This is a genomic window from Mesorhizobium sp. M0045 (genome assembly GCF_040323385.1).
In the GTDB taxonomy this organism is placed as follows: Bacteria; Pseudomonadota; Alphaproteobacteria; order Rhizobiales; family Rhizobiaceae; genus Mesorhizobium.
Map to the genome: position 1 here is coordinate 56,310 of NZ_JAMYUY010000001.1, position 449,549 is coordinate 505,858.

Here is a 449,549-nt window from a genome sequence, read left to right on the forward strand (position 1 = left end):
GAAGCCGAAGCCTCGCGCGGCACTGCGCGAAGTATCGGCCAATTTCGAACGCTGGCAGAAGGCGCTGGAAACCACGCCGCACACCGAGCTCGCCGAGACCATTCTGGAGGAGAGCGGCTACACCGACATGTGGAAGAACGACCGCTCGGTTGAAGCGCCCGGTCGGCTCGAGAATTTAAAAGAACTGATCCGCTCCATGGAGGAGTATGAATCGCTGCGCTCCTTCCTCGAACATGTCGCCTTGGTGATGGACGCCGAGCAGAACGCCGAGCTCGATGCCGTCAACATCATGACGCTGCATTCGGCCAAGGGCCTCGAATTCGAAACCGTGTTCCTGCCCGGCTGGGAGGAAGGCCTGTTCCCGCATCAGCGTTCCCTCGACGAGGGTGGCCGCTCCGGGCTGGAGGAGGAACGCCGCCTCGCCTATGTCGGCCTGACCCGCGCCAAGAAGAACCTGCACATCTGGTTCGTCTCCAACCGCCGCATCCACGGCCTCTGGCAGTCGACCATCCCGTCGCGCTTCCTGGAAGAACTGCCGGAAGCCCATATCGAAGTTTCCGAGAGCGGCAACTCCTATGGCGGCTACGGCAATGCCTATGGTGGCGGCTCGTTCGCCTCCGGTCGTGGCGGCCAAGGGGCGGGCAGGCAGAACCCCTATGGAGCATCGCGCTTCGACAACATCGGCAGCAATAACGGCGCCGAGAAATCCGGCGCTTTCTCCAGCACCTATGCGACGCCGGGCTGGCAGCGCGCTCAAGCGAACCGCACCGAGGCCACCGACCGCAATTGGGGCACGCGCTCCGGCCACCAGGTCGAGCGCATCGGCTATGGCGAAACCGACTCAGGCTACGGTGCCGGCCGCACCTCTATCAAGGGCCGCACCATCGACGGCGAGCTGGTCGCCAAATCCGTCGCCGACACGCCGTCCCCTTTCAATGTCGGCGACCGCGTTTTCCACCAGAAATTCGGCAACGGCAACATCTCGGCCATCGAAGGCAACAAGCTGACCATCGACTTCGACAAAGCCGGCCAGAAACGCGTGCTGGACGGGTTTGTCACGGGGGTGTGAGGCCGCCCCTCACCGATACCGCGCCTGGTTCCACTTATGGCCGAGCAGCGACAGGATGATGATCAGGCCGTTGAAGAACTGGACGTAGAAGCCGCTCAGTCCAGCCGCGACGACGCCGGTCTGGATGAAAGAGACCGTGACCGCGCCAATCGCACCGCCGACGACCGTGCCGATGCCACCCCAGGTCGGCGTGCCGCCGACGAACACCGATGCCAGCACCGGCAGCAGGTATCCGTCCCCCGCCGTCGGCCACCAGGTGAAGTTGATCATCACCGAAAACGTGCCGGCGATCGCAGCCCCGATGCCGACGAAGACGAACACTTTTACCCGCACGCGCTTGACGTCGATGCCCATCTGCTGGGCGCTATCGGGATTGTCGCCGACCACCTTGACCTGCGCGCCGAAGCGATGGCGGTTGTAGAGCAGCGCCGACAGCACGACGAAGCCGATGGCCCAGAAGATCTGCACCGGAATGCCGTAAAGCTGGCTGGAGAAGATCTTGTAGGCCCAGCTGTCGGCAAGGCCGGTCAGTGCCGTCGACCTGCCCTCGTTGATGATCTGGATCAGGCCGCGCAGCAGGAAATTCATGCCGAGCGTGGCGATCAGCGACGACAACCCGCCATAGACGACCAGGGAGCCGACCAGGAAGCCGAGCAGCATGCCGGTGACCATTGCGGCGGCGATGCCGAGGAACGGGTCGTAGCCGGCCTGCACGACCAGCGCGAACACCCATGAGGCAAAGCCCATTGTCGCCGGAAACGACAGGTCGATCTCGCCACAGGTGACGACGAAGACCAGCGGCACAACTACGAACAACGCCACCGGCAGCGTGGTCAGCACGGAACTGTAAAGATACCAGGTGGTGAAGACCGTCGGATTGGCGATCATGAACACCGCCATCATAACGATGAACACGGCCAACGTGCCGAGTGCGGCGCGGTTGTCGAGGATGAACCCGCGCAACCAATTGTCGGACGGGTGTCGCCACTCTTTCCCGGCGGCTTCGCCATGCGTGCCGCCGAGGGGGCTCTGCAGATCGGGTTCCATGGTCTTGCTCATCGTGCCGCCCTCCCCGCATCGGCCACGTCGTGCAACCCCGGCAATCCGCTGGGGTGGGCGACGTCTTCCATGAAGTTGATCAGGTCTTCGGCCGACTTGACCTCGCTGCGGTCGGCGGTGAGCGCGACCTTGCCGCGGTCGAGCACCACGAACCGGTCGGCGATGTCGAAGACGTGGTGAATATTGTGGCCGATGAACAGGATCGACCGCCCGCTCGCCCGCACCTGGCGCACGAAGTGGAAGACCTTGGCGGTCTCGGTCAGCGATAGCGCCGTCGTCGGTTCGTCGAGGACTATCAGCTCCGCCTTCTTATAGATGGCCCGCGCGATCGCCACGCCCTGGCGTTCGCCGCCCGAGAGCTGGCCGACGATCGACTGTGGCGTGAACACTTTCGAAGTGAAGCCGATCTCGCGCATCAGCCGGCTCGCCTCCGCGATCTCCTTGTTGACCTTCAGCCAGCCAAGCCAGCCGGTGAGTTCGCGGCCCATGAAGATATTGCGCACGATGGTCTGCTGCACGGCGAGGGCTCGGTCCTGGAACACGGTCTCGATGCCGGCGTCGCGCGAGCGCGCAGGACTCCATCCGGTCACCGGCTTGCCGCGGACGAGAATCTCGCCGCTGGTCGGTTTGACCACGCCGGACAGGATCTTGATCAGCGTCGACTTGCCGGCGCCATTGTCGCCGATCAGGCCGACCACCTCGCCGCGATCGACGCTGAGATTAACCCCGCCCAGCGCATAGACCTGGCCATAGGACTTGCTGATGTCGCGCAGTTCTATGATGCGTTCGGCCATGGCGATCCTCGCTTGATTTTCGCGTGCCGGTCTTTTCGCCGGCGGTCCCGCCGGCCGGGCTCGATCCCGGCCGACGGCTTGGGAGGTCAGCGCAGCGCCTGCTTGGCGAGCTCGGCGACGATCTCGTAATTCTGTGGCGTGACGAAGCCGGCGCCGGTGTCGACATTCATCGGCGCAAGGCCGAGCACCACCTGCTGGCAGAGGCTGAGGATCGGCAGATATCCCTGCAGGAACGGCTGCTGGTCGGCTGTCAGTTGCACCCAGCCGCCCTTGAAGCCCTCGACGATCTGCGGGCTGGTGTCGAAGCCGAAGTTGAAGATATCGCCAGGCTTCCTGCCCGCCGCCTGCATGTAAGTCGGTACGTTGCCCAGCATCTGCCCGCCGGGATAGCCGACCGCCTTGACGTCTGGATTGTTGAGCAGTGCCGCGGTGATCACCGGAATTGCCAGATTGGGGTCGGAAGCCCATTCGCCGCTTGGCGGCGAGGAGAGCTGTATGACCTCGACGCCCGCCTCTTTGAGCGCGGCGACTGTGCCGCGTTCGCGCGCGCCGCGGCTCTCGTTCTCGAACGGGCCGATCATGATCGCCTTGTCGCCGGCCTTGAGCCCGGCCAGCTTGACCGCCTCGGCGCCGAGCGCGCGGCCCTGCTGCTCCTGCTGGGCGCCGACATAGCCGCCGCCGAACGCCGCCGTGACCGTCGGCACCGGCACGTTCTGGTACATCATCTTGATACCGTCCTTGTGTGCCTGTTCGGCCAGCGGCATGATCGCGGCGTCGCCGGGGTGGCCCATCATGGCGATGCCTTGGGGCTTGACCGCGACAGCCTCGCGCAATTGCTGCACCATCTTCTCGACATCCCACTGGGAAAAGATGTAGTCGACCTTCGGCCCAAGATCGGCTGCCGCCTGCTTGGCACCATTATAGACGATCGTGCCGAAGGCATCTCCCTCTGCCCCGCCGACGAAGAAACGGATATGGACATCCTTGCACCACTGGGCATCGAGCGCCTGCGCCGGCAAGGTCGAGAGTGCGGCGGCGAGTGCCATCGCGGCCGCCGCGACGGTCGAGCGCAGAACTGTCCTTCTCATCGTAATGCTCATGCACTTATCCTCCCTTTGTTCCCTCGCTAGCCGAGGGGTTTTGACGATCGCTTCGGCAAGGCGCCGCAATCTTTCCCTGGCCGGCACCTCCCGCCGGCCGAGTTCTCACACCGGGTTCGGCAGGTAGCTCGCGCCTCCCCGGCATTGTTGGAGATAATCCAGCGCACGCGCCTGGCCGGTGATCTCGAGATCGCCGCGATAGACCGGGTCGTGCCAGCCCTCGATGTCGATGGCGCCTTTGTAGCCGGCCAGCCGCAGCTCGCTGATCACCCTTGTCCAGTCGCTGTCGCCGAAACCCGGCGTGCGCATCTGAACGAACGGCAGGCGGCCGAACACGCCATGTTCGCGGATCACGTCCCAGCGCACGGTCGCGTCCTTGCCATGGACGTGGAAGATGCGCGGCGCCCATTTGCGGATCTGCGGGATCGGATCGATCAGATAGACCAGCTGATGGCAGGGCTCCCACTCCAGGCCGAGATTGTCGTCCGGCAACTCGTTGAACATCAACTCCCAGGCGTCCGGATTGTGGGCGATGTTCCAGTCGCCGCTGGTCCAGTTGCCGTCCATGGCGCAGTTCTCGAACGCGATGCGCACGCCCTTGTCGGCGGCACGCCTGGCCAAGGGTCCCCAGACCTCGCGGAAACGCGGCAGGCTGTCGGGCAGCGGCTTGCCGCGAATGCGGCCGGTAAAGCCGCTGACCATATTGGCGCCGAACAGATGCGCGTTGTCGATGATCGTTTCCCACGCCTGGAGCACGCCGCGATCGATCTCGCCGCTCTCCAGCGGATTGCCGAACACGCCGATCGACGAGACGACGACATCGGCGTCGCCGATCGCCTCGCGGATCTCGCCCGCCAGCCGCGGAATGTCCTTGCCGCCCAGCGTCTGCCAGAAGAACGGCTGGATGCTCTCGAAGCCGAGCGGCAGGATCTGCCTGACATAGGCGGCCGGGTCGTCGAGATTGGCCCGCACCATTGTGCCAATCCTGATGTCGAGCAGCGGGTTTGGCATCATGATCCTTCCTGTGCAGCGATGGCGACCCGGCGCCCGGTCTCGGCGCTCTCGATCGCAGCGAAAACCATGGCCAGGCTCTTGATGTTGTCGGCGCCGCGCGTCTCCGGCTCGGTGCCGGTCTCGACGGCGCGGACGAAATCCTGGATGATGCCGAGATGGCCGCCGACGCGATCGGCCGGGTCGAGCGGCGGCACGGCTATCGGTTCGGTGCGGTCGAACAGGCCTTCACGGACCGGCTGCACGATTTCCGCCTTCAGCCCGTCCTCGCCGTCCCACACAATGCTGCCGCGCTCTGCGACGATCCGCCATGTACTGTCCCAGCTGGTGCGGAAGCCGGCCGCGCACCAGCTGCCGGCATAGGTGAACAGCTTGCCGCCGCCGAGGTCGAAGCTTGCGGTCGCCGACGACCCTTGCCGATACCAGGAATTGGCCGGCTCCCACTCCTGGCAATAGACACCGGTCGGCTCGCCGGCCGCCATGTAGCGGGCGGCATCGAATGTGTGGATCGCCATGTCGAGCAGCAGCACATGACGCATCTCCTCGCGAAAGCCGCCGAAATGCGGCGCGACGAAGAACTCGGCATGGATGCTGGTTGGCGCACCAATGGCGCCGGAATCGAGAAAGCGCCGGATGCGCCTGACATTGGCGACATAGCGGCGGTTCTGGACGACGGCATGGATACGCCCGGCGCTGCGGGCGGCCTCGACGATGGCACGCGCATTGTCCGGGCTGTCGGCGAGTGGCTTTTCGGTCAGCAGGTGGCAATTATGGGCAAAGGCGGAAAGCGCGACCTCGCGGCGAGCGGCGGGAACCACCACGTCGAATACCGCGTCGGGCCTGGTCTGGTCGAGCACGGCGTCGAGGTCGGTTCCAATGATGGCGCTCGAAAGCTCGTATTCGCGCGCCCTCGCCCGCGCCCGTTCGACATCGATATCGACCAGGCCGACAATGGCGAGCCCGTCGATCTGCCTGGCTGCATCGAGCCATGCCTTGCTCATGGCGCCGCAGCCGACCAGGACGACATTGATCATCCAGTGCTCCTCCCTCTCGGCCCCTCCAGACCGATCGTCACGGCGTTCACGGCAGGGCCGTGAATGTTTTCCGTAAACGTTTACGAGAACACACCCGATGGCGTAGAATGTCAATCGGCCGATAGCGAAAAACGTGATGCCGGCTTGGCCTGAACAGCAGCCGGTGCTAGCCAAGCAAGGGGGAGAACTGTCCTTTGGCGTCCAGCATTCACGACCTTGCGCGTCACCTGAACATTTCGATCGGCACGGTGTCGCGCGCGCTCAACGGCCGCGCCGACGTCAACGCCGACACACGCCAGCGCGTGCTCGATGCGGCCAAGAAGCTGAATTATTCGCCGAACCAGTCCGGCCGCAGTTTGCGGCGCGGCGCCACCCATTCGATCGCCTTCATGCTGCAGCCGCATCCGGGCGATCAGGAATATGGCGAGCCGTTCTTCATTCCGTTCCTGACCGGGTTGCAGGCCAAGCTCGCCGAAAGCGGACTCGACCTGATCGTGGTGATGGGCGCGCCGGGCGACTATCAGCAGGAGCGCCTGCGCCGTGTCGTCGAGACCCGGCGGGCCGATGCGGTGGTGCTGGCCTGGACGCGGCGCGAGGACGAGCGCATCGACTATCTGACCCAGGCCGGTTTCCCGTTCGCGACGCTCGGCCGCAGCCGCTCCGGCGGCGATGCCTACCCCTCGCTCGACCTCGACTTCGAAAAAGCCGGTGCTGACGCGGTCGATCGTCTTGTCGCGCGCGGTCACCGCCGCATCGCGGCCATCCGCCCGTCGCTCGATCTCAATTTCGGCTATCTGTTCCTCGCCGGCTATCGCAAGGCGTTGCGGCGGCACGGCATCGAATTCGACCCCGAGTTGATCGCCGACGGCTTCATCAACGAGGCAGGCGGCTACGCGGTGACGCCGAAGGTCATGCGCTCCAAGGACCCGCCGACCGCCATCATCTTCAACAATGACGCGATGGCGCTTGGCGGCTGCAAGGCTTTGGCCGAGGCGGGCATCAAGCCCGGCCACGACATCGCGGTGATCGTCATCGTCGACACCCCGCTCTGCCGCTATTTTTCGCCGGCGCTGACCGGCTTCCGCCCGGCGCTGGAGCCGATGGGCGAGCGGCTGGCCGAAATGCTGCTGGCATCGATCCCGGCTTATGCCGGCGCCGAAGGCGCACGCATCATCCGTGAAGTCTGGCCGCTGCAGCTGATCGCGCGCGACAGCGACTGACCGTGGCACTTCCCTTCTCCCCTTGGGGAGAAGGTGGCCGAGCCCACGGGTCTTGCCTTCGGCAAGCCAGAGGACAGGCTCAGCTCGGTCGGATGAGGGTGCTCCAGCTCGGCACCGAGGCACTCCGTCCAGCACCCCTCTTCCGTCTCGGCGCTGCGCGCCGATCCACCTTCTCCCACAAGGGGATGAAGGAACAAGCGCCCTCTGTCACGCAAGTATCATGTTCGCGTCCTAGACCTTTTTCGGAAAGCGCTGGCGGCATGTCGATGCGACGCCCGCTTCGGCTGTTTTGTCACAAAGAGGATTTCCATGAAAAACCTGCACCGAAACGCGTCCGTCGCGGTCGCGCTGGCGATGTTCACCGCCTTGACTCCGGCCTTGGCTGAAAACGCAGCGACCGTCGGCGGCGTCAGCTTCGTCAACAAGGGCCTGGTCGGTGTCGGTCGCATCCCGGCCAGCCAAAGGGACAAGTTCGGCGAGACGTTTGGCTCCGGCTCGGGCATGGCGATCGACGCTGCCGGCTGGACGCATGGCGCCGATGGCTATAAGGGCTCGCTGTGGCTGCTGCCGGATCGTGGCTACAATGTCGTCGGCACCACCGATTACCGTCCGCGCATCAACACGATTGCCATCGAATTCGCCCCGATCGCACCGGGTGCGGCACCAGCCGCCGGCCAGGAACAGTCCGGCCTCAAGGCAACCCTTGCCGACACCATGCTTTTGACCGACGACAAGGGCGCCGACGCAACCGGCCTCGATCCGCTCAACGGCGTGCGCGCCGCGACCGACGACATGCCGATCCTGCCCGAAGCCAACGGCAAGCTCGCGCTCGATAACGAGGCGATCGTGCGGCTGCCCGACGGCACCATGTTCATCTCGGACGAATATGGTCCGAACATCTACCACTTCTCCGCCGATGGGCGTCTGATGTCGGCAACGCAGTCGCCGGCGGCGCTTGTCCCGATGCGTCATGGAACGCCGAACTTCGCGTCCAACAATCCGGGACCGGGCGCGGCAGACCCAGATCCGACGGATCCCGAAACCGGCCGTCAGAACAACCAGGGCCTCGAAGGCATGGCACTGACGCCGGACGGGAAGTTCCTGATCGCTGTGCTGCAATCGGCCCCCAGACAGGATGGCGGCGATTCCGCTTCGACGCGCCAGAACACGCGCGCGCTGGTCTACGATGCCTCGGATCCGGCCCAACTCAAGCTTGCGCATGAATATGTCGTGCCGCTGCCGGTGTTCACCGATGCCAAGGGCAAGACCAAGATTGCCGCGCAGAGCGAAATCGTGGCTCTGTCGGACAAGACCTTCCTGATGCTGGCGCGCGACAGCGGCAACGGCCAGGGGGTGAAGGGCGACACCTCGCTCTTTCGCGAGATCAGCGTCGTCGATGTGTCGGCGGCAACCGACATCGCCGGCACCGAGTTCGACAAGGACAAGCCGGTTGCGCCCAAAGGTGAGCTCGATCCCTCGGTGACGCCGGCCAAGCTGACGCCGTTCATCGACATCAACGACAAGACCGAGCTCGGCCGCTTCGGGCTGCACAATGGCGCGCCCAATGACCGCAACAACCTTTCGGAGAAGTGGGAGGCGATGTCGGTGGTGAGCGTCCTCGATCCAACACGGCCCGACGACTATTTCCTGTTCGTCGCCAACGACAATGACTTTCTCACCCAGGACGGCTTCCAGGTCGGCGCGGCCTACAAGGCCGAAGATGGCGCCGATGTCGACACGATGTTCCTAGTCTATCAGGTCACGCTTCCAGGCCTCGCCGGGAAGTAGCGACACCCCCAGGCAGGCGGACGCGCCGAACGCGTCCGCCTGCCTGGCACGATCGAACGGTCGGGCCCTTCAGTTGCGGCTCGCCGGCACAAGGATTGTGTTCTAGTGGGTTTGCAAAACCTAAGACTGATGATCCGTCGAAGGCACTTACCTCAACATCTCCGCGTCCTTTGGCACGCCCGCATCGATCGGCTCGGCCGTCCTGTCCGACACGGCGGCGATCTTCCCGGCGGCCGACAGATTCGGGCGCACGAAGACCGGCGCGACGCCGTCGACGCGGCTGTAGAGGTCGATAATGTCCTGATTCATGAAGCGCACACAGCCGGAGGAAGCGTTCTTCCCGATGGAATCCCACTCCGGCGTGCCGTGCAGCCGGTCCATCGTGTCCTTGCCGTCGCGGAAGAGATATAGCGCGCGTGCGCCCAGCGGGCTGTGCGGGCCGGGCGGCATGCCGTCCTTGTATTTCGCCAGTTCCGGCCGGCGCTGGATCATCTCCGGCGGCGGCGTCCAGACCGGCCACTTCTTCCTCGCCTGAACCACGGCGCTGCCGGTCCATCCGAAACCGGCCTTGCCGAGGCTGACGCCATAGCGAATTGCCTTGCCGCCGTCGCGCACCAGATAGAGGAAGTGCTCGGAGGTATCGACGACGATCGTGCCGGGTTTTTCTCCGGTCGGATCGGACACGATTTGGCGCACGAATTTCGGATCGACCTTGGCTACCGGGATTGCCGGCAGTTGATAGCCCTCGTCGACGCGCGCCGCATACATACTTGCGGCATCGCCGAAAGCCGGATCGCTTGGCGCCGCGGTCACTGGCGGCGCCGCTACGTCCGTCGTGGTGCACGCCGAAAGAGCCACGGAGGCCGCGCCCAAAGCGGATGCACCAAGAAACGCACGCCGGTTCAGGCGCTCAAAAAACAGCGGAATATCGGACATGAACCCCCGGCTTGCCCATGAGATCTAGGAAAGATGCGGCCCCACGCGTGCAGGATCAATATACGATTCCGGAAGCTTTGAGAACATGATTGGATCAAGGCACGCCAGGCGGAATTCGCAACGCTGCGTCGACCTGTCTCGTTAAATCGGCAATCATTGCGGACCGGACTCAAGATAAGCCTTCGCCGAGTTGCCTGCCATGGACGACAAGATGCCCGCACGCCGGCGGACCAGCGACCTCACCAGTGGACCTATCCCGCGTACATTGCTGCTGTTCGCCCTGCCGGTGCTCGGCTCCAATGTTCTGCAGTCGCTCAACGGCTCAATCAATGCCGTCTGGGTCGGTCGTTTCCTCGGCGAAGCGGCGCTGACCGCCACGTCCAATGCCAACCTCGTGCTGTTTCTCATCCTCGGCGTCGGCATCGGCATGGCGGCGACCATCCTGGTCGCGCAATCGGTCGGCGCCCGCGATCTGCCCGAAGCCCGCCGCATCGTCGGCACCAGTGCCACCTTCTTCTTCCTTGTCTCGGTGGTGTTCGCGGTCTGCGGCTGGATCTGGGTCGATACAATCCTCAATGCGCTCGGCACGCCGGCCGATGCGTTGCCGCTGGCGCGTTCCTATCTGCGTATCATTTTTCTCGCCGTACCGATGATGAACCTGCTGTCCTTCGTCATGACGGTGCTGCGCGGCGCCGGCGATTCGCGCACGCCTTTCCTATTCATGGCGCTGGCCGTCGTGCTCGACGTCATTTTGAACCCGTTGCTTATTCTCGGCATCGGCCCGTTCCCCGAACTCGGCATCGCCGGCTCGGCCACCTCGACGCTGATCGGCCAGACGGTAAGCGTGCTTGCCATCCTGATCGTGCTTTATGCGCGCAAGCACCCGCTGCGGCTGGCCGGCGCCAATCTTGCTCTGCTGCGGCCGGACCCGGCGCTGCTGCGCATTGTCGTCTTCAAGGGCGTGCCGATGGGCCTGCAGATGATCGTCGTCTCGTCCGCGGCGCTGACTGTGATGGGCATGGTCAATGCCTACGGCTCGCAGGTCGCGGCTGCCTACGGCATAGCCGCCCAGCTCTGGACCTATATCCAGATGCCGGCGCTCGCCATCGGCGCCGCGGTCTCGTCCATGGCGGCGCAAAATGTCGGCGCCGGACGCTGGGACCGGATCGGCCGCATCGCCGCGTCCGGCGTCGGCTTCAACCTTGTGCTTACCGGCGTGCTTGTCGCGCTGCTGTTCGTATTCGATCGCGCGGTGCTCAGCCTCTTCCTCAGCAGCGACAGTGCAGCGATCGACATCGCCACTCACATCAACAAGGTCGCATCCTGGTCCTTCATCCTGTTCGGCATCACCATCGTGCTCTTCGCCACTGTGCGTGCCACGGGCGCGGTGATGCCGCCGCTGATCATCCTGGTGATCTCGGTACTTCTGGTGCGCACCAGCTTCGCCTATTTCTTTCGAAGTGCGATCGGTGAGGAAGCGTTGTGGTGGAGCTTTCCGGCCGGCTCGATAACCTCGCTCGTGCTGGCCACGGCCTATTATCGCTTCGGCCGTTGGCGCAGCGTGCACATGATCGAAAGCCGGCCGGCTGCCGGCGAACCGCCGGATACCGGCCTCGGCGTACCGCGCCAGCGCGCGCACCTTTCGCCCGAGACACCGACCGGCTGAAAGATCGGTTCAGTGCGCGTATTTCGCGCCGAACCCGAGCGCCACTAGGGAAAAGATAACGATCATGCCGGCAAAGGCCCCGCTTGCCACGGTCGCGCTTGTCATGGTCGACAGGACGCCGATGCCGATCACCGGCAGCGCGTTGCCGCAAAAACAGCAGATGAAGAAGGCCGAGACGACTTCGGCGCGCCGGTCCGCCGGCGCGATCTCGTTCACCACTTGCAAGCCGCCGCGATAACCGAGCGCTGCCGCCACGCCGCACAAGGCGGTCCCGGCAATCATTGTGGCCATCGATGCGAAGACCTGCGCCGCAACAATCAGCGCGACGGTTGGAATCATCAGCGCAAGCGCCGCGAACATCGCGGCCCGGCTCGAAAGACGCGTCGTCGCCACAATGGTGGCGGCCGCCACGATCGACAATTCAAAGAACAGAGCGCCGGCTACCGCATGGTTGGCTACCTGCAGTTGCTGCGCCAGGATGCTCGGCGCGAGTGCCGCATAAAAGCCGACGAGCGCCATCGCGCCAAAGCCTGTCACCGCCGGCGCAACGAAACTTGCGCGGATGGCATCGGGCACGGAAAGGCGCGGCCGCATCGAAACGTCAGCCAGTTTCCCCGGCCGCGAAACGGTTTCCTGCGTGCGCCAGACCAGCAGGGTTACAGTCGCGAGCATCGCCAGGTAGACGACGAATGTCAGCCTGAGCGGCCAAGGCACGTATTCGGCGAGCAACCCGGCCCCCAGCGCACCAAGGCCGAGACCGAGGAAATTGGTGCTGGTGGCAATCGTCGCCGCCTGTGACTTGTCGTCGGTCGGGAGCAATTCGGCGAGCCAGGCGGTGCCGGTACCCGCGCCGACGCCGATTCCCAATCCGCTCAGAATTCGGGCGACGTCGAGCCAGGCGACATTTTCGGCGAACAGGAAAACCACCGCGCTAACGACGGCCACCGCCATTCCGGCCAACGCCATCGGACGGCGCCCGATGACATCTGACACACGCCCCAACATCAGCAGCGCCGCCAGATTGCCGATGACATAGACGGCGTAGACCAGCGTCAAAGTGATCTGCGAGAAGCCGAAGACCTGCTTGTAGATGATGTAAAGCGGCGTCAGCGCCGTGCTGCCGGCGAAAAGAGCCGCGATCATGGCGGCCACGGCGGCCGTTGCAGCGCGCCCGCCGAGTTCGTAATCGCGCGTCATGACTTGAGCGTGAGCAGTCATTTTTCGGACCTTTTTGCTGTTCGGGATCTGACACCTAACGCCTTTTTTTCGTCAGCCGTTCCCCCTCTCCGACTTGCTCCTGACAATTTTGGCAGCTTTGCGATGGCGCTGAGCGAGATCCTCTTTTAACTTCAGCGGATTGTCAGGGGAGATTGATGGGCAAGGGACGAGTCGAGGCATTCACCGATGGCGTGGTCGCCATCATCATCACCATCATGGTGCTGGAATTGAAGGTGCCGCATGGCGAGGATTTTTCCGCGCTGGCGCCACTCTGGCCGGTATTCCTCAGCTATGTGCTGTCCTTCATCAATGTCGGCATCTACTGGAACAATTTGCACAACATGTTCCATACCGTGCAGCGGGTCGACGGCCGCGTGCTGTGGGCGAACCTCAACCTGCTGTTCTGGCTATCGCTGATGCCGGCGACGACAGCCTTCATGGGTGAGAACCATTTCGCGCCGGTGCCGGTCGCCGTTTATGGCGTCGACCTGGCGCTCTGCGCCATCGGCTTCAACATCCTCACCATAGCCCTGCATCGGCTGCACGGCAGCGAAACCCTCTTCGCCAGGGCGTTGGGCAATGACCTCAAGGGAAAAATCTCGCTGGCCCTCTATATCGCCGCCGTCGCGCTGACCTTCGTCAATCACTGGATCGGTGTCTCGATCTATGTCCTGGTGGCGATGGTCTGGTTAGTGCCGGACAGGCGCTTCGAGCGGCTAATCGAGAAATAGGCAGACCATGATCCCGAACCGAAGGACCGCGTCAGCGAAAAGTTGGATGCCGGTTTTCGGACAAGATCATGAGAAGATAGAGCCCATACCGAATTTTATCGAATGGAACGGGCTCTAGCCCCGCATTTCTTTGAGCTTTTCCGCTACCGAAGCGGCAAGGTCGGCGTAGCGCTCCTCCAGCCGCTCGGCGGCTTTGATCACTGAAAAATCATGGCCGAATTTTTCCAGCGCCATGCGCAGCTTTTCGACGAATTCAGCCTGTTTTTCGAGCGCCGAAAACAGCGTTTTCACTTGCGCTTCGCTGATGTCGGGGTTGGCAAGCATTTGCGGCACTTCGCGGCTCATCTGGTCGCCGGTTGCGGTCTGTTCTTTCAGGATCTCGATCCAGTCGGTCAATCGTCAGTCTCCTTTTTCAATATCAGCATGCGCAGCGCCCGCCGACGCGGTCAACCCGAAGATGTCGCACCGGCTTGCGCGAGCCTCTTTCCGCGCTAAGTTCGCCGCGGCCAGAACAGGAGAAAATCATGACCACCGACGCCGAGATCCAGACCGCCCTGCCCGCACTTGCCTCCGGTAATGTCGCCGTCATCACCGGCGCGGCCAGCGGCATCGGCCTCGCCGCGGCAAAACGGCTGGCGGCGATGGGCATGAAGATCGTGCTGGCCGATATCGGCGCCGCACGCCTCGATGAGGCGCGACATGCCGTCGCTACCTTCGCCGGCGAGAGCGCCGTGCTTGCCGTCGCCACTGACGTCTCGAAAGCCGACGACCTCGAACGGCTGGCCGAAAGGACATTCGACACCTTCGGCGACGTCTCGCTTCTGATGAACAATGCCGGCGTCGGCAACAACCCCGGCAAGCCGTGGGAGAACCGTGACGCCTGGAAGCGACTGCTGGACATCAATTTCTGGGGTGTCGTCCATGGCGTCGAGGCCTTCGCGCCGCGCATGCTGGCGGCGGGAAAGCCCGGCCTGATCGTCAACACCGGCTCCAAGCAAGGCATTACCACGCCGCCCGGCAACCTCGCCTACAACGTCTCCAAGGCTGGCGTGAAGACCTATACCGAGGGCCTTGCACACGCGCTGCGCAACGAGCCCGGCGCCAATGTCGCGGCGCATCTGCTCATTCCCGGGTTCACTTTTACCGGCCTGACCGAAGGCGCCACCGAAAAGCCGGCCGGCGCCTGGACCGGCGAGCAGGTTATCGACTTCATGCTGGCCTCGCTGCTGCGTGGCGACTTCTACATCCTGTGTCCCGATAACGAGGCGACCCGGTCCATGGACGAAAAACGCATGGCCTGGGCGATTGGCGACATCATCGAGAACCGCCCTGCCCTGTCGCGCTGGCACCCGGACTACAAGGAAGCCTTTTCGGCATTCATGGAATGATCCCGCGACCGTCCGCGCAGGAACCCGGACAACAAGCTCGCTCACGCCGCCGCATGCTTCTTCGCGTTGCGCTTTTTAGCCACCGCCTTGGCTGCGGCCATGTCGGCGATCTGTTCGTCGTGCCGCTTCGCCGCGCGTTCACATTTGGCGCGGATTTCTTCGAGCTCGGATTCGGTCAGGTGCTCGATGCCGATAAAGGTATTCTTGGCTTTGCTGACGCGGATCAGCTCGTCAAGCTTGGCCTGGATCGCCGCGCTGTCGCGGTTCTGGGTGTTCTGGATGAGAAACACCATCAGGAAGGTGACGATCGTGGTGCCGGTATTGATGACGAGTTGCCAGGTATCGGAAAAGCCGAAGACCGGACCGCTTACCGCCCAGACCACAATGATCAGGAAACAGACGGCAAACGTCGGCGGCAGACCGGCAAGATGGGCGATATAGTTGGCGATCCTGGTGAACAGCTTTTCGATCATGGCAGGGAGAAACAATCGGCAACTGCTTCGAGTTCCCTGCGAGGAGGAATTCACGGTCAAACCGTGCACACGCCGCGCTCGCAACGATCAGGTAGCGTCGTTTTCCCAGCGGTCGAGGAAAGCCTCGATGGGCAAGGCCTGCATGTCGGGGACTGCCCTGGCCAGTTTCTCGACCGGCCAGTCCCACCAGGCAAGACGTTCGATCCGGGCCGCAGTTCCCGCGCTGAAGCGCTGCCGCAATGGCCTGGCCGGAACGCCGGCGACAATTGCATAGGCCGGCACGTCTCGCGTCACTACCGCGTTGGCACCGACGATCGCGCCGTTGCCGATCACTATGCCAGGCATGATCACGGCGCCATGGCCAATCCAGACATCATGGCCGATGCTGACGGGTCTCGCCCGCCGCCGGTCGCGGAATGCCTGATCGACACCCAGCCAGCGGAAGTACTCGTTGGGCCGATAGCTGATTTTGTGCTGCGTCAGCCGCTCGACCGGATGCTCCAGCGCATTGATGCGGCTGTTGGCGGCAATCGAGCAGAATTTGCCGATCGTCGTATAGATCGCCTCGGCATGCCGCTCGAAGTAGGAAAAGTCGCCGACCATCACATCGCGCAGGATGACTCGCTCGCCGATCGATGCGCAGCGTCCAAGCTTGCAGGCCTTCAGTTCCGCCGTCGGATGGATGCGCGGCTCGGGATCTTTCAGGACAAGGTGTTCGGGACGGTCCATGCGGGCGCTTTACGCCCGCGCGCATAGTCTCGCAAGCCGAGTGCAGCGCCGCGCATCCGTTTGGACGCGCCAAGGACCTAGAGCACCTTCAGTCTCTATTTCGGCTTGCCGCTGGTCCACACCACATTCTGGCCGTAGAGCGGCACGGTGGTGACCGACATTTTTGCCGAGCCATCCTGCACCTGGCGCGAATGCGAGAGGTAGATCAGCGTCTCGTTGGCCTTGTCGTAGATGCGGTTCACCACCTGCTTTTTCCAGATCAGGCTGATGCCTTGCTTGAACACCTCCTCGCCGGCCTCGCTCATGTCGATGTCGCCAATGGTGATCGGCCCGGTCTGGCGGCAGGAGATCGAGGAATCGGACGGGTCCTCGAACCAGTTGCCTTTCTGCAGGCGGTCAATCATGCCACGGTCGAAATAGGAGACGTGGCAAGTCACTCCCTCGACCTTCGGATCCTTGATCGCCTCGACGATGATGTCGTTGCCGAGCCAATCGACACCGACCTTGCCGACTTCCTCGGCGGCGGCGGCGCCAGCGCCAATGACAAGGCATGCGGCCAACGCGCCGCCAATCAGTTTTCGCAAAGAGGCCTCCTGCGGTTCGAATTTTGCCGACCTCAGGTGGGACGAACGGCCGCGCTTTGCAAGCAGATCTCCTCCCACAGCATTGCCGGTTGCGGCAACGCGACATCTTTGCGTCGGCGCGACCGAACCGCTAAGAGTGTTCGCCAAGCCAGGGCTTCATGGCGCCAATCCGGCGCCCGATGGAAATGACGACGGACTTCACTGATGATGCGTTCAATTCTGGTCGGTATTCTCGTCCTGATGGCCGCTGGCATCGGCTGGCTAACGTTCGACTGGTACCGCGGACATTATGGCGGCGAGCCGTTCGGAGCTCCGTTCACGCTGGTCGACCAGAAGGGCGCACCGGTCACCGAAGCCGCCTTTCGCGGCCACCCCAGCGTCGTCTTTTTCGGCTTCACGCATTGTCCGGAAGTCTGCCCGACCACGCTTTTCGAGTTGGCCGGCTGGCTGAAGACGATGGGCGACGACGGCAAGAACCTGCGCGCCTATTTCGTTACGGTCGACCCGGAGCGCGATACGCCCGAAATCATGAACGCCTATATCAGCAATTTCTCCGATCGCATCCTCGGCATCACCGGCGATCCGGACAAGGTCCACGCCATGGCCAAGTCCTTCGGCATCTACTGGAAGAAAGTCGAAACGAACGACGGCGACTACACGATGGACCACACCGCTTCGGTGCTGCTGCTCAATGCCAAGGGCGATTTCGCCGGCACCATTGCCTATGGCGAAAGCCCGGACGCCGCCATCGCCAAGCTCAAGCGGCTGGCGGCGGAAGGTTGACGTATCAAGAAATGACGCAGACGCGTTTGTATTTCACCGCGGGCAAGATCGAGGCTGATCGCATCTTCGCGGCGCTCGGTGCGGCGTTCGACGATGAGGGCCTGCCGGTTGCGGTGCTCGAGGTCGACGAGGACCGCGATATCCACGAAGTATCGCTCTATGCCGACGACGACGTCGATGCGGTCGAGGCCCGGCTTAGGGACATCCTGGCCGGACTGTCGCTGTCGAAACCGATAGAACGAGAAGCGCTGCCCGACATCGACTGGGTGGCGCGCTCGCTGGAGGGATTGAAGCCGGTACGGGCCGGGCGCTTCTTCGTCCATGGCGCGCATGACCGCAGGAAGCGCCACAGCGGCGAACTCGCCATCGAGATCGAGGCCGGCCTTGCCTTCGGCACCGGCCATCACGGCACCACCGCCGGCTGCCTCGAAATGCTGGAGCAGGTCATACAGCGCGAGCATCCGCGCAACGCGCTCGACCTTGGCACTGGCAGCGCGGTGCTCGCCATCGCGGTGGCCAAGCTCGCGCATGTTCCGGTGCTGGCAACGGACATCGACCCGGTCGCCGTCAAGGTGGCCGCTGCCAATGCGCGGCTGAACCAGGTCAAGGGGCTCATTGAAACGGTAGCGGCGCCCGGTTTTCATCATCCGATCTTTGCCGCGCGTGCGCCCTTCGACCTGATCGTCGCAAACATATTGGCGCGGCCGCTGATGCGTCTGGCACCGCAAATGGCCGGGCATATCGCGCTCGGTGGCTCGATTGTTTTGTCGGGCATCCTCGAGCGCCAGCGCGATGCGGTAATCGCGGCCTATGTCGGCCAGAAATTCCGGCACGTCCGCACCTTGCATCGCGAGGGCTGGGTGACGATTCACCTCAAGCGCTGAGGCGCGACGCTTTCAACGCAAGCCGGAATCCGCTCGGACCTAGCGCGAGTTCGCCGCTTTCTTCAGCTGTTCGCGATCGTAGCCGTGAGCTTTCAGCGTTTCGTCATCAAAGCCAAGCAGAACGCCGCTCACATACCGGCTCGCTTCGCGCTGGCGAGCTTCGATCAGCGCTTTCACAGCGTTTCTGAAAAATCCGCGTCTGGCTGAAATCGTGGACATGACGGTCTCCTTTGCAGGGCAACAGGACTTTTCCTCCACGTTAAGAAGGTAAGCTCTGCTGACGCTTTTTGAAATCGCCGATTCTGCATGGCATCCATGCACAAAAAGACACTGCGGCGACCAGGGATGATCGTTCCGAAAATCGATTCCGATTTTCGAAGTCATGCGCTACGGTCGCGCCATCATTCGAGGAGAGCCGACATGTTCCAGTCCTTCGATTCCGCCGGCGATCCGGCCGTTGGCAAGCCGCGCGTGGCAATGCTGCGCCAATGGTTGGCGTCGAACGGGCTGGATGGCTTCATCGTGCCCCGTGCCGACGAGCACCAGGGCGAATATGTCGCCGACCGCTCGGCACGGCTGAAATGGCTGACCGGCTTCAGCGGCTCGGCCGGTGTCGCCATTGTACTTGCCGAGCGCGCCGTCATGTTTGTCGACGGGCGCTACACGCTGCAGGTGCGCCAGGAGGTCGATCTCGACATCTTTTCGATCGAGAGCCTTGTCGACAACCCGCCGGCCAACTGGATCAAGGACAATCTCGGCAAGGGCGTGCGATTGGGCTTCGATCCGTGGCTGCATACGATCAGCGACGTCAAGGCGCTGAAAGCCTCGGCCGAGAAATCCGGCGCGACACTGGTGCCGCTCGAAGAGAATCCGATCGACGCGATCTGGCAGGACCAGCCTGGACCGCCACTGGCGCCGGTCGAGATCCACCCGATCGGCTTTGCCGGCGAACTGGCTAAGGACAAGCTGGTGCGGCTGGCAGCGGCCATCGAGAAGGATGGCGCCACCCATGCCGTGCTGACCGACCCCTCCTCGATTGCCTGGGCCTTCGACATCCGTGGCGGTGACGTACCGCACACACCGCTGGCGCTCGGCTTTGCCGTGCTGGCCGCCGACGGCTCGCATCTGCTCTTCATGGACCAGCGCAAGTTTTCGCGCACCGTTGCGGCCTACCTGACGCAGCTCGCCGAATTGCACGAACCAGGTGAATTCGAATCGGCAATCGTCACCCGGGCCAAGGGCGGCGCAAAAATCGCGCTGGACCCGGTTCTCGCGGCGGACAAGCTCAGAATGCTGGTCGAGGATAATGGCGGCACCGTCATTGCCACGGCCGATCCGGCCCGCATTCCACGCGCAACAAAGAACAAAGCTGAGATCGCCGGCGCCCGCGCCGCACATCGCCGCGACGGCGCGGCGGTCGCCAAGCTGCTGTGCTGGCTCGACCGCCAGAAGCCCGGCACGCTCGACGAAATCGCCGTTGTCACCAGGCTTGAGGAGACGCGCCGTCAGACCGGCGAAGAAACGCAGATGCCGCTGCGCGACGTATCGTTCGATACCATCTCCGGCGCCGGCCCTAACGGCGCCATCATGCACTACCGGGTCTCCCGCGCCACCAATCGCAAGCTGGGGGATGGCGAGCTGTTCCTGCTCGATTCCGGCGGGCAGTACCAGGACGGCACCACCGACATCACCCGCACGGTGCCGGTCGGCGCGCCGACCGAAGAGATGCGCGAACGCTTCACGCTGGTGCTGAAAGGCATGATCGGCATCTCCATGCTGCGCTTTCCCCCGGGCACGCGCGGCTCCGAAATCGATGCGGTGGCGCGCCTGGCGCTATGGAGACACGGCTGCGATTTCGCCCATGGTACCGGGCACGGTGTCGGGTCCTATCTTGCCGTGCATGAGGGCCCGCAACGTATCGCCAAGACCGGCACCGAAAAGCTGCTAGCCGGCATGATCCTCTCCAACGAGCCCGGCTATTACAAGGAAGGTTCCTACGGCATCCGCATCGAGAACTTGATTCTGGTGACACCGGCGGAGGCAATCGAGGGCGGCGACATCGCTATGCACGGCTTCGAGACACTGACGCTGGCGCCGATCGACAAGCGGCTGGTCCGATCGGACCTTTTAACCCGCGACGAGTTGCATTGGCTTGACGAATACCATGCGCGCGTACTGGCCGAGATTGGACCGATGCTCGACGGCGAAACGCTGGCCTGGCTGGAAAAAGCAACCGCCCCTCTGCCGCACGACTTCAAGCAATAGCCGCGGCCGCAACACCGAGTGACAGACTTTGCTCCGCAAGCAGTCCCTGCAAAGCCGTGACGTTGGGAGAATCGGCTCCCTTGCGCCAAAACAACACCGTGACGGCGTTGTCTTCGTCAGCGGGCAGTTCGTGCAGCTTTAGCCAGCGGCTCTCTGGGAAACCCGAAAGCACACTTTTCGGCATCAGCGCTATGCCCATGCCAGCCACCACGCAACCAAGGATGGCATGGTATGAACCAAGCTCGATGGTTTTCTCGGCCATGAACCCTCTTCGCGCATACCATTGTTCCAGCCGCCGGCGGTGCGGGCAGCCGTGCTCGAAGGCTATCATGGTTTTGGGCATGTTCTGGCGGTCGTCGATCGAAACGCGCGATGCCGCCGAGACAATGACCAGTTGCTCGTGAAATGCGGGCAGCTTTTCGAACGGAGCGTCGGCGATCGGCTCGGCGGCGAACGCTGCATCGAGGTCGCCGGCAAGCATGGCGGTCGCGAGAACCTGCGGATTGCCGGTGCGCAACTGGATTTCCACGTCGGGATAACGTGCGTGATATTCGGCGAGCAGACTTGGAAGCCGTGCCGCGGCGGTGCTCTCCATGGCACCTAGGCGAAGCGTGCCGCGCGGGCGTGGATCGAGCATCGCCGTTCGCGCCTCCTCTGCAAGCGCCAGTAACCGATCCGCATACCCGACCAATTTGTGACCGGCGGGCGATACGTGCAGGCGCTTGCCCTCCCGGATAAACAGCTGCACGCCGAGATCCTCTTCGAGCTGCCGGATGCGTGTGGTCACGTTCGATTGCACGCGAAACAGTTTTTCCGCCGCCTTGGTGATTCCGCCCTCGCGCACCACCGTGCGGAAGATGCGCAGATCGGCCAAGTCCATACATCTCTCCTGGAGAACATAACGGTCTTAATTATTCATTTTAGCTGATTATGCCTTTCCCGTAAATCGCCGGTGTAGCTGCCGATCAACACGGCAAACCAGGGAGATGGAAATGTCGCGTGAGCCCTTCGGCATCCAGCCGACCGATCTAAGCGCATTGACGCCGAAGCAGCGCGAAGCGCTCTATAGCGACGCCGTGCGTCGCGCCCACCAGGAGAGATCGGAGGCTATCCGGCTGAGCCTGTCGCGGGTCAGCGCGGCAATAGTCGCTGCGGTAAAGCGCATGTGTGCTCTCGCCGCCAAGGCAAAAGTCGATCAGCCGACGACCTGCCGCGCGAGGATCAGCACGGCAGCACCCGCCAGGAACATCGCCATAAGGCCGCCGCGCAGCGAGACCAGGCCGGCGACGACCAAGGCCCCCCATTCCGCCGGTCCGGCGCTCAGCGCTGCCGGCGCCACAAGCGTGGTCAGCACCGCCGCCGGCACGGCGTTCAGCCCGGCCTCAACACGCGGATGGATATGGTCGAAGCGTGAGATCACCAGATGACCGCCAATGCGTGTCAAATAGGTCGCGATCGAAGCGGCGACGATGATCCACAACGTCGTGCTCATGGCCGTGCCTCCACGCCGCTGTGGCGGGGCGGCAGGATGACGGCGAGCAGCACACCGGCCAGCGCGCCGATGGAGACATGCCAGGGCGAGCCGACCGTCTTGTAGGCAATGATGGAGGCGGCAGCGCTTGCGACGACCACCGGCAGCCACAGCGGCCGTTTGCGGAAGCTCATGACCAGGCCGAGAAAATAGATCGGCAGCAGGAAGTCGATGCCCAGCGCGTGGGTGTCGGGAATAAGTTTGCCGAACACCGCCCCGAGCGCGCTTTCGATGACCCAGAACACGTAGACCGGCAGCCCGAGCCCCATATACCAGGCAAAGCCGACGGTCTCGCCGGCCTCCGCCTTGCGCTCGGCCACCGCGAACTGCGGATCGGTGAGCACGAAATAGCCTATCGCCTGCTGCGCTAGGGGCCAATGCGCGATTCGCCGGCCGATACCGGCCGAATAGAGCACATGGCGAAAATTCACGGCGAAGATCGACAGCACGATCAGCCACGGCGCGACATGCTGCCCGAACAGCTCGATGCCGACCATTTGGCTGGCGCCGCCGAACACCGTTGCGCTCATCAAGAACGCCTCGATCACGGAAAAGCCGTTGTCGACGGCGAGCGCCCCGAACAGCAACGCAAACGGCGCCGACGCCACCACGACAGGCATGCTCAGCCGCACGCCGTCCCAGAAATCGCTTTTCGCACCGTTTTCGGAGATTGCTTCCGCCGACATCGACCGCTCCTTGGGAAGGGCCGTATGTAGAGAGGGCGGTCCGGCTTGTCACACCAATTCGCTTGAGGCAAACGATCAGCGGAAATGATAGCTGAAGCATCGCGGCAAGCTCGCTTCCAGACTTGTGGACAAAATCAGAGGCTTGGTACCTGAGCGCATATTCGTTGGCGACGATCGGTCCTTGCCGAAGCGACGGCCATAGACCAACCTGCTGGGCCGGACAGGTGGTTCCAATGAGCGAATTTTTCATCGATCCAAAATTCGGCCGCCTGGCCTTCGGCGCCGATCCCGGCAGCTATCACGCGACGCGACCTGGGTATCCTGATTGGGTATTCGAAATTCTATGTGAGCGGTGCCGTCTCGCGCATGGCACGGCGACGTTCGAGATTGGCGCAGGTACAGGAACTGCAACGCGCCGCTTACTCGAACTGGGCGCGAGCCCGTTGCTCGCCATTGAGCCGGATTCCCGCCTCGCGACTTTCCTTTGCGAGACTATTCAGGACAAGGCGCTCTCGGTGAGCGTCTCTGCGTTTGAGGATGCCGTCCTTGAGAAGGCCGGTTTTGATCTCGGTGTCAGCGCCACTGCCTTTCATTGGCTGGATGAGGACACGGCGCTGATCAAGGTCGCAGAGCTGCTTCGGCCGGGCGGCTGGTGGGCAATGGTCTGGAATGTATTCGGCGACGACAGTCGCCCCGATCCCTTTCATGATGCGACCAAGGTGCTGCTTGACGGGCCTTCGAGCCCGTCGGCGGGCTCAAATGGTATTCCGTTCGCCCTTGATGCCGAGGCCCGCGTGGCGGCACTGGAGCGAACCGGCGCGTTTGATGCCATCGAACATCGGACAAGTGTCTGGTCGCTCGTCCTCGATCCTGACCAGACGGTCAACCTCTATGCCACTTTTTCCAATATCAACATCCGCAGTGACCGCGAAGCAATCCTGGCGGAGCTGGGTCGCATCGTCCGCGACGAGTTCCAAGGCTCCATAACCCGCAACATGACCACCAGCCTCTACACTGCGCGGCGCAGTTGACTGTCTGATTTTTCCGCTAGCGCTGCGAAGCCTTGCCTTCGATCGCCCTGCCCCAGTCGAGCAGCGGTTTTGCCCGCATGACGAAGTCGACGAGTTCGTCGACCAATCCAGCTCCGTAGATATCCGCCGGCTCGATTGCGTGCCGGACGGCGAAATGACGATTGCGGATGGCGGCCACGAGATCGGGCTCGATAACGTGCTCGAAGCCGCGCGGCGTGCGCTTCATACAGCCGTCCCGGTCGAGCTCGAGACCATTCTTCTTCAGCGCCGCGACGAGCGTGCGGAACTCAGCGGGCCGCTTTGCGATGGCGTTGCGCAGCGCCAGCAATAGCTCCGGTCCGGGCTGCCACCAGGCAACAGCGGCAAAGCAGCGCTCGAGCCCGATGTGGATGTAAAACACGCCCTGTTCCATCTTGGTGCCGTCGGGCGAAAGGATCGCCGACAGATGCCGGTTGTAAGGCCGTTTGTCCTTGGCGAAACGCACGTCGCGATTAATCCGGAACAGCGACTTCTTGCGGTCGCCGCGCAGGCCGAGCCCCAATGCCGTGAAGCGCTCGGAGAGCGCCTCGACCAGATCGCCGAAGGGATTGCGCAGGTCCCGCTCGAAGAGCTCGCGGTTTTCCAAAAACCACTCCCGGCTCTGATGAAAATCCAGTGCCTTGAGGAAAGGAATGGCCTTGTCACCAAAACCATTGAATTCAGCCGGCATCACGAGCCCTTGCCGATCCGCTCGAGCCAGGCATCCTCATCGATGACTTCGATACCGTGTTCGGCAGCCAGCTTGAGCTTGGAGCCAGCACCGGGCCCGGCGACGACGAGGTCGGTCTTCGCGGAAACCGAGCCGGCGACCTTCGCGCCGAGACGTTCAGCCATCGCCTTGGCCTCGGGGCGCGTCATCTTTTCGAGCGTGCCTGTAAACACGATCGTCCTGCCGGCGACCGCACTATCGGCTGAGACGTTCACGATGTACGGCTTCGGGTGGACCTGTGTGAGCAGCGCTTCAAGCACGGCGTCGTTGCGTTCATTGCCGAAGAAATCGCGAAGAGCGCCTATCACGGTATCGCCGATGCCGTTGATCGAAGGAAAAACGGTGTGTGGATCGGCTGCCGCTGCTGTCTCCTTGCCAATGCGGATCAACTCCTCGATCGTCGAGAAGGTTCGGGCGAGCACAGCGGCCGTCGTTTCGCCGATATGGCGGATGCCCAGCGCAAAGATGAAGCGATCAAGTTCCGGTTCGCGGCGAGCGTCGATGGCAGCGAAGAGCTTGTCGAGACCTTCATAGTTGCGTTCTTCGACACCGCGTACATTCTTCCGCGTCTTGCCTGAAGCAGCCTCACGCTGCCTGGCCTGCTCCTCCCGCCGCTCCACCAATGCCTTGATGACGGCGGGTCGGCGGTCCCTGAGAGTGAAAATATCGGCGGCCGTCTTGATCAATCCGGCATTGAAGAACAGGTCAATGTTTTCAGCGCCCAGACCTTCGATATCCATGGCGCCGCGTGACACGAAGTGACGCAATCCTTCCACGGCCTGGGCGGGGCAGATCAGCTCGCCGGTGCAACGTCGGCGGGAATCTTCCTTGCCGGTCTTCTCGTTGATCTCGCGCGTTGCCGGCGAGCCGCAGATCGGGCATTTGTGCGGGAATTCGTAGGGCACGGCGTCTGGCGGACGCTTGTCGACGACGACGCTGACGATCTGCGGAATGACGTCCCCCGCCCGCTGGATGACCACCGTGTCGCCGATACGTATGTCGTTGCCGTCGCGGATCGGCTGGCCGTTGCTGTCCAGACCCTTGATGTAGTCTTCGTTGTGAAGCGTGACATTCTCGACCACGACGCCGCCGACCGTGACGGGCGCAAGCCGGGCAACGGGCGCCAGCGTACCGGTACGGCCGACCTGAATGTCGATCCTGCGCACGGTCGTCATCGCCTGTTCGGCCGGAAATTTGTGAGCGATGGCCCAGCGTGGTTCGCCGGTGACGAAGCCCCATCTGCGCTGCAGCTCCAATTGATCGACCTTGTAGACCACGCCGTCGATGTCGTAGCCAAGCGATGAGCGCTGGGCCTCGATGAGGTGATAATGCGCGATCAGTTCGTCGACCGATTTTGCCCGGACCATCAGCGGACTGACCTTGAACCCCCACTCCGCGAATTTTTGCACGGAATCGTATTGGGTCGGAGCTGGATCCTTCGAAGTATAGCCCCAGGCGTAGGCAAAGAATTTGAGGTTGCGGCTGGCGGTAACGGACGGGTCCTTCTGACGGAGCGATCCGGCCGCCGTATTGCGCGGATTGACGTAATCCTGGCCGCCGATCGCCGCCGAGCGTTGCTTCAGCGCCTCGAATTCGGCGTAGGTCATATAGACCTCACCGCGTATTTCGATGACCTCGGGCCAGCCCGACCCCTTCAAGGTCTTGGGAATGTCGGCGATGGTCTTGAGATTGGCGGTGATATCCTCGCCGACGACGCCGTCGCCGCGCGTTGCCCCCTGCACGAACACACCGCCTTCATACCGCAGGGAAGCCGATAGCCCGTCGATCTTCGGCTCTGCCGTGAAGGCGATGTTCAGATCCTTGTCGCGATCAAAGAATCGCCGGCCCCGTTCTATGAAGTCCGCGACGTCCTGGTCGCTATAAGCCTTGGCCAGGCTGAGCATCGGCACCGCGTGCCGCACCTTGGCAAAACCTTCCGCCGGCGGCGCGCCGACCCTGCGCGAGGGCGAATCCTCGCGCACAAGATGCGGGAACCGCTGTTCGATGGCGAGGTTGCGCCGGGTCAGCGCGTCATATTCCGCATCCGTGATTATTGGCGCGTCCTCGCCGTGGTAGCGCCGGTCGTGCTCGGCGATCTCCTGCGCCAACCGCATCAACTCGCTTGCCGCCTCGCTTTCGCTGAGCGAACCGACTGGTTTTTCGTCCATGCACTGCTCCCTCCACGGTGGCGCGACACAATAGAACAGGATTTTCTCATGAGGGAGAGACCAGACATCGAAAATCATTCCTGAACAGCAGGATGGCGCCATACCCTGACTCAGGTCGCGAGCGCCGGAAACGAACTCGTCTGGAGCAATTCCAGGAAAACTGTGAAACGGTCTTCCGTCCGGAATTGCGCAAAACAAAGAGGTAGAGCGGTTCGGCGTTTCCGTGAAACGATGAACCGCTCTAGGTGTTTGATCCTAGGCTGCCGCGGTGTTCTCCCGCAGCAGCCGCTCGGCCGCCGCGCGCGCCTCGTCTGTAATGGTGGCGCCGGCGAGCATGCGTGCGATCTCTTCCTGCCGTGCCGCCCGGTCCATCTCGGCGATGCCGGTCGAGACGCGGTCGGCACCGCCGGATTTGGAGATCAGGAAATGCGTCGCCGCGCGCGCCGCCACTTGCGGTGCATGCGTGACCGAAAGCACCTGCACGCGTTTTGCCAGCCGCGCCAGCCGCTGGCCGATGGCGTCGGCAACCGCGCCGCCGACGCCGGTGTCAATCTCATCAAAGACCAAAGTGGGCGCCGACCCGCGATCGGCCAGCGCGACTTTCAACGCCAGCAGGAAGCGCGAAAGCTCGCCGCCGGAAGCGACCTTCATCATTGGGCCGGGCCTGGTGCCGGGATTGGTGCGTACCCAGAACTCGACCTGGTCGATGCCTTCTTCCATGCGGCTCTCGGCATCGCTTGCGATCTCGACGATGAACTCGGCCCGTTCGAGCTTCAGCGCCGGCAGTTCGGCCATTACCGCCTTGGTCAGCCCGACGGCCGCCGCATGGCGAAGCGACGACAGCTGGGCCGCCGTAATGTCGTAGGCCTGGCGCGCCGCCGCAGCCTGTTTCTCCAGCGCATGCAGGCGCTCCTCGCCGGCGTCGAGATCGGCAAGGTCGGCAGCCATGGTGTCACGCAATTGCGCCAGGTCATCCACGGCGACGCTGTGCTTGCGCGAGGCGGCACGCAGCGAAAACAGCCGCTCCTCAGCCTTCTCCAGCCGCTGCGGATCATATTCGGTCGCGCGAAGTGCTGCTTCGACGCCCGACTGCGCCGCGTCGAGCGACAGCATCGCTTCGTCGAGCGATTTGACGACGTCCTCGAGCAGCCCCGGCGCTTCGGTCGCCTTTCGCTGCAGCCGCCTGAGCAGGCTGGCCAGTTGCGGCAAGGGCGAGGACGGGCCCGAGAGCACATCCTGCGCATCGTGGATTTCCGAGGCGATCTTTTCGGCACGCATCATCGAGGCGCGCAGTTCGGCCAGTTCGGTCTCTTCGCCCGGTTGCGGATCGAGCCTGGTCAATTCGGCGACCGCAGCACGCAGATAATCGGCCTCACGGGCAGCTGCATCGACTTTGGCCCGGTGCCGTGAAAATTCCTGCTCGCAGGTACGCCAATGCCGCCACGCCTGGCCGGTTGCCCGAGCAGCGCCGAGATGGCCGCCGAAACTGTCGAGCAACTCGCGATGGGCGCCGGGATCGACCAAAGCGCGCTCGTCATGCTGGCCGTGGATCTCGACCAGCGCACGGCCGATGTCGCGCATCAGCGTCACGCTGGACGGCTGATCGTTGACGAACACGCGCGTGCGGCCGTCAGCCGTCTGGACGCGGCGCAGGATGATGTCGCCGTCGTCCTCGATGGCATTCTCGGCAAGCAGCATGCGAGCCGCGTGGTTGCGCGGCACGTCGAACACGGCGATGATCTGGCCTTGCGCCGCGCCATGCCGCACCAGCGAAGCGTCGCCGCGGGCGCCAAGCGCCAGCGACAACGCGTCGAGCAGGATAGATTTTCCGGCGCCGGTTTCGCCGGTAAGGACCGAAAGGCCGGACGAGAAGTCGATGTCCAGCTTCTCGATCAGAACGATATCGCGGATCGACAGTCTGGAGAGCATGGTGACGCGCCGCTCAGGCGCCGGTGATCAGCTTCCCGGCCTTGGAGATCCACGATCCGGCATTCTCGCGCGGCTCGAGCCCACCACTCTGCAGGAGCTTGTAGGAGTCCTTGTACCACTGGCTGTCGGGGTAGTTGGTGCCGAGCACGGCCGCAGCGGTCTGTGCTTCCGACGTCAGCCCCATCGCATAGTAGCTCTCGGTAAGACGCGCCAGCGCTTCCTCGACATGGCGTGTGTTGGAATAGTTCTCCACGACGTTGCGGAACCGTTTGACGGCCGCGATGTATTCGCGGCGCTCAAGATAGTAGCGGCCGATCTGCATCTCCTTGCCGGCGAGCTGATCGTTGGCGAAACGGATCTTCTCCTTAGCATCGTCGACATATTCGGAAGTCGGCCAGCGCGTCACCAGGTCCTGCATCGTCTGCGCGGTAAGACGCGCTTCCTTCTGGTCCTGGGTGACGTCCTTGATCTGGCGGTAGTAGCTCAGCCCGATAATATATTGGGCATAGGCTGCATCGTCGGTCGACGGGTAGAGGGTCAGGTAGCGCTTGGCCGAACCGATCGCCTCATCGTAATTGCCCTGACGGTAGTCGGCAAAGGCACCCATCACCATCGATTTGCGGGCGAATTCGGAATATGGATGCTGGCGGTCGACGGCATCGAACTTGCGGCTTGCCTCCTGCAGTCGCCCGGCATTCAGATTGGCGAGACCCTGATTGTAGAGCACGTCGGCCGGCTCGGTCTGATCGACATAGGTCGACAGGTCGACGTCCTTCTCGGACGACATGCAGGCCGACAGAAACAGCGATGGAACGACCACCGAAAGCGCCAGGAAAACAGCCCGCCGCAGCACCTTCGATTGACCAACTCGCTTGAAAAACATGTTTGGATTCCGCCCTTTCGGCGTCATTTCAGTCGACGGCAGCAGCCATAAACCATAATTGCCTTGCCCGGCAACGCTATCCCCGGCCAATCGCACATTTTTGTGGCGGTTTGGCGCCACCTGGAAAGCTGTGTAATTTGGCCGGCCAGTGATGCATCCATGCAACACAGCCTGACCGCAACGTGGGCCGTAAGACCTTAAGAATCAGATCATCCAGGGCGCATAGAGGGGTGCGTTGACGGCGCTCATCTCCGCGGTACGCCCGCGCTCGCGGCGCGTCGTCTCGACGATCTCGAAAGCCGAACGGTCCGACAAGAGACGGCGCAGCGCAGCGGCGTTCAGCCTGTGGCCACCACGATAGGAGCGGAAGCAGCCGATGAACCGGGCGCCGGCGAGCGCCAGATCGCCCATCGCATCCATCGTCTTGTGGCGCGCGAACTCGTTGGGATAGCGCAGGCCTCCCATGTTGATCACGCGGTTGTCGTCGCCGATCACCAGGGAGTTTTCCAACGAGGAGCCGAGCGCATAGCCGGCCGCCCACAGCCGCTCGACGTCCTTCATGAAACCGAAAGTGCGGGCCCGCGCGACGTCACGCCGGAAAATGTCGGCGTTCATGTCGGATGCAAAAAGCTGGCGCCCGATCGCCGGGCTTTCGAAATCGATCTCGATCTCGAAGCGCGTGCCGTCATAGGGCCGGAACTCCGCCCAGCAGGCGCCGTTCTCGATACGAACCGGCTTGACCACCCTGATGTAGCGACGCTTGACCGGCAGCGTTTCGATGCCTGCCTGGTCAATGGCCTCGACGAACATCACTGCGCTGCCGTCGAGGATAGGCACCTCATGGCCATCGATTTCGATGACGAGATTGTCGATCCCAAGGCCGAAAAGCGTCGCCATCAGATGCTCGACCGTGGCGATGTGCTCGCCTTGCGGATCGCCGAGCATGGTGCAGAGGTCGGTGGCACCGACCTCGGAAACGAGCGCGCGAAATTCATGGCTTCCGCTTGCATTCGAAAGCTGGAAGACGACACCCGTATCGGCGTCTGCCGGCAGGAAATGGACGGTGACCGGATTGCCACTGTGAACGCCGATGCCGGTCAGCGTCGCACGCGATTTAAGTGTCGTCTGATAGTCGTGCAAAACAATCCCCATAGCCCGTACTGCCTAGGTCCGCTTCATCTGCCCTGAGGGCGCGGCTCTTGATTGATCGGCAGGCAGGGGCCACTTCCCCGAGACTCCCAGCAAACCGACTTTGGTCGGTGGCGAAGATAATGGTCCCGCAGGGAGACTCCAAATCACGGTTTCTTACTCGTTGTAACCGCGGCCCAGCGCGGGATTGTCCCGTAAGCCTCTGTTTTACAAGTGCTTTTAATATTAACAGGCGAACAGTTTCCTGCTCGCCTGTTAACAACTATTACAAACCGTTAACAGATCAATTGGCCTGTCGGCGCAGGAAGGCGGGAATCTCCAACTGATCGTCTTCCTGGACAGCCCGGCTCTGCGGCGTCAGGCGGCCCTGCTCATCCAGCTGGCCGCGACGCGGTGCGTAAAGCTGCGGATCCTGGCTGGCTAGGCGGCGCACTTCCGCCGGCGCCTGGCGCAGTTTCGGTTCGCGAGGCTGCGCCGGCTGCAGTCTTGCAGGTTCCTCTTCGCGGCGGGTCAAGCCGTTGGTCAGGCGCTTGAGCAAGCCCATCGGGCCGCTGTTCTCGTGGTCGGCCGGGCGGGCCTTGGCTTCCACTTCGGCCTTCACCTGCGGCGGGAAATCCTCGACCCGCGGCATGCGCTGGGGTGCCGCGGCAACCGGCTGCGGCATTTCACGATGCGGAGCTGGTTGCATCGCTTGCTGAACCGCCGGCTGCATCATTGGCTGCGGCTGAGCGGGAGGCGCCTGGAAGATCTTGCTCTGCGGACGGAAGTCTTCCGCATGGGCGACCGGTGCCGGGCGGGCCTGCGCCATCGCTGCCGCATTCGCCTCGGCGAGCTGAATGGCCTCGGCGACCGGATCGGCAGCACGTGGTTCATAGATCGGTTGCTGGACAGGCGCCGGGCGCATTTCCGTGACCTGGGCCGCCGGCCGGCTGACCGGCTTCGGCGGAGCCGCGCGGATGGCGATCGGCGCGGCAGCGATTTCGGCCGCCGATTTGTCGATGCCGGTGGCGACCACCGACACGCGAATAACGCCTTCGAGTTCCTCGTCGAAGGTGGCGCCCAGAATGATGTTGGCGTCCTGGTCGACCTCTTCGCGAATGCGAGTTGCGGCCTCATCGACTTCGAACAGGGTCAGGTCGCGGCCGCCGGTGATCGAGATCAGCAGGCCCTTGGCGCCCTTCATCGAGGTCTCGTCGAGCAGCGGGTTGGCGATGGCGGCTTCAGCCGCGGCCATTGCGCGGCCCTCGCCCGAAGCCTCGCCGGTTCCCATCATCGCCTTGCCCATTTCGCGCATGACCGAGCGGACGTCGGCGAAGTCGAGATTGATCAGGCCTTCCTTGACCATCAGGTCGGTAATGCATGCAACGCCCGAATAGAGCACCTGGTCGGCCATGGCGAAGGCATCGGCGAAGGTGGTCTTATCGTTGGCCAGCCGGAACAGGTTCTGGTTGGGAATGACGATCAGGGTATCGACGCATTTCTGTAGTTCCTCGATACCCATGTCGGCCGTCTTCATGCGGCGCTGGCCTTCGAAGTGGAACGGCTTGGTGACGACGCCGACGGTAAGGATACCCTTTTCGCGGGCAGCGCGGGCAACGACGGGAGCCGCCCCGGTGCCGGTGCCGCCGCCCATGCCGGCAGTGACGAAGCACATATGCGTGTTGGAGAGATGATCGATGATCTCGTCGATGCACTCTTCCGCCGCCGCGCGCCCGACTTCAGGCTGCGATCCGGCGCCGAGACCCTCGGTGACATGCGCGCCGAGCTGGATCAGCCGCTCGGCCTTCGACATCGTCAGTGCCTGTGCGTCGGTGTTGGCCACCACGAACTCGACGCCGCGCAAGCCGGCGGTGATCATGTTGTTGACGGCATTGCCGCCGCCGCCGCCGACACCGAACACGGTGATGCGCGGCTTGAGCTCGGTGATGTCCGGCTTCTGCAGATTGATGGTCATTGTCTTCGTCCTTTGCCTTTCCCGCCGCTTCGCCGCCGCGGCCGCCTATGGGGCTGTCCCCGTCAAATTAAAAACTGTCTCTCAACCACTGACTCATTCGATGCAGTTTTCCGCCTGTTCCGGTCATCCGAAGACCGGAAATTCCCTTCGCCGGGCGGCTCTCGAAGCTCGCCATCTGCGGATAGATCAGAAGCCCGACGGGCGTCGAAAAAGCCGGCCCCTTGGCCGCCTCGGGCAGGCCTGCCACGCCAAGCGGGCGGCCAATGCGCACATTGCGGCCGAGAATGCGGCGTGCTGCTTCGGGCAGGCCGGCAAGCTGGCTGGCGCCGCCGGTCAGCACCACACGCTTGCCGACGGCATTGCCGTAGCCGGACTTGTTCAGGCGGTCGCGCAGCAATTCCAGCGTCTCGTCGATGCGGGCGCGGATGATGCGCGTCATCACCGAGCGCGGGATCTGCAACGGCACCTCGCCGTCCTCGCCGATCGGATGGATGGAAACCAGGTCGCGATCGTCGGCACTGCCAGGCAGCGCCGAGCCATGCATCACTTTCAGCCTTTCGGCGGCATCGAGCGAGGTCGATAGGCCCTTGGCCATATCCAGCGTGACGTGGTTGCCGCCGATCGCGATGGCGTCGCCGTGGACGAACTTGCCTTCCGAAAATACCGAGATCGTCGTCGTGCCGCCGCCCATGTCGATGCAGGCCGCGCCCATTTCGAGCTCGTCGTCGACCAGCGCGGCAAGCCCGCTGGCATAAGGCGTAGCCACCATGCGCTCGACCGACAGATGCGAGCGGTTGATGCAGAGCTCAAGATTGCGCAAAGGCGCCGCGTCGCCCGTCAGCACGTGCATGTCGACGCCAAGCTGGTCGCCAACCATGCCGCGCGGATCGCGCACACCGCGCTCGGCATCCAGAGAAAAGGCTACGGGAAGCGAATGGATCACCTCGCGCTCGGCCCGCAGCGCCTGCTTGGCGCCGGCGGCAAGCACGCGCTTGATGTCGGCCTCGTCGGCCTCATGGCCGCCGAGATTGATGGTGGCCGAAAAAGCCTCGCTCTTCAACCGGCCGGCAGTCATGTTGACGATCAGCGAATCGACCGTCAGTCCCGCCATGCGTTCCGCGGCGTCGACGGCAAGACGGATGGCGTGCTCGGCGCGGTCGAGATCGATGACGACGCCCGATTTCACGCCTTGCGATTTCTGGTGGCCGATGCCGATGACCTGGACGCGATGCGAGCGTCCGCGCAGCAGCTTGCCATCCTCGCGCGGCTTGAGCTTGGCCACCACGCAGCAGACCTTGCTGGAGCCGACATCCAGCACCGTCAAGATGCCGGACCGGCGCGCCGAAGCATCGCTATTGCCGCCAAGCCAGCTCATATTTTCGTCTCCGGCTTGCGCTTCAGCATCTTGGGCTTTTCGTTGAGCGCGGCCTGGCGCTGTGTCGCCGCCTCCGGCGTCAGCTGGACGACCAGACGATCGGAAAGGCGCATGTCGACGGCAGCGATGTCGCGCGTCAAAAGCCCGTTCTCGTGGTCCATCCTGACCAGGTCGGCAATCGCCTGATCCTCGCCGTCTTCGGGAAGTTTGATCGTGATGCCGTTTTCAAGCTTGAGATCCCAGCGCCGTTCGCCGATGCGGATATAGCCCTTGATCCGCGCGGCGAGCTCCGGATAATTCTTGATCTTCGCTAGGAAATCCGGCGCTTTGGCCGGTGCGCCGGTGCCGATGATCAGCGGCAGCAATATCTGCTTGCCGCCGGAGAACGGCGCAATGACGGCGCCGGATTTCTCGATGACCGAAAGCGCGCTGCCTTGCTGCCACAGCGCGAACGGCTCGCGCTCCTCGACGCGCACTTCCAGCGTATGCGGGTAGACCTTGCGCACTGCCGCGGCTTCGACCCAGGGTAGCGTGGTGATGCGTTCGCGCGCGGTTTCGGCGTCGAAGCCGATCAGCGAGGTCCAGCCGTCGAGTTCCAGCCTGTCGAGAATATCGATCTCGGATGTTTCGCGGTTGCCGACGACCTTGACCTGATCGACGGCAAAGCCGGTTCGGGCGGTGACACTCTGGACGATGGCGTCGGCATGTCCGCCGAGATAGGCGCCATAGGCACTACTCGAAACAAGCAGTGCCGCCGACAGCATGGCAGCGCAATAGGGCGGCGCCTCGAAGTCGCCTTCGCCGAGGCGCGCCAGCACGCGCACCGGCCGGCGGAGCAGGCGCGGCAGCACGAAATGGTCGAACGACAACGGCATGCCGAACAGCGCCGGCCCGGCCGCGCCCTTCCCCCTGCCCTGTCCCCACTTCAACGCAGACACGAAGCGTCCTCCACCATCCAACTCAACAAATCGCCGAACGAGTGTCCCGCTTGCGCGGCGATTTCCGGCACCAAAGACGTCGGCGTCATGCCCGGCTGGGTGTTGACCTCGAGCCAGACAATTTCGCCGTTTTCGGAGTGACGATCGTCATAACGGAAGTCCGATCGGGAAACGCCCCGACAGCCGATAGCTTGATGAGCCTTGAGTGCCAGTGTCTGTATTTTTTGGTAAATATTCGGTGAAAGTTTTGCCGGGCATTCGTGTTTTGATCCTCCCGCGACGTATTTTGAATCATAGTCGTAGAAGGAATGCCCGGTCGGGATGATCTCGCAGACACCGAGCGCCACATCGCCCATCACTGCGCAGGTCAATTCCCGCCCGTGCACATAACGCTCGACCATGACCGTATCGCCGTATCTCCACTCGGACGAGCCGATGATCTGGGGCGGATGCGACTGGCCTTCATGCACGATGACGACACCGAAGCTCGACCCTTCGTTGACCGGCTTGACCACATAGGGCGGCTTCATCGGGTGCTTGTTCTGGATGGCGAAGCGATTGGCCACCTTCGATTCCGCCACCGGAATGCCGGCCGCCTTGGCGACCTTCTTGGCCTGCTCCTTGTTCATCGCGAGCGCCGAGGCAAGCACGCCCGAATGGGTGTACGGAATGGCGAGGTACTCGAGGATGCCCTGGATGGTGCCGTCCTCGCCGAAAGGGCCGTGCAGTGCGTTGAAGACGACGTCAGGCTTGAGCGCGCCGAGCACCGAGCCGATGTCGCGCGAGACGTCGACGCGGGTGACCTGGTAGCCCTCTCCCTCGAGCGCGTCGGCGCAGGCTTTGCCCGACGACAGGGACACGGGCCGCTCGGACGAGAATCCTCCCAGAAGGACGGCCACGTGCTTGCTTGTCATTCCCCGTCATTTCCTCTCACAGCAGGCCCGCACTATCGTGCATGACCGAAAAGCATCGCGCACACTCACACGCGCCGAGCAACTTCGCTCCGTGTTTTCCGCAACATTGAGTCCGAGTCTCCCGGCAGGTTGCCCCCCAGACGGAAACGCGAGCAACGCGTCGAAACGACTCAAATCAGGAAACGCTTCAGGGCAGAGAATCAGAGAGTTGATTCGCTGGCAAGTGCTTACGATTCCGATGGATTCACTTTCCGCAAAAACGGCAGCAAAATGTGAATTCATGAGTCCGAAAAGCAACGGCGGTCGACTTGCCTAAAGCAACTGCCCGAGAAATTCCTGGACCGCATGGCCCGGCCGAAAATTACCAATGCGCTTGATCTCCCACTGCAGCCGGATGCCCGATTTTTCGAGCACGCGCGCACGCACCGTCTCACCGAGATATTCAAGCTCGTAGCCGGTGGCGGTTCCGGTGTTGATCATGAAGTTGCAATGCATCGGCGACATCTGCGCCCCGCCGACCATCAGGCCGCGGCAGCCGGCCTTGTCGATTTCCTTCCAGGCCGAGGTGCCCTCGGGGTTCTTGAAGGTCGAGCCCCCGGTTTTTTCGCGGATCGGCTGCACGGTCTCGCGATGGTTCTGGACAGCATCCATCGCGGCCTTGATCGCCGCCCTGTCCTCGGGAACGCCTTCGAGCAGCGCCGATGTGAAGATCAGCCCCGACGGCGCCGCTGAATGGCGATAGGCATAGCCCATGTCGGCATTGCTCAGCGTATGAACATTGCCCTTGCGGTCGAGTGCCCGCACCTCGACCACACGCTCGCGTGTCTCGACGCCATTGGCGCCGGCGTTCATCCTCAGCGCTCCGCCAATGGCGCCGGGAATGCCGTGGTAGAAATGAAAGCCACCGATGCCGGCCTCGTAGGCAACGGCCGCAAGACGCTTGTCGGGCGTTGCGGCGCCCGCCTTGATCATGGTCGGCGCAATCACTTCGGTCTCGCCAAAGCCTTTGGCCGAAAGCCGGATGACGAAGCCCGCAATGCCGCCGTCACGGACAAGCAGGTTCGAGCCGACGCCGACGGTGGTCAGTGGTATTTCCTCGGGCACCGCCTTCAGGAACGCGGCAAGATCGTCCTCGTCGGCCGGCTGAAACAATGCGTCCGCGAGCCCGCCGGCTCGAAACCAGGTGATCTTGTCCATCTCGGCATTGGGCGTGATGCGGCCGCGCAGTCCGGCAAGCCGGTCGCCAAGCTTCTCGATCAACGCCAGGCCGCGCATCATGAGATGGTCCCGCCGAGTTCCCTGGGCAGCGCATAGGCCCATTGGGTGATGTTGCCGGCGCCGAGGAAAACCACGAAATCGCCCGGCTTCGCCACCTCGCGAACGATCGGCCCGATCGCCGCCGGACCTTCGATGTAGCGTGCGTCGCGATGGCCGCCGGAGCGGATGCGCGACACCAGTGCGTCGGACGTAACGCCATCGATCGGCTCCTCGCCGGCCGCATAGACGGGCGCCACCATCACCGTATCGGCATCGTTGAAGCAGACGGAAAACTCGTCGAACAGATCGCGCAGCCGGGTGAAGCGGTGCGGTTGGGTAACGGCGATGATGCGGCCCTTGGTGGCGCTGCGCGCGGCCTTCAGTACCGCCGTGATCTCGACTGGATGATGACCGTAATCGTCGAACACATCGACACCGTTCCACGAACCGGTATGGGTGAAACGCCGCTTGACGCCGGCGAAGGACGACAGACCCTTCTTGATTGCCTCAGCCGAAAGGCCGAGCTCATGCGCGACGGCAATCGCCGCCGTCGCATTGGAGACATTGTGACGTCCGGGCATGGGTAGCCGCAGACCTGATATCGTTATCTGGCCGTGCGTCTTGCGATCGCGGATCACCACGTCGAATTCCGAGGTCGGGCCGTCCATGCGGTGATTGGTGAAGCGCACGTCGGCCTGCGCATTTTCGCCATAGGTGATGACGCGCCGGTCCTCGATGCGGGCGACCAGCGCCTGCACCTCGGGATGGTCGGTGCACATCACGCCGAAGCCGTAGAACGGCACATTCTCGACGAACTGACGAAACGCCTCGCGCACTTTGTCGAAGGAGCCGTAATGATCGAGATGCTCGGGGTCGATATTGGTGACGACGGCAATCTCGGCCGGCAGCCTGAGGAACGTGCCGTCGCTCTCGTCGGCCTCGACCACCATCCATTCGCCGTCGCCCATGCGGGCATTGGTGCCATAGGCATTGATGATGCCGCCATTGATCACCGTCGGGTCGAGCCCGCCGGCTTCGAGTAGCGTCGCCACCATCGAAGTCGTCGTCGTCTTGCCATGCGTGCCGCCGATCGCGACCGCTTGGCGGAACCGCATCAACTCGGCTAGCATTTCGGCGCGCCGCACGATCGGCAGCAACTTCTCTCTCGCCGCCTTCAGTTCCGGATTGGATTTCTTGATTGCGGTGGAGACGACGACCACCTCGGCCTCGCCGAGGTTTTCGGCCTGGTGGCCGACGAAGCATTCGATGCCCTTGTCGCGCAGCCGCTGCACATTGGCGCTGTCGGCCTGGTCGGACCCTTGCACCTTGTAGCCGAGATTGTGCAGCACCTCGGCGATGCCGCTCATGCCGATGCCGCCAATGCCGATGAAATGCACGAGGCCGATCGTCTGTGGCATCTTCATTCGTGCGTCTCCTTCCTGAATTCCGAAACGGATTTCCTGGACGCAATAGCCTCTGTCAGATCGGCGAGCAACCGCGCGGCATCCGGTTTTCCGGATGATTTCGCCGCCGCGGCCATTGTCGCCGCCCTGCCCGGATCATCCATCAGGGCCCCGATCAACGCAGCAATGTGCTCGGGCGAAAGCGTGGATTGCGGATGCACCTCGGCGCCGCCCGCTGCCGCAAGGGCCGCCGCATTCGCCGCCTGGTCGTGGTCGAGCGCGTGCGGATAGGGCACCAGCAGCGCCGGCCGGCCGATCACCGCGATTTCCGATACGGTCGATGCGCCGGAGCGCGACATCACCAGATGCGCCGCCGCCAGCCGCTTTGCCATGTCGGTGAAGAACGGCGACACCTCGGCCCCAATGCCAAGTGCGGCATAGGCGGCTTTCACCTGCGTCACATCGTCGGCGCGCGCCTGCTGTGTGATCGCCAGCCGCCTGCGCTGTGCGTCGGAAAGCCGGGCGATTGCCGCCGGCACCGCGTCGGAAAAGAACTGCGCGCCTTGGCTGCCGCCAAACACCAGCAATCGGAACGGCTCTCCGCCGGCCGATGCGGCATAAGGTGTCTTCGCCGCCTCCAGCACTTGCGGTCTGACCGGATTGCCGGTGGTCACCGTCTTGGCGCCGGCGGCACTGCTGTCTTCCGGCAGGAACCCACCGGCAATGGCGTCGACGCGGCCGGCAAGCGCCCGGTTGGCGCGGCCCATCACCGCATTCTGCTCGTGGATGAGCGTCGGCACCTTGCGCCTGGTCGCCGCGTAAAGCGGCGGCAGTGTCGGATAACCGCCGAAGCCGACCACGATGGCAGGCTTGATGCTGGCGATGACGGCCGATGCCTGCCGCACCCCGCGCCAGATTTTCCAAAACGCGGCGAGCACGGCAAAAGGATTTTTCGATCCCATCGTCGCCGACTGGATCGGATGGATAGCGGCTGCTGGGAACTGCCCGGTAAAGCGCTCGGCGCGCTCGTCCGTCGCCAGATGCACCGTCCAGCCGCGCCTGGTCAGTTCGTGCGCCAACGCCTCGGCCGGGAACAGGTGTCCGCCCGTGCCGCCTGCCGCCAGCAGGATGACCCCCTTCGCCATCTCACTCCGCCGGCATCGCACGCGGCAACGGCATGAAGCCCAGCTGCTTGCGCTTTTCCGGGCGCTTGCGCGTCAGCGCCAGCACCATGCCCATCGAGATGGCGATCGCGACCTGCGAAGAGCCGCCGTAGGAGATGAACGGCAGCGTCATGCCCTTGGCCGGCATCAGCTGCAGATTGACGGCCATGTTGATGACCGACTGCAGGCCGAAGACCGTGACCAGGCCGCCAACCGCATAGCGGGTGAAATCGTCCTGCTCCTTGAGCGCCGTGTTGAGACCGCGCAGCACGATGAAGCCGAAGATGGACATGATGAAGAAACACATGATCAGCCCGAATTCCTCGCCGGCGACGGAGAAGACGAAGTCGGCGTGGCTGTCGGGGATGACTCGCTTGACGGTACCCTCGCCCGGCCCGACGCCGAACCAGCCGCCATTGATCAGCGCCTCGCGGCCCATGTCGACCTGGAACGTGTCGCCCTCGCCGGTCATGAAGCGGTCAATGCGGCCGGCAACGTGCGGGAAAACCGCATAGGCGGCGAACACGCCGCCGACGCCGGCAGCACCCAGCGCGACGATCCACAGCCACGGCAACCCGGCCATGAAGAACATCACTCCCCAGGTGCCGAGCACCAGCATGGTCTGCCCAAGGTCAGGCTGCGCCACCAGCAGCGAGATAACCAGTGCAAGCAGCAACATGGCGAACAGATTGCCGGGAATGTCGGGCTGCCGCTTGTGCTCGGCGAACAGCCAGGCGCAGATGATGACGAAGGCCGGTTTCAGGAACTCGGACGGCTGGATCGACAGGCCGGCAAGCGACACCCAGCGCCGCGCGCCCTTCACCTCCACGCCGATATAGAGCACTGCCACCATCAGAAACAGCATGATGCACAGCATGACGAGCGCCATGCGCCGGATCTGCCTGGATTCAAGGAAGGAGACAGCCAGCATCACCCCAAGTGCCGGAATGGTGAAGATAATCTGGCGCGTCGCGAAGTGGAAACTGTCTAGCCCGATGCGCTCGGCCACCGCCGGGCTTGCGGCGAAGGACAAAACGATGCCGAGCCCCATCAGCGACAGGAACGCCGCCAGGAACCAGCGATCGATCGTCCACCACCAGGTCGCAACCGGGCTTTTGTCGAGACGGCTTTGCATTATCGTGTCCCTCCGATGGGCATCACGCCATCAATGGCGGTTACGGCTTGCCTGAACGCCTCGCCGCGCACTTCGAAATTCTTGAACTGGTCGAAACTGGCGCAGGCCGGCGACAGCAGCACCACCGCTTCGCCGCTACTATCCCTGGCTGCATCACGGGCGGCGTGTTCGACTGCCGCGGCCAACGTGCCTGAGATCTCGTAAGGCACCGCCTCGCCCAGCGTCGCCGAAAAGGCCGGTGCAGCTTCGCCGATCAGATAGGCCTTGGCGATGCGCGGGAAGAAGCCGCGCAACGGCTCGATGCCACCCTCCTTCGGCAGGCCGCCGGCAATCCAATGGATACGCGCAAAGCTCGACAGCGCCGGTGCAGCGGCATCGGCATTGGTCGCCTTGGAATCGTTGACGAACAGCACATGCCCTTTGCGGCCGACCTGCTCCATGCGGTGCGCCAGCCCCGGGAAACTCTCCAGTCCGGATTGGATTTCGCCGAGCTCGAGCCCGACCTTTAGGCAGGCGGCGGCGGCGGCCAGCGCATTCTGCGCATTGTGCTGGCCGCGCAAGGAGCCGATTCCTTCGAGGAAGGCGACCCGGCTGTAGCGGCCGTGCACGGCTTCCATTAAATTCGTGCCATCGGCGAAATAACCGTCGGTCAGGGGCAGGCGCTTGGAAATCCGAATGACCTGCCGGCCTGCCCGCTCCAGCCGATCGGCGATCTGGGCGCACCAGGAATCGTCGACGCCGATGATTGCGGTCTCACTGCCGGCCACCAGCCGCTCCTTAATCGAGGCGTAGTGTTGCATCGTGCCATGGCGGTCGAGATGGTCCGGCGTCAGATTGAGCAGGACGCCGGCCGTCGGATTGATCGAGGGGGCAAGGTCGATCTGGTAGGAAGAGCACTCAACCACATAGTGCCGCTCGGGCTGCGGCGGATCGAGCGTCATCACCGCACGGCCGATATTGCCGCCCATCTGCGTGTCGCGCCCGGCCGACTTGAGTATGTGCGCCGTCAATGCCGTGGTCGTCGACTTGCCGTTGGTGCCGGTGATCGCAATGAAAGGTGCTTCCGGCGCCCGCGCCGTCCGCTCGCGGCAGAAAAGCTCGATATCGCCTATGATCTCGACGCCGGAGCCCCGCGCGAGCTCGACAGTCCAGTGCGGCTTCGGGTGCGTCAGCGGCACGCCGGGCGACAGCACGAAGGCGGAAAACCTCGCCCAGTCCGCGCCGCGCAGGTCCGCGGTTGCAATACCGACCGCGCCAGCCTTGGCGACGCTGTCGGGATTGTCGTCCCAGGCCAGCACATCTGCGCCGCCTTCGATCAGCGCGCGCGCCGTGGCGATCCCCGAGCCGCCGAGCCCGAAGAGCGAAACGCGCTTGCCTGAAAAGGATGCGGCGGGGATCAAGCGGCCTCCTATCTGAGCTTCAGGGTCGACAGGCCGACCAGCGCCAGGATGACAGCGATGATCCAGAAGCGGATCACCACCTGGCTTTCGGTCCAGCCGAGCTTTTCGAAATGATGGTGGATCGGCGCCATCAGGAAGACGCGCTTGCCGGTCATCTTGAAGTAGCCGACCTGGATGATGACCGAGAATATCTCGACAACGAACAGGCCTCCGACAATGACCAGCACGATCTCGTGCTTGGTCGCCACCGCGACCGTGCCGATCAGCCCGCCCAGCGCCAGCGAGCCGGTATCGCCCATGAAGATGGCCGCCGGCGGCGCATTGAACCACAGGAAGCCGAGCCCGGCGCCGATCACCGCTCCAAGGACCACCGCCAGTTCGCCGGTACCGGGCACAAAATGGATCTGAAGATATTCGGCGAATACCGCGTTGCCGGAGAGATAGGCGATGACGCCGAAGGACGCCGCCGCGATCATGATCGGCACAATCGCCAGTCCGTCGAGGCCGTCGGTCAGGTTCACCGCATTGCCGGCGCCGACGATGACGAAGCACGAGAACGGGATGAAGAACCAGCCGAGATTGACGAGAAACTCCTTGGCGAAAGGGAATGTCAACGACGACGAGAACGGCGCCTGGCCGTTATGCATGATCACCCAAGCGGCGATGCCTGCGATGGCAAATTCGAGCCCCAGCCGAGCTTTGCCGGAGAAGCCGAGATGCGATTGCTTCGTCACCTTGAGGTAGTCGTCGTAAAAGCCGATCGAGCCGAACCCCAGCGTCACCAGCATCACCACCCAGACGTAGATGCTCGACAGGTTCGCCCACAGCAGTGACGAACCGATGATGCCGGACAGGATCATCAGCCCGCCCATGGTCGGCGTTCCCGCCTTTTTGAAATGCGTCTGTGGCCCATCGGCGCGGATCGGCTGTCCCTTGCCTTGCCGCAGCCTCAGCGAATTGATGATGGTCGGTCCGAAGATGAACACGATCAGCGCCGCTGTGATCAGCGCCCCGCCAGTGCGGAAAGTTATGTAGCGGAAGACGTTGAAGACCGAGATCTTGTCCGCAAATTCGACGAGCAGTGTTAACATGCGCTTGCGTCCCCCGGACCGATCCTAGGTCTGTCTGCTGGTTGTGGCTTCCGCCGGAAACTTGCCGAGCAATGCCTCGACCAGCTTTGAAAAGCCTATGCCTTTCGACGATTTGATCATAACCACGTCACCCGGCCTCAACTCCGACAGAAGCACCGGTTTCAGATCTTCCGCGCCGGCGCGGTACTCCGTCCTGATCTCGCCGGGCAAAACGTCGGCCAGCGCCCGCATTTCCGGGCCGCCGAGAAAAACCGTGCGCGTGTCGGTGCCGACGATCAGGTCGGCAAGGGCGGCATGCAATTTCGCCGAGTGGCCGCCGAGCTCGAGCATATCGCCGAGCACGGCAATGCGCCTGCCCTCACCCGACACCGGCGTCGTGTTGAGCAGCGCCATTGCAGCGCTCATCGACGCCGGATTGGCGTTGTAGCTCTCGTCGATCAGCGTGATCGGCCCTTTGGGGTGGCGCAACATATAGCGTTTGCCGCGTCCGCGTTCGGGCGAAAGATCGGCCAGCGCCTGCGCAACCCTGGTGACGTCGGCTCCGACCAGATGCGCTGCACCCAGCACCGCCAGCACATTCTGCACCATATGGCGGCCCGGCGCGCCGATCCTGGCGACGATCTCATGCCCGCCAATCTTGGCGGTTATCACGGAATGATCGGCATCGAGTTCGCATTTGATCAGTTTGAAGGTCGCCCGGGCATTCTCGCCGAATCCGTAAACATGCTCGACGCCGGCCTCTTTCGCCATCTTCTCCAGCAGCTTCCAGCGCGAGTCGTCGCGGTTGAGAAGGGCGGCGCCACCGGGCTCCAGTCCTTCGAAAACCTCCGCCTTGGCCTTGGCAATCTCGTCCAGGTTGCGGAAGAAGCCGAGGTGAGCGGCCGCGATCAGCGTGATGATGGCGACATGCGGCCGGACCATCTTGACCAGAGGCCGGATCTCGTCCGGATGGTTCATGCCGATCTCGAAGACGGCAAAATCGCAATCCTGCGGCATACGCGCCAGCGTCAGCGGCACACCCCAGTGATTGTTAAACGACTGGGCCGATGCATGCACGATACCGACCGCGGAGAGAGCGTGGCGCAGTGCTTCCTTGGTGGTGGTCTTGCCCGCCGATCCGGTCACGGCAATCACCCTCGCCTTTGAGCGTGCGCGCGCCGCAACGCCGAGCTTTTCCAGCGCGACGAGCACATCCTCCACGACGATCATCGGTGCCGTCAGCCGCCCCAGCGACGGCAGCTTGCCCTCGGCGACGACCAGCACGCCGGCGCCCGCCTTGATGGCGGCGGTGACGAAATCATGGCCGTCCATGGCCTCGCCCTTGATGGCGAAGAAGGCGTCTCCCGGCTGCAGGCTGCGGCTGTCGATGGAAATGCCGGCGATACCTTCAGGCATCGGACCGAGCGGCCGGCCATCCATGGCGGCAACCAGCGCCTCGGAGGTCCACAGATAGCTCACGCCGCTTGCTCCCTGAGCGCCGAGCGAACTTCCTCGTGATCGGAAAAATGCAGCGTCTCGGCACCGATGGTCTGGCCTTCCTCATGGCCCTTGCCGGCCACGATCAGCGTATCGCCGGCGTGAAGCATCCCGACTGCCTGGTGGATGGCCTTGCGCCGGTCGCCGATCTCGATCGCCCCCGGTGCAGCCGCCAGGATCGCGGCGCGGATCGTCTCGGGGACTTCCGAGCGGGGATTGTCGTCGGTGACGATGACGACATCGGCCAGCCTTGTGGCGATCTCGCCCATGATCGGCCGCTTGCCCCGGTCGCGGTCGCCGCCGCAACCGAATACGACGATGACGCGGCCAGTGGTAAAGGGGCGCACCGAAGCCAGCACGTTTTCCAGTGCATCCGGCTTATGAGCATAGTCGACATAGACGGGCGCGCCGTTGGCGGCCGTCCCGACAAGGTCGAGCCGTCCCGGCGCGCCCTTCAATTTCTCCAGCGCCATCAACGCTTTGGCAACAGATGTTCCAGTCGAAATGGCGAGGCCGGCCGACACCAGCGCATTTGCTATCTGAAAGTCGCCAGCCAGCGGCAAGTCGACTTCACGGAGAACGCCGTCCGCTTCGACCTCGGCGCGCTGGCGGTGGCGCTCGTGCTCGACCCGCTTCAGCCGCAGGAAATCGCCGTGGCGTCCGACCGTCAGCACGTTCAGTCCCGCTGCATGCGCCGCCTTGATCGTCGGCTCCGACCACGGGTCGTCGGCAAAGATAACGGCCGGCGCGCCCTTCGGCAGCAGCGCGTCGAACAGACGCAATTTGGCGCGATGATAGTCCTCGACCGTCGGATGATAGTCCATATGGTCGCGGCCGAGATTGGTGAAGCCGCCGGCCGCAAGCTTGACGCCGTCGAGCCGGCGCTGGTCGAGGCCATGGCTGGACGCCTCCATTGAGGCGTGGGTGACGCCGGCCTGCGCCAGCTCCTTGAGCAGCCTGTGCAGTGCCACCGGATCCGGTGTGGTCAGCGAGCCATATTCGTTGCGGCCCGGCGCCACCACGCCGGTCGTGCCGATCGAGGCGGCGGCGAAACCCGCCTGCTCCCATATCTGCCGGGTGAATGCGGCGACCGAGGTCTTGCCGCTGGTTCCGGTCACCGCGACCATGGTTTGCGGTTGCTTGCCGAAATAACGGGCCGCACTCTGCGCCAGCGCAAGGCGCGGATCGTCTACGACAAGAACCGGCACTGGCAGCCCGGCGACCGCACTGCCCTTGCCGACCACGATCGCTGCGGCGCCGCGGCTTGCGGCGTCGGCTGCATAGGCTGCGCCATCCGCCTTGGAGCCGGTGAGCGCGAAAAAGACGACGCCCTCTGTTACCTGGCGGGAATCCGACGAAATCCCTGTAACCTCCATGTCGAAGGGAGCTGTCCCATCGACAGGCAGGATACCGGCTAGATTTTTCAGCTTCATCGAACCCCGTTCATCGCAACAAAATAGCGCGCAGTTGCCGGCGCGCCCGAAGAATCACTGATAGGAAACCAGCGTTGCACCATTTTCATGGCTGAAATCTGGCTTCACGCCAAGCATGGAAGCCGCACGTCGGATGATGTTTGCAGCCATGATGCCCGCGTTCGAGGCGGCCGTAGCACCCATGCCGGGCTTTTCCGGCTTCGGTTCGTCGGCGATCGTAAGCACTATGTATTGCGGATCGTCCATCGGGAAAGCTGCAACGAAGGCGTTGAAATTCTTTTCCTTCGAGTAGCGGCCGTTGACGACCTTCTCCGCCGTTCCCGTCTTGCCGCCCACCCGGTATCCTGGCACCCGTGCATTGCGACCGGATCCCTTTTCGGCATTGAGTGCATAGAGATAGCGCATGCCCTCGACCGTCTTGTCGCTGACCACTTTCTTGGCCACCGCCATCGCCTGCTCCTGCGTGCGAGGCAGGAAGGTTGGGTCCATCAGATAGCCGCCATTCATCAGCGCGGCGCAGCCGACCGCTGTCTGTAGCGGAGTCGTCGACACGCCGTGGCCGAAGGCGATGGTGATCGAATTGACCTGCTTCCAGACCTTGGGCTCGGTCGGCCGAGCGACTTCCGGCAGTTCGGTCTGCATTTTCTCGAGGATTCCCAGGCGATGCAGGAATTCGCGGTGTCCGTCGATGCCAACCGCTTCGGCTTCCTTGGCAGAACCGATATTGGACGAGTAGATGAACACTTCCGGAACTGACAGTATCCGGCCCTTGGCATGGAAATCATGGATGGTTTGATGGCCGATCCTGATCGGGCGCGACGCGTCGAAGCGGCTTTGCAGCGTTATTTTGCCGGAATCGAGCGCCATGGCGGTGGTGAAGCTCTTGAAGGTCGACCCCATTTCGTAGAGGCCTGCGGACATTCGGTTGAGCCGGTCCTTGTCCTGCGCATTATAGGGGTTGTTCGGATCGAAATCCGGAACGGAGGCCATCGCCAGCACCTCGCCGGTCTTGACGTTGAGCACGACGGCGCCCGCCGCGATCGCGTGGTACTTTTCCATGCCGGTGGCGACCTCGTCGCGCACGATATGCTGGACGCGCAGGTCGATCGAGAGCTGCACCGGTTTCAAATCCTTGGCCACCGCCAGGCCCGACGCCTGAAGGTCGCTCAAGCCTTGTTCGTCTATGTATTTCTCCATGCCGGAGATGCCCTGATTGTCGATGTTGGTGAGGCCGACAATGTAGGACGAGGTTTCGCCGGCCGGATAGAACCGGCGCTTTTCGGTGCGGAAACCGAAGCCGGGGATGCCGAGCTGCATGATGTCGGCCTGCTGCTTCGGCGTCAGTTGCCGCTGCAGCCAGACGAAGCCGGCGCCGCTCTTCAGCTTGTTGTATGTCTGCTCGTAGTCGATCTCGGGAAGCACCGTCGACAGTTTTTCGATCGCCTCGTCGGCATCGACGATGCGGCGCGGCTCAGCAAACAGCGACGCCGTCTTGATGTCGGTCGCCAGCACTTCGCCGTTACGGTCGACGATGTCGGGTCGCGATGCCGTCACCCGGCTCTGCGGGCCGCCCGACAGGTCGGGATTCTGGAAACCCAGATAGACCAACCGCCCGGCAATGGTAGAATAGATGCCGAAGAACACCGCCATCGTCATGACGATGCGGGTCCTGCCCTTGCCACCGGTCGCCTTGCGGGCTCCTTCGACGACGATCGATCCGCCCGCACCGGGCTTCGAACCGCGCTTCAGCAGCCTCCCAACCTTTGGAAATCTGGCGGCGATTGGAAATCCGCTGATCATTGGATGATGCCTCCGGTCACCACGGGATCCTTGCCGCCGACATCGGCCATGCCGCCCAGCCGCTGCGATGAAAGGTCCTCGATGTTGACGGGCTTCGCCGGCAGATCGTCCAGCCCGACGATCTGCCGCGCATTGACCGGCTCGAGTCCGAGTTGCGATTTGTAGATTTCGGTGAGCTTTTGCAGGCGCGACGGCTGGGTAAGCAGGCTCCAGTCCGCCTTGAGCAGGTCGATCGTGTCCTCTTCATAACGGATCTGCGCCTGGATCTTGTGCACTGCCGCCAGTTGCTCCTCGGCCTCGCGCTTGGTCTTGTAGGTCAGGGCAGCCGCCGAAACCATGACGGCGATCAGGACTATGTCGCTGGTACGAAACACGTGCTCACCTCTCGCCCGGTCGATCGGCGCCGGGAAGCTTTGGGCCAGGCAGTTTTGGCAGGCCGAAAATCGAAAAATCGTCGGCACGCGCCGGCGCCTCTGTACGGATCGCAGCGCGCAGCCTTGCCGAGCGCGCCCGCGGATTTGCCGATATCTCGGCATCGCCAGGCGTCACGCCGCCGCCCTTCTTGGTGAAGGTGGCGGTGCGCGCCTGGGCCTCGGGCAGATGCCGCGATCCGGTCGCTGAATCGGCTCTGTCGGCGATGAAGCGCTTGACAATGCGGTCCTCCAGGGAATGGAAGGTCACCACGGCAAGCCGCCCGCCCGGTTTCAGCGCGCGCTCGGCGGCAAACAGTGCCTTGGCCAGTTCGCCGAGCTCGTCATTGACGAAGATGCGCAGCGCCTGGAAAACGCGGGTGGCCGGATGGATCTTGTCTTTTGGCGCGCGACCGATATGCGTCTCGATGGCATCGGCAAGGTCGAGCGTGCGCTCGAAGGGGCGTTTTTCACGACGGCTCTCGATCATGCGGGCGATGCGCCCGGCATGGCGTTCCTCGCCAAGAAAACCGAAGATGCGGGCGAGATCGCCCACCTTGAAGGTGTTGACGACGTCGGCGGCGCTCAGGCCCGCCTGCGCCATGCGCATGTCGAGCGGTCCATCGGCCCGGAACGAAAAGCCGCGCTCCGGCTGGTCGATCTGCATAGAGGAGATGCCGATGTCGAGCACGACGCCATCGGCACTTTCAACCTGCTCGTCGAGCGTCGAGAACGGTGCCTGGACAAGCCTGAGCTTGCCGCCGGACTGCTGTTCAAGGGCCCGCCCCGCCGCAATCGCATCCGGATCGCGGTCGATGGCGACGACCGAGGCTCCGCTTGCCAGGATGGCCTTGGTGTAGCCGCCGGCACCGAACGTGCCGTCGACGATCACCTCGCCTTTTGTCGGGGCCAGCGCCTCCAGAACTTCGGCAAGGAGGACCGGAATGTGGCGGGCTGGTCCGCCAGCGGCATGAACTTCATCGCCGTCGCCCGCCATCATTCCGGCCGCTCCCCGGGCTTCGTCCCCTGCCGAAGCTGCAAAAGCCGGGCGCGTGCTTCCGTCCCATAGGCGCTGAGCCGTCCGGGCTCCCAGATCTGAAAGAAATTGCCGCGGCCAACGAAGGCCACTTCCGCTGAAATGCCGGTATGCTCGCGAATGAAATCGCTCATCGTGATACGGCCGTCCTGGTCGAGCTTCAGAAACGTTCCATCGCCATGGCAGAAGAACGACATGTCGTCCGCCGTCTGCAGGAACGGGTCTTCCTGGGCGATGCGCTGCTCGTAGCGATCGAGCAGGTCGAGCCCACCGACATCCATCGCCGGGCGATCCAGGCAGCGTAGCGCATAAAGTTCCGAATAGCCGCGTTTCTGCACAACGGCACGGAAATGCGCCGGCACGGACACCCGTCCCTTCGCATCGATCCTGTTCACCGCGTTCGACAGAAACCGGTCCATTACGCGTTACGGCCGCTTGCGCCGCCGCACCCCTCTGCATCTTCCTGTGCGCGCCGCCCCAGCCCGGTCGGCGTCCAAAACCCACTTCGTTATGACGGGCGAACGCAGGCAAACGCGCAGCCGCCGCGGCTGCCCGATTGGCGTACGCTTCACCCTGACACGGAACGAAGGCTTGAGTATCGGAATGGGATATCATGGGGTGCTATGGGCGTCAACGGGAACAGTCTTCAAAACGCGCCTGCCACAACTGGGGAGAGCAGCTTTGACGGCACTCCCGTCTTTATCCTCTATTAAGCCTAACGAAGCGTTTAGAGCCGTGTGGCCCAACCGGAGCCGACTTGCTGCGGATCGCTGCCGCGCATAGCCTCGGCATCTCCTTTTCCGGTCAGTAACGAGGTTGAAATCATGTCCGAAACAGCCAAGTCACGCGCCGCAGCACTTCCTCATCTGCGCCGCGGCGGGCTGGCCAAGGGCGACCCGATCCCCTTGCCCCTGACCATGGCCGCCATCTTTCATGCGCCCGGCGACGCCACCGGCTTCGATCAATATGGCCGCTTCAGCAATCCGACGTGGGATGCGGTCGAGCAAATGCTGGCGCATTTGGAAGACGCCCCATGCGTTGCCTTTCCCTCGGGAATGGCTGCCATCTCGGCGATATTTTTCGGCCTGCTCAAAGCCGGCGACCGTATCCTGCTGCCGTCCGACGGTTATCATACGACGCGAGCGCTGGCAGACCGTTTTCTGAAATCCTTCGGCGTTGCCTACGATGTCCGGCCGACGTCGAGCTTCCTCGACGGCGGCTTCGACGGCTATCGGCTTGCCTTCGTCGAAACACCCGCCAACCCAGGACTGGACATATGTGACATCGCAGCCGTCGCCGAAGCCGTGCATAGAGCGGGTGCGGTGCTTGTGGTCGACAACACGACGATGACACCTTTCGGCCAGCGCCCGCTCGATCTCGGCGCCGATATCGTCATTGCTGCCGACACCAAGGCGCCAAACGGCCATTCCGATGTGCTGTTCGGCCATGTTGCCAGCCGCGACGCGGACATTATCTCGAGGGTGACCGACTGGCGCGAGACGTCGGGCGCCATCCCCGGGCCGTTCGAGGCATGGCTGGTGCATCGCGGCCTCGAAACGCTGGACGTGCGCTTCGACCGCATGTGCACTTCCGCCGAAATGATAGCGCGACGGCTGAAAAACCATCGCGCGATCAGCGGCTTGCGCTTTCCGGGACTGGAGAGCGACCCATCGCACAATCTTGCCCGCGCCCAGATGGAGCGCTTCGGCTTTCTCATCTCGTTCGTGCTCGCCTCGGAGGACAAGGCCGAGGATTTCATCAACAACTGCGCGTTGATGCAGGCAGCGACATCGTTCGGCGGCGTGCACACGTCGGCCGAACGGCGATCAAAAAGGGGAGATGCCGTACCGCCCGGCTTCGTTCGCCTGTCGGTCGGCTGCGAGCCGGTGGAAGAGCTTTGGCAGGCGATCGAGGCGTCGCTGGACGCAATCGGTGGCTGAGCCGGCGTCGATCTTGCGCCGGCCGTGGAGGATGCGAACGATTTCGATCGCCTCTTCGACGACACGATACAGGGTGAGGTATTCGCCGACGATCAGGTGACGGATGCCGGGCGCGATGTCTTCGCGCGGCGCAGCTGAGAAGGGATAAGTGGCCACTTGCTGCCAGCGGGCTTCGATTTGATCGAGCAACCGATCGGCCGCAGCCTCGCTGTCTTGCGCGACATGGGTAGAAAACTGCCAGCTGGCCTGTAAGCCGGGTTCTGTATGGCCCTCGCCCCTTGCGGGGCGAGAACGCGGCGGCCATTCATCTTGGGCGCATGTTGCCATGCGCCTCACGCAACCTACCCGGACGGTGAGCCGGAAACAGCCCTCGAGGGTTTCCCCTCGCACCGTCCCTATTCGGTCTTGCTCCCGGTGGGGTTTACCGTGCCGCTCCTGTTGCCAGTCGCGCGGTGGGCTCTTACCCCACCCTTTCACCCTTGCCACGATTGGATCGTGGCGGTTTGCTTTCTGTGGCACTTTCCCTGGGGTCGCCCCCGCCGGCCATTAACCGGCACCGTGTCTCCATGGAGCCCGGACTTTCCTCACCCGCAGCCTTTCGGCTTCGCGGGTGCGGCCGCCCGGCCAGCTGGCAAGGCGTATAAAGGGGTTCGGGCCCGAAAACGCAAACGAAAAAGCAAGTTATCCCTTGTCAGGCGGGCGCTCCAAGCGCTGCCAGTTGCACCTTGACCTTGCCGCAATAGGCTGCGGACACCGGGTTCATCCGTGTGGCGGCGTGGCCGGCATTGTATTTCAGGATCGTGCCGCAGGTCGTGCCGCCGCCGAGATCCCGCGCCATGGCAAGGTACTTCATGCCGTATTTGATGTTGGTATCGGGATCGTAGAGACCCTGAACCGAACCGCTATAGCCCATCATTCTTGCCGTCGCCGGCTTGATCTGCATCAGGCGGATCTCGCCAGCGCTGCCGACCTGGTTCGGCTGGTAGTTGCTTTCGATCTTGATGACGGCATTGGCGAGCGACACCGGCACGCCATAGCTGGCGGCATAACGCGCAATGATCGCCGAATACTGTCCGCCGCCGTCGACAACCGCCACCTGGGGCGCTGGCCTGCTCTTCGGAGCGACTGACGCCGTTGCCATGCGGTCGATGCGTTTGCGGTTACGCTTCACATGCTGTTTGGCGATTGTCTTTGTCGCAGCGGTTGGCCTTTTCGCGGAGACTGGCTTTTTCGTCCTTACCGCGGCCGCTTTTTCCACTTTTGCGGTGGCAGTCTTCTCTACTTTTGCACCACCCTTCGGCATGGCGGTTTTGCCGGCTGCGGCACTGAAGCCCTGATCGGCCCGCTGGCTCAGCGGTGCGCTGTTTGCCGCACTGAAGGCAAAAGTCATTACGCCGGCAGCAATGGCTGCCGTTAAAACGGTCAATTTCTGCATGTGATCCTGTTCTGTTTGATCCGCACAAAGAACTTCGCGCAGATACCCTCAATCAACATCGGAACATCTGGGGGGATAGACGTCCGACAATCTGTACGGATCGCCTTTGACGACCGAATTGGCGCCAAAGAAGGCGACGCAAGTCACTTTGAGTAACAGATTGTAACTTTTAAGCTGGCAAAAGATTATTTGAGAGAAGCTATCCTTACGGAAGCAAGCAGCCTTTCCAGCGTGCGGATCGTCGATCCGTCAGCCACGCCGTCGACCAGGCGCTGCCGGAAATGCCGCTGAAATGCCTCGACCACGATTTCGGTCTGCCGGTCGAAAGCGCCGGTGATCTCGACGCCATAACCATAAAGCGCCAGCATCGACTGCAGTGCCTCAACATCGGCGCCGGTATCGCCTGGCCTCAGCACGGCGCCGCGCCGGATCGGTGCTGCCGGCACAACATGGCCGATGCCGGCGGCAAACAAGGCCTTCCATGGAAACTTCTCGCCCGGATCGACCTTGCGCCCCGGTGCCACGTCGGAATGGGCGAGCACCCGCTGCGCCGGAATGGAATGGCGCTTGACGATGCCGGCACACAGGCCGATCACCGCGTCGATCTGCGGTTTTGGAAAGTTGCGATAGCCGAGCGTATGCCCCGGATTGACGATCTCGATGCCGATCGAGCAGGAGTTGATGTCGCTCTGTCCGAACCACGAGCTCTTGCCGGCATGCCAGGCGCGGTCGCTTTCCCTCACCATCTGGACAATGCGGCCGTCCTCATGGACCAGATAGTGCGACGACACCTCGCTGGCCGGATCGCACAACCATGCCTCGGCACCGGCCCCGGTTGCCATGCCGGTGTAGTGCAGCACCATCATATCGGGTCCGGGCGTCCCGCGCCGTGGTCCGAAATTCGGCGATACCCTGACCTCGGCGCTCGGCTCGTCGGGCGGAAAGCCGCTCATGCGTGCCGCAGGCCTCGCTCGATCATTTCATAGGCCGCGTTGATCGCCGCCAGCCTGCTCGTCGCGATCTTGATGAATTCCTGCGGCAGGCCGCGTGCGATCAGCCGGTCCGGATGATTGTCGGAAACCAGCTTGCGGTAGCGCCTGCGGACCTCCTCGAACGGCTTCCCACGCTCGATGCCGAGCACGACATAGGGGTCAGCGGCACCCAGATCGACATGCCGCGCCAGGATGCTCTGGTAATGCGCCTCATCGATGCGGAAGATCTCGGCGATCCGGTGCAGGAATTCGCCCTCGCGCTCATGCACCAGCCCGTCGGCCTTGGCGATGTGGAACAGCCCGTCGAGTATGTCCTCCAGCATCAGGCAGTTGGTATGGCCCGAACCGCAAAGCTGCGCCATACGCTCGGCATAGGTTTCGAAACCGGCAATGTCGCGTTTGGCCAAATCGTAGAGCCGCGCCACATTGCGCCTCTGTTCCTTCGGCACCTCGAATATTTCCTGGAAGGCGCGCACCTCGTCTTGCGTGACGATTCCGTCTGCCTTGGCCATCTTGGCCGAAAGCGCGATCATCGCCACCGAGAAGGCGACACGCCGGCGCAAATCGGCATCGCCGGAGAAAACCGTACGCACGGCTTCGACCACTTCGGCGACGCCTGACGACGCTGAAGATGAAACGCGTGTGACGAAGTCGCCGAGGCGGTCCCAAATCGACATGGGGGCTTCATAGGACCAACCACCCATCGCTATCAAGCCAAGACAGTGCCGCAGGGCTGGCCCAATCGATTTGGCGGAATGCCTGAGACGGCTAGCGCTAGTGCTTGCCCATGGAAATCGGCAGACGGAAACCGCTGCACGCACACCCGCGTCGTCGCACTCGGCCACGATGCGCTGGTATCGTAAGCAACAGAAAGGCCGGCCTGTGAGGCCAGCCTTTCCTTGGTTGTCACTTAACTACTGCGCCGGGGCAGCCGGCGCAGGCGCCGGAGCCGGGGCCGGCTCGGCAGGCTTGTTTGCGTCAGGAGCAGCCGGCTTCATCGTCTGGTCGGATGCCGGCGGGTTGGTGCTCTGCGTCGTGGTGGTGTCGGTGCCGCTGTCGCTGCAGGCCGCAACGCCAAGCAAGGCAAGCGCCGAGACCGACGCAAGAATGAGTTTCTTCATGATATATCTCTCCTCTAATCACGCCACCGTTGCCGGCGACGATCGAGGGCACAATGCGTCAGATCATGATGAGTTTCGTAACGTTGCGTTTCCGCGTGTAACATCAAGCGCTTGGCCGTACAAAGCGTTGAGCACTAACAGGATGCCTAAATGAAAATGCCCGGAAGCGCTGCCATGACCGCAAAATGGGATTTCTGGATCGACCGCGGCGGTACCTTCACCGACGTCATCGGCCGGGACCCGCAAGGCGGGCTGCATCCAAGGAAACTCCTTTCGGAAAATCCCGAAGCCTATGCCGATGCAGCCATCCAGGGCATTCGCGAACTGCTCGGCGTCCAGCCCGGCGCCCCGATCCCCTCCGCGCTGATCGGCGATGTCAAGATGGGCACCACGGTTGCCACCAATGCGCTTCTCGAGCGCAAGGGCGACCGCGTGCTGCTGCTCATCACCAAAGGCTTCCGCGATGCGCTGAGGATCGCCTATCAGGCCAGGCCCGATATCTTTGCCAAGCAGATCATCCTTCCCGAACAACTCTATGAGCGTGTCGTCGAAATCGACGAACGGGTTCGCGCCGACGGCAGTGTCGAGCGCCTGCTCGACATTGCTTCCGTACGCCCGGCTATTGAGCAAGCCAAGGCGGACGGCATCGATGCGGTCGCGATCGTCTTCATGCATGCCTGGAAACACCCCGAGCACGAAAAGGCGGTCGCCAAGGTCTGTCGAAAGCTCGGATTCTCGCAGGTCTCGGTCAGTCACGAGGTCTCGCCGCTGATCAAGCTGGTCGGCCGCGGCGACACCACGGTGGTCGACGCCTACCTGTCGCCGATTCTGTCAAGATATGTGCAGAAGGTGGCGAAGGAGCTCGGCGTCCTCTCCCCCCTCGAGGGGGAAATGGCCGCGCAGCGGCCAGAGGGGGTCATCTCAGAAGGCACCGCCAGAACGTTGAGCACTGCCGCAACGACCCCACCCGGCGGCTTCGCCGCCACCCTCCCCTCGGGGGGGAGGGGAAGCCCTCGCCTCATGTTCATGATGTCGTCGGGCGGCCTCACCGCCGCCGATATGTTCCAGGGCAAGGATGCGCTGTTGTCCGGCCCAGCCGGCGGCGTCGTCGGCATGGTCGAGACGGCAAAACTCGCCGGTTTCGGCAAGGTCATCGGCTTCGACATGGGCGGCACCTCCACCGATGTCGCCCACTATGATGGCGACTACGAGCGCGCCTTCGACACCGAGGTCGCCGGTGTGCGCATCCGCGCGCCGATGATGCGCATCCACACCGTCGCCGCCGGCGGCGGCTCGATCCTGCATTACGAGGCCGGCCGCTTTCGCGCCGGGCCGGATTCGGCCGGCGCCAATCCCGGCCCGGCGGCCTATAGGCGCGGCGGCCCGCTGGCCGTCACTGACGCCAATGTCATGCTGGGCAAGCTGCAGCCCGAGTTCTTCCCGGCAATTTTTGGACCGGGGCAGGACGAACCGCTCGACGTGCAGACGGTTCGCGAAAAATTCACCGCGCTTGCCGCCGAGATCGGCGACGGCCGCTCGCCGGAAGCCGTCGCCGAGGGGTTCGTCACCGTCGCCGTCGAAAACATGGCCAACGCCATCAAGAAGATTTCCGTGCAGCGCGGCTACGACGTCACCGAATACCTCCTGAACTGTTTCGGCGGCGCCGGCGGCCAGCACGCTTGCCTGGTTGCCGATGCGCTGGGCATGGAGGCGGTGCTGATCCATCCGTTCTCCGGCCTGCTATCGGCATACGGCATCGGCCTGTCCTCCGTGTTTGCGTCACGCCAGCAGGCGCTGCTGAAGCCGCTGGTGGAGGACTCCGGGGCGGCGATCGATGAACTCATCGCAACGCTGCGCAAAGCCGTCATCGAAGAACTCGCCGCACAAGGCATCACCGAAGACGCGGTCGCCTCGAAGCCGGTGCTGCAGGTCCGCTATGACGGCACCGATACCGCGCTGCCTGTGAACTTTGGGCACAGCTCGATCGCGCAGGCCAAGGCGGACTTCGAATCGGCGCACAAGGCGCAGTTCGGCTTTGTCTACGACGACAAGCCGATGATCGTCGAATCGATCGGCGTCGAAGGTACCGATACCGGCGGCACCGGCCGCGACGAAAGCGATTCGGTAGTTGAAGACATGGCCGCAAGTCCTTCCGGGAACCGGAAAATCTTTGTCGACAGCGTCTGGCGCGACGCCGGCATCTTCCCTCGCGAAACGCTGGAGCCTGGTAACAAGATCGCCGGCCCTGCTTTGATCATCGAGCCGAACCAGACCATTGTCGTCGAGCCGGGCTGGCAGGCCGAGATCACCGCCAAGGACCACGTATTGATGCGGCGCGTCGAGAAGAAGCGCCGGCACGCCGCACTCGGCACCGAAGCCGATCCAGTGATGCTGGAGGTCTTCAACAACCTGTTCATGTCGATCGCCGAACAGATGGGCGTAACGCTGCAAAACACTGCCTATTCCGTCAACATCAAGGAGCGGCTTGATTTCTCCTGCGCCGTCTTCGACCGGAACGGCGCGCTGGTCGCCAATGCACCGCACATGCCGGTGCATCTCGGCTCCATGGATCGCTCGGTGGAGACCATCATCCGGCTCAATTCCGGCGACATTCACCCCGGCGACGTCTTTGCGCTGAACGCGCCTTACAATGGCGGCACGCATCTGCCTGATATCACCGTGGTGACGCCTGTTTTTTCCCTCCCCCTTGAGGGGAGGGTGGCCGCGGAGCGGCCCAGTGGGGTCGCTGGAGCAGCGCTCGACCTGATCTCCCCCCTTGAGGGGGAGATGGCCGCGAAGCGGCCAGAGGGGTCAGAAGGCACCCCAAGAGTGTCGAGCACTGCCGCGGCGACCCCCTCCGCCGCCTTCGGCGGCACCTCCCCCTCAAGGGGGGAGGAACCCCTCATCCTCTTCTACGTCGCCTCGCGTGGCCACCACGCCGACATCGGCGGCACCGCGCCCGGCTCGATGACGCCGCTTGCCACCACCGTCGACGAGGAAGGCGTGCTGTTTGACAATTTCCGCATCGTCGATCGCGGCCGGTTCCGCGAGAAGGACCTGGAGACGCTGCTCACCGACCACCCCTACCCGGCGCGCAATCCGCACCAGAACATCGCCGACCTCAAGGCGCAGATCGCCGCGAACGAAAAGGGCGTCGCCGAGCTGCGCAAGATGGTCGCGCATTTCGGCCTCGATGTGGTCAAAGCCTACATGGGCCATGTTCAGGACAATGCCGCCGAAAGCGTGCGCCGCGTGCTGGAGCGGCTGCCCGACAGTTCCGAATACGAATATCCGACCGACACCGGGCAAAAGATCAAAGTGAAGATCACTATCGACCGGCGGAAGCGCGAAGCCACCGTCGACTTCACCGGCACGTCGCCGGTCATGAAGAACAATTTCAACGCGCCAGAGCCGGTGGCCCGAGCCGCGGTGCTTTATGCCTTCCGCGTCATGGTCGAAGACAACATCCCGATGAATGCCGGATGTCTGCGGCCGATCAACATCATCATTCCCGACGGCTCGATGCTGAAGCCCACCTATCCCGCGGCAGTCGTGGCCGGTAATGTCGAGACCTCGCAACATGTCACCAACGCGCTGTTCGGCGCCATGAAGGCGATGGCCAATGCGCAAGGCACGATGAACAATCTCACCTTCGGCAACAAGCAGTACCAGTATTACGAGACGATCTGCTCGGGCTCGCCGGCCGGCCGGATGAACGACGGCCGCGGCTTTGCCGGCACCTCCGGCGTCCACACCCATATGACCAATTCGCGCCTGACCGATCCGGAAGTGCTGGAACTGCGTTTCCCGGTATTGCTCGAGGATTTTCATATCCGCGAAGGCTCCGGCGGCAAAGGCAAATGGAATGCCGGCGACGGCACCAAGCGCATCATTCGCTTCCTCGAAAAGATGGAATGCGCGATCCTGTCCTCGCACCGCAACCGCCCGCCGCGGGGGCTGGACGGCGGCGGTGATGGCGAGGCCGGTTCGACCAAGGTCCGCCGCAAGACCGGCGCGATCGAGACGCTGAAAGCCTGCGATCAAACGGTGCTCGACGCCGGCGAGGCAGTCATTGTGACGACACCCACCGCAGGCGGACTTGGCGAGGCCTGAACTCGCTTCAACAGGTTGTCACCGGCCTGTCATCCACCTGCGTTACCCGCTTGCGGCAAGCAAACGGGGAATCGCCTTGCCATGACGGACATTTCTGGGGAACTGGTTTTTCGCCGCGGCAAGGAAGTCGGCAAGGCCGTCTACCAGAACCGCCCGCTGTCGAAAGCTGGCATCTCCGAGCGCTTGTTCGCCTTCCTGTTCTCCGGCCTTGTCTACCCGCAGATCTGGGAAGACCCCGAAATCGACATGGACGCAATGCAACTCGGCAAGGGCCACCGCATCGTCACCATTGCCTCCGGCGGCTGTAACATCCTCGCCTATCTCACCCGGTCGCCAGAAAGGATCGATGCCGTCGACCTCAACGCCGCGCATATTGCGCTGAACCGCATGAAGCTCGCAGCGGTGCGTCACCTGCCGTCGCAGGGCGACCTGTTCCGTTTCTTCGGCGCGGCTGGGACCGGGCACAATTCGCAGGCCTACGATCGCTTCATCGCACCGCATCTCGACCCCGTCAGCCGCCATTATTGGGAGCGCCGCAACTGGCGTGGTCGTCGCCGCATCGCCGTCTTCGACCGCAATTTCTACCAGACCGGCCTGCTTGGCCTGTTCATCGCCATGGGCCACCGCACCGCAAAATTTTTCGGCGTCGACCCGGCCGGCATCATGGACGCCAAGAGCATCGCCGATCAGCGCCGCTTCTTCGACGAAGAGCTGGCGCCGGTCTTCGAAAAACCGCTGCTGAAATGGGCGACGTCGCGAAAAGCCTCGCTGTTCGGCCTCGGCATTCCGCCGGCCCAGTACGATTCGCTGATCACCTCGGGTGACGGCACCATGGCCAGCGTGCTGAAGGCACGACTGGAAAAGCTCGCCTGCGATTTTCCGCTGAAGACCAATTATTTCGCCTGGCAGGCTTTCGCCCGCCGCTACCCTAATCCGGGCGAAGCCGCCCTGCCCGCCTACCTCGAAAAACGCAACTACAAGACGATCCGCAACAATGTCGATCGCGTTGCCATCCACCACGCCAATCTGATCGAGTTCCTTGCCGGCAAGGATGCCGGCTCGGTCGACCGCTTCGTGCTGCTCGATGCACAGGACTGGATGACCGACGGCCAGCTCAACGGGTTGTGGGCCGAGATCACCCGAACCGCCTCGACAGGCGCCCGCGTCATCTTCCGTACCGCGGCGGAACCCAGCCTGCTGCCCGGCCGCGTCTCGAATTCGCTGCTCGACCAGTGGCGCTACGAGAACGACGCCTCGCGCGAGTTTTCGGCCTGCGATCGCTCGGCCATCTATGGCGGCTTCCATCTCTATGTGAAGCGGTCCGCATGAGCACGACCGAATTGCCGGCCAGCCATGCCGAACTGATGGACGGTGTCTACCGCTGGCAGCGTCACATCTACGACCTGACCCGCAAATATTATCTGCTCGGCCGCGACCGGCTTATCGCCGGACTGGATGTGCCGGCCGGCGGCACGGTGCTCGAGCTTGGCTGCGGCACCGGCCGCAACATTATCCTGGCTGCCCGCCGCTATCCCGGCGCGCGCTTCTTCGGCCTCGATATTTCGGCCGAGATGCTGGAGACGGCCGCTGCCGCCCTCGCGCGCGAAGGCCTCTCCGGCCGCGTCACACTGGCGCGCGGCGACGCCACTGATTTCGACGCAAAGGCGCTGTTCGGCGTCAAAAGTTTCGACCGCGTCTTTGTCTCGTATTCGCTGTCGATGATCCCCGGCTGGGAGAAGACGGTGTCTGCGGCACTTGCTGCCCTGTCACCGGGCGGCTCGCTGCACGTCGTCGATTTTGGCCAGCAGGAAGCCTTGCCCAGCTGGTTCCGCACGCTGTTGCGCGGCTGGCTGAAAAAATTCCACGTCGAGCCGCGTGAATCGTTGCGCGCGGTTCTGGATTCGGAATCTGCAAGAACCGGCGCAAGCTTCCGTTTCCAAACGCTTTGTCGCGGCTATGCGTGGCTCGCCGTAATCGGCCCAGGTCGATAGCCAGGATGTGTTGAGATTCAGGTCAGGCCGAGTCGAAAACGGTGGGGTTGCGAGAACCGGAGCGGAGCGTCCTTTAGGGTACGTGAGCACCGGCCTACGCCGGCCGTAGCCTTAACTGCCACGACCGCTCATGAGTGCTTTGGCCCGGCGAAGGCCGGAAGCGCAGGAAACCGCCGTTTGCAGGCCGGCATCACCTTAGTATCGATACAGCCTAATGCAGCGCCTTGACCAGCGCCGCCACCATCGCCTGCGGCCGGTAGCCGAGCCTGGCCGGCGTCAGGCCGAGCCGCACCACAACCAGCTGCTCCGAGGGGACGATGGCGACCGTTTGCCCGTCATGCCCCTCCATCCAATAGGTGTCCTTGGGCAGGCCTGCGGCAATGCCGGCGCCGGGGTTTTCTTCGTCGCCCGGTCCTTCGATCCATAATTGCCCCTTGCCGTAGACCTTCGAGGCAGTTGCCGGTTCCCGCATCCAGTCGACGAAGCCGGCGGGCAGTATCTCTTTGCCGTTCCAGACGCCGCCCTGCAGCAGGAACTGGCCGAAGCGCGCCCAATCGCGTGCCGTGGCATAGAGATAGGACGAGCCGACGAAGGTGCCGTGCTCGTCGGCTTCAAGCACCGCGCTGTGCATGCCGAGCGGATCGAACAGCGCGGCCCTCGGCCAGGCCAGCGCCTTGTCCTTGTCGCCGATCGCGTCCTGCCACAATCGGGACAGCATCACCGCCGTGCCGCTCGAATAGGAAAACACCTTGCCGACCTCGCCGGTCAGCGGCTTGGATCCGGCAAAGCCCGCCATGTCCGGTTCGAGATAGAGCATACGCGTCACATCGGCGACGTCGCCGTAATCCTCGTTGAATTCCAGCCCGCTCGACATCGCCATCATGTCGGCGAGGCTGATCATGGCGCGGCCATCTCCCTTCCAGGGACCGAACAGGCCCTGGTTGGTCATCGCCAGCTTGCCGCCCTTCACCAGCGTGCCGACGATCGCCGCATTCACCGTCTTGGTCATCGACCAGCCCAATAGTGGCGTCTTTTCGGAAAAGCCGTCGCCATAGCGCTCAGCGACGATGCGGCCGCTCTTGACCACCACCACCGCCCGCATCCCGGCGCCGGTCATTGCTGGATCGTCGAGGACCTTCACGACCTCGGGATCCTGCGAGGCACCGCCATCGTCGCCTTCCGGCCACATCGCATCGGGCAGCGGCGCCGGCGTCGGTGGAGCGCCGGCGATAACCTTGGCGGCGGCAATATCCCCGTCGGGAACCGAGGCGCAGCCGAGCCCCTCGCGAGCGACCGCGACACTTTTGCCGAGCGCGCCGAACAGGCCCGCCGAAACCGTTCCCTTCTCCTTGTCCACCGACACTCTCATCAGCTTCAGCAGCGGATGACCCGGCGCCTGCACATCGACGGCGAGCACGTCGTTGGCGTCGCGCCCGGCGATGAAGACGTTCGAGCAGACGATCTTGGCCGCATAGCCGGAACCGACGCGGATCAGTTCCGGCGGCGCGAAATACAGCCAGCCGGCGAGTATCGCGGCGGCCAGCACAGCCAGGCCGAGCAGCCATTTGACGAACTTCAAAAGGATCTGCATTTTGAGTTCCCCCGACGCGCTCGATCTATGTCATCGATTTGCCGCCATTGTTTCGGCAAAATCGCGGCTCTTGTCGAGCGCCGTCAACCGAATATCAACCATGATCGGCGATCACAGGTGCATGTCGCCCAAAAGCGCGCAGCGGTTTTGGGACCACGACATGCACAGACGAAAGAGCCAAGCGCGTCGAAGCGACGCGCTTGGACAGACCGGGCGATCCTGTGGGGTGACCGTCCGGCGGGGCTTGAATGCATGCGTCCCAAAACTGCGCAACGGTTTGGGAAATGCATGAAACGAAGATCCAGGCGCGTCGCGTAAGTCGGTTTCAGACACGCTGCGCCCGGTCGAGGGGCCACCCGCGGAAAGACCCATCAGCGGCCGGCTGAAACCGGCTCGGGAAGTAGCGATGCGCCGTTTCGCGGTCCTCATCACGCTGATGCTGCTTGGTGCCTGCTCGACGGTCGAGGATCTGACGCCATCGTCGTCCAGTGCCGCGACGGTTGCGGTACGCGCGCCCCGTTTTGCCGATTCCGACCCGCATGAATGGGATAGCGGCGCACCGTGGAGCTATGCCGTCCACGGCACCGACGTCTCCAAATACCAGACCTCGATCGACTGGCCGGCGGCCAGGGCCAGCGGCATCTCCTTCGCCTTCATCAAGGCAACCGAGGGCGGAGACCGGTTCGATGAAGCTTTCAACGAGCATTGGAGCCGCACCAAGGCCTCGGGCATCCCCCGCGCCGCCTATCACTTCTTCTACTTTTGCACGCCGGCCGCGACCCAGGCGCGCTGGTTCATCCAGAACGTGCCCAAAGACAACTCGGCGATGCCGCCGGTCCTCGACATGGAATGGAACCCGAAATCGCCGACGTGCAAGCTGCGGCCCGATCCCGCCACGGTACGCAGCGAGATGAGCACGTTCCTCGAAATCGTCGAAAAACACTACGGCAAGAAGCCGATCATCTACACGTCGCTCGACTTCTTCGAAGATAATGGTTTGTCGGGTTTCCGCGGCTACCCCTATTGGCTGCGCTCTGTCGCCGGGCATCCGCGCCAGAAATACGGCAGCCATCCCTTCACCTTCTGGCAGTATACCGGAACGGGCGTCGTGCCGGGCATGGCCGGAAACGCCGACATCAACGTCTTCAACGGCTCCGAAGCCGCGTGGAAGAAGTGGTTGCGGCAGAACACCCGTTGACACCGGGCCTGCCGCCTGCTTTTCGACACAGCCAATAACGAATGCCTGCAACCGCTGGTAATCTTTTCGGAAGGATGGCGATGCGATTGCGCTTTGGACTTCTCGCGGCGCTGCTCCTGAGCGCCGTGCCGGCCGCGGCACAGCAATGCGGCGGCGATTTCGAGGCATGGAAGCAGGGCGTGGCGGCGGAGGCCAGGGCGGACGGCGTCGGCGCTGCCGGCCTTGATGCGCTGGAAAACGCCACCCTCGATGAGAAGGCGTTGGCACGCGACCGCGCCCAGGGCGTCTTCACCCAGACCTTCATCGAATTCTCGAACCGCATGATCTCGTCCCATCGGCTGAAGCAAGGTGCGGCCAATCTGCACAAATATGCCGAGGTCTTTGCCCGCGCGGATCGCGAATACGGCGTCCAGGCGCCGGTCATTGCCGCTTTCTGGGCCCTTGAAACCGATTTTGGCGCCGTGCAAGGCGATTTTCACACACTGAATGCGCTGGTGAGCCTCTCGTATGACTGCCGCCGCCCGCAGTTGTTCCGGCCGCAGATCGTTCCGCTGCTGATCTTGATCGATCGCGGCGTGGTGCCGGCCGACGTGACCGGTGCCTGGGCCGGCGAGATCGGCCAGACGCAGATGTTGCCTTCCGACTATCTCGGCCACGGCGTCGACGGCGACGGCGATGGCCTGGTCGACCTGCGCGGCAGCGCGCCGGACGTGATCATGAGCACGGCCAGCAAGATCCAGTCGCGCGGCTGGAAGCGCGACCAGCCCTGGATCGAGGAAGTCCGTGTGCCCGACAACTTGCCGTGGGAGCAGACAGGGCGCACCAACAAGCTGCCGTTGACGCAATGGAGCCAGTGGGGCGTTACCAGGCCCGACGGTACGCCGCTTCTCGACAACGGCCTGAAGGCCGGCCTGGCGCTACCCATGGGTCGCAAGGGGCCAGCCTTCCTGACCTACGACAATTTCGACGTCTATCTCGAGTGGAACCAGTCCTTTACCTATGCCCTGACAGCGGCAAATCTTGCCGCCCGGCTGGGGGGCGCTCCGCGATTCGATCCGCGCAACCCCGACCCGGGCCTCGACGGCGACCAGATGAAGGCGCTACAGACCAAGCTCGAGGCGAGAGGCTATGACGTCGGCACCGTCGACGGCATCCTCGGCACCAACACCCGCGAAGCGATCCGCAAGGAGCAGATGCGGCTGGGCTTGCCGGTCGACGGCTGGCCGACGCCGGAGCTGCTGGCCAGGCTGTGAGGGTGGTGAATGGTAAAAGAATAGCACCGGAGCCGCACTTGAGCACCAGAGCTACCACCATTCACTATTCACATCACCGCCTCGCAAGCAGGAAATCGATGAAGGCTCGCAGCGGCGTGGGAACCTGCCGGGAACTCGCGTGGTATAAATAAAAGCCCGGAAATCTCGGCGACCAGGCTTCGAGAAAGCGGATAAGCTTTCCCGCTTCGATCCACGGCCGGACCTGATATTCCAGCATGTACGCCACGCCGACCCCATCCAGAACCGCCCCCATCATCAGGTCCGTATCGTTTACCGTCAGGCCGCCGCTGACGGCCACTTCCAGGGCACGTTGGCCCTGGGCGAACTCCCAGCGGTAGAGATTGCCGCCGCTCGGCCACTGGAAATTGATGCACTGGTGCTGATGCAGGTCCGCGGGATGGCGGGGTATCGGGCGATGCTCCAGATAGCTCGGCGCCGCCACTGCGGCCATCTCGAGTTCCTCGCTGAGCTTCACCGCCACCATGTCCTTGTGCAGCCGCTCACCCAGTCTGATTCCGGCATCGAAGCGACCTTCGACGATGTCGGTGAGCATGTCGTCAACGATGATGGTGAGGGCGATATCGGGATAGGCGCGGCGGAAGTCACCGAGGATCGGCGCGATGAAACGCGTGGCGGCAATGCGCGGAACATTGATGCGCAGCGAGCCTGCCGGCCGGCCGCGTGATGCATGCGCGTCGGCGACGGCCCCTTCCAGTTCGCTGAACGCCGGCGCGATGCGGGCAAACAGCTTCTCGCCCTCAGCGGTCGGCGACATGCTGCGCGTGGTGCGGTTGAGCAGGCGGACACCGAGACGCTCTTCCAGCCCGCGTATCGTCTGGCTGAGTGCTGGAGGCGAAATTCTGAGCTTGGCCGCGGCGCGGACAAAGCTGCCCTCTTCGATGATTGTTGCAAATGCCGTGAGTTCGGAAAACTCGGTTCCGCGCATTATGTACCCCAGGCTTAATAAGTCAGTTACATAATAGGCTATTCTCTGAGCAATAGCATGCCCCTAGCTGTCGCTGGAACGCCGCTCGATCGGGGCGGCCGTATCCAGACGGAAGGAACAGCCATGCATCGTCCACTCGAAGGCAAAACCGCACTTGTGACCGGCAGTTCGCGCGGCATCGGACGCGCCATCGCGGAGGGGCTCGCAACCAAGGGTGCTGCCGTGGTCGTCAACTATGTCGGCAACGAGAAAGCCGCCAGGGAAGTCGTTGCCGCCATTGAAGGGAATGGCGGAAAAGCCGTCGCCATCCAGGCGGACGTCTCCAGCATCCCCGATATTCGCAGGCTGTTCGACGAAACCGAAAGGCAGATGGGGCCGATTGACATCGTCGTCGCCAATGTCGGCGTCGCCGTCATAAAGCCGCTCGTCGAGGCTACCGAAGCGGACTTCGATCATGTGTTCGGCACCAATGCCAAGGGCACCTTCTTCACGCTTCAGGAGGCGGCGCGCCGCGTTCGCGACGGTGGCCGCATCATTGCCGTCTCCACTGGTGGAACCAAGATGTTCTTCACGCAGACGGCGCTCTATTTCGGCAGCAAGGGAGCCGTCGAGCAGTTCGTCCGCGTCCTCTCGCGCGAACTCGGCCCGCGCGCCGTTACCGTGAATGCGCTGTCGCCAGGCTTCACCGACACCGACCTGCTTCCGGAGCGGGACCGGGCCGTGGCCGCAGGCATGTCGCCCTTCGGCCGGATCGGAGCACCGCGCGACGTCGCCGATGTCGCGGTTTTCCTGGCTTCGGACGAAGCTCGCTGGCTGACCGGCGAGAACATCCAGGCCGGCGGCGGAGTAGCCTGACTACTCGGGGGCGAAGGGTGAAGGGTGAAGGGTGAAGGGTGAAGGGTGAAGGGTGACGATTCACCGAAGCGGACGGAACGCAAGAACCGCTTCCATTCACCATCAACTAATCCGCCATCGTCTCCAGGCTGGCAAACCCCTGCGGTGCATCGCCTTCGTCGAATGGCGTCGCCACCTCGACGAAAGTATCGGGATAGAAGCCGTTGAACCGTGTCCGGAGCGACAGCGAATAGGCGCCGATATGGCCGATCTCGATCCAGTCACCGGTATCGACGGTTTCGGGCAGCCAGAACGGCCGCGACAGTATATCGACGGAATCGCAGGTCGCACCACAGACCTTGAACGGCACGATGGTCTTGTCCTCGCCATTGCGCGAGCGGATCGCCGGATCGGGGATGAAGCGTGCCGGCAGCGTGATCTTGCCGGTCCATGAATCCGACAGCGACGCCCAGATGCCGTCATTGATGTAGAGCCTTTTGCCCTTGCGCAGCAGCACGCGCACGATCAGCGACAGGCAGCGCGCCACGATCACCCGGCCGGGCTCGGCCACCAGCTGCATCTGGTCGAATTGGTACTCCTGGAGGTCGCCCGACAGCCGCGACATGATCTGGCCGAGCGACGGCATTTCCGGCTTGCGGCTGTTCGGATCATGACCGTATTCGGCGGGAAAGCCGCCGCCGACATCGAGCCCGGCAATATCGAAGCCGACGCGGTTGCGCACCCAGTCGGCGGAGGCCAGCGCCCGCTCGTAAGTGTCGGGATCCTCGATCTGGCTGCCGACGTGAAAGCACAGCCCGACCTTGTAGCCGGTCCGGTTCAGCCGTTCGGCCAGTTCGACCGCGTTGGCCGGTCCGGCGCCGAACTTCTTCGACAGTTCGTAGGCCGCCGAGCCTTTCGTCTGGATGCGCACGAACACGGTGATGGCGCCCGGATCGATGTCGAGAGCCCGCACCACCCTGGTCAGCTTGGTGATCTCGTCCTCATGGTCGAGCGAAATGACGCGAATGGCGTATTTTTCCAGCGCCAGCCTGATGTCCGACTGCGCCTTCACCGGGTGCATGTAGAGCATCTCGGCGTCCGGCGAGACGGCGCGCACGGCGGCGAATTCGCCGGGTGAGGCCACATCGAAGGCGCTGACGCCGGCCTCGACCAGCGCATTGAGCACGATCTGCTCGCCATTGGTCTTGACCGCATAGGCGGTCTTGCCGGGAAACATGCCCATGAACTGTTTGGCGTCCGCCTTCAGCACCTGCGGGCGGAAGCAATAGATCGGATCGTCCGGGCGAAGCGCCAGCGCTGCCTCGCGGGCATTTTCGAATCGCTGCATGGACGAATCCCTTGACTGAGGCTGCGCACAATTAATCCAAGCTAGCGGCTAATGAAAACAATTCTATGTCTCGCCGCCCCGGCTTCGCGGCGCTACGCCGTTCTGTGCGCCGGTTATGAGCGAGCTAGGCCATCACTCAGGTTTCGGGTGGCCCTTGCCGCCGGACCGGGTAGAGCGTGAACAGATGCCTGAAGAGAGCAAGGCATCTCGTCTGGGAGGACGACCAATGGCGATAGCTGCCACCACCACGATGCGCGGGCCGATGGTGCTCAAGGACTGGGCGCAACTTCTGCTGCTCGGCGCCATCTGGGGCGGTTCGTTCTTCTTTGCCCGGATTGCGGTGTCGGAACTTCCTCCGCTGGTGCTGGTGCTGTTTCGCGTCACCATCGCGGCGACCGCGTTGCAGCTCTACCTTGCGGTTCGCGGTCCATCCTTTCGCCTCGCCTTCCCACATGCCGGACTGTTCTTCCTGCTGGCGCTCGCCAACAATGTCATCCCTTTCTCGCTGATCTTTGCCGGCCAGACCGAGCTCGGCGCCGGTGTCGCCTCGGTGCTTAATTCGACCACGCCGTTCTGGACGCTGATCCTCGCCAACGCCCTGACCAGCGACGAAAAACTGTCATGGAACAAGCTTGCCGGCATCGCCCTCGGTATCGCGGGAACGGCGGTGATGATCGGTCCTGGACTGATTGCCGGGCTCGGCGGCCCGGTCTGGGCGAAATTCGCGCTCATCGGTGCCTCGGTCTCCTATGCGGTTGCGCTGATGATTGCCCGCCGCTTCAAGGGTGTGCCGTCACCGGTCATTGCCGCCGGACAATTGACCTGCTCGACCATCATCATGATCCCGGTCGTTCTGTTCACCTATGACGCTGCCACTCTGTTTTCGGCTTCGCCGCCGGTATGGGCGGCGGTGCTGGCGCTGGCGCTGCTGTCGACCGCCTTCGCCTACATCCTTTATTTCAACCTCGTCGCCTCGGCCGGCGCCACCAACGCCTCGCTGGTCACGCTCATCGTGCCGGCCAGTGCGATCCTGCTCGGCTTGCTGTTCCTGGGCGAGCGGCTCGAACTGTTCGAATTGGGCGGCATGGCGCTGATTGCGCTCGGCCTCGTCACCATCGACGGTCGCTTGTTCGGGCGGCGTTAGAGCATGTTCCCAACTCTCAGCTCGAAATCGATTCCGATTTCCGCTGCGGTAGCGCTGCCATTCTCGTTGTTGCCCCGGCTTCGCCACAAATTATTCACAGGTCCAACGCCGGCTTTTGACCAAGAGTTTCAATACCTAACGGCAAACGGCAGGTCGCAAATTCCACAATCTCGTCGCATTGCAGCAAAGTTTCTGCTTGCCTGTGGCACAAATGACCCTAGACTCTCGCCATAGCTCTTAAGAGGAGGCTATGACATGGGACTGACGAGGCCGATCAACGCATTGATGATTTGTGCTGCGTTTGCATTCATCGGCGCCCTCATTATGGGCGTCCTTCCATAAGGCCGCTGAGCGGGGGAAGACCAGCACCGAATATTACAAACCATTGAAAAGGCCGGGCATTTTGCCCGGCCTTTGCATTCCCCCGATCTTTGACATTTCAAAAAGGAGCTTGCCGCCTTACGCCGCGGCGGATCCCGCCGCCTCGACTTCGTGCGACCTGATGCCGATCATGTGGCAGATGGCGAAGACCAGATCGGCCCGGTTCATCGTATAGAAGTGGAAATCGCCGACGCCACGCTCGACCAGGTCCAGCACCTGCTCGGCGGCCACGGCAGATGCCACCAGCGCATGCGTTTGCGGATCGTTCTGCAGCCCATCGAAACGCTCGGCCAGCCATGCCGGCACCAAGGCGCCGCACCGCGCCGAGAAGTTGGCGACCTGGGTGAAATTGTGCACCGGCAATATGCCCGGCACGATTGGTATGTAGATGCCGGCCCGCCGTGCCCGCTCGACATAGCGCTCATAGAGATCGTTGTCGAAGAAGAACTGGGTGATCGCCCGCGTCGCCCCATTGTCGGCCTTGCGCTTCAGCATGTCGAAATCGGTGGCGAAATCCGGACTCTCCGGATGTTTTTCCGGATAGGCCGAGACCGATATGTCGAAATCGCCGGCGCCCTTCAGCGCATCGACCAATTCGGCGCCATTGGCATAGCCTTCCGGGTGCGGCCGGTAAGCCGCGCCGACCCCCTCGGCCGGATCGCCGCGCAGGGCGACGAAACGCTTGACGCCCATATCGGCGAACTCCCGGATCACCGCATCGACCTCGTGGCGTGCCGCGTCGACGCAGGTCATGTGCGCCGCCGGCGTCAGCGACGTTTCGTTGAGGATGCGCTTGACGGTGCGGGCCGTGCGCTCGCGGGTCGAACCACCGGCGCCATAAGTGACCGAGACGAATTTCGGCTTGAGCGGCTCCAGCCGGGTGACCGTGTCCCACAGCCTTGCTTCCATCTCGTCGTTTTTCGGCGGAAAGAACTCGAACGACACCCTGACCTTGTCGCCGATGTCGGGACGGCGGGAGAAGCGGAACTGGTTCATCAGGCGGTTTCCCCTATCGGATACGCATTGGCCGGTTGTCTGTCGTTGGAAGGCTCGGCAATCAGCATGCGCCGATCGCGGCCGAGCCAGAGTTTGACGGTGAGCTTGGCCTCGTTGCCACCGCGCGGTTCGAATTCCTGGCTGTCCTCGAGGTCGAGGCCGGCCTCGGAGAACCAGTCGGCGATTTGCCGGTCGGAAAAGCCGAGGCGCATATGCGCGTGCTCCTCGCGCAAGAACTCCAGCGTGTGCGGCGCGAAATCGACGATCACCAGCCGGCCGGCCGGGCGCAACAGACGCGCCGCCTCTCGGATGGCGCGGGCAGGATCGTCGAGATAGTGCAGCACCTGATGGATGGTAACGAGATCGAAGGCGTCGCGTTCGACCGGCGGCGCGAAAATGTCGCCCTGCCGCACCTGCGCATTCGAAACGCCGGCCTTGTCGAGATTGGCGCGCGCCACCGTCAGCATTTCGCGCGACATGTCGATGCCGATACCGCGCCGATAGAGCGGCGAAAAGATCTCGAGCAGTCGTCCGGTGCCGGTGCCGAGATCGAGCATCGACTGGAACGGCCGCTTGCCGACGAGCTTGATGAGAGCTGCTTCGACGGCGCGGTCCGGCACATGCAGCGAGCGGATATGGTCCCAGCTTGCGGCGTTGACCGAGAAATATTCGGCAGCCCGGTCCTGCCGTTTGCGCTTGACCGCAGCCAGCCGTTCGAGATCACGCTCGACCTGCGGATCGGCGCCGCGGATGCCGGAGACCAGCCTGAGCACAAAATCGCGCGACGTGTCGGAATCCGAAAGCCGGAAGAAAGCCCACGAGCCCTCCTGGTAGCGGCCGATCAGCCCTGCCTCCAGCAGCAATTTCAAATGGCGCGAGACGCGCGGCTGCGACTGGCCGAGGATTTCGGTGAGATCTGAAACGGTCAGATCGCCGCGCGACAGCAGCGCCAATATACGCAGCCGGCTGGATTCGGCAGCCGCCTTCAATGTATCTACCATCGTGTCGAGAGCGACATGCATGCGAGCATTCTCTTTTAAAAGATATAAACATATGTTTATGTCGGTTTTGATGGGTTTGCAAGCGCTATGTCGCTTCCGGACAAGAAAATGACGCATGCGCAGCGGATCGCGCAAAGCCGGATGCATCGAGGCGAGGCCCATGTTCGAAACGCGCAGCGGCGAAAAGCTCCTGGAAACCGACCCGGCAACGATGCCGCCGGATGGCCATGTCGTCTTCATCGGCCGCATCGCTTCGCCTTGGATCACGCGGGAGACTTGCCCCAAAAACATGGAGGCCGCGCGGGAGACGGGACAGCCGGCGCACTTGGTCATCGACCCGCTTTATCGTGATGGCCTGCTTGGGCTGGAACGCGCCAGCCACGTGATCGTCCTGTCCTGGCTGCACCATGCGCCGCGGCAACTGATTGTCCAGAAACCCCGCCATGCCACAGAGCCGAAAGGCGTCTTTTCGCTGCGCTCCCCTGCCCGGCCGAATCCTGTCGGACTGCATGTCGCCAGGCTGGTTGCCGTCGATATCGATACCGGCCGCATCGATCTCGATGCCATCGACGTGCTCGACGGCACGCCGGTCATCGACATCAAGCCCTACTTCGCCTCGACCGATGCCTTCGCCGAGGCGACCATGGCCGGGCGGGACGAGTCGTCCAGATCGGACGGGCAGTGAGCGCCCCGACCGGCCGCCGCCGCGCCATCGCCAAGGCACTGACAGCGCTCCTGCCGCTGGCGCCCTATGCCGACATGGAAAAGATCCGTTCCGATGCCGGCGCCGTGCACATGAAGACCTTACCACCGAGCATTGCGGTGTGGCTGGCGACGATAGCGCATATTCGCCACGCCCATACCGACTACGAAAAGCTGCTGGCCGAAGGCTATGACCGCGATTCCGCGCGCTTCTTCGTCATCGAGCAAACCAACATCGTGCTAACCCGCTGGCGTGCCACCCGTCTGCTCGATGACGAGGACGAGGAATAGAGCGATGGCAGATACACGCGTCGAGTTCTACGGCGCCCCCCTCTGTCCTGCCGACGTCAGTCCGGCAACATCGGAACTTTCAAAGCCAGAAACAAAAAAACCGCCTCGGAGGGCGGATCGTTGGAGCCAATTAGCACCATGCCGAAATTAGTAGCATAGCTGCCGGCACAAAGCAAGAACAAAATACGCAGCGCGCGGCTTTGCCTGGCTTTGCCGCCTTGCCTAGAAAACAATCAGGCCCGGTAAATCCACTGCTCCGGCACGCGCACCGAAATCTCCTCGCCGGCAGTGATCGTGCCGGGCTTCTCGACCCAGGCGACGAGCCCGCGCAACCGCTTCGCTGCTTTCGGGAACAGCAGCGCGCCGGCCTCGACGTCGGCTATCCCGGCATGCTCGGCGACCGACCTGCCCGCGATCCGGCAAGGCCCGTTCTGCGCGTCGACCTTGACGGTTGCGCCGCCTTTGAAGAACAGCAGCGTGCCGGATGGCAACATCGAGAGGTGCGGCAGGCCTTCGATCACGAGATTGGCGCCGATCCATTCCGGCTTGATCTCGGCGATGCCCATCCGTTCGGCGACGATTGCCAGTTCGTCCGCCGCCACGATCGACAATTGCCGCTCGTTGCGCATCTCGGTGCCGCGCGGATACCAGGGCTCGCGCCCGCCGGAGCGCCGCGTCGTGCCGGCGTGGAAATCGCCATCGATGCCGTCGAAGCCGAGCTGCAACGTATCCACTGCCCGTGTCTCGAAATGATCGAACGGTGCGAGGTAAAGCGCTGCCACCCTGGCGGCGAGTTTTCGCGCGGGCACGATCTCGACCGGAGTTTCGGCTTCGGGAAAAAGATCCGGCATGGGTTCGTGCCTCGCGTGATACGCGCAATTAGCCGCGGTCAGCTCATCAGGTCCAGTCGAAAGCGCTGATGCTCCGATCAAGCGGACTGATGCGATTGCCAGGCGCGCTCCAATGCCTGTGCCGTCCGCGCCGAAATAGTCAGAGCATGCGCAACAGCGCACCGCCGATCGAGTAGCCGGCGCCGAACGCGCAGAGCAGGCCGTAGTCGCCGGCCTTCATGTCGGCATGGTTCTCCGACAGGGCGATGATGGCGCCGGCGGCGGCGGTGTTGCCGAGGCGCTCCAGCACCATCGGCGCGCGGTCATGGTCGACGTCATGGCCGAACGACAGTTTCAGGATCATGGCGTTCATCCGCGCATTGGCCTGATGCAGCCAGAAGCGCCGGATCGCTTGCGGCGTCAGCCCGTGCTCGGCCAGGAACTCGACGATGAATTTGTGGCCGGCAACGGTGACTTCCTTGAACACCTTGTTGCCGATCTGCTTGATCAGATTGCCTTCCAGATCGATCATATACGGATCGTCCTGGGTGGCGCGGGTATGATAACCGAGATTGGTGCGGATGCTGTTCGACATCTGCGTCCAGGTACGCGTATCCAGCACCTCGAATCGGCCCGGCCGCTTCTCGCCCTGGGCGAGCCCTTCGACGACCATCGACACGGAAGCGTCGCCAAAGATGAAATGCGTCTGCCGGTCGCGAAAATTGAGATGGCCGGTGATGATCTCCGGCGTCGTCACCAGCACGCGTTTGTGCGCCCCTGCCCGCACCAGGTTGACGGCGATGTGCAACGCGGCCGCCGCCGAAGAGCAGCCAAGCCCCATGTCGAAACCGGCGCCCTTCGTGCCCAGTGCCTGCTGCATTTCGATGGCGATCGCCGGATAGGGCCGCTGATGATGCGAGGCCGAGCAGATCACCAGGTCGATATCCCCTGGCTTTAGCCCGGCATGATCGAGCGCCTTGCTGGCCGAGGCGATGCCGAATTCGGCCTCCAGCGACAGCGCATCGTCGGGCCGCGCCGGGAAGCGCGGCGCCATGCGGGTCGGGTCGAGGATGCCCTCCCGTTCGATGACATGGCGGGTCTGGACGCCCGAGGCATGGACGATGAAGGCACTGTCCGATTTCTGCAGCAGCGGCTCGCCGGACACCTCGCGGCGGACGTTCTCCATGTCCACCCAGCTGTTGAAGCTGGCGACGAGTTCCTCATTGGTGATCGAAGCCTCGGGGATTTCAACGCCGATGCCGCTGATGATGACGCGATGCATTTTCAGTTCGTCCCGTGCGCAGGCGTTGCGGCTTCATGTCGCGCCGCAAAAAGCTCGGCGCAACCTCTTTTGCACCTAGCCAGTTTATGCCGGCTTAAATCAAGTCCCTGGAAAGGGTCTAAAAGTTCCTAAGCAGCGCGCCGCGCCACGATGAAGAGACGGGGAAAGCGCAGCAACACCTTGCCGCTTGCCGTTTTCGGATAGGCTTCGCTGATCCCGGCCGTGTAGCGCTTCAGGAAAAGCTGCCGCTCGTCTTCGTCGAGCGGATCGAGGAACGGCTTCAGCCCCGTCGACTTCACCCATTCGACGATCGCCTCGGCATCGGCCAGCGGATGGTTGTAAATCGTGTGCCAGATATCGAGCCGATCCGAGAACGGCGACAGAAGGTCGTAATAGAACGAGACCGGCGGCAGCGGCGCGCGAGCCGCGCGCTCGAGCTTTTCGGTGAACGGCATCTCGGCCGCGGTCTCGCGCATCAGCCGGTGCGAGGGCTCAGCCATGTTGTCCGGCATCTGCACGGCAAGCGCGCCGCCGGGAGCCAAGAATCCCATCAGCCGCTGGAAGACTGCCGGATGCTCCGGCAGCCACTGGAACACCGCGTTAGCGAAGATCACGTCGACGGGTTCGGTCGGCTGCCACGCCGCCGCATCCGCCAGCGCAAAGCTGACGCCGGGCAGGCGCGCCTTGGCCTTCTCGATCATGTCGGGCGAGGTATCGAAGCCGCTGATTTGCGCCTGCGGCCAGCGCTCGACCAGCAATTCGGTCGAATTGCCCGGTCCGCAGCCAATATCGACCACCAGGCGCGGTTCTGGCACCGGCACCTGTGCAACGAGATCGCGCGCCGGCCGCGTGCGCTCATCCTCGAATTTCAGGTAGAGGGCGGCGGACCAGTCTTTTCCTGTTTTGAAAGTTAACTTTCCGCCCCGTGAATCTTTCTGTGCCGTCATAACGACTCGCCGCCATGCGTTGATTGACGTTCACGCATATTGCGTAGACCCTTTGACCATGAAAATGGGATTCCAAGAGACTCAAGCAGCATACGACAGCGGTTCGCAAAGCGCGAGAATCTGGACGGAGCGGTGGGCGTCAGAATGGCTATACTGCCCCAACTGCGGGAATTCGCGCCTGACGCAGTTTCCGGCAAATCTCCCTGTTGCCGATTTTTACTGCGATAAGTGCGATGATCAATACGAACTAAAAAGCGCAAAGAAACCGTTCGGCAGAAAACTCGCCAATGGTGCGTATAGCAGAAAAATCGAGCGGCTGAATTCGTCAACGAACCCCAACTTTTTTCTACTCAAATACGATTTTAACCAGCGACTGGTGGAGTCCGTCTGCGTTATCCCAAAACATTTTTTCACGCCAGCAATCGTAGAACGCAGGACGCCGCTCTCCCAAGCAGCACGCCGCGCCGGCTGGATTGGTTCGAATATCCTTCTTAGCCGGGTCCCTGAAGCGGGAAGAATCCACCTTGTCAGAAACGGTGTGATCACCTCGAAAGAAGAGGTTTTGGCAGCTTGGAAGCGAACTGTGTTCCTACGCGATGCGCCCCACGACACCAGGGGATGGCTCGTTGAGGTCATGCGATGTATCGAGTCGATCGGCACAGACGAATTTGACATCGACCAGGCCTACGCATTTGAGCCACAGTTGGCTCTCCTTTACCCGAACAACCAGAATATTAGACCTAAATCCGTCAACAACTTCAGTTTCTTCGCGACAAGGGATATCTTAGGTTCCTGTCCCGTGGTCGATATCAGGTAGCGCGATAACGCAGGTGATCTACGTCAGATCGTTTTTGGTCAGGTCTAAGAATGGCTTGGTATCTCAACAACTACAGATGTTATAAATGTCACAGGTATTGGGCTACTGATTGGTCCTGCGCCTGTGACGACGAGTGTCCATATTGCCAAGCGCGCAATGCGACAGCCATCGATAGCGTCGATCTGACCAACATTGTGGTTCAAGAGAACGACGCGTTTATAGTCCTTAACTCGCCACCGACGGCAGAACACCACCCCGACTACCGGGAAGTTGCGCGGTTCTCTTCAGCCAAACTCGCCGAGGACTTCATAGAGACACTCGACAGAGAATTCTAAACGAGGCGCACGGACTATCTTGTCAGCCGCTTATACGTCATGCGGTGCGGGTTGACCGCGTCCGGCCCGAGTCTACGGATCTTGTCCTGCTCGTAATCCTCGAAATTGCCTTCGAACCATTCGACATGGCTGTCGCCCTCGAAGGCGAGGATGTGCGTCGCCAGACGATCGAGGAACATGCGGTCGTGCGAGATGATGACGGCGCAGCCGGCGAAGTTTTCTAGCGCGTCTTCGAGTGCGGCCAGCGTTTCGGTATCGAGATCGTTGGTCGGTTCGTCGAGCAGCAGCACATTGCCGCCGGTCTTCAGCATCTTGGCCAGATGCACACGGTTGCGCTGGCCGCCGGACAGGTTGCCGACCTTTTGCTGCTGATCGCCGCCGCGAAAGTTGAACGACGCGCAATAGGCGCGCGTGTTGGCCTCGAACTTGCCGAGCTTGACCACTTCGGCGCCGCCCGAGATTTCTTCCCAGACGGTCTTGGTCGGGTCGAGCGCGTCGCGGCTCTGGTCGACATAACCGAGCTTGACCGTCTCGCCGACGCGAATGGTGCCGGCGTCCGGCTTTTCCTGGCCGGTGATCATGCGGAACAGCGTCGTCTTGCCGGCGCCGTTCGGGCCGATGACGCCGACGATGCCGCCCGGCGGCAGCTTGAATTCGAGGTCGTCGATCAAAAGCGTGTCGCCAAAGCCCTTCGACAGGCCCTCGACCTCGATCACTACATTGCCGAGCCGCTCGCCATGCGGAATGACGATCTGCGTGTCGCTCGGACGCCGCTTGTCGGCTGCATCCAGCAGATCCTGGAAGGCCTGGATACGGGCCTTCGACTTGGTCTGCCGGGCTTTCGGGCTGGACTGTATCCACTCGCGCTCGCGGCCGATCGCCCGCTGGCGGGCATCGTCCTCGCGGCCTTCCTGCTTGAGCCGCTTGGCCTTGGCTTCGAGATATTTGGTGTAGTTGCCTTCGTACGGGATACCGCGGCCGCGATCGAGCTCGAGGATCCAGCCGGTGACATTGTCGAGGAAGTAGCGGTCGTGGGTGATGATCATCACCGCGCCTGGATAGGCACGCAGATGCTTTTCCAGCCACGCCGTCGTCTCGGCGTCGAGATGGTTGGTCGGCTCGTCGAGCAGCAGCAAATCGGGCTGGCGCAGCAAGAGCTGGCAGAGCGCGACACGGCGGCGCTCGCCGCCCGACAGCTTGGTGACATCGGCCTCCTTGGGCGGACAGCCGAGCGCTTCCATCGCCATCTCGACCTGCTGTTCGAGATCCCAGAGGTTGAGCCGGTCCATCTCGTCCTGCAGCTTGGCCGACTCGTCCGCCGTCTCGTCGGAATAGTTCATCATCAATTCGTTGTAGCGCTCGATGATGGCGGTCTTGGCCGCGACGCCTTCCATGACGTTTTCGAACACGTTCTTGTTCGGATCGAGCGCCGGCTCCTGCGCCAGGTAACCGACGGTAGCACCCTCGGCCAGCCAGGCCTCGCCGCTCCACTCCTTGTCGATGCCGGCCATGATCTTGAGGATCGTCGACTTGCCGGCGCCGTTGGGGCCGAGGATGCCGATCTTGGCGTCCGGGTAGAAGGACAGATGGATGTTCTCGAGCACCTTCTTGGTGCCGTAGGCCTTGTTGAGGCCGGCCATGTGATAGATGAACTGGCGTGCCACGCGCGCTTTCCCTGAAAAGTCGACTGATGTCGGATTGAATGGAAGTTGGGGGCTATGTAAGCGATGCGGCCCCGAACGGCAAACAGTTTTGGCCCCAAGCGGATTTGGTCGCACCCACAAACGCTTAGCCGCTTCATTTCGTGCCGGCACCCAGGCGAAAGCTCCGGTTAACCATTCCGCGTCAAACAATGTTGGATAGGAAATCGCTGGCAGCCGCGATTTCGGGGAGAGAGATCGGGCCGTGTTGAACAGTTTCCTGCTTTTTGCCGAAGCGGTTCTCTATTTCGGCATCATGGTCACGCTTTTCCGGTTCAGGGGCCGCATCGGCCTCGGCGTCTTTGTTTGCGCCCTTGGCGTCATGCATTTCCTGGAAACCTATCTCGCCAGCGTCTTCTACGTCGCGCTGCCGTTCGGCATGGTATCGCCGGGTTCGGCCGTGCTCTTTTCCGGCAAGCTGGTCATGCTGCTCCTGCTCTACATCAAGGAGGACGCGGCAACTGTCCGCCAGCCGATCTACGGCCTGCTGCTCGGCAATGCCCTGATGATCGGGCTCGTGCTGATCCTGCGCCTGCACGACATCGCACCGCTGCCCGACGGCAAGCTTCCCGACATCGGCTTCATCGACGAGATGGGCTGGCTGATGGTGTGGGGCACGACGCTGCTGTTCGTCGACGCCATCCTGGTCATTCTGCTCTATGAAAAGCTCGGCAAATATCTGCGCAAGGCGCTTTTCACCCGCATCCTGGTCTGCGTCGCCTGCGTGCTCACCTTCGACCAGGCAGGTTTTTTCACGGCGCTGCATTTCGTCACCGGTGCGCCGGTCGCCGTGTTTTTCGGCGGCTGGTTCGCCAAGATGGCAGCGGCCGTGGTCTACAGCACCATGCTGGTCACCTATATCAGGTGGTTCGAGGCGCGGCAGGTGCCGGCGCCGCGCGGGCTTTCCGACATTTTCGACACGCTGACCTATCGCGAGCGCTATGAGGCGCTGGTCGAGCATGTCGGTCGCGACGGCCTCACCGGCCTCCTGCACAGGGGGCGCTTCGACAGCGACGGCGAGGCCGCCGTGGCCACCAGCCTGCGGACCGCCAGGCCGCTCAGCCTGCTGATCATCGATGTCGACCATTTCAAATCGATCAACGACCGCTTCGGCCATGCCGAGGGCGACAGGGTGCTGAAAGCCCTGGCAATTTTGCTTGGCGAACTTGTCGGGACCGACGATCAATTGTTCAGGATCGGCGGCGAGGAATTCGCCATCCTCGGCTGGCGTCCGCAGCCGCTCGCCAGACTGCTGGGCGAGACCGTCAGGCAAGCGGTCAAGACGTCCGCGAGCACCAGCCGGTTCGACATTACCGTCAGCGCCGGCATCTCGACGGTCAGCGAGACGACCCGTTGCCTTGCCGATCTCTTCGCGCTGGCCGACCAGCGTCTCTACAAGGCCAAATCCACGGGACGCGATCGCGTTGTCGGCGAACCGGGCGGCAACGAAGCAGACGGGCGCAACACATGGACCAGGCCGGAGCGCAGCGCCGGCGCGTAACGCTACCCTGGCCTGCGATTGGCTCAATCAGGGTTGTTTGCGCCGCTGCCATGCGCCGATCGCAACCGAAACCGCCATCAGCGCGATCGCCAGCCATTTCAACGCGGTAATAATCGGGCCGGCTTCGATGTCGTAGGCAATGAACAGAAGAATGCCCGGTACCAGCAGGCCGCAGAGCACGAGCGTGATCCGGTTGATCTGCCATGACACTTTTGCCGCAAGCGCCTGATCGCCGGGCACGGCGACAAGTGCGGCCCGCATTGCCTTCGGCGCCACCAGCGCGGTCGAAAGACGCAGCGAGATAGGCAGGCCGATGCCGATGATCAGCAAGGCGCATGCCGCTAGGAGCAGCGAAAACTTCTGCGCACTGGTTTCGGCCGGTAGCGGGAACAGCAGCGCCGCCAGCGGCAGGAAGATACAGAATATCCCGAACGCGGCGATGGCGATGAAGATCGCCGCGTTGACCAGCGTGAACAATTGGTACGTGCCGCCGTCGACGGGTTTGGCGAGCGTGGCCATGCGCGCCCACTCCACTTCGGTGTAGGAAAAGCCCGGCCACTCCATATGGCCGTCGCGGGTCGCCGTCATGCCCTTGGCCCAGAACGCCAACCGCGCCAGCGCGCCGCTCGTCACGCCACTCATCGCCACCCCCTGCGAATGATACCCCCCGGGATCATACCATCCCCGGTGCAAAGCGACAGTCGCGTACGGCCTGTTTACTGGAACCCGACGGCATCGACCGCGCCCTTCGGGCAGCCGGCCTTGGCTGTCGGCGCCGAGGCAAGCAGCAGGCGCCGCCAAACGCAAGAAACACCGCCCCCCATATCGCCCAAATCCGCATTCCGGCACTCCTCGTGAATCACGCCGCAAGCTAGAAACTTGCGACATGTCAGAATTACGATTTCTTTCGCCGGCCGTAAAAACAATCGCCAGCGCATTGAGAGGCTGTGACCGCAGCTGATCTTGACCCAGCGGCGCTCCGGATCGGCGCCCGGCACGCGAATGAGATAGTGAGTAGGCGCAAGCGCGGCGCGGGCCGATGTGAAGATGACCGGCTCTTTCGTCGCCGACGCCGCCTGTCCGGCAACGCAGGCGATCAAGAGCGGCAAGAATCCCGGCAATGTCTCGACCGCGGCTGGTCAGAGTTATGATCTGCTGGCCGGCAACAAGGACGCGGTCCATACCCTCCGAAATGCGGTTCGCCCAAACATGCTGGCGTGTGCCGATATTCTTGACCGCTGCCCGGCCGGCATCGGTTATCGACAACAGCTTGGCGCGGCGATGCGCCGGGTTGTCGGCGTAGACGGCAAGCCCCTCCGCAGCCAGTATGTCGGCCAGCCGCTGTACACTCTGACGGGCGAGACCCATGTCGCGGGCGATGTCGGCCACAGATTTCGGCTCCTTCAAAACTGCACCCAAAACCTGCCAGCGCGCTGCCGTCAGCCCGGTTGGAGCGGCCAGCCGGTCGGCCGCGTCCAGAAAACTGCCGTTCATCCTGAACACGGCAAGCACCAGTTCGGTGAGCACATTTGCCGCTTCGGTCCTGGTCGTCATTTCTGGCCGGCCTCGATGGTCGCGACGAAATTATTAACGGCTTCGGCTACGACCTCGGGCTTGTCAAGCATCACCCAATGGCCGCTGCCCGCCACGATCTGGCGCGGAATGTCCGTGCGCAGCCGGTGGAGCGCGGCTGGAGTGTCACTGGCCTCGGTAGCCAAAACGAACATAGGCCCGCGATACGCATCGAGTGCCGGCTCCGGGTTCCATTCGGCCAGCGCCTTGCCGACACCTGCCCTCGCCGCCGGATCGACCACTGCCGCATCGGCCAGAACACGCTGGCGAACAGCCGCGTTAGGGCCGGCAATCGACGTGTAATAGGCGTTCAGGACATCACGGCCTTGCGGACCGGCCAGATCGCGGACAAAGCCGTCACGAATCGCCTGCGGCAGCGCACGAGGATCGGTCGCCGGGTCGACGAGCAAGACACCGGCGACCCGGTCGGCATGGCTGGCGGCATAAGCGAGCGCCACGCCACCGCCGCCGCTGTGCGCGACAATGAGAAACCGCTTCAGGCCAAACGCGTCGGCCACGGCACCGACATCCATTGCACGACCGTCATAACCGTAGTCACCGTCCTGCGCCGGCGCGGAGGCGCCATGACCGCGAAAATCGAAGGCTACCGCCTCGCGGCCTTCGACGGAGAGCTGCATCACGCGGTCCCAGTGGGAAGCGCGGCTGCAATCTCCATGCAGGAACATGATCGGCAGGCCATTGCCAGCGTTGATCCTGTAAGTGGCAAGCTGGCCTTGCGGGCCTGGAACAGTGGACGTCATCATGGTCATCTCCCTGGTTTCCTGACTGAACGCAGCAATCCCTGACAACAGGGTGGCCGTCGTGAAGGCGAAGCCCGCCAGCAAGATTGCACGCCGCGAAATGGCCCCGGTGGTTTTCACAGTCATACCCGCAATCTGCCGCTGACAATTTGACAGTATGCTGTCATGTAATCACATTGACAGTATACTGTCAATTGCCGTCGAATGGGTACCTACGTCTCTTGACGTCGATCGCCGCGTCGCCCAACAGTCGCCGACGGGAGCGAGACATGCCATTTGACAAGCAGAGGATGCTGGCATCGCCGACCGGCGCCGAGCTCAACCTTTATGTGAAACACGCCACCGGCCAACCGCGCGCCATTGTCCAGATCAATCACGGGCTGGCCGAGCACGCGGCGCGCTATGCCCGCTTCGCCGATTTCCTCGGCGAGCGCGGCTACCAGGTCTACGCGCACGATCACCGTGGCCACGGCGCCACCAAGGCGCCCGATGCGCCACCGGGCAGGTTCGCCGATGCGGATGGCGGTGCCAAGGTCATCGCCGATGTCGCCGCCGTCCATGATCTCATCGCCAGGGAACAACCTGGCCTGCCGGTCATCGTCTTCGGCCACTCCTTGGGCGCGTCGGTCGCGCTGAACTTTGTCCTCCACCACTCGGCGCGCATCCATGCCACCGCGATCTGGAACGGCAATTTCTCGGCCGGACGGCTCGGCCAAATCGCGCTGGGCGTGCTTGCCTGGGAAAGGTTCCGGCTTGGCTCAGACGTACCGTCGCGCATGCTGCCCCGGCTGACGTTCCGGGCCTGGGGCAAGGCAGTGCCCGATCGCCGGACGCCATTCGACTGGCTGTCGCGCGATGCCGCCGAAGTCGAGAAGTACATCGCCGACCCGCTCTGCGGCTGGGACGCATCGGTGTCGATGTGGCAGGACATCGTCAAGATGACGCTGCATTGCGGCAGCGACCGCAATTTCTCCGGCGTGCGGCGCGACCTGTTCGTCAATCTGGTCGGAGGCGAGCAAGATCCGGCCTCGCACGGCGGCAAGGCGGTCAGCCATCTTGCCGGCCGAATGCACATGATGGGCTTTTCGAATCTCGTTTCAAAGGTTTACGCCAAAACCCGCCACGAAAGCCTGAACGAGATCAACCGAGACGTCATCATGGACGATTTTGCCGCCTGGGCCGATCGCGTGCTGAGGGCACGGTAATACTGGCCCATTGCAAGGGCCGTGACAGCGGCGCGCGGGATTGATAGAGGCTGCACTTTCGATCAACCACGGTGATCCATGACTGAGCCTCCGCTCAAAGGCATCCGCGTCATCGAACTCGCACGCATCCTCGCCGGGCCATGGGCCGGACAGCTGCTTGCCGACCTCGGCGCCGACGTGATCAAGGTCGAGAGCCCGGACGGTGGCGACGACACCCGCAAATGGGGACCGCCCTTCGTCATCGGCCATGACGGCGAGAACCTTTCAGCCGCTTATTACCATTCCTGCAACCGCGGCAAGCGCTCCATCGCCATCGATTTCTCGACGCCCGAGGGCGCCGAGACGGTGCGCCGGCTGGTCGCGACATCGGATGTGCTGATCGAAAACTTCAAGGTCGGCGGACTGAAGAAATACGGCCTCGATTATGACAGCCTGAGGAAAATCAACCCACGGCTGATCTATTGCTCGATCACCGGTTTTGGCCAGTCGGGGCCGTATGCGCCGCGCGCCGGCTATGATTTCATCATCCAGGGCATGGCCGGCATGATGTCGATCACCGGCGAAGCCGGGCGCGAACCTCAAAAGGCGGGCGTCGCTATATCAGATGTTTTCACCGGGCTTTATTCGGTCATCGCCATCCAGGCGGCGCTTCGCCATGCCGAGAAGACCGGCGAAGGCCAGCATATCGACATGGCGCTCTACGACACCCAGATCTCGACGCTCGGCAACCAGAACCTCAACTACCTCGTCTCCGGACAGTCGCCGGTGCAGATGGGCAATGCGCATATGAACATCGCGCCCTACGAAGTGGTGCCGGTGAAAAATGGCCACATCATCCTGGCGGTCGGCAATGACGGCCAGTTCGCAAAGTTCTGCGCTGCCGTCGGCCTCGACGAGCTGGCGTCGAACCCTGACTTCGCTACCAATCCAGCCCGCGTCGCCAACCGGGCGAAGCTGCGCGAGCACATGATCGAGGCGCTGAAGGCCTTCGATCGCGATCCGCTGCTGGCCAGGCTCGAAGCCGCCGGCGTGCCGGCCAGCCCGATCAACAACATAGGCCAGATGTTTGCCGACCCGCAGACTATCGCGCGCGGCATGCGGCTCGACCTCAATGACGGCCATGGCAATCTCTTGCCCTCGGTGCGGGCGCCGATGGTCATGTCCGGCACGCCGCTGGTCTATGAACGTCCGTCACCGCGTCTCGGCGAACACACCGAAGAAATCCTTGCCGAACTGGAGAGGTCAGGAAAATGAAGACCGGCGGACAACTCATCGTCGATGCGCTCGAAACCAACGGAACGGACCGTATCTATTGCGTACCCGGCGAATCCTATCTGGCGGTGCTCGACGCGCTGCATGATTCACCGATCCGCACCATCGTCTGCCGCCAGGAGGGTGGTGCCGCGATGATGGCCGACTGCCACGGCCGCCTGACCGGCAGGCCCGGCATCTGCTTCGTCACCCGCGGCCCCGGCGCCACCAATGCCTCGGCCGGCATCCACATCGCGATGCAGGATTCGGTCCCCCTCATCCTGTTCATCGGCCAGGTCGCCAGCCACGCCAAGGGGCGCGAGGCCTTCCAGGAAGTCGACTACGTCAGGTTCTTCGGCGATATCGCCAAATGGGTGGTCGAGATCGACGACGCCGCACGCATCCCTGAATTCGTCACGCGGGCCTTTTCGGTGGCGACCTCCGGTCGGCCCGGCCCGGTCGTCATCTCGCTGCCCGAGGACATGCTGACCAGCCTCGCCGAGGCACCGGAAGCCCAGCATTACACCCCTGTCGAGACGCGGCCCGGCGAAGTCGAGCTCGACGCGCTGGAAGGGTTGCTCAACAAGGCAAAGCGGCCCTTCGTCATCCTCGGCGGTACGCGCTGGGACGCGCCGGCCGTTGCACGGATGCGGACGATAGCCGAAGCCTGGTCGCTGCCGGTCGGCTGCTCCTTCCGCCGCCAGATGCTGTTCGACCATCTCCACCCGAACTATGCCGGCGATGTCGGCATCGGGATCAACCCCAAGGTAGCAACCGCCATCAAGCAGGCCGACCTTGTGCTGCTCATCGGCGGCCGTATGGGCGAGATGCCGTCATCCGACTACACGCTGCTGAAGAGCCCCTACCCCGACCAGACACTGGTCCATGTCCATGCCGACGCCGGCGAGCTCGGCCGCGTCTATCGGCCGGCGCTGGCGATTAATGCCTCGCCTGCCGCTTTCGTCGAAGCCTTTGCCCGACGCAAGCCGGCCGCGGGGCCGGTGTGGGCGGCTGAGGCAGCGAAGCTGCACGCCGCTTATCTCGACTGGTCGACGCCTCCGGAGAGCGGCCCCGGCACCGTCCAGATGGGGCCGATCATGAATTATCTCGAAACGATGCTGCCTGACGACGCCATCCTCACCAACGGTGCCGGCAACTACGCCACCTGGGTGCATCGTTACCATCGCTTCCGGCGTTTCGGCACGCAGGCAGCACCCACATCCGGCTCGATGGGCTACGGCACGCCGGCGGCGGTCGCCGCCAAGCAGCTTTTCCCCGACCGCGACGTGATCGCCTTCGCCGGCGACGGCTGTTTCCTGATGAACGGCCAGGAATTCGCCACCGCCGTGCAATACGCACTGCCGATTATCGTCATTGTCGTCAACAACGGCATCTACGGCACGATCCGCATGCACCAGGAGCGCGAATATCCCGGCCGTGTCGTCGCCACGGATTTGAAGAATCCCGACTTCGCGGCGCTCGCGCGTGCCTATGGCGGTCATGGCGAAACAGTCGAGAGGACCGCCGACTTCGCGCCGGCCTTCGAACGCGCCCGCGCCAGCGGCAAACCGTCGATCGTCGAGATCAGGCTCGATCCCGAGGCAATCACGCCGACGCGGACCATGACCCAGATACGGGACAGGGCCTGAGCGCCAACGGGAAGGTCGAATCCCTTCCCAAACTTCAACAGGTTGATGCAGCGCTATGATCGCTGCGCTACATCGTCGACGGCGCCTTTTCGATCTGCCCGCGGATCTCGCCATCCGCGTGGGCCGCAGTGTGGATGTTGACGTAGTACTTGCCCGCCTCCAAATCGGTCGCCTGGGCATCGGTCAACGTCGCCGAGCCCTTGATCGGGCTCCTCAGCTTGCCTTCGAACGGTATCACCGGGTCGGCGTTTTCGCCCTTTGCCGCCGGGCCGTGAATGTGTGCGGCCTTCGCCGGCCCGCTGAGGCCGGAATATCTCACTGTCCAGCTGAGTTTCTTGGTTGTGGTGTTGAACCTGAGCGTGGCGGTGCCCTTGCCCTTCGTTGTGACGGGTGGGCTCTGCTGAGCACCATCGAGCGTCGCCGTCATCTTTATGATTTCGGCCAAGGCCGGTGAAGCAGAGAAGATGGCTGCAGAAATGGCCAGCGCCGAAAGCATCGGCGTGAAGGACTGGATGCGCATGGAAACCTCCGTTGTGACACCCTTGAGGCGGATGCACCGGCACAACGATTTTGCGAGCGGATGTTTCCGCCGGTAACGTTCATTTTACATCCCACTAAAAAGGGGCGGTCGCCCGCCCCTTTTCCGCTACAAGCCAGTTTGACAGCCCTATTTGATGGCCTTGTCGGTGATCGCCGTCGTGTAGGCGCCGGTAGGCTCCTTGCTGATGATCTTCTGGTCGAGCAGCGCCTTGGCGGTGCGCTCGTAGGTCGCCGGATCGAGCTTGCCATCGGCATTGTCGATCAGCTTGGCGACTTCGCCCATCATGCGTTTCTGGTGATTCTCGTCCTGGCCGCCATTGTCCATGACGATGCCAGCCGCTTCGTCGGAATTGTCGACGGCGTATTTCCAACCCTTCATCGAAGCGCGCACGAAACGCACCATCTTGTCCTCGAAGGCCGGATCCTTGAGCTTGTCCTCCAGGGCATAGAGCCCGTCTTCGAGCAGATCGTTGCCCATGGCGGAATAGTTGAAGACGGTCAGCTCTTCCGGCTTGTAGCCGGCGTCGATGAGCTGCCAGTACTCGTTATAGGTCATCACCGAAATGCAATCCGCCTGCTTCTGGATCAGCGGCTGCACGTCAAAGCTCTGCTTAAGCACGGTGACGCCGTCCGGCCCGCCATCGGTCTTGAGGCCAAGCTTGTTCATCCAGGCATAGAACGGATACTCGTTGCCGAAGAACCAGACGCCGAGCGTGTGGCCCTTGAAGTCGGCTTCTGTCTTGACCGGCCCGTCCTTCGGGCAGACCAGCTCCATACCGGCTTTCTTGAACGGCTGGGCGATGTTGACCAGCGGCACGCCCTTTTCGCGGGCAGCCAGCGCGCCGCCCATCCAGTCGACGATGACGTCGGCACCGCCGCCGGCGATGACCTGCTCCGGCGCAATATCGGGACCGCCGGGCTTGATCTCGACGTCGAGGCCTTCGGCCTCATAGAAGCCCTTGTCCTTGGCGACATAATAGCCGGCAAACTGTGCCTGGGTGACCCATTTCAGCTGCAGTGTCACCTTGTCTGCGGCCATCGCCTGGAACGCGGCAAGCGACATCGCGCCGGCCAGCATCGAAACAACAAGTCTTTTCATGTTTTACCCTCTGAAGTTAGCGCCCTAAACCCACCGCCCTATCCACCACGGACAGAGGGATGCCAAAACGTGATTGCTCTTTCGAAAAGAGCGACCACGCCATAAAAGACCGAACCCGCAAGTGCTGCAACTGCGATTTCGGCCCACACCATGTCGATGTTCATCCGGCCGACTTCCGTCGAAATGCGGAACCCCATGCCGACCACCGGGGTGCCGAAGAACTCGGCGACGATGGCGCCGATCAGCGCCAGCGTCGAATTGATCTTCAACGCATTGAAGATGAAGGGCGCGGCCGCCGGCAGCCGCAGCTTGAACAGCGTCTGCCAATAGCTCGAGGCATAGGTGCGCATCAGGTCGCGCTCCATATGGCCGGAGGCGGCAAGCCCGGCGACGGTGTTCACCAGCATCGGGAAGAAGGTCATGATGATGACCACCGCTGCCTTCGACTGCCAGTCGAAGCCGAACCACATGACCATGATCGGCGCGACGCCGATGATCGGCAGCGCCGACACCATGTTGCCGATCGGCAAAAGCCCGCGCCGCAGGAACGGCACGCGGTCGGCGGCGATGGCAACGAGGAAGCCGGCGCTGCTCCCCACTACATAGCCGAAGATGACCGCCTTGAAGATGGTCTGCCTGACATCGGCCCCCAGCACCGGCAGCGAGCCGACGATGCGGGCACCGATGGCGCTTGGCGGCGGCAACAGGATAAAGGGAATGCCGGCACCGCGCGTCACCGCTTCCCAGATGATCAGGATCCAGGCGCCGAAGATGGCCGGAATGATCAGGCGCAGGGCGGTTGACGCCCAGCGCGATATCGGGCGAAACGACGACAACACGGTTACGCAGCGCCAGGCCAAAAACCACGCGGCGGCGAGCAGCAGATAGAACGATGCGCGAGCGCTGCCCTCATTGCCGGTTATGCCGGCGAGCAGCATCCACGCCGCGCCATGCGCGCCAAGGAACAGCAACACCACCCCGATCATCGGTGGAAAGTTGTCGGCCTCGATTGCCACGAGCAGCAGAATGAAAATCGAAACCGTAGTCGCCATGCCGTAACCGGGCGTAGCACTGACGAGCGGCAAAACAAGCAGCGCGCCGACAAACAGGACAAGCGCGGCATACCCCTGCCAGGATCGAGGCGTGATTGAGGAAAGGCTCAGGAGCGAGCTCATGCCGGCCTCCCGCCCATGGCGCGGTCGACAAGGCGCCCGGCAATGCCGACCAGCATAACCAGCAGCGCCGCGACCACCGACCCGGCAACCAGCGCCGACCAGATGTCGATGGTCTGGCTGTAGTAGGCGCCGGCGAGCAGTTTGGCGCCGATGCCGGCGACGGCGCCGGTCGGCAGCTCGCCGACGATGGCGCCGACCAGGCTGGCGGCCACCGCCACCTTCATCGAGGTGAACAGGAACGGCACCGAGGCCGGCACCCGCAATTTCCAGAAGGTCTGCGAAGGACTGGCATTATAGGTGTGCATCAGGTCGAGATGGGTAAGCTCGGGCGAGCGAAGCCCCTTCACCATGCCGACCGCCACCGGGAAGAACGACAGATAGGTCGAGATCAGCGCCTTCGGGATCAGCCCGGTGATGCCGACAGCGGCCAGCACAACGATGATCATCGGTGCCACCGCCAGGATCGGAATGGTCTGCGAGGCAATGATCCACGGCATCAGGCTGCGGTCGAGCGTCGCCACATGCACGATGCCGACGGCGATGACGATGCCGAGCGCCGTGCCGAAGGCAAAGCCGAGCAGCGTCGACGACAGCGTCACCCAGGCATTGTAGACAAGGCTGCGGTTCGAGGTGATGCTGCGCAGAAAGGTGTTTTCGAAGAAATTCACTGCCACCTGATGCGGCGCCGGCAGCGTCGGCTTCGGCTGCGCCAGCGTCTTACCGATGAATTCCACAATACCCGGTGTCTGATTGGCGCGGCGGTCGAGATCGCGCTGGAACGGCGTGTTAAGGACGACAGCCATGACGTACCAGACGACGACAACGCCCAGAAGGATCGAGGTCACCGGAACGATCTTGTCGCGAAACGAGTCCATTCTAGCAGGCCTCGCCGGGTAAGCGCCCTCCTCTCCCCAACGGGGAGAGGGTGGCTGGAGCGAAGCGGAGGCCGGGCACTTTCGCCCCGGCATTCGTTTCTTTCGAAGGGCGGAGCAGCCGCGAAGCGGCGTGCGTAAAGGGCGCCCCCAACCACCCCTTCGTCATCCTAGGGCGCAGCGAGGAGCGAAGCGACGCGGCGCAGACCCTAGGATCCATTCCGTTACCTTCCCGTTCCGAAGCGGTGCTGAAAATAGCTCCCTCTCTGGAAGGAACGGCGCTTGCGCTGGCTTGCCCGGCGCTTATTCTCGACCGCTTGCGCGTTTCGGCCGACGTCACGGCATGGATCCTAGGGTCTGCGCACGCCGCTTCGCGGCGGCTCCGCCCTAGGATGACGAATGCACGGTTAGCGCCTCCCTCGCGAGGGCGATGCACCTCCGAACGCGCAAGCCCGTTCCGCGCCGCCTCAATCATCATAGCTGTGCCCCGCCCTCAGCCCGTCCCGCACCCGCGCGGCGATGGCCAGGAACTCCGGCGTCTCGCGGATATCGAGCGGCCGCTTTTTCGGCAGCGTCGATTCTATGACGTCGCTGACACGCCCCGGGCGCGGCGACATGACGACGATGCGCGTCGACAGATACACCGCCTCGGGGATCGAATGCGTGACGAAGCAGATGGTCTTGTTGGTTCGTTCCCAAAGCTCCAGCAACTGTTCGTTGAGGTGATCGCGCACGATCTCGTCGAGCGCGCCGAACGGCTCGTCCATCAACAAAAGGTCGGCGTCGAAGGCGAGCGCCCGCGCGATCGAGGCGCGCTGCTGCATGCCGCCCGAGAGCTGCCAGGGGTATTTCTTCTCGAAGCCGCTGAGGTTGACGAGGTCGAGGGTTCGCTTGATGCGCGCCGCCTGCTCCGCCCTGGACAGGCCCATGATCTCCAGCGGCAGCGCCACGTTGCGCTCGATCGTGCGCCACGGATAAAGTGCGGCCGCCTGAAAGACATAGCCATAGGCGCGGCTCTGGCGCGCCTGCTCGGGCGTCATGCCGTTGACGGAGATGGCTCCCGATGTCGGCTTCTCCAGATCGGCGATCACGCGCAGCAAGGTTGTCTTGCCGCAGCCGGAGGGCCCGATGAAGGACACGAATTCGCCCTTGCCGATGGTCAGGTCGACATTAGACAGCGCCTGCACCGGACCATCGTTGGTCTGGAAGGTCAGGCCAAGCTTGCTTGCCAAAACAACGGCTGGCGATACTCCCGTCATCGGCCGTAGCCTGTCGCTTCCGGCCACTGCGGCGCCGGCCGGAATCCCATTGATTTTACCCCGATGTTGCTTTCCACTCGCCCAGTCCTACTCGCCCCAAATCGACGCGCCCTTGTCCCATCAGATAGACGCCCGGAGTTACCCCGATGTCGCCCAAACCGACGTGCCATCTTATCCGCCCTGAAAGCTCTTATGAAGGCAAACAGGGCCTGAGTTATTTTGCCGGCATCGCCGCCGAAACAGTCGGCTCGTCCGGCATCTGCATGCATCTGCTGACCATGCCGCCGGGTGCCCGCGCCAAGGCGCATTTGCACGAAAACCATGAAACCGCGATCTATGTGCTCTCCGGCGAAGTCCATACCTGGTATGGCGACCGGCTTGAACAGCATATCGTGGTCAAGGCCGGCGATCTTTTCTACATTCCGGCCGGCGTGCCGCATCTGCCGGCCAATCTGAGCGACAGCCCCGCCTCGGCGGTCATTGCCCGCACCGATCCCAACGAACAGGAAAGCGTCGTCCTGCTGCCGGCACTGGACGGGTTGGTCGCCTGAAGCCGGCATCGAGGCGGCGGCCGTCATCGGCACCGTCACGAACATGATTTCAGCGGCCCTATCTCCTCAAGGCCGGGAATGGTCACGAAGAAACCATCCCCTCCTTTGTTGACGACCTTGACGGCATCCGTGGTCGTCCCCTCCTCGCCCTCGGCGAAACAGGTGGAGTTCAACAACTGGGTGCCAGGCATCGTCGTCAATCGCCGTGCGAACTCGCAGCCGCTGCCATAGGTTTCGACGCCGTCGGCGGTCAGCACGACATAATCGTCGCTGTCCTGATAACCGAGCCGTACGCCAGCGCAACCGACCCCATTGCCATAGGAGCCGGCAAGGACGTCAGCCGCCGCCGGCCGGGCGGCAAGGATCACCGCGGCCAGTGAGATAATCGCACCGTGGCTCGCCAAGCTCAAACGCCCGTCGCCGGGATGCCTGTACGTTCCACCTTGCGCGGCGCGGAAATCTCCTTCCAGGTCGACAGTGCCCGGTTGACCGCCGCGTTCGGCTCACGAGCGACGAACTCGCCATGGCCGGGCTTTGCCTTGACTTCGTTTTCCTCGATGGACAGTTCGCCGCGCGAAAAGACGAAGCGCGGCAGGCCGGTCACCTCGAAACCTTCGAAGACGTTGTAGTCGATCACCGACTGCTGCTTCTTGGCCGTGATCTTCTTCTTGCGCTTCGGGTCCCAGACGAGGATGTCGGCGTCCGCGCCTTCGACGATGGCGCCCTTCTTCGGGTACATGTTGAGTATCTTGGCGATGTTGGTCGAGGTCACCGCGACGAACTCGTTCATCGTCAGCCGGCCGGTGTTGACGCCGGTCGTCCACAGTACCGGCAAACGATCCTCGAGCCCGCCGGTGCCATTCGGAATCTTGGTGAAGTCGCCGACGCCGTTGCGCTTCTGTTTGGTGGTGAAGGCACAATGGTCGGTCGCCACCACTTGCAGCGACCCGGCCTGCAGGCCGGCCCACAGCGAATCCTGGTGCCATTTGTTGCGGAAGGGCGGGCTCATGACACGGCGCGCCGCATGGTCCCAGTCCTTGTTGAAATACTCGCTCTCGTCCAGCGTAAGATGCTGGATCAGCGGCTCGCCGAACACCCGCATGCCTTTCTGCCGCGCGCGGCGGATGGCCTCGTGCGCCTGCTCGCAGGAGACATGCACGACATACAGCGGCACGCCAGCCATGTCGGCGATCATGATGGCGCGGTTGGTCGCCTCGCCTTCCACTTCCGGCGGGCGCGAATAGGCGTGCCCCTCCGGGCCGTTGTTGCCCGCCGCCAGCAGCTTCTGCGACAGGGCGGCCACCACGTCGCCATTCTCGGCATGGACCAGCGGCAGCGCGCCAAGATCGGCGCAGCGCTGGAACGACGAATAGAGCTCGTCGTCGTCGACCATCAGCGCGCCCTTGTAGGCCATGAAATGCTTGAACGAGGTAATGCCCCTGTCGACGACGGTGGCCATTTCGTCGAACACCTGCTTGCCCCACCAGGTGATCGCCATGTGGAAGGAATAATCGCAGGACGCCTTCGAGGTCTTGTTGTCCCACATCTGCAGGGCCTCGAGCAGCGATTGCTGCGGCGATGGCAGGCAGAAATCGACGACCATCGTCGTGCCGCCTGCAAGGGCCGCGCGGGTGCCGGATTCGAAGTCATCGGCCGAATAGGTGCCCATGAACGGCATTTCGAGATGGGTATGCGGGTCGATGCCGCCCGGCATCACATAGCAGCCGCTGGCGTCGAACTCATGGTCGCCATGCAGATCCGGTCCGATGCCGATGATCTTGCCGTGCTTGAACAGCACATCGGCCTTCCACGTCCGGTCGGCGGTGACGATGGTGCCATTCTTGATGACTTTGGTCATTTTCTTGTTCCCTTGTTCTCTCGCGCTTCTTGTGAGCGGCGTTGCGAGGCTATCCCATCATTCGACAATGACCGCCGTGTCGACCACCGCATGGAACAGCACATCGGCGCCGGCCGCTGCCCATTCCTTGGTGATTTCCTCGGCCTCGTTGTGGCTGAGACCGTCGACGCAAGGGCACATCACCATTGCGGTGGGCGCAACGCGGTTGATCCAGCAAGCGTCATGGCCGGCGCCCGAGACGATATTGCGATGCGTATATCCCAAGCGCTCCGCCGCATCCCGCACAGCCTTGACGCAGCCCGCGTCGAAGGTGACCGGGTCGAAATGGCCGACCTGCTCGATTTGATATTTGATATCGAGCGCGTCGCAGATCGTGTCGATGCCTTCGCGGATGCGCCCGTCCATGGCGTCCAGCACCTCCTTTTCCGGCGAGCGGATGTCGATGGTGAAGACGGTGCGCCCGGCGATGATGTTGCGCGAGTTCGGATAGACCTCCATATGGCCGACCGCGCCGACGGCGTCGGGTTGGTAGTCCATGGCGATCTCGTGCACCAATTCGATCACCCGCGCCATGCCGAGCCCGGCATTGCGCCGCTTCGGCATCGGCGTCGAGCCGGTGTGCGCCTCCTTGCCGGTCAGCGTCACCTGCAGCCATTTCAACCCTTGCCCATGGGTGACGACACCGATGTCGATGCCCTCGTCCTCGAGGATCGGGCCCTGCTCGATATGCAATTCGAAGAAGGCGTGGATCTTTCGGTCACCGACTTTCTCGGTGCCCTTCCAGCCGATCCGTTCGAGTTCCTCGCCGAATTTCTTGCCGTCCTTGTCGACATGTGAATAGACGTCGGCCTGGTCGAGCACGCCGGCGAATACCCCGGACGCCATCATTGCCGGCGCAAAGCGGGCGCCTTCCTCGTTGGTCCAGTTGGTGACGACGATCGGGTGCTTGGTCTTGATGCCGAGATCGTTGAGCGAGCGCACGACCTCCAGGCCGCCGAGCACGCCGAGCACGCCGTCATACTTGCCGCCGGTCGGCTGGGTGTCGAGATGGCTGCCGACATAGACCGGCGGCAGGCTGGGGTCGGTGCCTTCGCGGCGGGCAAACATCGTGCCCATCTCGTCGACGCCCATTTCGAGCCCCGCCTCATCGCACCAGCGCTTGAACAGGTGCCGCCCTTCGCCGTCCTCGTCGGTAACGGTCTGGCGATTATTGCCGCCGGCAATGCCGGGGCCGATCTTCGCCATCTCCATTATCGAATCCCACAAACGGTCTGAATTGATTCGCAGATTCTCGCCGGGGGCGGCCATGGATAGTCCTTTACGCTTTCAGTTCATTGAGGAACATTTGTGCCAGGCGCGGTTCTCCTGGACGATTGGACCCTTGCTCCGCCCTCAATTCAACCAGCCGCTGCATAGGAGCAAAGAGGTCGGCAAAACCCATCTTTTCTCGAACCAAGACAAGCTCGTCTCCTATTGCGTCCAGCCGCTTTACACTTTCCGGCAAATGACGATCTTCGAGATGTGCCGGAAGGGTTCCTTCGTTCTGGCCGAACAGACCCCATCGACCGTCGGCGCAATCGCGAAGCGCAACAAGTAAAGCATCGAAATAGGCCGTCTCGAGAGACTGCCTTTCCTTCTCCAATGCCGCTTCGCGCTTTGCAGAGGCCATTCACACCCTTCCTAGTCTATCGATCGCAACACATCACGGACGTGGTCGATCAGTTCGTTGATCTGGCCCTCGGTGATGATCAGCGGCGGCGACAGCGCGATGATGTCGCCGGTGGTTCGGATCAATGCACCGCGCTCGAACGCTTTCACAAAAGCCGAGAAGGCCCGCTTCGTCGGCTGCCCGGCGATCGGCGCCAGTTCGATCGCGCCGATCAGGCCGATGTTGCGGATGTCGATGACGTTCGGCTCGCCCTTCAGCGAATGCAGCGCGTCCTCCCAGTACGGCGCCAGTTCCTCGCCGCGCGTCAGCAGCCCCTCTTCCTTGTAGGTGTCGAGCGTGCCCAGCGCCGCGGCGCAGGCGATCGGATTGCCCGAATAGGTGTAGCCGTGGAAGAACTCGATCATGTGCTCGGGCCCGGTCATGAAGGCGTCGTGGATTTCCTTCTTCACGAACACCGCGCCCATCGGGATGACGCCGTTGGAGACGCCTTTGGCGGTGGTCATGATATCGGGCGTGACGCCGAAATAGTCGGCGGCAAACGGCGTGCCGAGACGGCCGAAGCCGGTGATGACCTCATCGAAAATCAGCAAGATGCCGTGCTTGGTGCAGATCTCGCGAAGCTTCTGCAAATAGCCCTTCGGCGGCAGGATGACGCCGGTGGAACCGGCAACCGGCTCAACGATGACGGCGGCGATTGTCGAGGCGTCGTGCAGGGCAACGATACGCTCTAATTCGTTCGCCAGTTCGGCGCCATGCTCGGGCACGCCCTTGGTGAAGGAGTTCTTTTCCGGCAGATGGGTGTGTGGCATGTGATCGACGCCGCCGAGCAGCGTGCCGAACATCTTGCGGTTTGTAACGATGCCGCCAACCGAAATGCCGCCGAAATTGACGCCGTGATAGCCGCGTTCGCGGCCGATCAGGCGGGTGCGCGAGCCCTCGCCTTTTGCGCGGTGATAGGCGATGGCCATCTTCAGCGCGGTCTCGACCGATTCCGATCCGGAATTGGTGAAGAACACATGGTCCATGCCCTTCGGCGCGATATCGACCAGCCGATTTGCAAGCTCGAACACGATCGGGTGACCCATCTGGAACGCCGGCGCATAATCGAGCTCTGCCGCCTGGCTCTGGATCGCCTCGGTGATTTTCGGACGGCAGTGGCCGGCATTGACGCACCACAGGCCGGCGGTGCCGTCGAGAACCTTGCGCCCGTCGCTGGTCGTGTAATGCATGTCCTTGGCGGACACGAACATGCGCGGCGCCTGCTTGAACTGCCGGTTTGCCGTGAACGGCATCCAGAATGCGCTGAGATCGTTCGGCGTGACTTTCAGCCGGTTGGACATGACCAAGACTTCCCCTTGTAACCCGTTTCGGTGCGGCTAACGCCTGGTCTTTCCAACACTTGGTCTTTGCTGCGTTTTCGTGCTACGCAAATTTTTGACCGGTTGGACAAACGTTAGCACCGCCTTATCAGCGGTCAAGGGATTACTAGCGGAAATGCGGCTTTCGAAGTGCGCTCCACAGGGCGGAGAAAAACTGGTCCAGAGAATTGGTCCAGACACGCCTCGCGGCGAAGGTTTTTCGAGGTGACGGGGGCGGTCGAAAGCTCCGCTCCTCGCCGCACCCGCATCCAGCTGGAAAAGCGCGAGCTCATTTTAGAGGCGGCGCTCGAAGTCTTCTCCACCAACGGTTTTCGCGGCTCGACCATCGACCAGATCGCCGAAGCCGCCGGCATGTCGAAGCCGAACCTGCTCTATTACTTCCGCCGCAAGGAGGACATCCACGAGACGCTGATGCAGCGGCTTCTCGACACCTGGCTGGCGCCGCTGCGCGAACTCGACGACATTGGCGATCCCTTGACCGAACTGCGCAGCTATATCGGGCGCAAGCTCGAAATGGCGCGCGATTTCCCGCGCGAGAGCCGGCTGTTCGCCAACGAGATCCTGCAGGGCGCGCCGCGCATCATGCCGATGCTGGAGGGCGAATTGAAGACACTGGTCGACGAGAAGGCCAACGTCATCAAGGGCTGGATGCGCGCCGGCAAGATTGCCCGCACCGACCCCTGGCACCTGATCTTCTCGATCTGGGCGACGACGCAGCATTATGCCGATTTCGACGTCCAGGTCCGCGCCGTGCTCGGCCCCGACCGCGGCGGCGACGGCCGCTTCGAGGATGCCGCAAGGTTTCTCGAGCAACTGTTCATCGACGGGCTGAAGCCGAAGGGCTGAGGCTTCAGCGAAGCGATGGGCATCACGCGCTGCGCCGCTCGGCCGGAAGCGTCTCCAGCAGTTGTTCGAGCTTGGCGATCGAGTTTTGCTCGGCGAGCGGTGTGTAGACGATCAGCTTCATGTCCGAGCCGTCGTCGATCGACAGGCTCATATGCTCGAAAGCCATAGCGCCCGCTATCGGGTGCCGGACATGCTTCACACCCGATAGGTTGCGGGCCACGTCGCGTAGCGGCCACCAGGCGCGAAACTCCGGGCTCGAGCGCGTCATCAGCGCGATCAGCCGCTCGAAATCCGGATCGCCGACATATCTGGCGCTTTCTGCCCGGAATGACGCCAGCACGGCACGCGCCAGTTCCTCCCAATCGACCAGCAGGCGCCGGTGCTGCGGGCTGGTGAAAACCATATGTACGATGTTGCGGGCATCGCCCTCCAGCAGACCATAGTCGCCGAACACGGCTGCCGCGGCAGAGTTCCAGGCCAGCACGTCCCAGCGTCGCCCAAGGACATAGGCCGGCTGAAGGATCAGGCTCTGCAGCATGTGCAGTAACGGGCTGTCGACTTTTTCCGGCGCGTCGACGCGACGCTCCGGCTGCGGTCGGCCGGCAAGGATGAACAGATGCCGTTGCTCGGCCGCGTCCAGGCGCAGCGCCCGGCTGAGCGCCGTCAGCACCTCTGCCGACGGCCGAACGTCGCGGCCCTGCTCCAGCCAGGTGTACCAGGTCGTGCCGACGCCGGCGATCATCGCCACTTCCTCGCGCCGCAGCCCCGGCGTGCGCCTGCGCAACCCTGTCGAGATGCCGGTGGCCGAAGGCGTCAGCCTTTCGCGCCGCGAGCGCAGGAAGGCGCCAAGCTCGCGGCGGCGGCTGTCTTCGGCGGAATGCGTGGTGGAATCCATCGGCGCTATTATAGCAGTACCGATACCAGGATAAAGTTTGAACTGTTTGCCAAGTGGCTGGTGCCCCATCTTTCCGCTCAGAGCTACGAGATGGAGGCTCCGAACATGGAACTGAAAGACAAGACAATCCTCATCACAGGGTCTACCGACGGCGTCGGCCGCGTCGTCGCGCAAAGGCTCGGCGCCGGCGGCGCGCGCATCCTGGTGCATGGCCGCGACGCGACAAGGGGCAAGGCGATCGTGGCCGAAATCGAAGCTGCCGGCGGCAAGGCTGAGCTGCTGGTCGCCGACCTCTCCTCCCTGGCGGAAGTTCGCCGCCTCGCCGAGGCCGTGCGCGCAAGGACCAAGCGTCTCGATGTCCTCATCAACAATGCCGGCGTCGGCACCGCCGGCCCCAACGCGAAACGCCAGGTCAGCGCCGACGGCTACGAGTTGCGCTTTGCCGTCAACTATCTCGCCGGCTTCCTGCTCACCACGGAGCTGTTGCCTCTGCTCAAGTCCAGCGCGCCGGCGCGCATCGTCAACGTCGCCTCGGCCGGCCAGCAGGCGATCGACTTCGACGACGTCATGCTGACCCGCTCCTATGACGGCGTCCGTGCCTACTGCCAGAGCAAGCTGGCGCAGATCATGTTCACCATCGATCTGGCGGAGCAGCTGAACGGCACCGGCGTCACGGTCAACAGCCTGCATCCGGCAAGCTACATGAACACTACGATGGTGCGGCAGGCGGGCATCACACCCTGGAGCTCCGTCGAAACAGGCGCCGAGGCCATCATCAACCTCGCCACATCGCCGGCGCTAGAGGGGCGAAGCGGCCTCTATTTCGACGGCCAAAGAGAATCCCGTGCTGATGCACAAGCCTATGACGCGAAGGCGAGGCAGCAGTTGCGCGAATTGAGTCTCGGCCTTGTCGGGCTCGCACGCTCCTCCGAAACATCGAAGAAAGAAAATTCATGATCGAGAAAACCAATCACGCCGTGGTGGTCGGCGGCTCCTCCGGCATCGGCCTGGCCACCGCGAAAAAGCTGCTCGGCCCGGGCATGAAGGTGACGATCACCGGGCGCAACCAGGAAAGGCTCGACAACGCATGGCAAAGCCTTGGCGGCGCGGTCGAAAAAGCTGCCTTCGACGCCGCGAAGCCGGACGAGGTTCGCCAGTTCTTCAGCGATCTCGGCCCTTTCGATCACCTGGTGCTGGCCGCTAGCGGCGGCAAGGGGCTCGGCCCGTTCGAAACACTTGACCTGACCGACATCGGCGGTGGCGTCGACGAGAAGGTCCGGCCACAGCTCTCCTGCCTGCAGGCCGCCTTGCCGACGCTGAACAAGAGCGGTTCGGTGACTTTCATCTCGGCGGTGTCGGCGCAGTTGTCGGCGCCCGGCGTCGCCGGCATCGCCGCTGTCAACGGCATGCTACTGACCGTGGTGCCGATCCTGGCGATGGAGCTGAAGCCGTTACGCGTCAATGTCGTGGCACCGGGTGTCATCGACACGCCATGGTGGGATTTTTTGCCCGACGATCAGCGGCAGGCGGTGTTTGCCGAATATGCCGGCAAGACGCCGGTCGGCCGCATCGGCCGCGCCGAGGACGTCGCCGAGGCAATTGCGTTCCTGGTTTCGAACAGCTTCGTCACCGGCCAGATCCTGACCTGCGACGGAGGTTTGCGGTATGCGGCGTAAAGCGGCTGCCCCAGGCGACGGTCGTTGTCAAAGCGGTTGCGCGATCAGCGCCAGAAATCCTCCGGTCAACGCCACGTTGCCGACAAAGCCATTGATGCGGGACGCGCGCTCCGGGCCCTGATGATCCCAGAAGTTATGGAACATCGGCGTAGCGACAATCAGGAACAGGATCAGGCATGCCGCCGCCAGAGCGGTCCAGATGCCTGCGATCACCAGCGCTCCGGCGATGATCTGCAGGACGATCCCCAGCCACAGCACCAGCCGCGCCTGCGGCACGCCGCGCGTCGTCATCAATTGGCTCACCAACGCCGCGTTCTGAATGTTGCGTAGGCCGGCAAAGACAAAGGCGCCGCCAAGCAGCAGGCGGGCGGCGAATAGGATCTCATTATTAAAGCTTGAAAACATGCTGTCGGTCCTTGGAAAAGAGGCGCGCGGCGCAAGGCCGCGCGCCTGGTTCTCAAGCGGCCATGACCGCCGGCATCGGATGGATTGCATGGAACGGAACGCAAAGCCGGTTCCAGGTGTTGATCATGCCGAGCGCAACCGACAGCTTGACCAGTTCCTCTTCCGAGAAATGCTCGAGCGTCCTTGCATAGAGTTCGTCCGAAATATCGTTATCGGCGATCCTGGTCAGCGCGTCGGTCCAGGCGAATGCTGCGCGTTCACGCTCGGAAAACAGCGGCGATTCCTTCCAGGCGGAGACCAGATAGAGCCGCTGCTCGCTTTCGCCGTCGCGGCGCGCTTCGCGGCTATGCATCTCAACGCAATACGAGCAGCCATTGATCTGCGACGCCCTGAGCTTGATCAGATGCAACAGGCTTTTTTCGAGCCCGCATTCGTCGACTGCCTTGTTGAGCGCCGACACCGCCTTCATGATCTCCGGCGCCGCGCCGAAAAATTGCAGCCTCTGTTTCATCGTCTGTAGCCTTTCATGCTTGCTTGGTTGAACTTGATTTCTGCGGCCGCTGATGGCGCTCGACGAAGGCGCAGTTCGCGGCGATCGAACGGGGATCGGCGTCCGCCGTGTATTCTGCAACGATGTCGGACAGCCGGGCGTCGGCGAGCGCGGCGCGATAGGCACGCTCGGCCTTCAGCATGGCCACGTTGATGCCGCAAGGTTTGAGATAGACCGAGGCATCGAGCTTCGCTGGGCCGCGCTGGCGGATTTCGGCGCAGCGGAAGGCCGGTTCGCGCCCCTCGACGGCCAGCACGATATCGAGCAGCGTTATGCGTTCCGCCGGCCGCGCCAGCCGGTAGCCGCCGTACGGCCCCGGCACCGATTCCAGAATGCCCGACGTTGTCAGCATGTTGAGATGCTTAAGCAGATAGCTCGGCGACAGCCCGAACGCTTCGGCCATGGCAGCACCCGGCAAGGTCGCGGCGCCATCAACGCCGGCAAGCATGGCGGCGCAATGAATAGCCGCCTCGACCCCTTCGCCCAGTTTCATTTCGCTCTCCTGTTCATGGATATAGGTTATCGTGGATAACATTTATCTGCAATAGGAAAGTTAAAAAGCGGCGCCCATGAACGCCGCTTTTTTTCGCAATGCTACTCCGCCGCCACCTTGGCCATCGGATTGTTCGGATGCGTCGTCCAGTTGGCATAGATCGGCGATACCGGCCTGCCGGTGCGCTGGTCGATCACGCCGGCCGCCAGCGGCTCCATGGTGATGCAATTCTCGACCGGACAGACATTGACACAGAGATTGCAGCCGACGCATTCGGCCTCGATTACCTCGAAATGCCTGACGCCGTCGACCATGCTGGTGATCGCCTGGTGCGAGGTGTCCTCGCAGGCGATGTGGCAGCGGCCGCATTTGATGCAGGCGTCCTGGTCGATATGCGCCTTGGCGACGTAGTTGAGGTTGAGATACTGCCAGTCGGTGACGTTGGGCGTGGCGCGGCCGATGATGTCGTCCAGCGAGGCATGGCCCTTCTCGTCCATCCAGTTTTCCAGGCCGGCGATCATCTCCTGCACGATCTTGAAGCCATAGGTCATCGCCGCCGTGCACACCTGCACATTGCCGGCGCCGAGCGCCATGAATTCGGCGGCGTCACGCCAGGTGGTGATGCCGCCGATGCCGGAGATCGGCAGGCCCTTCGTTTCCGGATCGCGCGCGATCTCGGCCACCATGTTCATGGCGATCGGCTTCACCGCCGGGCCGCAATAGCCGCCATGCGAACCCTTGCCGTCGATCGTCGGCTCCGGCGCGAAACTATCGAGATTGACGCCGGTGATCGAGTTGATGGTGTTGATCAGCGACACCGCGTCGGTGCCGCCGGCAAGGGCAGCGCGTGCCGGCTTGCGTATGTCGGTGATGTTGGGCGTCAGCTTGGTGATGACAGGCATGCGGGTGTTGGCCTTGCACCAGCGCACCACCATTTCGATGTATTCCGGCACCTGGCCGACCGCCGCACCCATGCCGCGTTCCGACATGCCATGCGGGCAGCCGAAATTGAGTTCGATGCCGTCGGCGCCGGTCTCCTCGACCACCGGCAGGATCGCCTTCCAGGCATGCTCCTCGCACGGCACCATCAGCGAGACGACTATTGCCCTGTCGGGCCAGTCCATCTTGACCTGCTTGATCTCGCGCAGATTGACCTGCAGGTCGCGGTCGGTGATCAGCTCGATGTTGTTGAGGCCGAGCAGACGACGGTCGGCGCCCCAGATCGCGCCATAGCGTGGCCCGTTGACGTTGACCACCGGTGGGCCCTCTTCCCCGAGCGTCTTCCACACCACGCCTCCCCAGCCCGCCTTGAAGGCGCGGATGACGTTGTAAGCCTTGTCGGTCGGTGGCGCCGAGGCCAGCCAGAACGGGTTCGGCGACTTGATGCCGACGAAATTGTTGCGGATGTCTGCCATGCTCATGCCCTCCCGTTCGAGGTCAGTGCCCGATGAATGCTCTCCGCCGCATCGCGGCCTTGCGCGACGGCTGAAACAGTCAGGTCGTCGCCGCCGAAAATGCAGTCGCCGCCAGCCCAGACATTGGCCAGCGAGGTGCGCCCTTCCGCGTCGACCTTGATGCGGCCGGCTTCCAGGGCAAGCAAGGCTCCGCTGCCGTTGAGCGCAGCCGGGACAAAGCTCTGGCCGATCGCCTTGAACACCTGATCGGCGGTCAGCGTCAGCCGCTCGCCGGTGCCGACGAGCCGGTCGCCGTCCATCGCGGTGTATTCGAGCTCGATCGCCGACACCTTGCCGGCGTCGGCAATGACCCGCTTTGGCTGCAACCAGTGCCGGATGATGACGCCGTTGGCGGCAGCCAGATCCTGCTCGAATTCGGAGGCATTCATGTGCTCCGGGCCGCGCCGATAGCAGATCGTCACCTCTTCGGCACCGAGCAGCTTCGATTGCACCGCCGCGTCGATCGCCGTCATGCCGCCGCCGATGACGACAACACGCCGGCCGACCGGCAGGCTGGCCAGATCACTGGCCTGACGAAGCTCGGCAATGAACTCGACGGCATTGGTGACGCCTGGCGCCTCCTCGCCATCCGCCCGCAAGGCATTGACGCCGGCAAGCCCCATGCCGAGGAACACCGCATCGTAATTCCTGGTCAGGTCCGACAGCTGGTAATCACGGCCGAGCGCCTTGCCGTTCTGGATGTCGATGCCGCCGATCGACGTGACATAGTCGACTTCGGCCTGAGCAAAATTGTCGACGCTCTTATAGGCCGCGATACCGTACTCATTGAGCCCGCCGGGCTTCGGCCGGGCTTCCAGGATGGTCACGTCGTGGCCGTGGCGGGCAAGCCGATGCGCGGCCGCAAGCCCGGCCGGTCCGGCGCCGACCACGGCGACCGTCTTGCCGGTCGGCTCGGAGCGTTTGTAGAACTGCTTGTTTTCGGCCATCGCGACATCGGTGGCGTAGCGCTGAAGGCGACCAATCTGCACCGGCTTGCCTTCTGCCACCTCGCGCACGCAGACCTCTTCGCACAGCGTCTCGGTCGGGCAGACGCGGGCGCACATGCCGCCCAAAATATTCTGGTCGAAGATCGTCTTGGCCGAGCCGATCGGATTGCCGGTCGCGATCTGGCGGATGAACAGCGGGATGTCGATCGAGGTCGGGCACGCATTCATGCACGGCGCGTCGTAGCAGAAATAGCAGCGGTCGGATTCGACCAGCGCCTCGTGATGATCGAGGGGCGGATGCAGATCGGAAAAATTGTCGGCATATTGTTCCGGCGAAAGTCGCCCGCCGGCAATGCCTTGCTTGAACTGGCCTTCTGGCATCGTCAGTTCCCCATGTTCTTGTTTTGGGGAAGGCTAGCACGTTTTATTTTTTTATCAATTGGTCAATTTTCGGCGCAAGCCGCTGGAACGGTTCAACAAACATGATAATAAAACTCATATTTTGAGCTGCCTGATGGCTCTGTCGAAAGGCCGAAATGCCGCTTCGTCGGCGCTAGGCGCTTGCATAAGCTTGAGCACTTGATGCCATCCCCCGCGAACGAGGAAGAAACGCATAACAACCATGCGGATGCACGTCTCGCAGGCTAAGCCGCCACGAGCGATATAGGCCGCCGGCGTTCCAGCCGGGTGGTATAGACCGAAGATCCTCCGCTGTAGGAAAATCCAAACACAAAGCGCGCAGGCCACGGGCTGTGCGCCATAACTTTTTTGGCCGCTGTCTGATTTTCGTCGCGAAGATCGTCCTAGAATGGATCGCGCATGATCGATGTACAAACCGCAAGGAGCACGACAATGCCACAGTCCCCGATGCCCTTCTTCTGGTACGAGTTGATGACCACCGATCTCGACGCCGCCGAGGCGTTTTACACCTCGGTGGTGGGCTGGAGGGGGCAGCCTTTCGAAGGCGCCCCGGGCATGCCGCGCTATATCGTCATGAATGTCGGCGAGCGCGGCGTCGGCGGGCTGATGACGCTGCCCGAGGACGCGCGCAAGATGGGCATGCCGCCGGCCTGGATCGGTTATATCCTCACCAGGGACGTCGATGCCGCAACGGCGTCCCTCAAGAAGGCTGGTGGCGCGGTTCACCGCGAGCCCGACGACATTCCTGGCGTCGGCCGCTTCGCCGTCGTTGCCGACCCGCAAGGCGCGATATTCAACTTCCTGCAGCCCAGCGGCCCCGACCAGCCGCCGCTGCCATCGTCGACACCCGGCAACATCGGCTGGCATGAGCTCTACACGTCAGACTGGAAGGCGGCATTCGATTTCTATTCCAGCCAGTTCGGCTGGGAGAAGGGCGACGCCATGGATATGGGTCCGATGGGCGTCTACCAGCTTTTCGCCTTCGGCGGCGGGCCCGTTGGCGGCATAATGAACAAGCCCGAGCAGATCCCGGCGCCGGTCTGGCAGTTCTATTTCAACGTGCCCGGCATCGACGCGGCAGCCAAGCGTGTCACCGATAATGGCGGCAAGATCCTCATGGATCCGATGGAGGTTCCCGGCGGCAGCTGGATTGTGCAGTGCACGGACCCGCAAGGCGCCCATTTCGCGCTGATGGCACCGACGCGGTAACAGGCCGCGCCAATTGCGGGGCCGCCTTCGTGCGGCCCCAAGGCTGCAGCACTCCTCACGACTCACTCACCGACAGTTGATGGCAGGCCGGATCATGTGAATGGTCCGGCCTTTGGTGATGACCTATGGCCGGGCGAGGTGGAAATGGAGTCGTAGATGAAGCTTTTCGAAGGCTTGGCCGGATATCAACCGTTCGCTCTTGCCGCCTTGCGCATCATGACGGCGCTGCAGTTCATCGAGCACGGCACTCAGAAACTTTTCAATTTCCCTGTCGGCGACCATGCCGGCACCCTGAGCGGGCTGTCGCTGACTGCGGCCATCCTGGAATTCGCCGGCGGCATCCTGCTGGTATTGGGGCTTTTCACCAGGCCGGTGGCATTCCTTCTCAGCGGCGAGATGGCGATCGCCTATTTCATGGCGCACATGCCGCGCGACTTCTTCCCGGTCAACAACGGCGGCGATGCGGCAATATCGTTCTGCTTCATCTTCCTCTATCTGGTGTTCGCCGGCGCCGGCGCCCTGGCGCTGGACAACCGCCAGGCTTCGTAATTCACCGTCTCCCGGCCGTGGGCCCGCTGCCTCCGACAGCTCCCCGGCGTTCGGAACTTTTCGCCGTGCCACCGGCACGGCGAATTCGCTGTGCGAACCGGTTCCTCACCCTCTCATCCGTTCGAAATTCGCGTCGAACAGCGGGGTCGGCTGCATGCGCGCGGCGTGGCGTTTGCCCAGAAGCTCAATCTCGAAACCGCAGGCTTCGTCGGCAATCTCTTTCGGCACATAGCCGATGGCGACGGACTTTTTTGAATGATGCGCGTAACCACCCGACGTGACCCAGCCGCGCACGGCACCGCCATACCAGATTGGCTCGTCGCCGATGACGTCGGCATCGGCAGCATCGACGACAAAGGCCCGCAGCCGCAGTCTGCCGCCTTGCTTGCGCTCGGCCAGCGCCGCCTGCTTGCCGATGAAATCAGCCTGCTTGCCGTAGGCGACGAAGCGGTCGAGGCCGGCCTCCAGCGGCCCATAGATCGGCCGGTATTCGCGCGCCCATGAGCCGTAATTCTTCTCGAGCCGCAGCGCATTGAGGGCGCGCGAGCCGAACAGGCCGATGCCGAATTCCTCGCCCGCCGCCATCAGCGCCTGATAGGCGGCACGCTGATATTCCGGCGCCACCCAGATTTCGTAGCCGAGGTCGCCGGTGTAGCTGACGCGCCCGACCAGGCACGGCGCCATGCCGATATCCATCCTGGTGATGGCCATGAATGGAAAGGCCGTATTCGACACGTCAGATCGTGTGACCTTTTCAAGAAGCTTCCGCGCGCGCGGCCCGGCGATCGATAAGCCGGTGAGTTTTGCTCCCAGCGCCTCGATGCTGACAGAGCCGTCCTTCGGCAGATGCGCTTCGAACCAGCGCATATGGTACTGCTCGGCGACGCCGGAGCCTGCCAGGAACCAATCGTCACTTTCAGAATTGCCGAGATTGGCCAGCGTGAAATCGCCGATCAGCCTGCCGTCTTCCTTCAGCATCGGCGCCAGCGTCATGCGGCCGGGTTTCGGCAGCTTGCAGGCAAGCACGCAGTCGAGCCAGGCTGCAGCGCCCTCGCCGGTTACTTTGTATTTGGCGAATGACGAGATTTCCGACAGACCAACGCGCTGCCGAACCGTCTCCACCTCTTTCGCGACATGCTCGAAATCACTCGAGCGGCGCCAGGAGAATTCGTCTTTGACGCCTTCGGGCGCGTACCACAGCGGCACCTCCAGCCCATAGGCGACCCCCCACTGCGAGCCCTTCGCCGACAACAGATCGTAGACCGGTGTCGTCTTGAGCGGCCGGCCGGCCGGTAATTCCTCGTTTGGGAAGCGGATCGAAAACCGCCGCGAATAGTTTTCGCGCACCTTGGCGTTGGTGTAGGCCATCGTGGCCCAGTCACCGTAGCGCGAAACGTCCATCGCCCAGATATCTGCACCGGGATCGCCTTCGATCATCCAGTTCGACAGCGCCAGCCCGACGCCGCCGCCCTGCGAGAACCCCGCCATGACACCACAGGCCACCCAGAACCCCGGCAGGCCGCGCACCGGCCCGACCAGCGGATTGCCGTCCGGCGCGAAGGTGAAGGGTCCGTTGATGATCTGCTTGATACCGGTGTTCTGGAACGCCGGGAAATGCCGGAAGCCAACCTCCAGCGACGGTGCGATGCGGTCGATGTCGGGTTCGAGCAGTTCGTGGCCGAAATTCCATGGCGTCTGGAACTCGGACCATGGCTTGTTGGCCTTTTCGTAAGTGCCCATGAGCATGCCGCCGCGTTCCTGGCGCAGATACAGCTCGCCGTCGAAATCGACCGCGTGGATGATCTCCGTGCCGGTCTTCTGGTTCCAGGCGGCCACCTCGGGCATGTCCTCGGTGATCAGGTACATGTGCTCCATCGCCAGCACCGGCAGCTCCAGCCCGACCATGCGGCCGACCTCGCGCGCCCACAGGCCGCCCGCGTTGACCACATGCTCGGCCACCACCTCGCCCTTGTTGGTAATGACGCGCCACAGCCCGTCAGCGCGCCGCACGATGTCCTCGACCTTGGTGAAACGCTCGACCTCGGCACCGAGCTTGCGCGCGGCCTTGGCATAGGCGTGGGTCACGCCCGACGGATCGAGATGACCGTCCTCCTTGTTGCGGACCGCGCCGACGAACTGCTTGGGGTCGAGCAACGGCATCAGCTCGGCAGCCTCATCAGGCGATATCTCCTCGAGCTCGATGCCGAGATAGCGGCCCTTGGCGACGACGCCGCGCAACCAGTCGAGCCGCGCCTCCGTCGCGGCCAGCAAGACGCCGCCAGTCAAATGCACGCCGGTCGCCTGCCCCGACAGTTCCTCGATCTCCTTGTAGAGCGAGATCGTGTATTTCTGCAGTTTGGCGACGTTGGGATCGCCATTGATCGTGTGCATTCCGCCGGCCGCGTGCCAGGTCGAGCCGGAGGTCAGCTCGTCGCGCTCCAATAGAACGACGTCGGTCCAGCCATGGCGGGCGAGATGGAACAGCACGGAGCACCCGACAACGCCACCGCCGACAACCACGACCTTTGCATGTGATTTCATAGGATTCTCGTTATTTCAAAGAGTTGGATGGGTTTTATGATTCTGAAGGAGAAGAAATCCGAGAACAGTGGCGCTTAGGGCTCGCCCGCCCCGATCGCTTCCTTGCGCTTGACCAGGTACGCGTCCAGCGCCTCGCGCCTGGAGATTTCCATCACCGGCTCGACATAGTCCTCCAGCGCCTTCTTCCACAGCCTTGTCGCTCGCGCCGTGGCGTCTAGCCCACCAGCTTCCTGCCAAGCCTCGAAATTCTGCCAGTTGGACAGCATAGGCTGGTAGAAGGCCGTGGCGTAGCGTTCCAACGTGTGCGGCTCGCCGAAGAAGTGGCCGCCGGTCGGCACCGCACCCAGAGCTTCGACGGCGAGCTCGGCCTCGTTGACTTCGATTGGGCGCAAAAACTCCATCATGTGCTGGATCATCTCGACGTCGATGATGAACTTTTCGAACGACGCAGTCAGCCCGCCCTCCTGCCAGCCGGCGGCGTGGTAAATGAGGTTGCCGTGGCCGAGCACCGCGCCCCACAGCGCCATCAGCGTCTCATAGGCGCCTTGCGCGTCGGCGGCATTGGAAGCCGAGCCCGGCGTCGTGCGGTAAGGCAACTTGTAGCGCCGCGCCAACTGTCCGGACGCTATATTCGCCTTGGTGTTTTCAGGCGTACCGAAGGCCGGTGCACCCGACTTCATGTCGACATTGGAGGTGAAGGCGCCATACATCACCGGCGCGCCGGGGCGGACGAGCTGCGTCAGCACCACCCCGAACAGCGCCTCGGCATTCTGCTGGGCGAGCGCCCCGGCAAGCGTCACCGGGCTCATCGCTCCCATCAGCGTGAACGGCGTCACCGCCACCGACTGGCCGAATTCGGCCATGGTCATCAGTCCCTCGGCCATCATCTCGTCCAAGCGGCGCGGCGAGTTGACCGAAATGATCGTGGTGACGCCGGGATCGTCCCGCATCTCGTCAACCGTCAGTCCGCGCGCGATTGCCATCATTTCGATGCCGTCGAGCGCCCTGCCGCGGCCGATGGCCGAGACGTGAAAGCTTTTGTCGGTCAGTGTCAGATTGGCGAAATAGGTGTCGAGGTGACGGGAATTCGCCGGCAGCTCCACCGGCGCGCAGACCTGGTTGCCGAGCATGTGGATGCAGTTGAAATGCTGCGCCAGACGGACGAGATCGGAATAATCGCGCAAATTGCCGGCACGGCGGCCGCGCTCCATGTCGTGCACATTCGGCGGCCCGGCGACAAGCGTGAAGTTGATGGTATTGCCGCCGAGGTGGACGGCATGGGCGGGATTGCGCGGCGTAAGCGTATAGCTGGACTGTGTCGTCTTCAGCGCTTTGTCGATCATGCCACGATCGATGCGGACGTTCATCGAGGCATGATCGACCTTGGCCCCGGCCTTCTCGAATAGCCACAGGGCCCGCTGGCTCATCACCTCGATGCCGAAATTCTCCAAAATATGCATAGAGGCTTCATGTATCGCCTCGATCTGGTCGGCCGAGAGCATCGCCATCGGCGGATAAGGGTTTGTCACCCGCCTGTGCGGCAGTTGTGGGATGGCGGTCGGTCCCCTGTTGCTGGTTCGCTCGGCGCCGCGCTTGCGTCTTGGTTCGCTCATGCGGCGCATCAAAGCGCCGGCATGAGCATCGGGCTGTCAAGAATCCGCCACCTGCGGGCGTGATTTTAGCCAAGGCGCCATTGTGGGAATTTCACGTCGGTAAAAGCGACAGCAAACGTCGGAATGTTTATACCCGCTCAGTGTTGGCAAAGCGGCCGATGAGCCGTTAAGGAAGACAGCAAGATTCCTTTTATGTTTTCGGCCTAATGCTCTTCCAATGCGTAGGTCGAGTTTTGGTAAAATTGTAGCGATTGCCGTGCCGCTGACGCTTTCGGCCTGCGCGACGCCGCCGAACCACATCAACGATGTGTGCGCCGTTTTCGACCAGAATGACGGCTGGTTCGACAATTGGCAGGCGGCGGCACAACGCACCGAGCAGAAGTACGGTGTGCCGGTCCCCGTGCTGATGGCGACGGTGCGCAAGGAGTCCGGCTTCAAGAGCAATGCCAGGCCGCCGCGCACCAAGCTGCTGGGCTTCATTCCCTGGAAACATATCTCTAGCGCCACCGGCTTCTCGCAGGCGCTCGACGGGACCTGGGCGCAATACCAGAACGAGACCGGCAGCTGGGCAGCGCGCCGCACCAGGTTTGCCGATGCCGTCGATTTTGTCGGCTGGTATCATTCCAAGACCGCCGACACGCTCGGCGTCGCCCGCAACGACACATACAATCTGTATCTCGCCTACTATCTCGGCTGGAATGCCTACAAGCGCGGCAGTCGCGGCGACGCCGACGTGCAGCGCTATGCGCACGCCACCGAACAGATGGCGCAGGACTACGCCGCGCAGCTACGGCAATGCGCGCGCTAGCCTACCAACGGCTCTCAGCCGCCCTTGGGTTTGCGCGGCTTGCGCGTGGCGTCCTCGGCCTGGCGGCCGTCGCCGACAGTCGGCGGCATGATTGGTGCCACCGCGCTGTCGTCAGAGCTTGAGATGCCGCCGGTCTCTGAAACCTCGTCGCGGACCTCGTGACGGCGGGCTTTGGCGACCGCTTCTCCATTCTCCGCTGCCTGGCCCTCGGCATCGGCTTCCGCGCTGCCGGTCTTGCCGTGTGGACGCTTGGGCGGATCGCCGGCAAAGCCCGGACCAGTACCGTGCGGCGCATCGTCCGGCACGCCCTCATTCGCCGCGTGCTCCTTGTCGAATTTGATCACCGGCTCCATTTTCGCCAGCACGTCGTCGGCCAACCAGCACAGGCTCATATGGCCGTCGCCGAGATGTTTGACCGGCGGCACCTTGGTTTCGCAAAGATTGTCAGGCACCAGCTTCTTATAGCCGCAGCGCGTCTGGAACGGACAGCCCGAGGGCGGGTTCATCGCCGACGGAATGTCGCCTTCAAGCACGATGTGCCTCTTCACCACGCTGGTGTCGGCGATCGGGATCGCCGACAGCAGCGCCTCCGTGTAGGGGTGATAGGGCGGCGAAAAGATCTGGTCGGTCGTGCCTTGCTCGACGATATAGCCGAGATACATGACGACGACGCGGTCGGCGATGTAGCGCACCACCGACAGATCGTGGCTGATGAACAGCATCGTCGTCTTGTTCTTGCGCTGGATATCCATCAGCAGCTCGGTCACCGCCGCTTGCACTGACACATCCAATGCCGAGACCGGCTCGTCGGCCACCACCACCTTGGCGTCGCCTGCAAAAGCCCGCGCCACGCCGATGCGCTGTTTCTGACCGCCTGAAAGCTGGCGCGGCTTGCGCGACTCGAACGCCCTTGGCAGCTTCACCAGGTCGAGCAATTCCAGCATCCGCTTGCGGCGGTCGGCCACCGTGTTGCCGACATTGAACTTTTCCAGCGTACGGATGATCTGCGAACCGACCGAATGGCTCGGATTGAGCGTGTCGAACGGATTTTGGAACACCATCTGGATCGATGACACCGTGTCGACGCTGCGCTTCTCGATCCCGGTCGACTGGATCTCCTTGTTGCCGAGCTTAACGCGGCCGGAGCTCGCCGTTTCGAGGCCGAGCAGCACCTTGGCCAGGGTCGATTTTCCGCAGCCGGATTCGCCGACGATAGCGACGGTCTCGGATTCGCGGGCCATGAACGAGATCGTCTCGTTGGCCTTGACGACGCGGCCCTCGCTCGAGCCGAACACTTCGCTGCCGCCGACCTTGTAATACTTCCTGAGGTCTTCGATCTGGAGCACCGGCGCACCGGGCACCACCCGCTCGTTGACCTTCTTGGCGCCGGGCGGCAGCGCCTCCCAGTCGATCTCGTTGAAGCGCACGCAGCGCGAGAAATGCCCGTCATGGCCTTCGACCGCGATCATCGGAATTTCGGCGGCGTTGCAGACGCCCTCGACGAAATGGTGGCAGCGCGGGCCGAAATTGCAGCCCTTCGGCCGCTCGTGCGGCAGCGGCAACTGCCCCGGGATCGAGATCAGCGGCCGCGAATTCTTGTCGGCGCCGGGCAGCGGGATCGAGCGGAACAGGCCTTGCGTGTAGGGATGGCGCATCCGGTCGAAGACGTCCTTGATCTTGCCGGTCTCCACCGCTTCGCCCGAATACATCACCGTAATGCGGTCGCAGGTCTCCAGGATCAGCCCGAGATTGTGCGACACGAAGATCATCGAGGTGCCGAACTTCTCGCCCAGCCCCTTGACCAGGTCGACGATGCCGGCTTCCACCGTCACGTCGAGCGCTGTCGTCGGCTCGTCGAGCAGGAGCAGCGCCGGCTTCGACAGCAGCGCCATGGCAATAACGATGCGCTGCTGCTGGCCGCCCGAAAGCTGGTGCGGATAGGAACGCATCATGCGTTCGGGATCCGGCAGCTTCACCGCGCGCACCATTTCCAAGGCGCGTTTATAAGCTTCGTCCTTCGACACCTTGTCGTGGATCAGTGGCACTTCCATCAGCTGCTGGCCGACCTTCATTGCCGGGTTCAGACTGGCCATCGGCTCCTGGTAGATCATCGCGATCTTGTTGCCGCGGATGGCGCGCAGTTCCTCGTCGGACAGTTCTCCCATGTCCTTGCCCTGGAACTTGATCTTTCCGCCGACGATCTTTCCGATGTTGGAGAGGTCGCGCATGATGCCGAGCGACACGGTCGACTTGCCGCAACCGGATTCGCCGACGATGCCCATTGCCTCGCCGGGCATGACGGTGCACGAAAAATCCATGACCGCCGGGATCTCGCCCTTACGGGTGAAGAAGGAGATCGACAGGTTCTCGATCTCGATGATCGGCTCATTGGTCGGCCCATTGGTCGGCTTGGCGGGATTTCGAACTGCCTCATTCATGGGTCGCTCCAATCCTTGTTCTTCAGGCACGTCGGGCCGAACCCGGCCTCGGTCTTCCCGCCGTCAATCTTTCCCGGCATCAATCTTTCCCGGCATCAATCTTTCATAGACTGTTCGCGCAGCGAATCCGCCAGGAGGTTGAGGCCGAGCACGAACGACATCAACGCGATCGTCGGCGGCAGCGCCGGGTGGATGAAGGAGCGCAGCAGCCGGCTTGCATCCTTGATCGCCGTGCCCCAGTCCGGGCTTTCCGGCGCCAGTCCCAGCCCGAAATAGCCGAGCGTGCCGAGCAGGATCGTAGTGTAGCCGATGCGCAGGCAGGCGTCGACGATCAGCGGCCCGCGCGCATTGGGCAATATCTCCCACAGCATGATGTACCAGGGCGATTCACCGCGCGTCTGCGCCGCCGCAACATAGTCACGCGTTTTGATGTCCATGACCAGGCCGCGCACGATGCGGAACACGCCCGGGCTGGAGGCGAACACCACCGCCACGAAGATGTTGAGCTGGTTGGGATCGATGTGGATGATCTTGAACGGATCGGCATCGAAGACAAGGCCGGCATAGATCCAGCCGCCAAGTACCAACGTCAGGCCAAGCAGGATATAGAGGCGGTCGGGACGGTTCTTGTAGCGCGTCCAGAACAGCACACTGAAGAAGATGATCGGAAACAGGAAGAACAGCCCTGCCATCGCGTAGGGGATCGGCGTGTCCATGATGCCCGGCGTCACCAGTAGGTAGAACAGCAAGATCACCGGGAAGGCCAGCACAAGGTTTGCGAGGAAGGACAGCACCGTATCGATCCTGCCGCCATAATAGCCGGCCGGCAGGCCGAGCGTAATACCGACCATCAGCGCAAAACCGGTCGCCGCCGGCGCGATGATCAGCACGATCTGGCTGCCATAGACCATGCGGGAGAACACGTCGCGGGCGAGCTTGTCGCCGCCGAAATAGTATATAAGTTTCGACGCCGGCTCGATCGCGCCCGGCAGCGCGTCCTTCATGATCGGCACCTGGGCAAGCGGATCGAAGGGCGAGATGGTCGACGCGAAGATCGCCGTAAACAGCCAGAACAGGCAGATGCCGACGCCGACAATGCCGACGCCGCTGTCGAAAAGCTGGCCGTAAAGGCCTAGTTTCTTCTTGTAGCCGAAGCTCGCTCCCATCACCAGGGCAAGAGCGATCCAGACCGGCCAGAAGCGGGCAAGCACGCCGAGTACGACGTTGAGGGCGCTGAGATATTCGACCTGCATCCGCCCGGTCTCCTATTGAACTCTGATGCGCGGATTGAGGAACGCGTAGCCGACATCGGAGATGAGCTGTGTGATCAGGACGATAAACACCGAGACCAATGAGCAGCCGAGCAGAAGATCGATGTCGTTGTTCCCGGCGGCCTCGACCAGCGTGTAGCCGAAACCCTGGTAGCGGAACATCACCTCGACGATAACGACACCGGTGAGCAGCCAGGGAAACTGCAGCATGATGACTGTGAACGGTGCGATCAGCGCGTTGCGCAGAGCGTGCTTTATCACCACGCTGCCGAAGGAGAGGCCCTTCAGCCGAGCGGTTCGGATATATTGCTGTGTCATCACCTCCACCATCGAGGCGCGGGTCATGCGGGCGATGTAGCCGATGCCGTAGATCGCCAGCGTCATCACCGGCAAGGTGAAATTGTAGAAGGTGATGCCCTGGCTGGCCGAGGCCGCCGAACCGTTCAGCACGCCGAGCCAGGAGGCGAAGATCACGGTGAAGATGACGCCCGAAACGTATTCGGGCGTCGCCGTCGAGGCGATCGAAGCCACCGACAATGTACGGTCGGTGCGTGAGCCCTCGCGCATGCCGGCGAGAATGCCGATCAAAAGCGAGACCGGCACCATCACGGCCAGCACGCAGAGCATCAGGATGCCGGTGGCGCTGAGCGCCGGGAAGAGTTTCGAAGCGACCGTCGTCTTGAACTTCGTCGAGCAACCGAAATCGCCTTGCAGGATGCCGGAGAATGTCGGCACGACCGGATCGTTGCAGAAGGAGAAACGCTGTGCGGGCTTGCCGGTCGCCGGGTCGGTCACCGGCTGCTTTGGCATGATGCCCAGCCATTGGCCGTAGCGGACAAAGAAATTCTGCCGATAGCCATGGTTGACCAGCCAGGCCTCAAGCTGCTCGGCGGATGTGTGCATTTCGGTCTGGCTGATCGCCAGCTTCTTCAGATTGGGCCCGAGATTGACCAGGAAGAAGACGATCATCGTCAGGCACAGCATCGTCAATGCCATGGTGCCGAGACGCCTGATAACGAAAGAAAGCATGGCGGTCCCCTGCCGGTCGGGTTGGGGGTTGGAACCGGTTTGCAAGCCGCCCTGCCACCAGCGGCAGAACAAGCCTTCAGACCAGTCCCAGATGCAATACCCTTTTTATTGCAGACCCCGGCCGAAGAGTCCGCAACTTTTTGCTGCGCCGACTTCCGGTCCATGGATCATGCAAAGAGCGACGGAAAGGGGCGAGACGCCCCTTTCCGGATCGTCCGGTCAGGCCTGCTCGAGCCAGACCTTGCCATAGTCGCGCTCGAAGGTCGGGTGCATCTTGTAGTTCTGCACCGCCTTGACCGAATGGCTGTAGAGCTTGCGCCAATAAGGCTGGATGATAATGCCGGAATCCTGCAGGATCTGCTCGATATCCTTCATCATTTCCTTGCGCTTGGCGGCGTCGGCGACTGCGAGCGCAGCATTGAGCTTGGCATCCCACTCCGGATTCGACCAGGCCGTCTCGTTCCAGGCTTCACCTGTGCGATAGCCGATCGCCAGAACCTGGACGCCGAGCGGCCGCATGTTCCAGTTGGTCATCGACAGCGGATACTTCGTCCAGTCGTTCCAGAAGGTCGAACCCGGCAGCACCGTACGCTTCACCTTGATGCCGGCGTCGCGCATCTGCGCGGCGATCGCATCGCCTGTATTCTTGTGCCAGTCCTCGTCGACCGTGATCAGCTCGTGCTCGAAATCGGCCTGGCCGGCTTCCGCCATCAGCGCCTTCGCCTTGGCCGGGTCGCGAGCAATCTTCGGCAGTTCGTAGTATTCCGGATGGATCGGGGCGACATGGTGGTTTTCGGCAACCGTGCCGGCATTGCCGTAGCCGAGCTGGAGGACGACATTGTTGTCGACCGCGAGCTGCAGGGCGTTGCGAACCTTCTGGTCGCCGTAAGGCTTGTTGGTCACATTGGTGCGGCAGACGATCGTCGAGGCGGTGACGATCTCCGACTTCACCAGGTCCATGCCGTCGAGGATCGACACATAGTCGGCCGACGTCTCGAAGTTGGTGTGCACCTCGCCTGCTTCGAAGGCGCTGACCATGGCCGCCGGATCGGTGCCGTAGTCGATGAACTCGATGCCGTCGAGGAAGACGTCACCATCCCACCATTTGTTGTCTTCGCGGCGCTTGTAGACCACTTTCTGGCCGACATCGTAGGAGACCAGCTCGAACGGCCCAGTGCCGATCGGGCAGGACTTGAAGTCGCCGCCTTTTTCATCGAACGTCTTGTGGACGATGAGGCCGGGATAGTCGCACACGTTGGGAATGAGCGCGATATCCGGCTTGCTGAGCGTCAGCTTGATCGTGTGGTCGTCGACCTTGGTCACCGCGCTCTCATCCAGCTTGTCGTCCTTGACCAGCGAACCGAGGCGACCCGGCATGGAATTGCCTTCGGCCTTCTTGTCGGCCCAACGCTTGAGGTTGAAGATGACGTCGTCTGCGGTGAACGGATCGCCGTTGTTCCAGGTGACGCCTTTGCGCACATGCAGCGTGTATTCGGTAGCGTCATCATTCACGTCCCAGCTCTCCAGCAGATAGGGGCGGAATGTGTATTCGGTGGTATATTTGACCAGCGGCTCGAGCGCCTGGCGCTCGGCATTGGCGATTTCCGACCAGTCGGACTTGCGCGGATCCTTCGGATCCTTGATCCATTGCGCGACCTTCAACACGCCGCCTTTCTTGCCCTGGACCTCTTCCGCCTTGGCCGGCGTCGGGTCTGCAAGGCCAAGCATGCCATAGGCCATCGCCGTCGAGGCGCCGAAGACGCTGGCGAGAGCCAGAAATTCGCGACGATCCATCTTGCCTGCCTTGGCGTCTTCGGCCATGGCCAGGATGTGATCGGGAACGCGGTCGCCGTTACTCTTGTAGATCGTCATGACTAACTCCCATTGTTGGCTTTCTGCCTTTTAACATTCCGCATCCGCGCCATGATGTCAAAGACGGCACGGATTGGGAACATGCCAAGGAATGTGCAACTTTGAAAGCAGGCCGGTTCGCGCGATAGCGACAGTCTTGGCGCAAATTTGCTACTGCGCCAGGGATTTCGTCCGAAATCTCCACGGGCAATTAAACCGGGACATTCGCTGCTGCGCCGCTCGTTCTTCGGGCAACCAGTTGTTCTGCGCGAACGCCCGGTTTCAATATTCGCGTTCGTAGAAAACACCGCCTTTGGCTTCGCCGGCGTCGGTTGCCTCGCCACGCAGCTTGACGCCGCGCCCAACGTCGAGATCGACGGTTGCCTTGCCCGAGCCCGGCCTGTCGCCCTTCTGGATCGTCACGTAGGTGCGGTCGTTGAGATACTTGCCCGCCGAGACGGCGGTGCCGCCCTCTTCGTCGGTGATCACGTCGAGATCGTCGATGCCGATCGCGCTGCGCAGGTTCTGCAGCAGGGAGGTCGAGCCGCCGACGCCGGCCAGTTGTCCGGCAGCCTCGGCAAGCTGAGCGATCTGCAGCGGCGACAGGTTCGACATCGAACGGCCGAAGATCAGCTGCGCCAGCACCTCGTCCTCCGGGAGCGCCGGTACCGAGGAGAAGGTGAATTTCGGGTTGGTCGCCTCGCCCGACACCACGATGGTCACGGTGGCGCTGGTCGTCTTCGATTGCGCCGTGAGATTGAGGTAGGGCACCAGAGAGCCGGAAAAGCCGACCGTGCCTTCGGTGAAGGTCAGCCGCTTGGCAAGGATCGTCAGCCGCCCGCGCCGCAAGGTGAAGGTGCCGACCGCCTGGGGTGACGATGCCGGGCCGGTCAGCCGCAGCGACCCGCCGAATTCGGCGTCGACGCCCCTGCCCTGGATGAAGATCTGGCTCGGCGCATTGACCGTGACGTCGAGAATGAGGCCGCTGCCGCCGCCACCGCTGCTTGCAGCGGCCGGGCGCAACGCCTTGTCCTGCGCACGCACGGCGGCGGGCGCATTCTTGTGCTTGACGTTGAGCTCGGCCAGCGAGCCGGGCAGTTTTTCGGGTACGGTGATGACGGTCTTGGCCAGGTTGACGGTACCGGAAATCACCGGCGCGGAGGTGAGTGGTCCCTTGACGGTCAGGTCGCCGCCAAGATTGGCGGTGACCACCTTGCCGTCGGTATAGCGGCCGTCGACGAGCTTGATCGACAGATCGGCCGGAAAACCCTTAGCCGGATCGATGCCGACGGTGCCGCTGGCCGAAAGGCTGCCGCGCGTCGACAGCGTGCCGGTCAGTCGATTGATCCTTGCCACGCCGCCACCGACGGCGACATCGGCAGTGATGTCGTTGATCGCAAGCCCCGAACGCGCGTCGAGCAGGCGGGCGCCTGACGTGCGGACCGTGCCTGAGATCACCGGCGACGTTGCCGGGCCGCGTACCTGTATATCGACGTCGGCCGTGCCGCTCAAGGACAAGCCTTGCGCGGCGAGTGTCCTGGTGAGGAAGGCGAACGGCACCTTGCCGGAAAAGTTGAGATCAAGCGTGGGCGCGCCTGATGTCGTCATCGTGCCGCCGCCCTTGAGACCGAGGCCGGCGGCATCGCTCATGTTGGCGTCGAAGGTCAGTCTGTTGCCCGAATACGTACCTGAGGATGAAACGCCCATGGCGCCGAAGCCTGCACCGCGGGTCTGCGACGTCTGAACGCCTGCTGCATCGATCTTGAAGGCAACGGCCGGATTGGCCGGCGCACCCGTCACCTTCACCGTGCCCGAGATGGAACCGGCGGCATCGAGGCCCGGCGAAAAACTGTTGGCTATCGAGATCGGGACGCGGGCCAGCGTCGCGTTGAGGTCGAGCGCCTGCCCAGCTTTGCCCGTGACCGTCGCCGTGCCGCCGCCGAGGTTGAGCACCAGCCTGTCGAGGCTGGGCACTCCATTGGCGATGTTGATGGTCGAGGCCTGGGCGATAGCCGCCTTGATGCCGCGGATGGTCGCCTCGCCGGAGGCAAGTTCGACCGTCGTCGTGCCCTTGACCGCCTTGACCCGCCCACCGGCTTTCAGCGGAATATCCTTGACGGTGGCGCCACCGGAAAAACCGGTCCATTCGCCGTCGCGCTTCAGATCGACGTCGACGCCACGGATAACCGTGCCGCCGGAGGTCACGCTGTCGGCACGGATTTTTCCCGAGATCACTGGTGCCGCCAGATAGTTGGCGATCAGCGCATCGATGGTCACGGCCTTGGCCGAGACATCGCCGCGCGAGATCGAGCCCGTCATCGCCTTGACGGCGACCTGCGGCACGGCGCCCGACTTGGAGAAGGCGATCGTGCCGCGCACATCGCCATCGGCCTTTTCCAGTGCCAGGGCAGCAAGCGGACCGATATCGGGCAGGTCGAGTGCCACCGTGCCGACCGGGACGAAGGCATCGTCAAGCGCCAGGTCGCCGGAAATACGGTTCTTGCCCAGCGACAGCAAAAGCCCGTTGATGGCGCGTTTGCCGTCGGATGTCGCCAGCACGGCGCTGCCCTGCAGCGATTGCCCCGCGACGTTTCCGGTGAGTTGCACATTCGCAGCCGGGTTGGCGGCATCAGCCTTGCCTGTGGCAGTGAGCTTCAGGCCAGTGATCTCGCGCGCCACCACCGAAAGCCTGTCGCTGTTGACAGTCAGCGACAGATCCGGCGCGGTACTGGCGCCTTGCGCATTCAGCGCGAAAGAGATGGCGCCTTTGGCGTCCTTGGATACCAGCGAGACGTCGTCCAGCGCGCCTTTGACGTCGGCGCTGAGCTTGTTGTCGGCAAGGCTCGCCTGCCCGTCCGCGGTCAGCGCACCGGACGACAGCCTGACGGCGTTGGCGGTGACATTGCCGTTGGCGTCTCGCTTCAGCGCGGCACTGAGTTGTGTTCGCTCGGCGAGCACGCCACGTACCGCCGCCGGCATCGCCGCCGACGCGGCATCCGCCTTGAGATTTAGATCGATGGCGCCGTCGGCCAGCGAGACCCGCCCGTTGAAGCCGCTGTTCAACGCGTCGCTGGTCACGGTGCCGCTATCGATGATGACAGCGTCGGCGGCAAGGCTGCCGGCGAGTTTGGCAGTGACCTGGCCGGCGATCAGCGGTGCGACGGTCGGATTGTCGAGGCCGATTTTTTCGGCGGTCACGGTGCCGGCGATCGGCCCGGTCCGGGCTTTCACGTCGAAGCGATCGGAGTGCAGCGCCAGCGTGATGCCCTCGATCCTAGCTAGATTGGTGGCTGCCGATGGCAGCGTCGCGGAGATGTCGAGCTTCGGCTGCGTGCCCTGCCCGGCCGCCTTGAGCGATATCGCCTGCAGCTCGAGCTTGATCGGGCTTGCCTTGCTGCCAAGCGACAGCGGCAGGCTCGGACCGGTCGAGGCGAGGTCGAGCGAGAAATCGCTGGCGCCGTTCGGATTGATGGTGCCGGCTGCCTTGCCGGAGATTTTCTCGCCGGCAAGCGTCGCCTGCTCGATGGCCAGGCCGCTGACCGACGAGAAGCGGCCTGCCGCATCGAGATCGAGCGGCCCGAGCCCGGCCCGCCGGGTCTGGTTGGTTTCGGCGCCGCTGAGCCGTGCATTAAAACGGATGTCGGGGGCAGCCGACGATCCCGTGACCTGCGCGGTGCCGCTGAGCGCGCCCACGGCATCGAGACCCGGTGAGAAATCATTGGCAAGCGCTGCCGGCACCGCCGACAAGGTGGCAGCGAGATCGAGCGTCTGGCCAGCCGTACCCGACACGGCAACCGAACCGCCGCCGACACCGAGCGCCAGGTTCTCTATGCTCACGATGCCATTGGCGATTGTCAGCGCCGACGGCTGTGCGATCGCTGCCTTGATGCCGCGGATGATTGCCTCGCCCGAGGCAAGCTCGATGCTGGTGATGCCGTTCGCGATCCTGACCCGCCCGGCCGCGCTGGCCGGAATGCCGGCGACCGTGGCGGCGCCGCTAAAGCCGGTCCAGTCGCCGTCGCGCTTCAAGTCGACATCGATGCCGCTGATCACCGTGGTTCCCGAGGTGATCCTGTCGGCCTTGACCTTGCCGGCGATCGCCGGGGCTTTGAGATAATTGGCGACCAGCGCGTTGACGGCGATTGTCTTGGCCGCCAGTTCGCCGCGCGAAATCGCGGTGCTCGTCGCATCGATCGCGACCGTCGGTGCTCCATTGTCGTTGGCGAAGCGGATCGTGCCACGCACGTCGCCGGCTAGCATTTGGCCGGCAAGTCTGGCCAGCGGGGCAATATCGGCGGCATCGAGGGCCAACGTGCCGAGCGGCAGCAGGTTGTCGTCGAGCCCGAGGTCGCCGGAGACCTTGTTGTCGGCCAGCGAGACGGCAAGTCCATTGATGGAGCGCTTGCCGTCGGTTGTGACCAGCGATGCCTTGAGGTCGAGCGGCTGGTCGTCGACCGAGCCGGTCAGCGAGACATCGGCGGCGGGACTGGCGATATCGGCCTTGCCGCGCGCGCTCAGCTTGATCTGCTTTACCGCATGGCCGGACGCCGTCAGGCTGTCGCTGCTGGCCGAAACCGAGAAGTCCGGCGCGGTGCGCGCACCGCTTGCGGTCAGCGCGAAATCGACTGCGCCGCCGACCTTCGCGCCAACCAGCGGCGACAGCACCGACACGTCGCCGACCGTTCCTTTGATATCGGCTCGGATATCGGTGCCCTGCGCGCTGGCGGTGCCGCTGGCGTTGAGCGTGCCAGAGGTGAGCTGCAATGCATTGGCGGCAAACGCACCGTCCGGGTCGCGGGTCGCGGTCGCGGAAAACTGCACGCGCTGGCCGAGAACCGAGCTGATCTGCGGCGGCAGCGCCGTCGAAGCCGCGTCGGCATTCATCTTGAGCGTCATCGACAGATCGGCCAGCACCACGGTGGCCGTTACGGACGCATTGAGCGCGTCGCTGCGCAGCGTGCCTTGGTCGACGATAATCTGTTCCTTGCTGACGGAGCCGGCGAGACCGGCGCTGACCCTGCCCGTTATCAGCGGCGCCAACGTCGCAACGTCGGTGTTCAGGCCGGCCGCCGTCAGCTTGATGGTGACAGGTCCGCTACGGTTCTGGATGTCGAAACCATCGGAATGCACTTGCCCGATCAGGTCGTCCACCCGCGTGCCGCCCGCCACCACCGAGACCAGTGACGCGCCGATATCGACCGTCGGCGCCTTGCCATCGCCGAAAGCGCGGGCCGTGGCGTCCTTGATCGCCACGGTTATCGGCTGCGCCTCGCTGCCGAGACTAAGCACGATCGGCGGCCCCTTTGCGGCGAGCTTAACGGAAAGATCGCTGGCACTGTTCGGATCGACAGTGCCGGCGGCCGTCGCGTGCACGGCATCGCTGTCGATATTGGCGCGCTCCACGTCGACGCCGCCGGCCGCGGTCGCTGTGCCGGCGAGGTCGAAGCTGGTCTTGCCGGCAAACAGCGGCTTCAGATTTTCGGGCAGGAAGCGCTCGAATTCGCCGTCACCGTTGGCCTCGACATAATGACCCTTGTCCGTGAGTTGATGACGGCCGGTGAGTTGAGTGACGATCCGGCGATCGACGACAAAGGTCCCGATGCCATTCCAGTTGGCGAGTGGTCCGGTGCCGGAAACGACAATCTCGACTGGCGGCGCGCCCGGCAGCTTGAGCAGGTTGGCGATGATGCCGCCGGCCGGCTCGGATGCCCTCAAGTCGAGGTCGAGCTTGTTGTCGGCCGGCGCGAATTGGGCTTTGGCGTCGACCGTGCCTTGCTTGCCGTCATGGCGAACGATGTTGAGATTGGTCTCGATCGCCAACGGCGAGGCATCCGCCTTGAGCGCTCCCTTGGCTGCGAGCTCGGCAACACCGCTGCCGGCCAGAGCCTGCCCGAGTGCGATTTCGGGAAGGTCGAGCTGCTTGACGTCGATGGAAACCGGCAGCGTGGTCGCCCCGCTTTGGCGCGGCTGTGTATTGGCCACCGGCAGCCTTGCCAGCTCGATACGCTCGGCCCCAATGCGATCGGCGCTGAAGCTCTTCGACAGAAGTGCCAGCGGCGACCAATCGACGGCCACCTTGCGCGCCACCATCCAGGCGCCTTCGCGATCCTCCAGAACGACATGATCGACCCTCAGCGCGCCCGACCAGATACCGTCGATGCCGACGACAGTGACCTTGCGATCACCGGTCGAGGCCATGGTCGAGATGATGCCGGCAAGGTTTTCGCGGCCGCGCTCGGTTTTGGTCAGCACGACGAGCGCCCCCACCGCCGCTGCCACAACGATGAGCAGCGTGTAGAAAAGGATACGAAGGATGCGCCTGAATATTGCCATCAGAATGCCTGGCCGATGCCGGCATAAATGCCGAAATGAGGATCGTCGGGGCCGCGGTTGAGCGGCACTGCCGCGTCGATGCGCAGCGGCCCGAACGCCGTCAGATAGCGCAAGCCTACACCCGCGCCGACCTTCATGTCCGAAAAATCGGGGACCTGCCTGGTCGACACCGTGCCGGCATCGACGAACGGCACGACGCCGATCTTGTCGGTGACGGCGATGCGCATCTCGACCGAGGTCTCGAAGAAGGAAAGCCCGCCGATCGGCTCTCCGTTGCTGTCCTTCGGGCCGATGCCTTGATAGGCATAGCCGCGCACCGAACCGCCGCCGCCGGAGTAGAAGCGGCGGTCGGCCGGAACATCTTGAAGACTGGCGCCGATGATCGAGCCGATGGCGGCACGTTCGGCGAAAACGAATTTCGAGGCCGAATCGAGCGACTGGTAGGCCGACCCCTCGCCCTTCAGCTTGACGAAGGCAGCCCCGCTCAAAATGTCGTAGCTCGGCTCGGCATAGGCCAGCACCCTGAAGCCCCGGGTCGGATTGAGCTTGCTGTCGCGATTGTCGTAGACATATTGCAGTGGAATGCTGGCGATCAGATAGGTGTGCTTGCCGAAAGCGTCGTGGATCCTCGAATAATCAAGCGCGACTTGCGCGGAAACCGTCTGCTTCTTGTCCAGTTCGTAGGATAGGCCGGTACTGCCCTTGACCGAGAAATGGTCATAGGCGTCGGGGTGCTCCAGCACAGCATTGACGCTGGCAATGAATTTCGACGCCGGCCCGACCACGCCCGGCTTTTCGAACATGACGCCGGCATTGTAATTGAGCTGGGTCAAGTCGTTGCTGCCGATGCCGCTGATCTTGCCGTCGATGCGCAGCTTTTCGGCGCGGCCAAACAGATTGCGATGCCCCCAATAGCCTTCGAGGCCCAGCCCTTCGGTGTTTGAGAAGCTGCCGCCAATGCCGAAATAGCGCGGCTTGCGTTCGCTGACCTGGACACCGATCGGGACATTGCCCTCGGCGTCGAGGGCGTCGGCTTCCTTCACCGTCACGCTGTTGAAGACCTCGAGGCCGAGCAGCCGGTCGCGTGCATCGTCGATCTCATCGGGCGAATACTGGCGGCCACGCTTCAGACCGGTCATATATTCGGTGAAGTCGCGGTCGACCTTTTCGGTACCCTCGACAGTGGTGTCGCCATAGCCGGCGACCGGGCCGGCCGCGACGGTGAGCGTCACGTCGAGCGTCGAACCGGTGTGCTCGGCGACGATCTCGCGGCCCGTCACCTTGGCCAGCGGCCTGCCTTCTTGCTTGAGTGCCCGCACGATCGCCGCCTCGGCCTTGAGCACGGCGCCCGAACTGGCGTCACCGCCGGCGATCAGACCGAAATCGGCACTTGCCAGCCCCGCTGCATCGCCTTTCAGTCTGATGTTGCCAAGCGTGAATTTCGGCCCGGCCGCTATGCTTATCACCACCGGAATCGGCTGCGGGCCGGAAAACTCGGCATCGGGCGGCAGATCGTCGAGCGGCTTGCCCTGAATAGTGATGGTGACGACCCCCTCGTAGCGGGCGTCCGCGTAGAGCGCGGCGACAAGTTGCTCACGGTCGCTGCGCGCCTTGGCCAAAAGACCCAGCGAACCTGATACCGGGTGTTCCTCGTCGGCTTTCAGCGCCGAGGCGTTTTCGAGCTTCTCGGCGAGATCCTTGTCGGCGTCGGGCGTCTCGATCGTCACGGCATAACGCAGCGGGTCAACGATGTCGGCATCTTCGTCCTTCGACGATCCCCATAGCTTGATGCCGAAAATCTCGAAGGCTGCCGCATTTCCGGTCTCGACAATAAGTGCCGCCGAGCACAGCAAGGCGAAAAGCAGGGCGCGCGAAAGCGCGCGCCGTGGCGCGGTTCCTCCCGACATCTGCCTTTCATACGCCGGCATTACGCTCCTAGCCTAGCTCGCAAACCTAAAATTGGAATGAAGTTCTGAAGCACTCGTAAAGGGGCCACAATCCAATTGCTGAAATAGACAGGGCTTGGAACTCACACCTTCTGCGTCGCCGCAAGAAAGCGTGATCCCCTGTCCTATGGAGCTACTACCGGTCATCGGCCGGAAAGCAAACCGTTGGCAGGCGGATCCTGCCGCGTCCTGATGTTGACAAGCGCGACTGAAGCTTGAAGATTTCTGGACGTCAGCACTTGTCTGGAGGGGTTTATGGCAATGCGCGCGGCTCGTGGTCTATCGATTCTTTTCCTTCTCTTTCTTGCCTGGAGCGGTGTCGCGCAAGCGGCCGAAGCCCGGCGGGTGGTGACGTCGAACAATTCCGACTATTTTGGTTTCGATCTCAGATCCGACCAGAATGTCAGCCTCGACCAGTGCAAGACCACCTGCCTCGGTGACCCGGCCTGCCGCGCCTTCACCTACAACCTCAAGGCCAAATGGTGCTTCCTTAAATCCGATTACAATTCGTTGAAACCCTTCAGCGGCGCCGTCGCCGGCAAGGTCGTCAACATCGATGGCGATCCCGACATCGGCGCGCCACCCGAACTCGCCTTCTTCCCCAACTGGATGGCAGACCAGGCCCAGCAATACCGCAACAAGCTCACCGGCCCGACCTACACCAAGCCGACCGAGGGGCTGACGGCGCTGAGGGCCGCCGCCGAACAGCCGGCGCTGACGGGCGATCATCGCTCGGCGATGCACAAATACGAGGCGGCGGTTTCGGTGTTGCCTGATGATGGCCAGCTCTGGCTCGAGCTGGCGCGCGAAACGCTTGCCGTTCATCCGACTGCCAACAGTTCGGAGCCGTCGACGCTGCCGGCGAACGCCACTTCCGCCGCCTTCAATGCCTACAAATTGCTGCGCACCACCAGGACGCGCGCCGACGTGCTGGCGCTGCTCGGGGACGGCCTTGATCGCCGCGATCTCTACAGGCCGGCCCTGCAGGCCTACGAGGCGAGCCTCGCTCTCGTCAATTCGCCGGCAGTCAGGGCCGCCTACCAGGATCTCAAGGCCCGCAAGGGCTTCCGCGTCATAGATCATACCGTCGATGCCGACACCAGCGCGCCACGCATCTGCGCGCAGTTCTCCGAGGGGCTGGTCAAGACCGGCGTCGACTACTCGCAGTTTGTTACTGTCGACAACGCCGCTCCCAAGGCCGTCGAAGCCAAGGACAAGCAGATCTGCGTCGAAGGGCTCGAGCACGGCCAACATTATGACGTGACCTTCCGCGCCGGCCTGCCGGCCGCCATTGGCGAGGTCACCGCGGCACCGGTGGTGCTGTCGATCTACGTGCAGGACCGCGCGCCTTCGGCCCGCTTCACCGGCGAGAGTTTCGTGCTGCCCGCCGGCGCACGCCGCGGCATACCGGTCGTCACCGTCAACATGAATGCCGCCGAAATGAAGCTCTTCCGCATCGGCGACCGCTCGCTGGCCCAGCTTCTGTCGGGGTACCAGTTCCTGCGCCAGCTTGACGGCTACGACATTTCGAACATCTCCGAACAGATGGGCGAGCCGGTCTGGCAGGGCCAGCTCGACATCGCCAACGACCTCAACAAGGAAGTCACCACCTCCTTCCCAATCGATGAGGCGTTGCCGAAGCGCAAGCCCGGCGTCTATGTGCTGACCGCACAAGCCGTCGACGATCGCAGCGACGACTATGATTCGCACGCCACGCAATGGTTCGTCGTCTCCGATATCGGCCTGTCGACCTATACCGGACAGGATGGACTGAACGTCTTTGCGCGTTCGCTCGCAACCGCCAAGCCGATTGCCGGCGCCGAGCTGACGCTGCTGGCCAGGAACAATGAAATCCTCGGCACCGCGACCACCGACGCGGAAGGGCGGGCGGTGTTCAATCCCGGCCTGACGCGCGGCGACAGCGGCATGGCGCCGGCCGTGCTGATGGCCAAACAGGGCGACGACGATTTCGTCTTCCTCGATATGGGCCGCGCCGGCTTCGACCTGTCCGACCGTGGCGTCGCCGGACGGCCGGCACCTGGCGCGCTCGACGTCTATGCCTGGACCGAGCGCGGCATCTACCGCGCCGGCGAAGATGTCCATGTCGCGGCGCTTGCCCGCGATAGTGCCGCCAGGGCGGTCGAGAACCTGCCGCTGACCTTCGTCTTCTCGCGGCCCGACGGCGTCGAGGACCGCCGCATCGTCAGCGACGGCGCGTCGGCCGGCGGTTACGCGGTCGACCTGCCGCTGGAACCTAACGCCATGCGCGGCACCTGGACGGTGGCGATCCATACCGATCCCAAGCAGGCGGCGGTCGCCAGCCAGATGTTCCTGGTCGAGGACTTCGTACCGGACCGCATCGAGTTCGACCTGTCCTCCGACAAGCAGGAGATCGCCCAGGGCGAGACCGCCAACATTACCGTCGACGGCCGCTTTCTCTACGGCGCGCCGGCCGCGGGCCTCGCGCTCGAAGGCGAATTGACGCTGTCGACCGCCCGCGACTGGGACCGCTTCAAAGGCTATTCCTTCGGTCTCGCCGACGAACAGTCGGCTGAACCGACAGTGACGCCCTTCACCGGCCTGCCGGTGGTCGGCGAGGACGGCAAGGCGACCTTCCCGGTCTCCGTCGACCAATTGCCATCCACCACCAAGCTGGTCGATGCCAAGATCACGGTCAGGATGCGTGAAACCGGCGGCCGTGCCGTCGAGCGCTCGCTGAATATCGGCATCCGCCCGCAGGGCCACATGATCGGCATCCGCCCGGATTTCGACGGAGACGAGGTGCCGCAAGGCGGCACGGCCAAGTTCAGCCTGATCGCCGTCGACCCAGACGGCAAGCGTGAGGCGCTGAAGGGCGCACAGTGGTCGTTGGTCAAGGTCGAGCGCAGCTACCAGTGGTATCGCTCGAGCAACTCCTGGAACTATGAGCCGGTCACCTTCACCAAGGCGGTGGCCAACGGCCAGGTCGACCTGAGCGCCGATGGCGAGGCTACGGTGTCGCTGCCGGTCGACTGGGGCCGCTACCGGCTCGAGATCGAGACAGCGGATCCGGAAGGCCCGGCCACCAGCTATGAGTTCGACGCCGGCTGGTATGTCAGTTCCACCACCACCGAAACGCCCGACGGCCTCGAGATCGCCCTCGACAAGGATACCTATGCGGCGGGTGAAGTGGCCAAGCTCAAAGTGTCGCCGCACTTTGCCGGCGAGCTGCTCGTCACCATCGGCGCCGACAAGCTCCTGAAGACCGTCACCGCCAGCGTGCCGGCCGGCGGCAGCACTGTCGACATCCCGGTCGGCGACGACTGGGGTGCCGGCGCCTACGTCACGGCAACGCTATTCAGGCCGGGCGATGCGCAAGAGACACGCATGCCGGCGCGCGCCATCGGCGTCAAATGGCTGAAGCTCGATCCCGGCTCGCGGAAGCTTGCCGTCAGCTTGGCGACGCCGGACAAGACCATGCCGCGCCAGCAGCTGTCGATCCCGGTCGCCGTTGCCGGCGTACAGCCCGGCACCAACGCCTATGTCATGGTCGCGGCCGTCGACGTCGGCATCCTCAACCTGACCAACTACAAGGTGCCGGATCCGGAGAACTGGTTCTTCGGGCAGCGAATGCTCGGTCTCGAGGTTCGCGACATCTATGGCCGGCTGATCGACGGCTCGCTGGGCACAACCGGTAAGCTGCGCACCGGCGGCGACGGTGCCAACATGCAATCGCAAGGCAGTCCGCCGACCGAAAAGCTGGTCGCCTTCTTCTCCGGCCCGGTCCAGCTCGACGCCGACGGCAAGGCGCGGATCGACTTCGACATTCCGCAGTTCAACGGCACCGTGCGCGTCATGGCCGTCGCCTGGACCAAGGAAGCGGTCGGCCATGCCCAGTCCGACGTCATCGTGCGTGATCCGGTGGTAATCACCACCGGCCTGCCGCGCTTCCTGGCGCCCGGCGATTCCGCCGTCATGCGGCTCGACGTCGCCGACACCGACGGCCCCGCAGGCGACTACAAGCTGACCGTCAACACGACAGGCGACCTGTCAACCGGCAATGCCGCCTTGCCTGAAAAGCTGACGCTCGCCAAAGGCAAGCGGCAGACACTAACCGTGCCGTTGATTGCACAGACCGCAGGCAACGCCTCGATCACCATCAGGCTTGCGCATGCCGACGGCACCGCCGTCGAGCAGACGCTCTATGTGCCGGTGCGCCCGGCGCAACTGCCGGTGACCACCCGCATGGTCGTCGACCTCAAGGGCAATGGCGGCGCGCTGCGCGTCGACAAGGAACTGCTGGCGGCAAGCCTGCTCGATGGCGCTTCGGTCAGCGTCGGCGTTTCGCAGGCGGCTGCCTTCGACGTGCCGTCGCTGCTGATGACGCTCGACCGCTATCCCTATGGTTGCGCCGAACAGACCACCAGCCGCGCCCTGCCGCTTCTCTACGTCAACGACATGGCTTCCGGCATCGGCATGGCCAGCGACCCCGATCTGCATGGCCGCGTCCAGGACGCCATCTACAAGGTGCTGAGCTACCAGGCATCGGCCGGCAGCTTCGGCCTGTGGGGTCCGGGTTCCGGCGATCTGTGGCTCGACGCCTATGTCACCGATTTCCTGACCCGGGCGCGCGAGCAGAAGTACGACGTGCCGGCCTTGGCGATGAACCAGGCGCTGAGCAATCTGCAGAACGCGATCGGCTACGATCAGGACATCCAGGATCGTGGCAGCGAGATCGCCTACGCCCTCTATGTGCTTGCCCGCAACAAGAAGGCCTCGGTCGGCGATCTGCGTTATTATGCCGACACCCAGCTCGAGGCCTTTACCAGCCCGATGGCCGTCGCCCAGCTGGCGGCGTCTCTCGCGCTCTACGGTGACACGCAGCGCTCGGAGGCAACCTTCCAGGCCGCGCTGCAACTGGCCAAGTCGACACCCGAATATGACTATTACCGATCCGACTATGGCTCGCCGCTGCGTGACGGCGCGGCAATCCTGGCGCTTGCCGCGGAAAGCAAGCCGGTGCCGACCATCGTGCCGGCGCTGATCCAGTTGGTGACCAGGGAACGCGCCGAGGCCAGGTGGACCAGCACACAGGACGAGTCCTGGATGCTGCTGGCGGCCCGGGCGCTGAAGGCCGGCAATGATTCGATCGCGCTGACCGTCAACGGCGCACCGCATGCCGGCGGCTATTCGGACCAGATCGCCGGTGGCGACCTGGCCGACAGTCCGCTGACCATCGTTAATACCGGCAGAAATCCGCTGCAGGCGGTCGTCACCACTGTGGCCTCGCCGATCCAGCCTCTCCCGGCCGGCGGCAACGGCTTTACCATCAGCCGTACCTACTACAAGCTCGACGGCACAGAGGCCAACGTGACGGAGGTCAAACAGAACGAACGCTATGTCGTCGTGCTCAAGGTTTACGAGCAGAACACCTGGCCTTCGCGGCTGCTGATCACCGATCTGTTGCCGGCCGGCTTCGAGATCGACAATCCGGGCCTGGTCTCCAGCGCTCAGTTGACGAACTTCTCCTGGCTGGCGCAGACCGATGCCGCCCATCTCGAATTCCGCGACGACCGTTTCGTCGCGGCGTTCAATCCAAGCGACGGCGACGGCGACCGCAACATAACGCTCGCCTACGTCGTGCGCGCGGTGACGCCGGGCACCTATGCCCACCCGGCGGCAACGATCGAGGACATGTACCGGCCGCAATATTCGGCCCGCACCGCCACCGGCATGATGGAGGTCAAGGCGCCGTAAGGCAAAAAAGGCGGATAGGAATATGGCGATGGCGCTGCCTCTCATTGCCCTGCCGGGCATTTCTCCCCGTATAGAGACGGGGAGAAAGAGCCATGCGCCGAAGTTTTCGCCGAACTTTAACACCGCAGAAAAGGCGCCAAGGGTCGCGACAGCCTCCTTCTCCCCGTCACTAAACGGGGAGAAGGCGCCGGCAGGCGGATGAGGGGCAGCGCCATGCTCTCCAGAAAATTCCTGCGCCGAGCGGCCATCACGGGCATTTCCTTGGCCGCTCTCGCTGCAATCACCGCCGTCGCCCTCTGGCAGCTCGACCGCTCATTTCCGCCGCCGCTGCCGGCTGCTTTGACGGTCTCGACCGAGGTGCAGGACCGAGACGGCCAACTGCTGCGCGCCTTCGCCACGCCGGACGGCTACTGGCGTCTCGCTACCAGCCTGGACCAGGTCGACAAGCAGTTCGTCGACATGCTCGTCACCTATGAGGACAAGCGTTTCTGGGGTCACCAAGGCATCGACGTGCTGGCACTGGCGCGTGCCGCCGGCCAGGTCGCGACCAGCGGCCATATCGTCTCCGGCGGTTCGACGCTCTCGATGCAGCTCGCCCGCCTGATCGAACCACGCGACAGCCGCAGCCTCGGCTCGAAGATCAAGCAGATGCTGCGCGCCCTGCAAATCGAACGGCGGCTTTCCAAGCGCGAGATCCTCGAACGCTATCTGACCCTGGCGCCCTATGGCGGCAATCTCGAAGGTGTGCGCGCCGCTTCGCTCGCCTATTTCGGCAAGGAGCCGAAACGGCTGACGGTCTCGGAGGCCGCCCTGCTCGTCGCCTTGCCGCAATTGCCGGAAAAGCGACGCCCTGATCGCAATCTCGAGATTGCCCACGCTGCCCGCGACAGGGTGCTGACCCGCATGGTCTCGGCAGGCCTGCTCGGCGAACGTGAGGCCGCGCGTGCCGGGCTCGACGATGTGTCGGGGCTGCGGCGCACCTTGCCGGCGCTCGCTGCCCATGCGGCCTATGCAATGCTGCCCAAGGCCATCCTCGGCCAGAAGCTGCAACTGACGATCCGCAAGAGCGTCCAGGAAGGGCTGGAGCAGGTGGCGAAAGACGCAGCCGCCAGGCTCGGCCCTCGCCTCTCGGTGGCCATGGTGCTGGCCGATGCCCGCACCGGCGATATCCTTGGCGAGGTCGGCTCCGCCGATTTCTTCGATGCTACCCGTTCGGGCTGGATCGACATGAGCAAAGTCGTCCGCTCGCCTGGCTCGACGCTGAAGCCGTTCATCTACGGCCTCGCCTTCGAACAAGGCCTGGTGGCGCAGGAGATGCTGATCGAGGACAGCCCAGCCGATTTCTCCGGCTACCGGCCGAAGAACTTCGACATGGGCTATCAGGGCGATGTCAGCATCAGGCAGGCGCTGCAATTGTCGCTCAACGTTCCGGCGATCCGCGTGCTCGACGCGGTCGGCCCGGCCCGGCTGATGGCGCGCTTTCGCCAGGCCGATGTGATCCCTGTACTGCCCGTCAACGAGGCGCCTGGCCTGGCAATCGGCCTCGGTGGCGTCGGGATGACACTGCGCGACCTGGTTCAGCTCTATGCCGGCCTTGCCAATGGCGGCAAGGCACACACGCTGCGTGACGGCACCGAGCCGGAGAATGCCGAACGCTCGACCACCACCATCCTCGACGGACAGGCGACCTGGCAGATCACCGACATCCTGTCAGGCGTCAAGCCGCCTCAGGGTGCCGCCCAACGCGGCATCGCTTACAAGACCGGCACCTCCTACGGCTATCGCGACGCCTGGTCGGTCGGTTTTGACGGCCGCTATGTGCTCGGCGTATGGGTCGGCCGCCCCGACGCCGGCGCGGTGCCCGGCCTGTCCGGCTACATCTCGGCGGCGCCCATCCTGTTCGAAGGCTTTGTCCGTTCCGGCCTGGCCGCCGTACCACTGCCAAGCCAGCCGTCCGGCGTCCGGCGTCCGAAACGCGAGGAGCTGCCGGTGACGCTGACGCGCTTCGGCGCAGACACCGATGGGCTGGTGCAGGCGACGCCGACCGAACCTGCGCCAACCATCATCTTTCCGCCCGACGGCGCCCGCGTCGATCTCGGTACTTCCTCGGCCGACGCCTCGCCGCTGGTCCTCAAGCTGCAGGGCGGCCGCGCACCATTCCGCTGGCTGGCCAACGGCAAGCCGCTGGTCGGCATCGACCGGCGGCGCACCGCGACCTGGCAGCCGGACGGCGCCGGCTATTCGACCCTGACCGTGATCGACGCGGCGGGACGCGCGGCCAGCGTAAAGGTTTTTGTCGAGTGAAAATTTCCCTTGAATAGATTCCGGCAGGTGATTCAGGAGATTGGGGTTTACGCCTTGCTTTCGGCCGCCGGTATTTCCTCGGCCTTTGCTGACACCCTCCCCGCCGGCTTTGTTCGGCTGGCCGACATCGATCCCAGTATCCGGCAGGATATCCGCTATGCCGGCCTCGAAAATTTCCTGCATCGCAAGGTAAGCGGCTACGACGCGCCGGTATGCGTCCTCACCAGGCAAGCGGCGCAAGCGCTTTCGGCAGTGCAGAAAGCGATTGCTGCCGAAGGGCTGACGCTGGTCGTGTTCGACTGCTACCGCCCTGCGCGGGCTGTCTCCGACATGAGTGAATGGACAAAAACGGGCGGGCCACCGGACCCGCAATGGTATCCAAAGGTCAAGCGCAAGGATCTCATCGCCAAGGGTTATATCGGCGAACTGTCCACCCATTCGCGCGGATCGACGGTCGATGTCGCGATCGCCCGGGTCGACCATAAAAAACGGGCCGGCCGCACGAGCGCTCCGAAACCGGCCTGCGGCGCGACCGATGCCGACACGCTCGATTTCGGCACCGGTTTCGACTGTTTCGATCCGGCGAGCGAAACGGCTCACCGAGCGATAGACAATGAAGCCGCGGCTAACCGCAAAAGACTTGTCGAGGCTATGCGCGCCGGCGGCTTCAAGAATTACGCACGCGAATGGTGGCACTTCACGCTGGAAAACGAGCCGTTTCCAAGAGAGCGCTTCAACTTTCCCGTTACCGGCAAATAAGCCGCCGAAACCTCGTTCGGACGAGACGCAGCCATTGCCGAAGAGCTGGCCGTCTCTAGTTAATCGCGTCGGGAGCGCGATCATGGTCCATGCGGGAAAATAGTTCCTCGCATCGCCGAAACCAGGCGAAAAATTGCTTCAATGAGCCAAAAAAGGCAACATTGATTGCATCTAAATTCTATCAATTCGGTAGATTTGGCGCGAGTTCAACGGAGGCGGAAATGACCAAACCTCATTTCAGGAAACTGCTCGGCGCACTGGTCGCCACATCCGTCCAGTTCGGCACGCTCGGCTTCGCGTTTGCCGACACCACCATTCTCAACGTGTCCTATGATCCGACGCGTGAGCTCTACAAGCAATTCGATGAGGCCTTCATTGCCCACTGGAAGGCAGAGACAGGCGAGACGGTCACGGTCCAGCAGTCACATGGCGGATCCGGCGCGCAGGCTCGCGCCGTGATCGACGGCCTCGACGCCGACGTGGTGACGCTGGCGCTCGAAGGCGATATCAACGCCATCGTTTCGAAAGCGAAGAAGATCAATCCAGACTGGCGGACGAAATTCGAAAACAATTCGGCGCCCTACACCTCGACCATCATCTTTCTTGTTCGCAAGGGAAACCCTAAGGGCATCCATGACTGGGGCGATCTGGTCAAAGAGGACGTCCAGGTGATCACGCCGAATCCCAAGACCTCCGGTGGCGCGCGCTGGAACTACCTCGCCGCCTGGGCCTATGCCAGCGCCAAGGATGGCGGCGACGAGGCCAAGACCAAGGAATTCGTCGGCAATCTCTACGCGCATGTCCCGGTTCTCGACACCGGTGCGCGCGGCGCCACCGTGACCTTCGCGCAAAAAGGGCTGGGCGACGTGCTGCTCGCCTGGGAAAACGAGGCCTATCTGGCGCTCGACGAGTTCGGCGCCGACAATTTCGATATCGTCTACCCGCCGACCTCGATCCTGGCCGAGCCGCCGGTCGCCGTGGTCGACGCCAATGTCGACACCAAAGGCACACGCAAAGTTGCCGAAGCCTATCTGAGCTATCTCTATTCCAAGGAAGGCCAGACGATCATCGCCAAGAACCATTATCGCCCTTCGAAGCCCGACCTGGTGCCGGCGGAGGACTTGGCCAAGCTGCCTGAAATCAAGCTGATCACCATCGACGACCCGCTTTTTGGCGGCTGGAAGAAGGCACAGCCTTATCATTTCGGCGATGGTGGTATATTCGACCAGATCTACAAGCCGGCCCAGTAGCATTTAGATCAGGACGACATGACCACAGCACCCGCCAAGGCGGGGTGGCGGTTCAGACAGCCGAGCGTCATTCCGGGTTTCGGATTGACGCTCGGCTTCTCGCTTGCCTACCTCACCCTTATCATCCTCATTCCCCTGTCCGGGCTGATCTGGCGCTCGGCGGCGCTCGGCTGGACCGACTTCTGGGCGATCGTCACCGACCGCCGCACCATCAACGCGCTTGAGATCAGCTTCGGCACCGCCTTCATTGCCGCCGCTGTCAACGTCGTCTTCGGCACGATCGTCGCGTGGGTACTGGTGCGCTACAGCTTTCCCGGCCGCCGTATCGTCGATGCCATGGTCGACCTGCCCTTCGCGCTGCCGACAGCGGTCGCCGGCATTGCGCTGACCACGCTCTACGCACCGAACGGCTGGATCGGAAGCCTTCTGACGCCGCTCGGCATCAAGGTCGCCTACACGCCGCTTGGCATCGTAATTGCGCTGATCTTCATCGGCCTGCCCTTCGTCGTCCGCACCGTCCAGCCGATCATGGAGGAGATCGACAAGGAGGTAGAGGAAGTGGCCGCCACGCTCGGCGCCAATCGCTTCCAGATCATCAGCCGCGTTCTGCTTCCCGGACTGGCGCCGGCCATCGTCACCGGTTTCGCGCTGGCCTTCGCGCGCGGCGTCGGCGAGTACGGTTCCGTCATCTTCATCGCCGGCAATCTGCCCTATAAATCCGAAATCGCACCGCTTCTGATCGTCATCCGGCTGGAGGAATATAATTATGCGGCGGCGACCGCGATCGCGGCGATCATGCTGGCGCTGTCCTTCGTGATGCTGCTGGTCATCAACCTGGTGCAGACCTGGAGCCGCAAGCGCTATGGCTGACCCGGAGATCAAATCCTACGCGCCGCACCATGAAAGCCAGTCGCCGGCGGTGACCGAAAGCCGCACGGCGAGAACCGTGCTGATGGCCGTAACGTTTGCGTTCCTTGCCATCTTTCTGCTCTTGCCGCTGATCATCGTCTTCAAGGAAGCTTTCGCCAAGGGCATCGAGGCCTACACACAGGCGCTAGGCGAACCGGATACGCGCTCGGCGATCCGCCTGACGCTTCTGGTCGCGGCGATCTCGGTGCCGCTCAACATTGTCTTCGGCATTTCCGCCGCCTGGGCCATCGCCAAGTTCGAGTTCAAGGGCAAGGCGTTCCTGACCACGCTGATCGACCTGCCCTTTTCCGTCTCGCCGGTCATTTCGGGGCTTGTCTACGTGCTCTTGTTCGGCGCGCAAGGCCTGCTCGGCGCCTGGCTCAAGGCGCATGGCATCGTCATCCTGTTTGCGGTGCCGGGCATCGTGCTGGCCACGATCTTCGTCACCTTCCCCTTCGTCGCCCGAGAATTGATCCCGCTGATGCAGGAGCAGGGCAATGGCGACGAGGAGGCGGCCCTGTCGCTCGGGGCCAATGGCTGGCAGGCGTTCTGGTACGTGACGTTGCCCAACGTCAAATGGGGATTGCTCTACGGCGTGTTGCTGTGCAATGCCCGTGCCATGGGTGAGTTCGGCGCAGTCTCGGTGGTGTCCGGCCACATACGCGGATTGACCAACACCATGCCGCTGCATGTCGAAATCCTTTATAACGAGTACAATGCCGCCGCCGCCTTTGCCGTCGCTTCGCTGCTTGCCGGCCTGGCGCTCGTCACGCTGGTCTTGAAAACACTTCTCGAGATGCGCTACGGCGCCGAGATCGCCGCGACGCGCGGACACTGACAAAATGCATGTCGCCCAAAAGTGGGAACCGGTTTTGGGATAACGACATGCATCAACTACAAAAGGGATTTGCATGGAAGTTCGCGTTGCCAACGTGCGCAAGGAGTTTGAGCGGTTTCCGGCCCTGCGCGACGTTTCGCTCGACATCAAGTCGGGAGAACTGATCGCTCTGCTGGGACCGTCCGGTTCCGGCAAGACGACGCTGCTCAGGCTGATTGCCGGATTGGAGCGGCCGACCCGCGGAAAGATCTTCTTCGGCGAAGAGGATGCCTCGCAAAAGTCGATCCAGGAGCGCAATGTCGGCTTCGTCTTCCAGCACTACGCGCTGTTTCGCCATATGACGGTCGCCGACAATATCGGCTTCGGACTCAAGGTCCGGCACGGGCCGTCACGCCCGTCGGCGAAGGAAATCCGCCGCCGCGCCTCGGAACTCCTCAACCTCGTTCAGCTCTCCGGTCTGGAAAAACGCTATCCGGCACAGCTTTCGGGCGGCCAGCGCCAGCGCGTGGCGCTGGCCCGCGCCATGGCGATCGAACCTGCCGTGCTTTTGCTCGACGAGCCGTTCGGCGCGCTCGATGCCCAGGTGCGCCGCGAACTGCGCCGCTGGCTGCGCGACATCCACGACGCCACCGGCCACACGACCGTCTTCGTCACCCATGACCAGGAAGAGGCGCTGGAGCTTGCCGACCGCGTCGTGGTGATGAGCCAGGGCCGCATCGAGCAGGTCGGCACCGCCGACGAGATCTACGACACGCCGAACTCGCCCTTCGTCTACGGCTTCATCGGCGAATCGAGCTCGATTCCGGTCAAGGTCGAGGACGGCCAGGTCTGGATCGCCGACCGGCCGATCGGGCTTTCCGCGCCGCACGCACCGCAAGGCGAAGCGACGCTGTTCTTCCGCCCGCACGACGTCGATCTGGTGGAAGAATGCAACGGATGCATCGCCGGCACGGTCGCCGCCAGCCGCCGCGTCGCCGGCACCCGAAGGGTAGAACTCGAAATCGGCGGCGAGCGCCAGCGGGTCGAGATCGAATTGCCCGTCGACCATCCGGCGGCGCAGAAAAGCCGGGTAGCTTTCAGGCCGCGGCGCTGGAAGCTTTTTCCGGCTGCTTGATCTTCTATCAGGCGCTACGCCAGCCAGTTCTCGACCTTCAGGCCTTTGATCCGGTTGAACTCCCCGGTGTTGGCCGTCACCAGGGTAGTTCCCAGCGCACGGGCGTGAGCAGCAATAAAAAGGTCGTTTTGGCCGATGGTCTGGCCCCTGCCTTCCAGTTCTGCGCGAATCGCGCCGTACTCGGCATCCACTGGCACATCTAGCGGCAAGACGGGAATCTCAGCCAGCAATTCCTCGACCTTCTTGTGCAGTTTGGCCGATCTGTTCTTGACGCAGCCATATCGCAGTTCCGACGCGACCACGATGCTGGTACACACGGCGGCGTCTCCCACGCGCAGGACAGCGCTTGCGGCTTTCCCGGCCGGATTTCGGATCATGTCGTTGACAATGTTCGTGTCCAGCATGAACCGCATCAAAAAAATTCCTCGGATTTGACAGGCATATCCTCGACATCGGGAAAGTCTTCCTCGACACCGGGCGGTGGCTCTTTCGCCCATTGCGCGAGCAGTGCGGTGAGGCCAGGCTTGCGGACCGGCTCGATGATCAGGCGGTCGCCTTCACGGCTGATCAAGACCTTTTCGCCGGGAAGTTCGAACTCGACAGGAATGCGCACCGCCTGGCTGCGATTATTACGAAACAGCTTTGCCTCTTTCGGCGGGGTTGTTGAATGGCGGTGTTGAGGCATGACAGCTCCTTGTATATACTATTTGTATATGCCAGACAGCGCGGCGATGCAATCGCATTGCACCGCGTTGGCCGGCCGGGAACCATCGTACACGCCGACGGCATCGGCCCCCTGCCAAGCTGTCCTGAGACTCTGCTTGAAAGAAAAAACTAGAAATCGCCCACAGCGGGACTACTTTTTCTCGCGATAACGTCGAGGAGCCGCTCTGCGTGCCTCGTCGCGCACGAGGCCTTGCCGCTATGGTCCGGCAATAAGCGTACCGCATTGGAGCCCTGTTTTCATGAAGCGATTTTTGCTTGGCGTCGCCACATTGGCCGGCCTGGTCCTCGCATCCTCCCAAGCCTGGTCGGCCGACAGATTGCTGAACGCCTCTTACGATGTCGGCCGCGAACTGTTTGCGCAGGTCAACAAAGCGTTCGTCGCCGGCCACCCCGGTGTGACCGTCGATCAGTCGCATGCTGGAACATCGGCACAAGCACGCGCCATCGCCGAAGGCCTCGGCGCCGACGTGGTCACGTTCAACCAGGTCATCGACATCGACTTCCTGGTCAAGAAGGGCCTCATCTCCGCCGACTGGCAGAAGGACTTTCCGGACAACGCCTCGCCTTTCTATTCGCTGCCCTCCTTCCTGGTGCGCGCCGGCAATCCGAAGCACATCAAGGATTGGAACGATCTCGTGCGCGACGACGTCCAGGTGATCTTTCCCAATCCGAAAACCTCCGGCAATGCGCGCTACACCTATCTCGCGGCCACCGCCTACGCCAAGGAAGCCTTCAAGGGCGACGACGCCAAGGTGAAGGAGTTCATCACCAAGCTGTTCAACAATGTGCCGGTCTTCGACAGCGGCGGACGCGCCGCGACCACCACCTTCGTGCAGCGTGAGATCGGCGACGTGCTGATCACCTTCGAGTCGGAAACGCGCGGCGTCCGCAGGGAGTATGGCGAGGACAAGTTCGAGCAGGTGACGCCTTCGGTCAGCCTGTTGGCGGAATTTCCGGTGGCGATCGTCGACACGGTCGCAGACGCGCATGGCACGCGCGATCTTGCCAAGACTTATCTCGACTTCCTCTATACGCCGGAGGGCCAGGACATCGCCGCCCGCAACGGCCTGCGGGCCCGCGACCCGGCGGTCGCCGCCAAATACAAGGCTGAGTTTCCCGACGTCCGGCTGCTGACGGTGGAGGAGGTCTTCGGCGGCTGGGCCAAGGTCCAAGCCGAGCATTTTGCAGCGGGCGGCCTGCTCGACCAGACCTACGGCAGCCGCTGAGGTCGCCAACTCGTTGAAAGCTGGCCCTTGCCGGCTTTTCCTCCATTTTGCCCGCCGAAATTGCAGCTTCCGCACCTTCGGGACCGCCCGCCCGCCAAAACGTTACGAAGAATCAACGCGTTTGCGCGCAATATGTCGTCGGGCGGTCTGTCTGCGCGAACGGCATCGCACGGCCAAACCGTCATTATTTGCACACAAACAGCCGCCAGATGCGGGTGGTTGGGGCTTTGTGGGTTAGTTCGGGCATGCTTACCAAAAAAGGCAAATACGGCCTCAAGGCCCTCGTGCACCTGTCGGGCCTGCCGGTCGGCCAGCTCGCATTCGTCAATGACATCGCGGTCGCCAACAACATCCCGAAGAAATTCCTCGATGCCATCCTGGGCGAGTTGCGCAACGCCGGCTTCGTCCAGAGCCGCAAGGGCAAGGAAGGCGGTTACCGCCTCGCCCGGCCGGCTTCCGAGATCAAGATCGGCCATGTCGTGCGCGTCCTCGACGGGCCGCTGGCGCCGATCCCCTGCGCCAGCCGCACGCAATACCAGCGTTGCGAGGATTGCGACGAGGCGACCTGCCAGGTCCGGCACATGATGCTGGAGGTGCGTCAGGCGATCGCCGAGGTGCTCGACAACCGCAGCCTTGCCGCCATGCGCGACGCCGACAATGACGATTTCCCGGTCGAACTGACGTCGCAGATCTAGCGCGCGAGCAGGCTCAAGGCGGTCGCCACGGTATCGGCGACCGGACGCGTGCCATCCAAGGTCATTGCCGCCTCGTCCGCCGCTGGCGCCTCAAGCGTGGCGAACTGGCTGTCGACCAGGCTTGCCGGCATGAAATGACCCTTGCGACTGCCTACGCGCTGTTTCGCCGTTGCCGGGTCGATCTCAAGGTAAACGAAAACGATATCCGCGCAAAAGCCGCGCAGGCGATCACGATAACTGCGCTTCAGCGCCGAGCAGGCGGCGACCACACCTCGCCCGCTTGCGACCGACGCTGCCATACGCTGGCCGATCGCGTCGAGCCAGCCCTCGCGCAGCGCGTCGGTGAGCGGCTGCCCGCTCGCCATGCGCGCGACGTTTTCGGGCGGATGCAGCCTGTCGCCTTCGATAAAGAGCGCGCCCAATGCCGCTGCAAGCGCTTCGCCGATGACCGACTTGCCGCAGCCGGCGACGCCCATCACCACGATGGCAGGCAACGTTCGAACAGTGCTCGCCGGTCTATATGCCACGTCTTTCCCGGTCATGCAGGTCAGCGGCTTGCCGGCGCGCGGCCATAGAGCAGCAGCATGGCGACGATGACGACGCCATAGATGATCTGCCGTCCCGCCTCCGGCATCTGCATGACGGAAAGAATGGATTGCAAAAGCGTGATCAGGATCACGCCGGCGACGGTGCCGAGATAGGAACCGCGCCCACCGAGGATCGAGGTGCCGCCGAGCACCACCGCTGCTATCGACGGCAGAAGATAGGCGTCGCCCATCGACTGTGCCGCCTTGGAGGCATAGCCGGCCAAAAGCACGCCGCCGAAGGCGGAGAGCCCGCCCGAAACCGCAAAGGCGATCATCACCACGCGCCTTGTGTCGATGCCGGAAAGATAGGCGGCACGCTCGCGGTTGCCGATGCCATAGACGGTGCGGCCGAAGCCGGTGCGGGTCAGCACGAACACCATTGCGGCGCCGATCAGTGCCCAGATGAGAACGGCGTTAGGCACGCCAGGAACGGCAAAGCCGGTCGCCAGATAGCGCATCGCACCGGTCGCCGAATCCTGCGGCGAGAAACCGCCCGTGTAGACCACCATTAGCCCCTGCGCGACGGCGTTGGTGGCAAGCGTGATGATCATCGAGGGAATGCGCAGATAGGCGACGCCGATGCCGTTGACGACGCCGATCAGAACACCGCAGAAGATGCCGAACGGAATGGCAAGCGCCACACCGACCGGCCCATAAGCGGCCGCGGCGCAGGCCATCATCGCGCCGGCCGCCACCGACCAGGGTACCGACAGGTCGATCTGGCCGAGCAGGATGACCAGCATCATGCCGGTGGCGATGACGCCGAGAAACGACGCCACTTTGAGCTGCTGCAAAAGGTATTCAGGCGACAGGAAGCTGCGCGAATAGAGGCTGCCGAGGAACAGCAGCAGCACGATACAAGCGAACGCCGTCAGCACCGCCGGATCGGCGCGGCGGAGGAATTTCGGCATGCGGCCGGCGAGACCGCTTACAGTCGTTTCGCTCACAGGAACCACTCCAGCCGGTTGCGGACCCGAAACAGGGCGAAGGCGCCGAGGCTGACCGCGATCAGCAGGATGACGCCCTGGAATAGAGGCTGCCAGAGCGGATCGAAATCGAAGACGAACAGCAGGTCGCCGATGGTGCGGAAGGCAAGCGCGCCGAAGATCGCGCCGATGGCGCTGCCCTTACCGCCGAACAGCGACACGCCGCCGAGCACGACCGCGGCAATCGAAAACAGCGTATAGGCATTGCCGCTGGCATAGGCCGCATCGCCGGTATAGGTGAAGAACGTCAGGAACAGCCCGCCGATCGCGGCCAGCAGCCCGGCAAGCGTATAGGCGGCGAACTTTCCACGCCGGATCGGCACGCCGGACATGTAGGCCGCCATCTCCGAGGAGCCGGCCGCATAAGCGGCGCGGCCGAGCACCGACCGGCTGAACGGCACCCAGACAACGAGCACGACCGCCAGCAGCGTCACCAGGCTCGCCGGCACAATACCAAACAGGCGCCCGGTCAGCGCATCGGCGAGCCCTTCATTGACCGAGCCGCCCGGAAACGGCCGAAGCAGCAGGGCGATGCCGAAATAGACCGCACCGGTGGCAATGGTGGCGACGATCGGCTGCAGGCGTCCATAGATGACAATGGCGCCGTTGATTGCCCCGCACAGCAGCCCGGTGCCGAGCACGGCGATGACGCCGAAGGCGGTCTCGAGGCCGGTGCCGACGACCAGCCACGAGGCCAGGCAATTGGTCAGGGTGAAGATCATGCCGACGGAGAGGTCGATGCCGGCGGTGATCACCACCAGCGTCTGCGCCATCGCAACGAAGGCGAGCAGCACGCCCTTGTTCGACGCCGTCTGCACGACATTGGCGGTGAAGCCCGCCGGATGGTTCGAGGTGTAAATGATGAACATGACAACGAAGATGCCGAACGCCAGCAGCGTTCCGCGCTGTTCGGCGAGCCAATAGCGCCAATCCTTCACGCGTCCGCTCCTTGCCTTGGCATCTCTTCGTGAATGTTGAGCGCGCTGGCAATCAGCGCCCTCTCGGTGATTTCGGCGCCGACCAGTTCGCGCTTGACCGCGCCGTCATAGAGCACCAGCACTCGGTCGCAGCAGCCGATCAGCTCGTCATAGTCGGTCGAATAGAACAGGATCGCCGCACCCTGGTCGGCAAGCTTGCGCATCAACTGGTACAGCTCCTGCTTGGTGCCGACATCGATGCCGCGCGTCGGGTCGTTGAGCAGGATGATGCGCGGCTGCCGCATCAGCCATTTGGCGATGACGACCTTCTGCTGGTTGCCGCCGGATAGCGCGCCGACCGGAATATCGAGGCCGGCCGTCTTGATCGCCAGGAGACCGACCATGTCGTCGATCAGCCGCTGCTCGGCGGGGCGATCGATGATGCCGGCCCTGGACAGCCGGTCGAGGGCGGCGAAGGAGAGATTTTCGCGCACCGTCATCGGCAGCATCAACCCTTCCGTCTTGCGATCCTCCGGGATCAGCGCCATGCCGATCCGGTCGTCACGCGCCGCGGCCGGACTGGCGATCGCCACCGGCGTGCCGTCGATCAGGATCTGGCCCGACAGGCCACGCAGCACACCGAAGAAGGCGAGCAGCAATTCGCGCTGGCCCTGGCCGTCGAGGCCGCCGAGCCCGACCACCTCGCCCGCCCCGACCGATAGCGAGACATCGTGCAGCCGATCCGTCCAGGACAGGCTGCGCGCCTCTAGAACCGGCGTGGCTGCGGCAGCCGCCCGCGCGGGTTTGGGCGGAAAGATGTGGCTGTATTCGCGCCCGATCATCAGTTCGACGACCTCGTTGTCGCTCTTGGTGCCGGCCGCGTAGCTGGCGACATTGCGGCCATTGCGGAACACCGTGCACTGGTCGGCCAGCTCGGCGATCTCGTTCATGCGGTGCGAGATGTAGAGCAGCGCCAGCCCTTCCGAACGCAGCCGCTTCAACACGGCGAAAACCCTGGCGACGTCGGCCGCGGTCAGCGCCGAGGTCGCCTCGTCAAGGATCAGGATACGCGGCTTGCGCGCCAGTGCCTTGGCGATCTCGACCATCTGCCTTCTTGAAAGAGGAAGATCCTTGACCAGCGCCAGCGGATGGATATCGGAAGCGCCGGCGCGAGCGAGCGCTTCTTCGGCGATGCGGCGCTGCGCCTTGCGGTCGATCATGCCGAAACGCTTCGGCGGATCGGAAATGACGACGTTGTCGGCAACGCTGAGTTCGGGGACGAGCGACAGTTCCTGGAAGATGCAGACGATGCCGGCCTGGTTGGCAGCGGCCGGCGAAGCGAAGCTCACTTCGTTCCCGTCCAGCATCATGCGGCCCTCGTCGGGCGCGACGACACCCGCCATGACCTTGATCAGCGTCGATTTGCCGGCGCCGTTCTCGCCGAGGATGGCGTGGATGCTGCCTGGAGTGACCGACAGTTCGGCCTTCTCCAGCGCGCGCACGCCGCCATAGCGCTTGGATATGCCTTCCATGCGGAAGAGCGGAACCGCACCGTCCATCGGCCCTCCCCAGGCGCTTGGCAATCAGGATGTCGAGCGCCGGCGCCGCGGGATCGCCCGCGGCGTCGGGCTGTCGGAGTTTACTGGTTTTCCTTGCTCTGGCCCATGATTTCCTGCGCCGTGAAATTGATGCCGCAGGTCGGGAAGGAATTGCCGACGAAGAAATTGTCGGATTGATCGGGGAAGTAGTCCTGGCCTTCCTTGAAGTTCGGATCCTCGACGATCGCCAGCGGCAGCTTGATCGATTGCGGCACGACCTGCCCTTCAAGTGCTGCAATCGCCGTCTTGATGGCAACCGCCACCTGAGCCGGGCCGGTGCCGGCCGACGAGCATTTCAGGCCTTCTGCGGCGAACTTGGCGCAGAATTTGCGGAAGCCGTTCTCCGTCTCGCCGCCGAACGGCACGAACGGATGCTTGGCATCGATCATCGCCTGCACGATGCCGGTATCGCCGCCCTGTCCGGTAATGCCGTCGAAGGGGCCGTTGGTGGCAATGGCATCGGCCGTAGCCTTTTGCGCAACGCCGTCATCCCACTTGCCGACGACCTCGGTGACATCCCATTTCTTGCCGGAGGTGTCGAGAACCTCGTGGATGCCGTTATGGCGGTCGGTATCGACGGACGTGCCGGCTACGCCACGCACTTCCAGCACCTTGCCGCCGTTCGGCACGTGCTTGACCAGCCAGTTGCCCCACAATTCGCCAAGGCCCTTCTGGTCCACATTGACGTTGATGGCATCCTTGGTGTCGAGGATGTTGTCGAAAGCGACCAGCACCACGCCGGCTTCCTTGGCCCGCTTGATCACAGGGCCGAATGCGGTCGGGTTCTGGGCGTTGACGACGATCGCATCATAGCCGGAATCGATGAAATTATTGATCGCCGAAATCTGGGCCGGCACGTCTTCGCCGGTCGAGACTACCTTGAATTCCTTGAGCTTGGCCGCGACCTCCGGCTGCGCTGCATAGGCTTTTGCCGTCTGCACCATCTGGATGCGCCACGTGTTGGCGATATAGCCGTTGGCCAGAGCGATGCGGTACGGGCCGCCTTTCTTGGGGAACTTGAAGAACTGCGTATCGGCCGACCAGGGCGCGAAGCAGTCAGGCTCGGCCGATGGCCCCTTGACGATTTCAGGCTCGGCGATCGCCGACGAGCTCAGCATGACAAAAGCAGTGGCGGCAACGATACCGCCAACGAGTGACTTGATCATCGATATTCCTCCCATTTGCAGTTTTGTTTGTTCTTACGTCGATGAAATTGCGCTTTTCCGGTCCGGCACCTCCCGCCGTATCCGCTGTGCGTTCAGGTGGCCGAATGCCGACCCGATCCCCTCCTTTGTTGCCCGGCTAGTCCCGCAAAAACTATCATATTATACATAATAAACAAGCATGAGCTGTCGCTTATGTATAATAAACAGCCTCCCATCTTCTGAGCGATGTACCACCCGGCGATAACTGGTAGCGCTACCATGACGTAGTGTAAAGCGCCATTGCGTTGAAGCTCGCTTCAGCGCGCCGTGCTTTCACGTCGCTTGAGTTCGAAGCCGAGATCGACAACGCGCGACTCCGGCCTGTTGCCCTCGATCGCCGCAAGCGCCATGGCGACAGCCCGCCGGCCGATCTCGTAACGATAGGTCCGAACGCTGGTGACCGACGGAAACGCCACTTCCATCATGTCGAGATCGTTGAAGCCGACGATGCCGATCGTCTTCGGCACGGCGATCGAAGCGCGATGGCATTCGAACAGCACCCCGAGGGCTATGTCGTCATTGTTGCAGAATACGCCGTCCAGGCTCGGCACCTTGGCCAGCGCGTCGCGGAACAATTCGCGGCCGAGGGTGACGCTGGAGGGCACCGGCGTGGTGGTGGTAAGCCGCGCATCGAACAGGCCGGCCGCCTCCATCGCCGCGCGATAGCCGGCCAAGCGCCGCTGCGAACGCGGATCCATGCGCGCCCCGATGAAGCCGATCCGCCGATAGCCTGCCTCGATCAGATGTTCGGCTGCCGCCTTGCCGCCCTCGAAATGTGAGAAACCGACCATCATGTCTACCGGATCGGGCCCGGTCTCCATCACCTGCACCACCGGACAGCCTGCCGTTTCCAGCAGTTTTCGCGACGCCGGCGTCTGGTCGATGCCGGCCACGATCAGCGCCGCCGGGCGTTGCGGGCCAAACACCTGCAGCAGCCGCTCTTCCTCGAGGCCGGAATAGTGAGTGTTGCCGAGCTGGATCCGGAAAGGGCCGTCCGACAGGCTGTCGTAGATGCCGCGCACCACTTCGGCAAAGACGTTGTTGGTAAGCGACGGCACCAGAACGCCAAAGACCTCGGCGCGCGCCGAAGCCAGCGCCCGCGCATTCGGGTCGGGCACATAGCCGAGCTCATTCACGGCGGACTCGATCTGGCGGCGCAGATCTTCCGAGACACGCCCCGGCTCACGCAAGGCGCGCGATACGGTAATGGCGCCGACCCCGGCCTTGCGCGCGACGTCGGCGATGGTCGGGCGGCCGCCGCCGCGGCGCGAGCGCGGCTTGATCACCGCATTGGTCCCGAGGCCGGGCAACCGCCCAGATGCGACCGTGAGACGATGTTCAGCGTCTTTGCCACTGCTGCCTGCCAACCTGGCCCGTTGCCACACCTGTCTGGCGTCGCGCAGCCTTCGGCTATTGTCAAGCGACGGACGGAGAGGCTGTACCCGTACCGCTGTGCTTCAGGCCGTCACAGCAGCGCTGCGCCGGGCCTTCCACAGCAGCAGCACCATGGCCAAAATGTTCAGCAGGTTCCAGGCAATGCCGTTGAGGAACGCGGCGGCATAGGAACCGGTCAAATCATAGATCCAGCCCGACATCCAGCCGCCGATCGCCATGCCGAAAATGGTCGCCATCATGACGATGCCGACGCGCTGGCCAGCCTCTTTGGCTGGCATATATTCGCGCACGATGATCGCATAACAGGGCACGATGCCGCCCTGCGACAGGCCGAAGACCAGCGAGACGACATAGAGCGAGGCAAGCCCGTCGAACGGGATATAGAACAACAGCGACAGGCATTGCAGCACCGAGCCGATCAGCAGGGTTTTCACGCCACCGATGCGATCGGCAAGGAAGCCCGAGCCTAGCCGGCTGACGACGCCCGCCGCCAGCATGATCGACAGCATATCGGCGCCATGTGCCACGCCGTAGCCGAGATCCATGCAATAGGCGACGATATGGACTTGCGGCATCGACATCGCCACGCAGCAGCCGAGCCCGGCGACGATGAGCAGTGCCTGCAAGGCCGCCGGCGACAGTGAGATCGGCTGCACCACGCGGCTCCCCGGCGATCCCGGAGCCGCCTGGGGCGGTGCGCCGCGCCGGAGCAGCAGGATCAGCGGCACCATGGTAACCAGGCAGACGGCGCCGATCGCGGCATAGGTGAAGCGCCAGCCTTGCGTCTCCATGACATAGGGCATCGCCGTCGGCCAGATCGCTCCGGCGAGATAGTTGCCGGACGCGGCAGCCGTCACCGCAACGCCGCGGCGCCGGTTGAACCAGTGCGAGATGTCGGCAATCAGCGGCCCGAAGATTGCCGACGAGCCGACGCCGATCAACAGGCCCTGGACGAGGGTGAACTGCAGGATCGAACTGGTCAGCGACGCCAACAGGAAACCGGCGCCAAGTGTAATCGCGGCAATCAGCGCCGGCACCCAATACCCCATGCGGTCGATGGCGCGGCCGACCAGCACATTGCCGGCGGCAAAGCCTACCATCGTCGCCGTGTAGGGCATCGAGGCAGCGGCGCGATCGACGCCGAATTCTGCCTGCACGGCGGGCAGCACCACGACCACCGCCCACATGCCGACCCCGCCGATCGTTGCCAGCAGCATCGAGATGCCGAGACGTATCCAGGCATAGGCACTGTCGATGCCGGAACTTCCTGCCTGGCTTGAGACGATTGGGGTCAAGAGCGTTTCCTGTCCGCAGTTCTTTAATCGGCGGTTCAGACCACTATCGGCGCATTCGCGTCGCCGAGCAGCGCCACGATGGGCAAATCCGTGGCTCCAGGGATTTCGGGCCGAAGTGGAACAGCGGCCCACCATGGGGCGTTTTCCCGGCAACGACCTAGTTGAAGGAGTTTGCCATGACCGCGCAACGGAAATGGTCCGCCGACGTCACCGAGCATAGCGACGCGCTGGACCTCGAGGAACACATCTTCGAATCGCACGATCCAAGGAAGATCGCCGCCTCGCTGAAGCGGTCGGCCGAGCGCAGCGACCGACGCAAGGCAGGGCCGTTTCAATCGGCCATGTCGATGCTGAATTTCTACATCAACCGCGCCGGCAAGAACCTGCCGGCGGCGCAGAAGAAAGTGCTGGAGGACGCTAAAGATGAACTCCGCGTCCTTTTTGGCCGCTCAAAGGAGGACTAGTAGTGAAAATCTGACGCTTGGTATCCGTTGGGAATGGCGGGGAACCGACCCGAAGCGGAACTCGGCGCATCTACAGCGAACGAAGTCACACCGCAATAAAAGAGATCGCGCCTATTAATACAATTGCCGCTGCTGCAGCAAACCAATAAGACGAGCGTAGAATGCTGCGGTCGTTTTTATTTCCATGGCTTCTTACAATCATAACCAGTCCGACCGAGCAGAAGATAACTCCCACAAGGGCCGACAGAAAAAAGAGATACATACCGGTCTCCACTCCAAGGCGAGCACTTTAGCAAATGGTGGGCATCTGTCGATGGTTACCTTCGTGTGCGGCACGCAGCGCTCTGGGGCGTGGACTCATTACTGCGTAGCCAGAGGCGGATTGCGACGAGTTTGAGCGCGGTAAGATAGTTCTCAGCCAGCTTGTCGTAGCGGGTTGCGAAGCGGCGGAATTGCTTCGCTTTGTTGAAGAAGCGCTCAACTAAGTTGCGGGCCTTATACAGGAAGGGGCTGAAGCAGATCGGGCCCTTGCGGTTGGCCTTGGGCAGGATGTTGGCCCCCATGCCTTTTCGCTCGCTGACCGCATTACGCAAGGCGTTGGCATCATAGCCCTTGTCGGCGAGCAGCATGGCACCCTCCGGCAAATTCGTGATCAGGTCCGCTGCTGAGGCAATGTCACTCATCTGACCTGCCGTGTGCATCAGTTTGATCGGCATGCCTTTGGCGTCGACAAGAGCATGGATTTTGGCTGTCAGCCCGCCTCGGGAACGACTGAGACAATAATCTCGACCCCCTTTCGCGCCCTGCTGATGGACGCGAACAATAGAGGTGTCGATCATCTGCACCTTGCCGTCATGGGCTTTGGTGATTGCGTCCATGAGGCGGTCTCACACACCTGCTTTCCGCCATCGGACGAAGCGATTGTAACAGGTGGTCACTGTCGGCGCGGGCTGTCAATCACGGTGCGGATAGCGTCGGCGGAATGTATTCGCTGTCCGGCACGGGAAGATGCCCGTCCGTTTCGATAATTACAGCCCACATCTCGAAGTTGACAAGCGCTGTGCAATTCACATCTGCCTGCCGAAGGTATGGTGCGCCATAGCTGCATGAGGCTCCGGCTACCTTGGCGATAAAGCCGGGCTCGCTTCCGATTGCACCGAACGCTACACCGTCAACAGCAAGGATAGTCTTGTAATTTTGCCAAAGCCGGGCTGACGCCTCTTTTGTACGGAAAATTAACCAGTTCATTCCGTCCGAAAAGCTGAAAGTGATCGTTCCATCGGAGAATTTGGTCCGCGTGACTTCACCGGTGCAGCTGGAGGTCAGCTTCTCGTTTCGGACGATAAGACGCTTGCACTCACCCTTGACCGTCCAAATCTCGGGCGGGCCATCTTTCGGTTTGACTGAGGCCCCGACTGCCCCTGTTGTAAGCGCCAATATTACTAAAACCCGGGCTGCCCCCTTGAACAAATCACACCTTTTTTGGCTGAGCTATGACGAGTTTTTTAGGCTATTCCTGTTAAAACCACTGCCTAGAACCCCTTAAATCTTGATTTGAAACGACGTAGATACGGGTTCGCAAGTAGGCCGCTTTCCACCCATCCCAGTCATTCCGCCTTTATGAGTTTACGGCCTAATCCACCGCCTATGTCGGCCTTCCACCCAGAGCGGCTGTTATCGTTACCATCAGACTTTCACCACCAGGATCGACCACCATCGACTGGTTCTGCCAAATTCGGCTGAACTGGACCTAGTGACGGGTCCTCCTTGCCGCCAGTCTGCAGGCTCGGCTTGTATTCCCAAGCCCGCAAAGGTCTGGCGCCATGACGGTCAAGATCGGCATCAATCCCATCACCTGGAGCAATGACGACGTTCCGGCGCTTGGCGGGAATACGCCCCTGGAGACCTGCCTGTCGGAAACGGCGCAGGCCGGCTACCGCGGCACCGAGCTCGGCGGCAAATTTCCGCGCCAGGCCGAAGTGCTTGGGCCGCTCCTGTGTTCCTATGGCCTGGAACTCGTCTCCGGCTGGTATGATGGCCGCATTCTCGACCGCACGGTCGACGAGGAATTCGCGGCGATCACTCCGCATCTGAAGCTGCTGCGCGATCTCGGCGCCAGGATCGTCGTCTATGCCGACACCTCGCGTGGTCGCCATGACGGTATTTTCGCACCGATCTCCGAGCGTCCGCGCCTCGCCGACAGCGACTGGCCGTCCTATGGCGAGAAACTTACCGCCCTCGCCGACCGCATGGCCGCATTCGGGGTCGGCATGGCCTTCCACCACCACATGGGCACCATTGTCGAGACGGACGATGAAGTCGACAGGCTGATGGCGGCGACGGGCCGATGCGTTGGCCTGTTGTTCGATACCGGCCACTGCCTGTTTTCGGGCGGCGACCCGCAATCGCTGCTGCGACGGCATCTCGACCGTATCGTGCATTTCCATTGCAAGGATGTTCGCAGGGCGGTGCTGGAACGGGCACGCCGCGAGGACATGAGCTTCATGGCGGCGGTAATGGACGGCATTTTTACCGTGCCCGGCGACGGCTCGGTCGATTTCCTGTCGTTGCTTAAACCCCTCGCCGCGCGCGGCTATGAAGGTTGGATCGTTGTCGAAGCCGAGCAGGATCCGGCCAAGGCGCATCCGCTGACCTATGCCAGCAAAGGCTATGTCTCGCTGCTCGCCACCGCCCGCGAAGCCGGCTTCGAAGTGGCGACGCGGCAGGCAGACTGACCGGACCGCATTGCGAGCCGGAGGAACATAATGGGCGCGCGCCTCGATGGGGTTAGCGACGCGAAAGCGCCCGGCGATCCGCGCCGTCTTGCTCCCTGTGCGGCGCGGATCGCGGAATCCCGGCTCTGGATTTCAAACCCCGACTTTCAAGCTTGAGGCCGGCCGGAGGCCGTGTCTTGATGCAACCGAGGAGGAGCGACATGGCTTTCGAAGCTGCGCTTGGCATGGAACGGCTTTGCACCATCCGGGAGATTGCCGAGAAGGCGGAACTTGGCGCCGCCACCGTGCATCGCGCGCTGAAGAACAGCCGCGAGGTCCACCCCGAAACCAGGCGACTGGTGCTTGATACCGTCTGTCGGCTCAACGAGGAAAAGATCGCCCGCGCTGCCCGGTTCGTCGGGGGATAGTGCCGTGGCCGACCACATGCGCCTTTCCCTCGACATCATGTCGGTCGACCGCGCTTCGGAAGAACCGATGCATCGTCAGATCTACGGCGCCCTGCGACGCTTCATCCTTGACGGCCAGATCCCACAGAACACGCTGCTGCCGTCGACGCGCTCGCTGGCCGAAGATCTGAAGGTCGGGCGCAACACGGTCATCGCCGCCTATGACCAGCTCCTTGCCGAAGGTTTTATCGAGGCGCGTGCCGGATCGGGCACCTGGGTGGCGCCGATCCAGCAGAACCGCCCGTTAGCATCCCTGCGCGCCGGACTGGCAGCGCCGCAAAAGCTGTCGCGGCGTGGCCAGACCATCGTCAACGGCCCGCAACCGCCGCGCAATGCCGGCGTCATCAATTTCCATCCCGGCGTGCCCGAAACGGCATCGTTTCCGTTCACCATCTGGTCAAGCCTTCTGGTGCGCAATGCACGCAGCCGCGACGAGAGCCTGCTTGGTTATCTCTCCTTTGCCGGCCACCCCGGCCTGCGTCAGGCCATTGCCTCGACCATCGGCCTGTCGCGCGGCATCAGCTGCACCGCCGACCAGGTGATCATCGTCACCGGTGCGCAAGCAGCGCTCGATCTCGTCTCGCGCGTGCTGATGGACGAAGGCGACCATGTCTGGATGGAGGAGCCCGGCTATCTCGGCGCCAAAAGCGCCTTTCTTGCCAGCGGCGCCAAATTAGCACCATTGAAGGTCGACCGGCGCGGCTGGCATCTTGCCGATCCGGAGCTGCCGCCGCCGCGGCTGATCTATGTGACGCCATCCTGCCAATGGCCGTTCGGCACCATCATGCGCATCGAGGAGCGCCTGCAACTGCTCGACATTGCCGAGCGCAACCGCGCCTGGATCGTCGAGGATGACTATGACGGCGAATACCGGTTCCGCGGCCGGCCGGTGCCGGCCCTGCGCGGGCTCGACCACGCCGACCGCGTCGTCTACATCGGCAGCTTCGGCAAGACGCTGATCCCGGCGCTGCGCATCGGCTATCTGATCGTGCCGCGCGAACTGTCGGTGCCGTTCGATCGGGCAGTGAGCATCACCGGCCAGTTCGCGCCGCTGATCCTGCAGGCAACGGTCAACGACTTCATCACGCAGGGCTATTTCGCCACACACCTCAAGCGCATGCGCCGGCTCTACGCGCGTCGGCAGGCGAACTTCGTCAAGCTGTGCCAGGAGCATCTGGCCGAATGGCTGACCGTGACGGAAAACGATTCCGGCATGCAGCTGCTGGCGAGCTTCGTCAGGCCCTACAAGGACAGTGACGTGGTTGCCGCCGCCCTCAAGGAGGGGCTCGACGTCCAGGGCATCTCCATCAACTACCACTCTACTGAACCCGAGCACGGCCTGCTGCTCGGCTATGCGGCGATGGACGAACGCCAGATCCTGCGCGCCGTGCTGGCGCTGCGCGCCGCGTTCCTAAGGTTGGACAGAAGCTAGAGCAAGCGCGTCATCTCGTTCACCGCGGTTGCAACAGTCGCCCGAGGCGATTAGAAATGCGGCATCGGTCCTGGTCCTTCGCCGCGTTCGCGCAAGGAGCCACTCGCAAGGCCGAAACTCCCCGAAAACCTGAAGCATGCCACCGCCGCTATGGCCCGGCGGCGCTTTCATCTGAACCATGAGGATTGCCATGAGAACCGCATCCTGTGCCTGCGGGCAACTGAGGATCTCCTGTAACGGAGAGCCGCAACTGGTTGCACAGTGCCACTGCCTCGACTGCCAGAAGCGAACCGGCAGCACGTACGGCGTCGCAGCCTTCTTTGCGCGCGACAAGGTAGAAGCCGAAGGCGACGCCAGCACCTACAGGCGATCGGCTCGGAGCGGCCATCACGTCACTTTCCATTTCTGCCCGGGCTGCGGCTCGAGCGTCTTCTGGGAGCCCGAGCGAAAGCCTGAATGGATCGCCGTCGCGGTCGGCTGCTTCGCCGATCCCGCCTTTCCGGCTCCGGCGCATGCTGGGTGGGAAGAACGGCGCCATCCCTGGGTTTCCGGTTAGCGACGCCAACCCGCCAGGGCAGCGCTTTATCCTACTGGTTGATCTCGGGTTCAACGAGCTTCGCCAGATTTCGCAGCGACTCCTGCCAGCCGAGATAGCAGGCCTCGACCGGGATGGCGTCTGGAATACCTGCCTGCGTGATATTCACTTCGGTGCCGACCGACACTTTCTTCAATGTCACGGTCACCTCGATCTCGCCGGCCAGGTTGGGGTCGTCGAACCGGTCGGTGTAACGCAGTTGCTCGTTGGGCACGAGCTCGACATATTCGCCGCCGAACGAATGGCTGTCGCCGGTGGTGAAGTTGCGGAAGGACATTTTGAACGTACCGCCGACTTTTGCCTCGAAGTGATGAACCGTGCAGGTGAAGCCGTTCGGCGGAAGCCATTTCGCAAGTGCATCCGCTTCGAGGAACGCGCGGTAGACTTTCTCCGGGCTTGTTGTCAGAACGCGGTGCAGCCGTACGGTGCCGGGCATATCGTTAATCCTCCGTGTTGGTGATCGATGCCCCCTAGGACGAGCGGAGCCCGGCCTATCCGACACGGACCCGCGGATTTTTTGACAACCGGTTATGCCGGCCGGAATCCTCTCCCGGCCACCGGACAAAGAATTCGACCGCAGGGTAGCAAACCGCGCCGGATCTGGTCTAGTTCACACTGTCGAACTTCTGCAGATCAACCGGTGCCGCCTTGCGCAATTCGATATCATCGAGCGAAGCATTCTCCAGGGCCACCCGCGCCGCCGCGTCGATGTTGTGGATCATGTCCTGAATGTCGCTATCGCTGTGCGCTGGGTTCATGGCGACCATCACGGTGCGGTTGAGGATGTCGAGCGAGCGCTTGCCGAGGTCGTCGGAATAATCCAGCCGCAGGCCCTGGTTCTCGGGCAGTGCGTAAGGATTGAGCGCCGGATGATGCGCCCCTTCATGCATCAGCACCTGGTCCCACTGGGTGAAATTGTGACGGCCGGTCTTGCCGGCAACGACGCTCGGAATGGTCTTCGAAAAGGTCTGCGCCGCCTGCTCGCTCGGCAGCAGGTACATCACCTGTGCGGCGCAGTCGTCGTCCGCGCTGTTCATCGGCGACGGCGTCAGCCCAAGATTGCTAAGGTGGCGGGTACCGGCCAGCACCGTCTTCTTCTCGGCCCGCATCGCCTCGATGATGCCGTCCAGCCGGTCGAGCTGGACGTTGAGCATCGCCCCCATCAGTTCGGAAGCACGCGCGCCGATGCCGGCGAAGGGTTTGATGCTGTCGCTTCTGCCCTGCCAGTAGAAATGGCAAGGGTCGATGGCGCAGCGCGCACGCTCAGCCACTTTCGGATCGCTGGTGGCGATACCGCCGCCCTCGCCCGAGGTCATGTTCTTGAAGTAGTTGAAGGAATAGGCGCCGGCATGGCCGATCGAGCCGAGCCTGCGGCCCTCATAGCCACCGCCGATGCCTTGGCAGACATCCTCCAGCACCAGCAGACCGCGCTTGGCAGCAATGTCCATGATCGCATTCATGTTGCAGGCCGCGCCCCACATATGCACCGGGATGACCGCCCTGGTGCGCGGCCCGATGGCGTCCCGCAAGGCGATGGGATCGATGGTCAGGCTCTCGTCGATGTCGACGATGACGGGAATGGCCCCGACCGAAAGCACCGCGGTCGCGGTCGCCATATAGGTGTGCGCAGGCACCAGCACTTCGTCCCCCGGGCCGATTCCGAGGCCGATCAGGCCGGCGGCGAGCCCATAGGTGCCGCTGGCGGCCAGCGCGAAATGCTCGACGCCAAGATGCTGCGCATAGCGGGCCTCGAAGCGGTCGCATTCGCTGTCCTTGCCGTAACGAAACAGCGCGCCCGAGCGGATCACCCTGGCAATGGCTTCGATTTCCTCTTCGCCGGCGGTGTACATGACAGGCCTCCAAGTCACTTGGTAATGTGGGTCGCTTGATGGTGTGGACAGCTGTAGGCTTGTCGGCACAGTTTGAAAGAACCACTCCGCCGCTATTCGACCAAGCCATCTGCGCCCGGACGACGGTTCCTATGAGTGGTTTTGAACCCTGATTGGGGAAATCGGCAGCTAAGTGTCGCAGCCGGCAGGCAAATCGTATCCATCCGAATTCGCCAAAGTGGCCCTGTCGGAAAGCCGGGTTTCGGCGTTCCATTCCGGCCATTTGGGCAAACGGTTGGTTCCATGAAATACGGGACACACTTTGGAAGACCCCCGAAACCGGTATGCCGGCGGGAAGGCGGCCATTCGTGAACGCCGCCGGCTCCAGCAAACGGATCGTGCTCCACGAGGACGATGTCGGCATGTGCCACGGCGCCAACAGCGCCTTTCTCGAATTGAGCGGGCTGGGTGTCTGCAGTTCCGGCGCGGTGATGGTGCCGTGCCCCTGGTTCCTCGAAATGGCCGAAGGCGCCGCCGCCAACCCCTGCCTTGACCTTGGCGTCCACCTGACGCTGAACAGCGAGAAGCAGCATTACAAATGGCGGCCCTTGACCGCGCCGTCGCGAGCGGCCGGCCTGACCGACGAGTTCGGCTTCTTCTGGCCCGATGTGGCGACCACGCGCCGCAAGGCGGTGCCGCAGGCGGTCGAGGCCGAGCTTCGCGCCCAGATCGACACCGCCTATCGCGCCGGCATCGACGTTACCCATCTCGACGCGCATATGGGCGCGGCATTGTCGCCGGAATTTTGCGACATCTACATCAAGCTCGGGCTGGAATATCAACTGCCCGTGCTGCTGACCAAGACGCTGTCCGCCTATTCCCCCAACGACAATCTGGTCGGCGTTACCGAGGAGGCGTTCCAGCGCGGCGTGGCGCTGGCCCGCGCTGGCGGCTTTGCCATTTTCGACGCCGCGATCCAGACGACCTGGGGCCGGCCGCGTTCCAGGCCGATCGAGCCCGCTTACAAAGCGCTCATCGAGGGTGTGCGCGAGGGCCTGACCTTCTTTTGCCTGCATTGCAACGCGCCCGGTGAACTCGAGCTGATCGAGCCGCGCTCAGCCTATATCCGCACCGAAGAGTACGAGCTGTTCCGCGGCCAGGGCTTTCGCGACTGGCTCGCCGCACAGCCGATCGACATCATCGGCATGAAGGCCCTGCGCGAGGAGCTTCGCGCCACGCTCTCGGCCGGCCGATCATCGACAACGGCCCGCGGCAGCAACGCGGGCGAACAGCGATTGGCGTCGGCAAAGGCCCGCAAAGCGGCCACCCGATCCGCGACGTGAGCCGATCGTCGCGGCCGGAAACGGCGCCAGAGGGATTGGAACTGCAACGACAAATGGGAGAACAAGATGAAAACTCTTCTGAAAGCGGCATTGGGCGCCTTCCTCTCGGCGGGCCTGATGACTGGCATTGCGTATGCCGCGGGCCTCAAGGATCCGAAGGACGTCCGCATCACCTTCGTGGTGCACGGGTCGGCGTCCGATCCCTATTGGTCGGTGGTCAAGCGCGGCGTCGATGACGCGGCCGCCCTCACCGGCGCCAAGGTCGAATATTACGCGCCGCAGGTCTTCGACGTGGTCGAGCAGGCCCGGCTTCTCGACGCCGCCATTGCCACCAAGCCGGACGGCATCGCCGTCTCCATCGCCGACGCCAATGCACTCGGCAAATCGGTCAAATCCGGGCTTGCCGCCAATATTCCCATGGTGGTTCTGGATTCCGGCGAAAAGGAAGGCGCCGAGCTCGGCACGACGCTCTATGTCGGCACCGTTTCCGAATATGATTCCGGCAAGAAGGCCGGCGAGCGGCTGGCCAAGGAAGGCACCCTGAAGGTCCTTTGCATCAATCACGAGGTCGGCAATGTCAGCCTCGACCAGCGCTGCCAGGGCCTCAATGACGGGCTGAAGCCATCCGGCGGCGGCACCGAGGTCCTGGCCGTAGCGCCCGATCCCGCGGACATCCAGCGCCGCACGGAAGCCTATCTGTCGGCACATCCCGACACGCAGGCCGTCTTCGCGCTTGGCGCCACTGCCGCCAACCCGCTGATCCCGATGTTCCGCGACAAGGAACTGTTCGGCAAGCTCAAGCTCTATACCTTCGACATCAGCCCGGAGGTTCTCGACTCTGTCGTCGCCGGCGAAATGGGCTTCGGCATGGACGCCCAGCAATATCTGATGGGCTATCTGCCGGTGATCTATCTGGTCGAGCAGGCGACGCACGGCTTCTGGCCGCAGAACAACGCCTATACCGGACCGCTGTTCATCGACTCGCCGGAAAAAGCCAAGGCGATCCTGGCGCTCGCCAAAGAGGGCATCCGCTAAAGCATGTCGCGCAAAAGTGTGCAGCGGTTTTGCGGTAACGACATGCATCAAAATTTAGGCCAGCGCTCCGGCGGAACGGGAGAATGCGCCAAGCGCTCTCCCGTTCCTTCGAAGATTGCGATTTGAGCGATTGGAGAGCCTAATGGCGGTCGTGGAAGACAAGGCGATATCTCCGGGTGAACTGAAGGCGACCGACCGCTTCGGCATGACGTCGAAGCGGGCCGCCGGCGCCGACGAACGGTTGGCCAGCACCGGCAAGCTGACCCAGTGGCTGCGCCGGCCGGAAGCCGGTGCCGCCGGTGGGCTGCTTGCGACGATCATCATCTTTGCGCTGCTGCCGGGCGCGGCGAACCTCTATTCGCTGCAGGGGTCAATGACCTTCCTGACGCTGTCGGCGGAGCTCGGCATCGTCGCCACCGCGGCAGCACTCCTCATCATCGCCGGCGAGTTCGATCTTTCGGTCGGCTCCATGGTCGGCTTCGCCGGTGTCGTCATCGGGCTGACGGTGAAGTACTGGGGACTGCCGCTATGGGGCGGCATCGCCTGCGCCCTCGCCGTCGCCATCCTCACCGGCTATCTCAATGGCCTGATCGTGGTGAAGACGCGCCTGCCCTCCTTCATCGTCACGCTCGCCACGCTCTATATCCTGCGCGGACTGTCGATCGGCATCACCCGCGCCGTCACCGGCCGCACCCAGATCCCCTACATACTCGAGGGCGCACCGGATCCGGCGACGGCCGGCATTTTCAACGGCCATCTGCTCACCGGCCTTTTCCACTGGATGGGCGCGCAAGGCTGGATCGCCACCCGCAGCGACGGCATTCCCTTCGTCGCCGGCATTCCGATGTCGATCGTCTGGTGGCTCGGCCTGACGGCGCTGGCCGGCTACGTGCTCACCCAGACGAAGTACGGCAACTGGATTTTCGCCACGGGCGGCGACCTGATCGCCGCCCGCAACGTCGGCGTGCCGGTCGATCGCGTCAAGATCAGCCTGTTCATCTACACCGCCTGCGCGGCGACGCTGCTTGCCACCATCCAGGTGATGGAGGCGGGCTCCGCCGACACCACGCGCGGCCTGCTCAAGGAATTCGAGGCGATCATCGCCGCCGTCATCGGCGGCGTGCTGCTCACCGGCGGCTACGGCACCGTCTATGGCGTGCTGTTCGGCGCGCTGATCTTCGGGCTGGTGCAGATGGGCATCTTCTACACCGGCATCGACACTGACTGGTTCAAGGTCTTCCTCGGCATCGTCATCCTGATGGCCGTGCTGGTCAACAACTACATCAGGCTGAAGGCGCTCGGCCGCGGAGGTGGCAAATGACCGAGCCAGCGCCAGCAATGGAACTGCGCGGCGTCAGCGTCAATTTCGGTTCGGTGCGCGCCCTCCAGGACATCGACATCAAGGTCTATCCGGGCGAGGTCCACTGCCTGCTCGGCGACAACGGCGCCGGCAAGTCGACACTGATCAAGGTTCTGTCCGGCGTCTATCGGCCGACCAAGGGCGAAATCCTGGTCGACGGCAAGCCGGTCACTTTCCGCAGCCCGCGCGACGCGCAGGAACTCGGCGTGGCAACGGTGTTCCAGGACCTCGGCATGATCTCGCTGATGTCGATCACCCGTAACTTCTTCCTCGGCCGCGAGCCGACCAAAAGCAGCCTGCCCTTCTCGCGCATCGACAAGGAGCGCGCCAACACCATCGCCAGGCAGGCGATGGCCGATATCGGCATCGACGTGCGCGATCCGACGCAAGCCGTCGGCACGCTGTCGGGCGGCGAGCGCCAGTCGGTGGCGATCGCCCGCGCCGTGCATTTTGGTGCGCGCGTGCTGATCCTCGACGAGCCGACCTCCGCACTCGGCGTCCACCAGGCGGCGATGGTGCTGAAATTCATCATCGAAGCGCGCATGCGGGGCCTGGCCGTCATTTTCATCAGCCACAACATCCACCATGCCTATCCGGTCGGCGACACCTTCACCCTGCTCAACCGCGGCCGCAATCGCGGTACCTACGCCAAGTCGGAGATTTCGCGCGACGAGGTCATCTCGATCATGTCGGGCGGCGAGGATCTGAAGGCGGTCGAGGCGGAGATTGCCGGCCTGCTGGCCCAGATCGGCAACCGGCCGCCCGCGGCGCCTTGAGCCTACATCAGGACATCGCGGGGATGATGGCATGAGCAGGTTACGCGTCGGGGTCGTCGGCGCCGGCATGATCTCGCAGGTCGAGCATATTCCCAATCTGCTGCGCCTTGGTGAATTGTTCGAGGTCGTCGGGGTCGCCGATCCCTCGAGGATTTCGCGGCAGTTCGTCACCGACACCCATGGCATTGCCAATTTCGAAACGATCGACCAGCTCTTCGACCAACGCCTCGACGCGGTGGTGATCGGCTCGCCGGACCCGCTACATCACGAACAGGTGCTGGCGGCGCTGGCGGTTGGCCTGCATGTCTTTTGCGAAAAGCCGCTTTGCTATTCGCTGGCGGAAATCGCCGAGATCATCGCCGCGTGCGACGCCGCCAGGAAAATCGTTCAGGTCGGCTATATGAAGCGCTTCGATCCGAGCTACCGGCTGGCGCTCGCTTCGCTGCCTGGAACATCAAACACGCTGCGCGCGGTCTCGGTGGAAGTGAACGATCCCGACGCCTGGCCGTTCATCACCCACCAGCCCTACAGGCGCGGCACCGATATCCCCAACGACCTGATCGCCGCTGTCGCCGCCAAGCAGAAGCGCCAGGTCGAATACGCCATCGATGTCCCCGTGACCAAGCTCGCTTTCCGTGGATTTATCGGCGCTTACAGCTCGGCCTTGATTCACGACGTCAACGCCGTCCACGGCCTGCTCGACGCGCTCGGCGTGCCGGACGGCGAGGTCGTCGGCGCGCAGATCTTTGCCAATGGCGACGGCGGCCAGGGCGCCGTCAAGTTGCTGGACGGGCAGGCGCTGTGGACCATGACCCATCTCACCGTGCCCAAGCTTGCCGACTACAAGGAGCGGATCACGCTGTTCTTCGACGATGCCAGCCTCGAGCTCGAATTCCCCTCGCCCTGGCTCAACCATCATCCGACCCGGCTGACGGTGACGACCTCGGACGGTCACATACTGTCGAAGCGTGATTTGCGCGCCGGCTACGCAGAAGCCTTCGTCGAGGAGATGCGTGGCTTCTGGGCGGCCATCGTCAATGGCGACCCCGTCGTCAACCCGCCCGAACACGCCGCCCGCGACCAGGAGCTGCTCCTCGGCCTGACGTGGCAGCATCTGGCGACCGAACCCTTCGACTGAGCGCTCAATCTGTAGCTGAACGGCCGCTACCTGGACTTGATGACGCTGTCGGTATTGGCCAGCAGCTTGCGCACCGCATTGCGCGCCGCGTCCGGCCGCTGCAGGCGGATGCTCTTCTCGATCGCCTCATGCAGCCTCTGCGCATGCTGCAAATCGTCGAGTTCCCGCGTAGTATAAGCAAATAGATGATCGAATGCCGATTCGATCAGCACGCCGAGCGGCACCAGCAGATCGTTGCCCGAGGCCCGCAGGATGGCGAGGTGGAACCGCGTGTCGGCGCGCGTTCGCTCCTGCAGATTGGTCGCCTCGCCCATCTCGCGGCAGGCCTGGCTGATCTCGGCCATCTGCTCGTCGGTGCGCCGCATCGCGGCAAAGGCGCTGGCCTCCGGCTCGATGATGTGGCGGAATTCCTGCACGGTCCTGAGGAACACCTCGCGATCCGGCGAGGTCGCGTACCAGGCCAGCACGTCGCGATCGAGCAAGTTCCAGCGCTCCTTCGGCTCGACCCAGCTGCCGATCTTCGGGCGCGAGGCAAGCAGGCTCTTGGCCATCAGCATTTTTATGGCTTCGCGCACCGCCGAGCGGCTGACGTCGAAGGTCTCGGACCATTTGGCCTCGTTGGGCAGGATGGTTCCCGGCGGATAGTCGCCGCGCACGATCCTCAGCCCGATCTCGTTGGCGAGCGACGCGTGAACGCTCGACCCCGGCATGCGCGCCGCATCGGCCCGGCGAATACCGCTCGTGCGTTCGGCGAACGCCTCGGCCGCTGTCTTTCCCTTGTTCGGCTTCGCGTCCTGCATAGCTCCACAAAGTCCGGATTTGGAGGCGTGTCAAGGAGATGAAATCGACGGCAATATCTCAGTTTGGTTTTCCGCCTCAGTCCCCTCCCCGACACCGCGCTTTGCCGAGCGCTCACGCCGGAGCGGCACAAACGGCTTCTCTTGGTTCCGATTGAATTCCTCGATCAGGAAATCAAGGAAGGCGCGGATTTTCGGGGCAAGATGCTGCCGTGCCGGATAGACCGCGTAGAGCGTGGTTTCGACCTTTTCCCAGTCATCCAGAGCCGATTGCAGCCGGCCTGCTTTCAGGTCGCTCTCGACATAGGGATAGGGGATCAGGCTGACGCCGAAGCCGGCGCGCAGCGCATCGCGCACGGCAAGGCTTGACGAGACCGTATATCGTCCGTCGATGGCGACCCGCTCGGCGCGGCCGTCCTTGCGGAATTCCCATATGTCCGCATGCCCCGAGAGGCTGAACCGGATGCAATTGGCCGCCTTCAAATCGGCAGGCGTCTTGGGCCGGCCATGCTCCTCGAAATAGGACGGAGCCGCGCAAAGCACGTGCGGCATGACCGCAAGCTTTCTCGCGACCAGGCTGGAATCCTCGAGATTGTCGCTGCCGCGAATGGCCAGGTCAAATCCCTCCCGCACGATATCGACGCGCCTGTCGTCAAGATGCAGATCGAGTTTCAAATCGGGATAGCGCGATAGAAACGCGGGGATGGCAGCCGAAAGCCGCGTCAATGTGACAGTCATCGGCGCGCTGACCCGCAACGTGCCGCTCGGCGCCGTCTTGACCGGGCCGAGGACCTGGTCGGCCCTGGCCAGCGCATCGAGCCCCTGCGTGACATGCTCCAGATAGATTCTGCCTTCTTCGGTCAGGGCCATGCGCCGCGTTGTCCGGTTGATAAGCCGCACCCCCAGATGCGCCTCCAATTCGGCGATGTTCTTGCTGACCGCAGGAGGAGAGAGACCGAGCCGCCGTCCGGCTTCGGCAAAGCTGTTCAGTTCCGCCACATGGCGGAAAACCTGCAACGCCGTCAGGCGATCCATCTCATCATTCTCTTCTAGTAAACAATGTCTTTCAATTATCGCGTATTATCGCTCGTTGGTAAATTCTCTATCTGCTATCCGAACGGCTTGCTCAATTCGGAACGACATGATGACCAACCCCACAATCTCCCTGATCGAGCGGCGCATGTCGGCCAATCGGTTCGATGCCTCGCACGCATTGACGGATGCCGAGGTCGAGGAACTGGCACGCCTCGCAACGCGCGCGCCAAGCGCCTACAACCTTCAGAATTGGCGGTTCATCGCCGTGCGGACGCCGGAAGCAAAGGCGCGGTTGCGCAGCGTGGCCCATGGCCAGGCCAAGGTGCAGGAAGCAGCGGTCACCTTCATCGTCTGCGGCGTACTGCCCGACCACGCTGCCCTCAATGCCAGGCTGCGTCCTTTCGTCGAAGCCGGCTTCATGCCGGCGGATATGGCTTCGGGCTGGCGGGAGGGCGCCCGCGCCCAATATGCCGATCCTCTAGCGGCCCGCGACGAGGCGGTGCGCTCGGCAACGCTCGGCGCTGCAACGCTGATTTTCGCGGCCGAAGCGCTGGGGCTCGTCTCCGGTCCGATGGCCGGCTTCGATGCCGAAGGCGTGGCGCGCGAGTTTGGCCTTGGGCGCAATGAAGTGCCGGTGATGCTCATCGCAGTCGGCCGCGCCGCGCCCGGAAACTGGCCGCAAAAGCCGCGTCGCCCCCTTGCCGAAGTACTGGAAATCTTATGAAAACGCACCGTTCCGATCTGTTGCTTACAGCCATTGCACCCGCAATATGGGGCAGCACCTACATCGTCACCACGCAGTTCCTGCCGAACTTTTCGCCGATGACGGTTGCAATGCTGCGAGCCTTGCCCGCCGGATTGCTGCTGCTCGCGATCGTTCGGCAACTGCCGACGGGCATCTGGTGGCTACGCAGTTTCCTGCTCGGAGCCCTCAACATCTCGATCTTCCTGAGCCTGTTGTTTGTCGCCGCCTACCGGCTTCCGGGCGGGGTCGCCGCGACGGTGCTGTCGGTCCAGCCGTTAATTGTGATTTTCCTTGCCGCTGCCATGCTTGGCAGCCCTGTCCGGCCGTTGGCGATCGTCGCCGCCCTTGTCGGGATCGCAGGTGTCGCGTTGCTGGTGCTGACCCCGAACGCGACGCTCGATGCGGCCGGCGTTGCCGCCGGCGTCGCCGGGGCGGCCTCCATGGCCTTCGGAAGCGTATTGTCGCGTAAGTGGCAACCGCCAGTATCGCTGCTTACCTTCACGGCATGGCAGCTGACCGCCGGCGGTCTGCTTCTCGTTCCAGTGGCTCTGCTTTTCGAATCGTCCATCCCGCTCCCGACCGGCGCCAACCTGCTTGGACTGGCGTGGCTCGGGCTGATCGGTGCGGCGCTGACCTATGTCCTCTGGTTCCGGGGCATTGCGCGACTAGAATCCGCAGTGGTGTCATCGCTGCTTTTCCTCAGCCCGGTGACCGCCGTGCTGCTTGGATGGGTATTCCTGGATCAGACGCTGACCTTGCCTCAAATCGCCGGCGTCGTTTTCGTCATCGGCAGCATCTGGCTGGCTCAACGGCCCAATCGGAACGAGGCTTGAGCCTGAGCGGGAAGTTGGTCAGTTTGAAATTTGGCCGCCGGCTTGGTCGATGACGGAAATGAGCTGTTTCGCGAGCATTGCGCGAATCATATTCTCCATCTCACTGATGTCCTCTTCACCATTGCTAGCAGCCTCATCGGCCATTTCGAGAGCCTCAATGTAATGGCTATTATCGGTCTCGATTTGTTGAGGGATTGTTGGGGACCCCGGCAACACGTAACCCAATTTAGTGCTCAACAATAAGTAGGATAATGCTCGAGAGGTGCGGCCATTTCCGTCAGCAAACGGGTGAATCCAATTCAGCCGCCACATGGCATACGCTGATAGATAAAACGCAGTTCGCTCGTGCCAATTGTCGTTTATGTAATCACAAAATTCGGTTAGGTGCGTTGTCACCAAATGAGGCGGCGGCGGCGAGTGCTTACTCTTGTGGATACCGGCGGGGTTTTTGCGTATTTCCCCGGGCTCGGCTTCTATTCCCTGAACAGCCTCTCGCTGCAGGTCCAAAATTAAAGGAACCCGAAGGGCGAACGGCCGATCGGGTTCCAAATAGTAACGAATGACATCTAGCGTTAGGTCGTACTGGCGAAATCCATTTTCAATCTCAAGCCGTGTGTTGTGATCGACCGCCACGCTTTACTCTCTACCGGCCGTGGACAGCTTCTCTCGGCACACGATGTGAGATTTCTTCCACCAGTTCACGCGTCACATTGCTATTTTCGATCTTCGTGTTTCCGTACACGAAGCTGTTGCGCTGTTCGTTGCGCTGCTCGTCGTTCATGTGAACGCCCTTTGCTAGCTCAACGAGTCTAGAAAGGTTGTGGTCGCCCATTCGTGCCTCCTGCTGATTTGTCACTAGAACATAGTGCGTACGCAAGAGGTTGCCAATGCGCTAATCGCCACCGGTACGCTTTGTATGGCCCGCGCTTTCCCGCCTTCGGTGCCATCGCTGGTCGGGGCGCGTGAAACTGAGGCACTACCGCCTAGGCCGCCACCTTGTGTCGGCGGATTGTTCGGCACTATGGTCAAGCGGCGGAGGATCTGCCGATGCCACAACGGCCCTATGATGAGCGTCTGCTCCGTCAGGCGTTCGAAGTCGCGCGCCGAGCCCGCGATGCTGGCGAACATCCCTTTGGTTCGCTCCTCGCCGATAAGGACGGCAATGTGTTGCGCGAGCAGCCCAACGGTTACAAAGCCGGCGGGGGCGACCGCACCGCTCACGCCGAAAGGCTGCTGGCCTCGTGGGCGGCGATGAATGTCAGTCTCGAAAAGCTGGCTTCCTGCACCCTCTACACCTCGGCCGAACCTTGCGCGATGTGCTCTGGGACAATCTATTGGGCGGGCATCGGACGGGTCGTCTTTGGGCAGAGCGAACATGACCTCAAGCGGGTAACGGGTGCACATGTCGAGAATCCCACGCTCGACCTGCCCTGCAGGATCGTCTTCGAAGCCGGGCAGCGTCCGACTGAAGTCGTCGGCCCGCTGCTTGCCGATGAAGCGGCGCAACTCCAGGCCGATTTCTGGAAAGACAAGTAGCTCGATTGCCCGCGCGCGGCAAACGCGTGAGCCTAGCCTCATGACGAAAAAATCGGGGCTGGCCCAGTGGCGGCTCCGCGTCAGATCCGCCCGTCAGCCCGTCTTGACGTATTTCCGCCAGCTGTGCTCAGGCCGGAAGCCGAGCATGTCGCGCGCCTTGCGGTTGGAGAGCAGCGTCTCGTATTCGCCGAGATCGCCCTTGACGGGCACGTCGGGATAAAACCGCTTCAAAAGTTCGGCCGTCGGCAGGTCGGACGAGGTGTCGTCATTGGCGGCGTTGAACACCTGATAGCCGAGCCCGTCCTTCTCGATGGCGCGCAGCGTGATCTGGCCGAGGTCGCGCGCGTCGATATAGCTCCAGGCGATGCGCTTGCGGAAACCCGGATCGGCGAACCATTTCGGAAATAGCGAATATTCATGCGGCTCGATGACGTTGCCGATGCGCAGGGCGTAGATGTCGCTGCCATCGCGTTGTGCAAACGCCCGCGCGGTCTTCTCGTTGACGACCTTGGACAGCGCATAGCTGTCCATCGGATCGACGTCGTACTCCTCGTCGAGCGGGAAATACGTCGGATCGCGCGGTTCGTTGGCGAAGACCAGGCCGTAGGTGGTTTCGCTGGAGGCGATCACCACCTTGCGGATGCCGAGCTTCACCGCGGCCTCGATGACGTTGTAGGTGCCGAGCGCGTTGATGCGGAACACCTCGTTGTCGGGCGTGATCATGATGCGCGGGATCGCCGCGAAATGCACCACGGCATCGACCGGCTGCGTGCGCAGCGACGGGTCGAATTCATGCAGGCCCATATAGCTCGACAGCGCGTTGAACACCTGCCCGCTGTCGGTGATGTCGGTGATCAGCGTGCGCACCTTGGGATTGTCGAGCGGCTTGGTGTCGATGTTGAGTACCTGGCAGCCCTGCTCGACGAGATACCGCACGACGTGGCGCCCGGCTTTGCCGCTGCCGCCGGTGAACATAATCCGCTTCGTCATTTTGCTCTCCCTGGAATTCATGTGTATTGTCAGACAATATCGAACTCTGCAATCGCCTGCCATGGCATGCGGCAAAAACCCGCTTCAACAATTCGCCGGCAAGCTGCAGCGCCGTCATCCATCATTGCAAGATAGGACGAAACGACATGAACACGACCGCCGCGAGCGAAAAGATTGGCTTCATCGGGCTTGGCCTGATGGGGCACGGGATCGCGAAGAACATCGTCGACAAGGGCTATCCGCTGACGTTTCTCGGCCGCAAGAACCGCGCGCCGGCGCAAGACCTGCTCGGCCGCGGCGCCAGGGAAGCGGCGACCTCGCGCGACGTCGCGGCGGCCTCCGACATCGTCTTCATCTGCGTCACCGGCTCGCGCGAGGTCGAAGCCATCATCCGCGGCCCAGGCGGCCTCAAGGAAGGCCTGAAGCAGGGATCGGTTGTCGTCGACTGCTCGACCTCTGATCCCGTTTCGACGGTGGCGCTGGCCGCCGAACTCAAGGGGCTAGGCGTCGATTATGTCGATGCCCCGCTCAGCCGCACGCCGAAGGAAGCCTGGGAAGGCACGCTCGACGCCATGGTCGGCGCGCCCGACGCGGTCTTTGCCCGGCTGAAGCCGGTGCTCGAAACCTGGGCCGGGCGCATCGTCCATATCGGCGACACCGGCGACGGCCACCGCATGAAGCTGCTCAACAACTTCATTTCGCTCGGCTACGCCGCGATCTATTCCGAAGCGCTGGCGCTGGCGCAGAAGGTCGGCATCTCGCCGCCGCGCTTCGACAGCGTCATCCGCAACGGCCGCATGGATTGCGGTTTCTACCAGACCTTCATGCGCTGGACGCTGGAAGGCGACCGCGACGCCCACAAATTCACCATCGCCAACGCCTTCAAGGATCTCACCTATCTCGAGTCGATGGCGGGTGCTGCCGGCATCGCCAACCCGCTCGGCAACGCCACCAAGAACGCCTTCGCCGGCGCCTTCGCGGCCGGCCCCGCCGACCAGTACGTGCCGATGCTGGCCACGCATATCGGCAAGGTCAACGGCGTCGACCTGATGCCGACCAGGGACGGCAAGAAGCAGACGATCTGAGAACGTTGAGATTAACGCCTGGGAGTGTCGCACAACTGTAGACGTTCGCTGCCGACCAGCTACAGCCGCCAATCTCCAACGCTGGCGATTAGCCACATGACACCACACCTTCGTCATCCCAGGGCGGAGCAGCAGCGAAGCGACGTCGCGCAGACCCTGGGATCCATGCCGTGAGATCAGCCGAAGAATGCAGCGCGGCTCAGAACGGCGCTTGTATCCGCCATTGCGCTCGTTGCCCTTCCACCATGACCGCGAGCCAGAAGCTGCTGAAGCGCTGGCTCCGCCAATGGAAGACCGAATTGATCGAGACGACCAGTCGCAGAGTGCTTCGAGCTTTTTCGCAGGACGGGGGTGGCAGCGTTTGGTTCTGGTCCGCTGGAGCACTGCCGCAAGGTAACGGGTCTGCGCCGCGTCGCTTCGCTCCTTGCTCCGCCCAGGGATGACGAAGGGAGGGGATGACGAAGGGAGGGTTTCGGCTAATCTCCTAAATTTGCGATTTGCGACTGACGGGAACGATCGACCTTCGTTGCTGGTTGACCCGACTTACACGCAGTTGGCCGAGAAACGATCGAATCAGCGCCGAAACCGGCCGATAACGTCGTCGGTATTGGCGAGAAGTCTGTGCACCAAAGCACGCGCACTTCCGATCGGAAGAAGCCAAAAACAAAAAACCCGCCTCGGTGGGCGGGTCGTCGGCGCCAATTCGCACCATACCCAAATTAGTAGCATAGCTGCCGGCACAAATCAAGAACAAAGTACATTGCGACGATAAAAACCGAATTCCTGTCCCACCCGAGTTCGCCAGCCCTGTGCAACCATCACCGCCGCGACCGGCCGATAACGTCGTCGGTGTTGGCGAGAAGTCTGTGCACCGCGGCACGGGCTGCAGCCGGCCGCTGCAGGCGGATGTTCTTCTCGATTGCCTCGTGCAGCCTCTGCGCATGCTGCTGGTCGCTGGTTTCGCGCGTGACGAAAACAAACAGGTGATCGAGCGCCGATTCGATCAGCACGCCGAGCGGCACCAGCAGATCGTTGCCCGAGGCCCGCAGGATGGCGAGGTGAAACCGCGTGTCGGCGCGCGTTCGCTCCTGCAGGTTGGTCGCCTCGCCCATCTCGCGGCAGGCCTGGCTGATCTCGGCCATCTGCTCGTCGGTGCGCCGCATGGCGGCAAAGGCGCTGGCCTCCGGCTCGATGATGTGGCGGAATTCCTGCACGGTCCTGAGGAACACCTCACGATCCGGCGAGGTCGCGTACCAGGCTAGCACATCGCGATCGAGCAGGTTCCAGCGCTCCTTCGGCTCGACCCAGCTGCCGATCTTCGGGCGCGAGGCAAGCAGGCTCTTGGCCATTAGCATTTTTATGGCTTCGCGCACCGCCGAGCGGCTGACGTCGAAGGTCTCGGACCATTTGGCTTCGTTGGGCAGGATGGTTCCCGGCGGATAGTCGCCGCGCACGATCCTCAGCCCGATCTCGTTGGCCAGCGACGCATGCACGCTCGAGCCGGGAAAGTGTGCGGCGTCGGCGCGCCGAACGCCGGCCGGCCGCTCAGCCTCTGCCTTCTTGGCGGGTCGCTTTTTTGATGTCGCGTCCGGCATTCGTATTCCCCGGCAGCTGCTTGTCGAAAGCCTGAATTCAGGGCACGACAAGGCAGCGGCCTACGCTCCAAAGCAGCGTCGCCTCGTGCGTTTGTATGGACGATGCGTAACGGGGCGCCCGTCGGGCGCCCCGTAATTGCCGACCTACTTCTGGATGCAGGTGTCGACAGTATCCTTGGTGCATTCGTCGAGGCCGGTGAACACCGGATCGGCCACCGGCTTGCCTTCGATCAGGTCGATCATCACCGAAGGCGCCTTGTAGCCCATCTCGAACGGCCGCTGGCCAACCAGTGCGGTCACCAGCCCGTCACGAGCAATCGCCACCTCGTCGCCGATCGTGTCGGCGGCGCCGATGACGAAGGCGTTGCTGGCGATCTTGTCGGCCATCGGCTTGAACAGGTCGCGATAGGGCTGCGGAGCGCCGAACAGCGGCCAGCCGCCCATGATACCGAAGGCGTCGAGATCGGGATTGGCGGCGAGGATGTCGGTCATCGCCTGCACGCCCTTAGCGCCGTCGTCATTGGTGAACACCGGGCAGCCGGCAACTTCGGTCCAGCCGCCTTCGCCCGCCAGCGCCGCGAGGCCGTCCTTGCCTGAAAGCGCGTCACGCATGCCCTGCGCGCGGCGCAGGATGTTGTCGGCCGCCGGATTGCCTTCGATGGTGCAGATCTTGCCGCCATTCGGCTTGGCCTTCTTGATGTATTCGCCGATCTTGTGACCCATCAGGTAGTTGTCGGTGCCGAGATAGGTCTTGCGCAGCGCCGCGTCTTCCTTGCTGAGGTCGGCGTCGACGGTCATGATCGGGATCGACGGATTGGCGCTTTTGATCGTCTGCGCGATCAATGGCGCGTTCGACGGCGAAATCGCCATCGCCACCGTGTCGGGCTTGCTCAGCATGTCCTGGACGATCTGGGCTTCACCGGCCTCATCCGAGGTCGACGCCGGTCCGGTGTAGAAGCACTCATATTCCGAGCTGGCGTTTTCCTTGTTCCATTTCTCGCAGCCCTGATGGATGGCCTCGAAGAATGGATTGTCGAGACCCTTCACGACGATGACGAGCTGTTTCTTGGCCATGGCCGGCCCGGCACCCAACGCCATGACGGCGGCGGCAGCGAGCAATAGTGATTTCCTCATGTCAGTCCTCCCTTTTGAAACAAACGGACACCGCGTGCCCGCCACACACAGATCGACCTGGAGCAAGATGACAGAGGACGTCGCACTCGTGTCGCCAAGCCAGGTCGATAAGCATTTTCATATTCAGTCTCAGACAGGCATCGACAGATATCGCCGGTTGCCAAATCCCTGACCGACAAACCCTCACCGATTTCCTTCCGGCAACCCGGTGGCTCGGCGCAAGCTCCTCCGACACTTAGCTAATATCGCCTTGTCACCGACGTCAATGCTATTTGTCCTACAAAACTGATTTTTCGAAAGAAGCCGTGGTTGACGCCAAGAAGGCTTATGCGTAAATGGGCGAAATCGCTGCTTCCGGGAGGAACTGGGAAGAGCGAAAGGCCGCGGCAGAACCGCAGGCCCCAAAGCACGGGGAGGCAAGAAGGCTGGTGGCGGTTCTCGAACTCACCAACATTTCGAAGCATTTTGGCGCCATCCAGGCGGTCAACGACGTTTCGTTGTCGATCGAAGCGGGACAGGTTGTCGGCCTGATGGGCGACAACGGCGCCGGCAAGTCGACGCTGGTCAAGATGATCGCCGGCAATTTCCCGCCGAGCCATGGCACGATGCAGATGGACGGCAAGGAGCTGATCCTCCACAAGCCGGTCGAGGCGCGCCAGCACGGCATCGAAATCGTCCATCAGGACCTGGCGCTGTGCAACAATCTGACGGCCGCCGCCAACGTCTATCTCGGCCGCGAATTGCGCCGCGGCCTCGGGCCGCTTCGCATCCTCGACTATGCCGCGATGTACAAGCGTGCCGGCCAGATCTTTGCCGAGCTGAAATCCGAAACGCGCCCGCGCGACCTGGTCAAACAAATGTCGGGCGGCCAGCGGCAAGCGGTGGCCATCGCCCGCACCATGCTTTCGCAGGCCAAGATCGTGCTGATGGACGAGCCGACGGCGGCGATCTCGGTGCGCCAGGTCGCCGAGGTGTTGAACCTGATCCGCCATTTGCGCGACCAGGGCATCGCCGTCGTGCTGATCAGCCACCGCATGCCCGACGTCTTTGACGTTGCCGACCGCGTTATCGTCATGCGGCGCGGCCGCAAGGTCGCCGACAAGACGATCGCATCCAGTTCGCCGGAAGAAGTCACCGGACTCATCACCGGCGCCATCGAACAGGTATGATTGACGCCTCAACCATGAGTAAAAAAGGTCGATAATGGCTGTCACCCTTGATCAGACGATCGCGCACAAGCAGCACACCTTGCTGAGCAAGGTGTTTGCCAGCCAGACCTTCTGGGTGGTGATCGCGGTCATCCTCGCCTGCCTGTTCCTGTCGGTGGCAACGGATTCCTTCGCCACGACCAAGAACCTCTACAACATCACCCGCAACGTCACCTTCGTCGCCATCGTGGCGCTCGGCATGACGTTCGTCATCATCACGGGCGGTATCGACCTGTCGGTCGGCTCCGTGCTTTGCCTTTGCTCGATGGTGCTGGCCGTGACCATGCATGCCGGCTACGGCATCGAGATCGGCATTGGCGCCGCGATCGCGACAGCGCTGATCATCGGCGCCTTCAACGGGATTCTGATCGCCTATCTCGGCTTTCCGCCCTTCGTGGTGACGCTCGGCATGCTGTCGATTGCGCGCAGCCTTGCCATGGTCGCCTCCAACAACACCGTCGTCTTCCAGTTCGGGCCGGACCACGACAAGCTGCTGGCGCTGGGCGGCGGCGCATGGGTGTTCGGCATCGCCAATCCGGTGCTCTACATGATCGTGCTGGCGTTGATCACCGGCTTTGTGCTGCGCTGGACGAAATTCGGCCGGCACATCTTCGCCATCGGCGGCAACGAGCATGCGGCGACGCTGACCGGCGTTCCGGTGCGCCAGATCAAGGTCGTCGTCTACATGATCTCGGCACTGGCGGCTGGCCTTGCCGGCATCATCCAGACCGGCTGGCTGGGCGCGGTCACCACCAATCTCGGCAACGGCATGGAGCTTCAGGTGATCGCCGCCACCGTCATCGGCGGCGCCAACCTGGCCGGCGGCATGGGCACCGCTTTCGGCGCGGTCGTCGGCGCGGCGCTGATCGAGGTCATCCGCAACAGCCTCGGCCTGCTCGGCATCAATGCCTTCTGGCAAGGCGTGTTCATCGGCGGCGCCATCCTGCTCGCCGTGCTGTTCGACCGCATCCGCAATTTCAGGCGCAACGACTGACGTTCAAGCCCCAACGTCCCCTTCTCCCCTTGTGGGAGAAGGTGTCGCCGAAGGCGACGGATGAGGGGTGCGCCAGCTTGGCATCGCCTCATTTCTTCCAACACCCCTCAACCGTCTCGGCGCTTACGCGCCGATCCACCTTCTCCCGCAGGGGGAGAAGGGGACGCGCTCCTATCGCCGAGTCTGAAAATCCGCCGGTGCGGCGCATGGCCGGCGCCCGGGCGTGCACATGCGTCTTGACGCAAGCCCAAACTGAGCCGCACAATCGCCCGCAGCAGGCGAAGGGAGGCCAGTCGCCTGCGGGAGGATGCACCCATGACGGAAGCGATCAGGCTCTACTGGGGCCGGTTCGGACATGTTTCTGTCCTGAACGTCGCCAGCGACTTCGTCACCCATGCCCATGTCGAGGCGCATATCATCATCTGGCTGGAAGGCACCGCCGGCGAGATGACCATCGGCCGCGAGACGGTGCGGCTTGGACCGGGCACCGCCGCCGGCATCAATTCCTTCCAGCCGCACAGCCACGCTCTGTCCCGCGACGGCACGCCCGGCCTGTTCCTCGCCTTTTACATCGATCCGGACTGGGCACGGAAACGCCGCGAGCTGCCTTCCGCCGCGCCGCTGTTCTCCGCCCCGGCAATCACGCTCGAGCCTTGGCTGCACAAGGCAGCGGCTAACCTCCTCGACCATCTCAGCGACAATGAGAGCATCGACGACATCGCCAGTTACGAGATCGAGCGCTTCATCGACAGCGTGCTCGATGCCGCCGACGCGTCCGCACCGCAGACCGTGCGTGCCCGCGTCAACACCATGCAGGACTTCCGCGTCCGCAAGGCGATCCAGCTGATGAAAGCCAATGTCTGCGAGCGCATCTGCTTCGACGACGTGGCGCGCAGCGTCGGCCTGTCGCGGCCGCATTTCTTCGCGCTGTTCAAGGAACAGACCAATCTGACGCCCAACGTCTATTGGAATACGCTGCGCATGGAGGAAGCGGTGCGGCAATTGCAATGGTCGCAGGAGCCGCTGATCTCGGTCGCCTGCAATCTCGGCTTCACTACCCAGGGCAATTTCTCGCGCTTCTTCCGCGACCATGTCGGCGTCCCGCCGACGCTTTACCGCGAGGCGGCACGGGCGATCAGCTGAGCGCCCGTTTTTCAGACTATTTGATAGGCGTTCAAGACGCATTGATAAGCGCCGCCAAGTCCGCCGCCCTACCCTCCCAGGCAGCTGATTTGCGAGGGAACGATCAAATGGCGAAAGTCACTATCTCCAGCGTCATCGACGCGCCGGTCGAAAAGGTCTGGGCGCGCATACGCGACTTCAACGGCCTGCCGACCTGGCACCCGCGCATGGTCGAAAGTCATATCGAGGACGGCAAGGATGCCGGCACGATCGGCTGCATACGCAATTTCCAGCTCGCCAGCGGCGCCCGCCTACGCGAAAAGCTGCTCGATTTCTCCGACGAGAATTTCCTCGTCAGCTACTCCATCCTGGAGACGCCGCAGCCGCTCACCAACCACAAGGCGACGCTGCAGTTGCGCCGGGTGACCGACGGCGACCGCACCTACGCCGAATGGACCGCCAGCTTCGACGCGCCCCCGGAGGAAGCCGACAAGCTGGCCGAAGGCATGGGCGCAAACGTCTTCCAGGGCGGCTTCAACGCTCTGAAGGCCCATTTTGCCGGCCAAGGTTGAACTGGACTGTGCTGACAAACAGGAGCGTTCCATGACGCTTGCACTGCAGACTTTCCCGACGGTGAAGGACGCCGGCGCGGCGCTGAAAGCCGCCGGCGCCCGCTATCTCGGCGGCGGCACGCTGGTCGTTCGCGCCGCCAATGAAGGCGATGTGTCGATCTCCGGTTTCGTCAGGTCGACCGAGCCGGCGCTGTCGGCCGTCGCCGTTTCCGATAACGAGGTCCGCATTGGCGCTTCGGTGACCATGGCGGCGATCGCCCGCCATCCGGATCTCGCCCCCCTGGCCCACGCCGCGCGCGGTGTCGGCGGACCGGCGATCCGCAACATGGCGACGGTCGGCGGCAATCTCTTCGCGCCGACACCTTACGGTGATTTCACCGTTGCGCTGCTGGCTCTGGACGCAACCGTCAGCACCGGTGACTCCGAGCTGCCGATTGAGACATTCCTGGCAAAGCGCGCGAGCAATGACGCCATCGTCACGGCGGTCGGCGTCACGCTTCCGAAGGAAGGCGGCTTTCGCTTCCTGAAAGTGTCGCGGGTCAAGCCAAAGGGCGTCTCGGTGCTGAGCATCGCAACCGTGCTGGAACAGGCGCCGGACGGAACCGTGTCGTCAGCGCGGATCGCGTTCGGCTGCATGGCCGACCGGCCGATCCGTGCCAGGGCGGCGGAGAAAGCCTTGATTGGCCGCAAACTCACCGCAGACGGCATTGCACCGGCACTGGCTGTTGCCCGCGACGGCACTTCGCCCCCAACCGATCCAATCGCCAGTGCCTGGTATCGCAACGAAGTCCTGCCGGTCCATCTCGCCCGGCTGCTGCTCGCCTGAAAGCCCATGGCGCGCATGTCCGTCTGGCTGCGGCGCAAGGAGTAAAAAGATGGCAAAGGTCCCGGTTCAGTTCACGCTCAATGGTGCGGAGAAAGCCGAGTTCATCGACAGCGGCACGACGCTGCTTCGTGCGCTGCGCGATAAGATCGGCGACACCTCGCCGAAGGGCGGCTGCCATCAGGGCACCTGCGGTGCGTGCTCGGTCATCATCGATGGCGAACTCAGGCTCTCCTGCCTGACGCTGGCAGAGGCCTGCAATGGTGCGACTATCACCACAACATCAGGGCTTTCGAAAGGCGGCGTGCTGCATCCGCTGCAACGCGCTTTCCTCGACGCTTTCGCCACCCAATGCGGTTTCTGCACACCGGGCATGATCATGGCCGCCAAGGTGCTGCTCGATCACACGCCGAACCCCAGCCGCGAGGACGTGGTCGAGGCGCTGTCGGGCAATATCTGCCGCTGTACCGGCTACGAGCCGATCATCCAGGCGGTGCTGACCGCCGCGCGGTCCAATTCGCAGAACGCGGCTTGAGGGGAGTTAAGACAATGGAACTCCGCAAGAGCTATTTCGCCGACCAGCGCAAGGACGATCTGCACGAGATCGGCCAGCCGCGGCCGCGTTCGGATTTACCCGGCCATGTCACCGGCAAGACCACCTATTTCGCCGACCGCAATTTTCCCGGCATGCTGCATTTGAAGATGGTGCGCAGCCCGCACCACCACGCCCGCATCCGCAGCATCGACATATCCGAAGCGGAAAAGCACCCAGGCGTCGTCAATGTGCTGACCGCCAAGGATGTGCCCCACAATGTCTACACCATCCTGATCCTGATCCAGATCGGGCCGGAGGACGAAACGGTGCTGGCCGACGGCAAGGTGCGCTGGAAGGGCGAGGCGGTGGTGGCGGTGCTGGCCGAGACCGAGCGTGCCGCCCAGGAAGCCGTCGCCAAGGTCAAGGTCGATTACGAGGTGCTGCCGGCCGTCTTCGACATGGACGAAGCGTTGAAGCCCGGCGCGCCGATCGTCAACGAATATCACGGCCGCAATTATTACCTCTACGACAGCGGCGAATGCCGCAAGGTGCGCTTCGGCGATGTCGAGGCAGGCTTTGCCGGAGCCGACCACGTGCTCGAACAGACCTACCGGTCTTCACCGATCGAGCATGCGCCGACCGAGACGACAGGCTGCATCGTCGCACCCGAGGGTAACGACCGCTTCACCTGCTACACCAACACGCAGGCGATGTTCTTCACCCTCGACAACGCCTCGATCATCCTGCAGATGCCCGGCAACAAGCTGCATTTCGTCGGCGGCACCGTCGGCGGCGGCTTTGGGGGCAAGGTCGACGTCATCGTCGAGCCGATCGCCATCCTCGGCGCCAAAATAACAGGACGACCGGTCTGTTTTATCTACAGCCGCGAGGAAGAGATGCAGATTTCCTCGCCGCGCGCCGCCGAGAAGGTCGTCATCAAGGACGGCGTCATGAACGACGGCCGCATCGTCGCGCGCAAAGTCACCGGCTACACCGATGCCGGCGCCTATTCGCGCCATTCGCCCTACGGCGCGCAGAAGGGCGCAGGCCACTATCCCGGCCCGTATACGATCCCGAACGTCTGGATCGACACTTATTGCGTCTACACCAACCGCACCCCGTCCTCGGCGATGCGCGGTTTCGGCGTCACCATCGGCGATTTTGCGCTGGAGGTGCAGATGGACAAGCTCGCACGGCTGATCGGCATGGACCCGCTCGAATTCCGCTTCATCAACGCCTACCGCGACGGCGACATGAAGGCGCATCGCCAGCCGACCGAGGGAGCGGCGCTGATCGAATGCATGCAGGAAGCCTCACGCGCCGCCAACTGGCCGGTGGCGGAGAAGTTCATGGCGATGTCGTCTTACGCGAAGGGAGCTTGAGATGGCGATCAGGCGCGGACGCGGCGTTGCCGCGATCAACTATCCGACCGGCATGAATCTCGGCGGCGACCCGACCCAGGCGCTGGTGCATTCGACGCCGACCGGCAATTTCATGGTGACGCTGTCGAGTGTCGATCTTGGCCAGGGCATGAAGCAGATCATGGCGCAGATCTGCGCTGAGACGATCGGCGTGCCGACCGACCGTGTCGTCGTAGACACCGCCGACACCGACACCGGTCCGCACTGCATGGGCACCTTCGCCTCGCGTGGCACGCACCGCGCCGGCAACGCCGTCATCCAGGCGGCCAGGGAAGCCCGCCAGGTGATGTTGGAAGTAGCGGCCGAGGAGCTGGAGGTGAATGCGTCGGACCTCGAGACCGATGGCCAGGGCAACATCCTGGTCAAGGGCGCGCCACAAAAATCGATCTCGATCTTCGATGTCGCGCTGTCGGCGCATTTCAAGCGCGGCCGCTCGATTTCCGGCCGCGGCATGTTTTTGATCCCCCGCTCCTATCCCGAAAAGGAAACCGGCGCGATGAAGCCGTCGACCTGCTACGCCCACGCCTGCACGGTTGCCGAGGTCGAGGTCGATGACGAGACCGGCGAAGTCACCGTGCTGACGGTGAAGAACGTCTTTGAGATCGGCCGCGCGCTGAACCCGAAAATGGTCGAGCAGCAGCTCGTCGGCGGTTCGTGGATGGGCATCAGCCATGCTCTCTACGAAACGACCGAGCCCTATTATCCCAACCGCGACCATGGCGGCACCGATTTCAACCAGTATCTGATGCCGGGTCCTGGCGATCTCGCGCAAACCGAGATCATCGTGCTGGAGAGGCCCTCGGCCGACGGGCCGTACGGCGCCAAGGGGCCGGGCGAAATGTGCGCCAACCCCCAAATCCCGGCGGTGGCCAACGCCGTCTTCGACGCCGTCGGTGTGCGCATCGACACGCTGCCGATCACGCCGGAGCGCATCCTGCGGGCGCTGAAGGCGCAAGCATCGAACTGAGTGCTGGAAATGCCCAAGAGAAGCGCCCGGACTTCAAGCGCAGAGACAGTCGCGACCTCGCCGGAGGCGGTGGCGTCCCGCCTCGCCGCCTCGCGCTATCTCGCCGATGAAAGCCTGGCCACCGCCATCTTCCTGGCGATCAGGCTGGGCAAGCCGCTGCTGCTCGAAGGCGCGCCCGGCGTCGGCAAGACGGAGGCGGCCAAAGCGATTGCCGAGGTGCTCGGGCGCGACTTGGTGCGGCTGCAATGCTACGAGGGTATCGACGCAGCACATGCGCTCTACGAATGGAATTACCAGCGCCAGCTGCTCGCCATCCGCCATGCCGGCGAGCACGAGGTCGACATCTACGACGACCGTTTCCTGATCGCGCGGCCGCTGCTGCAGGTGCTGAAGGCGCCGGAAAAGCGCGTGCTGCTGGTCGACGAAATCGACCGTTCCGACCATGAATTCGAAGCGCTGCTGCTGGAGTTCCTGTCCGATTTCCAGATCAGCATTCCCGAGCGGGGCACCATTCGCACGACGGCGCAGCCGATCGTCATCCTGACCTCGAACCGCACCCGTGAACTGGCCGAGGCGCTGCGGCGGCGCTGCGTCTATCACTGGATCACCTATCCCGACGCCATTCGCGAGGCCGAGATCATCGTGCTGCGCGCCGGCGACGTCGCCGAGGCCACGGCGCGCGCCGTGGCTTCCGCCGTGCGCGACATCCGCGCGCGTCCGCTGGCGAAGCCGCCAGGCATCGCCGAGGCGGTCGAATGGGCCAGTGCCGCCACCATCCTCGAAAAGGGCGGCAGCCCCTGGCCGGAAGCCTTCCGCCGCGCCATCGGCGTGCTGATCAAGGATGAGGAGGACCTTTCCTGCATCGCGCCCGAGCTCGGCAAGATTGTCGAGGAGGCGCTGGCGTGAGCGCGGCGGGCCTGCCTCAAGGGGCAGCACCCTTCCTCGGCTTCGGCCGGCTGCTGCGCCGCTACGGCTTCCCGGTGGCGCCCGAGCAGGTCTCCGGTTTCATGCAGGCGGTTACGCTGCTCGGCCCACGCTCGATGGCCGACATCCGCGAAGCGGCCCTCGCCACGCTGGCGCCGCCGCCCGACCGCCGCGACGAATTCGAGGCGCATTTCCGGAGCCATTTCTACGGGGATGCCGCGGCGCTGGTCGAAGGCGACGCCGACGAGGAAGCCCGCATCAAGGACGACGGCAAAACCAGCAAACAAGAAATCGAAGTGGTCCGCCAGGAGGAAGGCGGCGAACTGTCTTCGGCCAGCGAACAGTTGAGCGTCCGCGAGTTCCAGCGCGATCGCGACGGGCTTGCCGCCTTCCGCCGCAAGCTCGCCACCGCTTTGCCCGCCCGCCGGTCCTTCCGCACCGTGCGCACGCATGCGCGCGGCAAGCTCGACCTGCGCCGCTCGCTGCGCGAAATCGTCAGTGCCGACGGCGATATCCCCTCGCCGCTGCTGCGCCGGCGGCAGACAGTGCCGCGCAAGCTTCTCATCCTGATCGACGTGTCGGGCTCGATGAAGCACTACACATCGGACTATCTCAAGCTGGCACACGCGGCGGTGCAAGGCGCCGACCGGGCGGAGGTCTTCACTTTCGGCACACGGCTGACCCGCATCACCTCGGCGCTGCGTATTCGCGACCGCGACCAGGCGCTGGCCCGCGCCGCTGCCCAGGTCGACGACTGGGACGGCGGCACCCGCATGGGTCCAACGCTGCTAGCCTTCCTCTCGGTGCCGCGCTTCTCCGCCTTTGCACGCGGAGCGGCAATCGTCATCCTGTCGGATGCGCTCGAGCGCGGCGATCATGCCGAGCTGGAAATGGCGATGCGCCGGCTGCTTGCCCGAGCCTTCCGACTCTCCCTGGCGACGCCGTTGGCCGGCGATCCGCGTTTCCAGCCGGCAACGGCAGCACTTCGCGCCATCCTGCCGATGCTCGACGACCTGGTCGACGGCTCGTCCATCGCGGGCCTCACCGATTTCATCCTGTCGCTCGCCCGCCCCGCCCCCGTGGCCGCGGCAATCTGGAAGAGGGTTTCGTGATGCAGAAGGCGATTGACGCGCATTTCCACATCTGGCGCCAAAAGGACCAGCCGTGGCTGGTCGGGCCGATGGTGCCGCGCATCTTTGGCCCCTACGAGCCGATCCGCCGCGACTATCCGATCGAGGAATTCCTTGCCGACCAGCAAGGCTCGGGCGTCGAGAAGGCGGTCTATGTCCAGACCAACTGGGCCAAGGAGGATTTCGAGAACGAGGTCGCCTTCCTGCAGAAGACCGCGGAAGAAACCGGCTGGCCGCACGCCATTGTCGGCTATGCCGACATGACCGTGAACGACGTGCGTTCCCAGATCGACCGGCTGATCAAATACCCTCTGCTGCGCGGCGTGCGCATGCAGCTGCACTGGCACGAAACGCCGGCCTTCCGCTTCGCCGCCTCGGTCGATCAGGTCATCGACCCGAAGGTGCGGGCCAATGTCGCGCGCCTCAAGGATTACGGCCTGTCCTTCGACCTGCAGCTTTTCCCCGCCCAGATGAAGGATGGGCTGACGCTCGTCGGCGAGAACCCCGAGACCAATTTCATTCTCACCCACGCCGGCATGCTGACCGGCATGGAGCCCGAAACCACCGAGGCCTGGAAGGCAGGGCTGCGCAAGCTGTCAGCGGCGCCCAACCTCTATGCAAAGCTGTCCGGCCTCGGCACATTCGTCCACCGTAACGATCCGGCGCTCATCGGCTATATCGTCGACAATGCCATCGACATCCTCGGCAGCGACCATCTGATGTTCGGCTCGAACTTCCCGATTGAGAAACTGTGGACCAGCCACGCCGAGCTGATCAGGGCGCACCGGCAGGCCGTGGCAAAACACGGCGCGACCGCCGAGGCGGATGTCTTTTGGAACACGGCGGAGAAGATATATCGGCCGGTGTAGCACCGCCCTTTCCTTCTCCCCTTGTTGTGGGAGAAGGTGGCCGAGCGAAGCTCGGTCGGATGAGGGGTGCTGGAAGGATCGCTACCTCGAAGACGTAAGCACTTTAAATTCCTCGATATTTGCGCGTCACATTTCTCCAACACCCTCATCCGTCTCGGCGCTACGCGCCGATCCACCTTCTCCCCAAGGAGAGAAGGAAAAGCTCCCCGCCTCCGGCGACACAGGTCGGACAACTGCGGCCGATTTCAGCTCCGCAAAACATGGCCCGAGACCTCGGCGCCGGCAGCGTTCGGCAACGCCAGAAAGCGGCACGAGGCCGCGAGCCCGATTGCGCCGATCACCAGGAAGGCAAGGCGGAAGTCGATCAGATCGAGCGCTGCCGCGCCCCTGGCGATCTGCGACAGGTTGAGCAGTGCCGCCGCCACCGCCACGCCGAACAGCATCGCCACCTGTTGCAGCATGCTGGATAACGTCGCCGCCGAGCTGCGCTGCGGTGGGGCCACATCGGCGAAGGCCAGTGTGTTGAGCGCGGTGAACTGCATCGAACGCGACAGTCCGGCGATCAGCATCAGCACAACCACCAACGCTTGCGGCGTCTGCGGCGAAAGCGCCGCGCAGGCCGTGATCGACAAGGAGGCGATCACCCCGTTGACGATCAGCACCGAACGGAAGCCGAAGCGCCTCAGCGTCGGCGACGTCACCGCCTTCATGCCGAGGTTGCCGAAGAAATAGGCCAGGATCATCATGCCCGCATCGACCGGGCTCAGTCCGAAGCCTACCTGGAACAAAAGCGGCAGCAGGAACGGCGTGGCGTTGATGGCGATTCGGAAAATCGTGCCGGCCGACAGCGTTGAGACGGCAAAAGTCTGCACCTTGAAAGCTGTGAGATCGAGCAGCGGATGGTTGGCGCGTCGCAGATGCCGCACCGCCAGCCAGCCGACCAAAATGCCCGTGCCGAGCAGTGCCACGGTCGGCAAGGCACCGTCTTGCGGATGCGCGATGCGCTCGAGGCCGTAGAGCATCGAGGCGAGCCCCACCGAAGTCAGCAGGAAGCCCGGCCAGTCGAGCGGCTTGGCTCCGGCTTCGCGGTCGCCCGGAATGAAGCGGGCGACCAGCGCCAAACCGGCAACCCCAAGCGGGATGTTGATGAAGAAATTCCAGTGCCATGAGAGATAAGTGGTGATGAAGCCGCCAAGCACCGGCCCGACCACCGGCGCAAACAGCGCCGGCCAGGTGATCAGCGCCGTGGCGTTGAGAAGCTCGGATTTCGGTGCATTGCGCAGCACCAGGATGCGGCCGACCGGCGTCATCAGCGCGCTGGCCAGGCCCTGCACCGCGCGCGCGGCAACGAACTCGGCCTGGTTCTGTGAGATGCCGCAAACGAGCGAGGCCAATGTGAACAGGGCGATCGCAACGAGGAAGATGTTGCGCGCGCCAAAACGGTCGGCGAGCCAGCCGGACAGCGGCACGAACACCGCCATGGTCAGCATATAGACGGTGATGCCGATGCTCATCGCCACCGCGGGCACGCCGAAGGATTCTCCCATCTGCGGCAGCGAGGTCGAGATGATGGTCGAATCCAGAAGCTGCATGAAGAAGGCGACGGCGACGATCAGCGCCACCCGCCGGGCTTGCCGCGCCGCCGGCGCGGTTTCGGGCAAGGCTTTGTTTTCGGGAATGGCGGTCATACACAGACTGTCCGAAGGGGAATTTTCACCCGCTCCATCAGCAACCGCGTAATTGTCCGGCAAACCGATGACGCACCGGTTTCAACAGCATCTGGCCGGTGCCGTCCAGACCAGGTCCAACAAACTTTCGTGTGGCATCGCAGCCGGCCATTGCGATGACCTAGCCCTGGCGCCGAACCGGCTTTTTTCGATCCGCAATGACGCTTTGTGCCTGCTGGGGCGTCTTTATGCGGCTTCGATCTTCTCCAGGAACAGGCTGAGCTGGTCCGGGTCCATGTGCACGACGTGTCTGTCTTCGGGATACGCCAGGCTGTTCACATCGGCGACATATTCGGAGAAGGCAGCGATGCGTTCGGCCTGCAGGCGATCGTATTCGGCGGCGAAATTGCGATAGACCTTGGAATGGCGCGGCATGTGGCCACGGTTCTGGCCGAGGATGTCGTCGGCGAACAGGTATTGCGCATCGCAGCCGGTGCCCGCCCCCATCGACAACATGATCAGCGACGTCCGCTCCGAAATCGCCTTGGCCACCTCGACCGGCACCACCTCGATCTCGGCGCCGATCGCGCCGGCGGCCTCCAGTTGCTTCACCGCCTCGAACACCTGCATGGCGGTATCGGCGGTCTTGCCGACGGCCTTGAAGCCGCCAGTCCAGGTGGCGCGTGACGGGATGAGACCGACATGGCCGATTACCGGAATGGCATCGTCGGCCATCCGCTTGATGGTGGCGTAGCCGGCACTGCAATAGACCGCATCGGCGCTGGCCTTGTAGAGCCGAAACGCCCAGCGGACGAAATCATCTGCTGTGCCGATCTCGAAGAAATTCTCGCCCGGCATGGTGAACAGGCTGGGTGCCGCATCGCGGTATTGCGGATTGAGCACCAGCTCCGGCGGCACCGAGACGATATCGACGCCGGCGCGTTCGGCGGCCTCGGCCTCGTCCATCGTCAGCACGCGCAGCATCGTCAGCTGCCGCTTGCCCTTCATGGCACGCAGGTCGGCGACGGTCGGTCTTTTCCGGCTCATGGATTTTGGTCCCCTTTGCTACGTGACAGAAGGCCGGTCAGGCGATCTGGATCATCACCTTGCCAGCTTCCACCTTGACGGGATAGGTCTGCAGATTGACACAGACGGGAGCCCCTTTGGCCTGGCCGGTTTTGTAATTGAAGCGGCCATTGTGCTTTGGGCATTCGATGATGTCGTCCATCACAAGCCCGTCGGCCAGATGCGCCTTCTCATGCGTACAAAACCCGTCGGTGGCGAAGAATTCATCGTCCGGCGAACGGTAGATAGCGAAGGTGCGGCCGCCATGGTCGAAGCGGATGACATCTTCCTCGTCGACATCGTCCACGGCGCACGCTTCGACCCAATCGGCCATCTCTGCTTCTCCCGAAATTTCTGCGTTGCGCTGCTGCGGTGCCTATTCGGCCGCCGCCGACATGTTCACTTCGTGGAACTCGCCACGATAGGGCCGTGCCGTTGGCGGCAGTTCGCGCTTGAGGAAATAATCCTCGTATTTGAGCTGCCGGAGCAGGACCGGCCAGACCTCGCGATAGGCATGCCATATCGACGGGTTCGGCTCCGGCAGATCGTGCTTGATCAGTTCGTGCAGCCTGGGCAGCGCGTGGTAAGGCACCATCGGAAACATGTGATGCTCCACGTGGTAGTTCATGTTCCAGTAGATGAACCGGCTGATCGGATTCATGTATACGGTCCTGGTGTTGAGTCGGTGATCGACGACGTTGTCGGCCAGACCGATATGCTGCAGCAGGCCGGTCATCACCATGTGCCAGGTGCCGTAGAGGCGCGGCACGCCGATGAGCACCACCGGTATCCACGACCTTATGAAAATGGCGAGCGCGATCGTCGCAACGTAGATGGCGATGTGCCAGCGCGCGGCGATAACCGCCTTGTGCTGTTCCATCTCGGGAACGTAGCTTTTCTCGTCGGGCGTCAGCTTGCCGAACGCCTGGCGTACCAGCGCCGGAAGCGAATAGCGAAAATCGAGGATACCGGTGAAGGCCAGCGCGGCACGCAAAAGATCCGGCGGCCGCATCACGGCGATCTCGGCGTCGCGGCCAACGATGATCGTGTCTGTATGGTGGCGGGCATGGCTCCAGCGCCAGGTCACCGGGTTGCGCATCAGCATGAAGCTGGCGATCTGGTAGACGACATCGTTCATCCAGCGCGTGCGGAAGGCAGTGCCATGGCCGCATTCGTGCCAGCGCGAGTCGCTGGACGAGCCGTAGAGCACGCCGTAGACGAAGAAGAACGGCACGCACCACCAGGTACCCCAGAAATAGATGGCGCCGGCGGCCGAGCCGAGGATGGCGACGATCCAGATGATCGTGTCGCGGATCGCCGGGCCGTCCGAGCGCTGCATCAACTCCTTGATCGCCTTGCGGGGAACATCCGTGTGGTACCACTCCGCCGAGGCCAGTCCCGTCTCGATCGCCCTGCGCGTGCTTTCGCCGACCAGGCTGTAATCGCGCTTTACCGTGCCAGCCATTGTGACCTCCAATTCCCGATCGGCCGCGAGCCCTCCCCGCTCCGGCCGGAGCCAGCCTCCCAACTGGTGTCTCGTATCCTATTCGCCATTATCACGACCTGCCTCCAAGAACAGGAAAACGGCCCGACGGCTGCGGATAATCCTGCTGCGGCTGTCTGGCAATCGCCGCGATCCGGCTTTCGGCGGCGGCGATCTCGCCGGCGCCGTCGAGAACCCGGAACACCGCATCGTAGGTGCGGCTCTCGCCGTGCTCCAGCCAGATCATCTCGCCGCGTTCGCGCGCCGCCAGATTCCCAAGCACATGATGCGTCGACGGCTCGATGCCAAGCGCGTACTGTCCGGCCTGGAAGTTCTGCCATTGATAGGCGCAGGGCAACTGGTCCTTGCGCGTGACCACCTCGAAACCGAGGCCGAGCCTGTCGTTGACCACCGCCACCGGGACTTGGCCGGTGCTGTCGGCGCCGAGTTCGTGCTGCCAGACCTGTTCCTTGAATCCCGGTTGCGGCGCCGGCACCGTGCGGTAGCCGACCTTCTGCGCTTCATAGCGCTCGCCGGCATGGCCTGCCCAGACGACGTCGCGGATCGGCGCCAGGTAGCGCGATCCCACGTCGAGCACCGGATGACTGACATTGATGTGATAGAAATACATATGAGGGGTCCGGTTGAAGCCGTGATTGACGACACGGTCCGAAAGCCGGATCTCGTTGCCGCCGACATCGGCCTCGATGCGCCGCAGCAGGTGCAGATCCTCGCCGAATACAGTCGATTGCTGGACGATGCCTTCGGCCCACAACACGCATTGGTCGCCGTCCCAGGTCTCGCCGTAGCCGGTCAACCGCGCCGGGATGGTGCTGACACGGCCATGCAGCGAGTGGCGCACCGTCTTCTTGGGCGGGTAGTTGTAGGTGTCGGCCGGTACCTCGTTCATGAACAATATATGGTCGAGGCCGCAGGTCAGCAGAAGGCCGGAAAACGACCGCGCCCAGGCCAGCCCCTCCTCGCCTTCGTATTCGTGCAGGCCGGGATGGCGAAAGCCGCTCGGCGAATGCCAGCCGATCGCCTGGCCCCTGAAGTCGCAATCGGCGATATCGAGCGCCCGGTCGACCAGCGCGGTGAAGCGCAGGCCGGAGCCGGTGCGGAATTCGAGCATACGGATGCCGCGCTCGACCCCATCGCCAAGCGTCATCAGCCGCACGCCGGCGAATTGCGACAGCATGCCCGAGCGTTCCGAGACCTGCCGGCGCGACAGCGTCTTGCCGTAAAGCTCTACCATGTGACGGCCAGTTCCTTCACTTTGCTCCCGTCCTTCACTTCGCTCTCGTCTCCTTGAGGAGGGCCGACATGTCGGCGCCGGTGATGATGCTTTCCACGGTCAGCAGGTCGGTGTCTGCGACCGTCTGCTCGGCGACGATCTCGCCGCGGCGCATGACGATGATGCGGTCAGCGACCTGGAAGACGTGATGGATGTTGTGGGTGATCAAAAGCACCGAGTGACCGGCATCGCGCACCTCCTTGACGAAACGCAGTACGCCGTGTGTTTCCTCGACGCCGAGATTGTTGGTCGGCTCGTCGAGGATGATGACCTTGGCGGCGAACTGCATGGCGCGCGAGATGGCGATCGACTGACGCTCGCCACCCGACAGCGTTGAGACCAGCGCATCGGCGTCGAGTTTCTTCGAGATGCCGACGCGCTTCAAAAGTGCCGAGGCGGCATCGCGCAATTGAGCGAGATCGAGCGGCGCGAACACGCCAAGCCATTTGAGATTGACCGGCTCGCGGCCGAGGAAAAGATTGCGCGCGATGCTGAGATCGGGAGCCAGCGAGGTGTCCTGGTGGATGGTCTCGATGCCGAGATCCATCGCGTCGCGCGTCGAGCGGATGGAGACCTTCTGGCCGCGCACATAGATGTCGCCGCGATCGACCGGAAAGACCCCGGAGATCGCCTTGATTAATGTCGATTTGCCGGCGCCGTTGTCGCCGAGCAAGGCCACCACTTCGCCCTCGTTGAGCGTGAAGGAGGCGCTCTTCAGGGCGCGGACGCTGCCGAAGGATTTTTGCAGGTTCTGCAGCCGAAGCACTTCCATGATCAGCTCCTGGCGGCGTTCTTCTGCAGCAAAGCGTGCAGGATGAGCATGGCAAGGATGATGACGCCGACGAAGATGTTGTAGGCGAGCCCTGGCACGCCGATCAGCACGATGCCGTTGCGGATGCTGCGCAGCATCAGCGCGCCGACGATGGTGCCGAAAATGGTGCCGCGCCCACCGGTCAGCGCCGTGCCGCCGACGACCACCATGGCGATCACCTCCAGCTCATAGCCGGTGCCGGCCACCGGCGATGCCGCCGAGATGCGGAAGGCGCTGATCATGCCGGCGAGACCGGCCAGCACCGAGGTCAGGATGAACAGCCAGATCTTGACCGCATCGGCCGGCACACCACGCGCCACGGCAGCGTTACGGTTCGAGCCGATAGCGCTGATCCAGTTGCCGAGCTTGGCGTAGCGCAGCACATAGACCGCCAGCAGCGACAGGCCGATGAACCACCACAGCGAGGTATAGAAACGGAACGTTCCGATACTAAAGCTGCCGGCCAGCAGCGTCACGAAGAAGCCTGGCTGGTCCCAGGACTTCAGCGGAAAGCCCTGGGTGATGTAGAGGGCCGCGCCTCGCACCACGAGCAGCATCGACAGCGTCACCAGGAAGGACGAAATGCCGATCTTGGTGACGATCAGTCCGTTGATTGCACCGATGGCTATGCAGAGTGCCAGTCCGGCCAGCAGCGCCACGCCAATATCGACCCCGCCGTTCTGCACCAGCAGCATGACCACGACCGGCGCCAGCCCGAATACGGCGCCGACCGAAAGGTCGAACTCGCCGGCCGTCAAAAGCAGCGTCATGCCGAGCGCGATGATGCCGAGCTCGGGCAGGAACGCCATCATGTTGGAGATGTTGAGCGGCGACAGGAAATTGGCGTCGGCGATCGCGAACACCGCCAGCAGGACAATCAGGATGACGAGCGAAGAGAACTGCGGCGAGCGGATCAGGCTCGACCTGCGTTTGGCACGCGGCATTTCCTCTTCTGCGGCAATTGTCATGACAGCTCGAACCATACGTCAGGGTGACGCCCGCCGCCTGCGCGGCGAGCGTCAGTTCCAATCATTTGTTGTAGAGTTTCAGGATCGGTTCGACGCTCGAGGCGTCGTAGAGGCTGAAGGTGTGGATGTCGTAGCCGATCGGTTCGCCCGCGGCGGCGAGACCGAGCAGCGCCACCGGCATGAAGCCTTGCGCCGAGGGAAACTGCCAGGCAGCCGCGTTGACGAAACCGGCCTTGACGGATTCTGCCGTTTCCTTCGAATTGCCCCAGCCGACGACCGGGATCTTGCCGGCCGGCACGCCGGCGCCGTCGAACACCCGCTTGACGCTGGCCGCGACGGAATCGCCGAGCGCGATGATCGCCGGCGGGTTGTTGGCCACCATGTAGTCGGTCATCTTGGCGATGATGCCGGCCGGATCGGTGCCGCAATCGACCACGTCATATTTGATGCCGAGCGGATCGAAGACGCTGGCAATGCCTTCGGTCTCGAGCTGCTGGTAGCTGGCGCCCGGCACTTCGACCGGCAGGAACACCTTGTCGCCCTGCTTCACCATCTTGTGGTCGACCAGATACTTCGCCCAGATGACACCAGCTTCCTTCAGGTCGGCGCCGACGTAGGCCTGCCGGCCGGTCGCCGGATCGTCGGTGTTGAAGAACACGATCGGGATACCGGCAGCCTTCGCCGCCTTGACCTCCTCGGTCCACAGGCCGGGCTGCGCCGAGGTGGTGGCGATGCCGTCCGGCTTGGCGGCCAGTGCGGAGTTGAAGGCTTCCTTCTGCGCCGCCATGTCGCCGCCGCTGAACGAGATCTTGCAGGTTACCTTGAGCTGGTCGCACGCCTCGGTGGCACCGGCATTCCAGTCGATCCAGAAGGCGTCCGACGGGCCGCCATGCGACAACAGGTAGAACGTCTTCTGGGCGTCCTGCGCCACCGCCGAGCCCATGGTCACGCCGGCGAGCACGGTCGCAGCAGCCGTGATTTTCAACGCGAGTTTCAACATTTCTCTTCCTCCCTTGTTTCGTAGCCGAACCGCTCCGTCACAGTCCGTTGGCGCGGAATTTCCCGTCGAGGAATTTCTTGGCGCGCGGCACGTCGTCTTCCGAAAGATGCTCGATGATGACCGGAATGTTCGGATGCTTTTCGGCCAGCCGCTTGAGATAGAGGTCGTAATTCAGCGAACCGAGGCCAGGCGCCGGCAGCTCGATCTCGCCGACGCCGCGGAAAGTGTGGCTCTCCAGCGCGTCCTCGTCGCCGATGTCGGCGTGCTTCTCCGACTTGTCGCCGCCAGAACGCTTGACGTCCTTGGCGTGGGCGATTTTGATCTTGTCGGTCAGCGTGTCGAACACCTGGTTCAGGATCTGGTCCATCCTGTCGATATTGTGCGTTTCAAAATAGTTGGTCGGGTCCATCAACAGGCCGAGGCCTGGGTGGTCGACCTGCGCGAACATTCTCACCGTCTCCTCGACCGAACCGACGACATTGTTGACATAGGTTTCGAGCAGGAACACCGCACCGTGGTCATAGGCGGTCTGGGCAAGGTCGGCGATGACCTTGCGACATTCTTCAAAACCTTCCTCGGTCTTGTTCTTCGGGTGATGCACCCAGTCGGACTCGGTGTTGTAGGTACCGGTTTCCGAGATCACGTAAGGGGTGCCGAAATGGCGTGCGTTGCGGATGATCTCCTTCAGATAGCCGACGCGCCGCTCGCGCTCGCCCAGGTCCGGATGGATGATGTTGGTGTAACCCGATACGCAGCAGATCGGCAGATTGTGGTCGCGAAACGTATCGCGGACGGTCTTGGCTTTGTCCCTGGTGATCTGTCCGGCCGACAGGTCGATGTCCCTAAAATGCAGGTCGAGCTGCACGGTGTTGAAATCGAGCGCACGGATCTTCTGCGCGGTTTCCTTGAGGCCATACGGAAAATAACCCGTGAAAATACCTGCCTGCATCATGGTGTGAAGTCCTCCCTGTAAGTGATTCAGTCAGTTGATATTTCGGAAAGTTTGACCGTCCGGCCCTTGTCGATGGAGCGGTAGCCAGCTTCGACCAGCGCCATGGTCTTGACGTTGTCGGCGACGGACAGCGCCGGCGGCTCGCCAGTCTTGACGGCGTGCTGGAGCTGCTCCATGACGCCGATAAAAGCATGCGGGAACCACATCGTGTCCCAGCTGGGTGTCACCCATTCACCACCGGTGGTCTCGGTCGAGGCATAGGTCAGCGTCGAGGCAGCGCCAGTCGGCCAGCCGATGGTGCCCTTGGCGACGCCCTTGGTGCCGTCGACGCGCCAGTTGATGTGCTGGTCGTCCTTGTAGCCCTCCTGGCGCGGCCCGGACCAGACATCCTCCAGCGATACGGCAAGCACACCGGACGGGAACTTGATCGTCGACACTGTGATGCCGTCCGAATGGTCGAAGCGGGTGCGCGGGTCCTTGCGGGTCAGGGTGGTGATCTCTAGGGGATCGCCGAACAGGAAGCGTAGTACGTCGAGATGGTGGACGCTCATATTGGCGAGCGTCAATCGGTCATAGTCCTCGAGGAAGCTCTGCCAGTGCGGGATCGCATGCATGTCGATCTGGGCGAAGACGATGTCGCCGAGCGCGCCGCTGTCGATGACCTGCTTCAAGACGCGCATCGACTGGTCGTAGCGCATGTTCTGGTTGACCGAGAGGATCTTGCCTGCCTTGGCCGCCTCGTCGCGCAGTTTGACGGCCTCTTCAAGGGACAGCGCCAATGGCTTCTGCGCCAGGATCGCCTTGATATGTGTCTGCTTCAGCGCATGGCGGATCAGCGCCGGCTGCTGGTCGGGCGGAAAGGCAAGGTCGATGATCTCGATGTTTTTGTCCTCGATGAGCTGTTCCGGCGTGTCGCGGACGGCCGGGATATCCCAGCGTTTGGCGACCTTCTCGGCGCTGGCCTTGGTCCGCGAGGCAATCGCCACCACGGGGAAACCGGCTTCCTTGTAGGCGGCAAGGTGACATTCGGCCATGATCATGCCGGCGCCGACGCAGCCGATCCTGTATTCCCTGGTGCGGACTTTAACGTCCGGCTCGAAGCCGTTGCCCACCATTTCTTGGCTTGCCATATGTTCCTCCCGAAGCTCGTTTCTTGCAGCCGCCGTCACCTTGCCAGCGCTCCCCCGCTTTGCCCGAAATAATGCACCCTGCCCGGCTCGCAGGATATCGCCACCATCGCGTCCGGCCTGATGTCCGGCTGGCCGCGCAACAGCGCTCGCAGACGCGCCTGCCCGGCGGCGAGCGTCACTACGGTGTAGCCGCCGAGCGGCTCGACCTCGAACACTCGCGCCGGGCGGCCCGCGCCCCCCTCCGACCAGGCCTTGACCTTGATGTCTTCCGGCCTGAGTCCGATTTCGACGGCATCGGCTGGCGCCGTCTTGTCCGCGATGCGGATCCTGCCTTCCGCCGCCTCCACGCCTTCAGCGCCGTGCACCGACTTCAGTATGTTCATCATCGGCGAGCCAAGCAGCCGCGCCACATAGGTACTGGCCGGCCGGTCATAAATCTCGGCTGGCGCGCCGATCTGCCTGATCTTGCCGTTGTCCAGAATGGCCATTCGGTCGGCGACCGACATCGCTTCTTCCTGGTCGTGCGTGACATAGATCAGCGTCTTGCCGAGCTCGCGCTGGATGCGCTTCAGCTCGACGCGCGTCTCCTCGCGCAGCCGGGCGTCGAGCGCCGAGATTGGATCATCCATCAGATAGGCGGCGGGATCCCGTACCAGCGCGCGGGCAATCGCCACGCGCTGCCGCTCACCGCCGGAAAGCTGTGCTGGCGGCTTGTGCAGGATATGGCCGATATGCAGCTTGGCCGCGACGTCGGCGAGGCGCCTTTCGATCTCGGCTTCGGCGACCCGGCGTTCGACCAGCGGAAAGCGGATGTTGTCGCGCGCGCTCATATGCGGAAACAGCGCCAGGTTCTGGAAGACCATCGCGACGTTGCGTTCGGCCGGCGACACTGTGTTGACCGGCTTTCCGTCGATCAGGATCTCGCCGGCGTCCGGTGTCTCGAGCCCAAGCACCAGGCGCAGCACCGTCGACTTGCCAGATAGAGGCGGGCCGAAGAAGCAGAAGAACTCATTGTCGTTGACAGTGAACGAGGCGTCATCGACGGCGAGCGTGTTGCCGTAGCGTTTGGTCACATTGCGGAAGACGATATCGGCCATGGTCTCAGCCCGCTCTCAAGGCAAGGCCGGTGGCGGCGTCGAAGACGCGCACCGCCTCGGCCGCAGGTGCGACGACGGCTGTCTGCCCGATCGCCAGCCCGACATCATTGTCGAAAACCGCCTTAACCGCGGTTTCCCCGTCGCCAAGGTGGATGATGGTGCGCGCGCCGATCCGCTCGACGAAACTCACTGGCATGGACAGGCCACGGCCGTCTTCAGCCAGCTTCACCTGCTCCGGTCGAAAGCCATAAAACACCTCGCTGCGCATCCGGCGTGCGGCATCGGTGATCTCGACCGGCAGCGGCGGCGTCGCCCCGAGCGGGCCGAGATCGACGACCAGGCCACCGTCGCTTTCCGCCAGCCAGCCCTTGAGCAGGTTCATGCCCGGCGCGCCGATGAAGCGGGCGACGAAGACATTGGCCGGATCGTTGTAGACCTCGAGCGGCGTGCCAACCTGCTGCAGCACGCCATGGTCCATCACCGCGATGCGGTCGGCCATGGTCATCGCTTCGAGCTGATCGTGGGTGGAACTGCCGCTGCAACTGCTTCAGTTCGGTCCGCATCACCGCCCGGAAGGCCGCGTCGACATTGGAAAGCGGCTCGTCGAGCAGGAAGATCGCCGGCTCCATGATTGCCGAACGGCCGATCGCGACCCGTTGCAATATGTTGACCGAAAGCCGGTCGGCCTTGCGGTCGAGCAGCGGCGTGAGCTGCAGCATCTCGGCAATGGCGCCAACGCGGCGGTCGACATCGGCCTTGGGTGCGCCGCGCATTTTCGGCCCGTAGGCGAGGTTCTGCCGCACGCTCATATGGGTGAAAATGGCATAGTTCTGGAAGACGAAGCCGACGCCGCGCCGCCCCATCGGCACGCCGGCCATGTCGCGCTCGCCGAACAGGATCTTGCCGCTGGTCGGCTCTTCCATGCCGGCGATCATGTTCATCGTCGTCGATTTGCCGCAGCCCGACGGCCCCAGCAGCGCCATGAACTCGCCGTCGGCAATGGCCAGATCCATCGTCTTCAGCGCGGTGAAATCGCCGAATTTCTTGACCAGGTTTTGCAGATGGATCGTGCTCATGCCGTCACCTGGCGTACCCGGGCCATGCGTTTCATGGCAAACACCGCGGCGATGGACAGCACGATCAATATGGCCAGCGCGATTGCCGCCACATAGCCCCAGATCAGGTCCTGGGTGGTGAGCTTGTAGATGTAGACGGAGATGGTTTCGGTAGCGACGCCGGGACCGCCGCCGGTCATGATGTAGAGCGTGTCGAAGATCTTGAAGTTCTCGATCACCCTGATCGCCAGTGCGATGATGATGATCGTCTTCATCTTCGGCAGCACGATGGTGACGAAGCGCTGCCAGGGGTTGGCGCCGAGCAGCGTCGCCGCCTTGATCTGGTCCTCAGGCACGCCGACCAGGCCGGCAAGCAGGATCAGGAACATCAGCGGCGTCCACTGCCAGATGTCGGCGACCATGACGGCGATGAGTGCCAGCGTCGGGTCCGACAGCCAGGCGATGGTGACAGGAAAGCCTGAGATCGCCGACAGGATGTCGTTGACCGGGCCGCCTGATTGAAACAGCATGAAGAACATGTAGCCGGCCACCGCCGGCACCACCATCATCGGCATCAAGAGGATCGAGTAGAAGATCCGTTTGCCCGGAAACTCGTCGGCAAACAGCGTCGCGAGCGCCAGCCCGAGCAGGAACTCCGTCGGCACGCAGACGATCATGACGATGGCCGTGCGCTTCAGCGCGCTCCAGAAGCGTGCGTCGACGGCAAGGTCGGTGTAGTTGGCGAATCTATTCCACATCGACCAGGCATTCCACCAACCGGTGCCCGACAGCGGCGACCAGTCGGTGAGGCTGATATAGAGCTGCATCAGGAGCGGGAAGACGGCGATGAACAGCACCAGGATCTGCGCCGGCAGGGTCAGCCGGAAGCCGAGCCGTGCGCCCTCGTCCGGCAACACCGACGCCGCTTTGGAGGCTTGCATGTCGCCCTCCGAAATCGTCGCTGCCACCGCGCTCATTGCTTGAGCGCCCCGAAGGTCAGCCCGCGCACCAGATGGCGCTGGATGACGATGCCCATGATCACCGGCGGCACCGCGGCAATCAGGCCGAGAGCAGCCTTGGCGCCGTAGAGCTGTCCGGTCATCGAGGAGGACAGCGAGGCCATGTAGACAGGAACCGTCACCCATTCCCGCGTCGTCAGAAGCAGCGCAATCAGATAGTCCGACCAGTTGAGGATGAAGACGAACAGCGCCGCACTTGCCAGCGGCGCGCGCATCATCGGCAGCGTGATGCGGGTGAAGACGCGCCACCGCGAACAGCCTTCGACAAGTGCCGCCTCCTCGATCTCGCGCGGCATGTCGTCGAAGAAGGTCTTCATCAGCCAGAAGGCGAAAGGCAGCGTGACGATGCCATAGATCAGCGACAGCCCCCACCAGCTGTCGGTGAAGTTGAGGAAAGCCCACATGATCATCACCGGGGTCATGACCGCCATCGGCGGAAACAGGCGAAGCTGGATCAGCGCCAGCGGCAGGTTCTGGCCCGAGCCGAAGCGCGACAGCCCGTAGGCCGCCGCGGTGCCCGCCGACATGGCGATTGCCGTGCCGAACGTGGCCGACAGCAGCGACGACAGGATCGGCTTCAAAGCTGTGCGGTCGAGCGCGACGATCAGATTGTTGGTCGATTCCCCGAAGACGAAGCGGAAATTGCTGAGTGTCGGGTTCTTCGGCCACCAGGTCAGGTCAGCGCCGGTCGCCGACCATTCGGCGATCGGCTTGAACGCCATCGACACCATCCACAGGATCGGCACCAGCGTCACCGCCATCGCCGCAAGGATCGCGGCATAGCGGAATATCTCGAAAGGAACTGAACGCTTCATCTTGCGGCTTTGCTGGGTCCTTCGTTGGCGAGGGGAAGAGCGGCCGCTCCTCCCCTCCTTGGTAAGATCCTGCGAGGATCAGGCGATCGGATCGAGGACGGTCGGCCAGGCCTCCTTGTTGGTCTTGATGGCTTCGAGAAGCTTCTCCTCGCCGGTCCGGCGGGCAATCTTCTTCCACTCGGCCTCGGTGTCGGCCATCGCCTGCTCGGCTGTCTTGGCCTTGGTCAACGCGGCGACGAGATTCTCGTCCAGCGCGTTGTGGAAGGCGGTGGCGCCGGGATAGTTGATGGTGGGCACGGTGCGGGCGACCGTCTCGCGCACCACGTCCATGTGGTAGGCGTGATAGGTCTGGCGAACCAGCGGATCGGAGAAATCCGACAGCCGGAACGGATCGAAATAGCCGCCCGGATTGGCGGTCATCCAGGCGTAGATGCGGCTTGAACCCAGCCACTGCAGGAACAGGTAGCAGGCTTCCGGGTTCTTGGCTTGCGAGGAAACCGACGCCGACAGGTTAAGCCACAGCACCGAACGGCTGACCAGTTTTCCGTCGATCTCGCGGCCGGGCGGCAGCATGGAGCCGATCTTTCCAGTGACAGCTGAATCCTTGTTGCCGGCATTGTCGAGGAATTTCGGCAGGTTGGAGAAGGCACAGGTCATGGCCGCACCGCCCTTGGCGAAATTGCCGTACTGCTCCGGCCAACCCCAGGAGATCGCATCCGGCGAATGATGCGAGAGCGACGCAATGTACTCGCTGGTCGCCGCGATACCTTGCTCCGAATTGATCAGCGGCTTGCCGGCATCGTCGAACAAGAACTGATTGGGCGAAGCCATTGAGACATAACGCTGATACCAGTTGGTGTAGCCCCAGCCCTGGTTGCGCAGATCGGTCGAGCCGAACAGGCCCTTGTCCGGGCGCTGGAAGAAGGCTGCGATCTCGTCATGCTGCTTCCACGTCTTCGGCGCCGCCAGTTCATACCCGTATTTGTCGGAGAAAGCCTTCTTCTCGGCTGCGTCGCCGAACAGATCGGTGCGGTAGACCCAGGTCTGGAAATCGCCATCCAGCGACACGCCGTAGGTCGAGCCGCGATACTGGTTGAGCAGCGAGACGCCCTTGGCGCCGTTGACGTAGCCACGCTCGGGATCGTCCCATTCCGGCTTATATTGTGCAACGAAGTCGTCGAGCTTGAGGATGCCGCCGGTTTCGGCGAGGTCGCCAAGACGGTTCCATTCGACCGCGTAGATGTCGTAGGCTCCACCCTTGGTGGAGATGTCCTGCATCGTCTTGGTGAATTCCTGGCCGTTGGGCACACCGACGATCTCGAGCGGAATGCCGGTTTCCTTCTCCCATAGATCCTTGATCGACGGCGCGCCCGCCGGAAACGGCTGCGTCAGCTGGCCGATCGAACCGTCGGACAGGCCGAGCACGATCTTCGTCGGCGCCTTGCCGGCGCCCTTCATCGCCTTGGCTGCCTCGATGGCGCGGCCCTCGGGTGTGTCGGCGCCATACTGATAGCGCTCCGAGCCGTCGAAGCCGGTCGGGCCACCGATCATGCCGGGCGCCAGGGCATCGGCCGCATAGGCACGGCTTGGGCGAATGAATTTCGGCGCGATACCTGCGGCGGCAACAAGCACTGCCGCCTTTCCACCAGACGCCAGCAAACGGCGCCGCGACACGCGGATCAAATTCGACATTGGAAATCCTCCCTCAGGGCCTTGTTCCTCCACGGCCCTTATGATGGATATTGACGGCACTGCGCCAAGGCTGTCAACATCATAAATAATCAAGACACATCATAATATCTCAAGGGAGGGGAAAATGGCGTTTATCAAGGCTCTCGCACCGAAGCCGGTGCTTGAATTTGAGGGAACCAGGCCTGCCCACCTCGCCGCTTCGGTCCGCTTCGGAATTTGGTCTAGCGCAGCGGCTTGCGGATCGCCCAAGGCCGGTTACATCATTTCCCATCAGAATCGCGAGCGGCGATGAGGCCGCTCTCCGACATCGGACCTATGAAATGCGTAATCTCGATGCGCCTTTGGCACATTTTGGAATGAGGTGATCGACAGTGCGGTCCACCCTGACAGACATAGCCCGGGAAGCCGGCGTTTCCGCCGCCACGGTCGACCGTGTGCTCAACAACCGCGCCGGGGTCAGGGCGCGCACTCGCGAGGTCGTGCTCGAAACGGCACAGCGACTTGGCTATATCGCTGAAAATTCAAATAATCCGAGCTCGCTCAACGCGCTGCGCGGTGAGGTCATACGGCTCGATTTCGCCCTACCCGCCGGCACCAATTCCTTCATCAAGATGCTGCACCGCCAGATCGAGGCGCAGGCGCAGTCGCGGCCTGACCTCGACGTCCGCGTCGCCACTATCGAAGGCTTCAATCCGGATCGGCTCGCCCGTCTGCTGCAGGAACTGCACGGGCAGACGCAAGGCGTTGGTGTGATCGCGCTCGACCATCCGACGGTGCGCGAGGCGATCCGCTCGCTTTCGGCCAGCGGCGTCAAGGTGGTCACCCTCGCTTCCGACATCCTGCATGTGCCGAGGGTTGCCTATATCGGCATCGACAACCGCGCCGCCGGCCGGCTCGCCGGCTACCTGCTCAACCGCTTCATGGGCGCAGGGCGTCCGGGCAAGGTCGCGCTGTTCGCCGGTTCGCTCTCCTACCGCGGCCACGAAGAGCGCGAGATGGGCTTCCGCCACATACTGACGGAAGAATCGCCCAATCTGCAGATCGTCGAGATGCGCGAAATGCTCGACGATCGGGAAAAAGCCTACTCTGAGGCCTCCGCCCTGCTGGACCGGCACCCGGACCTAGCCGCCATCTACAATGTCGGCGCTGGCAACACCGGCATCGCCCGCGCGCTGAAGGAACGCGGGCGCGCGCTGTCGACGGTCTTTCTCGGCCATGAGGTGACGGAAGGCACCAAGGAGCTTCTGCTCGACGGCACGCTCGACGCGGTCATCGACCAGAACCCGCGCGTCGAGGCCCGCGAGGCGCTCAACACCTTGACCCACGCGGTCAAGGGCTTGCCCTACGAACTGCACCAGCCGAGGCTGCAAGTGATCTTCAGGGAAAGCATCCCGGAGATCTGAACCCAGGTGAATGGCCGGGGTTTCGTGAATCGTGCCGGCGCGCTTATCGACGCCAAGGTCGTCAGCGTCGTCTATTCTGGCCAGCCGCTGAACAACAGGATGTTGGAAGACCAGCTCACCGTTGGCGCGCAATATCTCAGCGTTGGCAAGATCACGCGCACCAACCGCAGCAAACCGGACGAACCGGCGCTCGTCGATGACGGCTTCGATCTGGTCAACGTCTTTGCCACTGGCGCACCAACGGCCACGCCAAACTCGATTTCAGCGTCGACCTGGCGGCGGGGCGCGGCAGGACTGATGGCCGGCTAGACTAGAGCTTGCTCACCATCGCTTGCGCATCTTCGCCCAGATCGATAGCGATCCGGTCGCCGGAGGCAATGCCTGATATGTCGCAGACGACCAGCGGCATGCTGATTTCGTAGAGGAATTCGGCAACGATGGCGCCGACGGCAAGGATCGGGTCCGGCCGCTCCAGGATAATACCGGCCGGCGCCGTTCCTCTGAGGATCGCTTCGGCCAGAACCGAAGACGAGGACGACGACCCCCGCCCGCTCGGCATCACCAGGATCCTGCCGGCGATATTGCCGCCCAGGTCCGGATGCGAATGGTCGATGATGTCGCCCGTTTCGACGTCGATCCCGCCCCAGAAGCTGAGCGCCTGCGAAAGCACCAGCGCCGGGCCTTGTGCGGAGCCGGCAAGGTGGAATGTACCGGTTCTGGCCGGCGCCTTCATGGCGCGCCTCGCACGACGCGGCCGGCCGCGGCCGAGCGGACGCAGTCTTCCATGTCGCCGAAGGCCACCGAGACACCGATGTTGCCAGGTGCGTAATGCGCCCATTTGCCCGAATTGGTCATCACCACGCCGTCGAGACGCTCGAGGATCGACGTGACATAGGTGCAGGTGTCGGTGACCGGGACAAGGCCGAAGGCTTCCATGCCGGCCAGTGCGCCTTCGTCCTGCAGTCGTGTCAGCGTGGCACGCCCTGTGTTGACATAGATCGGGACGCCCCTGCCCGGCGCAACTTCGCGCAGCAGCGGCAACAGGCGCATCCACTCTTCATGGGAGAAATGCGGCGTGCCTAACGACACGGCTGCAAGCTGCACGCCGTCGGGGACGCTCGACAGCCTGGCCAGCGCATGGCGGATATCAGCGCGAGAGATCCGGATTTTTTCCTCCGGCGCCAGGCCGTGCAACGCCTCATCCAGCGTCGTCGCCTCCGGCGTAATGCCGACCGCATGAAACAGCGCCACAGCGCCCGTCGTTGCCGCCGCCGCCCCCAGCGCCTTCAGTTGGTCCTCGTCGCGCGGCTGCGGCAGGCCTGATATGACAGGAATGCGGTCGCCGCTCTTTTGCCCGACAAGTAGTCCGACACCCACGAACAGGGCGTCGCTGGGCTCGAGGCCGCCAGTCAGCTCGAACAGGATCTGGCCTCGTCGATTTTCACTCAGATGCAGCCCCCAGGCCGGCGCGCGTCCGGTCATTGCGCAGCATAAATCGATGAAATCGCCATAGCGGTTGGTTCGCGCCCCGATCACCGAATTGGCAAAGACGATGGCGTTGGACTCACCCCAGGCTATCTGCTCGCCGAACCTTGGCCGGAACCGAGTCTGATAGGGTGCGCAGGTGAAGGTCGCCTGGCAGCCGAGGTCCAGATGCGCCATCATCAGGCGTCGCGCCGGCGCTTCTGGCGACATCGGCATCTTCACCAATCCGGGATGGATGAGGTCGAACGAACCGACATTCAGCGTCGTCGGCACCCGAACGCGGCCGCCGCCCTCGATCAGCCTTTCGACGAAATCGAGGCTGGCCTGGCCGTGATAGAGGCAGCCGTCGATATGGGCACCGGCAACATCCAACAACTTGCGCGCGCCGACCGCCTTCGCGAAGGCGACCAGGATCTTCATGGCGGCAGCCGCTGCCGAGCCTTGCTCGCCATGCAGCATCGACTGGTCGCCGGCCGTCAATTCCAGCGTCATCGGCAAATTCCCGAGCCCGCACTATGCCGATCAAGCACTCCCTGATTGCGGAGCGTCTGGCAAGACAGAGCTTCGGATCTCTTCTATTTCGCGGCGATCAGCAGACCAGACGTTCACAGATCATCGCAAAGCGAGAGAGACGCGAAGCACGGTCGGAGAGCGGGCGATCCGCGCGGAAACGGCGCTATTCCTTCTGGGACGGTCCGTCGGCCGTGCTGCGGTCACCATCTGCAGAATGCGGCAGGATGCCGAAATCGCGCGACTTGGTCCCATGCGCCGCCGTCAGGAAACCATCGGCTGTGAGACCTCGCCTCAAAAGCTCACGTACCGCGGCCGACCGGCTCGGCATGTGCTTTTCGAAGCGCCAGTTCTCCAACGCCGCCAGTTCATCGACAGTCAGCATGATCTGCAATCGTTCCGGGCGTTCCAGTTCGGACATCTCGGCCTCCAGTCATACCAGCCTAAACGCAGATGAGTTAGTATGTCCCTGATTTTGTGTAGAATTAGGTACGTGAGCAGAGTACGTCAAGACCTTCAGATGTGTGACTCATGCAGAAGTCCGATGAAGCGGATCAAGCATCAAATGGACAATCAACAAAATACGCTAACTATTTGACACGAAGCGATTTTTCAAGGGTCTTCGCTTGCCAATCACGAGCCCTGGGCGCATGGTAGAACACGAGGGACAAACCGCTCCTGAAAGGAAGGTTTTCCATGCGCTACGGATTTTCGGTTCGCCTGCACGAAGACGTCGGTTCCCGAGTTCGAGCTACATTGCGGTCCGGGATTGCCATCAATCTGACTGCTGTCGCCGAAGCCGTGCGACTGCAAAACCTCGCCGAGAATATTGCGCGCGAAGACATCGAATGGCTCGTCATGCAGGCAGCCCAGCTCCAAGGCGCAGCTATCGAGTTCGACGGCTTCGCGGAAGCCGATCTGGCGGAGTTTGCGTGCACTCAGCTGATGCAAAGCAGCCCCGCATTGGGCTGGGACGCCCTGGAAGGCGGGGTGGCCGTTTCGCCGGATCTTGGCCGTCAAACACATTGAAGCGCGTGCTCTTGTGAGCCCAGCCATGCTGCCGCCACGTGCTCGGCAAAAAAGCCCGCCGCAATGGCGGGCTTTGGACCGCTGGAGGTCTGGTGGACGAAGGCCTCTCGGCCCGGTCCGACATTTCATTCCGATGTATTCGCCTTAGCGGCGCGCGATAAGCAGGCACAATTGGCGCAGATCGCTATCGTAAGTGCCTTCGCTACTCAGCACGTCGACGCAGCGCTTCTTCATCCTGACCAACTTGTCGCTCGACATGTCGGCGACGACCTGGGGTAAGCTGGGATTGCTGGGATTGGACGGGCTGCCCGGGTTGGACGGATTGCTCGGATTGGTACCACCGATCCCGACACCGGCGCCGGCATTGATGCCGCTGCCGACCCTGACCCCCGCGCCAGCCCCAACGCCGCTGCCGATACCTACCCCCGCGCCGGCGGCAATGCCGCTCGAACCGCCAACCGTTGCGCCGGCACCAGCGTTGATGCCGCTTCTGCCCCCAACCGACGCGCCGACGCCTGCGGCGATGTCCCTGGAACCGCCAACCGTAGCACCGGCACCGGTGTTAATGCCGCTGCCGCCCACCAAGGCACCGAAGCCTGCCTTGATGCCGCCGCTGCCGCCAACCGTTGCGCCGGCACCGGCGTTGATGCCGCCGCGACCGCCAACCGTCGCGCCGAGGCCGGCATTAATGCCGCCGTTGCCGCCGATGGATGTTCCAACACCAACGGCAATTCCGTTCGCGGCATTCACGGGCATCGAGAGCATGAAAAGCGCTACGCTGCCTGCCACTGCACCGGTGATTGTTTTGATGTTGATGGTCATAACATTCTTCCTGCTGTAGTTTCGCTGAGCAACCCGCGAACTCGCCGGTTGCATTACGCCCTAAGTGCAAGGAAGAAGATCGGTTTCTTTGCCGATCAACTTGCTGGTCCCATGGTGTATTTTCAAAGAACAGCCGCGTGAAATTTGTATTGAAATTTTCCGAAAGTTTGAAGCGATGCGAGAGTCAGCTGGTGGGCGCCGCAACAGACGAACGTCGCAACGGGTCGGCGGCCGAAAAGGCGAATTCCTAATCTGCAAACCACAACATCAAACCGACCCCTCGGCAATGGAACAATGGGCCGAGAAGATCCGCGCTGCGCGGGTTTGCTTCACCGTGCTGCGTCATTTTTGACCGGTCTGGACTGTCTCTGCTGCCGACCGCGGACGAAAGTACAGAGCGCCGAACCGCGAGATCCAGCGTTGGAATCAAATCCGCGCGAGTTCACGCTTTGCGTGGTCGCGCCTTGGGTTTGGTTCCGTCCTTGGCGGCCGGCGCCGGCTTAGGCTGACGTGCTTTCGACTTCGGCCGGCTGGCGGTCTCTTTCGTGGCGATTTCTGCGTCGATTTCGGCGGTAGCCTGATCCCAATGCTGCTGATGCGCCCCGTCGGGCCTGCCTGCCTGTTCCCAGATCGCGTGTGCACGCTGGCGAATCCGTTCCTGTCTGTCCCTCACCGTTGCCTCCGTCGGTTTATGCGTAAGCAACTTTGTTCTAGCTGAAATTTCGACCGGCGTCTTGAGCCCCCAGGCAACACCGTCATTGAACCTCTCTGTCACACAGGACGGCGACGCCGAGGAGCGCCGCCTTCTTGATGATCAGCCCTTCAAGGTCGGCGTCCGAGCGCTCGGTTCCGGTGCGTTCGCGCAACAGTGCAATCGCCGCCTTCATCGACAGCAGCCCATCGCCTCGTTCAGCAAGCAGTTTGTCGACGGCGGCGGCCACGTTAGCCCGCTCGACATGCGGCAGCATGGGAATGGCCTCCTTTCCTTGTTTCGCGACGACAGCGGCTCCATCCCGATCGCTCGGGATGGAGCTCTTATTCGATAATTTAGACCGTGACCTTTCCAAATCCGGTTCGCGGTTTGGGAGCGCCGATCACTCGATGACGTGCACGATCTTGCGGGTGCCTGGGTCGACGAGCACGGTGCGATTGCCGACGACGACGTATCTGTACTTCACGTCGGGAACATCGATCGGTTGCAGCTCGACCGTATCTGGCACCGTGGAACCGATATTGAGCTCCACGCCCAGAAGATTGATCGACGCCAACGGGTGCTTATGGACGTATTCGCGGATGACCGTCTGCTGTTCGGGCGTGACAATCACCTGGTCCGCGGTGGCCACGCCGACGCCGGCGAGCAACACCAATCCCGCCGCAGCAGGAACAAGGTGGATTTTCATCGTCTACTCCTGTTGTTACGGGCCTCGCCCTTAAAGTTGCGACGCGGCATTCCGGTCGAAGCGGCGAACCCTCTAGGCAAACGCCCACGCCACCTTGTTGTTCCGTAAGTGGCGGCTAATCGAATGGTGGTGAAGTGCCCGCGCGGTGCGGCGAATGAACTGCGAATGAGCTACGGTGGCCCGCGTCGCAGGACGCGGGCCGATCGGTTTCCCGATCAGCAGCGACACCGGAGGGGGTGATATCGGCTGCGTCTGAAACAACGTTTAGGACAAGCTAATGTTCCTGAGCGAGGGCAACAAACCTGCCGGTACAGCGCGGCGTTACCGCCATGGGCAAGCCCCTGTGGCAGCAAATGAAGCGGCTACTGCTTGGGCGGCTGTGGCGGCACCTCGCCGGGCTTGAGCACCGGGGTCTTGCCCTCATTCGGCGGTGGCGTCGCCATGCCCTGATCGCCCGTTGGCGGCGGCTTCAGGACCCCACCGCATGGCTCGAGCGTGTCGGACAAATTGCTGCCGGCCGGCTTCTGCTGCTGGTTCTTCTGATCCTGCGGCTCGACCTTGCAGCGGTTGGATTGCGCCTGTTCGCCCGGCTGCGCGGCCGCCGGCGCCGCCAGCACCATCGCACCTAGCATATACGGCAAGAAAATGAGCGGTCTCATGTCGAGCTCCTTTCGCGCCAGTATCTTCTGAATGTGAAGGCGGGCAGGCGCGATTGGTTCCGTCGTGCGGCAATGCGCCCGGACCGCAGCGGCCCGGAACCGGCTGCCAGACTTATGAGTTCAACCACTGAGCCAGTTCAGGGCCGCCGACATTATGGAGAATCAGCGATGGAACCGCGCAGGAAAGAACGAACCGACGACGAGACCGAGAGCCCGACCATCCAGCAGCAGGACTGGGATGCCATCCGGAGCGGGAGAATCCTCCCTGACGGCGTGCCGCAAAACGGCGACATCCGTTACGACGTCGAGAAAGACGGCGAACTGCCGGAGGAGGACGACGACAACGCCTACCAGGACAGCGACGAGGCCTTGCCGGACGATACGGAGGAACGCGTTATTTCACGCGATCTCGCACGCGAAGGTGGTCCTTTCGAGAAGGAATGAGCCGCCGCCTGCTTTCAATTCGGGAGGTCGAAGACCGGCTCCTGGCAGCGATAGACCAGACATTGACCGTCACGCGTCTTGATATAAGCGGCGCGCGGCACTTGCGGCCAGTCGCATTCATTGCCGAATTGGCGGACGTAACGGTCGTAGGTGTTCTGGCCGGTGGTCAGCACCACCGAGCGATGCCTCTGGATCAGAAGCTGCGTCTGTTCGCATGTCATCGCGCGGCTGTCCGGCCGGGCGTCGGCCGTCGCGGCAAACAGAAGCGCCCCGGCTGTAAGGACTGCCGCTTGTGTCAGGACTCTGCCAAGCATGACACCATCTCCCGTGAAGCCTAACGCGCATCTTGGTTTCGCAAGCGCCGGATCGAGCCGCCCTCGCAAAGAAAAGATCGTACAGATTGCCAGGAAAAATGCAAAAGCCCGCCGCACCTTTCGGCGCGGCGGGCTTCAACTGACGTCACTCTTAGTCAGGCTTGGCGGCTTACTCCTCCTTCACCGGCCCGAACCGGCGCACGATCATTTCGAAGACGATATCCGAGATCCACATCGCCGATACGCCAATCAGAAAGGCCGCGGCCAGCGTCGTGGTGTCGTCGTCGGGAGAAGGAATGGGCAGGCCGGCGGCGCGGAAATAATGCACGACCGGCAGCGTCAGATAGGCCGCCGCCAGCGCGCCGCAGATCGGCGAGGCCACCATTTCGCGGACCTTGTAGCGGTGACGTGACAAGGCCCGCAAAATGCCGCCGGACAGGCCGGCGACCAATACCGGCGCCTTGATGCCCAGAACGTCGAGCAGCTCATGCATCATGGCGTCCACCCGCACCATCTGGCGCCCTGCCCGTTGAAGGCGTTCATCTCGTCGAGCTCGGGCCGGGTCATGGCGGCGACGACCGGGGCGGATGGCCGGCGTGGCTGACTTTGGTCGCACCAGACTTGCCGCGGATTGCCGGCCGGCGCGGTTGTCGTGCAGCCGGCCAGCACCAGGCAGAAGATCAGCGCCTTGCCCATTTCTCAGCCTCCGCTCTTGCTGCCGCATCGGTCATGCCGGCGGCCTTCCGCCATTCGGCGGAAGCCTCGCGGTTCATTTCGAGGCGGTCCCCGGCGGCCGCGATTTTTGCCTCGGCCTGTTTGACCGCCTCCTTCTTCGCCCGGTTGATGCCGCCTGCAATGTAAAGGCCGATGCCGCCGGCCACAGCAGCGAATACCGTCATGACGACCTTGTTGCCGATGATGGCGCTGAGAATGGCGAGGAGCGCGGTCATCACAAATCCTCGGCGCGGCGGCGGCGCAGGAACTCGGTCAAGACGCCGTTGATCACAAGAAACCAGGGGAACCATTCCCCTGGGATGACCGGCGAAAGAACCTGAGGGTCGACATAGGTGACGATGCTCGCGATGATGCCGATAGCCGCCTGAAGCCGCGCCCAGAATATTGTTTCGCTGTCGCGGAAGAAGCTCTTGATCCGGGTCCACATGTCATTTCCTTCCGAATAGTTTGAGGATTGCTGATAATTTGAGGATGGTGGCGATCAGCGCTGCCCAGAAGCCGGGCTTGGCGGCAGGCACAGGAGGCCCAGGAGGCGCGTGCGTGGCGGCCGCTTGTGGAACGGGAATTGGGCTCGCTGGCTCTGGCGGAGCTGCAGGGACGACCGCCGACGACACCGGGCCGGCAGACAGCCAAGGCGTGTCCTTGATGCGCGACCATTTGCGATAAGCCTCGGCAAGCCTGGTATCGTAGGCGTTCTTGCGATAGCCGGCGCCGTTGTAGCCCTTGGCGAAGCCCGCCCAGTCATGATTGCGCAGATTGTCGTCGAGCTTGTTCGTCTTGATGAAGTTGATCGCGGCCTCAAGCTGGGCTTCCTCGTCGGCCATCATGGCTTCCACCATGGCCTGCACTGTCGCAAACCCGGCGGCGGCGTGGTTTTCGCCGAGAACCTGGCCAAGACCCCATGACGCGGATTTGAGCGCCGCGGTTTCGTCGATCGCACAAGCTGCCTTGAGCCGTGGGTAGCCACCCCTGGGATAGGGCTTCTCGCCCCACTTCGGATAGGCGAGGCCAGCGGCTACCGCTCTTGCCCGCTTGGCACCCGACAGGTTGCGATAGAAGACGTGCGGCTCGAACAGGATGACCGGCCGGCCAAAGGCGTCGAAGCCGTGCCCGCTCGTTTCAACATCGAGGAACGCGTGCATCTCGTCCTCGCCCACGCCGATCCGGGCGCCGAGTTTCGGCAAGTCTATATCATCGAGGCGCCTGGCGGCGCCCTTGAACAAAAGGTCCATAGGTTTCCTTTCCGCCCTCGCGGGCAGGGTTTTGAGGTTAAACAGCACGTGCGTGGCGGCAGAGCAGAATTGGGCGGCAGCGCGCGCCGATGTGGCAAGCAGGTTGATGTTTTCGACCCGCCATGTGAAATGGCCGCGGGATGGTGCACATGTCTGATGATGAACAAACCGCTGCGGCACGCTGGACGGTGAAGTCCGAACTCCGCGCCGTCGGTCGCGACAAGCCGCTGCTGCTGGTGCTGGCGGCGATCCTCTGCCTCTATTGTGCGTTTATCGCCGGACCGATCGTCTATGCGGTGCTGGCCATCAACGGCATTGCGGATTTCTTCAAATGAAGCCAGTTCCGGCGATCTCGCTCCGGCCCGGTTCCTGCGTCCACCGCCCGAAATTGCTCGACCTGGATGAAATTGCTTAGCCGGGATGAAACTGTTCCCGTCTATCGTTCGTACCTGTAGCGGGTACGGGAGGACACGTGACGATAAGAATCAGGCTTCCAGGCGGGACCTTGAAGATCAAGAAAAGGGACGAGCTGCGGCGGCGCGAGCAGAAGCGCGAGGTGCCGGTTTGGCAGGTCGGCAATTATTTCGTGATCTGGTGGCCGAGCGGCATGTCCGATCGCCCATCGTCACCCAACAAGTCCTCGCCCAGGAAATAGCCCGGGCACCCGACGATCCTGACCCGGCACTGATGCCTCGGTGCCGGATCAGGAACCGCCGTGCGCGCCAAACTTCCGAGACCGCTCGACAAATCCCAGAAAAAGTCAGCGGACAGGCGTTGACTCTTCCGCCACGGAAGGTTTTGATGCTGCATTGCACAATCAGGCGGGGGCCGATGGCAGTACGTATCAGAATGCCAGGCGGCACGCTGAAGGTGAAAGTGTACCGCGAATTGCGCGATCGCGAGCGCACCCGCCGCATACCTGTCGTCAAAATCGGCCGGGTTTATTTCACCTGGTGGTCGAACCGACAGCGACTCATTGACGACCAGTCGCCACGGTGAACGTCCCAATTCTTCCGACCTGGCATGCGCCTGGGAGCCCGCTCAGCCTCCGCAGGCGAGCTCGCAAAATAAGTTGATGAGGCTGCTGTTGACTCTTCCGTAAGGGAAGGTCTCTATTTACCGCATTGCACGAAAATTGCTGCGTTGCACAACGGGAGTTGGACCGATGGCAGTGCGTATCAGGTTGCCGGGCGGCACTCTGAAGCTGAAGACCTATCGTGAGTTGCGAGCCCGCGAACGCGACCGCCGCGTGCCTGTGATGAAGATGGGTTCGCTTTATTTTATCTGGTGGTCGAAAAGCCTGGACCCTCACCAGAAGCCGCAGGACAGCAGACGGTAGCGGCTCCGCCGGCGACGGGTCCGCGTCACCGATAACCCCGACAATTCCGAAATACAACTCCAGCTGTAGGAATTTTTGGTCGGCCGGGTGTGCCATTGTTGGTGCGCACAGCATCCCGAGCGGCCCTCGCAGAGCAATTCTTCCGACGTTTTTTCGGCGATTTTCAAACGGCGTCCAGACTGGCGGGCGCGGGTGTTTGCAAGCTTGCAAACCGCCGCCGCTTGTCGCAAATAATTGGCCGCGGGCGGGCGATCAGGAGTCATTCATTGATGAATGTCCAATCGCGCATGCATGCTTTCCTTCGCTCAAGTCCGCTCCGATATTATTTTCACCTCGCAAAGGCTCGCCTTGCCGGGTCTCCGCAATCAGATGAAAGTGTGATCCTGTCGCAGATTGTTGGCCAAAGCCCGAAAACGTTCTTGGAATTTGGCTTCCATCCGACGGAATACAACTGCATTGGGCTTAGTGAATTCAGGGGTCTGCTCGTCGACGGCGACGCAACGACCGTGCGGTTAGCGCGCTCGCTGCTTCCAAAGCGGATTGAAGTGCGCCAGAGCTTCATTGATCTCAACAACATCGAAAGTCTCGCCACGCATTTTCCGCAACTTGGAGTCCTTTCCGTCGATGTCGATGGAAACGACTACTGGTTTCTGCAAGCCTTGCTGCCAGTGCGGCCGGCCGTCATTGTGGCGGAGTACAACGCCAGTTTTGGTCTCAATCCTATCACAGTGCCGTATGATCACGCTTTCGATCGCACCGCCAAGCACGACAGTGGCTGGTATCACGGTGCATCGATCACCGCCCTGGCCAATCTCTGCAAGAAGTACGGCTACAAGCTCGTTGCCGTCTCGTCCGCCGGGGGGAACGCGTTCTTCTTACCTAACGGTTCGGACATGCCGGGATTGGAGCCGGCTCAGTCCTATCGAGAGAGCACCCTGCGCAACCGCTGGTCTGGAACTACCGCTAAGGATCAATGGGAGCGTATCAAGCATATGCCTTTTGTCGAAGCGACCTGAAACGGAGACGAGAAATGTATGCTGGATAACCGCATCGACATGTAGCCATATACGATGGCACGACGCTCATTGATGAGCGGCAGCCAAAGGCATCACTTCACTAGGTCTTCGGCCGCACCAACGAATCGGCCGGGACGTCGTGTCGAACAATCGATCCGGCCGAGATAATCGCCCGATCGCCGATGGTGACACCCTTCATGACCATGGCGCTATTGCCGATCCAGACGTCATCTCCAATAGTGATCGGCGCCGAACGAATGCCCGGGTCGACATGCGGATGGCCCTCACGAAAGATGGCTTGCATCTGAGCAAAACGCTTCTGCGGGTCCATCGGATGCGAATTGGTGTCGTGGATCGCCACGCCCCATGAGACGTGCACTCGTTTGCCGATCTTGATCCCCACCGGGTCCGACGACCAAATCGTCGAGCCTGGACCAAGATAAAACCAGTCATCGATTTTGATCCGACCCTCGTGGGCAAACACCTGCAAATGCCCATCCAAATGGCTGTCCGCGCCGATCGAGACGCGAGACCGGTCGCCGCGGATATTGAAAATTTCCGCCCCGGCGCCAAACTTCGTGCGCGGCCCGATGACGGCATTTTCCCTAGCGGCGCCAGTGGCGATCCATGACCAAAAGCGGCGGCGAAGAGCTAGAACGGTGGAGAAGACGCGCATTCGCGAACATCTGCCACACAGGATCACTCCAGTCTAGGCTCCGAAGAAGCCCCGGCGCGAGAGACGACGAAGTTCCTCTGCATCGAAAGTTCCGTGCCGCAGGCTGCCGGTAGCAGTCGGATGAAGCTCATCGCTCATGTAAAGCAACGAGGTCAGGTAGCCGATGCCGCTCTCGCCTCCTACGTCAATTAACGGTATTGACAGCATATCGGCTACCTCCCGCTCCGCCTTCATGAACTGGACCAGCGTGTTGCCTTGACCGTTTATTCTTCCTATCCGGTGCGAACCATAGTGAGTGGCGTAAGTCGTGTCGCCGAGAGCGCCCAGGGGCGTCTCCTGCGCGCCAAAGGCGTTCGGGCCCGGCTCCAAGATTACCAACTCCGCGTCGACCGGAATGTTGGCGATCGCATTGGACATTCCGTAGCTCGGATAGGCGGTGGTGCTCAGCCCCAAGGCCGAGCCACTGACCGCTAGATTGGTAGGGACCATACCGGTCAGACCGGCGAGGACGGGAACGTAGTAGGCTCCGGCCGAAATGCTAGAGCCGATCAGGGTCAATTTTTTGCCAACCAGGGCGGCCGAGCCGTCGTCATATGGGTCGCCGCCGATGTTGGCCGGATCCGACAATAGGCCAAGATACAGAGCGCCATTGGCGACTGCCGTCACGCCGGCGCTTTTGGTCCAGGCCGAGTTGGAGAGGTTTTCCGAAGACGAGAAGACATTCGGCCCACCATTAATGCTTAGAGCCGACCTTTGGACATAGAATCCAGACACACCATCGCCGACATACGGGTGACCGCCAGCAGACGGGAAAATACGCTGTTGCCAGTTCGTCGCGGCCGTGGCTGTTGCCGTCTTCGTAACCGTGCATTCGTACCAGCCGTTGCCAAGAGCGACGATGCTCGCGCCTGTGCCGGTCGCGGTCCCGGTATCGAGATTGAAGGTGCAGTCGAAGATGACGGCGTTGTTGGAGTAGAGATTGAGACGATTGCGTTCGGCCTTTTTGGCGGTGACTTTCCAGACGATATTGTCGCCATTGACCACGGACCTGCCCTGATAAACGGAAGGATTGCCAGAGCCGACCATTTCGACAAGCTTCGATGCCGTCATTCGGCCTCTGACGGTCACGTCGAGGCCATCGACAAGCGGAGGCAGGGAGATCAGCACCGGTTCATAAGGGCTGACCGTGGTGGTAACCGTCACGTTCTGCTTCGTGAAGGCTGCGTTGGCGGGGTCGCTGCTCGGGAACAGGTTAGCCGGCAGGCCCTGCTTGCGGAGCACGACACTGCGAATGTACATACCGCTGGTTCCATCGCCGGTGAACGGAAAAACGCCAGCAGCCGACATACGTGCCTGCACATTGTTCGTAATATTTGCCGCAACCAGGACGACAGCCTTGCACTCGTACCAGCCGGAGCCAATATCTGTGATGGCAGCGCTGACGAGGTTCGCGCCTGAACTGCTTGAGACGATACCCTCCTCAAGATTGAAGTTGGCTGTATAGGCCGCACCAGCCCCCGCGTGGATAAGCTGCAGAATGCTTCGCTCTCCAGCTTTGGCAATGGCAATGTGCTCGATCGTGTCGCCCGACACAAAAGAGTAGGATCGATATACAGATGGGCTGACTGATCCGGCCGCCTCTGTTAGCCTGGCGGTCGGAACGCTAAGGCCTTCGATCATTGCTAGGCTATCGACGCTCGAAAGGAGAGCAGCCGTTGCCGCCCGGACACCCGTATCAGCTGCTACCGGTCCGGCCCCAACATTGAACAACCCCAAAGAACCTGTCGAAACTTCGGTCCAGAAATACTCACCGACATCGACATTCCTGCCCAGCACCGTCGCGGCGGCGGCGCCGGCCAGTCCTGCCGACGCCGCGAAGCTGAACGTCGGCGCCACTGTGTAGGAGCCCGGCGCCGTGATCAGTATCTGCGTCAGCGCCCCGCCCGCCACCACGAAGCGACCGGCAGCGCCCGACCCGGTGCCGCCGGTAAACGCCAGGTCGAACATGCCGTTGGCGCCGCCCGAGCCTGGCGTGATCGCACCGTTGCCGGCGACGCCGAAGCCGATTGCCGCGGCAGTCGTCGGGAAAATGCCCTTGCCGTAGAGCGAAGCTTCGCGTGCAGCCTGAGCGCTGATGACAGCCGCCGCGGCCGCGACGGCATCGGAATTGGTCGCAGCCCGGTCGGCAGTGGTTTGGCCGGCATTCGCGGCGGAAGCGGCTGCGCTGGCGGATGCCTGGCCGGCGCTGGCTTCGGCAGCATCCTTCAGCGCCTGGGTTTCATCGCGCAATGCTTCGACCTCATCGACCATGTCCGCGATGTCGGGCGGAACGGATGCGGCGACGGTGATGGCATCGGCGCCGACGGCCGGCTCGTCGGCCGTGAACTCGAACACGCGGCCGGCATTGACCGATCCGATCTGGGTGTGGACGGTCGTGCCCTTCTGCAGGGTGCGCGTAGTGCGGGCATCGGCGGCGCGGAACCATTCGCCTGCGCTCGCCGTGTAGATGCCGTTCTGCGTCGGGTCGGCCTGGTCCTTGACCAGCACGCGGTCTCCGACCTCGGCCGGCACGCCGTCGATCGCCTGCAGGCCATGCAGGAGGATGTCGGCCGTGGTCGCGAGGCGCACGGGTTCGCGTTCGCCGGTCAGGAGACGAACGGCGGCAGTTGCAGGTCGGGACATGAGGGCTTGCTCCATAAAAAAGCCCCGCACAAGCGAGGCTGGAAGGGGTTCAGTGCTGTCGGTGGGAGACTTAAGCTACGCGGCCGGACACCGCGCTATCCGGCGCAGCCGGCGATTTTCCGGACCGAGAGCGGCAACGGGCTACAGCAATCCGCCAATCAGCCTTCTTGTGCCGCCCATGGCCGCCAGTCCGCAGGCCATGCCGGCGCAGTCGGCGACCCAGTCGAGGATATCCATATCGCGCGCGATCAGTTGGGCGCCCTGAAGAAGCTCGATCGCCGCGCCGGTGATGGCGAGGAGCAGGACCAGTCTCGTCTTGTGTTCCGGCCAGCCGAGGCTTCCAAGCGCCGCCAGCACCGCGAATGCCGCGGCGTGGTTGAGCTTGTCGTGGTGGAAGGTGAAGCCCAGGTCCAACTCCTGCAGGAAGCGCACCGGCGAAAGCGCGAGCAGGAGAACGCCGGCCAAGGTGAGCAGAAAAACGATCCTTACCATGGTCGAAAAAGAGTCCGTGCGCAACAGGTCAATCCTTCGTCTGAAATGGGAGGCGATCCAGAAGGCACCACCGACTGGGACCGCTCTGCGGTTATCAGGCCATAAGCCAGCATCGTGACCACAATCAGACCGCTGGCTAGTTGCGGCACGCTCTAATCGGGCCGTCCGGCCACAAAACCGATAGCGCGCATCACAGACCGCGGGGGTTGCACCCCTTCAGACCAGAGGCAAATACCGCCTCTAGCCAAGCTTCAAACGGGAGTCCCCAGTGGCAGATCAGCGGAAACCCTGTTTTAGAGAAGGTCTCGGATATTGACAGGTGTTCCCGGTGGCAGGTCTTTCACCTTCGCAATAAGTTGGCCCATTATGTGCCAATAGACTTCCAGGTCCGACAGCTCCTGGTTTTTGATTTCGTCCTTCCCGTTGAGAAACAGCGGTATCTTATAGCCGACGCACTGGTTAAAGGCTGGCTCGGCGCCGCCGGCCTCACGCCAATCTGAGTAGAGATTGGCGGCCAATGCTGCATCTTCGTCCTCGATGACATCGACTTCGTGGAAGGTCCGGATGTTGGCAGGCACCTGAAGAGCCTCGCCCATGCCCGGCTCGAACATCACGACACCAGGTTCCCCTTGTTCCAGCCTTTGGCTATCGACTGCAAGCGCCGTCCCCAGCCAATCATAACCAAAGCAGGTGATCCGGCCGGTGAATTCCGGAAAACCCAGGCAGACACGTGCGTTCCAACGTGCCACGTCCTGCGCCCGGATTATCCTGTACAAACCGTGCTTGAACAAAGCACCGTCGAAACTGGCCAGCAGCTCGCTTAATCCAGGTACTTTCGTATCCAGGGAGAAATTGCCGGTGTCCGCGGGCACCCTACTATCCACCGGGAAGTTTTGGCGAAATGTCTCGAACATTGCGATCTCCAATCTACCAGCCCGATCAATCTGACGGTGCCTAACCTACTCTTGCGGAACGTGGAACGGTTTGATCGTAGCGGAAGGGAGACCTCGTTCATCAAACACATCGAAGACTCGCTCCGATAAGACGAGGTTAAAATTCTTGGCGATGCCGAAGTCATCGTGACCCGCTTTCCCGCTCACCTTCAGCCACACGAAAGATGGAAGCTCTACCTCGGGCTGCTGTTCGCGGAAATCTTCGGACGTTATGACTTCAACAGGGGCGAATGCCGCTCCGGTGAAGCCGATTTTTGATAATGCGTGCGCGGCCTCTTCCGTCACGAGAAAACATGGAAAGCTTGTTATAAGAACATCACCGATCCATCCCTCCATCTGGTACACAAGCTTGCTCACGATAGGAGGGTGGACACTGGTATCCATGATAGTGCCGTCACCCAATCCACCGGCCACATCGGGCAGAATGTCATAGTATCTCATCAGTCACCTATTGGTGGATCGAACAAATGTCCATACTTCTTGTCGATTTCAGTAACATAGTCAAGGACCTTCTGGCGGGTAGCGTGAGGGTTGTTCTTGTAGAAATATTCCCACTCGTTCCGAATTACCTTCTGGTGCAAATTTATGTCGAACTCTTTCCGGATTCCGCGAAGATTCTCGATTGAATGCAGCTCTTGCTCTGTAAAAAGCCCGGGATACCTTTTAAAAACTCCCTGCTCGACGCCATGATGCACTATGTAGTCGCTTTTGTTGAGACTAGGATTCGCGTCGAAAAAGGTTTTTCGATAGTCCTTGAATGGAGACCACCCAACCTTCGCCTCGGCATGTTTAACTTTGGACGTATCCCTAGCAAGCATCGCACCTAGTAACGCGGTATCAAAGGCACTATCGGACATTTCACCGGCTCGCGCCTTCCGGCGTGGGCTTGGTGGCGAGACCGAGCGCGCAAGCGCTTGCTGATGTCTAAGGGTTTCGGCATCTACACCATGAACAAGCGCCTCGCCGCCTTCGGCTAGGCCAGTTGGCAGCCTCGAAAATGTTGGGAGTTTCTCTACCCATGGCTTGGCAATCTTCGCGGCAGCGCGTTCCAGGGCCACTGCCGCCAACCTATTGCCAGGAATTGCGCCCGCGGCATTGAGCAGTATTTCGTCGTAGTTGCCCTCCAGCGCTGCATTTCCAGCCTTCTCCAGTGCAAATGACGTCCCCAACGGCGTGAAGTCGGCCACCGAGATGCTGTCTTCGCCAAGCCCATCGGAGCCCACGAGTTTCTGCGCGAGAAGACGCCCTAGGCTCCCCCGCTCACTGTCGCCGGCTATCAATTTCCCGAGCCACTCTTGATTCGTCGGGAGGTAGTTGGTGAGTTCCGCGTTTGCTCCCGATCGTCCTGGCTCGACAGTGTTGGCCAAATCGAGCAGCATCATCGGGTCGACTACAGCTGCCCGGAACGACCTGTCCGCGATGCTGTTGTCCGTTTGGGATACGCTGGTCTGAAGCAGGTGGTTCAGTACCGCTTCGCGCGCGACTTGATTCGGTAGTGCGGCGAACAGATTGCGCAGCTCTGCGGTCTGGTCTTGCGGCTGGGCCTTGAGTCTGCCGACAATGTCCTCAGCAACGGAGTTGGGTAGCGGCTGGGCGGTCTCAAAACCCAACTGTTGCTGGGCGGCGAGGGAGCCAATGATCGCCGCCTGATAGTCTCCCGGCGTCGACAGGTTGCTCCAGGCCGCATCAAGGTTCGCGAATGCCTCCCGGACATAGCCGCCCGGGTCGGCCCGCCTGGCCTTGAACGTCAGGTCCGCGGCGGTGGCGATAGCGTCGTGCCGCGCCTTGTCCTCTTCCGGCGCTGCACTGTCTGCCGCGGGGTCGGCGTCCTTGACCATGGCTCGCACGGCGTTGTTCGCAACGTCGCGCATGTCGTGGAAATGACGACTGACGTCGATGGTCCTGTTGAACGCCTCGAAGCGCCTGGCGCCCTCGGTGGCGCCATAGAGAGCGACGAACTGTTCCGACGTTGGGATCGGGCCGGAATAGGTTCCGGTGTCCCTGATGGCGACCGGCGCATTCTGCTCGGCTAGGCCAATGCTGATACGTGTGCCGATTTGCCGTGTCGCATCGGCAGCGTGGGCTCGCCGCACCAAGGCTGGCCGCTCTTCGGACGGAATGTCGTCCCGAAAAGCCTGCGCGACTCTTTCGTTCGGCGTAAGCTTGCCTACGCGGTCACGGGACGTAACCGGTGTGGCAGACCCACTCGCCCGAGGCCCACCCACAGCCTCGATGGTATCGTCCTTGGTCCTGCCGTCCGTTGAGACCGGCCCAGTCCCCAGCATCCCGGCAACGCGCTTCGGGTCTTGGGCGATCATCGCCTGGGCGAGCGCCTTTGCCGTGTTGGCGCGCCAGGCGGCCTCGGCCGCCTGCCGGGCCGCCGCGTTGCCCATCTTGCCGATCAGGTCGAGCCCGCTCTGCCTGATCGCCTCGAATGTTTCTATGTCGTTCGGGTCGCTTTGCGCGATCGAGCCGGTATAGATTTGCTCGACCTTGCTCCACTCGGTCTGTTCATAGCTCTGGCGCCGCGCGTGCTGCTGCGCGGCCATGCGCGCCGAGCCGGCAAGCCGCAGACCCTGCTTTTGCGCCAGGAAATTGGCGCGTTCGCCCTGCGGCACTTTCGCCGCGGTGTCGTCGAAGATCTGGTCGAACAGGCCGGGCTTGACGACGCCGTCGCTGCGCCGATCGAGCTGGCCATACATGAAGTCGTGCAGGCCGCTGCCGTCGGCCGGCGCGGTCTGCACCGCCACGGCCTCGGCGTGCGCGATGCGTGCGTTCAGCTTGCGGCCGATAATGTCGGCGTCGAACGCATCCTGCTGCTGCTTCTGCTGCCGGAAGCGTTCGGCAATCGCCGACAGCTCGTCCCCAAAGCCTTGCACGGCGGCGCCCATCGGCGAGCCGTGGAGGCCACATTGCCGGTATCGAGCCGGCGCTGGGCAAGCTGGAGCGGGATGGTGGCCATCAGTAGAGGCCTCCGCCCGGCGCCGGCGGGAAGGCGCTTCTGCCGAACGTCACCGTCTTGGCCGGGTCGTAGAGGCCGGAGATGCCCGATACGAGACTGCCGCCGGCCTTGAAGATCGAGGCGCCCACCGCCTGCCTGCCGGAAAAGCGCGCGATCGCCGCTTGCGTGGCGAGACCGTTCTGGCGCAGCTGCGAGCCGTACCGGATCGCCTTGAGGTCGAGCTGGCCCTGCCTGGCATTGGCGGCCAGCACCTCGGTCGGCGAGCCTGCGATTGCGACGCCCGAAGTGCCGGCCTGGGCACGCGCCTGCGCCTGGAGGAGATCCTGTTTGTGGCGCTCCTGGCCCTGCTCGAAGGCCGAGCTTTGGGCGTCGGCCCGCGCCTGCTGTTCATAGGCCTTGGCCTGGTAGTCGGCCATCTGCTTGGACTGCTGGCCTTCCGCCAGCGCGCCGCCGACGGAAAGCGCCGTACCGATAAGAGCTAGTGTGCACATGGTCAGCCTCGTTCGCCGGCGGGAATGAATTTGCTTTTGACGCCGTCGACCGGCGCGCCGATCGCAGGGCGCCGGTCGAGCACGCCGCCCGGGCTGAGGAAGGACAAAAGCAGTCGGTCGGCCTGGATCGCCGGGCGGCTGAGACGCGATGGCGGGGCGGCGCGCGGACCGGCCATGGCGGTGCGCCGGATGGTGGTCAGGTTGACCTTCCGGTCGACGGCGCCGTCGGCATCGAAAAGGCCGTTGGCGGCGGTGACGGCGCGGCTCAAGGCATCGGCCGCGAACAGCTCCTGGCGCAGCTGCTCGATCAGCTCGTGAACGCTCTTCCAGCGCTCACCGAGGGAAGCCGCCTTTGTTCGGATCTCGGCGCCAAGCGCCTCAATGTCGACGCGGGCTTCGCTTCGGGCGGCGGCGATGCGGCGCTTGTCCGCTGCCTCGATGGTCCTCTCGACGAGCGCAATTGCATCGTTGCAGTCGTCTAATGCGGCACGCGCCGCCGCCAGGTCGCCCTCGCCGAAAATCGCGCGATCCTCGGCCTGTTGCAGCTCCTGCTTGCGGGCGATCGCATTGTTAAGGTCGGTGTCGAGCAAGGCGCGGATGGCAGCGAAATCGGCAGCCGTCCGCGCCCTGCCGAGGTCTTCGGCATGGGTTGGGGTCACGGGTGGGTTCCTTGGTTGGGGAAGCGATGGAGGATAGGGAAGTGATCTCCCCCCTCGAGGGGGAGATGGCCGGCAGGCCAGAGGGGGTCGTCTCGCGTGGAGCGCCAACCCCTTCAATTCGCGATGGGAGGCCGCGTCAGGACGTGCCGACCCCCTCTGTCGCCTTCGGCGACATCTCCCCCTCGAGGGGGGAGATTAACTAAGGCTCGGCGTCGAACACCGGCGTCATGGCCCTAATCGTGCAGGGCGTCGGGTTGGCATGACGAATGCGCACCCGCCCCTGCCCTTCCCAGCTATCGTCGATCGGCACCTCGACATTGCCGGTGAACAATTTCGCCATGCCGTCGGGTGCAATCACGGAGGGGATGCGAACCTGCTCCCAGCGGCCGCGGATGAACGACTGGACCTGAAGCCCGGTTGTGTCGGTTTCCAGCAGCGAAAGAATGAGCTTGGCCACCTTCTTGCGCCGGCCGACGATCGATCCGTCGCGGCCGCCGACATCGAGCTCCAGCGTGTTGGCTTCGGACTGGTAGCCGAGCCCGACCTGCCATTTGGCTGCCGTAGCTCCACCGGGCAGCGAAACCGCGCCAGCGGCCACAGCAAGGCCCATGTAGACCTTGCCACCGGCCAGGACGTCGACTGTTTCGCCGTTGAGATGATCAAGCCCTGAGACCGTGCCCACAGCGACGCCATCATAGGTCAGGCCGCAGTCGACTTCGAATGCATCGCCGATCCTGCCATACTCGAACGGCGCGGTCTTTATTTCGATATAGCGCCTGGTCACGCCGCCGATCGTGCGCTTGACGATCAGCCAGAGATCGTCGTTGCCGTCCTGGCCGGGCGTCACCACGGCGCTTTCGACAACGGCCCAGTTCGATCCTGCGAAGCTTCCGGCGATCTTGTGGACATGCATGCCGCGAACGTCTTGCGACGGCTGGTGCGTGTAGCCGCCGAGTTCGCCATTTCCGAGCGGGAACCACAGCAGTGGGTCGGGGTCGGTCTGGAAGGCGAGTTCAACGACGCCTTTCTTCGGAATGTGCTCGGAAATCTGCCCGACATCATCCGAGGTGAAGCGGCCGGTGGCGTTTTGCGTCAGCTCGGCGATCGATTTGCGGGAGCGGGTCACATAGAGGAACGACTGCCCGGCATCGACGGGACGCAGCGGGGCACAACCGAAAGTCCGGGACCGGCGGTTCTTGAACGAGGACGGCGTCAGCGCCTCGTCGATGCCGGAGCCCGACAGCGCCCTCACCCCGCCAAGCGTTCCGATGATCAGCGCACCGTCCGATTCCGCCACCCACGTAATGTCATTGGCCTGACCGCCACCTGCCTGCACGAATTCCAGCGCGTCGGTGTCTTTCTCACCGGTGGCGAAGTTGTCGAAATCGCCGGTTTGCGAGGCATAGACCGAGAATTTGCGGCTGAACGCCAGACGCTCCTCGTAAAGCGAACCGCTCTGGACATACTTGCCGGGCACGAACGTGCCGAGACGCCAGCGGATGATCGGGCTGAGATCGGGCAGAGCGTGCCCGTATAACTGGACCGTGACTACCGTCGTGCTGGTCCGGCCAATGATCTTGGCCCAGCGCCAGAAGCCGTCCGCGCCAAGCAGACGAATGGCGCGACCGATATCGCTGGTCTGGAAGCCGATGCCGTCATTGATGCCGACGATCGAGGAGGCCGAAAGATCGAACGGCGTTTGCGACGGCGCGTATTCGTGCAGGGTCAGTTCGGCGATAGCGGTTCCGTCGCTGCCGCCACCTGAAAACAGCAGCTGATAATATTCGTAGGCAACCGTGTTGTTGAAGCCGTCGAAGAAGCGGGTTTCCGACTTGGACCAGCCGGTCTCTCCGTCCCGGCTGTCGAGCGTCGTCCAGTCGGTGCCGTTGTGCGAGGCCTGGAACTGCCACTGGGTTGGCGATGCCGTGTCTGAGTGATCATTCGTCGCTGTAATCCAGTAGGCGTCGACGGTCTTGGACCCGCCGCCGCCGAACTGGTAACGCAGATACCCGCTGGGAAAGCCCGCTATGTTCTCCCCCTTCTGCTTGTCGCCATCGAACACCTGCCACACGTCGGATGAGCCGTTGCTGTTGCTGACCGTGCCGCTTGGCAGCGTATTCGAGGCCATGACCGGCATGGCGTTGCCGGTTGCGGCCGGTGTCAACGTCGTGGCGGTGGTGTTGATCTTGTCGTATGGGCCGTCGAGAAAGACGAAATCGGCGAGCGTCCAGGTCGTGTGCGCGGTGCGCGTCAGCACTTTGACCGGATGATCCTTGTGGGTGATCCACATCTGGTCTGCCGACTGGACGAATTGCAGGTCGAACAGATCGGCCTCGAGATAAGGCGAAACGACTTCGACCGTGCCGACACGCGCACCATAGGCATAGACGCGGATGTAGAGATCGCCGAATTCGAGCGCATAGGCCTGGTCGGCCGAGAAGATGAACGGGATCAGCCGTGTCGCCTTTGACGGAGCCTTCACCTGCGCGCAAAAATACGTGCCGCCGCGCTTCCTGATGCCGCCATGCGGCAGCGTGACGAAATTGGTGCATTTCGACAGCGCCGCCCGGTAAAGCTCGAGCGAGGCGCGAGCATGCAAGCGGGGAGAAATCTCACCGCGGATGAAAGCGTCCTGGACCGGATAGAGCGTGGTCATCGGCCGACGAACCTGTTGTCGCCGCGCTGGAGAGCCCAGGAGGATCTGCAAAATCTGCCCCCGCGCTGGATGGCATTGGCCGAATAGGCGGCATCCAGCGCCCTCTCATAGGCGCTGCGGGCGACGTCGATCATGCCGGCCTTGTGGGTCAAGGGATGCGCGATCTTGATGGCGAGCGCCGCCACCATCACTTCGCTGAACAGTGCGTCCCAGTCGTTGGGGTCGGTCAGGTTGGCGACATAGCGGATGATGCGCGGCCCGGCCTGGTCCGAATAGATCAGCCCGGCCTCCTGCCGCCATGAGAGCGGAACGCCGTCCGGCTCGCCATTCCCCGTCAGCGGCAAGGGCCGCAGGCAATCGGCGGGAAGCTCATAGGCAAAGTTCAGCGTGCCAGCGCCGCTGCCGGTGTCGAAGCCGGCGACCGAGGCCGCCAGGATGGCGAAGACAAAGGCATGCTTGGTCAATTCGGCCTCGCGGGTCAGGTCGAAATGCAGATTGAGCAGGCGCGCCGCTTTGGCGTCCTGGTCGAGGCTGTCGATCGGCGCCTCGTCGAGCACGGCGAGCGCCATGTTGGCGATGTCGAGCGGGGTGATGGCCATGGCTCAGGCCTCCGGCTGTGTGATTGGTCGGGGAAAACGGGACATGGTGCCTCCACGGCAAAAGGCCGCTTCAAGGCGGCTGGGGATTTTCGTGATTTGTGGCTTGGGCAGATGTTGCACGTCTCGTGCATGAGGCCGTCACGCCACGAACCGCCCGTCAGGAAATGGCGTGGCAGACGCTTCGTCAGCCGTCTTTTTCCCATTCGAGCAAGAAAGACGGCAATGCTTGGGCTATTGCAGTTTCACGACCCCGCCGCGCAACGCGGCGATGTCTTGCCTTGATTGTGTCAGCCGATGCGTGCGCTGGTCGCGATCCACTGCCCTGTTTCGGCTGACTTGACAAAGGCGCCTGATTTCACCCTTCCGGCACCTCCTGCCATAGCCAAGCCCTTGTCCAGGGCATCCTGAAGACTCGGCGTGTAGTAGGCGGTGTTTTCCAGACCGCTGAAGAAGTTTATGCGATGAACTTCCCCCTTCTTGCTCATGACAATCCCCGCTTTTCGGAGCACTTCCTGAACTGTTTTGTACTTCATGTTCATAGTTGCCTCCCTTGCCGAGACAGTCAGCATCGCCCTTTCTTGTAACTGTTTGGTGCCGTCGATTGGCCAAAGGGCAACATGAATGTTGTAGCGAACCCCAAAATTCACATCACTCCGGCGCAGCGCAGCGGGTGAACTTGGGATTCGCCACGGTGGCCTGGCGTCCAGAAGGAGCGGGACGTCTGATGCCCGCCCCTTCGCCCGATCAGGCCTCGGTCGTCTTCAGCGCGATGAACGTCATGTGCTTGACGCTCGACGCGGTGCGGTCCCAGTTTGCCGCCAGTGCCAACTCGACATCGGTGGCGAATTCGCCGGCCGAGGACGCGTCGAGAAAGCGGGTGCCCGGCACATGCGGCACGAAATGCCGGCGGCCGACCATTTCAGTGACGCCGCCGCCATGGCCCTGCCGCGGCTTGCGGTCGAACTCGAGCGGCCCGCCTTCGGTGTTTACCGGCAGCTCGTTCCACAGAATCGCCTTGTCCTTGAACATGAACGCGGTGTAGACGCCGCCGGCAACCGGAATGTCGTCATCGACGACGGCCCTCAGCCCCATGTAATAGGGGATCAGCGGCCCGCCCTGCTCGGACGACGGCACATAGTCGATGAGGTCGGCGAGTTTCAGTGCCTTCATCTGTTTCGAATGCATCCAGATCGTCTTGAACTTGTCGGCGCGGTCGCCCATCAGGTAGGCGGCCTCGATGATGTCGGTGTCGACGATGGAGGCGCCGGTGACGCGCACCAGGTCGCCGCCGTCATTGGCGATGTTGTCGGCCAGCACGCCTTTCAGGATGCCGAGCAGCGTCAGCTTGTTGGCGCGCTGCCAGTAGTCGGTCTGGCGACGCACGATGAGCTTCTGCGGATCGTCACCGGCAAGGATCGAGGTCAGGTCCGGGATGCCCCAGGCCTGCGCACGCACATTGCGGGCCGCGACTTCGCGGCGCGCGCCGATCTTCTTCATCTCGATCGAGTCGGCCGGGTCGTCATTGACCGGCTCGGAGGGATCGTTGCCGAGATCCTTCCAGCCGGGCATGTCGACGGAGCGCCCGCCCAGGCTGAGCTTCGAGGCGATCGACGGGTCGGAAAACAGGATCCCGGCCTGGTAAATCTCCAGCGACTGGACGTGCTCCTCGAACGAGTATTGCGCGTAGACGGACGGAACGATCGCGTCCGCGATACGGGTGTAGGCGTCTGCCATTTTTGTCTTCCTTCAGGTTTGGGGTCAAAGAGGGTTGTTGGGCATCCACAGGTCGGGGTTTTCGCCGGCCTCGCGTGCCAGCCGCCGGGCGCGGGCGGGGTCGCTTTTGACGAGCGCCGAGATGCCAGTCAGGTTGCGCTCGCCGGCGGCATTGCGCTTGAAGGGGTTGCCTCCGCTCAAGGCAGCATTGCCGTCGATCGTGTCTTCGCGGAACATCGCCTCGCCGATAGCGTGGAACGCCTTGGCGATCTGCGGGTCGGTCAAGGCGCCGTCCGGCAGAAGGATGCCCTTCGCCTTGTAGGCATTGACCAGGCCGAGCTTCTTCATCGCCCGGTTGGCGACCTCGAGCTTCTGGCGAAAGCTATCGCTCCCGGTCGGTCCCCAATCCCGCACGAGGTCGTCGTGCGTAGTCTCGACCGAGCGGGCAACGGCGATTTGCTGTGCCTTGGCCTGCTCGGCCATGTAGCCGACGAAGCGGTCGTGATAGGCCTGTGCAACCTTCGGGGTAGCACCGGCCTCGACCGCCCAGGCCTTGGACGCAGTGGCGAGCTCGTCCGAATAGGCGAAGTTTTCGGGGAGCCCGTCGGGGCGCCGGTACTCGACCTTCTCGGGCGAGGTCAGCGGACGCATCGCCTCGGGCAGCCGGGCATGGAACCTGTCCCAGTCTTCCGCGGCTGCATCGGCTGCCGGAACGCGCAGGCTCTCACCCTGCTGCCGCTCCAGCTCCGCATAGGAGGCGAAAACTCGATCGAGGCTTTCAGGCTTGGTCCAGCCCTTGGTTTCAGCAAGCTTGCGGTTGCCTTCGGAAAGACCGTCAAACCAACTTTTGGCCGCAGGCGGGGCGGACCCGTTGTCCCCGTTGGCCGGTGGCCGTGCAAGGTTGCCCGCCGGTGGCGCCGCCACCACGGACCCGGCGTCTGCCAGATCTGTCATGAGAAGATTCCTTTTGCTGAGAGTTTGAAGGCCGGTGATGAGAGCACTGGCGGTGAACTTGGTATCTCCCCCCTCGAGGGGGAGATGGCCGGCAGGCCAGAGGGGGTAGCCGCGCGTGGAGCGCCGACCTCATCTGTCGCCGGGGGTCGCGCCCGGTCGAACCGACCCCCTCTGTCGCCTTCGGCGACATCTCCCCCTCAAGGAGGGAGATTGGCGCCTACGCATTGTCGCCCCAGTTCTCCCAGAGCAGCGTGATCGTGCCGGTCACGGCAATCGTGCCGTCGGCATCGATGTCGGTGCCGGTGGCAAACGCCAGGTTGAGATAGAGGTCGACCGGCGTCACGGTGCCGTCGAGCGTCAAGGCTGCGGCAACATCGGCAATCGACGCGCTCGACAGCGCGGCACCCGCGCCATCCAGCGCACGGCCGGTCGCCGCCAGCACATTGACCATGGTTCCGGCAAGCACAGCGCTCGATGCTGCCGTCGAGCCGAGCGACCAGGTCAGCGCGGCATTGTCGTTGATGGTCGACGCGCGGGTAGTCAGCACCGCAAACTGCAGCCGGGCCGTACCGCCCTTGATACGGATCTTGCCATCGATGAAATCGAACAGCTTCTGGCTGGCATAGGCCAGTGCATCGGTGACCGGCACCGGCATGGCATTGAAGGAGAAGACGGTGCGGTAGGCGCCGCCCTGTCCGGTCGTCCTGGCGGTAAGCCCCGCCTTGGACGGGGCAAGGCCGGCTTCTCTGGCGGCGGCACGCGAAAGCGTCCGGGCAAGACCTCGTGTCATTCGATTTCTCCATTTTTGAGGATTTGAGGAAGAGTTGGCCGCTGCGCAGAAAAAGCAGATCGGGCACATGGGGCCGTCGAAGATTAGTCTCGTTTGGGCATCGTCTTGCCGAGCCGTCGTCTCCGGCCGTCAGACAAAAACAACCATGTCTTATTTCGTGAGGCACGGTGCCTATGTTCCGCCGCAAATGCGACCGTACTTGGCAAAATCAGCCTGCGTATTAGTTCATAGACTTCAAGGGAGTATCAGACGATGACCATGTCCAGAGCCATTGCCGCCATGTTCGTAACCGCCGCGCTGGCAGGCTGCGCGCAGACCGAAGCACAGCAGAGAACCAGCACCGGTGCGCTGCTTGGCGCCGGCGCCGGTGCGCTTGCCGGCCAGGCCATAGGCGGCAACACCAAAAGCACGGTTATCGGCGCAGCCAGCGGCGCCCTGCTCGGTGCGGTCGTCGGCAACGCCACCACCCCGCAACCGCGCGGCGAACAGCTCTGCCGCTATCAGGATCGCTACGGCCGCATCTACACCGCGCCCTGCGACGACCGTTATTATAACGGTAATTATTGAGCGTAGCGAAAGCGCCGGCGACAGCCAATCTCCCCCCTCGTGGGGGAGATGTCCGGCAGGACAGCGGGGCGCCGTAGAGCGCCAGCCATAACAGCAATTCCAATCAATGCAGAACATTCAATCCACGAAATTTTCGTCCACGAACATCTCGGCAAATTTCTGGGGTGGGAGGGTTACACCATTGACGCGGGCGATCTCGAGATTCCTTGCCCACATATCCCGGATTGCTGCCGGCATTCCCTCGGGCATGTGCATAGAGTGGGCTATTGCGTCATGCCATTGTCCGTCGCCGCCATGGATAGATCGCAGTTTGGGGGCCATCCTTTTCAAGCCATCCTCCGACTCTTGAGAAAGTTCTCCGATCGCCCAGAGCACATAAACATCGAGCAGCCTAAGCAGCGGCTGTCCGTCATAACGTGGGTTAGTCAACATTTAACCTCTCACGCATCATAGGTGGCATAATAAATAACCCGTTCGCAGATGGCGGAAATGCTTGGCTTTTCTTTCTGCGATGCAACCAAAGCCTCGGTAATCTCGATCGCAAGGTTGATTTCGAGAAAGTATGCCAGGCCCTCTTTAGCTGCCTCGGGTGGTACCAACACCCCATCCTGCTGAGGCAAAACCATCGCGTCTGAATCCTCTGTCCAAGGCTCCGCCGCGTAGATTGTGGGCTCCGCTGCGTAGACCGGGTCCTCCTCGTCAAATTCCGACAACCGCCCAACGATATCCAGCAACTTCATTTTTTTCCCCATAGGGAAAATCCTCCTCGGCCATTCGGATGCAGTGTTTTCTGGAAGATACTCCCTCGATCATGTTGAGATCTAGGGACGAGTTGCATTACACCGGGTTCGTAAACTTGCACAATGATCGGCCGAAAGCGTCATGGCCTCCGCAAGGTCAGTGCTCCCCGCACCCTACCCATCCGCCGGTGCCGCTTTCTCCGGCGCCGCCTTAAGCAGAATCCCGATAGCTCGATTCCAGTAGCGCACCGCTTCAAAATGCCCTTGTCTGGTCAACCAGATCTTATTCTCCAAACTGACTGGATCGCCGATCTCAAACAGCTCCATGCCCTTGGGGCGCAAATATCTATTTTGGTCGGGCATTTTCAGTCCACCAACCGAGCAAATAGATCGGCGAGGTCACGCGCTATCGTCTCAGCGGATTGCCGATTCATACCTATGAATGGGATGCGTACGATTGGCATGGCCGCATCTTCAGTGTCGAAGCCATAGCCTTCACCTCCTCCGTCAAAGATGCCTGGCGCATATTTTTCAACCTCATATCCGCGGTTGAAGTCAGCCAGTTCTTCGGCTTTAAAAAAATAGTATAGTTATTGCCGATGAAACCTTCGCCTCCATTATGCTCTTTGAGGAAATCATGTAATCCTTGGCAGCACGACTCCCAACCGTGCGGACAGGCCGTCGACGACTGCGGATTCAGCCGGTGCGTCGAATGTCCCTCAGTTAAATATGTCCCATTGCTATCGTCCCAGGTCGCTCAGCAACTGGTTCCACCACGGCATACCCCTGTTGTCGGTGAACTGCCGCCAAACTTCACTGGATTGATTTCATGCACATCCACTACGGCGCGAACTATGGCAACAATAGCACTACCGACCGTCGTAGGGCTCAATCGTCGCTGACGGAATACCAAAGCGGTCGAGTAGATTCAGCACACGCTCTATATGACCACACGCAGATCGCCAGCAATGATAACATCGCCGAACCATCCTTCCATCTGGTAGGTGAGTTTGCTCACAACAGGGGGTGAACGCTTGTGTCCATGATGGTGCCACGGCCTATTCCGCCGGCGACATTGGGCTTTATGTAAAAATAGTCCACCATTCACCTAATGAGGATCAAAAAAATGAAAGCCCAACCTCATTGCTACTTACCATCGTAAGGCTCGATGACAGCAAACGGTATTCCCAATGATTCCAGCAAATCAAGAATGCGTTTCGAGATGACGAGGCGATAGTCCGCTGCGATCCCGAAATCGTCCCGGCCGGCCTTGCCATTCACTTTAAGCCAGACGAAGGGTGGAAGTTCCTGCCCAGGTTGATCCTCATGAAACTCTTCGGATGTTGTCACTTCGGCGTCGGCGAACGTCGCGCCTGAAAAACCCATCTTTTGCAGTGCGCGCTGGGTGTCTTCGGTGACGAGGTAACACGGGAACGTCGTAACGATCACATCGCCAAACCAGCCCTCTATAACGTAGTGAAGCTTGGTCACGATTGGCGGATGGACACTCGAGTCAAGAACGGTGTTTTCACCAAGTCCACCAGCGACGTTCGGCCATATGTAAAAATATTGCATCACTCACCTATTGGAGGATTGAACAGATGTCCGTATTGTTTGTCGATATAAGTCACGTAGTCCAGCACCTGCTGACGCGTTGGCTGGGGGTGCGACGCATAAAATTTATCCCATTCGAATCGGAAAACGATCTTGTGCAAAAGGTTATCTAATCCTTTTGGTATGCCGCGAAGATTTTGAAGAGAGTGCATCTCATCTTCAGCAACAAGGCTTGGATATCTGGTCCATATCTGTTGCTCTGCAGCGTGATGGACGACAACCTCTCCCTTTAGATTCGGGTTCGCATCAAGAAATGTTTTGCGGTAATTTTTTGAAAGAGCTTTGCCAAACGATGCTCCCGGATGCCTAATCTTAGAGGGGTCTCTGGCGATCGACTTTATTATCGCAAGAAGCTCAGCCTTGTCAGGCTTGACGCCGGTGCTCAAGAGGTAAGCGGCCTCTTTTGCTGCATTTATTGCACGAGACTCAACCTCGGTCGTCTGGCGAACCGCCGCTCCCTCAACGGCGAGTTCTGATGTGGCCCGCGACCCACTGGCCGTAAGCTCCTCTAACGGCTTGGCAAACTTGCCCGTCCCGGCGCGGACAATGGCCAGTCCTTTTGCAACGGCTTGGCCGAGTGACTCGAACGCCAGGCTGCCCTCTGCAGCTAATCCGGAGGCAGAAGTGACCGGCAGTTGACTGAGCGCGTCCAAAGGATCGTCGCGCAGATCCTGAAGAAACAGCCCAATGTCGTGCGGGGCTCGGCCTAGGCCTTCAAAACCTTCGGTGAGGTAGTTGCCGAAGTCCTCCGCGGCGAGTTCCAGTTTCGATTGAGGTTTCCTGCGGTTTGAAGGAGCAGGCGGTTGATTCTGCTTCCCGGCGATCACAGGTGCAACAACGGGCCTAGCCGGTTGGCTTTCGACCGATTGAGGAAGCCCGGCTTGGACGAGCTGTTGGGATAAGGCTGCTCGGACCTCTGGATCGGACGCCCCACCAACGAGGCTGTACAGGATGGTGTGCTTGTCCGCCTGTGGCACGCTCCCGTCTTTGAATGTCGTGGCGATGTTCTTGAGAACAGACCATGGGAAAGGTTGATAGTTCTCGATGCCCAGTTGCTTTTGTGCTGCAACTGAAGCGGCGATTGCTCGGACATAAGTTCCTCGGTCGTAGGTGTCCGGCCCTCCTTCACGATTCCATGACTCGCTGTCGGGAGTGGTGATCTCGCTCCAGGCTGCGTCGACGCTCGGAAAGACCTTGCGAACGTATGCGGCAGGGTCCGTCCGTCTGGCGTCCAGCGTCTGAAGCGCGGCGGCGGCCGTGACGTGATACCGCGCCTGCTCCCCTTGGGAACCTGCAGGACCAGGTTCGGCATCGCGTAGCGCCGCATGGATTGCTTGGTTCGGCATGGTGCGCATGCCGAAGGCCTGACGACCAACATCAATCTTTCTGGCAAAATCCCCGTACTGCTTGCCGCCCTCCTCGACGCCATAGACAGCGATGAAGGCGTCCCGACCAGGCATCTTGCCGGAATAGGCGCCAGTCTGTGCGATGGCGCCCGGCGCGTTCTGCTCGGCGAGACCAATGTTGGTGCGAAACTCAACCTGCTGAGCAATGTTGGCCGCCTGCGCCTGTCGGATCAGCGCTGCCTGTTCCTGTTGCGGAAGGTCGTCCCTGAACGCCTGCGCCAACCTTTCATCCGGGGTCTCGTTGCCGACGCGGTCACCCTTCGCTGCCGCCGCATTGGGCGCACCAAAGGCGCTGGAGCCGCCAACGACTTCGGTGGTGTCGTCCTTAGTTCGGTTTCCAGCCTGCGCGGCACCCAGCATCTCTGCAGCACGTTTCGGGTCCTGGGCGATCATCGCCTGGATCAGCGCCTTGGCCGTATTGCTGCGCCAGGCGACTGCCGCCGCTTGTCGGGCAAGCGGGTTGCGGAATTTGGCGATTAGGTCAAAGCCGTTCTGCCGGATCGCGTCGAAGTTCTCGGTGTCCTTCGGGTTGCTTTGCGCGATGGCACTGGTTGAGATGTTGTCGACCTTGGTCCACTCGGCCTGCTCATACTCGTCGCGCCGCTGAAGCTGCCTCGCCGCCATCCGTAGTGAGCCGGCCTCGCGCAATGCCTCCTTCTGCCTGGCGAAATTGGCGCGCTGGCTTTCGGGCATTTTCGGCAGGGCATCGGCGAACAGCGTGTCGAAAAGGCCGGTCTTGATCATCCGGCCGGTGCGCGGATCGACCTGGCCATACATCGTGTCATGCAGGCCGCTGCCGTCGGCCGGCGCATTCGCCACCACCTCGTCTTCCGCCTGCCCGATCTGGCCGTTGAACCGACGGCGCGCGAGGTCGGCGTCGAACGCCTCCTCCTGCTGCTTCTGCTGCCGGTAGCGTTCGGCGACGGCAGAGAGCTCGTCGCCAAAACCCTGCATCGCCCTGCCGACCGGCGATCCTTCGGGATAGGAGAGCACATTGCCGGCGTCGAGCCGGCGCTGGGCAAGCTGGAGAGGTATGGTCGCCATCTATTTGTGTCCTGCCATGAGCGCGCCGGGGATCGTGGCGCGGCGCTGCCGCGCGCCGGCCCCGTGCCGCCGCCTTCGTCGGGTCATGAATTTTGGAGAGGTCGCCAATGAGAGTGTCGCCGGCACTGAAGATGCTGGCGGTCTGCGCCGTCGGCTAAATGGCCTCGGCAAAATATTGTCATTCCCTTATGAGTTGGCCGGGCTCGCGGACTCCCGCGAACGATCGGTCGGAGCAGGCCATGACTGTGGCAAGGCCGCCGCTCCTAAGCCCGCTACCCTTCCAACCGCGCCGCCTTCTCCAGCGCCGCCAGCTGCGCTTCGTCCAGCGTCAGGAACCCCATAATGTGCTGCACCACTTCGGCCCGCGCGTTGCTGAGCGCGCTGTGCAGCTCGAAGCCGTTCGGCGTCTTGGTCTTGGCCAGCCATTCGCCGTAGGACGGGCGGCGGTAGTACCCGGTGACGCTGGCTAGGTCAGCCAGCACCATTTCGCCGTCCTGGCCTGAGAACACTCTGAGATAGGCCTTGGCCAGCGCATCCCGCGCCTTGGCCGGGCCGCCGGCCTGGCTGGAATGGGCGAAGCGTTTTTGGCTCATGCCCCGCCACCCTGTATGTCGCCACTCTGCACGTCACCGCCCTGCGGCATCAGCCCGCCGAGCCCATCGAGCAAGCCGCTATCGCGTGCCTGCACTGCCGCCGGCACGGCATCCCTGGCCAGCTTGCCGGCAGAAACGATCGAAGCCATGCCTGCTTGTGCGGTTTGAGCCTTGGCTCTGGCATCGCGGATGCCCGCCACTTCGTCCTGGCGGCGGAAGATGCGCTGTGGGCTGCGGCCGGCGCCCTGCACGATCTTCAGCGCCTCGTCGCCGTCGATATTGTCCATCACGCCGGGGTCGAACTGCGCCATCTGCATGGCGGTGGTGACAACCTGGATGGTGTCGCGTGCCTCGGCCGAGCGGCGCAGCACGTCGAGCGGGCCGGTGAAGGTCGGCCGCAACGCCTTGCCGGCAAGGCTCGCCGGCGGCAGGAAGCGGCTGTCTTCCTCGTAAAGTCCCTTGTCTTCCAGAATACCCAGCTCGCGGTCGAGATTTGAGGCAAAGCCGGCCTGGATAATCGAGCCGGAGGGGCCGAGCAGCGCGCCCTTTTCCTCTTGCCGGATCAAGGCCTCGGTCGCCGTCATCTGCGGGTTCTGTACCAGCGTCTGGAACAGATTGACGAACATCATGTCGCGGATCTCCTCGGCCCGGCTGTCGGCGTAATTGAAGGCATAGGTCGGGTTCTGGCCGGTGGCGATCGGCGCGATCAGCGGCCGGCCGGCATCGTCGATCAGGCCCGGGTAATTCTCGCCGGGATTGAGCACCGGCACGTAGTCGAGCCTGGCTTTCGAGGCGGTCGCCGGATCGGTGATCTGCTGAAGTGCGCGCAGGCCGGAGCGCCGCACGGCGTTCTCTTCGCGCACCGTCGTCAGTGCCTCGATGGTTGGCGAGATGCCGTAGGGATCGCCTTCGTAGCGGCGCCAGTTGAAGCACGATACCGGGAAGGAGCGAAAACCGCTTTCCCTGACGATCGCCTCCTCGTCCTCGATCACATGATAGGACGCGAACGCGGTGTCGAGATACTGGTAGGAGCCGCTCAGGCTGTACATCTTGCGCTCGTCGCGCGGCTGGATGCACTGGATCAGCGAGATTTTTGTCTCGCATTTGGCGGGGTCGTCGACCAGAACTTTGATCCGCGCCGGCAGTCTGTCGTAGCCGAGCAATTGCGCCGCCTGTCTTGCGGTGCGCTCGTAACGGCGGTGGAAAATGTCGACCTGGCCCCAACGGTTGCGCGAGAGATAGCCCTCGACCACCGGGATCGAGGCATAGCGGATCAGCGTGCTGCCAAAACCCTCCTCGGCGTAGAGATAGGCCGGGCCGTAGCGCACGACATTGCGCAGGCAGGCCTGCGTTGCCGGCACGAAGTTCGAATTGGCGGAGTAGCGCAGCGAGAACAGGAAATCGCGCAGCGCTTCCGCCCATTCCTTCTCCTCGTCGGTCTCATCGTCGTTGATGGCCGCGGTCGACAGACCGTGCCATTTCTCGGATTGTGGAATGATCAGGCTTTCCAGTCCGGCGGCGAGGCGATTGGCGGCCGAGTTGATGGTATTGGCGTAGACACGCGCACCGCGCCGCTCCTGCCGCTCGGCCTGCGAGTCCGCGCCGGCCTGCCGGCGGCCGCTCCACATGTCGGGCGCATCGGGGTCGCAGAACTCGGACACCGCCTCCCAGACATGCTCATACTGGCTGCGTTCGCTCTCCAGTTCAGCCTGTCGCGACAGAATATCGCGAGCACGGGAATCGCTCATGGTCAGCCTCGCTTGATGGAATTGATTGAAAAAGAAAACGGCGGGACGCCGAAGCCGCCGATCTCCCCCCTCGTGGAGGAGATGTCCGGCAGGACAGAGGGGGGCGTCTCGCGTGGATCGGCGACCCCCTCTGTCGCCTTCGGCGACATCTCCCCCTCAAGGGGGAGATTGGAAGCGCCTTATTCCGCCGGCGTCGTCTCCAGCGCGGCTTTGCGCCCAAAGCGCTGCACCACGAAACGTCCCATCTTCTGGCCAGGCACTTCGATCAGCGTATAGGTGATCCAGGACAGCAGGCACACCACCGGCAAGACGACGACAACAACGATCGCGAAGCGCAGCGGCGCCGACAATTCGTGGCCGAACTGGGTGATGACCAGAGCCGCCGCCGGCTGGAGAACCAGCAGATGGATCAAATAGATGCTGAAGGAAAGCTCACCCATCAGATGAAAGAACCTGTTGGCGAGCGTCATGGCGATCTTTCTGGCAACGGTGCCCATCATTCCGGGCAGCATCCGGTAGAGAACCAGCGCAAAGAAACCCACAACGAGCGCTTCCCGCATCAAAAGCTTGCTCAGCCCATAGCCGCCGCCGAACGGCAGCGCGGCCAGCAGCATAGCCAATGTCAGATACACGAAAGGCCGCTTTTGCCTTTGATGGACGACGCCCGCCAGCAGCATCCCGCAGAGGAAAATCTGCATCTTCAGCGGCAGGAACGACGGCATCGGAAAATGCACCGACAATTGTCCCATCAAGAACACGATCGCGCTGCCGGTCGCCGCGACCAGAATGGCGCTCCATACCCAGTCAAGCCTGCGGACCAACAGCATAATCGCCGGGAACACTGCATAGAATTGCATCTCCAAGCCAAGGCTCCAGTCGGGCAGCGGCGTGCGATAAGCGAAATCCGGCACCAGGCCGAACAGGAACAGCAGATGGGCGCCGATGTTTTTCAAGCCGCTGTCGAGATAACGCTCGGGCGCCTGCGGCGACCGCAGCAGGAACTCGTCGATGACCATCCTGGACTGGTAGAGATAGGGGCCAAGCGCCAGGGCAGCGAACAGCATGACGTAGAACAGCGGCGCAATCCTGAAATAGCGGCGGGTCCAGAACTTCAGCCAGGTTTCCGGCCTTTGCCAGGGCTCCTTGTCCTGGCGCAGCTGGTAGTGGAACACCATCAGGAAGCCGGACAGCATGATGAAGAGGTCGACGCCGAGATCCGGCTCGCCGAGAATAGCAATATGCCAGCCGGTCAACAGCAGGCAGTGTCCGATGAGCACCCAGATCGCGGCGAGCGCCCGAAGCCCGTCCAGGCACTCGATGCGCGATGACCGGGCTTCTGTCATGCCGGACTCCTCGATAGCCATGTTGCATTGCAGCATGGCTGCTGAGGAAGGAATGTCAACCGTGCCGAAGGAACACGAATTGCGCTCGGCTGTTACGGAAAATGCGGAAGCTGCCGATCTCCCCACTCGTGGGGGAGATGGCCGGCAGGCCAGAGAGGGGCGCGAAGGAACGCCAAGCTCAGTTTCGTTCCCACCGGAATGAGCCGATAGCGGCAATGCAAATTGATCACCAAGGCCGGTGGGGTAGCGCCCCCTCTGCCCTGCCGGGCATCTCCCCCACGAGTGGGGGAGATCGGCAGCTTCACCGCTTCTTTACCAACCTTGCGTGCCGGCGCCAGTACCACCAGGCCAGCACCCGGTTGCGGAACACTCGTCTCATGGCGCCCATGTCAAACCCCCAGCAGCACGCGGCGCTGGCCGGTCAGATCGCCGGGCGACAAATCGGTCTTCACGGTTCCTGCAGTGCCATCATTGGCCGCAAGCTGAGCCCGCAACGCGGCTTCGCGCGCCTGCACGTCCTTGTCGGCAATGGTCGGTGTCGGCGGCAACGGCTTCAGCGCCGGCGGCTTTTGAAAAAGGCACATGGTTTTCTCCGAAATGAGAGCTTCTTGTCCAGTCGTAGAGCAGAAAGTCCTCGCCGTTCCGGCCATAGCCCGGCAGGCGGCAGCGTTGCGTCGCGCCCAGCCGTGCAAGCCAGCGCAGCGCCAATTGATTGGCGGCCAAGGCGCGGGCCTCGACCCGCCAAGCGCCGCGCGCGGCAACTTCCGGCCCGAGCACCGCGTGAAAGAACTCCGTAATCGCAGGCACGCAGCGCCTCATGCGGCGCGTGCCCCAGCTCCAGGCGATCCACAGCCCGCTGCGCTGCTCGGCAGCACCAAAGCCGGCCTCCGGATTTCCGTCGAGTTCGGCGACATAGGCAAAGCCCTGCAGCGCTGTCAGTGCCAGCAAAGCCGGCGACCAATGGTCGAGCTGACAGTCGATCTCGGCCCGGTCTTCGGGGCGCAGATTGGCGGCGATGTAGGAGAGGTCGCGCAACGTGGCGGGAATGATGCGGAGGGTCACCTGAACAACCCCAGCGGATCGGCCTGCCCGGCCTTCCGCCGCGCCGCCTTGAATACCGCCGGATCGACGACCGCCTCCCGCAGCATCATCACGCCATAACGGGTCGCGGCCATCAGATCGTCGCGCAGCTTCACCACCTGGCCGTCCCTGCGGTGATAGAGCCGGAACTCCTCGAACCAGGGCAGAAGCGTCGAAAACACCTTGAAGCGGCCGGATTGCATGCGGTCGAGCATGTCCATCAGCCCGGCCTCGACCGATACGGAACCGTCGGCGAACTGCGCATGGCTGGCGAGCATGTTCAGCCCATGCGCGGAATATTGCTTCGCAAGCGCGGTGCCCGCACCCTCCAGCGTCTCGCGACGGCCGTCGCGCGGCCATGCCCATGCCAACCAATCGCCCCACGGTTTCAGCGTCAGCGCCTGCATGGCGGGAGTCTGCTGCGAGGCACGGCAGGCCTTCGTGACATAGACGACATCGGCTTCCGTATCCCAGGCAAGCTCGACCGCGGCCGAGGGATGGTCCCAACCGAAATCGAGCGCGCCGAGCCGCGGCCAGTAGCGCGGCAGCCGGAACGGCTCGCAGGCGATCAGCTCCTCGGCCACCGGAAAGATGCGGCCGGAGCCGAGCACCGGAATGCCCTTGGCCCGCGCCTCGCGCTCATGCGCCGGATAGGCGGCAACGATCTCGGCGCGCTGCTGCGGCGTATAATGCTCGGCATCGTCGATGGTCATGAAGGTGACGTGACGGGTCATTGTTTTCACCCTCGCGGCATTGAATCATGGTGGGAGGTGGGACGTATGCTGCTGTTCGGTAAGATGTTTTCATGATGGCGGGACAGCGCCCCCCTCTGTCCTGCCGGACATCTCCCCCTCAAGGGGGGAGATGGCAGCTTCAGCGTCTCGCTTATCCGCAAGCATTGGAGATTGGCGAAAGCCAATGCGACATCCAATCTCCCCACTAGAGGGGGAGATGTCCGGCAGGACAGAGGGGGGCGCGAAGGAACGCGAGTTGCGCGATTTCGCAGCCCTGTCATCCCCTCCCCATCCCTCCCACCTGCTCCGCGGACAAAAACAGCAGCACCACGTCCGACATGCCGAGCAGCGGCGTGAAGGTGACGATGGTGATGCCGCCGGTGGCGTTGGTGCGGGTCAGCCCTTCGGAATAGATGTCGAGCGGCGGCTCCTCGTCGAACCAGACGCCGTGCAGCGTCTCGCCCTGCCACTTCTCGCGGCCCTTCTCGTAACTCTTGAACGACAGCACGGATTCGCCGGCCTGCACGTCGCCACCGCCGCCCCAGGCCACCACGACGCTGTCGAGCGCGCCCGGCGCCCGCCCCGCCATCGTGCTGAGGATCGCGTCGGCCGGGATCATACCGGTGCCCCACGCCGCCTGCTGCTGCGGCGGGCCGATCAGGATACGCTGCGGGTTGTCGCGCGTGCTTTCGCCGGTGACGCCGGCCGCCCACATCCGAACCGGACAATCGAAAACCTTGCCTTGCCACCAGTCGGGATAGCGGCCGGTGAGGTGCATCGCCCACTCGGCGCCGCCGGCCCTGGTCTTGCCGAGCTGGTTGCCGGCCATGAACAGGCGTTCGCGATTGGTCGCGCCGGCGGCGTGGAATTCGGCCTGTCGGGGATAGGGCCGATAGGCGGCAAGCTGGTTAGTGCGGCGCCTCCGGTCCAGCTCCGCCAGCAGGCTGAGATATTCCTTCCTTGCCGCCCGGCTGTGCGAGGCCTTTTTCGAGGCCCGGCTTCTCGAGGAACGGCCTAAGGACGGCTTCGAGGCCGCGGATGCGCTGCCTGATTTCGTCATCGCTCAATGCATCCAGATTGTTGATGTTGACACTAAGATCCTTGGGCAGCACCGACAGCACGAGCTTCAGATACTGGTCGGGCTTTTCGGCGCGCACCTCGGCGATGACGCCGGCGCCATGGGCGCGGAAATCGGCGCGGATCGCTTCGAGAAAGCCGTCGGCCAGCGTCTTCTTCGCCCGCCTGGTCTGCTTGCCGGGTGCTCGATCGTGCGGCTGCGGATCGCCGGCGGAAGGAGCTTTGGCCATGCCCTACTCCGCCGTCCCGGCGGAGATCGCCGGCTTCTTGTTGCCTGGCCGCACGATGCGCTTGCGCGGCTTCGCTTTCTTGCCGGCGCGCGCCGACTTCGGCTTCGGCGGCTGGCTTGCCGATTTCGCATCGGTCGTCGTGCCGGGCCCCACCGTACTGGCGTCGGGCAACGCATTCAGCCTTGCCCTTAGGATTGCCGCCGCCTTGCCGTCGAGTGCTCCCAACGGGAAGCCGAAACCGCCGACCGCGTCGCCGGGGCCGCCGCGCACCATGCCGATCCGCACGCCGACGACAACCTGCTCGAAGCGGCCATGCCGTGCATAGGGTGCGGCGCCAGCGAACTCGCCAATAGCGCTGACGACCTCGCGGCCGTCATCGTCGGTAATGATGGTGGCGTAACGGTTGGACATAGGGATGTTCTCTGAAGTGGGCGCGTGATGGAATTTGCGGATAATAGGCGGCTTGCGATTCTGGACCTGACGCGAGATGATCGCCACAGCGCGGCGAACTGATGCCTTGAGGAATGGCGCCAGTTGCGAGGTAGAGTTGGACAAAAAGACCGAATTGAGCTTGCTGGACCGGGTCAAACTTTGCTTCGTCGACCGGCCAAAGATAGGTTTTTTCGAACCGCCCAGAAAAGTCGAGGATCATCTACGCAAGCATGGCTTGCTCGGTTGGTTTCGAGTCTCTGTCTTGGTTTTGGTCGGAATTGTCTGGCTTATCGCTTCTATGCTTTCCACGCCACCTAGGTAGGGGAACTTACTGGCACGAAGAGGCCTGAAACAAAAAACCCGCCTCGGCGGACGGGGTCGTTGGAGCCAATTAGCACCATACCCAAATCAGTAGCATAGCTGCCGGCACAAAGCAAGAACAAAATGTGGCACAGCGGCAGAAAAATGCGATTTCCTTTGCCCGCCGCGAGGTGGTGCGCAAAAAACGGTCGCCAAGGTGGTGTTCATTCGCGCCCCCCTGTCCTGCCGGACATCTCCCCCTCTAGTGGGGAGATCGGCAGTTCCAGCGCCTCGCTGCGTCCGCCCACTTCACAGCCGGCAGATCACGTAACGTTTGGTCGAAAGGGAGCCTGAAACAAAAAACCCGCCTCGGCGGGCGGGTCGTTGGAGCCAGTTAGCACCATACCCAGATTAGTAGCATAGCTGCCGGCACAAAGCAAGAACAAAATTCACCTGAGACGCGAAAAAACGCAGAGTAGCCGATTGGCGAAGCACACTGGAATGTCCGGCGAGACGCCACCGTCCGGATCAGAACAGGCATTCGCGCGTTTGACCCCTAGCCAATGGGAGCAAAAATCATGAACGTCGCCAATCTGCAACTCGAAGGCCTGCTTATGGCCATCGCATCGATCAATCAGGTCCTGGTCCGCAAGGGCGTGCTCTCCGTCGAGGAGATAGATATCGCATTGCGCAAGGCCGAAGCCAGCGAGACCAACGAGGAAAGGTCCGAGGGCATGTCGGCGTCGAGCCGCGACGCCGTCAACTTCCCGATCCGACTGCTGGAGCTGGCCAATCAATGTCAGCCGGAGACGGACATGCCGTCCTTCTCGAAACTGGCGCGCATGGTTGGTCAGATCAAAGAACCTTACAACGACCAGATGTGACGCCGCGACCAAGGATGACCGCCGCAGCAAGCTTTGGCATCACCCCCTGCCAAGCCTCAGCGCCAGGACGCGGCCCGGCCCATGCACGGCGGCAAACAGCAGCCCGGCCAGGAAGGTGAAGTGATCGACGAAGAAGCCGAACTCCGCCTGGTTGCCGGCCCAGTGCGACGGCCCGTGGAAGGCGAAGCCCAGGAACAGCACATAGGCGCCGGCGACGAGTGCTGCCCATGAGAAGAAGGCGCCAGTCAGGAAGCATAGAACGAGGACGACCTCAAACAGGGCTGCGCACCAGGCCAGGAAGAGCGGGAATGGAAACCCGGCCGCCGCGATATAGCCGGCGGTGGCGCCGATATCGACGAACTTGAAGATCACGGCCATCAGGAAGACGGCTGCGAAGATCAGGCGGGCGATAAGGATTGCCGCGGTCTGCCACGGCGACTGGACGGTTGATTGAGCGGTTTCCAAGGTCACGACGTCCTCCCAAGAGTTACGATGGTTGTGCCCCAAGGACGCACCACCAGCCGCAAGCCCGACATCATCCCCCGAAAAACCTGCAGGAGACAAGTGCGCGGGGAGAAGGCCTCGCAAGACCAGGTTTCCTCGCCCCTATTCATGGGGGAGAGGTGGCGCGGCGAAGCCGCGACGGAGAGGGGACTGCGCCGGCAAAGAAAGGCCCCTCTCCGGCCGCTTTGCGGCCCTCTCTCCGCCGCGAGGCGAGGAACCCGAGCCTGGAACTACCCTAAACTCACCTTCGGCTTGCTAATCGGCTCCCGTACCGTTCCATACTGGCTGCCCCAGCGGTCGGTCATCGCCCAGCGTATGTCCCAGAGTTCCGGGAAGAAGCGGTGGCGGGCGCCGGCCTCCAGCAATTCGACCGGCCTGCCCTTCAGCGATTTCGCGCCGAGGCCGATCGTGCGGTGGATGAGATAGAGGTGGTTGGCGCGGAATTTCTGGAACAGCTCGTCGAACTCGACCAGCGCTTCGGCAACGACATAGCTGTCGCCGTGATCGTAGCCGGTATCGTAGACATCCTCGACCGAGAGGCCGCGGCCGTCGAGGTATGACGTCTTGAAGGCCCGCCACAGATCCGGCGGCAGACGCAACAGCTGCTTGAAACCCGGCGATTCCTGACCGCTGCCATTGCCGAGCTGCAGCCGGATCTGCTGGTACTCCTTGGGCGACATGGTTTCGAGCAGGTCGAGCTGCGCCGTCATCAGCCGCATCAGCCGGTGCACGCGTCCCATCAGCGTGACGATGCGATGCGTGTCCTGCTTTTCCAGGAAATCAACGACGTCGACCAGCGTGTAGGCGATGAGCTTCATCCACAGCTCCTCGACCTGGTGCACGATCTGGAACTGCAGCTCGTCGGCATTGACCATCTCGGCCAGCGGCTTCTGGCAGGCCAGCAGCCTGTCGCATTTGAGGTAGACGCCATAGTCGCGCATCTCAGGCGTTTCGATGCGGGCATAATAGTCCTGCTTGTCCATGGCCATGCTCCTTGCCGCGGCCGTTGGGCCGCAGGCGTTTGTTGGATCCCGGTCCCCGAGTCTAATCGCTTTCTTGCCGAACATTGTCCCTTTCTGTTATTCGATTGGCGAGAAATGAAGGACGAAAGCTGCTTCTGAAGCAGACAGGAAGAACAAATGATGCTGGATGCGGTCGACCGGAAGATCGTCGCGGCGCTCGAACGCGATGCCCGCACCTCCTTTGCCGCGCTCGCCGACGAGGTCGGCTTGAGCAAGACGCCGTGCTGGAAGCGGGTCAAGGCGCTGGAGGATGCCGGCGTCATCCGCGGCTACTCGACCCGGATCGACCCGGCCAAGCTCGGCTTCGGCATCGAAGCCTTCATCCAGGTGTCGATCGATTTCGAACTGTCGGACGCCTTCGAGGCGGCGGTCAAACAGCATCCGCTGATCCGCCGCTGCCACGCCACGACTGGCGAGGCCGACTATCTCCTGCAGATCGTCACCGTCGACATGATGGCGCTCGACAGGATGCTGCGCGAGGAGCTTAGCCGGCTGCCCGGCGTGCGGCGCACGATCACCTCGATGGCGATGCGCGAGATCAAGGGCGGCATCTCGTTCGCCAATGCCGTCGGGCATACACAGACCAAGCGATAGACCGGTCAGGCCCTGGTCATCAGTTCGCGGCCTAGCCGCTTCGGTTGCTCGGCACGCAGAACCACATTTGTCGTCACCGTGCCGTACCGGCCGATGCTGTCGACGATGCTTTCAAGGTCGGGCGGTGACGGGACCACGACCTTGACCAGAAAACAATCCTCACCGGTCACCCGCAGCACCTCGACCACCTCCGGCAATTGGGCGAACTTCTTCAGGCAGACCTGGATATGCTCATGCGTGGTGCGCAGGCGGATGACCGCCATGGTGCCGAGCCCGAGCGCTGCCGAATTGATCACCGCCTTGTAGCCGGTGATGACCCCGCGCTCCTCCAGCCACTTCACCCGTTCCGAGGTGGCGGGCTGGGACAGTCCGACGCGGCGGCCAAGCTCGGAGATGCCGATGCGGCCATCCTCCTGCATGATCTCAATGATCGCCAGATCGGTGGGATCGAGCCTTGGCCGATAATCGCCATTCCGCATGATCACCTTTAATCCATCGGATTTCGTCGCTGCTTTCCGATGATCTCTCATTCCGCTGCCCAGGAGAAGACCTAGAATTGCGCGCGGCATCAGGAAAGAAGGGTTTCGCATGACCGATTTCATCATTGTGCCGGGCATCGGCGGATCGGGCAAAGCCCATTGGCAGACGCATTGGCAGCAGGCAAGCCCGGCGATGCGGCGGTTCAGTCCGGCGAGTTGGGATGCGCCGGATTTCGACGACTGGGTGGCAGCACTGGAAACCGCTGTATGCCAGGCATGGACACCGCCGGTGCTCGTCGCCCATAGCCTCGGCTGTCTGCTGGTCGTACACTGGCAGCGGATCTCCCCCCGCTCTATCGGCGGCGCGTTGCTGGTCGCCGTTCCGGACCCTGCGTCGCCGGCCTTCCCCTCCTCCGCCCGGGCCTTCGCCAACGCGCCGCAACAACGGCTTCGCTTTCCGTCGCTGATTGTCGCCAGCACCAACGATCCCTACGGCTCGCTGGACTATGTCAGGGCGAAATCCGAGCGCTGGGGCAGCGATCTCCATGTCGCCGGGCCGCTTGGCCACATCAATGGCGACAGCGGGCTCGGCGACTGGCCGGTGGGAATGGAGCTGCTGACGGCTTTTCTCGGGCGAACGCAAGCAATCGCCCGAGGCGCCGTGCTTCAGCCGTGACCGCAATGGGACGGCTACCGCGCCGCCGTCCTGATCTGGTTTGCGCCGCGGCGCCGCGCCTCAGTTCGATGCTGCGGCAGGCGTGCTGAGCTCCAGGAACGGCACTGTCGAACCCGGGATCATCGACTTCGGCAATTCGCCGTTCCATCTCTCCGCCTTGGTCAGTTCGACCAGCAGCGGATTGTTGGCGATTGCGGCGGCGCGAGCCTTGATGGCGCCCGCGGTCGCATCGCCTTCGACCCTGGTCTTGTAGGCGCTGGCCTCGGCTTCGGCCTTGACGCTGTCGGCGCGGCCCTTGGCCTGGGTGACGGCGATATCGGCCTTGATCTTTTCCTGCTGCAGGTTCTGTTCCTGCTTCTGCACCTCGACCTGCGCCGTCATCCTGGCTTCGACCGCCTGCTCGTAGGCGTCGGAGAAGTCGATGTTCTCGACCTGCACGCTGTCTATCATCACCGGGCCGTCGGTGACCGCCGCGATGGCGTCGGCGACGTCCTTGTTGAACTTCGCCCGGTTTTGGATAACCGACACCGCGTCGTACTGGCCGAACACGGTCTTGATCTCCTGCGGTGCTTTCCTGGCAATGACACGGTCGGCCAGTGCCGCGATCGATCCGTAATTGGTGTAGACGTTGCTGACTTCGGCGGCCGGCACGTGGAAGTTGACGGTGACGCGCATGTCGGCCGGCTGCTGGTCGCGCGAATAGGCCTGCATGGCCGGCAGGCCGCTGCAATCGTTCTGGTTCTCGCAGCCCCATTTGAGCACCTGCTGGCGCAGGCTGATCTTCTCGACGCGCTGTAACCACGGCAGCTTGAAATGCAGTCCGGGATCGACGACCGAACTCAGCGCCCCGTTGGTCAAGAGCACGCCGCGGTCGCCCTGGTCGATCGTGTACCAGGATCCAAACAGCGCAAAGATGCCGAGCGCCACGAGGAGGAGTGCGACCAGGCCGGAACCGATCGACCCCGATGCCGTCCCCGGCTTGCCCTGCGGACGGCCTGAATTGCCTTGCGTTTCGGTCATTACCCCACCCCAACCCGATTGCCCGTGCTGCTTTTGCCCACAATAGCGGCGGCATTGCAATCCTCTCGACATGGAAGGATCTTCGCGCCGGCCTGGCGGACCGGCGGGGTGGTTCAGGCTGGCTAGCGGATTTCCCCTGCAGCCGCGGCAGCGGGCTGGTACGCGCTGCCTGGCGTCTCCTTCTGCCGTTCGGCATCGCTTTTGCGCTTCGGGCAATCCTCGTAGTCGTGGTCGCGCCCACCGCAGTAGGAGCAGCATTTTGCCGGCGCGTCGGAGCGAAGCATCGTTGGCATGCACAAGGATGCACGAAAACCCGACGGATTGCGACGGCTTGCGCACCGGCAACGTCGATTTCGCCACGGAACCGCTGCCGCCGCATGAAAGTTATCTGCTCATTGCAACGGGAGCACAGGACATGGCCGACGACCCGAACCGCTACGAGACCGGAGCGAGGAAATATCCGGCAAAGACGAGCCCCGACGCGGCCGACCAATTTTCGCAGGATGCGGCCGGCAACAAGCCGCCCCCCGGCGGCATGGGATTGACCAGGCCGGCTGACGATTTCGACGACAAGACCCGGCATTCGGAGGGCCGGAACCCGCCGCGCGCAGTGATCCGGCCAGACGACAAGGCCAGCCCCAACAAGCCCGGCGAGGACGCAAAACGATGAACGTCGCCAATCTCCAGCTCGAAGGATTGATGATGGCGATCGCGGCCGTCAACAATGCGCTGGTCCACAAGGGCCTGCTGTCGGTCGACGAGGTCGACATGGCGTTGCGCCGGGCCGAGGCGGCGATGACCAGCGACGAGCGTCTCTATGAAGACATGTCGCCATCCAACCGCGACGCCGTCTGTTTTCCGCTCAGGCTGCTGCAGGCGGCCAACAATGCCCAGGGGGAAACCGGCGTACCGTCCTTTGCCGAACTGGCAAGGATGGTCGGCCGGACCAAGCAGCCCTATAACGACCAGATGTGATGGAGGACGCCATGGCCGACGACAAATCCAAGACCAAGCAGGATCGCAAACTGGTTTCCGGCGAAGAGCCATACGAGGTCGCTGCCTTTGCCCGCAAATACGGCATACCGCAAAGCGAGGCCGCGACCATCATCAAGCGTTACGGCCCTTCGAGGAGGAAGCTCGACGCGCATATGGCGAGCCGCAACGCCTGATCCAACTCTGGCGGCGGCCGCCGTTCACGCCGGAAGCGTCCCTGCCCTGCCGCCTTGTCGAGAGTATTGGCACCGCCAGCCGTGACCTGTCGGGTTCGCCCGTGTGGGGATTCAACGCCTGGTTTTGACAGCTGCGGAATACTCTCGCGGCGCAACAACTCATTTACCTCGACGCTGTACCAGTCCGGTGAGCAAAGCCGGGGGTCGGATGCAGGAACAATTATTGCGCTACGAATGTGTCATGGAGCCGAACGGCCGTTGGATGGTGTGGGACATCGTTCACGATCTGCCGGCGCAATTTTCGGAAATCGCGCTGATCGGCCTGAGCCGTCGTGAAGCGGTTTCGCTCTGCCGGCTGCTCAACGAGACGAGCCGTTCCGAGACGCGGCAGAGCCGGGCCTCCTGAGAAGCGCGTGCGTCTCAGGCCTGCCCAGGCGAAGAGGATTTTACATGCGATCGACAATATTCGGTCTGGTCCTGCTGCTGCCGGCCGCCGCACTGGCAGAACCGATCGAGACGCAGAAGATCATCACCGCGGCGACCGGCGATTGGAACGGCGACGGTGCCGCCGATCTGGCGATGATCGTCGAGACCGAGCCCGGCCATCCCATGGATCTGCATTTGTTCCTCAGGGACCGCGACGGCAATTTTCTCAGACCTGCCGGGGTCGTGCATGAACAGATTTACGGTGAATGGAAGGATTACGAGCGGCCGGGCCCCGCCACATCCGACACCGAGCCCGAACTCACCGCGCTCCCCAACGGCTCGATCAAGCTCTATGTTCCGGCGATGGAGATCGGCAGCGAGCGGACCAACAAGACGCTGACGCTCGCCTGGCGCAACGGCACGTTCGTCGTCGCCGGTTTTGCCTACGAATATTGGGATTACATGGACGACAATGTTGCCGGCGACTGCGACTACAATGTGCTGACCGGCAAGGGCAAAAGCAGCAAGAAGCTGGCGGACGGCAGCACCAGGCAAGCGACCGTATCGGTCGAAGGCAAGGTCATCCCATTTGCGGAATGGACTCCGGGCACTGGCTTCAGCGCTTGCGGAGAGTGATTGGTTTCGGTTGCCTCACTGCAGCGGCGGCTTCCACAGCAGACTGTTGCGATCGGCGGACTTGACGCGCAGCCAGGTTTCGCGGCCGTCGCGCAGCACCCGGAGCGGGATCTCGGCGCCCGCCGGGCCGCTGTTCCAAAGCTTGCGATAAAAATCGGCAAGCCCATCGACCGCCGTGTCGCGGACATCCGAGATGACATCGCCCTGGCGAAGGCCCGCCTGGGCGGCTGGACCGCCTTCGGCGACGCTCATCACCACGACCTTGCCGTCGCTCTCGGCCGAGAAGGCGCCGAGCCACGGCCGCGGCGGCTTGGCGACCTGCCCGCGCGTCAGCAGATCGTCGAGGATGGGTGGCAGAAGATCGATCGGCACCACCATGTTGATGTCGGCGACCTCGCCGTTGCGGCTCATCTGCAGGCGCAGCGAACCGATGCCGAGCAGCCTTCCATCCGCGCCGATGAGGCCGGCGCCGCCCCATGAGGGGTGAGCCGGCGCCGTGAAGATCGCCTCGTCGAGCAGATATTCCCAATAGCCGGCGAATTCCTGCTTGGTGACGATTCGCGCCCGCACGGAGCGGCCGACGCCGTCGGAGAGCACGACGGGATCGCCGATCTTCGCCCTGGACGCGTCGCCGAGCGCAATGGCGGGCAGTCCAAGCGGCGCCAGCGCCTGCACCAGGCCGAAGCCCGACTCCTGGTCGTAGGCGAGCGCATGGGCGGGAACCACGCGCCCGTCCTGGTCGGCCAGCCAGACCTCCTCGGCCTCGGTGATGAGATAGCCGATGGTGAGTACCAGCCCGTCGCCGCGGATGACCACGCCACTGCCCTCGCGGCGGGTGCCAAGTGTATTTGCCGTGAAGGCGTCCTCCGGCACGGTGGCGCGGACGGCCACGATGGATCGCAAAAGGGGTTCGATATTCATGCTGTGGTTCCCGGCAATGTTCGCAGGCTTATATGGGCTATAGGTATGGCGCAGGTGATCAGGCGCAAGAGGGTGTGGCGCCGGCTTTGGCGTGGACCGGCGCCGCGCCGTTCGCGCCGGGGTTTTGCAACAGCGCCGGCAGCCCTATCTGTACCTACGGCTATCCCAAGCTGCCCTATGCAAAGTTCCTCCGCCATTACCCACGTTGATATCCGATATCCTCCCAACCCAACCCTTCCAAAGGCCTGCCAAATGAACGACTACGCAACGGACCAATACACGCCGCCAAAAGTCTGGACCTGGAACAAGGCAAATGGCGGCGCTTTCGCCAGCATCAATCGGCCGATCGCCGGCCCGACGCATGACAAGAAACTGCCGGTCGGCAAGCATCCGCTGCAGCTTTATTCGCTGGCGACACCGAACGGCGTCAAGGTGACGATCATGCTGGAGGAACTTCTGGCGCTCGGCCACAGCGGCGCCGAATACGACGCCTGGCTTATCAGCATCAACGACGGCGACCAGTTCGGCAGCGGCTTCGTCGAGGTCAACCCGAACTCGAAGATCCCGGCCATGATGGATCGCAGTGGGAAAAAGCCGGTCCGCATCTTCGAATCCGGCTCGATCCTGCTCTACCTCGCCGAAAAATTCGGCGAATTCCTGCCGACGGAGCAGCCGGCCCGCGCCGAGACCCTGTCATGGCTATTCTGGCAGGTGGGCTCGGCGCCCTATCTCGGTGGCGGCTTCGGCCATTTCTATGTCTATGCGCCAACGAAGATCGAATATGCCATCGACCGCTTCGCCATGGAAACCAAGCGGCAGATGGACGTGCTCGACCGACGCCTCGCCGAAAGCGAGTATTTAGGCGGTAGCGACTATACGATTGCCGACATTGCGGTGTGGCCCTGGTATGGCGGGCTGGCCAAGGGCCGCATGTATGACGATTCCGGCGAGTTCCTGCAGGTGGAGCAGTACAAGAACGTGCAGCGTTGGGCCGACGCCATCGACGCGCGGCCGGCGGTCAAGCGCGGCCGCATGGTCAACCGCACCTTCGGCGAGCCTTCGATGCAGCTGCACGAGCGCCATGATGCCAGCGATTTCGAGACCAAGACGCAAGACAAGCTCGCGGCGGCCAAAAGCTAAGCCGACGACGCGCCGATCTCTCGCCTTGTAGGGGAGATCGGCAGCTTCGGCCGACTGCTCAGGCCCGTCTCTACCGCCGCCATCCAAGCTGGCATCAACAAAAGGGAGCTTGCCAGCCGGTTGTAAAATGTGGCGTTGGGCACGGTCGTACAAGCAGCAGGCAGGTTTTCCCGCTAGCTCAAAAACGACGATATGAGTTGGGCGATATATATTAGTTGACTAAACTAGCGGAACGTCCAATGCACATTCCCAGAACCGAACATGTCCTGTCTAGACCATGATATCTATATGGGACATTACTACATAAGCTGAACGCGACCTCGACGGTTTGGCGGCACAGCCCTCAGACGCCGCGGCTTTACCTCCGCGCCTTTCGCCCCGGATCCGTAGATCAACCGGACGACGAACAGGAAATATCCAACCTGCATGACGATCAAGGTCAAGATCGTCCAGGCCAGCGTCTTCCAGATTGAACCCGTCGCAAGGTAAGTCGAGATCGCCACGATGGACGATATGGTGGTCAGCCCCACCAGGAACCGTGGAAAGTTCATGACTTTTGCGCCGCCCCGTAACTCGCAACAGCCGGGACGAACTCCCCTAACCCATTACCCCGGACCAACGTTTTCACTATTTTGGCAATTGCGCAACCACCAAATAGAACAGCAGTTAACGCATGCTTCCGTGATCAAGGGCTGCGTGTCAGGTCACCAAGGTGGGCTGGCTTGGACGGCGGCTGCGCGTCCCTCCTCCCCGACCAGCTCTCCATACCCCCTCACAACCCCATCAAGCCCACGTATTCGCCACGTCTCCCCTTCGCACGCCTCGAGATAGGACTGGCCGAGCGGGACTTTCCCTCCGCCGTCCGGCAGGTCCAGCACGTAGACGGGATTGCAGATGCCGGACAGGCGCGCACGCAAGGCGCTGACCAGCGCCTGGCCCTCGGCGATCGTGGTGCGCCGGTGCGCCATGCCGGGCACGAGGTCGCCGTGGTGCAGGTAATAGGGTTTGACGCCAAGGCGATACATCAGCTCGCGGCACAGCTCTTCCAACACCTCGACCGTATCGTTCACGCCTTTCAGCAGAACGCTCTGGTTGAGCAGCACGAAGCCGCCCTGCCTTAAAGTACGGCAGGCCCGCTCGGTCGCCTCCGTGATTTCGCGTGGATGGTTGAAATGGGTGACGACAGTGACCATCAGCCGGCCCTGCAAGGCTTGAACCAACCGGCCGGTGACGCGCGACGGCAGCGCGACGGGTACGCGAGTGTGGATGCGCAACAGCCGCACGTGCTGGATCGCCTCGACTCGGGCGTGGATTTCCGCCAGCGCCCTGTCCGGCAGCGATAGCGGGTCGCCGCCGGTCAGGATCACCTCGCGGATTTGCGGATGGGCCGCGATATAGGCGAAGGCTTCGTCGAGAGCTTCGCGCGTATAGCCGCGGCCAATCGAGGTCAGCTGCTCCTTGCGAAAGCAGAACCGGCAATAGACTGCGCATTGATAGGTCGGGAACAGCAAAACCCGGTCGGCATGGCGATGCGTCAATCTCGGCACCGGACTGAAGGCGTGGTCGGCGATCGGGTCGTCGAGCTCGCCCTCCTGCTCTGCCAGTTCGTCGGGCGACGGGATGACCTGAAGCCGTATCGGATCGGCGGGGTCGTTCCAGTCGATCAGGTCGAGATAGGCCTTGGGGATGCGAACCTTGTGGCGCGTGGCCGCAGCTTCGGCCGCCGCCCGCTCGGCTGGCGACAGCGGCAGCGAATCCAGATCGCCTACATGCCGCACGCCCTCGCGAACATCGTCCCGCCATGCGGCATCCGCCTCGCGAGCGCGCCGGTCATCGGCTGTCATGCCGGCCCCATCGACCGCCATGCTGGCGTCGGGGATGTCGGGATGTGAGGTCATTGCAGGCTCCTTGAATTTCGGCCGGGGTACAGCAATGGAGCCAGGACTTGAAGGCAATAAGCGGTGTTGGCCGGGTTGGAGGGCGCGGCAGGAAGCCACAACCGGCCACTGATCGGCACAATCGTCCAACCTCGCTGAGGCACAACATTAGCTTGCGCTCATATTAGCTTGAGCGTATACACATAAACGGCCGGTGATCTACCCCCCAACCGGTTAGGCTCGGCGCCAGTCCCTCCCTACCCCTCAGGTCAACGACGCCGGGCCGCTCGGGGTCCGCCTGGTCGCCCGCGGGAGACCGGACCTCTTCGTGTCGATCATGCCCCCTGCTCAAGCAGCACCCAACTGAACATACCAGCTGAACACATCGGCGATGCCCGCGTCTCTCGGCCTTCCCGTCGGCGGCCGCGGTCGCTAATCTCGGATTGCGAAAAAGCTGGAGAAGAGCGTATGGCGATCGACTTGTCGCCAAGGCTTTTGGCGATCGTCAATGCGCTGCCCTTGCGGCAGGGCATGCGAGTGCTGGAGATCGGCTGCGGACCGGGTGCTGCAGCGCGCGAGATCGCGCGCCGGATCGGCGGCGGGCACGTGCTGGCGATCGACCGCTCGGCCAAGGCCATCGCGCAGGCCGGGGCCGCTTCGCGCGCCGAGATTGCGGCAGGCCGGCTGAGCCTTCGCCAGGTCGCCATCGAGGATTTCGAGTTGGAGGCCGACGAGAAGCACTTCGACATTGCCGTTGCGGTGCGCGTCGGCGCGCTGGACGGGCGTCATCCCGAAGCAGGAAAAATTGCCCTGCGACGGCTCGGCGCCGCGTTGACCGCGCAAGGCCGGCTGTTCATCGATGGCGGCGATCCGCTGCGCGAAATTGCGATACACGGCTGAACAGCTCGTGCTTAGCCTCCGGAATCGAGCGGCAGAGCTGGGTGCGCGCCTCAGCTCCGCAACCCCGGCGCCTCCTGCCCGGTGCGCTCGACATATTCGGTATAGCCGCCGCCATAGGTGTGGATGCCCTCGGGCGTCAGTTCCAGCACCCGGTTCGACAGCGCCGCCAGGAAATGGCGGTCATGGGAGACGAACAGCATGGTTCCCTCGTACTGCGACAGTGCTGTGATCAGCATTTCCTTGGTGGCGATGTCGAGGTGGTTGGTCGGCTCGTCCAGCACCAGCAAATTGGGCGGATCGAACAGCATCAGCGCCATCACCAGCCGCGCCTTCTCGCCGCCCGACAGCACGCGGCACTTCTTCTCGATCTCGTCGCCGGAAAAGCCGAAGCAGCCGGCCAGTGCCCTGAGCGGCGCCTGGCCGGCCTGCGGAAATGCATCTTCCAGCGTCTGGAACACGGTGCGCTCGCCCTCCAGCACTTCCATGGCGTGCTGGGCGAAATAGCCCATCTTGACGCTAGGGCCGCGCGCCACCGTGCCATTGTCCGGCTCGGAAGCGCCGGCGACCAGCTTTAACAGCGTCGACTTGCCGGCGCCGTTGATGCCCATCACGCACCAGCGCTCGCGGCGGCGCACCTGAAAATCCAATCCCTCATAGATCGAGCGGCTGCCATAGCCCTTGTGCACGTTCTTCAGCGTCACCACGTCCTCGCCGCAGCGCGGCGCCGACTGGAAGTCGAACGATACCTTCTGGCGGCGCTTGGGCGGCTCGACCCGGTCGATCTTGTCCAGCTTCTTCACCCGGCTCTGCACCTGGGCGGCATGCGAGGCACGCGCCTTGAAGCGCTCGATGAAGGCGATCTCCTTGGCCAGCATCGCCTGCTGGCGCTCGAACTGCGCCTGCTGCTGCCGGTCGGCGATCGCCCGCTGCTGCTGGTAGAATTCGTAGTTGCCGGAGTAAGCGGTCAGCGAGCCGCCGTCGATCTCGACCACCTTGTTGACGATGCGGTTCATGAACTCGCGGTCATGCGAGGTCATCAGCAGCGCGCCGTCGTAGTTCTTCAGGAACTGCTCCAGCCAGATCAGGCTTTCGAGGTCGAGATGGTTGCTCGGCTCGTCGAGCAGCATGGCGTCGGGCCGCATCAAAAGGATCCTGGCCAGTGCCACCCGCATTTTCCAGCCGCCGGACAGCTTGCCGACGTCGCCGTCCATCATCTCCTGGCTGAAGCCAAGGCCGTCCAGCACCTCGCGAGCGCGCCCATCCAGCGCGTAACCGTCGAGCTCCTCGAAGCGGTGCTGTGCCTCGCCGTAACGGGCGATGATCTCGTCCATTTCACCGGCGCGATCGGGGTCGCCCATCGCGTGCTCGAGCTCACGCATCTCGGCCGCCACTTCGCTCACCGGCCCGGCGCCGTCCATCACTTCGGCAACGGCGCTGCGGCCGGACATGTCGCCGACATCCTGGCTGAAATAGCCGATGGTGACGCCGCGATCGACCGAGACCTGGCCCTCGTCAGGCTGCTCCTCGCCGTTGATCATGCGAAACAGCGTTGTCTTGCCGGCGCCGTTAGGCCCGACCAGCCCGACCTTCTCGCCCTTCTGCAACGCGGCGGAGGCTTCGATGAAGACGATCTGCCGGCCGTTCTGCTTGCTGATGCTTTCGAGACGAATCATGGTTTTCCAGGAAAGGCCAAAGGAGAGTTCCCGCGCCAATACGCGATAGGCCGCGCCGGCGGAAGCCCGCAAGTGGTGAGGCGCCCCGCGCCAAATTGTCTGAACCCTATCGTTGCATCGCCCGCCGGAATCGCTCGTCCAGCTGCTGGAACTCGGCAAAGAGCCCATCGCATGCCCGGCGACCCGCTTCGCATCGCATAGTCCGTGTTTGGTACAAACTGCCCTGCCGGTCCCTGCTGAGGCGATTGCAGGTTATGGCGGGATACGCCTGTTCGGTGGGCCTTGTGAAACTCCACTGTGTCAGCCCGTCAGCAGAAACGAACAGTTCGAAGCGGGATGAGCCAGCAACCCGACGCAACGCGGGAGACGCCCTCAGTTGCTCGACCAAATCCAGTGCATCAGCACCGTGGAAACCGCACATCGTCGACGGCCCATGCGCGTCGCGGTGGATGCCTTCGTCCACAGTCTGGGCATGCGAGGCGCCGTAGGTTGCGAGCATAATCGCGCCGACTACACGAAATCTTCTCACTGGAGCTTCCCTATTGGCTACTGCATTCGGTCAACACTGTTGGTTGCAGCAGGACCACTCACCCGATCCCGTCGCCTCATAGGCGCCGGCGGCGCCCCTGTCCTCAAGTCGCACCGGCCGGCACAAGGATACTACCGGTGAAGCGCGCGTCGCTCCGCTGCATGGGGACAGGCTCGCCGCCGACATGGACTGATGCGCTGGTCCTGGTCCCGATCTTGTCACTAAACCCAAGCGCGATGTTTATCTCGTCCGATCGCCTTCGCAAAGTAGCCGGCGGTCCGGACGATCACACCCGGCCGGATGTCCCGCCCTCGCCAAAAATCCCGGTCACCCAGTCGATGAACACGCGTACCCGTGGCGCGAGCTGGCGGTTCTGTGGGTAGAGCGCCGACAGCGGTGTCGGCGACGGCGGGTAATCCGGCAGCACTTCGACAAGCGTGCCGCGTGCGAAATCCCCGGCGAAGCGGTAATGCGGCGCCTGCACCAGGCCGAAGCCGAGACGCGCCAGTTCCGCCATCGTGTCGGAGCCGTTGACCGTCACCCGGGTCGGCAGCGTGACATAGCGCAACTCGCCGCCAACGGTGAATTCGAGCGGCATGACCTCGCCGGTGCGCGACGAGCGGAAGCCGACCATCAGATGGCCTTCGAGATCGTCGGGGGTTGCCGGCATGCCGTGCTTTTCGAGATAGGCGGGGCTGGCACAGGTGACTTCGCGCAATGTTGCCACCCGCCGCACGATCATACCGCTGTCGGCCTGTTCGCCGGAACGCAGCACGCAGTCGATGCCCTCGCGCACCAGATCGACCAGCCGGTCGCCGTCGCCGATATGCAGGTCGATCCCGGGGTAGCGGTCGAGGAATTCGGTGAGCCGCGGCAGGATGAAATGGCGGGCCATGAAGCCGTGCACGTCGATCCTCAAAAGGCCTTGCGGCTGCGCCGATTGATAGCCGGCCTCGGCATCTTCGACATCGGCAAGGATGGCGAGGCAGCGCTGGTAATAGGCCTGGCCGTCCAATGTCGGCCTGACATGGCGCGTGGTGCGTTCGAGTAGCCTCACCCCCAGCCGCGCCTCGAGGTCCTTGATCGCCTCGGTGGCGCTCGATCGCGACATCGACAGATCGGCGGCGGCCGCGGTGAAGCTGCCGCGCTCGATCACACGGGCAAGCAGGCGCATCCGGTCGAGACTGTCCATCGCCATTGTTCGCCATATCCGAATGGTGTTGGCAAGTCCCGAGCGATTATCCCGCAGGATTTATCGCCTATTTTCAGCCGACAAGAATTGGAGAGCTGACATGACTGCGCGGAATGCAAAGGTGGCGCTGGTAACCGGCGCCTCGAAGGGTATCGGCGCCGAAATTGCCAGAAGGCTGGCACGCGACGGCTTTTCGGTCGTCGTCAACTATGCCAGGGGCGCCGAAGCAGCCGAAGGCGTGGTGCGCGGGATCGAAGCGGCGGGCGGCACGGCGATCGCCGTTCAGGCCGATGTCGGCGATCCCAAAGGCGTGGCGCATCTGTTCGACGCAGCCGAGCAGGCGTTTGGCGGCCTCGACGTGCTGGTCAACAACGCCGGCATCATGAAGCTCGCGCCGATCGCGCAGATGGACGACACCGGTTTTGAGCAGCAGGTCGCGGTGAACCTCGGTGGCGTCTTTCGTGGCATGCGCGAAGCCGCAAGAAGGCTGCGCGACGGCGGCCGCATCGTCAGCTTCTCGTCCAGCGTGGTCGGGCTCTACCAGCCGACCTACGGCGTTTACGCTGCCACCAAGGCCGGCGTCGAAGCGATGACGCATGTGCTGGCCAAGGAACTCGGGCCGCGCGGCATCACAGTCAATGTCGTGGCGCCGGGGCCGGTGGCTACCGAGCTGTTCCTCGGCGGCAAGTCTGAGGCACTGGTCGAAACGATCACCAGGATGATCCCGCTGGGGCGGCTCGGCCAGCCCGCCGACATCGCCGGCGTGGTGTCGTTCCTCGCCGGACCGGACAGCGGCTGGGTCAACGGCCAGGTGCTGCGCGCCAATGGCGGCACAGTTTGACTTTACCTCCAACAACCAACAGGAAATCGACATCATGCCGTTTGCAAACTTCAAGGTGCCTGAACGCGCGCTGTCCGCCGCACAGAAGGAGGACCTCGTCCACAAGACCACAGCCCTGTTCGTCGAAATGTTCGGCGAAGGCGTGCGCCCCTACACCATGGTGCTGATCGAGGAGGTCGCCGATGGCGGCTACGGCCGCGCCGACGTGGTGTTCACGATTCCTGGGGCAGGATAAAATCCTGAACCCCAAGCACCGCCTTCACCCGCTCGAGCGCCAGCTCGTCATGAAGCTTTCGATGGAAAAGACGTTGCAATAGGCCCAAGGCCGCGCAGCGACGAGACGCGCAACGGCATGTCGGCAACGAAATGCCAGTTCACCCGCTGGTTCGGCGCGAACAGCTTCGTCAATCATGTGATCGCTTCAACTGCCGCGGCCGCGAGCGAACGCGGGTTCGGGGACGGCTAAGCTGCCGATGCCCTTCTTTGAGGGACCGTCAAGGGAGAGATTGCAGCATGGCGGTCGCGCGCTAGATCGCTGGCAGAGGCTAACGCGAGGCCAGCCATGGACGATTGGAAGCTACCTTGGGACGGCGGTTGCCTGTGCGGCGGGATACGCTTTCGCATAAGTGCCCCGCCCTTGCTGACGATGGCGTGTCACTGCACCGGCTGCCAGAAACTGAGCGCCAGCGCGTATTCCTTGACCATCGCCGTGCCGAGCGACGGTTTCGCCGTCACCCAAGGCGAGCCGGTGGTCGGCGGCCTGCACGGCCCGCACCGGCAACTCTATTGCCCGCATTGCAAGAACTGGATGTTCACGCGTCCGCATGGCCTGGACTTTTTCGTCAACATTCGCGCGACCATGCTGGACGAGCATCATTGGTATGTGCCTTTCGTCGAAGTCTTCACGTCGGAAAAGCTGCCCTGGGCTTCGACCGCCGCTACCCACAGTTTCGCTACGCAGCCCGACCTTGAGGGATACGCCCCTTTGATCGAAGCGTTCGCCCGTGAAGCGGCGCGGCCAAGCTGACTGGTTGGCGCCCGGAAAGGCGGCGCCAGTTTTCGTGCTTCACCGCAACTCCACCCAGACAGGCGCGTGGTCGCTGGCGCCGGTCTCGCCACGCACGTCGCGGTCGATGCCCGCCGCGACCAGCCGGCGCGACAGCTTCTTCGAGAGCAAGATATGGTCGAGCCGCAGGCCGGCATCGCGCGGCCAGCGATTGCGGCGATAGTCCCAGAATGTGTAGAGCGTCTCCGTCGGGTGCTTCTTGCGCAGCGCGTCAAGCCAGCCCTGGTCGAGCAGCCGCTGGAACGACGCGCGGCTTTCCGGCTGCACTAGCGCGTTGTCGTCATAGGAGCGGGTCGGGTAGATGTCGCGCGCCTCGGGCACGATGTTGTAGTCGCCGGCCAGCACCACGGGCAGGCCGGTGTCGAGCAACTGCGCCGCATGCGCCTCCAGCCTTTCGTGCCAGGCCAGCTTGTACTGGAATTTCGGGCCGGGCTGCGGGTTGCCGTTCGGCGCGTAGAGCGAGGCGACAACGATACCGTTGACCGCCGCTTCGATGTAGCGCGCCTGCTGATCGCTATCGTCGCCGGGCAGCGCCTCGCGGGTCAGAACGGGTTCTGAGCCACGCGAAAGGATGGCGACGCCGTTCCAGGTCGGCTGCCCGACCCAAACCGCGCCGTAGCCGGCGGCCGCCAGCGCAGTGCGCGGAAACTGCGTCTGTCTCGCCTTGAGCTCCTGCAGGCAGGCGATGTCGGGTTTGGCGGCGGCCAGCCATGCGAGCAGGTTCGGCAGCCGGCTGTTGATGTTGTTGACGTTGAAGGTGGCGATCTTCATCGGCCTGCTTCAGCGCACGATGCGTTCGGTCCACGCCTTCACCGCATCAGCGAGCGTCGTCAGATGATCGGCGGTGGAGAAGCCGGAGATGTTTTTGCGCGGCTTCAGATCATGGTCGCCATCTTCCAGCCAGAGAATCTCGATCGCCTCGGACAGAGCATAGGTCGCGACCTCGTCTTTGGTCCCGAACTCGTCGCGCGTGCCCTGGAGGATCAATGTCGGCGTCTTGAGATCGGCGAGGTGCTTTGTCCGAAGCTGCGTCGGTTTGTCCGGCGGATGGAACGGATAGCCGAGGCAAAGCAGGCCCGAGATCTCGCCCTTCGAAAACATCTCGTCGGCGATCATCGAAGCGACGCGTCCGCCCATCGACTTGCCGCCGATGATGAGCGGACCCTCCACGCCCTTCGCCCGGAGGTCGGCGATCGCCTTGACGTATTCTGGGTTAACCGTCTCGGCGCGCGGCGGCGGCTTGCGATGGCCGTAGCGGCGGGCCGCCATGTAGTGGAATTCGAAGCGCGCGATGCGGAAACCGGCCGCGGCGAGCGCTTTTGCCGTGGCTGTCAGCGAGGGCGAGTCCATAGGAGCGCCTGCGCCATGCGCGAGCAGGATGGTGATGGCGGCGGTGTCTGGGCCGTCGAAGAGGAAGGTGGTCATGGGGCGGCCCACTTATAGAGGCCGCGCTCCGTCCCACCCCCCTCTGTCCTACCGGACATCTCCCCCTCAAGGGGGGAGATTGGATGTCGCCGCCGGTTTCGCCAACCACTAAAGCTGAAAGGCACGCGGGGCACCGAAGCTGCCGATCTCCCGCCTTGAGGGGGAGATGTCCGGCAGGACAGAGGGGGGTGTTCAAGCGCAGGCATTGGATTACCTCACCCCGCCGACATCCGCGCCAGCTGCAAATCGACGAACTGTATCCCCTTGGCCGCCATACGCGCCCATTCGGAGTTGGGATCGAGTTCGAGGTAGCGCACCCAGCGACGCCGCGCCTCGGCGAAATTGCCGGCGTCGAACTCCAGCCTCGCAAGGTTGAACACCGCGTCGGCATAATTGGGATCGAGTGCGATAGCCTTCAGCAAATGGCGGCGCGCCGAGGCTACCCGCCCCTCTTCGCTCATCAGCCCGGCAAGATTGAACCAGGCCTCGACGAAGCCGGGGTCGCACTTGATGGCGCGGGCATAGTCGTGCGCCGCCTCGGCCGCTTGGCCGGCGGCGCGCAGGCAGTTGGCGCGGTTGAAGGCGGCGATCGCATCGCTCGGGTCGATGGCCAGACAGCGCTGGTAGAGTGCCGCGGCCTGCTCGTGGTCTTCAGCCTCTTCCGCCGCCTCGGCATCGGCGAACAGCTCTTCCAGCGTGTCGTCATCCCGCGTTCCCAGATCGAACAGCAGCTGGCCGTCGAGTTCGCTCTGGCCTCCCTCGAGATAGATCGCGTCGGCCCGCCCATGCTGCGAGCCGACGGCGAGCGACTTGGCGGTGAGCGAGGCGATCGGGCCCGAGCGATGCACAGAGCGCGCGATCGCCCCCCACGAGGCGCCGCCGGCAACTAGCCCGGCATATTTGCGGGCGAGAATCAGGTCGCGAAAGGAATACGGTTCGCAATCATGCTCGAAGGCATCGAACAGCGACAAAAGGTCGAGATCCGCGCCGGTCAGCCGCGACTGGTCGATCAGGGACTGCCGCGACAGCGCCGAAGCCTCCGGCGCTTTCATCAGCCCGAGCAGGCGCAGGAAGCCGTTCTCGCTGACCAGCTTGCGCTCGGCCGCGCGCTCGGTGACGACGCGGCGTTCAATCTCGGTATCGCCGGCCCTGGCGAGCAACATGCGGCCCAACACGACATGTGTGGTGCGCCGAGTGACGCCGCGCCGCAACTGGCCGTGCCGGCGCTCGACCTCGCGCGCCGCCAGCCTGAGCGGAAACGCCGCCAGCGCGCCGACGATGCCGAAGACCGTCCCGGCGAGAGCCGTCACGCCTTGCTCTTGCCGACGGCTTTGAGAAGGTTCGCCTTGAGCGGGTTATCCTTGGCCGCGGCGGCGCCGGCCTTGGCGGATTTCGCCGCGGGCTTGGCCGTTTCATCGGCCTTGCTCTTGGACTTGGCCGGCGGCTTGGCCGATTGCGACAGGCTCGCCTTCAGCGCATCCATGAGGTTGATGACATTGCCGCGCTCAGGCGCCGCCGCGATGATAGGCTTGTGGCCCTTGAGCTTCTCGCGGATCATCGCCATCAGCGCGATCTCGTAGCGGTCCTCGTAATTCTTTGGATCGAAGGTGGTTTCCTTCTGCTTGATCAGCGCTTCGGCCAATTGCAGCATTTCGGGATCGGGGTTTCCGGCCGGGATATTGCCGAAATATTCAGCCGTGCCACGCACTTCGTTCGGATTCCTCAAGGTGCAGACGAACATGCCGTTCTCGCGCGCGCCGATCGTCACGACGCGCTCGCGGCTGGACAGCACAAGGCGGGCGATCGCCAGCTTGCCCGATTTGCGCATCGCTTCGCGCAGCACGGCAAAGGTCTCCTCGGCCATTGCGCCATCCGGCGCCAGGTAATAGGGCGCGTCCTGATAGATGACGTCGACCGAATGCTCGTCGACAAAGGCCTCGATGTTCATCGTATGGTTGGATTCAATGCGCACCGCATCGAGATCGGAGTCCTCGATGATGATGTACTGCTTGTCCTCGAATTCGTAGCCCTTGACCAGGTCCGAACGCTCGACCAGCCCGAGCTCGGGGTCGACCGGCTTCATGTTGATGCGGTTGTGCGTCTTCTTGTGCAGCTGATTGAAGCTGATGCGTTCGCTGGCGCTCGTCGCCGGATAGAGCCGGACCGGACAGCTGACCAGACTGAGCTTGAGGTAACCTTTCCAACTTGCCCTGGGCGCCATGAAATACTCCTACGCGGCCTTGTGCTGTCGAACAGTTCGCAGCGTTCATTCGTCCGGAGGACGAACGGGACTGCCGAAATCCTACATTGCCCTTACAATACCGGACCCTTTACAATACCGGCAAATCCCTAGCGAAATCTTCCTCCGCTGAGAGCCGCCTGCACGCAAGAGGTCCCATGGCGAAGAATAATTCAAATTTTCCGGAGCGTCGATGGAGTCTGGGGCCCGCAGAACTACCTCGCGGTGGCTATCAACGGCAAATCCCGGGCGAAATCTTCCATGTCGGCCCAAGGGTCGCCTGACGTCGCCAGCAGGCCCGGCAGTGACGAATAATTCAGGTCCTGCGGGGCGTCGATGGATTCCAGGTCGCTCCAGCTGACCGGTGTCGAGGCCGGCAAATTGGTGCGGGCGCGCAGCGAATAGGGAGCCGCCGAGGTGTGGCCGCGCGCATTGCGGTGATAGTCGATGAAGATGCGCCGCTTGCGGTTCTCCTTGCCCATGGTGGTGGTGAAAGTGTCGGGCGCGGTGGCGGCAAGATGCGTGGAGATGGTGCTGGTCGCCTGGTGCAGTTTCTTCCAGTTCTGCTTTTGTGTCACCGGCACGGTGATGTGGATGCCGTGGCCCCCGGAGGTCTTGGCGAACGGCACCAGCCCCAACGCTTCGAGCTCGCTGCGAATATGCACCGCCGCCTCCACCACGTCGCGCCAGGCGATCCCCTCGCCCGGGTCGAGATCGAAAACGATCAAATCCGGCTTGTCGAGCCGCGTGCGATGGGTGCCCCAGGTGTGGAACTCGACGACGCCGAACTGCGCCAGCGCCAGATAGCCCTTGGCGTCTTCCACCGAGAGATAGGATTTGGTCTCGCCCTCGGAGTTGGTCGCCTCGAAGGTCGCCACGGATGACGGCATGCCGGTGAAGGCATGGCGCTGGAAGAAACAGTCCTGCGGTCTGCCGGTCGGGCAGCGCACCAGCGACACCGGCCGGCCAAGGATATGCGGCAGCATGAAATCTCCGACCAGCGCGTAATAGACGGCAATGTCGAGCTTGGTCGGGCCGGTCTTGCCGAACAGCCGCCGCGTCGGGTTGGTCACCCAGATGGTTGCGAGGTCGGCCTCGGCGATCAGCCGCTTGCGCTTGGCCGAAACCGGCGTCGACAGGCCGACGTCGCGCAGGCCGCGGAACACGGCATGGCGCAGCGCATTGTCGGTGGTCCGGTTGGCGTAGTGGATATGCGCCGAAAGCAGCGGCCGCACCCAGTTCATCTCGCGCATGATTTCGCGCGGAACACCTTCCGGCGCGGACGCCCCGGCGCGCAACGGCTCCAGCCGCGCCAGCAACTCGCCGGCGGTGGCGGCGTCGAAGCCGGTGCCGACCTTGCCGCGATAGTGCAGCTCGCCATCCTCGAATTCGCCGAGACCGAGTGCGGCCAGCCCCTCGGCCGCGTCGGAGACAGTGTAGCCGGCGATAACGAAATCGCCGGTCTGAAGCGCCTTGGTCTTGGTCCAGGTCTTGGTGCGGCCGCTCTGGTAGACCGCCGTAGCACGTTTCGAGACGACGCCCTCCAGCCCCATTTCCGATGCCTGGTCATAAAGCGCCTGGCCGTCGCCCTCGGCGTGATCGCTGTACTGGATGGCGGAGTTGGCGCCAAGACCGGACAGCAGCTGCGAAAGCAGCGTCTTGCGCCGGCGGAGCGGCACTTGCCTCAGGTCCCAGCCGTCGAGATAGAGGAGGTCGAAGGCATAGAAGTGGAGCTTGTTGCCGGCGCCTTCGGCCAGCGCATCCTGCAAAAGCGCAAAGCGGCTGATGCCCTTGGCGTCGAGCGCGACGACCTCGCCGTCGATGATCGCCTCGCGGCAGGGCAGCCTTGCGAAGGCAAGCGGCAGGTCGCCATAGCGCTTCGTCCAGTCGAGGCCGGCGCGGGTGATCAGCCTGACCTTCCCGTCGGAAACATGCGCCATGGTGCGGTAGCCGTCGAACTTGATCTCGTGCAGCCAGGCTTCGCGCGTTTTTTCCGCGGGACCTTCGCCGCCCGGCGGTTTCGAAACCTGCGTCGCCAGTTGCGGCTCGATGCGGGTGGGCGGCGCCGCCTTGACGGCGCCCGGCAAAGCACCTGGCTTCAGCACCACCGGCTTGGCAGGCTTGGCGGCCGGCTTCGGCGTTGCCACCAGTTCCTCGATGCGGCGTCCGGATTTGACGCTTTCCGGCCGGGCCTCCAGTATGTCGAGCTTGGCGTCGGCGGCCAGATCACGCTCCTTGAACAGCAGCCAGTTCTTCTTGCCCTCATCCTCGCCGGGCTTCGGCTTCAGCCGCGCCAGCATCCAGCCGCCATTGAGCTTCTCGCCGGCGAGCCGGAACTTGAAGGAGCCGGTGCGCAGGCTCTTCTCGACGTCGTCCATCGGCGCCCAGATGCCGGTGTCCCAGACGATCATGGGCCCGCCGCCATATTCGCCCTCGGGAATGACACCTTCGAAGTCGATATATTCGAGCGGATGGTCCTCGGTCTCGACCGCCAGCCTTTTGTCGGCCGGATTGAGCGAGGGGCCGCGCGGCACCGCCCAGCTCTTCAGCACGTCGCCGACCTGGAGGCGAAGGTCGTAGTGGTCGGCGGTGGCGTGGTGCTTGTGAACGACGAAGCGGTTGCCTTCCCCGGCAACCAGCCCGCCGGCGGGTTCCGGTGTCCTCGTGAACTCGCGCTTCGCGCGATAGGCCTTGAGCTTTGGCGGGGCGGTCACGGCCACATGCTCTTGCGCAAAAACAACGGCTTGATGCGCATGTCTTGAATCATTTTGTCAGCATGCGGCAGGCCGGCGTCACGCCGCTCAATCGTCGGTGGCCGGCGTCAATTCGAGCTCGGCCGGCGACAGGCCCTGCTGCAGCTGGTTGAGCCGGAATTCGTCCACCCAATAGGCCTCGCCGTCGACCAGCACGCGCGCGCTGTAGCTGCCGGCCGAAAAACGCTGCGCGGTGATGTAGACCTTGTGGCGGTCGAGCGCGTTCCGCACCGCGGCGCGCTTGGATTTCTGGCTGCTGACGGAACTGGCCATGCTGCTTACTCACGCACAAGCCGCAAGGCGGCATCCCTTAAGGATGGCCGAGAGCGTGTCGGCTGTCAATTTGGCCGTCGCTGCGAGCCGCGCGCGGTGGCGCCTCCCTCTCTGTGGAAACCGAGCTGGTGCGCTATATTGCCCTGGCGGCTTGGAACGCGATGCTGATCCGGAGAACCTCAGATGACATTGACGATGCGCAAACTCGGCAGCCAGGGGCTGCAAGTCTCGGCAATCGGTCTCGGCTGCATGGGCATGAGCCAGTCCTATGGCCCGGCCGACGAGGCGGAGTCGACCGCCACGCTGCACCGCGCCATCGAACTCGGCTGCACCTTCCTCGACACCGCGGAAGTCTACGGGCCGTTCACCAACGAGGAACTGCTCGGCCGCGCGCTGAAGGGCCGGCGCGATGAAGTGACGATCGCGACGAAGTTCGGTTTCCGCATCGAAAACGGCAAGCAAGTCGGCACCGAGCGCGACAGCCGGCCCGAACATATCCGCGAGGCTTTGGAAGGTTCGCTGAGAAGGCTCGCCACCGACCATGTCGACCTCCTCTATCAGCACCGCGTCGATCCGGCGGTGCCGATCGAGGATGTGGCGGGTGCTGTCGGCGAGCTGATCGCTCAGGGCAAGGTTCGCTTCTTCGGCCTGTCGGAAGCCGGTGCCGCCAACATCCGCCGGGCGCATGCCGTTCATCCGGTGTCGGCAGTGCAGAGCGAATACTCGCTATGGGAGCGCAATCTGGAACCGGAAATCATCCCGCTGCTGAAGGAGCTCGGCATCGGCCTGGTGCCGTTCTCGCCGCTCGGCCGCGGCTTTCTCACCGGCGACGTCAGGCGCGCCGAAGACTATCCAGAGGGCGATTACCGGCGCGGCGACCCGCGCTACCAGGGCGCCAACTATGACGCCAACATGCAGGCGGCGGCCATGGTACTCGATATCGCCGCGGCCAAGCGCGTCAAGCCAGGTCAGATCGCGCTGGCCTGGCTGCTCCACAAGGGGAGCGGCTTCGGCATCGACATGGTGCCGATCCCCGGCACCAAGCGCAGAAAATACCTCGAGGAGAACGCCGCCGCGGCTTCGATCAGGCTCGACCCCGCCGAGATGCAGGTGCTCGACGACGCATTGGCGCCCGGCAAGGTCGCCGGTCCGCGCTACGGCGAGCGCACCATGATGATGATCGATCGGTAGGTCTTGCCTTCTCCCGTTCTTGCGCAAAGCTCGGGCCTTGGCTAGCATCCTTGGGCAGGCACCGAGCGGAGGAGAACGTCGCGGTGGACCGGCTGGAGCGCCGTTGCGTCCCTTCAAACACGAGTTGGGCGCTCGAAGGACACTCCATTTTTGAATCGACGCAAGGAACCTTCCGGAAAACCCATTCCGGTTCCGGGGTCGTGCGCTCATCTGGGAGGAGACTAAATTGATCAACAGACGTGAATTCCTGCTGTCGACCGCGGCGATGGGCGCCCTGGCGCTGGCCGCTCCGCAACTGGCTTTTGCCCAGGACAAGCTGACCATCCTCGGCTCGGTGCCGAGCCTCGGCTTTCCGTTCTTCGTGCACATGCTGAACCAGATCAAGGCGGAAGCCCAGGCGCAGGGCGTCAACCTGATCGAGAGCGACGGCCAGAACTCGGCGCCCAAGCAGACCGCCGACATCGAGGCGGCACTCGTGCAGAAGGTCAACGCCATCGTCATCTCGCCGCTCGACGTCAATGCGCTGGCCCCAGCCATCGAAGAAGCGGTCAAGGCCGGCGTTCCCGTCGTCACCATCGACCGCCGCGTCGACGGCGTCGAGGGCATCCTCGCCCATGTCGGCGCCGACAATGTCAAAGGCGGCGAGGCCGAAGCGCAGGCCATGGTGGCGGCGTTCCCGAACGGCGCCAAGATCTTCCATCTGCAGGGCCAGCCCGGTGCCGGCCCGGCGATCGACCGCAACAAGGGTGTGCACAACGTCCTCGATCCGATGAAGGACAAGTACCAGATCATCTTCGAGCAGACCGCCAACTTCGCCCGCGCCGAGGCGCTGTCCGTCACCGAGGCCGGCCTTGCCGCCAACGGCAAGCCCGACGCGATCATCTGCGCCAATGACGACATGGCGCTTGGTGCGGTTGAAGCCTGCGCGGCGCGCAACTTCACCGACGTCAAGATCTACGGCTTCGACGCGCTTCCCGAAGCGCTGGTCGCCGTGCGCGACGGCAAGCTGGCCGGAACGGTCGAGCAATTCCCCGGCGAACAATCGCGCACTGCGGTGCAGATCGCGGTCGCCTACGCCAGGGACAAGACCGAGCCGAAGGAAAAGCTCGTGCTTTTGACGCCGATCGTCATCGGCAAGGACAATCTCGACAAGGCGGAGAGGCTGGGCGAGACGAAGTAGGCGCCGAGGGCGCACAGCGCCAAAAGCAGCGTTCTGTCGCGCCCCCCTCTGCCCTGCCGGGCATCTCCCCCTCAAGGGGGGAGATTGGCAGTTTCAACGCGTTGCCTTCTCTTCAACGCCGGAGACTAGCGAAAGCCTGGGTGACATCCGATCTCCCCCTGAGGACCCTGAGGGGGAGATGCCCGGCAGGGCAGAGGGGGGCGCTGTCCCGCTGGCCTTTCGGGTGGATCGCAATTCAAGGAGCATCCTTTGCCAGTCGAAGCCATTGCGCCCTCTCCCGCCCTGCTCGCCGTCGAGGGCGTGACCAAGCGCTTTGCCGGCGTCACCGCGCTGAACGACGTTTCGCTTGAAGTCCGCCCCGGCGAGATCCTCGGCCTGCTCGGCGAGAACGGAGCCGGCAAATCGACGCTGCTCAAGATCCTGTCCGGCGTGATGCCGCCGTCCAGCGGCCGCATCGTCTTCGACGGTGTCGAATTCAGCCCGCACAATCCGCAGGATGCCAAGCGCCACGGCATCGTAACAATCTACCAGGAGCTGAGCCTGATCCCGACGCTGACCGTGGCGGAGAATATCTTCATCGGCCGCGCGCCGCTCGGCCGGTTCGGGCTGGTCAGTTGGCGGCGAATGGAGGAAGATTCCCGCACGATCATCGCTCGCGTCGGGCTCAATCTCGACCCGGCGACGCCGGTTTCCGCACTGTCGGTGGCCGAGCAGCAGCTGGTCGAGATCGCCCGCGCGCTATCGCTGAAGAGCCGCTTGATCATCATGGACGAGCCGACCTCGGCGCTGACCGAAACTGAAGTGCACAGGCTAATGTCGATCATGGACCGGCTGCGCAAGGATGGCGTCGCCATCATGTTCGTCACCCACCGGCTGGAGGAGGCATCGGCGATCTGCGACCGCATGACCGTGCTGCGCGACGGCAGGCTGGCCGGCCATCTCGACCGCGAAGGCGGGCCGATCAGGCTGCCGAAGATCATCGAGAAGATGGTCGGCCGTGCCGCTTCCGAGCTCTATGCCAGGCCGACGCAGCGCGATGTCGCCGGCGACGTCCGGCTCGCGGTGCGCGGCCTGCGCACGGTGCGCGATCCGCAGGCGCCGCACGCCATCGTGCTCGAAGGCGTCGATCTCGACCTCAAGGCCGGCGAAATCCTCGGCGTCGCCGGGCTCGTCGGCTCCGGCCGCACCGAGCTCGCCCGCGCCATCTTCGGTGCCGACCGCATTGCCGCCGGCACCATCATGCTTGACGGCAAGCCGATCGCGCCGGCCTCGCCCGCCGACGCCATCGAGCTCGGCATCGGCCTGGTGCCGGAGGACCGCAAGCACCAGGCAATCTTCGCAGCACTCGCCATCCTCACCAATTTCTCGATCGCCGCGCTCGACCGCTACTCCAGTGTCGGTTTCATGGCCGAGCGGCGCGAACGCGAGGCGCTGGCGAACTACAGGAAGATGCTGTCGATCCGCATGGCTTCGCCCGAACAGGCGATCGAGGGCCTGTCCGGCGGCAACCAGCAGAAGGTGATCCTTGCCCGCTGGCTGGCGCGCGATCCCAAGGTGCTGATCGTCGATGAACCGACGCGCGGCGTCGATGTCGGCGCCAAGGCGGAAGTGCACCAGATCCTGGTGGAACTCGCCGCGCGCGGCATCGCCATCATGATGATCTCTTCGGAGCTGCCCGAGGTGCTTGCAGTGTCGGACAGGATCGTCACCATGCGGCGCGGGCGCATTACCGGCGAGATGCCCGGCGTCGAGGCGACCGAGGAAAAACTGATGGAACTGATGGCGCTCGACCAGAAGCAGGAAGCAACGCAATGACCAGTACGACCGAACGGAGCCAGCGCGGTGGCGTCAATATTGCGCGCCTGCTGATGAGCTTCGGCCCGCTGATGTTCCTGGCGTTGCTGATCGTCGTCTTCACCGTGCTGAAGCCGAGCTTCATCGACCCGATCAACCTGTTCAACATCATGCGCCAGATCTCGATCACCGGCCTGATCGCGCTCGGCATGACCTTCGTCATCCTCACCGCCGGCATCGACCTGTCGGTCGGCTCGCTGCTCGCCTTCTGCGGCATGGTCGCGGCGGTGGTCGCCAAAGGCGGCACCGCCAACACGCTGTCGCTGTCGACAACGGGTACGCAGGGCTATGGCTGGTTCGCCGCCCTTCTCGCCGCCGTCGTCGTCGGCGCCGTGGCCGGCGGCGTCCAGGGCTTTGCCATCACCAGGCTGAAAGTGCCGCCTTTCGTCGTCACGCTCGGCGGCCTAACCGTGTTTCGCGGCCTGACCTTGACAATCTCCAATGGCGGCCCGATCTCCGGCTTCGACGCCTCGATGCGCTGGTTCGGTACCGGCCTGATCGGCCCGGTACCGGTGCCGGCGATCATCTTCGCGATTGCCGCCATCCTTTGCCACATCGTGCTGCGCTACACGCGCTACGGCCGCGCGGTCTACGCAGTCGGCGGCAATGCCGAGGCCGCGCGCCTCTCCGGCCTGCGTGTCGACCGCATCCTGATCTCGGTCTACATCATCGTCGGCTTCTTCGCCGGCCTTGCCGCCTTCGTTTTGTCGGCGCGGCTCAACTCCTCCGAAGCCGTCGCCGGCATCGGCTACGAGCTGACGGTGATCTCGGCGGTCGTTATCGGCGGCACCTCGCTGTTCGGCGGCATCGGCAGCGTCGGCGGCACGGTGGTCGGTGCAGGGCTGATCGGTGTCTTGCAGAACGGGCTGCAGTTCAACAACGTCTCGTCCTACACGCAAAGCATCGTCATCGGCCTGATCCTCATTCTCGCCGTGGCCTTCGACCGCTGGCTGAAATCGCGGGTAAGACGGTGATGGCCGGGCGAACGTTGCGGTGCCATAAACTGCCCGGGAGGTGGCGATGCCTCAAATAAGAACCATGACCGAACAGGATGTTCCGGCGGTGTCGCGGCTGCTTGGAGGGTCCTGGCGACAGACCTATTCGCCGATCCTGGGTGCCGCGACCACGGCACGGCTGTCGGATGAGAGGCACGCGCCGGAGCGGCTGGCGTCCGAGCTCGGGGACGACAACAAGATGTCCTTCGTCGCCGAGCGGGCTGACGGCTCGCTCGCCGGTTATGCAATGGCAGCGATGGGCGACAAGGGCGAGGTCATGCTCGAGCGGCTCCATATAGACAAAAGCGAGTACGGCACCGGCCTTGCCGCCGACCTGCTGCATGCCGTTCTTGCCGCGCATGCGGGTATTCCCAGCATCGCCCTGGAAGTGATCGAGGGCAACGACCGCGCAATCGCCTTCTATCGTAAGCACGGCTTCGAGGTAGTCGAGCGCCGGCCGGCTGCACACGGCGTGGGCGGCCACGCCTCGCTGATCATGCGCCGGCTGCTGCCGATGGCTTAGCAAGCGAAAGCGGCTGAGCGCGTAATCTCCCCCCTCGAGGGGGAGATGTCCGCAAGACAGAGGGGGGGCGCCGCGCGTGAGGCGCCAACTTTCTCTTTCGTCCAATATGGCGCGCGCCAGGACGTACCGACCCCTCTGTCGCCTTCGGCGAGATCTCCCCCTCAAGGAGGGAGATTGGCACTCGCTCAGGCCGGGGCGTTGACGCGCTGTGGGCGCGTTGCCCAGTCGGCAACCGTGGCGCCAGCAACGCTCTCGCCGGCAACCATCCCGTTCGTCTGCGGCGCAAGCAGGTCGTTGCGGCGGGCGAAGGCAACGAAGGTGGCGCGCGCCGTTTCGGCGTCGATCTCTCCTTCCAGTGCTGCACGGCACGCTTTTGCGGCGATGTCATGCGCGGCCGTCCGGCTCGTTGCCGGCCATTCAGCCAAAAGTGCATAGGCCTCAGCCGCGCTTTCTATCTTCGTCGGTGTACCGAGGCCGGTGAGGATAGTAACCGGCTTGTCGAACGAAGCACGATCCATGACACTCTCCTTTCCTGGCTCAATCGGCTCCTTTCGGAACTCAACCGCGCGGGCGCTTCGATCCTCGAGGGCCGCCTGCGGAACGATGCCACCGATCTGCGAGTTGGACGCAATCGGGGGCATGCCCGGCCGCGGCAGCAGCCGATGCACCTTGACCAGCGCTTCGAGCCAGGCCGCCACGCCCAGCGGCGGATGTTCGCGCCCGTAGAGCCACGCCTTTGCCTTGGCGAGCGGGTATCCCGCCTCTTCGGCGAAATCGTTTTCCGACCACCGCAGCAGGCGCAGGCATTCGCGCATCCGCGCCGCGATCATTTGCGCTCCTCCGTGCCGGCCCCCACGCGTTGAGCCGATAGAAACATCAGCGTGTAGGCCGCCTTGCGGCGGTCCCAGCCGGCCGACTCGGCCATATCCAGCAAGCCGTCGACCAAAGGCGCCAGCGCCGCCCTGCAGTCGGCTTCATAGTTGAAATCGTTTTTCGGGCGGGTCGGCGCCGCGATCTTTCCAAAACTGTCCATCATATCCATGGCAACACCTGCTCAGCATTAGTCCCGGACCGGCAAGACCGTGCCCGCTTTTGGCGGACACGGTCCATCTGCCGTTTCGAAGTCGCGCTTTGGAAGCCTGGCTTTAGAAGTCCATGCCGCCACCGCCGGGCATTGCCGGCGCGCCAGCTTCCTTCTTCGGCTTCTCGGCCACCATCGCCTCGGTCGTCACCAGCAGGCCGGCGACGGAAGCGGCATCCTGCAGAGCGGTGCGCACCACCTTGGCCGGATCGATGACGCCCTGGCCGAAGAGATCGCCATAGTCGCCGGTCTGCGCGTTCCAGCCGAACGAGAACTCCTGCTTTTCGCGCAGCTTGCCGACGATGATCGAGCCTTCGGCGCCGGCATTCTCGGCAATCTGGCGCACCGGAGCTTCGATCGCGCGACGCACGATTTCGACACCGGTCTTCTGGTCGGGATTGTCGACCTGAATATTGTCGAGCGCCTTTGCCGCCCGCAGCAGCGCCACGCCACCGCCGGGCAGGATGCCCTCCTCGACCGCGGCACGGGTGGCATGCATGGCGTCGTCGACCCGATCCTTGCGCTCCTTGACCTCTACCTCGGTCGAGCCGCCGACGCGGATGACGGCGACGCCACCGGCGAGCTTGGCCAGCCGCTCCTGCAGCTTCTCGCGATCATAGTCGGAGGTGGTCTCCTCGATCTGCGCCTTGATCTGGGAGACCCGGCCCTGGATTTCGCTCTTCGAGCCGGCACCGTCGACGATCGTGGTGTTTTCCTTCTCGACCACCACCTTCTTGGCGCGGCCGAGCATGTTGAGCGTGACGTTCTCGAGCTTGATGCCGAGATCCTCGCTGATTGCCGTGCCGCCGGTCAGGATGGCAATATCCTCCAGCATGGCCTTGCGGCGATCGCCGAAGCCCGGTGCCTTGACGGCCGCGACCTTCAGGCCGCCGCGCAGCTTGTTGACGACCAGCGTCGCCAGCGCCTCGCCCTCGACGTCCTCGGCGATGATCAGCAGCGGCTTGGACGACTGCACCACCGCCTCCAGCACCGGAAGCAGCGCCTGCAGGTTGGACAGCTTCTTCTCGTGGATCAGCACATAGGGCTCGTCGAGCTCGACGCGCATCTTGTCCTGATTGGTGATGAAATAGGGGCTGAGATAGCCGCGGTCGAACTGCATGCCTTCGACGACTTCGAGCTCCGTCTCGGCGGTCTTGGCTTCCTCGACGGTAATGACGCCCTCATTGCCGACCTTTTCCATCGCTTCGGCGAGGAAGCGGCCGATCTCGGCGTCGCCATTGGCCGAGATGGTGCCGACCTGGGCGATTTCGTCGTTCCTGGTCACCTTGCGGGCATTGGCCTTGAGTTCGGCGACGACGGCTTCGACCGCCTTGTCGATACCGCGCTTCAGGTCCATCGGGTTCATGCCGGCGGCAACCGCCTTAGCGCCTTCCTGGACGATCGACTGCGCCAGAACGGTCGCGGTCGTGGTGCCGTCGCCGGCGACGTCACTGGTCTTCGAAGCCACCTCGCGGACCATCTGTGCGCCCATGTTCTCGAACTTGTCCTCGAGCTCGATCTCCTTCGCTACGGTGACGCCGTCCTTGGTGATGCGCGGGGCGCCGAACGACTTGTCGAGGACGACGTTGCGGCCCTTGGGACCGAGCGTCACCCTCACCGCGTCGGCGAGGATGTTGACGCCGCGCAGCATCTTCTCGCGGGCTTCGGTATGAAATTTCACATCTTTGGCAGCCATTGGATCACTCCTTCGATAGGCAGCTTCGTTGACTGGAATGCTTGCTCAGGCTCACTCAGGCAGCCTTCTTCATCTCGCCGGCGCCCTCGATAACGCCCAGCACGTCGCTCTCTTTCATGATGAGCAGATCCTCGCCATTGAGCTTGATCTCGGTGCCGGACCATTTGCCGAACAGGATGCGGTCGCCGACCTTGACGTCGAGCGGCTGCAATTGGCCGCTGTCGTCGCGCGCGCCTGGACCGGCGGCAATGACCTCGCCCTCCTGCGGCTTCTCCTTGGCGGTGTCGGGGATGATGATGCCGCCGGCGGTCTTCTCGTCGACCTCGATACGGCGGACCAGGATACGGTCGTGCAATGGACGGAACGTCATGTCGTTCTCCTCTCGGGACAAACAGATTTTCGAAGATCCTCCTGACCGAACCGGCAATATCGGCCCGGCACGGGGTGCGCGACCCCTTCATCAGGCATCGCGCGCATACGAACTAGTCGCGCTTTTTTCTGCTTTCAAGAGGGTCACTCAAAAATTTTAGCACTCGACGCATGAGAGTGCCAATGCACTGTAATCGTTCGCACATTAGCCGCTCTCAGCTAAAGTGCGGCTCAAATTTTGGCGCGATATTTCAAAATGCCGCCCGTTCGGAGCCGCTCGTGGCGGTGGGAACCTATGTGGAAGGCGAGGCGTTTTGCAGACCGAGATTTCAACGGACCGAGATTTCAACGGAAAGGACGATCGCATGCCCAGCAGGGACTTTCAGCTCCAGATGCAAGGGTTTGGTCTTACCACGGCGGAGATCCACTACCGCCTGCCCGATCATCGGAGCCTGCTGCAACTCTATATCTGGCAGGAATACGATATTGCCCCCGATTTCCCGACGCTGAAGCATTTCCTCGATTTCTGGGAGCGCGAAATCGAAGGCCCGCTGCATTCGGTGCGCGTCGCCCATCACCACCTGATCCAGCCCTCCGAATGGCGGGCCGTAAACGGCATTATCACCGTCCATTGAGGAGCAAGCCGATCTGCCGCTAGACAGCGGACAAAGTCTCTCGAGGGGGGAAAGGGCAGTTGCATCTCCCCCCACTTGTTTTGGATCTCACAATATCGGAGGGGTCCGGGCTAGCCGGGCGTGGTCGACAGGCTCGCAGGCGAGCAATCCCGCGTTGCGCGCCGCCCTGACGAAGGCCTTGCGCGCATCACGCGCGCTGCGCCAGCCGTCGAGCGCGTCGCGGCAGGCCCGATAGGCGGCGCGCCAAATCCGGCCGAGTGCACGGTCCGGCCACTGCTGACGCATGCATTCGATGGCTTCCCAACTACTGGCGACCTTGCGCTCGCTGGATTGGAATTTCAACGTGATCGGCTCGGCGAAGCGGACGTCGTCCATCACTTCCTCCTTGTTTTCTGATCGTCTTCTTGTTTGAGCAAGCAACGTCATGCTGGCGGCACCGGCGACCAGCCGGCGCCGCTGAAGGACATGGTTCGTCCCTTTGCGCGGTTCAAGAGCATCGCGGCAACAGCGGTTATTCCTCCTCGTCCGGCCCTTGCAGCAGTTCGATCAGCGTCGCTACTCTTGCCGTCGGCAGCGGTCGGCCTTCGTTCACCAGCGCCTCGTCGGCGGCGATCCAGGCCAGGGCCTCACGCAATTCCTGGACCGTCCCGTCCGTCGCCGCAATGTCGGCGATAACGGCGTCGTCGACCGGGCCCAGCACGGAAATGATCTCGTCGCGTGTCATGGTCAGCTCCATCTGCGAGTGCCGGGAATGGGCCCGGCAACACAAGAATCTGGGTCTTGACCTGCGGCAGACAATAACCGGCCGGGGAACTCGGCGTTGGCGATTGAAGCCAAACAGGCAATCTCCTGCCGGACATCTCTCACAAGTAGATTGGCAGCCTCGCCGAACCGACCAAAAACCGGCCCGAAAACCGGCAACGCGAGAGCCATCGGGGTCTTGACTTGCGGCGGACAATAACCAAATCGATGGCACCGGTCGCCGAAATGGGGCCGGCGAAACCAGGGAGCGCCAGCTCTTTGGCGCTCCTCGTATCTATGTTGCTCGATGGAGGATGTAGCTATGAGAACCGCATTCGACTTTTCCCCGCTCTATCGGTCGAGCATCGGCTTCGACCGCGTCTTCAACCTGCTGGAAAATGCGCCGCAGGCTTTCGACGCCTGGCCGCCCTATGACATCGCGCGCAGCAGCGAGAACAACTACCGCGTCACTATCGCCGTCGCTGGCTTTTCCGAGGACGACCTCGAAATCATTCATGAACCCAACCTCCTGATTGTCTCCGGCCAGCATAAGGAGCCGGACAACGCGGAGTATCTGCATCATGGCCTCGCCACACGGCCCTTTACCCGCCGTTTCGAGCTTGCCGATCACGTTAAGGTCGCAGGCGCCTCGCTCGACAACGGCCTGCTCAGCATCGATCTGGTACGTGAGGTGCCCGAGGAGATGAAGCCTCGGCGCATCGCCATCGCGACCGATGTCGCCTCGCCGAAGACCGGGCCGAAGGCCGCGCAGGTCGAAGCAAACAAGCAGGCTGCCTGAACGAACCAGTCGAGAAAGGAGACTATGCAATGGCTATTCGTGATCTCATTCCCTGGGGCCGGGAGAATAATCAGGCCCCCAGCCTGTTCCGCAGCGGCGATCGCGATCCCTTCCTGACGTTGCATCGCGAAATGAACCGCCTGTTCGACGAGGCGTTCCGCGGCTTCGACACGAGGCTGCCGTCGCTCGGTGGCTTCGCCGCTGCCCGCGCCGGCTGGCCGAGTGTCGAAATCTCCGATGGTGAAAAGGAAATCCGCGTCACCGCCGAGATCCCCGGCATGGACGAGAAGGACGTCGAGGTGCTGCTCGATGACGGCGTGCTGACGCTGCGCGGCGAGAAGCGTGAAGAGACCGAGGACAAGGACAGGCAGTTCTCCGAACGCTTTTATGGCCGTTTCGAGCGGCGTATCCCGCTCGGCTACGAAGTCGACGAAGACAAGGTGAACGCCGCGTTCCGGAACGGCGTGCTCAGCGTGACGCTGCCGCAGAAGGATCGCGCTCAGGCCAAGGCCAAGCGTATCGCCATCAACGGCGGCAACGGCAAGTCCTGATGGCTCGCAGCAGGACGATGCCCGCTTCTGCCCTGCCGGTTCCGGCGGGCAGAAGCGGGCAATGTCGATGACCCGCTCCGGTTCCGCCTGACCAGGCGCAGCAAGTCTTGCGGTGCCTGACGACCGAGCATGTCGTGCTGCAAAACGCTCGCGCCGCGACCATTCAGGAAGCGAACCAGCGAGCCAATCTGTTCCTGACCTCGGTCTCGAGCGCAACGATTGCCTTGTCCTTCGTCGCCCAGGTCACAGAGATGGGCAGGCCGTTCGTGTTGTTCAGCCTTATCTTGCTACCTTGCCTTTTCTTCATCGGCCTGGTCACCTTCGTGCGCGCTGTGCAGGTTGCCATCGAGGACATGGTGCATGCCCGCGGCATGGCCAGGATCCGCCACTATTTCGTCGAGCTGGCGCCGGTCCTGCAAAGATACCTTGTCAACTCCACGCATGACGACCTCTCGGCGGTGCTGGTCGACAAGGGCCTCCGCCCCTCGCCGCTGCAATATTTCATGACCACCGCTGGGATGGTGGGCACGATCAACGGCGCCATCGCCGGCGCCTTCACCGGCATCGTTGTTAAGTCCGCTTTCGGCGGAGGCATGTCGCCCGGCGTGATTTGCGGGCTGGCGGTCTTCGCGACATGCATTCTCGTCCTGCGGCGTTATCATAGTCGCGCCTGGGCCACGGCCGAAGAAAGCTTGCCAGCACGGTTCCCGGTCGACAATGACAGGAAAAGCTAGCGCCGACATATCCGGATGTCGAAAAGTGGCAGGGCGCCGCCCTTGCGTCTTGCGCGCCAATTGACCATCCTCGCCAACATCATTTGCACCGCGGCCGGGGGGTTCGCACATGCCGACGCTTTATGCGCTGAAACCGGCCTTCCAGGCCAGGCTGCGGCCGCTTGCCGACGGCCTGGCCAAGGCCGGCGTCACCGCCAACCAGATCACACTGCTGGCCGCTGCCCTCTCGCTCGCCGCCGGCCTTGCGGTGGCAGCCCTTGCAGGCCGCCGCGCGGTCTTTCTGCTGATGCCGCTCGTGCTGTTTACGCGAATGGCGCTAAACGCCATTGACGGCATGCTCGCAAGGGAACATGGCCAGGCCTCGACGCTCGGCATGTATCTCAACGAGCTTTGTGATGTCGTCTCCGATCTCGCTTTGATCCTGGCCTTTACCGTCATTTTTCCTGCCTGGGGCGTCGTTGCATTCGCTATCGCGGCTATGATCGCGGAATTCGCCGGCGTGCTCGGCATCGCGGCCGGAGCTGGGCGCAACTATGCCGGCCCGTTCGGCAAAAGCGACCGGGCGCTGGCGCTTGGCATCCTCGCCGTGCTTATCGCGTCCGGCCTGTGGGTCCCGGCGCTCACGCCGCTCGTGTTTCCGGCCATGGCTACACTCTCGCTGGCGACCGCCATCAACCGGATACGCAGCGGCCTTAACGGGAGCGGTAGCTGAATTCCGGTCTCGCCAGGGAGAACAATATGCTTCACCAACAGACGGTTGCCGCCGTGGCTTCAGTCAATATCGAGCGGGTGGCGCAGGAGCGCAGCTTCAAGAGCCACGATGGCACAGAGATCTTCTATCGCTATTGGCCGGCGCTGTCGGAAAACCCCAAGGGCGCCATCCTGCTGTTCCACCGCGGCCACGAGCATGGCGGCCGTATGGCGCATCTGGTCGACGAGTTCCAGATGCCCGACCACGCCTTCTATGCGTGGGACGCGCGCGGCAATGGCCGCTCCGCCGGCGAACGCGGCTATGCGCCGTCGTTTGCCGCGCTGGTGCGCGACATCGATTGTTTTGTGCGCGAGATCGACAGCGACGGTTTTGCCCGGCGCGACATCGCGCTGATCGCGCAATCCTTCGGCGCCGTACTTGCCGCCGCCTGGGTGCACGATTACGCGCCCGACATTCGCGCCCTGGTGCTGGCCTCGCCAGCCTTCTCGGTCAAGCTCTACGTGCCCTTCGCCAAGCATGGCATTGCGTTGTGGCAGAAGCTGAAGGGCCGCTTCTTCGTGAATTCCTACGTCAAGGCGAAATTCCTGACGCATGACCCCGAGCGTATCGCCTCCTTCGACGCCGACCCGCTGATCACCCGGCCGATCGCCTCCAACATCCTGGTCGAGCTCTACGACCATGCCGCGCGCATCGTCGCCGACGCCCGCGCCATCACTGTGCCGACACAGCTTCTGATCTCCGGCAGTGACTGGGTGGTGCGGCATGAACCGCAGCACGAGTTTTTCGTCAATCTGGCGAGCCCGGCCAAGGAGCGGCATGTGCTGCCCGGCTTCTTCCACGACACGCTGGGCGAGCGCGACCGCCACAAGGCACTCGACCTGATCAGGCCTTTCCTTGAAAAGCAATTCGCGGCGTCGGAAAAGCCAATCGACCTGACCGAGGCCGACCGCGCCAGCTACACGCGCGACGAGGCCGACCGGCTGGCCTCGCCGCTGCCGCTGCTGTCGCTAAGGGGCCTCTACTGGGCAATGAGCCGCGCTTCGATCCGCATGGGCGCCTGGCTGTCGTCCGGTATGAAGACGGGGATTGCCACCGGCTTCGATTCGGGCTCGACGCTCGACTATGTCTACGAGAACGAGGCGCGGGGCATCAGCCCCATCGGCCGCATGATCGACCGCACCTTTCTCGATGCCATCGGCTGGCGCGGCATCCGCCAGCGCAAGCTGCATCTGGAAGAACTGATCGGCAGCGCCGCCGCCTCGTTCAAGGCCGCCGGCCGGCCGGTCCATATCGTCGATATCGCCGCCGGCCATGGCCGCTACGTGCTCGATGCCGTGCAGAAATGCGCCGAGCCGCCGGCAACCGTACGGCTGCAGGATTTCTCCGAGCTCAACGTCTCGCTCGGCCGCAAGCTGATCGCCGAGCGCCAGCTGCCGGCGAGCGTCACTTTCCATCAAGGTGACGCCTTCGACGCCACGATGCTGGCCGGGCTCGACCCGGCGCCGGATCTCGCCATCGTCTCGGGACTCTATGAGTTGTTTTCCGACAATACCGTGATCGCCCGCTCGCTCGGTGGACTGGCCACCGCCATGCAGCCGGGAAGCCTGCTCGTCTATACCAACCAGCCCTGGCATCCGCAGCTCGAGATGATCGCGCGCAGCCTGACCTCGCATCGCGGCGGCCAGGCCTGGGTGATGCGCCGCCGCACGCAGGCCGAGATGGACCAGCTGGTGGCGGCCGCCGGCTTTGAGAAGCTCGACCAGCGCATCGACCAATGGGGCATCTTCACCGTTTCGGTCGCGCGGCGCGTCTGAACATGGACTTGCCTGCCTCTGCCTTACCTCGCGATGCCCCTGCCCTTCCGGCCTTGCCGCGTGAGCGGTATCCCGGGATCGTCCTGCGCGCCGCATTGTGGCTGGCATTTCTGGCGCCGTTCTTCTACGCCACCTACGGCTTCGCCAATTGGCTGGCGTCGCGGCGCGACGATGTCGGCAGCATCGTCTTCGGCTGGGAGCATGGCATCCCGTTCCTTGCCTGGACGATCGTGCCCTACTGGTCGATCAACCTGTTCTATGGCTTGTCGTTGCTGTTGAACAATTCGAAGAGCGGCGTCGACCGCCTTGCCGGCCGCTATCTGACGGCGCAGCTCGTCGCCGTCGCCTGCTTCATCCTGTTCCCGCTGACTGCGACCTTCGTGCGCCCGCAGACGAGCGGCCTTCCCGGCTTCATGTTCGCCGTGCTCGGCGGCTTCGACAAACCCTTCAACCAGGCGCCGTCGCTGCATATCGCGCTGCTGGTCATCATCTGGGACCATTGGCGTTACAGATTGACCGGCATCGCCGGCTTCGCCTGGCATGTCTGGTGTTTCCTGATCGGCGCCTCGGTGCTGACGACGTGGCAGCACCATTTGATCGACATTCCGACCGGCGCGCTGCTCGGCCTTTTCGCCCTCTGGCTGTTTCCGCGCGACAGCGAGCTGCCGTTCACCGGCTTCCGCCTGAGCGCTGACCCGAAGGCGCGGCGGTTGGCGCTGTTCTATGCGCTCGGCGCAAGCCTTGCCCTGGCCGGCGCCGCTGCCGGCGCGTTGGTCTCGGCGCTGTGGCTCATCCTGTTGTGGCCGGCACTGGCGCTGGCCATAGTCGCTTTCGCCTATGCCGGCGCCGGCGCCAAAGTGTTCCAGAAAACAGCCGACGGCCGCGTGTCGCTGGCCAGCCGTCTACTGCTTTGGCCCTACCGCCTTGGCGCCAAGGCCAATGTGTGGGCATGGACGCGAAAGCTTCCGGCGCATATCGTCATTGCCGACGGTGTTTCCCTTGGCCGTTTTCCGACCGCCGCCGAAGCCGACCCTTTCGGCACGGTGATCGACCTTGCCGGCGAACTGGAAAGGCCGCGCGGCACCTCGATCCGCTGGGTGAGCCTGCCCATGGTCGACCTTTTGCCGCCGTCTCGCGAGGCGCGTGCGCAAGCGGTGGCGGCGATCGGGGCGGCGCAGAAGCAGGGCGCGGTGCTGGTCTGCTGTGCGCTCGGGTTCCAACGCAGCGCCGCCGTGGTCGCCGAATGGCTGGTCGCCAGCGGCCGGGCCGCCACGCCCGATCAGGCGCGAGGCAAGCTCGCCGCCGCGGGCCGGCCGGTGCATCTTTGCACGGACGCACCGGCATGACCCTCTATCGTGACAGGGCCGAAGCGTTCGCTGCCGGGCTGATGGTGCAGGTGACATGGCCGCTGCTGCTGATTGCTGCTGCCTTGCTGGCGGCGCCGGTCATCGGCCTGGCGGCTGCGCCGAAAACATCGTCGCTGTCCGCGGTAGCCTGGCTGATCGCCGCCGCAAGTGCCATAGCCACAATCATTCTCTCGGCCCTGCTTTTGTTCGACGCGCTGCTGTTTCGGCTGATGGCCAGCCACGCCAGCGAGGCAGGCGGCGGCGCGGCGATCGACGACGTGCTGGCGCGCATGCGGCTGAAGTCCACGGCTGCCGGCGGCCGTTCGCTCGAGCAGCGGATGGCCGGCACGCGCCGCCTGCTCGCCACGCAGCGTATCGCGTTCGGCCTGTTCGCGGCGGCCTCGCTCGTCGCGGCATTCTTTTGAGCCCGTCCATGACAAAGCTTCGCGTCAGCACCTATACCCTGCTGCAGACGGTGACCTCGGTCGGCCTGTCGGCGCTGGCCTGGGCGGTCACCGGCGTGCGGCCGATCTGGAACGGCAGCCAGCCATCGGACCGGCAGCGCATCTACTTCGCCAACCATGCCAGCCACGGCGATTTCATCCTGCTGTCGGCCTGCCTCAGCGAGAAGGAACGCGCCCGTACCCATGCGGTGGCGGCCGCCGACTATTGGGGCAAGACGCGGCTGCGCCGTTTCATCGCCGAGGACATGCTGTCTTCCGTGCTGATCCACCGGCAGTGGACGGATGAAACGCAGCACCCGATCTCGATCATGCTGTCGGTGCTTGACCAGGGCCATTCGCTGATCCTGTTTCCCGAAGGCACGCGCAACATGACCGACGAACCGCTCCTGCCGTTCCGCTCCGGCCTCTACAATCTGTCGATGGCGCGACCCGATGTCGAGCTCATCCCCTGCTGGATCGAGAACATGTCGCGGGTGCTGCCCAAGGGGCAATTCGTGCCGGTGCCGCTGCTCTGCCGCGTCGTCTTCGGCGCGCCGATCGCCATTCAACCTGGTGAGGAACGCCGCGCCTTTCTCGACCGCGCCCGCGAAACGCTGCTGGCGCTGAACCCCCGGCCGGAGCGAGACGATTGAGGACCAAGGCAAAATGCTGCCGATGATGCACGAAACCCTCATTCTGATTGTCGGCCTGCTGGCGGTGCTGATCAGCGCCAGCGTCGTCGCCGGCGTCTTGTCATGGCGCGCGCCAAAGCCGTTGTCGCCGACGCTGGTCAACCTCACCCAGCGCATCAATGCCTGGTGGGTGATGGTGGTGGCGATCACCGTTGCCTTCTTCTTCGGCCGCCCCGGCATGACCATCCTGTTCGCGCTGATTTCCTTCGCCGCGTTGCGCGAATTCGTGACGCTGACGCACAGCCGCCGCAGCGACCACTGGGTGCTGCTCGGCATGTTCGGCATCGTCATCCCGTTCCAGTACTGGCTGGTGTGGACCGCCTGGTATGGCCTGTTCACCATCTTCATCCCGGTGTACTGCTTCCTGCTAATGCCGGCGATCACCGCGCTGCATGGCGACACCGAGCGCTTTCTCGAGCGCGTCTCGGCGCAGCAATGGGCGGTCATGATTTCGGTCTATTGCGTCAGCCACGTGCCGGCGCTGCTGACGCTCGAGGTGCCTGGCTTCGAAGGCCGCAACCTGTTGCTGATCGCTTTCCTGATCATCACCGTGCAAGGCAGCGACGTGCTGCAATATATCTTCGGCAAGCTGTTCGGCCGGCATCTCCTGGCGCCGACGGTCTCGCCGTCGAAGACCTGGGAGGGGCTGGTCGGCGGGCTAGCGGCATCGAGCCTGCTCGGCGCGCTGCTGTCGTTTCTGACGCCGTTTTCGCCGCTGCAGGCAGCCGGCGTCGCCTTCATCGCCTGCCTGATGGGCTTCCTCGGCGGGCTGGTCGCCTCCGCCATCAAACGCGATCAGGGCGTCAAGGACTGGGGCCATCTGATCGAAGGCCATGGCGGCATGATGGACCGTGCCGACAGCCTGGTCTTCGCCGCCCCGGTGTTTTTTCATACCGTGCGGTATTTCTGGACGTGAGGGGCGATTCAGCTGCAAGCGGGGTGCCCGACACGGCTGATCGCATTCGGCACTTACAGGCCCCCCTCCGTCATTAAGAATCGAGCTAATGCAGCAATCTGGCTGGCCGTTTCGTTCTAAGGTCTGTTAAGCCTCCTCCAGCCAGAGAGTTCTGGCACGTTCTTTGGCGGTGGGATGATGACCTATAGGGCGCTCCAGGTATGGTTATACGCGTCGCTGTCAGTGATGCTATTGAGCAGTCGAGCTTGGCCGACTGAAAAAGAAGTTGTTCATGCGCAGGCCACTAAAGACGCAGCCGTTAACTATTTGCGATCGCTGCCGTATGATAGGAAAATCTATGTTTGGCCAATATGGCGTCGGCCCTACGAAGTTGTAGCTGATCGTCTGAACGTAAGCAGCTCGATCGAGCGATATAAAGTTCTCAGAGGCGATCTGAATGGTCTTTTCCCGGCCTTTGCCGCGGCCCAAATTTCCATAATCGCTGCCGACGGCGCGAACTGGCAAAAGGATATAGCGTCGGCCTTAACCAGTTCCCGCCTGCTGCCATCATACAAAGATTTCGTTGCAAAGGCGGAGGTCAGTTTAAACGGATGTACGGCTCATAAGTTTATAAGCAGAAACACTTGGGCGTCCGTAGGTGTCATTTTGGTAAACGAGCTCAACTTTCGCGACAAGGACACGGGAACGCTTGACGGATGCGTCCATGCCGCACTTGATTACTTGCAAGGATTTCCAACGAAGGATGGATACTTCGACTACTTGACGCTTCCCGACGCGACAATCCGGGGCTTGGTGATTCAAGCGACCTATGAATGTGCTGCTGAAGGGGACGGAAACGCCGAGCCAAGAGAAAGAACTAGGGACGGTTTGACGCCACTTCCTTCGCTGGATTGCATCGTGGCGAAGGTGGCTGAATAAGGTCAGGCCACCGAGGAGGGGCAACTTTCTGGGCGGGCTGGTCGCCTCCGCCATCAAGCGCGACCAGGGGTGAAGGAACTGGGCCCATCTGATCGAGGGCCATGGCGGCATGATGGATCGTGCCGACAGCCTGGTCTTCGCCGCCCCGGTGTTTTTTCATACCGTGCGGTATTTCTGGATTTGAGAGCGAGCTGCGGTCTCATTTTGCCGCGGCGAGCGGCTCTTTCTTGCGCGCCGGCGTCAGGCGGCGCATGCGGCGTTTGGCGGTGGCCTTCAGCGCCACCGGCGGAGCGCTGGACAACGCGCCGATCACCGCCCCGACCATGCCGTGTGCGACGAAATCGGCATTGATTTCATTGGCCAATCTGGCGTCTGCCTCCTGGTTGTCGCTGTCGGGCTCCGACCACAATACGACGCCCACCCGCAACCTGGGTTTGGCGCGTTTCAGCCGACGGACCAGGAACCGGCCGTGCTTGACGGAATCGCGGTTCAAAAATCCGACGACGACGGTATCGACGGCGTCGAGTTCAAGGCGGCGAATGCTTCCCGGTTCCAGATCGGCGAAGCTCGCCCTCAACACCGTAGCGCCCTGGACTTCGAGCACCTGCGCCAGCATGGCGGCAGCGGCGTCGTCGAGTTCGCCGCGCCCTCCGGCGCACAGCACCGACATGCCCGTGCCATCCGGCAGTTCGGTGTCGTCCTCGTCCTCCCCCTGAATCTGCTTGTCCTCGCGTACGCCGTTGTCCTCGGCCGCGGCCGTATCGTCCGCTTCCGCCTCCTCCTGCGCGCTGTCGTCGAGGTTCGCCACCATCGTCAGCGCGCTGCCGGCGACCTGCTGTCTTTGCTCATCGCTCAACACACCACGCACACGGTCCTGCTCGCCGAGCAGAAGTGCGGGAATCGCGACCTTGTCGTAGAACTCGACCAGATAGTTTTCCTCCAGCATCTCCTCGGCATGGTCTGTCGCTTCCTCGGGATCGCCGGCCAGCAGCCGCTGGTAAAGCCGGGCGTGCGGTTCGAGCACGGGTTCGTTGCCGAACAGAACGTCGAGGAATTCGAACTGCGGCACATGGCGGCCGAGCACGACGAGGCAGACCGTGAGCGGCGTCGACAGAACCAGGCCCAATGGCCCCCAAAGCCAGGTCCAGAAGATCGCCGCCACGATGATGGCCAATGGCGACAGCCCGGTGCGCGAGCCGTAGAGCCAAGGTTCGATCACGTTGCCGGTGATCAGTTCCACCACGACGAAAAGCCCGGCGGTCCATAGCACGAGCGACCAGCCGGGCGCCACGGCCAGCGCCAGGAACAGAGGCAGCAGCGTCGCGATGACCGGGCCGATATAGGGAACGAAGCGCAACGCCAGCGCCAGCAAGCCCCACAACAATGGATTGGGTATGCCCAGAACCCAAAGCCCGAACGTAATCGGTACGGCATAGACGATGTTCACGACCAATTGCATGAGCAGATATCGGCCGACCCGCTTGCCGGCATCCTGCAGCGCCTCGGTGGTTCGATGCAGATCGCCGTAGCCGACGAGACGTATGAAACGATCGCGCAGGTCTTCCCGCTCGAGCAGCATGAATATGACGACCACGACGATCAGCCCGGCCGATGCCAGCGGGCTCAGCAGCGGGCCGATCAGATTCTGGAGAACCTCGAGCGGTCGTTCGCGCGCGACGATTTCGACCGGGATCGGCTCCCGCGGAGGCTGATCGGCGGCGGGTTGCACAGGTCCGGGTCTGTCGAGTTCCTGGCCGACGCGTTCGATCACCCGGCTCAATCTGGAAACGATACCGCCGCCGACGCCGGTGTCCTTGAGGGACCGGACCTTGGTCAGGATATTAGCCTGGTAAAGCGGGATGTTCTGCGCCAGTTCACTAACCTGCGTGGCGACGATGAAGGAGAACAGCGCCAGCACCGTGAATGCGCCGAGCACGCTCGCGATCACGGCAGGAAGACGCGGAATGCCGGCGCGCTTGAGTGCCGACACCATCGGTACAAGCGCAAAGGTAAGCAGCAGGGCGATTGCGATCGGCAGAAAGACCTCGCGCCCGAAATAGAGCGCCGCGACGGCCGTCACGACCGACGCTACGCTGGGCAACGATGTGTGCGGAAGCGCCCTGGCAGCGGCAACAATACCCGCCCGCCGGGGCTCCGCCAGGTGCGCGCCGTTTCGACGATTTGCCGCCACTTTATACCTCCGCCCCGCCGTCGTTATGATCGGGCATATTGAGCCGGCGTGCAACGTCGCAGCGCCTCCCCCAACTGGACACCGATTGCCTGGACCTTCGTTGGCTTTGTCGGGCTTCAGATCGGCAGCGCGGCTATTCAGTCACGGTAGAATTTTTTGCATAAATGGCGTCACGGGCAATCCTGTTCCATGTCTGCGCCAGAACGCGGAACTTTTGGGTCAAAACACCGTTCCTTCGTAGATCGCTGATGGACAACCTCAAAGCAGCAGCTCAGGAGGAATGATCATGAACATCAAGATGCTTTGCATGGGCGCGATGGCGCTTTCGATGATGACCGGCGCAGCGCTCGCCGCCGGTGCCACTGGCACTTCGGCGCTCGACGATCCGCAGAAAATGTCACCCTTCTTCACCGACGCCGGCATGAAGAGCATGAAGTCGGAAGCCGAATTCAAGACCGCATGGATGGCCATGTCCACGAGCGACCGGGCCATGGTGTTGAAGGAATGCAGCGACGCCGGCATTGCCAAGACGCATGCCGACTTCTGCAAGATGGCCAACCAGCTCGGTAACAAGTGACCGCCGGCTTCTTGCCGATTGCAATAACGGACCAAGCGAAAGGCGGGCAGGTCCGCCATTGTGCGACCTTCCAGTCTGCACCGGCGGGCGTTCAGCCATTTGATGTCGCTACGCCGGAATGTCCGCGCAATGAAGGCCACGGCTTTTGTTCGATTGCCGTGGCGCCATCGGCATTGGCCTGGTCGGAACGCATGTCGCGGAGTGGCAATGCCACCCCGAGCGGTCCCGTCTGCTGGCAGCCCGCCGGTTAGCCTCCGCATGGCATGCCGGCACCGGCAATCCGGGCGAGATCGAATGCAGCACCAGGCAGGTGAAGGGCCTGTTGCTGAAGACCGAGTTTTTGAAAAGGCCTGATCGCCTCGGCACCCTCGCTTCCATATCAATAGCCTCGTGACTGAACCGCCAATGTGAGCGAGTTGCCCATGCGATGAGTGGGAGGAGCCCGTCCCCTCGCCCTATGTTGCACTGCGTTAGATTTGTTGCATTGCAATATCGGCGCATCGGGTCGAGCCTCTGCGAGGTGGGCATTCCTTGCACGAGGTGATTGTGTCGGCATCATTTCGGCCTGACATCGAAGGGCTGCGCGCACTGGCGGTGGCGGGTGTCATCGCCTTCCATTTTGGTCTCTCCGGCCTGCCCGGCGGCTTTGCTGGCGTCGACATCTTCTTCGTCATCTCCGGCTACCTGATTACAAAACACCTGGTTACGGAAATAACCGAAACCGGGCGGCTGAACCTCTGGCGCTTCTACGCCCGGCGCGCCCGGCGCCTGCTGCCGGCGGCACTGTTCGTCATTCTCGCCACGCTGTTTGCTGGTTACTTCATCCTGTCGCCGGAGGAACAGGCGCTCTATTCGAAAGGCGCTATGTTCGCCTCCGCCTACATGATCAACCTCTGGCTGATCCGCTGGTCGTTCGACTATTTCGCCGCCGACGCCACCAACAACCCCTTCATCCACTTCTGGTCGCTCTCGGTCGAAGAACAATTCTATTTGGCATGGCCGGCGCTGCTTTTGATGGCCGCATGGCTGCGCCCAGGCAAGCGCACCGCTATAATTGTCATTGGCCTCGCCGGCCTAGCCTCCTTCGCCGCCTGCGCCTGGCTGACGGAAGTGTCGCAGCCCTGGGCCTTCTACTTCTCGCCTCTCAGGGCCTGGGAATTCGCCGCCGGCGGCCTCGCGACCATGGCGCCGGCAAAGATCTGGCGCGACCGGCCGCTGCTGGCCACGCTCCAGGCATGCCTCGGTCTGGTGCTGATCGCCTGGGCCTATCTGATGCTGGACGAAGACTCGCCGTTTCCCGGGGTGAATGCGCTGGCGCCTGTCGCCGGCACCGTGCTGCTGCTGCTCAGCGGCAGCGGCGGCCGCAATCTGCCGAGCGCCGTGCTGGCGCTGGCGCCCCTGCAATGGCTGGGCCGGCTGTCGTATTCACTCTATCTCTGGCACTGGCCGGTTATAGTCTACGCGGCAATGGTGGTTCCCAACCTGTCCATCCTGGACCGCTTTGCCTGCGCGGCGCTGACGCTGGTTCTGTCGATGTTCACCTATCATTTCATCGAGAACCCGATCCGCCGCAACGGCTGGCTGATGGCCGGAGCAGCGCGGGCGCTGGTGCCCGCCGCCGCGCTGACCGGCGCCGGCGTGGTCGCGGCCTATGGCAATGCGCGCTTTGCCGAGCACAATCTCAGCCCCGAACAGCACGTCATCGCCGACAGCGCCGCCCAGCTCTCCACCGTGCGCGCGACCAATGGCGGCTGCGTGCTCGATTTCGAGACCGTCAAGCCGAAGCCCTGCATGTTCGGCCGCAAGGATGCCCAGCGCTCGGTCGTGCTGTTCGGCGACTCGCATGCCGACCATTGGTCGACGCCGCTGATCAAGGCGGCCGAGAAGAACAATTTTCGCGTCGTCACCTTTCTCAAATCCTCCTGCCGGGCTTCGCGGGTGACGACCTGGAACTGGCGGCTGAAGCGCGACTACACCGAATGCGACCAGTGGCGCGAGCAGTCGGTCCAGGACATCATCGCGCTGCACCCGCAACTGGTGGTGATTTCGGAATTCTCGATCGGCAATGTGATGAAGGAATCGCCCGAGGAGTTGAAGCACGCCGATTGGCAAGCGCAGTGGCGGACGGGTCTCGCCTGGACGCTTCAGGCCTTCAGCCAGGCCGGCATCAAGGTCGCGGTCATCAGGGACGTGCCCTACAATGCAAGCTATGCCGACAAATGCGTGGCACGCGCGCTGTGGCGGGGCCAGACGCCCGCGACATGCGACACGCCGAGGATCATGGCGGCAAACGACGACATCGCCACCGTCGAGCGCGACATCGTGCGCTCGACGCCGAACGCCACTTACGTCGACATGACCGACCGGTTTTGCGACCAGACCACCTGCCACGTCTTCATCGACGGCAAACTAGCCTTCCGCGACCGCCACCACCTGGCAACGCCCTTCGCCGAAACGCTGGAGCCGGCGGTGGAACGGGCGCTGTTTTCGGATGTGATGGCGGCGGCTGTGAAGTAACAGTGCGGGATCTTGTCGGATCACGACCGACCAGCCCTTGGCGAGCAACCCACGCCAGGTCAGCTAAGGATGAGACCAGCCAGTAAAACGGTAAGGATAAGCGACAGCGGAACTGCAAGAAGGCAGCACAGCTCGAAAGTATTGGCTCGCCAAGAAGTCATTGGTCGCTTTTCCATGTTGGCCTCCTCCCTCAACGGCCAAACCGGGACGGCAGTTCCTAGATGGTGCTCATCCCCACCACTCATCACGCAATTGGCGCAGTTCGTTCCGCTTCCTGGTCATCCACCGTGCACGCGCCAAATGTGTCGCCCACGCCCGGAAAGCCCTCTCCGGTTCCCGCTCCGGATCAATGTGCAGAACGATACGGGCGACCTCGCGCCAATCGGTTCCTTCCGCCGAAGCATCGAGCAGCCGGATATAAGTAAGCATGCGATCTTCGTCATAACCGGTCAGAACCGAAGACGTCGGCGCTGCGTTCGCGATATGAAGGTTTGGCGGCTTTAGCATTGCGACCTACCAGCAATGGCGCACCGTAGCAGCCTATGAAGAAGCCCGCGCCCTTTGATCGGAGGATGCGGATCGAGATTCGCCTCGACGGTCGACAAATGCCGACCTCGGGCGGGGGTTCCGCGCAGTTGGGCTCACGTCTTGCCCATCGCGATCGGGTGGGCGCAATCTATGTATTTTACTATGTATTTCAGTGGAACCTAATTTAGTCGGCGCAATTATGCGTGCGTGAGAAAGCGTGAAATCCAGACCGTCACTGAGAGCCGGCTATCGCGGGATCAGTTGGCCGATGATCCAGTGATTGCAGTCGATTTGACCGAACGGATATTACAGGCGGCCGACAACGACAGGATAGTCTGCCTCGTCGTGGCAACGGAGCAGCTGGAAGCCGACCGCGTCGAGAAAGCGGAGCCTCAGGAGACCAGGATTGCTGCAAGCTTCGTCCGGGACTTTGAGGTCATGCTGCTTGTTCTTTATGCGGCCTACGCCCTCGCTGTGCTGGGTGCGACCGCTTTCGTTTTGCTGGAACTGGGCCATGTCCTGTAGGTCGGTGACGGGACTGGCACCCCCCGATTGTCGCTGTTTGACGGGACACCGGGATACATACGGCGCGGACCACAACCAGCTCGAGGCTTGCGTCGACGGCCACCCTGCCGCACAGCCAGAGGCATTTTCGCCCACGCGGCGCTAATTGGGGCTCTCGGTTGGGGGCATCTTGCTAATTTGTGGAACGAGCCTGCCCCTCGCGGGTTTTTCTATTAGAGGGACGTTAATGAAGGAGGTAGCTATGAAGAAGCTCCTGCTTGCCTCGGTGATCGCCATCGCCTCGGCGGCTTCCGTGATTGGCCCGGCCAATGCCGGCGGCAGCGTCACGATCGGCATCGGCAACGGCTATGACGACGACTATTATTATCGCCACCATCGGTATTCCGATTACGACGATGAGTACGTCCCCCGTTACCGCTATGATGTCTATAACGAGGACTACGCGCCGCGCTACCGGTACCGGTACCACCGGCGCTGCCATACCGAAGTCATCAGGCACTGGCGTCATCACCACCGGATCATCGAAAGAATCCGTGTCTGCCGTCGTTGACGGATCGATCCGGCCGGTAGTGCCGGCCGGATCGGCGGGGCTCCTCATCTCGGCTTGCGCATCAGCATCATGCCGTAATGCACGGCCAATATGTCGAGCCCGATCTTGAGTAGTTTCACCACCACGTCGCGCGGTTCGCCCGCCTGTTCGGCCAGGCTCTTGACCGTTGCGTCGGCACAGCAGACCTTTTGCACGATGCCGGCGATCTCCCAATGGACAAGCGCCCTGGTGGCCTCGGCATGGTCGCGGCCGGCGGACAGGATGTGTTCTGCGACGCCGCTGCCGGTGCGGCCGCCGTCGACACGCTCGGCCCAAGCCATCGGCTTGGCGGTTGCCTCCGACGAACTGCGGAAATCCTGGCGGTAGCGCATCCCCGCCTCGCGCTGCTGGCGCGACAGCGAGGTGAGGCCGCTCAGCGGGTCGACATTGCGCACCCGCACGATGCCGCCGGTCGCAGTGTGGCCGTCATTGGAGACCTCATAGAGGCGCGCCGCCTCCTGTGTTCCTTTGGCCAGCCGCTTGCGGCCGAACCTGTCGTCTTTCAGCGCGAAATCATGGCCGATCTCCTTGCGGATGCGCACCTGCTCGGCCTCGCCCTTCGGCAATCGCGTCGGCCTGGCTTTGGTCTTCTGGGCGATTTTGCTGCTCATCGGCTCGGTCCTCCTGGTTTTTTGTCGTCGGGCTCTGGCGAATTTCCGTCATCCACTGGGCTCAAATCGTTTCGGCCGGCAGCGTGCGCAGGAAGCGCGCCGCGTGATAGGCGCAGTAACTTTTCGAAGGCTTTGTGCGCAGCCCGCAGCACAGCATGTCCAAACCGGGGCGACTGCCGGTGGCATCGTTTTCGGCATCCTCCTGCAGCGTCGTGTCGAGCGGCGCGCGGCAACGGTCGAAAAGGCAATCGATGAAGCGCATGGCGGCGAAATGTGGCTGGCGGCCGCCGGCGGCGATCGGGCGCGGCGCCGGCATTTCGAGCCGCTCGCCATCGGACCCGGTGATCCGAGCCGGACCCGGCTGCCAGGCCGGCGGCGCCAGCCTGGCCGACAGCCTGGCGGGGCGGCAGCGTGGCTCGGCCTTCGGATCGGCCTCCGCTTGGCTTGCGGCATTTGATGGCTCAGGCGCCGAATCTCCGAGCCGGCCGCCCGAGCGTCCGCCACACCGGCCCTTGGATCTGGCAAGGCCGATGGTGCGCAAACGGGCGGTGCGGTGGACGATGCCGATGATGGCCGCGCGCGAGGCCGGGCGGCCGCCCAGCGCGGTCAACCGGGTGGCGATCTTCGCGGCCGACAGCCCGCTCATCAATAAGTTCTCGATTTGTTCCAATTCAGAGGCGGAATAGCGGGCGGCCATGATGTTTTATTCCCTGCAAGGGTGGTTGTGTGTGGCGCCGGCTTCGCCGGCTCTCAGGCTGGAAAGCCGATCAGCCTTCGCGTGGCCTGCTACGATCGAGCTTCATCTCGGCCGCCTGCCTGCTTGCGCCGGAGACTGCCTTGCCCATCCGCTCGTCGAAGGCGATGACCGTGCCGTCTTCGGTACGGATCCAGGAAACCGCGGCACCCGCGTTGCCGGTCGACGGGTAATTCGTGGCCGGAGCCGTGAGGGGAACGGCTCCGGCCGTTCCGGCCGCTTGCGCTGCCGGAACCGAGGCGCGAGCCTCGGGCATCGTCCCGGCCGGGGAGGAGGACAGCCGCGACGAAGGGGAAAGGGTTGGCACATGCATGGCCTTGGCGATCGTTTGCGGTACCGCCTCCAGGCCAGCGCCCGGCGCGCTGAACGGCGGATTTAAGGACCGAAAGCTGGTGAAGCGACTTGTGCATGCCCGCATAAGAGCATAACTCAAATCATAGTGCAAGCGATTCTTGCATAGACGAAACCGAATCTTATGCCTCAGATGGAGCCATGGCGAAAACTGCACTGTCGATCAAGGTCGGGGCGGCGATCCGCCGGGCGCGCAAGCAGCGCGGCCTGGTGATGCGCCACATTGCCGAGCACAACGACACCGACGTCGCTGCCGTCGGCAATTGGGAAACCGGGCGCAACCTGCCCAAGACCGAGAACCTTTTGAAGACCGCCGCTTTCCTGCGCGTCGACCCGGTGGCGCTCGGCAAGGGCGAGGTCGTCTTCCTCGAAGATGCCGGGCCGGTTGCCGATGCGGAGATCGTCACCGATCCCGGCCCCCTGCCCGCCGGGCCAATGGATATCCAGCTTCTCGGCACCGCCGTCGGCGGCGACGATGGCGACTTCACCTTCAACGGCCAGCCGGCCGGCTATGTCCAGCGGCCGCCGGGGATCCGGCATCTGCGCAACGTGTTTGCGCTGCACGTGCTGAGCGATTCGATGGTGCCGCGCTACGAGCCCGGCGAGATGATCTATTGCGGCGGCCGCGAGGCCGTGCCCGGCGACCATGTGGTAATCGAGACGCTGCCCGAAGAGAACGAGCAAAACGGCAAGGCTTTCATCAAAAAGCTGGTCAAGCGCACCGCCGCCGAACTGATCGTCGAGCAGTACAATCCGCCCAAAACGCTGACCTTCAACCGCTACGCCATCAAGAACGTCTTCCGCGTCATCCCGCTCAAGGAACTGCTGGGGTATTGACGGACCGCTTTCCCTTCTCCCCTTGTGGGAGAAGGTGGCCGAGCGAAGCTCGGTCGGATGAGGGGTGCCGGACGGATCGCTACGTAAGGCTTTAAAATCGTTTCATATTTTAACGCCGAGTTTCTTCCAGCACCCCTCATCCGGCTCGGCGCTACGCGCCGATCCACCTTCTCCCACAAGGGGAGAAGGAAGTTCCCCCTCAAGCCCGCCTCGACTGCTCCGGCTCTTGACCGTTGAGCAGGTGCGCCTCGGCGCGCACCCGCTGCCGGTCGTCGATGAAGGCGGCCTGGATCGAAACGGCGGCGCCCGGCAGGCCATCGGCACGGCAGGCCTTGCAGATGAGGCGCCCCGAAAGCGCTGATAGCGGCGTCTCCGGCCTCACCCCATGCCGCTTGAGCTCGGCCGGCTTCCACCACCTGTTACGGCCGCAATCGATGCACTCGACGGCAATCGAGACGACATCGGCGATCGTCGCTTCCTTGCCCGCCAATGCCATAGCCATCCCCATCATTGTTCCTGCTTTGTTCCACATCATTATCGGTTTTCGAGGCGGAGTCGAGTCGGTTCCGCTTACATCAACGTTAAAGTTTCGCTTGTTCGGATATTTGAGTTATGCTTATATATCATGCGGGCTGGAATCGGCGCGAGCCACAGAACCGCAGCCGGCCGGCAGCGAGGGAGCGACGATGAACCCAGCCCAGTTCGCCCATGCCTGCGGCTATAGCGGCGACAGCCCGGCCATGCTTGCCGCTTTCGCGGCCATCCGCCAGGACGGCATCCGCAAGGCACGCCAGGGTCATCGCCAGCGCAAGGCGGCGATTGACCAGATGAAGCCGAGCCGCGCTCTGTTCCTGGCGGCGATCCGTCCGGCGCAGTCAGCCGAGGAGGCACTCGAGGACGCCGCCCGCTTCCTGTCGATGTTCCGCAACATGCCGCGCTGGCGGCAGGAAAGGCGCGCCTCCGACCTCGCCCGTGCCAGACAGCAGCGCCTCTTCGCCCGCTTCTTCCGCCGCTACGGCCACCGCCTCTGGGCGCTCGAGATCACCTGAAGGCGCGCGGGCCTCCCTTGCGAGTCAAAACGGATATTGCGATCGCCGACGTCGCACCGTATGTCTTCGCGCGATGAGCGAGATCGAATTCCGTAGCGCGCAGGCGCCCGACCTGCCGGCGATCGTTGCAATGCTTGCCGACGATGTGCTCGGCGCAGACCGGGAAGACCCATCCACGCCGCTTGCGCCATCCTATCTCGATGCCTTCAGCGCAATCGATGCCGACCCCAACCAGTTGCTGGCCGTGGCTGTCGAGGCCGGGCAAGTGGTCGGGACCCTGCAACTCACCTTCCTTCCGGGTATCTCCAGGAAGGGTGCCTGGCGCGGCCAGATCGAAGGCGTTCGCGTCGCCCGGCAATGGCGCTCGCGCGGCGTCGGCAAGCTGATGGTCGAATGGGCGATTGAAACGTGCCGTTCGCGCAATTGCAGCTTCGTCCAACTCACCACGGACAAAGGTCGACGGGAGGCGCACGCTTTTTACGAGCGCCTCGGTTTCACCGCCAGTCATCTCGGTTACAAGATGGCGCTGTAGATCAGCATTTCATCGCATTCAGCGCCGACTGCTCATCTTCGCTACCCCACCCTGGATGGAGCATTGACAAGCCGGCCTATCGCCTTGCTCCATTCGCCCATGATTTACGACCGACCGTGGCTTGAAAAAGCCTTTCGCGCAAAGCCCCGGCAGAAGTTCTTCTGGGGCCATCAGCCGTCCAAGGACGGCCGCATAACCGCGTCGTGCTTCAGCCAGTGGTGGCATGCGCCCTTTACCATCGATGGCCTGAGCTATCCGACTGCCGAACACTGGATGATGGCCGAGAAGGCTCGCCTGTTCGGTGATGCTCAGACGGCAACGCAATCCTCAGGGCGACGAGCCCCAAGCAGGCAAAGCAGCTTGGCCGTCAGGTGAGCGGCTTCGATGGCACCAAATGGGATGCCGACAAATATCGCATCGTCTGCGAAGGGAGCTTTCAGAAGTTCCGACAGAATGCGGTGCTGCGCGATTATCTGCTGTCGACGCATGACCGGGTGCTGGCCGAGGCCAGCCCTGTCGACCGGGTGTGGGGCATTGGTCTTGCGGCGGATGACGAGAGGGCAGTGAACCCGCTGCTGTGGCGCGGCGAGAACCTGTTGGGATTCGCGCTGATGCAGGCCCGCGATCGGCTGCGCGGCTGAACATTGGCACCCGCTCGTCATCAGCGGCAGCTTCCGCTGCTTGACAATCCGCCGGCAATGTTCTCTTTATGTTCCTACCACACTTGAGACAATGCGGCGTTCGAGCCGCCGCGGGCGAACGGGCCGGATGGAAGCCAACATCCTCCACGCGGATCTGGATGCCTTCTATGCCTCGGTCGAACAATTGCTCGACCCGGCCTTGCGCGGCAAGCCGATTGCCGTCGGCGGCGGGGTAGTGCTTGCCGCATCCTATGAGGCCAAGGCGTTCGGCGTGCGCGGCGGCATGCCGGGACGGCGGGCGCGGGAACTCTGCCCGCAACTCATTTTCGTCGGCGGCCATTTCAAGGACTATCAGCGGCTGGGCGATGCGGCAATCAAGGTGCTCGGCGATTTCACGCCGGTGGTCGAGCGGATTTCGATCGACGAGGCCTTTGCCGACGTCGCCGGCTGCACCCATTTGTTCGGCTCGCCCGCCGAGATCGCCGGCAAGATCCGCCGCCGCGTGCGGGCCGAACTCGGCTTGCCAATCTCGGTCGGCGTGGCCCGCACCAAGCATCTGGCCAAGATCGCGTCACAGGTCGCAAAACCTGACGGGCTGGTGGTGGTCGATCCGCGCCACGAGCTGGAGTTCCTGCACCACCTGCCGGTCGAGCTGATGTGGGGTGTCGGCCCGGTCACCAGGGAGCGGCTGGCCGGTATCGGCGTCAACACCATCGGAGAGTTGGCGAAGACCAACAGTGGCGCGCTGGAGCGCCTGCTCGGGCCGGCGGCGGGGGAGAAACTGAATGCGCTGGCGTGGAACCGCGATCCGCGCAAGCTTGAGACGCAGCGCCGGGCGCGCTCGGCCGGCGCGCAATCGGCGCTCGGCCGAAAATCGGCCGACGAGCAGGTCTTCGTCCCCGCCCTGCTGCATCTGGCCGACAGGGTCGCCACCAGGTTGCGTGCGAAATCCCGGCCCGGCCGCACGGTGACGGTTCGCGTCCGCTTTGCCGATTTGCGCTCGGTGACGCGCTCGGTCACGCTCGACCAGCCGATTTCGGCAACCGCCATGCTGGCCGAAATCGCCGAGGCGCTGGTGCGCAAGGTGCTCATCGACCATCCGCACGAAAAGACAATCTCGCTGCTGGCGATCGCCGTATCGCATCTGGAGCAGCATGCCGGCCTGCAACTGGAACTGCCGCTCGGGCTCGACGACGACCGCCGCCGCCCCGGCACCCGGAAGGGCGCGGCGCGCTGGACCGCGGATCGCGCCATCGACAAGATCCGCGACCGCTTCGGCTGGGAGGCGGTCGGCTACGCCTCGGTCGCGCTCGGACTACAGCGGTCGGTTCCCGACGCATTTCGGGAGTTGGCCGAGAAGGAATTGTGAGTTGCGCGGCGGGGGCGAAAAAGAATTATCTGACAGGAGCCAGGGGCGATACGGCCGGCCCGTTCAAAGCCGTGCCGTCGACGGCAAAATGCGAGCCGTGGCAGGGGCAGTCCCAGCAGCGTTCCAATGAGTTCCAATGAACGTGGCAGCCGACATGGGTGCATGCGGCCGAGCGCTTGTGGAGCGTGCCGTCCTCATCGCGAAAAGCCGCGACTTTGGTAAGCCCTTCGCGCACGATAGCGCCCTCTCCCGGCCGCAGCTTATCGGCGGAATCGATTTCGCCAGGCGCGACATACTCGGCAAAACTCCTGATCGCTGTCGCATTCTCCACCAAATAGTCGCCGATCGCGCGTGCCGTCTTGCGGGAGGGTTCGTAAAGTTCCCGCCAAGGGCTTTCCCCCTTCAGGATCAGGTCGGAAACCAATTGGCCGGCAACAACCCCATGGGTGATGCCCTGACCGGAATCGCCGGTGACCACGAAGACATGCCGGTTGCCGGGATTGCGGCCGATGAACCCGGCATGGTCGACGGTCTCCATCACCTGCCCGGACCATCGATTGGCTTCGCTGCCGATATCGGGCACCAACCCTTTGATCCAGTCCGCCAGGGCCGCGAAGCGGTCGTCAGCATCGTCGGCCTGCCCTGTCTTGTGGTCCTCACCACCGACGATCAGAAAGTCGGTTTTGCCTTCACTAGGCTGCAGGCGAACGTAGTGATAGGGATCCAGCGTGTCCCAATAGAGTGCATCCGGCAAAACGTTGCGCGCGATCTCGAACGCCATCGCGTAGGTCCGATACGGCGCTTGCTTGGTGTGGAGCGCGACCCGATCGTTGATCGGCGAATTGGTGGCGACAACGGCCGATCTGGCAGACACGGTAAAGCCTGAGACCGTGCTTACGCGGACGCCGCCGTCGGTCTCCGCGACCTTGTCGACGATGGTCTCCGCATAAAGCATGCCGCCGCGCGCGCGAATGCCCGCAGCCAGCCCGCGGAGATATTTGAGCGGGTGAAATGTCGCCTGATTGGCGTAGCGAAGGACGGGCGTATCCGAAAAGCCTGCAAACGGCACGCCCGCGGTTTTCTCGACGTCGACACCAATCTTCAGAGCGACGTCCAGTTCGCGCTCGATGACGGATTCCCTTCTGCCTGACGCCGGAACCAGAAAGCCGTCGAGGCGGCGGAAATCACACGCGATACCCTCTGCTTCCTGGATCGATTGGACACGGTCGATAGCCGCCGACTGGCTTTGGTAGTAAATCCGCGCCAGTTCCTCGCCGCGCAATTTGATCAGTTCCGAAAAGTAGTCGTCGCAGATCGACGACAGATGCGCGGTGGTGCGTGCAGTCATGCCGCTTCCGATCCGGCCGCGATCGAGCACCGCCACCTTTTGCCCGGCGACGGCCAATTCGTAGGCGACCGACAGTCCGGCAATGCCAGATCCGACGACCACCACATCGACCTGTTCACTCCGCTCGAGCGGAACCGCCTCAGGCGCGACTTCGGTTGCCGCCCAAAGCGATACAGTCCTTTCATCGCTGACATTCATTGGCGGAACTTCCAGACGTGATAGCCGGTAAACGGACGCGAGGGTTCAAAGTTCCTCGACGCCTGAATGCCTGCGTAAGCTTGACGTCACCGCCGGTCCGCCCCGACGCGTTGTGAGCCGGCCTGGCTGGGGCGGTGCGATGCACTTTGCGTCAGGAGGTATCGTTTCCTGCAAATGCGAGATTCGAGGCAGCCCTGGTCGTCAGACCACAAGCGTTGCACCGCCCCAAGCGATCAGGGCGGTGCCGGCCGCACGGCCAACCCACCGGCCGGCAGGAAACACCGGTTCGACGAGAACCTACGAAGGTCCCGAAATGACCCAGAAGCGGGCGTTCGGCAGCGATCCGAGCAGCAATGATTTGGCAGGACCGAAAATCGGCATGGAATGTCGCAATCATCATCATGTCCCGTCCAAGTTGTGGACACTTCCTTCTCAAAGGCGCACTCTTGGCATGCGAAACGCGAGCCAGAGTTTCGTCCAACGCTTCACATGCCTGACTTGCGTCGGTGATCGTCTGAGCTATCCGGATATTTCCGGGTTGGCAGACTTCACATTGTGTCGCCTATCCGTGATCAGGCTACGGCCTAAGGCACGTTGCAGCCCGTTCCGGATCAACTGGGAGGTAAACAACATGCCTGATTTTCAGCGCAGAGAACTTCTTGTTCAAGGAAGCGCGGCTCTTGCCGCAATTGCTGCTCTCTATACCTCGCGTCGGGCTTACGCTTTTCCAACACGGCCGAGCGAGGAAGTTATTCCATGGCTGGATCAGCCGACCGAAAATCCCGATCCGGTAGGTATCCAGAAGCAGCTTGTCTGGGAGGATTTGGATAGCTGGATAACGCCAAACGACAAGTTCTTCAGCATCTCGCATTTCAACCGACCAACGATCGACGAGAAGACATGGTCGATGGAGATCGGAGGCCTGGTCAAGAAGCCCTTAAAATTGACGCTCGCCGACATCAGGGCACGACCGCGGCAGGAGGTCGTTTTCACAGTGGAATGCTCGGGCAACCACGGGTTTCCCTTTTTCACCGGCGGCATCGGCAATGCCCGCTGGGCTGGGACGCCGCTCGCCCCGATCCTCGAGGAAGCCGGCGTTCTGGAGAAGGGCATCGAGGTCGTCTTTTTCGGTACTGACAAAGGCGAGGTCGCAATACGCGACGTCAAGATGCAGCAGAACTTCGCTCGCAGCATGTCGCTCGCCGACGCGATGAACCCCGATAATCTCCTCTGCTATGAAATGAATGGAGCCGTCTTGCCGGCGCCCAATGGCTTCCCGGTACGGCTCATTGCGCCAGGCTGGTACGGGATCGCCAACGTCAAGTGGCTAAAGCGCATCGAGGTTCGCGATACGCGGTTCATGAGCCTTCTGATGGCCCGTGACTATGTGACCATCCGGGAGGAGGACCACAACGGCGAGACCGTATGGGCCGAGACGTCAGTCGGGCGAGCGCTGATAAAGTCCGCGCCTGCGAAGGTTACCCGGAAAGACTCAGATTACCGCATCGTTGGCGCAGCCTGGGGGGCGCCGATCGACCGGGTCGAAGTGCAAATCGACCAGGGGCCTTGGGCACCAGCGACCATTGACCACAGTGAGGAGGCAGAACACGCCTGGAAAATTTGGTCCCTGGCTTGGGCAAATCCCTCTCCTGGAGAACACACGGTGACCTCGCGCGCGGTCAGCACCACGGGACAAATTCAACCGGCGATGGACGATCCCTTGATTGCCAAGAAACACACATACTGGGAGAGCAATGGCCAGGTGACGCGCCGCGTGCGTATCGGCTAGAGCATTTTGCAGCTAAATGGAGTCATTTGGCGTCCGCATAAATGCGGCAAAACAGATAGTTAGAGCGGGTTACCGGTTCCAGGAGAGCCGGAACCGCTCTAAGAACTTGCTGCCATGTGGCACTTGCGTTTGGGTCAACCAGGAGGAGGCTGCCTGATCCGAAGGCTGGCGCCGCTCTATATCGAGCATGGCGGCTGTGGGCCGTAGATCCTCGTCGCGACGATACCGCTCCCCGAAATTGGAAGCGGAGCCCTTCAGCTTGGTGACCGAGGCGATGGCAGACTTGTTCGGTGGCGCAACCTTGGCCACGTCGCCTCCGCGCGCCATCTCGGCAAGCCCCTCACGGATCAATCGTACCGATCTCCGCATCGGGCAAGCACCAGGGTGCGTAGCGGAAATCGCGGATCTGGACGACCAGCTCGTCCCGCCATTCGACCAGCATGAAGCCGCGCACGGCGCCGTCCGGGTCCCCAGGGTTGCGGATGAGGATCGCCGGCCGCCCGTCGACAAAGCCCAGCGACAGCGCCCAATTGGTCGCGCGGTCGTAATTGCCGAAATAGGTCGACACTTCGGCCTTGCCGCGCAGGCGGACGCGGTTGACGACATCGAGCCGGACGTCCTCGGCGATCAGAGCCCTGACCGCGTCGAAGTCGCGCGCGTTGAACAGGTCGACATAGCGCCGCAGCCGGCGCTCGTCATCGGCGTCGAGCCTCGGCGCGAGCGCCTGCGCGGGCTGCAGCGCCAGCAGCTTGAGCTGCGCCCGCCCGCGATGCAGCGCGGCCTTGGTGGCGGCGAGCGTCGCGCCGGTGACTTCGCAGGTCTCGTGCAGGTTGAGGCCGAGCACGTCGACCAGGATCACGGCGCTGCGCTGCGGCACCGAAAGCTGCATGAAGGAGCGCAGGCCGGTCTGGGCGGCGAGCCGGCTGTCGGCGCTACCGGAGGGGTCCTCGATGACGCTCATGTCGGCCTCGGTCATGCGCGACCTTTCCCGATTGCGCCGCCGCAGATGATCCTGCGCGGCATTGTGGGCGATGCGAAACAGCCATTGCTCCGGCCGTTCGACCATCGCGCCGCCGTCGATCGCCTGTAGCGCCTTGATCAGCACCTCCTGGACGATATCCTCGCCGTCGATCACCGAGCCGGCCATGCGCGCGCAGTAACGATGCAGCCTTGGCCGCAACCCGACGAGCATCGCCTCCAAAGTCGCCCTGTTCATTTTCGGCGTACCGTCCCATTTCTGCGCGAGCGGCATGGCAGGCGCTACCCGGCTTTTTGATCCGCCAGCATACGGTAGTTGCCGATGACTTTGACAGGCGATCGCATTGCCGGGGTGGAGCGGCGCTGGGCGTGGTTTTCCGTAAACGCCTTGAAGGCCGCAAGCCCGGTCAGCGTCGACGAATCGCCGTCCTGACCGACGATGTGGACGAACGAACCATCGTCCAGCTCGAGCACGAGATAGCGCACCGTCGGCGGTGCCGCCTCGCCCAGCGCTTCGAACACTTTTTCGACCAGCGCGCGGTTATTGTCCAGGTCGGCTTGGTTCACACCATATCGAATGAGCGCATAGTTCATCGTCGTCTCCTGACTGGTTGGTATGAACGAAGGACGACCGGTCGCGCCGAAAAGATTCTCACTACCGAAGAATCTTTTCGGTTGCCCGCATCGTCTTTTCCGCGTGGGCGGCTGCGCGGCAGCCATCAAGCAGGAGAGACGATCATGCATATCCAGTTTGCCGAGCTTCCAGTGTTCGACCAGGACCGTGCCAAGGCGTTCTACACCAGGCATCTCGCCTGTCAGGTGCTGGCCGACCAGAAGATGGGCGATGGCGGCTGGCGCTGGATCGAGCTGGCGTTTCCGCATGCCGTGACGAACCTGCATTTCATCAGGCGCGCCGACGACACCCCCGCCGCGGAGCCGGTATTGGTGCTGGTCGACGAAAATGTCGGAGCAATGACCGCGGCGTTGAAAGCGGGCGGCGTCGAGATCGTCACCGAACCTCATGAGGCGCCGTGGCAGCCGGGCCGCACAGTGGCGGAGTTTCGCGACAGCGAAGGCAACCGCATGGTCCTCGCCAGCCGATAAGCCTCCGGAACCCTCTGTCTGGCGGGGCGTCGTACCTAAGTCCTACCTCCGGCCGGACCATCGGCCGTGCTTCCTTCGCATTATTATTTCGTGACCTCTGCGCGCCGGAACCTTCCCTTGCATCGGGCGTTCGGGCGCTGTATTCGCGATGCCTCATATTTAGGCAGGCGGAGGAAATGCGAATAAGGGCGGGTGGCAAAACAAACATGGGCCGGGGAGGAGCATCTTACCATGTCGAACCGTAAAATCGGAATGTCCCACAGTTTGGGGCTGCGCGTTGCTGACCTCAAAGCCAGAATGCGAAGCGCCCAGATCACCGAGCACGAGATGAAGACGTTTCAGAAAGTTGCCGCCATCATGGGAGGCGCCGAAGGCTCCCTGCGGCTGGATGCCGACGATCTGATCGCCGCATCCTTCCTTGCCGACCCCTTAGAAGATCTCCCGCTACCCAGGTGAAGGGGGTGAACGCTGGTCAAATCCTATCGGGATTGAACCTGCGATTCCCGCCGGCGGAGCATCCGCCAGCCCAAGCCGCATGCCAAGAGGACGTTGGCCAGCGCCAGACCGGAAAGCGCGGCCAACGTCCCATGCGGGCCGAAGCGCTCCAGCAGCAATGCGCCGGCCGAGGGTGCCGCCGCCTGGGCGATCAGGCTCGGCATGGCGAGGCGACCCATTAGTCTCGCATAGCCGTTCGAGCCGAACAGCGCGAGCGGCAGCGTTCCCCGTGCGATGGATTCGAGGCCGATGCCCGCGCCATAGAAACCGAGCGCGACCGGGATGATTGGCATGCCGGCCCAGAGCGCCGAAACGCCGATCGCCACAAAGGCAACTGAGGCGAACTTGGTCAGGATCGGATGGTGGTAGCGCGCAATCATCATCTCGATCGCGCGCGCCGCCACCTGGGACGGGCCGACCAGAGCGCCGAGCCCGACGGCTGCGGCCAGCGCCATGCCGCTGCCCTGCAGGATGGTGAGCAGATGCACCGACAGCGTCGAGGAGATTACCGCCGCAAGCGTGAGGGTCGCGGCCAGAACGATCATGATCGACGGATCCATATTGTTTTCCAGGACCGGTGCCGCCTCCTTCAATTCTGGTTTGACTGCCGGTTGCGGCGCCGCGCGGGGCAGGATCACCAGATAGAGCGGAAGCGCAATTGCCAGCTGAAAGGCGGCGTAAACCAGGCAGGTGCCGCGCCAGCCGACCTCCCCCAGCAGCAAGGCTGAGATCGGCCAGCAGATCGTGCTCGCAAGACCGCCGAACAGGGTCAGCGCGGTGATGGCGGAGCGCGCGCCGTGGCCGTAGTGGCGGCCAAGCGTGGCGAAAGCGGCATCGTAGAGCCCCGCACCCATGCCCAGTCCGATGATCAGCCAGGCAGCGATATAGGCCGCAAGGTTGGGAGCAAGGGCTAGCCCGATCTGGCCGACCCCGATGCATCCGGCGCTGAATGCCAGGACGTTGCGGCCGCCATGCCGCTCGATCGATGAACCGACGCGCGGAGAAATCAATCCCGCCATGAGCAAGCCGAGAGACAGCCCGCCGACAACCCATGCCAGCGGCCAGCCGGTATCGGAGGAGACCGCCGGTGCAATGACCGCGGGAAGATAGTAGGACGATCCCCACGCCATGATCTGCGTCAGGCCAAGCGTGGTTATGATCATGCCGCGGCTGCGCAGGACGGCCGTCGAAGGCGGCGAAAGGCTCATGCCGCGACGCTGCAACCGCAACCGCTTTTGCCGATCGTCTTCGCCTCGACATCGGCGACACAGCAGGCATCCGAAGCGGCGGGCGCCGGGCCGCCGCAGCACCCCTTGTCGGCAGTACCGATCGTCGGCACGGTGCAGACGCCGGTCTCCGGCAGCACGAGCTGGACATTGTCGGCCGCCACCATGTCGCCGGCGATCGCTGCGGCGACGGAGCGGACCTGCTCATAGCCGGTCAGCAGCAGGAAGGTCGGCGCGCGGCCATAGCTCTTGATACCGACCGTATAGAACCCTTGCTCTGGATGGCTGAGCTCGCGGTGACCGTGCGGCGGCACGTCGCCGCAGGAGTGCTCGTTGGGATCGATCAGCGGCCCCAGTGCCTTGACGCTTTCCAGCCACGGATCGAGCTCGAGCCGAAGCTCGCGTGTCAGCGACAGATCCGGGCGTTGTCCGGTCGCGGCGATGATACCGTCGACCGGGCCAAGCGCCTGCAAGCCGTCCTTGGTCTGGCCTTCGACGACCAGCCGTCCGTCGGCATCGCGGATCGAAACAGCCGCAAAGCCCGTCACCAGCCTGACGCCGCCGCTCTCGGCGAGTTCGCGCACTTCGGCGCCGAGTTCGCCGCGTGCCGGCAATTGGTCGGCATCGCCGCCGCCGTAGATGCGCACCAGGTCGGTGCCGCGCGTTGTCCAGATGAAAGCCGTGCCGGCGTCCACATTTGCCAGACTGGCGAGATCCAGCACCGCATTGGCCGCCGAATGGCCGGAGCCGGCGACCAGCGTCGTTTTCCCCGCATAAAGGCTGCGGTCGCGGCCGAGAATATCGGGGATGCCGTAGGCGATGCGGTCGGCAAATTCGGCTTCGCCTTCTGCAGGAATTCCGCCGGCGCCGAGCGGGTTCGGCATCTGCCAGGTTCCCGATGCATCGATGACGGCGCGGGCGCTGTCGCGCCTGGCGCCGGTGGAGGTTTCGACCACCAGCATGAACGGCCGGTTTTCGCGCTCCTTGCTCAGCACCTTGTCGGCGCCCCAGCGCGAAATGCCGACGACGCGGGCGCCGATTTCGATCGACGGCGACAATTGCGGAAGCTTTGCAAGCGGCTCGAGATAGTCCGCGACGAGGTCGTCCGCGGTCGGGAATGCCTCGGGCTCGCGCATCCGCCAGCCATGCGCCTCGAGCAGGTCTCTGGCCGCCCGATCGACGCAATAGCGCCAAGGCGTGAACACCCGGACATGGCCCCAATCCCTGAGATTGGATGCAACCGCATTGCCGGCTTCATAGACTTTGACAGGAACGCCCTGCGCGATGAGGTGGACCGCTGCCGCCAGACCGACCGGCCCGGCGCCGATCACCGCCACAGGGAGTTTTTCGATCGTATCCATATCTTCCATCCTTCCGGTAATTTCGAATTATAATGCCAAAAAAATCACGCCGCCGTTTTGGCGACCGCTTCCGCCGATGCCGGCGCACAGGTGCCGTCGGCGCAGCATTCGTCCGCGAGGTATCCGATGAGCCCGTTCATGGCGGGATAGTTGGCCCGGCAGATCAGCGTGGTCGCCTGGCGCTCCTGCGTTACCAGGCCGGTGTCGACCAGCCGCTTGAGGTGATGCGACAGCGTCGAGGCGGCGATGCCGAGCCTGTCCTGGATGCGCCCGACCGGCAGCCCCTCATCGCCGGCTCGCACCAGCGTCCGATAGAGCTGCAACCGCGTCGGGTTGCCGAGGGCTTCAAGTTGCGCGGCTGCTTTTTCGAGTTTCATGGAAATAAGCTATTTCCAGAATCGCTGCACGTCAAGAGAATTTCGACAAAGATTGAAATAAGACGATATTTAGCCGACGCGCTTACCGCTGGCGTCGATGACGGCCTCGCCGTCCTCCTTGGTGAACGGGCCGATATCCGGATTGGGCAGGATATCGAGCACCGCTTCGGAGGGTCGGGCGAGCATGGTGCCGAGCGGCGTCACCACGATAGGCCGGTTGATCAGGATCGGATGCGCCAGCATGAAATCGAGGATCTCGTCGTCGCTCCACTTGGGGTCGCCCAGGCCGAGTTCGCCATAGGGCGTGCCCTTCTCTCGTAGCAATTGGCGCGGCGTCATGCCCATCGCCGCGATCAGCTCGACGAGTTTTTGCCGCGATGGCGGGTTCTTCAGATATTCGATCACCTCCGGCTCCTCGCCGGACTGCCTGATCATGGCCAGCGTGTTGCGCGAGGTGCCGCAATCGGGGTTGTGGTAGATGGTGATGGTCATTGCGCAGCTTTCATCTGTCGGACTGGTTTCGGTTGGACGAGCAGCCACCCTGCCAATGCCATGGCCAGCAACGCGCCCAAAAGCTCGGCGGCGATGAACCCCGCCAGATCGGCGGGGCGGATCCCGGCAAACGTGTTGGAGAACGCACGGGCGATGGCGACGGCCGGATTGGCGAAGGATGTCGACGCGGTGAACCAATAGGCGGCGGTGATATAGAGCCCGACCAGCCAGGGGATCGAATCCGGACGTGAGCGCAGGCCGGCGAGGATGGTGAAGACCAGCCCGAAGGCGGCAACCAGCTCCGCAATCCATTGCCCGCTTCCGGTCCGCACCGTCGCCGACACTTGCAGGATCGGCAGTTCGAACATCGCATGCGCGAGCAACGTTCCGGCGATGCCGCCGGCAATCTGGGCGGCGACGTAAGCAAGCGCTGCGTTCGTTTCGATCTCGCGTCGAAGCGCAAATACCAGCGTCACCGCGGGGTTGAAGTGCGCTCCGGATATCGGCCCGAATATGGTGATGAGCACGACCAGGATCGCCCCGGTCGGCAAGGTGTTGCCGAGCAGGGAGACGGCGACATCATTGCTCAGCCTGTCAGCCATGATGCCGGAACCGACCACGGTGGCGACCAGCAGAGCTGTGCCGAGGGCTTCGGCGGCAAGGCGGCGGGAAAGATTGGCCAAGACGAACCTCCCCCTAGCAGTTGCAGGTCACGGCCTGGATGACCGGCTGGCAAAGTTCCGGCGCGCCATTGCAGCAATCCTCCATGAGGTAGGCCAGCAGATCGCGAAAGCCGGTCATATCGGCGAAGTAGCGCACGCTGCGGCCCTCTCGTTCGGTCCGCACCAGGCCGGCATGGGACAGGATCTTGAGATGGGCCGACATCGTATTCGGCAACGCGGCGAGCCGTGAGGCGATCTCGCCCGCAGCTACGCCCTCGGCGCCGGCCCGCACCAAAAGGCGAAAAACGTCCAGCCGGGTCTCCTGGCCGAGCGCGGCAAGTGCCGAAAGGGCGAGCGTCTTGTCCATATTTCCAGATTTCCAGAAATGGGGAATAGAGTCAACGCGCCTGTGCCGGTGACGGCTCGCCTAGCTTATCAGCCAGGCACTGTGGCGGCGACCGCATCAGCGCGACCAAGGCCGGCAACCGCTTTTCTGACCCGCTGCAGATGCGCTTGGCGACCGGCGGCCGATACGCTGTCCATCCGGTAGAGCGCCACGAATTTGGTCCGGCACAGCGGATGGCAGACGGAGCGGAAGCCGCGCAGCAGGGTTCGCCGGCCGGGCTGTCCCATGATCCACGACATCAGCGGCGTGGCACCGCATGTGGTCATCGCCATCACCCGGCGTATGTGCCGCAATTTGGGCCGTGGACCGCGGCGTGCGGTCGGCATCTCGAAAGCGAAGCCCGGCACCAGCACGCGCTCCAGCCAGCCTTTCAGCATCGCCGGCAGGCCATACCACCAGGTCGGGTAAATGAAGACGACCGCCTCCGCCCAGAGCAGCTCCTGCGCATGTTCGTGCACGGGTTGCAGGTTCGCCGCCTTGTCGTGGTAGCCGCGCCACTCCTGCGTGCGCATGACTGGATCGAAGCCGGTCGCATAGAGGTCGAGCAGGTGGACCTGATGGCCGCGTTCGGCAAGCGTCTCCAGCACCATATCGCGGACGGCGCCATTGAAGCTGTCCGTGCAGGGATGGCAATAGACGACGAGGACCTTCATCTTGCGCTCAGCCCGGTCGGTCACGAGAGGATCGCGGTGGTGCCTGCAGGCGCGTCGCATGCAAACAAGCCACCCGCAGACATAGTCGATCAGCTGTTTTCATGCGAAGCCCCGCACCCCGTATCAAGACGCAACAGCTCCAGTCACGTCAAGGCCCGCTCGTTCGCTCAAAGAGAATTGCGCAGACATGGGCTTGCCGGAGGGCGCTGTCCCGGCCCTTCTGTCCCGCAAGCCGTCCGGTCCTTCAGTCGCCCATAAGCATTGCTTTCAGAGCATCCGCACCTAGCTTCAGGGCGTATCCAAAACCTCGGGAGAAAAAGATGCAGACAGGAAAACTGAGCGGCAAGATCGCCTTGGTGACTGGTGCCTCCTCAGGCATCGGCGAGGCCACCGCCTTGGCGCTGGCGGCCGAGGGCGCCACGCTGGTGATTGCTGCGCGGCGCGCCGAGCGCCTGGACAATCTGGCGAGGCGGATCCGTGAGACCGGCAGTGCAGCGCTGCCGATTGTCGTCGACGTCACCGACGAGACGCAAGCCACGGCGATGGTCGAACGGGTCCAGCAGGAGTACGGCCGGCTCGACATTCTGCTTGCGGTTGCAGGCGTCGGCGTCGCCGCGCCGTTCCGCAACACGACGCCGGAAGAGTACCGCCGGATGGTCGACGTCAACATTCTCGGGCTGCTTTATCCGATCCATGCGGCACTGCCCTCGATGCAGCGGCAAGGCGCCGGCCACATCGTCGTCGTCTCGTCCGGCACCGGCCGTTATATCCACCCTTCGGTGGTCTATTCCGGCACCAAGCACGCGGTGAGCGCGATGGCGGAATCGCTGCGCCGCGAGATCGGCAAGGACGGTATCCGCGTCACCTGCATCGAGCCCGGCGCCGTCAAGACCGAGTTCACCCAGAATATGCGCGCCGATGTGCGCCAAGCGGTCGAGCAAAGGCTGGGCGACATGGAGCAGCTGGAAAGCGAGGACATCGCCGCCGCCATCTTGTACGCCGTGACCCAGCCGCCACGGGTCAACGTCAACATCCTGACCCTCTATCCGACCGAGCAGGCGTGAGGGCCGCAAAGGTGGTACCCTGCCGTCCCCGCAGCCCTGCAGCATCATCCGCCGGTCATCAGCGCGAACACAAGCTGCCGCAGCTTGCCGCCCGGGCCGAATTCGACCCGGTCGAAATCGCGGCTCGCCTGCCGCTGTGCCTGCGAAATTCCGGCGAGACGTCTCGTCACTTCGGTCCTGATCTTGCTGCAGCCGCGGTCATCGGCGACGGTCAGGCCGATGGTGGCCGCCTCGATCTTATGCACCATGTCGATGATGCTGGCGCCATGCACCTTCTCGTGGGCGGCAAGGCCGGCTGAGAAGATCTCCCAGTTCTTCTGGATTGCGCCCGGCAGCCGCGCGGCCGGCTTCGGCAAGGTGTAGGTGATGATCAGCTTCGGCCGCGCCGACACCAGTACGCAGGCGTCGCCTTGCGGCTGGTAGTCCCTCACCCAGGTCAGCTTGAAATTGGTATGCGCGATGACGCGGCGCTCGCCGAGCAGCGGCCCGCGCCCGCCAATCGAGGCATAAAGCTCCGGGCCGGACTGCCCCGAGATGGCATAGGTCTCGACCTTCTCGACCGCCTGCCAGCCGGCATGCGCCAGCGATGTCGGCAGACAGGCGAGCAGCAGGCAAAGGCGAACGGCTGTTTTCATGCAAGTCCTCGCAGCCGCCGTGATCGATGCAAGTGGCGAGCAGTTCCCTTTCGCGGACACAGCCGGCAGCCGGCTATACTGGGATGCTCGTATACAAGAATCCACAGGCAACGCCATGTCGCCGCGACCGAACATTGCCCGGCAACGCCCTGCCCCCGGACCCAGCCTCCCGGTGTCAGCCTGCCGCGCGCTGTCTAACTTGGCCTGTGCTCGCGCAAGTCGGAGTGCGTTATCGCTTCTAGCTGACGCTTGAATGCTTCGAGTCGGGGTTGACATTCTGTGAAGGTGCGCCGGTTCTCCGATCAACTTGCCGCCAACTTCCCATGCGCATGCGTTCGGTCGGCGAGCGTTTCGATCACGCGACACTCGCCGACCCGCCCGCAGGCGCATTCCTCGACCATCTTCCGCAATTCCCTGCGCAGAGCCTTAAGACTGGCGATGCGCTTCTCCACCTCGACCAGCCGCGCCTTCGCGATCTCGTCGGCGCGGGCGCATGATTGATCCGGATCATCCTGCAGCGAAAGCAGCGTACGGATCGCATCAACCTCGAAGCCGAGTTCTCGCGCGTGCCGGATGAAGGCAAGCCGCGCCACTGCCCTCCTTCCATAGCGCCGCTGCTTTCCTTCGGTTCGACCCGTTTCGGGCAACAGGCCAATTTGCTCGTAGTAGCGGATCGTCGGTATTTTCACCTCCGCGCGACGAGACAATTCACCGATCGACAAATCCATAAAAAGCCTCTTGAACCTCTAGCCACTAGAGATCCTACAGTGTCTTCACTGAGGAGTCACCCCATGTCTGAAGCTTGCTGCGATCATAAAACCAAAAGCTGTGCGGGACCGGCGCCGCTGGTTCTGCCGGCGAAGCTGCACGGTCATTCACATGATCGTGCAGCGGAAGCCTCATGCTGTTCGGACGGCGTGCCGGTCTTTGACGGCATGAACCCGCGCTACAAGCGTGTGCTGTGGACGGTCATCGCTATTAATGCGGCCATGTTCCTGACGGAAATGACTGCCGGCTCACTTGCCGGTTCTCAGGCGCTGAAGGCCGACGCGCTGGATTTCCTCGCCGACACCCTCACCTATGGGCTGAGCCTCGCGGTCATCGGCGCGAGCTTGAGGACGCGCGCAACGGCTGCGCTGCTCAAGGGTCTGTCGCTCAGCCTGATGGCGCTATGGGTTTTCGGCTCGACCGTCTATCAGACGCTGATCCTCGGCGTACCCAGCGCGGAAGTCATGGGCATCATCGGCTTTCTGGCCCTTGCCGCCAATCTTGCTTCCGTTGGTTTTCTGATACCCTACAAGGATGGTGACGCGAATGTCCGCTCGGTTTGGCTGTGCTCGCGCAACGACGCGATCGGCAATATGGTGGTGATGGCCGCAGCTGTCGGCGTCTGGAGTACGTCAAGCGCATGGCCGGATCTGACCGTCGCCGCACTTATGGCCGGTATCTTTCTAACCTCATCGGTGCAAATCCTGCGGCAGGCCTGGAGCGAATACCGCGAAGGCGCACCAGACCGAACGACGGTGCCTGCCGAATGATCTGTTGGTTATGTGGGCAAGAGCGGATGTCCAGGATACCCGTCTCGTTGTCTATAATCGGGTCACGGAGCGACGCTTTGTGAAAGCGCCGCTCCCTGTCTTCCGCACGATCACGGCCTGATCACGCACGCTGCCGGAAAGGGCGACGTCTCCGACGGTGATCGTGACCAAGTCGCAACCCCGCAGCTTGCTGTCGATGGCAAGATCGAACAGCGCAAGATCGCGTTCCGCACCTGATACTGCAGTCGCGTTCGGATGCTCCAGACCTCTCGTGCCTTGGGCGGAGACTTCTGGCCGACGATGTGGCCCGTGTTCCAACTGGGCATGGTTCTTCTCCTATGCCGCCCTCCACAGCCGCAGCGGCCGATGCGGGCCTGCGAAATTGCAACGTCTAACCTGGAGCCGCCTCCGAGGATTCTATTCGGAAGGTTACCGACTTGCGCCGCGTCCGATGAAGTGGACCACGCAATGCGCGCGGTCGCGCTATTTGTTGCGCTTCTAAAAAGCGCAAGGGCTCAAGTCGACCAAGGACGCCCGTCTGGAGGAAAAATCGACTTCGCCGCTGCGTCGCCCCACGGATGAGGCGACCCACTGTTCCGCGGCGCTCGAGACGGCTCGCGAAACGGGCGACCCGCAGATGAATTTTTCGTGCTATGATGAGCTTGCAACACGCGTAATCTCGACCTCGGCAATATGGCAGAGGTCGAAAGTTATTGCCTTGGCACAGGAAGCTTTCGCCCCCGGCAACTTGATCGCCTCCGAAACGCTGGGTGTGCTGCTTTCCCTGACTGACCCAGGGCGAGGAGGTTGTCCATGTCCACGAGTAATGTTGACCGCCCGCTGCAGCCGGGCGACCGGGCGCCGAATGTTGTGCTTAATGCGATCTCACGCGAAGGCAAGATCGCGCTCGATGATTTTCGAGGCCGTAGCCCGTTGTTGATCGGTTTGTTCCGAGGCCTGCACTGTCCGTTCTGCCGGCGCCATGTCGCGGCGATGGCGCAACTTAAGCCGGCCCTGCGTGAGCAAGGCGTCGAATGCCTGGCGGTGGTCAATACGCCAGTCGAGCGGGCGCGGCTCTATTTCCGTTACCACCCGGCACCCGATCTTCTCGCTGCATCCGACCCGGAGCGGGCCTCGCACCGTGCCTTCGGCTTGCGCGAGGTCGGGATGGAAACGGTCATGGCGATACCGTTCCATCTCCCGGGCGAGTTGCCCGAGCCTATGGACGTCATGGCAATGAATGAATTTCTTAACAAGAAGGAAGGTTATGAGATTACGGAAGTCGATCAGCAGGCGATGGCTTCCAGCCAGGCGCAGCTTGTCGGTCAGTTCCTAATCGACCGGGCGGGCATCGTACGCTGGAACTTCACTGAAGTTCTGGAGGATGGCCTCAACACCTTCAGAGCGCCGAATCCCGAGGAATTGATGTCGGCAGCTTCCGAAGTTGCACATACTTAGGCTGCGGAACCAGGCTGCTGAAAGCTCGCTCGACGAGCACCGAACTGTGGTGATTTTGGATTCAACCATCATCGAGATGCTCAGGCGTGGAGAGCTAACGGCCGGCTGGCGTGCCGTCCAAGTGGTACAGCGCGTGGTCCAGGCGGAGTGGCGCGTGGTCGTCTTCGATCCCCATCAAATCCCCCGCATGAGTTAGGACGTCCCGTGGGCACTGGGATGGTTTGCTGCCCGGGTGTGTACCCGGCGCGTTTACCTGAGGTGTCGCCCGGTGTCGGGCGGCAGCATCGGGAAGGTTCCTGGGCGCGTTGAAAGCGCACGGCGCTGAGCGGATCAAGATGGATCCGGCGCGGTCTTCTGCTCAACATTGCCGAAAGCTTGCGCCGCAAAGGGGCGGATCGCTGGTTGCTAGCGGGCGGCGAGCTTGTCGGACCGTTTGCAATACAGGCGGACGCCGACGGGCACGATCTCATAGCCGGCGTTGTTCAACTGGAGCTTCATCTCCTCGAAATGCCGCTTTGAGCCGCTGACGATCGATTCAGGCGTGTAGTCCCAGCCGTTGCGGGCGGCATTGGCCAGGATGTCGGCGTAGAGTCGCATGCTCGTGATTTTCACATCCGATTCCAGCACCTGCCTGCATCCTCTTGCGAACGACGGCGACAGACCCGCCGAAAAACTCAAAATCGTGCATGCAATAACGACCGAAACGGTACGCATGGAAGCCCTCCCCTGACTACAGCTGTTGCTGCGGGCGACCTTGCAGTTTGTGCGTCAGCGGCGGCATCGGGCAGATGCAGTATTCGACCTCCTGCATTTGTAGTATTCTTCCGCTGGGGACGGATTCCAGCATGATGCTCAACGACGCTTCGAAAGCGCGGGGGCTCGACGCCTTGTCGGGTCGCGAGCGCGCGGTTGCGGAAAAATTCGCGTCCGGTATGACTTACCGTGAAATCGGCAAGGCGCTTTTCATTGCCCCGACCACAGTTCGCACTCACCTTGCGAGCATCTACGAAAAGCTCGGCGTACGGACGAAGATCGGGCTTGCGACCTACTTTAGCGGTATCCCGCGCGCGTCGCAGGAAGCGCTTTTGCCTTTGTCCGAAGCCCCGCCAGCGCTTGCCATATTCCCGATTGAATGCCTCAATTCCGAAGAGCGATGGCGTCGCTTTGCCGATGGCCTGTCGTCGGACATCACCATCGACCTGGCGCGCTACGCAGGCCTGCCTGTCATAGCCTTTCACACGATGAAATCACTGGGCAGCAAGCCGGCCGATTTTGCCGCGGACGGTAAGACGCTCGGCGTCACCTATATAGTTTCGGGCCGGTTGCGCGCCGACGACCAGAGGGTTCGCTTGACGATAGAGCTTGCCGATGCTCGCAACGGCGTCAGCCTGTGGAGGGAGCGCTACGACCGGCGTGTCGAGGACATTTTCGAGCTGCAGGACAGCCTGACCGAAAGCATCATCAATGTGTTGGCCGGCAGTTATGGAACCCTCGCCACCGTCGGCCGCAACGCGGTTCGCCGCAAGCCGCCGGCCAGCCTGCGCGCCTATGATTGCTATCTGCTCGGCGTGGAACAGCACACGACGTTCAGCCGCGCCGGCAATGCGGCGGCGATCCGTCTGTTTTTACGAGCGCTGGAGCTTGACCCCACTTTCGCCAACTGCTGGGCCGAACTCGCCTATGCCTATTCGATCGAGGCCTGCAACGGCTTTGGCGACGACGTGCTGACCTCGATCGAGAACTGGCGGACGGCGGCCGAAAACGCACTGCGCCTCGACCCGACGGACAGTTGCGCCCACGCGTGCCTTGGCAACCTCAGAGCATGCCTTGGCGATCTCGAAGGAGCGGAGCGCGCCCACCGGCGCGCTCTCGAATACGGCTTCAATCATGCCGGCATATTGCCGCTACTTGCCGGCAGCAAGGCGCTTGTCGTTGGCGATCCGGCCGAGGCAATTCCGCTCATCGAGCGTGCCATGCGGCTTAACCCACTGGCCCCGCCCTGGTATTTCGGCATGCAGGGCCGCATTCTGTTCGCCGCCGGCAGACACCGGCAAGCCATTGCAGCGCTCCGCCGGAGTTCGCCGGAGTCGCCGGACGTGCTGATGTTTCTGGCGCTCGCGCATGCGGCCACGGGTGAGGCCGGCGAAGCGGCCAGGTTTGCCGCCCGTTTGAAAGCCGAATTCCCCGAATTTTCGGTCGAACGCTTCATCACTGCCTATCCCGTGACCAATCCGGATGCCGTGCTGGCTATACGCGACGCCGCAAGGCTGGCAAGGCTCATCTAACAGGGCCGCATGCATCCGAGGCGACATTCCAGTCCTTGCGTGGACACAGTCGGCAGCCGGTTATACTGGAAACGCGTAACGAGAACCAACGCCATGTCGCCGCGACCGATCATTGCCCGGCAGCGCCCTGCCCCCGGGACCCAACCTCCCGGCGTCAGCCTCTGTCGCGCGTTGTCGAAGCTTGGCCTTTGCTCGCGCAAGCAGGCCGAGCTTCTGGTTGCCGAGGGCCGCGTGCGGGTCGCCGGCAAGATCGTGCGCAACGGCTCGATGCGCGTCGATCCAGGCCGCGACCGCATCGAGGTCGACGGCCGCCGCGTCGCCGCCGAGCGCAAGGTCTATCTGATGCTCAACAAGCCGCGTGGGCTGGTCACCACCCGTGTCGACCCGCAGGACCGCGGCACCGTCTATGATTGCCTGGCCGGGCTCGACCTGCCTTTCGTCTCGCCCGTCGGCCGCCTCGACAAGGCCAGCGAAGGCCTGCTGTTGATGACCAACGACACGCGCCTCGCGCAGCGCCTGCTCGACCCCGCCTCGCATGTCGCCAAGACCTATCACGTGCAGATCGGCGCCCTGCCCGACGAGGCCATCCTGGCGCGGTTGCGCGCCGGCGCGACAGTCGACGGCGAATTGCTGACGGCCCGCTCGATCGAGCTGCTGCGCGGCGGCACCAGCACCGCCTGGCTGGAAATCGTGCTCGACGAGGGCCGCAACCGCCATATCCGCCGGCTGCTCGCCGCCCACAACGTCGAGGTGCTGCGCCTGGTCCGGATCGCGATCGGATCTCTGCAACTCGGCGACTTTGCCAAGGGCAAGGTACGCCATCTGACCGCCGAAGAGCTGGCGCTGCTTCGGGCCTGAGCGACCAGGCACTGGAGACCCGTCGAACCGAAGCGGCAATTGACATTTGCATCTCCGTTTCATATTTTCCATTTGTGAAACCGAAATGCGCCGATGCAGTCAAAGTGTCAGGCTGACACGCATGGGCGAAGCTGGCTTGGAAGCCGGAGAGAAAATATGGCTACGGCGTTGCGGACGGTTCCCAGATTCCTGGACGAATTGGGCACGTTTGGCGGTCTCAAGGGAACCGATATTGCAAACATCACCGACGTGTCCAAGGCCACGGTTTCGAGGTGGAAGGCCGGCGACATCAAGCCCCAGCCACGCAGCGAGCTCATTTTATCGGATCTGCACTATATCGTCGGCCGACTGCAGGAATTCTACGAGCCAAGCGATATCCGCACCTGGCTTTACGCTCGCCACCCGCAATTGAACGGTGAAAGGGCGATAGATCTCATTCACGACGACCGTGCTCTCGACGTGCTCAAAGTCATCGATCGGCTTGAGAACGAGGTCTTTCTCTAGTTGGCGATCGCCGGGCGGAAACGACGCGATAGCCGGCTCATCGACGCTATCGAGGCAATAGTTCCGGTCGAATACTCCGGAACGGTTTGGCGTGTTGTGCGCCAGGGCCGCAGCCCGATCCAGTGCTCGAGCTCCGGTGGCCGTTGGGACGATGGAACATTCGACGTGCTCTACACCTCGCAAGAGCGCGAAGGTGCCTTGAGCGAGATGAGATTCCACCTGACGCGGGGTCAGCCAGTGGTCCCTTCACGTGTCAGATACAATCTCTTCGAGATCGATCTTTCTTTGGACCGGACGCTCAGACTGCTCGACCTGGCCGCCTTGCAGACCCTTGGCCTCGACACCTCGCGCTACGGCCAGCTTTCGTATCAGGAAAAGCACGCCGAATATCCGAGGTCGCAAGACATCGGCGAGGCCGCATATTTCCTCGATTATGACGGTCTGATCGTGCCCAGCGCGCGATATGACTGCCTGAACGTCGTCGCGTTTTGTGATCGGCTGCCGGCCGGAGCGATAACGACAAGGACCGATCACGGGGAAATCGACTGGACTTAGCGGCGGCCCCGCCACCGTCAGGTGCGGCCGCCGACCTCGTCTATATGGCGCAACATGCCGTTGGGTCTGCACAGCCGCGGAACGTGCCCGATTGGCGGAGCTTCTCGGTGCCGTAGCCGCCGCTGAGCAGGCCGACGCCCAGCCGGACCGTGCGATGCGTCACCCGCCGCGAAGCGTCATGGATTTCGGCAAAATCCAGCCCATATCCTAGGTGTGGAGCTTTGAGCGTGAAACTCGCGCGTGCGGTCTTGCTTGCCGCGGCTTTCGTGGCTGTTGCGGCCGTTTGTCCCTCTTCCGCAACCGGAGAGGCGAATGGCCGGGAGAAAATTGCGTTGCGCGTCGAGATCGACGGCGCCATCGGTCCGGCGAGTGCCAGGCAGCTCGAGGAAGCGCTGGTGGTGGCCGCGGACCGAAACGTCGAGGCTCTCATCCTGCAGATGGACACGCCCGGCGGGCTGGTCACCAGCATGCGCGAGATGATCGCCGGCATTCTCGCCTCGCCGGTTCCAGTCATTGGCTATGTCGCGCCCGCCGGCGGGCATGCGGCGAGCGCCGGAACCTATATCCTCTACGCCACCCATGTAGCGGCGATGGCGCCCGGCACCAATCTGGGCGCGGCAACGCCGATCGAGATGGGCGGGCCGCTGCCATCGTTCCCGGACGGCGGCAAGAACGATGGCCCCGAGGCGGACAAGGACAAGAAGAACGCACCCGCGGGCGATGCGATGATCGCCAAGGCGACGAACGATGCCGTTGCCCTGATCCGCAGCCTGGCTGAATTGCGCGGGCGCAATGCCGAATGGGGTGAAAAGGCCGTGCGCGAGGCGGCCAGCCTGTCGGCCGGCGCGGCGCTGCAGCAGCATGTCATCGACTTCGTCGCCCGCGACACCACCGAGCTGCTTCAACTGGCCGACGGCCGGACCGTCGAGATCGCCGGCAAGAAAGAGGCATTGGCGACGAAAGGGCTGCCGGTTGAAACGCTTGAGCCAGGCTGGCTCATCCGGCTTCTCGCCGTCATCACGGACCCGAACATCGCCGTCATCCTGATGCTGGTCGGCGTCTATGGCCTCGTCTTCGAGTTCACGAGCCCGGGCGCGGTCGCCCCCGGCGTGATCGGCACGATTTGCCTGCTGCTCGGGCTCTATGCGCTCAATCTCCTGCCGATCAGCTATGCCGGCCTGGCCTTGATGCTGCTTGGCATCATCTTCCTGGTCGTCGAAGCCTTGAACCCGACTGTGGTCCTTGGGCTGGGAGGCGTGGCTGCGTTTCTGCTGGGTGCAGCCATGCTGCTCAGGATCGAGGGGCCCGGCTTCGAGATGTCGTGGGCCGTTATCGGCACCGCCGCCGTCCTGACACTCGGCCTGGCACTGTTGACCGGCAGCTATCTGTGGGCGGCCCGCAAGAACGTTCCGCGTGTTGGCGCACAGGCCATGCAGGGTCTGCCGGCGGAGGTCCTCGACTGGCAGGGCAGCGAGGGCCACGTGCTCGCCCGGGGCGAACGCTGGCGGGCAAAAGCCGACGAACCGCTTGCAGTGGGCGACAGCGTCGAGGTGGCCGATGTCAGGGATCTTGTGCTGACGATACGGCGCCGCAATGCGAGAAGCGATGGAGCAAGGCAATGATCATCGGTTATGTGGCCTATCTGGCAGCAGCGCTCGTCGTGGTCATGTTCCTATCCGCGGCCATTCGCATCCTGCGGGAATATGAGCGCGGCGTGGTCTTCACGCTCGGCCGCTTCACCGGGGTCAAGGGCCCCGGCCTTATCATCCTCATCCCCTTCGTGCAGCAGATGGTGAAGGTCGACCTGCGAGTGGTGGTCCAGGACGTGCCGCCGCAGGACGTGATCTCGCGCGACAACGTCTCCGTGAAGGTGAACGCGGTGCTGTATTTTCGTATCGTCGACGCTGAGCGGGCGGTGATCCAGGTCGAAGACTTTATGACCGCCACCAACCAGCTGGCACAGACCACGTTGCGCTCGGTGCTCGGCAAGCATGAGCTCGATGAAATGCTGGCCGAACGTGACAAGCTCAACAGCGACATCCAGGAGATCCTCGATCAGCGAACCGATGCCTGGGGCATCAAGGTCTCCGATGTCGAGATCAAGCATGTCGACCTCAACGAGAATATGGTCCGCGCCATCGCCAAGCAGGCCGAGGCCGAACGGCTGCGGCGTGCCAAAGTGATCAATGCCGACGGCGAACAGCAGGCGGCGGCAAAACTCGTCGAGGCCGGCAAGATGCTGGCCGAGACACCGCAGGCCATGCAGCTGCGCTATTTCGAGGCTCTTCATGACATCGCCGGTGAGCGCTCGTCGACGGTCGTGTTTCCGGTGCCGATGGACCTGCTCGGTCATTTCATCAAGCAGGGTGGTGGAGGCGGCTGAGCGCGTAATCTCCCCCTCGAGGGGTCCTCAAGGGGGGAGATCAGCACCCTCACCTCCGCCACGGCGGGACCGGTGCAAAGCGTTTGCCGATCCAGTCGGCGAAGGCACGTGTCTTGGCGGCTTGCCCTTTGGCCGAAGGCATGACGACGTAGACGGCGCCCTCATCGGCAAGCGTCCAGTCCTCCAGCACTGGCACCAGCCGGCCGTCAGCGAGCTCGCGTCCGACCAGCCAATCCGTGCTCATCATCAGCCCGACGCCTTGCACGGCGGCTTCGACCAGCACCTCGGCATCATCGGTGACCAGGGGGCCGGAGGCCTCGATACTGACGCGCCGGCCAGAACTGTCGGTCATCTCCCAGGCTGGAAAGGTCTGGAAGCCTGAGAAACCGAGACAGCTGTGTTCCAGCAGCGCTTCGGGTTCGGTCGGCGTGCCCTGGCGGGCGAGGTAGGACGGCGCCGCGCACAGCAGCCGCCGCCGTGTCGCGACCTTGCGCGCCACCAGCCGCGAATCCTCCAGTGCGCCGAGACGCACGGCGACATCGAAATTCTCGGCGACGAGATCGGCGAAGCGGTTGGAGAACTCGGCCTCGATACGAACGTCGGGAAATTCGGCGAGAAACTGCGGCAGCAGCGGGGCGATCCACATGCGCCCGAACGAGCCGGGCAGCGCCAGCCGCAGCACGCCGCGCGGCCCGCCGCCGGCATGCGCCGACGCGGCAGCCTCGGCTTCGTCGACCGCGGCCAGGATGGCGCGGACGCGGACGAGAAATTCCGAACCCGCCTCGGTCAGCGACACGCTTCGCGTCGTCCGGTGCAGCAGGCGCACGCCCAACCGCTCTTCCAGCGAGGCAAGGCGCCGCGACAGGATCGTCGCGTCGCGGCCGATGCGAGCCGCCGCCTTGGTAAACGAGCGTGCTTCGGCGATTGCCGCGAAGGCGGCCATTTCGGCCAATGCTGCCGGTTCGTACGATTGCTGCATCAGGCGCAGGGCTCAAATGTAAAAGCCAAGGATTATATACCAATAGCGCAGCAGCTAGTTTCACTCAATCCCGGCCCGTCAATCGGCCATCAACCCGGAGTGAGACATGAAAGTGATCGAACTGACTGCCCCGAGACTGGACGCGTTTCGCGCGACCACCGTTCCCACGCCTGAACCGCAGCGCGGCGAAGTGCTGATCCGCCTGCGCGCCGCAAGCCTCAATTTTGTCGATGTCGCGGTAGCGAGCGGCAACTATCCAGGTCCGAGCTTTCCGCTCATTCCCGTCGTCGACGGCGCCGGCGAGATCGTCGGCACCGGCGAGGGCGTGTCGAGGGTCGCCATCAACGACCGCGTCATCGCCCACGCAAAACCGCGCTGGATCGGCGGCCGTCCTCGGCCTTACGAGACCAGAGAGATGCGCGGCCTGACGCTGCCCGGCTCGCTCGCCGAGTATGTCGCGCTGCCGGCCAATGCCGTCGTGCCGATGCCGGCGCATCTTTCCTTCGAAGCGGCAGCGACGCTGCCGATCGCCGGCACCACCGCGTGGAATGCGCTTCGCGTCGCCGATGCCGGGCCGGGGTCGGTCGTCGTCCTGCTCGGTACCGGCGGTGTCTCGATCCTGACCCTGCAGTTGGCCAAGGCAGCCGGCGCGACGGTCATCATCACCTCGTCGTCGGACGAAAAGCTGGCCCGCGCCAAGGCTTTGGGTGCTGATCACCTCATCAATTATCGTGAGACGCCGGACTGGGACGCCAAGGTGCTCGAGTTGACCGACGGCCTCGGCGCCGATCTGATCGTCGAAACCGGCGGCTCTGCCACCTTCGCCCGCTCCATCAATGCCGCGGCGCCGGGCGGCACGGTGTTCGCCATCGGCTTCGTCACCGGCGCCGAGGCCACCACGAACCTGCTGCCTATCATCATCAAGGCACTCAAGGTGGTGGGCAACAACACCGGTTCGGTATCCGACCTGCGCGACGCGGCGCGCGCCATCGGCGCCGCCCATATCGATCCGGTCATCGACACGGTCTACAGCCAGCACCAGGCGACCGAGGCCTACGCCCATATGGCAGCTGGCGGCCGCCATTTCGGCAAGCTTGCGTTCAGCCTGTCGTGGTGAGCCTGGAGAAGGCGCCGTCGCTGAAGCTGCCGATCTCCCCCCTCGTGGGGGAGATGTCCGGCAGGACAGAGGGGGGCGCGAAGGATCGCCGGCATTCCGGTCGACCTATGATGAGCTGAGAAATTTGGGCAGTTATGTGAACTGCGATGGAAGAGGTCGGCGGGACAGCGCCCCCCTCTGCCTCTGCCGGCCATCTCCCCCACGAGGGGGGAGATCGGCACCTTCGCCGTCTGCCCCTAAATCAGCTTCTCCAGCGTGATCGGCAGGTCCCGCACCCTTTTCCCGGTGGCGTGGAACACCGCGTTGGCGATCGCCGGCGCCACGCCGACAATGCCCAGTTCGCCGACCCCCTTGCCGCCAAGCACCGAGGAATGCGGATCGGGAATGCCGACCGAGATCACCTCGATATCGGGAATGTCGGCATTCGTGGCGATGAGATAGTCGGCGAGATTGTTGTTGACGATGCGCCCATGCCGGCGGTCGACGATGCCTTCCTCCAGCAGGGCCTGGCCGATGCCCATGATGATGCCGCCCTTCCACTGGCTTTCGGCGAGCTTGGGATTGTAGAGCCGGCCCGAATCCAGCGCCGACACCACGCGCGACACCCTGACCGTGCCGAAATCCTCGTCGACGCGCACCTCGATGAAATGCGCGCACCAGCTATACCTGGAGTAGTCGCCCTCGGTGTGTGGCAGCGCCATGGCGATGGTGGTGTAGTTCTTGTAGCGCTCCTCGGCCGTCGAATTGGCCGGCATGGTGTCGCCCTTCGCCTCGATATGCTCGCGCCCGACGCTCCTGAGCAGTTCGGCGATGGAAACTTCAGGGCCGTTGCCGCGCGGCGAAACGATGCGGCCATTGGCGACGACGAGCGTGTTGGCCTGCAGTGCATGGAACGGCGAAGCCGGATCGCTGATGGCGAGCCCGATCAGTTGGTCGAGCGCGGCACTCGCCGCCTTGTGGACGGCGCCGGTCATCACCCCAGCCAGCCGCGAACCGCCGGTGACGCCGGCACGGGCATAGCGGGAATCGCCAAGCTTGACGACGACGTTTTTCGCCGGCACGCCCACCACCTCGGCGGCGGTCTGCGCCAGGATCGTGTAGGTGCCCTGCCCCATGTCGATCGATGAGCTTTCGACCTCGACCGAACCGTCGGCGAGAATGCGCACGACCGCTTCGCCATAGGCGCGCCGCACCGGGTAGGTGCCTGCCGCGACACCCCAGCCGATCAGCTGGTTGCCGTCGCGCATCGAACGCGGCTCGGGGCTACGCTTCGACCAGCCAAAGGCTTCGGCGCCGGCGGCGAAGGCCTCACGCAGCTGCCGTGTCGACCACGGCTTCTTGGCATGCGGGTCCTGCTCGGCATAGTTCCTAAGCCGGATTTCCAGCGGATCGATACCGACCTCATAGGCGAGCTCGTCGATGGCGCTTTCGATGCCGAAAGCGCTCGGGTTCTCGCCCGGCGCGCGCAATGCCCCCGGCACCACCGTGTTGACCCGCACGACGTTCTGCCGCGACGAGAAATTCGGCGTCGCGTACATGACCGAGGTGACCGAGCCGAGCGGCTCGACCCACATGCCGTCGACAGAGGTCTCGTTGACGCCGCGATGCACGATCGACTGGATTTTGCCGTCGCGATCGGCGCCGAGCGCTACCGTCTGGCGCGTCGCCGCCCGTCCGCCATAGGCGGTGAAGGTCTGCGGCCTGGTGACCGCCAGCTTCACCGGCCGTCCCAGCATTTTCGCGGCCGCTGCCGCCACCGCGCCGTAGCCATAGGCGAACGCCTTGGACCCGAAGCCGCCGCCAATATAGGGCGAGACAAGGCGCACATTCTCGAACGGCACGCCAAACCATTCGGCATAGGTCCGCGCCATGCCGTCGACCCATTGACTCGGCTCCCAGACCGTCAGCTGGTCGCCCTGCCACTTTGCGATCAGGCCATGCGGCTCCATCGGCGCCTGGTATTCGCGCGGCGTGTTGTAAGCGTTGCAGATCCTGACCGGAGCCGAGGCGAACGCTGTCTCCGCCTCGCCCCATTCCTTGGTCATGGCGTCGACCGGGATGCCGTCGCCGGCCTTCGGATCGCTGAGGTCGACGATCGCCGGCGCCTCGTCATAGGCGATCTTGACCAGCGCCGCGGCCGCGACCGCCTGTTCAAAGCTCTCAGCGATGACTGCCCCGACATGCTGGCCGCTGAAGGTGATGTCGCGCGCCAGCGGGCAATAGGCGACATCCGGCGGCGGCGTGCCCAGCCAATCCGTTGCGGTTCTCAGCGGCAGGATATTGTCAGGCGTCAGCACCAGCAGCACGCCGGGCGACGCTTCGGCAGCGGCCGTGTCGATCGAATGCACCCGGCCGGCGGCAATGGTGCTCTCGACCAGCACCGCATGGGTAAGCCCGTCGAGCCGCTGCTCGACGGCATATTTGGCGGCACCGGTGATCTTGGCCGGGCCGTCGACGCGAGACAGCCGGCCGCCGACCTGATCGGCGAGGACGGCACCGTCCGAAGCGTCGCCGTGTTTGGCATCGCCGGGTCTTGCTCTCAACTCGTGAACGGTCATGCCGTTTCTCCCATTTTTAGGATGGCGCGGGCGACGACGCGCGGCGCCAGTTGGATCTTGTAGTGGTTGGCGCCATGGTCGACGGCGCCCTCGACGGCGAGCAGGCTGGCTTGCCTGACGACCTCCGGCTCGAGCACTTTGCCTTTCAGCGCCTCTTCCACGGCACGCGCCCGCCACGGTTTTGTGGCGACGCCGCCAAGCGCCACGCGCAGGTCGCGGATCGTGCGGCCGTCCGCCTCGAATTCAACACCGACGGCGGCACTTGCGGCGGCAAATTCATAGGATTGCCGGTCGCGGACTTTCAGATAGGTCGAGCGGCGGGCGGCGGCCGAAGCGGGAATGCCGATCGCGGTGATCACCTCGCCCGGCTCGATCGCATGTTCGTTGTCGGGCGTGCTGCCCGGCAGCAGAAAAAGATTATCGACGGCGATTTGGCGGTCACCGAGATGGACGATTGCGTCGAAAGCGACGAGTGCAACCGCCAGGTCGCCGGGATAGGTGGCGATGCAGGCCTCGCTGGTGCCGAGCACGGCATGGCCGCGGGTGACGCCGCCGATCGCCGAGCAGCCGCTGCCGGGCGAGCGCTTGTTGCAGGCGGGGAAATTCGACGGATCGCGGAAATAGGGGCAGCGTGTACGCTGCATCAAATTGCCGCCGATCGTCGCCATGTTGCGCAGCTGCGCCGATGCCGCCTGCCACAGCGCTTCCGAAACGGCAGGAAACCGGCTCTTGATACCGGCATGGTCGGCCACGGTGCTCATCCTGGCCAGCGCCCCGACCACGGCGCCCCGGTCATCGATCACGATCGTGTCCAGTCCGGTGAGATGAGTGATGTCGACCACGGTCTCGGGTTCGGCAACGCCGCATTTGGCGAGATCGACAAGCGTCGTGCCGCCAGCAAGCAGCATGGCGCCCGGCTGTGCCGAGGCTTGGCGCGCAGCATCGACCGAATTGGCGCGCAGATAGGAAAAATCCCTCATGATGCGGCCTCCACGGCTGCCTGGCGCACGGCGGCGACGATATGCGGATATGCGCCGCAGCGGCAGAGATTGCCGGCCATGTATTCGCGGATCTCCTCATCGGAGCCGGCATGGCCTTCGCGAATGCAGGCGACCGCCGACATGATTTGGCCTGGCGTGCAATAGCCGCACTGGAAGGCATCCTGTTCGAGGAAGGCGGCCTGCACCGCATGTAGCGCGCCATCCTCCCCGGCAAGCCCTTCGATGGTGGTGATGGCACGTCCTTCGGCCTGCGCGGCAAGAGTCAGGCAGGCCAGCACACGCTGGCCGTCGATATGGACCGTGCAGGCGCCGCACTGGCCCTGGTCGCAGCCCTTCTTGGTGCCGGTCAGGCCGAGATGATCGCGCAAGGCGTCGAGCAGGGTAACGCGCGGCTCGGCCTCGAGCTCATGTCGATGTCCGTTGATTTGAAGTTGGATTGGAGTTCGGGTTTTGCTTGTCATGGGGCGTCTGGCTCCAATTGCTTGACGCGGGAGGGGATGATCTGGCGCCCGGCCAGCGTGCGGCAAGGTCAGCTTATGGCTAGGTGAAGGCTAATCTCCCCTTGCGGGGGGATGCCCGGCAGGGCAGCGGGGGGCCGCTTGACTTGATGCGACCTCCGGGAGGGTCGCGGCTTGCGAGGTCGAAAGACGTGACATACCCGATCCCGTGATTACATGATAAAGGCGCTCCACAAATCGGAGGCGCCTCCGTTTATTACCTAGGAGCGTGCTCCGCCCTGTTCAAGCCCCGGATCGAAATTGATCGAAATTGGAGAAAATTGGGGGTGGGCAGCAGCCGCCATGCCAGAAGACAAAAAAGCACCACCGGCCCAAGCCGGTGGTGCTCTCTGGACTGTCTGTAGGGGCAGGACAGTCCAATGATCCTGAGGGGATCGCGCTCAACCTGGGCTCATTTTTGCCCCACGGCATCGGCCGAACAGATGAGGAGTGCGGGCCGTGAGGAAATATCCTCCGTCGTCATCCACCGGCCGTGCACCGGAGGCGGGCAAGATGCCTCGCCTGCCGGAACGCCGGCCCAAACTCGATCCTGTGATTATAGTTACTTGCGATTATATTTGTCGGAGACGTAACGAAGGTGGAACAGTCTGCGTTCTTGAAACGGGGCCTGCCTATCCGATTATGCTTCGGATCAGCACTGGAGAAGAAATTGGCCGCGGAGCCGCCCGTCATACCTGGAGACAAAACCGAAGCCGCCGTTGCAAAACCGCTGCGCGCCGACGCGCAGCGCAACCGCGACGCGCTGGTCGAGGTCGCGGCAAAGGCCTTTGCCGCGCATGGCGTCGACGCCTCGCTGGAGGAGATTGCGCGCCAGGCCGGCGTCGGCATCGGCACGCTCTACCGGCATTTCCCAACCCGCGAGCATCTGGTCGAGGTGGTTTATCGGCGCGAAGTGGAAGGGCTGTGCCAGGCGGCTGACGAACTCGCCCACGATCATGCGCCCGACGTGGCGCTTGAACAATGGATGCAGCGCTTCGTCGACTACATCGCCACCAAGCGCGGGCTGTCGACAAGCCTGCGCATCCTGCTCACGACCAACTCCACCCTGTTCTCCGACGTTTCGGGCAGGGTGACGCTCGCCTTGCGGCGGCTGATCGATGCCGCGGTCGCCGACGGCTCGATCCGCAGCGACGTCGATGCCTCCGATGTGCTGCATGCGCTGGGCGGCATCTATTCGGCCCCGGACACCAAGGACTGGCGCGACCGCTCGCGCCGATTGGTGTCGCTGCTGATGGATGGGCTGCGGTTTGGAACGGCCAAATCCGGCCCATCCAAGGAATAGCGAATGCAGTGACTGTCCTTATTTCAGCGAGATGCTCATACCGCTGAGATCGGCATTGACTTGCAGGCCTACCTGCCTGCCTGTGAGTTCGAGTTGGGCACCCTTGTCATTGGTCATGACGATCACCTGAGCTCCTTTGCCGAGCGCGCCGCCACCGCCCGCTGCGCCGTAAACCCCCGTCACATCCCGGGCGCGCCGTATGTGGCGCACGGTACCTTTGAAATAGGTCTTGGAGGCACCGAAGGCGAGGCCGCCCGAGATGCCGCCGACCGAGATGGGATACCGGCGACCATGGAAGGTCAGTGTGCCCTCGCCTCCGGCGCCGCCGATGAAGAAGGCCGCCTTGTAGATGGCGAAGCGGATCGTACCGCTGTCGGCATGTGCGACACTGGTAAAGCTAACTGCCGCCGCAGTTATGACGGCAACCGCGACTGAACGAAATCTGGACGAAATCTTCATGATGAGAACTCCTCAAGATCGCCGCATGCCCAGCCGGCCGGGCACGTCGGCGCCGTATCAAAGTCATAGCTGAACAGTCTCGCCCGTCATTGGTTCCAAGCACGCGGCCTGAATCCGGCTGCGAGAAGACCGCTACGAAACGAGGCGGATGGCGAGCGCAGTCCTGGCTGTAAGAACAGTGGCCGAATGGTGGGGATGATCGTAGGTGTTGAGGCGGAATGGTATTAGTCTGCGCTGTCTGGGGCTTCGGGAGCGCGGCAAGGGAATGGACTTCAACTCACGGCACGGCTACCTCCTGATCGGCGGCCTGATCCTGGTAGGTGCCGGGCTCCTGGTCCTTTCGCTGATCGTCAATCTTCGCGTTGCGCACAGCGTGCGCGACGACGTACGCCATCGTGAAAAGCTGCTGGAATATTATCGCAATATCTTTTCACAGCTGGGCGTGATCATGATCGGGATTGGCGTGTCCCTGTTCATCTTCTTTTTCCAGCAGAATTATCAGGACCAGCGCAAACGCGAAGCGGAGCTTCAGCAGGTTCTCGCCAAACTGGCGGCGCGTGTTGCCCGCGGCAGCGCTGTCGTGGAGGCCCTCGGCGAATTCGACGCGCTGCTGGATGATGGCGGTGCCTATGTCAGTCCGGAACACGGCGGTGACAACGCCGCTGTCAGCGCCCACGGAACGGCGCTCGCCAAGCAGGTTTCCCAGATCCTTCTGGTCGAGCGCGACGTCGATGTTCAAGGGTTCGATATCCTGAATCTGTCGCGCGATTTCGAAGCATCGTTCGTCGTCAACGAGCTCAACCCAACGCTGTGGTTCAACATCGTCCGGGACGAGAGCGACGTCAAATATGCCACCACCCAGATCGCCCTTGATTACAAGGACCTGCAGGATGCGATCGGCGGCGAGCCTATCGAGGTTGCGATCGCCAATCCCGAAAAGGAGCGGAAGATCAAGCAGGAGGTGCTCGACGTGTTTTATGATGCCGACCTCCTGCGCCAGCGCAGCAGGCGGTTTCTCGGCCGTGCGTGCTGGCTTTTCAGCAATGGCAAAAGCTTCGTCAAGCTTGCACCGGCCAATGAGATCGAAGCCGATGCCAAGTCGCACCAGGAATGGATCGATCGGTCGAAAGGCTTCCTGACGCAGTTGAAGTCGGGAAGCGGCGATTGCTTCAAATTGCTCCAGTTCGGCCCGGCATCCTGAACCGGCAAGCATCGCCCGCCCCGCGGCGGCTAATCCCCCACGCGTTGCAGCGTGCCGAGACGATTGTCGTCGAGAAATTCGACGGTCATGGCCGACGCGTTGCCGTCGGGGCCGAGGGCAAAGCTGACGGCCGAAGGCCTGTCCGGCATCTCGGCATCGGGGAAGGTCACGAAGAGGTCGCGGTTGAAATGCTTCAGTGGATAGGACCGCGCACCGGCAGGCCCGACCTTGAGGACAAGAGCGTCTCCTTCGCCTGACACAATAGCATCGCCGATGAAGTCGTTGAAGTAACGGCCCGCATAGGCGCTGGCCGGCGCCGCCGGACTTGCTGGAGAGGGCGGCGCGGCATAGGTAGCCTTGGCCGCCGCAATCACCGGGCCGAACATGCCTGCATAGATATCATTCCAAGCCTTTACCTTATCCTTTCCCAGCGTTCCGTCGAAGACGAGATCGGCGAAGCTGTCGGACAGTCCCTCCGGCACGCCTGTCGGAAAGGCGTTGGCGATGACGACAATGCCAAGCTTCTCCTCGGGAAAGAGCATCACCAGACTGCGGGCGCCGGCGCTGAAGGCGCCCGCATGACCCCAGATCGGTCCGTGCCGGCCGAATTCGACATTCCAGCCGAGGCCGTAAAAGGCCTCGCCTCCGGAGACGGGGTTCTTGCCGCGAACCATCAAGGGAATATGTGTCTGGTCCAGCGCATCGGCGGCAATGAGTCTCTTGCCGGCGTAGGCCCCGTTGCCGAGCACAAGGCGCATCCATTGCGAGAGGTCGCGTGCGGTGGAACTGACGCCGCCTGCTGGCGCCTGCGCATCCGGATAGCGCTGGACCTTCGCGGTCCACGCGCCATCGATTTTGGCGTGGAGCTCGGCGCGGTTGGCGTGCTTGATGAAGTCCGAATGGCGGGAACTGGTCGAGGCCATTCCAAGCGGACGGTAGAGCTTCTCTTCGGCGACCTCTTCCCATGATTTGCCTGTCGGCTTCGCCGCCGCGACGGCACCCTCGGTCAGTCCGAAATTGCTGTAGGAATAGCCCGCGCGAAAGCTCGATGCCGGCGACACGAACCGCAGGCGGCGCAGGATCTCCGCGCGGTCATAGCCGATGTCCTCGAGGTCGTCGCCGGCGGTGCCGGGAAGCCCGCTGCGGTGTGCAAACAGGTCGCGGACCGTGAGTTCGCTGGTCGGATAGGGCTGAGCGAGCCGGAAAGCCGGATCGAGGTCGGCGATCTTGGAATCCCACGAAGCGATCCCGTCGCTGACCAGCGCCGCCACGACGGTGGCGGAGACCGGCTTGGAGAGCGAGGCAATCTGGAAGACCGTGTCAGAATCGACGATCTCGGGTTTTCCGGCTTCGCGATGCCCGAACCCCTTGAGGAGGATCACCTCGTCGCCGTGCACGACGCCGATGGCCAGACCGGGCACGCTACCATCCGCGACGACGCCTTCGGCAAGCAATTCGAGCTTCGACAGGGCTGCGGCGATCCTGTCGGGTGGGATGGTATCGGCCGACGCCGCCTCCGGCAAAAGCGTCATGATTGCGATGAAGGCCAACATCCTCCACCGGAGGTGATTCCGGTTTGTGAACAGCCGCATGCTCAGCCCCTCCGCTTCACCGGCTTGCACTATTGCAGGCCGACGCAGGGAAGGCCAGCCTCACGCTCGCCATCCATTGACGGACGTCCGCATCACACCAGTCGAAATTCAGACAGCCGCGCCTGAGCTAGGATGCAGCGCGCAGGCGGAGGCGCCGCCTGCCGGCGCGGGCCTTCTCCGCCACCGCGGCGGTGATCTCGACCACGCCGTCTTCACGCGGTCTGGCGTTGGTGACCTTGTGGAGCCGCTCATAGGGCAACAGTTCCTTGACCCGGGCTTGAAGCGACGCGACTTCGGCTCGCAGATCCTCGCATTCCTGCCTCTGGACGTCGAACTGTATCTGTTCGGATGCCTGTTGCAGAGAAAGCTGCGAAAAATTCGCGCTGATTGCGGAAAGGTTCATCTTGTCGTTTTCGCTCTCTTTCATGAGAGCAGACAATTTTTGCTCGACAATTTGCTTTTCGGCCACCGCGTCGCTCGCCTGGGCCTTGAGCATGGCGATCTCGCTGGCGGCTTCGCTGTTCTGGTTGGAGGCGGCCTCCAGCCGCGATCGAAGGTCCTCGATTTCAGAACGCAGGCCGGTCATCTCCGCGACACTGCGTGCAAGCTCGGCTTCCCTGTCACCGTCCCTGAGGCGGGCTGCTTCCGTTATTTCCGATAGCTTCGCCTGCGCCATATCGAGCGATTTCTGCAGCCGCATCTCCTCTTTCTCGCTCTTGCCAAGCGCGGCCAGCAGTTCCGAAAGCTGCGCGGCATCATTGGCATGGACAGTCGAGAGTTCGTCCAGCCTGTGCCGGGCCTCGGCCTCCCGTTTCAGCGCCTTGTCGAGGTCGATCGACAGGCTGACATGTTTCTCCCGCAGCATTTCGTTCTCGCGCGAGCGTCTGTTGGCCTCGACGGCTCTGGCTGAGAGTGTTTTGACAAGCTCGCCGAACTCGGCCTCGCGTTTTGCGCTCGCATTGCCTGCCACGACAAGTTCCAGCCTTGCCGCAGCCAGCGCGCCGCGAAGTGCTTCCTTGTCCTCGACCAGGCTCGCCTCGTGCTGCTGCAGGGCCTCGATAGCGCTGTCGCGCTCGCGCTGCTTTCTGGTTGCATCGTGGAGCTGTTCGGACAGCACCCTTTGCTGCGCGGTCAGGCCGGTATTTGCCAGCTCCAATTCGTTGGCGCGAAGAATGTCGCCGTGGAGCAGTTTTAGAAATTCGCCCGTCAGATGATGCGAGGTCGCGATCTCCGACAGTTTCGCATTGATCTCCCCCAGATACTCCTGCGCGTCGTGAAAGAGCCCATCGACCGCGCTTAAGGCAGCCAGCCGGGTTTGCGTATGGGGGGACAGCCGTCGTGCGGTCTCGAAGGCGTCCGCATTGGCCTCGATCTGCGAGCTGTCATCCGTTGCCGCGAGATTCTCATCCGATACCGTCTCATCCGGCACAGTGACGTCGTTCAACGGCGGCTGATCGTCCACGTTGAGACATTCGCTAAACGCATCCGCCAAATCGGTTTCGAGCTCCTTGAAGGCTCTCTCCACAGTCTCGGCACGCTTGATCAAACCTTTGAAATTCATGACCGAATATCCCTCTCGTGCAGCGCCGTTAAGGAGCGGACTTTCAACACTTGACCTCGCCTCCCCGAATACGGGGTTCATCTCCTGACGTGCGCTCTGGCCGACGCAGGCTAGGGACAGGCTTGGCCACTGTCCTCGTGTGTTTGAATGACGCAAAGCCGTGTTCTGCGGCGCTCCATACCCGAGGCGTTGGCACCGCTCGCAAAATGCCACTCATTTCACCCGAGACGGATATGAAGCGGCGCAAGCCTGAGAATCGCCTGGTGATTGTCTTAAGGACCGGCCGAGCGCCTCGGTGTTCTGCAGCAGCTACAAGGTCACGGCCTAAGACGACGCGTGTCACTGCCGAGAGGCCTGACCTAATAAATGATTGTGTTGAATACGTTTCGCTGATTAGCTGTTGTGAATAGACCGGGGACAAGACCGACAAAATGTTGTCCCGGAGGACCGCGATGCCGGTGCTTGAGGTTCGCCACGTCTCCAAGAATTTCGGGGCTATCCAGGCCCTGACCGACGTCAGCTTCCAGGTGGAGCGAGGCGAAGTCGTTGGTCTCATGGGGGATAACGGCGCCGGCAAGTCGACGATAGTCAAGACGGTGGCCGGGAATTTTCCTCCGAGCGACGGCGAAATTGTAGTCGAGGGCGAGGTGTGCCACTTCCACCAGCCTGTGCAGGCCCGCGCCAAAGGGATCGAAGTTGTTTATCAGGACCTGGCGCTCGCCGATAACTTGACGGCCGCGCAGAACGTCTTTCTGGGGCGCGAGATCAAGAAAGGCTTCTGGCCGATCAGGATTCTTGACAAGCAGGCGATGATCGATCGCTCGGCTGCGCTGTTCAAGGAACTCAAATCGGAAACCCGGCCGCGCGACCTCGTCAGAAAGATGTCGGGTGGGCAGCGCCAGGCGGTCGCCATCGCGCGGACCCGGCTTTCAAATGCCAAGCTGGTGCTGATGGACGAACCAACGGCCGCCATCTCAGTGCGCCAGGTGGCGGAAGTACTCGAACTGATCCGACGCCTCAAAGCACAAGGAGTCGGCGTCATGCTGATCAGTCACCGAATGCCTGATGTGTTCGCCGTGGCAGATCGTATTATCGTCCTCAGGCGGGGCTCGAAAGTTGCCGACAAGCCAGCCGACAAAACATCGCCCGAGGAAATCACTGGACTGATAACGGGGGCCATCCGTGGCGAATAGTGTTCAGGAGTCAGTTGGCGTTCAGGGCTCAGTCGAAGAACATGGCCGGCCGGTCATGTCGGATTTCGTTCCGACCAAGGAAAAAACAGTTCTCCAACGTGTGATTTCAAGTCAGCCCTTCTGGGTGACGATCGCGCTCATCGCGCTCGTCATGTTGATGACTGCGATGGAGCCGAGCTTCGGCACCTCTGAAAACGTCGCCAACGTGACGCGCAATTTCGCACCTTTCGGCATCATGGCACTTGGCATGACGATCGTCATCATCACCGGCGGTATAGATCTGTCGGTCGGCTCCGTTATGGGTCTCGTGGTCATCGTCGCCGGCCTGTTCCTCACCTGGCACTATCCCTGGTACGTCGCCTTCGCCATGGGCCTTTTCTCCGGTCTGGCCTGTGGCGCGGTCAATGGATTCTTTGTCGCCTATGTCGGGATGCCGTCCTTTGTGGTCACCCTCGGCATGCTGTCCGTCGCGCGCTCGCTGGCGGTCGTATTCTCGGCCAACCAGATGCTCTACCAGTTCGGGCCCGATGCCCCGATCGTAAAGGCAATCGGTCAGTGGAAATGGCCGCGGCATGGTCTGGACGACTGGGCACCGCATTGGATACCAGAACTGTCGTCACAATTCTGGACCATGGTGATCCTGGCCCTGATTGTCGGCTTCGTGTTTAACTTCACTGCCTGGGCCCGGCATCTCTTCGCCATCGGCGGCAATGAGGAGGCGGCACGGCTCACCGGCGTTCCGGTCAACTGGATCAAATTCCAGGCCTATGTCTTCTCGGCTTTCACCGCCGCGCTCGCCTCGCTCCTGCTCCTCGGCTATAACGGCTCGGCTATCAATGCCATGGGCCAAGGCTATGAGCTGCGCGTTATCGCCGCGACAGTCATTGGCGGCGCCAGCCTCATGGGCGGCGCCGGCACGGCCTTCGGTGCGATCATCGGTTCCGCCTTCCTCGAGGTGATCAGGAACGCGCTGCTGATGGCCGGCATCGATTCAAACTGGCAGGGTGCCTTCGTCGGCGCCTTCATCGTTCTTGCGGTTCTCTTGGGCATGCAAACCGGCGGCAAATCGATTCTCGCCGCGTCGCTGGCAGTCTTGATGCCCAAAAAACGCCGCTAGAAACCCGCCGGCGGGAGGCTTGCGGGACATCACACCAAGGAGGAGAACGTCACATGAAAAAACATCTGCTGACGGCCGCCGTCGCGCTTGGCGCAATGGTGCTCGCCGTTTCCGGCGCCCAGGCGAAATACACCTTCGCCCTGGTGCCGAAGAACATGAACAATCCTTTCTTCGACCAGGCACGCGACGGCTGCAAGAAGGCCGAGGCCGAATCCAATGGCGCTGTGGAGTGCATGTATATCGGTCCCGGCGAACATGGCGGCGGCGACGAGCAGGTGCAGATCGTGCAGGACCTCGTGGCCAAGAAGGTGGACGGCATCGCCGTGTCGCCTTCGAACGCCGCGGCGATGGCGGTTGCGCTGCAGGCCGCCAAGGAGGCCGGTATCCCGGTACTCACCTGGGACTCCGATCTCCTGCCCGAAAACAAGGATCTGCGCGTTGCCTACATCGGCACCCACAATTACGAGATCGGCGTGAACCTCGCCAAGCTTGTCATGCAGATCAAGCCCAAAGGCGGCACGATCTGTATCCAGTCCGGCGGCGCCGCAGCGGCCAACCACAACGAGCGCATGCAGGGCATTCGCGATACGCTTTCGGGCACCAAATCGGCGGCCTCGCCCGGAGATCGGCTGACCGGCCAGAACGGCTGGACCGAAATTGAAGGCTGTCCGCTCTACACCAACGATGATTTCCCGCTTTCGGTGCAACAGTTCGAGGATATCATGGCGAAAAACCCGAACCTCGACGCGTTTGTCCCAACCGGTGGCTTCCCGCAGTTCATCCCTGATGCCAACCGCGCCGCCGTCGCACCGTACAAGGACAAGATCGCCTCGAAGGCCCTGGCCCTTGTCGTCGCCGACACGCTTCCGGTACAGATCGACCAGATGAAGGAAGGTTTCTCGCTTGGCCAAGTCGGCCAGCGGCCGTTCGAGATGGGCTACAAGACGATGATGGCGCTGAAGGACATGAAGGACGGCAAGGCTCCGCCGGCCGACCCGACCTACACGGGCCTCGATGTCTGCACTCCGGAGACAGCCGACACCTGCGTCGCCAAATAGTGCTTTTGGGCGGGAGGAAACTCCCGCCCTTTTCCATAGGGGATCTCAATGCCGGAATTGTTCTCGCTCAAGGGCCGTGTCGCATTGGTCACGGGTGCCTCGCGTGGTCTTGGTTTTGCCATGGCCAAGGCACTTGCGGAAAACGGCGCGACGGTGGTCGTCAACGCCCGCGACGTGGCCGCCCTTTCCGCCGCGGCGGACAGGATCGGTGCAGAAGCCCTGCCGTTCGATGTCACCGACGCGGCGATCTCAAGGGCGTCGCTCGAAGGAATCGTCGAACGCCACGGCCGCCTCGACATTCTGGTCAACAACGCCGGCATCCAGCATCGTAAACCGCTAGTCGAATGGCAGGACGAGGATTTCGACCACGTGGTTGCCGTCAATCTGTCGGCTTGCTTCCGCATGATGCGCGACGCGGTGCGCCTGATGCTGCCAAACAAGTTCGGGCGCATAATAAACACCGGATCGGTCGCAGCGATCCTTGGCCGTCCCACCATTCACGCCTATGTGGCGGCAAAGGCGGGGCTGCACGGGCTGACACGCTCCACTGCCGCTGAGCTGGGCCGCCACGGCATCACCGTCAACGCGATCGCCCCAGGCTATTTCGCCACCGAGCTCAACACCGCACTTATGCACGACGAGGCCTTCACCAAATGGGTCGAGGCACGAACCCCCGCGGGCCGCTGGGCCCAGCCTGAGGAACTCGGCGGAGCGGTGGTGTTTCTCGCCTCCGACGCTGCCGCTTACGTCAACGGGCACGTGCTGGCCGTTGACGGCGGGCTATCGGTTTCCCTGTGATTTCAACCGGCGACACCGTGCCGACAGGGCGTGCCTGCTAGCCGCCTGAAATGACGACTTGCTGCATGCGCTGCTGGCCCGGTCCCCTGCGCGGACGCAGACGCCACACGATTGGATGGCGCGCCGTATTGCAGCCGCCGACTTTCGATTCGCAACGGGTTATTTCGACGTCTGGCGGCATCGATGCTTGATGCCGCCAATATTTCATTCCACACACCGGCCACGATGAGAAACGACATACGGGATCAGCGCCGGGTATTCGGGTGGGCCTTGCCCACTTCGATTGCCCTGCATCTGCTCATCGTCGCGTTTTTGTTGTTCGGACTGCCGGCAACGCTCTCGCAGCCAGGGAAGGAGCCGGCCATTGCGGTGGATATCGTGCCGCCGCCCAAACCGCCGGAAAAAACCAAACCTCCGTCCCCCGCTGAACCGCCCAAGCCGGAAAAGCCGCCGGAAGCAAAGGTCGAGACCCCGGCAAGCCGTGAGGTCGCCGCGCAGAGACCTGTCTTCCAATTCGGTGAGAAGGACGCCGGTCCGCGCAAGTCTCTGGACGGCAACAGTGCGGAGGATGGTTCGCAACAACCGCCAGCGCCGCAAGATCCCAATAACCAGGATCTTGCACAGCCACCTGCCGTGACTGCGGTCGACGGGAACGACCAGGCTCCGCCGCCTGGCGCATCACAGCCGCCGAAGCCCAAGCCAGCGGATGTCGCCAAAGTGCAAAAGCCGTTGAAGCTTGAAAAAGCGAAAACATTGTTCTCGCAAACGGCAACCGGTGATCCGGTAGCGACAACCGCCATGAAAAATGTGCCGCGCCCCGTGCGGATCGGTCAGCTCTGCAACACGGAACTCGCACAGCAATTGGTGCACGCGTCGCCCCCCTATTTCCCAGACAGCTTGCTTGAGTATCGGCTGAAGGCCGGCACGGTCATGAACGTCGCCAGTGCGCCGTTCCCCGCAAACGGGCAGTGGTACGATCTGAGCTTTCGTTGTGAGGTCGATCCGGACGCAACGAAAGTCGTGTCGTTCGCCTTCCGTGTTGGAAATCCGGTGCCGCGCAGTGAATGGAAGCGCCGCGGGTTGCCCGCCAATTAGGTGGTCAAGGCCACGGAGGCTGGCTGTCCGGCGCCATCAATCCGGCTGGCGATGTCTTCGCGCGGCCCGGGTGACCGAACCAACACGCGCCAAAAATGGCTTTCGTCAGTGGCGGCCGAAGTCTAGCATACGGCTTTGGGAGGAGGCTTCGATGACTTCAAGTTTCAATGTTCACCATGCTGCCGGCTATGAGCAGCTCATGGGCCGCTGGAGCCAAAGGCTCGCGCCGCTGTTCATCGACTTTGCGGGCCTTAAAGACGGCGAAAAGATCCTCGACGTCGGTTGCGGCACCGGCAGCCTGACCTTCGCGCTCGTCAAGGCCGCTGACCTCCGTGAGGTCGCCGCGATCGACTTTTCAGCCGTTTTTGTCGAGGAGGCAATCCGGCGCAACTCCGATCCGCGGATAAAAATCCGTCAGGCGGATGCCTGCGCCCTGCCCTTTGAGGACGGCGCCTTCGACCGTGCCCTGGCCCTGCTCGTGCTCCATTTCGTGCCCGAAGCCGGCAAGGCAGTCGCCGAGATGCGCCGCGTCGTGCGGCCGGGCGGCGTGGTCGCGGCGACGGTATGGGACCATCTCGGCGGCATGCCGGGGATGCGCATGATGATCGACACGGTGGCGGTGCTCAGCGAAGGCGGACGCCAGCTGCGCGCCCGCTATTGCACGCAGCCGATGATGCAGCCGGGTGAAATGAAACGGACCTTTGTCGAGCGGGGTCTCCGCGACGTTACGGAGACCGAGCTGATGATCCGCATGGACTATCAAAACTTCGACGATTACTGGGCGCCGATAGCCGCCGGCGAAGGGCCGCTCGGCAAGTATGTGGCCACGCTCGATCCAGAAGAGCGGGCGCGCGTCGACGCCGCCATGCGCGACGCCTACGAGGCCGGCCGGCCCGACGGCCCGAGATCCTTTGCGAACGTCGCGTGGGCCTGCCGCGGCATCGTTGCCTGACCGGCCGGCAGCCGGGACGCATTCTTCGCATAGGAAGCATCGCTCTCCTCGCGCCGGCTTGTCCCGTTGTTGACGGGACGGCCTGCGCTTCGGCGCTGCTAAATCCGCCAAGGGTGGTTGCATTAGCCCATCCCATAGACCAGCCCGACGCGGCCGTCCGAAAGCTGCTCCAGTTTGCGCAGTTCGAGCCCACGACGATTTTTCGCCGTCCCAAACAGCGCCTTTCCTTCACCGGCGAGCAGCGGATAGACGATCAGCCTGAGCTCATCGACCAGCCCGGCATCGATAAGGCTCGCGGTAATTTGGGCGCCGCCCATAAGGTAGATGTCTTTGCCGGGCTGCTGTTTCAGCGCAGCGATATCCTCGAAATTCCGCACGAAGCGCGTCTTTGGCCAGGCGGCCGAAGTCATTGTGTTCGACAGCACATAATGCGGGGTCTGCGCGGCGAAGCGGGCCCATTCGAGCTCGGCCGGCTTCGGCAATTTGCCGGTCATCGGCAGCGGCTTGTCGGGCTCGTTCTGGATGGCGCTCCAGTAGCGCTCGTAGCCTGCATACATGACGCTGCCAAGCAGGCAGGCGTCGATTTGCGGCGTCAGGCCATATTCGTCAGACCACGCGTCGACCCAATCGGCATACCCCTCGGGCCCCTCCATCTTGCCGTCGACGGAAATTTTCATTCCAGCGATCAACTTGCGCATGATTTCCTCCATCAGGCTTGCGGGATGCAAGCACGTTTCATCGCTTCATCGTTGCTTCGTGTTGCTGGCGGCGACCTCAGGGATGGACGCCGCGAATTACATCAGGCCGGCAGGCGGCGGTCGTATTCTTCCCGCAGGCGGCTCCAGCCGTCCCAGAACGAGGTCGGCGTCTTGCCAGCCAGGCGGGCGGCCAGCAGGTCGAGGTGTATGTGCCAGCCGGCCGTGATGTTGAGCTGGATTGCACGTTCCGGCAGGCGGCGATGGACGACGGTGAGCAGCACATCGCTACCCTTCGCCTCCAGCAAGAAGGAGACGCCGCCGGTATTTCCCCAGGTGATGGAAAGCTTGCGCGGCGGATCGAGTTCGGTGATCCGGCCCTCCATCCGATGCTCTTCGGGAAAGCTCGCGGGGCGCTGGCCAGGCGGGTCCGTCAGCTCGTCGTTACGCCAGACCAATTCGAACGAACTGCCCGCCTTCATTTCCATCTGCCCCGCTGCCATCCACTGCCGGCGCAGGTCACTCTCGGTGAGATAAGCCCAGACGCGCTCGATGGGTCCGGGCAAAAGGCGCTGGATGGTGAACGTGGCGGGCTCGCTTAGCGCGCCATAGGCGTCGATGCTTCTCATCTGGTTCATTGCTCGTCTCCTTCTTTCGGATTGGGCGATTTCCTGGGCTCATCCTGGGCTTTGCGTGCGTCCTCTTCGCGAAGAAGGCGTTCGAGGACGTCGAGACGACCTGTCCAGAAGCGCTCGTAGAAGCTGAGCCACTGATGGGCGCTGGCCAGCGGTCCGGGGGCTAGTCGGCACAGATGCGTGCGGCCCCTCACCTCTCGACGAATAAGCCCTGCGTTCTCCAGCGTCTTGATGTGCTTGGAGGCGGCCGCGAGCGACATCGCGAAGGGCTCCGCCAGCTGGCTTACCGTTTTCTCGCCAGCGGCGAGATCGCGAAGCATGTGCCGGCGCGTGGCGTCGCCAAGGGCGTGAAAGACCGCATCCATCTGAGGTGTTTGTAATTCAACCATATAGTTGAATATAGACGCACGCTTTGAGATAGTCAACCGTTTGGTTGAATGAATTATGTGAAGCGCCGCAGGGCGGTTTGCGCCATCGAGCGCATCGACGTGACGGGAGATACGGACGGCCCGCGACAGTAAGGGCGAGGCCCTTATTTGCCGTTGAAGAAACTGTGGATCGCGGCTTCCAGCTTTTCGATAAGCTGAGGGTTGTGGCAGCTGCCAGCCCAGATCAGGGCGTTTAGCCTTATTTCTTTGTTGATAAAGCTCACTTTCCCAGAATCCAGCAGGTATTCCGCGATCTCGTAGTGCCGCCCTTTGATAGCCTCGATGAGCGCGTTGTTTCTCCCCGTCTTGTCGGTCAGATTTACTTCCGCGCCATTCTCCACGAGCAACTTGACGACTTCGAGATGCCCGTTCTTCGCCGCCTCGATAAGAGCCGTTCTGCCGTAGTAGTCAGCTCGCGCGTTGATCTCTATTTGGGGGTGTCTCACGAGGCCTGAGATACACGAGTAATGTCCCTTGGCCGACGCAAGGCTCAAGGGCGTGCTCTTCCACTTGTTTCTGGCATTCACATCGATTTCCGGGTCTTCGATCAGCACCTCGACTACCGCTGTGCGGTCATTGAGGGCTGAAAGGTGAAGTGCAGACCAGCCGCCGTCGTCCGACTGATTGATGTCGGCGCCAGCCGCCAATTCCGATCGAACCGCATCCGCATCGCCTTGTTCTGCCGCGACCAGCAGGGGCGACCAGTCTCTTGCTCCTTCGGCTTCCAAGCTGTTGGTCAACGCAGTCGCCTCCTCGGATAGTCCACAGAATACCACAGAATCCGCGACAGCGGGATCGTCCTGAATGGAGTTCCCTGGACTCCGTGGGTCACAGAGAGCTGTCGGCCCGAAGCGGAAGATCAGCGCTTCACGTCCGTCTCCTCACATTCTCATGATATCGACTGGCTTTGGCGGCCATCCAGACTAGATAGAGCGTGCGCCGGGCGGAATGATGCAGAAGGACGTGAACATGGCTGAACAGATTACCCTGAATAGACCTGAACAGATCAGATTGAACGACGGCTCCGCCATTCCGCAAATCGGCCTCGGCGTGTGGCAGGTCGATCCAGCCATCACCGCCAAGGTGGTGCGCTGGGGAATCGAGGCCGGCTACAGACTGATCGACACCGCCGAAGGCTATCAGAACGAGGAAGGTGTCGGGCAGGCGATCCGCTCGGCCGGCGTGCCGAGAAGCGAGTTGTTCATCACCTCGAAACTGCGCAACGGCGCGCATCAGCGCGACGCCGCCTTGCGCGCCTTCGACGGGACGATGAGCAAGCTCGGCATCGAGCACATCGACCTGTTCCTGATCCATTGGCCGGTACCCAGCCAGGACAGATATGTCGAGGCCTGGAAGACGCTGATCGAACTCAGGCAATCGGGCCGCATCAAGTCGATCGGCGTTTCGAACTTCAACCAGGACCATCTCGAACGAATCATCGGCGAGACCGGCGTCACGCCGACCGTCAACCAGATCGAGCTCCACCCCCGCTTCCAGCAGCGTGACAAACGTGAATTCCACGACAGGCACAACATCCGCCTCGAGAGCTGGAGTCCGCTGGGCAGCGGCCGGCTGTTGAGCGATCCGACGCTTGAAAGCATCGCCAGGAAACACGGCAAGTCGGTGGCGCAGACGATCGTCAGGTGGCATCTTCAGGAAGGGCTGATCGTCATTCCAAAGTCGATCCACCAGGACCGCATCGCCGCCAATTTCGATGTCTTCGATTTCGAGCTGGAAGCGAAGGACCTCGAGCTCATTCGGGGCGTGGATTCGCCCGACGGCCGCACCGGCCCGAACCCCGCTACCGCTGCATTCCTGTTCTGAGGCCGACAGTGAAGCTGCCGATCTCCCCCTTGAGGGCCCCTTGAGGGGGAGATGGCCGGCAGGCCAGAGGGGGTGCTGTCCGCCAGCGATCAAAACTACCCTTCCCGCTAGCTCATATCCCGGAGCCATCCACCAGCGGCACATCTTCGCCCTCCCAGGGGCTCGGCATCGATCCCTTGCTGAGATTGGCCGACGGCAGCGGCATCCAGCACTTCAGTTCGGGTTCGGCATATTCGACGATGCGTCCTGGCGACGAATCGGAAGCGCGCCAGCCTTCGCTGCCGAACTGGTCGGCGCGGGCCCAGTAAGCCATGTCGACCTCGGCCGGACCCTGTTCGGACGGCCGAACCGTGACAAGGATTCTGCTGCCGTCCCTTGGCGCGCTCGACATGTGGCGCCACTGACCGGGCTCGTCCATTGCATTCCTCCTGCGATCTTCGCCTCGAACGGATAGTCGCTTCGCGCTCGGAAGCGGTCAACCCGAACTTTTTTGCCTGAGGCAAAACCCTGCCCCGTCGTCGCGGAACAAGTCATGGCACGCCGGGTTTGGGCAAGTTGTTGAAGGAAGCAAAATGAGACCAGCGCCCCGACCGATCCTTACCATTGTTGCATGGCAGGCCGCGTCTTTCGTTCGCAACCCGGTCCGGTCGCAATGAGGCAGGCCGGTTCTGACCATTCCCACCCACGGAAGGAGGGCGAAGGCGGCATAGGCCGAGCGCTCGGCCTCGGCCTGATAACCGGGGCGGCCGACGATGATTGTTCTGCGATAGGCACCTATGCCAGCGCCGGCGCCCGCTTCGGACCCGACCTGCTTTGGACGGCTCCGGTGACGTTGCCGATGATGTATGTGGTCGTCTACCTGTCGTCGAAGCTTGGCCAGGTATCCGGGCGCGGATTGTTCCACGTCATCAAGGACTTCTATCCGCGGTGGCTGCTCTGGTCGGTGCTGTTGGGTGTGCTCGTCGGCAACACCATCGAGGCAGCGGCGGATCTTGGTGGAATGGCGGCCGCGATCAACATGTTCGTGCCACTTCCCATCCCGCTGATCGTGCTGTTCGTCGCCGCCATTATCTTCGCCCTCCAGGTCTTTGGCTCCTATACTTTGATCCGCAACATCTTTCGGTGGCTGGCGTTGGCGCTGCTCGCCTATGTCGGTGCCGCCCTTCTGGCCAAGCCGGACGCCGCGGCCGTACTGCGCGGAACGCTGCTTCCGCGGATCGAATTCAACCGTGAGTTCCTGTCGATCCTGGTCGCCATCATCGGCACGACGCTGTCCGCCTATCTCTACACGTGGCAGTCCAATGAGGAGGTCGAGGAGGAGATTGCCCAGGGGCGAACGACGCTCAGGCAAAGGAAGGGCGCTACCGACAGCGAACTCCGTCGCTCTCGCCGGGACATCCTCATCGGCATGATGTTTTCAAATCTCATCATGTATTTCATCATCCTGTCGACGGGTGCTACGCTCTACAAGACGGGCCACCACGATATCGACACGGCTGCGCAAGCGGCGGAGGCGCTGCGCCCGCTAGCCGGCCAGGCCGCAAGCGTCCTGTTCGCCGCAGGCGTGATCGGCGTCGGTTTCCTAGCGGTTCCTGTCATGACTACCGGCGCTGCCTATGACGTGGCACAAGCCATCGGCTGGAAAAACAGCCTGCACGCCCGGGCTCGAGAGGCGCCCAAATTTTATCTCGCCATCGGATTTTTTACGGCGATCGCCGCCGGCCTCAACTTCCTCGGCTTCAATCCGATGAAGGCGCTGGTCTGGTCCGGCATAGTTCAGGGCTTCTCGACGCCGCCCTTGCTGCTGCTCATCATGCTGATGACGAACAGCCGCAGGATCATGGGCGACCAGGTGAACAGCCGCAGCACCAACATACTCGGTTGGGCAACGACCGCCGCCATCTTCTCGGCGACGATCGGCCTGGTGGCAACCTGGTTCATGTGATCAGGCAGGACAAAAGGACGCCGCCAGTTGAGTTAACCCGTCCCGCTTGCGGATTGTCCCAGCTTTGCCGGTCCTGGAAATTCCACTACGTCGCCCATCGGCCGTTTGTATTGCACTGCGACAATTGCATCGATCAAAAGATCCACAGCCGCACGAGCCGTGCGGCTCGTCTCGTCCTCGCCGCTCAAATAATGGCTGGCTCGTTCAAGATGGAGGTGTGCGGCGGCAAAGTCGCTTGTCATCGGCTTCTCCCTGTTGCCCGCCGGCCGGCAAGATGACCGCCTCGATTTACCCAAAAGCAAATATCCACAGCCGGATTTGAATCAAATTGGCTTGATTCACCGCAGCCCGAGGACAAGGTCCTGGCAGGCGTTTGCGCCGCTGGTCGATGCGCCTGCGCCGGCGCAGTACGCCGCATTGAATGAACCAACTACGGCCGGTGTTCCGCAAACTCCGTTCGCTCAATGCGCTACCTTTGAAATTTTCTCGCTCTTTTAATTCTACAAACTCTCTAGACTTAACATAGATCATTTGGACAGGGAGCCAGGAATGTCGAAAAAGCTCGTGGTGGGGCTGTCGGGCAATTTGACCCGGCCATCGAAGACCAAGGCGTTCATCAGCCACATTGTCGGGCAGGCCGCCGAAAGCATCAGTGCGGCCTCCGCCGTCTTCGACATCGAGGATCTCGGCGCGTCCCTGCCGCAGGCAAGGCGCCTCGGCGACCTCGACCCGGCGGCGCGCAACATCGTCGAACGGCTCCTGGGCGCCGACATCCTGGTGGCCGGCTCGCCGACCTTCAAAGGCAGCTATACCGGGCTTTTCAAGCACTTCTTCGACCTGCTCGACCCGTCATCGCTGAGGGGCAAGCCGGTCATCCTTGCCGCGACCGGCGGCGGCGAGCGCCATTCGCTGATCGTCGAGCACCAGCTGCGGCCATTGTTCGGCTTCTTCGAGGCGCTGACCGTGCCGACCGCGATCTACGCCTCCGACAAGGATTTTGCCAATGGCGTGCTGGTGTCGGAAGCCATCCACGCCCGCGCCCGGCAAGCGGTTGCCGAGGCATGCCGGGTGACCGGGGTGCCCTACGGCGTCGGCCTTGCCGCCTGAACGCACCGCTGACCCGAGATTCACCCCCCGATCCACCCAGGAGCACGCCGCGATGACCAGATCCACCAAATCCAGGCAAATCAAACTTGGCGCTTTCCTTCCCGGCGGCGGACAGCATATCGCCGCCTGGCGCCATCCCGACGCACCGGCCGACGGCGCCACCAATTTCGAGTTCCACAAGCAGCTTGCCCTGACCGCCGAGCGCGGCCTGTTCGACGCCTATTTCCTTGCCGACAATCTGACGGTCGGCCTCGGCGCCCGCGAAGGCGGCAACGCCAAGATCGCCGGCTTCGAGCCGGTCACGCTGTTTGCAGCGCTGGCGCCGCTCACCACGCATCTCGGCTTCATCGCCACCGCCTCGACCACCTACGAGGAGCCCTACACGCTCGCCCGCAAATTTGCCTCGCTCGATCATCTGTCGAATGGCCGCGCTGGCTGGAATGTCGTGACCTCGGCCGGCGACGAAACCGCGCGCAACTTCAATCGCGATACGCAGCCTGCCCACGCCGAGCGCTATGCCCGCGCGCATGAGCACGTCGAGACGGTCAAGGCGCTGTGGGACAGCTGGGAGGACGACGCCTTCATCCGCGACAAGAAATCGGGGCGCTTCTACGACAAGGACAGGCTCCACGACATCGACCACAAGGGCGCGCATTTCAGCGTCAAGGGTCCCCTCAACGTGCCCCGCCCGGTGCAGGGGCACCCGGTCGTGGTGCAGGCGGGGCAATCGGAGGACGGCCGCAAGCTCGCCGCTCACTCGGCGGAAGTCATCTTCACCGCCCATCAGAACCTGGCATCGGCGCAGGAATTCTATCGCGACATCAAGGCCCGCGTGGCAGCGGTTGGCCGCGATCCCGAGCAGGTGCTGATCATGCCGGGCGTGGCACCTTTCGTCGGGCGCACAGAAGAAGAAGCGCGCGCCAAATACCAGCAGCTGAACGATCTCATCCTGCCCGAAGACGGCGTCGCCCTGCTCAACGGGCTGGCCGGCCAGACGCTCGACATCAGGGGCTATCCGCTCGACGGCCCGCTGCCGCCAAGCAAGGAAACCGAAGGCATGAAGAGCCGCCAGGCGCTGATCCGCCAGATTGCCGACGAGCACAACTTCACCATCCGCCAGCTCTATCAATGGGTGGCGACAGCCCGCGGCCATTACACCGTCATCGGCAGCGCCACGCAGGTCGTCGATCAGCTGGAGGAATGGTTCGGCAACGAAGCCGCCGACGGCTTCAACATCCTGCCGCCCTGGCTGCCCGGCGGGCTCGACGACTTCGTCGAGCTGGTGATCCCCGAACTGCAGCGCCGCGGCCTGTTCCGCACCGCCTATGAAGGCAGGACCCTGCGCGAGAACCTCGGCCTCAGGCGGCCGGAAAACCCGTGGACCGCCGCGCGCTCGGCCGTGCTGGCCGCCGAATAATACCGAGAAGCCCAATACTTTCCAGCAAGAGGCAAGACGATGACTTTGCAGCACATCGAACAGGCCGCCAGCCTCGGCACGCGTGACAGCACGACAAGCCTCGGCACGGATTTCCTGCGCCTCGGCGGCCGGGCGGGAATTCGCTTCCTGTCGCGCTACGGCGTCCTCATCGCTTTCCTCGCACTGTGGCAAGTGTCGAGCAGCGCCGGCTGGGTCAACACGGCCGTGCTGCCGCCGATCGACATGATTGTCGCGGCACTTTGGAAGGGGCTGGCCGGCGGCACTCTACTCGGCGACATCGCCATCAGCCTGCAGCGCGCCGGTCTCGCCTTCGCGGCCGCCGTGCTGGTCGCCATTCCGCTTGGCCTGTTCATGGGACAGGTGCGCGCGGTCGAAACCGCGCTAGATCCCATCCTGCAGGTTTTCCGCCAGACCTCGGCGCTGGCGCTCTATCCGGTGTTCATCCTGCTGCTGGGGCTCGGCGAAGCCTCCAAGGTGTTCGTCATCTTCTGGGCGACGCTGTTTCCGCTGCTGCTCAACACCATCGGCGGCGTCAAGCAGGTCGATCCGAAACTGCTGGAGATGGCGCGCGTCTATGGCGCCAGGCAGCTCACCGTCTTCCGCCGTGTCGTGCTGCCCGGCGCCGTACCGTCGATCTTCGTTGGGCTGAGGCTCAGCGCCACCACGGCGCTGCTGTTGTTGATCGCGTCCGAAATGATCGGCGCCAACAAGGGCATCGGCTTCCAGGTGATGAACGCGCAGTACAACTTCCAGATACCGCTGATGTTTGCGGCAATCGTCATCCTCGCCGGCCTCGGCCTGATCGCCAACCAGGCACTGGTGAGCCTGCAGCGGCGGCTCTGCCGCTGGAGCAATGCCGTCGACTGACCACCGCCTTTATCAATCTCAACCAGGCCAGAACTCAAATCAGGAAAGAGACCCGGACCATGAAAGTCTCCCGCCGTTCCCTGCTTGCTGGCGCGCCCTTCGCCGCCGGCCTTCTCGCCGCCGGCCTGCCGCGCTTCGCTTTTGCCGAAGCCGCACCCGTCAAGTTCCGCTCCCTCGCCAGCCGCGGCAGCATCTCTCCGCATGAGCTGGCCGGCGAGCTCGGCTATTTCAAAGGCCTCGGTATCGAGATCGAGAATGTCGGCTATTCCGGCGGCGGCCCGGAATCGTTGTTTGCGCTCGCCTCCGGCAGCGTCGATATTGGCTCGGCCGCAACCGCCGCCGTGATCAATTCGATCTCCGGCGGCAACGACTTCGTCGCCGTCTATCCGAGCAACGGCATCAACAGCAAGGTGCGCAGCGTCTTCTACGTGCTGGACGACAGCCCGATCAAATCGATCGCCGACATTGCCGGCAAGACCATCGCAGTCAACACGCTCGGCGCCCATCTCGACTACACCGTGCGCGAGGCGCTGCACAGCGTCGGCCTGTCTCCGGACGCCGCCAATCTCGTTGTCGTACCCGGACCGCAGCTCGAGCAGACCTTGCGCTCCCGCCAGGTCGACATCGCGGCGCTCGGCTACTGGCAGGCGACGTTTGCCGGGGCGCTGGTCGACAATGGCGGCGTGCGCGGCGTGTTCAACGACACCGACGTGCTGGGCGAGCTGGCCGGCGGCTTCGTCGTGCTCAGGCGCGACTTCATCGCCGCGCATCCGGACGCTGCCCGCAATTTCGTCGAGCAGTCGGCGCGCGCCTCCGACTGGTCCCTGCAGAACCCCGACGAAGCGCGCAAGGTGCTGGCAAACATCCTCGACAAGCGCGGCGAAAACGGCGAGCTGGCGCGCTACTGGACCGGCTTCGGGCTGCGCCAGGGGGCCAAGGCGACGGACCGCGACATCGACTTCTGGGTCAGCGTGCTCGAACGCGACGGCCGCCTGCCAAAGGGTAAGCTGAAGGCAGCGGACATCCTCTACCGGCCCGGCGAAACCAAGACCAACTGACAAGGCCAACCGGCAGCTGGGAGATGAGCGCGATGAGCAGCACAAGCGCCGGTGAGGTCAGCATACGCGACCTGTCCAAATCGTTCAGCATCGGCGGGCGTTCGCTTGCCGTGCTGAGGACCCTCAATCTCGACATCCGCTCGGGTGAATGCCTGGTCATCGTCGGCGCCAGCGGATCGGGCAAGACAACGCTGCTGCGCATCCTGGCCGGACTGGAGGCGGCCGACAGCGGCGGCGTCGCCATCGACGGCAAGCCGGTGCACGGCGTCGGCGCCGAGCGCGCGGTGATTTTCCAGGAACCGCGCCTGCTGCCCTGGCTGACGGTGCTCGGCAACGTCGCCTTCGGCCTCGAAGTGCGCGGCGTGCCGAAGGCTGAGGCCGAGGAACGGGCGCGCTTCTATATAGCGCTCGTCGGCCTCGCCGAATTCGGCGATGCGTTTCCAAGGCAGCTGTCGGGCGGCATGGCGCAGCGCGTCGGTATCGCCCGCGCCCTGACCGTGCAGCCCGAAATCCTGCTGCTTGACGAGCCGCTAGGCGCGCTCGACGCGATGACCAAGATCGGCATGCAGGAGGAACTGGCGCGCATCTGGAGCGAGGAGAACGTCACCATGGTGATGGTGACGCACGACCTCGAGGAAGCGATCTACCTCGCCGACAGGGTGCTGATCCTGCCCAAGGAGAAAGGCGGCGCGGCGCGGCTGATCGACATCGACCTGCCCCGCCCGCGCGAGCGCAGCGAAAGCCGCTTCGTACGCTACCGCGAAGAACTGCTGCGCGAATTCGGGCTGCACTGAAAGCCGCCTAAGAGGGCTTGGATTCCGCGTCCCGCGAAGCGGGGAGAGGTGTCTAGGCGAAGCCGAGACGGAGATGGGCTTTCCTTCGGGTGCCCTGCACTACGCTCTTTCCTGGAACCGGATTCCCCGCCTCGGCATTTCCTTAACCGGGAGGCACAGGAGCGCGGCATGAAAGCTTTGTTCGCAATCTTTGGCGGCTTCGTGCTGACGCTCGCCGTATTCGCCAGCGGTCTCGCCTTCGCCACCTGGCTATTGATAGCCAAGCCGGTGCGGCCGGCCGCCCCGGTCTCCAGCGTCGCCGAACTGTGGGCCAAGGATCCGCGCCCGGTAAACTCGGCCTCGCAGCGCCTCGAGCGCCTCCCGGCCCGCCCGGTTCCCGTTCGCACCTCGGAAGTTGATCGCACCGCGAGACCCGCCGATACCGCCGCAGCTTCGACAGCCGACGCCACCGTCACCGGCTCCATCAAGCCACCAGCGGAAGAGCAGCAGCAAGCGCTGCCCGCCGCTCATGTCGAATGGTGCGCCAGCCGCTACCGCTCCTACCGGCCGGACGACAACCGCTACACCTCCTACAGCGGCCAACAGCGCCCCTGCATCTCGCCCTATCTCGACATCACCGATGACGGCAGCTACGTCGAGGCGAGCGATACGTCGTCGGTGGAGGGCTACGCCCCATCGGATGAACCCGGCGCCGCCGAGTTCTCATCCGACCACGTGCAATACTGCTTCAGCCGCTACCGCTCATATCGGCCGGAGGACAACAGCTATCAGCCATATTCCGGCGGGCCGCGTCGGCAGTGCGAGTAGGCAGGCCGGCTGGCGGCCGCAGTGCATGGCGCCTTGTGCGACCAACGATCACGCAGATTTCTTGGATCATTCGGGTTGGCGCGGCGTTCATCCGATACCCAAAGGAGGAATCAACAATGGGCGACGACCGGGAAGACAAGATTCGTCAGCGCGCATACCAGATCTGGGAACGTGAAGGCAGGATCCATGGCGATCCCGAGCGGCACTGGCACCGGGCCGAGGCCGAGATCGACAGGGAGGCAGCCCTGCCACTGACGGCAGGCGATGCCCTGCCGGAAACCCGCGAGGTCGCGAACTCCGACGTCTTGACGGTTGAGGCCCTGGCGGTGCGCACCGGCATATCGGGCGAACAGGCGCAGGAGCTGATCGACAGGCTGGGCAACGACCGGGCGGCTATCGAACAAGCCGCGCGCAACCTCGAGGGGAAGCGCCGGCCCTAGCTAAGGAGAGACAGATGATCAGAAAACTCAAAGACGGAAAATACCGCCTCTATTCGCGCAAGAAGGACGAAAAGACCGGCAAGCGCCGCAATCTCGGCACCTTCGATACCCGCGAGGCCGCCGAGAAGCACGAACGCGAGGTGCAGTATTTCAAGAGGCATTGAGGGGCGTTGGTGGCCGGTGCCCGCCAGCCAGTCGCGCGGCATGCCTGGCGGAACCTGAATCCAGCCCGCAACAAGCCGTCGCGAAACCACTACCGCTCCTACAGGCTAAGGGACGACACTACACGTCCCACAGCGGAGAGCAGCGCCCCTGCATCTCGCCCTAACTCGACATCACCGATGACGGCAGCTACGTCGAGGCGAGCGATACGTCGTCGGTGGAGGGTTACCCGCCATCAGATGAACCCGGCGCCGCGGAGTTCTGATCCGACCACGTGCAATACTGCTTCAGCCGCTACCGCTCCTATCGGCCGGAAGACAACAGCTATCAGCCCTATTCAGGGGGGCCGCGCCGGCAGTGCGAGTAGCACGCGCTGGGCAGCATCCAGTGCGCGCCTGTCGAGGGATTTGAGGTCCTGTCTATGTGCCGGACCTTCCGCAAAGCGGAGGAAAGTGCCGCTCAGTTCGTTTTGTAGTACGCGGGAGGCCAGACCTGCGCCTCACTGTCATGATGGGGAGGTGAGGGCGTACACGGAGACCGTTCGAGTAGAGAGCCCTGTCTTACCACCGCGTTCGTAAGAGGATACTAGGAGAGACGCAAATTGACAGAATCGTCGATTCTGCCATGCCGCAGTGGCAGAAAAGGATTCTGGCTTATTAAGCTCGTCATATAAGCTACCGGCGCAAATCAGGGGGCATTCTTGCAGAAACGCGCGCGTATAAGGCGGATTGAGTTCTCCAATTTCAAGGCCCTATCCCGGTTCACGCTGACGATAAACGAGATCAATATTCTTGTTGGGCCTAACAACTCGGGCAAGTCCACCTTGATCGGAGCTCTTCGGACACTCGATGCAGCAATACGTTTCGCCTGGTCTCGACCGCCCAGTCGCGTGTATGTCGGCGACAATTCCTATATCGGCTACCGCCTCCCCGAAGAGAGCGTTCCGATTTCTCTGGAGAACGTACAGACTGACTACAACGGGGCTGAAGCGCGCGTAACCTTTTCACTGAGCAATGGGAACTCGCTTGCATTGGTCTTTCCTGAAGATGGCGGCTGTGTCTTTCTCCCTTTTGTCGATGGTGGCGTGGTCAAAAGCGCATCAGAGTTCAAGCGAGAGTTCCCAATTTCTTTGATAATTGTGCCCGTCCTTGGGCCGGTTGAACATAGAGAAAAGAAACGGGAGCGCAGCACTGTCGTCTCCGGCTTGTCTACCCACCGGGCATCGAGACATTTTCGAAGCTACTGGCATTTTTTTCCAGACGGATTTGATGCGTTCTCGGAGCTTGTCGCAAGAACGTGGCCAGGAATGCAAATCAGTGCCCCGGAGTATGACTATGCTTCCGGAGAACTGAGCATGTTCTGCTTGGAGGACCGGATAACCAGAGAGATATATTGGGTCGGTTTTGGCTTCCAGATATGGTGCCAACTCCTAACACACCTATCTCGCGCGACCGAAAATTCTCTCATCGTGGTGGATGAGCCCGAAGTGTACCTACATCCCGATGTCCAACGCCAACTGCTAGGCATTATGCGGGACGCCGGGGCAGACGTAATGATCGCCACTCACTCGAGTGAAATAATTGCCGAGGCCGATCCGAGTGAGATCGTAATGATCGACAAGCACCGCCAATCTGGAGAGCGCATACGAAACATATCCGGTATTCAGCGTGCGCTTGATGCTGTTGGCTCCTCTCACAACATAACTCTCACCGCGCTTGCGAAGAGCCGTAGAATCCTCTTTGTTGAGGGCCTCAATGATTTCCGGCTACTTCGGCGTCTCGCACGTAAGATCGGGATGCAGGAGTTGAGTTCAGGCACTGGAATTATCCCTTTGGCGTCGGGAGGCTTTGGCTCTTGGCAAAAGATCACAATCCTTGCATCGGGCATCGCCGAAGCACTTGGTGCTCCGCTTATGATAGGGGCGATCTACGATCGTGATTACTTCTGCGAGGAACAAATCGCTGATGTGGTAGAAACTCTCGATGCCGGCCTTCTACTGGCGAGAGTGCTTGAACGAAAGGAGATAGAAAATTATCTTCTTGTCCCATCGGCTCTTGATCGAGCTGTGTACCGGACTCTCGGCGTGCGTCGAGATACGTCGGAATTACGCAGTTCGGAAGAGGTGACCTCAGAAGCCATTTTAGACGCGATAACTCGGCCGATGAGGGACGACGTGTTTTCTCAGTTGATGGCGCGGCGTCTTGAGTTCTTTCGCAAAAGAGGCGACGACGCGTCGAGCATCTATAAGCCCGTAATCTCTTCGTTCGAGGCTCGCTGGGCTAGTATTGGTTCAAGGATGACTCTGGTTTCGGGCAAGGAGGTCCTGCGTCAATATCGACAGCGGGTGAAAGATCAATATGGTATTACCCTGACAGACTCTCGTATCATTGATGCGATGAATAAGGATGATATCCCAGCCGACATGGTTACGTTATTAAATGAGCTTGATTTGTTCAGAATCAGCACAAAGTCTGTAGCAGCGGCCTGAGAATGCAGATGGATCGGTGCTCGGCTGAGATGCGCATTTCGGCAACTCTTAGCCTCTCGCCCGACGCCGGCTCTCCACTGCATCCAACCGCTCCTGCAAATGCCCATTCAGCACAATCATCTCCTTCAGCGCCTTCACCGCATCCCCCTTATGTGATGCAATGAACCTGTCGGCGATGGCCTGCAGCGCAGCCTCCTGGCGGCTGTCCAGCGTCACGATGTAATCCATGGCGATGCCTCCGATAGTTTCTGTTCAAATTGAACAAAACGGGAACAAAAATGTCAAGAGCGAATTGACTCTGCGAGGAATGCCTTCCTATTTGTCAGTAGGCGGGGCGGTTGCTCACAAATCGAGGAGAGCCGCGATGGGCAGACGAAAAAGCCGGTTCGACAGGCTGTCGGCGAGGGATGCGGAGGCGATCATCAGGGACGCTCTGAGCCTGCGCAGGACGGTGCTGTCGTCGCAGCTGCATCTGAAGGCGCATGGCGAGCTGTTCTGGCAGCTTTGCGGGCTTGTCGAAAAATTGCACGGGGTGCTGGCCAGCGTCGCGGAGAAGGAGCCCGATTATCGGATGGCGGAGCTTGGCCTGCTTCCCCTCCCCGAGGATTACTCGACCCGGAAATGAGCCATGGCCGGGCCGATGGACAGCGTTGGGCGTGCCGCCAAGGCCAACATGCTGCTTATCGTGGAGTGCGGCCACTGCTACCACGTCGGGCGCTTCAGGGCGAATGACGTGGCCCAGGTGGTGGGCTGGAACAAACCGCTGGAAGCGATCAGGTTCAGGTGCAAGCGATGCAGCCGCAAGGACACGACGGTGAAGACGCAGTTCATCGACCAGGATCATCCGCCCAAGGGCTACATCTGGGTGCTGCAGAAATTCAAGCGCTAAAACAATGAGCCTTGCGCCGGCGCCTGCTGCGGAAACTTGATCTGCGTCGCCGGCTTGTCGACGATCGCCAGCGCGTCATCGGGCGCCGTGCGCTGCAGGTGTCTTGCCTCCGACCATGGCGCGCTGAGCCAAGCCTCGGTTTCTTCCGGCGTGGTCAGGATCACCGGCATTGCCTTGTCGTGGATCGGCGCGATCAGCGCGTTGGGCCTGGTCGTCATGAAGCCATAGACCTGGTGCTCGGCGGGGCCGTCCTTGACCTTGCGAATGCCCTGCCAGCGCGTCCACAGGCCGGCAAAGAAGAACAGCGGGCGGTCCTCGCCGAGCGCAAACCAGAAGTTGCGCTGAATGCCGGTCTCGGGGTCCTTGTCGCCGGGCGTCGGGCTGGGCTCGGCGAAGCTGGTGACGGGCACCACGCAGCGGTTCTCGATGCCGAGATATTGCTGCCAGTGGCCGTATTGCGGATTGCGGATATTGGTGGTGCCGTAGTCGGCCTTGCCCTTGACCCGCTCCAGTGGCGTCGGCATGCCCCACAGCAGATTGGCTAATTCGCGTTCGCCGTCCGGCGCATTGCGCACCACCGGGCTTGGCTGGTTGGGATAGATGTCGATGGAGGGTTCGAGATTGCCGAGGATATCGCGCAAGGCGCGGGTCCACTGGCGAATGGCCTCCTGGCTGGTCGTGATATTGTAAAGATTGCACATTTCAGGCCGTTCCCGGATGCTCAGGCATCTTGTTGGAAACGGCCCGGAATTTCCAGCGCTGTCCGTCGGGTTGCTGACACGGCAGGCCGTGTCAGCAATGGTTTTGTGAGACCTACCGCGCCGATTGTCTCATAGCTTGTGCGGCGACTGCCGCGAGAAAAGCCCTTGCCGCGGCATCGCAGGCCGCTCGGGACGGACCCTTGGCGAAAAGGAGAAGCTCGGCGGCTCGCATGTTGAGCCCGTGCTTTCTCGCGAATGTGACCAGATCGTAGGGTTTGTTGTCGTAAGGCTCGTCGTCGTCGTAGTCGATCGTCAGATCGTAGTTTTCTTTCATTTTCTTCCTCCCTTTAGCGATCTCCCCCCTCCTGTCGCTAACGCAAAATTAACGTCGATGGCGTCGGGCGAGTCTACCAATCAGAGATTGTGTAAAAAATGTACGGGCTCGGATGCTCGCCCCTCGCAACCGGGCCGCGAGCAATCGCCGCGGACCGGAACGGTCGAAAAAGCCGATTATGATGGCAACGTCGGAAAAGGCTGCCACGGCCTGGTGCTGCGGGGGTGTCCGCCACGCCTACCGTGCCTAATGGCCGTCATTTTCATCTTCCTGGCCCGGTCCGCAAAGCCGGCCTCGTTGGGTTCGGCTAAAGAATAAATCCGGCTAATAACACCGTAAGGAGTAGTGACAGCGGAACGGCTGCAAGACACCAGATCTCCAACGTGTTGTTTTGCCGCGGGTCCATCGTCAGCCTCACTTTTTGGTTTTGTCATTGTGGCACCAACGGTTGGCCGGAGGTAGCGGTTCCAAGCGACGCTGTTCATAGAGCGCTGCCTGTGCTGCATATTAGCAACAGCTTGACGACCGCTGAGCCCTGTACCGCCTGGACAACTTCAGTTGGCGCCGGATTGGATGCGCATTCCGCAGGAATGCAAGCGCCCTCCGCATCAGCCGTGCGGGGATCGGTCGACGCCCATGATCAGCGCCGAGCCGCATGCCCGGAACCCGATGGCTGCACCTATCTCCGGACGAAGTTTCGCTACCACCGAGCCGATCCGATCTTCACTCACAGCCAGCGATGCCCGTTCGCAGGGACCTAAGTCTGACCTGCCTGCGCAATGGTCCCGTGCACAGGCAGCTTCGGGAACAACTGCGCCCGTCTTCAGTTGATGGCGTCACCTCCTCGAGGAGACATCGGCGCAGAATCAGTCCCTTCATGCGCTGATTGGGGTCCGCCTGCCTTTGCTGGATTTGCCAGGGGGACCCTTGGTTCTGTACGCTCCAGATCGAAAGCAGGTAAGCTCGGGACTCATCACCCCGGAAATCCTCCCGAGAAGCATGGCGGAGGTCTTCCTCACCCCTGAGATGCTTGACCTGGCTTGACATTCGAGACGACCTCACAGCGCGCGCAGCGGGTCGCCCTCAGCCCTCCAGCGCCTCGTGCTGGTAAAGCTCGTCCATACTGAGCGTCGCTAGCGCGGCGAAGGGTGCCTGCTTCTTCACGCGGCCGTGGCTCAGGATCACCACGTCGTCGCAGAACGAGATGGTGCTGCGATGATGGCTGATGACGATGGTGGTGCGGCGGCCGGCGCGCGACTTCAGCGTCTCGACGATCGCCGCCTCCGACAGTCCGTCCACCGCATTGGTGGCTTCGTCGAGGATCAGGATATCGGGATCGCGCACCAGGGCCCTGGCCAATGCGATCCGCTGCCGCTGTCCCGCCGAGAGATTGACGCCGCGGTAGCCGACTACGGTCCTGTAGCCTTGCGGCAGTTGCTCGATGAAGCCATGCGCTTCGGCCAGTTTTGCCGCGCGCTCGGCATCGTCGGCCGAGGCCGCGTCCTGGCCGTAGACAATGTTTTCGAAAATCGTGCCGTCGACCAGTTCCAGCTCCTGGCTGGCAAGTGCAATGTGCTTTCGCCACTGGCTGGGGTCGATGCGGTCCAGCGGCGATCCATCGACGAGGATCCTGCCGCTATCCGGTTCGACGAAGCGGCACAAAAGGTTGACGACCGTCGTCTTGCCGGCGCCCGACCGGCCGATCAGCGCGGTCGAGCGGCCGCTGCGGATATCGAAACTCGCCGCATGCAGCACCACCGCGCGCTGCTCCGAGCCGGAATAGGTAAAGGTGACGTCCTCGAACTTGATGCCTTGGCTGAGCCCGGGGAACGCCGCGTCACCTTGCGGCGGCGCGGGCTTGTCGGATGGGTCCAGCATCCACGTCACCTCTTCCAGCGATCCGCTCAGGCCCTGCAGCTGGCTCCAGGCCATTTGCAGCGACCGCATGTAGGGCTGCAGCCTGTAGAGCAGGATGACGAAGGCAACGATCAGCGGGAAGGAAACATTGGCGAACCAGGCGCCGATCACCACCGCCAGGAACAGCATGGCATGCAGGATTTCGGTCAGCGGCGGCAACGCTCCCTGACGGGTCAAAAGCACGAAGGCGGCGCGGCGCACCGCATCCGACGCCTGGTCGAATGCCGCCTTCTCGCGTTGCTCCTGGCCGAAGATGCGGATCAGCCGCCCGGCATGCACCAGATGCAGCATCTGTGAGGCGAGCTGGCTGTTACGGGAGGCGACGCTGCGGCTCGGCGCCTTCAGATTGGCGGACAGCATGGCGTGCGCGACCTGCACCAGCGCCAGGCCCAGCGTGACCAGCAACGTCATCTGCCACGACAGGAGCAGCAGGAAGGTCAGCAGGATGATCGCGGCCGATGCGTTGACGATTGCCCCCAGCGTGATCTGGATGGCATCCGAGGCCCGCCAGGATTCGTTGGAGATGATGTTGAGCAGCCGCCCAGGACTTTGCTGCAGGAAGAACGGGTAGCCTACCCTAAGCAGTTGCTCCGACAGCGCGCTGCGGATCGAATGGCTGGCCTTGCCGTAGATGAAGGTGGTCAGCAGCGTGTTGGCGTAGGCGAACAGATTTTTCAGCACGATCGAGCCGAGGATGGCGACCGATATGACGATCAGCCGGTCGCGCTCGCTCAGGCTCGCTCCGACATGCTGGAAGACGGCGGAAAAGCCGGCCATGCCGGTCTGCCCCTGTTGCCCCATGATTATGTTCAGCAACGGGATGATCAGGCCGATACCGAAGCCTTCAAGTGCCGCGCTGAGCAGCCCGAGCACCACCACGGCCGGAAGCAGGCGCAACTGCTTTTGCCCGAGCGCGCGACGCAGCATCGGCAGGCTGGGCGGCATCAGTCGCATGATAGCGGATCACCTCGCCTCGGCATTTGCCTGTTGCTCCTGTCGCATCTCCGTTGTCTTTGGCGATTTCGCCAGCAAAAGCACCGCGAACTTGGCCGCGCCGAGCAGATTCATGCCGATGATCGGCCAGTGCGACAGCTTGAGTTCACGATCGAACAGCGGGCCTTTCCTCAGTTCGCGCAAGGCTGCCCTCATCGACCAGTAGAAATGCCGAAGCAGCCACGGCGCGTGGCGGATATGCTTCAGGCAAAGCCCGCCATTGCCCATGCTGTAATCGCGATGCAGCTTTTCGATGGCCTTGCGGTCGCGCCGGCCGTGATGGTGATAGATGGTCATGTCGGGCACGTATTCGACCGGAATGCCGAGCAGCACCGCCCGGACGAGATAGTCCGTATCTTCCGCCGAGCGCAGCGGGCCGCCGGCGCCGAAGCGTTCGTCGAAACGCCCGATTCGGGCGGCAACATCGCGGTGCATCGTCATGTTGCAGCCAAGCACGAAGCCGCCGGGATGGACATCCGGCGTAAGCCGCGCGCGCACCGGCGACCGCTTGATGGTGAACGGCAGGTCGCGGGGATCGCCAAGCTCGACGCGACCGCCGCGGATGACCCGTTCGCCGGCCGCATAGTGCCGCTGCAGATCGCGCAGATAATCCTTGTGAACCGCGCAATCATCATCGACGAAGACCAGCACGCGGCCCCGCGCCCGCTCCAGCCCGGCGTTGCGCGCGGCCGCCAATCCGGGTCGCGGCTCGCAAATGGCAGTGAACGGGATGTCCGACAGTTCGGCGATGCTGGCCAGCCGTTTGGCCGTGCTGTCGGTCGAGCCGTTGTCGACAACCACCAGCTCGGCGGCAAAGTCGGCATGGGCACGACACGCGGCCTGGATCGAGCTGATGCAGGGCTCGAGTACGGCGACACGGTCGCGGGTGCAGACAATGAAGCTGACCGCCGGCACCGGTCCTTGCTGCGGCCGCGGCGACATGGCCGCCGGCATCATCGAGCGGCCGCGTTGCTGGAGCTGGTGCGATTTGACGAACATGGGTTGCTAGCTCAACTGGTTCGAAGGCAAAACCGCCGCGGCCGGCACGGACTGCAGATACCGCGACAGGGCATCCACCTGCCTGGTGACCGACATCGAGGCGAGACTGAAGCGCGGCGCGAAAGCACCGGTGCGAAACACGTACTGCTCGCGGCGCCGGATGAGTTTCCATTTCGCCGTCCGTGTCAGGAATTCGTGCATCAGCAGCGGCTGTCTTTCTCCCGATATCAGCTGATAGAGGAAATAGAACAGGTTCAGCGTGCCGGCCTGGTAGCTCGGCCTCGTCTCGACCGGAAGCGCGGCTATCCTTTCTTCCAGCGCGAGGATCCATTCGGCGGCACGGCGAATCGTCTCCATCGACAGGACCTCACCGATGGCGCGGAGGTCTTGCGTCTCTTGTACGAGCCCTTCGCGCTCTAGGTTCTCGGCGACGATCTTCAAATGCGTCCTGCGCATTTCGCGCTTGTGCCTGTTGGTCACGCTGTCGTCATGGATACGATAGGCGATGAGGCTTTCGGGGATCATTGCTGCCGGGTAGCGATCGGTCAGCCGCCTGAACAGGTCGAAATCCTCGGCGTGCTTGTAGCTCTCGTCATAATGTAGAACGCCGTCTTCGATCACCTTCCGGTTATAAACGACCGTTGAATGCATGAAGATCGTGAAGAACATCGACAATATGCGCAGGCTATTGTCCTGGAATATCGGATCGGGCGACCCCCTGACGATGCGGTTGCCGAGCAACGTGTCGAAGCTTGCACCGCATAGAGCGAGGTCAGGCTGCTGGTCGAACAGTGCTACCTGTCGCGACAGGCGCTGGGGATAGGCGATGTCGTCGGCATCCATCCTGGCGACCAGATCGCCCCGGGCAACGGCTAGGCCTTCATTGAGCGTTGCGATCAGGCCGCGGTTTTCGCGTGAGACGATCGAGACGCGGCTGTCGGCCTGGCGATATTTCCGCAGGATCTGCAGCGAGTTGTCGGTCGAGCCGTCATCGATGGCGATGACCTCAACATGCTTGTAATCCTGGCGCAGGATGCTGCCCAGCGCAGCTGCCAGATAAGGTCCCGCATTGTAGATCGGCAGCAGAACGGAGACTAAGGGAGCAGCCATGATCAGCCCCGATCGGTTCGTTGCAGCTTGCGTGGCAACGGTGAAGTGCCACCATCAAGCGGCCTGCCCAGATATGCTCCCGCCGCGAGCCATCCGGTATTGGTCGTGTCGATCCCTGCCGGGATGGTGGCGCGGCGTTTTCGAGCAACATAGGGGAAGTGGCGTTTGAGGCTGTTGAGTGGCTTCTCGAAAAGCAGCCACGAAACCGAAGCCAGCATGAGCGTTGCCGTTCCCGCCACCAGAAACCGCCCCGGCCCTTGCTCCGAGACGTTGAGCGGGATCCACGGCTGCGATTTGACGACCAGCGCCAGCACTATGGGATGGTAGAGATAGACGCCGTAGCTGATGCGGCCAAAACCGAGCAGCGGCGGCAGTTCGAGAAGTTTTCCGGCGCGCCCGCCAATGCCCGTTGAACAGCTTGCAACGATGACCACCAGCGGCGCGACAGGCAGGATCTGCAACAGCAGCCAGAGGCCCCATTCCTGCACCGGATTTGCAGGCGTCGGCGCAAACCACTGCAGAACGAAAAACGCCGCAGCGAGCCCCGGCCAGCCAACTCGAAGCCATTGCGGCAAGCCAGCAGCTCTTGACCGGTAGGCGGCGAGCAGCGCGCCTGACGCCAGTGCATCCATCGACGCCGGCGGCAGCAGGTCGCGCGCCAGGCTGGGCGTTCCCGCGATCGGCCAATAAAAGCGATAGGCCAGCGACAGCGCGATAACGCCGATGCAGATCGATTCCAGGCGCCAGCGCGGCGCCAGCAGGACGATCAGCGGCCAAGCGATATAGAACTGCTCCTCGATGCTCAGGCTCCAGAAATGGCAGAGCAGCCAGGGCGTCCACTCATTCTGCGATGCGTACCAGAAATTCGACAGATAGAGCGCATGCCAGGCCAGCGACCCCCTGGACTGCTCCAGGTCCACCAGCCAGACGAAACCCAACACCGCAAAATAGGGCGGGAATATCCGCAGCGCCCGCCTGATATAGAAGGATCTCAGCGCCGGTCCGGTTTCGAATTCGGCGGCCGCTCTGGCTTCCAGCAGCAGTCGCGTGATCAGAAAGCCGCTCAGCACGAAGAACAGACGCACGCCAATATGGCCCCAGAACGAGGCCCCGCCGGCCGCGAAGAAGTGGGCGTACAGCACCATCGTCACGGCGATGGCCCTCAGCGCGTCCAATTGGGTGTCGCGCGCATTTCCCATTAGCGGCGTACGCCGGCGGGACGGCGAAACTGCCAATCGGTCAACATGGCGGCGTCGTTCACGGCGCATTTCCAATCGGAAGCGCCCCCCTCACCCAGAATAGGGCCACCATTGTGCAACGCAACACAAAAAGTTGACACATTTGAAACAGGAACGTGAGGCGCGACTAATAAAGCACAAAAAACAGCGGGAACCAGCCCGAATTGTCCATTTTTGACGATTTTCACACGCTGCCTTGGCCGACCAATTTCGGCGGCAGGGGTGCTGCGATGCAGCATGCTCGCCGCCGCCGCGAAGCTCGTCCGCTCGATCGCCGCCGGCAGCACCGGCGTCATCCTCGTCACGCATGATCTCTCCACGGTGCGGGCGCTGGCCGACAGGATCGTGGTCCTCAGCCTCGGACGCGTGGCCTATGATGGATCCGCCAGGCACCTGAGCGCCGACCAGCTGTGGGGTCTCATGGCGAGCGGCACCCTCGCATCCGCCGGGCAATAGGAGGGCGTGTTGAAGGAGGGGGCTGCTTCGCGGCACCCACTCACGCGCAAGCTTCCCGCCTCCGGGTTACGCCTCCTTGCTGGCATTCGCGACCACCACTGCGCGACGCTCCGGCAGCCCCATTCCGACGAGCGCACCTGCGAGTGAGAGCAGAGCGGAGACGTCGATTGCCGAGGTGAAGCCATCACTGAACGCGTCGGTGGACGCGAAGCTTCCGGTCCCGGCGAACACCGCACCGGCGATCGCGATCCCAGATACGCCACCGAGGAAGCGGAATGTGTTGAACGTGCCGGCAGCCTTGCCGACCTCCGGCCGGGCGACCGCATTGAGGACCGCATTCTGCGCGGCAGGCATGGCCATCGATACGCCTGCGCCGGTAATGATCAGCGGCGCGACGAGCTGGATGTAGGGCAGATCAGGTGCTGCGATCTGCGCCAGCCAGGCCATTCCAGCCGCTTGCAGGATCAATCCGGCCACCACAAGCCACCGCTCGCCGACGCGGTTGATCAGGCTGCCGGCGATCGGTGCGACCACAAAAAGCGTTGCGGTCCAGGGCAGCAATCCCCTGCCGGCGCCGAGCGGCCCCCGGCTCTGGGAAAACTGCAGAAACTGCGGCAACAGGAATACGAGGCCGTACATGGCGGCGCAGAGCAGGAAGTTCGCCCCTACGCCCGAGGAGAATGCGCGCGCCCGGAAAAACCGCAAAGGCAGCATGGGCTCACGGGTACGCAACTGCCAAAGGACGAAGGCGATGGCGAGAACCAGCCCGGCCGTCAGCGCCGACAGCACTTCAGAGTTGCTCCAGCCCACGATGTTGCCGCGCATCAGACCCCAGACAACTCCAAATGCCGCCGCAGTTACCAGCACGACGCCGAGGACATCGATAGCCGTGCCCGGCCCGTGACTCTCCGGAATCCGACGCAGCACCAGCGGGATGAGGACGATGCCGACCGGGACATTGAGCCAGAAGATCCAGTGCCAGGAGAGGCCTTCGGAGATCGCACCGCCCGCCATCGGGCCGATAATCAGGGCCAGGCCGGTGATGCTGCTGAAGATACCCAGCGCCTTGCCTCGTTCCTCCGGAGGAAAAGCGACGCTCAGCAGCGCCATGGCCAGCGGCATGACCATTGCGGCGCCCGCGCCCTGAACCGCGCGAGCCGCAATCAGCAATCCGGCATTTCCAGCGAGCGCGCAGGCAACCGACGCTGCGACGAACAGCGCCAATCCGGCAATGAAGATACGGCGTCGGCCGAACCTGTCACCGAGCGCCGCCCCGGTCATAAGCAGGACGGCAAAACTCAAATTGTAGGCGTTCATCGTCCATTGCAGCGTCTCCAGCGAGGCATCGAGTTCGACCCGCATCGTACTCAATGCGGTCGCCACGACCATCGCATCGAGAACGACCATCAAGGAGCCTATCGACGTGAGGGCGAGAACCCAGACCTTCGTTGATGCCGCACTTTGCTTGCTCATGACCTGTGGCGCCTCCTGCTTGAACAGAGGGCCCACAAGGTTCGCAGGCCCACGGTGCAGAGACGCGGAGGCACCACCAAAGGATTCCAGCTAAAGAAAGTTTTTCCGACCGAATCCTTTTGCCATCGTCGAGCGTCTATAGGACGCTGCGCCCGATGGCGGGCGCCTCTGCCTGGGAGATACGCATGAAATCGACGCTTGTGCGATGACCGGATCCGCAATCGGCACGCCAGAAGGACGGGAGCCATTTGACCGGCTGCTCGGCGAATTGCGCCCGAAACTGCACCGTTATTGCGCCCGCATGACCGGTTCGGTGATCGATGCCGAGGATGTCGTTCAGGAAGCTACGGTCAAGGCGCTCGAGGCGTTCCCCGGGACCGGGCCGATAGCCAATGTCGAGGGCTGGCTATTCCGCATCGCGCACAATGCCGCGCTCGACCACCTGCGCCGTCGCGCCAGGGCGGATGCCACGCATGCCGTCGAGGATATCGACATGATACCTGACCCCGGCATGTCGGCCGAGGGCCGACACACTGCAGCCGCAAGCCTGCAGACCTTCATGCGGCTGCCCGCGGCGCAGCGTAGCAGCGTCATCCTCATGGATGTGCTCGGCTATACGATCGAAGAAATCGGCAACATTATCGACAGCAGCGTTCCGGCGGTGAAAGCCGCGCTTCATCGCGGCCGTCTGCGCCTGCGCGAGGTCGCCGGCGAGCCTGACGATCGGCCTGTGCCGGTGTTGGCAGAGCCCGAGCGGGCGCGTCTGGCAGCCTACGTAGATCGGTTCAACGCCCGCGACTTCGATGCGATCCGCGACATGCTGGCCGAAGACGTGCGGCTTGACCTCGTCAACCGGCTCCGGGCGAGCGGCCGCGCGAAAGTGGGCCGATACTTCCACAATTACGCGGGTATCCACGATTGGCAACTGCTTCCAGGCCTGGTCGATCGGCACCCAGCCATTCTGGTGATCGATCCGGATGACCCGGCCGGAGGGGCAAAATACTTTATCCTGCTGGAGTGGGCGGGCGACAGATTGGCGAGAATTCGCGATTTCCGCTATGCGCGCTACACGCTTGATGGCGCCGAAGTAGTGCCTCTGCGGGCATAGCAATTCGTGTTTCATAATGCCGAACAACCACTGCCAGCATCGCGGCCGCTTGCCGTCCAAGCGGCCGCCCTTTCGTCGATCCTGCTTTAAGCCGGTTGCAACTCCCTGCGCGGCAGCGGCGGGAAGGCGATCGCAATCGCCATCGCGCCAAGCCCGACAAGGGCCGAGCCGATGAACAGCCAGGAATAGCTGGCATAGGCATCGAACACCATGCCGCCGGCGAGCGGGCCGAAAGCCATGCCGAGGCTGGACAGCATGGTTACGGCACCGAATACCGTGCCGAGGATGCGCTGGCCGAAATATTCGCGCGCCAGCACCGCATAGAGCGGCATGACGCCGCCATAGGTCGCGCCGAAGATGACGGCCAGCGTGTAGAATTGACCAAGCTCGCTGACCGCAAGATAGGCTGCGATGACCACGGCCTGTATAGCCAGCCCGGTGATCAGCACCGGCTTGACGCCCAGCCGATCGGCAAGCACGCCGTAAAGCAGCCGGCCACCCAGCCCTGCCAGGCCCTCGATGCTGTAGATGCTGACCGCTGCCATCGGCGCGATGCCGCACAGCATCGCATAGCTCACCATGTGGAAGATCGGCCCGGAATGGGCCGCGCAGCAGGCAAAGAAGGTCAGTCCCAACACGATGAATTGCGGCGAGCGCAGCGCCTGCGGAACCGTCATGCCGGCACCCTCGGCGGCAACGCTTGGGGCAGCGCCTTCGGCCGCGGGCTTGGGCGGCTGGCGCACCAGAAACGCGGCCGGCAGAAGCAGCACCCACGCGGTTATGCCGATGTCGAACATCGCGGTGCGCCAGTCGTAGGCCGAAATCAGCCAGCGCGCGAAGGGCGAGATGGTCATTGGCGCCACGCCCATGCCGGCCGAGACCAGCGAGACGGCGAGGCTGCGGTTCGTGTCGAACCAGGCGGAGGTCAGCGCGATCATCGGCGCGAAGAAGGCGCTTGCCGCGAGGCCGACGAGCACGCCGTAGGCCAACTGGAAAACGAGCAGCGAACCGGTGCGGCTGGCCAGCACCAGCGCCAGGCCGAGCAGCACGGCGCCGGTCATGACGACGATGCGGGCGCCGAAGCGGTCGTAAATGGCGCCCCAGGCGAAGCCGCCGAGGCCCATTACCAGGAAGTTCAGCGTCATCGCGCTCGATATGCCGGCGCGCGACCATTGTGTGTCGAGCGCCATCGGTTCGAGGAAGATCGCCAGCGAGAACATCGCCCCGAGAGCGACACAGGTCATCAGCGCGCCAGCCGCGACGATAACCCAACGATAGGGAAGGCTCATTTCAATTTTCTCCCATGCCGGAAGCGTTGATACGGCACGACCTTTTCGAGCTTCGCCGAGCCGCTTGCGTCCGAAGGACGTTGGAGATGTTTTGAATCCGACAATCCGGTTGCATTTTTTATCCAGTCAGAAAATTGCGCCGCTCAACTGCTCCAATGCATTGACCGTGCATCGTCCCGAGCTAGATTTCCAGCCTGGCCATCAGGAGCTATCGGGTATGGAACTTCATCGCGGCCGTCTCATCGACCACCTCCACCTGGTGGTCAGGGATCTCAAGGCCAGCCGCCGCTTCTACGAGGCTGTTCTCAACGTGCTCGACATACCGATCGGTGGCGCCGGCGATGATTATTTCTGGGCCGACGAACTGTTCATTTCCAGCCCCGACAGCCCGGCGGCCCTGGGAAAGCTGACCGGGCGCCATCACCTTGCCTTCCAGGCAAAGGACCGTGCGATGGTCGAAGCCTTCTACAAGGCCGGGCTTGAGGCCGGCGGCACCGACAATGGTGCGCCGGGCGAGCGATCCTACCATCCCGGCTATTACGCCGCCTTCCTGCTCGATCCCGACGGCAACAATATCGAGGCCGTCCACCACGGCCCGGCCAAACGCAGCGCCGATTCAGTGAAGATCACCTTCTAGCTTCCGGTAAAGGTGGTTCGCACCGGCCGGCACGGTTGGTCTCTGCCAAACCTGGGTGCTTGCGTCAGACCGCGTCTGCCCTATCGCGTCAGCGCCGCCATTTGGCCCACCAGAAAGTCTACGAACAGCCGCGCCCGGACCGGTAGCTGCCGCCCGTAGGCATGGACGATGTGCACCGGCATGGTCGGCATCGCCACCTCGGGCAGGATGCGGACCAAGCGGCCCGCGTCGAGATCGCCCTGCACCGCAAACCGCATCAGATGCGCTATTCCCGCACTGGCAAGTGCTGCATTGCGGATGGCGCCGCCATCATCGGTATCGAGCCGCCCATCCGGGACGATCATCGTACTGTCGGCAAAGGTGACCGGATAGGGCCGGCCGGCCATCTGGTAGCGGATGAAGTCATGGTTCGCCAGATCCTCGACCGATGCCGGACGGCCGCGCCGCTCGACATACGCCGGCGAGGCCACCAGCACGATCGGCAGATTGGCGATCTTGCGGGCAACCAGCCCAGTGTCCGACAGCGCCCCCATGCGCACGGCAACGTCATAGCCTTCGCGGATCAGATCGGCGTGACGGTCGGTGACGCTGAGCTCGACCTTCACTTCGCCATGCTGCGCAAGGAACGCCTGCGCCCATGTCGCGATGAGGCCGCGCCCGAGCTCGACCGGCGCTGTAACGCGCAGCAGGCCGCGCGCCGTATCGGCCACCTGAACGATGTCTTCGGCATCGTCCAGGGCCCTGAGCAGCGGCGCCACCCGCTCGTAGTAGGCGAGGCCTTCGCTGGTGAGCCCGAGCCGACGCGTCGAGCGCTGGATCAGCCTGACCCCGAGCCGCCGCTCGAGCCGTGCCACGCTTTTCGACACCGCCGATGGGCTCGAGCCGACCAGCCGGCTGGCGGCATGGAATGAGCCGGCATCGACGGTTCGGACGAAGGCGACGAGACCGGCGGTCTTTTCGAGGATGGTGGTCATTCCGGAATTCCAGGCACGAAAGAATGGATCACGATGATCCTAATACGCTTTTTGATCATCATTAAATACCGCTCATCGTCGACAAAGGAGAGATTGATGAGCAAGCTGAACGGCAAGGTCGCCATCGTCACCGGCGCGTCCAAGGGTATCGGCGCCGCCATTGCCAAGGGCCTTGCCACGGCCGGTGCCGCGGTGGTCGTCAACTACGCCTCGTCACGGGAAGGCGCCGACCGTGTCGTCGCGGAGATCGAGGACCGTGGCGGCCGCGCCGTCGCCGTCCAGGGCGACGTATCGCAATCGGCCGACGTGCGCCGCCTGTTCGAGGCGGCGAAGTCGGAGTTCGGCGGGCTCGACATATTGGTCAACAATGCCGGTGTCTTCGCATTCGAGCCGCTGGAAGCGGTGACGGAGGCCGAGTTCCACCGTGAGTTCGACACCAATGTGCTAGGCATCATTCTGACCACGCAAGCAGCAGTGAGCCATTTTGGCCCGAGCGGCGGCAGCATCATCAACATAAGCTCGGTCGCCAGCCGCAATCCGCAGCCGAACTCGCTCGTCTATGCCGCCACCAAGGGCGCGGTGGACACGATAACGCTGTCGATGTCGCGGGAACTCGGCGCCCGCAATATCCGCGTCAACGCCATTGCGCCCGGCGGCGTCGACACCGAAGGCCTCGAGCGTATCGGCATCGTCGGCAGCGACTTCGAAAAACAGATCGTCGCCATGACCCCGCTCGGCCGTTTCGGTCGGCCCGACGACGTCGCTCGCGTCGCGGTGTTCCTCGCCTCTGACGAGGCGTCCTGGCTGACCGGCGAACGCATTACCGCCTCGGGGGGCTGGCGGTAGGCATCGAGCGCGGACCACGCCGTTTCATGGACCATGCCCCACGCCGCGCGACATCGAGGAACACCGCAATCGGTGACGACAGTAATCCAAGCCCTATGTTTCGGCGAGGCGGAGCGCCGTGCACTATCGATGACCGCGAGATGCCAGGGAGGTAACGTATGACGGGCGACGAAAAAGCAATCCGAAAGCTGGTCGGGACGTGGATGGATGCGAGCAAGCGTGGGGACATCGCGACCGTCCTCAGCTTGATGACGGACGACGCGATCTTCATGGTTCCCGGCCGGGAACCCTTCGATAAGGAGATCTTCGCGGCAGCCGCGCGGGAGACGGCCGGCGTTCATATCGACGGCACCAGCGATATCGTGGAATTACAGCTTCTCGGCAATTGGGCCTTCATCCGCAGCCGCATCGACATGACGGCGACCCCGCCGAATGGCGAGCCGGTCCATCGATCGGGATATGCACTGACGCTCCTGCGTAAGGAGCCAGACGGTGAGTGGCGGCTCGCGCGCGACGCGAACCTGCTGACTGCGCAAGGCTAGCGCCGGTCTCCGGCATCGTGCACCGGAAGGCGGGCAAAGGGAGAGCGGCCAAGGGGGACCGATAAGATGGCGAGGATGCGATGCAAGCGGCCCTGAACAGTGTTCCTCCTCTACCTGATCACACGGGCAAGAGGGCGTTCGGCTTGACATCGGCGATGGAAGCGAAAGTGTGCGTTTCGCGCACACCCGGCAGCGGCAGGATGATCCGCTGCAGGAAATCCTGGAACACCGCCATATCGGCGATCCGTGCCTTGACCAGATAGTCGAAGCCGCCAATCACCATATGGCACTCCAGAACCTCCGGGGCTTTCGCCACGGCTTCGGCAAAACGGTCAAAGACATGCGGCGCCGTGTGGTCAAGCCGGACCTCGATGAACACCAGCGTTCCCCGGCCGACCTTGCGCGGATCGAGTACGGCTCTGACCGCGGTGATGAACCCGTCGCGGAACAGGCGCTTCACCCGCTGGCTGGTTCCGGTCGGCGACAGCCCGATACGCCCGGCCAGATCAAGCGTCGTCCGGCGCCCGTCCTCCTGCAGCAGCCGGAGCAAGCTGCGGTCTATCTGGTCGAGGTCGTCCATTTCACAATCCACTCTATCTCAGGGATTTATGTGTTGATTTCACGCAGAGATGCCAAAATCAACGTATTTCATTACATGAAACCTCGCAATAGCTTGCACTTCCCTCACCCACGCGAAGCAAACGTGGTGAGCCGATTTCGACGAACAAAGGGAGTGCGGGATGACCAAGGAAGCGTTCAGTCCAGCCGGCAAGAGTGCGGCGGAAATCAGCAAGGGAGCGACCGAGATCCTGGTGCTGAGCGAAGCCGACGTGATGGCGTGCATCGACCTCAGCCAGCTTCTCGATGGTCTGGAAGACGGCTTCAAGGCGCTGTCACAAGGTAAGGTCGTCAATCCACCCCGGCCACAGCTCGACATCCCCGCAGCCGGCTACAGCCTCGCCATGCCGGCCTGGATGGAAGGCATGAACCTGACCGTCAAGATCGTCAATGTCTTCGAAGGCAACTTGGCCAAGAACCTGCCCAGCCACCTCGCCACCATCAGCCTGTTCGATCCGCTGTCCGGCCTGCCGGTCTGCATCATGGACGGCACCTTCATAACCGCGGTGCGAACCTCCGGCTCCGCCGTGCTGTCGGTGCGCGCGCTTGCCCGCCGGGATGCCAGGATAGCGATAGTGGTCGGCGCCGGCGTGCAGGCCAACCAGCATCTGCATTTGTTGCCGCTGGTGCGGGACTTTACCGAAATCCGCGTCGCTTCGAAGAGCTTCGACGATGCGGCAGCGCTTGCCCGGCTGCACCCGTCGGTGGTGGCGGTCGCCGACCTCGAGGCGGCAGTGCGCAGTTCCGACGTGGTGTGCCTGGCGACCCACTCCTATCAGCCGGTGATCGACGCAGGCTGGGTCCAGCCGGGCACGCATGTCTCGTCGGTCGGGGTGGCGCCGCCCCGCGGTGAAATGCCGATCGAGCTCATCGCCAAATCCAGTCTTTTTGTCGAAACCAAGGATGCATTCAAACCGACCCCGGTCGGTTCCTGCGAGCTTGCCGGCTTCGACCCGGATTTCGGCACCGAGCTTGGCGCCATGCTGCTCGACCGCGCGCCGGGCCGCGTTTCGGATCAGCAGATCACCACCTACAAGGCGATGGGCATTGCGATGGAAGACATGGTCGCCGCCAACCTCGCCTATCGCTGCGCCCGGCGTCTGCGCAAGGGAAAGCTCGTCGTGCTGTAGGCGCGTGCCGCCTCACGCAGGCTCGCGCTTCAATGCCTGTGCCATGCAGTGGATGCCGCCGCCGGTCTTCGAGATTTCGCTCATGTCGATGGCCGCCACCTCGAAGCCGCGCGCTTTGAGCTGGCCGATCAGCGTCTGGCTCGCAGTCGGCGCGATCACCCTGTCCTTGCCCAGCGACATGAAGTTGCAGCCGAGCGCCATCGTGTCCTGGAACGGCACGTCGATGATCTCGTGGCCCTTGCCCTTCAGCCAGTCGACGATGCCGGGCTCCGTACAGGCAAGGCAGACGGCGGTCAGTTTCTCAGCGATCGGCACCACCATCAGGTCGATATGGACGTAATATTCGTCGATGAAGGCGATGCGTGTCTCCCAGCCCTCCTTGTCGAACCAGGCCTGCACCTGACGGGCGCCCTCCTCCTGCGTGCGGGCGCCGCCGCAGCCGATCAGCACCACGCCATCCTCGATGACATTGAAGTCGCCGCCTTCGAAGGTGCCGGCGGTGACCATGTCGTAGATCGGGATGCCGAGCTTCTCATAGGTGCGGATCGCTGCGTAGTTCTCGCCGCGCCGCCACCACTGGGCCATCGCGGTGATAATGGCGCCGTACGGCGTCATGACGCTCGAATCGCGCGAATAGACCTGCATCGGCAGCTCCGGCGTCGGCTCGTGCCAGTGGATGTTGACGCCGAAATGCTCATAGGCGGCGACCAGGTCCTTGTGCTGTGCCTGCGCGATCTGGAGGTTGCAAGGCGCCTCGCGCAGATGTTTTCGCGACAGCGAGCTGGTCGAGAGATGGCGCAGGAAATTCGGCGAGCCGAGCAGCACGTCGGTCAGCACGTCGGTCTCGTTGGCGAAACCCCAGGCGGTCAACGGCTTGGTGCCGCCCGCCGGGTTGCGGCGCTGCAGCGAAAACGGCTCGGCGACGATGCGGTCATGGACGGTCATGGGTCTCTCCTCGTGATGGGGGCGGCTGGTTGATCATGCGGCTTGGTTGCTTGGTATCCACCAATCCCGTCCGCGCGGGGTGGTGATGTATTCCGGCCAGCGAAATCCGATCGGCGGATCGTAGTCGCAGAGTGGGGCGATCCAGTTCGAGCCGCCGATGCCACCGCCGGTTCGGGCGACGAATTCGTCCATCGCCGCGTCGCGCGCAGCCTCGTCTTCCAACAAGCGAAGTGCCGCGAGCGCAATGGTCTTTGCGGCGCAGATGACCATCGGGTCGATGGTGGCAGAAATGCCGCCCAGCGCATTCATCGCCCAGCCCGGATAGGCGTGACCATTCTCCGAGCGCAGGGCCGGGCGGGCGACATAGAACCGCGCCGTCGGCGCATGCCACGACATATCCGTATAGTCGTCGGAAGTCGAATTGAGCTGCGATGGCGGCAGGTCGCGACGCAGCAGCGCCTCTGCATCCTGCGGCGCAATCAGCCGCTCCAGCTCGGCGATGAACGGTTCGTCGCTCGCCTCGCCGCCGGCATTGACCTGGATCTCGCGGGCGATCGCCTTGGCCGTCTCGCCCCAGCGCGGCGGCCCGACCGCCGCCAGCGCGTTGAAGGCAATGCCGGCCATGACGTGATTGGCCAGCCCCGGCCGCGACTTCGACACCCAGTGCCGCTCATGGCGGCAGCCGCTCATCCTGGCTGCGGCTTCAGCATTGCGGTCGAGCATGGCGGTGACCTGCTCGGCCATAGCAAGCGTCGGCGCGCGGATCATGTACTGGATCTCGGCCAGCCCGGCCGGCAGATTGTCGGCGGTCGCCTGGCCCGCCGTCAGGATCGCCTCGCTGATCGACCAGCCGCCCTGATGCGGCAGCATGGAATCGCGCAGCGCCTTGGACGCCATGTACATCATCATGAGCGCGTCGTTGGCGCCGGGCGCCCTGACCGCCGAATGCGCCTGCGGGATGGGTGCTGCGGTGCCTGCCGCCCTCGCCCAATGTTCCGGCTCGTCACAGATGAAGCGGTGGATCATCGCATAGGCCGCACCGCAATGCGTGTCCCAGCGCGCCGTGTTGCAGAGCGGCAGCATGTAAAAAGGATGGAAGGAGATCATGCCCGCCAGCCCATCGTAATAGCCCTTCGCGGCATGGATCGGCTTTGACCCGCGCACCTTCTCCGCCGGCTCGCCGGTGAAGCGCAGCGTGCCTGATATGCCGTGGCGCTGCATCGCAGCCTTGGTCGCCAGCAGCCCGCCGAGGCTGGCAATGCCGAGGCCGGAATGTGGATCGGTGTGGCCGCCCGCCTGTTCGCCGAGGCCCGAACGCGGTCGCTTCACCGTCGCCGCATCCTGGCAATTGCCCGGCACCGCGTCGTATTCGGCATACATGCCGATCGTCGGGCCGGTCCCGTTGATCCAATGGGCGCAGAAGGCCGTTGGCATGCCGCCGGAGCCTTCCTCGACCGAAAAGCCTTCGTGCTTCAACTGCTCTACATACCAGGCGGCCGACTGGTATTCGCGCCAGGCGGTCTCGCCGAAGTCGAAGATGGTCCGCGTCCACGCCGACAGGGAAGGCTGGATGTCGTCCAGACAGGCAAGCGCGGTCGCTTGTGCCGAGGTCATCGGTTTCTCCATGGCGGAAAGAAAGCAGTGAAGCGCCCCGCCAAAAAGTGATATGTTTTACCGGCTCATGCAAATTCGGTTCACCTCTTGAGAATTCCCTCGACGCAGGCGCTGCGCGCCCTCGACAGTTTTGCCCGCCACGGCAGCGTCTGGCGCGCCGCCGACGAACTGCATCTGACCCGCAGTGCGGTGAGCCATCAATTGCGCCTGCTCGAACGCGATCTCGGCTTCGATCTGCTCGAACGCATCGGCAAGGGCGTGGCGCTCACGCCGCGCGGCCAGCGCTATGCCAGCGACGTGCGCAAGGCGCTGACGGTGTTGGGTGACGCGGTGACGCGCCATGCCGGCACCGGCGTCGGCGGTTCGTTCAGCGTCAGTTGCACCCCCGGCTTCGCCTCGCTTTTCCTGTGCACTCACATTGGCGAATTCCGGCAGATGTATCCCGATGTCGCGCTCCGCATCCTGACGCCGCGCCGCCTCGATGACGTCAGCAATGCCGAGGCCGACGCCTTCATCGCCTTTGGCGTCGGCAACTGGCCGAACCGCGCGGTCGAGCTGTTGTGCGAAATCTCGTTCACGCCGCTGTGCAGCCCGACGCTGCTCAACAAGATCGGCGGCTTCTCCAAGCCGGCAGACGTGCTGCGCGCCAATCTCCTGCATCTCGGTGACACCGAGGACTGGGCGCGTTGGCTGGCGCTGTCCAAGGTCGAGAACCCCGACCCGGAAGGCGGCATCTTCTTTTCCGACATGAACCTGGTCTTTTCGGCGGCGATCGCCGGCCAGGGCATCGCCATGGGCGACGAACTGACCAGCGGCCGGGCACTGAGCGAAGGCCGGCTGGTGCGCCCCTTCGACATAGCGATCAATTCCCCGCGCTCATATTTTCTGGTCTCGGAACATGCCAAGGCGGCGCATCCGGTGCTGGAGGCGTTTGGGCGGTGGCTGAGGTCGAAGCTGTCGGAGAACCAGCGTTAATCTCCCCCCTTGAGGGGGAGATGGCCGCGAAGCGGCCAGAGGGGGTCGCTTGGCTGGGCTCGGCCCGGTCTGATTTTCGAAGTAAGAGTCGGCCCGGTCTGACTTTCGAAGAAAGAGGAAGTTGGCGCTTCACGCGAGACGGACCCCCTCTGTCGCCTTCGGCGACATCTCCTCGAGGGGAGATTGGCGCATAGATGAATCAAATTTGCCGATCAGGCGAAAACTATTCGGTTGCGGTAAGCCGCCGCCCTGCCTACGATTTCGCCTACGCTAAGGAAAGGGCAGGATGCAGCAACCCGGCCGGGCCGCAGAGATCAAGGCAATCGGGATCGGCAAGAGCTTCGGCTCGTTCCGTGCGCTGGACGATCTGACGCTCGATATCGGCCGTGGCGAGTTCCTTACCTTGCTCGGCCCCTCCGGTTCCGGCAAGACCACCTTCCTGATGATCCTTGCCGGCTTCATTCAGCCGACCGACGGTCGCCTTTACAGCGACGGCGTCGATATCACCGAGCGGCCGGCCGAGCAGCGCGCCGCCGGCATGGTTTTCCAAGGCTACGCACTGTTCCCGCATATGAGCGTCGAGGCCAATATCGCCTTCCCGCTCAAGGTGCGAAAGAAATCGGCGGCCGAGATCAAGCGCCGCGTCGGCGAAATGATCGAGCGCGTCGGGCTCAAGGGCCACGAAAAGAAACTGCCGTCGCAATTGTCCGGCGGGCAGCAGCAGCGGGTGGCGCTGGCGCGCGCACTGGTCTTCGAGCCGGGCGTGCTTTTGCTTGACGAGCCGTTTTCGGCACTCGACAAGGGCCTGCGCGGCCAGATGCAGGCCGAGATGAAGCGGCTGCACCAGGAGACCGGCACCACCTTCGTCTTCGTTACCCATGACCAGAGCGAGGCGTTGGCGTTGTCGTCTCGGGTCGCCATTTTCAACCATGGCAAATTGCTGCAGGTCGGCGCGCCCGACGAGGTCTACGACCGGCCCGACAACCGCTTCGTCGCCGAGTTCCTGGGTGAGATCAACATGCTGCCGCTGAAGGGCGTGCGCCCGGCCGACAATGGCTCGACCGGCCTTTGCGAAGACCGCGCGATCAGCATGCGCTGCAAGGCCGAGAAGGTCCGTGGCGACGCCATCCTGGCGATCCGGCCCGAATACATGTCGATCGCACGCGAGGCAGCAGCGGGCGAGAACGGTATTGCCGCGACTGCCGTCGCCTCGACCTATCTCGGCGCTGCGACGCGGCTCGATCTGACGACGCGCCAAGGCGCCAAGGTGACGGTCTCGGTGCCGAACGAGGTTGCCGCTTCCGCGCTCAGCAAGGGCAATTCCGTGTGGCTGACTTGGCCGGCGGAGAAAGGCTTTCTCCTTCCGGACGGAGGACAATGACGATCGGCGTGGCGAATTCGCCAAGCTGACTTTCAGGAAATACCAACAACAAAAAAGGGGAACTGACATGACAAATCAAACCAAGAAAAATTCCATCGAGGCGCTGTCCGCCAGGGCAGTGCGCGGGGAGATCTCGCGCCGGCAGTTCACGCAGCTGGCAGGGCTGGTGCTGGCCGGCACGCCGATGCTGCTGCGCTCGACCGGCGCCTTTGCCGCGGCGAAGGAACTGGTGCTGGTCAACTGGGGCGGCGACGCCATCACCGCCTATGACGCGGCTTATGGCCAGGCCTTCACCAAGGAGACCGGCATCACCGTCAAGATGGACGGCTCCGGCCCGACCGAAGGCGCGATCGCGGCGCAGTTCAAGAGCGGCGCGCCGACCTGGGACCTGGTCGACGTCGATCCGTTCTCGGCCATCACGCTCGGCGCGCAAGGCATGCTCGAGCCGATCGATTATTCGATCGTCGACAAGAAGAAGATGCGGCCGGGATTCGGCTGGGAATACGCGGCCTCGACCTATTTCTTCTCCTATGTCATCGCCTACGATGCCGAGAAATACGGCAGTCAGGCACCGACCGGCATGGCCGACTTCTTCGACGTGGCAAAATTCCCCGGCAAGCGCTCGCTCTACAAATGGGGCGTGTCGAGCTGGGAAGCGGCACTGCTTGCCGACGGCATCGCTCCGGCCTCGCTCTATCCGCTCGACCTCAAGCGCGCGCATGACAAGATCGCGGCCTTCAAGGAGAACGTCGTTGCCTATTGGGGTGGCGGCGCCGAAAGCCAGAGCGTGCTGCTCAATGGCGAGGCCTCGATGGCGATCGTCTGGTCGACCCGGGCTTCGCTCATCGAGCAGGATTCCGGCGGCAAGATCAAGTTCATCTGGGACCAGGGCCTGATCTCGCCCGGCGCGCTCGCCGTGCTCAAGGGCAATCCCGGCGGCAAGGACGCGGCGATGAAGTTCATCGCCAGCACCCAGGACCCGGAGAAGGAACTCATCATGTTCGACAAGCTCGGCCAAGGTCCGGCCAATCCGGCCGCCGACGCGCTGATCCCCGCTGACAAGAAGCGCATCAACCCCGTCGATCCCGAGAACATGAAGAAGCAGATCCCGCTCGACATGGATTGGTACGCCAAGAACTACGGTGCGGCACTCGACGAATACACGAAGATCATCTCCGCCTGACAAGCCGGGATGATCGGGGGCGAGATGAGAGCACACCTCTCCGACAGGATAGGCGCGGCGCTGTTGATGGCGCCGCTGCTCCTCTTCCTTGTGCTGGCTTACGCCTGGCCATTCCTCGGCGTGGTAAAATGGAGTTTTACGCTGCCCACGCCGGGGCTGGGGCAGTACAATGCGCTGCTCACGGATCAGTTGGTGCAGTCGGTCTTCATCCGCACGCTGCGTATCGCCGCGATCGTGACGATCGTTTCGGTTGCCGCCGCCTACGCCATTACCGTTGTCTGGGTGCGCGGCACGCCGGTGCAGCGCGTCGTGGCCGAGTTCTGCATCCTGGTGCCGTTCTGGATCTCAGTGCTGACGCGCGCCTTCGGCTGGGTGGCGCTTTTGTCCAATCGCGGCCTGATCAACACCTGGCTGCAGGCGGTCGGCTTCATCTCGGAGCCGCTGGCTCTGGTGCGCAATGAGTTCGGCGTTATCGTCGGCATGACGCATTTCCTCATCCCCTTCGCGGTGTTTCCACTGGCCTCTTCGATGCGAAGCCTCGACGACCGTGTGCTGCTGGCGGCGCGCGGCCTCGGCTCCAGCCGCATGCGCACCTTCTGGTCGGTGTTCGTGCCGATGACCCGCTCCGGCATCATCGGCTCGGCGCTGATCGTCTTCGTCTTTTCGCTCGGCTTCTTCGTCACGCCGGCGATTCTCGGCGGCGGCCGCAGCGTGATGATCGCCGAGCTGATCTATCTCCGCATCTTCCAGAGCCCGGACTGGGGCCTGGGCGCGGCGATCAGCGTGGTGCTGGTGCTGTTCGTCGGCGCGCTGATGGCGCTGCTTTTCCGCTATATCAGGCCGAAGCAATTGGTGTAGCGCGATGCCGACCTACCGCCCCGGTCCCGTCTCGCTGATCCTCGCCGCCCTGGTCGCGCTCTTCCTGCTGCTGCCGCTGCTCGCCGTCATCCCAGTGTCGCTGACGCCGAGCCGCATGCTGGCGATGCCGTCCGGCGAATTATCGCTGCGTCATTACCGGGCGCTGATCGAGGATCCGCGCTGGATCAATTCGATCCTGCTCTCGATCAGGATCGGCATAGTCAGCAGCGCCTTTTCCACGGTGCTGGCACTGTGCTTCAGCCTCGGCGTCTGGATGTTCCAGCCGCGCTTCACCGCCGCTCTCGTCGGCTTCGTGCTGCTGCCGATGGTGGTGCCGCCGGTGGTCTCGGCAATCACGCTCTATTTCCTGCTGACCTCGATCTCCGGCGTCAGCTCGTTCTTCGGCTACGACACCTGGCTGGGTGTCGCCATGGCGCATGCGGTGATGACGGTGCCCTTCGCCACGGTGCTGATCCTGGTGTCGCTCAGCCAGCTCGACCGCCGCATCGACCTCGCCGCCCGCGGCCTCGGCGCCACCGTGTGGGAGCGCGCCACCCGCATCATCATGCCCAACATCAAGTTCGGCATCGTCACCGCAGCACTGCTCTCCTTCGTGCTGTCCTGGGAAGAGATCGGCGTCACCCTGTTCATCACCTCGGTCAACGCCATCACGCTGCCGCGGCTAATGTGGATGGGCCTGCGCGACAACATCGACCCGGCGATCGCAGCGCTCTCGGTGATCCTGATCGTCATCACCGTGCTGGTGCTTGTGGCGCGCAGCGTCGTGGTCAGGCTGCGCGCGGCGTAGTAGACGCGCCTCACGCCGTGGTGACTGGCGCAAATGAAACCTTGCGCTACGATTTTCGTTATAGGTAGTTCAACACGTCGAAGGCTTCGCCATGAACCAAGGATGGTTTTCCAAGCCGGTTGCGGTTGCGGTCGGCATCGTGGGAGATATCCGCAACATTTCCAACGCACGTCAGGCTGTCGAGTTGCTGGAAGCCCACTGGCGTGACGCCGGCAGCGCCAAACACGGCTTGGCACTGCGCACATGCCGCCGCGCCATGAGCGACGATCGCTGGACCGAAGCCGCCAGGGACGCGTTCATCGAGGCCGCGCGGGAGGCGCACGTCCTGGTCGAGCGAGCCGTCGAACCGCAGGACCGGTCCAGGCAGGCGGGACCGTGATCGCCGCTAGCCCATCGCCTGGCGGATTCTCTTGGACAGGCGGCTCAAAAATGCCGGTCTGGACGACGCGTCAAGCTTCCACGTCAGCACCGCCGTCGCCATTTTCCGCGGCAACACCCCGACCGACAGGAACCAGGCGGCAAGGATCGCGCGCCGCCGCAGGGATGCGGTCATTTCGAGGCTGGCGACGGCGCCGGCCGCCCCGAGCGCCAGCCGGGAATCGTCGGCCACGGGGTGTCGGTCTCGGTCCGCGCAAAGCGATGCCAGCCGCTCTTCCAGATGGACCGGATCGTGGCGGACGGCATCCGACGGCACGATGGTCAGGCCGATCCCGGAGGCCTGGTCGGACAGCGCCTGCATGCGGCGGAAATCGTGGGTTACCCGCCAGCGTGCCCGCTCGGCGAGCTTTTCACCGAACACCGAATGGTTGGCGCCGTGGATCCGATAGGCGCCGAGGCATTCGTCGATGGACTGGACGTGCCCATACATCGGCGCCAGCGTTGCCAGATAGCCGTCGGCGCCCTGGCGGAACTCCGGCTCCGGTATCGGCATGATCGATTCGAGTGTTGCGCGGTCAAAGGCGAGCCCGCTGGTCACGGTGGTCTGATAGCGGCCCTTGTGCAGGAGTTTCGGCATGACGTCGCCGCTGTCGAAAGCCAGTTCGGGCGGCGGAAAGACATCCTTGATGCGTTGCCCCTCGTCGACGATGTGCAGTCTGGACTGGACCTGAGCGGTTGCCTCGTCCCAGGTGTCGACGATGGTGGAGACGGCGGTCGGATAGAGATAATCGTCGGCATCGAGGAACAGGACGATCTTGCCCGAGCTCGCAGCGAAGCCGGTGTTGAATGCCGCCGCGTGTCCACCATTTTGCGCTCGCGGGCATGCGAGGATCTCGTCGTGATACGATTCCATGATCGTCGTGGAATTGTCCTGCGATGCATCGTCGACGACGATGACCTCGACATCCGCGTAGTCCTGCTCGAGAGCGCTGTCGATGCTGCGTTTGAGGAACCGCGCATAGTTGTAATTCGGGATGATGATGGATACCGGAATTCTCGGGACAGGCTGCATCGCGTTTGACCTCGCATCTTGCTTTGGTTCGGCAAAGGCCCGCTCATGGGCCTGCCCCCTCTTCAAGCGCCCTCTTGGCGCGCAACGAGTTCCCTGGGAAAAGCTTGCGCCTTCCAACAGGAGACGGGTCACGTTTCGCTTTGCGACTTCGTACTGAGGCCGCCATTGCCTTCGAGGCTGCTGCCATTTCAGGGTCGGCGGCAGCAAAAGCTCCGACGTTCGGCCAAGGTGATGTCGCAGCCAAGCCCGACGGAAATGTCTCGCCTCGCGATCAGGTCGGGAGCGAAGCGGACGGGTGCCCTGAAGACATGGCGGATAGTGGCCTGCAAATGCGGCTGGAACAAGCCCCGCGTCGAAAACAGGGCCACTTCAGGTTGCGTTTCAGGCGGCATGCCGCGACCGTCAGTGCTTTTGCCCCGGAGCCGGCGAACCGCCTCCGGGGCTTATGGTCATGTGGCCTAAATAGTCAGGCGGCCTGCAAACCCGGCAGCGACAGGTCGACTTCCTCCGGCAAGTCGCCGGCCATAGCGGCGGCGAACTTCGTCTGGTCGAGTTCTCCTTCCCAGCGTGCCACCACGACCGTCGCTACCGCATTGCCGATGAAGTTGGTCAGCGCCCGGCACTCCGACATGAAGCGGTCTACGCCGAGGATCAGCGCCATGCCGGCGACCGGCACGGTGGGGACGACTGAGAGCGTCGCCGCCAGGGTGATGAAGCCGGCGCCGGTGATGCCGGCGGCACCCTTGGAGCTCAGCATGGCGACCGCAAGCAGCAGGATCTGGTCGCCATAGGTGAGTGGCGTGTCGGTCGCCTGCGCGATGAACAGCGCGGCCAGCGTCATATAGATGTTGGTGCCGTCCAGATTGAAGGAATAGCCGGTCGGGATGACCAGGCCGACCACCGAGCGGTTGCAGCCGGCGCGCTCCATCTTGGCCATGAGGCCCGGCAATGCCGCTTCCGAGGACGAGGTGCCGAGCACCAGCAGCAGCTCCTCCTTGATGTAGCGGATCAGTGCCAGGATCGAGAAGCCGTTGTAGCGGGCAACCGCGCCGAGCACCACCAGCACGAACAGCAACGCAGTCAGGTAGAACGTGCCGATCAGCATGGCGAGGTTGGCGATCGAGCCGATGCCGTATTTGCCGATGGTGAAGGCCATAGCGCCAAACGCGCCGATCGGCGCGGCCTTCATCAGGATGGCGACGAGGCGGAAGATCGGCGTGGTCAGCGCCTGCAGGAAATCGACGACCGGACGGCCGCGATCGCCGACCAGCGCCAGGGCGACACCGAACAGCACCGAGAAGAACAGCACCTGCAAAATGTCGCCTTGCGCGAAGGCGCCGGTGATGGTGTCGGGGATGATGTTCATGAGGAAGCCGACGATGGTTGTGTCGTGCGCCTTCTCGGCATAGGCCGTCACCTTGGCGGTATCGAGCGTGGCCGGATTGATGTGCATGCCGGCGCCGGGCTGGACGACATTGGAGACGACCAGGCCGACGACCAGCGCCAGCGTCGAGAACACCAGGAAATAGATCATCGCCTTGCCGGCGACGCGGCCGACCTTCTGCAGGTCGGAAACACCGGCGATACCGGTCGCCACGGTCAGGAAGATCACCGGCGCGATCACCATCTTCACCAGCTTGATGAAGGCGTCGCCGAACGGCTTCATCGCCTCGCCGGTTTCGGGATAGAAATGGCCGAGCAGCACGCCGGCGGCGATCGCCGCCAGCACCTGCACATAAAGATGCCGGTATAAGGGAAGTTTGCCGCGCGGCTCGGCGGCAGCGATTGCTGTCTGCATGACGTCCTCCATGGGGCCCCGATCGAAAGCTCGACTCCCCGGGGCAGTTGTTTTGACCAGCAGCCTCGCGACTGCTGAATTCGTGTTTGCAACAGCCGTGCCAGATACGCAGAAGAGTTATTCATCATTGATTTTGTTGAGCATTCACAAACGGCCGCACTGCCGGACGCATGGTCAAGTGCGACTCTCCGCATAGGTCGAATTGTGTTTTGTGCGAATTCATGCACAAATGGGCGATGCTGCAACGCCCCGCCGGTGCCTTGTCTTCGACGCCCGAGCAACTCGCCAGGCGGGCGCGCCGAGCCTGGCTGCTGTTTGCGGCCGTCGCGCTTTTGATCGTCACGGCAGCGCTCTACGGCGCCGGCCTTTACGGCCGCACCGCCGAGATCGGGACCCTGGCGGCGCAGGGGCGTACCGATGCCAATCTGAAGGTCGCGCTGCTGCGCGCCGTGCTCGAAAGCCCGCGCGCCCTGCCCCTGCTTTTATCCGCAGACCAGCAAGTGCGTGATGCGCTGACGCAGAAAAACGCCGCGGCAATCGATGTGCTGAACCGCAAGCTCGAGGGGCTGGTCTCCGGCACCAAGGCGTCAGTACTCTATGTGACCGGCGCCGACGGACTGGCGATCGCCTCCAGCAACTGGCGCGAGCCGATCAGCTTCGTCGGCAATGACTACCGTTTTCGCGATTATTTCTCCGGCGCGATGCAGGCCGGAACCGCCGAATATTTTGCGCTCGGCAATGTCAGCAAGCGTCCCGGCCTCTACATTTCGCGGCGCGTCGGCGATGCCGCCGCACCGCTCGGCGTCGTCGTCGTCAAGATGGAGTTCGACCAGCTCGAAGCCGACTGGCGCGAGGCCAACCGCCCGGCCTATGTCAGCGACGAGAACGGCGTCGTGCTGATCACCAGCGTGCCGTCCTGGCGCTTCATGACAACCGCGCCGCTGGCCGCACCCAAGCAAGCCGCAATTCGCGACAGCCAACAGTTCGGCGACGCGCCGCTTGTGCCGTTGCCGATCATGCACGCGCAGGCGCTCAGCCCGGATGTGTCGATCGTCCACGCGGTGACGCCCGGCGGCAGCGACGCGCAGTATCTCAGCCTTTCGACGCCGGTTCCTTCGACCCCCTGGCGGCTCGACTATCTCGTCCCGGCCGAGGCGCCGATCGCCGCTGCCGTCCGCGAAATGCGGCTTCTGGTACTGGGTGTCGTCGTGCCGCTGCTCGGCCTGGCCGCGTATCTGTTGTGGCGCCGGCAGTCGGCGCAGATGCGGATTGCCGCCGAACAGGCGGCGCGCACCGAACTCGAACGCCGCGTTGTCGAACGCACCGAGGATCTGAGCCGAGCCCGCGACCGGTTGCAGGCCGAGATCACCGGCCACCGCAACACGGAGGCAAAGCTCCAGGTGGTGCAGCAGGACCTGGTCCAGGCCAACCGCCTCGCCATTCTCGGCCAGGTCGCCGCCGGCGTCGCCCACGAGATCAACCAGCCGGTCGCCACCATCCGTGCCTATGCCGACAACGCCCGCACCTTCCTCGACCGCAAGCAGACCGGGCCGGCTGAGGAAAACCTCGGCGCCATTGCAGCCCTTACCGAACGCATCGGCTCAATCACCGAGGAGTTGAAGGCATTTGCCCGCAAGGGCCGCACCGCCGCCGAGCCTGTCGAATTGCGCGGCGTCATCGAGGGCGCCGTCATGCTGTTGAGAAGCCGCTTTGCCGGCCGGCTCGACGCATTGGTCGTCGACCTGCCGCTGCCGAGCCTCAAGGTCATGGGCAATCGGGTGCGGCTCGAACAGGTGCTGATCAATCTCTTCCAGAACGCGCTGGAGGCGCTCGACGGCCGCGACGACGCTCATGTGCGGGTTTCGGTCGAAGAGACCGCGGATGGCGTGACCATCAGCGTATCCGACAACGGACCCGGCATTCCGCCGGCGATCCTCAAATCGCTGTTCACGCCGTTCAACACCTCCAAGGAAAAAGGCTTGGGCCTCGGCCTCGTCATCTCCAAGGACATCGTCGCCGACTATGGCGGACGCATCGAGGTTTCGAGCGGCGACAGCGGCACCCGCTTCGCCATTCATCTCCAGACAGCAGCGTAAGCCATCATGACGAACCACAATTCCGCACCGGTGGTCCTGATCGACGACGATCGCGATCTCCTCAAGGCCACCGCGCAAACGCTGGAGCTTGCCGGCTTCTCGGTCTCGGCCTTTGCGGTGGCGGCCGAGGCGCTGGCCACGCTCGACGCCGGTTTTGCCGGCGTCGTGGTGTCCGATATCCGTATGCCTCAGATCGACGGCTTGCAGCTTTTCAATCGCATCCTGCGGCTGGATGCCGACATTCCCGTCATCCTCGTCACCGGCCATGGCGACATCGCCATGGCCGTCAAGGCGATCAAGGACGGCGCCTACGACTTCATCACCAAGCCCTTCGCCGCCGACCGGCTGGTACAGAGCGTGCGCCGCGCAGCGGAAAAGCGCCGCCTGGTAATGGAGAACCGGGCCTTGCGCGAGGCGGCCGGAGAGGCGCAGGACAGCCTGCCGCTGATCGGCCAGACGCCGGCGATGGACAGGCTGCGCCGCACGCTGCGCCAGATCGCCGACACCGACGTCGACGTGCTGGTGACCGGCGAGACCGGCTCCGGCAAGGAGGTGGTGGCAAGTCTTCTGCATCGCTGGAGCCGCCGCGCCAGGGGCAATTTCGTCGCGCTGAATTGCGGCACGCTGCCGGAGACCGTCATCGAGAGCGAGTTGTTCGGCCATGAGGCCGGCGCTTTCACCGGCGCGCAGAAGAAGCGGATCGGCCGCATCGAGCACGCCAGCGGCGGCACGCTGTTCCTCGACGAGATCGAAAGCATGCCGGTCTCGACACAGGTGCAGATGCTGCGCGTGCTGGAGATGCGCGAGGTCACGCCGCTCGGCACCAACGAGGTGCGGCCAGTAGATCTGCGCGTCGTCGCCGCCGCCAAGGTCGACCTCGGCGATCCGCGCCAGCGCGGCGCTTTCCGCGAGGATCTCTATTACCGGCTCAACGTGGTAACGATCTCGATCCCGCCGCTGCGCGAGCGCCGCGACGATGTCGCCCTGCTGTTCTTCTATTTCGCCGAGCGCGCCGCCGCCCGCTTCCACCGCCCTGTGCCGGCAGTTCCGGCGACGGTGCATCGCCATCTGAGCGACCATGACTGGCCGGGCAATGTGCGCGAACTGGCGCATTTCGCCGAGCGGTTCGTGCTTGGATTGGAGGAAGGCGCCGAAGCCCCTGCCCCGACCCAATCGAACGCCGCCATGAAGCTGCCGGAGCGGCTGGAGCGCTACGAGGCCGACATCATTCGCGAGACGCTTGGCCGCAACGACGGCGATGTCAGGCGCACGATCGAGGCGCTGGGGATTCCGCGCAAGACCTTCTACGACAAGCTCCAGCGCCACGGCATCGTGCGCAGCGATTTTTCCCGGTAATCGCCGCCGGCCTCGACCGGCGGCTCGGTTACTTGGCGTCGTGGAAGATGATGCCGACAGTGTGGCGCATGCCGGAGCGTAGCCGGCTGACGCCGTGCCTGAGGTTGACGCGGTAATTGCCCTTGCTGCCCTGGACCGGACGATTGTGGACCGCGAAGGCGACCGCATCGCCCTGGCGCAGCGGCACCACCTCGACGCGGCTCTGCATGCGCGGACGCTGCTCGGTCAGCACGAACTCGCCGCCGGTGAAATCCTTGCCTGGTTCCGACAACAGGATCGCCACCTGCAACGGGAACGCCAGATCGCCGTAGAGATCCTGGTGCAGGCAGTTGAAGTCGCCGGGGACATATTGCAGCAGGAGCGGCGTCGGCCGCGTCTGGCCCTGCTGGTGGCATTGCTCGAGGAACGCGGCGTGTTCGTCGGGATAGCGCTGCGCGATACCCATGCGCGCGTTCCAGCCGTTGGCGACCGCGGCCAGGCGCGGATAAAGCGCTGTGCGCAAGCCGCCGATCAAGTCGGGCAAGGGATAGCGGAAATAGCGGTACTCGCCCTTGCCGAAGCCGTGCCGCGCCATGTGGACATGGCTGCGGAAATGGCTCTCGTCCGGATAGAGGCTGGCTATCTGTCCGCACTCCTGCGGCGTCAGCAGCTTTTCCATCACCGCGCAGCCATAGCCGCTCAGCTCATCGGCCAGCGTCCGCCAATCATATCCGGCAACGCGCACCTCCGCCGATTTCACCGCCGCTTTCGCGCCTATTGAATGGATGGTCATGGCTTCGCCTCCTGTGGCTTCTCTGTCATTGAGATGGGTGAAACGGCGCGCGCGGACCACCCGTTTCTTGCCGGGTGAGGTTCGCGGGATGGGACTTCATTCAATTTCCGATTTCGTGGTCATGGGCTAAACTTGTTCCACTCAACGGGACCACCACCTCATGATCGTCCAGACCTGCATCAATGGCGCGCGCAGCGCCGATTTCCACCCCCGACTGCCGCTTGATCCCGAAGCCATTGCGCGAGACGGCACGGCCTGCGTGGCCGCGGGTGCGGTCGAGTTGCATGTCCATGCACGCGGGCTCGATGGCCGCGAAAGCCTTGCCCCTGACGCAATGGACCCGACCGTGCTGGCGCTGCGCCGCGCCTGCCCGGGAACGCTGATCGGCGTCTCCACCGGCGCCTGGATCGAGAGCGACGACGAGCGCACGCTTGCCGCGATCGCCCGCTGGAGCGAGCTGCCCGACTATGCCTCGGTCAATCTCAGCGAGAATGCAGCACCGGCAGTCATGGGCCGTCTGCGCCAGCGCGGCATTGGCATCGAGGCGGGGCTTGCCTCCGTAGCCGACGCCGAACGCCTGGTGAGCCTCGACCATGGCAACCGCGTGCTGCGCATCCTGATCGAAATCTCCGAGCAGGAGCCGGACGCTGCGCTTGAGATCAGCGACGATATCGCCGCCGTGCTCGACGGCGCCGGAATGCGCCGGGCAATCCTGCTGCACGGCGCCGACGCCACGGTCTGGCCTTTCGTGCACCGGGCGGCGGAACGCCGTTGGTCGACGCGCGTCGGACTGGAAGACGGCAAGGAGCTTCCTGATGGAACAGTACCACCCGGTAACGCTGCGCTGACAGCGGCAGCCGTCGCTATCTTCGAGACCAGTCGTTAGCACGGGGAAAGCGTCGATGGCCGCCGATCCCCCTCTTCAGGGGGGAGATAGCAAGTTTTGGCAAATAGGCAGGTCTAAGTCGGCGAACTCAAGCGTGGCAGCACGCTAATGTCAGTAAAATTTATATAAAACCTTGCATATTAATTAAACCAGCAATTAATCAACACATCAACGACCCCGTATGTTAGTGCTCTCCCGCACCGGGGACCATTTTTATGAAAATCATTCCGCAGAATGATCACGCCACGCCGCGCCGGATTCAACAGTATACATCGATACAGATCCTGCGGGGGCTGGCAGCCCTCATGGTTGTTACCTATCATCTTCCGGGCGCACTGGGCATGCTCGACCTGCGTATTCCCGTTCTGAACAGTGGCGTCGACTTGTTTTTCGTCATCAGTGGTTTTGTCATGGTTCTCTCGACGGAGAACAGACGCTCAGACCACCGTGCTTTTTTGATGCAGCGGTTCACGCGCGTCGTTCCGTTCTATTGGGTTATGACCTTCCTCATGGTCGCTGCACTTTGGTGTTTGCCGGTCGTGCAGTGTCTCTTGAGCAGATCACCAATAGCCTGCTTTTCATACCCTATCTCGATACGGTCACAGGCTATGTCCAACCAGTGCTTGGCGTGGGTTGGACGCTCAATCTGGAAATCCTGTTTTATATTCTGTTCGCGGCGACCATGGGTTTTGGCAGGTGGACGCAAATGGCCGCGGTCGGCGTTGTCTTTGCAATCGCCGTAGCGGCGCGCATCATCTTCAAACCCGCCGCCGACACTGTGCTGTTTTTCTACACCACGCCAATCCTGTTTGAGTTCCTCGCGGGCATGGCGCTCGGCCACCTGGTCGGCAGGCTGGCGCGTTTGCCTGCTTTCCTGGGTGCCTCGGCAATCGTGTTCGCCATCATGTCCATGCTGGTGATGGTACTCGGCTTCAACTTGCCGCGAAGCCTTGCTCAGGGACTCCCCGCGTTGATCCTTGTCGCGGCTTGCATCAGCCTGGAAAGCTACTTCCGGCTTTTTGCTCCTCGCGTGCTGGCAAGGTTGGGGTGACGCTTCCTACTCTCTCTATCTGACGCATCCTATCGTGCTGCTTGCGACCGCTCCTGTCGTTGCAAGCGCCAATGTATCACCATGGCTTGCAGGCATGGTTCTTGTCGCCGCCTGCATTGCCGTCTCCCTGGCCAGCTATAGTTTTATTGAAAAGCCGCTTTTGGCCATTTCGCGGATGAGCCTCTCCGCCTATCAGGTGAAGGCACAATAAGTTGCGGCTGCGCCTCGCAACGATTTTGCGACACGACATGCACAGAACAAAGACTTAAAGGGCGTCCCAGGGTCCGTTCAAACGCGACGCGCTCAAAGTGCAAAAAAAGCTGCCCGGTTGGACCCGAAGCAGCTTATTGTTTTATGCACTTCGGCAATTTGCCAGTGGCTACTTTGCAATCATGTAGGCATCGTCAGTGTAGAGTTTGCCAACTCCACCATAGTGACCCACGCCAAACACGAATGACTGAGGTGTACCTGATCCGTCGGAATCCCGCCCGACCGGCCAGGTTGCGTTTGACGATGATTGCCAAAACACCCCGTCCAGATACCAATCGATGCATACCCCTTCATAGAGATCCGCGCGCAGCTGAAACCAGCGGCCTTTCGGTGCGGGAACATCGTTAGCCGGATTATGCACTCCGGCCGCTGCATTCTCCACATGCAGCATCACCACATCGTCAGTCGAATTGTCGGTCAGGTTGACCCACCACGTTGGGTCCTGCTTGAAAGGCGATTGCTCGGTCACCTTGAACTGGAAGATATTCGCCCAGCCGTTTCCCGCGTATTGGTAATCGGAGGGAATGAAAAACCACGCGACATAGGTTCCATCGATCCCTGACGGCGGCACCGCCTGGAGTGGACGTCCGAAAGCGTCGTTCTTGGCCAGGCCGCCTGCAAAGAGCCACTCCTTGTAGACTTTGGAGTGGGGCTTCCCGGCATTGATGGCGGCCAGCGTCGTTTCGAACTTTCCGAAGCTGTTGCCGCCGTGCGAGGATACATTCCCTGCGCCGGTCGAGACAAGGCCGCTGACAATTGCGTTCAGGCTGGGATCGGCTTGCGCGGAATCCTCCGCCTGAACGAAAGACCAGTCGGTGTAGCACGAGGCGCCGGTGCAAGGCCCCTCCTCCCAGTCCGCTCGCCAGTAGGGCGCATTCTGGGCATATGCGGCGCCAACTGGCGCCATGGCGGCGGTAATGGTGCAGATTGCCGTGAGCACCAACAGATGAAAAATCTTCTTCATGTCGATTTACCGTTCCTTTCTAAACATGAGATTCCAGGCACCTCTTGCGCCATTTGCTTCTTTCACCCTTGAACACAGCGCGTCCCGAACGGCGCTGTCCCGCCAACCTCAAGCCGGCGGCGCTGAACCTTCAAAGGTATGGGAAAACAAAAAACCCGCCTCGGGGAGGCGGGTCTTTGGAGCCAATTAGCACCATACCCAGATTAGTAGCATAGCTGCCGGCACAAAGCAAGAACAAAATGTGACGTCCTCGACGAAACTGCCGACAGGCATAGGGGACCGCGGACGACGTGGCTCTTGCCATTGTTAAAAATCTCTCATAAGGTATTTTCATATCCGAAAGAAAATTCGGCCGTTTATTTCCCTTTATGAAAGCCTGAGCGTTTGCGGGAACATCTCGATCAGACCGACCGGCGACTGGTCAAGCTGCTGTCGCAGGATGCGCAGCTTGGCGTCAACCGCCTCGCCGAGAAGATGGCGATCTCGGTGCCGACGGTGCGCATGCGGCTGCGCAACCTGCTCGACCGCAACCTGCTCAAGATCGTCGGGCTGCTCAACCTCACCGAACGCCCCGAGCTGATCTCAGCGATCGTCGGCATCAATGCGCAGGGACGCGGCCGCGCCCGGGAACTGGCGCAGCGCATCTCCGAACTGCCTTTCGTGAACTCGGCAGCCGTCGTCACCGGACGCTTCGACATCATCGTCGACGTGACCGTGGCCGGTGATGTCGCCGATCTCTACCGCGTCACCAGCGAGCTGATCCCCGGCGCCGGTGAGCCGGGCGAAGTCGTGCGCAGCGAGACCTTCGTCGTCATGGCGTCCTGCAACAAATGGGTCAGCCTGCCGGAAGGCTGCTGGTCGGACGAGACGCGGAAGGAAATGGCATGAAGATCGCGGTTCTCGGCGGCCTCGGCCTGCAAGGCCGGGCGGCGATCGCCGATCTCGTTGCCAGCGACGGCGTCGAGCAAGTGGTCTGTGTCGACACCGCAATCGACGGCGCTGCGCGGCTTGGCGGTCTGACCGACCTTGCCCGGGTGCGTTTCGTCGTGCCGGAGGGCGCGATCGGTCCGGTGCTGGCCGATGTGATGAAGGATGTCGACGCGGTCATCGACCTGTTGCCGCAACCGCTGATGCGCGAGGCGGTGCAGGCGGCGATCGCGACGCGCACGCCGCTGGTCACCACCAATTACGGCAAGGCCATCGCCGATCTCGCGCCGGAGGCCGAAAAGGCCGGCGTCTCGATCGTCACCGAATGCGGGCTCGACCCCGGCATCGACCTTGTGCTCTACGCGCGCGCCGCAAGCCAGTTCGACACCATCACCGCGATCGACTCCTACTGCGGCGGCATTCCCGAGCCGAAAGCGGTGGTCGAGCCGCTGCGCTACAAGGTGAGCTGGAATTTCGACATGGTTCTGGTCAGCCAGAACCGCGACAGTGTGCTGGTCGAGAATGGCGAACGGGTCGATGTGCCGGCCGCCCGCCAGCACGACAATCGCTTCATCCACGAGATCGAGGTGGCGGGGCTGGGCAGGCTGGAAGCCTTCCCCAATGGCGACGCGCCGCATTATGCCGGCATGCTTGCCGCCGCAAAGGGGCTGCAGCGCTCCGGCCGATATTCGCTGCGCTGGCCTGGCTGGTCGGCGTTCTGGGCGCCGCTGAAGCAGCTCGGCTTCCTGTCCGAGGAAAAGGTATCCGGCACCGGTGCCAGCCCACGCGAATTCCTCGGCCGGCTGCTCGGTCCGCAACTGCAATATGGCGCCGACGAAAAAGACCTTTGCGTGATGCGCAACGTCTTTGTCGGCAGCGAAGGCGGCCGCCGCAAGACGGTGACCTCGGAGCTGGTCATCGAACGCGATCTCGCCTCCGGCCTGTTCGGCATGAGCCTTGGCGTCGGCTATCCCGCCAGCATCGTGGCGCAGATGCTGGCACGGCGCGAGATCGCCACGCCCGGCCTGCTCAACCCGCTGCTGCATGTGCCCGATGGCCGCTTCCTCGACGCGCTGGCCAGGCGCGGCATCAAGGTTGCCGAAATGGTGAGCTGGGACTGAAGGATTTTCGAACGGTGGTTGCCGCCGGCAACGGCGCTGCCGTTCAAAAAGCACCCGATGGGGTGAAACAACAAGTGCAACAACAAACGACAACAAGGAGGAATGCCCAAATGAAGATTGCCAAGCTTTTCATCGCCGGACTTGCGCTCGCCGGCCTCACCGCTGCCGCCAGTGCCGGAACCCTCGACGAGATTACCAAGCGCGGTGAGTTGCGCGTTGCGGTGCAGACGCAAGGCCCGCCCTTTTCGCTGGTGGGTGCCGCCGGCGAACGCACCGGCAGTTCGGTCGAACTCGCCGAACTGATGGCCAAGGAAATGGGCGTCAAGATCACCTTCCTCGACTTCGACTGGGACGGCCTGATCCCGGCGCTGCTGTCGGGCAAGGCCGATCTTCTGGTCGCCGACATGACGCCGACGCTGGCGCGCGGCATGAAGGTCGCCTTTACCAAGCCTTACATGTACACGGGCAGCACCGTCTTCACCAAGGCTGGGACCGCCTTCAAGTCCACCGAGGACTGCAAGGCCAAAGGCACCAAGATCGCGGTGCTGCTCGGCGCCACCGGCGAGAAGGAAGCCAAGGCCGCCTTCCCCGATGCCGACATCAAGAGCTACAAGGGCGGCGGCCCGCTGCTGCTCGACGCCGTCAATAACGGCCAGGCCGATTGCGGCGTCAACGACGTCTCGGCGGTCAAGGGGCAGTCGACCGCTTACCCAGCCGGCAGCTTCACCATCATGCCGGATATGCTGTCGAAGGAGCCGCTGGCCTTCGCCACGCGCTATGACGAGCAGGACCTGCTGGTCTGGATAAACCTGTTCCTCGATCAGGTCAGCCTCGACGGCCGCCTGCAGAAGAACCTCGATTACTGGGTGAATTCCGACGCCTGGAAGAAAGACCACTAACGAACAGGAGTAGGGAGTAGCGAGTAGGGAGTAGAAATTAGGGAGCATGGAGTGGCTGATGGCATTCCGGACACCTTCACTACTCACTACTGCCTACTCACTACTGCCCACTCACCATGCTCGAAAACTTCAGCTTCCGCACCATCGTCGAATATCTGCCCCTGTTCGGGCAGGGCCTCGTCACGACCGTGTGGCTGTCTGCGCTCTCCTTTGCCGGCGCGCTCGCCGTCGGCATCGTGCTCGCCGCAATGAATTTGCAGCGCGGCCGGCTGTTCCGCGTCCCGGCCAAGGCCTATATCGACGCCGTGCGCGCCACGCCCTTACTGGCGCAGCTTTATTTCCTCTATTTCGGCCTGCCGCGGCTCGGCTTCGTCCTGCCCGAGCTCGTCGTCGGCATCCTGGCCCTGTCGCTGAACAGCGGCGCCTATGTCGCCGAGATCATCCGCGCCGGCATCCTGTCGATCCCGCGCGGCCAGGTCGAGGCCGGCGTCGCCTCGGGCATGACCTATGTCCAGCGCATGCGCCTCGTCATCCTGCCGCAGGCGTTCAAGGTGACGATCCCGCCGCTGCTCGGCCAGGCAATCGTGCTGGTCAAGGATTCCGCGCTGTTGTCGCTGATCTCCGTCGCCGAACTGACGCGCGCCGGACAATTGCTCGCTTCCGACCGCTTCATGCCGGCGGAAGGTTTTATCACCATCGCCGCCTTCTACCTCCTGCTCTATTACGGGCTGAAGGGGCTGGCGGCGCTCTCCGGGCGCTGGCTCGGCCTCGCGGGGGCACGGACATGATCTGGCAGCAGCTGCAAAGCATCGCCGGCAGCTACCCCCTCGCCTTGCGCGGCCTCGGCATGACCGTGGTGCTGTCGCTGATCAGCCTGGTGCTGGGCACGCTGCTCGGCTTCTGCCTCGGCATCCTGCGCACCGGCGGCAACCGGCTGATCAGCGGCGCGATCGGCGCCTGGGTCGACCTGATCCGCGGCACACCGTTCCTGGTGCAGATCTTCCTGATCTTCTTCATCCTGCCGGAACTCGGCATCGAGCTCGACGCCTTCATCGCCGGCATCATCGCGCTGACCAATCTGGCCGCCTGCTTCATCTGCGAGATCGTCGTCGCCGGCATCCGCTCGGTGCCGACCGGCCAGGTCGAGGCGGCGCTGGCGTCCGGCCTGTCGCGCTGGCAGCGCATGCGCCAGGTGGTGCTGCCGCAGGCGATGCGCATCGTGCTGCCGCCGCTGGTCGGGCAATATGTGCTGCTGATCAAGGATTCCTCGGTTGTCTCGGCCATCGGCCTCACCGACCTCACCCGCGTCGGCTGGCTGGTGGTGCAGCGTGTGCCGAACGGCCTGCTCGTCTTCTTCCTCGTCGGGCTCGGTTACTTCATCGTCTGCTACCCCCTGATCATGCTGGCCCGCCGGCTGGAGCAACGCATGGGCGCGGCGCATGGCGAGGTGCAGTTGTGATGTCGAACCTTAGCAAAAATGGCACTGGCATGATCGAATTTCGCGGCGTCAACAAATGGTTCGGCCAGCTCAACGTGCTCAGGGATATCACGCTGAGCGTCGAGCCGCGCGAAGTGGTCGTCGTCTGCGGCCCGAGCGGCTCGGGCAAGAGCACCTTGATCCGCTGCATCAACGGGCTGGAGACGATCCGCGACGGCGACCTGACGGTCGACGGCCAGCGTCTCGGCGACGCCGCCACCAACATGACGCGGCTGCGCACCGAGATCGGCTTCGTCTTCCAGTCGTTCAACCTCTATCCGCACAAGACGGCGCTCGAGAACGTGACGCTGGCGCCGATCCATGTCCGCAAGATCCCGCGCACCGAGGCCGAAAAGGCCGGGCGCGAGCTGCTCGCCAAGGTGGGCCTCGCCGACAAGGTCGATGCCTATCCGGCGCAACTCTCAGGCGGCCAGCAGCAGCGCGTGGCGATCGCGCGCTGCCTCGGCATGCGGCCCAAGATCATGCTGTTCGACGAGCCGACCTCGGCGCTCGACCCCGAGATGATCTCGGAAGTGCTCGACGTCATGGTCGCCGTGGCCGAGGAAGGCATGACCATGATGGTGGTGACGCACGAGATGGGCTTTGCCCGCAAGGTCGCCCAGCGCGTCGTGTTCATGGACGCCGGCGCCATTGTCGAGAGCGGCACCCCGGACGAGTTCTTCTCGCACCCGAAGACGGACCGCAGCCGCGCCTTCCTGAGCAAGATCCTGCGGCATTAGGGTTCGAACTCAACTCAGCTGGCTGTCGTCGATGGCGGAGATGGATGGAAAGCGGCCCTTCGCTGGACGTTCCCTAATACGACAGATGCGCGCCGGGCTTCCTCTTAGGGCGGCCATTGCCGCACTTCCACCAGCCGCTTCCCTTATGCTGGCATCAAATCGATGACCCGCATGATCGCGACCGCACTGCTCGTGTTCTGGGTGCCTTCTGTCGTAGCGCCATTAGCGCAGGCCCAAACATCGCCCTTCTTGACTGTGAACTTTTGTTTGTTGTGAACGACCGAAAGTTCTCCCTCAGTCATGTGGCAGAGCATGTCGTTCTTCATCATGTTGTCAGTCGTCTTCGCTCCAGGCTGAATGACAACATCGCGCAGCTTCACCGTTGCATAGGCTGGTATGACCGACTTGCGCTCACCAAGCGCTACAACTCTGACGCCGGGTGAGACCTCCTTGCCCTCATCGGGGCCGTAAGTCTGGGCAGCTGCTGGTGTCCCCCAAGCGATCAGAGGCGTTGCGGCCAGTGTAAGACCGAGTGCAATTGTGGATCTACGATTGACGGCTTCCATGGTTTCCTCCCTGTTCAAAAGTTGGTCGGAAAGGTAGGCCAACAATCAACGATGGGCCGTTGCGGCGAAGAGTCAACTGACCTTCCGAGTTAGTTCAGTCTCGCTCGCGGCTAGCGAGTTTCACAAACCACTCGGGTCGCCGAGACGGAGAGGGGGAATTGCGCTGACCATGTCATTGCGTGCGACCTTGTCCCGCCATCAAAGACATTTCATTCTTGCGAAGGCCCTCGCTGCCAAAGACCCCTCTCCGGCCGCTTTGCGGCCACCTCTCCCTCGCCCTGCGGCGCAGGAACCCAAGCCTATTGCGCATCCGCGTGCGTGCTCAATTCGGCCCTCTTCTCATCCGAGACAACGGCGAGGTCGAGCACCTTCTGCAATTCGGCCGCATGGCGGAACGACGGCTCGGCCTGAACGCCGTTGCGCACCGCATCGACAAAGCGCTGGTAGTTGGTCGCCACCGTTCCGGCGTCCAGAACTTGCCATTTGGCGTTCTCGACATCTTCGCCGATGCAGGCTTTCAGCTCCGAGCTGGTCAGATTGTGCACGACTTCGATGCCACCCTTGTCGCCGTAGATGCGCAGGCGGAGTTCGTTGAGATGGCCCGTCGCCCAGCGGCTGGCATGAACGACACCGAAAGCGCCATTGCTGAAATCCAGCGCCATGGTGAAACTGTCGTTGGCATCGAGCTCGTACTCGCCGATCCGGTTTTCGGGCGCCTTGTCGAAGGACCGCAGGCGGCAGAACACATGGTCGATGTCGAGTGCGGCGCCATAGCTGGCGAAATCGAGGATGTGGATGCCGACGTCGCCCAGCACGCCATTGGAGCCGTGGCCGCGCGACAGCCGCCACAACCATTTCGGATCGGTGCGCCAGTCGCCCCAGAACTTGGATACCAGCCAGCTCTGCAGATAGGAGGCCTCGACATGCCTGACCGTGCCGATCTCGCCAGCCAGCACCATGGCGCGCGCTCTCTGCAGCGGCGCGACATTGCGATAGGTCAGATTGACCATGTTGATGATGCCGGCTCGCTCGGCGGCATCGGCCATCTCAGTGGCCTTCTCGAAGTTTTCGGCCAGCGGCTTTTCGCAAAGCACCGGCTTGCCCGCCGCGATCAGCATCATGGTGGTCGGATGGTGGATGCGATCGGGCGTCACGTTCGCCACCGCGTCGAACTTGCCCCATGCCAGCGCCTCGTCCAGCGACGCGAAGCGGTTGGGGATGCCATAGATGTCCGAAAACTTGTCGACACGCGTACGGTCGAGATCGACGGCGCCGATCAGTTCGACGCCCTCGATCTTGCCGAACTGCCTGGCATGCTCCTCCGCCATCCAGCCCGTACCGAGTATCAACAGACGCATGATTCTTATCCTTAGGACAGGGCTTTATCTTCTTGTTCGATAATGGATTTGTCGTCTAGCGGAAGCCGGTTTCGCCGGCGGAATGAAGTTTTCCGCCACGCTCGACGATCGGCTCGAGCGCCTTTTCCACCGGTACGTTCGGCGCATCGAGGATGGCCGGATTGGAGCCTTGGGGGTTGTGCGCCCATCTCACCGCATTGCGCAGCACCTTGTGGACGTTGGCGTCGTGATAGGTCGGATACGTCTCGTGGCCGGGCCTGAAATAGAAGATGTTGCCGGCGCCGCGGCGATAGGTCAGCCCCGACCGGAACACTTCGCCGCCCTGGAACCAGGAGATGAACACGGTCTCGAGCGGCTCCGGCACGGCGAACTGCTCGCCATACATCTCCTCGTTTTCGAGCTCGAAATACTCGCCGATCCCGGCAGCGATCGGGTGGCTTGCGCTGGTCACCCAGAGCCGTTCGCGCTCGCCCGCCTCGCGCCATTTCAGCGTGCAGGGAGTGCCCATCAGCTTCTTGAAGATCTTCGAGAAATGGCCGGAATGGAGAACGATCAGCCCCATGCCTTCCCAGACGCGGCGCGCCACGCGCTCGACCACTTCGTCGGCGACGGCGCCATGGTCCTTGTGTCCCCACCACAGTAAGACGTCGGTCTCGGCGAGACGGTCGGCCGGCAGCCCATGCTCCTTCTGCTCCAGCGTCGCCCACGATACCGAAATCTCCGGGTCGAGCTTCAGCGCATTGGCGATCGTCGCATGCATGCCCTCGGGATAGATGCCGGCGACCACCTCGTTGGTCCGCTCATGAATATTCTCGCCCCAGACGACAGCGCGTATTGTCATGATGTCCTCGTGATTGTTTGAAGCTGGAGCCGCCCCTGCGGGTCAGTCATAATATCCTCGGCCGGGAATGAAAACCTCGAGATTGGCCCAAACGTCCCCCAGCGTCGTCATCCCAGGGCGAAGCAGGAGCGAAGCGACGTCGCGAAGACCCTGGGATCCATGCCGTGACTTCTATGCGCTGCGACGGTGCAGAACCTCGATGCAAGAGGGATAAGAGGTGAAAGGGATTGCGACAGAACGGCGTCAAATCTGCATCGTTGCATTCTTCGGCTGATGCAACGGCATGGATCCCAGGGTCTGCGCTTCCGCTTCGCGTCCGCTCCGCCCTGGGATGACGAAGCCGTAAAGGACCGCGAACGCCCTAAGCGCCGCGGCCCTCTTGGGCGACGCGTGTCAGCGGCTTTGACAGGCGCGGCACCACGACGAGCCGCTTGATCTTGCCCTTCTTGTAGGCGGCGAGAAAGCGGGCATAGTCCTTGAAGACGACGCAGCCATTGGATTCGGCGCGCCCGCCGCGCAGCATGTAGGTGTGGGCGAGCAGGCCGTCGCGGCCATATTTGTTGCTGCCGCTGGCAGGGGTGAGACGCAGGGCCTCGACGCCATGGAAGCGCGATTCCCGCAGCGTCAGATTGTAGGTGTCGGGCGGCGTCGGACCGACATTCTTCTTGTGAACGTAGCGCGGCTGGTCGACCATCGCGCCCAGTCCCGAATGTGCCTCCAGCCGTGAGCCGTCGGGCATATAGACGGTCTTGGCCGAGATGTCGTAGACGGCGACGCCGCTGCCCATGTTGGGCGTGGTGAACAGGTTCCTGAAGGCTCCGCCGAGTCCGCCGGAAGGCATGTCGGGCTTGGCATAGGCCAGCATGTCGCCGCCCTGCGTCTTCGACCGTTTGCCCGGCTTGCCCGACACCGCCGGCACTGCCGCTTGTGACGAATTGCGCGGCGACAGGCTGCCGGGTAGCGTCTCGACCGGCGGAGCGTCGGCCGTCTGGACCTTGCTCGCCCTGGATGCCTGGGCCCTGGATTTCTGGGGCGGCTCCGTTTTTGCTGCCTGGGCCTTTGATGCCTGATCCTTTGGCGCCCGGTCTTTCGAGGCTTGAGCCTGGGGCGCCGGCTCATCGATGTCCGCCTGCGGACGCAGCGTCGGCAGCGGAACGCTGTCGGGCATGTCGTCCTGCGGCGGCAGCGAGGCCAGTTGGACCTCAGGCTCTTGCGGCTCTTGCGAAGCTGCCGGCTCGCTTGCCACGACGGCTGCCGGGAGCACGTCGATCATCTGCTCCGGCAAAGTATTCGCCAGCGCCAGAGCCAGGCGCGACGAGCGTTCGATCTCCGCCACCTCCGGCCCGAAGCGCACCGATGCCGGGCCGTTCGGGTCGGGAATGCGTACCGGCTCGGCGAACCGGGCGGCGGCCGGCAGGCTTGCGAGCATGACGGGTGAGCCGGCACGGGCAAAGGCGGCGGCAAGCTTTTGCGGCGACAGCCCTGCTTTGGCCACCACGTCGTCGAAGCTCGATTGCCGCGATGCATCGGCGACGAGCGGCACCGTATTGCGCTTGAGACGCGCCGATTTTCCCTGGTGAACGAAATTCGACGCCGACCGCAGGCAGTTGGCATCGCACCCGTGCTGCAGCAGCTTGGCCGACAGCGCTGCGTTTGTCGCGGCCCATGTCGGGGCCTGCGCCTTTGCAAGGCTGCGGCGAGGATCGGCGAGCGCGATCGTGCGCGGCGCGAGCAGGCTTTGCGGGAGACCGTTGGAAGCGGCGGTGAGCGAGGTTCCCATCGAATAAAGGCCGGCCAAGGTCGCCACCGACCATAAAGCAATGGCTGCGCCGACGGCCGGAACCGCGACCCAGCGCAGGCCGGGCCTCATCGAAGTCAATCCAGTTGCAGGACTGTCACCCCGGGTTTTCGCACTTACAAACGCCATTCAACCACTCTCAATCGGCCGATGCCGGCTAGCGGATTTCGCAGCCGTGACATTCACAGTTCGCCTGGTGCCCCCAGCACGCTTCGCGTCTGTTGCCGATTGATTCAAAAGATGGACAAAGTTGGTTAACTAATCCCTCTACCGACCGCCGATTGGGCGACGGTCACACCGAAAAACGCCCTCCAAAACCTGCATAGTTGGCAAAACTGCCCTCCAATGATGACTTTGCTGCCCGTTTTTGTCGGCCGAGTCAAGAAAGCGAAATGACTAGACCTTGCTGGGCGGAGTCGGCATGGCTGCGAAAGTGAAGCCGGGCCGACCAGAATCTTGCGGCCGGCAGCCACCGTCATCAAGCCCCGGCGTTCGATCAGAACGGCGATTATCGACCCGGCACTTGTCGACCTGCCACTCGGGCGAATGAACGATTAACGTCTGAGAATTCGGGACAGCGGCAAGATGTTTGCCGCGCAGCAGCTGAATGTCGCCAAGTGCCGGAGCGGGATATCCAACACCTAGACCACAGCCACCACTATGTGAGCCTGAATTTTGGCAGTAACCTTGCCGCTGCCATGCCTGTCTGCAATGGCGGCTGCGGCATAGTCGGTTGCAGAGTCCAGCTTCCCCGCCTCTCTGGCCTCGATTTCGTTGCGAAGGAGAGTGCCCTGGCAATAAGCAACGGCCGGAAGGCGCGGCGAGGAGGCACGGCTTTGTTCGGCTCTCGTCTCGATCACCACACCGGAAAAACCTGCGTCCTCCAGCTCGCCACGGATCAGTGCCGTATCGTGGTAGCCATGCGGCGTGCGTGCCAGAAAGCGCGGCGGATCGTTCGGAAAAATCCTCGCCAGAGCATTCGTCACATCGTCGGCAAACACGTTCTCCTCGATGCGATCCCATACGCTGAATAGAAAATGTCCTCCGGGCTTCAGGACTCGCCGGGCTTCGCGGTAGGCAGATGAGCGGTTGGGAAAGAACATCGCGCCGAACTGACAACAAACGAGATCGAAGGCCGCATTTTCAAACGGTAGCGCCAGAGCATCCGCCTGACGCCATTTGATGCGATCGTCGGGAGCTTGCCGCGAAGCGGCGTAGTCGAGCATCGGCTGGTTGAGGTCGGTTACGACATAGCTTGCACCGGGCGACAGTTTTGGCGCCAATGCGCGGGTGACAACCCCGGTGCCCGCGGCGGTTTCCAGAACGGCGCTTGGCGACAAGGACGCTGCTCGCCGTGCAAGATCTGCGGCGAACGGCTCGAAAATCAACGGCACCATATAGCGGTCGTAGTTTTCCGGAATTGAGCCGGCGAATACCTTGTCCGTTTCCAACATTGCTATCCCCCGCCGTCCGTTTGATGGCTCGTCAGCATAGCATGGAATTGTTTGCTATTCGGTCGCATTCGACCGGGAGGCGGTTCGCTCCCGGAAGCTCCGAAACGCCGTGCTGCAATTATCTGCATATGTGTTAATATCTTATGGTCATGCGCATTGGTGCGTGGCCAAACATAAAATGGGAGGATGCGATGAAAACCATAAGTCGCAGGTCTGCAATCGCGCTTGGCGTGACGGCGGCAGCGGTGCCGCCTTTGTTCACGCTGGCGGCTGCTGCAAAGGTCAAGAAATACGGCCCGAAGGAAGGCAAGGAAATAGCCCCCGGCGTCAGATTGGTCGAGGTCGGCACCGGCAATTCCGATATCCCCGCTTACAAGAGCATCTCAATTGTCGACATAGTCTTTCAGCCCGGAGCAGCCGCCCCTCAAATGGTGATGGACAACGACATGGTGTGCACCATTGCTGCCGGTGAATTCACGATCAAGAAGGCGGACAAGGAATTCAAGCTTAGGGAAGGTGACGTGTACACCTGCGCCAAGGGCAAGACCGACGAGGCAGCCAATACCAGCAAGGTAGTCGGCATCCACCGCATCGCCGTCTTGATACCTGCCTAGCGCATGCCAGCGAAAACCGGCCCGCGTCCTCGTCCGGACGCGGGCCTTTTGATGAGGTGCGTGCTTATGAGCCGTTTCTCCCTCCGCCCGCTTTGCAAGCGTGCGCTATATTAGAAATCACGCAAGTTTCTGGATGACTGCACGCCGGTCTGCGGGCCTGCATTGGCGCCCCTGCATTGGCGCCCCTGCATCGCCGCATTCGCAGGCCGGCACAGCTGGCGTTTGGCTTCACGAACCGGCGCGGTGCTCCTCCCGCGCTGCCTCCCAGACCTCGCGCGCCGCGTCTGCGTTCAGCGCCGCAATCCCCAGGCCGACGATCAGATCCGGCCATGCCGAGCGCCATAGGAAGGCCGTCATCACTCCGGCCAGTATGATCGCGATATTGGCGACGGCGTCGTTGCGGGCCGAAAGGAATGCCGCCCTGGTAAGACTGCCGCTGTGACGGCGGTAGCGCGCCAGCATGTACGCGCACGACAGGTTGACCGCCAAGGCGCCCAACCCCGCCAGCGTCAGCGCTGCCGGCTGCGGCGGCACCGGCATGTTGAACTTTTCCCACGCGGTCCACAGCGTCGCCAGGCCGGGCACCAGAAGGATAAGCGCCAGCGCCATGCCGACCCGCGAGCGGGCACGCAGCGACCAGCCCATGGCGAGCAGTATCAGGAGATTGACCGAGGCATCTTCCAGAAAATCGACGCTGTCGGCGAACAGCGACACCGAGCCGATCGCCAGCGCCACGGCGAATTCGATGCCGAAGTAACCGAGGTTCAGCAGCGCGACGACAAGCACCACCCGGCGAAGGCCGTCCGACGTAATGGCTTGCTGCATGGTCTGTCCCGATGTGACGCCGTTAATGTTGTTGCTGGCCGTCCCGTTCCTCGACGTCTCGATCTCCCAGGCTTTGAGGCCAGCCTAGGCCGAACATGGCACGCCGTCACCAAACACCTGCGAGCCAAAACAGGACGGTCACCCTGTTTTGGGCGTGCCCTAATGCGCGTCGCTCGTCAGGCAAAGCCGGGAACCGGCTTGGTCTTGCCGCTCAGTTGCGCGCCCAGTGTCAGCGCCTGCGGGAAATTCCGGACGATCGCCGCCATCACTGTGGCGCTGCCGGGGCGAAGGGCAATTCCGGCAATAGCAGCGGCAGCGTAGACCCGGGTCGAAAACAGTCTTTTCCAAGCCGCCTCATAGCGTCTGGCGGCGGCCTCGCGTCCTGCCCGGCCACTTGGCGCGGATGCGAGTTCGCAAGCCAGCAGCCAGCCGGACTGAAGCGCCATCGAGATGCCCTCGGCGATGACTGGATGAGACTCTCCGGCTGCATTGCCGACGCGGAAGATGTCTCCTTCGTAGCAGGAGCGAATTCCCGGCCGGATCGGACCCGCGGCAAGCCACGGACCGTCGAGGTGCGCCGGTTCCAGGGAGCCTCGCACGCCCCGGCATGAATTCATGAGATGGCGCGAGACCACATCGGCGGCTGACACATGGCTCCGGTGTTCGGGGTCATGTTGTTTACGCAGCCGCGCGAGCACATCGCGGCGAATGCAGCACGAGATCGACAACCGTCCATGATCCGCCGAGACCATGCCGCCATAGCCGCCTGGAAAAGCCAGCAGAGGCATCAAGTCCGGTGCGAGCGACGACCCGGTGAAATGCGCCTTGAAGCCGAGCAAGTCCGACGACCGATTGGTCTTTGCGAGCTGGCTGGGTAATGGTCCCGGCTCCCAGGAGCCGTGTGCGGCGACAATCACCGGCGCACGCAACATCACCGCTTCATCCCCGGCCTGAACTCGTACACGTTGCATCTCACCATCCCGGTCGATGGCGACGGCGCGGCAGGGCTGGAAGATTTCGACGCCCGCCGATCGCGCCGCCTGTAGAAGCAGAGAGTCGAGAATGTCCCGGCCGAGCGCCCGGCCGAAGCCGTGTTTCGCACGAGACCCAGCTCCTGCACCAGGCATTGCAGCCTCGACGGAGGTCTCACCGAAAAACAAACCGACGCGGCGGATTTCGGGGCCGGCATTGGCACGCCAGGCATCGCCGATCTCCAGCTGGTCGAGAAGCGCAAGATTGCTTGCCGAGATGTATTCGCCGCAGACCTTGCGGCGCGGAAATGCGGTCTTCTCCACAATGGCCACGGCCCATCCGCGCCGGGCCAGCGTGAGCGCGACAGAGGTGCCCGCCGGGCCGGCGCCTATGATGATCGCATCATGGGTCGACAATCGCGTCATGGCTCGTTGCTGGCGCTGGCGCCGACGAAGATGTGGGAAAACGGGCCAGCGCGCCGTTCCTCGACCGGTTTGCCGTTGGCCGCAAGCCAGAGGCCGGAAAGCTCGCTGCCGCGAAAGCCGGCACGCACGCTCTGAGCCGCGTCGTTTCGTGTGACGTCGTTGGCGCCGATTGCCGGGAGAAGACGGGTCGCGGCCAGCGCCAGTTTCGCCCGCAGCGGCTCCGTCGCGATGAGCAACGGGGCTTTCGGCCTGATGAGCGAAAACAGACGCACGAGCTGCGCATCGTCGAGATGATGCAGAAACAGATTGACGGTGATGGCGTCGAACCGCACGCCCTCGATCTTTCCTGCCCAATCGAAGATATCGGCGGTAACGCCTTCGGCCTTCCATCCCAGGCTGTCGAAATCACCGCGCAATTGCGCGGTGACGAGGTCGACGCGGTCGAGCATCACCAGTTCGACCCCGGGCCAATGCCTGGCCATGCGCCGCGCCACCGCCAGCATGAAGGAGCCATCACCGGCGCCGATCTCCAGGATGCGGCGTGGCGGCGTTGGCACGAACCTCCTGAGCAACGACGTCATGATCGGCGCCTGAAACATCAGCATGTTGATGCGACGAAGGTCGCGGCGCGCGACAAGCGCTCGCGGATCGTCGGCCGCAAGTCCGTCGAGGATTTCCGGCGCAAGCTGCCGACGCTCCAGGCCGCTCATGACACCGTTCGAAAGAGCATGGTTTCCGCCGTCAATCCTGGTCCGAACGACATGCCGCAACCGAGCAGGCCGGGTGGCGCCTTCAACATCTCCTTCATCACGAACATGACGGTCGCGGACGACATGTTCCCATACCGGCGCAACACCTCGCGCGATGGGTCCAGCGCGGTGGACACCAGTTTCAGGGCCCTTTCGACGGCGTCGAGAACCGAACGTCCACCCGGGTGCACGGCCCAAAGGTCGATGTCTTCCGCCGATCGACCGCCGAGGATGGCGGCCTGGTTGCTCCGCAACGCTTCATGAATGGCTGCCGGAACCTGGCCGGAAAGAACCATTTCGAAGCCGTGGTCGCGAATGTTCCAGCGCATCAGCTCCCGCCGCTCCCTCGCCACCAGACAGTGAAAGCTATCGAGCTCGATGCCGGCCGGCTCGGCGGTCACGAGCGCGGCCGCGCAGCCGTCACCCCAAAGGCAGAACGACAGCAGCTTTTCGAGTTCAGTGGTTTCGCGCAGATGCATCGTGCAGAGCTCGATATTGACCAGCAGGACCTTGGCCTGCGGGTCGGAGCGGACGATGTGGCGGGCCAGCTTGAGGCCGTTGATTGCCGCGTAACAACCCATGAACCCGATCATCGTGCGTTCGACACTATCCGGCAGCCCACACCGGGCAACCAGTTCGAGATCGATGCCCGGCGCCGAAAAACCGGTGCAGGTGGTGACGATCAAATGGGTGATGCGGGAGGCGTCGTCGCCAAGCTGCAATCCGTCGATGCCCTTTTGCGCCAGAACAGGTGCTGCATCGTCGAACATTGCCATTCTCATCGCCGTTCCGGGAAACGCACCGCGGATGAAGGTCCCCGCCAGGTCGGCGGATGGTCCCGCCGGGTCGGACGCCGGCGCAAAGCAGGAATAGCGGTGCTCGATGCCGGCAACATCGGCCATGCGTTCGAAGATCCTCCGGCGATCGGCCGCGAGCATCGAGGCCGCAAAACGCAGGTAGAATTGATGAACCTCGTACTCCGGCACCGCTGTCGCGATCCGGTTGATATAGGCTTTGACGGGCATATTCTGTCTCCTCGGCGTATGGACGGTGTGCCGCCGGAGGGTCTTTGGTTATTGACACCGATGTCGAACACCGGATTGAGCTGTTCGATAAACGTTTCCGGAAACTGATTTCTTCCCGAAGGTTCAGTACGTGCTGTTGGCAGGCAAACGGTTGGAGCCGGCGGGCGGTTGCGTCGGGCATCCAAAATCGCCACATCATGTTGACCTTCCATTTACTGGAAGGTCTATTTCCTCCGACAAAGGAGATTTCCGCCATGAACATCGGCGTCGCATCCGAAAAATCCGGCCTGCCGGCCAAGACGATCCGCTACTACGAGGATATCGGGCTCTTGCACCCGGCCCGGACAGACAATGGCTATCGCGATTACTCGACGGCCGATATTCACCGGCTGCGCTTCCTGCAGCGCTCGCGAAGCCTGGGGTTTTCGGTCGACGAATGCCGCCAGTTGCTCTCGCTGTACCAGGACAGGGAACGTGACAGCGCCGACGTGAAGGCGATTGCGAAAGCCAAACTGGTGGAGATCGACAGGAAGATCGCTGAACTGGTCGGATTGCGCGGCTTGCTCCACCATCTGGTCAGTCACTGCCACGGCGACGAGCGGCCGGATTGCCCGATCATCGACGAGCTGGCGGGACAAGGCATGGCGCAGTGAGGCTCGCAGCTGCTGCAACAGTGCTGTCGCTTGCCTGCGTCTCTGTCGTGCTCGCCGCCGCCCATTCGGACCGTGATGCGATCATTGAGGCTCGCCAGACCTCGATGAAGGAAATGGCCGAGGCGGCAAAGACGATCGCCGGGATGTTCGACGGCAAGCGGGCATACGACGCCGCAGCCTTCAAGGCGGCGGCCGAGACCATCCGCGCCCGCACCGGCCCTGCCTTGATTGCCGAATTCCCCCGCGCGACGTTGGGTGCGCCTTCTGGCGCCAAGCCGGATATCGACCCCGCCCGCGCGGAGTTCGAAGCACTGGCTCGTCATATCGGGACGCTGGCCCGCGCTCTGGCCTCCGACGCCGAGCGGGCGCCGCCGCGCATCACCGACGACATGAGAATGGGGTCCGGCCTGGCGATGGGCGGTGGCAGCCTGCTTGGCAAGCGGCCGGGGCCGGCGGAAGCCGATCCCGCCAGCATTCCCGCCGAGCACCTCCTGCATCTCATCTTGCAGGATTGCTCGAGCTGTCACTCGAAGTTTCGGCAAAGGGTCGAGTGATGGCCAGCTGGACGCCAGCCGGCAAGATTCGACCATCGGTCCTGGGTCAGTTTCTGTGCCTAGTTGTGCCACCAGATCTTGTATGCCGAAATGACCAGGATTGCGGCCAAGATTGGCAAGAGGACTTGCTCCGGCACAATGCCGAGCAGCAAGCCCCCGATGAACGTTCCGACAATTGAACCCGCTGCCATGACAAGCAAGAACGTCTTGTTCCTGCCGATCACTGAAAAGCTTTGATCCCGGCTGTAGCGGGTGAAGCCCACGAGCATGGTTGGCAAGCTCACCGCAAGCGACAGAGAGCCCGCCAGCTTAATATCGGCGCCGAACAGGAGAACCAGTGTCGGGATAAGAAGCTCGCCTCCTGCCACGCCTAGCAGAGATGCCACGATGCCGATTGCAAAGCCGGCAATGATGCCGGCGACGATCAGTGCCGCACCACTGAACAGCGGTTTGCCTGTCGCGCTCGGATCGTGACCAAAGACCAGAACGATAGCGATCAACACCAGCAAACCGGCAATCACCTTGTAGAGCGTTTGCGACTTCAATTTCGTTGCCCATCCTGCTCCGAACCAAGCGCCTAGAAGGCTGCCGGCCAACAGATTGAGTATGATCGGCCATTGCGCCGCGACGGAAGGCAGCGGCACCGCCGCCGCTCGGAACGGCAATGCCGTGGCGACGACGACCAAACTGGTCGCCTTGTTCAGGATCACAGCTTCGAGGGCGGCAAAGCGAAACAGGCCAATCAGGAACGGAAGGCGGAACTCTGCCCCGCCAAGTCCAATCAGTCCACCAAGCGAACCGACGCCAGTTCCAATGATAAAGGGAAAGATTCCACGTCGAATTGTCATCCGCCCATATGCTGCGAAGGCATCGAAGTTTTCAACCAGCGCCACTTTATACGTTCCGCTCTGGCTTACTCAGCAGTCCATTCGAAGTTCCGGGAAAAGGTCGAGATAGCGTCAGCTCCGCAGCTGCTGATTCGCCATGAAACTGCGCCAGCCGCCAAAATGCGAGATCTCCTTTGCATCGGTGAGGCCGGCACTTTCGACGAGGAAGCCTTTTGGCGACGTTCCATCGTCGAGCAGAAGCGTCCCGATGCCGAGCGGCGGCGGGATCGCGGCGACGAAGCGCCCGAAGGCTTGCGGCGAGAGCCGCCAGACTTCGACCTCGATCGCTGTCCCCTTGCCATTGCAGGTTCGCTCGAGCCCCGGTCGCGGCACCGACTGGCCGGCAAGCGCGTAAAGCCGGTAGAGCGGCGCCGTTCTCGCAGCCCGGGCGAACATTGCGCCGAGCTGCTGCAGCTGGCCGTTCAGCGCCATGCCCGATAGATGCGCGCCGACCACGGCCAGCTCGATCGTGCCTTCATCCACGTCCGCGCGAGCATTGCCACGCGGCGGCAGCGGCCAGCCGGTAGCGCCCAGCGAAAGGCCACTTGCCGCATGCACGTCGCGCGCAAGCGACGCCGTCAGATGGTCCTTGCCCGCCGCGGCAAGCAAGGTGACGCTCATCGGCAAACCGTCGCTACGAGTTCCGGTCGGCACCGAAATGCCGCACATGTCGAGCAGATTGACGAAGTTGGTGTAGGTGCCGAGCCGGCTGTTGGTGACGATAGGGTCAGCCAACACCGCTTCAACCGTGTAATGCGTCGGCGCGGTCGGCACACAGAATAAGTCGACCGAGGCGATGACCGGCGCCAGCTTGGCCTTATAGCCTTGCAAGGCATGGAGCCCGTTGAAAGCGTCCGCCGCCGAAAGCTTTCGCGCACCGCCGATGATCTGCCGCGTCACCGGATGCATGCCCGCCTCGTTGGCTTCCATGAAGTCCTTGATCGCGGCGTAACGCTCCGCCACCCAGGCGCCCTCGTAAAGCAGATTGGCGGTGGCGTAGAAATCGCCGAACGGGATTTCAACCAGCCTGCAGCCCAGCTCTTCCAGCGCGGCAAGAGCGGCCTCGAAGCCCGCCTGCATCGCCTGGTCGCCGAAGAACGTCCAGTCGGCCCTGGCCGGCACGCCGACCGTCAGCACCGGCGGGCGCGCGGCAAGGGCCTGAATGGCGAGGTCACGCGAATAGGGATCGGCGTTGTCCTTTGCCGCCGCGATCTCGAATACCCTGTAGGCATCGTCGACGGTGAGCGCGAACACCGAGACGCAGTCGAGTGTCCGGCAGGCCGGCACGACGCCGGCGGCCGACAGCGCGCCGACGCTCGGCTTCAGCCCGATAATGTTGTTGAGGCCGGCGGGTATGCGCCCCGAGCCGGCGGTGTCGGTGCCGAGCGCGAACGAGACGATGCCGCGTGCCGTCGCCACGGCCGAGCCGCACGAGGAGCCGCCCGGCACCAGTTTTGGATCGATCGCGTTCCTCGGGATCGGATAGGGCGTGCGCACGCCGACGAGGCCGGTGGCGAACTGGTCGAGATTGCTCTTGCCGACGACCAGCGCGCCGGCGGCCTTGAGGCGTGCGACGACGTTGGCGTCTTTTACCGGCAAGTAGGCATATTCCGCACATGCTGCCGTCGTCGGCATGCCGGCGACATCGATGTTGTCCTTGACCGCGAATGGTACGCCCCACAGCGGCTTTGCCACGGGGTCGAACGGGCCGAGCTTTTCTGCTTCGGCAAGCATCTCCGCCCTGCTCACCAGATGAATGAAGATGCCCGGATCGTCGGCTGTCGCGAGCCGCGCATGGATCGTATCGATCACCTCGCCGATGCCGACGCCGGCCTGATAGGCGGCGTGCAAGCTCGCTATATCGAAGCGGATGTCGCTCATTTGGCCTCGTCCAGAATGACTACCGGCAGGTTCCACTGGATCAGTACGACGCAGCCGTCTTTTGTCCACACCGAATGCTCGGTTCCGACCGGGTTCAGGATCACGCTGCCCGCGGCATAATCGCCGTTCTCGTCGCTCTGTGTGCCTTCCAGCACGATGATCGTTTCCAGCCCGGCATGGCGATGACGCGGCACGCCGGCGCCCGCCCGGTAGTTCAGGATCGCCACCGACGGTTCCGTCGGTCCGCCCTTGAGCAGCCAATGCACCGTAATGCCATCGCGGAAATGCTCGAACGGCAGGTCGCGCCAGCCCCCTTGAATGAGAGCCCGGTATGCAATGTTAGGCATTGGAAATTCCCTCGAGCACCTGATCGGTCGTTGCGGTCCAGCCGACGATGGCGCCCTGCGCCCTGATCATGGCCAGCGCTGCCGCCTTGAACTCGGGAAAATAGCTCTCCGTCGCATCCTCGGCGAGCAGGCATTCATAGCCGCGGTCGTTGGCCTCGCGCATCGTCGTCTGCACGCAGACCTCCGTCGTCACTCCGGCAAAGACCAGTTGCTGTGCGCCGAGCCGCTTCAGGTCGTCGCCGAAGCTGGTGGCATAGAACGCCCCCTTGCCGGGTTTTTCGATGACGATCTCGCCAGGCAGTGGCGCAAGTTCATCGAGGATCGCCGTTCCCGGCTCGCCGACGATCAGCACGCGACCCATTGGACCGACGTCGCCGATCCGTATCGATGGGTTGCCGCGGTTGCGCTTGGCCGGCGGCAGATCCGAAAGGTCTGCCTTGTGGCACTCCATCGTGTGGATCACCGGCAGGCCGGCGGTGCGGAACCCCTCGATCAGTCTCTTCACAGTCGGCACAATCGCCGTGACCCGGCTGACGTCGTTGCCGAGGCTGGCGCCGAAGCCGCCCGGCTCGGCGAAATCGCGCTGCATGTCGATGACTACCAGCGCCATCGTCTCAGGCTTGAAGGCGAACGGAAACGGCAGCGCCTCGATCTCCGCCATCAATGATGTCCCGCCATGTGCTCGCCGATCGTCTGCACGCTCGCCTGCGCGATCGGCGTCTCGTAGACCAGCGCACCGTCGGACATGACGAAGATGCGGTCCGAAAGTTCAAGCAGTTCGTCGAGGTCCTCCGACATCAGAAGCACCGCGGCGCCGGCATTGCGCGCCTTCATGATACGGGCGCGGATTTCGGCCACGGCGGAGAAGTCGAGGCCGAAGCACGGGTTGGAGACGATCAGAAGATCGACTTCGCCGGTCAGCTCGCGCGCCAGCACCGCGCGCTGCACATTGCCGCCCGACAGCGACGAAATCGGCGAAGCGAGCGAGGCGGTCTTGACCTTGAACTGTTCAACCAGACGCGCCGCGTAGTCCCTGATCGCGCTCATCCTGATCCAGCTGACCGGCTTGCCGGCCTCGTCGAGGTCGAAGGTCCGGAAGGCCATATTTTCCGCGACCGTCATCTTCGGTGCGCAGGCATTGCGCAACGGTTCCTCCGGAATGAAGCGGACATTGAGCGTGCGCGCCTCGCTGCGGCTGGCGCCATAGGGCGAGCCCTTCACCAGAACGTCGCCGGCATTGCGCGCCCGCTGTCCGGCAAGGACTTCGAGAAACTCCTTCTGGCCGTTGCCGGAAATGCCGGCAATGCCGACGATCTCGCCGGACTTCACATCGAGCTCGCCGATGTCGATGGTTTTCAAGCCGGTGCGGTCGGGCGCCTTCAGCGACTTCACCGTAAGCACCTGCCGGGCTCCAGCCGGCACCGGAGCACGACTGTCGAGCGCTGAAATCGGCTGGTCGCCGATCATCATCGCCGCCATCTGCTTGTGGGAAAGGTCGGAGACCTTCCCGGTTCCGGTCAGTCTGCCCTTGCGCAGCACTGTGATGTCGTCGGCAAACGCCGTCACCTCGTGGAATTTATGCGAGATCATCAGCACCGTAAGGTCGCCGCTCCTTGTCATGTCGCGCACCAGCCCAAGCACCTCCTGCGCTTCGCCGGGAGTGAGCACCGAGGTCGGCTCGTCGAGCACCAGGAAACTGCGGCCGAGATAGAGCTGCTTGATGATTTCGAGCTTCTGCTTCTCGCCGGCCGCGAGTTCGGCCACCTTGACGTCGAGCGGCAGCTTGAACGGCATACGCTGCATGAATTGCGCAAGTGCGGCGCGCTCTTTGCGCCAGTCGATGACCCCGGGCACCTTCTCGCGCGAAATAACCAGATTCTCCGCGCCGGTCAGCGACGGGACGAGCGTGAAATGCTGATAGACCATGCCGAGCCCTAGCGCCGAAGCGTCCTTGGGACTGGCGATCGCGACCTCGCGGCCTTCGACCAGCATGTCGCCGGCGGTCGGGTGATAAAAACCCATCATGCATTTGACCAGCGTCGACTTGCCGGCACCGTTTTCGCCGAGCAGCGCATGGAACGATCCCGCCGGCACCTTTATCGAGACGTCGTCCAGCGCGGTGAAGGCGCCGAAGCGCATGGTCATGCCGATGGTCTCGACGCCGACGGCTTTCTTGGCTCCGCTCAAGATCGTGTCCTCACGGCAGCTGCGCGACGAAGGATGCCGAGTTCGACACCGCGCCGAACACGCCGCCCTGCATCTTGATCATCTTGATCGCGGCAAGATGGTTGCCGTAATCGGTCGCGCCGCAGCAATCCTCCAGCATCACGCATTCGAAGCCGCGATCGTTGGCCTCGCGCATCGTCGTGTGGACGCAGACATCGGTGGTGATGCCGGTCAGCACGATGTTTTCGATGCCGCGCTGGTGCAGGATCAGTTCGAGGTCGGTGGCGCAGAACGAGCCCTTGCCCGGCTTGTCGATGATCGGTTCGCCCACCGCCGGATAGAGGTCGGGGATGATGTCCCAGCCGGGTTCGCCGCGCACCAGGATGCGCCCGCATGGTCCGGGGTCGCCGATGCCGGCATTGATGCGGCGCGAGCGCCAGCGCTTGTTGGCCGGCAGGTCGGCGAGATCGGGCCGGTGGCCCTCGCGCGTGTGGATGATGGTGTAGCCCTTGGCCCGCATGGCTGCGAGCACCGACTTGATCGGCTCGATCGGCGCCCGCACCAGCGAAAGATCGTAGCCCATATGATCGACATAGCCGCCCGGCCCGCAGAAATCGGTCTGCATGTCGATGATGATCAGCGCCGTATTGTCTGGCCGCAGCTCGCCATTATAGGGCCATGGATAGGGATCGGCATCGATGTAGCGCTGGGTGATCTCGGCTCTGGCGTTCATCGGAAAAACTCCAGTTATTTGGTGATCGACAATTCGCCCGGCGCGCCGGCAAGCGAGCGGCTCGGCGACGAGGTGGCGATCATGATGATGAGCGTGAGGATGTAAGGCGCGGCGTAGAAGAGATAGTAGCCCTGCGTCACCCCGACCGATTGCAGTGCCGGGCCCAGCGCGCCCGCACCGCCGAACAATAGTGCCGCGGCAAAGCAGCCGAGCGGATTCCAGCGCGCGAAGATGACCAGCGCCACCGCCATCAGCCCCTGCCCCGACGAGATGCGTTCGGTCCAGCTGCCGGGATAGTAGAGCGACAGATAGGCGCCGCCGATGCCGGCGAGCGCACCGCCGACACCTGTCGCAAGCAGGCGCACGGTGTTGGGATTGAGGCCCATGGCGCGCGCCGCATCGGAGCTGTCCCCGACGACGCGCACGATCAGGCCGGCGCGCGTGTTGCGAAAGGCCCACCATAGGAACACGGCAAGTGCCGCACCAATCAGGAACAGGATGTTGACGCTGAGCGCCGCCTGCACCTGCGGAATATCCGACCAGCCACCGAAGGCGATGGCCGGCAGGTCTGGTGCCGAGGGCTGGATGAACGGCTTGCCGAAGAAGAAGGCGAGACCGGAGCCGAACAGCATCAGCGCGATACCGATGGCGATGTCGTTCACCCCGCGGAATTTGCAGATCCAGCCGTGGAACAGCCCGAAGCAAAGACCGGCACCTGCGGCAGCCAGCAGGCCGAGCCATGGCGAGCCGGTCATCACCGCGACGGCGTAGGCGGTCATGGCACCGAAGACCAGCGTGCCTTCGAGGCCGAGATTGATGCGGCCGGAGCGCTCGGTGATGGCTTCGCCGAGCGAGACGAAGATGAAGGGCGTCGAAACGCGGATGGCGCCGCCGAGAATGGCGAGCGGCACGCCCCACAGGCCGATCTCGGTCGCGTCCATCAGGAGCCCCTCTTCCACAGATCGGGATTGAAGACCTTGAAGCGGCCGTAAAAGGTTTCGCTGAACAGGATGACGACGAAGAGCATGCCTTGCAGCACCAGCACGGTGGCGTCGGGCAGGTCCATGCGGCGCTGTATCAGCCCGCCGGAAGCGCCGATGCCGCCGAGCAGGAAAGCGACCGGGATGATGGCGAGCGGATTGTGGCGGGCGAGGAAGGCGACGAGGATGCCCGTATAGCCATAGCCGGCGGCGAGCGAGGCGTTGGCGCTGCCTTGCACCGCGCCGACCTCCAGCATGCCGGCCAGCCCGGCAAAGCCGCCGGCGAGCCCGGTGAAGCCGACGATCAGCGGCCCGACAGCAAGCCCCTGCACCTGAGCTGCCCTGACATTGCCGCCGGCAATGCGGGCGGCAAACCCCCAGCGCGTCTTTTCGATCAGCAGCCAGGACAGGACGCAGGCGACGATACCGAGGATAAGGCCCCAGTGCACGTCCATGCCTGGAATGTTGCCGATGCGGTAGGCATCCGCCAGCGGCTCGGTCGAGGGTTTGTTGAGCGAAGCCGGATCGCGCAGCGGCCCTTCGACCAGATGGTTCATCAGCGCGATGGCGATATAGGCCATCAGCAGGCTGGAGATGGTTTCGTTGACGGCGCGGTAGTGGCGGAGTGCGCCGACGGCACCGACCCAGATGCCGCCGGCGACCACGCCCGCCACGCCCATCAGCAGGATGACCAGAAAAGCCGGCGCGCCATTCACTGCCACGCCGATGGCGGCGGCGGCAACACCGCCCAGCACGATCGCGCCTTCGCCGCCGATGACGACAAGGCCAAGTCGTGCGGGCAGCGCCACGCAGAGCGCTGCCAATAAAAGTGGTGCTGCCCGCGACAGCGAGTTCTGGATCGAGAACCACGAGCCGAAGCCGCCACGCCACATCGTCTCGTAGAGTTGCACCGGCGACTTGCCGACCAGCGCGATGAACACGCTGAACAGCGCCATGCCGACGATCAGCGCCGCGAGCGGTATGACGAAGGCTTCCGCCCGCCGCGCCGCCCATTCGAGCGCCGCCGGATAATTCCTGGCGCCAAACAGCGCCGGTGCGCCCGCAGTGCCGACCGTGTCTGCCATGGCCCCGTCTCCGATCCGGTTCAGGCGGTCGAACCGACGACGCCCTCGACCAGGTAGTCCATGCTTTCGAGTTCGAGCGCGGTCTCGACGAAGGCTTGGCCCTCGGTCGCGACGACGACGCCCTTGTTGCTCTTCAGCGGACCCTTGATGACGGAAAATCCGCCTTTCATCATTTCGGCCAGCGTGCCGTCGAACTGCTTGCGGGCGGCGTCGCCGACGGCGGGGCCGAGCGGGCTCATCTTGACGAAGCCGTCGGCCAGGCCGCCGCGCGTGAAATTGGGCAGCGGCGTGCCGGCCACCAGATCGTCGACGAACATCTTGTAGACCTTGGCCCAGTTCCATTCCGCGCCGGTCAGGTATTTTTCCGGCGCCAGCGGGCTCTGGTTGGCATGATAGCCGCAGACGAAGGCGCCACGCCCGGCCGCCGTCTCGACCACCACCTTGGGGCTGTCGACATGACAGGTGATGACGTCGGCACCCTGGTCGACCAGCGCATTCGCGGCCTCTGCCTCCTTGACCGCCAGCGACCACTCGCCGGTGAAGATCACCTGGCAGGTGATGGTCGGGTCGACCGAGCGCGCGCCGAGCAGGAAGGAATTGATGTTGAGCAGCACCTGCGGGATCGGCTTTGCCGCGACGAAGCCGAGCTTCTTGGTCTTGCTGGTGTGACCAGCGACGACGCCGTTCAGATACTGGCCCATGCCGATATAGCCGAAATAGGAACCAGCATTCATCGGATGCTTGTCCTTGTTCCACATGCCACCGCAATGGCGGAACTGCACGTCGGGGAATTTCGCGCACATGGCCAGCATGTGCGGATCGAAATAGCCGAACGAGGTCGGGAAGATCAGCGACGCGCCGTCGAGATTGATCATCGATTCCATCGTCTTCTGGACGTCGACGGTCTCCGGCACGTTCTCCTCTTCGACCACGGAAATGCCTGCGATCCCCTTCAGCGTGGCAGCGCCTTCGGCATGCGCCTGGTTGTAGCCGTAATCGTCCTTTGGCCCGACATAGATGAAGCCGACCGTGGCCGTCGCGGCGAAGGCCCTGCTGATCGGAAACGACGCGGACGCAAGACTTAGTGCCGCTCCGACGGCGGAGGTCTTGAGCAGCTCGCGACGGCTAAGCATGAATCTCTCGGACATTGAATGCTCCCTCTATGGGGCCTTTGGGGCCGGTTAACACCTCAATGAAAGAAGTGTATGCAATCAGCGTGCCAGTTTCAGAAATTGGATTTATTCAGCAATATCAATGAGCGTGCCGATGTGGACTGCACAAAGCCGGAGCAATTGCATACACTTTTTGCCTTCAAAATCGCCAATTTGACATGAAGGCTAAAACATAGGCATACAGAGCTGCGGAGGAATCGAAGCCGGTGAGTGGCTTACGGCTCTAGCGAAAAGACTGGACGGAGGAGACGTGTCGGGAAAGCGCAATTTGATCAGGTCGGGCACGACCGTCGATCAGATGGTGAGGGCGATCAGCGATCGGATCGTCACCGGTTTCCTGCGCCCAGGCGAAAAGCTCGACGAGGCCTCGCTCGCCGCCCGCTTCGACGTCTCACGCACGCCGATCAGAGAAGCGCTCAGCCGGCTCAGCGCCATGGGACTGGTCGAAAGGCGGCCGAACCGCGGCGCCACCGTCGCCGTGGTGACGCAGGAGCACCTCGCCTCGATGTTCGAGAGCATGGCCGAGCTTGAAGCGATCTGCGCGCGCTTCTCGGCCGAGCGTATGACGGCGGGCGAGCGCCGCACGCTGGAGGCCGAGCACCAGGCCTCGGCGCGCTTGGTGCAGCTCGGAGCCGAAGAAGAGTATGAGCTTTTCAACACCCAATTCCACACCCGGCTCTATCGCGGCGCCCACAGCAAGCACATTTATGAACTGACCGTCATGACCCGCGGCCGCCTGGCGCCGTTCCGGCGCGCGCAATTCATGCTGCCTGGCCGGCTGGCCCAGTCGTGGCAGGAGCATGACGCCATCGTCACCGCAATCATGCGCGGCGACAGTACGGCCGCCGGAATAGCCGCCAAGGATCATGTCTCGATCGTCAGCGAGGCGAGCGCCGTCTTTGCCCTCGGCGATCGCCCCAAAGGCTCGGCCGAGCCGGTCCCGACATCGGCTTCCTAGAGCATTTTGCAGCCAAGGGAATCACTTGGCGTCGCAGAAAATGCGGCTAAACAAACAGATAGAGCGGGATGGCCGTTGAACGCATCCCGCTCTAGCCCTCAATCGACCAGCACGGCGACCACGGCAGCGCAGTCGCCGGCCTTGACCAGCCCCGGAAAATGCCGCGCCGCCAACAGACCGGACATTTTGGCCCGGATCTCCTGCGGCGCGCCGCCGGTGCGGCCTATGGAATGGATACGTGCCAGCACCTGGTTTTCTGCAACTGGCTCGCCGAGATCGATCATCGTTTCGATCATCCCGTCGTCCTCGGCGAACGAGAAGCAATCGCCGGACGGCATGTCGAGCCAGCGGGTTGGCTGCATCTCGACCGCGCCGGCGACGATGCCGGCATGGCGCAGCACGTTGAGCACGCCGCGCCGCGCGATCCGCACCGTTTCGGCGCGCGAAGTCCCGCCGCCGCCGAGCTCTGTTGTGATGAACAGCTTGCCCATCTCCTCGGCGGCAGTGTCGAACATGCCGACCGCATCAATCTCCAGCATCTTCATCGACCAGGGCGCGGAGAACGCTTCGACCGCCGCGAACCCTTTCGCTTCCAGCACCTTGTCAGGCCGAATGTGGGCGGCGCAGAACGGCACGAAGTCGAGCGTCTTGCCGCCGGAATGGAAGTCGAGCGCGATGTCGGTGCGAGGCAGAAGTTCGCGCTGGAAATAATCGGCGATCTTCTCGGTCACCGTGCCGTCGGGCCGGCCGGGAAAGCTGCGGTTGAGATTGCCCTTGTCGATCGGCGAGGTGCGGGTGCCGGCGCGGAACGCCGGATAATTCATCGCCGGCACGATGATGACCGTGCCGCTGACGTCTTTCGGGTCGAGCGTACGGGCGAGGTCATAGAGCGCCAGCGGCCCCTCGTACTCGTCGCCATGATTGCCGCCGGTGAGCAATGCGCTCGGCCCCTTGCCGTTGCGGATGACGCAGATCGGGATCATCACCGATCCCCAGGCTGAATCGTCGCGGCTGTAAGGCAGGCGCAAGAAACCGTGCTGCACGCCGTCGCGTTCGAAATCGACGGTCGGCGTGATCGGTGACGGGCGAAGGCTGGACATCGGGCTCAATTCTTCACCACCAGTTTGCGCGGCACATTCGCCAGGCACTCGACGCCCGTCTCGGTGATCAGGATGGATTCGGTGATTTCCAAGCCCATCGTCTCAAGCCACAGGCCGGTCATAAAATGGAAGGTCATGCCGGGCTTCAACTCGGTGCGGTCGCCTGGGCGCAGGCTCATCGTGCGTTCGCCCCAGTCCGGCGGATAGCTAAGCCCGATCGGGTAGCCGGTGCGGTTGTCCTTGACGATGCCGTATCTCTTCAGCACCGCGAAGAAGGCGTTGGCGATGTCCTCACATGTGTTGCCGGGCTTTGCGGCGGCAAGTCCCGCCTCCATGCCTTCCAGCGTCGCCTTTTCGGCGTCGAGGAACTCCTGCGTCGGCTTGCCGAGGAAAACGGTGCGCGACAGCGGGCAGTGATAGCGGTTGTAGCAGCCGGCGATCTCGAAGAAGGTACCCTCGCCCGATTTCATCGGCCGGTCGTCCCAGGTCAGGTGCGGCGCCGATGCGTCGGCGCCCGACGGCAGCAGCGGCACGATCGCCGGATAGTCGCCGCCGACGCCGTCGACGCCGCGCGTGCCGGCATCGTAGATCTCGGCGACCAGGTCGCATTTGCGCATGCCGACTTCGATCTTGTCGACGATGCGCTGGTGCATCGCTTCGACGATGCGGGCGGCTTTGCGCATGTAGTCGATTTCGGTCGGGCTCTTCACCGCGCGCTGCCAGTTGACCAGCGCCGTGGCATCGACGAAGCGGGCATTGGGCAAGTGCTTCTGCAGCGATGCGAAGGCAGCGGCGGAGAACCAGTAATTATCCATCTCGACACCGATGCTGAGCTTCCCCCAGCCGCGATCGGAGAGCACGCCGGACAGAAAATCCATCGGATGGCGCTCGGTCGACTGCACGTAGTTGTCGGCATAGCCGACGATGTTGTCGTGCGCGAGATAGGCGGTGCGCTTGGCGCCGTTGGCGTCCTGGCCGCGCCCGTACCACACCGGCTCGCCCGACGGCGGCACGATGACGGCCTGGTGCACATAGAACGACCAGCCGTCATAGCCGGTCAGCCAGGCTATGTTGGACGGATCGCTGACAATCAGCAGATCGACGCCCTTGGCCTCCATCGCCTTCCGCGTCTTGGCGAGGCGCTCCGCATATTCGCCGCGCGAGAATTTCAAATTTGGCTGCATTGTTCTTGGTCCTCGTTTGTTGGGCCTTGCGGCCAGCATCAGCTTTCGAAAATCGTACCCGTCTTGGCCGCACGCGCCCGGTCGCGGGCGAGCGTGGCGATTGCCGTGTCCTGCACGCCTGTGCCCGTCAGATCGGCAATGGTGATGTCGCTGCCCGAGCGCCGCCCATGCCTTTCGCCGGCGATGATGTGGCCAAGCTCGGTGATTTCGGCATCGGCCGCCATCACGCCCGCCGCTATAGCATGGTGCAGTTCGCCCAGGCGCCGCGTCTGCTTGGCGCTGTCAGCGACGTAGAGATCGGCCATGCGCAGGATCGCCGGCGCGATCTCGTTCTTGTGCTCGGCATCCGAGCCCATGGCAGTGATATGCTGGCCGGCGGAGACGAAGCCGGCCTTGATCAGCGGCTCGGTCGACGGCGTCGTGGTGACGATGATGTCGGCATCGGCCGCAGCCTTTGCCGCGTCGGGCTCGGCGTGAACGGCGATGCCCAGTCTTTCGGACAATGCGTCTGCCGCAGCTTCGGCCTTGGCGGCATCCCTTGCCCAGATGCGGGCTTCCGTGATTGGCCGCACCAGCATCAGCGCCTCGAGCTGCAGTCCGGCCTGAACACCGGCGCCGAAGATCGCGGCGACGGAGGAGTCCGCCCGCGACAGATGTTTGGCGGCGACCGCACCGGCGGCGGCGGTGCGGATGTCGGTGAGATAGCCATTGTCGAGCAGCAGCGCCTCGACCAATCCGGTTTTGGACGACAGCAGCACCATCATGCCGTTGACGCTGGGCAGGCCGAGCTTCGGATTGTCGAAGAAACCTGGGCTGATCTTGATCGCAAAACCGTCGATGCCCGGCACATAGGCGGTCTTGACGTCGACCTCGCCGCGATGCTCTGGAATGTCCAGGCGCAGGATTGGCGGCATCGCCACCGGCAAGGTAGCGAGCGCCCGAAACGCGTTCTCGACGCAGGCGACGGCATCAAGATCCAGCTTCACGATCTTGCGCAATTCGGCTTCGGTGAGGATCGTCATCCGGCTCATGCTGCGCTCTCCGCAATTGCTTCGCCGCAGATGATCTCGCGGTGCAGTGTCATATCGATGTTGCGGCCGGACAGCACGAGCACCGTCGGGCCGCTCGCCCTGACCTTGCCGGCAAGCACGGCTGCGATGCCGACTGCGCCGGCGCCTTCGACGATCTCGCGCTCCTGTTCATAGGCATGGCGGATGCCGGTGGCGATCTCGTCCTCGCTTAGCAGGATCACATCGTCGAGCAGGTCGCGGCACATGGAAAAGGTCAGTCGGTTGTCGAGGCCGATGCCGCCGCCGAGCGAGTCCGCCAGCGTCGGCAGTTCCTCGACCAGCACCGGGTGCCCGGCATCGAGGCTCGCCTTCATCGCCGCACCGCGCGCCATCGAGACGCCGACGACCTTCGTTGCCGGGCTGACGCCCTTAACGGCAGCGGCAACGCCCGCCGCCAGTCCACCGCCGGACAGCGGCACCAGCACCAGGGCGGCATCAGGAACCTGTTCGATAATCTCCAGCCCGAGGGTGCCTTGCCCGGCGACGATGGCAGGATGGTCGAAGGGCGGCAGCATGATCAGCCCGTCTTCCGCGACCAGCCGTTCGACCTCCCGCTGCGCATCGTCCTGGCTGTTGCCGACGATGCGGATCTCGGCGCCGAGCCGGCGGATCTCGTCGAGCTTGTTCTGCGGCACCAGCCGCGACATGCAGATCGTCGCATGGATGCCTTGCAGTTGTGCGGCATAGGCAAGCGCCCGGCCGTGATTGCCGGTCGAGGCGGCGACGACGCCGCGCGCCTTCTCCTCTTCTGTCAGCGAAGCGATAGCGTTCGAGGCACCGCGCAGCTTGAAGGCGCCGGTGGTCTGCCGATGTTCGAGCTTGAGATAAACAGGAGCGTCCAAGTGCTGGGAAAGACTCCGGGAAGGAACGGTCGGCGTACGCTCGATCTTGTCTGCGATGCGCTCGCGCGCGGCGCGGATATCGGGGAGGCTTATCTGGGAAGCGGTCATGGCTCATCAATCAGTTCAGCGGCTGCGTCATCAGACGGCCGAATTCAGGGCACGGCTCGTCGTCGTCGCAAAGGCGCAGGCAATTCCAGGCCGTCGCCTGGTTGCTGGTGACGACGGGGCGGCCGATCGCCTCTTCTATGCCGACAACTGCCGCCGCCGACCGCAGCGCCGTGCAGGACACGAACAGCGCGTCGGCCTGCGGGGCCATCGCATCACGGGCCAGATCGACCAAGGATTTCGGCGCAATCCGCGCCATCTCGCGATCATCCTCGAAGCCGAGGCAAGTGAAGCTGGCGATTTCGAATCCATGCTCGCTGAAATAGGTCGCCATCGGCCGGCTGGTCTCGACCGTGTAAGGGGTGAGGATGCTGACCGTCCTGGCGCCCAGCGCCTTCAGGCCGCGCACGCCGGCCATCGGCGGCGTGACCACCGGCACGCCGGGCTTGGCGGCCTGCACCGCCGCCTCGATTTCGGCATCGCCGATCACGACGGAAGCTGAGGTGCAGGAATAGCAGATCGCGTCGAGCGGCTCGTCAGGCAGGATCAGGGCCGCGGCCGCCGTCAGTGACGGCTGCATCTTGCGCAAATTGTCCGGCGTCGTCGGGTTGGCGTAGGGAATACGCGCGACATAGACGCCGATGCGGTCGCTTGCCACCATGCGGTGAAAATCCGGTTCGCTGGTATGGTCGGTGGCAAGGATGATCAGGCCGACCCGCTTTTCCAGCGGACGTGCTTCGAGCGGCGGACGGATCGAGCGCAGGCGGATATCGGGTGCAGCGTTCATCGTTCGATCCGCCCATAACGGTGTTCCAGCCAGCGCAGCAGCACCACCGAGAACAGGCTGATGGCGAGGAAGAAGGCGCCGACCAAGGTGATCGGTTCGATATACCGATAATAGGTGTTGGCGACGCTCTTGGCCTGGTTCATCAGTTCCAGCACGGTGATCGCCGACAGCAGCGGCGTCTCTTTGAACATGGCGATGAAATAATTGGCAAGCGCCGGGATCATCGGCGGGATCGCCTGCGGAATGATAATGTGCGTCCAGGTCTGTGTGGCATTCAGATTGCAGGCCTTGGCCGCTTCCCATTGGCCGCGCGGCACATTGTCGATGCCGGCGCGGTAGACCTCGGCCGTGTAAGTGCCGTAATGCAGTCCGAGACCGATGACGCCCGCCACCAATGGCGGCAACAGGACGCCGAAATCCGGCAGCACGTAGAAGATGAAATAGAGCTGCACCAACAGCGGAGTGCCACGGATGAACTCGGCAACGAAACCGACGGTGCGCGACAGGGCCCGGTTCGGCGAACGGCGCGCCAACGCAATGCCCAGCCCGACGACGGCCGCCAGCACCGAGCCGAGCAGCGTCGCCAGGATGGTGATCTTCACCCCCTCGATCAGCGTCGGCAGGATCTGCCGGACAAAATCCCAATCCCATTCCATTAGCAGGCCCGATCGATCATACGCGCACCCCGTCGAGGCCACGAGCCATGCGGCGTTCCAGCGACCGCACGCCCCAGGAGATGAGGAGCGCCAGGACGAAATAGATGACGAGGATGGTGCTGAACGGCACCAGTGTATTGCCGGTCTGCGAGCGCACCACCTGCGCCTGGAAGGTCAGGTCTGCAAGCGAGATCAGCGAAACGACGGCTGTGGCCTTGAGCAGCTCGATGGCGTTGTTGCCGAAGGTCGGCAGCATCACCAGAAGCGCTTGCGGCAGGATGATATGGCGCATGGCTTGCCAGCGGCCGAGATTGAGCGCGGTGCAGGCCTCATATTGTTCGCGGCCGATCGACTTGATGGCGCCGCGCACGACTTCCGCCGCATAAGCGCCGACATTGAGGCCCAGCGCCAGCACGCCGGCCTGCAGCGGCGTCAGCGAAATGCCGGCGAAAGGCAGCACGAAATAGGCCCAGAACAGCTGCACGAAGATCGAGGTGCCGCGGAAGAACTCGATATAGGCGGTGGCCAGCGCGCGCAGCACGAAGAACCGCGACAGCCGCCCCAGCCCGGCAAGAAAGGCCATGACCAAGGCCAGCACCGACCCCATCAGCGTCAACTCGATGGTGACGAGTGCTCCTTGCAATATCAGGCCGAAATAGCCGGACCATTGGGTCATTGGGTCGAGAGTTTCCGCGTTGAATGTCCAGCGAGACGTTGGCTTCAGCCTCCTTCTCCCCGTTCACGGGAAAAAAGATGCCGGGCGGCAGATGAGGGGCAGAGCCCGCTTGGCAGAACTTTGTGCTGCCCCTCATCCGGCCCTTCGGGCCTCCTTCTCTCCGTGAACGGGGAGAAGGAGGACCCGCCTATTTCGCCGAGCAGAGCTTGTCGCGGCTCGTCGACATTGCCGCCGCCGCCGAGAAGCCGTAAGGCTCGATGATCTTGGCGAACTCGCCGGACTTCTTCAGTTTCGCCAGCTCGACATCATAGGCGTCGCGCAGCGCTTCGTCGCCCTTCTTGAAGGCCGCGCCGTCGCAATAGACCGGCGCACCGACCACCGGCGCGATAACTTCGAGGTTCGGATCATTGGCTTTCTTGACCAGGTCGTTGATCGACAGCACGGGCAGTGAATAAGCATCGATACGGCCGTCCTGCAGCATCTTCAGGCCGCTCTGGCCGTCCGGCACGACGATGACGCGCTCGCGCGGCACACCTGCCGTGAGCGCCAGCTTTTCCTCGGTGCCGCCACCCGGTGCGCCGATCGTCGCGCTGGTGTCCTTGGCGACGTCCTCGTAGCTCTTGAAGCCCTTCGGGTTGCCCTTCTTCACCAACATCGCCTCGGCGTCGCACAGCACCGGTTCCGAATAGGCGACCGCAGCACAACGTTCCGGCTTCATGAACAGGCCGGCGGTGACGACGTCGAAACGGCCGGCCTGCAAGCCGGGGATCATGGCGCCATACTCCGAGATCGAGGCGACGATATCGTTCACGCCAAGACGTTTGAAGATTTCACGGGCAACGTCAGGCGCCGCACCCGAAACCTTGCCGTCGGCAGCGACCGCCGTATAGGGCGGCTCGTTGGCGATGGCGACGCGGGCAAAGCCTTGCGCCTTGAGCTCTTCGAGCTTGCTGTCATCGGCCGAGCCGGCCGTCGAGGCGGCCAGCACCGCCGCCAGCGCAATACCGGCGACGCCGGCCAAAATGGCAAATTTCTTCATTGTTCCCAACTCCTTGTTTGTCTGTCTTCTTGGCTTGCTTGAGGCGTCGCCGCCTCGCATGGCAGTCAGACCCGATGTCCGGCCGCAATGATCTTCTTCAGGAAACCTTGCGTACGCTCCTGTTTGGGATGGCGGAAAATCTCGTCGGGCTTGCCTTCCTCGACTATTCTGCCGCGATCGAAGAACAGCACCCGGTCGGCGAAGTCATGGGCGAAACCCATCTCGTGCGTGACCAGCAGCATGGTCATGTCGGTCTCGGCAGCGAGCTTGCGCATGACGTTGAGCACCTCGTCGACGAGCTCCGGGTCGAGCGCCGAGGTGACCTCGTCGAACAGCATGATCTTCGGCGACAGCGCCAGCGCGCGCGCAATCGCGACGCGCTGCTTCTGTCCGCCGGAAAGCTGCGCCGGCATCGCTTTGGCCTTGTCGACCATGCCGACCATGTCGAGCAGTTCCATCGCCCGCTTTTCGGCGGCGCCCCGCGGCACGCCTTTGGTCAGCATCGGTGCCAGCGTCACATTGTCGATGACGCATTTGTGCGGAAACAGATTGAACAGTTGGAAGACCATGCCGATCTTCTGGCGCATCTTTGCCAAATGCCGTTCATCGGCCGTTAGCAGCCGGCCGTTACGCTCCATGTGGTACAGCTGTTCGCCGTCGACCTGGATGTGGCCGCTGTCGATGCGCTCAAGCGTCATCAGGATACGCAGGATCGTCGTCTTGCCCGAGCCCGATGGGCCGATCAGCGCCAGCTTCTCGCCCGGCATGACTTGCATCGAGAGGCCGTCCAGCACCTTGAAGGTGCCGAAGCTTTTCGAAATGCCGTCGATCTTGATGATGGGCGCCGACAATGAATTTCCCGTGCTGGAGAAGCTATGCCTTTAACGATGCGGATCGCAGCAAATCATGTCAATCAAGAAAATAATATCATGACAATATTTCGAATTCCGCACAATTCCCCGCCATTTGTTGCCTAGATGGCAAGCAGGAGATGCTCGGGATCGCCGAGCAGAAGCTTTGTGACAACGCCGAGACCGGCACGCAGTTCCCCCTCCGTGGTCGAGCCCAGCGAAATCCGGACGGCTGGATGCCAAGGCATCTGCGAAATGCGAAACGACGTGCCGGGCGCAATCGCCACGCCCTGCAGGCGCGCCTGGGACACAAAGCTTTCCTCGCCGCGATCCTCGGGCAGCCGCAGCCAGACGTGAAGCCCGTCGCGATGAGCGCGATAATCCACTCCGGCAAGCACCTCGGCGGCGATGTCCAGACGCCGCCGCAAAGCCAGGCGCTGCCATCGAACGAGTTCCATCGCGGTGCCGTCGGTCACCCATTTGCTGGCGATCTCGGCCACCATCGGAGTCGCCATCCAGTTCGAGACCAGGTGGCGGTTGGCAACCGCGGCGACATAACGATCGGGTGCCGCGAGATAGCCGATGCGCAGGCCGGGCACCACGATCTTGGTGAAGGAGGTGACATAGAGCGTGCGCTCGGGGGCAAACGCCGCGACCGGCGGCGGCCGGTCCTCGACCAGCGGGCCGAGCACATCGTTCTCGATGATGGCGATGTCGTGCCTGCGCGCAACCGCCGCGATCTGCTCGCGCCGGGCGGCATCCATCAGCGTTGCCGTCGGGTTGATCACCGAGGGCTGCACGAACACGGCGCGGATGTCGGACAGCCGGCAGGCCGCGTCGAGCGCTTCCGGGATCAGCCCATTGTCGTCGATGGGCAGACCCTCGAGATTGAAGCCGAGATAGCGCGCCAGCGGGATCAGCGTGTGATGGCCGATCGCTTCCGTGGCGACGGTCGAACCGGGCGGCGCCACGCTCATCAGCGCTACCGTCATCCCGGCCGTGGCGCCGTTGGTCAGGCTGATGTTCTGCGGCGACGCGTCGAGGCCGCAGAGCCGCAGCCACTCGACGCCCACCGCGCGGTGGCGCGGGAACACCATGTTCGGCCTGAACGACAGCGCCGAGCTCGACGGCAGGTTTTCGGCGAGCCAGCCCAGTGCCTGCCTTAGCCGCTCCAGATGCATCGGTTCGCAGACCGGCTTCAGGATGGAGAGGTCGATGACCTCGCCCAGCCGCTCCGGCAGATAGGGCGGCTCCGGCTCGCGGCGCTGCGTCTGCACGAAGCTGCCGCGGCCGACCTCGCCGGAAACCAGCCCGCGGCGGATCAATTCCTCGTAGGCGCGGCTGACCGTCTGCACGGAAAGTTTCAGATCGTCGGCCAGTTGCCGGTGCGTCGGCAGGCGCGCGCCAGTGGCCAGACGCCCGTCATGGATGGCCCGCGCGAACTGGTCGGCGAGCGATTGATACGCCGGCCGCCGGATAAGAGCGGGATCTGGTCGCCAAAATGTCATGACTTATTAGAGATCGAAATCAGTGCAATTGACAATCGAAATAATGCGCCGTCATGGTGTCGGGCACTGGAAGTGGGTGATCATGGCTGCAGCGAAACTCGATCCGATCGATCTCAAGATCCTTGACGCCATCCAGCGCGACGGGCGCATCACCAAGCTGGCGCTGGCCGAGAAAGTCGGCCTGTCGCCGACGCCGTGCTGGATGCGGCTGCGCAAGCTGGAAAAGGCCGGCATCGTCTCGGGCTACCACGCCAGGATCGCCATGCGCGCCATCTCGCCGGTCGCTACCGTGCTGATGGAGGTGACGCTGGCTAGCCACCGCCAGGCCGATTTCGACCGTTTCGAGCGCGTGATCCGCGACATCCCCGAGATCGTCGCCTGCTGGTCTGTCGGCGGCGGCGTCGATTACCTGCTGAAGGTGATGGCGCGCGACATCGACGCCTATCAGCGGCTGGTCGACGCTCTGCTCGAACGCGAGATCGGCATCGACCGCTATTTCACCTACATCGTCACCAAGACGGTGAAGGAGGAGAGTGTGCTGCCAGTGGCGGATCTGTTGCCGGCATCTTCCTGATGCCGGAGAGATCGTCTGGCGGGGCAGGGCAATAGAGACAATCTCTCTACGTGCAGGCACGCAAACAGCCTCTCTGTTTGCGCGGCAGAGATAGTCTTGCGGCATCACCCGAACCGGGAGCCCGATGATGTCCGCACATTTTGCCCGCTCGCACCGCCATGAAGCACTTGATCGCCTCGCCGACCGACGGCTGCTGCGCGAACTCGCCTATGTCGCTGGCCACTGGACGGCGAGCGAGACCGCGGAGAGTTTCGAGGTAACCGATCCGGCCACCGGATCGACCGTCGCTTTTGTTGCCGCGCTCGATGCCCGGCAGACGACATTGGCGATCGATGCGGCATCGCGCGCCTTTCCTGCTTGGCGCGCATCGCTGCCGCAGGAAAGGTCGAAAATCTTGCGAAAATGGTTCGATCTGATCGTCGCCGCCAAGAATGACCTGGCTCTGCTGATGACGCTCGAACAAGGCAAGTCGCTGAAGGAATCGCTCGGCGAGATCGACTATGCCGCCTCTTTTGTCGAATGGTATGCCGAGGAGGCCAAACGTCTCAACGCCGAAAGCGTCACCAGCCATCTGCCTGATACCGAGATGATGGTGCGGCGCGAGCCGCTTGGCGTCGTCGGCGTCGTCACGCCGTGGAATTTTCCAGCGGCCATGCTGACCCGCAAGGCGGCTGCCGCCCTTGCCGCCGGTTGCACCATCGTCGCGCATCCTTCCTCGGAAACGCCGCTGTCGGCACTGGCGCTGGCCGAGCTTGGCGAACGCGCCGGCCTGCCGGCTGGCGTTTTCAACGTCCTCACCGGCAGGGCTTCGACTATCGTTGGGCGGATGTGCGAAGACCCGCGCGTTCGCGCCATGAGCTTCACCGGCTCGACCGAGATCGGCAGGCTGATCGCCGCGCAGAGTGCGCCGACGATGAAGCGTCTGGTGATGGAACTCGGCGGTCATGCGCCGCTGATCGTCTTCGCTGACGCCGATCTCGACAAGGCTGTCGCCATCGCGGTCGACGCCAAATTCGCGACCTCCGGCCAGGACTGCCTCGCCGCCAACCGCATCTATGTCCAGCGTCCGCTCTACGATCGGTTCTGTGCTGCTTTCGCCAAACGCGTCGAGGCATTGCGGACCGGCAATGGCCTGGCTGACGACACCGAAATCGGACCCTTGATGCACGAACGCGCCGTCAAGAAGGTCGAGGAGCAGGTGGCCGATGCGCTCGCCAAAGGCGCGCGCTGCCTGACCGGCGGCAAGCGCCATTCCGCCGGGCCGCTGTTCTACCAGGCGACCCTGCTTGCCGACGTGGGAGACGACGCTTTGATCATGCGCGAGGAAACCTTCGGTCCGGTTGCCGCCGTGACGCCCTTCGACAGCGAAGAGGAAGTCGTCGCCCGCGCCAATGCCACCGAATACGGCCTCGTCGCCTATGTCGTCACCGAAAACGGCGGTAGGCAATTGCGCATGGGCCGCGCGCTCGACTATGGCATGGTCGCCATCAACCGCGTCAAGATCACCGGCGCGCCGATCCCTTTCGGCGGCGTCAAGCAGTCCGGCATCGGCCGCGAGGGCTCGCGTCACGGGCTCGAAGCCTTTACCGATCTCAAATATCTCTGCCTCGACGTGGCGTGAGCCGCGCCCGACACTTTCCCTCAGGAGTAGAAAAATGCTCGACCAGTCAAACGAACTCGCCGCCTGGGACCGCGATCACTTCTTCCATCCCTCGACCCATATGGGCACCCACGCGCGTGGCGAGAGCCCGACCCGTGTGATCGCCGGCGGCGAAGGCGTCACCATCTGGGACAACAACGGGCGCAAAAGCATCGATGCCTTCGCCGGGCTCTACTGCGTCAATGTCGGTTATGGCCGCCAGAAGATCGCCGACGCCATCGCCGCGCAGGCCAAGAATCTCGCTTATTACCATGCCTATGTCGGGCACGGCACCGAGGCGTCGATCACGCTGTCCAAGATGATCATCGATCGCGCGCCGCAAGGCATGTCGAGGGTCTATTTCGGGCTCTCTGGTTCAGACGCCAATGAAACCAACATCAAGCTGATCTGGTACTACAACAACGTGCTCGGCCGGTCCGAGAAGAAGAAGATCATCTCGCGCTGGCGCGGTTATCACGGCTCCGGCATCATGACCGGATCGCTGACCGGCCTCGACCTGTTCCACAACGCCTTCGACCTGCCGCGTGCGCCGGTCCTGCACACCGAGGCGCCCTACTATTTCCGCCGCGCCGACCGCTCGCTGAGTGAAGAGCAGTTTTCGCAATACTGCGCCGACAAGCTCGAGGAGATGATCCTCGCCGAAGGGCCGGAAACGGTCGCCGCCTTCATCGGCGAGCCGATCCTCGGCACCGGCGGCATCGTGCCGCCGCCAGCCGGCTATTGGGAAAAGATCCAGGCGGTGCTGAAGAAATACGACGTGCTTTTGATCGCCGATGAAGTAGTCACCGGCTTCGGCCGATTGGGTACCATGTTCGGCTCCGACCATTACGGCATCAAGCCCGACCTGATCACCATCGCCAAGGGCCTGACCTCGGCCTATGCGCCGCTCTCCGGCGTCATCGTCTCCGACAAGGTGTGGCAGGTGCTCGTCCAAGGCTCCGACAAGCTCGGCTCGCTCGGCCATGGCTGGACCTATTCGGCGCATCCGATCTGCGTGGCCGCCGGCGTCGCCAACCTGGAACTGATCGACGAGATGGACCTGGTGCGGAACGCCGGCGAGACCGGCGCCTATTTCCGCGCCGAGCTGACGAAAGCCGTCGGTGGCCACAAAAACGTCGGCGAGGTGCGCGGCGACGGCATGCTGGCGGCAATCGAGTTCGTCGCCGACCGGGACGACCGCGTGTTCTTCGACGCCTCGCAAAAGATCGGACCGCAGGTCGCGACCACCCTTGCGGCAAGCGGCGTCATCGGCCGCGCCATGCCGCAGGGCGACATTCTCGGTTTCGCGCCGCCGCTCTGCCTGACTCGGCAAGAGGCCGACATCGTCGTCTCCAAGACGGCCGACGCGGTGAAGAGCGTGTTTGCCAACATCTGAAGAACCGACATGAATGCCATGACCAAGACCCTCCCCGCCACCATGGCCGCCGTGCAGCTGATCGGGCACGGCGGACCGGAAAAGCTCGTCTACCGCACCGACGTCAAAGTGCCCTCGCCCGCTCCGGGCGAGGTGCTGATCAAGGTCACCGCTTGCGGCATGAACAACACCGATGTCTGGGTGCGCCAGGGCGCCTATGGCACTGAGGAGGATGCAGCCGCCGTCTCGACATGGCGGCGGCAAGGCAACACACTGACCTTCCCGCGCATCCAGGGCACCGACACGGTCGGCAACATCGTTGCCGTCGGCGACGGCGTGTCGCCGGCCCGCATCGGCGAGCGGGTGATGGTCGATTTCTCCATCTACAATCGCGACGACGATTCACTCGCCGACATCGACTATATGGGCCACGGCCGCGACGGCGGCTATGCCGAATATCAGACAGTGCCGGCCGAGAACGCCCATGTCGTCAGCACCGATCTGAGCGACGTCGAACTCGCCACCTTCTGCTGCGCCTATCTCACCGGTGAACAGATGCTGGAACGCGCCGCATTGAAAGCCGGCGAGCGGGTGCTGGTCACCGGCGCCTCAGGCGGCGTCGGCTCCGGCATCGTGCAGCTGGCGCGGGCGCGCGGCGCCATTCCCTATGCCGTTGCCGGCAAGGGCAAGGAACAGGCCGTGCGTGACATCGGCGCCGAGGCGGTGATCACCCGCGGCGTTGCCGATCTGCCGGCCGCCGTCAACGAGGCGACCGGCGGCCGGCCGATCGACGTGGTGGCCGACCTCGTCGGCGGCGCGATCTTCAACGACCTGCTGCGCATCCTCAGGCCCGAAGGCCGCTATACGACGGCTGGTGCAATTGCCGGCCCGGTCGTGCAGCTCGATCTGCGCACCATGTATCTGAAACAGCTGCAACTGCATGGCTCGAGCCAGGGCACACGCGCGGATTTCCGCCGCATCGTGCGCTACATCGAGGAGAAGAAGATCCGCCCGCTGGTCGGCGGCGTCTACAAGCTCTCCGATTTCCATCGCGCCCAAGCGGATTTCATCGCAAAGGATTTCGTCGGCAAGCTGGTAGTTGTGCCGGATGCGGTCGGCGTCGCTAAATAGCACGATCAGCTCTGCGATCGGACCTCCTTGGCGGCAGCCTCGAGCGACCGTTCAAACGCGTCGATCACCTGGTCGACCTGCGGCTCGGTGATGATCAGCGGCGGGCAGAAAGCCAGCGCATCGCCCATATTGCGCGAGATGACGCCGTTCTGCTGCATGAAGCCGTTGACGAGCCCGCCCAGCGCCCCGACCGTGTCCCACGGCGCCTTGCTCGGCTTGTCGCCGACCAGTTCGACCGCCGCGATCAGGCCGACGCCACGCACCTCGCCGACAAGCGGGTGCGAAGCGAGTGTGCGCAGCCGCTTCTGCATATGCGCACCGACTGTGCGCGCATTGCCGACAAGGTCGCGCTCCTCGATCAGCTTCAGGTTCTCGAGCGCGACCGCTGCCGCAACAGGATGGCCGCCGCCGGTGAAACCGTGGCCGAAGGTGCCGATACGATTGCTTTCATCAGCGATCGGCCCGAATACCTTTTCGTTGATCAGCAGGGCCGAGATCGGCAGATAGGACGAAGAGATCTGCTTCGACAGCACCATGATGTCAGGCCTGATGCCGAAGGTCTGCGAGCCGAACATCTCACCTGTTCGGCCAAAGCCGCAGATCACCTCGTCGGCGACGAGCAGGATGTCGTATCTCGACAGCACCGCCTGTATCTTCTCCCAGTAGCCGGCCGGCGGAACGATGACGCCGCCGGCGCCCATGATCGGTTCGCCGAAAAAGGCGGCGATGGTTTCCGGTCCTTCGGCCAGGATCAGCGTTTCCAGCTCGTCGGCAAGCCGCGTCGAAAACAGCTCTTCGCTTTCACCCGACAGCGCCTCGCGCCAATGGTGCGGCGTCGAGGTGTGCAGCACATTGGCAATCGGCAGGTCAAAGGAAGTGTGGTTGTTGGGCAGTCCGGTCAGGCTTGCCGAGGCGATGGTGACGCCGTGATAGCCCTTCTTGCGGCTGATGATCTTCTTGCGCGCCGGCTGGTCGAGCGCATTCGACCGGTACCAGATCATCTTCATGGCCGTATCGTTGGCCTCGGAACCGGAATTGGTGAAATACGCCTTGCTCATCGGCACCGGCGCCATCTGCACCAGTCTCTCGGCGAGATCGATCAGCGGCGAATGCGATTTGGAGCCGAAATCGTGATAGTAAGGCAGCTTCGACATTTGCCGTACTGCCGCATCGACCAGCCGCTTCTCCGAAAAACCGACCGCGACGCTCCAGAGCCCCGCCATCGCCTCGATATAGTGGTTGCCGGCAAGGTCCTCGACATAGATGCCGTCGCCTTTCTCGATGACGAGCGGCCCCAACTCCTGATGCTTGCGCGCATTCGTATAGCCATGCATGTGAAAGCTTATGTCGCGGGCTTCGGGTGAATTCGGTCGTGAGTCCATGATGGCTCCTGTGCTGCACGCGAAACAGTCCTGCCGCCGGGCCGGCTCGGCAGGTCCCCGTGCATTATGCCGTTTGATGCATCTTTCTCGAACGGTATAGTGTCAAGCGCTTTCGACAGGGCCAGCGGATGGGTGGACGCATGCAGAACTTCGGCTTGACCTAACCGTGGACCATGTCGACTGCATTGTCGCCGGCGCCGGCGTTGTTGGCCTGGCGATCGCGCGAGAGATGGCGCAGCGCGGCATCGTTTCGCTGGTCCTGGAAGCCGAGAACGCCATCGGCACCGGGACAAGCTCGCGCAATTCCGAGGTCATCCATGCCGGCCTCCACTATCCGGTTGGATCGCTGAAGGCCCGGTTCTGCGTGGCCGGCCGGGAAAGACTCTATCGCTATTGCGAGGAGCGGGCGATCCCGCACGCGCGCTGCGGCAAGCTCATCGTTGCCACAAATGCCGAACAGGAGCCGGTGCTCGCCTCAATCCGGGCCAATGCACGCGCTTGCGGCGCCGGCGACCTGATGCCGTTGCGCGAAGCCGAGGCGCATGCGCTGGAGCCCAGCCTTAGGTGTACGGCAGCGTTACTGTCGCCCGCCACCGGGATCATCGACAGCCATGCCCTGATGCTCGCCTTGTTGGCTGATGCCGAAGCGCACGGGGCGGCACTTAGTCTCAACACGCGCATCGACTCCGGCCGCATCGAAGCGGGCCGCGTCGTGCTCGAGACGGTGGACGCTGCCGGCGGCGAGCGCTTCGAAATCGCCACTCCGCGTTTCGTCAATGCCGCCGGGCTTGGCGCGGCAGCCCTTGCGGGTTCGCTTGAAGGGCTCAATCAGCAATTCGTGCCAAAGCTCCATTATGCCAAGGGCAATTATTTTTCGGTGACCGGCCGGGCGCCGTTCTCACGATTGGTCTATCCGGTGCCCGAACCCGGCGGGCTCGGTGTTCATCTGACGCTCGATCTCGATGGCGTCACCCGCTTCGGGCCGGACGTCGAATGGACCGATCAACTCGACTATCGCGTCGACCCAGCTCGTGGCGAGCGCTTCTACAGCGAGATCCGCAAATACTGGCCGGAGCTGGCCGATGACAGCCTGCAGCCCGCTTACAGCGGCATCCGACCAAAACTGTCCGGTCCCGGTGAGGCCAATGCCGACTTCGTCATCCAGGACGTGGCGGTGCACGGCGTGGATAGCCTGGTCAACCTGTTCGGCATCGAAAGCCCCGGCCTGACCTCCTGCCTGGCGATTGCCGACCATGTCGCGCAGCGCCTCGCGCCAAAGTTGTAGCGTGCGGCGCGCGCCACGATCTGCACTGTATCAAGGCGCATTGCGTGAACTTTCAGGCGCAAGTCGCCTATGAGGCACATCGCGCACTTGCAGCCCGCTCCGCGCTCTGATTCCCTGCATTCTGGGCTTTCCTGATTCGCACTGCCCGGTTCAAAGTTTTCGCAGTGCGCCCGGGACAAGCTTCCAGCGACCACTCGGCGTATCCAGGGAGAACGGCAATGAACACCGCGACGAGGCCGGTAATCTCGGAGATGAGGCCCAAGATCACCGTCGTCGGGGTGGGCGGCGGCGGCGGCAACGCCGTCAACAACATGATCGCCGAAGGCCTGCAGGGCGCGGAATTCATCGTCGCCAACACCGATGCCCAGGCCCTTGCCATGTCAAAGGCAACGAGGCTGATCCAGTTGGGCGCTCATATCACCGAAGGTCTCGGCGCCGGGTCCCTGCCCGAGGTCGGCCGTGCCGCGGCCGTGGAATCCATCGACGAGATCATGGATCACCTTGCTGGAACGCATATGTGCTTCGTGACCGCCGGCATGGGAGGCGGAACCGGCACCGGTGCCGCGCCTGTTATAGCGCAGGCAGCACGGGCAGCCGGAATACTGACCGTCGCCGTCGTTACCAAGCCATTTGTCTTCGAAGGCAGGCGCCGCATGTACGCTGCCGACGAGGGCATCGAGCGCCTGCGCGAAAGCGCCGATACCGTCATCGTCATCCCCAACCAGAACCTGTTCAGGATCGCCGACGCCAGAACCACGTTCGCCGACGCCTTCGCCATGGCCGACCGGGTTCTTTATGCGGGTGTCGGCTGCATCACCGATCTGATCGTCAAGGAAGGCCTGATCAATCTCGACTTCGCCGATGTAAAGTCGGTGATGCGCGACATGGGCCGCGCCATGATGGGGACCGGCGAGGCTGCCGGAGAAGGCCGCGCCAAGAAGGCGGCGGAAGCGGCAATCGCCAACCCGCTACTCGACGAAGCTTCGATGATGGGCGCCAAAGGCGTCCTTGTCTCGATATCGGGCGGCATGGACATGACGCTGTTCGAAGTCGACGAAGCCGCAACCCGCATCCGCGAGGAGGTAGACAACGATGCCGACATCATCGTCGGCGCCATCTTCGACAAGGCACTCGCCGGAAAATTCAGGGTATCGGTCGTGGCGACCGGCTTGCGGCGTGGCCTGGAGATTCCACTGCTTGCCGAACCGGAAGTTCGCATGAACTGAACGCGTATCGCTGACTACCAGCCTCGCGTCACCAGAGCCGCGCGCCTCGAAGACTTCCCATCAGCCGACGGTTGCTCGCGAGCTGTATCCGATACTCAGGCCGCCCGAACGCTGCGCGCTCCACGCGCCCAGGCCGGCAGCCAATCGCCATGCGCAACCAGCAAATCATCGACCAGCGACCATATCTGGTCGAGGTCGAGCTCAGCCGCCGTATGCGGGTCCATCATCGCCGCGTGATAGATGTGCTCGCGGTTTTCGGTCATCAGCGCCTGGACCGTCAGCTCCTGGACGTTGATATTGGTACGGATCAGCGCGGTGAGCTGCACCGGCAGGTCGCCGATGAAGGTGGGTTGAATGCCCGAGGCGTCAACGAGGCATGGCACCTCGGCCGCGCAATTATATGGCAATGACGTGATGCAGCCATTGTTGCGGACGTTGCCGTAGATCACCGACGGCTCGCCGGTCCAGACCGAGTTCATGATCGAGGACGCATATTCCTTCGACTGCTCCACTTCGATCTTGTCAGCCGAGCGATAGGCTTCCGCTTGCCCCTTCCAGCGTTCGATCTGCTCGATGCAGCGCTTCGGGTATTCGTCGAGCGGGATACCGAATTTCTCGATCAGGTCGTCGCGCCCGTCCTTGATGAAATAGGGCGTGTATTCCGCGAAATGTTCGGAGCTCTCGGTGACGAAGTAGCCGAGGCGTTTCAGCATCTCGTAGCGCACCTTGTTCGGGCAGCGCGGATTCCATCCCGGCTTGGGCGCCCGCCCTTCGCTGTAGGCGCGCAGCAGATCCGGGTAGAGGTTGCGATAGGAGCCATCCGGCTGGCGATGCTCGAACTTCAGGTAGAAGGCCATGTGATTGATGCCGGCCGAGCGGTAGCGAATCTCCTCGTAGGGAATGTCGAGATCGTGCGCCAGTTCCATCGCTGTGCCTTGTACCGAATGGCAGAGGCCGACCTGCTTGATGTCGGGATATTTCTCCGCGATCGCCCAGGTGTTGATCGCCATCGGGTTGACATACTGCAGCATGATCGCCTGCGGGCAGATTGCGAGCATGTCCTCGCAGATCTTCCAGAGATGCGGCACGGTTCTCAAGCCGCGCATGATGCCGCCGACACCGAGCGTATCGGCGATGGTCTGGCGCAGACCGTATTTCTTCGGAACTTCGAAGTCGGTGACGGTGCAGGGCTCGTAGCCGCCGATCTGGAAGGCGACGACGACGAAATCGGCGCCCGCCAGCGCCTTGCGCTGGTCCGAATAGGTTTCGGCTTTGGCCTTCACGCCGAGCGTCGAGATCAGCTTGCCGACCACGATTGCGCTTTCCTCGAGCCGTTGCGGATTGATGTCCATCAGTGCGATCGTCGCGCCGGATAAGGCCGGACGCTGCAATATGTCGCCGACGATGTTCCTCATGAACACCGTCGAGCCAGCTCCGATGAAAGCGACCTTGGGATTTCTTGCCACAACGACCTCCGGCTTAAGCAATCAGGCTACCTCGAAAGCGGCCTTGACCAGCCGTTCGGTGTAAGCGGTTTTGGGATGGGACAGGACTTCGTCGACCGGCCCCTCTTCGACGATCTTGCCGTGCTGCATGACGATGACGCGGTGGCACAGCGCCCGAACGACCTTGAGGTCGTGCGAGATGAAGATGTAGCTCAGGCCCCGTTCGCGCTGCAGCTTGCGCAGCAATTCGATGATCTGCGCCTGGACGGAGAGATCCAGTGCCGATGTCGGCTCGTCGAGTACGATGAATTCCGGTTCGAGCGCGACGGCGCGGGCAATCGCAATACGCTGGCGCTGGCCGCCGGAAAACTCGTGCGGGAAGCGCGACAGGATATCGCCGGGCATGCCGGCGCTGATCAGCGCCTCGCGCACCCGCTCTATCCGATCGTTCCTGGTGGCGCCGATTCGGTTGACGACCAGCCCTTCCTCGATGATCTGGCCGATCGTCATGCGTGGGTTGAGCGACGAGAACGGATCCTGGAAGACGACCTGCATGCGCGACCGCAACGGCCGCATCTGCGAACGTGAACAGCCATGGATCGGCTGGCCATCGAAATAGATCTCGCCGCTGTCCGTGGTGTTGAGCCTGAGCAACGCCTCGCCGAAGGTGGTCTTGCCGGATCCGGATTCGCCGACGAGACCCAGCGTCTCGTGCCGCCGAAGGGTCAGGCTGAGACTGTCGACGGCGACGAGTTCGCGCAGGTCCGGCCTCATGAACGTGCCATGCCGCAGCATGAAGGAGACGCGCACATCCTTGGCTTCAAGAATGACGTCGGCGCCTTCGGGCAACGGATTTGCCTGGCCGCGCGGCTCGGAGGCAAGCAGGTGACAGGTGTAGGGATGCTGCGGATCGGCAAACAGCCTCTCCGTCACATTGTGCTCGCGCATCTCCCCATGCTGCATGACGTAGACATAGTCGGAGAACTGCCGCACCACGGTCAGGTCGTGCGTGATCAGGATCACCGCCATGCGCAGTTTCTTCTGCAGGTTTCGGATGAGATTGAGGATCTGCGCCTGAACCGTGACGTCGAGCGCCGTCGTCGGCTCATCGGCGATCAGCACATCGGGATCGTTGGCCAGCGCCATGGCGATCATCACACGCTGGCGTTGGCCACCGGAAAGCTGGTGCGGGTATTGTTTCAGCCGCGCCTGGGGCTCAGGAATCTGTACCTGCTGCAGCAGCTCGAGCGCTCTTGCTTCGGCCTGCCTGCGGCTCATCTTGCGATGCACCCGTATCGCCTCGACGATCTGGCTGCCGATCGTGTAGATCGGGTTGAGCGAACTCATCGGCTCCTGAAAGATCATCGAGATGCGGTCGCCGCGCAGTTTGCGCCGCGCACGCTCGGAATATTTCAGGATGTTTGCCCCGTTGTATTCGACAGTCGATTTCGGCGACACGACCGCGCGTTTCGACAACAGTCCCATGACGGTGCGCGCCGTCACCGACTTGCCCGATCCCGACTCGCCGACAATGGCGATCGTCTCGCCGCGATAGAGCTGGAAGGAGATGTCCTTAACGGCTTCGATCATGCCGTGCTCGACCTTGAAATCGACGGCGATGTTGCGGGCATCGATGACCGGTTTTTCCGAACGGCCGTCATGGTCGAGCCGGACAGGCGGTGCGAAGGATTTGACGAGCGCGTGTTGCATCATGTCACGCTCAATACGGATCGACCGCATCGCGCAATCCATCGCCAAGCGCGTTGAACGCGAAGACGGTGACAAGCACGAAGCCGACCGGCGAGAGGATCCAGGGATAGGTGCCGATGACCGAATAGGTCGCGGTGTCCTGCAGCATCAGGCCCCAGGAGATCAGCGGCGGTTTCACCGCGAAGCCGAGAAAACCGAGGAAGGATTCGAGCAGGACGACGCTGGGGATCGCCAATGTGACGGCAACGATGACGTGGCTCATCACGTTTGGGAAAATATGCTGCATGATGATGCGGCCGTCGGTGGCGCCGACCGCCATCGCCGCACGGACGTAGTCGATCCGCGCCAGCGCCAAGGTCTTGCCGCGCACCTCGCGCGACATCTGCGCCCAGCCGAGCGCCGACATGACGACGATCACGAAGGCCAGGAAGACATTCGTCGGCGCCGTCACCGGAACAAGCGACGTCAGCGCCAGATAAAGCGGCAATTGCGGAAATGCGAGCACCAGTTCGACGAAGCGCTGGACCCAGACATCGAATGTGCCGCCGAAATAGCCCGACACCATGCCGACTGTCGTACCGATCACGGTGACGATGAAGACCACGGTCAATGCGATCATCAACGAGATGCGCGAACCATAGATCGCACGAGCCAGCACATCGCGGCCGAATTTGTCGGTGCCAAGGAAATGCACCGGCTGGCCGTCGGTCGAGCCGAAGAAGTGCCGGTTCGCGGGAAGCAGGCCGAGCAGTCTGTACTCCGCGCCCTTGACGAAGAAGCCGAGCAGCCGCGGATGGTCGTAGTCCGGCCCGACGACGGGTTGGAAGGTAACCGGGTCGAGGTCTTCCGAATCCGCCAGGGCATAGACGCGCGGCTGGAAGACAAAGTTGCCGTCCTTGTCATGGAAGCTCATCATCTGCGGCGGGGCAAAGCCGACATCGGTCACCTTGGGATCCATCGGTGCGAAGAAGTCGGCAAACACCGCCAGCAGCACCAGAAGCGCGACCAGGATGAGCCCGGCCATGCCGGTCCAGGACCGTTTCAGGCGGCGCCAGACGAGCGCGATGTAGCTCTCATTGCCGCGCGGCTTGATCTTGGCCGATTCCTCGGCAAGCGGCGGCAGCGAGGGCTCGAAGGCAAGCATCTCAGGACCCTGCATATTGGCGCACACGCGGGTCGAGCATAACGAGCAGCATGTCGGCGATGATGTTGCCAACGATCAGCGTCGCCGACAGCACCATCATGAAGGTCGCCGTGACATAGACGTCGCCAACCGCCATCGAGCCGACGATCGCCGGGCCAACGGTCGGCAGGGCAAAGATGATCGCCGTCTCAATCTCGCCGGTCAGCATATAGGGCAGCACCACGCCCTGATACATAACCAGCGGATGCAGCGCATTGGGCACCGCATGGCGCATGACGACCGCACCGCCGCTGAGGCCCTTGGCGCGAGCGGTCTCGACATATTGCGCGTTCAGCGTGTCGAGCAGATTGCCGCGCATCACCCGCATGTTGTAGGCGAGCCCTCCGAAGGTCGCGATGGCGACAACCGGCCAGACATGCCGGACGAGATCGACGAACTTCGCCCAGGACCACGGCGCCCCGCCAAATTGCGGCGAAAAGAAGCTGCCGATCTCGGAGACGTTAAACTGGAAGACCAGCAGATAGACGATGATCAGCGCCATCAGGAAGCGCGGTACCGTCATTCCGAGGAAGGAAATCGCTGACAGCGTACTGTCGATCCAGCTGTACTGCCTGGTCGCCGCCCAGATGCCGAAGCCGATGCCCAGCACCGATGCCAACAGGTGGCAGACAAGCGCAAGCAGCAGCGTGCGCGGCAGCCGCTCGCCTACCACGTCGGCGACGGGCTTGTTGTAATACAGGCTGTGGCCGAAATCGCCGCGGATGATGATGCCGCCGATCCAGTTCAGGTATTGGAGCGGAACCGGCTTATCGAGGCCGTGCTCCACGCTGTAAGCCTTCGCCTGAGCATCCGCCTCGGCAAAGGAGGCTCCACCCTGGTTGATGAGCTGCAAGCGGATATAGTCGGCATAGTTACCCGGCGGTGCCTGGATGATCGCGAAGGTAACCACGCTCAAAATGGCGAGAACCGGTATTGCGGATGCTATGCGCATAAGCAGAAATCGCAGCATCGACCGTTTTGCTCCTCGCTTAGATTCTCAGTTATCCCTCACCGCTGGCTTTGTCCCGGCCGCGCCAGCAGCGCGGCCGGGAATTTTCAAGTCAGGGGAGGAAACTCAGTTCGTCGGACCCTTATCCCCGGGCTTTCCGGGAAGCTGTTCGGGAAACAGCTCATATTTCTGCTGCTTGTCGGCGGCCACCCAGACCCGCTCGCGGACGATCGAGTCCTCGGCCCAGTTGAACATGAAGATTGGCGTTCCCTGCGGGATATTGGAGAAACGTTTGTTGATGATCAGCGCGCCGGGATATTCGGTGAGCCCGACGGTATAGACGTGTTCCGTCGAGATTCTCTGGAACTGCTTCATCAGGCTGGCCCTCTGGTCATTGTCCTGCGCCGAGACGAACTTGTTGACGATATCGACAAGGTCCTTCTCGAAGGGCATCAGATCTACCTGACCGTTTTCCGGAGCGCGGTGGTTCCAGCTGGTGCGCGGGCCGACCGGCGCCAGTTGCTCGGTGTTCTGCACGACCGAGGTGAGTTCCGTTTCGTTGCGCCTTATCAGCCAGTCGAAGCGACCGGAGTAATTGGCCTGATCGCGCTGGGTACCGTTCAACCCGTTCAGGACAACGCGAATACCTAACTTCTCCATCTGACCGACGACGCCCTCCGCGAGGCTCTTGTCGGTGGTGTAATCGTTGTTGACGAGCATCACGATCTCGACATTCTTGCCGCCGGCGGTGCCGGCAGGAAAATTGACGAAGCCGTCGCCGTCCGTGTCCTTTAGGCCTGCCTTGGCGAGTTCCGCCTTGGCGCCTTCGAGATCGAAGGGGTAGTAGACCGTCGACTTCCGGTCGTAGAAGCTCGTGCCCGAGGAGAAGCCGCCGGGATAGATGGCAGTGAACGGACCCTTGACCAGTGAGTCACCGAGCGCCTTGCGGTCGAGCGCCATGGTGACGCCCTTGCGGAAATCCTCGTTGCGGTTCAGCTCGCGTATCGCCTGTCCGCGCTCGTCGGGGTTGCCCCAGCCATTGGCTGAGAAATTCATGCGAAGATTATAGCCGATCAACCGTGGGCCGAAGGCAAGCCGTGCCGGCGCGTCCTTTTGCGCTGCGCGCTTCAGCGAGGCGACGAAGTTCTCCGGCTGCTCCAGATTGGAGAAGTCGCCCGCCCCCGATACCGCCTGAACGTCGCGGTCGGCCCAGGTCGACAATTTGTAGTGCAGTTCATTGAGATACGGCAGCTGGTTGCCCTTCTCGTCGACCTTCCAATAGTACGGATTGCGACGCATGACGATGATGTCGTCGGGGCGGTATGCCACCGGCACCCAGGCACCCATCACCGGCATGTTCATATATTCCGGCGGGAAGGCGTTCTTGAACTGCTCGTAGGTGTTCTTCGAATATTTCGGATGCTGCGGCTTGAGGATATGCGACGGGCCCGGACAGAAGGTGCCGTAAGCCATGGCGTAAAGGTATTGTTTCGGAAAGGCGTCCTTGAACGTCCACTCGACGGTGTAGTCGTCGATTTTCTTCAGCGTCGTGCCGACGCCGAAGGTCTCCTGCGTGGCACCGTTCAGCGGCGACACATTAGGGTCGATCACCTCGTCGTCCCAGTAGAACATCACATCGTCGGCGTTGAACGGAACGCCGTCCGACCATTTCGCGCCCTCGACCAGATGCATCGTCAGCGTGTGGCCGTCCTTGGACCAGTCCCAGCTCCTGGCGAGGTTCGGCAGCGGCTCCGTGTCCTTGGCCTCGACCTGGAACAGCGGCGCGGTGCGCGTCAGGCATTCGGAAAGGCCGATGTCGATGCCGCCCCAGCCCTGCGTCTGGCCGGCGCCATAGTTCCAGCCCTCCGGCCGGCCGCCGATGACATGACGCATCGTATCACCGTAGACACCGACGCCGTCCGGCATATTGCCGGTCTTGAAGACCAGCGGCTCCTTCGGTAACCGGTCCTTGACCGGCGGCAGCTTGCCTGCCTTGACGTATTTGTCGGTGACCCAATCGGGTTCGTGGTATTCCGGAAGTGCCTTGAACTCCAGGATGGAGTCGCGCGCGACGTACTTGATCTTTCCCTCGGCCGGAAATTGCGCGGGCACCGGCGGCACGGTCGGCTCGGATGCATACGCGTTCAGGGCCGAGGCCGAGACGCTAAGCGCCAGCCCGGCGAGAATGCCAATGTTTCGGAAATTCCTCATCGTCTCTCCTCCCTGTTGTTCAGGAGCGCGTTGACGCCGCTCCATTTCTCCTCGAACGAATGTACTTCCGGGTGCGGTGCCGAAAATTCCTCCCGAAACCTTGCCGCGATCCGTCCTGGCGAAATTCAGACGGCCTGCTTGAGAGCCGTTTTTTCCGCGCGCAATTCATCGATCGAACGGACGTCGCGCCGTGCCGCCCCGGCCCATTCACGGGTCTTGATCCTGGATTTCGAAAGCCGCTCCTTCGCGGCCGGCACCGCCTCGGCGTATTGAGGCAGCCAGCGGGCCTGGGCGACGACCATTTCGTCCACCATTTGCCAAACCTCTTCCGGCGTCGAAACCGCGCCGACCAGCGGATCGTGCAGGACGGCGAGCTTCAGCAGGTCGATATCGCCGGAGATCGCCGCATGAACCGACATGCGCTGGACGTTGATCGAGGAAGTGCAAGTGGCGGCGCAGGCTTCCGGCAGCGTGATGCCTGCAGCCATGTTGATGCCGAAGCGATCGACGAAGCCGGGCGACTCGATGATGGCGTCCTGCGGCAGGTTGGTGACGATGCCGTTGTTCTTGACGTTGAAATGGCCGCGATAAACGCGGTTCGTCTCCAGCGCTTCGAGAATGTGGCTGGCATGCTCGTTGGAGCGCTTGGCGGGGTCTATCGGCCTGGCGGCGGATTCCAGAAATTGCGGGAACTCCGTTTCGAACCAATTGCGTGTTTCGGTCGAATAACGAAGGTAGCCGCCGGTCTCGCCGTGGATCCAGTCGGACATGTCTATCCAGCGGGTGATTTCGTCCGGCCGCTTGCGATACCAGGGCAGGTATTCGGAAAGATGGCCGTTGCTTTCGGTCGAATAGACGCCGAAGCGCTTCAGAACATCGATGCGCAGCTTTTCCTGCTGCGAATAGACCGGATGCGCCTCGAAGGCGGCAACCAGCTCGTCCTTGCCGATCTTGCGGCCGTTGAGACGCAGGTCGATGAACCAGGTCTGATGATTGATGCCGGAGCAGATGTAGTCGAGCTCGGTGCGCGACTTGGCGCCGAGCACTTCGGCGATCTGGTCGGCGCCATGCTGGACGCCGTGGCAAAGGCCGACGGTATCGACCTTGCCATATTCGATCGCCGCCCAGGTGTTCATGGCCATCGGATTGGCGTAGTTCAGGAATTTCGCCCCAGGCTCGGCGACTTCGAGGATATCCTTGCAGAAATCGAGGATTACCGGAATGTTGCGCTGGCCATAGAGGATGCCGCCGGCGCAGATCGTGTCGCCGACGCACTGGTCGATGCCATACTTCAAGGGAATGCGGATGTCGTCCGCATAGGCTTCGAGACCGCCGACGCGAACGCAGCTGATAATGTAGCGGGCACCCTCGAGGGCGGCACGGCGGTCGGTCGTTGCCGTAACCTTGGTCGGCAGCCTGTTGAATTCGACGACCCTGTCGAGGATCGACTTGATCATCTGGAGGTTGCGTTCGCTGAGATCGGTCAGTGCGAATTCGACATCCCTGAATTCGGGAACGCACAAAATGTCGGTGAAGAGCTTCTTGGTGAACCCGACGCTTCCCGCACCGATGATAGCGATCTTGAAACTCATCAGCCTCACCTCGACCTGATCGAACGCTAGGGCAAAGGCGGCGAAAAGAGGCCTGGCCCGCCCGCCACATTATGCAGGCTGGAATCCGGCACTTCCTCCCATCCGCTCGTTGACCGCAGTTTCTTTTGCTTTTCTCGAGGGATTATGCGCCTTATTCGGCACGCGACCAGAGAAGGATTATGCTTTTAGGGGTAATTTTGTGCTGCGGAACTTGATCGACATCGGGCCGGCGGGCAGGACGGTATCGCTGCCGCGCGGGCGCCAGCGTCTACACACCATGCCGACAAGCACCGGCTATGAAGTGCGCGAGAATGAGGTCTACGACTGGGATGGGCGCAAGCGCGGCCAGACGCCGTTTACCGTGCTCCAGCATACGATCAGCGGCACCGGCCGATTGCGCTACGAGAACCGGAACTACCGCCTGCAAAAGGGCGACACTTTGCTGGTCCTCGTGCCGCACAACCACCGTTACTGGCTGGCCAAGGGCGAACGCTGGGAGTTCTTCTGGATATCGATGAACGGCGAGGAGGCACTGCGCATCCACAAGTCGATCCTTGCCGCCGTCGGTCCGGTCCTGCGGCTGCAGCCCTCGACGATCGATCATCTCGCGGATTGCAGCGTACGCCTGATCACGGGCGCGGTCTCGCCGGGAGCCGCCTCGGCCGTCGCCTATGAAGCCGCCATGGCGCTCTACGACGATGTCTTCGGCTCGCATGCCGTCACCGACGACAAGAGCGCCATGCAGCCGGTCATCGACCACATCAGGGCCAATCTCGACAGGCCGCTCCGCGTTGCCGATCTCGCCGAGATCAGCGGCCTGAGCCGCGCGCATTTCTCGCGCTGCTTCGCCGAGAGCGAGGGACTTCCGCCCGCCGAATTCGTGCTGCAGCAGCGACTGCAGCGCGCGGCGAAGTTGCTGACGAAGGCCGATTTCCTGCCGGTCAAGGAGGTCGCCATCATGTGCGGCTTCGAGGATGCCAATTATTTTTCCAAGGTCTTCCGCCGCCTCTACGGCATCAACCCGACGCAATTCCGCACCAACGGAATGTATGCCAGCCTGGGAACCGCCCGATAGATTGGCCCCGCTTGGCACCAGGTGAGGGAACGCTTTTGCTTCCCCTCGGTTTAGGACAAGAGAGCCCGCTCGCCGCTGCCGCACCCCGCTCTGGTGGAGATCAGGCCACAGATATCAGGGGAGTGATCGATGAACAACCCCGATCCGAACAACCCGAATCCACTGCCGGACAATCCCAATCCGGAGCCGGCGCGGCCGCCTGCCCCGCCGGAGACTCCGCCGGGAGAACCTCCAGGCGTACCCCCGCCCTCGCCGGATCCAATTCCGACGCCGGATCAGGAGCCACTTGGAGTTCCTCCTGGCACGCCTTCCGAAATTCCTTCGGAACCGACCTTTCCCGGGCCGACCGCCTGAAGGCGGTTGGAGTGGAGGATGGGTGATTTGGCGAAGCGCTCGAAACGGGTCTTGCCATGGAACGTTTTGCGCTGGCGCTCATTCACCCTTCCATCACGAAATTCGGCGGCGGGCCCTGCAACCAACGGAGGTTAAAATGAAAGTTGGCAACTGCATGACAAAGGACGTCGAGATCGCCAGTCCGCAGCAAACCCTGCGCGATGCGGCAGAAATGATGGGTCGCCTCGACGCCGGCGCGATGCCGGTGGGCGAGAACGATCGACTTGTCGGCATGGTAACCGATCGCGACATCGCAATCCGCGGCGTCGCCCAAGGCAAGACACCTGACGCCAAGGTACGGGAAGTGATGAGTACCGAGGTCAGGTATTGCTTCGAAGACGAAGACGCGGAGGATGTTCTGCGCAACATGGCTGACCTGAAAGTGCGCCGCTTGCCAGTGCTAAACCGTGACAAGCGCCTGGTCGGCATCGTTTCGCTGGGCGACCTCGCCACCAACAGCGAGACCGCGACAGCAGGTGAAGCGCTGAGCGGCATCTCGCAACCCGGCGGCGAGCATTCGCAAACGATACACTGACGGCGCGCCACCGGCCGGCCTTTGCCACGACCGAACCGCCGGCTTGATAGACGCCGGTCTGCCGGCGAAACAGTTCAGAGGCGAATTGGACTCAACCCGACGAGGAGCAAGCCATGATTACTATGAAGGCCGTCCGTATCCACGATTTTGGTGGACCGGAGGTTCTTTCGCTGGACGCGGTTCCGTTGCCTCAGCCCCATGACGACGAGGTCACGCTCAAGGTCTACGCGGCAAGCGTCAATCCCGTCGACTACAAGGTTCGCGAGGGCTCTTCGGGCGCGGATCTGCCCGTCACGGTCGGCCGCGACGTGTCCGGCGTGGTGGAACTGTGCGGCACGCGAGCCCATACGCTGAAGAAGGGCGATCCGCTATACGCCATGCTCGGCAACGACCGCGGCGGCAACGCCGAATATGTCGTCGTCAAGGCAACGGAGGCGGCGGCGAAGCCGCAACGCTTAAGCCACGCCGAAGCCGCCGCGGTGCCACTCGCGGGCCTTACCGCGTGGCAAGGCCTTTTCGATCACGGCGGCCTCAAATCCGGGCAGCGGGTCCTTATCCATGGCGGCGCCGGCGGCGTCGGTCATCTGGCGGTGCAGTTCGCAAAGGCCGCGGGCGCGTTTGTCGCGACGACCGTGTCCGCGCAGGATTTCGATTTCGTTCGCGGGCTTGGCGCCGACCAGGCGGTCGACTACAAGAACCAGCGCTTCGAGGAGGTTGTCGAGGACGTCGACCTCGTCTTCGACCTGGTAGCGGGTGAAACACAGGACCGCTCGTGGGACGTGCTCAAACCCGGGGGGACGCTCGTCTCAACGCTTTCCGAACCGTCGGCGGAGAAGGCCCGCCTGCATCGGGCTCGCGGCGTTTCCTATTTGACCAAGCCTAACGCGGCGCAGCTTGCCGAGATCAGCCGCCTCATCGACGCCGGGAAGGTCAGGCCATTCGTGCAGGCAATCTATCCTCTTGAGGAAGTCGCCAGGGCCGAGGAACAGCTCGAGAAGCAGCACACGCGCGGCAAGATTGTGCTTCAGGTAGCTGCCTGAGCACTCGCCGAACAACAGGCCGCAGGCGAGTTTGCGGAGCGCTCGGACACAGGCCGTTTTCTGCCGTCCAGAAGCCCGGCGGCCGAGAGTTTGACACAGGACGGCCCGCCGGGCCTGGCCGGCTTAGGCAGATGCCGGTTGAAGCAGCATGCGCCGGGTTTGCCGGGATGCGCAAATCAAACAAATCAAGGAGATGCAACGGATTGTGAGGCACGTCACGACGACACCGTCGCACGGCCGCCGTCAGTTAACTGCGAAGCGAAGGGCACAGCGTTTACCGACAGGCGGGCTAGGTTCCTACCGGCCGCAAGCCGCAAAAAACCGCTTCAAACTGTCGGAAACCGGCGATAGGTTCGAACCATGTCTCAACCCGCCAATCCGATCTCCATTGCCCGTCGCGATCAGATGTTTCCAGCGCTGGCTGAGGCGGACCTGGACCGCATCGGCCGTTTCGGCGAAGCCGTGTCCTATGCCGCAGGCGAACAGATCGTCAAAGCCGGCGAGCTGGCGCCCGGTCTGATCGTGGTCCTGTCCGGCAAGGTGGATATCATCCAGGGCGGCAGCTTCGGCCGGCGCGAAACAATCGTCACGCACGGTGCAGGCAATTTCGTCGGCGAGTTGGCGCAGCTTTCAGCCCGACCCTCACTGGTGGATGTGGAGGCGGTCGAGCCGGTCGAGGCGCTCGTCATCCCCTCGCAAAGGCTGAGGGACCTGATGGTCCAGGAAGCAAACCTCGGCGAGCGCATCATGCGGGCGCTGATCCTGCGCCGTGTCGGCCTGCTCGAGAGCGGCACGGCCGGCCCGATCATTGTCGGACCGGTCGACAGCGGCGACGTTTTGAGGCTGCAAGGTTTTCTGGCTCGCAGCGGTCAGCCGCATCGCGTTTTCGATTCGGCTGCCGATCCCTGCGCCAGGACGATGATCGAACGCTTCCATGTCGATATCCACCATTTGCCGATCGTGCTTTGTCCAAACGGCAAGCTGCTGCTCAATCCCGGAGAGAACGAGCTTGCCCGCTGCATCGGCCTGGTGAGGCCGATCGACGCCGGCAAGCTGTACGACGTGGCCATTGTCGGCGCCGGACCGGCCGGCCTCGCGGCGGCCGTCTACGCGGCTTCCGAAGGGTTGTCGACGATCGTGCTCGATTGCCGTGCGTTCGGCGGACAGGCGGGTGCCTCCTCGCGCATCGAGAACTACCTCGGTTTTCCGACCGGCATTTCGGGAATGGCGCTGATGGCGCGCGCTTACAACCAGGCGCAGAAATTCGGCGTCGAGATGGTGATACCGGACGAGGCGAAGCTGCTGGGCAGCGCAAGCGACACGTCCGGTGCCCACTACACGCTCGCCGTCGGCGGCGGGGAGGCCGTGCGGGCACGGTCGGTGGTGATCGCCAGCGGAGCGCGCTATCGCCGCCTCGACATGGCAAACCTGGCGCAATTCGAGGGAATCTCCGTGCATTACTGGGCTTCGCCGATCGAAGCGCGGCTTTGCGCCGGGCAAGAGGTAGCCCTGGTCGGCGCCGGCAATTCGGCTGGACAGGCTGCTGTCTATTTGGCGGCGCATGTGAAGAAGGTATGGCTGCTGGCGCTGGCGCAACCGCGACACCGAGACAACACGTCCGATCCGCCACCTCTTCCTGTTCATCGGCGCCGATCCGAACACCGACTGGCTGGCGCAATGCGGCGTGGCGTTGGACGCGAAGGGCTTCGTTCGCACCGGGCCTGACATTGGCCAGGAACGTGGCGCTCTGGAGACGAACCGCGGCGGCGTGTTCGCCATCGGCGACGTGCGCTCTGGCTCGATCAAGCGCGTCGCCGCTGCCGTCGGCGAAGGCGCCCAGGTGGTTGCGGCGCTGCATGCATATCTCGCACGAAACGGCAGCCTAGCCGTGGCGCCACAACTGGTCAGGAGCGTATGATGGCAGACGAATGCAGGCACGCCGGGGACATTCGCGACGTGACGCCGAGCGCGCTCGGCTGCGAGGAATGCCTGAAGAGCGGTTCGCAGTGGGTGCATCTGCGGCTCTGCCGCACATGCGGTCACGTTGGCTGCTGCGACGACTCGCCCAACCGTCATGCCACCAAGCATTTTCGGGCAACCGGCCATCCTGTCATCGAAGGCTACGATCCGCCGGAAGGCTGGGGATGGTGCTACATCGACGAAATCTTCCTCGACCTCGGCAACCGCACCACGCCGCAAAACGGACCGATACCGCGCTTCATTTGAGCTTTTTTTGCCAGCGGGCCGCTAGAGCAATTCCAGAAAAAGTGTGAACGGTTTTCGTCCGCAATTGCGTCAAAAAAGATGGAGCTGTTCGGCGTTTCCGTGAAACGATGGACCGTTCCAAAGCATGTCGCGCAAAACTGTGCAGCGGTTTTGCGATAACGACATGCATACAACGAGAATCTAACGCGCGTCGCATTGAGGCCGATCGAACGCGACGCGCTTTAGTCCAAGGCTGCTTCGGCTTGAGTGGGGGTATCGCGTCCCTTTGGTAGTGCCGATGAACGCTCGCGCATTTGCCTGACGGTCTGGAGGACACGATCGGCAAGAGATGCAAGCGCACCCTGTGCCGTGCGCGTCCCGATGACGGATTCCAGTGTAACCGCCTGCGTTGAGAATTTGTGTTTGAACGACTCTGCGCCACAGAGGAAATCGACCATGCTCAAGCCGTGATCGATCGACCACTGCACGTAATCCATCAATAGGATCACACCCGGCGACGCCCGGCCGAAATCCGGATCGAATGTCGTCACGAAGGCCATCATCACGTCGTGCTGGACGAAGTTGATCGACACCGCGACCATCACGCCATTGCATTCGAGGACGAAGATATGCAGCACGCCGGCGCGCGCCAACGCATCGACTAGCGCGGCGAGTACCGGCACGCCCTCTTCGAACAGGTCTGACTCACGCATGCGCTCGGTCAGCCATTTCCGCTTCAAGGCCGCGAGGCGCTCCAGTACCGGTTGCAGCGGCTCGTCGGGGGCAAGCAGGCGAAATCTCACCTCTCCGGTTTCTTCCAGCGCTTTGATGCCGCGCCGATAGTTTTGGCGCGTCTTTTTCGACTGGTCCGCGAACCATGCCGCTCCGCTTTCCCATTGTCCGGCAACGCGATAGCTGACTTCCGTTCGGTGAAAGTGGCGAAGCCTGATGCCGCCGAAAGCTCCCGGCGTGAAAATTTTGCGGGCCGCCGCATCCGGCGAGAGACGACTGATCAAGGCAAGATCGAAGCCACCTGCATCGCAGAGTTGGGTCCATAGCTCCTGCAACGCCGACAACGAGCATTCCGGAGCAACGAGAATATCCCCATAGTCGGTATAGCTGCCGGCCGCCCATTCGAGAAACCGCAGCCCCCTGCGCCTGCCGATCGCCAGCGGAACGACGGCAACGAGTTTCTCGCCCTTCCAGACCAGGCCGATCCGCAACGCACGCTGGTCACGGCGTTGTACGGTACTCCACCATGCCGAAATCCAGGCATGGCTTTGAAAGATCAGCCCGTCGGTACGATGCCAAAGGTCCATCCAAGCGGCTTCGACCGCAGCCAGGCGATCCTCCGACCGGACGATTTCCAGGCGCTCCGCGCCTAGGACGTCCATGGAAACAACAGTGTTCATGAAGGAGAACTGTCCTGT

446 protein-coding genes, 1 other RNA gene and 10 pseudogenes (2 of these 457 cut by a window edge) are annotated in these 449,549 nt (G+C 63.0%); 190 read left to right on the plus strand and 267 right to left on the minus strand.

Translation table 11 applies throughout. The features are described from left to right. A protein-coding gene (locus NKJ72_RS00280; protein ID WP_352475344.1) for an ATP-dependent helicase crosses the window boundary here: on the plus strand, nt 1-1,069 show its 3' portion. The gene continues 1,697 nt to the left of window position 1, outside the view; only the last 1,069 of its 2,766 coding nucleotides appear in the window; the start codon falls outside the window, past its left edge; the stop codon is at nt 1,067-1,069. Nucleotides 1,070-1,078: 9 nt separating this feature from the next. On the opposite strand, the gene NKJ72_RS00285 is transcribed toward NKJ72_RS00280, so the two are convergent. The 5 genes from NKJ72_RS00285 to NKJ72_RS00305 all read right to left on the minus strand — a co-directional run bounded on the left by NKJ72_RS00285 (nt 1,079) and on the right by NKJ72_RS00305 (nt 6,067). Further along, nucleotides 1,079-2,128 carry an ABC transporter permease gene (locus NKJ72_RS00285; RefSeq protein WP_352475345.1) on the minus strand — a complete coding sequence of 350 codons (1,050 nt, stop codon included), beginning with the start codon at nt 2,126-2,128 and terminating at the stop codon, nt 1,079-1,081. Next, nucleotides 2,125-2,922 carry an ATP-binding cassette domain-containing protein gene (locus tag NKJ72_RS00290; protein ID WP_352475346.1) on the minus strand — a complete coding sequence of 266 codons (798 nt, stop codon included), beginning with the start codon at nt 2,920-2,922 and terminating at the stop codon, nt 2,125-2,127. The genes NKJ72_RS00285 and NKJ72_RS00290 overlap by 4 nt, the downstream gene beginning before the upstream one ends. 86 nt (nt 2,923-3,008) lie before the next feature. Then, a complete protein-coding gene (locus NKJ72_RS00295) occupies nt 3,009-4,022 on the minus strand; it encodes a substrate-binding domain-containing protein (RefSeq protein WP_352475347.1) in 1,014 nt (337 codons plus the stop codon). 105 nt (nt 4,023-4,127) lie between these two features. Further along, complete coding sequence (locus tag NKJ72_RS00300) at nt 4,128-5,033, minus strand: sugar phosphate isomerase/epimerase family protein (RefSeq protein WP_502901819.1); 906 nt, start codon at nt 5,031-5,033, stop codon at nt 4,128-4,130. Further along, nucleotides 5,033-6,067: a Gfo/Idh/MocA family protein gene (locus NKJ72_RS00305; protein ID WP_352475349.1), complete on the minus strand. Its 1,035-nt coding sequence runs from the start codon at nt 6,065-6,067 to the stop codon at nt 5,033-5,035. Before NKJ72_RS00305 ends, NKJ72_RS00300 begins: the two co-directional genes overlap by 1 nt. 194 nt (nt 6,068-6,261) lie before the next feature. Here NKJ72_RS00305 and NKJ72_RS00310 point away from each other — a divergent pair, with 194 nt between their 5' ends. Both NKJ72_RS00310 and NKJ72_RS00315 read left to right on the plus strand, forming a co-directional pair. Further along, the gene (locus NKJ72_RS00310; RefSeq protein WP_352475350.1) at nt 6,262-7,287 is read left to right on the plus strand and encodes a LacI family DNA-binding transcriptional regulator; all 1,026 of its coding nucleotides are present in this window, start codon (nt 6,262-6,264) and stop codon (nt 7,285-7,287) included. Between the two features lie 309 nt (nt 7,288-7,596). Continuing rightward, the gene (locus NKJ72_RS00315) at nt 7,597-9,075 is read left to right on the plus strand and encodes an esterase-like activity of phytase family protein (protein ID WP_502901812.1); all 1,479 of its coding nucleotides are present in this window, start codon (nt 7,597-7,599) and stop codon (nt 9,073-9,075) included. 147 nt (nt 9,076-9,222) lie between these two features. On the opposite strand, the gene NKJ72_RS00320 is transcribed toward NKJ72_RS00315, so the two are convergent. Next, nucleotides 9,223-10,011: a L,D-transpeptidase gene (locus NKJ72_RS00320; protein WP_352475351.1), complete on the minus strand. Its 789-nt coding sequence runs from the start codon at nt 10,009-10,011 to the stop codon at nt 9,223-9,225. 199 nt (nt 10,012-10,210) lie between these two features. Between NKJ72_RS00320 and NKJ72_RS00325 the strand changes: the two genes are divergently transcribed. After that, entirely contained in the window at nt 10,211-11,677 is a 1,467-nt protein-coding gene (locus tag NKJ72_RS00325) for an MATE family efflux transporter (RefSeq protein WP_352475352.1), read from the plus strand. Nucleotides 11,678-11,686: 9 nt separating this feature from the next. On the opposite strand, the gene NKJ72_RS00330 is transcribed toward NKJ72_RS00325, so the two are convergent. Beyond that, nucleotides 11,687-12,895, minus strand: a complete 1,209-nt coding sequence (locus NKJ72_RS00330; protein ID WP_352475353.1) for an MFS transporter — start codon at nt 12,893-12,895, stop codon at nt 11,687-11,689. A gap of 155 nt (nt 12,896-13,050) precedes the next feature. Here NKJ72_RS00330 and NKJ72_RS00335 point away from each other — a divergent pair, with 155 nt between their 5' ends. Continuing rightward, nucleotides 13,051-13,626: a TMEM175 family protein gene (locus NKJ72_RS00335; protein ID WP_352475354.1), complete on the plus strand. Its 576-nt coding sequence runs from the start codon at nt 13,051-13,053 to the stop codon at nt 13,624-13,626. A 114-nt stretch (nt 13,627-13,740) separates the two neighbouring features. On the opposite strand, the gene NKJ72_RS00340 is transcribed toward NKJ72_RS00335, so the two are convergent. After that, a complete protein-coding gene (locus NKJ72_RS00340; protein WP_023721174.1) occupies nt 13,741-14,022 on the minus strand; it encodes a hypothetical protein in 282 nt (93 codons plus the stop codon). 128 nt (nt 14,023-14,150) lie between these two features. Between NKJ72_RS00340 and NKJ72_RS00345 the strand changes: the two genes are divergently transcribed. Then, nucleotides 14,151-15,014: an SDR family NAD(P)-dependent oxidoreductase gene (locus NKJ72_RS00345; protein ID WP_352475355.1), complete on the plus strand. Its 864-nt coding sequence runs from the start codon at nt 14,151-14,153 to the stop codon at nt 15,012-15,014. A gap of 41 nt (nt 15,015-15,055) precedes the next feature. Here the strand turns inward: NKJ72_RS00345 and NKJ72_RS00350 are convergent, their stop codons facing one another. The 3 genes from NKJ72_RS00350 to NKJ72_RS00360 all read right to left on the minus strand — a co-directional run bounded on the left by NKJ72_RS00350 (nt 15,056) and on the right by NKJ72_RS00360 (nt 16,800). Beyond that, the gene (locus NKJ72_RS00350; RefSeq protein WP_254819100.1) at nt 15,056-15,487 is read right to left on the minus strand and encodes a low affinity iron permease family protein; all 432 of its coding nucleotides are present in this window, start codon (nt 15,485-15,487) and stop codon (nt 15,056-15,058) included. Nucleotides 15,488-15,574: 87 nt separating this feature from the next. Beyond that, entirely contained in the window at nt 15,575-16,216 is a 642-nt protein-coding gene (locus NKJ72_RS00355; RefSeq protein WP_352475356.1) for a DapH/DapD/GlmU-related protein, read from the minus strand. Nucleotides 16,217-16,311: 95 nt separating this feature from the next. Beyond that, on the minus strand, nt 16,312-16,800 hold the full coding sequence (locus NKJ72_RS00360; protein ID WP_254818969.1) for a CreA family protein: 489 nt from the start codon (nt 16,798-16,800) through the stop codon (nt 16,312-16,314). A 204-nt stretch (nt 16,801-17,004) separates the two neighbouring features. Here NKJ72_RS00360 and NKJ72_RS00365 point away from each other — a divergent pair, with 204 nt between their 5' ends. After that, complete coding sequence (locus NKJ72_RS00365) at nt 17,005-17,583, plus strand: SCO family protein (RefSeq protein WP_352475357.1); 579 nt, start codon at nt 17,005-17,007, stop codon at nt 17,581-17,583. A gap of 11 nt (nt 17,584-17,594) precedes the next feature. Further along, complete coding sequence (locus NKJ72_RS00370; protein WP_352475358.1) at nt 17,595-18,467, plus strand: 50S ribosomal protein L11 methyltransferase; 873 nt, start codon at nt 17,595-17,597, stop codon at nt 18,465-18,467. 39 nt (nt 18,468-18,506) lie between these two features. Here NKJ72_RS00370 and NKJ72_RS00375 read toward each other — a convergent pair whose 3' ends face one another. Beyond that, on the minus strand, nt 18,507-18,851 hold the full coding sequence (locus NKJ72_RS00375) for a hypothetical protein (RefSeq protein ID WP_352475359.1): 345 nt from the start codon (nt 18,849-18,851) through the stop codon (nt 18,507-18,509). A 36-nt stretch (nt 18,852-18,887) separates the two neighbouring features. On the opposite strand from NKJ72_RS00375, the gene NKJ72_RS00380 reads away from it, so the two are divergent. Then, nucleotides 18,888-20,732: an aminopeptidase P family protein gene (locus NKJ72_RS00380; RefSeq protein ID WP_352475360.1), complete on the plus strand. Its 1,845-nt coding sequence runs from the start codon at nt 18,888-18,890 to the stop codon at nt 20,730-20,732. On the opposite strand, the gene NKJ72_RS00385 is transcribed toward NKJ72_RS00380, so the two are convergent. The 3 genes from NKJ72_RS00385 to NKJ72_RS00395 all read right to left on the minus strand — a co-directional run bounded on the left by NKJ72_RS00385 (nt 20,722) and on the right by NKJ72_RS00395 (nt 22,949). Further along, complete coding sequence (locus NKJ72_RS00385) at nt 20,722-21,606, minus strand: LysR family transcriptional regulator (protein ID WP_352475361.1); 885 nt, start codon at nt 21,604-21,606, stop codon at nt 20,722-20,724. The two genes, NKJ72_RS00380 and NKJ72_RS00385, sit on opposite strands and share 11 nt — an antisense overlap. Before the next feature lie 321 nt (nt 21,607-21,927). Continuing rightward, complete coding sequence (locus NKJ72_RS00390; protein ID WP_254818975.1) at nt 21,928-22,224, minus strand: AzlD family protein; 297 nt, start codon at nt 22,222-22,224, stop codon at nt 21,928-21,930. Next, a complete protein-coding gene (locus tag NKJ72_RS00395; RefSeq protein WP_352475362.1) occupies nt 22,221-22,949 on the minus strand; it encodes an AzlC family ABC transporter permease in 729 nt (242 codons plus the stop codon). Before NKJ72_RS00395 ends, NKJ72_RS00390 begins: the two co-directional genes overlap by 4 nt. Before the next feature lie 233 nt (nt 22,950-23,182). Here NKJ72_RS00395 and NKJ72_RS00400 point away from each other — a divergent pair, with 233 nt between their 5' ends. Then, nucleotides 23,183-23,980 carry a class I SAM-dependent methyltransferase gene (locus NKJ72_RS00400; protein WP_352475363.1) on the plus strand — a complete coding sequence of 266 codons (798 nt, stop codon included), beginning with the start codon at nt 23,183-23,185 and terminating at the stop codon, nt 23,978-23,980. Between the two features lie 16 nt (nt 23,981-23,996). Here NKJ72_RS00400 and NKJ72_RS00405 read toward each other — a convergent pair whose 3' ends face one another. From NKJ72_RS00405 to mraZ, 21 genes are all read right to left on the minus strand, one after another. Then, entirely contained in the window at nt 23,997-24,689 is a 693-nt protein-coding gene (locus NKJ72_RS00405; protein ID WP_352475364.1) for a DUF2461 domain-containing protein, read from the minus strand. After that, on the minus strand, nt 24,689-26,896 hold the full coding sequence (gene ligA / locus NKJ72_RS00410; protein ID WP_352475365.1) for an NAD-dependent DNA ligase LigA: 2,208 nt from the start codon (nt 26,894-26,896) through the stop codon (nt 24,689-24,691). The genes NKJ72_RS00405 and ligA overlap by 1 nt, the downstream gene beginning before the upstream one ends. A 255-nt stretch (nt 26,897-27,151) precedes the next feature. Next, nucleotides 27,152-28,825: a DNA repair protein RecN gene (gene recN, locus NKJ72_RS00415; RefSeq protein WP_352475366.1), complete on the minus strand. Its 1,674-nt coding sequence runs from the start codon at nt 28,823-28,825 to the stop codon at nt 27,152-27,154. Nucleotides 28,826-28,838: 13 nt separating this feature from the next. Further along, on the minus strand, nt 28,839-29,708 hold the full coding sequence (locus NKJ72_RS00420) for an outer membrane protein assembly factor BamD (protein ID WP_352475367.1): 870 nt from the start codon (nt 29,706-29,708) through the stop codon (nt 28,839-28,841). A 204-nt stretch (nt 29,709-29,912) separates the two neighbouring features. Further along, the gene (gene lpxC, locus NKJ72_RS00425; protein ID WP_254818982.1) at nt 29,913-30,860 is read right to left on the minus strand and encodes a UDP-3-O-acyl-N-acetylglucosamine deacetylase; all 948 of its coding nucleotides are present in this window, start codon (nt 30,858-30,860) and stop codon (nt 29,913-29,915) included. Between the two features lie 280 nt (nt 30,861-31,140). Next, nucleotides 31,141-32,811: a cell division protein FtsZ gene (gene ftsZ, locus NKJ72_RS00430; protein ID WP_254818983.1), complete on the minus strand. Its 1,671-nt coding sequence runs from the start codon at nt 32,809-32,811 to the stop codon at nt 31,141-31,143. A gap of 67 nt (nt 32,812-32,878) precedes the next feature. Further along, nucleotides 32,879-34,186 carry a cell division protein FtsA gene (gene ftsA, locus NKJ72_RS00435; RefSeq protein WP_254818984.1) on the minus strand — a complete coding sequence of 436 codons (1,308 nt, stop codon included), beginning with the start codon at nt 34,184-34,186 and terminating at the stop codon, nt 32,879-32,881. Beyond that, entirely contained in the window at nt 34,183-35,124 is a 942-nt protein-coding gene (locus tag NKJ72_RS00440; protein ID WP_352475368.1) for a cell division protein FtsQ/DivIB, read from the minus strand. Before NKJ72_RS00440 ends, ftsA begins: the two co-directional genes overlap by 4 nt. Further along, nucleotides 35,112-36,038, minus strand: coding sequence for a D-alanine--D-alanine ligase (locus tag NKJ72_RS00445; protein ID WP_352475369.1), 927 nt, complete (start codon nt 36,036-36,038; stop codon nt 35,112-35,114). The genes NKJ72_RS00440 and NKJ72_RS00445 overlap by 13 nt, the downstream gene beginning before the upstream one ends. Nucleotides 36,039-36,350: 312 nt before the next feature. Beyond that, nucleotides 36,351-37,316, minus strand: a complete 966-nt coding sequence (murB, locus tag NKJ72_RS00450; protein WP_352475370.1) for a UDP-N-acetylmuramate dehydrogenase — start codon at nt 37,314-37,316, stop codon at nt 36,351-36,353. Next, a complete protein-coding gene (murC, locus tag NKJ72_RS00455) occupies nt 37,313-38,719 on the minus strand; it encodes a UDP-N-acetylmuramate--L-alanine ligase (RefSeq protein ID WP_254818988.1) in 1,407 nt (468 codons plus the stop codon). The genes murB and murC overlap by 4 nt, the downstream gene beginning before the upstream one ends. Further along, nucleotides 38,716-39,843 carry an undecaprenyldiphospho-muramoylpentapeptide beta-N-acetylglucosaminyltransferase gene (gene murG, locus NKJ72_RS00460; RefSeq protein ID WP_352475371.1) on the minus strand — a complete coding sequence of 376 codons (1,128 nt, stop codon included), beginning with the start codon at nt 39,841-39,843 and terminating at the stop codon, nt 38,716-38,718. The genes murC and murG overlap by 4 nt, the downstream gene beginning before the upstream one ends. A gap of 1 nt (nt 39,844) precedes the next feature. Beyond that, nucleotides 39,845-40,996 (minus strand): putative lipid II flippase FtsW, encoded by a 1,152-nt coding sequence (ftsW, locus tag NKJ72_RS00465; protein ID WP_352475372.1) that lies wholly within the window; start codon nt 40,994-40,996, stop codon nt 39,845-39,847. Then, nucleotides 40,996-42,396: a UDP-N-acetylmuramoyl-L-alanine--D-glutamate ligase gene (murD, locus tag NKJ72_RS00470; RefSeq protein WP_352475373.1), complete on the minus strand. Its 1,401-nt coding sequence runs from the start codon at nt 42,394-42,396 to the stop codon at nt 40,996-40,998. The genes ftsW and murD overlap by 1 nt, the downstream gene beginning before the upstream one ends. Before the next feature lie 8 nt (nt 42,397-42,404). Beyond that, a complete protein-coding gene (mraY, locus tag NKJ72_RS00475; protein ID WP_254818991.1) occupies nt 42,405-43,487 on the minus strand; it encodes a phospho-N-acetylmuramoyl-pentapeptide-transferase in 1,083 nt (360 codons plus the stop codon). A gap of 24 nt (nt 43,488-43,511) precedes the next feature. After that, nucleotides 43,512-44,945: a UDP-N-acetylmuramoylalanyl-D-glutamyl-2,6-diaminopimelate--D-alanyl-D-alanine ligase gene (locus tag NKJ72_RS00480; RefSeq protein ID WP_352475374.1), complete on the minus strand. Its 1,434-nt coding sequence runs from the start codon at nt 44,943-44,945 to the stop codon at nt 43,512-43,514. Beyond that, nucleotides 44,942-46,396 (minus strand): UDP-N-acetylmuramoyl-L-alanyl-D-glutamate--2,6-diaminopimelate ligase, encoded by a 1,455-nt coding sequence (locus NKJ72_RS00485; RefSeq protein WP_352475375.1) that lies wholly within the window; start codon nt 46,394-46,396, stop codon nt 44,942-44,944. The genes NKJ72_RS00480 and NKJ72_RS00485 overlap by 4 nt, the downstream gene beginning before the upstream one ends. A gap of 54 nt (nt 46,397-46,450) precedes the next feature. After that, on the minus strand, nt 46,451-48,196 hold the full coding sequence (locus NKJ72_RS00490; protein ID WP_352475376.1) for a peptidoglycan D,D-transpeptidase FtsI family protein: 1,746 nt from the start codon (nt 48,194-48,196) through the stop codon (nt 46,451-46,453). Further along, nucleotides 48,193-48,570 (minus strand): cell division protein FtsL, encoded by a 378-nt coding sequence (ftsL, locus tag NKJ72_RS00495; RefSeq protein ID WP_254818995.1) that lies wholly within the window; start codon nt 48,568-48,570, stop codon nt 48,193-48,195. Before ftsL ends, NKJ72_RS00490 begins: the two co-directional genes overlap by 4 nt. 4 nt (nt 48,571-48,574) lie before the next feature. Next, entirely contained in the window at nt 48,575-49,606 is a 1,032-nt protein-coding gene (rsmH, locus tag NKJ72_RS00500) for a 16S rRNA (cytosine(1402)-N(4))-methyltransferase RsmH (RefSeq protein ID WP_352475377.1), read from the minus strand. Further along, nucleotides 49,603-50,061 (minus strand): division/cell wall cluster transcriptional repressor MraZ, encoded by a 459-nt coding sequence (mraZ, locus tag NKJ72_RS00505; RefSeq protein WP_254818997.1) that lies wholly within the window; start codon nt 50,059-50,061, stop codon nt 49,603-49,605. The genes rsmH and mraZ overlap by 4 nt, the downstream gene beginning before the upstream one ends. 405 nt (nt 50,062-50,466) lie before the next feature. On the opposite strand from mraZ, the gene NKJ72_RS00510 reads away from it, so the two are divergent. Beyond that, on the plus strand, nt 50,467-51,582 hold the full coding sequence (locus NKJ72_RS00510) for a cystathionine gamma-lyase (RefSeq protein ID WP_352475378.1): 1,116 nt from the start codon (nt 50,467-50,469) through the stop codon (nt 51,580-51,582). On the opposite strand, the gene NKJ72_RS00515 is transcribed toward NKJ72_RS00510, so the two are convergent. The 6 genes from NKJ72_RS00515 to NKJ72_RS00540 form a co-directional block, all read right to left on the minus strand. Further along, complete coding sequence (locus NKJ72_RS00515; RefSeq protein WP_352475379.1) at nt 51,469-51,771, minus strand: type II toxin-antitoxin system RelE/ParE family toxin; 303 nt, start codon at nt 51,769-51,771, stop codon at nt 51,469-51,471. The genes NKJ72_RS00510 and NKJ72_RS00515 overlap by 114 nt on opposite strands. Before the next feature lie 44 nt (nt 51,772-51,815). Further along, nucleotides 51,816-52,214, minus strand: an RNA gene (gene rnpB, locus NKJ72_RS00520) — RNase P RNA component class A. Between the two features lie 59 nt (nt 52,215-52,273). Further along, nucleotides 52,274-53,017, minus strand: coding sequence for a lytic transglycosylase domain-containing protein (locus tag NKJ72_RS00525; protein WP_352475380.1), 744 nt, complete (start codon nt 53,015-53,017; stop codon nt 52,274-52,276). Between the two features lie 185 nt (nt 53,018-53,202). After that, entirely contained in the window at nt 53,203-53,970 is a 768-nt protein-coding gene (locus NKJ72_RS00530; protein WP_352475381.1) for an N-acetylmuramoyl-L-alanine amidase, read from the minus strand. After that, nucleotides 53,967-54,686 (minus strand): TerB family tellurite resistance protein, encoded by a 720-nt coding sequence (locus NKJ72_RS00535; RefSeq protein WP_352475382.1) that lies wholly within the window; start codon nt 54,684-54,686, stop codon nt 53,967-53,969. Before NKJ72_RS00535 ends, NKJ72_RS00530 begins: the two co-directional genes overlap by 4 nt. A 237-nt stretch (nt 54,687-54,923) precedes the next feature. Next, nucleotides 54,924-55,130, minus strand: a complete 207-nt coding sequence (locus NKJ72_RS00540; protein WP_254819002.1) for a hypothetical protein — start codon at nt 55,128-55,130, stop codon at nt 54,924-54,926. A 174-nt stretch (nt 55,131-55,304) separates the two neighbouring features. On the opposite strand from NKJ72_RS00540, the gene NKJ72_RS00545 reads away from it, so the two are divergent. From NKJ72_RS00545 to NKJ72_RS00555, 3 genes are all read left to right on the plus strand, one after another. After that, on the plus strand, nt 55,305-59,243 hold the full coding sequence (locus tag NKJ72_RS00545; RefSeq protein ID WP_352475724.1) for a hydantoinase B/oxoprolinase family protein: 3,939 nt from the start codon (nt 55,305-55,307) through the stop codon (nt 59,241-59,243). An 81-nt stretch (nt 59,244-59,324) separates the two neighbouring features. Next, the gene (locus tag NKJ72_RS00550) at nt 59,325-60,572 is read left to right on the plus strand and encodes a BtaA family protein (protein ID WP_352475383.1); all 1,248 of its coding nucleotides are present in this window, start codon (nt 59,325-59,327) and stop codon (nt 60,570-60,572) included. Further along, the gene (locus NKJ72_RS00555; RefSeq protein ID WP_352475384.1) at nt 60,569-61,234 is read left to right on the plus strand and encodes a class I SAM-dependent methyltransferase; all 666 of its coding nucleotides are present in this window, start codon (nt 60,569-60,571) and stop codon (nt 61,232-61,234) included. The genes NKJ72_RS00550 and NKJ72_RS00555 overlap by 4 nt, the downstream gene beginning before the upstream one ends. A 211-nt stretch (nt 61,235-61,445) precedes the next feature. Here NKJ72_RS00555 and NKJ72_RS00560 read toward each other — a convergent pair whose 3' ends face one another. Continuing rightward, on the minus strand, nt 61,446-62,825 hold the full coding sequence (locus NKJ72_RS00560; RefSeq protein ID WP_352475385.1) for a serine hydrolase domain-containing protein: 1,380 nt from the start codon (nt 62,823-62,825) through the stop codon (nt 61,446-61,448). Between the two features lie 406 nt (nt 62,826-63,231). On the opposite strand from NKJ72_RS00560, the gene NKJ72_RS00565 reads away from it, so the two are divergent. Both NKJ72_RS00565 and NKJ72_RS00570 read left to right on the plus strand, forming a co-directional pair. Beyond that, nucleotides 63,232-64,023 (plus strand): glycoside hydrolase family 25 protein, encoded by a 792-nt coding sequence (locus tag NKJ72_RS00565; protein WP_352475386.1) that lies wholly within the window; start codon nt 63,232-63,234, stop codon nt 64,021-64,023. Nucleotides 64,024-64,103: 80 nt separating this feature from the next. Beyond that, nucleotides 64,104-65,276: a lytic murein transglycosylase gene (locus tag NKJ72_RS00570; RefSeq protein WP_352475387.1), complete on the plus strand. Its 1,173-nt coding sequence runs from the start codon at nt 64,104-64,106 to the stop codon at nt 65,274-65,276. A 73-nt stretch (nt 65,277-65,349) separates the two neighbouring features. Here NKJ72_RS00570 and NKJ72_RS00575 read toward each other — a convergent pair whose 3' ends face one another. After that, entirely contained in the window at nt 65,350-66,243 is an 894-nt protein-coding gene (locus tag NKJ72_RS00575) for a LysR family transcriptional regulator (RefSeq protein WP_352475388.1), read from the minus strand. Between the two features lie 123 nt (nt 66,244-66,366). Between NKJ72_RS00575 and NKJ72_RS00580 the strand changes: the two genes are divergently transcribed. Then, complete coding sequence (locus NKJ72_RS00580) at nt 66,367-67,098, plus strand: SDR family oxidoreductase (protein WP_352475389.1); 732 nt, start codon at nt 66,367-66,369, stop codon at nt 67,096-67,098. A 106-nt stretch (nt 67,099-67,204) separates the two neighbouring features. Here the strand turns inward: NKJ72_RS00580 and NKJ72_RS00585 are convergent, their stop codons facing one another. Then, complete coding sequence (locus NKJ72_RS00585; protein ID WP_254819010.1) at nt 67,205-68,425, minus strand: alanine racemase; 1,221 nt, start codon at nt 68,423-68,425, stop codon at nt 67,205-67,207. Nucleotides 68,426-68,651: 226 nt separating this feature from the next. On the opposite strand from NKJ72_RS00585, the gene NKJ72_RS00590 reads away from it, so the two are divergent. Beyond that, entirely contained in the window at nt 68,652-69,569 is a 918-nt protein-coding gene (locus NKJ72_RS00590; protein WP_352475390.1) for a DMT family transporter, read from the plus strand. Nucleotides 69,570-70,028: 459 nt separating this feature from the next. On the opposite strand, the gene metF is transcribed toward NKJ72_RS00590, so the two are convergent. Both metF and NKJ72_RS00600 read right to left on the minus strand, forming a co-directional pair. Beyond that, on the minus strand, nt 70,029-70,946 hold the full coding sequence (gene metF / locus NKJ72_RS00595; RefSeq protein ID WP_254819012.1) for a methylenetetrahydrofolate reductase [NAD(P)H]: 918 nt from the start codon (nt 70,944-70,946) through the stop codon (nt 70,029-70,031). After that, entirely contained in the window at nt 70,946-71,968 is a 1,023-nt protein-coding gene (locus NKJ72_RS00600) for an ArsR/SmtB family transcription factor (protein WP_352475391.1), read from the minus strand. Before NKJ72_RS00600 ends, metF begins: the two co-directional genes overlap by 1 nt. A 139-nt stretch (nt 71,969-72,107) precedes the next feature. Here NKJ72_RS00600 and tsaA point away from each other — a divergent pair, with 139 nt between their 5' ends. After that, on the plus strand, nt 72,108-72,632 hold the full coding sequence (tsaA, locus tag NKJ72_RS00605) for a tRNA (N6-threonylcarbamoyladenosine(37)-N6)-methyltransferase TrmO (RefSeq protein WP_352475392.1): 525 nt from the start codon (nt 72,108-72,110) through the stop codon (nt 72,630-72,632). Continuing rightward, on the plus strand, nt 72,629-72,940 hold the full coding sequence (locus NKJ72_RS00610) for a DUF2293 domain-containing protein (protein WP_352475393.1): 312 nt from the start codon (nt 72,629-72,631) through the stop codon (nt 72,938-72,940). The genes tsaA and NKJ72_RS00610 overlap by 4 nt, the downstream gene beginning before the upstream one ends. 233 nt (nt 72,941-73,173) lie before the next feature. On the opposite strand, the gene NKJ72_RS00615 is transcribed toward NKJ72_RS00610, so the two are convergent. The 3 genes from NKJ72_RS00615 to tam form a co-directional block, all read right to left on the minus strand. Beyond that, the gene (locus tag NKJ72_RS00615; RefSeq protein ID WP_352475394.1) at nt 73,174-73,791 is read right to left on the minus strand and encodes an MOSC domain-containing protein; all 618 of its coding nucleotides are present in this window, start codon (nt 73,789-73,791) and stop codon (nt 73,174-73,176) included. Nucleotides 73,792-73,930: 139 nt separating this feature from the next. Beyond that, on the minus strand, nt 73,931-75,052 hold the full coding sequence (locus tag NKJ72_RS00620; RefSeq protein ID WP_352475395.1) for a beta-ketoacyl-ACP synthase III: 1,122 nt from the start codon (nt 75,050-75,052) through the stop codon (nt 73,931-73,933). A 128-nt stretch (nt 75,053-75,180) separates the two neighbouring features. Next, nucleotides 75,181-75,999: a trans-aconitate 2-methyltransferase gene (gene tam / locus NKJ72_RS00625; RefSeq protein WP_352475396.1), complete on the minus strand. Its 819-nt coding sequence runs from the start codon at nt 75,997-75,999 to the stop codon at nt 75,181-75,183. Nucleotides 76,000-76,063: 64 nt separating this feature from the next. On the opposite strand from tam, the pseudogene NKJ72_RS00630 reads away from it, so the two are divergent. Then, nucleotides 76,064-76,824, plus strand: a pseudogene (locus NKJ72_RS00630) (DpnI domain-containing protein). A gap of 341 nt (nt 76,825-77,165) precedes the next feature. On the opposite strand, the gene ettA reads toward NKJ72_RS00630, so the two are convergent. Then, entirely contained in the window at nt 77,166-78,815 is a 1,650-nt protein-coding gene (gene ettA, locus NKJ72_RS00635) for an energy-dependent translational throttle protein EttA (protein ID WP_254819019.1), read from the minus strand. Between the two features lie 241 nt (nt 78,816-79,056). On the opposite strand from ettA, the gene NKJ72_RS00640 reads away from it, so the two are divergent. Further along, on the plus strand, nt 79,057-80,352 hold the full coding sequence (locus tag NKJ72_RS00640; protein WP_352475397.1) for a GGDEF domain-containing protein: 1,296 nt from the start codon (nt 79,057-79,059) through the stop codon (nt 80,350-80,352). A 27-nt stretch (nt 80,353-80,379) separates the two neighbouring features. Here NKJ72_RS00640 and NKJ72_RS00645 read toward each other — a convergent pair whose 3' ends face one another. The 4 genes and pseudogenes from NKJ72_RS00645 to NKJ72_RS00665 all read right to left on the minus strand — a co-directional run bounded on the left by NKJ72_RS00645 (nt 80,380) and on the right by NKJ72_RS00665 (nt 82,688). After that, the gene (locus NKJ72_RS00645) at nt 80,380-80,994 is read right to left on the minus strand and encodes a hypothetical protein (protein ID WP_352475746.1); all 615 of its coding nucleotides are present in this window, start codon (nt 80,992-80,994) and stop codon (nt 80,380-80,382) included. Nucleotides 80,995-81,068: 74 nt separating this feature from the next. Next, entirely contained in the window at nt 81,069-81,461 is a 393-nt protein-coding gene (locus NKJ72_RS00650) for a hypothetical protein (protein ID WP_352475747.1), read from the minus strand. 175 nt (nt 81,462-81,636) lie between these two features. Continuing rightward, a pseudogene (locus NKJ72_RS00660) lies at nt 81,637-81,906 on the minus strand (MarR family transcriptional regulator); the annotation flags it as partial. Next, complete coding sequence (locus NKJ72_RS00665) at nt 81,903-82,688, minus strand: alpha/beta fold hydrolase (protein WP_352475398.1); 786 nt, start codon at nt 82,686-82,688, stop codon at nt 81,903-81,905. The pseudogene NKJ72_RS00660 and the gene NKJ72_RS00665, both read right to left, overlap by 4 nt. A 266-nt stretch (nt 82,689-82,954) precedes the next feature. Here NKJ72_RS00665 and NKJ72_RS00670 point away from each other — a divergent pair, with 266 nt between their 5' ends. From NKJ72_RS00670 to NKJ72_RS00680, 3 genes are all read left to right on the plus strand, one after another. Further along, entirely contained in the window at nt 82,955-83,890 is a 936-nt protein-coding gene (locus NKJ72_RS00670) for an alpha/beta fold hydrolase (RefSeq protein ID WP_352475399.1), read from the plus strand. A 78-nt stretch (nt 83,891-83,968) separates the two neighbouring features. Then, nucleotides 83,969-85,144: a CaiB/BaiF CoA transferase family protein gene (locus NKJ72_RS00675; protein WP_352475400.1), complete on the plus strand. Its 1,176-nt coding sequence runs from the start codon at nt 83,969-83,971 to the stop codon at nt 85,142-85,144. Beyond that, complete coding sequence (locus tag NKJ72_RS00680) at nt 85,141-86,790, plus strand: thiamine pyrophosphate-binding protein (protein ID WP_352475401.1); 1,650 nt, start codon at nt 85,141-85,143, stop codon at nt 86,788-86,790. The genes NKJ72_RS00675 and NKJ72_RS00680 overlap by 4 nt, the downstream gene beginning before the upstream one ends. Nucleotides 86,791-86,857: 67 nt before the next feature. On the opposite strand, the gene NKJ72_RS00685 is transcribed toward NKJ72_RS00680, so the two are convergent. The 5 genes from NKJ72_RS00685 to NKJ72_RS00705 form a co-directional block, all read right to left on the minus strand. Further along, nucleotides 86,858-87,310: a CHRD domain-containing protein gene (locus NKJ72_RS00685; protein ID WP_352475402.1), complete on the minus strand. Its 453-nt coding sequence runs from the start codon at nt 87,308-87,310 to the stop codon at nt 86,858-86,860. Between the two features lie 147 nt (nt 87,311-87,457). Continuing rightward, nucleotides 87,458-88,429: an ABC transporter substrate-binding protein gene (locus tag NKJ72_RS00690; protein WP_254819029.1), complete on the minus strand. Its 972-nt coding sequence runs from the start codon at nt 88,427-88,429 to the stop codon at nt 87,458-87,460. 38 nt (nt 88,430-88,467) lie between these two features. Next, nucleotides 88,468-89,604 carry an ABC transporter permease gene (locus NKJ72_RS00695; RefSeq protein ID WP_352475403.1) on the minus strand — a complete coding sequence of 379 codons (1,137 nt, stop codon included), beginning with the start codon at nt 89,602-89,604 and terminating at the stop codon, nt 88,468-88,470. Beyond that, entirely contained in the window at nt 89,601-90,479 is an 879-nt protein-coding gene (locus NKJ72_RS00700; RefSeq protein ID WP_352475404.1) for an ABC transporter permease, read from the minus strand. The genes NKJ72_RS00695 and NKJ72_RS00700 overlap by 4 nt, the downstream gene beginning before the upstream one ends. A gap of 464 nt (nt 90,480-90,943) precedes the next feature. Next, the gene (locus NKJ72_RS00705) at nt 90,944-91,735 is read right to left on the minus strand and encodes an ABC transporter ATP-binding protein (protein ID WP_352475405.1); all 792 of its coding nucleotides are present in this window, start codon (nt 91,733-91,735) and stop codon (nt 90,944-90,946) included. 146 nt (nt 91,736-91,881) lie between these two features. Here NKJ72_RS00705 and NKJ72_RS00710 point away from each other — a divergent pair, with 146 nt between their 5' ends. Next, nucleotides 91,882-92,286: a cupin domain-containing protein gene (locus tag NKJ72_RS00710; protein ID WP_254819033.1), complete on the plus strand. Its 405-nt coding sequence runs from the start codon at nt 91,882-91,884 to the stop codon at nt 92,284-92,286. A 35-nt stretch (nt 92,287-92,321) separates the two neighbouring features. On the opposite strand, the gene NKJ72_RS00715 is transcribed toward NKJ72_RS00710, so the two are convergent. Genes NKJ72_RS00715 through aptA form a run of 5 tightly spaced genes read right to left on the minus strand, consistent with a single transcriptional unit; the run spans nt 92,322 to nt 97,153 of the window. Further along, entirely contained in the window at nt 92,322-92,690 is a 369-nt protein-coding gene (locus NKJ72_RS00715; RefSeq protein WP_352475406.1) for a hypothetical protein, read from the minus strand. A gap of 2 nt (nt 92,691-92,692) precedes the next feature. After that, on the minus strand, nt 92,693-94,144 hold the full coding sequence (hydA, locus tag NKJ72_RS00720) for a dihydropyrimidinase (protein ID WP_352475407.1): 1,452 nt from the start codon (nt 94,142-94,144) through the stop codon (nt 92,693-92,695). Between the two features lie 57 nt (nt 94,145-94,201). Then, on the minus strand, nt 94,202-95,452 hold the full coding sequence (locus tag NKJ72_RS00725) for a Zn-dependent hydrolase (protein ID WP_352475408.1): 1,251 nt from the start codon (nt 95,450-95,452) through the stop codon (nt 94,202-94,204). Nucleotides 95,453-95,462: 10 nt separating this feature from the next. Beyond that, the gene (locus NKJ72_RS00730; RefSeq protein WP_352475409.1) at nt 95,463-95,813 is read right to left on the minus strand and encodes a hypothetical protein; all 351 of its coding nucleotides are present in this window, start codon (nt 95,811-95,813) and stop codon (nt 95,463-95,465) included. Nucleotides 95,814-95,824: 11 nt separating this feature from the next. Next, nucleotides 95,825-97,153: an omega-aminotransferase AptA gene (aptA, locus tag NKJ72_RS00735; protein ID WP_352475410.1), complete on the minus strand. Its 1,329-nt coding sequence runs from the start codon at nt 97,151-97,153 to the stop codon at nt 95,825-95,827. A gap of 243 nt (nt 97,154-97,396) precedes the next feature. Here aptA and NKJ72_RS00740 point away from each other — a divergent pair, with 243 nt between their 5' ends. Continuing rightward, nucleotides 97,397-98,038, plus strand: a complete 642-nt coding sequence (locus NKJ72_RS00740) for a TetR family transcriptional regulator C-terminal domain-containing protein (protein ID WP_352475411.1) — start codon at nt 97,397-97,399, stop codon at nt 98,036-98,038. A gap of 22 nt (nt 98,039-98,060) precedes the next feature. On the opposite strand, the gene NKJ72_RS00745 is transcribed toward NKJ72_RS00740, so the two are convergent. Further along, nucleotides 98,061-98,933: a helix-turn-helix transcriptional regulator gene (locus NKJ72_RS00745; protein WP_352475412.1), complete on the minus strand. Its 873-nt coding sequence runs from the start codon at nt 98,931-98,933 to the stop codon at nt 98,061-98,063. A gap of 105 nt (nt 98,934-99,038) precedes the next feature. Between NKJ72_RS00745 and NKJ72_RS00750 the strand changes: the two genes are divergently transcribed. Continuing rightward, nucleotides 99,039-99,890, plus strand: coding sequence for an SDR family NAD(P)-dependent oxidoreductase (locus tag NKJ72_RS00750; RefSeq protein ID WP_352475413.1), 852 nt, complete (start codon nt 99,039-99,041; stop codon nt 99,888-99,890). After that, nucleotides 99,887-100,609: an SDR family oxidoreductase gene (locus NKJ72_RS00755; protein WP_352475414.1), complete on the plus strand. Its 723-nt coding sequence runs from the start codon at nt 99,887-99,889 to the stop codon at nt 100,607-100,609. Before NKJ72_RS00750 ends, NKJ72_RS00755 begins: the two co-directional genes overlap by 4 nt. A gap of 27 nt (nt 100,610-100,636) precedes the next feature. Here the strand turns inward: NKJ72_RS00755 and NKJ72_RS00760 are convergent, their stop codons facing one another. From NKJ72_RS00760 to NKJ72_RS00780, 5 genes are all read right to left on the minus strand, one after another. Then, nucleotides 100,637-101,014 carry a DoxX family protein gene (locus NKJ72_RS00760; protein WP_352475415.1) on the minus strand — a complete coding sequence of 126 codons (378 nt, stop codon included), beginning with the start codon at nt 101,012-101,014 and terminating at the stop codon, nt 100,637-100,639. A gap of 52 nt (nt 101,015-101,066) precedes the next feature. Continuing rightward, a complete protein-coding gene (locus NKJ72_RS00765; protein WP_352475416.1) occupies nt 101,067-101,525 on the minus strand; it encodes a carboxymuconolactone decarboxylase family protein in 459 nt (152 codons plus the stop codon). 13 nt (nt 101,526-101,538) lie between these two features. Beyond that, entirely contained in the window at nt 101,539-102,057 is a 519-nt protein-coding gene (locus NKJ72_RS00770) for an RrF2 family transcriptional regulator (RefSeq protein WP_352475417.1), read from the minus strand. A 101-nt stretch (nt 102,058-102,158) separates the two neighbouring features. Then, nucleotides 102,159-103,472, minus strand: coding sequence for an NAD-dependent dihydropyrimidine dehydrogenase subunit PreA (gene preA / locus NKJ72_RS00775; RefSeq protein WP_352475418.1), 1,314 nt, complete (start codon nt 103,470-103,472; stop codon nt 102,159-102,161). Nucleotides 103,473-103,474: 2 nt separating this feature from the next. After that, on the minus strand, nt 103,475-104,839 hold the full coding sequence (locus NKJ72_RS00780) for an NAD(P)-dependent oxidoreductase (RefSeq protein WP_352475419.1): 1,365 nt from the start codon (nt 104,837-104,839) through the stop codon (nt 103,475-103,477). 471 nt (nt 104,840-105,310) lie between these two features. Here NKJ72_RS00780 and NKJ72_RS00785 point away from each other — a divergent pair, with 471 nt between their 5' ends. Next, nucleotides 105,311-106,087, plus strand: a complete 777-nt coding sequence (locus tag NKJ72_RS00785) for a VOC family protein (protein WP_352475420.1) — start codon at nt 105,311-105,313, stop codon at nt 106,085-106,087. 156 nt (nt 106,088-106,243) lie between these two features. Further along, a complete protein-coding gene (locus NKJ72_RS00790) occupies nt 106,244-106,636 on the plus strand; it encodes a DoxX family protein (protein WP_254819052.1) in 393 nt (130 codons plus the stop codon). Nucleotides 106,637-106,741: 105 nt separating this feature from the next. On the opposite strand, the gene NKJ72_RS00795 is transcribed toward NKJ72_RS00790, so the two are convergent. Together NKJ72_RS00795 and NKJ72_RS00800 are read right to left on the minus strand one after the other, a co-directional pair. After that, nucleotides 106,742-109,177: a GcvT family protein gene (locus NKJ72_RS00795; protein WP_352475421.1), complete on the minus strand. Its 2,436-nt coding sequence runs from the start codon at nt 109,175-109,177 to the stop codon at nt 106,742-106,744. Nucleotides 109,178-109,251: 74 nt separating this feature from the next. After that, entirely contained in the window at nt 109,252-110,790 is a 1,539-nt protein-coding gene (locus NKJ72_RS00800; RefSeq protein ID WP_352475422.1) for a trimethylamine methyltransferase family protein, read from the minus strand. A 217-nt stretch (nt 110,791-111,007) separates the two neighbouring features. On the opposite strand from NKJ72_RS00800, the gene NKJ72_RS00805 reads away from it, so the two are divergent. Then, nucleotides 111,008-111,598, plus strand: a complete 591-nt coding sequence (locus NKJ72_RS00805; RefSeq protein ID WP_352475423.1) for a transglycosylase SLT domain-containing protein — start codon at nt 111,008-111,010, stop codon at nt 111,596-111,598. Nucleotides 111,599-111,612: 14 nt separating this feature from the next. Here NKJ72_RS00805 and NKJ72_RS00810 read toward each other — a convergent pair whose 3' ends face one another. From NKJ72_RS00810 to NKJ72_RS00835, 6 genes are all read right to left on the minus strand, one after another. Then, nucleotides 111,613-114,036 carry a dipeptide ABC transporter ATP-binding protein gene (locus tag NKJ72_RS00810; protein WP_352475424.1) on the minus strand — a complete coding sequence of 808 codons (2,424 nt, stop codon included), beginning with the start codon at nt 114,034-114,036 and terminating at the stop codon, nt 111,613-111,615. Between the two features lie 95 nt (nt 114,037-114,131). Continuing rightward, on the minus strand, nt 114,132-115,289 hold the full coding sequence (locus NKJ72_RS00815) for an ABC transporter permease (RefSeq protein ID WP_352475425.1): 1,158 nt from the start codon (nt 115,287-115,289) through the stop codon (nt 114,132-114,134). A gap of 12 nt (nt 115,290-115,301) precedes the next feature. Then, on the minus strand, nt 115,302-116,336 hold the full coding sequence (locus tag NKJ72_RS00820; protein ID WP_352475426.1) for an ABC transporter permease: 1,035 nt from the start codon (nt 116,334-116,336) through the stop codon (nt 115,302-115,304). A gap of 219 nt (nt 116,337-116,555) precedes the next feature. Next, the gene (locus NKJ72_RS00825) at nt 116,556-118,208 is read right to left on the minus strand and encodes an ABC transporter substrate-binding protein (RefSeq protein WP_352475427.1); all 1,653 of its coding nucleotides are present in this window, start codon (nt 118,206-118,208) and stop codon (nt 116,556-116,558) included. A gap of 261 nt (nt 118,209-118,469) precedes the next feature. Next, complete coding sequence (locus NKJ72_RS00830; RefSeq protein ID WP_352475428.1) at nt 118,470-124,520, minus strand: translocation/assembly module TamB domain-containing protein; 6,051 nt, start codon at nt 124,518-124,520, stop codon at nt 118,470-118,472. After that, entirely contained in the window at nt 124,520-126,448 is a 1,929-nt protein-coding gene (locus tag NKJ72_RS00835) for an autotransporter assembly complex protein TamA (RefSeq protein ID WP_352475429.1), read from the minus strand. The genes NKJ72_RS00830 and NKJ72_RS00835 overlap by 1 nt, the downstream gene beginning before the upstream one ends. A gap of 273 nt (nt 126,449-126,721) precedes the next feature. On the opposite strand from NKJ72_RS00835, the gene NKJ72_RS00840 reads away from it, so the two are divergent. The 7 genes from NKJ72_RS00840 to NKJ72_RS00870 all read left to right on the plus strand — a co-directional run bounded on the left by NKJ72_RS00840 (nt 126,722) and on the right by NKJ72_RS00870 (nt 139,376). Continuing rightward, nucleotides 126,722-132,202, plus strand: coding sequence for an alpha-2-macroglobulin family protein (locus tag NKJ72_RS00840; protein WP_352475430.1), 5,481 nt, complete (start codon nt 126,722-126,724; stop codon nt 132,200-132,202). 213 nt (nt 132,203-132,415) lie between these two features. Continuing rightward, nucleotides 132,416-134,506: a penicillin-binding protein 1C gene (pbpC, locus tag NKJ72_RS00845; RefSeq protein WP_352475431.1), complete on the plus strand. Its 2,091-nt coding sequence runs from the start codon at nt 132,416-132,418 to the stop codon at nt 134,504-134,506. A 27-nt stretch (nt 134,507-134,533) separates the two neighbouring features. Next, nucleotides 134,534-135,265: a M15 family metallopeptidase gene (locus NKJ72_RS00850; protein WP_352475432.1), complete on the plus strand. Its 732-nt coding sequence runs from the start codon at nt 134,534-134,536 to the stop codon at nt 135,263-135,265. A gap of 221 nt (nt 135,266-135,486) precedes the next feature. After that, complete coding sequence (locus NKJ72_RS00855; protein WP_352475433.1) at nt 135,487-136,515, plus strand: sulfate ABC transporter substrate-binding protein; 1,029 nt, start codon at nt 135,487-135,489, stop codon at nt 136,513-136,515. Between the two features lie 18 nt (nt 136,516-136,533). After that, nucleotides 136,534-137,385 carry a sulfate ABC transporter permease subunit CysT gene (gene cysT, locus NKJ72_RS00860; RefSeq protein WP_023720880.1) on the plus strand — a complete coding sequence of 284 codons (852 nt, stop codon included), beginning with the start codon at nt 136,534-136,536 and terminating at the stop codon, nt 137,383-137,385. Next, on the plus strand, nt 137,378-138,262 hold the full coding sequence (gene cysW / locus NKJ72_RS00865; protein ID WP_254819066.1) for a sulfate ABC transporter permease subunit CysW: 885 nt from the start codon (nt 137,378-137,380) through the stop codon (nt 138,260-138,262). Before cysT ends, cysW begins: the two co-directional genes overlap by 8 nt. 73 nt (nt 138,263-138,335) lie before the next feature. Further along, a complete protein-coding gene (locus tag NKJ72_RS00870; RefSeq protein WP_254819067.1) occupies nt 138,336-139,376 on the plus strand; it encodes a sulfate/molybdate ABC transporter ATP-binding protein in 1,041 nt (346 codons plus the stop codon). Nucleotides 139,377-139,390: 14 nt separating this feature from the next. On the opposite strand, the gene NKJ72_RS00875 is transcribed toward NKJ72_RS00870, so the two are convergent. Together NKJ72_RS00875 and NKJ72_RS00880 are read right to left on the minus strand one after the other, a co-directional pair. Further along, nucleotides 139,391-139,789 (minus strand): type II toxin-antitoxin system VapC family toxin, encoded by a 399-nt coding sequence (locus NKJ72_RS00875; protein WP_502901815.1) that lies wholly within the window; start codon nt 139,787-139,789, stop codon nt 139,391-139,393. Further along, a complete protein-coding gene (locus tag NKJ72_RS00880; protein ID WP_254819069.1) occupies nt 139,789-140,061 on the minus strand; it encodes an antitoxin in 273 nt (90 codons plus the stop codon). The genes NKJ72_RS00875 and NKJ72_RS00880 overlap by 1 nt, the downstream gene beginning before the upstream one ends. Before the next feature lie 280 nt (nt 140,062-140,341). On the opposite strand from NKJ72_RS00880, the gene NKJ72_RS00885 reads away from it, so the two are divergent. Both NKJ72_RS00885 and NKJ72_RS00890 read left to right on the plus strand, forming a co-directional pair. Beyond that, nucleotides 140,342-141,328: a sulfate ABC transporter substrate-binding protein gene (locus NKJ72_RS00885; protein ID WP_352475435.1), complete on the plus strand. Its 987-nt coding sequence runs from the start codon at nt 140,342-140,344 to the stop codon at nt 141,326-141,328. A 245-nt stretch (nt 141,329-141,573) separates the two neighbouring features. After that, a complete protein-coding gene (locus NKJ72_RS00890) occupies nt 141,574-142,023 on the plus strand; it encodes an RrF2 family transcriptional regulator (RefSeq protein ID WP_006202816.1) in 450 nt (149 codons plus the stop codon). On the opposite strand, the gene NKJ72_RS00895 is transcribed toward NKJ72_RS00890, so the two are convergent. From NKJ72_RS00895 to NKJ72_RS00925, 7 genes are all read right to left on the minus strand, one after another. Then, the gene (locus NKJ72_RS00895) at nt 142,020-142,499 is read right to left on the minus strand and encodes a gluconokinase (RefSeq protein WP_352475725.1); all 480 of its coding nucleotides are present in this window, start codon (nt 142,497-142,499) and stop codon (nt 142,020-142,022) included. The genes NKJ72_RS00890 and NKJ72_RS00895 overlap by 4 nt on opposite strands. 71 nt (nt 142,500-142,570) lie before the next feature. Then, nucleotides 142,571-143,557 (minus strand): ABC transporter permease, encoded by a 987-nt coding sequence (locus tag NKJ72_RS00900; RefSeq protein ID WP_254819072.1) that lies wholly within the window; start codon nt 143,555-143,557, stop codon nt 142,571-142,573. After that, nucleotides 143,554-144,534: an ABC transporter permease gene (locus tag NKJ72_RS00905; RefSeq protein WP_352475436.1), complete on the minus strand. Its 981-nt coding sequence runs from the start codon at nt 144,532-144,534 to the stop codon at nt 143,554-143,556. Before NKJ72_RS00905 ends, NKJ72_RS00900 begins: the two co-directional genes overlap by 4 nt. Continuing rightward, entirely contained in the window at nt 144,531-146,072 is a 1,542-nt protein-coding gene (locus NKJ72_RS00910; RefSeq protein WP_352475437.1) for a sugar ABC transporter ATP-binding protein, read from the minus strand. The genes NKJ72_RS00905 and NKJ72_RS00910 overlap by 4 nt, the downstream gene beginning before the upstream one ends. Nucleotides 146,073-146,152: 80 nt before the next feature. Then, nucleotides 146,153-147,277 (minus strand): sugar ABC transporter substrate-binding protein, encoded by a 1,125-nt coding sequence (locus NKJ72_RS00915; protein ID WP_352475438.1) that lies wholly within the window; start codon nt 147,275-147,277, stop codon nt 146,153-146,155. A 296-nt stretch (nt 147,278-147,573) separates the two neighbouring features. Next, on the minus strand, nt 147,574-148,602 hold the full coding sequence (gntR, locus tag NKJ72_RS00920; RefSeq protein WP_254819076.1) for an HTH-type transcriptional regulator GntR: 1,029 nt from the start codon (nt 148,600-148,602) through the stop codon (nt 147,574-147,576). Nucleotides 148,603-148,773: 171 nt separating this feature from the next. Beyond that, nucleotides 148,774-150,006, minus strand: coding sequence for an MFS transporter (locus tag NKJ72_RS00925; RefSeq protein WP_352475439.1), 1,233 nt, complete (start codon nt 150,004-150,006; stop codon nt 148,774-148,776). Nucleotides 150,007-150,182: 176 nt separating this feature from the next. Here NKJ72_RS00925 and NKJ72_RS00930 point away from each other — a divergent pair, with 176 nt between their 5' ends. Then, a complete protein-coding gene (locus tag NKJ72_RS00930) occupies nt 150,183-150,470 on the plus strand; it encodes a DUF3175 domain-containing protein (protein ID WP_352475440.1) in 288 nt (95 codons plus the stop codon). 85 nt (nt 150,471-150,555) lie between these two features. Here NKJ72_RS00930 and NKJ72_RS00935 read toward each other — a convergent pair whose 3' ends face one another. The 3 genes and pseudogenes from NKJ72_RS00935 to NKJ72_RS00945 form a co-directional block, all read right to left on the minus strand. After that, complete coding sequence (locus NKJ72_RS00935) at nt 150,556-150,732, minus strand: hypothetical protein (RefSeq protein ID WP_352475441.1); 177 nt, start codon at nt 150,730-150,732, stop codon at nt 150,556-150,558. Between the two features lie 55 nt (nt 150,733-150,787). Then, nucleotides 150,788-151,405: pseudogene (locus NKJ72_RS00940) on the minus strand (IS5 family transposase); the annotation flags it as partial. Nucleotides 151,406-151,427: 22 nt separating this feature from the next. Further along, on the minus strand, nt 151,428-151,907 hold the full coding sequence (locus NKJ72_RS00945; protein ID WP_352475442.1) for a hypothetical protein: 480 nt from the start codon (nt 151,905-151,907) through the stop codon (nt 151,428-151,430). A gap of 386 nt (nt 151,908-152,293) precedes the next feature. Between NKJ72_RS00945 and iolE the strand changes: the two genes are divergently transcribed. From iolE to NKJ72_RS00965, 4 genes are all read left to right on the plus strand, one after another. Then, nucleotides 152,294-153,205 carry a myo-inosose-2 dehydratase gene (gene iolE, locus NKJ72_RS00950; RefSeq protein WP_352475443.1) on the plus strand — a complete coding sequence of 304 codons (912 nt, stop codon included), beginning with the start codon at nt 152,294-152,296 and terminating at the stop codon, nt 153,203-153,205. A 200-nt stretch (nt 153,206-153,405) separates the two neighbouring features. Continuing rightward, on the plus strand, nt 153,406-153,612 hold the full coding sequence (locus NKJ72_RS00955) for a LacI family DNA-binding transcriptional regulator (RefSeq protein WP_023721239.1): 207 nt from the start codon (nt 153,406-153,408) through the stop codon (nt 153,610-153,612). Between the two features lie 4 nt (nt 153,613-153,616). Beyond that, nucleotides 153,617-155,083 (plus strand): rhizopine catabolism transcriptional regulator MocR, encoded by a 1,467-nt coding sequence (gene mocR, locus NKJ72_RS00960; RefSeq protein WP_352475444.1) that lies wholly within the window; start codon nt 153,617-153,619, stop codon nt 155,081-155,083. A gap of 190 nt (nt 155,084-155,273) precedes the next feature. After that, the gene (locus NKJ72_RS00965) at nt 155,274-155,639 is read left to right on the plus strand and encodes a GFA family protein (protein WP_352475445.1); all 366 of its coding nucleotides are present in this window, start codon (nt 155,274-155,276) and stop codon (nt 155,637-155,639) included. 31 nt (nt 155,640-155,670) lie between these two features. Here NKJ72_RS00965 and NKJ72_RS00970 read toward each other — a convergent pair whose 3' ends face one another. Together NKJ72_RS00970 and NKJ72_RS00975 are read right to left on the minus strand one after the other, a co-directional pair. Then, nucleotides 155,671-156,114 carry an SRPBCC family protein gene (locus tag NKJ72_RS00970; protein WP_023675820.1) on the minus strand — a complete coding sequence of 148 codons (444 nt, stop codon included), beginning with the start codon at nt 156,112-156,114 and terminating at the stop codon, nt 155,671-155,673. Nucleotides 156,115-156,283: 169 nt separating this feature from the next. Continuing rightward, nucleotides 156,284-157,528 carry a DegT/DnrJ/EryC1/StrS family aminotransferase gene (locus tag NKJ72_RS00975; RefSeq protein WP_352475446.1) on the minus strand — a complete coding sequence of 415 codons (1,245 nt, stop codon included), beginning with the start codon at nt 157,526-157,528 and terminating at the stop codon, nt 156,284-156,286. A 347-nt stretch (nt 157,529-157,875) separates the two neighbouring features. On the opposite strand from NKJ72_RS00975, the gene NKJ72_RS00980 reads away from it, so the two are divergent. The 5 genes from NKJ72_RS00980 to NKJ72_RS01000 all read left to right on the plus strand — a co-directional run bounded on the left by NKJ72_RS00980 (nt 157,876) and on the right by NKJ72_RS01000 (nt 163,159). Next, nucleotides 157,876-158,850 carry a polysaccharide deacetylase family protein gene (locus tag NKJ72_RS00980; protein WP_352475447.1) on the plus strand — a complete coding sequence of 325 codons (975 nt, stop codon included), beginning with the start codon at nt 157,876-157,878 and terminating at the stop codon, nt 158,848-158,850. Between the two features lie 66 nt (nt 158,851-158,916). Further along, complete coding sequence (locus tag NKJ72_RS00985) at nt 158,917-159,885, plus strand: rhizopine catabolism ABC transporter substrate-binding protein (RefSeq protein WP_352475448.1); 969 nt, start codon at nt 158,917-158,919, stop codon at nt 159,883-159,885. Between the two features lie 205 nt (nt 159,886-160,090). Beyond that, a complete protein-coding gene (locus NKJ72_RS00990) occupies nt 160,091-161,206 on the plus strand; it encodes an ABC transporter permease (protein ID WP_352475726.1) in 1,116 nt (371 codons plus the stop codon). Continuing rightward, complete coding sequence (locus tag NKJ72_RS00995; RefSeq protein ID WP_352475449.1) at nt 161,203-162,021, plus strand: ATP-binding cassette domain-containing protein; 819 nt, start codon at nt 161,203-161,205, stop codon at nt 162,019-162,021. Before NKJ72_RS00990 ends, NKJ72_RS00995 begins: the two co-directional genes overlap by 4 nt. A 31-nt stretch (nt 162,022-162,052) precedes the next feature. Further along, nucleotides 162,053-163,159 carry a Gfo/Idh/MocA family protein gene (locus tag NKJ72_RS01000; RefSeq protein ID WP_352475450.1) on the plus strand — a complete coding sequence of 369 codons (1,107 nt, stop codon included), beginning with the start codon at nt 162,053-162,055 and terminating at the stop codon, nt 163,157-163,159. A 26-nt stretch (nt 163,160-163,185) separates the two neighbouring features. Here the strand turns inward: NKJ72_RS01000 and NKJ72_RS01005 are convergent, their stop codons facing one another. Next, complete coding sequence (locus NKJ72_RS01005) at nt 163,186-163,959, minus strand: FadR/GntR family transcriptional regulator (RefSeq protein WP_352475451.1); 774 nt, start codon at nt 163,957-163,959, stop codon at nt 163,186-163,188. Between the two features lie 30 nt (nt 163,960-163,989). Beyond that, nucleotides 163,990-164,991 carry a LysR family transcriptional regulator gene (locus tag NKJ72_RS01010; protein WP_352475452.1) on the minus strand — a complete coding sequence of 334 codons (1,002 nt, stop codon included), beginning with the start codon at nt 164,989-164,991 and terminating at the stop codon, nt 163,990-163,992. 109 nt (nt 164,992-165,100) lie between these two features. Between NKJ72_RS01010 and NKJ72_RS01015 the strand changes: the two genes are divergently transcribed. Both NKJ72_RS01015 and NKJ72_RS01020 read left to right on the plus strand, forming a co-directional pair. Further along, nucleotides 165,101-165,715: a nitroreductase family protein gene (locus NKJ72_RS01015; protein WP_352475453.1), complete on the plus strand. Its 615-nt coding sequence runs from the start codon at nt 165,101-165,103 to the stop codon at nt 165,713-165,715. After that, on the plus strand, nt 165,712-166,569 hold the full coding sequence (locus NKJ72_RS01020) for an EamA family transporter (protein WP_352475454.1): 858 nt from the start codon (nt 165,712-165,714) through the stop codon (nt 166,567-166,569). The genes NKJ72_RS01015 and NKJ72_RS01020 overlap by 4 nt, the downstream gene beginning before the upstream one ends. Before the next feature lie 18 nt (nt 166,570-166,587). On the opposite strand, the gene NKJ72_RS01025 is transcribed toward NKJ72_RS01020, so the two are convergent. Both NKJ72_RS01025 and NKJ72_RS01030 read right to left on the minus strand, forming a co-directional pair. Continuing rightward, nucleotides 166,588-167,202, minus strand: a complete 615-nt coding sequence (locus NKJ72_RS01025) for a Fic family protein (RefSeq protein WP_352475455.1) — start codon at nt 167,200-167,202, stop codon at nt 166,588-166,590. Between the two features lie 10 nt (nt 167,203-167,212). Continuing rightward, complete coding sequence (locus tag NKJ72_RS01030) at nt 167,213-167,401, minus strand: hypothetical protein (RefSeq protein WP_352475456.1); 189 nt, start codon at nt 167,399-167,401, stop codon at nt 167,213-167,215. Nucleotides 167,402-167,616: 215 nt separating this feature from the next. Between NKJ72_RS01030 and NKJ72_RS01035 the strand changes: the two genes are divergently transcribed. Further along, nucleotides 167,617-168,105 (plus strand): nucleoside deaminase, encoded by a 489-nt coding sequence (locus tag NKJ72_RS01035; RefSeq protein WP_254819093.1) that lies wholly within the window; start codon nt 167,617-167,619, stop codon nt 168,103-168,105. A 93-nt stretch (nt 168,106-168,198) separates the two neighbouring features. On the opposite strand, the gene NKJ72_RS01040 is transcribed toward NKJ72_RS01035, so the two are convergent. Further along, nucleotides 168,199-169,095, minus strand: a complete 897-nt coding sequence (locus NKJ72_RS01040) for an NAD-dependent epimerase/dehydratase family protein (protein ID WP_352475457.1) — start codon at nt 169,093-169,095, stop codon at nt 168,199-168,201. Between the two features lie 146 nt (nt 169,096-169,241). Here NKJ72_RS01040 and NKJ72_RS01045 point away from each other — a divergent pair, with 146 nt between their 5' ends. Continuing rightward, nucleotides 169,242-170,180 carry an NAD(P)-dependent oxidoreductase gene (locus NKJ72_RS01045; RefSeq protein WP_352475458.1) on the plus strand — a complete coding sequence of 313 codons (939 nt, stop codon included), beginning with the start codon at nt 169,242-169,244 and terminating at the stop codon, nt 170,178-170,180. Nucleotides 170,181-170,998: 818 nt separating this feature from the next. On the opposite strand, the gene NKJ72_RS01050 is transcribed toward NKJ72_RS01045, so the two are convergent. After that, nucleotides 170,999-171,775, minus strand: a complete 777-nt coding sequence (locus tag NKJ72_RS01050) for a FadR/GntR family transcriptional regulator (RefSeq protein ID WP_254820534.1) — start codon at nt 171,773-171,775, stop codon at nt 170,999-171,001. Between the two features lie 144 nt (nt 171,776-171,919). Next, nucleotides 171,920-172,909, minus strand: coding sequence for a sugar-binding protein (locus NKJ72_RS01055; RefSeq protein WP_254820533.1), 990 nt, complete (start codon nt 172,907-172,909; stop codon nt 171,920-171,922). Between the two features lie 428 nt (nt 172,910-173,337). Between NKJ72_RS01055 and NKJ72_RS01060 the strand changes: the two genes are divergently transcribed. From NKJ72_RS01060 to NKJ72_RS01110, 11 genes are all read left to right on the plus strand, one after another. Beyond that, nucleotides 173,338-174,078 carry an ATP-binding cassette domain-containing protein gene (locus tag NKJ72_RS01060; RefSeq protein WP_023675804.1) on the plus strand — a complete coding sequence of 247 codons (741 nt, stop codon included), beginning with the start codon at nt 173,338-173,340 and terminating at the stop codon, nt 174,076-174,078. A 34-nt stretch (nt 174,079-174,112) separates the two neighbouring features. Then, nucleotides 174,113-175,111 carry an ABC transporter permease gene (locus NKJ72_RS01065; RefSeq protein ID WP_352475459.1) on the plus strand — a complete coding sequence of 333 codons (999 nt, stop codon included), beginning with the start codon at nt 174,113-174,115 and terminating at the stop codon, nt 175,109-175,111. Between the two features lie 315 nt (nt 175,112-175,426). After that, entirely contained in the window at nt 175,427-176,254 is an 828-nt protein-coding gene (locus tag NKJ72_RS01070; RefSeq protein ID WP_352475460.1) for an AraC family transcriptional regulator, read from the plus strand. 107 nt (nt 176,255-176,361) lie between these two features. Continuing rightward, entirely contained in the window at nt 176,362-176,805 is a 444-nt protein-coding gene (locus tag NKJ72_RS01075) for an SRPBCC family protein (RefSeq protein WP_352475461.1), read from the plus strand. Nucleotides 176,806-176,836: 31 nt separating this feature from the next. After that, nucleotides 176,837-177,631, plus strand: coding sequence for an FAD binding domain-containing protein (locus tag NKJ72_RS01080; protein WP_352475462.1), 795 nt, complete (start codon nt 176,837-176,839; stop codon nt 177,629-177,631). Nucleotides 177,632-177,680: 49 nt separating this feature from the next. Then, nucleotides 177,681-178,163, plus strand: a complete 483-nt coding sequence (locus NKJ72_RS01085; protein WP_352475463.1) for a (2Fe-2S)-binding protein — start codon at nt 177,681-177,683, stop codon at nt 178,161-178,163. Nucleotides 178,164-178,177: 14 nt separating this feature from the next. Next, the gene (locus NKJ72_RS01090) at nt 178,178-179,545 is read left to right on the plus strand and encodes a xanthine dehydrogenase family protein molybdopterin-binding subunit (RefSeq protein WP_352475464.1); all 1,368 of its coding nucleotides are present in this window, start codon (nt 178,178-178,180) and stop codon (nt 179,543-179,545) included. Between the two features lies 1 nt (nt 179,546). Then, nucleotides 179,547-180,551, plus strand: coding sequence for a xanthine dehydrogenase family protein molybdopterin-binding subunit (locus NKJ72_RS01095; RefSeq protein ID WP_254820526.1), 1,005 nt, complete (start codon nt 179,547-179,549; stop codon nt 180,549-180,551). Nucleotides 180,552-180,560: 9 nt separating this feature from the next. Next, nucleotides 180,561-181,457: an AAA family ATPase gene (locus tag NKJ72_RS01100; protein ID WP_352475465.1), complete on the plus strand. Its 897-nt coding sequence runs from the start codon at nt 180,561-180,563 to the stop codon at nt 181,455-181,457. Next, complete coding sequence (locus tag NKJ72_RS01105; protein ID WP_352475466.1) at nt 181,454-182,587, plus strand: vWA domain-containing protein; 1,134 nt, start codon at nt 181,454-181,456, stop codon at nt 182,585-182,587. Before NKJ72_RS01100 ends, NKJ72_RS01105 begins: the two co-directional genes overlap by 4 nt. Continuing rightward, nucleotides 182,587-183,474: an amidohydrolase family protein gene (locus tag NKJ72_RS01110; protein ID WP_352475467.1), complete on the plus strand. Its 888-nt coding sequence runs from the start codon at nt 182,587-182,589 to the stop codon at nt 183,472-183,474. The genes NKJ72_RS01105 and NKJ72_RS01110 overlap by 1 nt, the downstream gene beginning before the upstream one ends. Before the next feature lie 245 nt (nt 183,475-183,719). Here NKJ72_RS01110 and NKJ72_RS01115 read toward each other — a convergent pair whose 3' ends face one another. The 15 genes and pseudogenes from NKJ72_RS01115 to NKJ72_RS01185 form a co-directional block, all read right to left on the minus strand. Then, entirely contained in the window at nt 183,720-185,162 is a 1,443-nt protein-coding gene (locus tag NKJ72_RS01115) for a DHA2 family efflux MFS transporter permease subunit (RefSeq protein ID WP_352475468.1), read from the minus strand. A gap of 225 nt (nt 185,163-185,387) precedes the next feature. Continuing rightward, on the minus strand, nt 185,388-186,188 hold the full coding sequence (locus NKJ72_RS01120) for a 3-methyl-2-oxobutanoate hydroxymethyltransferase (RefSeq protein WP_023675787.1): 801 nt from the start codon (nt 186,186-186,188) through the stop codon (nt 185,388-185,390). Between the two features lie 37 nt (nt 186,189-186,225). After that, nucleotides 186,226-186,540 carry a MocE family 2Fe-2S type ferredoxin gene (locus NKJ72_RS01125; RefSeq protein WP_287249971.1) on the minus strand — a complete coding sequence of 105 codons (315 nt, stop codon included), beginning with the start codon at nt 186,538-186,540 and terminating at the stop codon, nt 186,226-186,228. 42 nt (nt 186,541-186,582) lie between these two features. Beyond that, entirely contained in the window at nt 186,583-187,671 is a 1,089-nt protein-coding gene (locus tag NKJ72_RS01130; protein ID WP_352475469.1) for a fatty acid desaturase family protein, read from the minus strand. 91 nt (nt 187,672-187,762) lie between these two features. Beyond that, nucleotides 187,763-188,944, minus strand: coding sequence for an aldose 1-epimerase family protein (locus NKJ72_RS01135; RefSeq protein WP_352475470.1), 1,182 nt, complete (start codon nt 188,942-188,944; stop codon nt 187,763-187,765). A 34-nt stretch (nt 188,945-188,978) separates the two neighbouring features. After that, nucleotides 188,979-189,761, minus strand: a complete 783-nt coding sequence (locus NKJ72_RS01140) for an ATP-binding cassette domain-containing protein (RefSeq protein ID WP_254820537.1) — start codon at nt 189,759-189,761, stop codon at nt 188,979-188,981. Continuing rightward, nucleotides 189,758-190,762, minus strand: coding sequence for an ABC transporter permease (locus tag NKJ72_RS01145; RefSeq protein ID WP_352475471.1), 1,005 nt, complete (start codon nt 190,760-190,762; stop codon nt 189,758-189,760). The genes NKJ72_RS01140 and NKJ72_RS01145 overlap by 4 nt, the downstream gene beginning before the upstream one ends. 61 nt (nt 190,763-190,823) lie before the next feature. Next, entirely contained in the window at nt 190,824-191,762 is a 939-nt protein-coding gene (locus tag NKJ72_RS01150; protein WP_352475472.1) for a sugar ABC transporter substrate-binding protein, read from the minus strand. A 37-nt stretch (nt 191,763-191,799) separates the two neighbouring features. Next, on the minus strand, nt 191,800-192,714 hold the full coding sequence (locus NKJ72_RS01155) for a sugar phosphate isomerase/epimerase family protein (protein WP_352475473.1): 915 nt from the start codon (nt 192,712-192,714) through the stop codon (nt 191,800-191,802). Between the two features lie 26 nt (nt 192,715-192,740). Next, nucleotides 192,741-193,829 (minus strand): Gfo/Idh/MocA family protein, encoded by a 1,089-nt coding sequence (locus NKJ72_RS01160; protein WP_352475727.1) that lies wholly within the window; start codon nt 193,827-193,829, stop codon nt 192,741-192,743. 50 nt (nt 193,830-193,879) lie between these two features. Beyond that, on the minus strand, nt 193,880-194,941 hold the full coding sequence (locus NKJ72_RS01165; RefSeq protein WP_352475474.1) for an ABC transporter ATP-binding protein: 1,062 nt from the start codon (nt 194,939-194,941) through the stop codon (nt 193,880-193,882). Nucleotides 194,942-194,945: 4 nt separating this feature from the next. Beyond that, nucleotides 194,946-196,017 (minus strand): annotated as a pseudogene (locus NKJ72_RS01170) (ABC transporter ATP-binding protein). Beyond that, nucleotides 196,014-196,973, minus strand: a complete 960-nt coding sequence (locus NKJ72_RS01175) for a carbohydrate ABC transporter permease (RefSeq protein ID WP_352475475.1) — start codon at nt 196,971-196,973, stop codon at nt 196,014-196,016. The pseudogene NKJ72_RS01170 and the gene NKJ72_RS01175 overlap by 4 nt, the downstream one beginning before the upstream one ends. After that, complete coding sequence (locus NKJ72_RS01180; protein WP_352475476.1) at nt 196,970-197,830, minus strand: carbohydrate ABC transporter permease; 861 nt, start codon at nt 197,828-197,830, stop codon at nt 196,970-196,972. The genes NKJ72_RS01175 and NKJ72_RS01180 overlap by 4 nt, the downstream gene beginning before the upstream one ends. Nucleotides 197,831-197,908: 78 nt before the next feature. Further along, entirely contained in the window at nt 197,909-199,522 is a 1,614-nt protein-coding gene (locus NKJ72_RS01185; protein WP_352475477.1) for an extracellular solute-binding protein, read from the minus strand. Between the two features lie 371 nt (nt 199,523-199,893). On the opposite strand from NKJ72_RS01185, the gene NKJ72_RS01190 reads away from it, so the two are divergent. Beyond that, nucleotides 199,894-200,925 carry a LacI family DNA-binding transcriptional regulator gene (locus tag NKJ72_RS01190; protein ID WP_352475478.1) on the plus strand — a complete coding sequence of 344 codons (1,032 nt, stop codon included), beginning with the start codon at nt 199,894-199,896 and terminating at the stop codon, nt 200,923-200,925. A 24-nt stretch (nt 200,926-200,949) separates the two neighbouring features. Then, nucleotides 200,950-201,234, plus strand: a complete 285-nt coding sequence (locus tag NKJ72_RS01195) for a hypothetical protein (RefSeq protein WP_352475479.1) — start codon at nt 200,950-200,952, stop codon at nt 201,232-201,234. A gap of 1 nt (nt 201,235) precedes the next feature. On the opposite strand, the gene NKJ72_RS01200 is transcribed toward NKJ72_RS01195, so the two are convergent. The 3 genes from NKJ72_RS01200 to NKJ72_RS01210 all read right to left on the minus strand — a co-directional run bounded on the left by NKJ72_RS01200 (nt 201,236) and on the right by NKJ72_RS01210 (nt 203,341). Beyond that, nucleotides 201,236-201,658 (minus strand): aconitase X swivel domain-containing protein, encoded by a 423-nt coding sequence (locus NKJ72_RS01200; protein ID WP_352475480.1) that lies wholly within the window; start codon nt 201,656-201,658, stop codon nt 201,236-201,238. Continuing rightward, nucleotides 201,655-202,902, minus strand: coding sequence for an aconitase X (locus NKJ72_RS01205; protein WP_352475481.1), 1,248 nt, complete (start codon nt 202,900-202,902; stop codon nt 201,655-201,657). Before NKJ72_RS01205 ends, NKJ72_RS01200 begins: the two co-directional genes overlap by 4 nt. Nucleotides 202,903-203,086: 184 nt before the next feature. Next, entirely contained in the window at nt 203,087-203,341 is a 255-nt protein-coding gene (locus tag NKJ72_RS01210; protein ID WP_254820505.1) for a hypothetical protein, read from the minus strand. Nucleotides 203,342-203,616: 275 nt separating this feature from the next. On the opposite strand from NKJ72_RS01210, the gene NKJ72_RS01215 reads away from it, so the two are divergent. Continuing rightward, on the plus strand, nt 203,617-203,949 hold the full coding sequence (locus NKJ72_RS01215; protein WP_352475482.1) for a hypothetical protein: 333 nt from the start codon (nt 203,617-203,619) through the stop codon (nt 203,947-203,949). 144 nt (nt 203,950-204,093) lie between these two features. Here NKJ72_RS01215 and NKJ72_RS01220 read toward each other — a convergent pair whose 3' ends face one another. Further along, nucleotides 204,094-204,771: a hypothetical protein gene (locus tag NKJ72_RS01220; protein ID WP_352475483.1), complete on the minus strand. Its 678-nt coding sequence runs from the start codon at nt 204,769-204,771 to the stop codon at nt 204,094-204,096. An 88-nt stretch (nt 204,772-204,859) separates the two neighbouring features. Here NKJ72_RS01220 and NKJ72_RS01225 point away from each other — a divergent pair, with 88 nt between their 5' ends. Further along, nucleotides 204,860-205,123, plus strand: coding sequence for a hypothetical protein (locus tag NKJ72_RS01225; protein WP_352475484.1), 264 nt, complete (start codon nt 204,860-204,862; stop codon nt 205,121-205,123). A 90-nt stretch (nt 205,124-205,213) separates the two neighbouring features. On the opposite strand, the gene NKJ72_RS01230 is transcribed toward NKJ72_RS01225, so the two are convergent. The 4 genes from NKJ72_RS01230 to NKJ72_RS01245 all read right to left on the minus strand — a co-directional run bounded on the left by NKJ72_RS01230 (nt 205,214) and on the right by NKJ72_RS01245 (nt 206,830). Further along, nucleotides 205,214-205,444: a DUF2934 domain-containing protein gene (locus tag NKJ72_RS01230; RefSeq protein ID WP_352475485.1), complete on the minus strand. Its 231-nt coding sequence runs from the start codon at nt 205,442-205,444 to the stop codon at nt 205,214-205,216. 82 nt (nt 205,445-205,526) lie between these two features. Beyond that, nucleotides 205,527-205,739 (minus strand): hypothetical protein, encoded by a 213-nt coding sequence (locus tag NKJ72_RS01235; RefSeq protein ID WP_254820502.1) that lies wholly within the window; start codon nt 205,737-205,739, stop codon nt 205,527-205,529. 126 nt (nt 205,740-205,865) lie between these two features. Further along, the gene (locus NKJ72_RS01240) at nt 205,866-206,171 is read right to left on the minus strand and encodes a DUF1236 domain-containing protein (protein WP_352475486.1); all 306 of its coding nucleotides are present in this window, start codon (nt 206,169-206,171) and stop codon (nt 205,866-205,868) included. Between the two features lie 362 nt (nt 206,172-206,533). Beyond that, nucleotides 206,534-206,830, minus strand: coding sequence for a hypothetical protein (locus tag NKJ72_RS01245; RefSeq protein WP_352475487.1), 297 nt, complete (start codon nt 206,828-206,830; stop codon nt 206,534-206,536). A 168-nt stretch (nt 206,831-206,998) separates the two neighbouring features. On the opposite strand from NKJ72_RS01245, the gene NKJ72_RS01250 reads away from it, so the two are divergent. Then, nucleotides 206,999-207,274, plus strand: a complete 276-nt coding sequence (locus tag NKJ72_RS01250; protein WP_352475488.1) for a hypothetical protein — start codon at nt 206,999-207,001, stop codon at nt 207,272-207,274. A 14-nt stretch (nt 207,275-207,288) separates the two neighbouring features. On the opposite strand, the gene NKJ72_RS01255 is transcribed toward NKJ72_RS01250, so the two are convergent. The 6 genes from NKJ72_RS01255 to NKJ72_RS01280 form a co-directional block, all read right to left on the minus strand. Continuing rightward, on the minus strand, nt 207,289-207,588 hold the full coding sequence (locus NKJ72_RS01255) for a hypothetical protein (RefSeq protein ID WP_352475489.1): 300 nt from the start codon (nt 207,586-207,588) through the stop codon (nt 207,289-207,291). Between the two features lie 169 nt (nt 207,589-207,757). Then, the gene (locus tag NKJ72_RS01260; RefSeq protein WP_023675762.1) at nt 207,758-208,081 is read right to left on the minus strand and encodes a hypothetical protein; all 324 of its coding nucleotides are present in this window, start codon (nt 208,079-208,081) and stop codon (nt 207,758-207,760) included. Beyond that, nucleotides 208,081-208,284 carry a hypothetical protein gene (locus NKJ72_RS01265; protein WP_352475490.1) on the minus strand — a complete coding sequence of 68 codons (204 nt, stop codon included), beginning with the start codon at nt 208,282-208,284 and terminating at the stop codon, nt 208,081-208,083. Before NKJ72_RS01265 ends, NKJ72_RS01260 begins: the two co-directional genes overlap by 1 nt. Beyond that, nucleotides 208,269-208,538, minus strand: a complete 270-nt coding sequence (locus tag NKJ72_RS01270) for a hypothetical protein (RefSeq protein ID WP_352475491.1) — start codon at nt 208,536-208,538, stop codon at nt 208,269-208,271. The genes NKJ72_RS01265 and NKJ72_RS01270 overlap by 16 nt, the downstream gene beginning before the upstream one ends. Further along, the gene (locus NKJ72_RS01275) at nt 208,538-208,750 is read right to left on the minus strand and encodes a hypothetical protein (RefSeq protein WP_352475492.1); all 213 of its coding nucleotides are present in this window, start codon (nt 208,748-208,750) and stop codon (nt 208,538-208,540) included. Before NKJ72_RS01275 ends, NKJ72_RS01270 begins: the two co-directional genes overlap by 1 nt. A 1-nt stretch (nt 208,751) precedes the next feature. Then, a complete protein-coding gene (locus tag NKJ72_RS01280; protein WP_352475493.1) occupies nt 208,752-209,555 on the minus strand; it encodes an N-acetylmuramidase family protein in 804 nt (267 codons plus the stop codon). A gap of 149 nt (nt 209,556-209,704) precedes the next feature. Here NKJ72_RS01280 and NKJ72_RS01285 point away from each other — a divergent pair, with 149 nt between their 5' ends. The 5 genes from NKJ72_RS01285 (at nt 209,705) to NKJ72_RS01305 (ending at nt 211,910) form a co-directional block, all read left to right on the plus strand. Then, on the plus strand, nt 209,705-209,890 hold the full coding sequence (locus NKJ72_RS01285; RefSeq protein ID WP_254820493.1) for a hypothetical protein: 186 nt from the start codon (nt 209,705-209,707) through the stop codon (nt 209,888-209,890). A gap of 170 nt (nt 209,891-210,060) precedes the next feature. Continuing rightward, a complete protein-coding gene (locus NKJ72_RS01290; RefSeq protein WP_023721750.1) occupies nt 210,061-210,210 on the plus strand; it encodes a hypothetical protein in 150 nt (49 codons plus the stop codon). 176 nt (nt 210,211-210,386) lie between these two features. Next, nucleotides 210,387-210,554, plus strand: coding sequence for a hypothetical protein (locus NKJ72_RS01295; RefSeq protein WP_352475494.1), 168 nt, complete (start codon nt 210,387-210,389; stop codon nt 210,552-210,554). Nucleotides 210,555-210,720: 166 nt separating this feature from the next. After that, nucleotides 210,721-210,894: a hypothetical protein gene (locus tag NKJ72_RS01300; RefSeq protein WP_352475495.1), complete on the plus strand. Its 174-nt coding sequence runs from the start codon at nt 210,721-210,723 to the stop codon at nt 210,892-210,894. Nucleotides 210,895-211,163: 269 nt separating this feature from the next. Beyond that, nucleotides 211,164-211,910, plus strand: a complete 747-nt coding sequence (locus tag NKJ72_RS01305) for a hypothetical protein (protein WP_352475728.1) — start codon at nt 211,164-211,166, stop codon at nt 211,908-211,910. A 100-nt stretch (nt 211,911-212,010) separates the two neighbouring features. Here the strand turns inward: NKJ72_RS01305 and NKJ72_RS01310 are convergent, their stop codons facing one another. The 14 genes from NKJ72_RS01310 to NKJ72_RS01375 all read right to left on the minus strand — a co-directional run bounded on the left by NKJ72_RS01310 (nt 212,011) and on the right by NKJ72_RS01375 (nt 227,537). Then, complete coding sequence (locus NKJ72_RS01310; RefSeq protein ID WP_352475496.1) at nt 212,011-212,586, minus strand: acyltransferase; 576 nt, start codon at nt 212,584-212,586, stop codon at nt 212,011-212,013. 33 nt (nt 212,587-212,619) lie between these two features. After that, nucleotides 212,620-214,980 (minus strand): phage head spike fiber domain-containing protein, encoded by a 2,361-nt coding sequence (locus NKJ72_RS01315; RefSeq protein ID WP_352475497.1) that lies wholly within the window; start codon nt 214,978-214,980, stop codon nt 212,620-212,622. Nucleotides 214,981-215,409: 429 nt separating this feature from the next. Beyond that, nucleotides 215,410-215,784, minus strand: coding sequence for a hypothetical protein (locus NKJ72_RS01320; protein WP_352475498.1), 375 nt, complete (start codon nt 215,782-215,784; stop codon nt 215,410-215,412). 269 nt (nt 215,785-216,053) lie between these two features. Further along, nucleotides 216,054-216,674 carry a DUF1851 domain-containing protein gene (locus NKJ72_RS01325; protein ID WP_352475499.1) on the minus strand — a complete coding sequence of 207 codons (621 nt, stop codon included), beginning with the start codon at nt 216,672-216,674 and terminating at the stop codon, nt 216,054-216,056. Nucleotides 216,675-216,719: 45 nt separating this feature from the next. Further along, nucleotides 216,720-217,154, minus strand: coding sequence for a hypothetical protein (locus NKJ72_RS01330; RefSeq protein ID WP_352475500.1), 435 nt, complete (start codon nt 217,152-217,154; stop codon nt 216,720-216,722). After that, nucleotides 217,154-219,604 (minus strand): hypothetical protein, encoded by a 2,451-nt coding sequence (locus tag NKJ72_RS01335; RefSeq protein WP_352475501.1) that lies wholly within the window; start codon nt 219,602-219,604, stop codon nt 217,154-217,156. The genes NKJ72_RS01330 and NKJ72_RS01335 overlap by 1 nt, the downstream gene beginning before the upstream one ends. A gap of 70 nt (nt 219,605-219,674) precedes the next feature. Beyond that, entirely contained in the window at nt 219,675-220,166 is a 492-nt protein-coding gene (locus tag NKJ72_RS01340) for a hypothetical protein (RefSeq protein WP_352475502.1), read from the minus strand. Between the two features lie 2 nt (nt 220,167-220,168). Beyond that, nucleotides 220,169-220,825, minus strand: coding sequence for a hypothetical protein (locus NKJ72_RS01345; protein ID WP_352475503.1), 657 nt, complete (start codon nt 220,823-220,825; stop codon nt 220,169-220,171). Nucleotides 220,826-221,024: 199 nt separating this feature from the next. After that, nucleotides 221,025-223,481, minus strand: coding sequence for a phage tail protein (locus tag NKJ72_RS01350; protein WP_352475504.1), 2,457 nt, complete (start codon nt 223,479-223,481; stop codon nt 221,025-221,027). Next, nucleotides 223,478-224,080 (minus strand): phage connector family protein, encoded by a 603-nt coding sequence (locus NKJ72_RS01355; protein ID WP_352475505.1) that lies wholly within the window; start codon nt 224,078-224,080, stop codon nt 223,478-223,480. Before NKJ72_RS01355 ends, NKJ72_RS01350 begins: the two co-directional genes overlap by 4 nt. Nucleotides 224,081-224,367: 287 nt before the next feature. Beyond that, complete coding sequence (locus NKJ72_RS01360) at nt 224,368-224,619, minus strand: hypothetical protein (protein WP_352475506.1); 252 nt, start codon at nt 224,617-224,619, stop codon at nt 224,368-224,370. A 205-nt stretch (nt 224,620-224,824) separates the two neighbouring features. Next, a complete protein-coding gene (locus NKJ72_RS01365; protein WP_352475507.1) occupies nt 224,825-225,814 on the minus strand; it encodes a Coat protein in 990 nt (329 codons plus the stop codon). A gap of 24 nt (nt 225,815-225,838) precedes the next feature. Then, entirely contained in the window at nt 225,839-226,747 is a 909-nt protein-coding gene (locus NKJ72_RS01370) for a hypothetical protein (protein WP_352475508.1), read from the minus strand. 217 nt (nt 226,748-226,964) lie between these two features. After that, nucleotides 226,965-227,537, minus strand: a complete 573-nt coding sequence (locus NKJ72_RS01375) for a hypothetical protein (RefSeq protein WP_352475509.1) — start codon at nt 227,535-227,537, stop codon at nt 226,965-226,967. Between the two features lie 252 nt (nt 227,538-227,789). Between NKJ72_RS01375 and NKJ72_RS01380 the strand changes: the two genes are divergently transcribed. Next, a complete protein-coding gene (locus NKJ72_RS01380; RefSeq protein WP_352475510.1) occupies nt 227,790-228,104 on the plus strand; it encodes a YMGG-like glycine zipper-containing protein in 315 nt (104 codons plus the stop codon). A gap of 117 nt (nt 228,105-228,221) precedes the next feature. On the opposite strand, the gene NKJ72_RS01385 is transcribed toward NKJ72_RS01380, so the two are convergent. The 14 genes from NKJ72_RS01385 to NKJ72_RS01450 all read right to left on the minus strand — a co-directional run bounded on the left by NKJ72_RS01385 (nt 228,222) and on the right by NKJ72_RS01450 (nt 240,365). Further along, entirely contained in the window at nt 228,222-228,536 is a 315-nt protein-coding gene (locus NKJ72_RS01385) for a hypothetical protein (protein WP_352475511.1), read from the minus strand. Between the two features lie 8 nt (nt 228,537-228,544). Continuing rightward, nucleotides 228,545-228,844: a DUF7716 domain-containing protein gene (locus NKJ72_RS01390; RefSeq protein ID WP_164759187.1), complete on the minus strand. Its 300-nt coding sequence runs from the start codon at nt 228,842-228,844 to the stop codon at nt 228,545-228,547. Between the two features lie 174 nt (nt 228,845-229,018). Further along, on the minus strand, nt 229,019-229,207 hold the full coding sequence (locus NKJ72_RS01395; protein ID WP_352475512.1) for a hypothetical protein: 189 nt from the start codon (nt 229,205-229,207) through the stop codon (nt 229,019-229,021). A 783-nt stretch (nt 229,208-229,990) separates the two neighbouring features. Continuing rightward, nucleotides 229,991-230,419, minus strand: coding sequence for a hypothetical protein (locus NKJ72_RS01400; protein ID WP_352475513.1), 429 nt, complete (start codon nt 230,417-230,419; stop codon nt 229,991-229,993). Beyond that, entirely contained in the window at nt 230,419-232,908 is a 2,490-nt protein-coding gene (locus NKJ72_RS01405) for a hypothetical protein (protein ID WP_352475514.1), read from the minus strand. The genes NKJ72_RS01400 and NKJ72_RS01405 overlap by 1 nt, the downstream gene beginning before the upstream one ends. Nucleotides 232,909-233,180: 272 nt before the next feature. Continuing rightward, the gene (locus NKJ72_RS01410; RefSeq protein WP_352475515.1) at nt 233,181-233,501 is read right to left on the minus strand and encodes a Bbp19 family protein; all 321 of its coding nucleotides are present in this window, start codon (nt 233,499-233,501) and stop codon (nt 233,181-233,183) included. Beyond that, complete coding sequence (locus NKJ72_RS01415) at nt 233,498-235,249, minus strand: portal protein (RefSeq protein ID WP_352475516.1); 1,752 nt, start codon at nt 235,247-235,249, stop codon at nt 233,498-233,500. Before NKJ72_RS01415 ends, NKJ72_RS01410 begins: the two co-directional genes overlap by 4 nt. A gap of 179 nt (nt 235,250-235,428) precedes the next feature. Further along, nucleotides 235,429-236,592, minus strand: coding sequence for an acyltransferase family protein (locus NKJ72_RS01420; RefSeq protein WP_352475517.1), 1,164 nt, complete (start codon nt 236,590-236,592; stop codon nt 235,429-235,431). 468 nt (nt 236,593-237,060) lie between these two features. Next, nucleotides 237,061-237,654, minus strand: a complete 594-nt coding sequence (locus NKJ72_RS01425; protein WP_352475518.1) for a hypothetical protein — start codon at nt 237,652-237,654, stop codon at nt 237,061-237,063. Then, a complete protein-coding gene (locus tag NKJ72_RS01430) occupies nt 237,651-238,406 on the minus strand; it encodes a phage terminase large subunit family protein (protein WP_352475519.1) in 756 nt (251 codons plus the stop codon). Before NKJ72_RS01430 ends, NKJ72_RS01425 begins: the two co-directional genes overlap by 4 nt. Nucleotides 238,407-238,683: 277 nt before the next feature. Beyond that, nucleotides 238,684-239,235, minus strand: a complete 552-nt coding sequence (locus NKJ72_RS01435) for a terminase large subunit domain-containing protein (RefSeq protein ID WP_254819621.1) — start codon at nt 239,233-239,235, stop codon at nt 238,684-238,686. 79 nt (nt 239,236-239,314) lie between these two features. Continuing rightward, nucleotides 239,315-239,713, minus strand: a complete 399-nt coding sequence (locus tag NKJ72_RS01440; RefSeq protein ID WP_352475520.1) for a hypothetical protein — start codon at nt 239,711-239,713, stop codon at nt 239,315-239,317. A gap of 3 nt (nt 239,714-239,716) precedes the next feature. Beyond that, nucleotides 239,717-240,124: a hypothetical protein gene (locus NKJ72_RS01445; RefSeq protein ID WP_352475521.1), complete on the minus strand. Its 408-nt coding sequence runs from the start codon at nt 240,122-240,124 to the stop codon at nt 239,717-239,719. Then, a complete protein-coding gene (locus tag NKJ72_RS01450) occupies nt 240,087-240,365 on the minus strand; it encodes a hypothetical protein (protein ID WP_352475522.1) in 279 nt (92 codons plus the stop codon). The genes NKJ72_RS01445 and NKJ72_RS01450 overlap by 38 nt, the downstream gene beginning before the upstream one ends. A gap of 658 nt (nt 240,366-241,023) precedes the next feature. On the opposite strand from NKJ72_RS01450, the gene NKJ72_RS01455 reads away from it, so the two are divergent. Continuing rightward, nucleotides 241,024-241,329 (plus strand): hypothetical protein, encoded by a 306-nt coding sequence (locus NKJ72_RS01455; RefSeq protein ID WP_023675713.1) that lies wholly within the window; start codon nt 241,024-241,026, stop codon nt 241,327-241,329. Between the two features lie 39 nt (nt 241,330-241,368). On the opposite strand, the gene NKJ72_RS01460 is transcribed toward NKJ72_RS01455, so the two are convergent. Further along, nucleotides 241,369-241,800, minus strand: a complete 432-nt coding sequence (locus NKJ72_RS01460) for a DoxX family protein (RefSeq protein ID WP_352475523.1) — start codon at nt 241,798-241,800, stop codon at nt 241,369-241,371. Nucleotides 241,801-242,063: 263 nt separating this feature from the next. Then, entirely contained in the window at nt 242,064-242,816 is a 753-nt protein-coding gene (locus NKJ72_RS01465; RefSeq protein ID WP_352475524.1) for a tryptophan 2,3-dioxygenase family protein, read from the minus strand. Between the two features lie 156 nt (nt 242,817-242,972). On the opposite strand from NKJ72_RS01465, the gene NKJ72_RS01470 reads away from it, so the two are divergent. Next, nucleotides 242,973-243,449 carry an Lrp/AsnC family transcriptional regulator gene (locus tag NKJ72_RS01470; protein ID WP_254819628.1) on the plus strand — a complete coding sequence of 159 codons (477 nt, stop codon included), beginning with the start codon at nt 242,973-242,975 and terminating at the stop codon, nt 243,447-243,449. Between the two features lie 5 nt (nt 243,450-243,454). On the opposite strand, the gene NKJ72_RS01475 is transcribed toward NKJ72_RS01470, so the two are convergent. Continuing rightward, nucleotides 243,455-243,928, minus strand: a complete 474-nt coding sequence (locus NKJ72_RS01475) for an Lrp/AsnC family transcriptional regulator (protein WP_352475729.1) — start codon at nt 243,926-243,928, stop codon at nt 243,455-243,457. Nucleotides 243,929-244,037: 109 nt separating this feature from the next. Here NKJ72_RS01475 and NKJ72_RS01480 point away from each other — a divergent pair, with 109 nt between their 5' ends. After that, nucleotides 244,038-244,604: an RBBP9/YdeN family alpha/beta hydrolase gene (locus tag NKJ72_RS01480; protein ID WP_352475525.1), complete on the plus strand. Its 567-nt coding sequence runs from the start codon at nt 244,038-244,040 to the stop codon at nt 244,602-244,604. A gap of 60 nt (nt 244,605-244,664) precedes the next feature. Here NKJ72_RS01480 and NKJ72_RS01485 read toward each other — a convergent pair whose 3' ends face one another. Together NKJ72_RS01485 and NKJ72_RS01490 are read right to left on the minus strand one after the other, a co-directional pair. Beyond that, nucleotides 244,665-245,624 carry a prohibitin family protein gene (locus NKJ72_RS01485; protein ID WP_352475526.1) on the minus strand — a complete coding sequence of 320 codons (960 nt, stop codon included), beginning with the start codon at nt 245,622-245,624 and terminating at the stop codon, nt 244,665-244,667. Between the two features lie 122 nt (nt 245,625-245,746). After that, complete coding sequence (locus NKJ72_RS01490) at nt 245,747-245,917, minus strand: hypothetical protein (RefSeq protein ID WP_352475527.1); 171 nt, start codon at nt 245,915-245,917, stop codon at nt 245,747-245,749. A gap of 8 nt (nt 245,918-245,925) precedes the next feature. Here NKJ72_RS01490 and NKJ72_RS01495 point away from each other — a divergent pair, with 8 nt between their 5' ends. The 5 genes from NKJ72_RS01495 to NKJ72_RS01515 all read left to right on the plus strand — a co-directional run bounded on the left by NKJ72_RS01495 (nt 245,926) and on the right by NKJ72_RS01515 (nt 247,855). Beyond that, nucleotides 245,926-246,294: a hypothetical protein gene (locus tag NKJ72_RS01495; protein WP_352475528.1), complete on the plus strand. Its 369-nt coding sequence runs from the start codon at nt 245,926-245,928 to the stop codon at nt 246,292-246,294. After that, nucleotides 246,291-246,599, plus strand: coding sequence for a hypothetical protein (locus NKJ72_RS01500; RefSeq protein ID WP_352475529.1), 309 nt, complete (start codon nt 246,291-246,293; stop codon nt 246,597-246,599). Before NKJ72_RS01495 ends, NKJ72_RS01500 begins: the two co-directional genes overlap by 4 nt. A gap of 11 nt (nt 246,600-246,610) precedes the next feature. Continuing rightward, a complete protein-coding gene (locus NKJ72_RS01505; RefSeq protein ID WP_023675702.1) occupies nt 246,611-246,793 on the plus strand; it encodes a DUF3606 domain-containing protein in 183 nt (60 codons plus the stop codon). A 223-nt stretch (nt 246,794-247,016) separates the two neighbouring features. Then, entirely contained in the window at nt 247,017-247,199 is a 183-nt protein-coding gene (locus NKJ72_RS01510) for a hypothetical protein (RefSeq protein WP_245274654.1), read from the plus strand. A 44-nt stretch (nt 247,200-247,243) separates the two neighbouring features. Continuing rightward, nucleotides 247,244-247,855 (plus strand): hypothetical protein, encoded by a 612-nt coding sequence (locus NKJ72_RS01515; protein WP_352475530.1) that lies wholly within the window; start codon nt 247,244-247,246, stop codon nt 247,853-247,855. A 15-nt stretch (nt 247,856-247,870) separates the two neighbouring features. On the opposite strand, the gene NKJ72_RS01520 is transcribed toward NKJ72_RS01515, so the two are convergent. Further along, nucleotides 247,871-248,776 carry a S1C family serine protease gene (locus NKJ72_RS01520; protein ID WP_254819635.1) on the minus strand — a complete coding sequence of 302 codons (906 nt, stop codon included), beginning with the start codon at nt 248,774-248,776 and terminating at the stop codon, nt 247,871-247,873. Nucleotides 248,777-249,028: 252 nt separating this feature from the next. Between NKJ72_RS01520 and yghU the strand changes: the two genes are divergently transcribed. Next, entirely contained in the window at nt 249,029-249,916 is an 888-nt protein-coding gene (gene yghU / locus NKJ72_RS01525; protein WP_352475531.1) for a glutathione-dependent disulfide-bond oxidoreductase, read from the plus strand. A gap of 299 nt (nt 249,917-250,215) precedes the next feature. Here yghU and NKJ72_RS01530 read toward each other — a convergent pair whose 3' ends face one another. Both NKJ72_RS01530 and NKJ72_RS01535 read right to left on the minus strand, forming a co-directional pair. Next, nucleotides 250,216-250,467: an exopolysaccharide production repressor protein gene (locus NKJ72_RS01530; protein WP_352475532.1), complete on the minus strand. Its 252-nt coding sequence runs from the start codon at nt 250,465-250,467 to the stop codon at nt 250,216-250,218. A gap of 153 nt (nt 250,468-250,620) precedes the next feature. Then, on the minus strand, nt 250,621-251,760 hold the full coding sequence (locus NKJ72_RS01535; protein ID WP_352475730.1) for a KamA family radical SAM protein: 1,140 nt from the start codon (nt 251,758-251,760) through the stop codon (nt 250,621-250,623). A gap of 501 nt (nt 251,761-252,261) precedes the next feature. Here NKJ72_RS01535 and NKJ72_RS01540 point away from each other — a divergent pair. After that, on the plus strand, nt 252,262-252,693 hold the full coding sequence (locus NKJ72_RS01540) for an SAM-dependent methyltransferase (protein WP_352475533.1): 432 nt from the start codon (nt 252,262-252,264) through the stop codon (nt 252,691-252,693). A gap of 50 nt (nt 252,694-252,743) precedes the next feature. Here the strand turns inward: NKJ72_RS01540 and NKJ72_RS01545 are convergent, their stop codons facing one another. Further along, the gene (locus NKJ72_RS01545; RefSeq protein WP_352475534.1) at nt 252,744-254,366 is read right to left on the minus strand and encodes an ABC-F family ATP-binding cassette domain-containing protein; all 1,623 of its coding nucleotides are present in this window, start codon (nt 254,364-254,366) and stop codon (nt 252,744-252,746) included. Nucleotides 254,367-255,181: 815 nt separating this feature from the next. Then, on the minus strand, nt 255,182-256,087 hold the full coding sequence (locus NKJ72_RS01550; RefSeq protein ID WP_352475731.1) for a LysR family transcriptional regulator: 906 nt from the start codon (nt 256,085-256,087) through the stop codon (nt 255,182-255,184). 100 nt (nt 256,088-256,187) lie between these two features. Here NKJ72_RS01550 and NKJ72_RS01555 point away from each other — a divergent pair, with 100 nt between their 5' ends. The 3 genes from NKJ72_RS01555 (at nt 256,188) to NKJ72_RS01565 (ending at nt 257,955) form a co-directional block, all read left to right on the plus strand. Then, a complete protein-coding gene (locus tag NKJ72_RS01555) occupies nt 256,188-256,928 on the plus strand; it encodes an SDR family oxidoreductase (protein WP_352475535.1) in 741 nt (246 codons plus the stop codon). 34 nt (nt 256,929-256,962) lie between these two features. Beyond that, nucleotides 256,963-257,163: a tautomerase family protein gene (locus tag NKJ72_RS01560; protein ID WP_352475732.1), complete on the plus strand. Its 201-nt coding sequence runs from the start codon at nt 256,963-256,965 to the stop codon at nt 257,161-257,163. 327 nt (nt 257,164-257,490) lie between these two features. After that, entirely contained in the window at nt 257,491-257,955 is a 465-nt protein-coding gene (locus NKJ72_RS01565) for a GFA family protein (RefSeq protein ID WP_352475536.1), read from the plus strand. Nucleotides 257,956-257,994: 39 nt separating this feature from the next. On the opposite strand, the gene NKJ72_RS01570 is transcribed toward NKJ72_RS01565, so the two are convergent. The 6 genes from NKJ72_RS01570 to NKJ72_RS01595 all read right to left on the minus strand — a co-directional run bounded on the left by NKJ72_RS01570 (nt 257,995) and on the right by NKJ72_RS01595 (nt 264,684). Beyond that, nucleotides 257,995-258,765, minus strand: coding sequence for an exodeoxyribonuclease III (locus tag NKJ72_RS01570; protein ID WP_254819644.1), 771 nt, complete (start codon nt 258,763-258,765; stop codon nt 257,995-257,997). Nucleotides 258,766-258,774: 9 nt separating this feature from the next. Then, nucleotides 258,775-259,419, minus strand: a complete 645-nt coding sequence (locus NKJ72_RS01575; RefSeq protein ID WP_352475537.1) for an alpha/beta hydrolase family protein — start codon at nt 259,417-259,419, stop codon at nt 258,775-258,777. 215 nt (nt 259,420-259,634) lie between these two features. Continuing rightward, complete coding sequence (locus NKJ72_RS01580) at nt 259,635-260,729, minus strand: tetratricopeptide repeat protein (RefSeq protein WP_352475538.1); 1,095 nt, start codon at nt 260,727-260,729, stop codon at nt 259,635-259,637. After that, the gene (gene ku, locus NKJ72_RS01585; RefSeq protein WP_352475539.1) at nt 260,726-261,640 is read right to left on the minus strand and encodes a non-homologous end joining protein Ku; all 915 of its coding nucleotides are present in this window, start codon (nt 261,638-261,640) and stop codon (nt 260,726-260,728) included. The genes NKJ72_RS01580 and ku overlap by 4 nt, the downstream gene beginning before the upstream one ends. A gap of 233 nt (nt 261,641-261,873) precedes the next feature. Further along, nucleotides 261,874-264,372 (minus strand): DNA ligase D, encoded by a 2,499-nt coding sequence (gene ligD, locus NKJ72_RS01590; RefSeq protein ID WP_352475540.1) that lies wholly within the window; start codon nt 264,370-264,372, stop codon nt 261,874-261,876. A gap of 87 nt (nt 264,373-264,459) precedes the next feature. Beyond that, a complete protein-coding gene (locus NKJ72_RS01595) occupies nt 264,460-264,684 on the minus strand; it encodes a hypothetical protein (protein ID WP_352475541.1) in 225 nt (74 codons plus the stop codon). Between the two features lie 183 nt (nt 264,685-264,867). Here NKJ72_RS01595 and NKJ72_RS01600 point away from each other — a divergent pair, with 183 nt between their 5' ends. The 5 genes from NKJ72_RS01600 to NKJ72_RS01620 all read left to right on the plus strand — a co-directional run bounded on the left by NKJ72_RS01600 (nt 264,868) and on the right by NKJ72_RS01620 (nt 270,427). Next, nucleotides 264,868-265,875 (plus strand): aldo/keto reductase, encoded by a 1,008-nt coding sequence (locus NKJ72_RS01600; protein ID WP_352475542.1) that lies wholly within the window; start codon nt 264,868-264,870, stop codon nt 265,873-265,875. 229 nt (nt 265,876-266,104) lie between these two features. Then, on the plus strand, nt 266,105-267,055 hold the full coding sequence (locus NKJ72_RS01605) for a substrate-binding domain-containing protein (protein ID WP_254819725.1): 951 nt from the start codon (nt 266,105-266,107) through the stop codon (nt 267,053-267,055). A 249-nt stretch (nt 267,056-267,304) separates the two neighbouring features. After that, nucleotides 267,305-268,870, plus strand: coding sequence for a sugar ABC transporter ATP-binding protein (locus tag NKJ72_RS01610; RefSeq protein WP_352475543.1), 1,566 nt, complete (start codon nt 267,305-267,307; stop codon nt 268,868-268,870). Next, on the plus strand, nt 268,867-269,883 hold the full coding sequence (locus NKJ72_RS01615; protein WP_254819652.1) for an ABC transporter permease: 1,017 nt from the start codon (nt 268,867-268,869) through the stop codon (nt 269,881-269,883). The genes NKJ72_RS01610 and NKJ72_RS01615 overlap by 4 nt, the downstream gene beginning before the upstream one ends. 46 nt (nt 269,884-269,929) lie before the next feature. Continuing rightward, nucleotides 269,930-270,427 carry a GNAT family N-acetyltransferase gene (locus NKJ72_RS01620; protein WP_352475545.1) on the plus strand — a complete coding sequence of 166 codons (498 nt, stop codon included), beginning with the start codon at nt 269,930-269,932 and terminating at the stop codon, nt 270,425-270,427. Between the two features lie 185 nt (nt 270,428-270,612). Here the strand turns inward: NKJ72_RS01620 and NKJ72_RS30940 are convergent, their stop codons facing one another. The 4 genes from NKJ72_RS30940 to NKJ72_RS01640 all read right to left on the minus strand — a co-directional run bounded on the left by NKJ72_RS30940 (nt 270,613) and on the right by NKJ72_RS01640 (nt 273,574). Next, on the minus strand, nt 270,613-271,257 hold the full coding sequence (locus NKJ72_RS30940; RefSeq protein WP_502901816.1) for a DUF982 domain-containing protein: 645 nt from the start codon (nt 271,255-271,257) through the stop codon (nt 270,613-270,615). Next, nucleotides 271,254-271,469 (minus strand): hypothetical protein, encoded by a 216-nt coding sequence (locus NKJ72_RS01630; RefSeq protein WP_254819654.1) that lies wholly within the window; start codon nt 271,467-271,469, stop codon nt 271,254-271,256. The genes NKJ72_RS30940 and NKJ72_RS01630 overlap by 4 nt, the downstream gene beginning before the upstream one ends. Before the next feature lie 103 nt (nt 271,470-271,572). Beyond that, nucleotides 271,573-273,204 carry a chaperonin GroEL gene (gene groL / locus NKJ72_RS01635; RefSeq protein WP_352475547.1) on the minus strand — a complete coding sequence of 544 codons (1,632 nt, stop codon included), beginning with the start codon at nt 273,202-273,204 and terminating at the stop codon, nt 271,573-271,575. A gap of 55 nt (nt 273,205-273,259) precedes the next feature. Further along, entirely contained in the window at nt 273,260-273,574 is a 315-nt protein-coding gene (locus NKJ72_RS01640) for a co-chaperone GroES (RefSeq protein WP_254819656.1), read from the minus strand. A gap of 364 nt (nt 273,575-273,938) precedes the next feature. Between NKJ72_RS01640 and NKJ72_RS01645 the strand changes: the two genes are divergently transcribed. Beyond that, nucleotides 273,939-274,208 carry an usg protein gene (locus NKJ72_RS01645; protein WP_352475548.1) on the plus strand — a complete coding sequence of 90 codons (270 nt, stop codon included), beginning with the start codon at nt 273,939-273,941 and terminating at the stop codon, nt 274,206-274,208. A gap of 87 nt (nt 274,209-274,295) precedes the next feature. On the opposite strand, the gene NKJ72_RS01650 is transcribed toward NKJ72_RS01645, so the two are convergent. After that, a complete protein-coding gene (locus NKJ72_RS01650) occupies nt 274,296-274,583 on the minus strand; it encodes a DUF982 domain-containing protein (RefSeq protein ID WP_352475549.1) in 288 nt (95 codons plus the stop codon). Between the two features lie 136 nt (nt 274,584-274,719). After that, nucleotides 274,720-274,932, minus strand: coding sequence for a hypothetical protein (locus tag NKJ72_RS01655; protein ID WP_352475551.1), 213 nt, complete (start codon nt 274,930-274,932; stop codon nt 274,720-274,722). A 339-nt stretch (nt 274,933-275,271) separates the two neighbouring features. On the opposite strand from NKJ72_RS01655, the gene NKJ72_RS01660 reads away from it, so the two are divergent. From NKJ72_RS01660 to NKJ72_RS01710, 11 genes and pseudogenes are all read left to right on the plus strand, one after another. Continuing rightward, nucleotides 275,272-275,748, plus strand: a complete 477-nt coding sequence (locus tag NKJ72_RS01660; RefSeq protein WP_254819660.1) for an Hsp20 family protein — start codon at nt 275,272-275,274, stop codon at nt 275,746-275,748. 29 nt (nt 275,749-275,777) lie between these two features. Then, on the plus strand, nt 275,778-276,299 hold the full coding sequence (locus NKJ72_RS01665) for an Hsp20/alpha crystallin family protein (RefSeq protein WP_352475552.1): 522 nt from the start codon (nt 275,778-275,780) through the stop codon (nt 276,297-276,299). Between the two features lie 134 nt (nt 276,300-276,433). Next, entirely contained in the window at nt 276,434-277,033 is a 600-nt protein-coding gene (locus NKJ72_RS01670; RefSeq protein ID WP_352475553.1) for a hypothetical protein, read from the plus strand. 109 nt (nt 277,034-277,142) lie between these two features. Continuing rightward, on the plus strand, nt 277,143-277,745 hold the full coding sequence (locus NKJ72_RS01675) for a CDP-alcohol phosphatidyltransferase family protein (protein WP_254819663.1): 603 nt from the start codon (nt 277,143-277,145) through the stop codon (nt 277,743-277,745). Between the two features lie 26 nt (nt 277,746-277,771). Continuing rightward, nucleotides 277,772-279,559, plus strand: coding sequence for a bifunctional alpha/beta hydrolase/class I SAM-dependent methyltransferase (locus NKJ72_RS01680; RefSeq protein WP_352475554.1), 1,788 nt, complete (start codon nt 277,772-277,774; stop codon nt 279,557-279,559). Nucleotides 279,560-279,561: 2 nt separating this feature from the next. Then, on the plus strand, nt 279,562-280,905 hold the full coding sequence (locus NKJ72_RS01685; RefSeq protein ID WP_352475556.1) for a phosphatase PAP2/dual specificity phosphatase family protein: 1,344 nt from the start codon (nt 279,562-279,564) through the stop codon (nt 280,903-280,905). Beyond that, on the plus strand, nt 280,902-281,330 hold the full coding sequence (locus NKJ72_RS01690; RefSeq protein WP_352475558.1) for a hypothetical protein: 429 nt from the start codon (nt 280,902-280,904) through the stop codon (nt 281,328-281,330). The genes NKJ72_RS01685 and NKJ72_RS01690 overlap by 4 nt, the downstream gene beginning before the upstream one ends. A gap of 8 nt (nt 281,331-281,338) precedes the next feature. Beyond that, nucleotides 281,339-282,001: a lysophospholipid acyltransferase family protein gene (locus tag NKJ72_RS01695; RefSeq protein ID WP_254819667.1), complete on the plus strand. Its 663-nt coding sequence runs from the start codon at nt 281,339-281,341 to the stop codon at nt 281,999-282,001. 22 nt (nt 282,002-282,023) lie between these two features. Further along, on the plus strand, nt 282,024-282,956 hold the full coding sequence (locus NKJ72_RS01700) for a phosphatidate cytidylyltransferase (protein ID WP_352475733.1): 933 nt from the start codon (nt 282,024-282,026) through the stop codon (nt 282,954-282,956). A gap of 177 nt (nt 282,957-283,133) precedes the next feature. Continuing rightward, complete coding sequence (locus NKJ72_RS01705) at nt 283,134-283,874, plus strand: hypothetical protein (protein WP_352475560.1); 741 nt, start codon at nt 283,134-283,136, stop codon at nt 283,872-283,874. Nucleotides 283,875-283,899: 25 nt separating this feature from the next. Next, nucleotides 283,900-284,058 (plus strand): annotated as a pseudogene (locus NKJ72_RS01710) (phosphatidate cytidylyltransferase); the annotation flags it as partial. A gap of 15 nt (nt 284,059-284,073) precedes the next feature. Here NKJ72_RS01710 and NKJ72_RS01715 read toward each other — a convergent pair. Next, nucleotides 284,074-286,065 (minus strand): AI-2E family transporter, encoded by a 1,992-nt coding sequence (locus tag NKJ72_RS01715; RefSeq protein WP_502901817.1) that lies wholly within the window; start codon nt 286,063-286,065, stop codon nt 284,074-284,076. A gap of 286 nt (nt 286,066-286,351) precedes the next feature. Between NKJ72_RS01715 and NKJ72_RS01720 the strand changes: the two genes are divergently transcribed. Continuing rightward, entirely contained in the window at nt 286,352-286,642 is a 291-nt protein-coding gene (locus NKJ72_RS01720) for a hypothetical protein (protein ID WP_254819668.1), read from the plus strand. Nucleotides 286,643-287,188: 546 nt separating this feature from the next. Then, on the plus strand, nt 287,189-289,159 hold the full coding sequence (locus NKJ72_RS01725) for an acyltransferase family protein (RefSeq protein WP_352475562.1): 1,971 nt from the start codon (nt 287,189-287,191) through the stop codon (nt 289,157-289,159). Between the two features lie 228 nt (nt 289,160-289,387). Here the strand turns inward: NKJ72_RS01725 and NKJ72_RS01730 are convergent, their stop codons facing one another. Continuing rightward, nucleotides 289,388-289,666 carry a DUF2285 domain-containing protein gene (locus NKJ72_RS01730; RefSeq protein WP_352475563.1) on the minus strand — a complete coding sequence of 93 codons (279 nt, stop codon included), beginning with the start codon at nt 289,664-289,666 and terminating at the stop codon, nt 289,388-289,390. Nucleotides 289,667-289,894: 228 nt separating this feature from the next. On the opposite strand from NKJ72_RS01730, the gene NKJ72_RS01735 reads away from it, so the two are divergent. Next, the gene (locus tag NKJ72_RS01735) at nt 289,895-290,212 is read left to right on the plus strand and encodes a hypothetical protein (RefSeq protein ID WP_352475565.1); all 318 of its coding nucleotides are present in this window, start codon (nt 289,895-289,897) and stop codon (nt 290,210-290,212) included. 241 nt (nt 290,213-290,453) lie between these two features. Further along, nucleotides 290,454-290,762: a hypothetical protein gene (locus NKJ72_RS01740; protein WP_292664589.1), complete on the plus strand. Its 309-nt coding sequence runs from the start codon at nt 290,454-290,456 to the stop codon at nt 290,760-290,762. Nucleotides 290,763-290,806: 44 nt separating this feature from the next. Here the strand turns inward: NKJ72_RS01740 and NKJ72_RS01745 are convergent, their stop codons facing one another. The 3 genes from NKJ72_RS01745 to NKJ72_RS01755 form a co-directional block, all read right to left on the minus strand. After that, nucleotides 290,807-291,412 (minus strand): DUF6456 domain-containing protein, encoded by a 606-nt coding sequence (locus NKJ72_RS01745; protein ID WP_352475566.1) that lies wholly within the window; start codon nt 291,410-291,412, stop codon nt 290,807-290,809. A 61-nt stretch (nt 291,413-291,473) separates the two neighbouring features. Continuing rightward, a complete protein-coding gene (locus NKJ72_RS01750; RefSeq protein WP_352475567.1) occupies nt 291,474-292,058 on the minus strand; it encodes a GcrA cell cycle regulator in 585 nt (194 codons plus the stop codon). Nucleotides 292,059-292,179: 121 nt separating this feature from the next. Further along, nucleotides 292,180-292,422 carry a hypothetical protein gene (locus NKJ72_RS01755; RefSeq protein ID WP_352475568.1) on the minus strand — a complete coding sequence of 81 codons (243 nt, stop codon included), beginning with the start codon at nt 292,420-292,422 and terminating at the stop codon, nt 292,180-292,182. Nucleotides 292,423-292,658: 236 nt separating this feature from the next. Here NKJ72_RS01755 and NKJ72_RS01760 point away from each other — a divergent pair, with 236 nt between their 5' ends. Then, nucleotides 292,659-293,354, plus strand: coding sequence for an XRE family transcriptional regulator (locus tag NKJ72_RS01760; RefSeq protein ID WP_254819677.1), 696 nt, complete (start codon nt 292,659-292,661; stop codon nt 293,352-293,354). Nucleotides 293,355-293,553: 199 nt separating this feature from the next. Here NKJ72_RS01760 and NKJ72_RS01765 read toward each other — a convergent pair whose 3' ends face one another. Then, complete coding sequence (locus tag NKJ72_RS01765; protein ID WP_352475569.1) at nt 293,554-293,856, minus strand: hypothetical protein; 303 nt, start codon at nt 293,854-293,856, stop codon at nt 293,554-293,556. Nucleotides 293,857-294,040: 184 nt separating this feature from the next. On the opposite strand from NKJ72_RS01765, the gene NKJ72_RS01770 reads away from it, so the two are divergent. The 4 genes and pseudogenes from NKJ72_RS01770 to dinB all read left to right on the plus strand — a co-directional run bounded on the left by NKJ72_RS01770 (nt 294,041) and on the right by dinB (nt 296,945). Further along, a complete protein-coding gene (locus tag NKJ72_RS01770; protein WP_352475570.1) occupies nt 294,041-294,403 on the plus strand; it encodes a hypothetical protein in 363 nt (120 codons plus the stop codon). Between the two features lie 73 nt (nt 294,404-294,476). Beyond that, the gene (locus NKJ72_RS01775) at nt 294,477-294,935 is read left to right on the plus strand and encodes a GNAT family N-acetyltransferase (protein ID WP_352475571.1); all 459 of its coding nucleotides are present in this window, start codon (nt 294,477-294,479) and stop codon (nt 294,933-294,935) included. A gap of 99 nt (nt 294,936-295,034) precedes the next feature. Beyond that, a pseudogene (ybiA, locus tag NKJ72_RS01780) lies at nt 295,035-295,576 on the plus strand (riboflavin biosynthesis intermediates N-glycosidase). Between the two features lie 127 nt (nt 295,577-295,703). After that, nucleotides 295,704-296,945 carry a DNA polymerase IV gene (gene dinB / locus NKJ72_RS01785; RefSeq protein WP_352475572.1) on the plus strand — a complete coding sequence of 414 codons (1,242 nt, stop codon included), beginning with the start codon at nt 295,704-295,706 and terminating at the stop codon, nt 296,943-296,945. Nucleotides 296,946-296,970: 25 nt separating this feature from the next. Here the strand turns inward: dinB and NKJ72_RS01790 are convergent, their stop codons facing one another. Further along, nucleotides 296,971-298,491, minus strand: coding sequence for an FAD-dependent oxidoreductase (locus NKJ72_RS01790; RefSeq protein ID WP_352475573.1), 1,521 nt, complete (start codon nt 298,489-298,491; stop codon nt 296,971-296,973). A gap of 631 nt (nt 298,492-299,122) precedes the next feature. Between NKJ72_RS01790 and NKJ72_RS01795 the strand changes: the two genes are divergently transcribed. Beyond that, entirely contained in the window at nt 299,123-300,280 is a 1,158-nt protein-coding gene (locus NKJ72_RS01795) for a sulfite oxidase (RefSeq protein WP_352475735.1), read from the plus strand. Between the two features lie 69 nt (nt 300,281-300,349). Here the strand turns inward: NKJ72_RS01795 and NKJ72_RS01800 are convergent, their stop codons facing one another. From NKJ72_RS01800 to NKJ72_RS01810, 3 genes are read right to left on the minus strand one after another with little or no spacing between them, the layout of a single operon-like run. After that, complete coding sequence (locus NKJ72_RS01800) at nt 300,350-300,631, minus strand: hypothetical protein (RefSeq protein ID WP_254819686.1); 282 nt, start codon at nt 300,629-300,631, stop codon at nt 300,350-300,352. After that, nucleotides 300,621-301,532, minus strand: coding sequence for a sigma-70 family RNA polymerase sigma factor (locus NKJ72_RS01805; protein ID WP_352475574.1), 912 nt, complete (start codon nt 301,530-301,532; stop codon nt 300,621-300,623). Before NKJ72_RS01805 ends, NKJ72_RS01800 begins: the two co-directional genes overlap by 11 nt. 8 nt (nt 301,533-301,540) lie before the next feature. Next, entirely contained in the window at nt 301,541-301,852 is a 312-nt protein-coding gene (locus NKJ72_RS01810) for a hypothetical protein (protein WP_352475576.1), read from the minus strand. 144 nt (nt 301,853-301,996) lie between these two features. On the opposite strand from NKJ72_RS01810, the gene NKJ72_RS01815 reads away from it, so the two are divergent. Together NKJ72_RS01815 and NKJ72_RS01820 are read left to right on the plus strand one after the other, a co-directional pair. After that, a complete protein-coding gene (locus NKJ72_RS01815) occupies nt 301,997-302,362 on the plus strand; it encodes a VOC family protein (protein ID WP_254819689.1) in 366 nt (121 codons plus the stop codon). Between the two features lie 231 nt (nt 302,363-302,593). Next, nucleotides 302,594-302,818 carry a hypothetical protein gene (locus tag NKJ72_RS01820; protein ID WP_254819690.1) on the plus strand — a complete coding sequence of 75 codons (225 nt, stop codon included), beginning with the start codon at nt 302,594-302,596 and terminating at the stop codon, nt 302,816-302,818. Between the two features lie 23 nt (nt 302,819-302,841). On the opposite strand, the gene NKJ72_RS01825 is transcribed toward NKJ72_RS01820, so the two are convergent. The 7 genes from NKJ72_RS01825 to NKJ72_RS01855 all read right to left on the minus strand — a co-directional run bounded on the left by NKJ72_RS01825 (nt 302,842) and on the right by NKJ72_RS01855 (nt 308,034). Next, entirely contained in the window at nt 302,842-304,065 is a 1,224-nt protein-coding gene (locus NKJ72_RS01825) for an MFS transporter (RefSeq protein ID WP_352475577.1), read from the minus strand. Continuing rightward, nucleotides 304,062-305,444: an FAD-dependent oxidoreductase gene (locus NKJ72_RS01830; RefSeq protein ID WP_352475578.1), complete on the minus strand. Its 1,383-nt coding sequence runs from the start codon at nt 305,442-305,444 to the stop codon at nt 304,062-304,064. The genes NKJ72_RS01825 and NKJ72_RS01830 overlap by 4 nt, the downstream gene beginning before the upstream one ends. A 44-nt stretch (nt 305,445-305,488) precedes the next feature. Further along, nucleotides 305,489-305,821 carry an ArsR/SmtB family transcription factor gene (locus tag NKJ72_RS01835; protein WP_254819693.1) on the minus strand — a complete coding sequence of 111 codons (333 nt, stop codon included), beginning with the start codon at nt 305,819-305,821 and terminating at the stop codon, nt 305,489-305,491. A 69-nt stretch (nt 305,822-305,890) separates the two neighbouring features. Beyond that, a complete protein-coding gene (arsC, locus tag NKJ72_RS01840; protein ID WP_352475579.1) occupies nt 305,891-306,313 on the minus strand; it encodes an arsenate reductase (glutaredoxin) in 423 nt (140 codons plus the stop codon). Beyond that, a complete protein-coding gene (locus NKJ72_RS01845) occupies nt 306,310-306,996 on the minus strand; it encodes an aquaporin (protein ID WP_352475580.1) in 687 nt (228 codons plus the stop codon). Before NKJ72_RS01845 ends, arsC begins: the two co-directional genes overlap by 4 nt. A 13-nt stretch (nt 306,997-307,009) precedes the next feature. Continuing rightward, nucleotides 307,010-307,342, minus strand: a complete 333-nt coding sequence (locus NKJ72_RS01850) for an ArsR/SmtB family transcription factor (protein ID WP_352475581.1) — start codon at nt 307,340-307,342, stop codon at nt 307,010-307,012. A 68-nt stretch (nt 307,343-307,410) separates the two neighbouring features. Then, a complete protein-coding gene (locus NKJ72_RS01855) occupies nt 307,411-308,034 on the minus strand; it encodes an NAD(P)H-dependent oxidoreductase (protein ID WP_502901820.1) in 624 nt (207 codons plus the stop codon). 320 nt (nt 308,035-308,354) lie between these two features. On the opposite strand from NKJ72_RS01855, the gene NKJ72_RS01860 reads away from it, so the two are divergent. Then, entirely contained in the window at nt 308,355-309,098 is a 744-nt protein-coding gene (locus tag NKJ72_RS01860) for an SDR family oxidoreductase (RefSeq protein WP_352475583.1), read from the plus strand. Nucleotides 309,099-309,142: 44 nt separating this feature from the next. On the opposite strand, the gene NKJ72_RS01865 is transcribed toward NKJ72_RS01860, so the two are convergent. Both NKJ72_RS01865 and NKJ72_RS01870 read right to left on the minus strand, forming a co-directional pair. After that, a complete protein-coding gene (locus NKJ72_RS01865) occupies nt 309,143-309,733 on the minus strand; it encodes a DUF922 domain-containing Zn-dependent protease (protein ID WP_352475584.1) in 591 nt (196 codons plus the stop codon). Nucleotides 309,734-310,035: 302 nt separating this feature from the next. Continuing rightward, nucleotides 310,036-310,461: a MerR family transcriptional regulator gene (locus NKJ72_RS01870; RefSeq protein ID WP_254819699.1), complete on the minus strand. Its 426-nt coding sequence runs from the start codon at nt 310,459-310,461 to the stop codon at nt 310,036-310,038. A 63-nt stretch (nt 310,462-310,524) separates the two neighbouring features. On the opposite strand from NKJ72_RS01870, the gene NKJ72_RS01875 reads away from it, so the two are divergent. After that, a complete protein-coding gene (locus NKJ72_RS01875) occupies nt 310,525-311,271 on the plus strand; it encodes a cation efflux transmembrane domain-containing protein (protein WP_352475585.1) in 747 nt (248 codons plus the stop codon). An 813-nt stretch (nt 311,272-312,084) separates the two neighbouring features. Continuing rightward, nucleotides 312,085-312,729 (plus strand): peroxiredoxin-like family protein, encoded by a 645-nt coding sequence (locus NKJ72_RS01880; protein WP_352475736.1) that lies wholly within the window; start codon nt 312,085-312,087, stop codon nt 312,727-312,729. Between the two features lie 405 nt (nt 312,730-313,134). Here the strand turns inward: NKJ72_RS01880 and NKJ72_RS01885 are convergent, their stop codons facing one another. Next, a complete protein-coding gene (locus tag NKJ72_RS01885) occupies nt 313,135-313,341 on the minus strand; it encodes a hypothetical protein (RefSeq protein WP_352475586.1) in 207 nt (68 codons plus the stop codon). A gap of 233 nt (nt 313,342-313,574) precedes the next feature. Between NKJ72_RS01885 and NKJ72_RS01890 the strand changes: the two genes are divergently transcribed. The 4 genes from NKJ72_RS01890 to NKJ72_RS01905 all read left to right on the plus strand — a co-directional run bounded on the left by NKJ72_RS01890 (nt 313,575) and on the right by NKJ72_RS01905 (nt 316,931). Beyond that, nucleotides 313,575-315,014 carry a LuxR C-terminal-related transcriptional regulator gene (locus NKJ72_RS01890; RefSeq protein WP_352475587.1) on the plus strand — a complete coding sequence of 480 codons (1,440 nt, stop codon included), beginning with the start codon at nt 313,575-313,577 and terminating at the stop codon, nt 315,012-315,014. A 93-nt stretch (nt 315,015-315,107) separates the two neighbouring features. Then, the gene (locus NKJ72_RS01895) at nt 315,108-315,872 is read left to right on the plus strand and encodes a pseudouridine synthase (protein WP_352475588.1); all 765 of its coding nucleotides are present in this window, start codon (nt 315,108-315,110) and stop codon (nt 315,870-315,872) included. Nucleotides 315,873-316,028: 156 nt separating this feature from the next. Further along, complete coding sequence (locus tag NKJ72_RS01900; protein ID WP_352475589.1) at nt 316,029-316,376, plus strand: hypothetical protein; 348 nt, start codon at nt 316,029-316,031, stop codon at nt 316,374-316,376. Then, a complete protein-coding gene (locus NKJ72_RS01905) occupies nt 316,377-316,931 on the plus strand; it encodes an RES family NAD+ phosphorylase (RefSeq protein WP_352475590.1) in 555 nt (184 codons plus the stop codon). It abuts the gene before it with no gap. A gap of 17 nt (nt 316,932-316,948) precedes the next feature. Here NKJ72_RS01905 and NKJ72_RS01910 read toward each other — a convergent pair. Continuing rightward, nucleotides 316,949-317,073: pseudogene (locus NKJ72_RS01910) on the minus strand (HAD family hydrolase); the annotation flags it as partial. An 85-nt stretch (nt 317,074-317,158) separates the two neighbouring features. Between NKJ72_RS01910 and NKJ72_RS01915 the strand changes: the two are divergent. Together NKJ72_RS01915 and NKJ72_RS01920 are read left to right on the plus strand one after the other, a co-directional pair. Next, complete coding sequence (locus NKJ72_RS01915; protein ID WP_352475591.1) at nt 317,159-318,553, plus strand: NfeD family protein; 1,395 nt, start codon at nt 317,159-317,161, stop codon at nt 318,551-318,553. Further along, nucleotides 318,550-319,314, plus strand: coding sequence for a slipin family protein (locus NKJ72_RS01920; protein WP_254819707.1), 765 nt, complete (start codon nt 318,550-318,552; stop codon nt 319,312-319,314). Before NKJ72_RS01915 ends, NKJ72_RS01920 begins: the two co-directional genes overlap by 4 nt. A gap of 49 nt (nt 319,315-319,363) precedes the next feature. Here NKJ72_RS01920 and NKJ72_RS01925 read toward each other — a convergent pair whose 3' ends face one another. Continuing rightward, on the minus strand, nt 319,364-320,293 hold the full coding sequence (locus NKJ72_RS01925) for a LysR family transcriptional regulator (protein ID WP_352475592.1): 930 nt from the start codon (nt 320,291-320,293) through the stop codon (nt 319,364-319,366). Nucleotides 320,294-320,399: 106 nt separating this feature from the next. Here NKJ72_RS01925 and NKJ72_RS01930 point away from each other — a divergent pair, with 106 nt between their 5' ends. Continuing rightward, nucleotides 320,400-321,410 (plus strand): zinc-dependent alcohol dehydrogenase family protein, encoded by a 1,011-nt coding sequence (locus tag NKJ72_RS01930; protein WP_352475593.1) that lies wholly within the window; start codon nt 320,400-320,402, stop codon nt 321,408-321,410. Between the two features lie 236 nt (nt 321,411-321,646). Here NKJ72_RS01930 and NKJ72_RS01935 read toward each other — a convergent pair whose 3' ends face one another. The 3 genes from NKJ72_RS01935 to NKJ72_RS01945 are packed head-to-tail and all read right to left on the minus strand — an operon-like array spanning nt 321,647 to nt 325,430. Then, the gene (locus NKJ72_RS01935) at nt 321,647-323,968 is read right to left on the minus strand and encodes a xanthine dehydrogenase family protein molybdopterin-binding subunit (protein WP_352475594.1); all 2,322 of its coding nucleotides are present in this window, start codon (nt 323,966-323,968) and stop codon (nt 321,647-321,649) included. Next, a complete protein-coding gene (locus NKJ72_RS01940) occupies nt 323,965-324,948 on the minus strand; it encodes an FAD binding domain-containing protein (protein ID WP_352475595.1) in 984 nt (327 codons plus the stop codon). Before NKJ72_RS01940 ends, NKJ72_RS01935 begins: the two co-directional genes overlap by 4 nt. Further along, nucleotides 324,945-325,430 carry a (2Fe-2S)-binding protein gene (locus tag NKJ72_RS01945; protein ID WP_352475596.1) on the minus strand — a complete coding sequence of 162 codons (486 nt, stop codon included), beginning with the start codon at nt 325,428-325,430 and terminating at the stop codon, nt 324,945-324,947. The genes NKJ72_RS01940 and NKJ72_RS01945 overlap by 4 nt, the downstream gene beginning before the upstream one ends. A gap of 706 nt (nt 325,431-326,136) precedes the next feature. Between NKJ72_RS01945 and NKJ72_RS01950 the strand changes: the two genes are divergently transcribed. Next, nucleotides 326,137-326,769 carry a TetR/AcrR family transcriptional regulator gene (locus NKJ72_RS01950; protein WP_352475598.1) on the plus strand — a complete coding sequence of 211 codons (633 nt, stop codon included), beginning with the start codon at nt 326,137-326,139 and terminating at the stop codon, nt 326,767-326,769. A gap of 18 nt (nt 326,770-326,787) precedes the next feature. Here NKJ72_RS01950 and NKJ72_RS01955 read toward each other — a convergent pair whose 3' ends face one another. Further along, nucleotides 326,788-327,228, minus strand: a complete 441-nt coding sequence (locus tag NKJ72_RS01955; RefSeq protein ID WP_352475599.1) for a lipid-binding SYLF domain-containing protein — start codon at nt 327,226-327,228, stop codon at nt 326,788-326,790. Nucleotides 327,229-327,493: 265 nt separating this feature from the next. Here NKJ72_RS01955 and NKJ72_RS01960 point away from each other — a divergent pair, with 265 nt between their 5' ends. Then, nucleotides 327,494-328,429, plus strand: a complete 936-nt coding sequence (locus NKJ72_RS01960; protein WP_352475600.1) for a hypothetical protein — start codon at nt 327,494-327,496, stop codon at nt 328,427-328,429. A 29-nt stretch (nt 328,430-328,458) separates the two neighbouring features. Here NKJ72_RS01960 and NKJ72_RS01965 read toward each other — a convergent pair whose 3' ends face one another. Both NKJ72_RS01965 and NKJ72_RS01970 read right to left on the minus strand, forming a co-directional pair. Beyond that, nucleotides 328,459-330,021: a serine hydrolase gene (locus NKJ72_RS01965; protein ID WP_352475601.1), complete on the minus strand. Its 1,563-nt coding sequence runs from the start codon at nt 330,019-330,021 to the stop codon at nt 328,459-328,461. A 127-nt stretch (nt 330,022-330,148) separates the two neighbouring features. Next, a complete protein-coding gene (locus NKJ72_RS01970; protein ID WP_352803448.1) occupies nt 330,149-331,582 on the minus strand; it encodes a coiled-coil domain-containing protein in 1,434 nt (477 codons plus the stop codon). Nucleotides 331,583-332,034: 452 nt separating this feature from the next. Here NKJ72_RS01970 and NKJ72_RS01975 point away from each other — a divergent pair, with 452 nt between their 5' ends. The 6 genes from NKJ72_RS01975 to NKJ72_RS02000 all read left to right on the plus strand — a co-directional run bounded on the left by NKJ72_RS01975 (nt 332,035) and on the right by NKJ72_RS02000 (nt 337,795). Beyond that, nucleotides 332,035-332,775: an ATP-binding cassette domain-containing protein gene (locus tag NKJ72_RS01975; protein WP_254819718.1), complete on the plus strand. Its 741-nt coding sequence runs from the start codon at nt 332,035-332,037 to the stop codon at nt 332,773-332,775. A 55-nt stretch (nt 332,776-332,830) separates the two neighbouring features. Then, nucleotides 332,831-333,892, plus strand: coding sequence for an ABC transporter permease (locus tag NKJ72_RS01980; RefSeq protein ID WP_254819719.1), 1,062 nt, complete (start codon nt 332,831-332,833; stop codon nt 333,890-333,892). Between the two features lie 53 nt (nt 333,893-333,945). Continuing rightward, complete coding sequence (locus NKJ72_RS01985) at nt 333,946-334,950, plus strand: sugar-binding protein (RefSeq protein ID WP_254819720.1); 1,005 nt, start codon at nt 333,946-333,948, stop codon at nt 334,948-334,950. Nucleotides 334,951-334,998: 48 nt separating this feature from the next. Beyond that, nucleotides 334,999-335,748, plus strand: coding sequence for a glucose 1-dehydrogenase (locus tag NKJ72_RS01990; protein ID WP_352475605.1), 750 nt, complete (start codon nt 334,999-335,001; stop codon nt 335,746-335,748). A gap of 183 nt (nt 335,749-335,931) precedes the next feature. Next, nucleotides 335,932-336,843, plus strand: a complete 912-nt coding sequence (locus NKJ72_RS01995) for a DUF930 domain-containing protein (protein WP_352475606.1) — start codon at nt 335,932-335,934, stop codon at nt 336,841-336,843. Between the two features lie 151 nt (nt 336,844-336,994). Beyond that, complete coding sequence (locus NKJ72_RS02000; RefSeq protein ID WP_352475607.1) at nt 336,995-337,795, plus strand: class I SAM-dependent methyltransferase; 801 nt, start codon at nt 336,995-336,997, stop codon at nt 337,793-337,795. A 122-nt stretch (nt 337,796-337,917) separates the two neighbouring features. Here NKJ72_RS02000 and NKJ72_RS02005 read toward each other — a convergent pair whose 3' ends face one another. From NKJ72_RS02005 to NKJ72_RS02020, 4 genes are all read right to left on the minus strand, one after another. Continuing rightward, entirely contained in the window at nt 337,918-338,493 is a 576-nt protein-coding gene (locus tag NKJ72_RS02005; protein ID WP_352475608.1) for a dihydrofolate reductase family protein, read from the minus strand. 101 nt (nt 338,494-338,594) lie between these two features. Continuing rightward, a complete protein-coding gene (locus NKJ72_RS02010; RefSeq protein ID WP_352475609.1) occupies nt 338,595-339,128 on the minus strand; it encodes an SRPBCC family protein in 534 nt (177 codons plus the stop codon). Continuing rightward, nucleotides 339,125-339,514: an ArsR/SmtB family transcription factor gene (locus NKJ72_RS02015; protein WP_352475610.1), complete on the minus strand. Its 390-nt coding sequence runs from the start codon at nt 339,512-339,514 to the stop codon at nt 339,125-339,127. Before NKJ72_RS02015 ends, NKJ72_RS02010 begins: the two co-directional genes overlap by 4 nt. Before the next feature lie 143 nt (nt 339,515-339,657). Continuing rightward, nucleotides 339,658-340,293, minus strand: a complete 636-nt coding sequence (locus NKJ72_RS02020; RefSeq protein WP_352475611.1) for an ankyrin repeat domain-containing protein — start codon at nt 340,291-340,293, stop codon at nt 339,658-339,660. Between the two features lie 229 nt (nt 340,294-340,522). Between NKJ72_RS02020 and NKJ72_RS02025 the strand changes: the two genes are divergently transcribed. Continuing rightward, nucleotides 340,523-341,377: an aldo/keto reductase gene (locus NKJ72_RS02025; protein ID WP_352475612.1), complete on the plus strand. Its 855-nt coding sequence runs from the start codon at nt 340,523-340,525 to the stop codon at nt 341,375-341,377. A 112-nt stretch (nt 341,378-341,489) separates the two neighbouring features. Here the strand turns inward: NKJ72_RS02025 and NKJ72_RS02030 are convergent, their stop codons facing one another. Next, nucleotides 341,490-341,795, minus strand: coding sequence for a hypothetical protein (locus NKJ72_RS02030; RefSeq protein ID WP_023677305.1), 306 nt, complete (start codon nt 341,793-341,795; stop codon nt 341,490-341,492). A 234-nt stretch (nt 341,796-342,029) separates the two neighbouring features. On the opposite strand from NKJ72_RS02030, the gene NKJ72_RS02035 reads away from it, so the two are divergent. From NKJ72_RS02035 to NKJ72_RS02085, 11 genes and pseudogenes are all read left to right on the plus strand, one after another. Further along, complete coding sequence (locus NKJ72_RS02035; protein WP_352475613.1) at nt 342,030-343,322, plus strand: Nramp family divalent metal transporter; 1,293 nt, start codon at nt 342,030-342,032, stop codon at nt 343,320-343,322. A 549-nt stretch (nt 343,323-343,871) separates the two neighbouring features. After that, entirely contained in the window at nt 343,872-344,429 is a 558-nt protein-coding gene (msuE, locus tag NKJ72_RS02040; RefSeq protein WP_352475614.1) for an FMN reductase, read from the plus strand. Nucleotides 344,430-344,481: 52 nt separating this feature from the next. Beyond that, complete coding sequence (locus NKJ72_RS02045) at nt 344,482-345,846, plus strand: LLM class flavin-dependent oxidoreductase (protein ID WP_352475615.1); 1,365 nt, start codon at nt 344,482-344,484, stop codon at nt 345,844-345,846. Nucleotides 345,847-345,885: 39 nt separating this feature from the next. Further along, nucleotides 345,886-346,734: an ABC transporter permease gene (locus NKJ72_RS02050; RefSeq protein WP_352475616.1), complete on the plus strand. Its 849-nt coding sequence runs from the start codon at nt 345,886-345,888 to the stop codon at nt 346,732-346,734. Nucleotides 346,735-346,793: 59 nt separating this feature from the next. After that, nucleotides 346,794-347,792, plus strand: a complete 999-nt coding sequence (locus NKJ72_RS02055) for an ABC transporter substrate-binding protein (RefSeq protein WP_352475617.1) — start codon at nt 346,794-346,796, stop codon at nt 347,790-347,792. Nucleotides 347,793-347,815: 23 nt separating this feature from the next. Beyond that, entirely contained in the window at nt 347,816-348,586 is a 771-nt protein-coding gene (locus NKJ72_RS02060) for an ABC transporter ATP-binding protein (RefSeq protein ID WP_352475618.1), read from the plus strand. Between the two features lie 168 nt (nt 348,587-348,754). Further along, nucleotides 348,755-349,393 (plus strand): BA14K family protein, encoded by a 639-nt coding sequence (locus tag NKJ72_RS02065; protein ID WP_352475619.1) that lies wholly within the window; start codon nt 348,755-348,757, stop codon nt 349,391-349,393. A gap of 116 nt (nt 349,394-349,509) precedes the next feature. After that, nucleotides 349,510-349,833 carry a DUF2934 domain-containing protein gene (locus NKJ72_RS02070; RefSeq protein ID WP_352475620.1) on the plus strand — a complete coding sequence of 108 codons (324 nt, stop codon included), beginning with the start codon at nt 349,510-349,512 and terminating at the stop codon, nt 349,831-349,833. Between the two features lie 14 nt (nt 349,834-349,847). Then, the gene (locus tag NKJ72_RS02075; RefSeq protein ID WP_023677295.1) at nt 349,848-349,997 is read left to right on the plus strand and encodes a hypothetical protein; all 150 of its coding nucleotides are present in this window, start codon (nt 349,848-349,850) and stop codon (nt 349,995-349,997) included. 266 nt (nt 349,998-350,263) lie between these two features. Further along, nucleotides 350,264-350,362 (plus strand): annotated as a pseudogene (locus tag NKJ72_RS02080) (BA14K family protein); the annotation flags it as partial. Nucleotides 350,363-350,695: 333 nt separating this feature from the next. After that, nucleotides 350,696-352,483, plus strand: a complete 1,788-nt coding sequence (locus NKJ72_RS02085; RefSeq protein WP_352475621.1) for an ATP-dependent nuclease — start codon at nt 350,696-350,698, stop codon at nt 352,481-352,483. Nucleotides 352,484-352,531: 48 nt separating this feature from the next. On the opposite strand, the gene NKJ72_RS02090 is transcribed toward NKJ72_RS02085, so the two are convergent. Then, a complete protein-coding gene (locus NKJ72_RS02090; RefSeq protein WP_352475622.1) occupies nt 352,532-352,711 on the minus strand; it encodes a hypothetical protein in 180 nt (59 codons plus the stop codon). Nucleotides 352,712-352,847: 136 nt separating this feature from the next. Between NKJ72_RS02090 and NKJ72_RS02095 the strand changes: the two genes are divergently transcribed. Together NKJ72_RS02095 and NKJ72_RS02100 are read left to right on the plus strand one after the other, a co-directional pair. Then, nucleotides 352,848-353,108, plus strand: a complete 261-nt coding sequence (locus NKJ72_RS02095; RefSeq protein WP_352475623.1) for a hypothetical protein — start codon at nt 352,848-352,850, stop codon at nt 353,106-353,108. 3 nt (nt 353,109-353,111) lie between these two features. Next, a complete protein-coding gene (locus NKJ72_RS02100; protein WP_023677293.1) occupies nt 353,112-353,372 on the plus strand; it encodes a hypothetical protein in 261 nt (86 codons plus the stop codon). Here the strand turns inward: NKJ72_RS02100 and NKJ72_RS02105 are convergent. The 7 genes from NKJ72_RS02105 to NKJ72_RS02135 form a co-directional block, all read right to left on the minus strand. Further along, nucleotides 353,369-354,073 carry an SOS response-associated peptidase gene (locus NKJ72_RS02105; protein WP_352475624.1) on the minus strand — a complete coding sequence of 235 codons (705 nt, stop codon included), beginning with the start codon at nt 354,071-354,073 and terminating at the stop codon, nt 353,369-353,371. The two genes, NKJ72_RS02100 and NKJ72_RS02105, sit on opposite strands and share 4 nt — an antisense overlap. Before the next feature lie 112 nt (nt 354,074-354,185). Continuing rightward, nucleotides 354,186-354,407 (minus strand): hypothetical protein, encoded by a 222-nt coding sequence (locus tag NKJ72_RS02110; protein ID WP_254819423.1) that lies wholly within the window; start codon nt 354,405-354,407, stop codon nt 354,186-354,188. 1,083 nt (nt 354,408-355,490) lie between these two features. Continuing rightward, a complete protein-coding gene (locus NKJ72_RS02115) occupies nt 355,491-357,278 on the minus strand; it encodes an ABC transporter ATP-binding protein (RefSeq protein WP_502895558.1) in 1,788 nt (595 codons plus the stop codon). Between the two features lie 9 nt (nt 357,279-357,287). Next, nucleotides 357,288-358,274, minus strand: coding sequence for a glycosyltransferase family 2 protein (locus NKJ72_RS02120; protein ID WP_352475738.1), 987 nt, complete (start codon nt 358,272-358,274; stop codon nt 357,288-357,290). A gap of 48 nt (nt 358,275-358,322) precedes the next feature. Then, nucleotides 358,323-359,426 carry a glycosyltransferase family 2 protein gene (locus NKJ72_RS02125; RefSeq protein ID WP_254819424.1) on the minus strand — a complete coding sequence of 368 codons (1,104 nt, stop codon included), beginning with the start codon at nt 359,424-359,426 and terminating at the stop codon, nt 358,323-358,325. A gap of 2 nt (nt 359,427-359,428) precedes the next feature. After that, nucleotides 359,429-360,625, minus strand: coding sequence for an acyltransferase family protein (locus tag NKJ72_RS02130; protein WP_352475625.1), 1,197 nt, complete (start codon nt 360,623-360,625; stop codon nt 359,429-359,431). After that, nucleotides 360,625-360,903, minus strand: coding sequence for a hypothetical protein (locus NKJ72_RS02135; protein ID WP_352475626.1), 279 nt, complete (start codon nt 360,901-360,903; stop codon nt 360,625-360,627). Before NKJ72_RS02135 ends, NKJ72_RS02130 begins: the two co-directional genes overlap by 1 nt. On the opposite strand from NKJ72_RS02135, the gene NKJ72_RS02140 reads away from it, so the two are divergent. Then, a complete protein-coding gene (locus NKJ72_RS02140; RefSeq protein ID WP_352475627.1) occupies nt 360,902-361,120 on the plus strand; it encodes an ATP-binding cassette domain-containing protein in 219 nt (72 codons plus the stop codon). The two genes, NKJ72_RS02135 and NKJ72_RS02140, sit on opposite strands and share 2 nt — an antisense overlap. Nucleotides 361,121-361,186: 66 nt before the next feature. Here the strand turns inward: NKJ72_RS02140 and NKJ72_RS02145 are convergent, their stop codons facing one another. Next, on the minus strand, nt 361,187-362,593 hold the full coding sequence (locus tag NKJ72_RS02145) for a DHA2 family efflux MFS transporter permease subunit (protein ID WP_352475628.1): 1,407 nt from the start codon (nt 362,591-362,593) through the stop codon (nt 361,187-361,189). Between the two features lie 205 nt (nt 362,594-362,798). On the opposite strand from NKJ72_RS02145, the gene NKJ72_RS02150 reads away from it, so the two are divergent. Further along, the gene (locus NKJ72_RS02150; protein ID WP_352475629.1) at nt 362,799-363,701 is read left to right on the plus strand and encodes a sigma-70 family RNA polymerase sigma factor; all 903 of its coding nucleotides are present in this window, start codon (nt 362,799-362,801) and stop codon (nt 363,699-363,701) included. A gap of 86 nt (nt 363,702-363,787) precedes the next feature. Here NKJ72_RS02150 and NKJ72_RS02155 read toward each other — a convergent pair whose 3' ends face one another. After that, entirely contained in the window at nt 363,788-364,990 is a 1,203-nt protein-coding gene (locus tag NKJ72_RS02155) for an MFS transporter (protein WP_254819429.1), read from the minus strand. A gap of 217 nt (nt 364,991-365,207) precedes the next feature. On the opposite strand from NKJ72_RS02155, the gene NKJ72_RS02160 reads away from it, so the two are divergent. After that, nucleotides 365,208-365,627, plus strand: coding sequence for a VOC family protein (locus NKJ72_RS02160; RefSeq protein WP_254819430.1), 420 nt, complete (start codon nt 365,208-365,210; stop codon nt 365,625-365,627). A gap of 80 nt (nt 365,628-365,707) precedes the next feature. Here the strand turns inward: NKJ72_RS02160 and NKJ72_RS02165 are convergent, their stop codons facing one another. Then, nucleotides 365,708-366,601 (minus strand): LysR family transcriptional regulator, encoded by an 894-nt coding sequence (locus NKJ72_RS02165; protein ID WP_352475630.1) that lies wholly within the window; start codon nt 366,599-366,601, stop codon nt 365,708-365,710. Between the two features lie 96 nt (nt 366,602-366,697). Between NKJ72_RS02165 and NKJ72_RS02170 the strand changes: the two genes are divergently transcribed. Together NKJ72_RS02170 and NKJ72_RS02175 are read left to right on the plus strand one after the other, a co-directional pair. After that, nucleotides 366,698-367,447: an SDR family NAD(P)-dependent oxidoreductase gene (locus NKJ72_RS02170; protein WP_352475631.1), complete on the plus strand. Its 750-nt coding sequence runs from the start codon at nt 366,698-366,700 to the stop codon at nt 367,445-367,447. A 158-nt stretch (nt 367,448-367,605) separates the two neighbouring features. Further along, nucleotides 367,606-367,989 carry a YybH family protein gene (locus NKJ72_RS02175; protein WP_352475632.1) on the plus strand — a complete coding sequence of 128 codons (384 nt, stop codon included), beginning with the start codon at nt 367,606-367,608 and terminating at the stop codon, nt 367,987-367,989. A 118-nt stretch (nt 367,990-368,107) separates the two neighbouring features. Here the strand turns inward: NKJ72_RS02175 and NKJ72_RS02180 are convergent, their stop codons facing one another. Further along, a complete protein-coding gene (locus NKJ72_RS02180) occupies nt 368,108-368,569 on the minus strand; it encodes an Lrp/AsnC family transcriptional regulator (RefSeq protein WP_352475633.1) in 462 nt (153 codons plus the stop codon). Between the two features lie 160 nt (nt 368,570-368,729). Between NKJ72_RS02180 and NKJ72_RS02185 the strand changes: the two genes are divergently transcribed. Then, entirely contained in the window at nt 368,730-369,737 is a 1,008-nt protein-coding gene (locus NKJ72_RS02185; protein ID WP_352475634.1) for an ornithine cyclodeaminase family protein, read from the plus strand. Nucleotides 369,738-369,749: 12 nt separating this feature from the next. Here the strand turns inward: NKJ72_RS02185 and NKJ72_RS02190 are convergent, their stop codons facing one another. After that, complete coding sequence (locus NKJ72_RS02190) at nt 369,750-370,682, minus strand: dimethylarginine dimethylaminohydrolase family protein (RefSeq protein WP_352475635.1); 933 nt, start codon at nt 370,680-370,682, stop codon at nt 369,750-369,752. A 33-nt stretch (nt 370,683-370,715) separates the two neighbouring features. Next, entirely contained in the window at nt 370,716-372,308 is a 1,593-nt protein-coding gene (locus NKJ72_RS02195) for a zinc-binding metallopeptidase family protein (protein WP_502895559.1), read from the minus strand. Nucleotides 372,309-372,383: 75 nt separating this feature from the next. Between NKJ72_RS02195 and NKJ72_RS02200 the strand changes: the two genes are divergently transcribed. The 6 genes from NKJ72_RS02200 to NKJ72_RS02225 all read left to right on the plus strand — a co-directional run bounded on the left by NKJ72_RS02200 (nt 372,384) and on the right by NKJ72_RS02225 (nt 377,880). Continuing rightward, entirely contained in the window at nt 372,384-373,271 is an 888-nt protein-coding gene (locus tag NKJ72_RS02200; protein ID WP_254819437.1) for a LysR substrate-binding domain-containing protein, read from the plus strand. A gap of 286 nt (nt 373,272-373,557) precedes the next feature. Continuing rightward, nucleotides 373,558-374,652, plus strand: a complete 1,095-nt coding sequence (locus NKJ72_RS02205; RefSeq protein WP_254819438.1) for an ABC transporter ATP-binding protein — start codon at nt 373,558-373,560, stop codon at nt 374,650-374,652. Between the two features lie 67 nt (nt 374,653-374,719). Beyond that, nucleotides 374,720-375,835: an ABC transporter substrate-binding protein gene (locus NKJ72_RS02210; protein ID WP_352475638.1), complete on the plus strand. Its 1,116-nt coding sequence runs from the start codon at nt 374,720-374,722 to the stop codon at nt 375,833-375,835. Nucleotides 375,836-375,859: 24 nt separating this feature from the next. Continuing rightward, nucleotides 375,860-376,693 (plus strand): ABC transporter permease, encoded by an 834-nt coding sequence (locus NKJ72_RS02215; protein ID WP_254819440.1) that lies wholly within the window; start codon nt 375,860-375,862, stop codon nt 376,691-376,693. 4 nt (nt 376,694-376,697) lie between these two features. After that, a complete protein-coding gene (locus NKJ72_RS02220; protein WP_352475639.1) occupies nt 376,698-377,501 on the plus strand; it encodes an ABC transporter permease in 804 nt (267 codons plus the stop codon). A 91-nt stretch (nt 377,502-377,592) separates the two neighbouring features. After that, the gene (locus tag NKJ72_RS02225; protein WP_352475640.1) at nt 377,593-377,880 is read left to right on the plus strand and encodes a DUF982 domain-containing protein; all 288 of its coding nucleotides are present in this window, start codon (nt 377,593-377,595) and stop codon (nt 377,878-377,880) included. 6 nt (nt 377,881-377,886) lie between these two features. Here NKJ72_RS02225 and NKJ72_RS02230 read toward each other — a convergent pair whose 3' ends face one another. Both NKJ72_RS02230 and NKJ72_RS02235 read right to left on the minus strand, forming a co-directional pair. After that, nucleotides 377,887-378,951 carry a glycosyltransferase family 2 protein gene (locus tag NKJ72_RS02230; RefSeq protein WP_352475641.1) on the minus strand — a complete coding sequence of 355 codons (1,065 nt, stop codon included), beginning with the start codon at nt 378,949-378,951 and terminating at the stop codon, nt 377,887-377,889. Between the two features lie 466 nt (nt 378,952-379,417). After that, nucleotides 379,418-380,749: a dicarboxylate/amino acid:cation symporter gene (locus NKJ72_RS02235; protein WP_254819444.1), complete on the minus strand. Its 1,332-nt coding sequence runs from the start codon at nt 380,747-380,749 to the stop codon at nt 379,418-379,420. 236 nt (nt 380,750-380,985) lie between these two features. Here NKJ72_RS02235 and NKJ72_RS02240 point away from each other — a divergent pair, with 236 nt between their 5' ends. Both NKJ72_RS02240 and NKJ72_RS02245 read left to right on the plus strand, forming a co-directional pair. Continuing rightward, nucleotides 380,986-382,845 (plus strand): sensor histidine kinase, encoded by a 1,860-nt coding sequence (locus NKJ72_RS02240; protein WP_352475642.1) that lies wholly within the window; start codon nt 380,986-380,988, stop codon nt 382,843-382,845. A gap of 6 nt (nt 382,846-382,851) precedes the next feature. Continuing rightward, nucleotides 382,852-384,201: a sigma-54-dependent transcriptional regulator gene (locus NKJ72_RS02245; protein WP_352475643.1), complete on the plus strand. Its 1,350-nt coding sequence runs from the start codon at nt 382,852-382,854 to the stop codon at nt 384,199-384,201. Nucleotides 384,202-384,229: 28 nt separating this feature from the next. Here NKJ72_RS02245 and NKJ72_RS02250 read toward each other — a convergent pair whose 3' ends face one another. Then, nucleotides 384,230-384,973: a 2OG-Fe(II) oxygenase gene (locus tag NKJ72_RS02250; RefSeq protein WP_352475644.1), complete on the minus strand. Its 744-nt coding sequence runs from the start codon at nt 384,971-384,973 to the stop codon at nt 384,230-384,232. 160 nt (nt 384,974-385,133) lie between these two features. Between NKJ72_RS02250 and NKJ72_RS02255 the strand changes: the two genes are divergently transcribed. From NKJ72_RS02255 to NKJ72_RS02270, 4 genes and pseudogenes are all read left to right on the plus strand, one after another. Further along, complete coding sequence (locus tag NKJ72_RS02255; protein WP_352475645.1) at nt 385,134-385,859, plus strand: 3-keto-5-aminohexanoate cleavage protein; 726 nt, start codon at nt 385,134-385,136, stop codon at nt 385,857-385,859. A 305-nt stretch (nt 385,860-386,164) separates the two neighbouring features. Then, nucleotides 386,165-386,320, plus strand: a pseudogene (locus NKJ72_RS30945) (hypothetical protein); the annotation flags it as partial. A gap of 29 nt (nt 386,321-386,349) precedes the next feature. Then, complete coding sequence (locus tag NKJ72_RS30950) at nt 386,350-386,910, plus strand: acyltransferase family protein (protein WP_502901821.1); 561 nt, start codon at nt 386,350-386,352, stop codon at nt 386,908-386,910. 34 nt (nt 386,911-386,944) lie between these two features. Then, nucleotides 386,945-387,121, plus strand: a complete 177-nt coding sequence (locus NKJ72_RS02270) for a hypothetical protein (protein WP_352475647.1) — start codon at nt 386,945-386,947, stop codon at nt 387,119-387,121. A gap of 168 nt (nt 387,122-387,289) precedes the next feature. Here the strand turns inward: NKJ72_RS02270 and NKJ72_RS02275 are convergent, their stop codons facing one another. Then, nucleotides 387,290-388,144 (minus strand): hypothetical protein, encoded by an 855-nt coding sequence (locus NKJ72_RS02275; RefSeq protein WP_352475648.1) that lies wholly within the window; start codon nt 388,142-388,144, stop codon nt 387,290-387,292. Between the two features lie 384 nt (nt 388,145-388,528). On the opposite strand from NKJ72_RS02275, the gene NKJ72_RS02280 reads away from it, so the two are divergent. The 6 genes from NKJ72_RS02280 (at nt 388,529) to NKJ72_RS02305 (ending at nt 393,308) form a co-directional block, all read left to right on the plus strand. Then, entirely contained in the window at nt 388,529-389,032 is a 504-nt protein-coding gene (locus NKJ72_RS02280) for an Lrp/AsnC family transcriptional regulator (protein WP_023677254.1), read from the plus strand. After that, a complete protein-coding gene (locus NKJ72_RS02285) occupies nt 389,029-390,192 on the plus strand; it encodes a saccharopine dehydrogenase family protein (protein WP_352475649.1) in 1,164 nt (387 codons plus the stop codon). Before NKJ72_RS02280 ends, NKJ72_RS02285 begins: the two co-directional genes overlap by 4 nt. A gap of 110 nt (nt 390,193-390,302) precedes the next feature. Continuing rightward, complete coding sequence (locus NKJ72_RS02290; protein ID WP_352475650.1) at nt 390,303-391,091, plus strand: ABC transporter substrate-binding protein; 789 nt, start codon at nt 390,303-390,305, stop codon at nt 391,089-391,091. A 116-nt stretch (nt 391,092-391,207) separates the two neighbouring features. Beyond that, nucleotides 391,208-391,879 (plus strand): amino acid ABC transporter permease, encoded by a 672-nt coding sequence (locus tag NKJ72_RS02295; RefSeq protein WP_352475651.1) that lies wholly within the window; start codon nt 391,208-391,210, stop codon nt 391,877-391,879. Next, nucleotides 391,876-392,550, plus strand: coding sequence for an amino acid ABC transporter permease (locus NKJ72_RS02300; RefSeq protein ID WP_352475652.1), 675 nt, complete (start codon nt 391,876-391,878; stop codon nt 392,548-392,550). Before NKJ72_RS02295 ends, NKJ72_RS02300 begins: the two co-directional genes overlap by 4 nt. A gap of 29 nt (nt 392,551-392,579) precedes the next feature. Further along, on the plus strand, nt 392,580-393,308 hold the full coding sequence (locus NKJ72_RS02305) for an amino acid ABC transporter ATP-binding protein (RefSeq protein ID WP_352475653.1): 729 nt from the start codon (nt 392,580-392,582) through the stop codon (nt 393,306-393,308). Nucleotides 393,309-393,451: 143 nt separating this feature from the next. On the opposite strand, the gene NKJ72_RS02310 is transcribed toward NKJ72_RS02305, so the two are convergent. The 5 genes from NKJ72_RS02310 to NKJ72_RS02330 all read right to left on the minus strand — a co-directional run bounded on the left by NKJ72_RS02310 (nt 393,452) and on the right by NKJ72_RS02330 (nt 399,325). Continuing rightward, complete coding sequence (locus NKJ72_RS02310; protein WP_352475654.1) at nt 393,452-393,874, minus strand: hypothetical protein; 423 nt, start codon at nt 393,872-393,874, stop codon at nt 393,452-393,454. Nucleotides 393,875-394,173: 299 nt separating this feature from the next. After that, the gene (locus NKJ72_RS02315) at nt 394,174-395,232 is read right to left on the minus strand and encodes a Gfo/Idh/MocA family protein (RefSeq protein ID WP_352475655.1); all 1,059 of its coding nucleotides are present in this window, start codon (nt 395,230-395,232) and stop codon (nt 394,174-394,176) included. 55 nt (nt 395,233-395,287) lie between these two features. Further along, nucleotides 395,288-396,073: a ThuA domain-containing protein gene (locus NKJ72_RS02320; RefSeq protein ID WP_352475656.1), complete on the minus strand. Its 786-nt coding sequence runs from the start codon at nt 396,071-396,073 to the stop codon at nt 395,288-395,290. Nucleotides 396,074-396,434: 361 nt separating this feature from the next. After that, nucleotides 396,435-397,943, minus strand: a complete 1,509-nt coding sequence (locus NKJ72_RS02325) for a tlde1 domain-containing protein (protein ID WP_352475657.1) — start codon at nt 397,941-397,943, stop codon at nt 396,435-396,437. A gap of 569 nt (nt 397,944-398,512) precedes the next feature. Beyond that, nucleotides 398,513-399,325 (minus strand): class I SAM-dependent methyltransferase, encoded by an 813-nt coding sequence (locus NKJ72_RS02330; RefSeq protein WP_352475658.1) that lies wholly within the window; start codon nt 399,323-399,325, stop codon nt 398,513-398,515. Nucleotides 399,326-399,516: 191 nt separating this feature from the next. Between NKJ72_RS02330 and NKJ72_RS02335 the strand changes: the two genes are divergently transcribed. Then, a complete protein-coding gene (locus tag NKJ72_RS02335) occupies nt 399,517-399,939 on the plus strand; it encodes a hypothetical protein (RefSeq protein ID WP_352475659.1) in 423 nt (140 codons plus the stop codon). Nucleotides 399,940-400,167: 228 nt separating this feature from the next. Here NKJ72_RS02335 and NKJ72_RS02340 read toward each other — a convergent pair whose 3' ends face one another. The 4 genes from NKJ72_RS02340 to NKJ72_RS02355 all read right to left on the minus strand — a co-directional run bounded on the left by NKJ72_RS02340 (nt 400,168) and on the right by NKJ72_RS02355 (nt 403,935). Further along, a complete protein-coding gene (locus NKJ72_RS02340; RefSeq protein ID WP_352475660.1) occupies nt 400,168-400,764 on the minus strand; it encodes a cation efflux transmembrane domain-containing protein in 597 nt (198 codons plus the stop codon). A gap of 176 nt (nt 400,765-400,940) precedes the next feature. Beyond that, entirely contained in the window at nt 400,941-402,161 is a 1,221-nt protein-coding gene (locus tag NKJ72_RS02345) for an NAD(P)/FAD-dependent oxidoreductase (protein ID WP_352475661.1), read from the minus strand. Further along, on the minus strand, nt 402,158-402,871 hold the full coding sequence (locus NKJ72_RS02350) for a methyltransferase domain-containing protein (RefSeq protein WP_352475662.1): 714 nt from the start codon (nt 402,869-402,871) through the stop codon (nt 402,158-402,160). Before NKJ72_RS02350 ends, NKJ72_RS02345 begins: the two co-directional genes overlap by 4 nt. Continuing rightward, entirely contained in the window at nt 402,868-403,935 is a 1,068-nt protein-coding gene (locus tag NKJ72_RS02355; protein ID WP_352475663.1) for a type III polyketide synthase, read from the minus strand. The genes NKJ72_RS02350 and NKJ72_RS02355 overlap by 4 nt, the downstream gene beginning before the upstream one ends. 254 nt (nt 403,936-404,189) lie before the next feature. Between NKJ72_RS02355 and cueR the strand changes: the two genes are divergently transcribed. Next, a complete protein-coding gene (gene cueR / locus NKJ72_RS02360) occupies nt 404,190-404,588 on the plus strand; it encodes a Cu(I)-responsive transcriptional regulator (RefSeq protein ID WP_352475740.1) in 399 nt (132 codons plus the stop codon). After that, the gene (locus NKJ72_RS02365; protein ID WP_352475664.1) at nt 404,585-405,142 is read left to right on the plus strand and encodes a cytochrome c; all 558 of its coding nucleotides are present in this window, start codon (nt 404,585-404,587) and stop codon (nt 405,140-405,142) included. The genes cueR and NKJ72_RS02365 overlap by 4 nt, the downstream gene beginning before the upstream one ends. Before the next feature lie 59 nt (nt 405,143-405,201). Here the strand turns inward: NKJ72_RS02365 and NKJ72_RS02370 are convergent, their stop codons facing one another. From NKJ72_RS02370 to NKJ72_RS02410, 9 genes are all read right to left on the minus strand, one after another. Beyond that, nucleotides 405,202-405,990 (minus strand): sulfite exporter TauE/SafE family protein, encoded by a 789-nt coding sequence (locus NKJ72_RS02370; protein ID WP_352475741.1) that lies wholly within the window; start codon nt 405,988-405,990, stop codon nt 405,202-405,204. 111 nt (nt 405,991-406,101) lie between these two features. Then, nucleotides 406,102-407,910, minus strand: coding sequence for an allophanate hydrolase (gene atzF, locus NKJ72_RS02375; RefSeq protein WP_352475665.1), 1,809 nt, complete (start codon nt 407,908-407,910; stop codon nt 406,102-406,104). After that, on the minus strand, nt 407,907-408,257 hold the full coding sequence (locus NKJ72_RS02380) for a cupin domain-containing protein (RefSeq protein WP_352475666.1): 351 nt from the start codon (nt 408,255-408,257) through the stop codon (nt 407,907-407,909). The genes atzF and NKJ72_RS02380 overlap by 4 nt, the downstream gene beginning before the upstream one ends. Continuing rightward, nucleotides 408,250-408,918, minus strand: coding sequence for a cysteine hydrolase family protein (locus tag NKJ72_RS02385; protein WP_352475667.1), 669 nt, complete (start codon nt 408,916-408,918; stop codon nt 408,250-408,252). Before NKJ72_RS02385 ends, NKJ72_RS02380 begins: the two co-directional genes overlap by 8 nt. After that, on the minus strand, nt 408,918-410,402 hold the full coding sequence (locus NKJ72_RS02390) for an ABC transporter ATP-binding protein (RefSeq protein WP_352475742.1): 1,485 nt from the start codon (nt 410,400-410,402) through the stop codon (nt 408,918-408,920). Before NKJ72_RS02390 ends, NKJ72_RS02385 begins: the two co-directional genes overlap by 1 nt. Before the next feature lie 52 nt (nt 410,403-410,454). After that, nucleotides 410,455-411,156, minus strand: coding sequence for a biuret amidohydrolase (biuH, locus tag NKJ72_RS02395; protein ID WP_254819471.1), 702 nt, complete (start codon nt 411,154-411,156; stop codon nt 410,455-410,457). A 14-nt stretch (nt 411,157-411,170) separates the two neighbouring features. Next, nucleotides 411,171-412,097 (minus strand): ABC transporter permease, encoded by a 927-nt coding sequence (locus tag NKJ72_RS02400; RefSeq protein WP_352475668.1) that lies wholly within the window; start codon nt 412,095-412,097, stop codon nt 411,171-411,173. Beyond that, nucleotides 412,097-413,221: an ABC transporter permease gene (locus NKJ72_RS02405; RefSeq protein ID WP_254819473.1), complete on the minus strand. Its 1,125-nt coding sequence runs from the start codon at nt 413,219-413,221 to the stop codon at nt 412,097-412,099. The genes NKJ72_RS02400 and NKJ72_RS02405 overlap by 1 nt, the downstream gene beginning before the upstream one ends. 20 nt (nt 413,222-413,241) lie before the next feature. Continuing rightward, complete coding sequence (locus NKJ72_RS02410; RefSeq protein WP_254819474.1) at nt 413,242-414,369, minus strand: BMP family ABC transporter substrate-binding protein; 1,128 nt, start codon at nt 414,367-414,369, stop codon at nt 413,242-413,244. 322 nt (nt 414,370-414,691) lie between these two features. Between NKJ72_RS02410 and NKJ72_RS02415 the strand changes: the two genes are divergently transcribed. Then, a complete protein-coding gene (locus tag NKJ72_RS02415) occupies nt 414,692-415,351 on the plus strand; it encodes a GntR family transcriptional regulator (protein WP_352475743.1) in 660 nt (219 codons plus the stop codon). Between the two features lie 98 nt (nt 415,352-415,449). Here the strand turns inward: NKJ72_RS02415 and doeB are convergent, their stop codons facing one another. The 10 genes from doeB to ehuR form a co-directional block, all read right to left on the minus strand. After that, on the minus strand, nt 415,450-416,451 hold the full coding sequence (gene doeB / locus NKJ72_RS02420) for a N(2)-acetyl-L-2,4-diaminobutanoate deacetylase DoeB (RefSeq protein WP_352475669.1): 1,002 nt from the start codon (nt 416,449-416,451) through the stop codon (nt 415,450-415,452). Nucleotides 416,452-416,456: 5 nt separating this feature from the next. Continuing rightward, a complete protein-coding gene (gene doeA / locus NKJ72_RS02425) occupies nt 416,457-417,635 on the minus strand; it encodes an ectoine hydrolase DoeA (RefSeq protein WP_352475670.1) in 1,179 nt (392 codons plus the stop codon). Between the two features lie 38 nt (nt 417,636-417,673). Further along, entirely contained in the window at nt 417,674-418,666 is a 993-nt protein-coding gene (locus tag NKJ72_RS02430; RefSeq protein ID WP_352475671.1) for a cyclodeaminase, read from the minus strand. Then, nucleotides 418,663-419,655 carry a hydroxyectoine utilization dehydratase EutB gene (eutB, locus tag NKJ72_RS02435; RefSeq protein WP_352475672.1) on the minus strand — a complete coding sequence of 331 codons (993 nt, stop codon included), beginning with the start codon at nt 419,653-419,655 and terminating at the stop codon, nt 418,663-418,665. Before eutB ends, NKJ72_RS02430 begins: the two co-directional genes overlap by 4 nt. 10 nt (nt 419,656-419,665) lie before the next feature. After that, on the minus strand, nt 419,666-420,439 hold the full coding sequence (eutA, locus tag NKJ72_RS02440; RefSeq protein ID WP_352475673.1) for an ectoine utilization protein EutA: 774 nt from the start codon (nt 420,437-420,439) through the stop codon (nt 419,666-419,668). Next, on the minus strand, nt 420,436-421,095 hold the full coding sequence (gene ehuD / locus NKJ72_RS02445) for an ectoine/hydroxyectoine ABC transporter permease subunit EhuD (RefSeq protein WP_254819480.1): 660 nt from the start codon (nt 421,093-421,095) through the stop codon (nt 420,436-420,438). The genes eutA and ehuD overlap by 4 nt, the downstream gene beginning before the upstream one ends. 16 nt (nt 421,096-421,111) lie before the next feature. Next, nucleotides 421,112-421,771: an ectoine/hydroxyectoine ABC transporter permease subunit EhuC gene (gene ehuC, locus NKJ72_RS02450; protein ID WP_254819481.1), complete on the minus strand. Its 660-nt coding sequence runs from the start codon at nt 421,769-421,771 to the stop codon at nt 421,112-421,114. Between the two features lie 187 nt (nt 421,772-421,958). After that, nucleotides 421,959-422,810 (minus strand): ectoine/hydroxyectoine ABC transporter substrate-binding protein EhuB, encoded by an 852-nt coding sequence (gene ehuB / locus NKJ72_RS02455; protein ID WP_254819482.1) that lies wholly within the window; start codon nt 422,808-422,810, stop codon nt 421,959-421,961. A 65-nt stretch (nt 422,811-422,875) separates the two neighbouring features. Then, entirely contained in the window at nt 422,876-423,661 is a 786-nt protein-coding gene (gene ehuA / locus NKJ72_RS02460; protein WP_352475674.1) for an ectoine/hydroxyectoine ABC transporter ATP-binding protein EhuA, read from the minus strand. Nucleotides 423,662-423,783: 122 nt separating this feature from the next. Further along, a complete protein-coding gene (gene ehuR, locus NKJ72_RS02465) occupies nt 423,784-425,169 on the minus strand; it encodes a MocR-like ectoine utilization transcription factor EhuR (protein WP_352475675.1) in 1,386 nt (461 codons plus the stop codon). A gap of 82 nt (nt 425,170-425,251) precedes the next feature. Between ehuR and NKJ72_RS02470 the strand changes: the two genes are divergently transcribed. The 4 genes from NKJ72_RS02470 (at nt 425,252) to NKJ72_RS02485 (ending at nt 429,888) form a co-directional block, all read left to right on the plus strand. Beyond that, entirely contained in the window at nt 425,252-425,743 is a 492-nt protein-coding gene (locus tag NKJ72_RS02470; RefSeq protein WP_352475676.1) for an Lrp/AsnC family transcriptional regulator, read from the plus strand. A gap of 127 nt (nt 425,744-425,870) precedes the next feature. Continuing rightward, complete coding sequence (locus NKJ72_RS02475; RefSeq protein ID WP_352475677.1) at nt 425,871-427,364, plus strand: NAD-dependent succinate-semialdehyde dehydrogenase; 1,494 nt, start codon at nt 425,871-425,873, stop codon at nt 427,362-427,364. A gap of 34 nt (nt 427,365-427,398) precedes the next feature. Then, on the plus strand, nt 427,399-428,778 hold the full coding sequence (locus tag NKJ72_RS02480) for an aspartate aminotransferase family protein (RefSeq protein ID WP_352475678.1): 1,380 nt from the start codon (nt 427,399-427,401) through the stop codon (nt 428,776-428,778). 9 nt (nt 428,779-428,787) lie between these two features. After that, nucleotides 428,788-429,888: an alcohol dehydrogenase family protein gene (locus NKJ72_RS02485; protein WP_352475679.1), complete on the plus strand. Its 1,101-nt coding sequence runs from the start codon at nt 428,788-428,790 to the stop codon at nt 429,886-429,888. A 5-nt stretch (nt 429,889-429,893) separates the two neighbouring features. On the opposite strand, the gene NKJ72_RS02490 is transcribed toward NKJ72_RS02485, so the two are convergent. After that, complete coding sequence (locus NKJ72_RS02490; protein WP_352475680.1) at nt 429,894-431,270, minus strand: aspartate aminotransferase family protein; 1,377 nt, start codon at nt 431,268-431,270, stop codon at nt 429,894-429,896. A gap of 166 nt (nt 431,271-431,436) precedes the next feature. On the opposite strand from NKJ72_RS02490, the gene NKJ72_RS02495 reads away from it, so the two are divergent. Next, nucleotides 431,437-432,555, plus strand: a complete 1,119-nt coding sequence (locus tag NKJ72_RS02495; protein WP_352475681.1) for an NAD(P)/FAD-dependent oxidoreductase — start codon at nt 431,437-431,439, stop codon at nt 432,553-432,555. A 218-nt stretch (nt 432,556-432,773) separates the two neighbouring features. After that, entirely contained in the window at nt 432,774-433,781 is a 1,008-nt protein-coding gene (gene ftsZ, locus NKJ72_RS02500) for a cell division protein FtsZ (RefSeq protein WP_023677189.1), read from the plus strand. Nucleotides 433,782-433,876: 95 nt separating this feature from the next. On the opposite strand, the gene NKJ72_RS02505 is transcribed toward ftsZ (NKJ72_RS02500), so the two are convergent. From NKJ72_RS02505 to NKJ72_RS02530, 6 genes are all read right to left on the minus strand, one after another. Further along, on the minus strand, nt 433,877-435,247 hold the full coding sequence (locus NKJ72_RS02505) for an alpha-glucosidase/alpha-galactosidase (RefSeq protein WP_352475682.1): 1,371 nt from the start codon (nt 435,245-435,247) through the stop codon (nt 433,877-433,879). 21 nt (nt 435,248-435,268) lie between these two features. Then, complete coding sequence (locus tag NKJ72_RS02510) at nt 435,269-436,936, minus strand: ABC transporter ATP-binding protein (RefSeq protein ID WP_352475744.1); 1,668 nt, start codon at nt 436,934-436,936, stop codon at nt 435,269-435,271. Nucleotides 436,937-436,946: 10 nt separating this feature from the next. Continuing rightward, entirely contained in the window at nt 436,947-438,080 is a 1,134-nt protein-coding gene (locus NKJ72_RS02515; protein ID WP_352475683.1) for an ABC transporter permease, read from the minus strand. Nucleotide 438,081: 1 nt separating this feature from the next. Continuing rightward, a complete protein-coding gene (locus tag NKJ72_RS02520) occupies nt 438,082-439,089 on the minus strand; it encodes an ABC transporter permease (protein WP_352475684.1) in 1,008 nt (335 codons plus the stop codon). Nucleotides 439,090-439,194: 105 nt separating this feature from the next. Continuing rightward, the gene (locus NKJ72_RS02525) at nt 439,195-441,279 is read right to left on the minus strand and encodes an ABC transporter substrate-binding protein (RefSeq protein ID WP_352475685.1); all 2,085 of its coding nucleotides are present in this window, start codon (nt 441,277-441,279) and stop codon (nt 439,195-439,197) included. Nucleotides 441,280-441,404: 125 nt separating this feature from the next. Then, nucleotides 441,405-442,871 carry an alpha-glucosidase/alpha-galactosidase gene (locus tag NKJ72_RS02530; protein WP_352475686.1) on the minus strand — a complete coding sequence of 489 codons (1,467 nt, stop codon included), beginning with the start codon at nt 442,869-442,871 and terminating at the stop codon, nt 441,405-441,407. Between the two features lie 277 nt (nt 442,872-443,148). On the opposite strand from NKJ72_RS02530, the gene NKJ72_RS02535 reads away from it, so the two are divergent. The 5 genes and pseudogenes from NKJ72_RS02535 to NKJ72_RS02555 all read left to right on the plus strand — a co-directional run bounded on the left by NKJ72_RS02535 (nt 443,149) and on the right by NKJ72_RS02555 (nt 448,140). Beyond that, nucleotides 443,149-443,946 carry an AraC family transcriptional regulator gene (locus NKJ72_RS02535; RefSeq protein WP_352475745.1) on the plus strand — a complete coding sequence of 266 codons (798 nt, stop codon included), beginning with the start codon at nt 443,149-443,151 and terminating at the stop codon, nt 443,944-443,946. Between the two features lie 490 nt (nt 443,947-444,436). Then, on the plus strand, nt 444,437-444,874 hold the full coding sequence (locus NKJ72_RS02540) for a CBS domain-containing protein (protein ID WP_352472517.1): 438 nt from the start codon (nt 444,437-444,439) through the stop codon (nt 444,872-444,874). A 113-nt stretch (nt 444,875-444,987) separates the two neighbouring features. Continuing rightward, on the plus strand, nt 444,988-445,914 hold the full coding sequence (locus tag NKJ72_RS02545; RefSeq protein ID WP_352475687.1) for an NADP-dependent oxidoreductase: 927 nt from the start codon (nt 444,988-444,990) through the stop codon (nt 445,912-445,914). A 360-nt stretch (nt 445,915-446,274) separates the two neighbouring features. Continuing rightward, a pseudogene (locus NKJ72_RS02550) lies at nt 446,275-447,832 on the plus strand (FAD-dependent oxidoreductase). Continuing rightward, on the plus strand, nt 447,829-448,140 hold the full coding sequence (locus NKJ72_RS02555; protein WP_352475688.1) for a UBP-type zinc finger domain-containing protein: 312 nt from the start codon (nt 447,829-447,831) through the stop codon (nt 448,138-448,140). The pseudogene NKJ72_RS02550 and the gene NKJ72_RS02555 overlap by 4 nt, the downstream one beginning before the upstream one ends. A gap of 221 nt (nt 448,141-448,361) precedes the next feature. On the opposite strand, the gene NKJ72_RS02560 is transcribed toward NKJ72_RS02555, so the two are convergent. Further along, complete coding sequence (locus NKJ72_RS02560) at nt 448,362-449,195, minus strand: GNAT family N-acetyltransferase (RefSeq protein ID WP_352475689.1); 834 nt, start codon at nt 449,193-449,195, stop codon at nt 448,362-448,364. Nucleotides 449,196-449,527: 332 nt separating this feature from the next. Next, a protein-coding gene (locus NKJ72_RS02565; RefSeq protein WP_352475690.1) for a sterol desaturase family protein crosses the window boundary here: on the minus strand, nt 449,528-449,549 show its 3' end. Its footprint extends 974 nt past the window's final position; only the last 22 of its 996 coding nucleotides appear in the window; its start codon lies beyond the right edge, outside the window; the stop codon is at nt 449,528-449,530.

Bases quoted from the DNA above. Each gene is read 5' to 3' on its own strand.
- NKJ72_RS00285 (WP_352475345.1), bottom strand. From the start codon at position 2,128: ATGAGCAAGACCATGGAACCCGATCTGCAGAGCCCCCTCGGCGGCACG.
- NKJ72_RS00290 (WP_352475346.1), bottom strand. From the start codon at position 2,922: ATGGCCGAACGCATCATAGAACTGCGCGACATCAGCAAGTCCTATGGC.
- NKJ72_RS00295 (WP_352475347.1), bottom strand. From the start codon at position 4,022: ATGAGCATTACGATGAGAAGGACAGTTCTGCGCTCGACCGTCGCGGCG.
- NKJ72_RS00300 (WP_502901819.1), bottom strand. From the start codon at position 5,033: ATGCCAAACCCGCTGCTCGACATCAGGATTGGCACAATGGTGCGGGCC.
- NKJ72_RS00305 (WP_352475349.1), bottom strand. From the start codon at position 6,067: ATGATCAATGTCGTCCTGGTCGGCTGCGGCGCCATGAGCAAGGCATGG.
- NKJ72_RS00315 (WP_502901812.1), top strand. From the start codon at position 7,597: ATGAAAAACCTGCACCGAAACGCGTCCGTCGCGGTCGCGCTGGCGATG.
- NKJ72_RS00320 (WP_352475351.1), bottom strand. From the start codon at position 10,011: ATGTCCGATATTCCGCTGTTTTTTGAGCGCCTGAACCGGCGTGCGTTT.
- NKJ72_RS00325 (WP_352475352.1), top strand. From the start codon at position 10,211: ATGGACGACAAGATGCCCGCACGCCGGCGGACCAGCGACCTCACCAGT.
- NKJ72_RS00330 (WP_352475353.1), bottom strand. From the start codon at position 12,895: ATGACTGCTCACGCTCAAGTCATGACGCGCGATTACGAACTCGGCGGG.
- NKJ72_RS00335 (WP_352475354.1), top strand. From the start codon at position 13,051: ATGGGCAAGGGACGAGTCGAGGCATTCACCGATGGCGTGGTCGCCATC.
- NKJ72_RS00345 (WP_352475355.1), top strand. From the start codon at position 14,151: ATGACCACCGACGCCGAGATCCAGACCGCCCTGCCCGCACTTGCCTCC.
- NKJ72_RS00350 (WP_254819100.1), bottom strand. From the start codon at position 15,487: ATGATCGAAAAGCTGTTCACCAGGATCGCCAACTATATCGCCCATCTT.
- NKJ72_RS00355 (WP_352475356.1), bottom strand. From the start codon at position 16,216: ATGGACCGTCCCGAACACCTTGTCCTGAAAGATCCCGAGCCGCGCATC.
- NKJ72_RS00365 (WP_352475357.1), top strand. From the start codon at position 17,005: ATGATGCGTTCAATTCTGGTCGGTATTCTCGTCCTGATGGCCGCTGGC.
- NKJ72_RS00370 (WP_352475358.1), top strand. From the start codon at position 17,595: ATGACGCAGACGCGTTTGTATTTCACCGCGGGCAAGATCGAGGCTGAT.
- NKJ72_RS00375 (WP_352475359.1), bottom strand. From the start codon at position 18,851: ATGACTTCGAAAATCGGAATCGATTTTCGGAACGATCATCCCTGGTCG.
- NKJ72_RS00380 (WP_352475360.1), top strand. From the start codon at position 18,888: ATGTTCCAGTCCTTCGATTCCGCCGGCGATCCGGCCGTTGGCAAGCCG.
- NKJ72_RS00390 (WP_254818975.1), bottom strand. From the start codon at position 22,224: ATGAGCACGACGTTGTGGATCATCGTCGCCGCTTCGATCGCGACCTAT.
- NKJ72_RS00395 (WP_352475362.1), bottom strand. From the start codon at position 22,949: ATGTCGGCGGAAGCAATCTCCGAAAACGGTGCGAAAAGCGATTTCTGG.
- NKJ72_RS00400 (WP_352475363.1), top strand. From the start codon at position 23,183: ATGAGCGAATTTTTCATCGATCCAAAATTCGGCCGCCTGGCCTTCGGC.
- NKJ72_RS00405 (WP_352475364.1), bottom strand. From the start codon at position 24,689: ATGCCGGCTGAATTCAATGGTTTTGGTGACAAGGCCATTCCTTTCCTC.
- ligA (WP_352475365.1), bottom strand. From the start codon at position 26,896: ATGGACGAAAAACCAGTCGGTTCGCTCAGCGAAAGCGAGGCGGCAAGC.
- recN (WP_352475366.1), bottom strand. From the start codon at position 28,825: ATGCTCTCCAGACTGTCGATCCGCGATATCGTTCTGATCGAGAAGCTG.
- NKJ72_RS00420 (WP_352475367.1), bottom strand. From the start codon at position 29,708: ATGTTTTTCAAGCGAGTTGGTCAATCGAAGGTGCTGCGGCGGGCTGTT.
- lpxC (WP_254818982.1), bottom strand. From the start codon at position 30,860: ATGGGGATTGTTTTGCACGACTATCAGACGACACTTAAATCGCGTGCG.
- ftsZ (WP_254818983.1), bottom strand. From the start codon at position 32,811: ATGACCATCAATCTGCAGAAGCCGGACATCACCGAGCTCAAGCCGCGC.
- ftsA (WP_254818984.1), bottom strand. From the start codon at position 34,186: ATGAGCTGGCTTGGCGGCAATAGCGATGCTTCGGCGCGCCGGTCCGGC.
- NKJ72_RS00445 (WP_352475369.1), bottom strand. From the start codon at position 36,038: ATGACAAGCAAGCACGTGGCCGTCCTTCTGGGAGGATTCTCGTCCGAG.
- murB (WP_352475370.1), bottom strand. From the start codon at position 37,316: ATGATGCGCGGCCTGGCGTTGATCGAGAAGCTTGGCGACCGGCTTGCC.
- murC (WP_254818988.1), bottom strand. From the start codon at position 38,719: ATGAAGATGCCACAGACGATCGGCCTCGTGCATTTCATCGGCATTGGC.
- murG (WP_352475371.1), bottom strand. From the start codon at position 39,843: ATGGCGAAGGGGGTCATCCTGCTGGCGGCAGGCGGCACGGGCGGACAC.
- ftsW (WP_352475372.1), bottom strand. From the start codon at position 40,996: ATGCAAAGCCGTCTCGACAAAAGCCCGGTTGCGACCTGGTGGTGGACG.
- mraY (WP_254818991.1), bottom strand. From the start codon at position 43,487: ATGTTAACACTGCTCGTCGAATTTGCGGACAAGATCTCGGTCTTCAAC.
- NKJ72_RS00485 (WP_352475375.1), bottom strand. From the start codon at position 46,396: ATGAAGCTGAAAAATCTAGCCGGTATCCTGCCTGTCGATGGGACAGCT.
- NKJ72_RS00490 (WP_352475376.1), bottom strand. From the start codon at position 48,196: ATGATCAGCGGATTTCCAATCGCCGCCAGATTTCCAAAGGTTGGGAGG.
- rsmH (WP_352475377.1), bottom strand. From the start codon at position 49,606: ATGATGGCGGGCGACGGCGATGAAGTTCATGCCGCTGGCGGACCAGCC.
- mraZ (WP_254818997.1), bottom strand. From the start codon at position 50,061: ATGGACCGGTTTCTGTCGAACGCGGTGAACAGGATCGATGCGAAGGGA.
- NKJ72_RS00510 (WP_352475378.1), top strand. From the start codon at position 50,467: ATGTCCGAAACAGCCAAGTCACGCGCCGCAGCACTTCCTCATCTGCGC.
- NKJ72_RS00525 (WP_352475380.1), bottom strand. From the start codon at position 53,017: ATGCAGAAATTGACCGTTTTAACGGCAGCCATTGCTGCCGGCGTAATG.
- NKJ72_RS00530 (WP_352475381.1), bottom strand. From the start codon at position 53,970: ATGAGCGGCTTTCCGCCCGACGAGCCGAGCGCCGAGGTCAGGGTATCG.
- NKJ72_RS00535 (WP_352475382.1), bottom strand. From the start codon at position 54,686: ATGTCGATTTGGGACCGCCTCGGCGACTTCGTCACACGCGTTTCATCT.
- NKJ72_RS00540 (WP_254819002.1), bottom strand. From the start codon at position 55,130: ATGAAGAAACTCATTCTTGCGTCGGTCTCGGCGCTTGCCTTGCTTGGC.
- NKJ72_RS00545 (WP_352475724.1), top strand. From the start codon at position 55,305: ATGACCGCAAAATGGGATTTCTGGATCGACCGCGGCGGTACCTTCACC.
- NKJ72_RS00550 (WP_352475383.1), top strand. From the start codon at position 59,325: ATGACGGACATTTCTGGGGAACTGGTTTTTCGCCGCGGCAAGGAAGTC.
- NKJ72_RS00555 (WP_352475384.1), top strand. From the start codon at position 60,569: ATGAGCACGACCGAATTGCCGGCCAGCCATGCCGAACTGATGGACGGT.
- NKJ72_RS00560 (WP_352475385.1), bottom strand. From the start codon at position 62,825: ATGCAGATCCTTTTGAAGTTCGTCAAATGGCTGCTCGGCCTGGCTGTG.
- NKJ72_RS00565 (WP_352475386.1), top strand. From the start codon at position 63,232: ATGCGCCGTTTCGCGGTCCTCATCACGCTGATGCTGCTTGGTGCCTGC.
- NKJ72_RS00570 (WP_352475387.1), top strand. From the start codon at position 64,104: ATGCGATTGCGCTTTGGACTTCTCGCGGCGCTGCTCCTGAGCGCCGTG.
- NKJ72_RS00575 (WP_352475388.1), bottom strand. From the start codon at position 66,243: ATGCGCGGAACCGAGTTTTCCGAACTCACGGCATTTGCAACAATCATC.
- NKJ72_RS00580 (WP_352475389.1), top strand. From the start codon at position 66,367: ATGCATCGTCCACTCGAAGGCAAAACCGCACTTGTGACCGGCAGTTCG.
- NKJ72_RS00585 (WP_254819010.1), bottom strand. From the start codon at position 68,425: ATGCAGCGATTCGAAAATGCCCGCGAGGCAGCGCTGGCGCTTCGCCCG.
- NKJ72_RS00590 (WP_352475390.1), top strand. From the start codon at position 68,652: ATGGCGATAGCTGCCACCACCACGATGCGCGGGCCGATGGTGCTCAAG.
- metF (WP_254819012.1), bottom strand. From the start codon at position 70,946: ATGAACCAGTTCCGCTTCTCCCGCCGTCCCGACATCGGCGACAAGGTC.
- NKJ72_RS00600 (WP_352475391.1), bottom strand. From the start codon at position 71,968: ATGCATGTCGCTCTCGACACGATGGTAGATACATTGAAGGCGGCTGCC.
- tsaA (WP_352475392.1), top strand. From the start codon at position 72,108: ATGTTCGAAACGCGCAGCGGCGAAAAGCTCCTGGAAACCGACCCGGCA.
- NKJ72_RS00615 (WP_352475394.1), bottom strand. From the start codon at position 73,791: ATGCCGGATCTTTTTCCCGAAGCCGAAACTCCGGTCGAGATCGTGCCC.
- NKJ72_RS00620 (WP_352475395.1), bottom strand. From the start codon at position 75,052: ATGCATCGCGTCATCATCAGCGGCATCGGCGTTGAAATCCCCGAGGCT.
- tam (WP_352475396.1), bottom strand. From the start codon at position 75,999: ATGACGGCACAGAAAGATTCACGGGGCGGAAAGTTAACTTTCAAAACA.
- NKJ72_RS00645 (WP_352475746.1), bottom strand. From the start codon at position 80,994: ATGAGTGGCGTGACGAGCGGCGCGCTGGCGCGGTTGGCGTTCTGGGCC.
- NKJ72_RS00665 (WP_352475398.1), bottom strand. From the start codon at position 82,688: ATGATGACGTCCACTGTTCCAGGCCCGCAAGGCCAGCTTGCCACTTAC.
- NKJ72_RS00670 (WP_352475399.1), top strand. From the start codon at position 82,955: ATGCCATTTGACAAGCAGAGGATGCTGGCATCGCCGACCGGCGCCGAG.
- NKJ72_RS00675 (WP_352475400.1), top strand. From the start codon at position 83,969: ATGACTGAGCCTCCGCTCAAAGGCATCCGCGTCATCGAACTCGCACGC.
- NKJ72_RS00680 (WP_352475401.1), top strand. From the start codon at position 85,141: ATGAAGACCGGCGGACAACTCATCGTCGATGCGCTCGAAACCAACGGA.
- NKJ72_RS00685 (WP_352475402.1), bottom strand. From the start codon at position 87,310: ATGCGCATCCAGTCCTTCACGCCGATGCTTTCGGCGCTGGCCATTTCT.
- NKJ72_RS00690 (WP_254819029.1), bottom strand. From the start codon at position 88,429: ATGAAAAGACTTGTTGTTTCGATGCTGGCCGGCGCGATGTCGCTTGCC.
- NKJ72_RS00695 (WP_352475403.1), bottom strand. From the start codon at position 89,604: ATGAGCTCGCTCCTGAGCCTTTCCTCAATCACGCCTCGATCCTGGCAG.
- NKJ72_RS00700 (WP_352475404.1), bottom strand. From the start codon at position 90,479: ATGGACTCGTTTCGCGACAAGATCGTTCCGGTGACCTCGATCCTTCTG.
- NKJ72_RS00705 (WP_352475405.1), bottom strand. From the start codon at position 91,735: ATGACGGGAGTATCGCCAGCCGTTGTTTTGGCAAGCAAGCTTGGCCTG.
- NKJ72_RS00710 (WP_254819033.1), top strand. From the start codon at position 91,882: ATGTCGCCCAAACCGACGTGCCATCTTATCCGCCCTGAAAGCTCTTAT.
- hydA (WP_352475407.1), bottom strand. From the start codon at position 94,144: ATGACCAAAGTCATCAAGAATGGCACCATCGTCACCGCCGACCGGACG.
- NKJ72_RS00725 (WP_352475408.1), bottom strand. From the start codon at position 95,452: ATGGCCGCCCCCGGCGAGAATCTGCGAATCAATTCAGACCGTTTGTGG.
- NKJ72_RS00730 (WP_352475409.1), bottom strand. From the start codon at position 95,813: ATGGCCTCTGCAAAGCGCGAAGCGGCATTGGAGAAGGAAAGGCAGTCT.
- aptA (WP_352475410.1), bottom strand. From the start codon at position 97,153: ATGTCCAACCGGCTGAAAGTCACGCCGAACGATCTCAGCGCATTCTGG.
- NKJ72_RS00745 (WP_352475412.1), bottom strand. From the start codon at position 98,933: ATGGATTCCACCACGCATTCCGCCGAAGACAGCCGCCGCCGCGAGCTT.
- NKJ72_RS00750 (WP_352475413.1), top strand. From the start codon at position 99,039: ATGGAACTGAAAGACAAGACAATCCTCATCACAGGGTCTACCGACGGC.
- NKJ72_RS00755 (WP_352475414.1), top strand. From the start codon at position 99,887: ATGATCGAGAAAACCAATCACGCCGTGGTGGTCGGCGGCTCCTCCGGC.
- NKJ72_RS00760 (WP_352475415.1), bottom strand. From the start codon at position 101,014: ATGTTTTCAAGCTTTAATAATGAGATCCTATTCGCCGCCCGCCTGCTG.
- NKJ72_RS00765 (WP_352475416.1), bottom strand. From the start codon at position 101,525: ATGAAACAGAGGCTGCAATTTTTCGGCGCGGCGCCGGAGATCATGAAG.
- NKJ72_RS00770 (WP_352475417.1), bottom strand. From the start codon at position 102,057: ATGAAACTGGGCGAAGGGGTCGAGGCGGCTATTCATTGCGCCGCCATG.
- preA (WP_352475418.1), bottom strand. From the start codon at position 103,472: ATGGCAGACATCCGCAACAATTTCGTCGGCATCAAGTCGCCGAACCCG.
- NKJ72_RS00780 (WP_352475419.1), bottom strand. From the start codon at position 104,839: ATGCCAGAAGGCCAGTTCAAGCAAGGCATTGCCGGCGGGCGACTTTCG.
- NKJ72_RS00785 (WP_352475420.1), top strand. From the start codon at position 105,311: ATGCCACAGTCCCCGATGCCCTTCTTCTGGTACGAGTTGATGACCACC.
- NKJ72_RS00790 (WP_254819052.1), top strand. From the start codon at position 106,244: ATGAAGCTTTTCGAAGGCTTGGCCGGATATCAACCGTTCGCTCTTGCC.
- NKJ72_RS00795 (WP_352475421.1), bottom strand. From the start codon at position 109,177: ATGAAATCACATGCAAAGGTCGTGGTTGTCGGCGGTGGCGTTGTCGGG.
- NKJ72_RS00800 (WP_352475422.1), bottom strand. From the start codon at position 110,790: ATGAGCGAACCAAGACGCAAGCGCGGCGCCGAGCGAACCAGCAACAGG.
- NKJ72_RS00805 (WP_352475423.1), top strand. From the start codon at position 111,008: ATGCGTAGGTCGAGTTTTGGTAAAATTGTAGCGATTGCCGTGCCGCTG.
- NKJ72_RS00810 (WP_352475424.1), bottom strand. From the start codon at position 114,036: ATGAATGAGGCAGTTCGAAATCCCGCCAAGCCGACCAATGGGCCGACC.
- NKJ72_RS00815 (WP_352475425.1), bottom strand. From the start codon at position 115,289: ATGCAGGTCGAATATCTCAGCGCCCTCAACGTCGTACTCGGCGTGCTT.
- NKJ72_RS00820 (WP_352475426.1), bottom strand. From the start codon at position 116,336: ATGCTTTCTTTCGTTATCAGGCGTCTCGGCACCATGGCATTGACGATG.
- NKJ72_RS00825 (WP_352475427.1), bottom strand. From the start codon at position 118,208: ATGACGATCTACAAGAGTAACGGCGACCGCGTTCCCGATCACATCCTG.
- NKJ72_RS00830 (WP_352475428.1), bottom strand. From the start codon at position 124,520: ATGGCAATATTCAGGCGCATCCTTCGTATCCTTTTCTACACGCTGCTC.
- NKJ72_RS00835 (WP_352475429.1), bottom strand. From the start codon at position 126,448: ATGCCGGCGTATGAAAGGCAGATGTCGGGAGGAACCGCGCCACGGCGC.
- NKJ72_RS00840 (WP_352475430.1), top strand. From the start codon at position 126,722: ATGGCAATGCGCGCGGCTCGTGGTCTATCGATTCTTTTCCTTCTCTTT.
- pbpC (WP_352475431.1), top strand. From the start codon at position 132,416: ATGCTCTCCAGAAAATTCCTGCGCCGAGCGGCCATCACGGGCATTTCC.
- NKJ72_RS00855 (WP_352475433.1), top strand. From the start codon at position 135,487: ATGACCAAACCTCATTTCAGGAAACTGCTCGGCGCACTGGTCGCCACA.
- cysT (WP_023720880.1), top strand. From the start codon at position 136,534: ATGACCACAGCACCCGCCAAGGCGGGGTGGCGGTTCAGACAGCCGAGC.
- cysW (WP_254819066.1), top strand. From the start codon at position 137,378: ATGGCTGACCCGGAGATCAAATCCTACGCGCCGCACCATGAAAGCCAG.
- NKJ72_RS00870 (WP_254819067.1), top strand. From the start codon at position 138,336: ATGGAAGTTCGCGTTGCCAACGTGCGCAAGGAGTTTGAGCGGTTTCCG.
- NKJ72_RS00875 (WP_502901815.1), bottom strand. From the start codon at position 139,789: ATGCGGTTCATGCTGGACACGAACATTGTCAACGACATGATCCGAAAT.
- NKJ72_RS00880 (WP_254819069.1), bottom strand. From the start codon at position 140,061: ATGCCTCAACACCGCCATTCAACAACCCCGCCGAAAGAGGCAAAGCTG.
- NKJ72_RS00885 (WP_352475435.1), top strand. From the start codon at position 140,342: ATGAAGCGATTTTTGCTTGGCGTCGCCACATTGGCCGGCCTGGTCCTC.
- NKJ72_RS00890 (WP_006202816.1), top strand. From the start codon at position 141,574: ATGCTTACCAAAAAAGGCAAATACGGCCTCAAGGCCCTCGTGCACCTG.
- NKJ72_RS00895 (WP_352475725.1), bottom strand. From the start codon at position 142,499: ATGGGCGTCGCCGGCTGCGGCAAGTCGGTCATCGGCGAAGCGCTTGCA.
- NKJ72_RS00910 (WP_352475437.1), bottom strand. From the start codon at position 146,072: ATGGACGGTGCGGTTCCGCTCTTCCGCATGGAAGGCATATCCAAGCGC.
- NKJ72_RS00915 (WP_352475438.1), bottom strand. From the start codon at position 147,277: ATGATCAAGTCACTCGTTGGCGGTATCGTTGCCGCCACTGCTTTTGTC.
- NKJ72_RS00930 (WP_352475440.1), top strand. From the start codon at position 150,183: ATGACCGCGCAACGGAAATGGTCCGCCGACGTCACCGAGCATAGCGAC.
- NKJ72_RS00935 (WP_352475441.1), bottom strand. From the start codon at position 150,732: ATGTATCTCTTTTTTCTGTCGGCCCTTGTGGGAGTTATCTTCTGCTCG.
- iolE (WP_352475443.1), top strand. From the start codon at position 152,294: ATGACGGTCAAGATCGGCATCAATCCCATCACCTGGAGCAATGACGAC.
- NKJ72_RS00955 (WP_023721239.1), top strand. From the start codon at position 153,406: ATGGCTTTCGAAGCTGCGCTTGGCATGGAACGGCTTTGCACCATCCGG.
- NKJ72_RS00965 (WP_352475445.1), top strand. From the start codon at position 155,274: ATGAGAACCGCATCCTGTGCCTGCGGGCAACTGAGGATCTCCTGTAAC.
- NKJ72_RS00970 (WP_023675820.1), bottom strand. From the start codon at position 156,114: ATGCCCGGCACCGTACGGCTGCACCGCGTTCTGACAACAAGCCCGGAG.
- NKJ72_RS00975 (WP_352475446.1), bottom strand. From the start codon at position 157,528: ATGTACACCGCCGGCGAAGAGGAAATCGAAGCCATTGCCAGGGTGATC.
- NKJ72_RS00985 (WP_352475448.1), top strand. From the start codon at position 158,917: ATGAAAACTCTTCTGAAAGCGGCATTGGGCGCCTTCCTCTCGGCGGGC.
- NKJ72_RS00990 (WP_352475726.1), top strand. From the start codon at position 160,091: ATGACGTCGAAGCGGGCCGCCGGCGCCGACGAACGGTTGGCCAGCACC.
- NKJ72_RS00995 (WP_352475449.1), top strand. From the start codon at position 161,203: ATGACCGAGCCAGCGCCAGCAATGGAACTGCGCGGCGTCAGCGTCAAT.
- NKJ72_RS01000 (WP_352475450.1), top strand. From the start codon at position 162,053: ATGAGCAGGTTACGCGTCGGGGTCGTCGGCGCCGGCATGATCTCGCAG.
- NKJ72_RS01005 (WP_352475451.1), bottom strand. From the start codon at position 163,959: ATGCAGGACGCGAAGCCGAACAAGGGAAAGACAGCGGCCGAGGCGTTC.
- NKJ72_RS01010 (WP_352475452.1), bottom strand. From the start codon at position 164,991: ATGGATCGCCTGACGGCGTTGCAGGTTTTCCGCCATGTGGCGGAACTG.
- NKJ72_RS01015 (WP_352475453.1), top strand. From the start codon at position 165,101: ATGACCAACCCCACAATCTCCCTGATCGAGCGGCGCATGTCGGCCAAT.
- NKJ72_RS01020 (WP_352475454.1), top strand. From the start codon at position 165,712: ATGAAAACGCACCGTTCCGATCTGTTGCTTACAGCCATTGCACCCGCA.
- NKJ72_RS01030 (WP_352475456.1), bottom strand. From the start codon at position 167,401: ATGGGCGACCACAACCTTTCTAGACTCGTTGAGCTAGCAAAGGGCGTT.
- NKJ72_RS01035 (WP_254819093.1), top strand. From the start codon at position 167,617: ATGCCACAACGGCCCTATGATGAGCGTCTGCTCCGTCAGGCGTTCGAA.
- NKJ72_RS01040 (WP_352475457.1), bottom strand. From the start codon at position 169,095: ATGACGAAGCGGATTATGTTCACCGGCGGCAGCGGCAAAGCCGGGCGC.
- NKJ72_RS01045 (WP_352475458.1), top strand. From the start codon at position 169,242: ATGAACACGACCGCCGCGAGCGAAAAGATTGGCTTCATCGGGCTTGGC.
- NKJ72_RS01050 (WP_254820534.1), bottom strand. From the start codon at position 171,775: ATGCCGGACGCGACATCAAAAAAGCGACCCGCCAAGAAGGCAGAGGCT.
- NKJ72_RS01055 (WP_254820533.1), bottom strand. From the start codon at position 172,909: ATGAGGAAATCACTATTGCTCGCTGCCGCCGCCGTCATGGCGTTGGGT.
- NKJ72_RS01065 (WP_352475459.1), top strand. From the start codon at position 174,113: ATGGCTGTCACCCTTGATCAGACGATCGCGCACAAGCAGCACACCTTG.
- NKJ72_RS01070 (WP_352475460.1), top strand. From the start codon at position 175,427: ATGACGGAAGCGATCAGGCTCTACTGGGGCCGGTTCGGACATGTTTCT.
- NKJ72_RS01075 (WP_352475461.1), top strand. From the start codon at position 176,362: ATGGCGAAAGTCACTATCTCCAGCGTCATCGACGCGCCGGTCGAAAAG.
- NKJ72_RS01080 (WP_352475462.1), top strand. From the start codon at position 176,837: ATGACGCTTGCACTGCAGACTTTCCCGACGGTGAAGGACGCCGGCGCG.
- NKJ72_RS01085 (WP_352475463.1), top strand. From the start codon at position 177,681: ATGGCAAAGGTCCCGGTTCAGTTCACGCTCAATGGTGCGGAGAAAGCC.
- NKJ72_RS01090 (WP_352475464.1), top strand. From the start codon at position 178,178: ATGGAACTCCGCAAGAGCTATTTCGCCGACCAGCGCAAGGACGATCTG.
- NKJ72_RS01095 (WP_254820526.1), top strand. From the start codon at position 179,547: ATGGCGATCAGGCGCGGACGCGGCGTTGCCGCGATCAACTATCCGACC.
- NKJ72_RS01100 (WP_352475465.1), top strand. From the start codon at position 180,561: ATGCCCAAGAGAAGCGCCCGGACTTCAAGCGCAGAGACAGTCGCGACC.
- NKJ72_RS01110 (WP_352475467.1), top strand. From the start codon at position 182,587: ATGCAGAAGGCGATTGACGCGCATTTCCACATCTGGCGCCAAAAGGAC.
- NKJ72_RS01115 (WP_352475468.1), bottom strand. From the start codon at position 185,162: ATGACCGCCATTCCCGAAAACAAAGCCTTGCCCGAAACCGCGCCGGCG.
- NKJ72_RS01120 (WP_023675787.1), bottom strand. From the start codon at position 186,188: ATGAGCCGGAAAAGACCGACCGTCGCCGACCTGCGTGCCATGAAGGGC.
- NKJ72_RS01125 (WP_287249971.1), bottom strand. From the start codon at position 186,540: ATGGCCGATTGGGTCGAAGCGTGCGCCGTGGACGATGTCGACGAGGAA.
- NKJ72_RS01130 (WP_352475469.1), bottom strand. From the start codon at position 187,671: ATGGCTGGCACGGTAAAGCGCGATTACAGCCTGGTCGGCGAAAGCACG.
- NKJ72_RS01135 (WP_352475470.1), bottom strand. From the start codon at position 188,944: ATGGTAGAGCTTTACGGCAAGACGCTGTCGCGCCGGCAGGTCTCGGAA.
- NKJ72_RS01145 (WP_352475471.1), bottom strand. From the start codon at position 190,762: ATGACAATTGCCGCAGAAGAGGAAATGCCGCGTGCCAAACGCAGGTCG.
- NKJ72_RS01150 (WP_352475472.1), bottom strand. From the start codon at position 191,762: ATGTTGAAACTCGCGTTGAAAATCACGGCTGCTGCGACCGTGCTCGCC.
- NKJ72_RS01155 (WP_352475473.1), bottom strand. From the start codon at position 192,714: ATGATGCAGGCAGGTATTTTCACGGGTTATTTTCCGTATGGCCTCAAG.
- NKJ72_RS01160 (WP_352475727.1), bottom strand. From the start codon at position 193,829: ATGGTGGGCAACGGCTTCGAGCCGGACGTTAAAGTCCGCACCAGGGAA.
- NKJ72_RS01165 (WP_352475474.1), bottom strand. From the start codon at position 194,941: ATGGCCGATATCGTCTTCCGCAATGTGACCAAACGCTACGGCAACACG.
- NKJ72_RS01175 (WP_352475475.1), bottom strand. From the start codon at position 196,973: ATGAGCGCGGTGGCAGCGACGATTTCGGAGGGCGACATGCAAGCCTCC.
- NKJ72_RS01180 (WP_352475476.1), bottom strand. From the start codon at position 197,830: ATGAAGCGTTCAGTTCCTTTCGAGATATTCCGCTATGCCGCGATCCTT.
- NKJ72_RS01185 (WP_352475477.1), bottom strand. From the start codon at position 199,522: ATGTCGAATTTGATCCGCGTGTCGCGGCGCCGTTTGCTGGCGTCTGGT.
- NKJ72_RS01200 (WP_352475480.1), bottom strand. From the start codon at position 201,658: ATGAAGGCGCCGGCCAGAACCGGTACATTCCACCTTGCCGGCTCCGCA.
- NKJ72_RS01205 (WP_352475481.1), bottom strand. From the start codon at position 202,902: ATGACGCTGGAATTGACGGCCGGCGACCAGTCGATGCTGCATGGCGAG.
- NKJ72_RS01210 (WP_254820505.1), bottom strand. From the start codon at position 203,341: ATGTCCGAACTGGAACGCCCGGAACGATTGCAGATCATGCTGACTGTC.
- NKJ72_RS01215 (WP_352475482.1), top strand. From the start codon at position 203,617: ATGCGCTACGGATTTTCGGTTCGCCTGCACGAAGACGTCGGTTCCCGA.
- NKJ72_RS01220 (WP_352475483.1), bottom strand. From the start codon at position 204,771: ATGACCATCAACATCAAAACAATCACCGGTGCAGTGGCAGGCAGCGTA.
- NKJ72_RS01235 (WP_254820502.1), bottom strand. From the start codon at position 205,739: ATGCTGCCGCATGTCGAGCGGGCTAACGTGGCCGCCGCCGTCGACAAA.
- NKJ72_RS01240 (WP_352475486.1), bottom strand. From the start codon at position 206,171: ATGAAAATCCACCTTGTTCCTGCTGCGGCGGGATTGGTGTTGCTCGCC.
- NKJ72_RS01245 (WP_352475487.1), bottom strand. From the start codon at position 206,830: ATGAGACCGCTCATTTTCTTGCCGTATATGCTAGGTGCGATGGTGCTG.
- NKJ72_RS01250 (WP_352475488.1), top strand. From the start codon at position 206,999: ATGGAACCGCGCAGGAAAGAACGAACCGACGACGAGACCGAGAGCCCG.
- NKJ72_RS01255 (WP_352475489.1), bottom strand. From the start codon at position 207,588: ATGCTTGGCAGAGTCCTGACACAAGCGGCAGTCCTTACAGCCGGGGCG.
- NKJ72_RS01260 (WP_023675762.1), bottom strand. From the start codon at position 208,081: ATGCATGAGCTGCTCGACGTTCTGGGCATCAAGGCGCCGGTATTGGTC.
- NKJ72_RS01265 (WP_352475490.1), bottom strand. From the start codon at position 208,284: ATGGGCAAGGCGCTGATCTTCTGCCTGGTGCTGGCCGGCTGCACGACA.
- NKJ72_RS01270 (WP_352475491.1), bottom strand. From the start codon at position 208,538: ATGACCGCGCTCCTCGCCATTCTCAGCGCCATCATCGGCAACAAGGTC.
- NKJ72_RS01275 (WP_352475492.1), bottom strand. From the start codon at position 208,750: ATGTGGACCCGGATCAAGAGCTTCTTCCGCGACAGCGAAACAATATTC.
- NKJ72_RS01280 (WP_352475493.1), bottom strand. From the start codon at position 209,555: ATGGACCTTTTGTTCAAGGGCGCCGCCAGGCGCCTCGATGATATAGAC.
- NKJ72_RS01285 (WP_254820493.1), top strand. From the start codon at position 209,705: ATGTCTGATGATGAACAAACCGCTGCGGCACGCTGGACGGTGAAGTCC.
- NKJ72_RS01295 (WP_352475494.1), top strand. From the start codon at position 210,387: ATGGCAGTACGTATCAGAATGCCAGGCGGCACGCTGAAGGTGAAAGTG.
- NKJ72_RS01300 (WP_352475495.1), top strand. From the start codon at position 210,721: ATGGCAGTGCGTATCAGGTTGCCGGGCGGCACTCTGAAGCTGAAGACC.
- NKJ72_RS01305 (WP_352475728.1), top strand. From the start codon at position 211,164: ATGAATGTCCAATCGCGCATGCATGCTTTCCTTCGCTCAAGTCCGCTC.
- NKJ72_RS01310 (WP_352475496.1), bottom strand. From the start codon at position 212,586: ATGCGCGTCTTCTCCACCGTTCTAGCTCTTCGCCGCCGCTTTTGGTCA.
- NKJ72_RS01325 (WP_352475499.1), bottom strand. From the start codon at position 216,674: ATGTTCGAGACATTTCGCCAAAACTTCCCGGTGGATAGTAGGGTGCCC.
- NKJ72_RS01330 (WP_352475500.1), bottom strand. From the start codon at position 217,154: ATGAGATACTATGACATTCTGCCCGATGTGGCCGGTGGATTGGGTGAC.
- NKJ72_RS01335 (WP_352475501.1), bottom strand. From the start codon at position 219,604: ATGGGCGCCGCCGTGCAAGGCTTTGGGGACGAGCTGTCGGCGATTGCC.
- NKJ72_RS01340 (WP_352475502.1), bottom strand. From the start codon at position 220,166: ATGTGCACACTAGCTCTTATCGGTACGGCGCTTTCCGTCGGCGGCGCG.
- NKJ72_RS01350 (WP_352475504.1), bottom strand. From the start codon at position 223,481: ATGACCACGCTCTATCCGGTCCAGGACGCTTTCATCCGCGGTGAGATT.
- NKJ72_RS01355 (WP_352475505.1), bottom strand. From the start codon at position 224,080: ATGGCCATCACCCCGCTCGACATCGCCAACATGGCGCTCGCCGTGCTC.
- NKJ72_RS01360 (WP_352475506.1), bottom strand. From the start codon at position 224,619: ATGAACATGAAGTACAAAACAGTTCAGGAAGTGCTCCGAAAAGCGGGG.
- NKJ72_RS01365 (WP_352475507.1), bottom strand. From the start codon at position 225,814: ATGGCAGACGCCTACACCCGTATCGCGGACGCGATCGTTCCGTCCGTC.
- NKJ72_RS01370 (WP_352475508.1), bottom strand. From the start codon at position 226,747: ATGACAGATCTGGCAGACGCCGGGTCCGTGGTGGCGGCGCCACCGGCG.
- NKJ72_RS01375 (WP_352475509.1), bottom strand. From the start codon at position 227,537: ATGACACGAGGTCTTGCCCGGACGCTTTCGCGTGCCGCCGCCAGAGAA.
- NKJ72_RS01380 (WP_352475510.1), top strand. From the start codon at position 227,790: ATGACCATGTCCAGAGCCATTGCCGCCATGTTCGTAACCGCCGCGCTG.
- NKJ72_RS01385 (WP_352475511.1), bottom strand. From the start codon at position 228,536: ATGTTGACTAACCCACGTTATGACGGACAGCCGCTGCTTAGGCTGCTC.
- NKJ72_RS01390 (WP_164759187.1), bottom strand. From the start codon at position 228,844: ATGAAGTTGCTGGATATCGTTGGGCGGTTGTCGGAATTTGACGAGGAG.
- NKJ72_RS01395 (WP_352475512.1), bottom strand. From the start codon at position 229,207: ATGCCCGACCAAAATAGATATTTGCGCCCCAAGGGCATGGAGCTGTTT.
- NKJ72_RS01400 (WP_352475513.1), bottom strand. From the start codon at position 230,419: ATGCAATATTTTTACATATGGCCGAACGTCGCTGGTGGACTTGGTGAA.
- NKJ72_RS01405 (WP_352475514.1), bottom strand. From the start codon at position 232,908: ATGGCGACCATACCTCTCCAGCTTGCCCAGCGCCGGCTCGACGCCGGC.
- NKJ72_RS01410 (WP_352475515.1), bottom strand. From the start codon at position 233,501: ATGAGCCAAAAACGCTTCGCCCATTCCAGCCAGGCCGGCGGCCCGGCC.
- NKJ72_RS01415 (WP_352475516.1), bottom strand. From the start codon at position 235,249: ATGAGCGATTCCCGTGCTCGCGATATTCTGTCGCGACAGGCTGAACTG.
- NKJ72_RS01420 (WP_352475517.1), bottom strand. From the start codon at position 236,592: ATGACAGAAGCCCGGTCATCGCGCATCGAGTGCCTGGACGGGCTTCGG.
- NKJ72_RS01430 (WP_352475519.1), bottom strand. From the start codon at position 238,406: ATGACCCGTCACGTCACCTTCATGACCATCGACGATGCCGAGCATTAT.
- NKJ72_RS01435 (WP_254819621.1), bottom strand. From the start codon at position 239,235: ATGGCCGGCAACCAGCTCGGCAAGACCAGGGCCGGCGGCGCCGAGTGG.
- NKJ72_RS01440 (WP_352475520.1), bottom strand. From the start codon at position 239,713: ATGGCCAAAGCTCCTTCCGCCGGCGATCCGCAGCCGCACGATCGAGCA.
- NKJ72_RS01445 (WP_352475521.1), bottom strand. From the start codon at position 240,124: ATGTCCAACCGTTACGCCACCATCATTACCGACGATGACGGCCGCGAG.
- NKJ72_RS01450 (WP_352475522.1), bottom strand. From the start codon at position 240,365: ATGATCCTCGACTTTTCTGGGCGGTTCGAAAAAACCTATCTTTGGCCG.
- NKJ72_RS01455 (WP_023675713.1), top strand. From the start codon at position 241,024: ATGAACGTCGCCAATCTGCAACTCGAAGGCCTGCTTATGGCCATCGCA.
- NKJ72_RS01465 (WP_352475524.1), bottom strand. From the start codon at position 242,816: ATGGACAAGCAGGACTATTATGCCCGCATCGAAACGCCTGAGATGCGC.
- NKJ72_RS01470 (WP_254819628.1), top strand. From the start codon at position 242,973: ATGATGCTGGATGCGGTCGACCGGAAGATCGTCGCGGCGCTCGAACGC.
- NKJ72_RS01475 (WP_352475729.1), bottom strand. From the start codon at position 243,928: ATGCGGAATGGCGATTATCGGCCAAGGCTCGATCCCACCGATCTGGCG.
- NKJ72_RS01480 (WP_352475525.1), top strand. From the start codon at position 244,038: ATGACCGATTTCATCATTGTGCCGGGCATCGGCGGATCGGGCAAAGCC.
- NKJ72_RS01485 (WP_352475526.1), bottom strand. From the start codon at position 245,624: ATGACCGAAACGCAAGGCAATTCAGGCCGTCCGCAGGGCAAGCCGGGG.
- NKJ72_RS01490 (WP_352475527.1), bottom strand. From the start codon at position 245,917: ATGCCAACGATGCTTCGCTCCGACGCGCCGGCAAAATGCTGCTCCTAC.
- NKJ72_RS01495 (WP_352475528.1), top strand. From the start codon at position 245,926: ATGCACGAAAACCCGACGGATTGCGACGGCTTGCGCACCGGCAACGTC.
- NKJ72_RS01500 (WP_352475529.1), top strand. From the start codon at position 246,291: ATGAACGTCGCCAATCTCCAGCTCGAAGGATTGATGATGGCGATCGCG.
- NKJ72_RS01505 (WP_023675702.1), top strand. From the start codon at position 246,611: ATGGCCGACGACAAATCCAAGACCAAGCAGGATCGCAAACTGGTTTCC.
- NKJ72_RS01515 (WP_352475530.1), top strand. From the start codon at position 247,244: ATGCGATCGACAATATTCGGTCTGGTCCTGCTGCTGCCGGCCGCCGCA.
- NKJ72_RS01520 (WP_254819635.1), bottom strand. From the start codon at position 248,776: ATGAATATCGAACCCCTTTTGCGATCCATCGTGGCCGTCCGCGCCACC.
- yghU (WP_352475531.1), top strand. From the start codon at position 249,029: ATGAACGACTACGCAACGGACCAATACACGCCGCCAAAAGTCTGGACC.
- NKJ72_RS01530 (WP_352475532.1), bottom strand. From the start codon at position 250,467: ATGAACTTTCCACGGTTCCTGGTGGGGCTGACCACCATATCGTCCATC.
- NKJ72_RS01535 (WP_352475730.1), bottom strand. From the start codon at position 251,760: ATGACAGCCGATGACCGGCGCGCTCGCGAGGCGGATGCCGCATGGCGG.
- NKJ72_RS01540 (WP_352475533.1), top strand. From the start codon at position 252,262: ATGGCGATCGACTTGTCGCCAAGGCTTTTGGCGATCGTCAATGCGCTG.
- NKJ72_RS01545 (WP_352475534.1), bottom strand. From the start codon at position 254,366: ATGATTCGTCTCGAAAGCATCAGCAAGCAGAACGGCCGGCAGATCGTC.
- NKJ72_RS01550 (WP_352475731.1), bottom strand. From the start codon at position 256,087: ATGGACAGTCTCGACCGGATGCGCCTGCTTGCCCGTGTGATCGAGCGC.
- NKJ72_RS01555 (WP_352475535.1), top strand. From the start codon at position 256,188: ATGACTGCGCGGAATGCAAAGGTGGCGCTGGTAACCGGCGCCTCGAAG.
- NKJ72_RS01560 (WP_352475732.1), top strand. From the start codon at position 256,963: ATGCCGTTTGCAAACTTCAAGGTGCCTGAACGCGCGCTGTCCGCCGCA.
- NKJ72_RS01565 (WP_352475536.1), top strand. From the start codon at position 257,491: ATGGACGATTGGAAGCTACCTTGGGACGGCGGTTGCCTGTGCGGCGGG.
- NKJ72_RS01570 (WP_254819644.1), bottom strand. From the start codon at position 258,765: ATGAAGATCGCCACCTTCAACGTCAACAACATCAACAGCCGGCTGCCG.
- NKJ72_RS01575 (WP_352475537.1), bottom strand. From the start codon at position 259,419: ATGACCACCTTCCTCTTCGACGGCCCAGACACCGCCGCCATCACCATC.
- ku (WP_352475539.1), bottom strand. From the start codon at position 261,640: ATGGCGCCCAGGGCAAGTTGGAAAGGTTACCTCAAGCTCAGTCTGGTC.
- NKJ72_RS01595 (WP_352475541.1), bottom strand. From the start codon at position 264,684: ATGGCCAGTTCCGTCAGCAGCCAGAAATCCAAGCGCGCCGCGGTGCGG.
- NKJ72_RS01600 (WP_352475542.1), top strand. From the start codon at position 264,868: ATGACATTGACGATGCGCAAACTCGGCAGCCAGGGGCTGCAAGTCTCG.
- NKJ72_RS01615 (WP_254819652.1), top strand. From the start codon at position 268,867: ATGACCAGTACGACCGAACGGAGCCAGCGCGGTGGCGTCAATATTGCG.
- NKJ72_RS01620 (WP_352475545.1), top strand. From the start codon at position 269,930: ATGCCTCAAATAAGAACCATGACCGAACAGGATGTTCCGGCGGTGTCG.
- NKJ72_RS30940 (WP_502901816.1), bottom strand. From the start codon at position 271,257: ATGATCGCGGCGCGGATGCGCGAATGCCTGCGCCTGCTGCGGTGGTCG.
- NKJ72_RS01630 (WP_254819654.1), bottom strand. From the start codon at position 271,469: ATGGATATGATGGACAGTTTTGGAAAGATCGCGGCGCCGACCCGCCCG.
- groL (WP_352475547.1), bottom strand. From the start codon at position 273,204: ATGGCTGCCAAAGATGTGAAATTTCATACCGAAGCCCGCGAGAAGATG.
- NKJ72_RS01640 (WP_254819656.1), bottom strand. From the start codon at position 273,574: ATGACGTTCCGTCCATTGCACGACCGTATCCTGGTCCGCCGTATCGAG.
- NKJ72_RS01645 (WP_352475548.1), top strand. From the start codon at position 273,939: ATGCCCAGCAGGGACTTTCAGCTCCAGATGCAAGGGTTTGGTCTTACC.
- NKJ72_RS01650 (WP_352475549.1), bottom strand. From the start codon at position 274,583: ATGGACGACGTCCGCTTCGCCGAGCCGATCACGTTGAAATTCCAATCC.
- NKJ72_RS01655 (WP_352475551.1), bottom strand. From the start codon at position 274,932: ATGACACGCGACGAGATCATTTCCGTGCTGGGCCCGGTCGACGACGCC.
- NKJ72_RS01660 (WP_254819660.1), top strand. From the start codon at position 275,272: ATGAGAACCGCATTCGACTTTTCCCCGCTCTATCGGTCGAGCATCGGC.
- NKJ72_RS01665 (WP_352475552.1), top strand. From the start codon at position 275,778: ATGGCTATTCGTGATCTCATTCCCTGGGGCCGGGAGAATAATCAGGCC.
- NKJ72_RS01675 (WP_254819663.1), top strand. From the start codon at position 277,143: ATGCCGACGCTTTATGCGCTGAAACCGGCCTTCCAGGCCAGGCTGCGG.
- NKJ72_RS01680 (WP_352475554.1), top strand. From the start codon at position 277,772: ATGCTTCACCAACAGACGGTTGCCGCCGTGGCTTCAGTCAATATCGAG.
- NKJ72_RS01685 (WP_352475556.1), top strand. From the start codon at position 279,562: ATGGACTTGCCTGCCTCTGCCTTACCTCGCGATGCCCCTGCCCTTCCG.
- NKJ72_RS01690 (WP_352475558.1), top strand. From the start codon at position 280,902: ATGACCCTCTATCGTGACAGGGCCGAAGCGTTCGCTGCCGGGCTGATG.
- NKJ72_RS01695 (WP_254819667.1), top strand. From the start codon at position 281,339: ATGACAAAGCTTCGCGTCAGCACCTATACCCTGCTGCAGACGGTGACC.
- NKJ72_RS01700 (WP_352475733.1), top strand. From the start codon at position 282,024: ATGATGCACGAAACCCTCATTCTGATTGTCGGCCTGCTGGCGGTGCTG.
- NKJ72_RS01705 (WP_352475560.1), top strand. From the start codon at position 283,134: ATGACCTATAGGGCGCTCCAGGTATGGTTATACGCGTCGCTGTCAGTG.
- NKJ72_RS01720 (WP_254819668.1), top strand. From the start codon at position 286,352: ATGAACATCAAGATGCTTTGCATGGGCGCGATGGCGCTTTCGATGATG.
- NKJ72_RS01730 (WP_352475563.1), bottom strand. From the start codon at position 289,666: ATGCTAAAGCCGCCAAACCTTCATATCGCGAACGCAGCGCCGACGTCT.
- NKJ72_RS01740 (WP_292664589.1), top strand. From the start codon at position 290,454: ATGAAGAAGCTCCTGCTTGCCTCGGTGATCGCCATCGCCTCGGCGGCT.
- NKJ72_RS01745 (WP_352475566.1), bottom strand. From the start codon at position 291,412: ATGAGCAGCAAAATCGCCCAGAAGACCAAAGCCAGGCCGACGCGATTG.
- NKJ72_RS01750 (WP_352475567.1), bottom strand. From the start codon at position 292,058: ATGAGCGGGCTGTCGGCCGCGAAGATCGCCACCCGGTTGACCGCGCTG.
- NKJ72_RS01755 (WP_352475568.1), bottom strand. From the start codon at position 292,422: ATGCCCGAGGCTCGCGCCTCGGTTCCGGCAGCGCAAGCGGCCGGAACG.
- NKJ72_RS01760 (WP_254819677.1), top strand. From the start codon at position 292,659: ATGGCGAAAACTGCACTGTCGATCAAGGTCGGGGCGGCGATCCGCCGG.
- NKJ72_RS01765 (WP_352475569.1), bottom strand. From the start codon at position 293,856: ATGGCTATGGCATTGGCGGGCAAGGAAGCGACGATCGCCGATGTCGTC.
- NKJ72_RS01770 (WP_352475570.1), top strand. From the start codon at position 294,041: ATGAACCCAGCCCAGTTCGCCCATGCCTGCGGCTATAGCGGCGACAGC.
- NKJ72_RS01775 (WP_352475571.1), top strand. From the start codon at position 294,477: ATGAGCGAGATCGAATTCCGTAGCGCGCAGGCGCCCGACCTGCCGGCG.
- dinB (WP_352475572.1), top strand. From the start codon at position 295,704: ATGGAAGCCAACATCCTCCACGCGGATCTGGATGCCTTCTATGCCTCG.
- NKJ72_RS01790 (WP_352475573.1), bottom strand. From the start codon at position 298,491: ATGAATGTCAGCGATGAAAGGACTGTATCGCTTTGGGCGGCAACCGAA.
- NKJ72_RS01795 (WP_352475735.1), top strand. From the start codon at position 299,123: ATGCCTGATTTTCAGCGCAGAGAACTTCTTGTTCAAGGAAGCGCGGCT.
- NKJ72_RS01805 (WP_352475574.1), bottom strand. From the start codon at position 301,532: ATGCCGCTCGCGCAGAAATGGGACGGTACGCCGAAAATGAACAGGGCG.
- NKJ72_RS01810 (WP_352475576.1), bottom strand. From the start codon at position 301,852: ATGAACTATGCGCTCATTCGATATGGTGTGAACCAAGCCGACCTGGAC.
- NKJ72_RS01815 (WP_254819689.1), top strand. From the start codon at position 301,997: ATGCATATCCAGTTTGCCGAGCTTCCAGTGTTCGACCAGGACCGTGCC.
- NKJ72_RS01820 (WP_254819690.1), top strand. From the start codon at position 302,594: ATGTCGAACCGTAAAATCGGAATGTCCCACAGTTTGGGGCTGCGCGTT.
- NKJ72_RS01825 (WP_352475577.1), bottom strand. From the start codon at position 304,065: ATGAGCCTTTCGCCGCCTTCGACGGCCGTCCTGCGCAGCCGCGGCATG.
- NKJ72_RS01830 (WP_352475578.1), bottom strand. From the start codon at position 305,444: ATGGATACGATCGAAAAACTCCCTGTGGCGGTGATCGGCGCCGGGCCG.
- NKJ72_RS01835 (WP_254819693.1), bottom strand. From the start codon at position 305,821: ATGAAACTCGAAAAAGCAGCCGCGCAACTTGAAGCCCTCGGCAACCCG.
- arsC (WP_352475579.1), bottom strand. From the start codon at position 306,313: ATGACCATCACCATCTACCACAACCCCGATTGCGGCACCTCGCGCAAC.
- NKJ72_RS01850 (WP_352475581.1), bottom strand. From the start codon at position 307,342: ATGGACAAGACGCTCGCCCTTTCGGCACTTGCCGCGCTCGGCCAGGAG.
- NKJ72_RS01855 (WP_502901820.1), bottom strand. From the start codon at position 308,034: ATGAAGGTCCTCGTCGTCTATTGCCATCCCTGCACGGACAGCTTCAAT.
- NKJ72_RS01860 (WP_352475583.1), top strand. From the start codon at position 308,355: ATGCAGACAGGAAAACTGAGCGGCAAGATCGCCTTGGTGACTGGTGCC.
- NKJ72_RS01865 (WP_352475584.1), bottom strand. From the start codon at position 309,733: ATGAAAACAGCCGTTCGCCTTTGCCTGCTGCTCGCCTGTCTGCCGACA.
- NKJ72_RS01870 (WP_254819699.1), bottom strand. From the start codon at position 310,461: ATGGATTTGTCGATCGGTGAATTGTCTCGTCGCGCGGAGGTGAAAATA.
- NKJ72_RS01875 (WP_352475585.1), top strand. From the start codon at position 310,525: ATGTCTGAAGCTTGCTGCGATCATAAAACCAAAAGCTGTGCGGGACCG.
- NKJ72_RS01880 (WP_352475736.1), top strand. From the start codon at position 312,085: ATGTCCACGAGTAATGTTGACCGCCCGCTGCAGCCGGGCGACCGGGCG.
- NKJ72_RS01890 (WP_352475587.1), top strand. From the start codon at position 313,575: ATGATGCTCAACGACGCTTCGAAAGCGCGGGGGCTCGACGCCTTGTCG.
- NKJ72_RS01895 (WP_352475588.1), top strand. From the start codon at position 315,108: ATGTCGCCGCGACCGATCATTGCCCGGCAGCGCCCTGCCCCCGGGACC.
- NKJ72_RS01900 (WP_352475589.1), top strand. From the start codon at position 316,029: ATGGCTACGGCGTTGCGGACGGTTCCCAGATTCCTGGACGAATTGGGC.
- NKJ72_RS01920 (WP_254819707.1), top strand. From the start codon at position 318,550: ATGATCATCGGTTATGTGGCCTATCTGGCAGCAGCGCTCGTCGTGGTC.
- NKJ72_RS01925 (WP_352475592.1), bottom strand. From the start codon at position 320,293: ATGCAGCAATCGTACGAACCGGCAGCATTGGCCGAAATGGCCGCCTTC.
- NKJ72_RS01930 (WP_352475593.1), top strand. From the start codon at position 320,400: ATGAAAGTGATCGAACTGACTGCCCCGAGACTGGACGCGTTTCGCGCG.
- NKJ72_RS01935 (WP_352475594.1), bottom strand. From the start codon at position 323,968: ATGACCGTTCACGAGTTGAGAGCAAGACCCGGCGATGCCAAACACGGC.
- NKJ72_RS01940 (WP_352475595.1), bottom strand. From the start codon at position 324,948: ATGAGGGATTTTTCCTATCTGCGCGCCAATTCGGTCGATGCTGCGCGC.
- NKJ72_RS01945 (WP_352475596.1), bottom strand. From the start codon at position 325,430: ATGACAAGCAAAACCCGAACTCCAATCCAACTTCAAATCAACGGACAT.
- NKJ72_RS01955 (WP_352475599.1), bottom strand. From the start codon at position 327,228: ATGAAGATTTCGTCCAGATTTCGTTCAGTCGCGGTTGCCGTCATAACT.
- NKJ72_RS01960 (WP_352475600.1), top strand. From the start codon at position 327,494: ATGGACTTCAACTCACGGCACGGCTACCTCCTGATCGGCGGCCTGATC.
- NKJ72_RS01965 (WP_352475601.1), bottom strand. From the start codon at position 330,021: ATGCGGCTGTTCACAAACCGGAATCACCTCCGGTGGAGGATGTTGGCC.
- NKJ72_RS01970 (WP_352803448.1), bottom strand. From the start codon at position 331,582: ATGAATTTCAAAGGTTTGATCAAGCGTGCCGAGACTGTGGAGAGAGCC.
- NKJ72_RS01975 (WP_254819718.1), top strand. From the start codon at position 332,035: ATGCCGGTGCTTGAGGTTCGCCACGTCTCCAAGAATTTCGGGGCTATC.
- NKJ72_RS01980 (WP_254819719.1), top strand. From the start codon at position 332,831: ATGTCGGATTTCGTTCCGACCAAGGAAAAAACAGTTCTCCAACGTGTG.
- NKJ72_RS01985 (WP_254819720.1), top strand. From the start codon at position 333,946: ATGAAAAAACATCTGCTGACGGCCGCCGTCGCGCTTGGCGCAATGGTG.
- NKJ72_RS01990 (WP_352475605.1), top strand. From the start codon at position 334,999: ATGCCGGAATTGTTCTCGCTCAAGGGCCGTGTCGCATTGGTCACGGGT.
- NKJ72_RS01995 (WP_352475606.1), top strand. From the start codon at position 335,932: ATGCTTGATGCCGCCAATATTTCATTCCACACACCGGCCACGATGAGA.
- NKJ72_RS02000 (WP_352475607.1), top strand. From the start codon at position 336,995: ATGACTTCAAGTTTCAATGTTCACCATGCTGCCGGCTATGAGCAGCTC.
- NKJ72_RS02005 (WP_352475608.1), bottom strand. From the start codon at position 338,493: ATGCGCAAGTTGATCGCTGGAATGAAAATTTCCGTCGACGGCAAGATG.
- NKJ72_RS02010 (WP_352475609.1), bottom strand. From the start codon at position 339,128: ATGAACCAGATGAGAAGCATCGACGCCTATGGCGCGCTAAGCGAGCCC.
- NKJ72_RS02015 (WP_352475610.1), bottom strand. From the start codon at position 339,514: ATGGTTGAATTACAAACACCTCAGATGGATGCGGTCTTTCACGCCCTT.
- NKJ72_RS02025 (WP_352475612.1), top strand. From the start codon at position 340,523: ATGGCTGAACAGATTACCCTGAATAGACCTGAACAGATCAGATTGAAC.
- NKJ72_RS02030 (WP_023677305.1), bottom strand. From the start codon at position 341,795: ATGGACGAGCCCGGTCAGTGGCGCCACATGTCGAGCGCGCCAAGGGAC.
- NKJ72_RS02035 (WP_352475613.1), top strand. From the start codon at position 342,030: ATGAGGCAGGCCGGTTCTGACCATTCCCACCCACGGAAGGAGGGCGAA.
- msuE (WP_352475614.1), top strand. From the start codon at position 343,872: ATGTCGAAAAAGCTCGTGGTGGGGCTGTCGGGCAATTTGACCCGGCCA.
- NKJ72_RS02045 (WP_352475615.1), top strand. From the start codon at position 344,482: ATGACCAGATCCACCAAATCCAGGCAAATCAAACTTGGCGCTTTCCTT.
- NKJ72_RS02050 (WP_352475616.1), top strand. From the start codon at position 345,886: ATGACTTTGCAGCACATCGAACAGGCCGCCAGCCTCGGCACGCGTGAC.
- NKJ72_RS02055 (WP_352475617.1), top strand. From the start codon at position 346,794: ATGAAAGTCTCCCGCCGTTCCCTGCTTGCTGGCGCGCCCTTCGCCGCC.
- NKJ72_RS02060 (WP_352475618.1), top strand. From the start codon at position 347,816: ATGAGCGCGATGAGCAGCACAAGCGCCGGTGAGGTCAGCATACGCGAC.
- NKJ72_RS02065 (WP_352475619.1), top strand. From the start codon at position 348,755: ATGAAAGCTTTGTTCGCAATCTTTGGCGGCTTCGTGCTGACGCTCGCC.
- NKJ72_RS02070 (WP_352475620.1), top strand. From the start codon at position 349,510: ATGGGCGACGACCGGGAAGACAAGATTCGTCAGCGCGCATACCAGATC.
- NKJ72_RS02075 (WP_023677295.1), top strand. From the start codon at position 349,848: ATGATCAGAAAACTCAAAGACGGAAAATACCGCCTCTATTCGCGCAAG.
- NKJ72_RS02090 (WP_352475622.1), bottom strand. From the start codon at position 352,711: ATGGATTACATCGTGACGCTGGACAGCCGCCAGGAGGCTGCGCTGCAG.
- NKJ72_RS02095 (WP_352475623.1), top strand. From the start codon at position 352,848: ATGGGCAGACGAAAAAGCCGGTTCGACAGGCTGTCGGCGAGGGATGCG.
- NKJ72_RS02100 (WP_023677293.1), top strand. From the start codon at position 353,112: ATGGCCGGGCCGATGGACAGCGTTGGGCGTGCCGCCAAGGCCAACATG.
- NKJ72_RS02105 (WP_352475624.1), bottom strand. From the start codon at position 354,073: ATGTGCAATCTTTACAATATCACGACCAGCCAGGAGGCCATTCGCCAG.
- NKJ72_RS02110 (WP_254819423.1), bottom strand. From the start codon at position 354,407: ATGAAAGAAAACTACGATCTGACGATCGACTACGACGACGACGAGCCT.
- NKJ72_RS02115 (WP_502895558.1), bottom strand. From the start codon at position 357,278: ATGCGACTGATGCCGCCCAGCCTGCCGATGCTGCGTCGCGCGCTCGGG.
- NKJ72_RS02120 (WP_352475738.1), bottom strand. From the start codon at position 358,274: ATGATGCCGGCGGCCATGTCGCCGCGGCCGCAGCAAGGACCGGTGCCG.
- NKJ72_RS02125 (WP_254819424.1), bottom strand. From the start codon at position 359,426: ATGGCTGCTCCCTTAGTCTCCGTTCTGCTGCCGATCTACAATGCGGGA.
- NKJ72_RS02130 (WP_352475625.1), bottom strand. From the start codon at position 360,625: ATGGGAAATGCGCGCGACACCCAATTGGACGCGCTGAGGGCCATCGCC.
- NKJ72_RS02140 (WP_352475627.1), top strand. From the start codon at position 360,902: ATGCTCGCCGCCGCCGCGAAGCTCGTCCGCTCGATCGCCGCCGGCAGC.
- NKJ72_RS02135 (WP_352475626.1), bottom strand. From the start codon at position 360,903: ATGCTGCATCGCAGCACCCCTGCCGCCGAAATTGGTCGGCCAAGGCAG.
- NKJ72_RS02145 (WP_352475628.1), bottom strand. From the start codon at position 362,593: ATGAGCAAGCAAAGTGCGGCATCAACGAAGGTCTGGGTTCTCGCCCTC.
- NKJ72_RS02150 (WP_352475629.1), top strand. From the start codon at position 362,799: ATGACCGGATCCGCAATCGGCACGCCAGAAGGACGGGAGCCATTTGAC.
- NKJ72_RS02155 (WP_254819429.1), bottom strand. From the start codon at position 364,990: ATGAGCCTTCCCTATCGTTGGGTTATCGTCGCGGCTGGCGCGCTGATG.
- NKJ72_RS02160 (WP_254819430.1), top strand. From the start codon at position 365,208: ATGGAACTTCATCGCGGCCGTCTCATCGACCACCTCCACCTGGTGGTC.
- NKJ72_RS02165 (WP_352475630.1), bottom strand. From the start codon at position 366,601: ATGACCACCATCCTCGAAAAGACCGCCGGTCTCGTCGCCTTCGTCCGA.
- NKJ72_RS02170 (WP_352475631.1), top strand. From the start codon at position 366,698: ATGAGCAAGCTGAACGGCAAGGTCGCCATCGTCACCGGCGCGTCCAAG.
- NKJ72_RS02175 (WP_352475632.1), top strand. From the start codon at position 367,606: ATGACGGGCGACGAAAAAGCAATCCGAAAGCTGGTCGGGACGTGGATG.
- NKJ72_RS02180 (WP_352475633.1), bottom strand. From the start codon at position 368,569: ATGGACGACCTCGACCAGATAGACCGCAGCTTGCTCCGGCTGCTGCAG.
- NKJ72_RS02185 (WP_352475634.1), top strand. From the start codon at position 368,730: ATGACCAAGGAAGCGTTCAGTCCAGCCGGCAAGAGTGCGGCGGAAATC.
- NKJ72_RS02190 (WP_352475635.1), bottom strand. From the start codon at position 370,682: ATGACCGTCCATGACCGCATCGTCGCCGAGCCGTTTTCGCTGCAGCGC.
- NKJ72_RS02195 (WP_502895559.1), bottom strand. From the start codon at position 372,308: ATGGAGAAACCGATGACCTCGGCACAAGCGACCGCGCTTGCCTGTCTG.
- NKJ72_RS02205 (WP_254819438.1), top strand. From the start codon at position 373,558: ATGCAGCAACCCGGCCGGGCCGCAGAGATCAAGGCAATCGGGATCGGC.
- NKJ72_RS02210 (WP_352475638.1), top strand. From the start codon at position 374,720: ATGACAAATCAAACCAAGAAAAATTCCATCGAGGCGCTGTCCGCCAGG.
- NKJ72_RS02215 (WP_254819440.1), top strand. From the start codon at position 375,860: ATGAGAGCACACCTCTCCGACAGGATAGGCGCGGCGCTGTTGATGGCG.
- NKJ72_RS02220 (WP_352475639.1), top strand. From the start codon at position 376,698: ATGCCGACCTACCGCCCCGGTCCCGTCTCGCTGATCCTCGCCGCCCTG.
- NKJ72_RS02225 (WP_352475640.1), top strand. From the start codon at position 377,593: ATGAACCAAGGATGGTTTTCCAAGCCGGTTGCGGTTGCGGTCGGCATC.
- NKJ72_RS02230 (WP_352475641.1), bottom strand. From the start codon at position 378,951: ATGCAGCCTGTCCCGAGAATTCCGGTATCCATCATCATCCCGAATTAC.
- NKJ72_RS02235 (WP_254819444.1), bottom strand. From the start codon at position 380,749: ATGCAGACAGCAATCGCTGCCGCCGAGCCGCGCGGCAAACTTCCCTTA.
- NKJ72_RS02240 (WP_352475642.1), top strand. From the start codon at position 380,986: ATGCTGCAACGCCCCGCCGGTGCCTTGTCTTCGACGCCCGAGCAACTC.
- NKJ72_RS02245 (WP_352475643.1), top strand. From the start codon at position 382,852: ATGACGAACCACAATTCCGCACCGGTGGTCCTGATCGACGACGATCGC.
- NKJ72_RS02250 (WP_352475644.1), bottom strand. From the start codon at position 384,973: ATGACCATCCATTCAATAGGCGCGAAAGCGGCGGTGAAATCGGCGGAG.
- NKJ72_RS02255 (WP_352475645.1), top strand. From the start codon at position 385,134: ATGATCGTCCAGACCTGCATCAATGGCGCGCGCAGCGCCGATTTCCAC.
- NKJ72_RS02275 (WP_352475648.1), bottom strand. From the start codon at position 388,144: ATGAAGAAGATTTTTCATCTGTTGGTGCTCACGGCAATCTGCACCATT.
- NKJ72_RS02285 (WP_352475649.1), top strand. From the start codon at position 389,029: ATGAAGATCGCGGTTCTCGGCGGCCTCGGCCTGCAAGGCCGGGCGGCG.
- NKJ72_RS02290 (WP_352475650.1), top strand. From the start codon at position 390,303: ATGAAGATTGCCAAGCTTTTCATCGCCGGACTTGCGCTCGCCGGCCTC.
- NKJ72_RS02295 (WP_352475651.1), top strand. From the start codon at position 391,208: ATGCTCGAAAACTTCAGCTTCCGCACCATCGTCGAATATCTGCCCCTG.
- NKJ72_RS02300 (WP_352475652.1), top strand. From the start codon at position 391,876: ATGATCTGGCAGCAGCTGCAAAGCATCGCCGGCAGCTACCCCCTCGCC.
- NKJ72_RS02305 (WP_352475653.1), top strand. From the start codon at position 392,580: ATGATCGAATTTCGCGGCGTCAACAAATGGTTCGGCCAGCTCAACGTG.
- NKJ72_RS02310 (WP_352475654.1), bottom strand. From the start codon at position 393,874: ATGGAAGCCGTCAATCGTAGATCCACAATTGCACTCGGTCTTACACTG.
- NKJ72_RS02315 (WP_352475655.1), bottom strand. From the start codon at position 395,232: ATGCGTCTGTTGATACTCGGTACGGGCTGGATGGCGGAGGAGCATGCC.
- NKJ72_RS02320 (WP_352475656.1), bottom strand. From the start codon at position 396,073: ATGACAATACGCGCTGTCGTCTGGGGCGAGAATATTCATGAGCGGACC.
- NKJ72_RS02325 (WP_352475657.1), bottom strand. From the start codon at position 397,943: ATGAGGCCCGGCCTGCGCTGGGTCGCGGTTCCGGCCGTCGGCGCAGCC.
- NKJ72_RS02330 (WP_352475658.1), bottom strand. From the start codon at position 399,325: ATGTTGGAAACGGACAAGGTATTCGCCGGCTCAATTCCGGAAAACTAC.
- NKJ72_RS02335 (WP_352475659.1), top strand. From the start codon at position 399,517: ATGAAAACCATAAGTCGCAGGTCTGCAATCGCGCTTGGCGTGACGGCG.
- NKJ72_RS02340 (WP_352475660.1), bottom strand. From the start codon at position 400,764: ATGCAGCAAGCCATTACGTCGGACGGCCTTCGCCGGGTGGTGCTTGTC.
- NKJ72_RS02345 (WP_352475661.1), bottom strand. From the start codon at position 402,161: ATGACGCGATTGTCGACCCATGATGCGATCATCATAGGCGCCGGCCCG.
- NKJ72_RS02350 (WP_352475662.1), bottom strand. From the start codon at position 402,871: ATGAGCGGCCTGGAGCGTCGGCAGCTTGCGCCGGAAATCCTCGACGGA.
- NKJ72_RS02355 (WP_352475663.1), bottom strand. From the start codon at position 403,935: ATGCCCGTCAAAGCCTATATCAACCGGATCGCGACAGCGGTGCCGGAG.
- cueR (WP_352475740.1), top strand. From the start codon at position 404,190: ATGAACATCGGCGTCGCATCCGAAAAATCCGGCCTGCCGGCCAAGACG.
- NKJ72_RS02370 (WP_352475741.1), bottom strand. From the start codon at position 405,990: ATGACAATTCGACGTGGAATCTTTCCCTTTATCATTGGAACTGGCGTC.
- atzF (WP_352475665.1), bottom strand. From the start codon at position 407,910: ATGAGCGACATCCGCTTCGATATAGCGAGCTTGCACGCCGCCTATCAG.
- NKJ72_RS02380 (WP_352475666.1), bottom strand. From the start codon at position 408,257: ATGCCTAACATTGCATACCGGGCTCTCATTCAAGGGGGCTGGCGCGAC.
- NKJ72_RS02385 (WP_352475667.1), bottom strand. From the start codon at position 408,918: ATGGCGGAGATCGAGGCGCTGCCGTTTCCGTTCGCCTTCAAGCCTGAG.
- NKJ72_RS02390 (WP_352475742.1), bottom strand. From the start codon at position 410,402: ATGACCATGCGCTTCGGCGCCTTCACCGCGCTGGACGACGTCTCGATA.
- biuH (WP_254819471.1), bottom strand. From the start codon at position 411,156: ATGAACGCCAGAGCCGAGATCACCCAGCGCTACATCGATGCCGATCCC.
- NKJ72_RS02400 (WP_352475668.1), bottom strand. From the start codon at position 412,097: ATGGACGCGACCGAGATCGGCCTGTGGGGCGTGCCGCTCGCCATTCTC.
- NKJ72_RS02405 (WP_254819473.1), bottom strand. From the start codon at position 413,221: ATGGCAGACACGGTCGGCACTGCGGGCGCACCGGCGCTGTTTGGCGCC.
- NKJ72_RS02410 (WP_254819474.1), bottom strand. From the start codon at position 414,369: ATGTCCGAGAGATTCATGCTTAGCCGTCGCGAGCTGCTCAAGACCTCC.
- NKJ72_RS02415 (WP_352475743.1), top strand. From the start codon at position 414,692: ATGGTGAGGGCGATCAGCGATCGGATCGTCACCGGTTTCCTGCGCCCA.
- doeB (WP_352475669.1), bottom strand. From the start codon at position 416,451: ATGTCCAGCCTTCGCCCGTCACCGATCACGCCGACCGTCGATTTCGAA.
- doeA (WP_352475670.1), bottom strand. From the start codon at position 417,635: ATGCAGCCAAATTTGAAATTCTCGCGCGGCGAATATGCGGAGCGCCTC.
- NKJ72_RS02430 (WP_352475671.1), bottom strand. From the start codon at position 418,666: ATGAGCCGGATGACGATCCTCACCGAAGCCGAATTGCGCAAGATCGTG.
- eutB (WP_352475672.1), bottom strand. From the start codon at position 419,655: ATGACCGCTTCCCAGATAAGCCTCCCCGATATCCGCGCCGCGCGCGAG.
- eutA (WP_352475673.1), bottom strand. From the start codon at position 420,439: ATGAACGCTGCACCCGATATCCGCCTGCGCTCGATCCGTCCGCCGCTC.
- ehuD (WP_254819480.1), bottom strand. From the start codon at position 421,095: ATGGAATGGGATTGGGATTTTGTCCGGCAGATCCTGCCGACGCTGATC.
- ehuC (WP_254819481.1), bottom strand. From the start codon at position 421,771: ATGACCCAATGGTCCGGCTATTTCGGCCTGATATTGCAAGGAGCACTC.
- ehuB (WP_254819482.1), bottom strand. From the start codon at position 422,810: ATGAAGAAATTTGCCATTTTGGCCGGCGTCGCCGGTATTGCGCTGGCG.
- ehuR (WP_352475675.1), bottom strand. From the start codon at position 425,169: ATGACATTTTGGCGACCAGATCCCGCTCTTATCCGGCGGCCGGCGTAT.
- NKJ72_RS02470 (WP_352475676.1), top strand. From the start codon at position 425,252: ATGGCTGCAGCGAAACTCGATCCGATCGATCTCAAGATCCTTGACGCC.
- NKJ72_RS02475 (WP_352475677.1), top strand. From the start codon at position 425,871: ATGTCCGCACATTTTGCCCGCTCGCACCGCCATGAAGCACTTGATCGC.
- NKJ72_RS02480 (WP_352475678.1), top strand. From the start codon at position 427,399: ATGCTCGACCAGTCAAACGAACTCGCCGCCTGGGACCGCGATCACTTC.
- NKJ72_RS02485 (WP_352475679.1), top strand. From the start codon at position 428,788: ATGAATGCCATGACCAAGACCCTCCCCGCCACCATGGCCGCCGTGCAG.
- NKJ72_RS02490 (WP_352475680.1), bottom strand. From the start codon at position 431,270: ATGGACTCACGACCGAATTCACCCGAAGCCCGCGACATAAGCTTTCAC.
- ftsZ (WP_023677189.1), top strand. From the start codon at position 432,774: ATGAACACCGCGACGAGGCCGGTAATCTCGGAGATGAGGCCCAAGATC.
- NKJ72_RS02510 (WP_352475744.1), bottom strand. From the start codon at position 436,936: ATGCAACACGCGCTCGTCAAATCCTTCGCACCGCCTGTCCGGCTCGAC.
- NKJ72_RS02515 (WP_352475683.1), bottom strand. From the start codon at position 438,080: ATGCTTGCCTTCGAGCCCTCGCTGCCGCCGCTTGCCGAGGAATCGGCC.
- NKJ72_RS02520 (WP_352475684.1), bottom strand. From the start codon at position 439,089: ATGCTGCGATTTCTGCTTATGCGCATAGCATCCGCAATACCGGTTCTC.
- NKJ72_RS02525 (WP_352475685.1), bottom strand. From the start codon at position 441,279: ATGAGGAATTTCCGAAACATTGGCATTCTCGCCGGGCTGGCGCTTAGC.
- NKJ72_RS02530 (WP_352475686.1), bottom strand. From the start codon at position 442,871: ATGAGTTTCAAGATCGCTATCATCGGTGCGGGAAGCGTCGGGTTCACC.
- NKJ72_RS02535 (WP_352475745.1), top strand. From the start codon at position 443,149: ATGCCGACAAGCACCGGCTATGAAGTGCGCGAGAATGAGGTCTACGAC.
- NKJ72_RS02540 (WP_352472517.1), top strand. From the start codon at position 444,437: ATGAAAGTTGGCAACTGCATGACAAAGGACGTCGAGATCGCCAGTCCG.
- NKJ72_RS02545 (WP_352475687.1), top strand. From the start codon at position 444,988: ATGATTACTATGAAGGCCGTCCGTATCCACGATTTTGGTGGACCGGAG.
- NKJ72_RS02555 (WP_352475688.1), top strand. From the start codon at position 447,829: ATGATGGCAGACGAATGCAGGCACGCCGGGGACATTCGCGACGTGACG.